Genomic DNA, 461373 nt, shown 5'->3' on the forward strand with positions numbered 1-461373 from the left:
CTCGCTCTTGGCGAGCTTTTTTAGTATATCGCATGTCACCGCTTTTGTCAACAACTTTTTCCAACTTTTTTTCGTCGTTATTTTCCGTTGTTTTCCTCTCTGCCGTGACAGCTTGTTTAGTATATCTTATGTTAAATGTTTTGTCAACAATTTTATTCAACTTTTTTCATCGTTTTTCGACGGTTCTTTTAAAGCCTTGCAATTACTTGTTTCTATTGACAATTTCTTATTTAAATTTGTCCCTCAAAGTCTTTTTTAAAGTAACATTTTCTTTTTTAATAAGTATAACAATATTTAAATTGCGAATAATAATTAATATTTATCAGGAGGTGAATATTTTGACTATAGTTCTTATAAGAACAGTTCTATTATATTTGATAGTTTTGTTTGTGATACGTATTATGGGAAAGGCTGAGCTTTCAAAGATGTCTCCCTTTCAGCTCATAGTTGTATTTATGATAGCTGAACTGGCTTCTATTCCGATAGAATCTCCGGACGTATCTATGATAACAGGTGTGGCGGCCATCTTCACACTGCTCTTTCTGCAAGTTCTTATTTCTTTTCTTTCTCTTAAAAGCGAGAAGTTCAAAAACTTTTTCAGCGGAAAACCGAGTGTATTAATAGAAGACGGAGAGATAAACAGGAAAGAACTGAAAGCCTTAAGGATTACAATAAATGATCTTATGGAGCAGCTACGTATAGGCGGCTCGCCTTCTATATCAGATGTGGATTTTGCTGTAATGGAATCTAATGGAGATCTCTCTATAATACCGAAGAGTGATAAGCAACCTTTAACACCTGAAGATATGTCTATAGAAAAGAAAAAGCAGATAATGCCTGTGGTCTTTATTTCAGACGGGATAATTTACAGTAAGAATGTGGAAAAATCAGGTTGGAGTATCAAACAACTTAAAGACGAGCTCATCAAACTGGGAATTTCGGATTATACCCAAGTCTTTCTTGCATTTTGTGATGGTCAGTCAAAGCTTCATGTGTTTACTTCCGGGAAAAATCAGAAAAAAGCTTCGGAGGTGATTATATGAGAGATCTTATTATTTCTATAATATGCATGCTTATACTGATCATACCCTGGGGTATATACGATAAATACGCAGCGAAGACTGTCGATAATTACAAATCAATCATCAGTGAAGAAATTCTCCCTGCTATTGAATCTAACGACTGGGAAACTGCTGAAAAACGTTTTGATTTTATTGCAAAGGATTGGGACAGATATAAGAAGCTTTCTGCATTTTTTATAGACACCGAATCTGTAAACGAAGTAGATAGTTATGTTTCTAAAGCATACTATTATATAAAACTTAAAGATGCGGGAAATGCTGCTGCCGAATCTGCATTTCTTCAATATCGTTTCGATTTTCTGCATGAAAACGAAATGCCTAATATGGGCAATCTCTTTTAAAAATTAATTGTATATTATGCTGTTATATGCTATACTTTTTTTTGCGTAGAGTAGGTATTGTGCGTAAAGTGTCATAAGATGGGATGTTGCTTATGAACGAAAGCTTTGCTGCGGTGCAATATCGCGTCCGCTACTACACCAAGGAATTTAGTGAAAACTTCTATACTCTTTAGTGTAGTTAATTCTACGACTATTGAGGAAAGGAGTTTTTTTAATGGAAAATAAGTCTAATACTATGAGACTTGTGATCATGGCTTTTCTTATCGCGCTGGAAGTAATACTGACAAGATTCTGTTCAATCAATACACCCATATTGAGAATAGGCTTCGGATTCCTTCCGGTTGCCATGATGGGTATAATGTTCGGACCATTGTGGACTGCTGTCGGATATGCCGTAGGCGACCTTCTGGGAATGATGATCTTCCCTACAGGAGCTTACTTCCCCGGTTTCACCCTGACAGCTTTTATTACCGGATTAATTTTCGGATTATTTCTTCACGGTAAAGAGATCACATGGAAGACTGTACTGCCTGCCAGCCTGATCATAATTTTAGGTCTCAATCTGTTGCTTGATACAGTATGGCTGTCTATACTCATGGGCGATGGATTTATAGCGTTGCTTCCCACAAGAATATTGAAATGTGTGGTTATGCTTCCTATCCATCTGCTGCTAATACCACTTGTGTGGAACCGTATACTTTCAAGACTTCCGTTTATGAAAAGCTGGGCAGCTTAAAACGTGTTGTTAAAAAAAATGCGCTTAAAATTTGGATAGCTTAAGCGCATTTTTTTCAAATTATTTTTCTGACATTTTATTTTTATTCGCCAAATCTACTAATTGATCATACATTTGCTGCAGTCTTTAATACCATTCCTTTAAATTATAATTTCCTTCACATTTCTCTTTCAGAATATAACGCCTTATCTTTTTTTACAGTAGTTTGGTGGCACAAATACCTATAGTATTAAAGGCAGATTCTTTATTGTCACTTATTTTAATCATGATCTTTACCCCCCCTCAAAAAAAGAAAATCTTACATAATAAATGAACGGCCGAATCATAAAATTCAGCCGTTCTTACTGGTCGGGATGACAGGATTCGAACCTGCGGCCTTTGCGTCCCGAACGCAACGCTCTACCAAGCTGAGCCACATCCCGTCTTACATAATATATTATATTACTTTATTTTAAAATTTCCAGTATTTTTTTGCAGCAACTTATAAAGAACCTTTCTCACGGTGATAAGCTTTAGCCATAATACAATCGCTTTCAATTTGTTTGCTTAACTCTTCAATACCCGAAAATTTACGTTCTTCTCTTGTACGCTTTATAAATTCTACACGTATTTGCTTACCATAAAGCTCTCTATCAAAATTAAATATATGAGTCTCAATATTTTTATTATATATTCCTACTGTAGGTTTTACGCCAACATTTGTAACACTGGGATATTTTACACCATTATATGTGCAATATGTTATATACACACCATTAGGTGGAGTTGCCATAGTTTCATCTATCATTATGTTTGATGTAGGAAAACCTATCGTCCTTCCAAGCTTATTTCCCACAACTACTTCCCCCCCTATGGAATACATTCTGCCCATGAATTTCATACATCTTTCCATATCGCCTTCAGCTATCAAATTTCTTATATACGTACTGCTTACTATGATATTATCTATCTTATACGGTTCCTGTACGTGGATGCCAAAACCATGCTTCAGACCTTCATGCATCAGCACTTCGGGAGTTCCCTTTGCTTTATATCCGAAACTGTAATTAAAGCCACAGTAAGCTTCTCTTATCTTAAATTTATCCACAAGTATATCTTTTATAAAGTCTTCCGGAGACATAGTTAATATATCATTTGTAAATGGTATATTAAACATGTAATCTATACCCATAGTTTCGATTATTTTGGCTTTTTCCTCTGCATACAGTATATTCTTTACCGCAGGCAAATTCTTAAGTAATGTTCTTGTATGATTGGAAAATGTAAACACAGCACTTTTGAGTCCCATATCCTGTGCGCTTCTGACAGTTCTCTCTATTATTTGCTGATGTCCTTTATGAACACCATCAAAATTTCCTAAAGCTACAACGGTAGGTTGTATACCGTTCACTTCCTCCAGTGAATTGAAAATTTTCATATAATATCGCCTCTCAAATCATACCGCAGCAAATATCTTATCAGCTTTCAGAGCATTCTCTCTCTCACTGTAATACCCTATCCCCAAAAAGCATCCTGTTTCTGCTTCATAAACACGGTATATGCTGCTGTATCTTCTTCCTCTGCTGTTATACTTTTTGTAATTGTCCTTTTCCGGTTCTTTAGTCACTTTTACCTGTTTCCATCTAATGCTGTTTCCTCTGCAAAAATATCTTGCTCGATCCCGGCTCATTTCCGCTCTGCCTAAGTGAACAAGAGGAAAATCAATTTCCAGAAGTCTACTTTCTATATCAGAACACTCAAGCTCCTTAAGTTCATCAGGTGATGTGGCTCCTTTCAATGTAAACACACCACTTGACGTTCTGTACAGGGATTGCATAACGCCTCCGCAGCCGAGGGCTTCTCCCAGACCACTGCATATACTTCTTATGTATGTTCCTTTGGAGCATGTCACATCAAACATTATATTTTTCTTGTCAATATCTATATCTATAATATCCAGCTTACTTATATGCACATTCCTTGGTTTTGCCTCTATATCCTGACCATCCCTTGCATATTCATAAAGCCTTCTTCCGTTAACTCTTACTGCAGAATATTTCGGAGGTATCTGACTTATCTGCCCCCGAAACAGCTCTATTTTCTTAAGTATGTCCGAAATCTCTATATTTTCGGTATTTCTTGTCTCCACAACTTCTCCCCAGATATCCTGAGTATCAGTCACAATCCCTAATTTCGCTGTACATCTGTATGTTTTATAATCAAGATCAAGATATTCCATGATCTTGGTCGCTTTGCCAATGAAAATAGGAAGAAGTCCTTCTGCCATGGGATCAAGAGTACCCCCATGGCCAACCTTTTTCACACCTGTGACTCTGCGACATACAGCAACACAATCGTGCGAAGTCCAGTTTTGAGGTTTATTTAAAATCAGTATACCATCTTTCATCTAATTCTCCCAATAATTACTCAACTCTTGTTTTATCAGATCAACTGCTTTCTCCATCGGTATATCAAGTGTGCATCCGGCAGCTTTAATATGCCCCCCTCCTCCGAATTTAACGGCAATCTTATCTACATTACCGTAAGATTTTGCTCGCATACTGACCTTCACTGATCCGTTCTTCTCCTTAAGAAAAGCAGCAAATTCTACTCCTTCAATATTTTTCAATGTGTCTACAATTCCTTCGCAATCTTCTAAAACAGCATCATACCGATTAAGCATATCCTGTGTCACATAGGAAACAGACACCTTTCCTCCGGCAGCCAGCTGCATATTGCTCAATATTTCACTTTCAAGTTTTATCCTCTTGTAGCTCATATTATTGTAAAGATTTACTATTATCTTTACATGATCTATTCCTCTCTCAAACAGCTTCGCCGCTATGAGGTGCGTTTCTGATGTTGTATTAGAGTGTTGAAAACTACCGGTATCAGTACTTATCCCTATATAAAGAGATTCTGCTATAAGTTTGTCTATCACAATATTCATCTCTGTGAGAAGTTTGTAGATTATCTGAGCTGTTGCCGCTTCATCTCCGTCTATATAATAATAATCTCCAAAGCTTCCGGAAGTTATATGGTGATCTATGCACAGTTTAAGTCTGCCTTCGTTAAATTTATCTGCTCTCTCACGGAAACGGCTGTCTTCACTGCAATCTATACAGATACATATATCAGGATTCTGTATTATGCCCCTATCTTGTGTACAAAACTCCGTATCCATAAAACTTAAATATTTAGGAACCGGTTCATCAAGAAGTATCCATGCTGTTTTCCCTTCAGACCTCATGGCGCGGCAGAGTGCCGCGCATGACCCTATTGCATCTCCATCAGGACTCACATGAGGGAATATCAATATAGTTTCTGCTTCCCTAAGAATAGCTCCCATCTCATTCAGTGAAGTATTGCTTATCATAATTATTCTTCTCCATCATCACTGCTATGATCTATATCCAGATCATCTATTATCTTAGATATATGTCTTCCGTATTCCATGGACCTGTCTATTTTAAATACAAGTTCCGGCACATGCCGCAGCTTTACCTGATGACCTATCTCTCTTCTTATGAAGCCTTTGGCATTATTAAAAGCCTCAATAATTTCGCTCTGCTGCTCTGCTGCTGTTTCCGTGCTTGGATCTGTTCCCAGGACAGACAGATATACAGTAGCGTAGCTGCCGTCACTTGTCACTTCTACTGCGGTTATACTTATCATTGCCGACAGACGCGGATCTTTAAGATCTTTTAAAAGCATTCCGCTTACGATCTTTTTTATTTCCTCGCCCAGCCTTCCCTGTCTATGTCCTTTTCCCATATCAATTTCCTACTTTCTTTCGATTTCTTCCATAGTGAAGCACTCTATTACGTCGCCTTCCTTGATATCATTATAATTTTCTATACCTATACCGCATTCGTACCCTTGAGCCACCTCTCTTGCATCATCCTTAAATCGTTTTAAAGATGAAATCTTACCCTCGTGGATAACTATGCCGTCTCTTACAAGACGTATCTGCTCATTACGAACAACTTTTCCGTCTGTAACATAAGCTCCCCCTACAATACCAACGCCGGGAACTTTGAAAGTATCCCTTATCTCTACTGTTCCCAAAATCACTTCCTTAAATTCAGGATCCAGCATACCCTTCATGGCATTTTCTACATCATCTATGATATCATAGATAACTCGGTAAGTTCTTATCTGTATTCCTTCACGTTCAGCGATGGCACTCACAGCTGTACTTGGTCTCACATTGAATCCTATTATGATAGATCCTGATGTACCTGCCAACATTATATCTGATTCATTTACAGTACCGACGCCTGTATGAACAATCTTAACTCTTACTTTATCATTAGAGAGCTTTTCCAGTGATGACACTATCGCTCCTACAGAACCCTGAACGTCTCCTTTTATAATAAGGTTAAGTTCTTTCACTTCACCTTCCTGTATCTGGCTGAACAATTCTTCCAATGTAGTACTTGAATTTCTGGCGAGCACCTCTTCTCTGAGCTTGAGCTGTCTGTTTTCAGCTATTTCCCTTGCCAGTCTGTCATCTTTAACCGCATTGAACACATCTCCTGCATGAGGTACTTCTGTAAGCCCCAGCACTTCCACTGCAGTGGCCGGTCCTGCCTGTCTTAATGTCTCACCCTTATGATTTGTCATACGCCTGATCTTACCCGAACATGTTCCGGCAACAATACTCATTCCGGCTTTCAGAGTACCATTGAGTACCAGAAGGCTTGCCACGGGACCTTTCGCCTTATCAAGACGCGCTTCCAAAACAGTTCCCAATGCCAGTCTGTTAGGATTAGCTTTAAGTTCCAAAACTTCTGACTGCAGCAATATCATTTCAAGAAGATTTACGATACCTTCTCCTGTCTTGGCCGATACAGGCACGCTTATTACGTCTCCTCCCCAGTCTTCTACAAGAACACCGTTATTAGCCAGATCGGATTTAACTACGTCAGGATTTGCTCCCGGTTTATCTATTTTATTTATAGCTACTATCATAGGAACGCCCGCAGCTTTGGCATGACTTATAGATTCGAGTGTCTGAGGTTTAACGCTGTCATCAGCCGCAACTACCAGTACAGCGATATCTGTAGCATGTGCGCCTCTCGCTCTCATTGCCGTAAAAGCTTCGTGTCCCGGAGTATCCAAGAACACAATTTTCTGTCCGTTTATCTCAACTTCCGAAGCACCTATATGCTGAGTAATGCCACCTGATTCCTGTGCTGTTACATTTGTCTTTCTGATAGCGTCCAGAAGTGAGGTTTTACCATGATCTACATGACCCATTACGGTAATGATCGGAGCTCTTGGCTTCAGATCTTCTTCCTTATCTTCGAAGCTTTCTATCCCTTCTTCTTCTACTTCTTCTTTAACTTTTCCTATGGCCACCTGAATTCCCATTTCTTCAGCTAAAAGAACTACAGTATCTTCATCCAGATTCTGATTTATATTTGCCATCACTCCCATCTTCATAAGAGTCATTATTATCTGCGAAGCCGTGGTTTTAGTCTGTTCCGCAAATCCTGCAACCGTAATAGGAACATTTATCATTACTGTTCCCACAGGAAGTTCTACAACTTCCACCTCAGGTTCGGGAGCTGGTTTAGGTTTATTGTGTTTTTTGTTTCTCACCTGTTTTTCCAGAGATCGAGGCTGAGACTTCAGCGATTTTCTCACATTGCCGCCTCTCTCTAACTTAGAAAATTTATCATGCTCTTTATCTCTGTCTTTGTTCTTCTTTTTTGAACTGAGAGCGCCTGGTTTTGCTGCCAAAACTTCAACTCCATCATCTTTTTTCGATGCTCCTCTCTGCTGAGGAGCTCTGTCCTGACGGTCCGGTCTGTCGTTTCTTCTATCCTGAGGTTTACCGCCTTTTCTCTCAAACGTTTTCTTATCTCCAGGCTTTCTATCAGTACGTTTTCTTCTGTCCTCTGTTTTTTGAGCAGCCTTCTTCTCAGCTTCACGCTTCTTTGCTTCCTTTCGCTCTGCTTCACGTTTAGCTGCAGCCTCCGCTTCTTCTCTTCTGACATCCTCTGCTTTCTTAATCACCTTAAGTCTTGTCTGTCTTCTCGGAGGTTCAGATCTCTTTGTTTCTGCTTTCTTAATCTCAGGTTTCTTTGCTTCCTGTTTACTCACAGAGGCAGTTTCCGAAACCGGTTTCATCTTTGAAATCTCAGAATTTTTTTCTTCAAATACCTTTTTATCTTCTGATTTCTTTTCAGCAGCTTTATCTGCAATATTTCCTGAAGTTCTTTCTTCAAACGCATCCTTAGATACTACTGGTTTTCCTTCAGGCGGTTTCATTCTGCCTTCAACTTCTTTTGATACGATAGGTTTTCCCATCGGCGGTTTTGCTGCAGTTGTTTTATTGGAGGATTTTGCAGTTGTTTTTGCTGACTTCTTTACTTCCGGCAACTTGATTTTGGCAGCTTTCACAGTCACTTTAGGTTCACCGTCTTTTTTGTCATTTTCAGATTTTTTAGTTCTCACTCTCACTACTTTAGTCTCAGTATGAGCTCCACTTTTCGTGATAGTATTTCTAACTGCTGTAGTGTCTATTTCCGACATATCATCATTTACGTCTGACACTGCTATTCCCATAGATTTGGCCTTCTCAAGTACTTCCTTACCGGTCAGACTCAATTCAGATGCCAACTCCTTTATTTTCATACGCACTTCCTCCTTTATTCTGATTCCCTGTTTATCTCATCCAAAATAACTTTCATAAAATTATCATCACACACGGCGAATACGCTTCTTCCTGATGTTCCCACAGCATGAGAGAGGTCGTCGCCTCTTCCATACTTAACATATCTAACACCGTGTTTTCTTATTTCCTTCATTATCTTTTTTTCGCTGTTCTCCGAGATATCTTCTGCCAGTATCACAAGTTTTACCTTTCCTTTGGATATTCCGAAAATACAAGTATTTATCCCTGACATCAGATTTCCTGATTTTTTAGCAAATCCCAGATAACTATTTATTTTACTTCGCATACTCCTCAAGCTCCTTGAATATATTCGCCATCTGTTCTTCAGATATATCCGTCTCAAAGCTTCGCTGAAGAGCACGTTTTCTTTTCGCTTTCTCCATACATTCTATATCCGGACACAAATACACACCTCTTCCCTTGGCTTTTCCCACAGGATCTATATTTATCTGTCCTTCATAAAAAGCTATCCTTACTAAGTCTTTTTTAGGCTTTGACTCCATGCATCCGACACATCTTCTCATAGGGGTCTTTTTATTTTTCAATTTCATCTCCCCTATCTTCATCGGCAGCATCTGTGTCCATCTCATTTTGATCGCTGTCGATATTTTTATCTTCTGCATATTCAACATCTTCTCCTACATACTCTATGCCGTCATCTTCATAATCTTCCTGAAAATCACCGGAGATTTCTTCTGACCCATCGCCAAAATACTGAGTATGGCTCTTTATATCTATCTTCCAACCGCAAAGTCTTGCTGCCAGACGTACGTTCTGTCCGGACTTTCCAATAGCCAATGAAAGCTGATAATCAGGAACTACGACAGTAGCCGATTTTTCATCTTCATCCACTAAAACTTCCTCTACTTTAGCAGGGCTGAGAACATTTTTTATCAATATTCTTGGATCATCATCCCATGTAGTTATATCTATCTTTTCTCCAAATAACTCATCTACAATATTTTTTACTCGGCAGCCTCCCGTTCCCACGCATGCTCCTACAGGATCAACATTTTCATCTTCTGTATATACTGCGATCTTTGTCCTTGAACCTGCCTCTCTGGCAATACTTTTTATTACTACAGTACCATCTTCTATCTCAGGCACTTCCAGTTCAAAAAGCTTTTCCACAAAACCAGGGTGAGTTCTGGAAAGGAATATCTGAGGACCCTTTGTACTCTTTCTCACATCCATAATATAGGCTTTTATTCTGTCATTGACTCTGTATCGTTCTCCTGTCGCTCTTTCGCCGGACACAAGTATACCTTCGGTATTGCCCATATTTACAAATATCGTATCATTACTTATTCTCTGAACTACTCCTGTTATTAGGTCCCCTTGCCTGCTGATATAATTATCAAATATCATACCTCTTTCAGCTTCTCTTATTCTCTGAACTACAACCTGTTTAGCCGTCTGAGCTGCTATTCTTCCAAAATCCTTAGGAGTTACCTGATATTCAACAACGTCTCCCACCTGATATCTCGGATCTATTTCAAGCGCCTCTTGCAGAGAAATTTCGGTAAACTCGTCCTCCACTTCTTCCACAACATCACGCCTCATGAGAACATCGACATCCCCCTCTTCTCTGTCGATATTCACTCTGACATTCTGAGATGTACCGTAATTCTTCTTATATGCTGAAACCAGAGCAGATTCTATAGCCTCGATAAGGACATCTTTTGAAATCCCTTTCTCTTTTACTAAATCATCTATAGCATTTATAAATTCTTTATTCATTTTCTCTCATATCCTCCTATATTAAAAAACAACAGCCAGATTTGCCTTGGCGATCTCAGATAGCCGGAGTTTGCACTCTTTTCCATCGTGATCTGTAACTGTTATCACATCACCGTCTATACCCCCGAGAACACCTTGTATGCTCTTTGTTCCATTCTTTCCTTTATAAAGCTTTATCTCTATCTCTTCTCCCACATACCTCTCATAGTGATCTGTTTTTATAAGCGGTCTATCCATACCGGGAGAAGATACTTCTAAATAATAATTCTGCTCTATCAGATCTCCTTCATCAAGTTTTTCGCTTAAAAACCTGCTGACCTTCTCACAATCTTCAGTACTAACATATCCATCCTTCGGAAATTTATCAATATAAACCCTGAGGAACCAATCTCTTCCTTCTTTTATGAATTCGCAATGATAAAGCTCATACCCTTCGTCAGATAAAAACCCGTCCAGCAGTTCTTCTACTGTATCGGTGATTTTTTTCTTTGCCATAAAACACTCTCTTTCGCTTTTGATAATATGACAGGCTGATTTCTGCCTGTTTACAAAAGTAAAGAGTGGGCGTTTCACCCACTCTTACTAAATCCATTAGTTATATCAATAATATATTACCATATAAGCATTGAATTTTCAAGGACTATTTGATACATAATTCAAATATCAGCATTTTTGTGTTTTCCTGCTTTACAGTACGCTTTTTCTCTACTTAATAATACGACAAACATCTACCCACTTCTTGCTATTCGTTATTTTTTCAAGCTTATCTACTGTCAATCTTATGGCACTGTTGGAGCTTCCGCATGCAGGATAAACAGTCTCTATACCTTTAAGGGAAATATCAAGGTAAACGGCAACATCTTCATTTACGCCAAAAGGGCAGACTCCTCCAACGGCATGCCCCGTTAACTCCTCAACCATATCAAATGGTATCATTTTTGCTTTTGCGGAAAACTCAGCCTTGAATTTCTTATTATCTATTTTACGGTCACCGGCTGCAACTATCAAAACAGGACCGCCATCTACCAAAAATGACAAAGACTTGGCAATTTCTTCTTCTTTACAGTCTATAGCCTCGGCAGCTTCCCGCACTGTTGCCGATGAGGCATCAAACTCCATAACTTCATTATCAAGTCCAAATCTTTTCAAATAAGCTTTTGCTCTTTCCAGTGACATTTTTATATTCTCCTTACTTTCTATTTATTAACGTCTGTTTCCATATTTATCAAAATTACGTTTCAAAGCTGTTTCTGTAGGTATTATAGTACCTGCCAAAGCAGCTACCTGTACAGCCAAAGCAGCAATCCCTGTCTTATCAACAACGCTGTCTTCTTTTCCCCATATGATCAGAAAAACTATAACTGAAACGAACAGTAATATCCATCCGACAATCCACCATAATCTGCCGCAGTATTTATGCGCAAATTCCCATGTATCATCGTTTTTCATGGACATTGCTGTCCTATATCCGAACAAAGCATTAATTTTTTTCGGAGGCCTTTTCATGAAGTATCGTCCAAAACAAATCATTATCAATGGAATTAGCACAGCGTTGCATAACATAAAAATCCATGATGCCATAGATATAACCCTCCTTATCAGCCGCCTTTCTTTCCTGATATTATCCATAACAGTATATCATAAAATTCCTGACGGGCAAATTTTTCTAAAAAAGGACTGTGTCCGCATTTATCCAGAATATAAGATTCAAAACAAATCCCTGATTTCCTTAGAGGCTCTGCTACCCCCTTTTCGGGATGAGGGTCTTGCCGGCCATGTACCAGATATATATCACATTTTATCTTTCCAAAAGCCTTCAAAAACCCTCCGCGACTTCTGATACGACAGGCTTGCCTAAAAACAGCATTATACATTTTGCTGTCTGTTCTGTCACTTTTATAATAGCAGTCGTCCCGCAAGCAGTAATTATCAGTTTTTTTAAGTATATCCGAAATCAAACCCATTTCCTCTGAGGATATTTTGCCTTCAAACAATTTTTCAAACAAATCCCTTTCACCATCAGACATTTTCTTGCATCTTCTCTTATTTATTTGGCTCACATATTCATCTTCGAGAGGAGGGCATCCTATAAGAATCAGTCTTTTTACAATCTCAGGATATTCCGACGCCAATAACGCAGACAGCCATGCACCCCATGAATGGCCGATTATGCAGACTTTCCCAGAGCAATTGTTTTTTATCTGCTGATACAGTTCTTCCACTAATTCATTTATTGAATATTTAGATTGTAAAGCCTCTAAAACACCTGAACCGGGCAATATCCCAGCCAAACAGTCAGCAACATTTTCAAGCGATCCTATATCTCCCGGACCGCCGTGAACTAAAACAGTCATATATGGCGGATTACCGTGAAGACGAACCATCTCCTTTCCTGTATAACGGTGCAGAGCCTCCTTAATCTCTCTGCCTTCTATACTTTCCTTTATGAATTCTCTGTTTGAAACAACTCCCTGCTTTTCCATTATATAATTTGTCAAAGCTGTTTTGCCGCGCTTTACTTCCTGCTTCTTTATGATTTTATATCCGCGCTTTTCAAAAAAAGGTCTTGACGTGACAGAGGCGTGTACCTCTATCCTACTATTTTGCACGGCCTGTTCCAACGCATCGCAAATGGCTGACGCCACGCCTTCTCTCTGATGATCCTTATGCACAAACAATCTGTTCAAGTACCCACCTTCATCAATATCTCCAAAACCTACTATAGCACCATCTTCAACAGCTACAAAACTGTAATTTTTCATCAGCGACTCATCCCACTCCTCTGGATTTTCCTTTCCTGTAGCCCATGCAAAAAGCTGTTTGCGGGTATAATCTCCGGAATTTACAGTATGTACAGTATCGTAAAACAGAGAAAGAATCTCTCTGCAGTCATTGCGTTCATATTTGCGAATATACATAATAACTCCTCTTATACAGTTAATAATTATTAGTTTATTATATCACACTAAAGCAGTAAATCGCAAAAAATACATGTCACAGTACCAATACTTGTACGAAAAACAGCAATTTCTTCAAAATATACTAAAATAATACATACTGCTGTACTATAATAAAGACATAAGTTCTGTCAAAATAAGGAGGTAAAAATGAACGAAATAATCAAATCAATAGAAACAAGACGAAGCATACGAAAATATAAGCCCGATATGATACCGCAGGAAACTGTTAAAAAAATCTGTGAGGCCGGAACTTACGCTGCCTCGGGAAAAGGAAGCCAGCCCTGCATAATTATAGCAGTTACAGATAAAACATTGAGAGACAGACTCTCAAAGATGAATGCGAAAATTATGGGGACAGATATAGACCCCTTTTACGGCGCTCCTGTAGTTTTAGTAGTTCTTGCTGATAAAACACGCAGCACATATATTTATGACGGGAGTTTAGTCATCGGTAACCTGATGTTAGCCGCCCACAGCGAAGGCATCGGAAGCTGCTGGATACACAGAGCAAAAGAAGAGTTCGAATCAGAAGAAGGAAAAAAAATCCTCAGAGAACTCGGCATTAAAGGTAATTATGAAGGTATAGGACACTGCGTACTGGGATATACAGATGGCTGTGAACCTACAGCCGCTCCGAGAAAAAAAGATTATATATACTATGTATAAATCATACTATATTTCTCCAGTAATTCACAGACAGCAGAATACCTAATACAATAAAATTAATCGCTGCTATTCTTTTCAGAAAACACAAGCCTGTCTATATCAGTAATTTCTTAACCGATACAGGCAGGCTTTTCACCACATCCTATCCAAACAGGCTTATCTGAGCAGTTTCCGGAAGTCCTTCCAAAACACCATGCTGACGAAGCTCGTCCAGCGCCGTCTTATTTATCTTTCCTCTGTCACTTACATCTTCTACAGTCTCGTAAGGTCTTTTCCTATATTCTTCCTCAAATATTACAGCCGCCCCTTCACCGACACCTGTTATAGCCACAAAAGGAAGAAGAACTTTTCCTTCATGAGAAAGAAAGCGAAGACTGTCAGAGATTCCTAATCTTGCCGGAGAAAACTCATATCCTCTCGAACACATCTCATACGCCACTTCCAGCACAGGAAGCTCGTCCTCTTCTTTTTTTGAAGCATCCTGTCCTTTTCTTATTATCTCCTCCATTCTGTTCTCAATAGAATCTATCCCCTTTAATATAACCTTTTCATCAAAATAGGCTACCTTTGTTGTGAAGTACACAGCATAAAATTCGACAGGATGATACACTTTATAATAAGCTATTCTGTTGGACATCATAACATATGCCACCGCATGGGCTCTCGGGAACATATACTGTATCTTTTTACAGGATTCTATATACCACTGAGGAACATCATTTTCTTTCATCAGTTCTTCCTGTTCCAAAGTCAGTCCTTTACCTTTACGTACCTTCTCCATGATGGTAAAAGCATCTTTATTGGGAACGCCTTTTAATCTGAGGTAGTTCATGATGTCATCCCTAGTTGAAATCGCATCCTTCATTGTAGCTGTACCGCTTGTTATAAGTTCCTGAGCGTTTCCGAGCCATACATCGGTACCATGGGAAAATCCTGATATACGGACAAGATCCGCAAAAGCATCTGGCTTGGTATCGTCCAGCATCTGCCTGACAAATTTAGTACCGAATTCAGGTATTCCGTAACTTCCATGAGTGAATTTATAGTCAGGATTCTTTATGTCCAGACCTTCTATTCCGTTGAATATAGTCATGACTTTATCATCTTTGATAGGTACCTTCAGAGGATCTACTCCTGTCATATCCTGAAGCTGCCTTATCATGGAAGGAGCATCGTGTCCCAGTATATCAAGTTTAAGAAGATTCTGATCTATGGAATGATAATCAAAATGAGTTGTAACTATATCCGATTTGACATCATTGGCAGGATGCTGCACGGGGCAGAATTCGTATATCTCATGCCCCTCCGGAACTATGATTATCCCCCCGGGATGCTGTCCTGAGGTCTTTCTAACTCCTTCGCAGCATGAAGTTAGTCTGTCCATCTCAAATTTATTCACATTTATATTTCGCTCATCAAAATATTTAGCAACATATCCATATGCAGTCTTATCCTTTATAGTACCGATAGTGCCTGCTTTGAACACATTTTTCTCACCAAATATCTCCTCTACGTATTTTTGCGCAGTTCCCTGATACTCTCCTGCGAAATTAAGGTCTATATCAGGCTCCTTATTTGCTTCAAATCCCAGAAAAGTCTCAAATGGTATGGTGAACCCTTCTTTACTGTAAGGTGCGCCGCATTCAGGGCATACTTTATCAGGCATATCTACACCGCAGTCGTATTTCTCATTATCTCCCCATTCTAAATTTTTACAGTTAGGACATAAATAATGAGGCGGCAAAGGATTTACCTCGGTTATTCCTGACATTGTAGCAGCAAACGAAGATCCTACAGAGCCTCTCGATCCTACAAGATAACCATCCTCCAGAGATTTTTTCACCAGCATTTCGGCAGATCTGTACATAACCGCATATCCATTATCTATGATGGAATTCAGTTCTTTATCAAGACGCTCTCTGATTTCTTGAGGAAGAGGCGACCCATACATATCGGCAGCACGTTCCTCACATGCTCGTCTAAGATCTTCCTCAGCCCCTTTTATCTTAGGAGGAAACTTTCCTTCAGGCACAGGCATCATTGGTTCTATCATATCAGCAATCAGATTTGTATTCTTTATAACCACTTCATATGCAGTTTCCTCTCCCAGATACATGAATTCCTCCATCATTTCCTGAGTAGTCCTGAAATAAAGCCCTTTATCTCCTTCCACATCTTTGAAACCCTGTCCTGCCATAAGAATCCTTCTGTAAAGAGCTTCTTCTTCATCAAAATAATGAGTATCACAGGTTGCCACTACCGGTTTATTATATTGCTTTCCTAATGCTACAATCCTTTTATTATTTTCTCTGAGTTCTTCCTCACTTTTGACCATTCCATGCTCTATAAGAAACTTATTGTTTATAAGCGGCTGTATCTCCAAATAATCGTAAAAATCAACAAGCCTCTTGATTTCCTCATCACTTTCATTATTCAGAACAGCTCTGTAAAGTTCTCCCGCTTCACATGCAGAACCTACTATAAGACCTTCTCTGTACTTTTGAAGAATAGACTTAGGTATCCTAGGTTTCTTGTAAAAATATTCAAGATGAGACAGAGATACAAGCTTATACAGATTTTTAAGACCTTTTCTGTTTCTGGCAAAGATTATTACGTGATTAGTTCCCCTTCCTTTGTAGTTTATCACGCCGTTTTCATCTATAAGATCCCTGTCTTCAAGAAGATACCCTTCACATCCATATAATATCTTAATATCCTTGGCTGCATGAGACGCATCCGGAAATGCCTGCACTACTCCGTGGTCCGTTATCGCCACAGCTTTGTGCCCCCACTTTTCAGCAGTTTTTACCATACGTTTTATATCGTTAAGCCCATCCATAGCACTCATTTTAGTATGAGCATGAAGCTCGACTCTTTTTTCCGGATATGTATCTATACGCTCTTTCTTTTCTGCCTTCTCTATACTGTCAGCCATTATAGTCACACAGTTATCAAATCTATCCCACTGAGCCATCCCCTGTATCTTTATTCCGTCTCCCTTACTTAGATGATTATCTATATCATCCCATTTCTCATTGAGAACAAAAGCTTTGACACAGATACTTGTGATCTTGTCAGTCACGTAAAGACTTACCAGCTTACTGTCATTTTTCGTGGTACGACAGTCTTTCTTAAACATTTCCCCTTCAATCACAACTGTTCCGCTTTCGGAAGTAACATCTCTTATAGCCATAGCTTTCTCTGTTATAGCCGTTCCCATTATAAGATTTCCTTTGACAGGAGTATAAGCCTTTCTGCGTCTTCCCTTAAAGGGTTTGCTACCGCCTTGCCCTCCCGACGGAAATGGTATGACGCTTCCGCTATCTGTTGATGAATCCGGGTTCTCTCGTCGCTGAGTCTGCACTTTTACAGCTCTTTGCCGATGTTCTTCATAAACAGATTTCTCTTTTTCTTCCATCTGTTTTCCTATGGTTTTATACTTTTGGACGTGATTTTCAAATCTTACAGTGATATCTTCTTTAAGATCCCTTTTTATAAGCATACTAAACTTATCCGACACTTCTTTATTGAGAACATCCACAGACAACTGACCCAGTGCATATATTACCAACTTTCCGTCCTCAAACTGCCATTTGTCTGTATATATAGTCTTTGTAACATGAGCATATTTGCCATTGACAAAAGCGATCATATGACCTATGTAAAAACCCATGGCTTCCTCTATACTCTGAATAAGATTTTCATAAGATATATTCAGATCTATTCCTTCAACATCAGGAAGCCGCCCCTGCAGCGACCTTTTGAACCTGTCTATAAATTCATAAGGCAACACAAAATTAAGCTCTGCATCAAGCGAAAGCCTTCCTGTTTCTCTTGATATCACAGCCTTTTTTATATCAAATGTAAGATCTTCTTTTCTGTAACTCCCAAGTTTAGAAAAATCAATAGAATTTTCCAGTATCTCTCTCATATGTATTCTTCCGCCATCTTGATTATCTCAACTACAATATCTTCTTCTTTTACAGTCTTTATGATCTTTCCCCCCGCAAAGAGAACACCCTTTCCCTTTCCGCAGGCCACGCCTATATCTGCACTTTTTGCTTCCCCGGGCCCATTGACAGCACATCCCATCACAGCAATTTTAAGATGTTTTGCACCTTTGTCCTGAAGAGTTTCAACTTTCTTCTCTATCTCATCTGCAATAGCCTGCAGATTCACTTCTGTCCTTCCGCAGGTGGGACAGGATATAATCTCTATTCTGTCCTTCCGCAGGCCTATAGCCGAAAGAAGCTCTTTGGCAAAAAACACTTCTTCCACAGGATCTGCAGTAAGAGAAATTCTCATTGTATCACCTATACCCTCAAGCAGCAAGGCACCTATCCCTGCCGCTGATTTTATACGTCCTCTGTTCAATGTCCCTGCTTCCGTCACTCCGATATGCAGCGGATATACTGAATGCCGGCTGACAATTTTATATGCATCGAAATTCATCTTCACATCAGAAGATTTCAGGGATATTACTATATCTTCAAAATCATATTTCTCAAGAACAGATACATTTCTCAGCGCACTTTCGGCTAATCCCTCTGCTGTCACGCTGCCATATTTTTCCAGAATATCTTTCTCCAGAGAACCTGAGTTCACTCCTACTCTGATAGGAATCCTCTTCTTCTTCGCCATTTCTACTATTTGCCTGATCCCATCCTCAGAACCGATATTTCCCGGGTTGATCCTTATTTTATCTGCTCCGTACTCCATAGCCTTAAGAGCAAGTTTGTAATCAAAATGTATATCTGCCACAAGAGGCACATTTGATCTGAGTTTTATTTTTCCGAAAGCCTCTGCCGCCGTTTCATCAGGAACGGCTAACCTTACTATCTGACATCCTGCAGACTCGAGATTTTTTATCTGGCAGACTGTAGACATTACATCGGATGTTCTGGTATTGGTCATTGACTGAATGGAAACAGGTTTGCCTGCTCCTATCTCTACGTTACCGCAAAAAACACTTTTTTTCATATCCGACCCGCCTTATGAAAACAGCGGAACGATAAACTTCACTATATCATTCCACGTGACGTATACCATCAGCGCCATGAGAAGAACTATACCTATAAAATGTATTTTTCCTTCCATTTCGTCGGTAACACGTTTTCCGGTTATTTTCCTTATGAGCAGGAACAGCAGCCGTCCTCCGTCAAGAGCTGGAAACGGAAGCATATTCATGATAGCTAAATTCAGGCTCAAAAGAGCTGACAAATAAACCACATAGATAATTCCGGCCTTAGCTGTATCGTTTACAGCATATACTATACCGACAGGACCGCTCAGTTCCTTGGCAGAGACTCCTCCTGTAATAAGTTCTTTAATAATATCATACATCATCACCGTCATATTGCCTGTATTTTTTATACCAGTCCCTATGGATTCAATAATATTATGACGTACTACAGGCTTTATGCCTACCTTCGACCTACCGGCTTCTTCGTCGTACTCTATGGCCGATGTCACAGAAATATTTCTTCCGTTTCTCTCCACTGTTAACTCTACAGAGTCAGCCTTACTTCCTCCTATTGCAGCAAGAATATCATTCCAATCATTTATGCGGCTGTCATTTACAGCTACAATCTCATCGCCTGACTGAAGCCCTGCCTCATATGCCGGAGAATCATCGAGAACTTCATCTACAACTGTTGTTGCCTGACCTGACCAAAAGGCAATTATTATCATCAGGATTACTGCGGTAAGAAGATTCATAAAAGCTCCTGCCGCCAAAACCACAGCCCTCTGCCATGCGGGTTTTCTGTTGAAAGCCCTTTCATCATTGGAATCCTCATCTTCACCTTCCATGGCGCAGAATCCTCCTATTGGGAAAATTCTCAATGAATAAAGAGTCTCTCCCTTCTGTTTTTTAAAAAACGCAGGTCCCATACCTATGGAAAATTCATTTACTTTTACTCCACAGGCTTTTGCTGCGATAAAATGACCGAACTCATGGACAAATATGAGTACGCAAAATATTAAAATCGCATATATTATAGTCATAGATTTCCTCCTATTAAATCATATTCCTCATTTTCTCTCTAATCCTCATATCCTGCTCCAATATTCCCTCCATATCCAATCTATATTCAGGCTTATGCTCTTCCATCACTTTCATAAGAGTATTCTGGATATCTATAAACCTTATTCTTCCCGCTAAAAACATTTCTACAAGAACTTCGTTGGCTCCATTAAGCACTACGGGATAACTTCCTCCCAAGCGACAGGCTTCATATGCCAAATCTATGGTTCTGAATACGTCTCTGTCTGCAGGATAAAACGTCATTCCTTCTTTAAGACTGAAAAGATCAAGACTCTCCATAGATGATCCCATCTCCAGTCTTTCAGGATAAGAAAGAGCATAAGCTATAGGCACCCTCATATCCGGCACGCCCATCTGTCCGATTATGCTTCCGTCTCTGTATTCCACTGCAGAGTGAAGGATACTCTGAGGATGAACAACTATCTGTATTTTCTCTGCAGGAATATCAAACAGCCATCTGGCCTCTATTATCTCAAGTCCTTTATTCATCATAGTTGCAGAATCTATTGTTATCTTTTTTCCCATGGACCAGTTTGGATGAGCAAGTGCTTGATCTATCGTTACTTTCTCAAGCTGCTCTGCGCTGTATCCTCTGAAAGGTCCTCCCGATGCTGTCAGCAATATTCTTTTCACATTGCTGGCAGCGCTACCCTGAAGACACTGAAAAATTGCGCTATGCTCACTATCCACAGGAAGAAGTTTAATACCCTTTCGTTTTACGGCAGCCATCACCAACTCACCGCCCACCACAAGAGTCTCCTTATTGGCAAATGCGATATCCTTTCCGGCATCTACAGCCGCCATAGTAGGTTCAAGACCTCTCATGCCCATGAGAGAATTCAACACCATATCGCAGTCTTCCATAGAAGCAATCTCTTTAAGTCCTTTATCTCCGTAAAAAACTTCTGTATTTCTGTACTTTTCAGATATCAACAAAGCATCTTCTTCACGCTCTACACATACAGCCTGAGGTCTGAACTTCTCTATCTGACGGCAGAGAAGCGCAATATTCTTTGAGCAGGAAACAGCCGATACCGAAAATTCAGTGCTGTTTTCCTCTATCACATCTAATGCCTGAGTCCCTATAGATCCCGTACTCCCCAAAATCGAAATTCTTTTCATAAAACCCAGCCCTGTCACAAATACTGTTATAATAAATATTCCATAACCAACACTATATAATAATAAACCATCGGACCTGTAAAGAGTACACTGTCAAATCTGTCCAAAATACCTCCGTGGCCGGGAATAAGATTCCCGTAATCTTTTATTCCCATCTTCCTCTTGAAAATAGATGCAGTCAAATCACCAAACTGTGAAACAATTCCACCCAAGACGCCTATGATGATACAATGTATTATAACTTCAGGCATGAAAAAATATCCGAACAGACCGCTTAGGATAACACTTCCCAAAATGCCGCCTATACAACCTTCAACAGTCTTCTTAGGACTTATTTTCGGACACAGCTTATGTCTGCCCAAAAGATATCCGCTGAAATAAGCCATTATATCGGTTCCAAAAGCTGTAATTACTATAAGCCACACCATAAGAGCATAATCTGTCTGATCCACTAAAGTCACATGAAAAGAAAAGAATACAACATAAAAAATGCCTGTTACAGTAGCCATAGCATCTTCCAGTTTTCTATGTTCTATATTGAACAGATACAGAAGACTTAAAAGCACAATACCGAAGAACCACAGCATATACCATTCCTTTTGGCCATCTGTGAAAAAATTTACTGCATAAAGCCCTACAGCTGAAATACAAGCTACAGCAAAATTAGGTTTGATATCTATAGCTTTAAAGCCGTTAAAAAACTCTTTTACACCCATTATACCTATAATCAGACAGGCACCGAACAAAACATAACCTCCCAGATATAATATAATCAGCAATGGCAGCATGATTAGCCCCGACAATACTCTTGTTTTCATACGTTATCTACCTCCAAATCTTCTCTCCCTGCTCTGATAATCAGCAATGGCCTTCTCGTATTCCTTCGGAGTAAAGTCGGGCCAAAGAACATCGGGAAAAACAAGCTCGCTATATGCACTCTGCCACAGCAGAAAATTAGAAAGTCTCAGTTCTCCGCTGGTTCTTATTATCAGCTCGGGATCCGGCACACCTGCATAAAAACTCCCGGTCCAAAGATATGAAGATATAATGTCATCAGTTATGTCATCAGGAGAAAGAAGGTCTTCACTGACTTTCTCGCTTATAGCTTTTACCGCATTTTTTATCTCATCTCTCCCTCCGTAATTAAGAGCGATATTAAACTGAAGACCTGTGTTATTTTCTGTTTCTTCCAAAGTGCGTTCCAAACTCTTTACCGCATCATTAGGCAAAGATGTATAATCTCCCAGCACTTTTACCTTTACATTATTTTTTACAAGCTCTCTCAGATCACTATCCACATATTTCACAAGCAATTTGAATATACCGGAAACCTCAGCAATAGAACGCTTCCAGTTTTCGGTAGAAAAAGCATATACGGTAAGATATTTTATCCCGAGTTTATCTGAATGATCCACAATTTTTTTCATAGCCTTCATACCGGCATTATGACCTGCCAAGCGCGGCAATCCTCTTTCTTTTGCCCATCTTCCGTTGCCATCCATTATAATGGCGACATGCCGGGGCATTCTTTCTTTATCAAGCATATTTAAAACCCTGTACTTCGTAAATAGATGTGACCTTCCGGTCACATCTATCGATTTCGTTATAAATTTATACTGTTTAAACTTCCATTATTTCATTTTCTTTATCTACTACGATTTTGTCAATAGCTTTAACTGCTTTGTCGATGGTTTTCTGAATATCATCGAGAGTACTCTTAGCATCATCTTCTGTAAACTCTCCGTCCTTTTCCATCTTCTTAACCTTATCATTGGCATCTCTTCTCAAGTTTCTTACTGCAATCTTGCTGTCTTCACCCAGCTTCTTAACAATTTTTGTAAGCTCTTTTCTTCTTTCCTCCGTTACCTGAGGAACCTGCAATCTGATAACTTTACCGTCATTAGCGGGATTAATGCCTACATTAGCGGCATTTATCGCCTTCTCAATCTCAGGAATGCTTTTTGGATCAAAAGGAGATATCATCAGTGTCCTTGGTTCAGGCACTGATATATTCGCCAAAGCCTTAAGCGGGGTCGGAGTTCCATAATACTCCACCACAACTTTATCCACCAGCGCAGCATTAGCGCGTCCTGCCCTTACCGTACCCATTTCTTCTTTAAGTACGTGTAAACTTTTCTCTATTTTATCATCTAATGTTTTTAAATCAAAATCACTCATTTTATTCCTCCAAATTTTAATTAACGAACGATGGTTCCGATCTTTTCTCCGCATACAGCCTTCATGACATTGCCCTCATCTGCCAGAGCAAAAACATGTATGGCTATGTTGTTGTCTCTGCAAAGAGATGCCGCTGTAGAATCCATTACCTTGAGATCCTTTTCGAGAACTTCTCTGTGAGTAAGGCTTTCATATCTTACTGCATCAGGATTTATCTCAGGATCATCTGAATATACCGCATCTACTTTTTTAGCCAGCAATATCACTTCAGCGTCAATTTCAGCCGCTCTTAAAGCAGCAGTTGTATCCGTAGAAAAAAACGGATTTCCTGTCCCGGCTCCAAATATCACTACTTTGCCATGATCAAGATGACTCATAGCCTTTCTTCTTACGTATGGCTCCGCCACCTCACGCATCTCTATGGCAGACTGAACTCTCGTAGGTATGCCTTCGGCTTCAAAAGAATCCTGAAGTGCCATGGCATTCATAACCGTAGCCAGCATTCCCATATAATCAGCTGTTGCTCTGTCCATGCTTTTGCTGGTCCTGCCTCTCCAGAAGTTTCCTCCTCCCACTACTACAGCAACCTGTACGCCCATCTGCGTTACTTCTTTTACCTGAAGAGCGACTTTTTTTAGCATGTCTTCATTGATGCCAAAATGATCGTCACCGGCTAAGGCTTCTCCGCTGATCTTAAGCAGCACTCGTTTATATTTTGCCTCCATTGTTGACTCCTTAATATGGATTTTATAATTGGTGGGATTATTATACCATAAATTATATACCTATGCCACATTAATAGTATAAAAGTGGTATAGGCAGCCATGACATATTATAACTTTATATCCTCTTAAAAAATCGGAGTATTCTAACACAATCTTCTTGTAAGCATACGGAAATATCAAAAGCCAATATCTCCCCATACGATAAAAAGGCCCTTAGGCCTTTTCTTGTCTACTTATCCTCTATCCATGATTTCAGCATATTCTCGAGACATTCCATCTTGAGAGGTTTCGTAAGATACCCATCCATTCCTACTTTCTTTGCTTTATCTCTGTCTTCCGAAAAAACATTGGCAGTCATGGCTATAATGGGAATGTCATTATCAGAACGGTTCAATCCCCGGATCATAAGCGTTGCCTGGTATCCGTTCATTATAGGCATATCTATATCCATGAGTATGGCCTTATAAAACCCCTCCTCAGATTCCATAAACAAATCTATCGCCATCTCTCCATCGTCGGCAGCTTCAACTTCATAATCCAGATCTTCAAGATATGTAACGAGCACTTCTCTGTTATCAATCTTATCCTCAGCAACCAGAATGATTTTCTTATTTCTGAGACGCTGCAGTTCCTGAAGTTTAAAAGATTCCAGATCTATCACTTCTTTTGTTCCCTCAACAGTTTTAAAATCAAGATCAACAGTTACTTTAGTCCCCATGCCTTCAGTGCTTTTAATAGTTATTCGTCCGTTCATAGCTTCCACTATCTTTTTAACTATAGCCATACCAAGACCCGATCCGCTTATATTATTAACACGCGTATCATCCCCACGGACAAAAGGTTCGAATATCCTCTCAAGAAATTCCTCAGACATACCCATTCCATTGTCCTGACATACAAAATTATATGTCACTGTATCAACGCTTTCATTTTTAAGCTCTGTTATTTTGATTTCAGCAAAACCTCCCTGAGGAGTATACTTTATCGCATTCGTACCCAGATTTATCATTATCTGCATTATATGACTGTAATCACCTATAATCTGTCTGTTGACAACTTCCTTATCGGATATGCGGAAAATTATATTCTTCTGAGCGGCCAGAGGTTCGAGCATATTTTTTATTTCTTTTGTAAGTTCCTCTATGTTAAATTCTTTTTCTTTTATGAGAGTTTTGCCCTGCTCTATTTTGGTGATGTCAAGTACTTTATTGACCAACTGAGTGATATGATCGCCCGCCTTACTTATCTTGTAAAGACATGATTCCACTTTCTCTTTGTCATCAATGTGATTTCTCGCTATATCGCACATACCCACTATGACATTCAGCGGAGTTCTGATTTCATGTGACATACTTGATAAAAATTCGGTTTTAGCTTTGTTTGCCTTTTCAGCTTCATTCTTCATATAGATCCCCCTGTGTCAGCTTTCTCTGTAAAAAGCCACAAATATTTACAACACATATTTTATCTGGTACGCCGAAATATCTACAGGGGATTTAATCGACATACTATACCATATTATCATATAATATTCTATATTTAGACATCTTTCGACAAATTATTTCATTCTTTCCTGCTTTATTTTGTGATCTATAACATGTCTTTTTGAAAGTTCAGACGTTATATCTTTCAATGTTATACCTTGTTCAACCATCATCACCATTAAATGATACGCCAAATCAGCCACCTCATATATAGTTTCTTCTTTATCGTTTTTAGCTCCGGCTATAATGACTTCTGTAGATTCCTCGCCTACTTTTTTTAAAATCTTATCCATTCCTTTGCTAAAAAGATATGTAGTATAGCTGCCTTCCTTGGGTTCGGTTTTTCTTCCGGCTATCATCTGATAGAGAGATTCATAAGAAAACGGTGTCTCATCTTTTCCTACATACTCTATATTGAAAAAACAGCTTTCAGCACCCGTATGGCATGCCGGACCGCTTTTTATAACCTCTACCACAAGGGCGTCTCTGTCACAGTCCGATGTTATGGATACTACTTTCTGTCTGTTTCCGCTGGACTCTCCTTTTCTCCAAAGCTGCTGCCTGCTTCTACTGAAAAAGCAGGTATAGCCTTCATCCATGGTTATCTCAAGGGAATCCCTGTTCATGTACGCCACAGTCAGCACCTGCTTAGTATAATAATCCTGTACTACAGCGGGAATCAACCCTTTTTCATCAAATTTAATTTTATCCATATCCATATTATAATCTGACCTCCACACCTTGACTTTTCAGATAACTTTTCAAATCTGATATTCTTATTTCTTTATAATGAAATATGCTGGCAGCAAGACCTGCATCCATTCCCTTATGTTTAAACAGATCAGAAAAATCTTCCATCTTTCCCGCGCCTCCTGAAGCTATTATGGGAACATTAACTCTTGCAGCTATCTCACTCTGCAATTCAAGATCGAATCCGCCCTTTACACCATCTGTATCTATACTGTTGACCACAAGCTCTCCGGCGCCTCGCTCCACACCGTCCTTTGCCCACTGCAAAGCGTCTACGCCTGTGTTTTCCCTACCGCCTTTGGCAAACAGTTTAAAATCTCCGTCAACTCTCTTTATATCCATGCTGAGGACCACACACTGGTCTCCGTACTTTTTTGCCGCTCTTTCTATAATATCCGGATTCTTTATCGCTCCGCTGTTGACGCTGACTTTGTCAGCTCCGCATTTTAACACTCGGTCAAAATCCTCCAGCGTATTTATACCGCCTCCCACCGTCAAAGGGATGAAAATTTCAGAAGCAACCCTCTTCAGTATATCTGTAAACAGACCACGCTCTTCAACGCTGGCCGTTATATCATAAAATACCAGCTCGTCAGCTCCTTCTCTATTATAAAATCTGGCCATTTCCACAGGATCCGAAACGTCCTGTATACCTTCAAAATTCTTTCCTTTTACTACCCTGCCGTTTCTCACGTCCAGACACGGTATGATTCTCTTGGTAATCATAATCTCGCCTTTCTTTTTCCCATCTATATGGCAAGCTTCACTGCTCTTTCAAGGTCCAGCTTACCGCTGTAGATGGCCTTGCCAAGAATTGCCGCAGCCACCACATCCTTTAAAGCCTTTATCTCATCCTCAAAGCTTATTCCTCCCGAAGCCACGATTTCAAGCCCCTCTATGAGGCTCAGCCTCTCATATGCTTCAAAATTGGTACCCTTAAGACCTCCATCCCTTGATATATCCGTGTATATTACCGTTTTCACGCCGATGTCGCGAAGATATTCACAAAATTCAAAGCTCTTGGTATCGGTAATCTCTTTCCAGCCGTTTACTGCAACATATCCGTCAAGAGCATCCACTCCCACTGCGATTTTATCGCCGTACTTTTTTACCATTGCCTTTAAGAATTCTGGCTCTTTAACTGCGACTGTGCCTAATATTACTCTGCCCACTCCCAAGTCGAGATACTGTGCTATACGCTCCTCGTCTCTTATTCCTCCGCCGACCTCCACAAACATATCCACCTTCTCGGTAATGGCCTTTATAGTGTCAAAGTTAACCAGCTTCCCGTCCTTTGCGCCGTCAAGGTCCACAAGATGAAGGCAGTCCGCTCCCTTCTTCTTAAAGTCCTCGGCCACCTTTACCGGGTCGTCGCTGTAAACCGTCATCTGATCGTAATCGCCCTGAAACAGTCTTACAGCCATACCGTCTCTCAAATCTATTGCCGGAAAAATCTTCATTATTAACTATACCTCCATAAATGCTTTCAAGATGTTAAGCCCCACTTCTCCGCTCTTTTCCGGGTGAAACTGAGTTCCGTAAACCTTACCGTTTCTCACAGCTCCCGTTATCCTTATACCGTACATGGACGAGGCTATTATGCTTTCTTCACAGTCCTTTCCGTAAAAGCTGTGAACGTAGTAAACACAGTCGCCCTGCTTGATATATTTAAACAGCGGCTCATCTGACTCAAAGCTGAGAGCGTTCCAGCCTATATGAGGTACCTTAAGCCCTTCTATTCCCTCAGCTTTCAGGTCTTCATCTATTGGCGCTATGACTCCCTTTATGAGTCCGAGGCCTTCATGTACTCCATATTCACGGCTCTCCTGAAAAAGCAGCTGCATTCCTAAGCATATTCCAAGAAGGGGCTTTCCCTTTGCCGTCTCATTAACGATGGTTTCCACCAGACCTGTATCACGAAGCTTTGCGATGGCATCCTCAAAAGCTCCCACTCCCGGCAGTATTATCCTGTCAGCCGCTTCAATATCTTCTTTTTTACCGGTAACTACAGCCTCAGCTCCCAGATACCTGAGCGAAGCCGTCAGAGAAAACAGATTCCCTACACCGTAATCTATTATAGCTATCATTACAAAACTCCTTTTGTGGACGGTATCTCATCGGCATATTCATCTTCTATGGCGCAGGCTGCCCTAAGAGCCCTGCCCATTCCTTTAAACACCGCCTCTATTATGTGATGGGTATTTTCCCCTGCCAGCATTTTAACGTGTATTGTCAGTCCCATTTCCCGTGCAAAGGCCTCTATAAACTCCTTTACAAGCTCCGTATCAAAATCGCCTACCTTCTGTGCAGGAATCTGCACATCAAAATTGACGCAGCTTCTGCCGCTTATATCTACAGCGCAGAGTATCAGAGCCTCGTCCATAGGCAGCAACATACTGCCGTATCTGTATATGCCTCTCTTATCTCCCAGAGACTCTTTAAAAGCGCTTCCCATAGCTATGCCTATGTCTTCCACCGTATGATGATAGTCCACCTCCGTATCGCCGTTGCAGTCCACCGCTATATCGAATCTCCCGTGCCTTGTGAATAGCTCCAGCATATGATTGAGAAAGCCGCAGCCCGTATTTATCTCATATGCTCCTGTTCCGTCTATTTCCAGAGCCAAGACAATCTTTGTCTCTTTTGTATCTCTGACGATTTTCTTTCTTCTCACTTTCCTATCTCCTTCTGCGCAGCATGTGCCCGGTCAGCCCAGTATCTTTCTTGTGGCCTGAACTAAAACATTCATCTCCTCAGGCGTTCCTATAGTTATTCTAACATAATTACAAATCTTTTTATCCTTAAAATGTCTAACTATTATATTATATTTTCGCAGTCTGTCAAAGTACTCTTCTCCTGATATTGCGTGACTGGATGCAAATACAAAGTTTGCCTTGGATGGGAGAATGCGAAATCCCAAACTTTCCATGTCTTTAACGAATTCCTCCCTGGTGTCCATTATTTTTCTTCTCGTCTCCTCAAAGTACCTTCTGTCTTTCATGGCTTCTGCTCCTGCCAAAATAGAAAGGCGATTCAAATTATAAGGATTAAAACTGAATTTTATCCTGTTCATATCAGCAATTAATTTTTCGTTTCCCATGGCGATTCCCACTCTGGCTCCGGCCAGACTCCTTGACTTGGAAAGAGTCTGAACAACCATCAGGTTATCGTATCTTTCTATGAAGGATACGACGCTTTCTGCTCCGAAGTCAACATATGCTTCATCTATTACCACCAGATTTTCTCTGTTATGTATCAGTATTTCCTCTATCTGCGCGGAAGACAGCGCCATACCCGTAGGAGCATTGGGATTGGTTATTACTATAGTACCGTCAGCTCCAAAGTAATCCTGCGGTCTTACAGAAAAGTCATCTGCCAGAGGCACCTCTACACCTTCTGCCTTAAATATATCACAGTATACGGGATAAAAGCTGTAGCTGATCTGGGGATAATATATTTTCCCTGACCTTCCCTGAAATGCCATAAATATAAATGCGAGAATCTCATCGGAACCGTTGCCTGCCATTACCTGCTCCCGTCTTATGCCATAATAATCAGCTACCGCTGCCGTCAGGATCGATGCGTCCGGATCGGAATAAAGCTTCAGATCATTTATTTCATGGCTGTTTATGAGCTTTGACACGGCTGGCGCAGGCACGTAAGGGTTCTCATTGGTATTGAGCTTTATCAGTCTGCCTGTAGCCTTTGGCTGCTCGCCCGGTGTATATGGTTTAAGTGTTTCAAATTTGCGGCTTAAAAATCTGCTCATTTTACCTGTTCTCCCAATTTACTAAGCATATTGCTTATAATCTCATTCTCGAATTTAAAGCTTGTTTCATTGGCGATAAATCTGGCGCTGATATCCTTAAATTCTTCCAGCACACTTAAGTGATTTTCTCTTAAGGTATTACCTGTCTCCACTATATCCACAATAACATCTGAAAGACCTAATATAGGTGCCAGCTCTATACTTCCGTTAAGCTTTATTATCTCTATATCTCTGTTTCTGCCGCTGTAAAAATCCTTGGCTATATTGACGTACTTTGTAGCCACTCTAAGAGTTCTGTCAGGATCCTCAACGTATCCGTCGGGGGCAGCCACCGCCATTCTGCACTTTCCTATTTTAAGGTCCAGCAATTCGTATACGTTTGACTGATTTTCAAGGAGTATATCTTTGCCCACTATTCCTATATCAGCTGCTCTGTGCTCCACATAAATAGCCACATCGCTGGGCTTTACGAGAAGATATCTTACGTTCTTCTCAGGACTTTCAAACACCAGCTTTCTGTTCTGTTCATAATATCCCGGGCAGTCATATCCTATGGAAGCCAGCATATCGTACACCTTGTCTCCCAGTCTACCTTTGGGCAGCGCAATATTCAACATATGTATATCTCCTTTCATCGAGTCTGCATTTCCGCAGCATCCACAAATTTTCCTTCTTTAAGCTCATACCTATATCTATATCTCAGGCACGGCGGCTCTGCAGTTTCAGCTCTCACTGAGAAGCCTTCCTTCTGCAGGTTTCTTACAGACTTTATAACATTTGTCAGTTCTTCATCTTCATGGTAAATAAGCAGCACATCCACATCGTATTGTGAAGCCGGAATCTTTCCTTTAGTTAATTCATCCAAATATATTGCAAAACCTACGGCTCCGGCATCCTTTCCGAAAATAGCCATAGCCTTGTCATACTGACCGCCTGCCAGCACGCATCCCGGAAGATCTCTGATATACCCTCTGAACACTATACCATTGTAATAATCTATATCATTTACCATGGAAAGATCTATCTGTATATTCTTAGCATACCCCAGACTCTTGAGGACACTGCAGTACTCCTGAAGCTCATCAAGGTCATTGAGCATACTGTCATTTAAAGCCATAGCCTTCGCCTTTTTTATGGTCTTTCCCATTTCACCGTAAAGGAACGGAATCTTCCTCAATACATCCGAATGCCTTTCATCCAGTCCGGCCTTTAAAATCACCTGCTCTATACCTGTTACGTTTTTCTGTCTTATACTGTTGAGCAGTTCCATATACATTCCCTCATCAAGCTTCAGCTCTTTGAGAAAATCTATAGTGTAGTGCATATGTGAGATTTCAAGAAGGTAATCAAAATCTATGGTCTTAAGAGATTTTGCCGCAAGAGTTATTACTTCCAGCACGCTGTACTTATCTATCTTGCCCATATATTCAAGACCCATCTGATTTATCTCTTTAAAACAGTGGTTTTCCCTGTTTTCCCTGTATACGTTCTCTATGTAGTAAAGTTTTTCGCTCTTTTCTCTTGTGGCTCTTGTGTTGTTGATTACGCTCAGCGTAACGTCGGGCTTCATGGCAAGAAGTCTGCCGTCCAAATCCGTAAACGTAAGCACCTTGTCTCCGATAAGAAAATCCCTGTTGGTAGCATAGAGAGAATATTCTTCGAATTTACTTATCTTATATTTCTTATATCCATATTTTTCATAGAGACCCCGAAGCTCCAGTGTTGCCCTTTCGTCAGGTTTCAAATTGTATTTCATGTCCGTTCCTCCCAAGATCCATAGCTATTTTACAAGCTTTGCTTTATCAAATTAAAGTTTTATATCGTTATCACTTTATAAGTATATATCAAAATTATAAAAAAGTCCAGTATAATTGTAAAAAAAAGGCTGTCTCACTAAAGACAGAAACCTTCTAAAAATCATTTGTTTTTATTATATAAATAAATTTATCTTTTTCTGTTTATCACAGATGCAAGATATGCAGCACCAAATCCATTATCTATATTAACAACTCCTACACCATTGGCACAGCTGTTGAGCATTGACAGAAGCGCCGCCAAACCTCCCAGATTTGATCCATATCCTATACTGGTAGGCACAGCAATAACCGGAGCATCGACAAGGCCGCCGACAACACTGGCAAGAGCCCCCTCCATCCCGGCCACAACTATTACAACATCTGCTTTTTTTATGATATCCAGTTTGGCAAAAAGTCTGTGTATACCTGCTACTCCCACATCATATATTCTATCAACGCGATTTCCCAGTATCTCCGCTGTAACAGCTGCTTCTTCGGCGACAGGAATATCAGCAGTTCCCGCTGTAACTACAGAAACGGTTTTAAAGCTGTCTAATTCACTATCTCTGCCATCCTCATCCATCACGGCTATTATACGAGCAGTTTCAAAATACCGAGCCTTAGGAATAATTTTGATTACTTCATCAAAATCTTCTCTATCTGCTCTTGTACCCATAATATTGCCTCCGTTTTTAACAAGCTCAGACATTATACAGCCTATTTGTCCAGGAGTTTTTCCCTGACAGAAAACTACCTCCGGAAATCCCGTACGCAATGCCCTGTGATTGTCTATACTTGCAAAGCCCATATCCTTAAAGGGCATTTCCTTTAGCTGTTCATATGCATCATCTACACTGACATTTCCGTTTTTCACCTGTTTTAACAATTTTCTTATATATATATCATTCATCGCTTTATCCTAACCTTTTACACTATTACTCTGTCCTGACTTACAATAATATCAGGTTTTACATCATGAGCTTCTGCCGGAAGTTCATTTACAATCTGAAAATCATAACATACAGCCAAAGTTTTGCACCCGGGATGCCTTTCCAGAAAAATATCGTAGTATCCACCTCCGTACCCAATGCGGTCCCGCGCCTTTGAAAATACTGCTCCCGGCATAATTATAAGCGCGCTCTCGACATGATTCAGCTTTTCTTCCGAAATGGGCTCAAGGATGCCGAAGGATCCTTTTTTTAAGCTATCACCCACATTATACCGGTAAAAATCCATACTTCCTTCATCTACCCTTGGAAGCCATAAACGCTTCCCTTCGCCTGTGGCTTCATTCACAAGATAGGTAACATCCACTTCACTTCTTATAGGCATATAGAGACATATATCCTCAGCGCTTTTATAGACCTGCGAATTCACCACTGTTCGGCAAACGATCTGAGAATACTGTTTCACCTTGTTCTGGCTCATTGATTTTCTTATTTTCAGTATATCTTTTCTTATCTCATCTTTGCTTTTCATAATCATATCTTATCAAACTTTCATACGCTTTACAATCCATACGAAATATGATATCATGACTGATAGTAATAAAACAACTATTAACAGAAAGGTGGAACCACAAGTGAAGAGAATAAAAACATTAGTATCACGTGATCTTGAAAAATCTGCTAAAACAGGCGGCTGTGGCGAATGCCAGACTTCATGTCAGTCAGCAAGCAAGACTTCCTGCAGTGTTGCTAATCAGCAGTGCGAAAAGCATAAGAACTAACATAGATACTGTAACACACTGATATTAACCGCTGCATCTTTAAGTAGATGCAGCTATTTTCTTGTTGCTGCCAAAACACCTTCTGCACATATACGAAAGGAATACACATGGTTCATCAATATAAATTAAATGGATATAATATAGTTCTCGATTCAGAGAGCGGCTCCATACATACGGTAGATGATGTCGCCTATGACGTCATAGAGCTGTATCAGAATACTCCCAAGGATGACATAGCAGCTGTTATAGCCAAGCGCCACGGAATATCCGCTGAGGAAGTGGAAGAGATAATACAAGACATAGAGGAATTAAAAAAAGACCGCAAACTCTTTACAAAAGATATTTTCTCAGGACAAGCCGATCTTTTTAAAGAAAGACAGTCTGTAGTAAAAGCCATCTGCCTTCACGTGGCTCACGGCTGCAATATGACCTGCGGATACTGCTTTGCCGGCGACGGCGAATACCATGGACCTCAGGCATTGATGAGCTATGAAGTGGGAAAACGCGCCCTTGACTGGCTCATAGAAAATTCCGGTACACGACGCAATCTGGAAGTCGACTTTTTCGGAGGAGAACCTCTCCTGAATTTTGATGTTGTAAAAAAATTAGTCGCATACGGGAGACAGCAGGAAAAAGAACACAACAAGAATTTTCGTTTTACACTTACAACAAACGGAGTTCTGCTTGATGACGAGGTCATTGACTTTGCCAACAAGGAAATGAGCAACGTGGTCATCAGTCTCGACGGAAGAAAAGATATCAACGATAATATGAGAAAAACCCGTGGGGGAAAAGGCACTTACGACATGATTCTCCCTGCCTTTAAAAAGCTTGCCGAGTCCAGAAACCAGCAGGACTACTATATGCGCGGCACATATACTCACTATAACACGGACTTTACAAACGACATTCTCCATATGGCAGACCTGGGTTTCAAGGAGCTTTCCATTGAGCCGGTTGTTGCCCCGGACGACGCTCCCTATGCACTGAAGGAATCCGATATGCCCAAGCTTCTTTCGGAATACGAGCGTCTGGCATGCGAAATACTTGACCGCAAAAGAGAGGGCAAGGGACGTAACTTTAATTTCTACCATTATATGATAGACCTTACAGGAGGACCTTGTATCGTAAAACGTATATCCGGATGCGGCGTGGGCACAGAATACGTGGCCGTTACTCCTTCGGGAGACCTGTATCCCTGCCACCAGTTTGTGGGAGACGAAAAGTTTCTCTTAGGCAATATATATGACGGCATAACCAACGACTCTGTATGTCACCAGTTTAAAAGCTGCAACATATATTCCCACGAGGAATGCGCAGACTGCTTCGCCAAGCTTTACTGCAGCGGAGGCTGCGCCGCCAACGCCTATCACACCACAGGCTCCATAACCGGAGTATATGATATGGGATGCCGGCTTCATAAAAAGAGAATAGAGTGCGCCATCATGCTGAAGGTTGCGGAAATGTCAGAGAATCTGTAAATAATAAAAAGAGCGGAAATTAGATTGATATTTTCTGCTCTTTTTACTATCCAATAAAATCTTACAGCGTTTTTCGTATACATATTTATCGCTTATCATAACCTCTCAAACTCAACTTTATATGCTCCCAATATCTTCCGGCATGGTATTTTCATTTCTTCCATAAATGGATCTGTCCACTGAAACTCACAATCACAATATTCCTTAAAGCCATCTATGACTTCTGACGCTGCGAAAATATATTTTTTACTATCTTCTTCCCAGAAAAAACATCCATCATTGTCATCTTCAGCAGGACAGCCGCCAACTATACCTACTCCTGTATATTCTATAGCAAGAAAAGGTGCAGTAAACTTTATAGTATCTTTCTTTTCAACCGTATCATTGCCGTCATTTTTTTCTCTTTTGTATCTGTCAACATTTTGATAGGAAATAGACATCCCAGTACTGTCCCAAGTTCTCAGATTAAGCCAGCCTCTTTTTCCCCTCGCTACTACAGGCGTATTGAACTCTATACGAACCATCTCATCTTCAGCTTCTGAACCAAGATTTTCTTTTCTTATCTCTATATTAATTCTCAATACAGGCCTCAGAGATTCAAATTCATCATAAAGAAGTTTTTTTATCTTATCATGTTCAACCTCATAAGCCATAACAAACTGCTTCACTCTCATACTTTTACCCCTTTCCTAAACGCTTCAATCATCGCCGCTGTTATACTTATATCCGAATCTTGAGGAGGAATCTCATCTCTTGACAGCCACACAGCCTCTGACAATTCGTTTTCATCAAGATAAATATTATCTTTTCCATCCAGTTTAACGAAAAATCCTGAAATAACAGAATCCGAAAACCCCCATGGCTGGCTTCCAAAGTAAGAGATATCTTTTACTCTAAGTCCCACTTCTTCCATAACCTCTCGCTCCAAGGCACCCTCTAAGGATTCGCCAATCTCCACAAATCCGGCAATCAGCGCCAAGCCTTTATATTCCCGGCCGGCATATCTTGTTACAAGCAGCCTGTCACCGTCTGTAACTGCAGCCATGATAACAGGAGAAATGCGAGGATATTGAACATTTCCGCACTGAGGGCATACCGTAGCTCTTTCAGTGTCCGATAATTCAAGTCTGCTCCCACAGCTTCCGCAAAAGCGATGCTCTCCATACCAGTGATTAAGGTGGCTTGCGGTAACAGCTGCAAATGCAAGCCAATCCTCCTTAGCATCATTTAACTTCCTCAGCTCTATGTATTCCATTCCTGCAGGAAGCTCCTTGTCTGCATTGCCATCTTGAAGCATGAGAAATATAGGTTTATCGTCGACGGAAAAGGCATACACAGCGTACTTTTGCACCTGCTCAAACAAAGAGGCTATGCTGCTCATATCAGGCAGCTCCATACCTTCTTCATCGATAGATGCGAGAACCTTTCCTTCGCAGAAAACAAAGACTTTGTCTGTAGGACGCGGTTCTGCATTTCTAAAAGCATTATCCAGCTTATGAGGGGTTATATCCTGTATCATACACTGTCCTCCTCAAAGCTATCCTTTATATGTTCTTCAACTATAGACAGAATTTCTTTCATTCCCTCTGTACATTCCCAATCATCGAGTATATAATGCTTGACAACATCATATATCCACTCTTTGTAGTATGATATAGCTGCCGCCTTATCCATGCCCTTTTCCTTAAGTTCACGTATATCCGCCACCGAATATTCCACCTGTATTTTACAGCGTCTCTTTTCTTTCCCTTCAGTAACATCGTACACATTGACACTACACCTATTGTAAAAAGGCTCTTCCGGGATCAATTTTATCTTATGCACATTCTCACCTCATATATTAAGGCCACTCACAAAAAGAGGCTGTGCCCGATGATTGATTTCATCTGGACACATCCTCTTAGATTCAACTTATATATTTTGATTAAATATCAAATTAGTTGTTTTCAGCCTTGTACTTGTCAAGAGCTTCTACCAGCTTAGGTATGATAACCTTAACATCGCCAACGATTCCTAAGTCAGATACTTCAAAGATAGCTGCAGTATCGTTCTTATTGATAGCGATTACGCATTCTGAGTTTTCCATACCTGCAATATGCTGGATAGCACCTGAAATACCACAAGCCATGTAAAGCTCAGGTCTAACTGTCTTACCAGTCTGACCAACCTGTCTGTCTCTTTCAATCCAGCCGGCGTCAACGTTTGCTCTTGATGATGAAATTTCTCCACCCAGTAAGTCAGCAACCTTCTTAAGTTCCTGATAGAATTCAGGAGAACCGATACCTCTTCCGCCTGATACCAGAACTTTAGCTTCTGTAATATCAACAGCCTTCTTAGTATCTTTAACAACTTCCTTAATGTCTACGTTCATATCAGCAGCAGTAAATTCAACTTTGAATTCTTCAACAGTCCCCTGCTTTCCAGCCTGTGGAGCGATCTTCTTCATTACTCCAGGTCTTACTGTAGCCATCTGAGGTCTGTAGTCAGCACATCTGATAGTCGCCATTACGTTACCACCGAATGCAGGTCTTGTCATCTTCAATGTCTTGTCGTCCATTCCCAGTCTCTTTTCGATTGAAGCTGTATCTGCAGTTGAAGTAGCATGTAAGAAATCAAAATACTTATTCATATCTATATCCAAGTGAGTACAGTCAGCTGTCAGACCAGTATGTACTCTTGCAGCTACTCTTGGAGCAAGGTCTCTACCAATTGAAGTTGCACCGAACAGTACGATGTTAGGATCATAGTTCTTTATTACAGCAGTTAATGCCTTGGCATATGGCTCTGTAACATATTCAGCAAGCATAGGATCTTCTACAACGATTACTCCGTCTGCACCTGCTTCGATCAGTTCCTGTGACTTATCTTTAATTTTGTCACCCATAAGAACCGCGTATACTTTTTCATTAAGGTCAGCAGCTAATACTGTTGCTTCGCCAAGTAACTCAAAAGTAACTTTAGCGATTTCACCGTCTCTCTGCTCCGCTATTACATATAAATCTTTGCTCATTTTCAAGAAACCTCCCCACTAAATAATGTGTCTTTCTTCCATCTTAGCTATGATTGCAGCTACCGCTTCGTCAGGGCTTACGTCTAACTTAGTTCCTGCACCCTTAGCCATCTTACCGAATGAAGTTACTACTTTTGTAGGTGAACCGTTCAGTCCGATGTGATCCGGGTTCAGACCATCTTTAAGATCGTCAAATCCCCATACAGTGATATCTTTGTCATAAGCGTCGATGATTCCGCCTGCATGCATGTATCTTGGCTCAGCCAATTCCTGCAGTGCTGTAAGCAGGCAAGGAGTCTTAATATCGATCATATGATGTCTGTCTTCATACTGTCTTCTTACAGTTAATACGTCTCCGTTTGGTTCGATTTCTTCAGCATATGAAATCTGAGGAATTCCAAGGTTTTCAGCAATCTGAGGTCCTACCTGAGCAGTATCACCGTCGATTGCCTGTCTTCCTGTGATTACAAGATCATAACCGATCTTCTTAAGAGCAGTTGAGATGATGATTGCTGTTGCACAAGTATCTGATCCACCGAATTCTCTTGCTGAAAGCAGATAAGCGTCATCGCATCCCATTGCCAGTGCTTCTCTAAGTGCTACATCAGCCTGAGGAGGTCCCATGCAAACTACTGTTACAGTTCCGCCTACTTTTTCTCTAAGCTGAAGAGCTGCTTCTATACCTGATTTATCATCGTGATTGATGATGCTTGGAACACCATCTCTGATAAGTCTGTTAGTCTTAGGATCCAGTTTTACTTCGTTTGTGTCCGGAACCTGCTTTATGCATACTACTATTTTCATCGTTATTCTTCTCCCTTCACACTACTACTTTAATTTCATTGATCCTGAAATTACCATCTTCATAACTTCTGATGTTCCTTCGTATATCTCTGTGATCTTAGCATCTCTCAATGCTCTTTCTACAGGATATTCTCTGCAGTATCCGTAACCGCCCATGAGCTGTACAGCTTCTCTGCACACCTGGTTAGCAACGTCTGAAGCGAATAACTTAGCCATAGCTGCCGCAGGACCATAGTTTTCACCGGCATCTTTAATGCATGCAGCTCTCCAAGTAAGGAGTCTTGCAGCATCGATCTTAGTCTGCATATCAGCTAATTTGAACTGAGTTGTCTGGAATGCAGCGATAGGTCTTCCGAACTGCTTTCTTTCCTTTACATACTCAACAGCTTCGTTGAGAGCACCCTGAGCAAGACCTACAGACTGTGCAGCAATACCGATTCTTCCGCCATCGAGAGCCTTCATTGCAATCTTGAAGCCCTGGCCTTCTTTACCGAGTCTGTTAGCAGCTGGTACTCTTACGTTTTCATATGAAACTTCGCAGTTTGATGCTGCTCTGATACCCATTCTCTTGATATTGTCACTTACTGTTACTCCAGGTGTTCTGTTGCCGTCATCATCCTTAAGAGGTACAACAAATGCTGAAATTCCTCTTGTTCCTGCTGTCTTATCAGTCAGAGCAAATACTACGCAAGTATCGGCAAATCCTGAGTTAGTTGTAAATATCTTACCACCGTTAATGATATATTCGTCTGTAGCTTCGTCATATACAGCCTGTGTCTGCTGTCCTGCTGCATCAGATCCTGCGTTAGGCTCTGTAAGTCCGTAGCATCCTGTCTTTGAACCGTCGATCAAAGGTCTTAAGAACTTCTGCTTCTGTTCTTCAGTACCGAATGAGTCGATACATGAGCAGCAAAGTGATGTATGTACTGAAATAGTGATTCCTGTACTTCCGTCCATCTTTGATACTTCTTCCATGCAAAGAGCATAGCTGAGGTAATCTCCGCCTACTCCACCGTATTCCTTTGAGTAAGGAATACCCATAAGTCCGTATTTGTGCATCTTTGCAAGCAGTTCCATGCTGTAAACTTCTGTTTCATCCATTTCTTCTGCCAATGGTTTAACTTCATTTTCTGCAAATCTGCGATACATTTCCTGCTGAAGCAAATGTGTCTTTGATAATTTAAAGTCCATTGTTTATCCTCCTAAACTCTCCATTTAAATTTTGCTTACAATCACTTACTTATTTTATGTCAAATCACAACTTGTGTCAAGTCGCATTCAATAGGTATTATATTATGTTTTTTGATTTATGTCCATATTTATTTTAAAGATTTTTCTTACTCATTGACAAACGGATATTTGGGCACTAATATGAATATAAATTATCATTAATGCAGATATATATAGTGTAAGAAAGGATGGAAAATTATGTTTGAAACTCTGAGGTATGAAGTAAAAAATAGTATCGCTTATGTCACTGTTGACAGACCGGAGGCATTGAATGCCATTTCTACGAAAGTCCTTACGGAACTTCAATCTGCATTTGAACAGATAACTGATGACAGCCAGGTAAAGGCCGTTATTCTGACAGGTGCCGGTAAAGCGTTCGTAGCCGGAGCCGATATAGAACAGATGTCAAAGCTTACAGGCGTCGAAGGTCACGAAATGATAAGATACGGATCAAAAGTTATGAATTATATAGAATCCGTAGACAAACCTGTGATCGCGGCAGTCAATGGATTCGCGCTGGGAGGCGGCTGTGAACTTGCCATGGCATGTGATATACGTATTGCTTCTGAAAAAGCTCAATTCGGACAGCCGGAAGTTAATCTGGGTATTATACCGGGCTTTGGAGGTACGCAGAGACTGCCGAGGCTTGTGGGCAAAGGCATGGCAAAATATATGATACTGACCGGAGAATATATCAAAGCAGACGAAGCTTTAAGATTAGGTCTTGTAGAAAAAGTGGTTCCCCATGATGAACTTATCCCCACATGCGAAAAACTGGCAGAAACAATCATGAGCAAAGCTCCTATCGCCACTGCAACGGCAAAACATGTTATAAACAGCGGCATTATGCTTGATGTACCTACAGGAGTCGCACTGGAAAGTGAAGCTTTCACTGTACCGTTCTGCTCAGAAGACAGAGTTGAAGGCATGAAAGCATTCCTGGAAAAAAGAAAAGCTGAATTTAAAAACAAATAAGCATACGTTCTTTAATATACAGCAACCTACGGAGGAATTATGACTACAGAAGACATCAAATTAGTAGCAATTGATATGGACGGCACATTGCTTGACAGTCAGAAAAAAATGCCGGAAGATTTCATTCCATGGGTACAGAGTCATCCGGAAATCAAAACAGTTATTGCCAGCGGTCGGCAATACTACACTCTGGAACACGATATGTTCCCCATAAAGGATTCCCTGATATTTATCGCAGAAAACGGCGGACTGGTCTTCGAAAAAGGCAAAACAATATATCGAAACGTAATGAGGAAAAAAGATATATCCGACTGTCTCAGCCTCATATCACAAGTCCCCGGTGCTACACCCATATTATGCGGAACAAACTCAGCTTACCTGAAAGAACCTGATGAACAAGTAAAAAAAGGAGCTCTCATATACTATTTCAGACATAATTTTGTAAAAGATATGCTGCATATCATATCTGAAGATCAAATAGTAAAAATAGCGGTTTATTTCAAAGATAAATCAGCAGAAGCATCCATAAAATATTTCAGCAATGTGAATGCGTCTTTGGATGTGGTTATATCGGGTGACAGTTGGATAGATATATCCAACTCCTCGGTAAACAAAGGAAATGCTATTAAAGCCATACAGGATAAATATGGGATCACACCCGATCAGTCTATGGCCTTCGGAGATTATTTCAACGATATGGAAATGCTGCAAAATTGTACGGAAAGTTACTGTATGGAAAACGGTCATCCTACTGTAAAGGCCACAGCAAAACACATAGCCCAATCCAACGATGACAATGGCGTTATGAAAGTACTGAATACTCTTTAATATAAAAAACGTATACAGCAGACAACTTAAAAACAAGTTAAATCTTACATAAATAATAACTCCGCAGATATTAAATTCCACGGAGTTATTATTTCATTTTATCTGCAATATTGATCTTCCACCAAAATATCCGTATCTACATCATACTTTTCTTTTATGGCAGAAAGCTCAAGATAGTGAGGCTGACTGAGATGAACCTTCTGCGCTTCCCTGCTGCTCCATTGCTCCCATAAAAACATCATATCGTCTGAATCGGCATGATAAAAAAATTCATACCTGATACATCCTTCTTCCCGTCTCGTTTTTTCCGCCGCAAGACATGCTTTCACTTCTTTATAAAATTCATCCCTTGCTTTTTTCCCTGTGAATTTGTATGTAACATAAAAATTGGTCATTTTGTTTCCTCCGGATTTCCTATGTTATTTGGTTCTTGCTATGCGCATGATATCACTTTAGGAAAGATTTGGCAACTAAATAATCATAAAAACGAAACTTCTTTTATCTCTTGTTTCCTACCTTCGAAAAATATCATTTCCGGACTGACTGTTTTAATCTCAAAAGGATCAGTATCAAATATATCTTTGTTCAAAACTATAAGATTAGCAAGTTTGCCTTCCTCTATAGTACCGATCTTATCTGACAATCTCATTCTTAATGCATTATTATATGTATATCCTTTCAAAAGCTGGTTTAACGTAAGCCTTGCTTCAAGAGGTGGTCTCACACTTCCCGGATACTTTTTTTCATCCAGCGGAAGCTCTATATCAACCCTTGTCATAGACGTCTGCATTCCAAAATACGGATCTCCTCTCTCTGCTTCTCCATAACTAAACAGGTCGCTCGAAAAGCCTACTGTACCTCCTTCACGAATTATCTCCGTGAAATCATACATAGTTTCCCATCTTCGGCGCCCCAAATATTCTATGGCGTTTTCTCCGAAATAGCCTCCTGACCAGTGAGCAGTCCAATCTATGAATATACCCAGCTCTGCCACACGTTTCATATCATCGGGATGTATCAGCTCACAGTGAGCCAGTGTAACATATATACCCCATTTTTCACCGCAGATCTTCTTGGCGTTTTCCACCGCATTGCAGCATGTTCTGAAAGCCCTGTCACAAACTACATGAATATGAATATCTATTCCTTCATCATTGAGCTTCAAAAGAACACTTGTCAGCTCTTCCTCGGATGCAGTCATGCTGCCGTAGTTTTCTCCTGAACCATCATTTTCAAAAGGTTCAAGGCTGGCGCTGTCACCCATCTCATTAGTCCCATCCATAAAAAACTTTACGGTATTTATGTGAATATGCTCTGTAGTATATTTATCACTCCATTCACGTACCGTAGATATGGCCTCCTCTGCCTGTTCACAGTCTTCCATAAGAACCGTCGCTTCATAAAACATATTCAATCTGCCCTCTTTATCCATATCGTAAAAGGTGCGAATAGCTTCTTCTCCTTCGGTAAATCCATCCATGATACACATAATACCTTTGCTCTTAAGAAAATCAAGAAACGGAGATACGGCATCCTCTTCTGTACCTGTAGGAGGATGCCAATTTATTGCTTCATAGATACCTGTATCGCCGTCGGGACTGCCCTCCAGCACCCAGCCGGTAGGCTCGCCGTTCTTATCTTTGACTACCTCTGCCTCCCCGGCAGGACTTGCTATATGTATTCCCCCATCTTCATCTTTTAACATATCTATAGCTACGGAATTATACCAACATGCATGATCCGTAAAATCCTGTATCCTCGCAGGTCTGTCAGGAAAAATCTTATCAAGATCTTCCTTCCGCGGGCCATCATTTCCGAAGGTCTCAGCATAATACCCTTCTCCGAAAAAATAAGGCACTTTCTCTTTTGGATTTTTTTCTGCATATTCTTTTATGGTTTCCATGAGCCTCTCTTTTTCCAAATAAAGGGGCATTCTGATATGCCATATGGTCTTAGCCACAGTTGTCGGATGTGTATGACCATCTATGAGGCCCGGGATCACTGTTTTCTGGTCAAGGTCTATAATCTGTGTTCCGGGCCCTGCCAATTCATCGCATGCTCCTAAGCCTCCGACACATACTATTTTCTTTCCGCTCACAGCGACTTCAGATGCCCAAAGAGCTTTTTCATTTTGTGTAAATATTCTTCCGTTTTTTAATATCATATCTGCTTTCATATTATCTCTCCTTATCTCGCAGGATCTTTTTTAATCCCTATAAGCAAAAGTAATGTTCCGGCTGCAGTTCCGACTGCTCCGCCGACTCTTGCCACATTTATCATCGCAGCAAAATCACTTATAAGCCCGCTTTCGTACATCTCAAGATAATATTCAGGTCCCCATGAGCCTTCATACCACTGGAGAAAAAAGCTACCTGCCAGAGCATATACGCCAAAAGACAGAATAAATACCCCAAATCTTGTAATATCTCCCTTGGCAAATTTCGTTTTGGGATTTATAGGATATTTTTGTGAATCTATCTTGTAAAGACCTCCGTAAATAAGCTTAAATACGATGTACGCTGCGAGCCCCGACCCTATAGATACAAAACCGAGAAGAAAATATTCCGTTCCGTTTACAAGGAGGGCTATCACTGCAATAATCATAGGTACAAAGGCATACAGCTTGACTTTAATATTCCCTCCTCTGATATACCAGCAGTCCCTGCTGTCAACCGGATATTTCTTTCTTATGATGAGCAGCGCTATTCCAAGCACCACATATATCATAAGAGCCAGAGGTCCTACGATTACAAGCAATGTAGAAAAGTCAAAATTCATCATTACGGCAGTAAACACTCCCAGAAGAAGTATGGAAAGAACAGGTACTCCCCTCTTTTTGCTTACCTTTACAAGAAACTTAGGACACAGCCTGTCATCAGCCATTACAAAAAATCCTCTTGAGCCGGCAGCTATGTAAGAATTAAAAATTGCTGCCTGAGAAAGTATTGCTATTACAAGAAATGCTACTCCCCATCCGTATCCCAAGAATTCTGTAAGAACATCTCCGTATCCTATGCCATCAGTTCCCCATTCATCCCATCGTCCCAATGATACTAATCCCGCAATAGTAGGAAGTATATAGCTTGCTGCTATCATAGGCATCGCTATTCTGAATCCTTTAGGAATAACCTCCGGATTCTCTATTTCTCCTGCCATATTGGATACACATTCATATCCGCAATACATCCAAACCACAATGCAAATGCTGCCGCCCAAAGAATCAATTACTGACTGCCCCTCGGGAGTTACCGGAAGTATCGGATTATACTGCCAGTTAGCAAAGCCCACTACAGTAACTGCTGCAAATCCGATAAGAATACACACAGATAATAAGGTGCTTATAGCGCCCACCTCTTTAAGTCCCATGAGATTTATTACGACAAAGAATACTACAATAGCAAGCTTTACTGTAAAAGATACAAAAGGGTCATTTAACGCCGGTATAAACTTTGAGCTGTAGTTTACTATCAGGACTACGTAAGTAGCTGATGAAAGGTATATGGAAACAGTTCCCCACCAACCCATACAAAATCCCCAGAATTCGCCAAGGGCCTCTTTTACCCATACGTATATGCCTCCCTCTGACGGCATCAGGGCAGAAAGCTCTGACACAATCTGGCTTATGGGATGCGCCCATACTACTGCGAACACCATAAGCATTATAACAGTCAGCCCCGGTCCGCTACCGGGAAGCATATCCTCTATTCCGAATGCCCCTGCGGCCACAAGGCAAAATAGAAGGAACGCTATCTGTATAGACTTCATCTTGTGCTTTTTCAGACCTGCTACACCGTCCGGTCTCGACACCCTTTTAATATCATCCATAATCAATCACCTCCATAATTAATAATTTTTTGAAAATTCCGCTTATAAATCCATTATGTTTCAAAATAACAATTTGCTCTATAGTCGTTTTTTATAAAAAAATTATAATAATAACTAAAATTCGACTGTTGGAAAGCCTCAAATTTGACCCTGTCATCAGATTGATATAATATAGATACGAGGTGAATAATCATGAAGATAAGACAAAAGATTATAACATATAAAGATAAGCTTCCTTACAGCATCCAGCTATGCAATATAGCACATGCGGAACCACATTATCACGAACACGAACTGGAACTCATCTACTGCCTTAAAGGTCATGTAGATCTGGTTGCGGGACATCAAAATGTAAGAATAAATAAGGGAGAGATTTTCTCTGTAGACTGTGGCGATATTCATTATATATATTCCGATGAAGATAATCTCACTATTTTGTTTCACCTCGATCTTACCGGTCTTGATATTTCCTGGGAAAAACTCTGTTATATATATTTTGCATGTGAAAGCTGTCATTGCTATCCTTATCAGAAAAAAGCCATGACTTATATAAAAGATATCATTCTGACACTTTCCTATTTTCAGTACAATCACTGCGAAGGTTCCAAAGACCTTGCAAACTCACTAATAAATATTCTTCTTAAGTATTTCAACTGGTTCAATTACGAAAACCAAACCGAACAGATCAACATGGAACTTCACGACAGGTTCTACCGCATACTGGAATACTGTACTAAAAATTACAATAAAAAAATAACAATTTCAAAACTTGCAGAAATGGAGCATATAAATAAAAATTATTTTTCTCAATTCCTCAGCAATACCGTTTTCATGACATTCAGAGATATGATCCAGTACAGTCGCTGTTATAAAGCCGAGCAGCTCTTGCTGCTGACGGATTTACCTGTATCGGAGATATCGTATTCCTGCGGATTCTCCGACAGTAAATATTTCTATTCATCATTTAAAAAATGGTGGAAAAGCACTCCTTCACAGCACAGAGCCAGATACGCCGAATATATGAATACGTCTGAGGAAATATCTTTTGTCTGCGATACGTCTGCCTGTGAACTTCTTCAATGGCACATAACCCAATGGCATACAGAAAAAACTTTATTCTCTCATCATACGGTTTGAATTTTAAAATTTTTGTTAACATCTTGACATATTTCCCTCAACAAATTAAAATAAACTTATGAGTACATAAAAAACTCGTCGGTATCGTATTTATATACGTATCATATGACGAGTTTTTATTACGTAAATATAAATCCGCCGGACGTTCTGTCCGAAGAAATGAGGCAATATCCTGAATGGATCAGAAAAAAGAACATATCATAGAAATCGGAAAAGAATTATTTATTGAAAAAGGTTACCGCAACACGTCTATGCAAGATATCGCAGAAGCCTGCAATATATCAAAAGCTACATTATATAAAATATTTCAGTCTAAAGAAGATTTCAGTCTCATGGTAATATGTTACATGGTGGAACAAATGCTCTGTAATGTTGAGCGATTAATGGAAAGCAGTACAAATTCACAGATACAAATGCTTAAAAACTGTATTTCCGAACGTATGGATCAATTCTCAAAGCGTATGCGGTTTATGGATGAATTCATATTTGCCCAATCTTCTGACCAGCGTGAAAAATACCTGATATATATAAACAAAATAAATCTCGATATATTTGCACTGTTTCAGCAAATAATAATCCGCGCCTTCGATCTTAAAGATGAAATTCTGGCAAGTGAGCTCACTCTGACCTTAAACGGGCTTCTTAAAGAAATCTCCTATATCACATGGAGCGGGCAGCTTCATCTTGACCAAAATGCAGCAGTCGACTATATCACCGACAGTCTGCAGGCAACTATGGAAAAAAGAAAAGGCAAACACGCCTTTTTAACACAGGAAGTAATTCAGAAAGCAAAAGATGCCTACAAAGGAGATCTTGAAGCACTGAAACCTATATTTATAAAAAAAATGCTTATGCATGGTCTCAAAGAAACATTGACAAATTACGAAAAAACAGGTGACGAAAATAAACTTCTGGAGGCAGAACACCTCCTTGAGAAGTTAAAAAACATAAATAAACAATTTAAGGAGATATTATGAATTCAGACAAAAAATCAAAACACAAATCGGAAAAGAACACATTGATCATTGCCGTCATGATCTCAGGTGTATTTCTGGCGGTACTCAACCAGACAGTCCTTTCACCGGCGTTGCCGAGTATAATGGCTGATCTGGGAATAACTGCTACTGAAGGACAATGGCTGACAACGGCATTCATGTTAGTTAACGGTATTATGATACCTATAACAGCATATTTCATCAACAGATTTACTACTCGACAACTTTTTCTCAGTTCAATGACACTGTTTGCCGCCGGAACAGCTGTAGCGGGGCTTGCCGGTAATTTTACGCTCCTTCTTATTGCCAGAATATTACAGGCAATGGCTGCAGGCATTCTCATGCCTATGATACAGACTGTCATACTGTTACTTTTTCCAAAAGAAAAAAGAGGCGCTGCCATGGGTACCATAGGTATTGTTATAGCATTTGCGCCTGCTATCGGGCCTACCCTTTCAGGATGGGTCGTAGATAGCTGGGGATGGAACAGTATTTTTCTTCTGATCGTTCCTCTCGCAGTTATTATCATCATAGTTTCATTCTTTTTGCTCAAAAATGTGGGAGATACTTACCGCACGAAACTTGATGTGCCTTCGGTTATATTCTCTACTGTGGGATTCGGCGGACTTCTGTATGGGTTCAGCATAGCCGGAAGCTATGGATGGATACATCCGATAACAATAGTTACTCTTATACTTGGTATAGGTTTCCTGATAATTTTTATCAGAAGACAGCTTAAATTACATACACCTCTTCTTGAACTGCAAATACTTAAAACGAAAGAATTTAGATATTCTACCATTATAAGTATGATTGTAAATGCCGCACTGATTGCAGGTACTATAATCACTCCTATATATCTTCAGAATGTACTTCAGTTCACAGCAATGCAGTCGGGGCTGGTAATGCTTCCGGGAGCCCTTCTAATGGGAGTTATGAGTCCTATCACAGGAAGGCTCTTCGACAGATTCGGGCCAAGAGGGATATCTATACTGGGACTCAGCCTTCTGACATTTTTCACCGGATTCTTTATTTTCATGGACGAAACATGGACATTTACAACCATTTGTCTTATATATACAGTCAGACTGTTTGGTCTGGCCATGGTAAATATGCCTATTAACACCTGGGGCCTTAATGCTCTCGAAAATAAAATGATTGCTCACGGAAGCGCCATAAATAACACAGCAAGGCAGATAGCAGGTTCCATCGGAACAGCTATACTCATAACCATTATGACTACTGTAACTTCCATGAATCAAAGCTCAGGAGTCATAAATTCAACTCTGAGCGGAATGCATGCAGCATTCGGTACAGCCACAGGTCTCGGCGCCATAGCTCTGCTGATAGCTGTCATTTTCGTAAAACGTACAAAACATGATGACGATATTTTTTGCGATTAAACCATAATAAATGATATAATTAAAGAAAAGGAGAAATATGATGAATATCCAAAATCATGTAATAACAATAGGAAGACAATTGGGAAGCGGAGGTTCTGATATGGGAAAGGCTATCGCCGACCACTTTGGCTTTCATTATATCGATAAAGAAATCCTGGTGAGAGCTGCAGATATCATGGATGCCGATGAAGAAAATCTTGAGATGGTAGATGAGAAAAATATTTCGGCTCTCACTGCCATGGCCAGATCAGCAGCATACGAAATGCCCTATATCGCCAAAGAATGGTATATTCCTACAAGTGAGCAGCTTTTTAAAACTCAGACCCAGATAATGCGTGATTCTGTACAGCAGGGGCCGTGCGTCATTATCGGCAGATGCGCTCCATATCTTTTCAGGCATTATGAAAAGCATACCAGTATCTTTCTTCAGGCAGAAATGGACAGACGTATAGAACGTCTGGAAAGAACTTTTGATAAAAAACTTTCCAGAAAAAAAGTCATACATGATATAGAAAAAGAAGACAGAGAGCGAGCTCAGTATTATCATACTTTCACAGGCAAAAAATGGCTGGATCTCAGACAATACGACTTCGTTCTTGATACTACGCCTTTTTCTGACGAGGAGATCCTCAACATACTGATATATTATATAACTTCCAGATTCCCTGAATTAAAATAATACCCGTAACAAGCTCACAAATAAAAACAAAATCCCCGCATACAGATAATTTTAATCTGTATGCGGGGATTTTGTTTTTATTAAATACCGATTTAAGCATTCTCTTCAGTGTCATTTGCCCATCCGCATTTATCTATGATGAACATCACAAGGCCCATCACGATACCTACTATCGTAGCAAGACACATACCGGTGAGCTCTACTTCTCCAATCTTTATAGCCGCTCCCGAAAGACCTACAACAAAAACAACTGCCGTCATTGCCAGATTCCTTGGTCTTGAATAATCCACTCTCTTATCTACAAGCAACCTGATACCTGATGCCGCAATCATACCATAAAGGAGAAAACTTATGCCTCCCATTACAGGTCCCGGTATAGTACTTATGAGAGCGCTGACTTGACCGAAGAAAGAAAGCAGTATAGAAAATACGGCTGCTCCCCCGATAACCCATACACTGTAAACTTTAGTTACCGCCATTACTCCGATATTTTCTCCGTAAGTAGTTGTCGGTACTGATCCGCACAGTCCTGACAGCATGGTCGAAATACCATCCGACAGAAGCGAACGGTGAAGACCGGGATCTCTGAGAAGATCCCTTCCAACTATCTCACTTGTTACAATCTGATGTGAGATGTGTTCCGAAATAACCGTAAGAGAAGCCGGAATTATTATAATTACTGCACTCAAACTGAATTTAGGAGCCATAAACGCAGGAAGCTCAAACACACTGGCATCTGTAACAGGTGAAAAATCCACAAGCCCCATTATAACTGCCAGTACATATCCAGTAACGATGGCTATCAGTATAGCTATGGCAGAAGCAAACCCTCTGAATACAACTTGTCCTATAACCGCCAGAGCTAAAGTAAATATGAACACAAAGACAAACTTAGGATCTATTGCAGCTCCTTCGGAACTTATAATTCCTCCGTTGCTGGCTGCTGACCCTGCCAATTCAAGACCTATCAATGCTACTATAGGTCCCATCGCCGCAGGAGGTAGTACTGCATCAATCCAGTTTACACCGGCGAACTTGATTATTATGGCTACCACAGCAAATATAGCACCTGCGACTATAAAGCCTCCGAGACAATACTGATACCCCATGCTGCCGATTACAATGAACCCCGGTGACAAAAACGCAAAACTCGATCCCAGATAAGCAGGCGCCCTTCCCTTCGTTATAAAAATAAACAGCAGCGTGCCGACTCCGTTCATAAGAAGAACGATAGAAGCCGGAATGCCAAAGAGAATCGGAACCAATACAGATGCACTGAACATTGCAAAAGTATGCTGTATGCTCAGTGGGATCCATTTGCCTATAGGAGGCTTCTCACCGATCTCAATGATTTTCTTTTCCTTGTTTTCTTTAGACATTTTCCTCTCCTGATAATAAATGAATAACAAACGAACTATAACTTTTAATTATTTAATATCTGCCGTTCATTATATCATAAAAACAAAAAAATTACCGTTGTCATATTTTTCTGTATTTTGTTTATCAGCTAAAAGAAAAAGCAGATAGCAAAAAATTACTATCTGCTTTTTCTTTTATATATTCAGATTATATTTTCATGCATACATCCCACGCGCGCCATATTACCGTTCGCAGATTTCCTACACTGTTGCAGTCTCCTACAAGATGTACTCCCTTAGATTTCTGATGTAGCGGCTTAGGCGTATATCCGACAGAATAGATCACCGTATCTGCCGAGATTTCCGTAAGTCTGCCGTCCTCATCTTCCAAAACAGCTGATGAATCTTTTATCTCACATACTTTCGTGTTGAGATAAACAGGAACATCTTTATATGCCATCATCTCTCTGAGAAACGATGAATTGGCAAGACAGACCCCTTTAGCGCATATCAAATCGTTCATGGACTCTGCTATAGACGGTTTCTTTCCTTTAAGAATCAGATCATAAGCTATCTCACAACCTGTAAGTCCGCCTCCTACTATCAGCACATTATCTCCAGTCTCTGCTCCCGATAGATATTCCGTAGCCTGCATAGCCTTCTCGATTCCTATAATAGGAGGCTTCTTTGCTTCAGAACCTGTAGCTATAACCACTTCATCTGCATCAAGAGCTTGTATATCGCTGATTTCTGTGTTCATTACTATCTGAACATTGACCTTTTCTATCATACGTCTGTACCATTCAATGAGCTGTCTGTCTTTGTCTTTGAAGGAAGGTGCTGAAGCCTGGATAAATATACCACCGAGTTTATCGGACTTCTCATAGAGAGTTACCTGATGTCCTCTGGCAGCCAATACCATAGCCGACTCCATGCCGCCTATGCCTCCGCCTATAACTGCAACTTTCTTAGGAGAAGCAGTCTTTACAAGTTTATATTTTTTAGACTGCATAGTTCTCGGATTCAAAGCACATCTGGCCATTCCCTTGGTGTCTTCCATATCCTGTATATTCCCCACGCCTTCATATGAAGCCATTGTAAAACATGCATTATGACAATTGATACATGGCTTGATATCCTCTTCTCTGTCTTCTTCCAGTTTTCGTATCCAGTTGGGATCAACAAGAAACTGCCGCGCAACTCCCATTCCATCTATCTTACCTGCCGATATAGCTTCCGCAGCTGCTGTCGGAGTCATCTTGCCTGCGCATACAACAGGTATATCTACATAATCTTTTATATGCTCTACATACTCAAGGTTACAGTTATCAGACATATACCCAGGCGGGTGCGCCCAATACCACGCATCATATGTACCGTTGTCACAGTTAAGCATATCATATCCTGCATCCTGAAGGTATTTAGCTGCCATTTCTGACTCAGCTATATCACGGCCGACTTCAATATATTCTTCTCCCGGCAAGGCTCCCTGCCTGAAACCCTTTGTCTTTGAAACCACTGAATATCTGAGAGAAACAGGAAAGTCATCACCGCAGGATTCTTTTATAGCCTTTACGATTTCTACAGGGAAGCGATATCTGTTCTCAAATGATCCTCCATATTCATCAGTACGCTGATTAGTATACTTCATAGTGAACTGATCCAGAAGATATCCCTCATGCACGGCATGTACTTCTATTCCATCTACGCCTGCATCCTTGCACATCTTTGAAATTCTTGCAAAAGCTTCCACCATCTCATGTATTTCATCTACGGTCAAAGCTCTGGAAGGCACCTTATCTGTCCATCTGTTAGGGTTAGGCGAAGCACTGGCACAGAGGTAATCCACATCTATTATAGGTTTTCCGATCTTTCTGAGAACCTTGTTACAGTAAACCTTCTCCATAAGATCATTTACTGCCATTGAACGCCCGAAGCCTGCTGTAAGCTGTATAAACAGTTTACCCCCGGTTTTATGAAACTCCTCCATGAATTCCTTCAGCTCTTCAAATTTCCCTTTGCCCTGATACAGCCATTTTCCGAAAAAGGTATCGCGGATAGGCGCAATGCCCGGAAGGATAAGTCCGGCACCGCCCTTTGCTCGCTCCAACAGAAAATTAGCAGCCTCCTTGTCAAAATGATTGGGCTCCATCCATCCAAATATGGATGTACCTCCCATGGAACATTGGACAATCCTGTTTTTTATTTCACAGTTTCCGATCTTCCAGGGTGTAAATAACGCTTCATACTCTTTCTTCATAGTTACTCTCCCTCGAATTCTATCTAAGAATATTATGGCGCAGGCCTGTCATGCTCATTGTTGTCCTGCTGTATATATTTTAACGCACTTTACAGCTATTTCCAATAGCTTTATAATATTTATTCAATTATTTACTACTGTTTCCTATCCATCCCACACTGATATGCTCTTCCGAAAGCACAGGCATCTTTTTCAATCATTTCATAAAATCTGTATCCGCCGGAAAAATTATAACAGTCAAAGCCTGTCTGCGAAAGGATCCTGCATGCTATATAGCTGCGAAGTCCCGTCTGACACATTACACAAATCTTTTTTGTATTATCAAGTTCATTTAACCTCTCTCTCAAATCATCCACAGGAATATTCACAAAACCATCTGCATGGCCCTCATTATATTCCTTCTCAGTCCTTGTATCCAGCAAAATCACATCATTTCTTTCCCTAAGCTCATCTATATCATCCGGATGCAACTGCTTCACCAGTCCCTTTGAAATATTTTCTATCATGAATCCGGCCATATTTACGGGATCCTTCGCCGATGAATACGGAGGGGCATATGCCAAATCCAAATCTTTTAACTGCACTGCCGTAAGCCCGACATTTATGGCAGTAGCCAGAACATCAATACGTTTATCCACTCCATCATGGCCTATTATCTGTGCTCCGAGAAGTTTCAAAGAAGATTTTTCATATATGACTTTCATAGTCATTGTTGTAGCTTTCGGATAATATTCCGCATGAGATAAAGGAGAAAGAATTATTTTGTCATAATCTATACCCAGTTTCTGCGCCTTTTTCTCATTGATCCCTGTCATAGCTACAGTAAGGTCAAAAACCTTGATCACTGAAGATCCTTGCGACCCTTTATAAATGCTGTGATCTCCGCATATATTGTCTGCAGCTATACGCCCCTGTTTATTAGCAGGACCGGCCAGAGAAATAAGATCAGCTTCACCCGTAACAACATGTTTTACCTGTACGGCATCTCCCACCGCATAAATATCAGTTTCGGAAGTCTCCATAAACTCATTCACAACTATACTTCCCTTAATTCCCAGCTCAAGACCGGCCTTCTTAGCAAGAATCGTATCTGGGGTTACTCCCATAGCTAAAATCACCATATCAGCTTCAATAGGTTCATCATCTTTGAGTATGGCTTTTATTTTACCATTCTCATGCTGCAATTTCTCCACTGAACTTTTAAGTCTTATATTTACTCCTTTATCCCTGAGCTTTCCGTGTATCGCACAAACCATGTCTTTATCCAGCGGAGCCAGCAGCTGGTCAGGTCTCTGTACAATCGTTACGTCTATACCTTTTGCTGCAAGATTCTCAGCCAGCTCAAGGCTTATATATCCTCCTCCTGCAAGAAGAACTTTTCCGGGCTTTTTCAGTTCTACGAATTTTTTCACATTAAAAGTATCTTCAACTGTTCTCAATGTGAACACATTATGACTGTCCGTACCCTGCATCTGCGGTTTTGTGGGCATAGCTCCCGTCGAAAGCAGCAATTTGTCATATGACTCGACTCGAACCTGTCCTGTATTGAGGTTCTTTACCGAAACAGTTTTTTCTTTAACATCTATAGAAACGACTTCATGAAGAACTCTTACATCTATTTTAAAACGTTTCCAAAAACTCTCAGGTGTCTGAAGTGTCAGCTCCGATGGATTTTTGATGACACCTCCTACATAATACGGAAGCCCGCAATTAGCATACGAAACAAATCCACTTCTCTCAAACACAACTATTTTGGCATCTTCATCAAGCCTTCTTATTCTTGCGGCTGCCGTAGCGCCTCCTGCGACGCCTCCTACAATAACTACTTTCATTATACCTCTTTAAAACCTCCTGTTTTATATCCTTACGCCCATCTAACAGGCGTTTCCTCCCCTATCTGCAAGATATCATTGTGAAGAGCCCGCAGCTTCGGAGTTATAAGCTGGTCCACATGCATATGCCCAAAGTACCATTTCTGAAATCTTCTGCCCTCTGACACGATCTCATACCAGTCCTCAAATATCTCAGGCAGATGATAATCATATTCTATTTCTTTTAGCCTTGAAATAAATTCTCTGGCAAAAAGAGGCGTCTCATGAGTTATCACATAATCTATCTCATGAAGGTTCTCCATAAGCTGCTTTCTTCCGTACCCTATTTCTTCAAGAGTCGGTTCTTCTTGTTTCCACCAAGTCTGTCCTTCTGTCCTTCTATCTATATCATTGGAACGCGCCCCTCCGAAAACAAAAATATTATTCCCGTAAACTGAATATATCTCACCTCTCATCAAATGATACATACGATCTGAAACTTTATGAGCACGTCCGCCATTCCATCTTACTATATCCATTCCGGCAAGTAACACATGGTTCTCATGATTTCCATCTATGAAAACCACTGTTCCCGGAAACAGCTGCTGCAGCGTATCCGCTTTGTAAATATAATCTTCGTTCCAAACATATCCGGCATCTCCTGCAATTATTAAAATATCTGTGTCTCTCATTTGACCTTTTTCATGAAGTCCGAAAAACGGAATGAAAGATCCATGTTTGTCTCCTGTTATAAAAATTCTTCCTGTCGTACATCCTGTCATACTTTTATTCAACCTGCTTCTTACTTATGATAGTAGTATATACTGTTTCTTTCCTCGCGCGATATCTTCCCGGAATAATATAGATACTGAAGATGCGAAATAGCTTCCCCGGTAGCGAACCACTTCTGCGGTGCCGGGAATTCCTCCCAGTTTCTGCACTCTATCTCCCATGTCATATCTCTCGCCACCTCATACGGTGTCTTCCACTGGTCTCCCAGAATATAAACAGCCTCTGCCAATCTGTCTTCGTGATGTTTATAAAGCTCCTTTATGCGATCGTACATATTTTCCACAGGTGTTCCGTGAGCCGTCAAAAGCATCTTCACATCCAACTTTTCAACCTTGGCAAGACTGTCCAGATAATCCTGCAAGGGGTTATCTGCACTGAGTTCTATAGTTATGTTAGGTGTTATGGTCCCCAGTATATGATCGCCGCAAAACAATATTTTCTTTTCCTCATCATAAAGGCACATATGTCCTGGGGTATGTCCCGGAGTTTCTACAGCTTTAAGCTTATATCCTCCATATTCCAACACATCGCCTTCAGCAACATATGTAAAATCTATCTTACAGTCATGAACATACTTTCTTCCCGGGTGTATGTCTGTATTCCTTCCGAATTCCGCTTTCGGAAATCCAAATTTTAAAAACATATCATCCAGTATTTTCCAATAAAGATTGCCTGCCTCAAAATTCATCAACTCTCCGTCAGTTTCCCCTGAATATATAATGCTTTCTTCCTTTGCAAATTTAGGTACCAGTCCGCAGTGATCGGAATGCAGATGGGTGATGAATACATCCGTTTTTTCTATACCTAATTCATCAAAAGCATTTCTCAGCGCCTCTTCACACTCAGGTCTGTTAAAACCTGTGTCTATGAGAAGATTCTTTTCACCTGTTATTATGTAGGCATTTATTTCCCTGAGAGGGTTATTTGGCAAAGGCACTACTTTTCTGTATATATTATCTGCTATTTGGGTTAACATATTTCCTCCTGTGTAAAATATTATCTTTTCCGATTTCATTTAAAATCCGCATACCCATATATAATATCTATTATTTAATGATTTTGCAAGGTGATACAGTCAATAGAAAAAGCTATTTCATTTGTTCTAAAAAACCGCATACTAAAACGCAGCAGAAAAACTACTGCGTTTCAAAATCCCTCTTCAATATGTTTTTCTGTTTATCAGTCCACGGCTACCATCACAGAAGTGGCTTTGATAACGGCATATGCCTCCTTGCCTACCTCCAGACCCAGCTCTTCTATTGCCGTCATGGAAATCGTCGAACTTACAATATTGCCTCCGCCTATATCAATCTTCACAATTCCGTTTACAGCTCCTTTTTGTATATCTGTTATAGTACCCTTCAACTGATTTCTTGCACTAAGTTTCATCGTGTTACCTCCTTGTATATTACATAGTATAGTTTGGATAAGTATATCACAAATTATCAAAAAAAAATATTATTTCCTCAACTTTTTAACACTCATAGTCTAAAAAGGAATTAAACATTTTGTCCGGCATAATATTATCTATAAAAATATTATCTCGGAGGTCATAATGAATTACGATGTTATTATAATAGGAGCCGGCCTATCCGGTCTGTCATCTGCAGCACTGCTTGCAAAACGCGGACTTAAAGTAGCTGTAGTAGAGCACAGCTCTTCACCGGGCGGATCCTGCGGAATCTTCAAAAGAAAAGACGCCATCTTCGATCAAGGCGCAGCCATGCTTTACGGATTCGGAGAAAAAGGATTCAATACTCACAGATTTCTTTTCAACTGTCTTGAAGAAAACATACAGATGATTAAACACGATCTGCTCTATACCGTAAATTACTGCGGACAAAAAATCAGATTTCATGCGGATACAGAAAAATTCACCGAAGAATTAGCTAAAATTTTCCCGCATCAGAAATCCAACATAAAAAAATTTTATAAAGACATGGAAAAAATGTACCATCACGTTATAAGCGGAACACCAACCTACACAACTCCAGATCAGACTAATCCAAAGGAAGCACTGAAAGGATTGCTGCACCATCCCGTATCTTATATCAAATTCATGTCATATCTAAATAAAAACGCAGAACAGCTTCTGAAAAAATACTTTACCGATCCTAAAATATTCAATTTCTTTGACAAACTTACGTCTACTTACTGTTATGCTACGGTATCAGAGGCGCCTGCTATTTTAGCTGCAGTAATGTTCATTGACAATCATGAAGGCGGAAGTTTCTATCCTGCAGGGTCCACCCTCTTTCTTCCGGGTAAACTGGAGAAAATCATTGAGGAAAACAGAGGCGATATGTACTATAACTGTAATGTTAAAAAACTTCTGCTCGATAAAGATTCCTGCACAGGTGTTATAACAGATACCAAAACCATTCTTTATGCACCTTACGTGATATACTCGGGAACAGTATGGGATCTTTATAATCATCTGCTTCCGGAAGCTGCGGTTAACGCTGAAGATAAGAATCGAATAAACCTCATGAAACCGACATATCCCAGCACAGTTCTTTACACTATAGTACAAAAATCCGTCATACCTGACAGTACATGTCCTATAGAAATGCTGGTTTCTGATCCTTCTAAAATCGATGAAAACGAAATAACACTATATATACTCAGCATAGACGACCACAGCCTATGTGATCCTGATCATCATACTGTCATAGCCATAGGCCCCAGTTTTAAAAACTGGAATGACACAGACCGCTATGAAAGTCTAAAAGAAATTGAAACAGAACGAATATTGAATGTAATCGAAAAACGTTTCCCGGGGTTCAGGGACGCACTTATCTTCCACGAAATAGCCACCCCTAAGACCATTGAAAGATATACGATGAAACCGGGAGGAGCTGTTGCAGGCCCCAAGCAAATGCTTGGTCAACACATGCTGAAACGTCAGCATATAAAAACAAAATGGCATGGTCTGTTATGCTGCGGAGAATCTACCGTTATGGGAACAGGCACCCCTGCAGTAACAGCATCAGCTATCGCAGCTGCAAATGTCATCTTAAAAGAAACGAAATCTGAGCTTTACAAATGGAAACCCGGTATGAAAAATTATGTAGATATATTAAAAGCTCCTATAGAAAAAGATGATATATACAGATATTATCCTTCCGCTGAAGCCAATATCATGAGAGAAGCTTCAAAGTGCATGCTCTGTGAAAAGCCTTCATGTTGCAAAGATCATCATACTATAATACCGGATATCATGAGAAGATGTGCATGCGGTAATTTTTACGGAGCATACAAAGCTGCCAAAGCCCATATAACAGATATCAGCGATGACGGGCTCACTAAAAGCTGGGAAAAAAACTGCATAAAAAATGATCCTGTAAAAATACATTCAATAATATCTTATCTGTTTAATTTTCTTCTTCCGTAAAAAAACATCATAGTAATGAAAAACAGAAAGACCGATGTAATAACGATAAAAATAATGCTTCCCCGAATTGTCAGTACGCTTCCGTCTCTACAGAAAATCACTCCCATCATTTCCTTAAACGCTTCCGTCCCCTGACTTCCGCCGGCAGAAAAACTTTCATCTATCATATCTTCTGTTAATATCCGGCGGAACAGGACGGCGCCATGAGCCGTAGGAACACATTGAACAACAGCCTGAACATATTCAGGCATCTGTCCCATAGGTATATATATACCTGTCAGAAAGCCTATCAGGGCGCCTATGATAGTACATTCAGCCGCCAGTGCATTACTGTTTCTGATAAAAGAAACGAAGAACATGACAACAGAGGAATTTGCAAAAGTAGTCAGCAATATAACAAACAGCAGCTTCATTTCATTGCCTGATATTATATTTCTGTCATATCTTATTTCTATGTACGCCGCCGATACCATAAGCAAAAGAAGCGTCATGATTATCCCTATTATGACTGCACATAATATATAACCTCCAAGTATTCCTGTTTCATTTACGGGTGAAGTTATGAAATCTTTATCTATACGTTTCATCTTATCTTCCACCATAACTGCATAAGCTCCCATAGTTGTTGTTACTGAAGTTATCGCTAAAATTCCTGATACCATCCATGCATCTGTTATTAACTCTATATCCTCCGATCCGGAAAGACTGCCAAGCAAATTATCTCGAAGAAAAAGTATATAAAGAAGAACAATTATTATCTCTGCTAAAAATGACAGCATCACTGCTGCCCTGTCTTTAAAAAAAATATTTAAATTCCTCATACAGAAACTAATCATGTGCTTTTCTCCCGATAATAGCTATATAAGCTTCATCCATATTGCCTTTCAGCACTTCAAAATCCGTAAACCTTCCTCTGCAAACTTTTAATAATTCCAATGCTTCCAATGTGCTGCCTATCTCCAATACAAAATTTTTACTTTGAATCTTATACTTTATTCCCCTACTATCAAGAGTATGTTTAAGTATAAAATCATCTGCCGCAGTCAAGATCAATCTGTCAGAAGAAAATCGTGATTTAAGTTCTCCCGGGCTTCCTTCTGCCTCTATATGTCCTTTCTTCATAACTATGATCTTATCGGCTCCTGCAGCTTCTTCCATATAATGAGTAGTCAGTATTACAGTCATATTCTTTAAACGCCTTACAGAATTTATCATATCCCATATAGACTTTCTTATCTGTGGATCAAGTCCTGTCGTAGGCTCATCAAGAAATAAAATTTTCGGATCATTAATCAATGCTCTTGCTATATCACACCTTCTCTTCTGACCTCCGGACAATATACCGTACTTTCTGTCCAGCAAATGGTATACGCCTGCCGATTCTGATATTTTTCTTATCTTTTCCTCCAAGCTCTTGCCTCTTAAGCCATAAAACCTGCCCCTCAGACAAAAATTTTCAGCCACAGTAAGATATTCATCTAAGACTCCGTTTTGAAAAACAACGCCTATCTTTTTTCTTATCGCTCTGTTATCTTCTCCCAAAATCATATCATCTATAAATACAAGTCCGCCATCAGGCTCCTTATATGTACATAAAATATCTACAGTAGTAGATTTTCCGGCTCCATTGGGGCCTAAAACAGCCAGCATCTCTCCTTCATCTGCAGTAAAACTGATACCGTCCACAGCTTTATTTTTCCCGTAATACTTTTTAAGTCCATATACTTGTATAGCCTGCGCCATTGGCTCTTTCCCCTCTCTAAGATCATATTGTGAACGTAAAATTACATTTAAATAATATGATTCACCGTAAAGAAAAAGACCCGCAAGCCATTTGATGGGGAGGATTATGACCTGCAAAGTCTTCTCTGTCTGTTTATTATTGAATTACTGTTTCCTATCTTTGCACTCTTCCGCTTCCGTCGCCTTCTGCCAGAGTCTTTACTTCATCTACAGAAACTCTATTGAAATCTCCTTCTATAGAATGTTTCAAACATGATGCAGCAACTGCAAACTCAAGAGCATCTTTATCCTTCATACCGCTGTAAAGACCATATATTAGACCTGCTCCGAAACTGTCGCCTCCTCCTACACGATCTACTATACGTACATCATATTGTTTTGAAAAATATGTGTCGTTTTCAGCACTCAGCATAGCCGCCCACTTATTATCACTGGCTGATATGCTAGTACGCAAAGTAACAGCCACATACTTGAAGCCAAATCGTTCCTTCAGCTGCCGAGCTACTGAAACATATCCGTCGTGATTCAGTTTCCCGCCTGTCACATCAGTCCCCTCAGCTTTGATGCCGAATACTTTTTCCGCATCCTCTTCATTGGCTATACATACATCCACATAACGCATGAGTGTGCCCATAACTCTGCATGCTTCTTCACTGCTCCATAATTTCTTTCTGAAATTAAGATCGCAGCTTACAGTAAGTCCCTGTTTTTTGGCTTCTGCACACGCCTCCTCACATAATTCTGCGACATTTTCCCCAAGAGCCGGAGTTATTCCGGTAAAATGAAACCATTCTGCACCGTTAAAAATATCCTCCCAGTCAAAATCTCCTTTCCCGGCAGAAGCTATAGATGATCCTGCTCTGTCATATATTACTTTTGACGGCCGCTGGGATGCTCCCGTCTCAAGATAATATATCCCTACTCTGTCTCCCCCTCTTGATATCTTACTTGTATCTACTCCGAAATAAGCCAAACTTCTCACTGCTGATTCACCTATATCATGGTCAGGCAGCTTTGTTACAAAAGCTGTATCCATGCCAAAATTAGCAAGAGAAACAGCAACATTTGCTTCTCCTCCGCCAAATGTAGCCTCCATTTTATCATTCTGAAAGAATCTGAGATATCCCTCAGGTTTCAAACGCAGCATTATCTCTCCGAATGTTACTATTTTAGCCATTGTTTCTGCTCCTCACTTTCTCTATGATCTCTACAGCTCTCCTGCACTGAACTGTCACTTCATTCCATTTTTCGTTATCAAGCATATCCTTCTTCACCATAAATGAGCCTCCGCACGCTGCCACTTCTTTACTTGACATATAATCTGACAGATTGTCAAGAGAGATTCCACCTGTAGGCATAAATCTGATTCCCTGGTATGGAGCAGCATAAGCTTTTATAGTCTTTATCCCTCCAAACTGCTCAGCGGGAAAGAATTTTATAATTTTCAATCCATAGCTCATAGCCTTCTCTATTTCAGTAGGTGTAAGACACCCGGGAAATACAGGCATATTAATACTGATGCAATATTCAATCACATCACTGTTAGATCCCGGACTAACGATAAACTGTGCACCTGCCGCACAAGCCTGTCTTGCCTGTTCTATAGACAATACTGTTCCTGCTCCCACAAGCATATTAGGGCAACTTTCTCTCATGGTTTTAATGGTTTTATCCGCTCCCGCCGCCCTGAATGTCACTTCGGCTACCGGTACACCACCGTCACTCAATGCTCTTGCCAGCTTCTCTGCATTCTCAGTCTTTTCAAGCTTTATTACAGGAACAATACCAATACGACTTATTTGTGATGATATATGCTCATAATTCTCATTCATAATGTCACACCTCGCTTAAAAATAGCTATATCTCTATAATTTTTCTCCTCACTGCAGCTTTTTTTACCGGATGCCACATCCAAAATATATCTGTCGAGTTCTTCTGTGATCTCATCATATTTTGCCACATCCAGAATTCGTTCTGCATCGAAGTCTATCCAATTTTTCTTTTTAAAAGCCAGTTCATGATTAGACGATATTTTAATGGTGGGGACAGGTCCTCCAAAAGGAGTTCCCCTGCCCGTAGTAAACAACACTATGTGGGCTCCTGAAACAGCAAGAGCAGTTGCTGCCACCAGATCATTTCCCGGTCCTTCAAGCAGAGAAAGACCTTTTTCTTTTACAGGGCAGGCATATCGCAGAACATCAGTGACTTCAGCATGTCCGCCTTTTTGTACGCATCCCAGAGATTTATCTTCAAGTGTAGTTATTCCTCCTGCTTTATTCCCGGGAGATGGGTTCTCGTATATAACCTGTCCATTTTTCCTGTAATACTCTTTAAAATCATTAATCATACTAACCGTCTTATCAAAAACCTCGCTATCTCTGCATCTATTCATAAGAACCTGCTCTGCTCCGAACATTTCAGGAACTTCCGTAAGTATTACGCTTCCGCCTCTGCCGCAATGCCTGTCAGAAAACTTTCCCACAAGAGGATTTGCCGTTATCCCCGAAAGTCCGTCAGAACCTCCGCATTTAAGCCCAACTATCAGCTCATCAGCATTTATTTTCTGCCTCCTGAATTTCCCGGCATAACAAATAAGCTGCCGGACCATTTTTTTTCCTTCTTCTACTTCATCGCTTACATCCTGACACTTCAGCCATTTTATTCTGTCTCTGTCGCCCATCTGTTCTTTAGAGAAAACCTTCCCAAGTTCGCTGAAATTACAATTCTCACACCCAAGACCCAGCATGAGCACCCCTCCTGCATTAGGATGCGCTGCCAGCTGAGAAAGCACTTTTAATGTAGCCTCCTGATCTTCTCCCATCTGTGAACATCCGTACGGATGCTTTATGACAATAATACCATCAGTATATTCAGCTGCCTCTTCACGCATCTGATACGCTATATCATCTGCTACCGAATTGACACATCCTACTGTAGCGATTATCCATATCTCATTTCTTATACCGCAGCTTCCGTTTTTTCTTCTGTACCCTTGAAAAGAAGCAGAATGGCTTTGTGATATTTCTTTTAAAGCACCCTTTTTCTCATATACATATCTGCTTTCCTGATCTAATAATGTCTTGATATTATGTGTATGTACCCAGTCTCCTTCAGCTATATCCTCTGTGGCAACACCGATGGGAGCTCCGTACTTTATTATCCTATCTCCTTTGCCGATACTGCAAAGAGCAAATTTATGACCCTTTGGGACAGGTTGGTTTTTCTCTATATCAGAAAGTGCAACGGCTACATTATCCCTATCATCTATCTTAATCCATTCCATTATTCTGCTCCTTGAGAAACAGCCTCAAAGCCTCTTTCATACCCATCTGCTCTATCTGATCAAGATATTGTTGCGTAAGTTCTCCGAAACTCTTTATCTCCCTCAAATCTTCTCCGAAAAACTTTTCGTTGCCCATGAAATCCTCTAAAAGCTCTTTATTATCATCATATTTTCCGGCTTTTTCAAAAAATTCTATTACTTCCTTAGAATCCCGAATATTTCCCTTTTTATAAAATGCTATCAAAGCAGCAAAAGAAAATACTATATGTACCGGAAGAATATCATACTCAAAGACAAAATCTTTCAAGGCAGGTTTTACTCTCGCAGTCCATTTTGAAATACTGTTTAACGATATATCCTCAAGTTTATGATCTATAAAAGGATTCTCAAAACGATCAAAAACATCTCTTGCAAAATTGTTGAGCTGATCCCCGCAAAGAGGTATAGTCGGAATTACTTCTTCTGTAATAAGATCCCTCACAAATCTTCCTATATCCTCATTCTGCATGCTGTCTCTTACAATTGTTTCACCATACAACAATGCCACCGGAACCATAGATGTATGAGCTCCATTGAGGATCCTTACCTTTCTGATCTTATACGGTTTATGATCATCTGTTACTATTACAGGAAGCCCCGCTTTATCAAAAGGAATTCTCCTGCCTATATCATCCGGCCCTTCTATTACCCATAGTCCGAAATATTCAGCTGTATCAAGAAAATCATCTTTATATCCGTTTTCTCTGTGAAGTTTTTCTGCCGATTCTGACGGATATCCTGTGACGATACGATCCACAAGAGTACTGCAGAAAATATTTTCCTCATGGATCCATTCTCTGAATTCGGATCCCAACTCCCAATCCTTGCTGTGTTTCAACACTGCATCCTTAAGATATTTTCCGTTATCATCTATAAGTTCACACGAAAGTATAATATATCCTTTTCCTCCGCTGCTTCTCATAAATCTCTCATACAGCAGTCTCGTCAGTTTCGCCGGAAAAGAAGCAGGCGGTTCATCCTGAAGAGAACATGTTTCGTCATATATGATACCTGCTTCTGTGGTGTTTGAAATGATGAATTCAATATCATCATTAGCCGCAAGATCCAAGAACGAATCAAACTCTGTATAGGGATCTATGCCTCTACTTATACAGCTGATAATCCTTCTCTCATCTTTTATTTCATTGCCTTCTCTTCCTCTTAAATAAAGAGTATAGAGTCCTTCCTGATTATTCAGCATACACGCGCGGCCTTCCGGTATAGGCTGCACGACTGCCACTTTAGCGTCAAAACCGGATTTTTCATTCATTATATCTATAAAATCATCCACAAATCCCCGAAGAAAATTACCTTCGCCGAACTGAATGACTTTTTCTTTTCCGTCTTCAAGCAGGTATCCGTGATAACCCGCTTCTTTCAAAGTCTTATATGTTAAATCTTTCATCGAAACTCCTTAAAACTCTATCATCACTTTGAGCATTTCAGCTGAGTTTTTGTCAAATTCTTTAAAGGCCTTATCACCTTCATCAAATGAATAAGTATTTGTAATTATCTTATCAAGTGGAATCCTTCCTGTCTTAAAGATATCTATAACCTCAAGAAAATCACTCTTCACCGCATTTCTTGAACCGTATATCTTAAGTTCTTTTCTTTGCAGTTCGGTAAAATTAAAATTTACAGTTTTCTTTCCCACACCTATCTGTATCACTCTTCCTGCAAAAGCCACTGCATCCACCGCATTTTGAAACGTCTGTGGAAGGCCTACTGCTTCTACAGTCACATCATATCCGTTTCCGTCTGTTCGAGTTTTCACGCTATCTGCAAAATGTTCATTGTTTTTTATATACCCGTCAAATCCAAAACACTCCGCATACTTAAGTTTATCTTCAGCCACATCGCATATATCTACCGATGCGCCTGCCTCTTTTGCCGAAAGAGCAGCTACGATACCTATGGTGCCCGCACCTATAACCAAAACCTTTTCGCCCTCTCTGATGCCGGCTTTTTTCACTCCATGATAACCTATGCAGAAAGGCTCCACGAGAGCAAGATGTCTGGCCTGTATGCCCTGACTTTTATAAAGACGCTCTGCCGGCATCGTTATATACTGGCAAAATGCTCCATCTCTTTGAGCTCCCATAGTCTCATTATGCTCACAGCAGTTCACATACCCTCTCATGCAGGAATAACAACTGCCACAATTAAAATACGGATTAGCCGTAACAACCATTCCCTTCTCAAGGCCATATGGGTTTTTCCCTATCTCCGCGATCTCTGCTGAAAATTCATGCCCCGGTATCCTTGGATATCCGGCATAAGCAAAAGTTCCGCGATAAGTTCCGAGATCTGAACCACATATGCCTCCGTAAAGAAGTTTAAGAAGGGCCTCTCCTTCCTTTATCTCAGGTACAGGCATTTCTTTATGACAAACCTCGCCAGGTTTTTCTATGCATATATATTTCAAAGCTTTACCTCCTCAAACTTTATAGTTTGCCAAGCAGACTGCCGGCATCCTTCTTTACCACTTTCAATACATTAAGTTCTGCAAGTATCGCATCTTTCAGATATTTACGCTGTCTTCTCTCAGCTTCTCTCACAGCCTCTGTTTCCGCATCTGTACATACCCCTTTAAGCAGTGCTCTTATGACTTTATAAAGATTTTCATTTCCATTATCGACAAGGCCTGCGCCCCAGCTTGGCTTAGCACGTTTGGTCACCTGTTCTTCAAAGAAAGTATATGTTCTCTCACTAAAAAATTCAGCATAATAATTAAAGTCTACTTCACTGAGAACCTTTGCCGCCTCCTCGTACTTTTTCTTATCCATAAGATCTGAAGCGATTTTGAGAGACTCTATATTTGATATATATCTTTCATGAGGAGCTATCATCTCATCGTTCCAGTTAAGCCTTATAAAATTCTTATGAATAAGCCTGTAAAGATCATGAAGATCATGTTCAGCAGATCCTGAAATAAAGCCCGACATTTTTTTATTGACATCTTTTATTTTATCGCTGAGTGATCCGAGAAGACCTATGGTATCCACAAAGGCAGTTTTTTCTTCTTCATTCAAATATACTTTTACACTTTCATATGCATCATATATTCTCCGTTTCAAATTTACAGGGCATATTTTTGTTCTGTCAAGAGATACGATGATATGCGCAAATAATCTGTGAAACATCTCAAAAGCCTCAAAATCAAATCCTGAATCCCAGCCGCTGTCTGAACTGTGCAGTACTTTTCTGTCAGCCAGACATCCGTCATACGCTCCTGCTACAAGACTTGGCATTCCTGCCTTTGTGTAGCTGAAATCTTCAGTAGCTGATGTCAGCTTCATGTTAACTTCAATAGTATAATTTTTTGTATCTCCGAAATCTGACACACTTTCTTTTACAAAATCATACAACTCTTTCGTACACACTATACAGAATCTTTCTTCACCTTTCACAGCATAAAATCCGTCAAGATTTACAACAGCAAAGCCATTGTTTCTCCACTCCGGCCTCACCTGCGTTATTTGCTTATAAGCTCCTACTGCCCAGTCATATTTACAATCTGTAAGTCCCCATTCTTCAGCTCCGTGAGCAACAAATCTTATAGTTCTGTCAGGAACATATCCGTTTTCGGTAAATAATTTAGCAAGTCCCAATGCCCAGCCTATGCCCTGCACATCATCAAAGACGGTGAAATAATATGAATCATAATGGTTTATCACATATATCACATCATCTGTTTTCCCCGGAATATCTCCCCATACATTATAGGAAACCCCGCCGCCGGACACCTTACTTCTGGCACTGAGAACAACTTTCATCTCCGCACTTTCTGATCTTTTCATAATCTCTTTAAGATCTGCCCCATCCCTTTTTCCGATAGAAAATACCATAAGATCTGCAGGTCCGCATATATCTTCAGATACCAGAACGTTATCTCCTTCTTGCCCGAATCCCCCTACATTTATACATATAACACCGGCTGCCCCGGAAAGGGAAGCTTCATATGCCGGAAAATTTATCCACCATTCTCCAGCCTGATTTATATCTATAAGTACAAGTTTTCCTTTCACATCAATACGCCGCAGATCCGTTTCTGTACCTCTCCCTGCGTATACCAGTGGGAACTCACGATTTTTACAGTTAGCATTGCAAGCATATCCTCCCAAGATCACCTCTTTGCGTTCGCCATCTGTCCCCCTATATTTAAGTCTTGCCTCTTCAAATACCCACCTGTCTACACTGCACGGATCTTTAGTGACATTCACAAGCCCCGCCTGCCTGAACTTTTCTGCCAGATAATCTGCCGCTCTGTGTTCAGCAGGAGATCCTGCACTTCTTCCTCCGCAATCTTTATTATCAGTGATCTTAGAAAGCTCATCCATCACTTCAGTAGAAAATGATATATCAGCCTTATTCTTTATCCAATTGATATTTTCCATAACTTAACTCATCTCCATTAGTAAGTATAGGGAGCACAATATATCTCATGCTCCCTACATATCCTTCTTTTATACCGACTGTTAATCGTTCTTTTCACACCAGAACAGCTTTGCCGGATCTTTTTTTCTTCCGAATATCATAAGAACTACTCCGAGAACTCCACCTATTCCTATTATCAGCTTTATAGCCAACAGATAATGATTAAATACTCCCGGATCATAGTTATCTGCCCCGTCAAATGAAGGGAACCATAATACCGCCAGAACGCCAAGTATAGCCCACATTACAAGAATCAGACCAATTCTTGAAATATCTCCCGGCGCCAGTTTAGTCTTAGGATTAGTCGGAAATCTCTTAGGATTGATCTTCGTAAGACCTCCCTTCGCTGCTTTAAGAATAATGTAGATCAAAGGACCGCTCATGATACCGCAGATACTGTAAACAAAATCATGAGTACCACTCAGATAAATTGCTATGAAGCCCACCAGAAAAGGTACAGCGCTGTAAGCTACAAATAAAGTGTCTTTCACTTTAAGCTTAAACGGTCCATCTGCATGTGTCTTTCTGACTCTTCTTATTATTCCTGAAATCTGCGTAAGACTTGATGCAAATATACTCATCATTACAGTTCCCACCACAAGTGAACTGAAATCAAATGTACAGAGGAAAAATCCCACGATAGCTACAGTAAGTACGCCTACATAAGGAACACCCCTCTTTTTATCACACTTAACCAAGAATTTAGGGCAGAGATTGTCCGCTGCCATAACAAAGAATCCTCGGGAAGTAGATGCTATATACCCATTAAACAAAGAAATATTGGAAAGTACCGCTACTATAATAAAGAAACTGTAAAATATCGGTCCTCCAAAGGCAGCTACATCCTGATATGACATTCCTTCTGAACCCCACTGCTGCCAGTCTCCCAGTGAACACAAACCTGCCATCGTAGGTATCATATATGTAAGAATTATAAGCGGTATAGCTATCATAAGAGCTTTAGGTATCAGCTGCGGTCTGTCCAGCTCTTCTGTCATAATAGACATAGCCTCCATGCCGCCGTACATCCACATACCTATAGCAAGAGCATTTCCTATGCTTTCGATAAGAGTCTGATTCTCAGGAATAAAGGGTTCCACAGGAGATTGATGATAATGTGCAAATCCCAGAACAGCGACAATGGCAAAGGATACAAGGATACTTATGGATATTATAGTATTAATAATAGCAACATCTTTGATGCCGCGCAGATTAACGATTGTAAAGATAACTATGAAAGCTATCTTCATAGCATACTCCTGGGTGGATGTAAGACCAAAAGCACTTGTCATATAACCCGCAGCCAGCACAACAAATGTTATAGTGTTAAAATATCCACCTATTGTTCTCCACCATCCCATCTGAAATCCCCAAAACTCACCGCATGTCTCCTGAACCCATTTATAAGGTCCGCCCTCTGCCGGTATAGCCGAACCCATTTCAGCACATACAAATGCCTGAGGATAAGCCCATACTATAGGAATGACTACCAGCATTACCATACATAATCCGGGGCCTGCCGCCGGCACCATATCTTCAATACCATAAGCTCCCGCAGCAGTCAACGAATAGATCGTTCCCACTATGGCCAGAAGCCCTACTTTATGGCGTTTCAGACCGGTGGTATTTTGTAAATCACTCATTTCTACCTCCAAAAAATAATAATAAATAGCGATATATTTTGTTGTTATACATCATAAATATTTTATATATATCTGTTGTATACAACATATTTTACAGCATAATTTTACTCTTACTATTTTGTGTTGTCAATGTATTTTTACAACTTAGACTATTGCTTTTTTTTATAATGTATTATACTGTATAAATATACCAAAATTTAAGAAGGAGTCTGCTATGGCAAAAGAAAGTCTTAAAAGCAAAGCTTATAATCTTATAAAAACAAAAATCGTAAACTGTGAATATGCTCCGGGTACATTTCTAAACGAATCCATGCTCATGGGAGAAATAGGCTCCAGCCGAACACCTATCCGAGAAGCTCTCAGTAAACTCGAACAAGAAAATCTTGTAAGAATACTTCCTAAAAAGGGAGTCATGGTGTCTGATCTTTCGGTTAATGAAATAAATATGATATTTGAAACAAGACTTCTTATCGAACCATATATCGTGAAAAACTATGGTCAATTCGTCCCACCTGAGATACTTACTTCAATGAAAGATACATTCACAAGAAGGCACCTTCTCGAAATTTCCTCTGAAGAAATATACTCCAAAGACGAACAATTTCACAAATTACTTATAGAATCCAGCAAAAACGTCTATTTCATACATACTATGGATCATATATACAACCAGAACTACAGACTTCGCGTCATCGCAGGCAATGGCTCACGCGACCGTATTATCGCTTCCAACGATGAACATATACATACCATCGAACTCATGCTTGCAAAAAAATACGATGCAGCTTCACAAGCCATGAAGCTGCATCTTGAAAAAGCAAAAGAAGCAAGTTTCTCAAATTTTATAAATTCATATTAAGAAACTTTATCCTCAGCAGGCTCCTGTTCCTGCTGTTTTTCTATCTTGATCCTTATTTTATCTATGCGGTGACGCTCCATGCGATTTATGATAAACGTCACCTTTGTATTTTTATTTTCTATTGATACTCTGTCCCCTTCATCCGGGATTCTGTCAAAAATAGTCAGAAGAAGTCCGGCAGCAGTTTCACATTCTTCTGTTTCTTCCGGCTCGAAACCTATCAGCTGCACAAGCTCTGAGACAGGAAGAAGCCCGTCTATAAGAAATCTGTTGCGACCCAGCGATATCACCTTCGAATCTTCGCTCTGTATATATTCATCATCATCTATATTCCCCACTATCTGCTTCATAACATCTGATGAAGTGACAATACCGGCAGTCCCGCCGTATTCATCTACAACAAGAGCAAATTTAGTCTCTTTATCCTGCATTATCTGCATAAGACGATCCACGGAAAGAGATTCAGAAACTGCTACCACCTCTCTTACGGGAAGATTCTCATAGTTGGTTCCGTTTATCTTCTCATCATTCCAGTATAAATCCTTAAGATGAATAAATCCCTCTATGTGATCTTTATCTCCTCTGCATACAGGATATCTCGTATATTTACATCTCTTTATCATATCCAAATTCTGACTGTAAGGCAGCGCCAGATCAAAACACTCCATATTTGTCCTCGGAGTCATGATAGAGTATACATCTTTATTATAAAGTTCGAATATATTGTCCACAAATTCATTCTGTTTGGGATCTATGAGACCGCTCTTGGTACTTTCATCGATAAGAATCTGAATCTCTTCGCCGGTATAAACTTCATGTTCGTTAGCGATATCATGACCCATCAGCTTCATAACTCCGTTTGTGACGGAATTGAACAGCCACATTATCGGCGCCGTTATACGGTAAAACCACACAAGCGGCAAAGCCGTAAAACGGGCATATTTATCCGTTGAAAATATAGCCAAAGACTTCGGGATAAGCTCTCCTACCACGATATGCAGAGCTGTTACCAAAGCGAATCCCACTGCGACAGAAATAGCCGACACTGCAGATTCCGGAACATCTAAAAAAGCAAGGCCCGGTCGAATAAGCTCTGAAACAGCAGGTTCTCCCAGCCATCCCAAAGCCAGCGATGCCAGTGTTATACCAAGCTGACATGCCGAAAGATACGCGTTTACATTATTAGCCACGAGCAAAGCCGCTTTTGCACCGCTTTTCCCCTCCTCTTCGGCAATCTGCAGCTGTGATTTACGAACTCTTACAAGGGCGAATTCAGCTACAACGAAAAATGCATTCATCAATAAAAAAAATAATACTAAAACTAAACTAAGTGCTACTGACAAGTAAAATCCTCCTTTTTACTGTTTATGAATATCTGAAAAAAATCTTTATCGGCTCTCACGCATAAGTATCTTACAGAGCTCATCAGGTGTCTGCGCAATAATCTCTGCTCCATGGCTCTTTAGAAAATCTTTTTCCCGAAATCCCCATGATACAGCGATCTCATCTATATCTGCATTTTTTGCAGTCTGTATATCAACCTCAGAATCACCTATATATACCGACTCTTTCTTATCAATACCAAGAACATCCATAACATATTCCACACTGTCCGGACAAGGCTTTCTTCTAACACCTTCTCTTTCTCCTACAGAAATATCCGAAAGCCCGAAAAAGAATTTCCTGCATAATTCTTGAACTGCATAGTCGGCTTTATTAGATACGACTGCTATGCGAATACCCGCATTTTTCAGAGTATCAATACATTGCAGCATACCCTCATAAGGTTTTGTTTTATCAAAGCAATGATCTTTATAATACTCGTTAAAGTCACGGAACACCCTTTCCGTAACATTGTCTTCTGAACCCTGAGGCACAGCTCTTTCAATCAGATTATATATACCATTGCCGACAAACTGCTTCACCTCATTTGAAGTCCGTACAGGCAGATGATTTTGACTTAAAGCGTAATTCGTACTGTCGGTAAGATCTTCCAATGTATCAAGTATCGTGCCGTCCAGATCAAAAATAACCAGGCTATATCTCATATTATATTTGTCCTTTCTCTGGTTAAAAAAATATATTCTTTTTTATGATATCGCAAAAAAGCCCGGAGTGCAATAATACCTTTAATTTTTCTTTTTCGCGCTCTTATACTTGACACAGAAAAAATTTTATGTTAAATTTCCATATCTTTTGTGTAAAATGAACAAATATCAAGAAGAAAGAAGGAAAAATATATGTATCCATTAGGGGTTATAATTGATTGTTTATGTGTATTCATAGGGACAAACATAGGATGTTTTATGCAGAACAGGCTTCCGGAAAAATTAAAACATTCACTCCACGATGTCTTCGGTGTCGCAGCGATAGCCATAGGAATAACATCTCTGATAAAGCTCAGCTCTCTTCCGGCTGTCATACTCTCTCTTATCCTTGGAATGATAGTAGGAGAACTTCTTGATGCTGAAAAACATATCAAAAGCTTTTTCAGTAAGATACTCCTCAAATTCAAATTTTCCGTACCAAATGATGAAGATGAATATTTACAATTCTATCTGATTGTTGCCATAACATTCTGCGCCAGCGGCACAAATATCTTCGGCGCCATCGATGAAGGCATTACCGGCGATTTCACCATATTGCTGTCAAAGGCCACTATGGACATATTCGCCTCTGTCATATTCGCTTCGACGCTGGGAAAGGCTATGAATCTTATAATCATTCCGCAGTTTCTCATACTCAGTCTGTTCTTTTACTCATCTCAGCTTATAACTCCGTTTATCACGACAAATATGTTCAATGATTTTATTGCTGTAGGCGGACTGATGACATTTATTCTGGGGCTTAATATCGCAAAGATTAAAAGCATAAGCGCAGTCAATCTGCTTCCCGCACTTTTGATCGTATGGCCGGCCTCTTATGCTTTTTCACTCTTTCTTTAAAGCGCCTTACATACAAAGAGAGCCCGTCATAATGGGCTCTCTGTCAAAATTCCATCAATATAATCAGTTGTGTACCGATTCGGCTCCTCTGCTTATTATGTCTCCTGTCACTCCGTCTATTTCAAAATCATATTCCATTCCGTCATAGACTATCTCTATTTCATAGACCAACTTTCCATGATCCGTATCCACATCCATCTTTTTCACCGAGTCTTCGCTCGCTCCTGAAACATTGGAAAGAGCAATCTCCCTTGCTTTATCCATACCTATATCATTTTGAGACGGAGCTGCCTGGTCAGAATTTTCCTGACCTGTTCCTATCTTCTTTGTCTCCATGTTTATTACATTACCGTTTCTGGCAAGTATCTCAAAATCATACAATGTATCATCATATGAAACTGTTACATCATATATCATTCTTCCGTCATCAAATTCCTTGTTGGAGGTAAGTGAATATTCCTTACCTTGGACTCCTGCCTGCTTACATGCTATATCCCCGGCCTCTGACTTGCTTATGCCTCCTAAAACCCCCATGAACCAGCAGACTATAAGCGCTATTACAATTACAGCGGCTATGACGATTACAGCAATAATGCCCTTCTTCCCTTTTTTCCTCTCAGATCCTTTATTATTGGTCATGTTTTCTGCTGAATTATTATTTTTTTCCATTTTCCCTTCTCCTTTCAGTATATTATTCCGGTCGTTATAATGGTTAATCCTTCCGGCGATGTCTACATATTATACCACCATAATGAAACCTTCATTATTAATAGATTAAAAACAGATTAAAATAATATCAACTTTCTTATTTGAGTTCTCTGAGAAGCTCTTCAAAATTCATACTCATAAATGCTTCATCCTCAGTTACTCCCTGAGGATTCTTATAATCTTTCAACTCTTTTATATTGCCTGTCATATATTTTCCGTTTTCATAATCTTCATTTTTAACACAGGCAAAGATATACTCGTCTATATTCCATCTTACAAAATTAGTAATTCTTGTTTCCACAGCTCCATCTGTCTCGAAAAACCAGAAATCTCTCACCTCATTATCTTTCGTCCAGTGCATTATATAAACATCTGTTACCGGTGTCATTCCCATCTCCGCTGTGATACCGTTTTCCGCCAACAATTCAATAAATTTTTCTTTCATAAATAACGCCTCTCTTTATCTAAAATTTTCTGCAAAATATGTTTTGCTCTGATATATTTATAATAATACATTCTTTTAAAAAAATCAAATATATGAAGCTTGAATCAACCGGCCCCGCCGTCAGCGGAACACCTCGATTCTGCCGCCTTTTCAGCACGAATCAGATCTTCATGTGTATCAATATCATATAGCTCAATTTTATCTTTCACTTTCACAAGACTCACATCATTTTTATATTTCTCTACCAGATACGATCCCCCTGTCTTTGGAGGAAGATCTGCAAGCTGACTGAAATATCTCTTTGCAAATAATATGGGTGCTCCCGCCTCTTTTCCATAAGACAGACGACAGATACCTGTTCCTCCGCCGGAAAAGATCCTCATAAGATTCCCGATACTTTCGCGTCTTAGAAAAGGCTGATCACACGGGCAAAAAAGACACGCATCCATATCTGCCATTTCTTTTATACCTAAAGCAACTGCATCATTTCTGCCCGGAAGCTGATGAAATATCACATCTACATTAAACTTTTTGCATATATCCTCTACTTCTCTGCTTCTGGTAACAACAATGCGTCTTGCAAATATATCACCGTCTGTGATATCGAGAGCTGTCTCCATCATAGTCTTTTCTCTGAACTTTGCCAAAAGCTTATTGCTTCCGAAACGTTTACCCAGACCCGAGGCCATAAGAATGCACCCTATTTTCCCTCCGGTTTCAACATTTATGTCAGCTTTTATCAATGCTGCTATATGTCTTTGATATGCTGATCCATCGTGACTCGGCTCTATAACAATCTCCTTTTTCGGATATTTTTTTTTCAGCGGCTCTACATAGCCTTTCTTCACCAGAGTTTGTATATGAGAAGGAACTATCGCTGTATCATCACTGATATCCAAAACATTTTTTACAAGCTCCGGTCTGTGAGCTGCTTCTTCTACCTTTCTTCCAAGAGCATGAAGGCCGCATACTATTATTATTCTATCAACATTATCATAAATGACCGGCTCATATGAAGCCGGAAATTTTACAGGTTTTCTGTTAGAGCCATCTGCCTCTGTCAATACTATATCAGCATGCTCGCACACTTTATTATATGTATTTTCTGAAAGAGAGCCGAGCTTTTCACCATCCATTCTCCCTGCCATAACATAATGATTTTCATCAAGCGCCTTTATTATGATGCCGGGATCATCTGTAATCAAAGCATCCTTTTCTATAGCCATATGGGTAGAAGTATTCACCAATACTTTTAATCCCCGTCTCAGATATCTTTCGGCATATTTCTTTATGAGAGTTGTCTTGCCTCCTGAGCCTACTACTGCCATAATCATGCTTCATGCCCTCTGATCTTTATTATCTCTTTCAGCGCTTCTGAGCATTCTCTTATATCTTCTTTCCTGTTATTTATGCCGAAACTGAATCTCACAGTTGATTCTGTTCCGTAATGTTCATGAATCAAAGGGGCACAATGAGCTCCTGCTCTCGTCTCAATTCCGTATTCACGGGACAGAATATCGCTTACCGCCGCAGCATCCATACCCTCGACATTAAGTGAAACAATGCCTGTATATTCCTTTTCTTTTTCTCTGTAAACTTTCACGCCATCAAAGGATGAAAGTATCCTGCAAAACTCTTCTGCAAGTAACTGCTCGTGTCTCAAAATATTTTCAATTCCGCATTCTTTCAGAAAATCAAGCGACCTGTTCAGGCTTACTATCCCCGGAACATTCAGAGTACCCGCTTCAAGAGCTGAGGGATACTGCTTTGGATGTTCTGTATCAAAAGAAGCAAATCCGCTGCCCCCTACTTTAAGAGGTCGTATATCTATATCCTCTCCCAGACATATCCCCCCTATACCCTGCATTGCCAACAAGCCTTTGTGACCTGTAAAACATATCACATCAAGTTCACTTTCTTTTAGAGAAACAGGGAGTACACCTGCACTTTGAGCTGTATCCGCCACTGACAGCAAACCGTTTTGCCTGCAAAATTTTCCTATGCCTTCAATATCATTTATTTCTCCTGTAACATTGGAAACATGATTTATTATCACAGCCTTTGTATCAGACCTTATATGCTTTTTGATTTCTTCAGTTGAACCTCCACATACAGAAAGTCGGCATCCTAAACGATAAAGCGGTCTAAGCACACTATTATGCTCCATATATGTTGTTATAATATGATCTTGCGGCCCAAATAATCCCTGTATAACCGTATTGAGGCTTTCCGTAACCCCGCTGGTAAATACAACATGATCAAAATCACAGTCAAATAAATCAGCCAGTTTTATCCTGGTATCCAGTACCATCCTTGCCGCATCCATAGCCATATGATTGTTTCCGCGGCCGGGATTTCCCGGGTGTTTCAGGTATTCACATACAGCCGCTATGGTTTTCTCGGGTTTAAAATACGTTGTAGCCGCATTATCCGCATATATCATGTCTTTTTCCTTTCAATTTAAAAAGAGCTTCCAATACACCTCCCGCTATACACCTTGCCTTATCGGAAATCGTAAAACAATTATCATATTCCTCTTTACGAGGATCTATATCTGCTATCTTAAGCCCTTTTTTCACAACATATCCATCATGTATCACCCCGCGAAGAATACCGTTAAGAGATGCCTTTACGGGAATAATTCCACTGTCTGATTCGATAAAAGACACAATATCATCTTTCTTTACTATATCCCCGATCTGCCTTACTTCTCTTAAAACCCCGGAAGCAGGGCTGTGTATTACCCTTTCGCTGGTATAGCCTTCTATATTACCCGGTATTCCCGTATTTTCCATTGCCTGCCCCTCATATATCACTTTGCCAAGGTTATGCCCTCGCATGGTTTCTATAACAGCATCCACATCTTTTCCCGCGTAAAAACCGGGACCCAGACCTATGGTAACCGGAGCCATATCTCTATAAGTGCCCAGATTCGCCTTTGCCATGGTGGCATCCACCACCGCCAAAGGTCTGAGTTTCTTTATGCATAATCCATTAGGATCTATAAGCAATGCAATTCTGCCTTCCTTCAAAAGAAAAGCAGCCTCTTCTACAGATCCTGCCATACTGCATATAACACCTTCCACTTCATGCTTTCCTTCATATGCAGCCTCACAAAAAGCTGCCTTACGTCTTATGGCAGAAGGACTTGATATTTCCAACACAAGAACATTGAATCCACACTGATATAATTTGTATATGGTCCCTGTGGCAATATCTCCTCCACCTCTTACGATGATAAGATTCTCCATCATTCTCACCGCCTACGGTCTTATGACCTTTGACGCTCCACTGATAATTCTGACAATATCATACATATTTGTTACATTGCCTACAGCCAGTTTATCCGTCATACCGTAAAAATTGAGACATGTACCGCATGTGAGTATTTCTGTCCCCTGCCCTTCCATAAATAACAGATCTTCAAGACTGTCAGATTCTTCGCATGATAAAAAAGCTCCGCTGTTATACAGAATAACCGTTTCCGGCAATGAATCCTGCTTAGTCAGCGCAAAAACAAAGGCCTTCATCAAGGCTTTTCCCAGTTCTTTTTCACCCTGTCCCATGGTTTCAGCAGAAATTACTACCACATCATTATTGTGGGGTGACATATCACATACAATATCTTTACTCAGATCTTTCTGAAGATTCATATTGTTTCCGGCGCTTACAGTAATAGTTACCTGATAATTCACGTCATCTGTTTTTTCATGGCTGAAGCCATAACCCCTCACATTGGCAAACTTAGAGAGATTCTGCACAGCTATCTCATTATCCACAAGTACATCAACAGACTCTCCCTCCTCCATATTCTCTATCTCATTCTTTGTATTGACTACAGGCAAAGGACATATTAATCCCCTTGCATCAACTACGTGTTTCATAATACCCATCCTTTGTCATTTGACTATAATGCTTTTGTCCTGTCTTTTTTCCACATAACCTACTATTTCGGCAGGAATATTCTTTTCTTTCATTTTTTCTACTATCTCATCTGCTTCAGATATACATACGCTGACCAGAAGGCCTCCTGAAGTCTGCGGATCAAACAGAATTTCTTCCATAAAAAAATCATTATTTTCGAAACTCACCTGATTACCTACATAATTCCTGTTTTTCTGAGCAGCCGCTGTAATATAAAATTCCTCTGCATATCCGCGACATTCCTGAAAATACGGTATGCTCCGGCTTTCCACAACGGCGCTGTGCCGCTTGTCCAGCATCTCACACAAATGACCTAAAAATCCGAATCCCGTTACATCCGTACACCCATGAACCTCATAGTCTTTCAGTATATCAGCAGCGTATTTATTGAGAAACTTCATGGAATCTATAGCTTTCTTAACTGCATCCTGTGATGCCTGCCTGATTCTGTCTGCAGTCATAATAATACCGACACCCAGCTTTTTAGTAAGTATCAGCGCATCTCCGCTACGGCATCCGTTGTTCCTGTATATTTTTTCCGGATCAACAATACCAGTCACACTTAACCCATACTTTATATCTTCATCATTTATGGAATGTCCTCCTGCCATAACACCGCCTGCTTCTCTCACCTTATCACTGCCGCCCTGCAATATTTTCCCAAGGATATTCATATCCATCGTCTCCGGAAAACATACAATATTTAATGCAGTTTTGACTTCGCCGCCCATGGCATAAACATCACTCATAGCATTTGCAGCGGCAATAGCTCCGAAAAGGTACGGATCCTCTACCATCGGAGGAAAAAAATCAAGTGTAGAGATCAAAGCCTGTCTGTTATTTATTCTGTAAACCGCTCCATCATCACTGCTTCCGAATCCCACTAAAAGATCAGGATCATCACCTGAAGGAAGCTTCTCGAGAATTTTTCCCAAAACTCCCGCTCCAAGTTTAGCAGTACAGCCGCCTCCCTTGCAGAAAATAATATCACTCACTAAACAGACACCTCCATTATTTCTTCATATTCTATACCTCTGTTTTCCATATAAGTTATCCAGAAAACTCTGTCTCTCTTTTCAGATGCCCACACAAGGCCGCAGCCTGCGTCTACAGATTTGGGAAGAGGTATTATTCTCCCGTGCACACCATCTTCTTTGCATATACGCTCCATATAAAGGGCCCTCGTGGTCTCCGAAAATGTTATTATCATATATTCACTGGTATTTACTCTCATATATGCTGTCCATCCTCAAAAGCCTTTAAAATTTTCTCTGGTGTTACCGGAAGCTCTCTTATCCACGCCCCTGTTGCATTATACACAGCATGAACAATAGCCGGCGACGGAGTATTTATTACCACCTCTCCTATAGATTTGGCTCCAAACGGACCTGTAGGCTCATAACTTGCTTCAAATTCTACATTGATTCTGCCTACATCCTGACGTGTGGGAATCTTGTACTGTATCAAAGAATTCTCCCTGATACCTCCTAAACTGTCATAAGTGATATCCTCATAAAGAGCCATACCTATACCCTGCGCTATTCCCCCTTCCGTTTGAAGCCTTGCCAGATTAGGATTTATCACAGTACCGCAGTCTACAGTAGCCTCATAACCCAGAACTCTGACTTCCCCCGTTTCTTTGTCCAATTCAATCTCTACCATTCCAGTCATATATGGAGGAGGTGACACAGAAGATCTTGCAGAAGAAGTAAACTGAGTTTCATATCCGTTATTGAACATCGATGCCGTGGCAATATCTTTAAGCGAAACCCCTTCACCTTCTTCCTCGAGACAATACACATACTCTCCGTCAAATTCTGTGACATCAACATCACATTTTAGAAGTTCTGCTCCTATATTCTGGATGCTTTCTCTCAGTCTGATACATGCCTGCTCTACCGCCTTACCTGTAAGATATGTCGTAGATGAAGCATATGAGCCCGAATCATATGGTGAAGTATCTGTATCAGCGCTGAATACAACTACATTATCATAATTACATTCAAGAACCTCGGAAGCTATCTGTGCCAAAACAGTATCACTTCCCGTACCCATATCGGCCGCGCCTACATTTAAAACATAAAATCCGTCGTCATTTAATTTTATAGTAGCTCCTCCTACATCACAATTTGAAATGCTGGATCCTTGCATGGCCATTGCCACTCCTACACTGCGGATTTTGCCGTTTCCCATATCCCTTGAAGGATATTTCTCATTCCACTTTATTCTTTCAGCTGTGGATCTTAAACATCTGTCAAGAGTACATGAATTACAGGGCTCACTGTAATATGCTCTGGAAACATCGCCTTCCTGTATCAGATTCATATTACGCAGCTCTACAGGATCTATTTTAAGATGGGCTGCCAGCTCATTGACAATGCTTTCTATGGCGAAAAGCCCTTGTGTGGCGCCGTAACCTCTGTACGCTCCTGCAGCCTGAAGATTAGTATATACCACATCATAGCTAAAACGATATGCTTCCTGATAACGATGATACAAAGGAATGGATTTATGTCCCGTAAGCCCCACCGTAGTAGGACCATGCTCTCCGTATGCTCCCGTATTGGAAAGAGTATAAAGATCTATCCCTCTTATACGCCCGTCTTTCATGGCTCCTATGCGTACATACATCTCCATCTCATGTCGGGGGCTTCCCGATATCTGACTCTCCTGCCTGTCAAACTCTATGTAGGCAGACTTTCCTGTCTTCCATGTAACGAATGCTGGAAATATCTCTGTTACACAAGTTTGTTTAGCTCCGAAACCTCCGCCTATCCTCGGTTTGACGACACGAATTTTAGACTTGGGAATATCAAGGGCATGAGCCACTATCCTGCGTATATGAAACACGATCTGCGTAGAACTTAATATATTGAGCCTTCCATAAGTATCAAGATATGTGTAAGTCCTAAAGGTTTCCATCATCGCCTGACTGTTGGCTTTAGTATGATATGTTCGCTCCAGAACAACATCACAGCTTTGCAGTACACTTTCAATATCCCCATAGCCGTCTTCTTCACGCGCACAGAGATTTCGTCTGTTATCAGCTCCCACCGGACACATAGCTTCCCAGTCTTCCTCAGGATGAACCAGAATAGGGTTATCTTTAGCACTGCGAAAATCAAGAACCGCAGGCAATACTTTATATTTCACTTTTATCAGCTTAAGAGCTTTGTCAACAGCCTTAACATTCTCTCCCGCCACTATTGCCACCGCATCACCGTTAAACCGTACATGTCTGTCCAAAAGCAATCTGTCATGAGGGCTCGGCTCAGGGTAAGTCTGCCCTGCCATTGTAAATCTGTTCTGAGGAACATCCTCATATGTATATACAGCTTCGATTCCCGTCACTTTCATTGCTGCCGAAATATCTATATCCTCTATCACAGCATTTGCATGAGGACTGTGAAGGATTTTTACCACTAATGCATTTTTATCTATCATATCTCCTGTGTATACAGGCTTACCCGTAACAAGAGCCATGGCATCCTTTTTACGAAAGGATTTACCTATACTACGCATCAGCGTTACCTCCCTTCTTCACTTTCTTAAATTCCAAATATGATTTTATACCTCTAAGCTGCCCCTCATAGCCAGAACACCTGCATAGATTCCCGGTCAAATAGGACAGTATCTCTTCATCTGTAGGATCAGGATTTTCACGCAGCATGGCAATGGCATTCATAATAAGTCCCGGATTACAAAACCCACACTGCTCCGCACCCTGATCAGCAATGAAAGCTCCAAACTCGACAGCCTCTTTTTGAAGACCTTCAAGAGTCGTAACGCACTTACCTTCGACTCTTGCAGCAATCACTGAACACGACAATACCGGCATGTCATCTACAAAAACCGTACAGAGACCACAGCTTGAAGAATCACATCCTCTTTTGACACTTAGACATCCCATATCTCGTACCACATCTAAAAGCATACTGTCAGCTTCAATATCCGAAGAAACTTTCTTTCCGTTCAAAATAAAATCCAATTTCATATTATCGTTTCCTCCCTGCCTCGAGCATAGCTCTTTTTACGAGTACAGAGGCAATTTTCTTTCTATACTCTGCACTTCCTCTCATATTAGAGCCAAATGACATCCTGCTCGCAACATATTCTCCAAACTTTTCGGCATCCTCCTCAGATATATCTCTGCCGCAATCTAAATATTCTCCCAAGACAACTTCCGCTTTTGCAGGTCTGGCTCCTACTGCAGCATGCCATACACCTGCCCAAAAGCTTACAGCACATGTCAATACGGGAAAATCAGTCCTTGCATGGCGCTGGGCCATATATGCCATATCAAGTTTTGTTTTTTTCACTATTATCTTGACTATGATGTCTCTGTCAGGCTTTCGGGCTGAAAATTCCTTAATATTAACAATTCCGGCATTATGACAGACTACATATGTATCCATTGCCATAAACGCGGTGAGTACATCAGAGAATCCATATCTTCCGTAAAAAGAGCCTCCTACAGTGGCTGTATTCCTAAACTGAACTCCAACTATATTTTTCACAGCCTCCTTTACAGCTCCCCCGGTATACCGATCAAGCCCTCCATGCTGTTCAAGCTGACGCAATGTAGTCATACATCCGATTTCAAAGAAATCTTCCGTTTCCTCGATAGTATCAAGTCCCAAGTCCGATAGATCTATGGCAGTATTCACCTGCCTATCTCCCATTTTAAGCCAGTGCATCCCGCCTATTATAATATTCCTCTTCTTCTGGTTAAGCTCATAAGCCTCATCTATATCTGATACTTTGACATATTTTTTAATCCTCAGCAACGTTACATCCTCCGATACTTTTATTGAGACATAAATGGCAAAAACAGCTTTGCTCTTTATTTCAGTTATTTAATATTTTACAAGGTCATGTCTTGTTTGTCTATAAAATGTGTTACAATACAAAATATCACAATTAATACTTAAAAAAGGAGGCCCAAAATGCTGGAAGTCGAAATTAAAGCGAATTTGACAGAATTTGCAAAGGAAAATATACGTGATAAAGCAGAAAAGCTGGGGTTTGTTTACAGCAGTACACTGAAAGAAACCGATCTTTATTTTAACGGAAATGACAGAGATTTTCGCCACACCGATGAGGCTCTCAGACTTCGGAACTATCAGCGCACATCATCAGACGACAAAGAGTACTCCCGATCCGAAACACTTATAACATATAAGGGTCCTAAGCTTGACAATACTTCCAGCAGCCGAATTGAACATGAAACAGGCATAACCGATTTTAATACCGCCAAAAGACTTCTTTCTGCTCTCGGATATATTCCTCTGTTTACCGTGGAAAAAACACGAGATGAATTTACTGCTGTTTGCACGAAGCGGGATCAGTGTATTACACTTTGCCTCGACACTGTAACAGGACTGGGGAATTATATGGAACTGGAAATACTTGTGAACTCAGAATCTGAAAGAGAATCTGCATCAGATTGTCTTTTCAATATTCTTGATAAGCTGGGAATTCCCCAAGAAAATGTAACGAGAAAATCATATCTTGAGCTTCTGTTTATGAAAGTTAAAAACAAATAAAATATAAAGCGATAAACAAGAATATAGGAAAAGTTTTGATTTAAGGTGATTTTAAATATTTTCCATAAACATTTGCAAAGGATTGCAGAATAATTTCCGCCTATAAATTTAATAAAAAATGACCGTATAAGTATTTTAATACGGTCATTTTAATTTATCAATTTCCGAATTTTTCCTCCATTACCTTTACTACATCAAAAAAGTCTTCATAAGGAATATATGATTTTCCCTGCTTTTCAAGATATTTTGCCAATACATCTCTTGCAAATATGGTATCTACCGCCTGAGCCATATTCATATCCGTAAAACTGTCACCTATGCCAATAGCATATTCATAATCGTACAGCGCCATCACATCAGTCTTTTTAAGCAGTTCATTGCCGTCATCATACTGAGAAATCAGATGCATTTCATCATTTTCCGTTGAAAGTGTCACTGCATGCAGATCAGTCAGTTCGTCCATATACGGAGTCAGTTTACGTTCGGAAAACTGCCGTACTCCTCCTGAAATAACTACTACAGGAATCTCCATTTCTTTCATCTTATCAAGAAACTCTTTAAATCCCGGTCTGATTTTTACCTTATCTATATATTCAAGCATTTTAGGAAGCCACTCGGCAGGACGTCCATCATAAGCATACCGCACAACCTGACTTAAAGTCATCTCTCCTTTTTCCAATTTCCCATTATACTCATCAACTTCTTTTGGATCCACAAAAGGAAATATAGCTCCCACCAAAGTATCCTCTGTCGTTATGGTTCCGTCAAAATCTATGAATACGATTTTCTTATACAAACTTTTCCTCCTTTTCAAAAGAGGAAATACCGCTGTACGGTATCTCCTCATTCATGATATCCATTATATCTTTTCTTACGAAATTAACCCATTAAGTCAAAGTTTTTCTTAAGATCAGGATTCAGGAACGCCAGCATTCTGGCAAGCTCTTCGTGATCTTTAGCGTACTCTGTTACAGGAATTCCCTTCATAGCAGCATCTATTGCCTGTCTCATGGACTTAGCGCCTTCTTCACTGCCGTTTGGATGACCGTGAACACCGCCTCCTGCAGCAAGCATAATATCCGTTCCGATTTCTTTAATAATTTTCTCAACGGCCATCTGAGTAGTACCGCCGGAGCAAGCATACATCATAGGCTTAATGTTCCACCAAGGCTGTGTGAAGAACTTAAAACATCTGTAGAAGACTTTATGTGAAACAGGGAATTTTCCGAACGGATGACCGTTAATCTGGAAATCTGCTCCGGCAAGACGTGTAATCTTACCCACCAACAGCGGAGCTGCTACTCCGGTATATGTGGATGAAGCCATAGTCCCTGCATAGTTTACATGAGCCAGAATAGGAACATTGATATTAGGATCATCAGCAAGCATTTTAAGTGTGTCGTGTCCTGTAGTATACACATTTACCATCAGGCAGTTTCCGCCTGCCTCCAGCACCCGGTAAGCATTATCTTTAACTTTATCTGTATTATCGGATATATTAACAGCATAGAGACTGTGCTCACCTGTTTCTTCATATACCTGCTTTTCCTTTGCCATGAACTTTTTAACACGCTCTTCCAACGGACAGAAAGGTCCGTCAGCAAGCATGAGTTCGTCATCCTTGATAACGTCCACGCCGCCTTTGCAGGCCTTGTAGAACAGCTCTGCCCCCTCATCGGCGGTCCATCCGATATTAGGCTTTATCATAGCGTTGAGAAGAGGTCTGTCTTTTACTCCTAAAACTTCTCTCATCCCTTCAACACCGAACTTAGGGCCTTGGAATTTTTCTATAAATGATTTAGGAAAAGCTACATCAATAAGACGTATCATCCCTGATGCCGAAATATTACCAAACAACACAGTCATGATAGCCGACATACTTGTGGAAAAGTTTTCAACAGGATATGCCACCTGAATGATATACATAGGAGGTTCATCTGACATATAGTCACATCCAATATCAGGAACCTCATAAAGAGCAACCAGCTTTGAACCGAAACGCTTAGTCTTTTCCACAGAATCAGCTCCTACTTTTATCCATGTTCCCGTAGTCTGCTCAGCTGCAATAGCCATTGCCAGCTTTTCGATGTGCGAAGTTTCAACCTTTGCCTGATACGTTGCAATAACATAATCTTCGGAAAATGCAACTTCCGGGAATGCGTATGTCAGGTTTTCCATATCTAATTTACGAATCATAATTTGCCTCCTTATTTTTCAATATTAGAGAATACGTCTTCAAATGCGGCCAATGTCTGTGCAATAGTATCATCATTATCGGCCATGCTTGTATAAATCCTGCTTCCTGCCAGTGTTATTACACCGTTTGCCGTAAGGGCTGCGCCGAATTCTTCAATATAGTGCTGACGCTCAGGAATCTTCTTGAATATATCAGGATCCTGTACGCTCAGGTACATTACTCCGGACACTTCGAAGTGAACTATGGAACCTGTGTTCCATGTAACGAACGGCAAGTCATATTTATCTATCAGCTTCTGTATTCCGTCGCAAAGCTTATCTCCGTTTTCTCCTGCCTTTCTTGCAGCATCCTGTTTGATGATCTCATCGATGGCAAAATATCCTGCAGCACAGCTCAGAGGATTAGCTGTAAGAGTTCCTCCCACATAGGCTTTTTTCTTTCCGGCTTTTACTCCTGCAGCAACACATGACATAATTTCTTCGCTTCCGCCTACACCGCCTGCCATAGGATAACCGCCTGAAACGATCTTTCCGAATACTGTAAGGTCAGGTTTTACATTAAAGAATCCTTGAGCTCCTCCGGGGCCTACACGGAATGCAGTTACCACTTCATCGAAGATCAGAAGCGTCTGGAATTCATCACAGAGTTCTCTCACTTTAGCTGCAAAATCCATAGCTACAGGACGTGTGCCGCTTTCAGGGCCGAACGGCTCTATGATAACAGCAGCGGTGCCGCCGTCTTTTTCGTTCTCTTCAAGAATCTTTCTCAGACTATTTATATCCCCCGGATAAAACTCCTTAGTATTCGCAGAAACTTCCTTAGGAATTCCGTGAGCCTCAAAGGTCTGTGTATATGGGATGTGCAAGGAGTAAACAAGCTGGTCGCTCCAGCCGTGATATGCTCCGCCGGCTTTTACGATGTTTTTCTTTCCCGTATAGGTTCTTGCAATTCTGATGGCCACCATGTCAGCCTCGGTTCCGCTTGCCAGACAGCGGTACATCTCAACCCAAGGCATACATTCGTGTATTTTCTCTGCCAGCATCTTTTCATAAGGATGGAACAGTCCTGTAACAGGTCCTGATTCCTTCACTACTTCCCATACTTTCTGGTTAACAGGTTCATAATTGCTTCCCAGAAGTGTAGGACCTCCAGCCTGCAGATAGTCCACATAACGGTTTCCGTCAATATCGTAAAGATATGCGCCTTCGGCTTTTTCCACTACGAGTGGGAACGGATAGTTGAAAGCCAGATTATGCTGAACACCGCCCGGAATTACCTTCTTAGCCTCTTCAATCATCTTCTTTGATCCCTGACACTTTTCATCGAAATATTTCATATATTTCGCCATGGCTTCAGGTTTAATGTGGTGAAGCGGTTCATTCACCAGTCTTTCCATTTTTTCATAGATTTCTTTCTCGTTTGGCCAACGAGCTACTCCATATTGAGCTTTCATTTTTACTTACCTCCATTCAATATTTCATATGCTTTTTTATTGTTTTTATGTAATTCCTTAAATACAGGCATTATCTTCGTATAAACTTCATAATTTGCAAGGTTTGGTTTATAAGTAGTATCTACCTTGATGATCTTTTTGATATCCTTGATATCGTCCAACATGCCAAGGCTTACTGCCGTCAAAGCTGCCGCTCCCATTGCCCCTACCTGACGAGGACTTTCGATAGTTTCAACATCTCTTCCAAGAACATCAGCCATCACCTGGCATATATACGGCGCAATAGCACTTCCGCCCGAAAATCTCACAACAGGATTTGTCTCAAATGATTTCTCCGTACATTCAAGCAGCCAGCGCATGTGCATACATACACCTTCTATAACTGACTTCATCAGATCGCTGCCTCTTGTTGTAATATCAAGATTGAAAAACATTCCTCTTGAGTTGGCATCATCAAAAGGACATCTGTTTCCATGCATCCAAGGCGAGAAAACAACACCGTTGCTGCCTGCAGGAGTATCTTTGATATACTCTATCATTTCATCGTAGTCCATACCCATCTGATCCATACGGTCTTTCACCCATTCCATACACTTCCCGGAAGTCTCTACTTCAGCGATATAGTTATATGTAGTAGGATCAACTCCTATAAGCGCTCCGATGAGGTTGCCAAGATCAAGGTGCAATTTGTCTACTGTAGTAGCCACCCATCCCGACGTACCTGAATATATGAGAACATCTCCCACCTCTACACATCCGGCTCCTACGGAACATAGGCTGACATCGCTTCCGCCTGAGAATACAGGAGTACCTTCGGCAAGGCCCAGCTCTGCCGCAGCATGCGGAAGCATTTTGCCAACTTCATCAGTAGAAGCGCATACTTCAGGCAGATGTTTCATATCGATCTTAAGCATTTTGCAGAGTTTCTCACTCCAACAATTTTTATGTACATCATATAGGAAGGTACCGCAGGCATCATCTCTGCTTGCTTTCATATTTCCGGTAGCCTTACATATAAGATATTCTTTTGCATCCAGCCATTTATATGTCTTTTCAAAAATCTCGGGCTCATTTTCTTTCACCCAGAGATATTTCCATGCAGGATCTTTGGCACTTCCTGATACTGCCCCGGTAGTCCTCATGTATTTCAGAACCTTGATTATATCCAGACCTTCCACTTTTATACCGGTGCTCATACAATCTTTAAACTGTTTATCAGCTCTGCTGTCCATACAGCTCATAGCTCTGCGCAAAGGGTTCCCTTCTTCATCCACCATAACTACAGTTTGAAACTGAGAACAAAATGAAATTCCTTTTATTTCCTCTTTTGCAGTACCACTTTTTTCAAGGAGCTTCTTCGTACCTTCGGCCATAGCGCTCCACCAATCATCCGGATCCTGCTCTACGCCTCCGTTTTCCAATACATGAAGAGCATAATGCTCTGTCTCTCCTGCTAAATACTTCACACTCTCTTCTGCGGAAATATCGAACAAACAAACTTTTAATCCTGTCGTTCCGACATCATAAGTGATCACTTTAACTGCCATATTAGTTTCCTCCCTTCGGATCATGTCAGTATCCCGTAACCCATATTGTTTTCTCTCAGTATTCCCTTCATCCCAAAATCATGTCGATCATATTTCTCATTTCTTTCTTCATCTTGTCAGCATCAAAAGCCATATCATGAAGATGATAATGATTGACTATTCCATAATAAGCACCTGTAAGAAGAATTATTTTTTCTTCCTTGCAGGATTCTTTTCCCTGGAGATTTTTGCGGATGAGCTGTTCGATCATCCTCAGCGGATTATTTTCCTCACCGCTCATCACTGCCGTATAAATAAGCTGAGTAACCAGCTGAGGATAACATGCTGTATCCATAAGGAGAGTGTCAAAAATACACATGATACCTTCTCTTCCACAGCATCCGCTTTCATCGTACGCTTCCTGCAGGTCATTCACTTCCTGTCCGCACAAGGCGGTAAGAAGATCGCTGGTACTGGCGAAATAATTGAAAACAGTGCTGCGTGAAACGCCTGCTTCCTCTGCGATATCACTGAAAGCAGTATTCTCTATACCCTGTTTTTCATACAGTTTTCTTGCTGCCTTCATGATAGTCCGCTTAGTCACGGCTCTTTTGCCGCTTTCTGCTCCCATAAAAACATCCCGCCTTTCTTCTCTCCTGCAATTTCCGAATTGAACTGTAGTCCAATTTGTACTATAGTTTAATTATCTCATTTTTTAAAAAATAGTCAATGGCATTTATGTAAAAACATAAAAAAACATAATCTGCAACAAAAAACAGGAGCGGCAAAGATTTTAAACCTTTTTGCTCCCGTATACATCATGGGTATTCTGCAGTTCCTACATTCTCCCCACAAAACTAAAACAACATCCTGTTCAAGAAATATTCCATCTCACCTTTCCGCAAAAAAGTAACGGAAAGTTTTTTATCATTTATCTGCTCTATGTTATCTCAGAACATTTTACATCAAAATCCAAAGTCCTGTATTCTGAGCCATTGACAATAAGCGAAACAGAATGTGTCCCCGGATAGTGTTTTCTCGTGCTCCGATCTGCAAACGAATGCCGTTTCATATAAAATCTTTCTTCACCTGATTTCAGAAATATCTCAGATATCCAAAATACCTTTCGGCTTCGCCTGCCGTTTGCTCTAATATAATCAACACCATATTCAAGGCGCACCTCAGAGTCTGCCTTAGAGGATATAACGAATGAAAATGACATCTCATTTCCAATATAAACATCTTTCTCACCCAATACGAATTCATGAATATCAATACATTCACAATCTCCGAAACCAAAAATCTTCAAAACATCTTTATTCCCTTTTTTAAGCAAGGTTCTACACCCATGCTTTATGATCCAGTCAGTATAACGGCTTTTGCCAAACCACTTATTTGCAATCTGAATGATCAATTCAGGATGTGTCTTTGAGATATCATTAAGATTATTAGCGACACTTTTACGTACATACAGTGATGGATCATCTTTCAGTTTTTCTAAAATATCTAAAACAGGCAGCGGATTTTTCTTAAAACTGATCAATACCTGCGCCCAAGGAAGCATCGGCCGGCATCCTTCACTGGCAAGACGGCGGACATGATCATTATCATGCTCTGCCCAAACAGACATTTGACGCATCATACGATCCTCATATGTTATAATAAACGGTCTCACCGCAAACTCCGAAGATGAAATCTTGGTATAGCGTTCCAATGCAGATATGGATAAATCCCAATAGCACTCACTCTGTCCGTAAACTTCTACAAAGTCCGGAAAATACATAAGGGCGTAATCATTGAAACCCTCAGGATACTCATTAATTACTTTGTCAATGATACTGATCGCCTGCTCATAATCAGAAGGCAGATATTTACCCAGATTCACAGTGATTTTCCTCATGCGGGCTTTCAAACCCGCTTCATCCCACGCTTCGTCCATGACATCATCTACAAAATCAACAGTCCGAAATGATGGATATACACTTTTTACACTGACAGCTAACCTGTGAATATGATTACTATTATAAAACTTGTTTTTTAAAGCTTCCGGCATAAATAATCCCTCCAGATATAAATTATCTTAATCATAAAGATTTTATTTTTTTCGCCGGCACGCCTCCAACAATGAGATTTTCCTCAATGTCTTTAGAAACTACAGCTCCTGCTGCAACAATAGCGCCGTCACCAATGGTTACACCGGGTAAAACCACTGCATTTGAACCAATCCATACATTTTTGCCTATGTGGATGGGAGCAAGGTGCATCGTTGCTCTGTTATCAGGAGAAAAATCATGGTTAATAGTTGCCAATACAACATTATGTCCTATTAAACTTCCATCTCCTATGTAAATTCCACCTTGATCCTGAAACTTACATCCTGCATTTATAAATACATTCTTTCCTATATGTATATTTTTCCCAAAATCCGTATAGAAAGGCGGAAACAAAGAAAAACCATCATCTACCCTTTTGCCGGTCAGCTTACAAAACAGCTCTCTCAGTTCTTCTGTTTCATGATAGGAAGTATTTATTTCCATTGTAATCTTAATAGCCTCCTGTGCGGCTTCATGCATAAACTTATGTTCCTCCGAATTTCCTACAACGGTATTGCCGCCATTAACGAACTCTAAATACTGACTTAAATTCATACTTCATATTCCCTTTCCAGCTATAATTATTTTTTTCATAGCTTCATAATTTTCCGGCTTTTATGTCAATTAGCTTTTCTTCCTTTGATACTCTGCTTTCCTATTATATAACCCTTTTCCTTCTGTCCCAATTGACAAACCTAAGATACTATATCAGATCTTATGTAAAAACCCATCAAGAAGATTATCCTCTCAATGGGTATATACCGTTTTAATCGTAGAATCTTAAAACTCGAAATCCATAATATCGGATAGCGCTCCATCAATATCCGCTCTGCCAATATTTAAAATTTTCCTGAAGAGCCTCCATGCGTTGCTCCTGAGGAACTCGTATGTGTACTACTTCCCGAGGAAGATTCTCTTTCGGTTACATCAACATTTTTATATAGGAAATTATCATGCTGCCTCGTAAGACGAAGACTTCCCGAACGAATATAGTTATTTGCATCAGCTTGCCTCCTTACAGTCTTAAGAGCAGCTTTATCTGTTCCCACAATTATAAAAGCTATAATAATGCCAATCACCAATCCTATTATAATATCAACAGCCAGATTTATATCTTTCTCTTCTCCAGGCAAACTGCCATTGTCATAAGGTTCTCCGGTACGGGCCTGAGTAATAAACTCATCACACAGATCAGCGTATTGATTAAAAGCAGTCAAGTAATCATTTTCCGAAAGCGCACCGGACATCTGTTCAACCATGTATTCCTGTCCCGCATCGGTAAATGCCGTTATGCCGAATCCACATGTGCTTATCGCCCAATCTCTGCTCTGAGGATTTATGACAAACAATATTCCGCTTTTGTCTTTTCCCCATCCGTATCCTGATGCATCATAATAATCATCGGCATAATCTGTTGGCGTCTTACCATCAAACGTATTTGTAGTATATATTACCACTTCACAATTCTGCCTTGCAGATATATCATTTAACTTATCATTCAGTGCAGCAAGGTCTTCGTCGGATTTTACACAATAAGCAGAATCCAAACATAATACTTTGCCGCTTCCTGCTTCAGCTGCCGTTACAGACACTGTAAAAAATCCTATAATCAAAAACACACTGACTGCAATCAACAATATTTGTTTTCTCATTTCTGCTGCCTCCTATACAAACATATAATCAATAACAGCAGCGAGCACTGTCCCGATAACCGCGAAAATTCCTGCCATCATACGGAATTTTTTCCAATAGGCCTTTTTATCCATAGGGAGATCTCCTATGAACTTCCCTGTCTGCCCATTCATCGCAAATGTATATGTATTTCCCTGCCATGTTGTATTCAGAAGCCAAACCGGATATAAAGCATACTGCGCGCTGCCATGCTGCAGATTTACAACACTGCTCTGAGGTATAACAGAACTGTATCCGCCAACAGTATCCCGGAAAATATCTTCTGTACTGGTTTTGACCCGATTATTAGCTATATCTATACTATCTTTGGCATCGATATCGTATTTGTCAGCCATATATCCTGCCAAATACGATTTTTTAAATTCAACAGCCTCGCTAAAATCAAAGGGCTCTATAGATTCCATCAAATCATTCGGCATCTTCAGAGAACCGTCAACCGGAATATTATCAAATATAACATTGCCCTCTCGGTAAATATCATAATAACTGTGTTCTACATAATTATGCTTGCTGTCACTCCAGCTTCTGATCCTTTCACCTCTGTAATTCATATTTGCAGAAACGTTTGCATTGAACAGCCAAAATGGTATATAAACACCTTTTATCTCATCTATATGATTTTCATCCTTAAAAAGCGCCGGAACCAGTTTTTTACTGCTTACATGTCTCCTCAGCGCTGCCTTGGCTGCGTTTTTATCAAGTTTAAAAGGTATCACATAATCCGGCTTCAGCATTCCCGAAAGCTTCCCTTTCAAAACTACAGGATTGCCGCAGTAAGGACAGCTTGTTGATACAGTCGTATCTTCACAGACAATTTCTCCTCCACACGAATTGCAGCTGTAAACTTCCATGCTGCTTTCTTCCCCTTCATCCCATTGGCTTCCGGGCCGTACTTCCCAGTTCATACCGTCATTTTCTTCAAACTGCGAAATTTCATATTCACTGTCACAAAAAGGACATTTAATTTTCTGGCTTTTAGAATCAAATGTAAGTGATCCTCCGCAGGCAGGACATTCATACTCCATAACTATAACTCTCCTATCTTACATCATTATCATCAAATATATCTCCGCATTGAGGACAGAATTTAGGAGGCTTTTGCGGATTTTCAGGTTCCCATCCACACTTGTCACACTTATATAAAGATGCCTCCGCCGGTTTCTTTGCTCCGCATTCCGTACAGAACTTTCCTTTGTTTACTGCCCCGCATTCACATGTCCACCCAGCAGCTTTTTCAGGCCTTGGACTTCCGCATTGAGGACAGAATTTTCCTGCTGTAGTGATTCCGCATTTGCACGTCCATTCTTCTGTTTTATCGGGCTTAGGGTTCCCACATTCAGGACAGAATTTTCCTGCTGTAGTGGTTCCGCATTTACATGTCCATTCTTCCGCATCTCCTGCAGATGTCTGCGGCTGTGCCCGCTGTTCTGTGTTCTGCTGCTTTCTTCCCATTTCAAAAAGATTCTCAGAATTCATACCGCCTGCCATTCCTGCCATGCCCATTCCTACAAATCCTCCCATTGCTCCATTTTCATTTTCTGCAGCAGCTCTCATCGCATCCGCTTGCGCCTGCACAAGATTTCCTGCCGCCATAGTAGGATCTGACATCATAACAGCTTGCTGAAGATTTTGTATTTTCAGCTTATCTTTTTCTGAAACCGACACAGAATTCACTCCAAATGAAACAATCTGCACTCCTCGCCGTTCAATCCATTCCTTTGTTAAGACATCATTGAGGCCGTCAGCTATCATATCTGTATAAAGAGGAATCTCACTGTAATCCACACCCATGGCAGATACCCTGGCAAGAGCCGGCTGAAGAGCTTTAAGGAGTTCTGACTTCATCTGACTCTCAATTTCTCCGCGCTCAAATCGGTTTTCCACATTTCCGCACACGTTTGTATAAAAAAGCATGGGATTCACAATCCTATATGAATATTCGCCATTACATCTAAGATCTACTCCCAGGCTTTTTCCCGAATCTTTATCTATAACCACCTTAAACGGCACCGGATTCATGGTCCCATATTTATTGCCGTAAATTTCCTTGATATTAAAATAATAAATCCTCTGATCCTTACCGACTCCGCCGCCAAACGTAAAACGTTCCCATGCATCTCTTGCGGCACCTTCCAAATCAAATTCAAATTCCCCTGCAAAAATAGACGGAGTCAAATCATTCCTATAGGTGAATAATCCCGGCTCTGCACAAAACTCTATCACTTTTCCCTGTTCCACAATCATCATACACTGTCCATCAGCAACAGCTATACCTGAGCCGTCTGATATAACATTAGTTTCTCCTCTTTTATTGGATGAACGATCTGAACTTTTTTTAGTTCCTTTGACAACCAGAACGTTTTCATCCATAGAGTCACAACTGAAAAAGTCTCTCCATTGATCTGCCAAAGCACCTCCTGCTGCACCTAAAGCCGCTTTAATAAGTCCCATTATTCTTCCTCCTATTTTATAATTTGTTCAGTCAAAGATATACAACCCATGTATCACTGTCATTTGATTCTATATGTTAATTATATATCAGCAGCATATTTTTGTATATTTAAATTTTTAAAGATAAGAATTTTACTTTTCATTTTTAGATACATACATTACTTCACGAAGTTGTTTCCCTCCAATATCATCGTTCATAACATTATCTGTTTGGATGAAATTATGCTTTATATAAAATTCTTTTGCTGAAGTATTATCTTCCAATACCCATAAAAGTAACTTTTCGTACCCTTGTTTTTTTAGTTCAGAAACCGCTTTATCAAATAATTTCCCCCCGTATCCCTTTCCTATATAATCCGGGAGCAGATAAATCGAAATAATCTCTCCGTATGTAGGATAATCAGAGAAACGCGACTTGCAAAAACTGCTCGTCCCTATATACTTTCCATCCTCAACACATACAAGAGTATTCCAACCAGGAGAATCCAATACCGTGGCCCAGCTCCCCTCTTCAATTGAATCAAGAAATTTTTGAGGAATAATATTCTTATACACACACTTCCAACTCTCTTCATATATTCTACTTACTTGCATCCTATCATCTGATGGCGTTATATACCTAATTTCCAAGTACTACCTCCACAAAAAATAATTTTCCATTTCACAAATTGTGAATAATTGCTGATTTTACTATATTTATAAGCAGTCTGTCATCATAGATGCCAACTATAATTTCTCCAAAATAATAAACCTCATCATCATTACCTCATAAATGATTTCTTCTAACTCAGATAATGTCCTAAAATGAACCACAAACATTCTTTACTTAGCGCCGTCATACGCCTCAAATTTCTATTATCATTCTATTTCTCATTATATAAGATTTAAACTTTTCGTACGCACGTTTTTCTCATAAAAAGTTCTGCTTCCGACTGCGATCCAAAATATAACAAAGCAGGATTATTATCTTTTACGGGTTGAAAAAGTTTACTTCTAATATCTTGTTCCTGATATTCCGGAACCATAAGCAATTCGGTGATGATTCAAGAAAAATATCCATCTGTATCATATCTTTGTATTTCATATAATTATACCACAAAGAGGAAATCTGATTAGAACAAGCAAAAAACCCTTGAAGTGCCTGATAAATGGACATTTTTCAAGGGTTTTAAAGTTATATTATTCAGTTGCGCCATAAGCTGTCACGGAGCATAGCTCCTGCAGCTCTGACGGGGGACCTTCCTGCGATTCGTCCCTCATTGAGATAGGTCTCCCTGCTTTCTCATCTGCTTTGCTTATTTTGGGTGCCATCACCCGAATCAAGGTTCTGTCAACAGCTTGAGGTGGAGACTTGCGAAGCAAATACTGCCGTCTGTTGACAGGTTCTTATTTCTTAGCAGCTGCTGCCTGCTGTGCGGCTACTTCTGCTGCAAAATCTTCTTCTTTCTTCTCAATTCCTTCACCGACTTCATATCTTATCATCGATGCTACAGCCATATCTTTTCCGGCTGACTTAGCCGCGCCGTCAACATACTCTTTAACTGTAAGATCTCCATCCTTAACGAACTTTTGATCAACAAGGCATACTTCCTTAAGTATCGCCTTAATCTTACCTGGAATGATTCTATCAAGAAGTTCTTCCTTTTTGCCTTCATTGAGGAGCTGCTGTTTAGCGATTTCTGTTTCAGATGCAAGCCAATCCTGATCCACCTGAGTTTCATCAAGAAATTTAGGATTCATAGATGCTACCTGCATAGCAACATCCTTACCTACTACAGCTATATCATCAGCAGTAGCATCAGTCTTGATACCTACTATTACACCAATACTTCCGTTGCCGTGAATATATCCAGTATATACAACACCCGGTTCCGCAAGCCTTTCAAATCTCCTGATGCTCATGTTTTCGCCTATAGTAGCAATCTTATTGGTAAGAACATCCTGAACGCTTCCTTCATCTCCGTAAGGGAGTGCCATGAAAGCATCCATATCGGCAGCATCATTTTCAAGAGCCATTTTAGCCAGCGTCTCTACAAATGATACGAATTCATCATTCTTTGCAACAAAATCTGTTTCGGAATTCACCTCAACGATAGCCGCAGCCTTTCCGTCTTCAGCAAAGGCAGTTTTAACAAGACCCATGGCAGCAACTCTGCCTGCTTTCTTAGCTGCTTTAGCAAGACCTTTTTCTCTTAAAAGCTCCACTGCCTTATCCATATCTCCATCGGTTTCCACTAAAACCTTCTTACAATCCATCATACCTGCGCCTGTCATTTCACGCAGTTCTTTTACCATCTGAGCTGTTACAGCCATGATATCGTTCCTCCTATATTAATTGCTCTTATGCAAATCATTATCCTACTATTAAGCTTCTGCCTTTTCTTCTGCGATTTCTGCAGCATCTTCAGATTCGGCAGCTTCGGCAGAACCTGCCTCTTCGCCTTCGTCAAAGCTTTCGCCCTGCTTAGCTTCAATGATAGCATCTGCCATACATCCTGCAATTAGCTTGACCGCTCTGATAGCATCGTCATTTGCAGGAATTATATAGTCGACATCATCAGGATCACAGTTTGTATCTACAATACCCACAACAGGGATTCCCAGAATCCTTGCTTCTTTTACGGCAATCTTTTCTTTCTTAGGGTCGACAACAAATATAGCTCCAGGCATACCCTTCATGTCTTTGATTCCGCCCAAGAACTTCTCTAACTTTTCGAGTTCCAGTCTGAGCTTGATAACTTCCTTCTTTGACAGCTTTTCAAAAGTTCCGTCTTCTTCCATAGTCTTTATATCGTTAAGTCTCTTTATTCTTCCGGATATGGTCTTGTAATTTGTAAGCATACCGCCCAGCCATCTCTGATTTACATAGTACATATCACATCTCTTGGCCTCATCAAGGATAGCAGCCTGAGCCTGCTTCTTGGTTCCTACAAAAAGAATCGGTTTTCCGCTTTCTGCCACTTCCTTCATGAAAGCATATGCTTCATCTATCTTCTTGACAGTCTTCTGCAAGTCGATAATATATATTCCGTTTCTTTCTGTAAAAATGTAAGGAGCCATCTTAGGGTTCCATCTTCTTGTCTGGTGTCCGAAATGCACACCTGCTTCCAATAATTGTTTCATTGAAATTACTGACATGTTGTTTTCTCCTCTCGGTTTTCTTCTTCCACCGCAGTACACACCGGGAAAAACCTCCAAAGCGGTAATCTGTCCACTATCAAGGCACCGGTTCCCGGAATTCTGCCATGTGTAAACTATAAATATCTTCTGATCTCACAATAAAATAAGACCAACTGTTACTATACTACAAAACTCCTTTGATTGCAATGGTTTTAACAATATTTACCCAAATTTTTTTGCAAGATATCTTCCAAGAATTTCTTTAGCTTTAGAATATGTATTTCTCCCCATATATACTTTTAAATTTTTCTCCATGAAAATAGTATTGTGCGACATTACAACTATTTTATCCATATTTATTACATAGCTTCTGTGACAGTGCATAAACCGCCTGTCCAGATGCCTCATAACATCGGGAAACTTACCGTAAAATTCAATACATGATTGTTCCGGATAAAATTCACCGTCAATATATACTTTTATTTTCCGAAGATTTTTTTCCATGTACAGGATATCATTTAGCCGAAGTATATATGTCTCCTGTCTCTTACTAATAATAAATTTATTCAAAATCAAAACCCCCTTCCTGATACAATATTATTGTTTCACATTAAGGGGGTATTTTCCGTTTAAAATATACGACATAATGCCGTTTTAACAGACATTGCTCTATTCAATATCGTTTTCTCTGTAAGTTATCAGATCTTCAGCAATCTCATTGGCTGCTATTGAAACAGGCTTTTCAACATCTGCCTCAGTAAGTTTCGGCATGCCCTCTATTATATCTCTGGCTCTTTTTGCTGCCAGGATCACTAAAGTATATCTGCTGTCTACTTTAGTCCTGATTTTATTTATAGATGGGTATAACATTATAACTCCTCCTTATATCTGCTGACGATATTGTCAACCTCTATGTCGTTTAGTTTACACTGTTCGGCTGTTATTATAGCTCTTACACGATTTATAGCCACATCAAGCTCTTCGTTTATCACTCTGTAATCGTACTGGTCTATGGACGATATCTCAGAAAGAGCTGTTCCAAGTCGTCTGGCCATGGTCTCCTCAGTCTCCGAACCTCTGGATTTTATCCTGTTTTTCAGTTCTTCTATAGATGGCGGCAGTATGAAAATGAACACCCCTTCCGGATAAGATTTTTTCACCTGCAAGGCTCCCTGTACGTCTATTTCCAGTATTACATCTATTCCCTGTTCCAGCCATTCCATGACATTTTTTTTAGGAGTGCCGTAAAAATTGCCATATACGTTGGCATATTCCATGAATCCGCCGTCTTCGATCAGCTGCTCAAAAGACTGCTGATCCACGAAATGATAGTGAACCTTATCAATCTCTCCTTTTCGGGGCATCCGCGTCGTCATGGAGACAGACATCCTGATATTTCTTTCTTCGTCTAACACTTCTTTACAAATCGTTCCCTTACCGGCTCCGGAAGGTCCCGAAATCACAAACAGTTTGCCTTTCGTCATATCTACGCTCCTAAAATATCTATGTCTTTTTACTTGTCTGAACAATAATTATAACACCCTTTTTTTACGTCTTCAAGCATTAATATTGACAGTTATTCTATATTTTGTACCTGTTCTCTGATCTTTTCTATCTCGCTCTTTGTTTCCAGCATAAGAGCTGTGATTTCCAGATCATTGGATTTTGATCCTATAGTATTTGCTTCTCTGTTCATTTCCTGCACTAAAAAATCCAGTTTTTTTCCCACAGGACTTGCTTCCAATGTAAGTATATTCTTAAGCTGTACCATATGACTGTCAAGTCGTACAAGTTCTTCGGTAATATTAGACTTGTCAGCGAAAACAGCTGCTTCCATGAGAATTCTTTCCTCGGGAACATCCACTGCATCTTCGGTCAATTCCTTTATCCTGTTGTACATCTTTTCTGTATAATCCTTTACCACCAGGGGAGCTCTTATTTCTATTTTCTTAACTATTCCCCTCACCAGCTCACCCCTCATCATAAGATCCTCGGTAAGCTTGCCGCCTTCAACAGCACGCATATCATCCAAATTATCGGTGGCAATAGTAACAGCCTGCTCTATGGCTCTGATGACTTCCTCTTCATCCTCCACATCGGGAATGGCTTTCATAACATCAGGCATGGTAGACACCAGCTGAATATCTATGTCTCCACTGAGTCCATATGTATTTTTAAGTTCATTGAGATTGTCGATATACTGTTTTGCAACAAGGGTGTTCAGTTTCACCAGCATATCATCCTCTGTTATATTCTCTACCATTATTGAAATCTCAGCTTTCCCTCTTTTTACCTTTTTCTTTGCTATGGCTTTTATCTTTTCCTCAGCAAAAGAATAACGCTTTGGCATTTTTATATTTATATCGGAATATCTGTGATTAACTGTCTTTATCTCTGCCGTTATGCTCCTCTTGCCATCTGAGTATTCTCCTCTGCCAAAACCTGTCATACTTTTTATCATCTTTTTCCCCATTTCTTTTCTTTGTATGATAATATGGATATGCGGCATGCAAGCCCCCGGCAGGCATACCTGACTGACTGCGTTTTGCTGGAAACGCTTTTCCAGTTCCTGAAATCAGTATACCATGAATCAAGGAGGAAATAAATATGTCCTTTGACGGCATCGCTACGTATGCAGCTGTAAAAGAACTCAAAACTAAATTACAGCTGGGAAAAATAGAAAAAATATATCAACCTCAGCCTGAGCAGCTGCTACTCATAATACATACAAAACAAGGTAAACAAAAATTATTCATGTCTGCCGGCGGAAACCATTCTGCTGTATATCTTATCAATGAAACTCCGGAGAATCCCGCTATTCCTCCGGTATTTTGCATGGTTCTGAGAAAACACCTGAATGCAGCCAGAATAACTGACATACAGCAATATCAAAATGACAGAATAATAGAAATCTTTATGGAAACTGTCAACGAACTTGGATTCTCTGTAAACAAGAAACTCATAATAGAACTAATGGGAAAACATAGCAACATACTGCTCACAGATGTGACTACAGGAAAAATAATAGACAGCATCAAACATGTTTCCATAGATGTAAACAGAGCAAGGCAGGTACTGCCCGGAAAATCCTATGAATATCCTCCCGCACAAGATAAAGTACCCTTCTGCATGATCACTGAGTCAGATATGGAAAGACTGATTTCAGATGAACCTCAGCCTGAACGCAGGGTCCTTTCAGAAATACAAGGTGTTTCTCCGGCTCTTGCCGAGACAATCGCATGCTCCCGGGATCCCATAATATGTTTTGATAAGCTCAGGGAAATCATAAGCTCAATAGATAACGACAATACAACACCTGTCGTTTATATTGACAGTGATAGCAAGCCTGTGGATTTTCATATAACTCCTCTTGTACCTTTTGAAAAGACTTATGTAAGACTGAATTTCAATACATTCAGCGAAGCAGCACATTATTTTTTCAGCCACAGAGAAACATCCAATACTGTAAAACAGAAATCAAATGATCTTCTCAAGATAATGAGGACTCATCTTTCCAAACTCCGCCTAAAAACACAGCGGCTTAGAGAAGATCTTCACAAAGCAGAGAACTCTGACAAATACAGATTATACGGTGAACTTCTCATGGCAAACCTAAACATCCCGAATACGGGCGATACATCTGTAAATGTCGTCAATTACTATGACGGCTCTACAGTTCGCATACCTCTTGATCCTAAATATCCTCCTGCTAAAAATGCGCAGAATTTCTATAAAAAATACGGAAAATCGAAGACCGCGGTAAAAGAAAAGAAAATTCAGCTCGATGAAGTTTCCAGACAAATAGAATATCTTGAATCAGTGTCATCTTATCTGGAACGTGTCAAAACCATAGAAGAAACTGATCTTCTTAAACAGGAACTGATAGATTCCGGCTTTATACGCTATAAAAAAACGAAACGCGGACAGATAAAGAAAAACAAACCTAAACCTTACAGCTACACGCTGTCGTCAGGAAAAACTGTATTAGTGGGAAGAAATAATAAAGAAAATGACTGGCTTACTCTAAAAAAAGCCGCTTCCTCCGATTTATGGTTTCACACTAAGGATATCCCGGGATCACACACTATACTGATTCTTAACGGAGAAAATCCCACAAAAGAAGATCTTTTCGAGGCTGCTTCCATCGCCGCATTCCATAGCAAAGGTTCAGATTCGGAAAATGTTCCTGTAGATTACACTAAAATCCGCTATGTAAAAAAACCAAGCGGATCAAATCCGGGTATGGTGATATTCACCAATAATAAAACACTTTATGTGAATCCGCAGCTTCCCGCTTCAGCATCAGCCGAGAGCCACATCTAAAACCATCATAAGAGCAAACCCCAGTCCCGCTCCTATAGTCCCCATATTACTGTGCTCTCCGCTCTGAGACTCCGGTATCAACTCTTCTACAACCACATAAAACATGGCTCCTGCCGCAAATGACAGAAGATATGGAAGAAACGGTATTATCTGGGCAGTCAGCATAATAGTAAGAAAACCTCCAAGCGGCTCAACGATACCCGAAAGAATCCCGCAAAAAAAAGCTCTCCCGCGTTTCATGCCTTCACTTCTCAAAGGCATCGATATTATAGCGCCTTCCGGAAAGTTTTGTATAGCTATGCCTATAGACAGTGCTAAAGCTCCCGTCAATGTGATACTGGTATTTCCCAGAGCTGCTCCCGCATATGTCACACCTACCGCCATACCTTCCGGTATATTGTGAATAGTCACTGCCAACATCATCATGGTTGTCCTCGAAAATCCGCTTTTCATACCTTCCGGTTTATCAGTATCAAGGTGAAGATGAGGTACAAGAGTATCTATTATAAGAAGGAATAATACACCGAGACAAAATCCTATCGCAGCCGGAAACCATGCGACTCCTTGCGCTTCCGACATCTCTATGGAAGGAATCAAAAGCGACCAGACAGATGCTGCGATCATTACTCCCGCTGCAAAGCCAAGCAAAGTTTTTTCTAATTTAGGGTTTACTTTTCCCCTCATAAAAAAGACCATCATCGAACCCAGAGCTGTCCCTGCAAACGGAATCATCAACACTATAAACTCTGTCATTATCCCACTACCTCCTGATTATAATTTTGTTTCAATATACTACAGCGAAACAATCCATCCAGTCATTTTTTCTATTACTTCATCTCCTGTGCTTGAATCATTGCCGTTATGTATCTCATGAAACAGCCCCTTCCATTCTATGTAAGTTACATCATCACCCTGCGCTTTCAGTCCCCTTGCAATCTGCCGGCTTCCTTCCACATCACAAATTTTATCAGCACTTCCATGCATTAACAGAGTCGGTATGCCTCCGGAACGTCCGTTGTCTTCGCAAGTACCGTTTTCAAGACTTATTCCTATATCAAAACCTTCTACTGCACAAAGAGCTGATATCCTGTTATGTACAAGAGGGTTTTCTTTAAAAGGTCTTACCATTTTAGGGTTTCCCAGATCATTCTCATTGATCTCCGAGCCGATGGTAAAGGAAGGAGTTATCTTCGACAGAAGTTTCACCGCTCTGTAAAGAATTGCAGGAACAGGTCTCACAAGTCTAACCCACGGCGCTGATATTATATAGGCAGATATATGATCATTCAGATCCCCACGCGCTCTGTAATCAAGAACTATATTGCCTCCCATACTGTGTCCGTAAAGAACTATCTGCTTACCAAAATATCTTTCTTCAGTATATTTTATAAGGGCGCTGATATCATCAAGTATACACTTTCTGGGCGCGCAATGTCCTCTTTTTCCTGCCGATTCGCCATGTCCCCTGAGATCAAGAGCGCATACAGCCATATTTTTCTTTCTGAATGCCTCTGCTACTCTGTCGAAACGTCCTCCGTATTCGCCTATACCGTGAACTATACAAATCACTTTGCCGGGATCATCAATATGCCACCTGTATCCCTGTATTTTGCCCTCACTTAATTCTCTGAGAATAAATTTGTCATACATATCAGCATACCTTTCTTCTTATAAAAACTATCACAAACAGTATAAACATTACATCAGCGCACCTCTTTATTACAAATAAATAAGTTATACTTGTAATGCCTGTATCTGTACACTAAACTCTAAATACATCTCCATTATTAACAGCAGACAGAAGACAACAGGCTCACAACTCTCGTGAAAGGAGGACGCGCTATGAAAAAGTCATGTACATTATGCGGTTGCACTTACAGCCAGCTGTTTGCATTTAAAACCGGTCATGTATGCGAGGACTGTCTTCAGCACTTGAAATCTGATTTTCAGGCCGACAGCCAAGTGCGCGCCAAAAACTGATCGACATCGGGCCTTACCTTCTACGTCTGCTCTTTTTAATGGAGCTGTTTCTTTTTTCAGCTTCGATTCGCTTACGGGTTTTTGGTTTCATTACAGAATATCCGAACCGTCCTATCGCCCGTCTTTCCAATGCAAAATAATGTCCGTGATTATACGCTATAAGACCGGCTTCATCCAGACACAATCTGCCGTTTTCATCCATTAAATCACTATCCACTGATACACTCACTATCTCGGCGATAAACATATCATGAGTCGGATAATCCTTTTTCTCTATTACTTTGCACTCTATATTTACAGGCGATTCCTCTATGGAAGGACATCTCACCACCCTGCTTTCTGCGGCAGTCAGTTTCTGCTCTTTAAATTTATCTACATCGCGTCCTGATCTTACCCCGCAGTAATCTGCTGCTACTGCCAGCTTTTTTGTTGTAAGATTTATAACAAATTCTCCCGTTTTTTCTATAATATTATGAGAAAATCTTGATTTTCTCACTGAAACATATGTTATAGGCGGGTCTGAATTTATTATCCCGGTCCATGCAATTGTTATTATATTACTTACCTTCCCGTCTCCGCATGATACCATGACTGCCGGCACAGGATTCAGCATAGTTCCCGGCTTAAATACTGTCTTTGGCATATATTTTCTCCTTATTTTCTCAGTTTATCAAGAGTTGCCGAAAAATCATCAGGCAACGGACTTTTAAATTCCATATATAGTCCAGTTGTGGGATGTTCAAATCCCAATGTCTCTGCATGCAGCATCTGCCTCTTCACACCCAGCTTATTGCTCTGAAGGCCATACAGATCATCTCCCAACAGGGGATGTCTTATATATGACATATGAACTCTTATCTGATGAGTCCTCCCCGTCTCTAAAACAGCTTCTACAAGAGTAAACTTTCCAAAACGTTCCAAAACTTTATAATGAGTTACCGCTTTTTTTGAATTAATGGAAGTCACGGCATTTCTCAGTCTGTTTTTAGGATCTCTTCCTATAGGTTCCGCCACAGTTCCTTCGTCTTCTTTGATATTATTATAAACTATCGCCTTATATTTTCTGGTTATACTATGACACGAAAGCTGATGAGAAAGTTTATCATGAGCCTTATCTGTTTTCGCTACCATGAGAAGGCCGCTCGTGTTTTTATCTATACGATGAACTATACCGGGTCTTATTATGCCATTTATCGAAGAAAGTTTGTCTTTGCAGTGATACATCAGAGCATTTACAAGGGTTGCCGAATAGTTTCCCGGAGCCGGATGCACCACCATTCCTGCCGGCTTATTTACCACCAGCATATCATCATCCTCATATACTATTTCAATGGGAATATTTTCAGCTTCCACCTTTAATTCTTCAGGCTCCGGTATATATACCCACACCTTATCACCTTCTGAAGCTTTATATTTTTTCTCCCTGCATATCCTTCCGTTGACACTGACATTACCATTGTCAAAAAGTTTTTGAATGAAACTTCTTGAATATTCCTCCAAAACTGCAGTAATAACAACGTCCAGACGAACTCCTGCTGTCTGCTGCGTTATAAATATTTCTGCGGATTTTTCTGTCGTTTTTTCACCGCTCACTTCTTCGCCCTCTTCCCCTCAAGAAAAATAACGTCAAGCAGCAACAGCCCGCAGCCTGCACATATAAATATATCAGCTACATTAAATACCGGAAAATCAAAAGAAGGTATAAACCTACAGTCAAACATATCCACCACATATCCGCGTGACACTCTGTCTATAAAGTTTCCTATTCCGCCCCCACATATAAAAACTATCGAAAGAATTGTTATTCTGCTCCATAAATTTCTTTTCATATAGATTAACACAAGAGCGGCAACAAGAACTACAGCCGGCAAAACGATCAATATAATCCATTGCTGTTCCCACATGCTGAAGGCCGCGCCCTGATTCTGAACATAAGTTATGCGTATTATATCACCTATCACCGGCAAACTCTGCCCGACATTCATATTGGAAAAAACCAGATACTTAATCAACTGATCAAACAATATTATAGCTGCAACTACTAAATAATAAATCATATGAAAATGGGGCGTGACCGCCCCGCCTCCTTTAATATTTTACGTTTCTCATAGTCTCCTGTTTATCCCCGGGTCTGCTTCCGCTTTTATAACGGAATGTTCCCGCGCCGGACTTTGGCTGATCAGATGCCCTATCCTGCGGAGCCTGAGGAAGATCGTCAAAATCATCTATTCCCAGTTCAGGAAACATCTCTCCGCTCAGCGACTCGAACCTCTGCAGCTCCGATTGCAGCAGCTGTTTATATTTCGTCCTGAAGTCAATGAATCTGTTTTTCATAACTTTGCTTTCTTCAGCAATCCTGTCAGCTGTATCTCTTGCTTCTTTCTGCATAAGCTGTGCATCCAGCTCTGCATTCTTCAAAAGTATATCGGCTCTCTTTTCAGCACTGGCAGAAATATCCGCCATCAGAGTCTTTGCAGCTTCCAATGTTTCCACTACTGTACCTTCAGAACTTCTGTATCTCTCCAGCTCTTCCACAAGCCTGCTGTTTTCTTCCTTAGTCTCGCGAAGCTCATTGAGAAGCCTTTCCAAATCTATAGTTATCTCATCGAGAAACTGATTTACTTCATCTTCTTTATATCCACGAACCGATCTGCTAAAATCTTTCTCTTGTATATCTATCGGTCTGATCATCGTTACCCCTCCTGACTATTTCCACGGATTAATATCTTCTGCATTACCTCCTGCAAAATTATATGGCTTGCTCTCCCCTTCGGCGAATATATCCACATTCTCCGGAGCGAAAACAAAAATATTATTGGCCACTTTCTGAACATTTCCGTTCAGCGCATACGTAGCTCCTCCCAGAAAATCAAATATCTTCCTTGCCGTATCTGAATCCAGTTTTTCAAGATTCACAATTATAGGCTTTCTGCTCTTTAAGCTGTCCACCAACTTGGAACATTCATCAAATCCTTTTGGCTCTATGACCATAAGTTTAAATTTGCTCGTCAACGCTTTCACCGTCCTGTTCTGCATCGAAACAACATTGCCGCTGTCATATCTCTGCTGAGATGTAAGAGGCTGTCTGTTCTCAACAGGCTTCCTGTCGTAATTATAATCCTCTTCCTGCTCCTCATCCAGTTCTTCGTCTTCATAATCCTCGAAGCCCATCAGATCTTTAAATTTGTTAAAAACTCCCATGACTACCTCCTAAATTTTACTGTAATCTCTCTCACCGAATATAGCACTCCCTACTCTTACAAGATTTGACCCAGCTTCGATGGCTACCGGGAAATCATGGGACATACCCATTGATAAATATCTGAAATCCAGTCTCGGATGTTCTATCCTGCTAAACTGATCATACTGCTTTTTTACTTGCTCAAAATAAATCTTTATATCTTCGGGATCATCAGCATAAGGCGCTATGCACATAAGACCTCTTATCCTTATATTCTCACAGCTTTGGAGAATATCCTTTATAAGCTGCTCCGATTCGCCTGTTGTTACTCCGAATTTGCTCTCCTCACGTGCTGAATTCACCTGTATCAGAATATCCATGTCTATTCCGTGAGCTGCGGCTCGTTTATTTATCTCTGCAGCCAGTTTATATGAATCCACTGAATGTATCATTGAAACCTTATCTATGATATATTTCACCTTATTTGTCTGCAAGTGACCTATCATATGCCACTTCACAGGCTTCACGTTATCATACTTGTCCATTATTTCCTGGACCTTGTTTTCCCCTATATCAGTCACCCCTGCATCTATTGCTGTATTTATCTCTTCAGGTGTCCTTGTCTTGCTTACAGCCACCAGCAGAACATCTTCTGCAGTTCTTCCGCAGCTTTCCGCGGTTTCTTTTATCTGCCGTTTTATTCTGATCAGATTGCCTCTTATATCCTCCATTACTAATCCTCCTCTTGAGATTTCTTACTTTGCGAAGTCTCTTCGGCCTCCTTTTTCAATTCTTTTTCAAGAACACTTTTCGGATGTTTCAGCACTTCATCATATACATCTACAGTATATACTTGATTGCCCTCATCATCCGTAAAAGTTACATCTTCTATGACTGATTCCTTATCATCACTGGAAATAACTTTTACCCTTGTGAATACATAGTCTCCATTTTTATTTTTAACATATACGCCTTTATTTCCATTCTTTTCAACTATACATTTATTGTAGACGATCAGTCCCTCATTATCACTGGTGACTATGGACATATCTTCAGCGCGGCTTTCGCAGAAAGCTTTGTAATATACATCGAGATAAAATATAACTTTACAGTCATCTCCATCTTTCTCGACACTGTAAACACTGGCATCTACAGTCCCTTCAGGCAGCTCCAGCGATACCTTTGTGCCTTCCGAATAAGCTTCTGCCGTTTTGCTGTCTACCCAGCACAACACAAACCATCGGTCATCGGCAGATACCTTATATATAGGCTCTCCTTTTATAACTGAATTCCTCTCCAGATTAGCCGAATCATAAGACAGACTTTCAACCTTTTCACGCTTTATCTTGTCCATATTTTCAGGAGTAAAATAGTCTTCGTACCCATCTATTGTGAGACTGAATACACCACTTATAGGAGCGTCATATTCCTCGGAAAGTCCGTCAAATCCTTCCAGTCTTTCCGTGTATTTGCTAAATCTCGCCTTTTGTTCCTTTTCATTCTCAGATGCCACGGAAATTATAGGGTGGCCTTTCTTTACAGCGGTTCCCACGCTTACAAGATATTGGATATCACCTGATTCCGATGCTATTCCCACACTTTCGTCTTTTATAAAATATCCCTTGGTCTCATACGATAATTTTAAGGTACCCGGTCTCAATATCTGAGTAGTCTCAAAAACATCTGTCACCTTAGGCAGAAGCTGAACAACGATATATAGTAGAAGCAACACTGCCAAATAGATACATATTGCTTTTTTTGTTTTTTTACTGAGTTTAGTTTTCATCATCTTATTTTACACCAAAGAATTACTGCTTGCAATGTACTATAACTCCATTTTAATGATTTCTTCCAGTATTTTTCCCTCATCTTTAGAAAGATTTCTGCATTTCTTTACAAATTCATCAAATAAGTCAGGTCTGCGCTTTTTTGTAAGCATCAGCGCCTCCCGAAATTTCCACAAATCTATAAGTTTATGATTACCGCTTACCAAAACCTCCGGCACCTGCATCCCTCTGTACTCCCTCGGTTTAGTATACTGAGGATGCTCCAGCAATCCGGAATATATAGATTCATCCATAGCCGAATTTTCATTTCCGAGAACCTCAGGGATAAGTCTTGCGACAGAATCTATCAATACCATAGCCGGAAGTTCTCCTCCCGTAAGAACATAATCTCCTATAGAGACTTCTTCTATCTCCCAATAATCCAGCACTCTCTGATCCACACCTTCATAATGACCGCATAATATGACAAACTCATCAAGCTGCGACATCTGCTTTATCATATCTGAATCCAGCAGCCTTCCTCTGGGAGACATGTATACTATCTTTTTTCTGTCTGCTTCCACTGATTCAAGAGCGCCAAAAATGGGATCAGCCATCATTACCATTCCCCCGCCTCCTCCAAACGGATAGTCATCAGCCCTGTTATGTCTGTCATTAGTAAAATCTCTTATATCAGTAAGTCTTATATCAAGTATTCCTTTCCCTACAGCTCTGCCTAAAATACTGCTTTCAGTGACAGGCGAAAACATTTCGGGAAACAGCGTAAGCACATCTATCTTCATCTTTTTCTCCTGAATTCTCAGACTTAAAGATCCATAAGGCCATCTATCAATCTGACGAGGATCTCTTTTTTCTCAATATCTATATTCAATACGAATTCGTCCACCTTTGGTATAAGTACTTTCTTTCCGCCCTGTTTTTTAACCTCAAATATATCCTGAGCCGTATTCTGTATAACATCAGTAACTTCACCCAAAAAAGTTCCGTTTTCTTCTCGGACCGCCATGCCTATAATATCTCTGACATAGTACTGCCCCTGCGGAAGCTCCGGCAAGTCCTCCTCTGTCACGTACAGTTCTCTGCCTCTTAAAGCTTCTGCCCTGTCTCTGTCTGAGATGCCTTCCAGCTTCAGTATCACCATATTTTTCTGTACCCTTACGCTTTCTACGGCTGTCAGATCATTCTCTACATATATATGGGATGTATTCTCATATATCTCGCTTCTATCTGAATAATTATAGACTTTGACTTCGCCCTTAAGTCCTACTGTATTGACTATCTTCCCTATTTTAATCTTATCCATACCGCTCCACCTTATTAGCCTTTAAATTTATAACAAAAGACCGTCCCACATATAAAACAATAATATTTCATTTATGATAAAGCACAGGCACATATACCACGAAATATATGTGCCTTTTGTCTCTATTGAACTATTTCAACTACTACTCTGATATTGGCCTTTGTAGCCGCTGCCTTTACAACAGTACGAATAGCTTTGGCAATTCTGCCTTGCTTTCCGATAACCTTCCCCATATCATCGGGAGCTACCTTAAGCTGTATAATCGTAGTGCCATTGGACTGTGACTCGGAAACTTCAACTGCTTCCGGATGTTCAACTAGTGACTTTGCAATTGCACTAACCAATTCCACCATTGAATCCACCGCTTTCTATAAAATCCCAGTCTTTTTGAAAAGCTTCTTAACTGTTTCTGTAGGCTGAGCTCCGTTTCCTAACCATTTCTTGGCAGCTTCTTCATCGATATTAATATCAACAGGATCTGTCAATGGATTGTAATATCCGATCTCTTCAATAAACTTTCCGTCTCTTGGCGCCCTGATATCAGCGACAACTACACGATAAAAAGGCTTCTTGTGAGCTCCCATTCTCTTAAGTCTGATTTTAACCATTTCTTTATTTCCTCCTAAAAATTAAAAACTTTCTTCTATTTCACGGAGATTTAAAATCCCCGGAACATTCTGTTCATTCTGCCTGCCCCACCTTTTCCGGAAAAGCTTTTCATCATCTTCTTTGCATCATTATATCTCTTGACAAGCTGATTTATTTTTGAAACAGGCTGCCCGCATCCTGCTGCGATTCTTCTTCTGCGGCTGGCGTTGAGTATATTGGGATCTTCACGCTCTGCCTTTGTCATAGACTGTATTATAGCTTCCATCTGGGCAAACTCTTTTTCACTTTGGGCAAGATTAATATTATTCTTGGCATTACTGTTAACGCCCGGTATCATATCAAGTATTTTGGCTATCCCGCCCATTTTTTTAATCTGCCCCATCTGCTCAAGGAAATCTTCAAGGGTAAATTTATTTTTTCTCAGTTTTTTCTCGAGCTCTGCCGCTTTCTGTTCATCGTAATCTTCCTGAGCTTTCTCGATAAGCGTAAGCATATCTCCCATACCCAGTATTCTGCTTGCCATCCTCTCCGGATGAAAAGGTTCGAGAGCATCAAGCTTCTCCCCCATACCTACGAACTTTATAGGCTTGCCTGTTACTTTCTTTGCAGAAAGAGCAGCCCCGCCTCTTGAATCACCATCCATTTTAGTCATGATGATACCGTCTATTCCCAGTTTTTCGTTAAACCCTTCCGCGGCATTGACTGCATCCTGCCCTGTAAGAGCATCAACCACCAGAAGTATTTCATGAGGCTTCACAGCCGACTTTATCGTCGCCAGTTCATCCATCAGCGCTTCATCTATCTGAAGCCGTCCGGCTGTATCGACTATAAGAACATTGAACCCTCTTCGCTGAGCTTCTTTAACCGCTTCCGCTGCTATCTTTTCCGGCTCTTTGCTGTCTCTCATGGTAAACACGGGTGTTTCCACTGAATTCCCCACCACTTCCAGCTGATCTATAGCAGCCGGTCTGTAAATGTCACATGCACACAACATAGGCTTTTTCCCGTTTTTCTTAAGGTATGCCGCCAGTTTTCCGCAGGTAGTCGTCTTACCCGTACCTTGAAGTCCCACCATAAGATACACTGTAAATCCTTTAGGGGAATATGTCAGCTTGCTGCCGGTTCCGCCCATGAGCTCTGTCAGCTCTTCATTTACTATTTTTATCACCTGCTGAGCGGGCGTCAGACTAGCCATCACTTCCTCTCCAAGTGACTTTTCTTTTACTGCTGCCACAAAGTCCTTCACAACTTTGAAGTTTACATCTGCCTCAAGCAAAGCCAACTTGACTTCTCTCATCGCTGTATTTATGTCGGACTCTGTAAGACTTCCCTTACCCTTAAGTCCTTTGAAAACATTTTGCAGTTTTTCCGATAATCCTTCAAATGCCATAGGATCATTCCTCCAACTTATCTATAATATCTTTGACTTTTCTCAGATCTTCCACAGCTTTGACTGTATTCTCAGTATTTTCATACAGCAACACATCTATCGTGCTGTCTATTATTCTGTCTATCTTACTGACAGCATCACTGCTTTTTCTGAATTTTTCAACCAGCCCCAGCTTTCTTTCATACTCCGAAAGAGCTTTCTCCGCATTTTTCAGAGCATCATGAACTCCTTGCCTGCTTATATTGAATTCAGAAGCTATCTCCGAAAGAGAAAGATTTTCTTCATGATACAGCTCCATGACCTGACTCTGCCGTTTAGAGAGCAGCTGTCCGTAAAAATCATAGAGCAAACTGGCCTGAGTAATATCATCTATTTTCATACTTTTCACCTTTTGCACCATGTCAGTATATATCAGCATCGTCTCGGTGTCAAGTTTTTTTCCTTAACACCTTATGATATATTAAAATTGCCTGTCAAATATCAATTGACATTTGACAGGCAATTTTTCAGCATATAGATCAAACAGTTCTGAATTCCACATTTGCAAATATATCTCCGCTTTCATCTCTTAAGGAAATCGTATAAAATTTGTCCCCCGATTCGTACATATACGGTATGAGAAGTTCCTTCACTTTGGCAGCTTTCTTATATTCTACACGCATAACAGATATGAAAGTATCTTCGGGAATACATTCCTGCGCAAACTGTATATATTTTGAATTATTCATATGATCATTTTTATCTATATGATATCTGTATACTTTCATTCCTTCCATTACTGCAGGATTCACCTCTTTGGGAAGCCGTATTTTTCTGGGAATATATTCCATTCCTTTAAATTTTTCTTCAACAGGAACAGATGCTGCTAACTCTTTCGGTATAGCGACTGCTTTCCCGAGCTTCATATCTATAAAAGCTCCGCATGCATATGAGGACATCACCATATTGCCTTGCCTGTCATAGATATTAGTATTTCTAAAGCCATAGCTGTTTTTTATCTGATATACGGAAGTACTGATCCGTATCCTATCTCCATAATATGCCGGTTTTTGTATATTAACCTGCCTGGATACCAAAAACATTGTAATATTATTTTCCCTGAAATACCTGCTCAGCAAATTTTCACTATCCAACTGAAACCCACTGCAGTCCTGCATGAAGTCAATAGCTGAACTTAACGTCAATTTGCCATCTGAGCCCACATGACTGCTTCCTACATCTCTCACTATCTCATACATTGCTATCCGCTCCTTGGACCCCTTATTTCCGACGCGATATCATCATATCTTTCACTTTCATGAGTCTCGCCAGATTGCTTCTCTCATTCTCGTCCAGTTTCATTGTAATACTTTTCACGGTTTCATGCAATGCCGGAATCTGTACGTATTCAAGAGCATTGACCCTGCGTCTTGTCTTCTCGATCTCTTCCGCCAAAAGAGATACTGTCTTTTCCGTTTCAGCCAATTCAAACATCAAAGGAAGTATTTCATTTACAGCATTTACTGATTCATCCAGTTGCTGTGACGTAAAAGCAAAGCCATATGGATATGAATTCTGATGATGCCCGCCCTCATAATCAATCCTATACTGGGGAACATCAACACCCATGATGTTTACTCCTGTTATATTACATCGCACACGATTCTTGGGAATCATCAGTGCTTCCTGCAAAACAGCCTCATCCATATATGCCCCCGCCATGACAAATCCTGTGTATATATTTTTCATTTTTTCTTCAAGCCTTGTCCTAAGCTCAATGTTCTTTTCAGCAAGCTGAATGAACCTTTTTATCATATCATCCCGCTTATCTTTCAGCAGCCTGTGTCCTCTGGTAGAGGAAGCCAGACGTTTTTTCAGTCTGGCTAATTCCATACGGGTTGGTTTCACTTGTAAAACAGCCATTTAAAAAACCCCCTCATACAGATACCTTAACACTATATTTTTCTATCATCTCCGGTTTTATTCTCTTAAGTTCTCTGTCAGGCAGTATGGATAAAAGTTTCCATCCGGTATTAAGAGTCTCCTCTATACTCCTGTTTACATCAAAACCTTGGGATACATAGCGTTTCTCAAATTCCTCAGCAAATCTGGCATACAAAATATCTGTATCTGAAAGAGCCGACTCTCCCAATATAGTCATAAGCTCCTTTGCATCTTTTCCCCTGGCATAAGCGGCAAACAGCTGATTCATGGTGGCAGAATGGTCTTCCCTCGTCTTACCCTCTCCTATCCCCTTATCCTTTAGCCTGGAAAGAGAGGGAAGTACATCTACAGGCGGAGCTATATTCTTCTTATAAAGCTCCCTGGATAAAATTATCTGCCCTTCCGTAATATATCCTGTCAAGTCAGGTATAGGATGAGTCTTATCTTCTTCAGGCATTGTTAAAATAGGTATCATAGTAACAGAACCGCTGCTGTCTTCTTTCCTTCCCGCCCGCTCATAAATAGTAGCCAGATCAGTATAAAGGTATCCCGGATAGCCTCTCCTTCCCGGTACTTCTTTTCTCGCTGACGATATTTCCCTCAGAGCTTCTGCATAATTAGTCATGTCAGTCAGTATCACCAACACGTGCATATCTTTCTCAAAGGCCAGATATTCAGCAGCAGTCAGAGCAACCCTCGGCGTCGCTATACGTTCTATAGCAGGATCGTTTGCCAGATTCACGAACATCACTGTCCTATCTATAGCGCCTGTGTTCTTAAAATCCGATATAAAATATTCGGCCTCTTCAAAAGTTATCCCTATTGCACAGAATACCACAGCAAAGTTAGTTTCTTCCTTCAGAACCTTTGATTGTCTCGCTATCTGAGCTGCAAGCCTGGAATGCGGAAGTCCCGCAGCAGAAAATATAGGCAGCTTCTGACCTCTTACGAGAGTATTGAGTCCATCTATAGCAGAAACTCCGGTCTGTATAAATTCATCAGGGTAAACACGCGCAGCAGGATTTATGGGAAGTCCATTGATATCCATTCTTTTTTCAGGTATGGGCTCCGGTCCTCCGTCAATAGGTATACCCATTCCCGAAAAAACTCTGCCCAGCATATCCCCAGATACCGACAGCTGCTGAGAATGTCCGAGAAATCTTACTTTACTCTCATCAAGATTAATTCCGGCAGAACTTTCAAACAACTGTACCAGTACATCAGTACCGTTTACCTCCAAAACCTTACACCTTCTGATCTCTCCGTTCTGTAAACGTATCTCTCCAAGCTCATCGTAAGCGGCCTCTTCCACATCTCTTACCAGCATCAGAGGTCCTGCCACTTCAGATATAGTCCTGTACTCTTTCACTATCATACGGCAGCCTCCTTTTTGGCAAATCCTCCGACCGAATCCATAAGCTTATTTCTGATGTCATGAATATAGGTCTCTATTTCACTCTCTTTTATATATTTTGTTCTTGCAATATTCTCTCTTATATCCATATTGAGAATCTGTGTTATATCAGCTCCTTTTTCAATAGCTTCTGAAGAAATATAATAAAAATCAAGTATAAGTCTCAGCATCATATACTGTTTTCTAAGGGACGTATAAGAATCCACATCGTCAAAAGCATTCTGCTGCAAATAATCCTCACGCAGGGATCTTGCAGCTTCCATAATAAGCCTGTCTTTGGCAGACAAGGAATCATATCCCACCAGTTTGACTATTTCCTCCAGTTCTGATTCCGCCTGTAAAAGCCTATTACTTTCCGCCACGCACCATGTCCAGTCATTGGAAACATTGTCATCCATCCACTCTCCTATAGTATCGCTGTACAGTGAATAAGATGACATCCAGTTTATAGAAGGAAAATGACGTTTATAAGCCAGAGATGAATCAAGCCCCCAAAACACTTTTACTATACGAAGCGTTGACTGAACCACAGGATCAGAATTATCCCCTCCTGCCGGAGATACCGCTCCTATAGCAGTCAAAGTACCTGTCCTTTCATCGTTTCCAAGACAGATCACCTCTCCTGCCCGCTCGTAAAACTGAGCCAGCCTTGATGTAAGATATGCAGGATATCCCTGCTCTCCGGGCATTTCTTCAAGACGTCCTGACATTTCACGAAGTGCTTCTGCCCATCTGGATGTGGAATCTGCCATTATAGCTACAGAATATCCCATGTCCCTAAAATACTCTGCAATAGTTATCCCTGTATATATAGACGCTTCACGTGCTGCCACGGGCATATCAGAAGTATTGGCAATGAGTACAGTCCTGTTCATAATAGACTCTCCTGATTTCGGGTCCTTAAGCTGCGGAAATTCCATCAGCACGTCTGTCATCTCATTCCCTCTTTCACCACACCCAACATATACAACTATATCCACATCAGACCACTTAGCTAACTGATGCTGAACTACAGTCTTTCCTGAACCGAAAGGTCCGGGAACTGCTGCCGCCCCTCCTCTTACTATGGGAAACAGAGTATCTATTACACGCTGCCCTGTTACCATAGGCACATAGGGAGCCAGTTTATTCTTAAAAGGACGTTGTTTTCTTACCGGCCACTTCTGAAGCATAGTAACAGGTCTGTCTGTACCATCAGAGAGCCTGACTGTGGCCACAGGTTCTGTTATATTATATGATCCTTCTTTTATTTCCGTTATAATGCCCTCTGTTTCCGGAGGAATCATTATTTTATGAACTATAAGTTTTGTCTCATCAACAGTTCCTATGATGTCGCCGGCAGACACGTGACTGCCTCTATCCAAAACAGGCTTAAACTCCCATTTTCTCTCATAATCCAGAGGCGCCACTGACATACCTCTCCTTATATTGCTTCCTGTCCTTGCTTTCATGATTTCCAAAGGCCTCTGTATCCCGTCAAATATCATTTCAAGTATACCCGGCCCCAATTCCACCGACAGCGGTTCTCCTGATGAAACAACCTTATCTCCTGTCTTAAGTCCGGCAGTTTCTTCATAAACCTGTATCGAGGCGTTGCCATCTCTCATCTCTATTATTTCTCCTACGAGTCCTTGATTTCCCACATGTACCACATCAAACATATTGGCGCTATCCATATTATCAGCTACCACCAGCGGCCCCGAAATCTTTATGATCTGTCCATATTCCATATTTTCCACCTGTTTAAGTTCTCATTTATTAAAAATATCCGCACCTATAGCTTTCTCCACATTTTCATGTACTATCTTAATACCCCTTCCCATACTTCCGAATCTTCCGGGAATAGGTATTATAGCCGGCACAATGTTATTCTTATACTTGTCTGCCGTACCGAATTTCTTAGGTACAAGTTCCTCAGTAATAAAAATCACTGAGTATCTGTCATCTGCAAGAGATTCTATAAGATCTGAAATCTGTGTATCCGTCCCTGCCTCAAAAATATCAAATCCTACAGTCCTGAAAGCCATCACACTTGCTCGGTCTCCTATTACTGCTATTTTAGCTTCCATAAATACCACTCAGCCCTCTTTCAATCTCTTTTACAGATACATTAAACTCCTTTGAGGCCAATACAAATCTGCATCCTCTTATCTCCCGTTCTTTAAAATACAGAAATGATATCACAGGTCCCGTCCCAAATGCCCAAACCCGCATTCTGTAAAACAACTCCGACATAATGTTTTCTTTCATTATTTCAAAAAATATTACATCTTCCGTATTCTCTATCGGTTTACTTACAGCTTCCCCATAATCGAGTTTCTTCACAAGTTTTCTTATTCCGTCATATCCTTCGGAAAAAGCTTTTTTAAATTCAGAACGTGAGAAAGAGCCTTCATCTGAAAAGACTTTCTCCGCCATACGACCGTCAGCATCTGCTCTCATAAGCCTCAGCGCTGTTGCTATATTGATCATATCGATTTGAGTCATAACATATTCTATCAGCAAAGGATCACCTAATTTCAAAGCCTTACCTTTCATCATCTTCATGACAGCCGCATCTATTATAAGATCTACAGTCTGCGGATCACCTGTTTGTGCAAAACGCTTTACGGCTTCGGCCCCAGCTTCTGCAAGCACCCTGTTTACAGAATCTAAATGCTTTCCTCCTATTGCCTCTTCCATATTACTTACAGAAACAGTCCCTCCTGATTTATATAAATCTGATCTATCTTCACCAGTCTGTCTGCTCTTTACAATGACTTTCATGTTATGTCCGTCTATATGATATCTGAATACATGAGTAAGTCCTATATTCCCTGTTATATCTTCTATAAGCGTATAAGTGTCTGTAAGGTCTTTCTCAAGTGTTGTCCTGTAATCTTCCCATTTTCTATCTTTGAACACAGAGTTTGAAGATAAAATGTTATATGCTTCTTGAACAGATCCGGCCCCGGCTGCTCTCATAAGCTGAGACTCTGTCACCATCTTATTTTCCAGATATGACGTTCTTGCTGATGCATGAAGGTAATCTGTATCTTTTCTGCCCATTCCAAACACCTCCCTGACTATTCAAAAAGCATAGAAGCAACATCGGTTTCCATTTCTCCGGCAACATTCTTAAGAACAGTATTAAAGGTACAGTCCATCTCTGTATCCTTTTCTATTATCAGAATTCCTCCCGAAAATTCCTTATGAGAAATCTTTGTTCTAATATCAATACCTTTTACCTTCAATCGTGACCCCAGCAAATTCATATCACTTTTATTCAAGACAACAGTGACAGTGTCGCTGCTGCAGTACTTGGTTATAAGCCTTTCGTAGAGAAATTTTTTCTCATCTTTGCCGAGATGTATCAATTTATCTTCTGCTGCAGCAAAAGCTTTCTCCATCATTGTCCTTCTTGCAGAAAGTATGATATTCCTTACATCTGTCTCCGCCTTAGAAAGGCTCCTCCTCTTTAATTCCCGGGACTTTTTTACAGCTTCTTCGATAATACGCTCTTCCTTCAGACGAGCTTCTTGTTCAAAACTGTGTCTCACATGCATACATTCGTTCCTGCCGTGTTCGGCTGTGACCATCGCTTCAGCTTCAGCATCTGAAACGATAACATCCAATATACCTGCTATACTTCCCATGACTTCCTCCTCTGATCACCTCAGATCTTGATATTAAAAATCAATAACATAGATATGAGAAATGCCAATATAGCATAAGTCTCTACAAGCGCAGCTGATACCATAGGTTTTGACACTTGATCAGGTCTTTTAGCAATAACTTTTACTCCTGACGCTGATACTCTTCCCTGATGAATACCGGAAACCAGTCCTACAATGCCAACGGGCAGTGACGCTACTAATATAGCTGCACCAGTCCCTACAGGAAGCTGTACGTCACCTCCCAGCATCCCTGTATTCAGCATAATAATAAATCCGATAAGGAATCCATATATCCCCTGTGTTCCCGGCAGCGCCTGAAGCACAAGACACTGCCCAAACTTATCAGGATCTTCACTTAAAACACCCGACGCAGCTTCTCCTACTATACCCACACCTTTTGCCGAACCCATTCCTGCTAAAACTACTGCTACAGCCACACCTAAATAAGCATAAAAATTCCCGTTAGTAAATAACGTTGCAAACGTTTCCATTACTTTTTTTCCTCCGTTATCCTCACATATTTTGTCTTTATTCTCAGCGGGTCAAATTTCTTTCCTCCGCCTTCATAATATTTACCGAAAAATTCAACATATTGAAGTCTGGCCGAATGTACATATGCTCCCAAAGCATTGATGGCCAGATTTAGAACATGACCTGCTGTAAATACGATTATGAACAATATGACCCCTATTATACCGTTTCCCGCCATAGATCCCATGATATTTACCACGCTGGCTACAACTCCTGTAGCAAGTCCCAGCGCCAATATTCTTGAATACGAAAGTACATCCGAAAAATAACCTGTTATGTTGTACAGACTCATAATACCTGATATTATTTTGCCCGCTGTCTTAGATTTATGCCTTCCTTGAGTAAGGACAAGTCCCACAGCTCCGGTCACCGACAATATATACCCTGCAGTCTTCCATGGGCCGGTCATGAGAAGCATAGGAAGACCTAAGAGAAGCATATACCAAAATCCCACATCAAACAAAGCTCCCCATCTGTCGCCCCGCTTTATCATGATATATGCTTTTATCCCCATACCTGTAAACAGATGAATCACCCCAAGAATACACGCCAGTATCAATACTGTCATGGGCTGAGACAACGGATCTATTAAATATGGAATTTCAATTCGCCTATTAAAAAATGTTTCAGTAATTGTTGGTACAGCATCACCAAACCAACTTCCATAAACAGCTCCCCATAATACTGTGGAAAATCCGCATATTCCTATCATCTTAAAAAACTCTCTGGCTTCATCACCTATATCAAGAAGTTTCGCTCCTAAAAGTCCGCCGAGAATCAAAATTATACCGTATCCGGCATCTGACAACATCATTCCAAAGAAGATAAAAAAGAACAACCCGATAGCCCAGTTAGTATCAATACTGCGGGACTTTGGTAACGAATACATTTCTGTAATAGTACCGAAGGGCTTCACCAGCTTGTTGTTTTTCATAAGGACAGGATATTCTTCGCAAGAGTCAGGTGCTTCATACTGACAAAAACAGTCATATTCGGCTAATTTTTTGCTTACATTCTCTTTTTCAGACACAGGTATCCATCCAGTTATTATATTCACTTTTTCAGTACTTAAAAAATTTTCCCGGCCTGACATATACTGAATTTTAATCTTAAGAGAATCTGATGCTTTCTCGAGAATCTTTTTTCCCCGGGAAATATCATAAATCTCTTTTTCTCCCCTGTTAAGATCACTATTCATAGATTTAATATTACTGCGGCAAATTTCAATATTCTCAGCAAAAGTTCCCTTCATACCTTCAATATCAAATTTTTTTGCTCCTAATCTGTTCAAAGCCTCTCCTACCGCCTTATTGTATTTTTTCAGAAACAACAGTGCCACATAATGCGTTTCTTCATCTATATGAACTGTTTCCAAATATACAGGAACCCCTTTGTCAGACAATATTTCTTCTATATTTTCTGAAGTTTTCTGCCCCTGCAGCACACAAAAGTATGTTTCCGCCGACTCCGTCCTGCATTTTTCAGCAGGAATATCAAAGGATGCCCACGGGACCAACGATTTTTCTCTGAAAATCATCTCAGCTAAATCTCTTCTCAGCTTACTTATTCTTTCTTCCGCTTTTTCAATCTTGTCACATATCTCTATACTTTGGGAAATTACTTTTTCCTCTGTAAGTTCTTTATACGTAATAAAGGGTCGTTTCTTAAAAAGATTTTTCTCTGCGGAAAATTTTTTTAAAACGGTAATTCCGTTCTCTATTCTATTAATCAGTTCTTCCTCTTTTGAAATGTCAGATATTTCACATTCCTCCAAAACATGTTTTATCTCATCCGGTACTACAGACTGTGCATGGATCGGTTGTATGACTCCACATTTCAAAATATCTTCCACAACATCATCTGTCTGATCTTTCACGCTGTAGATGCAGATTTTCTCCATCCTTTCTATCATATACTGCCCATGATCCTTTCAACGATTCTATCAGCTGCTTCATCTATTTTATGCTCAGCTGACATCATAATCTGTCCGGCTCTTTCATCTGCCTCTTTTATTTTTTCTGCAGCAGCCTCGGCGGTTTCTTCCTCTGCCTGCTTTATCATGAGCGCTGCACTTCTGCCGGCACTGGCTACAGTATCATCTACATATTTTTTTCCTTTTTCTCTTACTTTCTTAAGGTTATATTCCGCTTCTGATACAGCTTCGGCTTTTAATTCTGCAGCCTTCTTTTCAGCTGCTCTTATTTTATCTACAACTTCCTTCATACATCTATCCCCTTTATACTCTTTTTTCTATCTCTTATTTTCCCGACTTTTCATTTTTGTTTTCATATCTTTTTTTGCTTCTTCAAATTTTTTCTTCCCTGTTTCTATCGACCTTTCCAAATAACGCTCTAAATTTTCCTTAAAAGGCTTGTCTGTCTTAAATGCAAGTATAAAACTTCCTTTTTCCTTTAACTCTTTTCTCTGCTCACTTATAAAGTGTTTCAATTCCTCATACTTAACAATAAATTGATTGTCTACGGCAAATTTTCTGATTTTAACCGATAGCTGCAAAGTATAACACAGATCTACTAAAAAAACTCCGAAAAACAGTCCGATAAAAAAAGAAAATGTCAGATGTGCAGAAAGCCAGTCCACCCAGTTTTCCACACGTGTATTTATCGTAAAATAGTAAACCGATCCCAAAACTCCCCATATGACAGTGAACTTCAGGCATATCACGCCTTTTATATTAAACTTCTCCCCACTGTAATCCCATAATTTTACATTCATTCCTTTTACGAATATAAGACCGGCTATAAATTCTATTATGGTCATTATTATTGCCATTATTAAAAAAATAATAAACACATCTATAAAGATATTGCCGGTAACGAGCAATTTTATTACGTGAGATACTTCATACATACCCCAAAGACCAAATCCATATAAAGGGAGATAAGGACCTGCGAGAAAACCCGGATTTATCCAGTTTCTTCTCGGGTTATTTTTTGAAACAAAACGTCTAAACAATAACTCCATACACCATCCGAGACAACTTCCTATAAAGAATAAAAATGCAAACAGTAAGAATTCGTTCATTATATATCCTCCTCTTTGAATATGTTTTCTAATTATTATATATTTTTATTATATAAAAAAACAATTTCAAAAGCAAAATAATACCCGGATCTTTTATAAAAGATTCGGGTATTACAATCATATGCCATATTTTCCGGTGACAGGATCCTGAAATAGCCCTATACTGGGAGGCTCATAAGTAAATATCATAAATAATACAGCCAACGCCATTAACGCTGCCAGAGAACATACAGAAAGAAAAGATGTGTCTGCCTCTGACAGCTCTCCGGAATTTTTATTTTTCATCATCATATATCCAATCACATATACGGCAGCTACTCCCATCAAAAATACAGTTATATCAGCAGCCAAGAAATTATATCCCAATACACCTGAATAAGTATAAAATGCTGCTACTATTATTATCATTCCAGACAACAAAGAAACCAATCTTATAAAAAGAAAATTCTCAGTTTTTCTGCCGTATACAAAATATTCCAAAGCCGTAAGAGCTGCCACCGGCCAAAACAATAATTTCAAATGTTCCCACGTGCTTTCATTTACAGCACTTACAAAAGACCATCCTTTCCCCCCAAGCCATTCATACGTAAAATGAAGCAGCGATCCGCCAGCAGCAGCTACTGCTGCAAACAATACAGAAAAAATCTTTATTCTGCTCAATTTGATACACCTCTTATCATAATAATCTTAAATCTCTATTTGATTATATGCAGAAGTACCAATATGGATATTGTTTTTTGTGTGAAACCCTATATAATATATAAATATATATCGTTATCAGAATTTTTAAGTAAGGATGAAAATATGTTCAAATTGACAACTATATTGGGAGCTTTAATCATGGGACTGGCAGGTTATCTTTTCGGTTATAAATTCACTGCAAGCAAATCAAAATCCCTTGCCATAGGCTTTTTTGTTTTCCTTATACTCGTCGGAATTAAACTTTTTATAGCAGCCAACTAAACCAAAACTATTCTGCCTGAAGCATCACTTGTGTATCCGCCCAGACGGTCAAGCTCTTTTTTAAATTCCGGGCTTTTTATGATATCTGTAAATGCTTTGATGTGAGGCAGCTCCAGAAATCTTACGGGCGCTGCAAAATCATACTCTTCATATGCCACCTCTATAAAATCCAGTCCCATGGCTCTTGCCGCCGACAGCACGCCCATTCCCGCATCGGCACTTTCGCTGGCTACAGCAGCTGCCACCGCCATATGAGTTGCCATTTCCCTGTCATATCCGTTTATTTTCTCACTGTCCATGCCCAACTGTTTAAGCTTGTAATCCAGCAGCACTCTGGTGCCTGCGCCTCTCTGTCTGTTGACATATCTTACATCAGGATTTTCCAGATCCTCTATGCCTTTTATACCGAGAGGATTGCCCTTCTTGACCATTATTCCCTGAATTCTGTTAACTCCCTTTATTATGGCCATAGGCTCCTTAAACAAACGCTTTACATAAGGTACATTGTACTGCCCTGTTTCTTCGTCCAGCAAATGTATTGGAGCCATATGCGCCTCGCCGCGCTTCAAAGACATCAGTCCGCCCATACTGCCTACATGAGTGCTGGAAACAAACATATTGTTATATTTTCCCGGCATCATATCAGCTGTTATATCAAGAATAAGATCGTGACTCCCTATTATGACGATAGTGTTTTCCACTTCATTTTTATTCCTGTAAAGCTCTATTTTTACCTTTTCCCCTGCTTCCACGCCTTCACTGCTCTGCTCTATTACACAGAATCCATCGGCTCTCACAAGGGACATGGCAGCTCCTGCGCCTCTGGCAAGCGGTGCAGCGACAAACTTATCGCCAACCTTTCCAACCTTTACTCTCACATATTCCTTATGCTTAAGGCTTGACACTATACGCTTTGATATGTGAGCCTCTATCTGCTCATTTACCGCTTCATTCCTTCTGCCCATAATGCTGAGAAGAGGTGCGACAAAATTTTCAAAGCCTATATATGCCGAAACGGGATATCCCGGAAGGCCTATAACCGGTTTATTTTTCACCATTGCCAGTATAACCGGCTTGCCGGGCTTTATGGCAACTCCATGCACTATAACTTCACCCAGCTCCCTGAGAACATGTACCGTATAATCTTCCGTTCCGGCACTTGAGCCTGCATTTATTATCACCATATCATACTTGTCTGCAGCATCAGATACCTTGCTGAGAATCTCATCGTAATCATCCTTTATAGGTGGAAATCTGTGGCCGTTTCCTCCCATGGTCGTTACCATGTTTTCAAACATTCTTGAATTGGACTCAAGTATGCTGCCCTCTTTTATTTCTTCACCGGGTTCTATGATCTCTGTTCCTGTGGGAAAAATCGCCACGTCCGGTTTTTTCACCACATCTATTTCAAGGATTCCTGCTGACAGCAGCACACCTATATCTATAGCTCTGATCTTATGGCTGCCGGGCAATATCATTTCTCCCGCAACGATATCCTCTCCTATTGGTCTTATATGCTGCCACGGAGCCGCCGATGATGTTATTCTCACTCCGTCATCTGTTTCCACTATATCCTCTGCCATAATTACGGCATCATATGGATTGTGAACAGGATCTCCCGTATCCACTACAGTATACATATTTTCCTGCAAAATTACCGGAGAAGTCTCTGTGGCACCTTCCGTATCTTTTGCCGATACAGCGATTCCGTCCATAGCCGACGCATTGAAAAGAGGTGAACTGTATCTGGCATATACTGCGCTCATGGTTACTCTGCCCAGACTTTCCGTTACCGGAATCCTCTCTGCAGGCATGGTTAAAAGCTCCGAAACGGCCTTCAGATATTTTTCTCTTGCCTCATCCACCGGAATGGTGTTCAAATATAGATTTCTCTTCTTGCTCATATATATCCTCTCCTAAAACAGTGTAACCTCTACAAACTCTCCCTGTTTAAGTCCTTCCGAATTGGTATCTGTCAAAGTATATCCGTCAGCCCTTGTCAAAACAGTCATTAAGCCGGACTTTCCCAGAACAGGTATTGCGTCGTACACCCCATCACTGCCCTCTTTAAGCTCCAGCGGCATACATGTAGCCTTTCCCCCTGCCGACGGCACATTTTCCGTAATACGCGCAATGGTTTTCTTTGGCTCTTTCTGACAGGTAAGCTGTCTGTACAGCCATGCTATAAACAATTCGAATATCAGCAGCGCAGCTACAGGATGTCCCGGCAGTCCTGCCAGTATTGTCCCGCTTTTGCCGTCATATGCCAAAATAGTAGGCTTTCCCGGTTTTACCGCTATGCCATGAGTAAACACCCCAACGTCAGACAGCTCATCCATTATATCGGCAGTATAATCCTTATCTCCCTGAGAACTTCCTCCCGATACGATTACCACATCACTGACGTCCATAGTCTTTGAAATGGCATTCTTTATTGCATCTCTGTCATCTTTAAGGACAAGCTTCTCAGCTACGACAAAACCGTTTTTTTCCGCGGCTGCTGACAGGGAATGAGTATTTATATCTCTGGTCTGCCCCGGTTTTATGGCGCCGTCCGCACCTGCAAGCTCATCGCCTGTGGATATCACCGTCACCTTCCACGGCTTGAAAACCGGTATCTGCGAAACTCCGGCTGATGCCAGAACGCCTGTATCCTGCGGCCTCATTAAGGTACCTTTTCTAAGGAACACCGTCCCCATGCCGATGTCTTCTCCTGCTGATATGACATTCCTTCCAACCGATACAGAATCATACACAGCAATGCTGTTTTCATCAAATTTCTCTGTATGCTCTATCATAACCACCGAATCGGCACCTTCCGGCAGCATACCTCCTGTCGGAACATAACATGCCTGTCCTGGAAATATGATTTTTGCGGCAGCTTCCCCCATGGACACTTCCCCCACAACATCCAGAAACACAGGAATGCTTTCCGAAACTCCCTGAGTATCTTTGGCTCTCACGGCATATCCGTCAACAGTGGACTTATTAAAGCCGGGAACATTTTCGGCCGCGGTAATATCCTCCGCAAGAACTCTGTTCCGACCTTTTGAAAAATCAATATATTCAACACCGGGAATTTTACCCGCCGCGTTTTCCAGCAGCTTGCCCCGTGCTTCATCAATGGTATCAACATTCAGCAATCTCATATCTTACAGTCCTCTTATCTAATTTATTCTTATTACTATCTCTTTACCTTCTTCATAGCCATCCAGAGCCTTTACTGCACCTATTACAACATTTTGCAGAGTCCTCTGCACAAAAGGCACCATTCCTATCTCTTTGCCGTCTATGATAAGCTGTATATCAACTTCCTCCTCATGTTCCTTCGTCTTTTTTTCAATCAGATCTGCCAATCTCTCCACTTCCTTTCTTCCATTAATGACAGGAAATCCTCTGTACTCCTGCATTGCTTCTGCTATTACTCCCGATATGGCAATGGCTTCATCGCACATTCTCTTATCTATATCATCAGTATTCCTGCCGGTGATTATGGTAGGACATTTTATTCCGCAGTCACCTTCCAGTATTATAAAGTCCTCTTTATAATATTTTAAAAGAGCCTCTGCACTCATTCTCGAATCCATCATTATGACTGTATCATTTGGTCCCAGCGCCGTCACTGTGTATGCTCCGCTTTCCCTGTGAACATAAGTGTCCGTCCCAGGCACATCGCTGCGATATTCTTCATAATGTATATCTTTGAGAGTTCCCACCGTATAGTCTCGTCTTCTCAGTTCTTTTATAAGTGCTGAGACTGTAGTTGTCTTTCCCGTCTTGGAAAAACCTTTCACCATAACCATTCTCATTATTATTCTCCAAAATCTATTATTTCATATTGATGATTCATCAAATCCACCGTAAGCAGCTTGCCTTCAAGGCTGCTTTCTTTTCCCAGAAGCAGCTTTATTGCTTCCGCAACTTCCAGCGCCGAAATCACTGCAGGCGTAAAATAAGGATTCCCCGTATCATTTTCGTCTCCTCCGACAGATTCTCCTTCATATAAAGCCTCTATCATTCTTTGACCCGGTATTATAACTGAAACCTGTCCGTTCCAACCGGCCACCGCTCCATGAACAAGGGGAATGCCTGCCTCTTCACATGCTGCTTCCAGCATCTTTCTGGCCTCCGCATTATCAAGAGCATCCACTGCCACATCCGAATCTGCAATGATTTCCCTGACATTTTTTTCATCTATGAAGCTATTGACGGCGATAACTTCCACCTCTGAATTTATCAGCCTGCTCTGCACTGCAGCTTCCTCTGCCTTGGACTTTCCCATATTCTCCTCATTGGAAAATACCTGTCTGTTGAGATTGGTTTCATCAAAGACATCTCCGTCCACGGCGACAACAGTTCCCACGCCGGTACGTACAAGTCCTTCGATTACTCCCCCGCCAAGACCTCCACAGCCTGCTACGCATGCTTTCTTGCCTGCAAGAATTCTGTTTTCTTCTTGTGAAATGGCAGTATGATTTCTCTCATAACGTCTTTTCCTCATATCATCCTCCCGAAACTTTTGAAAAGGCTTTCAGCAGATCGCCTTCCTGAAGCTTGTCATATATCATTACTCTCTTGTTGTTTATGGAAACAAATCCGAAATTTTTTATCTTCTTGTAATCCAATCCTGCAATCTTCAGAGCTTCATCACATGTACAGCCTTCGGGAACATCGTATACACGTTCCTTATCTTCACCGAAATACTTTCTCAGCGTTCCTCTGAGCGTTATGGTTACCTTCATAATTACTCATCCTTTCTATAGGCCAAGTATACACCAACTTTACTTATTTATAAATACGCCAAAACCGGCAAGCTCTTTCTGCTTACCGGCTTTAGTCAAAATTTCAATATTATTTTCTACAAAATAGACCGAATCAGTTCTTCCGGCATTGTACCGTCTTTATTCCAGCCCATTACTTCATAATACTGATCAAGCATATCCTCGAAAGCTTCCTGAGGAATCTTCTGTCCCGCAGCCGGACCTTCGCCTCCCAGAGCTTCTCTTACAAGTCTCTTAGGGATCGTATCGTTGGCTCTGTTAAATCCTTCTCTCTGGTTGAATGCTCTTCCTATGTTGAGAACTCTTCTGCCGACTTCTCCCATTTCTTCGGCAGTCCACTTCTCTCCGGTTATCATAGTAAGCATCTCTGCCATAATGTCATATGTTATAGTCCCCCAAAAGTCGCATATGCATAACGAAAATTTAACTGCATTGAACTCTCCCAGTTCATATACCATCTGACCTTTTCCTTCTGATGTATACGGAGGAACTGCTGCGGCAAATACCTCCACATTCGGAGCATATGCTCTCATATGACATGCGCCTCTGTCGGAAACCGCATACGCCAATGACATTCCCCATGAACCACGTGGCTCATACTGAGGGAATTCAAGCCCTTTAACCTGCATAGCGAAATCTGTACCGCCATATTTTTCGGAGCAGTATTTCACGCCCTTGCATAAATCCGCTCCCACGCCTTCCTGGCGCGCCATCAGCTCTACCATTTCGATCATCTTATCAGCTTCGCCGAATCTGATGCCGAAATCGTGAAGACCCTTTTCTGTCATTTCCATGGCCCATACAATGGTGTCTCCAGCGCTTATGGTATCCAGACCCATATTGTCGCAGACTTCATTAAATTTTACTATATGCTCAGGATCTGTTATACCGGCATTAGGTCCTGCAACGGCAATAGTTTCGTACTCGGGACCTTCACATACGGCATTCCCTATCTTAAGGAAATTGCCGCAGCCCAGTCCGCAGCTTCCGCATCCTCTCTTGCCTTCTCTGTACTGCATGAGTACATCTCCGTTATATTTTTCCCATTCAGGATCGTTTGCTCCCGAGAAATTCTTGTAAGGGACTATTCCGCCGTCTCCGCACGCTTCAAGGAACGCTGTTGTTCCGGCATCGTAAACGAATGTATTGTCTTCCTGAAGAACATCATCGTGAAGTATCTCAAGTATTCTGTCTGTAGTCTTTTCTATATCAGCTACCTTTACACCCTTTGTTCCCTTGATAAGGATAGCCTTCATCTTCTTTGATCCCATTACAGCTCCGATGCCGCCCCTTCCGGCCTGTCTGTAATAGTCGGAATTTATACATGCCATATTGCTAAGCTTTTCGCCTGCAGGTCCGATAGACATTATGCTGTAATCGGTACCGTACTGCTCCGCTAAAACAGCTTCTGCTTCATGAGATCCTCTGCCCCACAGATCTGCTGCATCAAGAAATTTCACTTTATCGTCTTCGATAACCACATAACATGGCTCCTCCGAAATTCCTTCAAAAATTATCATATCATATCCGGCGAACTTTATCTTTATACCTGCATGACCTCCTATGGAGCAGTCATTCATCGTTCCCGTAGCCGGCGATTTTGCTGCCACCGAAAGCTTTCCCGAACAAGGCACAGGAGTTCCTGTAAGAGGTCCTGTGGTCAGAAACAGCTTGTTGTCTTCACCCAGTGCATCGATCCCCGGGTCAAGCTCTTCATACATATATCTTATTGCCAGACCTTTTGATCCGATGTACTTTCTGGCAAAATCCATTCTCAAAGGCTCCGTGGAGGCCTTTTTTTCTTTTAAATTTATCCTCAATACGTTATTCTGATATCCCAGCATTGTCATAAACTCTACCTCCTTTGCCTATTCAAATGTAAGTGCATTCTGCGGACAAGTCTTCACACACTTAGGATCTCCCTTACAAGTGTCACAGATGTATGATTTTTCATCTCTTATCCTTACGACTTTTTTAGGACATTTTTCCGCACATGTACCGCATCCTATACACTTGTCAAAATCCACTTTAATGTATTCATCAATGCTTATTGCTCCCGTCGGACAATTCTTCTGACAGATACCGCAAAGAATACAATAATGATCCGCATATTTAAGCGCCCCCTTATCATAGTAAGTCTCTATGGCAATTCTGGCCTTTGAAGGTATGTACTCGCCTTCCTTGTATGCAGAACAGACCTGCGCACATAACTGGCAGCCTATACATTTAGCTTTTTTGAATTTGAGTCTTTTCATATTCCTTTACTCCTTCCCCATGCAGAATAGAAAATACATTTTCGTCTCTGTCAATATTTCCGCATATTAAAAAAGTGCAACAGAAGACCTTAAGAAAATGTGCTTTTCTTTGATTAAAAGGTTCTCCTTTGCACAATGGCAGGCTGCAGAATCACTTCTGCCGCCCTAACGTCCTCACCGGCATCTTGTGTCTGATGAGAATCGGAGTGATATTAATATATTTGATATAATTATAACGTACCCACTGAATTTTTGTCAATCATATTAACACCTATCATATCAGCAGCTCCCCCTCTATAAATTTTCTGGTTATCTCATTGCAAGGTTTTTTCAAAATATTTTCGCAGTCGCCTGTCTCTATAATCTTTCCCGCATGCATCATTATCACCTGATCACACATTCGTCTTGCCTGAGCCAAATTGTGAGTCACCGTAACTACGGTTATATCTTCTTTCTCACCTATTTCAATCAGCATCTTCTCTATCTCCGCTGTAGTATGAGGATCTATATTTGCAGTAGGCTCATCCAGCAAAAGAAGTCCCGGTTTAAATGATAATGCCCTGGCAAGTGCAACCTTCTGTTTCTCTCCTCCCGAAAGATTCCACGGTCTCTGCTTTTTAATCTTGTGAAGATTAAGTTCCTCCATTAAAAGATTCGTACGAGTTAAAATATCTTCTTTTGAAAAACCTCTTATCTTTAGAGGATAGGCAATATTCTTTTCTACAGTTGAAGATATCAGATAGGGCTCCTGAAATACGAGACTTATATTTGTCCCAGGAAACTCTTTACTGCCATCGTAATAAATATTTCCACAGGTCGGCTTAAGTATTCCTGCCATTATATTGAGAAGCGTACTTTTTCCGGCACCATTAGGCCCTATGACAGCAGTTCTGCTTCCATGTTTTATTTCACCGCTGTCAATGTCAAGTACAGACCTCTCTCCAAAACTCTTTTTCAATAATCTCAGCAATATATGCAACAAATCACCTGCTCTCACGCTCCTGAAAATGATAAAGCACAGCATTCACCATAAAGGATATCAGCAAAAGGATTATTCCTACAGCTATAGCTCTGTCATAGTTTCCCATTCCTTTGAGCTCGGAAATATAAGTAGTCATAACACGTGTCTTACCTTTAATGTTGCCGCCCACTATCATTACTGCTCCCACTTCGGAGACAGCTCTGCCAAAACCTGTAACAACTGCAGTCGTTACTCCAACGCGCATTTCATAAATCAAAAGTCTGCCCCTGCGAATTCTTCCCGCTCCCAGCGTTATCCCAAGAGCATTCACTGCTCTTGCCTTTTCCTTAACTATATTGTAAGTCAAGCCTATGATTATGGGAGTAACAAGACAGACCTGCGCTATTACCATCGCAGGCACAGTATAATTAAGCTGCAGGCTTCCAAGAGGACCTCTTCTCATGAATATCAAAAAAACCGTCAGACCGGCTATTACGGGAGGCAGGCTCATAAACGTATATATGAGCCTGACTATAATTCCCTTACCTTTAAAATCATACGTTCCTATCAATATTCCAGCCGGAATTCCTATAACAGAAGATATTACAACAGATGAAAAAGAGATATAAAGAGACAGTCCCACTATCTGAAAAATTTCCTTATCTGCTGTAAATATTAATTTTATAGCTTCTGTAATCCCGTGTCCGATAGTATCCATATTATATATACCTTTACGCTTTATTTTGCATTTGGAACAAACAATGCTTCACCATATTCTTCCACACCGTATTCACCGATAAGATTCTGTGTATCTTCCGACACTAACCATTCCTGAAATTCCTTCGCTCCCTCATGGTTTATATTCTCATTTTTTTCAGGATTTACACAAATAACCCCATACTGATTATTGAGTAACCCGCTCGGATCTTTTTCGCAAAGGATCTTAAGCGCTGTCTGTCCTCCTACATTCAGCCATGTAGCTCTGTCGGACAATGTATATCCGGCTTTTTCATCTGTCATGGTGATTACATCTCCCATTCCTGCAGCCGCTTCTATATACCAGTCTCCGGAAGGATTAAGACCTGCTTTTTCCCAAATAGACAATTCTTTCTTATGAGTTCCCGAATCGTCTGCTCTGGATACAAATATCTGTCGGTTTTCCATAATACTCTCAAATGCAGCCAACGCATCATCCTGTGCATTCTTGCTTACGCCCGCAGGATCCGCCTCAGGTCCAATGACAACAAAATCATTATACATTACGTCCATTCTTCCATCTTCATCAGCATGTCCTCCGTCGACATACTCTTTTTCTGCAGCGGGAGAATGAACCAATAATACATCAGCTTCCCCATTCTCTCCCATTTTCATTGCCTCTCCGGAGCCAACTGACACTACATCTACAGTATAGCCTGATTTTTTTTCAAAAACAGGCAGAATCTCATCCAAAAGACCGCTGTCTTTTGTACTGGTCGTAGTTGCCAGAATAATCTTTCCTTTGTTTTCCGTACTTTTCTCTTCATTTCCGCAGCCTGATAATATCGCTGTCATGGAGAACAATACGGCAAGAGCCAAAACTACTGTTAAAATTTTCTTTTTCATAAACTACCTCCGTCTTACATAATAATATCCAATAAATGACGATTGCCATTTATTATCATAAATATTCATTACATAAATCCCAAACAAAAAAGGAACGTATGTAATACGAGTTCTGCCGCAATTATCTACACTTTACGCAGAACAAACAAAAAAGAATTTTTCGGAATGAAAAATTCTTTTATCGCCTTCATATCATTCCTTTCCATAACGGGAGGCCCGGAAGTTTCCCGACAGGCCCATCGACATATATCTCATGACCTTCGAGTTTTAGAAATATATGTTCGGAATTATTAAATTTTATGATTAACATCAAACTGTCTGTTACAGTTTAACATAATGTTGTTTAAACAACAACATTTTATAAAAAATCACTGTTCATCTTTATTATAAAAAGATTCCGCAGACTGTGGAAACAATATATAAGCCAGCAGTATCTCCTCAGTTGAAGCCTTTTCTCCCAGTTCTTTCTTCTTATTGAAAAACTCAGGCTTGAGAAGATCAGCAGGTCTGCATGTAATAGCCTGTTCTTTTCCCAACACCTTTTTTTGGACAGATTTATTAAAAGGTCTTATAGTCTTTCCGTATTCGCCTTTTAAGATAGCTTTTGTCTGCTTGCTGACCATCTTATAGCGTTCTCCTGTCATTATATTGAATACAGCCTGTGTTCCCACTATCTGTGAGGACGGAGTTACGAGAGGTGGCTCACCCAAATCTTCACGAACTTTAGGAATCTCTTTCAGCACCTCATCAAATCTTTCCTGCATATTCTGTTCCTTCATTTGCATATAAAGATTCGACAGCATTCCTCCGGGTACCTGATATTGGAGAGTTTTGGTATCCACATCCATCATTTTTATATCTATGAGACCTTCCTGCTCTGCATGCCTTCTGAATTTACGAAAATATTCAGCCGCATAAGTCATAGCATCTTCATTGAGCTTTACGTTTAGTCCTCCCGCTTTAAAAGTCTCATACATAACTTCGGTGGCAGGCTGACTCGTTCCCATTGAAAAAGGAGACAGCGCCGTATCTATGACGTCACATCCCGCTTCGGCCGCCTTCATATAAGTCATAGGCGCCACCCCACTGGTGCAGTGAGAATGCACATGAATTGGAACACTGACAGTTTTCTTCAGCATTTTTATTATATTCTCCGCCTCATAAGGCATAAGAAGTCCCGCCATATCCTTTATACATATAGAATCGGCTCCCAGCTCTTCCAGATCCTTAGCCAGCTTCTTCCAGTATTTAAACGTATATTTTTTCCCTACAGTATATGCCATGGCAAGCTGCACGTGCGCACCTTCCTGCTTGGCAGCATAAGCCGCCCGCTCCAGATTCCTCACATCATTAAAAGCATCAAATATACGGAAAATATCTATCCCGTTATCCACAGATTTGCGGATAAACACATCTACCACATCATCGGGATAATGATTATATCCCAGCAGATTCTGACCCCTCAAAAGCATCTGAAGTTTTGTTTTCTTAAACCTCTTTTTCAACTCTTTAAGCCGTTCCCACGGATCTTCGTTCAGATACCTCATGCATACATCAAAGGTAGCTCCGCCCCAGCATTCTATAGAATGATATCCTATCTCATCCATTACTTCTGCCACAGGCAGCATATCCTCAGTTCTCATCCTTGTTGCCATCAGGGACTGGTGAGCATCTCTCAGTATAGTCTCTGTAAATTTCACTTCTCCCTTATTAGAAAAAAACATATAACTACTCCCTTTATATTAATAAGTTGTAAATTTCTTCTTTTAACTCAAATTAGTTTACTAAATTATAAGGATTTTTGCAATAAAATCGTTAAATTTTTACCAGCAAGTACTGATTTCACAAAACTCATATCTGAGAAACGCAGTATTATAATAATCTTACCGAAATTATTATACTCCTCCATAAATTTACAATACCCATTAAAAAAGGTTTCGTAACTGTCGGTCGTCTCTTTGAACTCAGGACTTATCCCACATCGGTCTTTTTAAGAGGAGGCCTTCTCCTCTCAAATTTTAATAATTTTTTTCAATTACACTATATGTCCGCTTTTAATAGTATCCCTTAAATTGAACAAAGATGTCTTCGTCATTTAAAATCCATCTGACTAAATAAGAGGAAATCATGAAAAAATGCCCTAACTGCGGCCATGAAGCCGAGACAAAATTCTGTACTGAATGCGGAGCTCAAATGGCAGATCCAGCCCCTTACTCATCCCGCCAAGATTCGGAAGTAAATACCCTGCCCGAAGAAGTAATATCACCATATGAAGAAAATACATCCGGAGAAAGCTCGAATTATATGAATACTTCAGATCAAACCGGCCAAACGTCTGAAACAGACTCATTGCAGTCAGAAAAAACAAATTCTAAGCAGAATGCAGCCTCCGGTTCAAATACATACAGCCAGGCAACCGGAGAAAACAGACAGAATAATGAGACTTATAACTATAAATTCACAGGAGACAGCAACTCCGCTTCCTCTGATTTCAAAACCCCTGATTACACTATACCTAAGCAAGAAGGTGTTTCCTACAAAACTTGGTTTGTCATTCTGTTTCTCGTCATCTTCTGGCCTGTGGGGCTTTATTTAATGTGGTCTAGAAAAAAATTCACCAATGTCGTGAGAATAATAATAACTGCAGGAATAGGAGTTCTTTTTATCTTAAATATTGCATTATCTGCCAGACTGGCTTTAACATCCATATCAGACATTGATCTCGATACTAATATCAGTACTTCCTCGCAGGAATCCACAAAATCCACAACAGAACCAAACACATCTTCAGACTCTGTCACTCTTGGTGAAAAAAATGCTCTGGAATCGGCAAAAGATTATCTGGATTATTCCGCATTTTCATATCAAGGGCTTATAGAGCAACTCGAATTTGAAGGATACAGCAATTCAGAATCTGTGTATGCAGCAGATCACTGTGGAGCGGACTGGAACAACGAAGCCGCACGAATGGCACAGGAATACATAGATTTTATGTCATTCTCCCGTCAGGAACTTGTCGAACAACTTGAATTCGAAGGCTTCACCTCCGAACAAGCAGAATATGGCGTAAAAGCTGTCGGATATTAAAATGTATTTATGCTGAATTATAATCCATATAAATCGTGTCACATCTCTTGACAGCCACTACATCTTGATGATATACTTTTGAAATCATATAACTGACGGATAATGTGGAGCACCACATGGAGTATGATAGATATTTAGCCGGCCGTCTGGGCAGAAAAGCCCGGATTGTCGGCTTTTCTTTTTGAAAAGGGAGGAAATCATATGACTTTAGGATGTGTGCATTCCATAGAATCCATGGGCCTTGTAGATGGACCGGGGATAAGAACTGTTATATTTCTTCAGGGATGCCGTCTTCGATGCAAATACTGCCACAATCCTGACACTTGGGCAGAAAAAGCATCAGAAAACATGATACTTTCACCGGAAGATCTTTTAAAACGTATACTGCGCTTTAAGCCATATTTCGGATCTGACGGCGGCGTTACATTTTCAGGCGGCGAACCTCTTCTTCAATCTGAGTTTCTGTGTGAAATATTGACTATGTGCAAAGATGCCGGCATCCACACGTGTATTGATACAGCAGGCTGCGGCAGAGGAGATTATGAACATATACTTTCTCACACCGACCTTCTTATCTATGACATCAAACATTACACTCAAGACGGATATCTGAAAATAACAGGGTGTTCTGATGATGAAACAAAGCGTTTCCTTGAAACTGCTCAGAATATGGCTGTGCCTCTATGGATCAGACACGTAGTAGTTCCCGGACTTACAGACGGAGATGAACATCTCTCAGGCCTCGAATCATATCTCGAAACACTGACTCATATACAAAAAGTTGAGCTGCTGCCATATCATACCCTCGGAGTACACAAATACCATGAAATGCATATGAAATACCCTCTTGATAAAATCCCTCCGTTATCACATGAAAAAATAGCGGAATGGAACAAACGATTAAACAGAAATTTAACAGCAAATGTTATTTAAACAGGAGGAAAAAATGAGCATTGATGTAAACTGTACAGCCTGGTCCGGTTTTCATACAGGTGAATGGAGACATTTAGTAAACGTACGAAACTTTATTCAGAAAAATTATATCCCCTATACCGGAGATGAGGGCTTTCTCGCACCTGTTTCAAAAAAAACAGAACGTGTATGGAAAAAAGCCAGCGAACTTATCGTAGAAGAAATAAAAAAGGGAGTCATTGATGTTGAAACCAAAACAGTATCCGGAATAAATAATTTCGCTCCCGGTTATATAGATCGCGAAAATGAAGTAATCGTGGGCCTTCAAACTGATGCTCCTCTAAAACGGATCGTCAATCTGTTCGGAGGTATCCGTACAGCCATATCTGCCCTTGACCAGTATGACTATAAGCTTGACCCTAATATAGAAGAACATTTCCGTCTATATCGAAAAACCCACAACGAAGGTGTCTTTGACGCTTATCCAAAACGTACTCTGGATGCACGTTCCGCAGGACTTCTTACAGGCCTTCCCGATGCATACGGAAGAGGACGGATCATTGGAGATTATCGCCGCGTCCCTCTTTACGGCACTGACTTTCTTATAGAAGAAAAGAAAAAAGATCTCAATACGATAGACGGAGCCATGACTGATGAGCGAATAAGACTCCGCGAAGAAGTTCAGATGCAAATACGGGCTTTGGACGAAATGAAAAAAATGGCGGAAAGTTATGGCTGTGATATATCTCAGCCTGCTGAAAATGCACATCAGGCTGTACAGAATCTTTATATGGCTTATCTTGCGGGAGTAAAGGAAAATAACGGAGCAGCCATATCTTTAGGACGGACTTCAACATTCCTTGATATATATATTCAGCGTGACCTTGATTTGGGACGCATTACAGAACAGGAAGCACAAGAACTTGTAGATCAGTTTATCATAAAGCTGCGTCTTGTACGCCATCTGCGTACGCCTGAATATAACGAACTGTTTGGAGGTGACCCTACATGGGTAACGGAATCCATCGGGGGAATGGGTGTAGACGGGAGAGCCTTGATAACTAAAACCTCATACAGATACCTTCATACATTGACTAATCTCGGCACCGCACCTGAACCCAACCTTACAGTCTTATGGAGTAAAGATCTGCCACGTGCATTCAAGGATTACTGCTCAAAGATGAGCATAGAAACCGATTCCATACAATACGAAAACGATGATATCATGCGGCCATTGTACGGAGACGATTATTGCATCTCTTGCTGTACCTCCGCCATGACTGTCGGAAAGCAAATGCAATTTTTCGGAGCCCGCGCAAACTTGGCAAAAAGCCTTTTATATGCTGTTAACGGAGGTATAGATGAAAATAAAGGCACTGTCATCGTTCCTGACATACAGCACGACACCGATGAAGTTCTTCAATACTCTAAAGTTCTGACAAATTATAAAAAGGTTTTATCATATGTCGCAGAGCTTTACGTAGATACCATCAACATCATACATTATATGCATGATAAATACGCCTATGAAAGCAGCCAGATGGCTCTCCACGATACATTGGTTACAAGACTGGCGGCTTTTGGAATAGCCGGCCTTTCCATAACTGCCGATTCCCTGTCAGCAATCAAATTCGCAAAAGTAAAGCCAATAAGAGATGAGAACGGCATAGCTATAGATTTTCAGGTTGAAGGAGACTACCCTAAGTATGGAAACGATGATGACCGTGTAGATGATATAGCCGTAGAAATAGCATCCTACTTTTCAGAGGAGCTTAAGAAACATCCTCTTTACCGCGGTGCCATACATACATTATCAGCACTTACCATCACCAGCAATGTAATGTACGGAAAGAAAACAGGAGCTACTCCTGACGGCAGAAAATCCGGAGAACCATTCGCACCCGGAGCAAATCCTATGCATGGACGGGATATCAACGGTGCTTTGGCATCGCTGAATTCAGTAGCCAAGATCCCATACCGGAATGTATGCCAGGATGGAGTCTCAAATACATTCTCCATAATTCCTTCTGCATTGGGAAATGATATCTCTACGCGGAAAAGAAATCTCGTTTCTATTATGGACGGCTACTTCAGCCAGGGAGCTCATCACCTTAACGTAAACGTGATGAACCGCCAGCTTCTGATAGATGCCATGGAACATCCTGAAAAATACCCGACCCTTACTATACGAGTATCAGGCTATGCAGTCAATTTCAATCGTCTTACCAAAGAACAACAGCAGGAAGTAATAAAACGCACATTCCATGAAAGTATAATATAAAATATATTAAATACCCCGGCCAATTTTTCTATGACCGGGGTGCTTTTCATATATTCCTTATTTCATTTCGTCCTTTTTCTGTCAGTAAATTATAAACAGTACTCCATATATGCTTCCGATAATCAATTTTACCGCGGACAGATCGGCTCAGATCTTCAAACGGCGCCCAATAAATCGCAGACATATGTATCATATCAATTAAATGTACATATTCGCCCGGAAACAGTTCCTCACGAAGCAATCCTTTGCTGCAAAGTATAGAAAAAGACTTTCTGAGCAATTCTGCCACAGAAGCATACTTATCCCTCTGTTTTTTTAAGATCTCAGGAGATACCTGGGAAAGCTGCGCATGATGCAGAAAAAAATATAAATGCGACTGTACTGTTTTCTGCATGTCATCAAACACTCTGTCAAGTTCCTGCAGTGTTTCCGGCGGCTCTGCTATAAAGGTGTCTTTTTCCTCTGCCAGAAGTTCTTCTATAATATCTTCTTTCTTCGCAAAATAATAAGTGAGATTGCCCTTGCTTATATTCAGTTCACCTGCTATATCACGTAAGGATACGCCATTATATCCATACTTATTAAACATATTCCGAGCCGTATCCAATATCCTCTGTCTTGTATTCTTTTTCATAAAAATCTTTTCCGAAACTTCCGGATTCTACATATACTTCTTTTTATATTCATCTGTATGTTCTATCAGACATAATCTTACTCCATTAGGGTCCATTACAAAAGCCTGTTTGCCAACCGATGTGGGAATCACAGGGCTTGCCGCTTCATACCCGTTTTCCGTTAAATGTTCAAGTACTTCTTCAAGGTTATCTACATCTGTTCCCACCGAATACATCCCCACATCATAGTTTTTGTTTTCTATAAGCTCCACAGAAGCACCGCTGTCGCTATTCATAATAGTGATCTGCCCTCCGTCGGGAGTAACTACATGATAACCTTCTTTAAATCCCATAACATCTCTGTAAAACTTAACTGATTCCTCCAGGTTTTTTACTATCAATGTAGTATATTGCACTTTGACTTTCACAGCATTACCCTCCTTTTCCGCATTAGGTCTTTCGTACTAAAGCTAATTATAGCCCAAACGTACTAATATGTCAAGCAATACGCTTTATCAGTTTCACAAATTCCACCTGAATGACTGACAGCAGAGACAGACCTATAACTATAAGCCACTGAACACCGGAAAGAAGCGTAAGTCTGAAAAAGTCTTGAAGAGACGGTACCAGAAGAATGCAGAGCATGAGAATCAAAGAGACTGCAAAAGAAACCAGCAGCCATGGATTCAGCCCCTCAGCCCGTATCCATATGGGCTCTGTATTGGAACGCTGATTAAAAGCCCGCATCATCTGCGAAAAGGCTAAAGTACAAAACGCCATAGTCTGTCCTGTGACATTATCGCCTACACTTACTCCTATCCAGTAAGCAGCAATAGTTACAGCAGCGACGAATGTACCCTGAGTGATCACTCGTCCCACCAAATCTTTCTCAAAAAGAGTCCCTGATTTCACAGGTTTATGCTTCATAATATTTCTGCTGGCAGGATCTACTCCCAGCGCAAGCGCGGGAAGTGTTGCTGTAGCAAGATTCACCCACAGTATATGGACAGCCTGAAGAGGAGCATTCCAATTGAAGACGGTAGCTACAAATAAGGTCATTATCTCAGCAATATTGCCCACTAAAAGAAACTGGATCACCTTCTGAATATTTCTGTATACCCTTCGACCTTCTTTAATGGCATATGCAATAGTGTTGAAACTATCATCCAGCAAAATCATATCAGCAGCATCTTTAGCGACATCCGTACCGGTGATACCCATAGCTACACCAATATCCGCAGCTTTCAGCGCCGGAGAATCATTGACCCCATCTCCTGTCATAGCAGCAACTTCTCCATTTCGTTTCAGACTCTGAATGATTCTCAGCTTATCAGCCGGAGACACTCGAGCGAAAACAGAAGCTGTTTTAACTGCTTCATCAAGCTCACTGTCATTCATGTTATCCAGTTCATCACCGGAAACAACTGTGCTTTCCTCTCTGTAAATGCCTAACTCTCTTGCAATGGCAAGAGCTGTTGTTTTGTGATCACCTGTAATCATAACTGTTCTTATACCAGCCTCAAGGCAACTTTTTATAGATTCTGCCACTTCACTGCGCGGAGGATCTATCATACCCGTTGCTCCGATAAATACCATATCATGTTCTATGTTTTCATTATCATCAAGAGGTATGGAAGAAAGATTTTTCGTGGCAAACCCAAGTACACGCATAGCATTTTCCGACATTGTAAGGCAAAGCTCTGAAATATTATTTTTATCTTCATCAGTGATAGGACGTATACCTTCAGCCGTCAATATATGCGTGCACAAAGGAAGCATCTCATCTACAGCACCTTTCGTATAAGCTGTCACTTTATCACCTATTGTGTGAACTGTAGTCATACGTTTTCGTTCCGAATCAAAGGGCTGTTCAAAGACACGGGGATAATCAGCTTCCAAAGACTCATGATCAATGCCAAAAGCCTGAGCCATGTAAATCAATGCACCTTCTGTCGGATCTCCGATGATCTCACCCTGTCTGTCAGGATCAAGACTGGCGTCATTACAAAGAGCTGCTCCGTAAACAAGTTCTTTATATACTCCCGGATGTTTTTTTGCTGCCTCTCTGACAGGTGTAGTTTTCCCAGTCTGAAAATCTCCATTTACAGCTATATTAGTAACAGTCATTTTATTCAAGGTAAGCGTTCCTGTTTTATCAGAACAGATCACTGTGGCACTTCCCAAAGTTTCCACAGCGGGAAGTTTGCGGATGAGAGCATTTCTTTTGGCCATACGCTGTACACCCAGTGCCATAACGATAGTAGCCGTCGCCGGCAACCCCTCCGGAATAATGGAAATGGCCAAAGAAATAGCCACAAGAAATTGCGGAATCAGCGGGCGATCATAAAGTGCTCCAATAACAAAGATCAGAACGCATACGATCAATCCTACGACAGTGAGCGTTTTACCGACTGCATTAAGTTTCTTCTTAAGCGGCGTCTCCAGTTCTCCCTGACTGTCAAGCATGCCTGCAATACTTCCCACCTCCGTATCCATACCGGTGGCAACCACCACTCCTGCAGCCCTACCATATGTAATGATAGCTGAAGTATAGACCATATTGCTCCGATCTCCCAACAGACAACTCTCTTGCAGTATTTCATCCGCTTCCTTCTCTGAAGGCACTGACTCTCCCGTAAGAGATGCCTCCTGCACTTTCAAATTTGCAGAATCAATTAGGCGCATATCGGCAGGAACCATATCACCATCGCTTAAAAATACCACATCACCTGTCACCAGTTCCGCCGCTGGGATAATGCTTTCCTCTCCCTGCCTGAGAACACGCGCTTGAGGAGCGCTCATTTTCCGTAAAGCTTCAAGAGATGACTGCGCTTTTTTCTCCTGCACGATCCCAATGACCGCATTAATTATGACGATCACAAAAATAACTGCTGCCTCTGTCCATTCCTGTAATATAGCGGAAAAGCCTGCCGCACCAATTAAAATCAGAACCATGGGATCAGTAATCTGCTCCTTGAGCATTTTGACAATAGCTTTTGGAGGCTTAGATCTCAACTCATTTCTTCCATTTTTTTCTAGCCTTTCAGCCGCCTCAGCATCGCTCAGTCCTTTTTCCGATGTATGCAAAAGATCATACACCTCTTCAATTTTTTTCGAATGCCAAGGCATCTGTCTGTGATTATCCATATAGGATAGACCACCCCTTTCTTTAAATAAATTTTTTATATTCTGACCGCCCTCAGACGGAGATCAGTAAAAAAGAAATGCAAAAAAGCATAGCCTGACAACTCTTAAAAAGAGCGCAGATTATGCCTGTACACAAAATTTTATTCAATTTAAAAACATCATACAAGTCACTTCGTTCAGCGTCACTGCCGTCGGCGTCGTCCATTTCTTTTTCTCAAATCCTTTCTCTCAGATATAATTGAATGCAATTATACGAGATATGTAACCCTGTGTCAATATATTATTTTCAGAATTCACAAATTATTTACATTGAAATAATATTCTTCCCTGCATGATAAAACCTCCTGACTTTTAAATAAGCTGCTTTACAGTCAGGAGGCTTATCTGTTTACTTTAAAACCCTGTTATTCATCATCAGGAATAGGGTCAGCTTTCTTTCCAACGATATGAAGAATCAAACTCAATATAAGCATACCTGCGCCTATCCATGTAAGAAGAGTTATCATCAGTTCCCAGTTACTGATCAGTCCCGAACCATACAGATCCAAGTAATAATCATGTCCCCAGTCTCCCTCATACCATCTGAGGAACAGTGATCCTCCAAGCGCTAAGACACCAAATATAAGGAAAAACTTTCCTATCCTTATAGTATCTCCTTTTCCTAAACCTGTTTTTGGATTTCTCGGGTACTGAAGAGGATTATCAACAGAAAGACCTCCGTATATCTTCTTACAGATAATGTACATAAGAAGAGCAAACAGAATAAGAACATAGCCAAGCAGGAAGTATTCAGTTCCGTTCATCAGGATTCCCACTATTCCGATGATCATCATTGATATTACTATGTAGTAAGGAGAAAATCTGCCTTTGACATAGTACAGATCCCCCCTCTTCTGCACCGGATACAGCTTCCTCAATTTCAGAAATGCAACAGCAAATCCTGCATAACATACGAAGAGCAGCGGCGAGAGAATGATAACCAGAATTTCAAAGTCCAGATTTACCAGTATAACGTTAAGCACTGCAAGTATAACGATCGGCCAAATGGGAACTTTACGATTCTTGGAAACTGTCGATAAAAACTTAGGACATAAATGATCTTTTCCCAGAATCATAAATGACCTTGATGCCGTAGCTGTCGTCGCATTGAGAAGAGCCAGCTGAGATATTACCGCCGTGATCATAAAGGCAACTCCTGCCCATTTTCCAACATGTGTGAAAAGGACACTCGAGTAATCTATGGTAGAACCCCATTCGCTCCACGGACCTGTAGATACTATTCCTCCGAGGGTAGGAAGAATATAAGCTACCATCATCAAAACAATACACCATTTCATTCCCTTAGGAATAATCTGAGGATTTTCAATCTCTCCGCCGAGATTTGCTATTGCCGTATAACCGCAGAACATCCACACACCTATGGCGATACCTACTCCAAGACTGGAAAATGCTCCAGCTTCAACATTCATGAATGGATCAAACGGATTATTCTCCCAATGAGCCAGACCGACAATGGCTACAGCAAGGAATGCCGCAAGAATTATAAATGTAAATATTGTATTAACCACATTTACTTCCTGGAGACCAAGCAGGTTTACTACTGTAAATACAAGAATAATAGCAACTTTTACCGCAAGTGTTACCATAGGACTCATATCTATATACATGCCTATGTAATCCGTTGCGAGAACAATATAAGACGCACCCGTCAAATACCATGCCACGGCCATCCACAATCCGAAGACAAAGCCCCAGAATTCACCAAATGCCATCTTCACCCATACATAAGGACCCGAATCTACAGGTGCCAGATTCGTAAGCTCAGATACATAAAGCCCCATCGGCAGCGCCCACATAAGTGGTATAACCACAAGAAGAACAAGGGTCAGCCCCGGTCCTGAAGCCGGAATGATGGACTCGATCCCAAAAGCTCCTCCGCTGACTGAACAGAAAATAAAGAACAGCACCGCGCTAAAAGAGAATCGAGTTTTTTTCAAGCCAGGTACTACATCAGTCAGCACCTGACCGCCTTCATAATTAACTTTCATGATACTTCCTCCCTAAATGAAATTTACCTTACTATCTGTAATCCATTTCACCCCTTTTCGCAGATTTTTTTGAATTTTCCGCTACTTTGTAGAGTCATTGTATCATTCTGTCTTCTCAATGAACATGATATTATTGTCATCTTTCTGACTTTTATAGAACGTCCTTTTGTAATTTTACTGAATATTGCTTTATTTTCATAATATTAGTAGCAATTAAAGTATTCACAAAACAGTATGTCACAGTAAAATTTTTGTCATAGCCTTTTTTATCGAATATTTATATACTGCAAAGAGGACTGCCGCGATCATCAATATGATTCCGCCCAAAACAATCAACGCAATCACTTCGGTTTCTGCTATTCTTCCGTCATTAAAAAAATCCATAGCAAATGAAAATATGAATCCTATACCGCAACCTATTGCCGCAGGATACTGAAATATCTTCGACAATTGATTTTTCAATATCTTTCTTCGATACTGCCTGTCAGCTCCCAGCCTTTCCAAGCTGGCAAACAATTCGTAATTATCTGCAGCAACAGAAATACTCCTGACGTAAGTCATAACAGAAATTGCTGCAAGTGAAATAATAAAAATATATAGACAAAGCATTACATAAACACTGATAAGCTGCATCTGATCCTGGATTAATATAATATTAAACCCCGGCGCATATTTCCAGTCCGAAAGAAGCAAATCGTTTTCTGTAGTCATATCAATAGTACCGCTGTATCCGTATTCCTCACCAACAGCCTGCGCCTGCTTCTCTTCCCATAAATCCCAGTAACCCAGATGATTTGATAGTTCTGTACAATTCACTACATATTGCTCCAGCAAATCTTTTGCAAAATCATAGGAATTATTTACATCTGCCACATTAAAAAATACTAAATTTTCTCTATAAATATCAGAAAGGTTTTCCGTTATTTTTTCATAGTCAGCATCATCTAAAACATAGGCAAACGGAGTACTCATAGAATAAAATGAGCTGAATTCCAGTGTACCATCAAATTTTACATCCATGAACTTTCGAGAATCGGGATTTTTGATCTTATCCAACCCATCGGTTTTATCAAAAAAATTCTCTTTAAAATCTACCGGAACAACTGTCTTATAAGTACCTGATCTTATCTTAACATCTTGCCCTGAAACCTTCTTAAAATCGGATGCAGATATAAACAGTGCGCTCTTTTTATCTTTATCATATTTTTCTACATAACGATCATCATCTGTAAGATCTACTGAATGATATGAAATAACAAGATTTGCAGCATCACTTTCTGCAAATTCGGTTATATCCATATCATATTCTGCGGCAGTTTCATAAATATCCTTTTTGGTTATCTGTTTTTCCAACACAGGACTATGCAAGGAAAAAGCTTTTCCACCCTCATCCTTGGCTATATCAGGAGCCAAGGAATACTGCATCCCATAAAAAGCTGAGAAACAGCATACGAAAATTAACAGTACAATAACACACATATTCCTGGTTGCTGCCTTTGCAGTAAATCGCATTAAACTTACAGAAACAAGATTCTTATAATACTTTTCTTTATTCTTTTTCAAACGGCTCTGACTTACTATACTGAGAAGCACCATATAAATCCCTGCAACCGATAATAAATATATGAGATTGACGATACCGGGCAAATGAAAACCAAATACTCTTGCAGAAAATTGCGGCAATCCTGTACCGAGAATTATACCGACAACAATAAAAACTATGCCTGTCGGAAATATCCACGGTTTTATTTCCTTCACCATTTCTGATTTATGCTGAGTCCTGAGGATATCCATAATACTTGACTTTCTGATAAACCGTTTTCCCACAGCTCCCAACATCAATACCAATACTATACTGAAAATAATCCCGGGAACAAAACCTAATGATCCAAAATGATAACTCATTTGCTCAGTAGAAATAATAAACAATTCAAATACTTTCCAGATAAAATATGAAACCGGTATAGCGCAAATCAGTCCAAGCAATGAAGATGCTGCGGTAATTAGAGAAAGCTCACGAAACAGCAGCTTTTCAAGAGATTTTTTGGAAAAACCTAACGCCATAAAAATACCATATTCTCTGGCTTTATATCGAAAAAACAAATTTGATGCATAAATAGTGAAAATAAAGCAGCCAATCGCTGTAACAACAAACAATAATGCTGCCATTTTACGGGTATCTCCTCCTTCCGGCAAAAAATTCTGTACTGTCGGCCCAAAATACATCAAAGCAAAAGATGTTATCAAAAGTACCGACAAAAAACTGCAGAATCCCAGAAGCAGATATTGACCTCTGTCATTTTTTCTCAGTTTTCCACAAAGCTTATTCATTGTCATCGATGTCACCTCCTAAAATCCTGAGAGTGTTAAGAAGTTCATCCATAAATGCGCGTCTTGTTGACGCTCTTGTAAGCTCCTGATGAATGCAGCCATCTTTCAGTACAATAACCCGGTCGCAAAATGATGCTGCGTAACTATCATGTGTCACCATAAAAATCGTAGCTCCAGCCTGATTCTTTGCCTGTAAAAAAGCATCAATAACTGCTTTGCATGACTTGCTATCAAGATTCCCTGTGGGTTCATCAGCCAAGATAACGTAAGGATCGTTCATCAGAGATCTTGCCACTGCCGTACGCTGCTTTTCGCCGCCCGATATTTCCGCCGGATACTTTTCCATAATCTGACTAATACCAAACAAACTGCAAAGCATGCTGGCTTTTTCCTCCATCTCTACGATAGGCTTTTTGGCGATGATCTGAGGAAGGCAGACATTTTCCTTTACCGTAAGCCCATCAAGGAGCATAAAATCCTGAAAAATAAATCCCAGCTTTTCATTTCTAACTTTAGATAGTCCTTTCTCACTCAAATCAGAAATTACCCTCCCTCCTAATCTAATCGTACCGCTATCATAAGGAATAAAGCAGGAAATACAGTTGAGCAGTGTAGTCTTGCCACTGCCTGAAGGTCCCATTACCGCAACAAATTCTCCTTGGTTTACCTTTAAAGATACATCCGTTAAAACCGGATAAATGTTAAATCCGTTTTTATAGCTTTTATTCAGGTTTTCTACTTGTAACATTATTCGCCCTCACTCTCTTTTACTATTTTTGTCCGCATTAATTTTAGTAAAGCCGGATAGAAAGTAACAGCAAACAAAATGACAAGTTTGGTATCTTTACTGTAAAGTTTGACTCTCAAGTTTGACAATAGATAAAAAAATATGTTAATCTATTGCGAAATATTTTGGAGATAACTATGAATATTGCAATTTGTGATGACGATAAAAAACTTCTTAAAGATTTTCGGCATTTAATCGAAATACATATGGATCTTACCGGTATCAATTATCATATAACTGAATTCACATCAGGCGAGGAACTTCTGGAATATAAAAATAAAAAAGATATCCATCTGCTTTTCCTTGATATTAAAATGGGATCTGTAGATGGCATGGAAACTGCGCGCCAACTGAGAAAATCAGGAAAAAAAATGCTTATTATATTTGTTACGGCTTATCCGGATTTTGTTTTTCAGGGTTATGAAGTGCAGGCATTTCACTATATCTTAAAACCTTATCGTGAAACTAAAATCAAAGAAGTTCTTGACAGGGCGATTTCTGAACTGGATATCCGAAAAGAACATTCTCTAGTAATCCAACAAAGATCCGGTATTTTATGTATCAACACACAAAAGGTAACTTACTTTAAAAGTGACAAACGCAATATATTTGCTGTAAGTACGGAAGGCACTGATATCTTTTACGGAAAACTGAATGACGTGGAAACAAAGATGCCTCCGTGTTATCAGAGGATTCACAATCGATATCTGATAAATCTCAACTATGTATCAGAAATCGGTTCAAACTACTGCATATGCCATGATGAGAAGCTTCCTGTCAGCCGCACCTACAGACATGAACTGGCTATGGCTTTTGCTAAAATGATGCTGCAATAGAACAGAATATGAGGAACGGGAATTAATGATAACAATCTTAACAGTATTTTCGAACATCCTTCAATTCATCGTAGGATACATTTTTTATAAAATTATTTCCTGCTGTCTGGAAAGAAAAAAACCTAAAATTTTCTTTTTTATTATCTGGGGTGGTCTGTCCATAGTTTCCACATTCGCTATTTTAGCAGGTGACCCTGTAAATATCACAATAGTGGCCATATTGTTCCTTCTGATAAATTTTCTCTTATTCAAAGGAAAACCTCTGATCAAGCTGGCTATGGCGGTAATTCTGTTTCCTATAGCAACAGGTCTGAACTTTCTTCACAATGCAATAGGAAGCTTCTTTTTCTTTCGTCACTATACTGAGACAGATACTATAGAAAATCTTATCTTTTCCGTGAATACATACTTGTTTGTCGTTCTTTTCTGGTACGTTTTTTATTATTATTCAAAAAAATCCCTGATAAAAATGAAAGAACTTCTAGACAACAGAACATGGACCATTATGATCATCATATGTCTCGCACCTTTTGCAGGTATTTTCACCTGCGTATATTTTACACCTAGTGAAACATATAAAGTATGGCCATGTGTTATTGCATGTATAATAACAAGTTCCTGCAGCATTCGTCTCGCATCTAATCTTGCTGACGGGATTTATGCTGATATGGAAAAAAAGAATCTCAAACTCCAAAAAAATTATTATGAAATCTTAGAAAAAAATCAAACAAAGATCCGTGAACTCCGTCACGATATGAACAATCATTTGACAATAATCGGTCTGCTGCTTAAAAATAAAAACAACAAAGAAGCCCTGGAATATTTTGAAACTTTATCCGTAAGCCTTGAGGCTCCAAACCGAAGATTCTGCAAAAACAAAGTCGTAAACGCCGTACTAAACATAAAATACAATCAGCTTTCAGAACTCAAAACCGACATATTTTTCAACATCAGTATTGACAGCGTAATAATAGACAACATAAGCCTTTGCTCTATTTTTACCAATACGCTGGACAACGCTATCGAGGCAATACGAAAAATTCCGGATAAAACCAAAAGACGTATTTCCCTAAAAGCGAGGTGCTCAGATAGCGGATATTTCAGCTATGAAATCATAAATACTAAAGTAAATCCCATTCACCAGCAGAAAGGCCGTTTTCTTACAGATAAGAATAATTCCAAACACCACGGAATCGGACTTTCTTCTATACAGAGCATTGTTTCACGTTACGGCGGAACTATAGATATTTCATATACAGATGCAGAATTTAAAGTTATAATATTGATCAAATAAACAGCATATATCCATATCAGTAAATATCGATACCTCTTTCCATAAAATGAAGCATAAACCTGCCGCTGCCACACAAAGGTTCCAAAACAGACATTCCTTTTTACGTATATGAAAGATAAAATTTCAATTCATCCGGCGGTGCATCTTTATGCAAAAATATCATACATTTCTCCACATAAACTTCTATAATGATTCTTTATCATATCTTTGATATTTACTCCTTATAAGCCTCATTTTGAAACTGTAATTTATCTTAAGATATAATAAAACCCGCCTTAACAGGCGGGTTTTATGTGTATGGTGGAGATGACGGGAGTCGAACCCGTGTCCGAAAGCATTTCCACCGGATTTTCTCCGAGCGAAGCTTTTGTTTTATTATTTCACTTCTCGCATCGCCCAAAAGCAGGCTTTACGATCAGCTATCCCGTTATTCCCTTACGATACCGGGAACTCTCGCAAGGTTTTCCTGTATAATCGATGCCAGACATCCGGCCTACAGGTAAACCGAAGCTGACACGCACAGCTTATGACTGACTACGCAGCCATAGCCATAGGTGCGAAATTATTATTCTTTTTAGCGTTTGTATTTAAACGGCCACTTTTAACGTAGACTTGGCGACTACGGCTCGCTTATCCGGCTTCCACACCCCCGTCGAAACCAAAAACATCCCCATGTATGAAACTATCGGTTATGGTTACTCAACCGCAGTATCTTCCTCTTCTTTAGACTCTGCCTTATATTCTTCTCTAGCAGCCTGTATCTCCTGTTCCAGCTGTTCTATATTATCCTCACATGCTTTGATCTTCTCACAATATTCTTTTATATTCTTGTCTTTCATATTTTCAGATTTAAAGAGATCATAACAATATTCACCGATTTCCTGCTTTGCAGATACTATCGCCTGTTTTTCCGAACTGATCCGGCTCTTCAGTTTAGTTATCTCAATCAGTTCACCGGCTTTATTTCCTGCTTTGCTTACAGCAGAACTTGCTGTCTTTCCCATTTTACTTAAGAAACTTTGCATAATATAGCCTCCTTACCTTCTCATGGCCTGCTGCATCCTTCTGTCAGCGTCCCTTTTAGCAATATCATGTCTTTTATCATATTCCTTCTTTCCTCGGGCTACTGCAATTTCAACCTTTGCCAAACCCCTACCATTAATGTACATCTTAAGCGGCACTAAAGTCAAGCCTTTTAATGTAGTATACCCTATTAGTTTCCTTATTTCACGTTTGTGCAGAAGAAGTTTTCTCGGACGGAGCGGCTCAGCATTAAATCTGTTGCCATGCTCATAAGGACTTATATTCATACCATAAAGAATAAGCTCCTCATTTTCTATTTTGGCATAACTCTCTTTTATACTGACTTTTCCCTGTCTGACAGATTTTATCTCAGTTCCTGTAAGAGTTATCCCAGCTTCATATGTTTCTTCTATAAAATAATCATGTCTTGCCTTTTTATTATTGGCCACAACCTTCATCAGATATACTCTTCCTTTCATAAATCCGACCGGAGAAAGCAATCATCTCTTCCCGTCTTTTTATTTAAAGCAGATCCTGCCTATACAGTCCCTGCTGTCTATGACTCCTATAGCTTCATTTCTGCTGTCCATAGAAGATTTTCTGTTATCACTCAGCACAAAGATTTCATTGTCGCCAAGTTTAATTTCGTCAATAGGATCCATATGCACGGCTTCCGCCATATATTTCTCATATGGCTTTCCATTCAAATAAAAAATATTATCTTTTATTTCCACCACATCTCCGCTGCTTCCGGCTACTCTTCTTACAAGAATTGCACCTTCGCCTTCTTCTCCATATACATCACTTCCAAAAGCCACTACATCGCCCACTTCAGGATTCTTGTTTTTGTCAGCCCCATATGCTATTTTATTTATGAGAACCTTGCTTCCATCATCTATTGTCGGCTCCATACCGCTTCCCATCACGGTAGTGACAGTAAATACCCCAGAAAGAACAACAGCTGACAATATACCTATACCGGCTGATAATAAGTAAAGTAACATTTTTTTAAGCATAAAAAACCTCCCCGCCGAAAATATGTACTCTACTTTTATTACTATTTCAATAATCCTATTTCACTAAACGGATACAGCCTGAAAAATGCTTTTCCTATTATCGAATCTTCGCTTATAGTCCCCACTTCGCCTGATCTGCTGTCCAGACTCACACCTCTATTATCTCCCATAACAAAGACTTCATTCTCCGGTACGGCATAGTCCTTTATATCGCCTGACGTAAATCCCTCAAGGGTATAACTTTCATCAAGTTTTATACCGTTTCTGTACACATTTCCTTCAGAAACGGTAACAACATCATTCTCAACTGCAATGACACGTTTTATCAATATCTTCTTGCCGCTTCCGTCATCTTTATCTATATCAGACTTGAAGATTATAATATCCCCATAATCGGGATGATCTTTTGTAAGATAGGCAAGCTTATTAACAAATAAATAGTTATTTTCATAAAGAGTAGGCTCCATAGAACTTTCCTTGACTATCGTAGGCTTTATTATCAGCGTTATGGCGATCACTATTACTAAAGCTATTGCTATATCCTTTATAAATTCCTTCATTTAATCAATGCCTCCGAATCTGGAAAATGGCCATATACAGAAAAGAACATTGCCTTTAATGTCTTTCATGTCCACCGGTCCCAGTTTTTCATTTCTGCTGTCTATGTATTTATCTCTATTGTCACAGAGAAGGAAAACTTCATCTTTCGTTAACTTTACCTTAAGATCTCCGTCAGAACCCTTTATGCCGTTTTCAGTAACATATTCATCTCCGTCTATATATATTTTTCCGTCTTTTATTTCAACAGTTTCTCCCGGAAGCCCCGCTACACGAGCTATTATATTATCTTTGGAGACGTTCTGTGCATTTTTTGCGTTTTTTTCAAGAATTACCAGTTTATCTCTGTCAGGAATGCCCCGTTTTGCTGAATAAGATGTTTTGCTTACCACAAGAAGCTGTCCGTCATTTATCGTAGGGGACATAGCATCTCCTTCGTTCACCTCCGGAGCCACCACCATAAACATAACTATAGCTAAAGCTACAGCCACCATATAAGGTGACTTTCTCCTTCTCGCATACTTCTGCTCATTTGTCGATCTGTTCATAATTAACCCTTTCTATTACTTTTCGGATATCAGAAGCTCTTTGACCCTGAGAAATTCAGCAGGCATAGGTGCTTCTACAGTTTTGCCCCGAAGTTCCTTTATTACGTCTGCCGAATCTGCAAACTTCAGTTTACAGGCATGCAGCAGCTGCGTTGTTATACCGTGTTTTTTAAGTTTTGCGTTTACATTTCTGTCTCCATATTTAGCATCTCCTGCAAGAGGAAATCCTGCATGTGAAAGATGGGTTCTTATCTGATGGGTCCTTCCTGTCAATATTCTTACCTCGGCAAGAGAAAATTCTTTACATGATACAACAGGAGCAACATAGGTAACAGCATCCTTTCCCCTATTCCCGTTTGCAATCTGTGAAATATTTCTGCCCTGATCCTTAACAAGTCTGTCCTCCAGCACTATAGGCTGCTTCAAACATCCGCACACTATCGTCATATAGTATTTTTCAATACCGTCTCTGCGACGTATCACCGCAGTCAGCTTTCTCAGCGCTTCCGAATTCTTTCCGAATATCACCAGCCCCGTAGTATTTCTGTCAAGCCTGTTTACAGGAGACGGCGTAAACGTTCTTTCATGTGCCGGATCGTATTCGCCGCATTCCTGAAGATAACCGCATACCTGATTGGCCAAGGTATTTTTTTTCTCATGAGAGTCACCATGAGTGAGAAGTCCCCAAGGTTTATCGACTATCAATATATTATTGTCTTCATATATAATTTTAAACTGTTTTCTGGCAGTCTTTTTTTTATCGGGAGCTGTAAGTATCTTCACTCTTTCTTCTTTCATATAAAGACTGAGTTCATCACCCGAACAAAGCATCGTATCTTCACGGACACGTTTTCCGTTAAGCTTCACATCTTTTCTGATCATTTTATATATAGAGCCCAGAGAAGCTTTTCTCAAATACTTCCTCAAAAACCTGTCAAGTCTCTGACCTGCCTCATTTTCACTTATTATTAATTTCACCATGTCTATGATTATACAACAAGTGCCTATGCAAATACAATTTTTTGTAAAGAAATTTTCATCTGTGAAGAAATTTTCATGAAAAAGCCTCCTTTTGGATTTGAGAAAATACACGAAATATGTTAAAGTAAGTATGTATGTGATGAATATCATCAAAAGGAGTATTAATATGAGAAAGATTAAAGACTTTTTTTATAATAAAAACGATATAATCATTGTATTGATAATACTGGCTGTAGCTGCTTTCATAATATATACCAGAATAGGGGCTATTATGGATTATCCTGAAAAGCTGGCACGTGAAGCAGCCGCAACACAAACGGAAAAAACGACTGAATCAACTTCTGAAACCGAAACAATATCAGTCACCATAGAAGACTCGGATACTGCCGCTACAGTATCTCAAAAACTTGAAGAAGCAGGTCTTATTGCGGCAGCTGCAGACTTTGAGGAATATATTACAAGTTCCGATAAAGCCTCTTCTCTGAAAGTCGGAACATTCCAAATACCAGTAAGCTCTTTACAAGAAGAGATTTTAGATATTATAACCGATTAAAGGAGGTAATCATGGCTCTAGTAACTACAAAAGAGATGTTCAAAAAGGCACTTACAGAGGATTATGCCGTAGGCGCTTTTAATGTCAACAACATGGAAATCATTCAGGGTATCGTAGAAGCTGCCCAGGAAGAAAGTGCTCCTCTTATTCTGCAGGTTTCCGCAGGCGCGAGAAAATACGCCAATCCCACATACCTTGTGAAGTTGGTGGAAGCGGCTATCATAGATACCGGACTTGACATCGTGCTTCATCTGGATCACGGTGCTGATTTTGATATCTGTAAGAAATGTGTAGACGATGGGTTTACTTCTGTAATGATAGACGGATCAAAGCATCCTTTTGAGGAAAACATCAAACTTACAAAACAGGTAGTGGAGTATGCTCACAGCAAAGGAGTTTCAGTGGAAGCTGAGCTCGGCAAACTGGCCGGAGTCGAAGACGACGTAAAAGTATCAGCGAGAAACGCTACTTTTACAGTTCCCGAAGAGGCCGCTGAATTTGTCGAAAAAACAGGCGTCGACTCATTGGCGATAGCTATAGGAACGAGCCATGGAGCATATAAATTTAAAGGTGAACCATATCTTGATTTTGAAAGACTCAAAGAGATTCATAAGCTGATCCCTGATACGCCTCTTGTTCTTCATGGAGCATCTACAGTACTTCCCGAATTTGTTTCAAAATGCAACGAATACGGAGGAAATATCCCTGGAGCGCAGGGAGTTCCCGAAGATATGATAAAAACCGCTACTAAATACGGAATCTGTAAAGTAAATATAGATACTGATCTCAGGCTTGCTATGACTGCCGAAATAAGAAAACATTTTGCAGAACATCCCGAAGATTTTGACCCGAGAAAATATCTCGGACCTGCCAGAGATGCAATCAAAGGAATGGTACAGCATAAGATAAAGAATGTACTGAATGCCTCAAACAAAAAATAAATAAAAAACTCCGGGTATTGATGTATACCCGGAATTTTTTAATCAATCATCATCTATCCATTCTGTAAGTTCGTTGAGGTTCTCCTTATCTCCTATCACATAAATGACATCATCTTCTTTGAATACATAATCCGGATCTATATCATAAAATACTTCTTCTTCATTCTCTATAGCGATTATATTAACTCCGAACTTTCCTCGTAAATTCACTTCAGCTATGGATTCATCTTCCATATCATATGAAATGGTTAATTTTGATATATTTATATGTTCATCCAGCTCCGCAAACTCCGGCATATCAGCATCTTCTAATTTATGTGCAAGTCTGGCTGCCATATCATGCTCCGGATAAACTACTTTCGCACCGAGCTTTTCCAGAATCTGCCCATGCTCTGTACTTGTAGCTCTGGCAATAACTTCCGGTATGCCAAGACTCACAAGATTCAGCGTAGTCAATATAGATATATCCATCTGCTCACCTATACAGACGATGGCCACGTCACAATTCTGAATGCCTGTTTCCAAAAGAGAACCCTTATCAAGATTCTTTATAACCAACGCATTTTCCGTATATTCTCTTATTTCCCTTACCTTCTCTTCATTCTTATCCAGAATCAGCAAATCTGCTTCCAGTCCGGCCATTTCTTTTGCCAAAGCATATCCGAAACGCCCCAGACCTACTATTCCGTACGAAATTTTTTCACTTCTGTATCTGCCAAACATTTTTTCCTCCTATATTAACCAATGGAAATATTTCCTTCAGGATAACGAGTTCTCTCACCTTTTATAAAATACCATAATGAAGCAATTGTCAAGGGGCCAAGTCTTCCTATATACATAACAATGATTGAAAGAAGTTTGCTTCCTACGCTCAACCCCGATGTTATTCCTGTAGACAGGCCCACAGTACCAAATGCGCTTGTCACCTCAAACAACGCATCCATCGTTGAAACATCAGGCTCCATTATAATCATTATATATGTTCCGGAAAGTATCACTCCCAATGCTATCAGGGTTATTACTGCAGCCTTATGAAAAGCATTAGCCGGAACAGCATAATGAAACGCTTCTTCCATCTTATTGGTAGCAGATGATTTGATCCCCTGAAGCAATACGAAAAACGTACTTGTCTTTATGCCGCCTCCTGTTGATCCCGGAGATGCTCCTATAAACATCAATACTGTCAATACCAGAAGCCCCGCATCAGAAAATTCACCTAACTGATATGTGGAGAATCCTGCTGTTCTGGACGAAACACTATGAAAAAAACTTCCCATCCATGTTACATCTTCTGTAAGTTTTATCAGCAATGTTCCAGCTATAATCAACACTATGCTTACAGAAAGCACCACTTTGGTATGCATTGAAAATTTTTTCCAGTGTAGACGTTTGGATAAAATCTCTTTTATTACAAGAAATCCTATACCTCCGAAGAATATCAACACACATGTAACAATATTAAGCACTACATTATGCTGATACGGAATCAGGTTTTTCATACCTCCCAAGATATCAAAGCCGGAATTGTTAAAAGCCGCTACCGAATGAAACAAACTGACTCCTACAGCTTTGAGAGGAGGGTAATCCTGAATAAAAACAGTGAAACTGAATACAGCTCCCAATAATTCAAAAACCAGAGTCGTAAAAAATATACTTTTTACGAATTTGACCATACCTTTACGGGAGTTAATATTCATCGCCTCCCCGATAATATTTCTTCCTCTGAAATTCACTTTCTTACCTATAGCTACTATAACACCAGCTCCCACGGCAGTGACGCCCAGTCCTCCCACCTGAATGAGAAATCCAAGAAAAAATTGTCCCAAAGATGTGAATGTATCTCCTGCATCAACAGCTATAAGCCCTGTTACACAAACGGCGCTCGTAGATGTATAAAGTGCATCTATATAATGAAGAGTAACCCCCTCTTTAACGCTGCACGGCAATATAAGCAGAATTGAACCCAGTAAAATCGTCAGAGCAAATCCCATAGCGATGAGTCTGCCTGTAGACTGTTTTTTTATTAACTTAAACATATTATCCTTCCATATTGCAATTAAAATCACTAGCTTCGCTTTACGCTCACTCACCGTCGATCATACGGTATCCTACTCCCAGTTCATTTAAAATATAATGATTGCTGCCAGGTTTGCTGCCGAATTTCTTTCGGATATTAGCCATATTCACCTGTAATTTTTTTATACTTCCACGATCTTCCGTACCCCATATAGCACGTATGATAGAAGCATATGTCATGACTTTACCGGAATGCTCCGAAAGAAATGCAACAATATTATATTCTGTCTGTGTAAGGCTGACTTTTTTCCCGTCTACAGTTATTTCCCTGCGATCGTAATCTATACTGAGGCCGTTTGCCTTGAACTTGCCTGCAGGAGATATTCCGGCAGCCACATTATATCGACTGTTTCTGAGAGTAGCCCTGACTCTCGCCATAAGTTCTTCAGTACCGAATGGCTTGGATATATAATCATTGGCTCCCATATCCAGAGCCACAACTTTATCGCGCTCGGCCATCCTCGCAGACAATACTATGATAGGAGTTATAAATCCTGCCCGTATTTCCTTTATAAATTCCAAGCCATCTTTATCGGGAAGGCCCAAATCAAGAATAACAAGATCAGGATTATGAGAAGAAAACATTATTATTCCCTCTTCACATGTCTCAGCAGTTATTACCTGATATCTGTTTGTCTCTAATATAGCTTCCACAAAGCTGCGAATATTGACTTCATCTTCTACGATCAATATTTTATACTTATTATTACCCATTATGTATCCTCCATTTTGAGAGAAAATCCTATGACTGTCCCATATTCACTGCTTTTTACTCTAAGCTCTCCATCATGGGCCTTTATTATCGCAGCACATACCGAAAGTCCAATACCTAAACTCTGTTTGCTTCCATCAGCTACAAACTCGCCGGATCCGCCGTAACCTGCAAACATAGCCTCAACTTTATCCTCGGGTATCCCACAGCCATTATCAGAGATCTCAAACAGAGCATTGTTTCCATCTATAAACACTTCCATAGATACCTTTGTCATTCCCTCTGCATGAAGCACAGCATTCTCCAAAAAATTCAGCAACACCTGCTCTATAAGTATGGCATCCATAGGAATACTTATAAAACTATCCGGCATCTTTACATCTATATTCTGTCCATGATATCGTTTTTTAAATTTCATCAACACCGAATCTATAAGCTCTTCCAGAACAGTAGGAGTTTTTATTACTGAAACATTACCGCCATCTATACGTGTAACGGACAAAAGATTTTCCACCATACGGATAAGCCACTCTGCCTCTTCCTTTATTCCTGCCAGCAATTTCATCTGCTGCTCTTTTGAAAGCATATCGTAGTTCTCCATTACAGTGGAACTTGATCCGTAAATAGTAGTAAGCGGTGTACGTATATCATGAGATACAGCCCTCAGCAAATCTGCTCTTACCTTCTCTTTCTCTGCTTCTCTTCGCAGCCGTTCCTGTTTTTTTATTTTTGTAGTCAGGGTGCTGGTCATAGCTGCAACAAAAAGCATAACTATCCCGGAAAAAATATTCTCCGAGATAGAAACACTGAATTTGAAATAAGGAAATGTAAAAGCGAAATTTACAGCTACTACGCTCAGACAAGCAGTCACGATCCCCCATATATATCCCTTAGTAGTCAATGCTACAATAAATACTGCTAATACAAAAATGATCGGGGCGATCACCTCTGTTATAAAGAATCTCTGAATACAAATAATCAAGCCGAATGATAATGCTAAAACTATCATCATTATAAAAAAGTCTTTTATTTGATCTTTTATTTTTTTCATATCTTCCTCCGGCACGGACATTATAACACAGCGAAAGTTAGGATTTGGCAAAGATTTGATTCAGGGAATATTTTTTAAGATCATCAAAAAACCGGGAGCGCCGTCTGCCTGACGGACTCCCGGATCAATTCATATTTACGCTTGAATCAAAGTTTATAGATGTTTTCTGTTTACAGATCTTCTATCATATCGTGTTTTAATTTCCATAGGTTGTAAGAAAGATCTACATAATAAGTCTGTGGATTCTCAAAACGCTTCATCTCATCCCACATAGCATCCAGCTGTTGTGTACAGTAATCTCGAATTTCGTCAATAGAAGGACATTTATACACACATTTTCCTCCCTCAAAGATCTGCTCTCTCAAATTCCTGACATAGAAGTTTTTTATTTTCTTTCTCTTCCATACAGCTTCAGGGTCGAAGATTTCATACTCCTCACCTTCGGGAATAGTTTCTCCGTCTAAAACGATTATATCTGCCAAAGCTCTGCTGCTGTCTTTGTCAAAGATACGGAAAACGCTTTTAAAACCCGGATTGGTTATTTTTTCGACATTTTCGCTTTTCTTTATCTTAGGTATCATCTTCCCGTTCTTCTCAAGAGCAGACAGCTTATACACTCCGCCGAAAACCGGCTCTGAACCTGCTGTAATAAGACGCTCTCCTACTCCAAATGAATCAACACATGCACCCTCTGATATAATATCTCTTATAAGGTATTCATCCAAAGAATTTGAAACCACTATTGAACATTCTTTCAGTCCTGCCTCATCTAACATTTTCCTTGCTTTTTTTGTAAGATAAGTTATGTCTCCGCTGTCTATCCTTATTCCCATCTTCTCAGGCTTTACTTCCTTAAAAACTTTTATGGCGGCAGGAACTCCTGACTTAAGCACATTATAAGTATCTACCAGCAGCGTACAATTCGTGGGATATATCTCCGCATACTTTTTAAATGCCTCATATTCATCATCATACATCTGTACCCAGCTATGAGCCATAGTTCCCATAGCCGGTATTCCGTGATCTCTGTCAGATATGGTACATGCTGTTCCTGCACAGCCGCCGATATATGCCGCCCGAGCTCCATATACTGCTGCCGAGGCTCCGTGAGCTCTTCTTGTTCCGAACTCCATCACAGGTCTCCCCGACGCTGCTCTTACAATACGGCTTGCCTTTGTAGCTATGAGACTCTGATGATTTATTATCAAAAGCATCATTGTCTCTATAAACTGAGCCTGCATCACAGGTCCCCTTACAGTTATTATAGGCTCACCGGGAAAAATCGGCGTTCCTTCAGGTACCGCCCACACGTCACATGTAAACTTAAAATCTCTGAGGTAGTTAAGAAATTTTTCATCAAAAATATTCTTTCCTTTCAGAAATTCTATATCTTCATCTGTAAATTCCAATCCTTTTAAATACTCAATAAGCTGCTCCAACCCTGCCATTATAGCATAGCCGCCCTCATCGGGTATTCTTCTGAAAAACATATCGAAATACGCTATGTCATCAGCCATATCACTGCAAAAATAGCCATTGGCCATGGTTATTTCATAAAAATCAGTCAACATCGTCAGGTTCAGCTTCTCTATCATCTAACTGTTCCTCCATCTTACCTTTCTCTTTGATAACTATACAAGATGACGCTACAACTATAATCCCGCCTATAAACTGCATTATCCCGATGGATTCCCCCAAGAACAACCAGCCGAAAAAAGTCGCTGTAACAGGAAGAAAATTTGAAAACATAGCCGATATAGTTGGCCCAAGTACCTTCAGCCCTCTTACAACAATAGTAAATCCAAGACCTGCGTTTACTAAACCGAGATATATTATTCCGCCTATTACGCCTTTTGAAAATGAATCAATGGGCGGCATCGTATGTATGGCATACGGACCTATAATCAGAATCGTACATAAAAGCTGATTAAAGGCCATGCTGGGGCTGGAATAATTTTTTGATAACGATGACGTTATAAAATTATAAATATTCCATGAAATTACAGCTCCAAAGGCAAGAAGATATCCTATCATCCTTCCCTGAAACAAAGTTCTGAAATCAGCGCCTATTATTATGGCAACCCCTGCAATACATATGATTATTCCAAGCAGCATCTTTACTGTGAATTTTCTTTTAAAAACAATTCTCTCTACTATCATTGACACCGCCGGAACAAATGATAATATTATCGTGATAAGTGATACAGGCAGATAATCCATCGCCGTATATTCACAAAAATAATAAAGTATCTCTCCCGTCAGTGAACAAATTATAAAAAATGGTATGTCCTTGACGCGAACTATCGTCTTTCTGTCCTGTTTAAGCTTTATGGCCAGTACCAGCAACGCTCCTATACAGTATTTTAAAAACAGAAGATTCATAGGCTCTAGCACCGTCAGAGCTTCTTTGGCAACGACATAATCAAGCCCCCACAAACACACCAGTAGACACATCAGTAAGAATGCTGAGCTCTTTTCTTTCAACTTTTCACCACCCAGTCTAAAACAAAAACTTCGACTAAAAAACAAAGCCAACCCTGCCTATTCCGATTCAAAAGCCAACTTTATTAATATTTCCTACATAATAAAACAAATTTTTCATCGGCACATCGTTTATTATTATAACACCTATTCCGAATCACTACAATATCAATGTTTATACACAAAAACAGCAGTCTCCTCAACGGAAACTGCTGTTTCTGAATTTTTATCATCCTGATCCTTTATGTTATACAGCATCTGCTGTTCCTATTATCCCACCGGCTATCAGCCCATCAATTTCCTCCTGAGTATATCCTGCTTCCTTTAAAACATCACAGCTGTTCTCCCCTAAAAGAGGTGACGGCTTCTTTACATAACCCGGGGTTCCACTAAATTTTACAGGTATTCCGAAAGCTCTAAAATGCCCTACGTTAGGATCATCTATATCTATGATCATATCCCTTGCCAATATCTGAGGATGCTTCATTGCATCTACCGGATCAACTATAGTGGTTGCCGGTATTCTGTATTCTGAAAATCTTTCCATAAGCCATGATGATGTTTTATCTTTAAAAACATCCTGCATTAGCCTTGTAAAACTTTCAAAATTCTCACATCTTAAGTCATTCGTAGCATAGCGAGGATCACTTTTCAATTCCGGCATCTGGATAGCATCGCAAAAATCAGGCCACATAGATTCATCGTTTATTCCAACTGCTATAAAATCATCTGCGCAATCATATGTATCATACGGTACGATTTCTCTCGGTTTAGCGTTACCTGTCCTGCTTATTTGTTTTCCTGTCAGCGCATATGTAAGTACTGCGTCCTCTATGGTAGCAAACATGGTATCCAGCATAGCCACATCTATGCGCCTACCCTTTCCGGTACGCTTCTTATCGTAGCAAGCCAGTGCTATGGCAAGAGCCATAGTCAGGCCCGTGTAACTATCAGCTACTGACGCTCCTGATCTGAGAGGAGGAAGATGTGGAAATCCGGTCATTTCCATAAATCCACACATACATTCTATAACATTGTCATATGCAGTATTTGTCTTTAAAGGACCGGTCTGGCCAAAGCCTGTTATAGAAGCAAATATAATCTGCGGATTCACTTTTTTCATTTCTTCGTATCCCAGCCCAAGTTTATCCAGGGTGCCGAATTTGAAATTTTCCAGCACTACGTCTACCTGCCCGTAGAGTTTTCTTATAATTTCTTTTCCCTCGGGCTCACTCATATCAACCGCAATGCCTTCTTTATTTCTGTTATATACAGCGAAATATCCACTGTTTCCATTGGCAGCGTAAGGATTCCAGAATCTTGACTGATCTCCTCCGTCTACTCGTTCTACTTTAATGACTCGCGCTCCGTAATCTGCCAGATTCATAGCGCAATATGGTCCACTGTATGCCTGTGTGAAATCCAGTATTGTTATTCCTTCAAACGGTCTCATCTCTTGTTACCTCCTTCACACATTACGATGCCGGCTTTCTCCATATCGCGTATCTGTCCGCCGTCCATTCCCAGTTCTTCAAGAAGCTGTAACGTATCCTCCCCCAAAAGAGGTGCTGATCCTGAAGGCACGTCATCTATTCCCGATATCTTTATGGGATAGCCCGGCATTCTTATAGCTCCGATAGCTTTATCTTTCACTTCTATAACCATGTTTCGCGAATTGAGTTGCTCATTGTCAAATGCTTCCGGTACAGTGTAGCCCGGGCCGCTGGGAATGTTATATGGCCTAAGTAAGGCTTCCACCTCCCATTTGGTCATATCTTTGAATTTATCTGCTATTATTTTTCTGAGACTGCTATCATAGTTTTCTCCCCGTGATTCGTTGGTGGAATATCTTGGATCATCAAGAAGTTCTTCCATATCCATGGCCTCACAGAACTTTTTCCACTGAGCATTGGTAGATACAGCAGTAGATATGATCCCATCTTTTACCTCAAAAGTATCATACGGAGCTATACTTCTTGAACGATTGCCTTCTCTTTCAAAGCGTTTTCCTGACATAGCAGCCTCTACCACACTGTCCTCCAGAGCTGTAAACATACAATCTGAAGAAGCTATATCTATTTGCTGCCCTTTTCCGCTTTCATCTCTTGCCATCAACGCCCCTATTACGGCAAAGGCCAAAAATACACCGCCAAACTGATCCGCCATTCTCGAACCATGAGCTGTAGGTTTATGGTCCGGAAATCCGGTTATCTGCATAAGTCCGCATAAAGCTTCTGCAGTGAGATCATTTCCTTCTGTTACACTCATAGGTCCAGTTTTTCCGAATCCTGTATGAGAAGCATATATTATTTTCGGATTGATCTTGACCATAGTATCGTAATCCAGATGGCACGCTTTTAGCTCTCCTGCTGCAAACGACTCACATACCACATCGGCTCCGGCTATCAGCTTTTTTATAATTTCCCGTCCCTCAGGAGAATGTCTGTCTACACAGATGCTCCTTTTTCCCCGGTTCATATAAGCATGGTATGCACTGCCTTTTTCATTTTTAGGGAAGCTGCTTCTGAGAACATCTCCCCCTGTCTTGTGATCTTCGATTTTTATCACTTCTGCGCCAAAATCAGCAAGCAACATCGTTCCATAGCTCCCCGTATGACCCTGAGTAAAATCTATGATCCTCACTCCATCTAATATTCTGGACATTTTTCCCCTCCGCATCTTCACTGGTTACATCTATTTATCAGGAGCTGTTATTACAAATGTCACATCACCTTTAACTGTAAGTATAGGATCGTCAAACACTTCCGAACGATCAGTTTGCTGATTATATTCCGATGTCTTATACATTTCATAGCCGTAGACTCTTGATGTATTCCCTTGTTTGATAAGCCAGCAGATAATTTCCACTGCATCCAGCATATGTACAGGTCTCAGTATATTGCCTTCTGTATGGACAAAAAGTCCTCCATCACCGCCATCTCTGATATTGCTCAGCTCTGTACAGCAGTCTATGCATTTTTCCATAAGTTTGCATCCTGAAATCATCTCTCCCGGATAATGCATATCCTCACCATGAATAGAAAGTCTGAATTTCAGTTCAGTAACGTCACTTCCTTTTCTCACTTCACTCAGTAAATCTCTTCTCTCCGCTTCAATTCTTGCCATTTTAATCCTCCTTTTATCTTTAACTTTAATTTACTTATTTTTTACTCTTTAAAGAGCAAATCCACAGATTAAGAATCCTATAAGAGCCAGCGCAGCAGATATCACTGCATATGGGAACTGTGTAAATGCATGTTCCAAATTATCCATACCGCATGCCTGAGATGTGAGTACAGTGGCATCTGAATAAAAGCACGCATGACTTCCAAACGTTCCTCCCGATACTATCGCACCGAATACCACCAAAGGATTAGCTCCCCCTGCCAACGCAAGCGGTATTAGTATAGGAATAGTCAGAGCAGGTATTCCCCAATTGCTTCCTGTAATAAATGACAGCGCTGCAACCACCAAGAACGTAATAGCCGGAAACAGATCTGCATTCATATACGGAAGTACTGCGTTAATAACGAACTCCGGCAGCCCTATTCCATCCATAGAAAGCTGTACAGTAAGGGCTCCTATAGTTATGAACATCATCGGAACCATAGAAGCAAACCCCGACGCAAACCCTTCACAAAAGCCTTCAAAAGACAAAGCCTTTGTAGGCAGATACATTATCAGCATAACTATGATAGCTCCTGCCAGCCCTATGAGAATATCTCCTGTACAAATAGACACTGCTATTACCACAGCCAGCGGAACAACGAAGAACCAAATGTTTCCACCTTTACCGTCAGTATCCATTCCTTCAGATTCCATGAGCTTATCAAACTCTGTTATACCTTTATTGTATTTTTCACTTTTTTCGGAATACACTCTTCCTGTTGAGGCTACTCTCTCATAGGCTTTCTTCATGCCAAACATCTTTGGTATTACGCCTAATATGACAAGCGGTACGACGATTACAGCGGTCCATCCGTAAAATATGAATGGCAATGACTGCACATATATGTCCATGCCGCTTCCAAATGATGCCATACCCGCTTCTTCACCTACTACACCTGCATAAAACACAGCCCATGTGGATAATGGAATCAGTACACATACAGGAGCCCCTGTTGAATCTATGACATATGCCAGCATTTCTCTCGGTGATTTGTATTTATCACAGGTTTCTCTAAGGGATGTGGATATAGTCAAAATATTAAGATAATCATCCATGAATACAATAATTCCCAATATCCATCCGATTATCAGCGTCTTTTTTTCTGATTTGGCAAATTTCCGAAGCAACTTACCGAACCCTAACGCGCCCCTTGATCGCTGAAGCAGGAATGTGAAACCCCCCAGCAAACCAAATACCATGATCATCCACATATTGTCAGCAGCTGTGACAGAAAATCCATCTAATGTCGCTCCAAGCACATTCCCTTTATCTGTCATCAGAAAGCCGATAACTGCACCTAACAAAAGCGCCTCAAAAGTTCTTTTGGTGACTAAAGCAAAAACTATGATCACGATAGGAGGAATCAACGTCAATATACCGAAATTATCCATACATCTCCCTCTCCTTTCTTATATTTGATCGTCACAGACGATCATCTGAGTTACACCCGCGCGGTGTTTCTTATATTTGATCACCAGCGGTAATCATTGTTACAGCGACAATTCTTAAGAACATTCAGTTGTTTTCTTGTGCACACCTATATTTATTGCATTAATTATGCCAATTTCAATATTTTTCTGAAATCATTGATTTTTCAATGTTTTCCAAATCTTCTTAGAATATCTCTTGTCTACTGAAGTGTCCTTTTTGCAACTCTTCCTCCTTTTCCCGACACTCTGATTCTTTATATATGTACAATTTCCTTAAAACTTGCATTTTTTTAAGGTTTTTTCTAAGCAAATAAAAAGTTGCATATAGCCAACCTTAACAGTTGTTTATATGCAACTTTTTATTTTCTCTTGCAATTTTTATTATGATTACTTAAATATTATATCGTATTTTTTTAATTTTCGACCTATGGTAGATTTATCTACATGCAGCTTTCTGGCTACTTCTGCAGCAGTATGATACTGTTCGAGATAACTTACCAATACCTCTCTTTCATATTCCTCCATAAGCTGGTTTAACGTAATATTTTCGCTGGCCGATAGCCTGTTTTTATCTCTTCCGGCAGATTTCAAAAGATTCTTTACCTGTCTTGCAGTTATATGTTCTCCGTCATATACAACCATGGCCCTCTCAATCATATTTCTCAATTCCCTTATATTCCCATGCCACGGGGCGCACATAAGTTCAGATAATGCACCTGTGGATATATTCTTTTTTATATTATATTCTTCTGAAAAATTTTCAACAAAATACTCTGCCAGAGCTTTAATATCTTCCTTTCTCTCTCTGAGAGGAGGAATTTCAAGAGGCACCACATTCAATCTGTAATAAAGATCTTCCCGGAAGGCGCCGCATTCTATAGCTTCTTTTAAATCTCTGTTGGTTGCCGCTACTATACGTACATTTACTTGTATAGGCATTTTTCCCCCTATCCTCATGAACTCTCTTTCCTGCAATACTCTCAGAAACTTTGCCTGAAGCCTGAGCGGAATTTCTGTTACTTCATCAAGAAATAATGTACCTCCATTCGCAATTTCAAAAAGTCCCGGTTTTCCTTTATTATCTGCTCCGGTAAAAGCCCCCTTTTCATATCCGAACAGTTCTGATTCAAGCAAATTATCAGGGATTGCTGCACAGTTTATCTTTACAAAAGGTTTATCATTTCTGCTGCCCATATTAAATATATAATCTGCGATCACTTCTTTGCCTACTCCTGATTCCCCTGATATAAGTACTGTAGTATCCAGCTGAGATATACGTCTTGCTGTCTGAAGTATTTTTTTCATTTTTTCACTTTTTGCTATCACTTTAGGTTTTCTTGACTTACTGCTTGCCCTGAGATATTCAAGTTCCTTTGCCTGTCTTTCCGAAAGTTCTTTCGTCTCTTCCAGCAGCTTTTCAAGAATCTTAGTCTCGGTAACATCCCTTTCGGTGCATATAACAAGTTCTATTTTATCATCTTTAAAATAAGGAACTGCAGTGACATAAAGACTTCCTCCATCAGCCAGTTTCTGGATCATTCTGCATTCATCCCTATTTTCTATGGCTTTAAGTACAGAAGATTCGTCGACATATCCCACCTCTTGGAGATATCTCATGTTTTTGCCAAGAATATCTTCCAAAGCCATTCCTCCGCCGGTACGTTCCGATTCTTTATTCACCATCAGTACATTACCCTGTCCGTCTGTTATAAAAACTCCCACTTTAAGGGCGTCTATTATATTGAGAAATTTTTCATAATTGTCCAGCAAAAGCTTTTTTTCACCGATTCCGCTCATCTAAACGCCTCCCTTGACATCATAGACTTATCATAAGTATCTGTTTCACAGACTAAAATCTGCTTCTTAAATTATATGAAACAGATTTTTTCACATGCGCAAATGAAAGAGGTTTCGTTTATTTATGTCAATAATAATTCGTGATAGCGAAACATTTCGTTATTACGAAACATTATAATCGCAATGTTGAAGATAATCAAGCATTGTCTTCACTATCATTAAAAACCAAGGAGATTAAGGATATGCAAAAAATCAGACCTGACATGGACATAGGCCATAATATTCAGCGTTTGAGAAAAAGATCGAAACTGACACAGGATCAGGTCGTAGCAAAACTTCAGCTCACAGGAATAGAAATGTCAAAAAGTACCTATGCAAAAATAGAAACTAACAGAATGAATGTAAAAGTAAGCGAGCTTATAGCCCTATGCAATATTTTTAACGCTGATATCTCAGAATTTTTTGACGGGCTATTATAGACAAATTAATTATAAAGTGTTCCACTTCTTATTGTATAAACTGATAATATAAGTGATTATCACTGCGCATAAAACTCCGAACACGTTTTGAACCAGCCGGGCAATCATCGTTAACTTAAGTCCATATGTTCCGACAGCTACACAAAGCCCGCCGCATGTATTAAAAGGAACTTTTGAAATATATTTACTGCAGAAACTCAAACAAAAACCTCCTGCTATTCCTATAAAGCCATACACATTTTCCGGCAAAAACAGGCATATTATAAAAAATATAATTATCCCAAGCACAGTTCCCTGTATTCTGTGAACAAATCTGTTTTTTACTTCATGTTCAAACGGAACAAGTACTGACATTGCAGCTATACCTGCCCACATTGCTTTAGGAAGACCTAATATTTCTCCTATGAAAATTGACAAAGTTACAGCCAATGTAGCCTTCACCTGCCATTGAGACTTCAAGTTTTTAAACCCAAACTCCTTAATAATATCCGAAATCTTCCTCGTCTCTTTCATCTTATAATGCTTATGAAAAAAAACAAGACACGTAAGCAGAAAACCGACTGCTATGGCTACCACTCTTGAATAATAAAGCTTTCCTGTAACATTATATCCATATATCAGCAAATATCCCAAAACCATTATAGAATGGTTAAAATATTCAACTTTTGAGCAGCAAAGTACGTATATTATAAATATACCTACAATGTTTATCAATAATCCAAAAAATGGATTGACCATATTCGCCGCCATAGGCAAAAACATTATAATAAGAAAATATATAGTAAATATTTTAAAGGAGTCTTTAAGGGAAACGCCAAAATCCGTTGATTGAAAGGTCAATACACACAGCAAAACAGTAACTCCCACACTGCTGTTGTCAAAACCAAACAAAACAGAGTATACAATAACAAAAACGCTGCAAAATAACAGCGTCAAAACACCTTTTGCGGTCAGCGCCGCAATATAATAAATCTGCCTGCTCAATGAATCGGAATCTTTTATCAAACTTTTTAATTCTGATACATCCATCTGCAAATTTTTAGAAAAGTTCAATTTTTTCACTTCCTTGTTTTTTTGTTTAATCTTTATATATTTATGCTATCACTTCAATAATAAATTGTCAATTTGTTGGATTTATAAAAAAACACAAAAAAACAGCCCCAAAATTTAAAATCTTTGAGGCTGTTTTTTCACTTTGATTCCCTATTTGTCATCATCACTATTATCACATCATCATTATCCCTGCTGCAAGATATGCAATAACTGTTATCACTGCTGATAAAATACAATACGGAAGCTGGCTCAACGCATGATCCATATTCTCTATCTTACATACGGCCGAAGTGAATACCGTGGCATCAGAATAAAAGCACGCATGGCTTCCGAAACATCCTCCGCAGGCAATGGCTCCCAAAATGATAAACGGATTGCACCCTATGCTGATGGCAATAGGTACTATTATCGGTACCATGACAGCCGGCACTCCCCAGTTGCTTCCCGTAGTAAAAGACAGCACCGCTACCGCAACAAAAGTCAGAGCCGGAAATATGGCGGGACTCAGCACCGATTCAACAGCTTCGCTGATATATTCAGGAAGCTCCATAGCTATGAGAGCATCCCTTACCATAAAAGCTCCCACTATAATTATTACCGGTGATATCATGTTTTTAAAACCATTCATACAGTTTCTGCAATAATCGGAAAAACCCATAACCCTAAGAGGTATATAGATAACACCGCAGATGCCTATAGCTATCATTGCGCCCTCCATGAACATGCCTTTTATTGCCCACACAACCAGGATCACAAGAGGTATCACAAAAAGAAGAATTTTCCAAGCTGCCGGCTTTTCCATGTCGCTTTCTCTTTTCCCTTCATTTAAATACGAGCTTCTTTCACTGTATACATTTCCTCCGGATTCCACTCTTTTGTACGCTGTTTTCATCATGCCCATCTTAGGCAGCCATCCTGCAGAGAACAGGAATACCACCAGTATAGCTGCCATGGAATAGAACATAAACGGTATTACATGTAAATAATTTGACATAGCTGTCCCGGTAAGATCAAGTGATTTCTCCGCCATGAATATACCTGCGAAAAACACTCCCCACGAACTTACCGGAACCATGATACATACAGGTGCTGCCGTGGAATCAAGTATATATGCCAAAGCCTCCCTCGGTATTCTGTTTTTGTCCGAAGTTTTCTTCATTGCAGCCCCTACTGTCCCTATATTTGAAACATCTCCTATAAAAAAACTCAATCCCAATATAAATGTACTCAAAAGAGTCCTTCTCTGATTAGTTGCTACTTTCAATATATACTGCGTCAGAGCATCAACACCTCCCGAATGAGTCACCAGTTCTATAAATATCCCGATGAATATAGTAAGCAGTATCACCCATATGGTATCTGCATCCATGAGAACAGAATAAAGGGAGTCAACAAACGGTTTAAAAAAGTCGTCTTTGTACATCAGCACATACGACAGAGCTGCTCCAATAATAAGAGCCGAAAACGTTTTTTTTGTCACAACCGCCCATACTATAATGAATAATGGCGGAATCAGACACAACCATTCAAATCCACTGCTCATAATACTCCTCCTTCTGATATACTGATCACTTTATCGGCAGCCAACCTATCTATTTCTTCACTGGAAAACCCCACCTCCATAAGGATGTCCCGAGTATTTTCTCCCAGCCTGGGAGATGATTTCATTATGCAGCCCGGAGTCTTGCTGAATTTAACCGGAAACCCAAATGTCCTGAGATGACCTACATTGGCATCTTCAAATTCAATGGACATATCCCGAGCTTTGATCTGAGGATGTTCTATAGCATCAAGAGGATCAAAAGAAGCAGATACAGGTATATTGAATTCTGCAAAATCTCTGAATATTTCTTCCTCAGTTTTCTCTGCAAATATTTCTTTCATAAGCTCAGTGAAACTTTCAAAATTTTCACACCGGAGATCATTTGTAGAATATCTCGGATCCTCTTTCAGATCTGGCCTCCCAATTGCTGCACAGAAATCCGGCCACATAGTCTCGTCATTTATTCCTGTCGCGATAAAGCCGTCAGCGCAGAAATATGTATCATAAGGTACTATTTCTCTCGGTTTGGCATTGCCTGTTCTGCTTATCTGCTTCCCTGTAAGGGAATATGCCAGTATTGCATCCTCAATAGCGGCAAACATAGTATCCAGCATTGACACATCAATCCGTTTGCCTCTTCCTGTACGCCGTTTGTCATAACAGGCCAGTACGATGGCAAAAGCCATCATTAGTCCGGTATAACTATCACCTACCGAAGCTCCTGAACGAAGCGGCATATCATCGGGAAATCCTGTCATCTCCATGAATCCGCACATGCACTCTATGACATTGTCATAGGCTGTATTGGTACGAAGGGGACCGGTCTGACCAAATCCTGTTATTGAAGCAAATATTATCTCCGGGTTGGCTTTTTTCATTTCCTCATAACCCACTCCCAGCTTATCGAGGGTTCCGTATTTGAAATTTTCCAAAACCACATCTGTTTTTCTGTAAAGCCTCTTTATTATTTCTTTTCCTTCAGGCTTATTTAGGTCTACGGCTATTCCTTCTTTATTGCGATTATAGACAGCAAAGTATCCGCTATTGCCATTAGACGCATATGGATGCCATGATCTGGACTGATCCCCTCCGTCCACACGTTCCACCTTGATTACCCTTGCTCCGTAATCCGCCAGATTCATAGCGCAGTATGGTCCGCTGTATGCCTGCGAAAAGTCTATTACGGTTATTCCTTCCAGCGGTCTCATATCGATCTTCCTCCTTTACACATTATTACTCCACATTCTTCCAAGTTCATGATATTTTCCTTGCTCACACCTGCGTCTGTAAGAAGTTTTTCAGTATCCTCTCCGAGAATCGGCGCTGATCCTACAGGCTGATCATTTATTCCCTGCATTTTAATAGGTATTCCCGGCATCTTTATTCTCCCCAGCTGCCTGTCTTCAACTTCCACTATCATATTTCTTACTTTAAGCTGTTGGTTTCTGAAAGCCTCCTCTACAGTATATCCGGGTCCGCTCGGTACGTTTAAAGGTCTGAGAAGGTTTTCCACTTCATTCTTTGTCATTTTTTTGAACTTTTCAGCTATCACATCTCTCAGGCCCCTTAAATAATATTCTCCCCGGGATTCATTGCTGCTATATCTGGGGTCATCCAGAAGCTCACTCATATCCATAGCTATGCAGAACTTTTCCCATTGAGAGTTAGTCGACACGGCAGTTGATACTATGCCGTCTTTCACCTGAAAAGTATCGTAAGGAGCAATTGCTCTTGACCGATTTCCCTCCCTCCTAAAACGTCTTCCGGTCATCATCTCAGCAATCAGGATATCTTCAAGCGCGGAAAACATACAGTCTGCAGATGCTATATCTATCTGCTGCCCCTCTCCGGTAATATCTCTTGCCATTAATGCAGAAACTATTGAAAACGCCAGAAACACACCTCCAAACTGATCTGCCATTCTCGACCCATGAGCAGTAGGTTCTCTTTCCTCAAAGCCGGTTATCTCCATAAGACCGCATAAAGCCTCTGCAGTAATATCGTTTCCTGCGGTATTGCTCATAGGCCCCGTTTTTCCAAAGCCTGTATGTGAAGCATATATTATTCCGGGATTTATTTTAAAAGCCATCTCATATCCCAATCCGCACTGTTCCAGCTCTCCTGCAGGAAAAGACTCGCACACTACATCAGCATTCTTTATAAGCTTCCTAATAAGCCGCTGTCCCCTTTCATTCTTCCTGTCTATGCATATACTTTTCTTCCCTCTGTTCATATAGGCATGGTAAGCGCTCCCTTTCTCTGTTTTGGGAAAACTTTTTCTAAGTACATCTCCGCCGATATTATGATCTTCTACTTTTATGACTTCTGCTCCGAAATCAGCAAGAAGCATCGTACCGTAACTTCCCGTATGTCCCTGTGTAAAATCTATTATCCTGACTCCGCTTAATATTCTCTTCATTTTTCCCTCCACATTTATCAAGCTCCCGAACAAAATGCAATACCTCTTATTTTTGTTTCACTTATCAAATACTTATTTTCAACTTCTATCCTTGTCATCATTACCTCCTTAATAAAATTATTTATATTTTTCAAAATATTCTCATTTTATATATTGAGCAATTATTATGCCAAAAAAAAAACGTTGAAATACCAACGTAAAAAAAAAATCTATTGCAGCAAAGCAACAGATTTTTTGGATGTTCCTATTGTTAAATTATATATTGCTATTTTATAAAGATTGCAGCATCATGTATCGAGCTTTTTTAAGCCAGGTTCATTGCACATATGCAATGAATTTTGTCATCTCGCAACAAACTTACGATTTATAATCCATACTTCTTTATTTTCCTGGAAATAGTCGACTTATCTACATGAAGCATCCGAGCCGTAGCGGTTATTGTTCCACACTCTTCCAATATCTTGGATATTACCTGTTTCTCATATCTGCCCACTATATCTTCAAGATACAGATCACTTTCCGTTCCAATATAATCCGAAACAGCAGGTGCTTTATTATTCAGACAAAATTCAACCTGAATTGCCGATATCTCACTTCTCGCCGTACTTACAGACAAACGCTCCACCACGTTTCTAAGCTCTCTTACATTACCGGGCCAATTATATGATTCCATCACCTTCACAGCATCATCACTTATTGTTTTGCGTAAATTATATTCACTGTTAAATATGTCAAGAAAGTGTCTTGCCAGAAGCTCGATATCTTCTTTTCTCTCTCTTAGTGAAGGTATATTAACAGGTACAACAAATAATCTGTAATACAGATCGTTCCTAAAACGCCCCTCTTCCACTTCTCTTTTCAGATCTCTGTTAGTGGCCGCTATTATCCTTATATCTATATGTACAGATTTTTCACCGCCCACTCTTCTCACTTCTTTGTCCTGAATCACACGAAGCAGCTTTGACTGCATCTGTACAGATAATTCCCCTACCTCATCAAGAAAAAGAGTACCTCCGTCAGCAAGCTCAAATAAGCCCATCTTTCCGCCTTTTCCCGCTCCTGTAAAAGCCCCTCCTTCATATCCAAAAAACTCAGATTCTATGAGAGTTTCCGGTATAGCCGCACAGTTGACCTTCACAAAAGGAGCTTCAGCTCTGCTGCTGTTCTTATGAATCAAATCCGCTATAACTTCCTTTCCGGTTCCCGACTCCCCCATTATCATAACCGTCACATCTATCTTTCCTATGTTCTCAGCAAGTTCCCTGATATGAAGCATATTTATATTTTTTGTTATAAACTGTCCTGACAAGTCATCCTTTTGGTTCTTAAATCTCAACAATTCCTTCTGCAGCTTGTTTTTCTTTTCAACCTGCTGACCGAGAAGAGTTTTCAGTCTTTCAACCTCGCTTATATTGCGCTCCACACAGATTATAAGATCGATACTACCCTTCCAAAACAGAGGGACACTTGTGGTCATACAATGACCTCCGGCTCCAAGCTCCTCTACAATACATTCCTCTCTGTGACTTCCTATAGTCTTCATAACGGCAGACTCTGTTATATACCCCATATCCAGCAGTTCAGACATATTTCTGCCTATTACTTCCTCTCTTGTAAGGCCTCCTGTCTTTACAGATTCACTATTTACTATTATGACTTCCCCTGTTCCATCCGTTATCCATATACCGGTCCTCATTTTATCAATTATATCAAGGACGATATCGTAATTATCCTTTAAAAAAGTGCTGTACTTCATCCATCTTATACCCCTTTGTCGTTCATCATACCAGTCTCTTTACAATAAAAATCACCATATTCTCATCAGTATACTCGATTTTCACTTCAGTGTTTTTCAGTTGCAAATACTGTTTCATTTCTTCTGCTATTATGAAAAACTCTGTCTTATCACTGCCTTTCATCGCAGGATCTCTGTAACATCTGTCGGCTATCAGAACAATTCCGCCTTCTCTGCAAAGTTTCAAAATATTATCTGCCGCCTTATACTGATCACAGTAATCTATATGATGAAGCATAAAAGCAGATACCACTACATCACTTTTCCGATAAGAATTTATATCTAAGGAAAGAATATCATCCATAGACACTTTTATCCATGGAAATTTTTTCTTACTTTCAAGCAGCATTGGAAGACTTGAATCGATAGCCAATATATCTTTTTCATCTCCTATCTCCTGCCACAGATTACACGTTCCGCAGCCCACATCTGTAAAGGTGTTTTTCCCCATCGATCTGATCATTTCCTGCAAACGTCTGATGGTTTTCTGATAAGGAATATCTTCCTTCATATACCTGTTTATAAAATCAGAGGCCATTTCGTCAAAATTCCAAGCATTTATTATATCATCGTAATTTAACAGTTTCTTATAGCTCCTATTTCTTTCCCTGATTAGAATATCATTGAAATTTTCATCTTCACAACTGTCCATCAGCTTATTTATATTGCCTTTAAGCTCATTTTTTTTATTTTGCAGTTCTCTTATCTGAGCATCGAGAGCTTTATACTGAAGATATAACATATCCAAATATTCATTTTTAGTTTTGTCAAATGTCAGAATAGACTTTATTTCAGAAATAGAAAATCCCAAATGCCGCAGAACAGAAATAGTCTCGATCTGTATTAGATTTTCCATGGAATAATTTCTATAATTATTATCAAGTCTTTCGGGATGAATAAGTCCCTGCTCCTCATATATTCTCAACATTTTAGGAGTTACGGACAATCGCTGGCAAACAGCCTTTGTGTTCATCATTTGACACCTTCCTTTATAAACACGTATTATTTTATCTTATCTGTCCCAAATAATAATATACCGCTGATCTATATCAAGTCAATTCTTTCTGTTTTCATCCTCAAGCATAAGATTCAATATCTTTACATCTGTTTCGCGCATTCCTTCTTTTCCTACAATGCCTATATTGGCAATGGTTTTTTCTATATCGTCTATGACTAAACCTTCTCCATATGAAAAGCATCTGCCCGCCATAGTCATATCGTGAGCCAATATAGCGGCATCGACTGAAGATGCTATTTTTGCGGCACAGCTGGACTTTGCACCGTCACAAACAACTCCGCTGAGATTTCCCAATGTATTTATGATCGTTGAACATATCTGCTCATAAGTTCCGCCATGAAGATATGTTATAGCAGCTCCGCTGGCGCATCCTGCGCTGACTGCACCGCAGAAGGCGGAGAGCACTCCTATATGATTCTTTATATGTACAGCAATCAGATTACTCAACATCAGCGCCCTATATAATTTGTCTTCCGAAACTTTCAATTCCTTTGCATATTCCACTACCGGAACGCTTACTGTTATTCCCTGATTGCCGCTGCATGAATTTATCATGACAGGAAGCGAACATCCTCCCATGCGGGCATCTGACGCTGCAGCTGCCATTGCTTTGGCTCTTACTTTTATCCCTGTGCCATTATTATCAAGCAACGTTTTCCCTACTGACGCACCGTAATCATTATTAATACCTTCAAATGCTACCTGCATATTAAAATTTATCTGATCATCAAGCAAATTCTTTATTTCACTGTAATCTGTTGTATCAGCAAACTCAACAATATCTTTCACATTCAAAAGGCTTTTAAGCTTGCTTATATCATTGCTCTGCCGGCTGTCCTCCACACTGGAAAGCACTTCGTTATTCTTCCTCACATAAATTATATTAGTATGCTGCCCTTTAATTCTTACTTCTGCCTCATCTTCTCCTTTTACGGCTAAAACACGGATATACATATTGCCTTCGCCTTCTTCCAGGCCGCATTTACAAAAGCCTGTTCCCAAGAGCTCCTTCGTACGCCTTATATCTTCCTCATCAGCACTGCTTAGAACTTCAAGCTCATCACCTCCGCATTCCAGCATAGATCCCAGTACCGCCGCTGCTTCTATTCCATGCATGCCCCCTGAATTAGGTACTACCACTCCCTTTACATTTTTTATGACATTGCCGCTGCACATTATATCTATATGTTCCGGAAATTCTCCCAAAATGCTCCTTGCCTTTGCCGCTGCATAAGCTACAGCACCAGGCTCGGTACACCCGAATGCGGGAACCAGTTCGTATTGCAGAATACTCTTATAGGCTTTTTCTGTTTCTCTGTTCATAAATTTATACCTCCTTTCATACAAGACAGGATCATTCAGCCTTCCTGTCTATTCTTATTTCACATATGCCGTCCCCTTGTGCTATGACTTTCCCGAGATTAAACTCATAACCATCCATCTTAGAGCAGATTCCTCTGTCTCCATCCATGGCTATGTCACAAAGAAGAGGTATGTCCTCAACTTCTACGCCCAGTTTCTGCCAAGCGGAAACAAGAGGGCAATAATGAAAATCAATGTACAGCTTATCTTTGGTATTCTCTACTATTTCCATCTCAAATACCTTTTGACCTGTTTCATCTGCAAAAACTTTCAAAAATGAACGCAGGTCTTCCGGATTCTCACAGTTTTTTAATATTCTTTCCATCCCATGAAAACAGCCGCATTCATATATTGCCGACCTCCCTATATCCTCCATATCCATTCCTCTTTTTCTTATTTCCTCCAGCAGCAGATAGAACCATGTGGCTCTGTGCTCTATAGCATTTCTAACCAGTGTGGTTTTTTCGTCATTCACAATAACAGGTTCATTGATAATAGATTTCATAAAATCCGCCTCCTTTTTCATATAATGCACTTGCTCAATTAAATTATGAACTCTGCCCTAAGGGATAAGTCAATAGTTTAAACAAAATAACAGACAGACGGTAAAATCCCGCCTGCCTGTTACAAGTAATTATTGTTGGAGATAATTTTTATAAAAACTCAATTGAGTTCTTTTCCGTATGGCTGCTTTAAACTTATCTGTGAAATCATAAATCCTCCTATAACCATCACGCTTCCTGCCACATTCCTGAATGTCACCTGCTCGTATCCGAAACCTATAGCGAAAACAAAGGCAAACACAGCCTCAAAGCATAATATGATAGATACATTAGATGGTTTTATGACTTTCTGAGCATATCCCTGAATCACAAAAGACAGTGCTGTGCAGAATATCACGCCATATCCTACGGCTACAGCTACCGGAAAGCTTCCTGCCGATAAATCCGGAACAGGTTCGAGAATCAAGGCAAATATCAATGTTATCAAACCTGCTGATATTACCTGTACTACTGACATCCTTACAGGATCCACATTTTCGGCATAGCGGTCTATAACCATCATCTGTCCGGCAAAACACAATGCACACATGAGCTGTAAGAAATCCCCCAGCTGAATGGTGAAACTCTCGGTCAGTGACATTACCGCCAGTCCGGCAAAGGCTATAAAGGCACCCACAAGCGCATTCTTTTCCGGCCGTTTTTTATAAAACAGCCATATCAGAAACGGCACTATTACTACACATGCATTTGCCAAAAATCCGGCCTTTCCCGGTGTCGTATACTGCAATCCGACAGTTTGTGCCGTAAAGGAAGCGGCCAGAAAAATGCCTGAGAATATTCCGCAGTATACTTCCGATTTTTTCATTTTACATACCAGTCTGAAAAAAATTACTGCCAGCAATATTCCTGATAGAAGAAACCGCATAGTCAAATAATACAATGGTGTAATATCCGATAACGCCCACTTGATCACGCTGAAGTTCAGTCCCCAGCTAACTGCTATAAATAAAATTCCTGCATTTGCTAAAACTATGTACTTATTCGACATATGATCTCACCTGCTGCAACAAAACTACAACACAAATCCAAATACTATAAACAGCATGATCGCTACTACTGCCGATATCACAGCATATGGCAGCTGCGACAGTGCATGGTCCAAATTTTCCATTTTGCAAGCTTGGGAAGTCAGAGCTGTACAATCAGAATAAAAGCATGCATGACTTCCAAATGTTCCTCCCGAAAGGATAGCGCCCAATACTAAAAGCTCATTAGTACCTGTAGCTGCTGCCAATGGAATGAGAATCGGCACCGTGATGGCTGGTATTCCCCAGTTGCTTCCTGTAACAAAGGCCAAAGCCGCTACTACAACAAAAGCTATCGCCGGGAATAGTCCGGCACTCATATACGGCAGTACAGCATTTATGACATATGCCGGAAGACCTATTTCATCCAATCCCATCTTCATAGTCAGAGCACAGACAATGATAAAAAGCATAGGAGTCATTGATCCGAATCCGTTTACAAAAGCATCTCCGAATTCAGTAAAACTCATTGTTTTGGTAGGAAGATACATGAGCAAAGCCAGTATTATAGCAGCAATCAAACCGAATAAAACTTCTCCGGTAATCACGGCAACTGCAATCAATACGATCATTGGAACAAGGAAATTTATTATCTTTCCATCTTTTCCATTATTCTCTTCTAACCCATTTTCTTCCTTCACCACATTGAATTTAGCACTTTGTTCTGAATAAACATTTCCTCCTGCAGCTACTCTTTCATATGCTTTTTTCATTGTTCCCAGTTTAGGAATTACGCCATATATAGCAAGAGGCACTACTATAAGAGCTGTCATCCCATAAAATATAAATGGCATGGCATGGATATAAATATCCATGCCTGATCCATATACCTGCAGTTCTTTCTGTTCTGAAAAAATTCCTGCAAAGAATACCGCCCAGGTCGACAGCGGCAGCAATACACACACAGGAGCGCCTGTAGAAGCTGTAACATATGCGAACATTTCTCTCGGTATTTTCTGTCTGTCACACACTCCTCTCATTGCTGATGTCAGCGTCATAATATTCAAGGCATCATCCATAAATACGACGATCCCCAGAAAAAATGTTGTCATCAGTGACTTTTCCGGTTTATTGGCCAGTCTTTCGACTATTTTCGAAAAGCCGAAAGTACCTCGTGATTTTTCAAACAGCATAACCAAACTTCCGAACAGTCCCATAGTCACCAGCATTGACGCATTATCTGATATCGTAAAATACAGAGCTTCCAAATATGATGGAATAAAGTTTACTCCCTTTGCCACTACAAAGGCAAGCACACCTCCTACAATCAGCGGTTCAATGGTTCTTTTTGTCAGCAGCGCCATACCTATAACCACTAGCGGCGGCAGCAGAGTCAAAAGACCATAATCAACAACTTGATCCATATTTTTACCTCATTTCATTTTCTCCCAAAGCTTTATGAGTTATATACGATCTCACCGTCCATAATTGTCATGACAACCTTCATATCAAACATTGCCTGTCTATCCGTTGCACATTCAAACAGATTATGTTCGGTTATAACCATATCTGCCAGTTTGCCGACTCCGATGGTTCCAAGTTCATAATCTCTTAATGATGCGTATGCTCCTCCGAACGTATATGCCTTAAGAGCTTCATGAATGCTTACTTTTTCCCAAGGATTCCATCCGCCCTGAGGCTCACCTTCATTGGTAAGCCTTGTCACTGCCCGAAAAATTCCTCTGAAAGGAGAAATATCCACTACAGGGCAATCGGTACCGAATGCCAGAACACCTCCGCTTTTTCGTATAGATTCAAAGGGCCATGAATATTTCATTCTCTCTTCACCTAAAATTTTATGAAATGGATGCTGATCAAAATCATATTTAGGCATATGTTCCGGCTGCACTGATGCTATTACTCCCAGATTTCCAAAACGTTCCAGATCTGCCGGATCCATAGCTTCCAGATGCTCTACGCAATGTCTCAAATCCGTCCTTCCATACCGTCTGTAAGCTTCCTCAACAGCATCCAAACAAAGCCTTGCCCCTGCATCTCCACAGGCATGAACTCTCGTCTGAATACCTGCTTTATGAAAATCGCAGACTTGCTGTATAAATTCCCCGGGATCTATCATAGGCGATCCCTTCTCTCCCGGACGATCAGAGTAATCTTTAAGCATATACCCGGAATAACCTTGAGGCGTGCCGTCTATAAAAGCTTTTACTCCGTTGCATCTGAGCTTTGAGCTGTTATACTTCACTTTCTTTTCCAAAACACTTTCCACTCCTTCATCAAATAAAGGGTAAAAATGTATCCTGGCAGTAAGCTGCCCACTATCCTCTATTATCTTATAAGCATTTTCTCTCATGGGAGATGTTCCCGCAACATCTCCCAAAGATGTTATCCCATGTCTGTTTGCAGTATCTATTAATGTCTTGCTATACTGCGCTAATTCTTCATCACTAATAGATTCAAATATTTTTTTCTGAAGATTTATTGCAGCCATTTCATGCAGATATCCGTCAGGTTCACCGTCTTCATATCTTCCATAAAAGCCATTCAAAGGATCCTGAGTATTTTTATCTATCCCAAATCTCCTTAATGCAGCACTGTTTACCCATGCACCATGGCATTCTTTATTAAGAAGAAACACCGGTATATCAGGAAAATACTTATCAAGGCTTTCTTTTGTAGGCATCTTCTGATCCGGCCACAAAAGCGGATCCCATGCGCCGCCCATTATAAAACTCTTTCCTGCTGCATCTTTATGCAAATCCCACAGATATCTTGCGGCCTCTTCTTCTGATCTGGTATATCTGAGTATTCCATCTGCCTCAAGAAGACCTGCACTGACCAGATGTACATGAAAATCATTAAATCCCGGCATGATGAAATTATTCGACACATCAAATACTTCAGTATTGCTATCGATATATTCCTTGCTGTCCTCTTGGCTGCCGACAAATATTATTTTGTTCCCGTCCGTTACTACATATCCGTCTATCAGTTCATCTGTCACGGCAGTATATATATTCCTGCATCTGAAAGCTTTTTTTCTCATTTTTTCAGCGCTCCTATTCATCATCATCAACGGCCAGTACGCCTTTCTTTATTTCCATCAAATACAGCACCCCGCATACAGGACCGAATAAAATTGCTACTATAGCCAGAAACAGCGGAAGTACCTGCGCCGAATGAGTAATAACACCGGCTCCTATAATAATTGAAGCTACAACAGTGGCAGCTGTCCAAAAGTACGCCAGTTTCTGCTTTCTGGATTCTGTTTTCTTATCCATAATTGACCTCCTTACGCTTCTAACTGCTTATTTTCTTTATAGGTAACTTTAGAAATAACTATATAAGTTATTATGCTGAAAATTATGCAGGCTAAGTTGGTAGGTATTCCTGCAGGACACTGCAGCGCAAACTGCCAAACCATATACATAACTATCGCCAGCAATAAGCTCCAGAAACCGGCCGCAGGTGTTTTCTTTTTGTAAAACAATCCGAACATAAGAGGTACAAAGAATGCGGCCACCTGGAATCCTCCAATATAGTAGTACGCTTTCGAAATACCATCCTGCCAGAAATATGTTGCAAAAATTATAACAATACCCATTATTGCGATTACTACTTTAGTCGCGATTACTTCACCCCTATCAGAAAGATTCTTATTAATGAACCCTCTGTATATATCATGTACCACAACTGCTCCTGCAATCAAATAATCTGCACTTACTGTAGACATAACGGCCGACAGCAGCGCTGCTACAAACAACCCTCTAAGACCTATAGGTAATGTTTCAAACACTATAGCCCAGAATGCCTGAGACGGTGACTGAGCTGCAATTTCAGGATACTGAACGAGAGCCGCCATCCCTGCGAGTACCATTACAGTACTGAAAACAACGCTGAATAGCATTATACATGAGTATGATACTTTGATATCTCCTCCTGATTTAGACGATCCGAATCTCTGATATGACTGTGAATTAGCATACATTGCAACAGCACCTATCGCCCATGAAAGTATTTCCATGACACTCAGTCCACCGGAAGGCGATGTAAGATTAGGATTTATCTCATGCGCCTGCTGGAATATAGTTCCAAATCCATCAAAATGCGTATACATTCCGAAACAAAGGACACCTGCCGCAATAGACATTATAACGAACTGTACCATATCAGTAACAGCAAGACCAAACATTCCTGAAAGTGATGTATAAAGTACTATTATTACTCCTAATATTGCAAATGCAACCCACATGTTTATCCCGGTGACGTATGATATCACCTGTCCGCCTGCAGTAAGCAAAGCGGCTTCATAAAGTATAGTACACAGCATACCCATGGCCATGACCAGTTTAGTATTTTTGCTGTACATATACTGCATCAGATCAGGCATTGTTATTACCCAGTCAGGCATTTTATCTCTGACTAAAGGTCCTATCCATAAAGCAAGAGGTAGTCTTAATATAGTATTAGGTATAACATATATAAATAAAATACAAATACCCATGGTAGTGCCGCATTCAGCCAGACCTACGATGGACCACGAATCAATCCAGCTAGCCGCGCCCACACCGATAAGCACAGGTATTGTCAAACGTCTGGCCGCTACAAAATAACTTTTCATATTTTTGCTTGCCCGTCTTCTCATGGTCAAACCGACAGCAATGATAAAAACAAAGTAAAGAACGATGACACCCCAATCCAGTCCAGACCACATCTTTGTAAAATCTATCATATCTTCTTCCTCCATACATAAATTCCTAAATCAAGATTTGTGTTCTACTCGATACTTCAAACCCAGTATATGTTCGCTTTGAATACCGAATTCATCAAGATACACATATCTCTTGTTTACATTCTCTCCCCTATAAACAACCTCGAGCTCAACTGCGGGTCTAAAAAAATCCTGTTTGCTTATCAGGTCCAGATCTCCCTTTTTACCATAAAACCTTTTCATTATCCTCATCTGGATATGGTCCTCTGTTTTTTCCAGTATTTCTTTATAAGAAATATTAGCTTTCAATTTTTCACGATGGTCTTCTTGTGTCTTTTTACCGACGAATTTAAGATCTCCGTTTTCATATATATCATATTGCATCGGATGAACTTCGTTCAGATCAAACACCACAGCCACCTTGCCTTCACGTGACGGCCGCTTCCTGCTAAAGTAACTATTCCCTTTGAGGTCAAAATGATAAACCAGATAGCAATAAGGCACCCATACGTCTGTCATGGAGTTAACATCAAATTTGATCAGAGGTTTGCCGAAAATACTTCCATGAAGAAGTTTGATCTTCTCTTTGACAGCATCTTCTCTATTGCGTACTATATCAGTATGCAAGAAATTACTTTCAATCTTTTTTCCCTGTAAACGCTTGACCATATTGCCACCTGATTTAACCTTTCCAGTTTTATGAAACAAATCAATTTATCCTTCTATAACACTTTCTTTCCATTTGTATGGATAACCTGTATCCATCATTCTCTTGAGAAAATCATCCGGATCAAGTTCATCTGAGAATACGATACCCTTCTTTAATTCAGTATCTCCCAGTATAGTCGTTCCTATAGCTAAAGGCAGCGCCACATAAACAAGAGCTGTTCCAAAGAGCTTTTTAAGCTCAGGGCCGGGAGCATTCATCTTAGGGCAGTTCGCCTTGTAAGTAACTTTCTTTCCATCTTTTTCACCGCTGACTTCAACGATAAGTTCTATGAATGCTCTCTTATCAGCCTCTGCAAGCTCTTCATCTGTCGCTCCGAATATATTGTTCTGCGGAGGCGGAACCATTGAAGCTACCACATCTATAGGAGCCACCTCAACATCGCCTACTTTGATCTTCTCCTGAGAACACAAGCCTGAAGCATAAAAAATCGCAGGCTGATACATCATATAATACTTGAAGTCCAGGTCCTTTACTCCTTTAAAGGTGGCTGGCATGCTGTATATCTCTTCATGAGAATGATGTGTCACAGGAAGTGTTCCCACAGGTTCAGGAAAATCACACATTTCTATTCCTCCGAAAGGCGGATACTTCACGTATTTGCCATCCTCCAGTGCATAAGTAGGAGATGCACAGTCTACAAGGGCCTGTTTCGGAGACCATCCAGGATTCCATGGACGAAGTACCCAGTCATAAGGACCTTCCCCCGGAACAAGATTAGCTTTTCCGACTCTCATTTTTATGCTTTCCACAGAATCAAGTTTATTGGCAAACTTTCTTGCCAATACATTAGTCATTCCCGGAGCAAATCCACATCCGAACAACGCGGTGAGTCCTGCCTCTTTAAATTCTTTGCAGAGAGTGAGTTCATCTATGGATTTTCCTTCAAGGAATTCATCCCAGTAAGGATCATCAAAAGCTGTATTGATATAATTTGCTTTAGCTTTTAAAGCACCCTTCATCACATAAGTTGCCATCCACGGCATAACCATATCTACAACTACATCCACGCCTTCTGCAGCCCTTGCCACATCATCCGGATCTGTGGCATTCACAGAACCTGTTTTAACTTTAGCGTTCCCGATCTTATCGGCTACAGCCTTGGCAGTCTCTTCCTTCAAGTCAACAATTCTTATTTCTTCAACAGATTCCTGCCTTGCCAAGATAGATGCGCAAGCTCCACCCTGTCCTCCTGCACCTACGATCAATACCTTCATAATTTAAGTCCTCCTTCATGATTTGATAGGATCCTTGTTTTGTATCGCGACAAAAATATATAACGCAAAAGCCATGCCAACAGAAAAAACTTTTTTGTGAATATTGAATTTTCAATATTCTCTGTATATATTATCCCTTTTCCATATATAAAAGCTATTTATTTTTTATCATTTTCATACAAAAACAGGCAATTTGTTTCATTTTTAAAACAATTCGCCTGTTTTACATTCTTTTTCATCTTTTTTGTTTCAATTATAAAACTTTTTAGTTTCAATTATGAAACTAATCATTCTATGCCATATTTTTTCATTCTTCTTGATAATGTAGACTTATTGATTTTAAGAGCCCTTCCGACATCACTTGCCCGTTTATACTTTGAAAGCATAGCTTCCAATATATATTTCTCATATTCACCCAAAAGCTGCTCCATACTCTTTCCTTCAAGATTAGACAAGTCCATTCCCACAGAATCTGTCGCTATTCCGATTGCCCTCTCTACATGAGATTTCGTAATGATTTCATCATCTGAACTTATCATAATTCTTTCCATGACATTCTCAAGCTCTCTTATATTACCGGGCCAATCAAACTCCTGAAGCACATTCATCGCCTCTGCGGAAATCATTTTATTCATCTTATAATCAACGTTGAATTTATCTACAAAATATATACAAAGAGCCTCTATATCCTTTTTTCTTCCCTTAAGTGGAGAAAGTTCTATAGGCATAACATTAAGACGATAATACAAATCTCTTCTGAAAGTGCCGTTGGAAACGGCTTCTTTAAGATCACAATTGGTTGCCGCTATAAATCTTATATCCACCGGAATTGTCTTGATTCCTCCCACTCTCATTATCTCTTTTTCCTGTATAGACCTAAGCAGTTTTGACTGAAGATGAATAGGGATCTCCCCCACCTCATCGAGAAACAGCGTTCCGTGATTAGCCATCTCAAACAAACCTATCTTTCCATTTTTATCAGCTCCCGAAAAAGCTCCTTTTTCATAACCAAACAATTCTGACTCTATGAGGTTTTCCGGTATGGCAGCACAGTTGACCTTTATAAAAGGTTTTCCTACTCTACCGCTGTTCTGATATATAAAATTAGCAAATACCTCTTTGCCTGTTCCCGATTCTCCTGTAAGAAGTACAGTAGTATCCAGCTTAGCTACACGCATAGCTTTTTCAGCAAGCTTCTTTGTCTCCAGATCTTCCGCAATCATATTTCCCCACATTACTATATTCTGTCTTCGCAGATACTCTATCTCTTCTTTTATCTTGGCATTATCTTTATTTTTTTCCTCCAAAAGCTCCTTCAAAGTTAGTGTTTCTGTTATATCTCTTTCAGTACAGATCACTATATCCACATCATCATCATGATATAAGGGTATCCCAGTTACATATACTTTATCTCCATCTCCAAGATTCTGTATCAGCGCTTCCTCTTTTCCGCTCTTCAAAGCTTCAAGGGAAACAGATTTCTCTACAAACCCTGTATCCTCAAGTTCACGCATATTCTTTCCTACAGTCTCATCCCTTGCCAATCCTCCTGTTTTGCATGATTCATCATTAAGCAGCAAAGTATTACCGTCATTATCAGTAATGTATACACCGACCTTAAGACAATTGAGAATACCCAGCAGTTCTTCATAGTTGTTCTGTATGAACTTCTTGTACATGTTCCCCACCAATCTCCCATAAATACCTAATACAATACCTTTTTTAAAAATTCTCCTGTATAGGATCCTTCAGTTTCAGCAATCTCCTCGGGAGTTCCCTGCGCTATAATCTTTCCTCCCCTGAATCCTCCGTCAGGACCCAAATCTATTACATAGTCTGCACGTTTTATGACATCTAAATTATGTTCTATAACTACAACTGTATTACCAGCATCCACTAACTTATCCAACACTGATATGAGCTTATCCACATCAGCAAAATGAAGTCCTGTAGTAGGTTCATCCAATATATAAAGAGTTTTGCCGGTACTTTTTTTAGAAAGTTCGGCTGCAAGTTTTATTCTCTGCGCCTCTCCTCCCGAAAGCTGTGTACTCGGCTGCCCAAGTTTAATATATCCCAGTCCTACTTCTATAAGTGTCTGAAGCTGCCTTGATATTGTCGGTATATTCTGGAAAAATTCAGCGGCCTCCTCAATATTCATATCCAGTACGTCAAATATACTCTTGCCTTTGTATCTGACCTCCAGCGTTTCTCTGTTATACCGTTTTCCCTTACATACTTCACATGGAACGTAAACATCAGGAAGAAAATGCATCTCAATCTTTATGATCCCATCCCCATTACATGCTTCACATCTGCCGCCTTTAACATTGAAACTGAATCTTCCTTTTCCATAGCCTCTCAGTTTTGCTTCCGGAAGCTGTGAAAACAGGTCTCTTATATGAGTAAATACCCCTGTATAAGTAGCTGGATTGGATCTCGGAGTCCTGCCTATAGGCGCTTGATTTATATCTATAATCTTATCAATATTTTTAAGACCGTTTATTCGTTTATATTTACCCGGTTTATCTTTACTCCCATACATTTCCGCGGCCACTGCCTTATAAAGGATCTCGTTTATAAGGCTGCTTTTTCCTGATCCCGAAACTCCAGTGACACATACCATTTCACCAAGAGGTATCTTGACATCTATACCTTTAAGATTGTTTTCTGCAGCTCCCTTTATCTCCAAAAATTTGCCGATTCCTTTTCTTCTTATCTCCGGCACAGTTATTTTCTTTTTCCCACTTAAATACTGTCCTGTAACAGATCTCGGACATTTCATTATGTCCTCAACAGTACCCTGCGCTACAAGCTCTCCGCCGTTTATCCCGGCTTCCGGACCTATATCCACTATATGATCGGCAGCATACATGGTATCTTCATCATGCTCCACTACTATCAGTGTATTTCCTATATCTGTCAAACGTCTGAGTGCTTCAAGAAGTTTTTCATTGTCCTTCTGATGAAGCCCTATACTCGGTTCATCAAGTATATACAAAACTCCCACCAATCCGGAACCTATCTGAGTAGCCAGCCTTATACGCTGTGATTCTCCACCTGAAAGAGTAGCCGATGCTCTTGACAGTGTGAGATAATCCAGACCTACATTAGCAAGAAAAGTCAAACGTCCTCGAATCTCTTTAATTATCTCCTCGGCTATTTTCATATGAGTCTCGGAAAGCTCAAGATTTTTTACGAACTCTATCGCATCAGCAACCGACATATCACAGAATTCCATTATATTTTTTCCGCCCACAGTTACTGCCAGTAGCTCTGGTTTGAGCTTATTACCTTTACAGACCGGACACTCGGTCACTCTCATATATTTTTCCATCTTTTCTTTAATCCATTCAGATCCGGTCTCTCTGTACCTTCTCTCAAGATTATTTATTATACCCTCAAAAGTATGATTCCTGTTTTGAGTATCACCGTTTCTGTTCGTATAGACATATTGCAGCTTTTCGTCACCGGTACCGTACAGAAGCACATCTTTAAACTTCTTTGGTAAATCTCTGTAAGGCGTATCCATATCAACATGATATTTATCAGCTAAAGCTTTTATCACCTGCCAATAAAAACTTGTATATTCCATAGTCGCAAATACATTGCTGAGGCACTTATCGTTTATGCTCTTATCCTGATCTGTTATTATCAAATCAGGATCTATACTCTGTATAAATCCAAGCCCGTTACATTCAGGACATGCTCCCATAGGATTATTGAAAGAAAACATTCTGGGTTCCAATTCCTCTATACTTACTCCATGTTCAGGGCATGCCAAGCTGGTACTGAATGTTTTCTCTTCTATATTCCCATTTTTATCTACTATTACCTGAACAAGTCCCTCGCCATGACTGATAGCCAATTCACATGCGTCTGACAGTCTGCTCTGTATCCCGTCCTTTACTTTGATCCTGTCCACAACGATTTCTATAGTATGCTTAAAGGTCTTTTCAAGTTTAACTTCATCTTCGCCCAGTATCTTTATATCGCCATCAATTCTTACCCGTGTAAATCCTTCTTTCTTTATCCGGTCCAGAACCTTTTCATGCTGTCCCTTTCTCTGCCTTATGACAGGCGCAAGAATAGTAAGCTTCGTTCCTTCACCTTCCATTGCCAGAAGCTCCACAATTTGATCTATGGTCTGACTCGTAATTTCTCTTCCACATACAGGGCAGTGCGGTATGCCGATTCTGGCATACATCAACCTCAGATAATCATATATCTCGGTAACGGTTCCCACTGTCGATCTTGGATTTTTGTTAGTCGTCTTCTGATCTATGGAAATTGCAGGCGAAAGACCCTCTATATATTCCACATTGGGTTTTTCCATCTGTCCCAAAAATTGTCTGGCATATGATGACAGACTCTCCATATATTTTCTCTGACCTTCAGCATATATGGTATCAAAAGCCAGTGACGATTTTCCTGAACCTGATAATCCTGTGAGAACCACAAGCTTATCTCTTGGTATAGTCACATCTATACCTTTCAGATTATTTTCTTTAGCTCCCTTTATTACAATATCTTTAGCCATATTATATTCCTCTTTTTATCCATATTACAGTTTAGCCTTATACTCAAATACCATATCTCTCAGCTGCGCTGCACGCTCAAACTGCAAATCTGCCGCCGCCTGTTTCATCTCATCTTCAAGCCTGCTTATATAGATTTTGAGTTCTTTCTTTGTAAGTTCGAGAGGACTCTTGCCTTCATACTTACCTTCTTCCTCCGCTACTTTGGTTGCCTCTATCACACTTCTAACGGCTTTTTTAACACTTTTCGGGGTTATTCCGTGTTCCCTGTTATATCTATCCTGTATCTCTCGCCGTCTTTCCGTCTCATCTATAGCTGATTTCATTGCCGCGCTTATGCCATCACAATACATTATTACTCTGCTGTCAACATTTCTCGCCGCTCTTCCTATAGTCTGTATTAACGAAGTTTCGGTTCTCAAAAAACCCTCTTTATCAGCATCGAGAATAGCCACAAGAGAGACTTCCGGTATATCAAGACCTTCTCTCAGAAGATTAATTCCCACTAAAACATCAAACACCCCAAGCCTCAAGTCTCTCAGAATCTCCATTCTCTCAAGAGTATCTATCTCGGAATGAAGATACCTGACCTTTATTCCAACATTTTTCAAATAATCCGTAAGACTCTCGGCCATTTTCTTTGTAAGCGTAGTAACAAGAATTCTTTCACCGCGTTCTGTCGTCTTATTGATCTCTGCGATCAAATGATCCATCTGCCCTTCCGTACTGTGAAGCTCTATAACAGGATCGAGAAGGCCTGTCGGCCTTATGATCTGCTCTGCGGAAATCCCTCCGCTCTGCTCCCTTTCATAAGGCGCAGGTGTCGCACTAACATAAACTATCTGGTTTACAAGCTGATTGAATTCCTCAAATTTAAGAGGTCTGTTATCAAGAGCCGACGGCAGTCTAAATCCGTAGTCTACCAGAGACTGTTTCCTGGAACGATCTCCTGCATACATAGCTCGAAGCTGAGGAAGCATTACGTGAGATTCATCTATTATTATAAGAAAATCATCAGGGATATAATCTATCAGCGTATATGGCCTAGATCCAGGCTTCAGTCCTGTGATATGCCTCGAATAATTCTCTATTCCCTTACATGTACCAACTTCTCTGAGCATCTCAACATCGTATCTAGTTCTCTGTTCAATACGCTGGGCTTCTATCAGTTTCCCTCTGTCTCTGAACCATTTGATACGCTCATCCAGTTCTTCATTTATAGTTACTGCCGCTTTATCGATATTCTCTTTACTGGTAACATAATGAGAAGCAGGATAAATAGCCACATGATTTCTGATGCCTACCATTTCACCTGTAACAGGATTGATCTCCTTAATGCTCTCTACTTCATCACCGAAAAGTTCCACTCTTACTGCATTTTCAGCGCCTGCAGGATATATGTCTATGGTATCGCCTCTTACTCTGAAATTTCCTCTTTCCATAGCAATATCATTTCGTATATACTGTATGTCCACAAGTTTGCGCATAAGTTCCTGTCTGTCCTTTTCCATCCCGGGCCTCAGAGATATCACCTGATTCTCGTAGTCTATAGGACTTCCCAGTCCATATATACAGGATACACTTGCTACTATTATGACATCTCTCCTCTCGGAAAGAGCTGCAGTAGCCGAATGCCTCAGTTTCTCTATTTCTGCATTTATATCAGAGTCCTTCTCAATATACGTATCAGTGGAAGCAACATACGCCTCCGGCTGATAATAATCATAATATGACACAAAATATTCTACAGCATTGTTTGGGAAAAATTCTTTGAATTCCCCATGAAGCTGAGCCGCCAGTGTTTTATTATGTGAAATAACCAATGTTGGTTTCTGTACTCGTTCTATAAGTTTTGCCATCGTAAAGGTCTTTCCGGAACCTGTAACACCCATCAGCGTTTGAGCCCGTTTACCCTCCATTATGCCATTGGCAAGAGTATCCACTGCCTTAGGCTGATCTCCCATCAGATCAAAATCCGATATCACTTTAAATTGACTCATGGAAAAAAATCCTTTCTGCATATCTGACAGATCTTTAGTTTTCATTATAACGAGCCCCTTTGCGGGCATGTTTCACTGAAAACTTCATCTCGGCAACGCCGTTTAAAATCTTTAGTTTTCATTATAACGTGCCCTTCTGCGGGCATGTTTCACTGAAAACTTCATCTCGGCAACGCCGTTTAAAATCTTTAGTTTTCATTATAACACCTCAATTATTTATTGTAAACACATGTTCGATTTTTGGCAAAAAAACACAGATTATAAACTACTTTTGAATATTTTACATAAAAAAGGAGCCCTTCGGCTCCTTTTCAACTATATTTTACATGTCATTGACTGTTTGCTTTTACAAAATCTTCAACTTTATTTAAATAATATCTGAGGGCGTTAAAAATTCCTGATCTTTCTAAATAATCTTTATCTCTTTCTTTGTACAATTCAATGGTTCTGTATCCTCCATAATCTATGCATATATCTTTTCGTTTAAATAATAATTTTAATGAGTCTTCTGAAAAAACATCCGCAGCTTCCATAATATCAGCTATTCCCAGATTATCAGCTAATACCATCGTATCAGTCATGATAGCTGAACCTCCCTGCAGTTCACCATCAGAATCTATATCAAGCGACCATCTGATATCATTTAGAAAATTTACTGTTCCGGATACATCACTGCTATATTTTTCAAGGAAACCTTTCAGTTTAGGAATAACATAACAATCCCTAAATCCATTCGCATCTATCTCATTCATGATAATCTGTATCTTTCTTATCCACTCCGAATTTGACGGATTGATAAAATCAGGGAAATAAACTGCCTTTTCACCATCTCTGCTTTTAACAAAAAAAGGATTCCAATCTGTTTCAAATACCGTATCCCAATCCAACTCACTATCACATATAAGCGCCTGGCACAGCCAGAAAAGAGCTATAAAATCCTGTTTAATAAAAATCCATTTCCCACTCCTACCCAACATATATGTAAACAACAAATTTTCCAAATCAGGATCATTTGCCACATAAGTCTTATACGGCTCAGATTTTCTGAATTGCGTTTCTGAAACCATAGGGACCTCTTTGTAAAGCAAGCCCCTCGTATAATCTATACAGAAATCCACAAAATTCCTAATAAGAGGCTTGCTTTCATTTGACATGATATAACACACAGAAAATACAAACAATCTTATATCAGAAACCGCAAACTCAAAAAGAGATTTTTCCTCCAGTATCCTTAAAATATCTATGCTGCTTTCATCAGTCATGAATTCATACAAATACCATGGGGCTTCGCTTTGGACAGCTTCAATGAGATACGCTTCTCGTTCCTTTGAAAATTTTTTTTGCTTTATAATTTCTTCAACCTGTTCACTACTGCATTCACTATATTTTCCAAAAAGTATTTCATATCCTTCTTTCTTTGCTTGATCATAGTCAGTTTCTCTGTAAATATTCTTCCCCTCTAAATGGGTAAATGAATGTTTATTGTATTCAGGCCTTTCAGAATACCTACCCGCAATTTCCTTGACAGAACTTTTAAACCTCTTTGTATAGTAAAGTCCCCAGTCTTTTAAAATAAAAGGAATATCATCCACAAGTAAATCTTCTTCTTCAAACAATTCATTTTCCTCATAGTAATTAAGAGTCTGCAAAATAATATCTTTGACATTCGCTTTCATGAATGAATAATATTCATATTTTCTCTCACTATATACGTCCGGAAAAACCTCTTCAAACTGTCCGAATCCTTCATAGTCTTTATAAGTTGCACAGTGCGCCCAATACTGATCCATAAGAGTTTTTCCGTCAAAATACATACCGCTTTTCAAACAAACTTTAATTAAGCCCACGAAATTCATCATCTCTGCTGTCCCATCAAAATTTTTATTTTCCTCTATATTGCAAAAAAAATCATCAGCAAAAGATCTAATAAACTCCCATATTATCCCTCCCGGTCCGTCATCTGATACACGCATAAGGTGAAAAGCCCTTCCTGACCAGTCACTTTCAAAAGGATTTATTACTTCTCCCATCTGAGGATCTCCATATTCCTCAAGACGCATAGGCATTTTGTAAAATTCTCTGACACATCGTTTCCTTACCATGTCATTTATTTTCTCATCATGACATGAAAAATGCTCCAGAATCATCAGAAGCTGATCATAAAAAATGCTGGATCTTATCAGACGCGGTATATAAAACTCTTGGTTTTTAAAAACATATTCTGACAGAAAATCAACAATAGAAGGATTTTCAAACTCTACCATTATCTTATCACTCTCTTCTTCAAAATAAGTAATAAGGACAGTCTCCTCCAACTCTGAAATACAATTTTCAAATGTTTTTGGTTCGCAAATTCCTCCATAATGACGAATATAGCTGCTATAGGTTGCTCTTATATCAGCTATACTTACAGGCGTATAAGATATAACAACTATAGAGGCTATTATCTTGGCTTCTTCTGAAAACTCCCTGAAAATACCTTCCCAAAATTTCTCCGGATATTTCATCCAGCCCAACAGCTCTTCCGCATATTGACTTGCAGAATAAATACGAGGATCTGACTCCTTTAAAAATCTATCTATTACTCTTGGACTGTAGCTGCGATTCTTTACAAGCTGATTGCATCTGCGGTATATCTCTCTAATATACTCTATATCCAGATCAGAAGCTTGCAGATGAGAAAACAAGATCTTTGCCTTCTCTGCATCTGTATATTCACGTAATATACATTCCATCTTAAGATCCTTTATTATATCCTCAAGCTCGGGATTGAGAAAAAACTCCTGCTGTACAATATATTCCCGTGATGTAATGATCAGACGCTTACTATCTTCTGTCTTTATCTAGCAAATAAGATCCTCAAGGTGAGAATTTTCTCTTCTTCCTCTTTCTCTGTGGAAGACAGCACCCCAGTAATCATCCATGATAAACACCTGTTTATCACATGAATCTTCCCACTGGTCCTCAATTTCGTCGAGGCTGTTTACCCAATATAATCCTTCATAATATTCCACAGACAAAAAATCCATCGCCAATACGCGAGCGATGGTGCTTTTCCCCATTCCCGGCTGCCCTGATATTACTACAGTATGGTTATTTTCAAGAATCTGTCTCGCTTCATCATATATTCCCGTCTGAACAAAAGTCTTGCAAGCCTCTATGGCTTTTTTCTGCTCTCTGAAACTTCTTGCCCGACTTCCTTTATTTATTATTTTTCCAATAAAATCCTCAAGTATCTGCCCATCAGGTATCCACAGACTCGTAAAATTCCGTTCTATCCATCGATATTCAGTTTTCGCCAGAATACTGTTTAAACCGTTTCCGTCAATAAGATCATCGCTTCCAGACATATATTGCGAAAACAGATCGTAAATCTTTTCGGTTTCATGTTTGCTCAATTTCAACGAAACCACGAGAATATATCTGTCTGGGTTAAGCCTTCTGACTTTCTCAAGTTCAGCTATTTTAAGCTGACGATAAAGATCGCTGAAATTTTTATATCTTTTTGCTTGAAGTATGATTTTCTTTTTATCATCAAACCACAGACCATCGGCACCTTTATCTCTTCCATCTCTGAACGTCTGAAACTGTATATTCTCTCTATACTGTACAATTTCAACAGCTAAAACCTGGAATGATTTCCAATCCAATTTTTCGTTAAAATCATAGCTTCTCATTTTCTCGAACCTTCCTACATCTTTGCTTCAACATCTTAATAAGGTATTATACCACTTCATTACTGTCTATGTTAATAAAAAACAGGCCTGTCAAACCTCATAAGTAATAATCCTCTATAGGTTGACTGCCTGTTTCATTTTACATATTCATGAAAATATTTTTATCTGCTTTTCCTTCTAAGACTCGCTATTCCTACTCCTGATACTCCCATAATTCCTATAACCAACCCTATCATTATAGGATCGCCTGTTTCCGCGCTTTCATCCTTCACTTCTTTTTTGCCGCAAATTTCGCATACGCCATTTTCATACCTATGTCCTTTTGCTTTAAGAATCACACTGTCGTGATCCTCTATTCGTTCTCTACCATCCGGTGAAGCAAACCATTCACCACATACTGAACAAATATAATATTCTTTGTTTCCATTTTCTGTACAGGTAGGTTCCTTTGCAGGAACTTTAACTAATATATGTTCTATAGTCTGATCCATACCATTTTCAATCTCTTGCCCGTTAACAATTATCGTATTACCCGTTTCATTTTTCACCTTTACGCCTTCAGGTACTGATAAATCTCCTTCAGCCGCAATTATAATAATTTCATCTCCTTCTTTCAGATTTTCTATTATTTTAGATGCCGTTGCTCCCACATAATACTTATTTCCTTGTTTTATTTCGATTTTATTTTCTTTTACGAATTCTCCCGGATCACTGGAGAAAGCTCCCCCTGTTATTTCAGGATTTCCTGTCTTCTCAGCTCCCGTAACTGCTGCCTGTCCTTTAGGGGCAATAAAAGTTCCGCCTTTTATCTCTGTCGTTGCGTCAGCATTTATTCCCCCGTCTCCATTAGTATTATCATTTCCTATCATTACAGCAGTCTTTGACGCAGATTCAAAAGTTCCTCCTGTAACTATAGCTTTTGAATCACAATTTTCTCCTGCAACATAAAGAGCATAATGAGCAGTTTTAGTTCCATGAACACTGCATCCCACTGTTTTGTAAGATCCACTCTTTATTTCCATCGATCCACCGGAATTGGCCACAGCTCCCTGTACTCCAGTTACAGATATCGCACCTTGTGAAGATTCTTCAAATACAAGATGTGATTTTTCATCTCCTCCTACACCATTCCTTATTGTGTATCCCCATCGTGAATCACATGAGCTGCAGGAAACATTCTTAAATGTCCCTCCGGTTATTAACATTTCCCCATCGTTTTCTATTGCTGGAAAAGCATCATTTAAATATGTTCCTCCGCTTATAGTGGTATTTGCTCCCAGCGCAGCACGTATAACAGTAGGGAATCCTTCATAGACACCACCTTTAAAATATGCCGTACCACCCTCACGATTCCAGATCCCCACGGACTCTGTGTCTTTTACTGCTTTATACGTTCCGTTTTCAATGGTAAGAGTTCCATAATTATCAACCGGCCCCCACCCGTTAGCGCCGGCTAAGCTTGTATCTATAGTCCCATTTCCTGTTATTAAAAAGGTTCCTTTGTTTATAAAAACACGCCCTTTAAATGACTTGGAATCAACAGTGATGGTCTTCCCTGCCATATCCAAAGTGATTGCTTTTCCTTCAGGAATTGTAACAATACCATCAGTTGTCAGATCCTCAATATTTTTCAGCAAAGTAACTGTTTCACCACTTAACGCATTATCAAAAGCATCTTTTAGTGTCGTATATTCTTTACTCCCCACTTTTGCAACATTATTTTCAGAGGCTGAAGCCAGCAATGGCATAGTAAACAAAAACGCCACTAACAAAAGAACAGTAATACAACACTTAGATAATATCGGTTTGCATTTCATAGTTATTCTCCCTTTCTTTTATTTTAAACAATATAGTTTTCTTATAGAGTATACCCCCCCCCTTATATATATTGCAATATTTTTCTCTCACTTTTTATACAAAAAACCGTGTCCGACAAAAATGTCGGACACGGTTTTTATTATGGCATTATGTAATGAAATTTTTCAATATGACTTTGCTACATTATGAATCCACAAATAAGGAATCCGACAGCAGCAAACGCTCCGGCCAGCAGGCCGAAAGGCATCTGTGTAAAAGCGTGCCTGAAATTATCACAACCGCAGGCTGCCGATGTGATAATCGTAGCATCTGAATAGAAACAGCAATGGCTTCCGAGAACACCTGCCGAAAGAACAGCCGCAACAGTAAGTTCCATACTTGTGCCCATCTGCTGAGCAAGAGGAATAACTATAGGAAGTGCTATTATGTACATCCCCCAGTTAGTACCCGTAATGAATTCTGTTACGCCTAACGCCAGGAATATAGCAACAGGCAAAATAGCAGGATTCACATGCGCTGATACAGACTCAATTACAAAATTAGTGAATCCGATTTCTTCATTTACTGCTGCAAACAGCCATGCAAGAACCATCAGCATAAGAGGCATGATCATATTCTGCAGACCTTTTACACAGTAATCTGCGAATTCTTCCGCATCCATGATTCCCTGAGCCAGATAAAATACAAACATTATCGCCAGCGTACAGATAACCCCCATCTGCATATCTATATCGAAATAAATAGTACATCCTACCAGTGAAACGATAGGAAGAAGCAGGTTGATAACTCTTGCATTATCAGGAATAACCAAATCGTCTCCTGCATGAATATCTATTTTCTCCGATCCCGGAGGCGCTAAAGGACCTCCTTCTTCAACTCTCTTATAAGCCTTCTTCATCGGTCCGAATACAGGAATTATTCCGAATACGATTACAGGGACCAGTATTGCTGCCGCCCATCCATAAAAATTATACGGTATGGTTTTTATAAAGTAAAGAAGTCCTTCCCCTTCAGGAGCCCATCCGTTCACTTCAAGAAGTCTTCCGGCAAACAGCGCCCATGTGGAAATAGGGATCAACACACATAACGGAGCTGCCGTAGAGCTTACAGTGTATGCAAGCATTTCTCTTGGAATCTTATGCCTGTCTGTAAGACTTGTCATGCAAGAACCTACCGTCAGAGAGTTGAGATAATCATCAATGAATACAACAACACCCAGTATCCAAGTCCACATGAGAGCTGATTTAGGCCCTTTAGCTTTTTTAGCGGCCCACTCACCAAAAGCAAAAGCCCCTCCTGACTTTTCAATCAGAGCGATAATGCTTCCCATAAGGCCGCATACTATGATGAGCCATACCATGTCAGCATCCATCATTACCTCTGTAAGCGTCGTACTGAACTCTCCTACCACATTCACGGTATGCAGCAACATTATGAGAGACATTACACAGGATAAAATCAGAGATTCCAGTATTCTCTTGGTAGCAAAAATATAAACTATCAAGAAAAATGCCGGGAGTAATGACCACGCCCCCAGATCCTCTACATTTTCAGGCATGAGAAACGTCAGTAAATATGTTGCTATGATAACTGCAACTACAATAAGCATAGAACGCAATGGTTTGAAATTCTTAGCTTCGTTCTTCATACTTTCAGTCATATATTCCTCCTTTTCAAAATTATTAATAGATGATAACGATAACCAATATTAACCCTTTTTTTAACAAGTTTCAAGCAGAATATTATGTTTTTTATGTATTTTTAAAATATTTAGATTTTTTCAAAAAATCCCATACTGCAATACTATGCTATAGGCTGCCGGAACATTCATAAAAAATAAATACTGCATACACAATAATTCCTCTTAATACAATTCAAATTCTCTTGACATGTATTAAAATTCATGACATAATAATCGACAAATGCGAAGACTGGAAATCAGTAAGTCTTTAAGAGCCCAACAGAGAGTTGCCGTTTGGTGAGAGGCGCTGGGTGAAACAGACCGAATACATTCTGCGAGCAGTCCTCTGAACAGGAAAGATCTGTTAGAAAAATTTCCGGCAGATTCTGCACTAATTAGGACGGAACGGGTTCACCCGTAACAGTGAGCGAGTTTAGTAAGAACTCAGTGAGGCTGCAGTTGTGAAACTGCAGTGAACAGAGGTGGTAACGCGGTATGATCTGCCCTCTGAACATAGTTCGGAGGGCAGTTTTTTTATGGACTGTTCCTTCAAAAAAAGAAAGAAAGGACGAAACAACTATGTTAACAAAACTCTTACTGCTTTTTATTTTTTTCGCTGTGATGATAGCAATCGGTATTTACTGCAGAAAACACGCCACAGATGTAAACGGCTTCGTCTTAGGAGGACGCTCAGTAGGACCTTGGCTCACAGCTTTTGCTTACGGTACATCATATTTTTCGGCAGTTATTTTCATAGGCTATGCGGGACAATTCGGATGGAAATTCGGTATCGCCTCCACATGGATAGGAATAGGCAACGCCCTGATAGGTTCCCTTTTGGCATGGGTAATACTCGGAAGACGAACCAGAATCATGACACATCATTTGGATTCTTCTACAATGCCCGAATTTTTTGGCACGCGATTCAACAGCAAACCTCTGAAAATTGGCGCATCCATAATAATATTCATATTTCTTATTCCGTATACAGCTTCTTTGTACAATGGATTATCAAGATTATTCGGTATGGCCTTCAATATAGACTACACTATATGTATCATCATAATGGCCGTACTTACAGGTATATACGTTATTGCAGGCGGCTACATGGCAACAGCTATCAATGATTTCATACAGGGAATAATCATGCTTTTCGGTATTATAGCTGTAATAGCTGCCGTTCTTATGAGCAAGGGAGGATTTACGGAAGCCATAAACGGACTTGCTCATATACAGGATCCTTCCGTTTCCTCCACACCCGGGGTATTCAATTCCTTTTTCGGACCTGATCCCATAGGACTTCTAAGCGTAGTGATTTTGACTTCCTTAGGTACATGGGGATTGCCTCAGATGGTTCAAAAATTTTACGCAATAGAAAGCGAAAAATCAATACATAAAGGAACTATAATATCTACATTATTTGCCATTATTGTCTCCGGAGGCTGCTACTTTCTCGGAGGATTCGGAAGACTCTTTTCAGATCAAATAAATATCGAAACTGATGGTTTTGATGCTATAATACCTACGATGCTCTCCAATCTGCCTGATATACTTATCGGTCTGGTGGTACTGCTGGTGCTGTCAGCTTCAATGTCGACACTCTCTTCGCTGGTAATAGCATCAAGTTCTACTCTTACACTGGATTTTCTGAAAGATAATTTTATCAAGAATATGTCCGATAAAACCCAGGTATTGATAATACGTCTTCTGATTGTGCTGTTTATAGCAATTTCAGTCATCATAGCCGTGATACAATATAAGAGCAATATAACATTCATAGCACAGCTTATGGGTGTTTCGTGGGGAGCACTGGCAGGCTCCTTCCTTGCACCGCTTCTTTACGGATTATACTGGAAAAAGACCACAAGACTGGCATGTTGGTGCAGTTATATATTCGGAACCGGAATAATGATTCTCAACATGTTGTTCAGAGAAACTTTCCCTCAGATCATACAGTCTCCTATCAATGCAGGGGCTTTTGCTATGCTGGCAGGTATAATTATAGTTCCTGTAGTAAGTCTTATATCTCCAAAACTTGATGCGAAACTGGTATCAAACTGCTTCTCCTGTTATGAAAAAGAAGTTAAAGTCCCTGCAAAACTCTCACTCGGAGAAGACGAAGAATAATATAATAAAGTAAAATCCCGATGCTCTTAGTAATGTAAAATCAGCATCGGGATTTTCATATGATTTGCAGATTTATTTCTTTATCTCCCTCTTACGACTCAATATAGTCAAAACGGATATAATACAAACCGCGGTCATTATTATCAGCGAGATAAAAGCAGCAGAAGAAACTATATCTCCGGTCTCTGTCACATTACCAGACTCTGTTTCTATGGATACTGTCTGATTTTCATCATTTATGTCCTTATGATCCGCTATGACACTTCCTGCCCATATGAGCTCCTCAAATACAACTATATCCTTTCCTTTATAAGAAGATGTGTTAAAACTAAACTCAATTTCAACTTCTCCCTCACTTTTTTCAGCTTCAAATTTCTTTTTGGCAGTCACTTCTCTGCTTCCAATCAGTACGGGTTTTCCTGTAGCCTTGTCCATCAGAACACCTTTTATCTCATATGTATGGCCTTTTAGAAGCCCACTGTAATGTACACTGTCAATTATTGTTATATTTTTACCATCAGCTGAGTACTCATCTTCATCCCCGGCTATTTTTGCCTTTGTTCTTATTTCCGGGTTCAAGAATTCCATGGTTTGATCCAAATCATCTATATCTTCATGTTTAGCAACAATCACATCTCCTTTCATCATCGTTTCAAATACGACTATCTGTTTTCCCTTGAGAGAAGAGGCGTCAAATTTAAACTGCATATCAATTTTACCATCTGTATTTTTTGCTATGAAAGTTTTTTCACAGGTAACTTCCCTGCCACTCTTTTCAAGAAACGGATTTCCTGTCTTTTTATCCATTAAAATCCCTTTTAAAGTATATTCTTCACCTTTTTCCAACCCTTTATAAGAAACTCTGTCAGTAAGTGTCACAGAATCTCTGGCAAAAGTAATCCTTTCCTCATTGGCTTCACTATCCCATACATTAGTCTTGATGGATATATTTCTGTTTGTCAAAGTTCCCATCTCTATGGTATGACTGTCCCTACTGACTTCTATCTCTATACCTTCAAGTAGCTTATATCCCTCGTTATTCCTGCATGGAAGCTCATCTATCCTGTAACGGCCGTATGGAAGAGCACCTCTATCAGATTTCAGCGCATCTTGCTCACCAAACCAAATGCCGGCTGAAAAATCAATCTTTGAATCATCAAAACTCTTTCCGTCCCATGCTTTATCATTGATATTCATCTTTTCCGAATGCGGATTGAAAGAATCCTCGGTAGAGGCATATCCGTTCTCATCTGTAACAATTATATGTTGTTCACCACTTTCAACATTTTTTCCGTCATCTTGCAATGCTGTAATGCTGAAAGGAATTCCTGACATTCTTTTATTTGAGCCTTCAGCAATTTTATTAAATTTAAGATCTCCTCGTTTTATATTATTAGGAACTTCCGGAGCCTGATACACGTCAACTTCTGCTGATTCTCCCTCAGCAGTAATAAAAGACACATTCACTTCTTCATTCAGAAGATACCCTTTAGGTGCTTTTATTTCCCTGACTACTATAACTCCGAGAGGAAGCGCCGGAGCTTTTTTATCAGAAGGATTACGATATAATTCCGACTGCTCATAGCCTTTCGCCAGATATGAGCTTTCCCATTTAACCTTACCTTCCTCATCCGTTCTGAAATACCATGTTCTCAGAGCCTTAAATTTACTGAAATCCTTATCAGAAGGTATATCTGATTTCTTCATTCCGTAAAAATCGACCTTGAATACAGCACCTTCCAGAGAAGCCCCTTTTTGTGGGGAATAGGATTTACCCCCGTCAATTGCATCTTTTTTTCCCGTTTCGCTGTCATATTTATATAGAGCAATTTCTGCCGGATTCCTCACAGGCGGCTCTTTTGATATGATATTTATCTTACCTGATGACCCATCTTTAACATATATGGCTTCATCTCTTACATACCCGTCAGATGATTTTATTTCTTTTACAATTATATCTTTTGCGGCTTCAGGACTGACCGTTATATTTGACGAAGCTCTTCCCTTTTCATCAGTAATCATTGTTTCAAGCAGAGTATTTCCACTATATATGCCATATTCCGCACCCTTAAGAGAGTAGCATGCATTTCCTTCTGTGAATGTTTTATCAGCACTTTCCTTAGTTACAGTCACAGAAACTTTTACGGCAGGATTAACTGCTACTAATCTTTGATGTGATGACTTAGAAGATGTATACAATATATAGGATGTCCCTGACTGTGTAGTATCTTTTGAGTCAAGAAATTTTTTGAAAGCAGCATAATTAGGATTGCCGTTCCCTGTCCCATTATTGAAATAATGATCTAATACAAGGGAAGTTGCTACTATAGCCGACTCCGTATCCGAAAATCCGGACCATTGACCGGGTCCTCCATATCCATAATACAGCGTCTTTGCTATATCAGCATTATTTCCTTCAGACATGATAACTTTAGTTCCTGTAGGAGGTGTGACCTTTATATGATCACAGCAAAACACCGGCTTTCCATCTATAGAGAATCTCCCCACTGTCGTCATTCCATCGGACGCTGAGCCTCTGTTAGTCACTGTATATTCAGCCGCTTCCGATGCTATTGATGCTGCTGTCCCTGCCAAAACAAGTAAAATCAATATTATGGCTATAAGCCTCCCCCTTTTTTTCAATCTCTGCATTATAACTCCCCCTTTTTGAATTTAATGCTATTTTTTACATTTTTTTCTATAAAAGGATTATACTACATATTAATTTATATAAAAAGTCTTTTTATTCGACAAAATTCGACATCAATGTCCATTTCACAAACCCAGTTACAAAGGAGCTTTACTTTCAAAATTTATTCTGATCTTTCAATACTCATAATTATATTTTCTGCACATAAAAAGCAGATCCCTATATCACTTAGGACACAGGGATCCGCTTAATTTTACTACTGTTATTTCACATCAAAAGACTCGGCCATATTTTCCTTGCCTTTGATATCCTCAACATCTATACACAAAAGTGCTGTTTTTCCAATAGCAGCATCTACAAACTTCATTCCGCCTTCTATGAAATCAGGAGAAAGCTTATAAATAAACTGTTCCAGTATTCTTCTTCTCTCACTTTCATCTTCCACAAATGAAATCTTTCCAAAAGCAACCACACTCTGATATGCAGCAGTGAACTTATCCTGCTGTACTCTTGAATTCAATATTGCCGAAAAACAAACTTTGTTATTCTTTTTTATTGCATCAATCTTATATCCATATTTAGCGGAATGGATATAAATCTTATCATTATCGTAAACATAATTCACAGGCACAGCATAGGGATATCCGTCATCTCCGTTTACAGCCAACGTCCCGTGATTCCCTTTAGCAAATACTTCTTTAACTGCAGTTTCACTTAACTGTCTTTCCTTTTTATACATTTCTCTGTTCATAAAGACTCCCTCCTTTGGTTTTTCGATTATATCATTATTTCATATCAACTAATGTTGCCATTGCAACATAATTCTTACCATTGTATAATTTTTCTGAGGTGAGTATATGAATTATAATATAAAAGCAATTAAAAAACTTGATCTATTTGCAGGAATCAAAGAAACAGATCTGGAAGGTATCATATCATGTATCGGCTGTCAGATAAAAAATTTTTCAAAGGGCCAGTTTATTCTCCTCGAATCAGATGAGGTAAAATGGATACATATAGTACTTTCGGGAACCGTACACACTCTTAAGCAGGATATATGGGGAAATGAAACTATTTTATCAGTCTCGAAAGAAAATCAGCTTTTCGGAGAAACATTTGCAGGTTCAAATAATCCTGTTTCTTCCGTATCATTTTATGCCGCGCGAAACACTGAAGTTCTTTCCGTACCTTTTCACCGCATAATGCACACTTGTACTCTGTCCTGTGTGTTCCACCACCGGGTAATAGAAAATATGGTATCTCTGATAGCTGATAAGAACAAACAACTGATGGAGAAACTCGCTATTATATCCCAAAAAACACTGAGAAAAAAAATACTCACATATCTTTCCCTGCAGATACAGCAAAATAACGGAAAAAATAAGTTTACTATCCCTCTGGGAAGACTGGAACTTGCCAACTATCTCAATGTGGACAGAAGTGCTCTTACAAGAGAACTCAATAACATGAAAAAAGAGGGTATCATAGATTATTCCAAAAACACATTTAAAATTATTTAATAAATTTTTTTAATGATTTGGGAAATACTCCTTATTATACGGTGTATATCAGCATCTAACTGATATACTTATCAATTAAGGAGTTTTTTATGGAAAGCAATAAAACTAAAACAAATCAACTTGGTTTCGGCGGCCTTACCGCTATGATCATCGGTTCGACTATCGGCGCCGGAATATTCACTATTGCCGGAGATATGGCATCTAACGGAGCTCACACAGGCAGTGTTCTTATAGGCTGGGGCATATGCGGAATAGGTATGTATGCACTGATGATGTCTTTTTTCGGACTTAACAAAGTAAAGCCGGAACTGACTAACGGTATATACAGTTATGCCAAAGAAGGGTTCGGTGAATTTGTAGGCTTTAATTCCGCATGGGGATACTGGATGAGCGCACTTATATGCAATGTTTCTTATATAACGCTTCTGTTCGGATCTCTGGGATATTTCTTTCCTATATTTGAAGACGGCAATAATTCCATTTCAGTTATCTGTGGATCTATTTTCGTATGGCTGCTTGTAGCCCTTGTACTCAAAGGTGTGAGACAGGCTACTCTAATAACAATCATAGCCACTATATGCAAACTCATTCCTCTCTTCGTATTTATTGTAGCTATACCTCTCACAGCTAAATTTGACTTTGAGATATTCACAGATAATTTCTGGGGAAACGGAACGCTTTCTTTAGGTTCTCAGATAATGGCTACCACATCTTCCACTGTATGGGCATTCATAGGTGTTGAAGGGGCTGTAGTACTTTCAGCAAGAGCAAGAAAATCAAGCGATGTGGGCAAAGCATCTTTAACAGGTTTTCTGGGACTGTTGGCTCTCTATGTGATAGTAGCTGTTCTCAGCATGGGAGTACTGACTACAGAAGAGCTCGCTTCACTTGACAATCCACAGATGGCTCAGATACTGGAAATAGCAGTAGGACCATGGGGAGCTACCCTTGTAAATATCGGCGTTATAATATCTATTGCCGGAGCCCTGCTTGGCTGGACAATAATAGCTGCCGAATGCCCATATGAGGCCGCCAAACAGGGAGTTTTCACCAATTCCTTTGCAAAAAGCAATAAGAACGATTCACCGTCAGTAGCTCTCCTCATTACAAATATACTTGTTCAGGCATTTCTTCTTATAGTCCTTTTCAACGAATCTTCTTATCTTGCCTTCTATACTATAGGTTCCTCAATGATAATGCTCCCGTATCTGCTAAGCGCTCTGTATTATGCAAAACTCACGAGCAGAAGAAAAAATCTTGGAGACATCTCATCAGGAGAACTTGCAAGAGAACGCATCTTTGCCATTATTGGAAGTATATACGGAGTATGGATGATAATATCAGCCGGAATAGTCCAATTTCTGGTTACAAGTATATTATACGCTCCTGGTATACTCGTATATATAAAAGGACGCAAAGAAAAAAATCTCAGCAGCTTCAGGCCATATGAAAGAAATATAGCAATTCTTCTCATATGCCTTGCTGTATTATCAATAATACTACTGTTCATGGGAATAATAAATCCTTTTTAAAATCATGGTGGTTCATTTTTTCGTACTAATTTGCGGTTAGCATAGATTAATTACCATACACAAATTAATATGTTTTACTTTACTCTACTGATGTGTTATACTATTTCTTGTGATTAAGTTAACAGGAGGAGGTCTTGAATGTTTAACAAGAAAAAAAGCAAAAAGCATGACATAAAAAAGACCGTAAAAAGTGCGGTAAGGGAAGAAATAAAAAATACAGTAAAATCCACAATTGTACAGGATTTTCTTGACAGCAGTGCCGAAAGCATTGAAAAGAACGATCAGATCGAGACAGATCTCTATATAAAAAACAATGTAAAACGAGGTTTAAGAAATGCAAACGGCACCGGAGTCGTTGTAGGACTGACTAAAATAGGTGATGTGCGCGGTTACGATATGGACTCTGCCGGCAACAAGGTTCCTATTGAAGGGAAACTTTTTTACAGGGGATATAGTATAGAAGATATCGTGCAAAATTGTATCGATGAAAATCGATTTGGTTTCGAGGAAGTTACTTTCTTGCTTATATTCGGAACTCTTCCGAGTAAATCAGAACTGGAAGCATTCAAAAAAATGCTCGGAGCAAAGAGAGAACTCCCTAACGGTTTCGCCAGAGATATGATCCTAACGACTCCTTCAAACAATATTATGAATAAACTGGCAAGAAGCGTATTGGCTCTGTACTGTTACGATGACAATCCTGATGACACGTCTATATCCAATGTGCTTCGCCAATCTATAAATTTAATAGGTTATTTCCCTGCTCTCATAGCCTACGCCTATCAGGCAAAATCTTCATTTTATGATAACATGAGTCTCCACTTGCACAATCCGATCCCTGAACTTTCCACATCGGAAAACATACTTAGGATGATAAGACCTATGGGAGAATATATGGATATCGAGGCAAAATTACTGGATCTGTCCATGATTCTCCATGCTGAACACGGCGGAGGAAACAACTCATCTTTCACAACTCACCTAATATCCTCCACAGGAACCGATACATATTCTGCTATATCTGCAGCAATAGGATCACTGAAAGGCCCACGACACGGAGGAGCAAATATTGCCGTAATAAATATGATAGCTGATATAAAAGCTCATGTTCCTGATTTTAACAACAGAGGTAAACTTGATGATTATCTTGTAAAACTCCTTAAAAAAGAGGCCTATGATAAAAGTGGTCTTATATATGGTATGGGGCACGCCATATATACTTTGTCAGATCCAAGAGCTAAGCTTCTCAAATCCATGTCAAAGAAGCTGGCCGAAAACAAAAATCTCGTAGATGATTTTCTGCTGTGCGATTATATAGAAAGACGCACTCCGCAGCTGTATGCAGAAGTTACCGGAACAGAAAAACCTATGCCTGCCAATGTTGATCTTTATTCAGGCTTTGTATATGACGCACTGGATATTCCTATAACCATAGCGACTCCACTATTTGCTACAGCAAGACTTTCAGGCTGGTGCGCACATAGAATAGAGGAAATTGTAGCCGGAAGAAAACTCATGCGTCCTGCATATAAATCAGTTCAGGAACCGAGAGAATACATAAGTATGAAGCACAGACATTCCTCTCATGCCACTAAAAAATAAACTCATACAAAAAGACTCTGTTTTTACAGAGTCTTTTTTATTCAGGCAATATATAACAAAAAATAACAGTGAGCAGAATATACTGCTCACCAACCTCTATATTAAGATCAAATTTCAGAAACAGACACATTTGACAATCCCAGTGATGAGATATCTCCGCTGTTATATTTTTTCACGACAATACTTCCATCTTTGATTTTATCAAAAATGCTGTCATACTGGCTTTTGGAAAAGCTGCTGAAACGGCTATTTTCCATATCCAGCCATATACCATTGTTTTCAGCATTATAATACTCTGCTGAACCTCCCGGGAATTCATCGCTTTTATACTGCTTCAGCAATTCTTCCAAAACTCCCGATATATCTTTGACTGCAGAAGTCATAACAGTATCCGACATCTGAGATTTATCAGTCTCTGCAGCTATTATCTTTTTGTCATTGAGCTCCGCCGCTTCTATCACGGGCTGTTCTACCTGCCTACCACACGCAAAAACAGCCTCTGTTCCACTTTGATACCACTCTGATGTCATATCCAGGATCGAATTCCTATCATCATCATCAGTGCAATAATGATACTTTACATTTACCGAAACACCATCCTCCTGTGATGCCGCTTCTGCTCCCTGTAAAAATCCATATCCGTAATCCATTATAGTAGGATTCTTTGTTGATCCCATAAAACCAAGCTGTGTCTTCCCGTCTTTTACAGCGCTGTAGCCGGCCAAATATCCGGCTTGTTCCGAAGCAAAGATAACAACTGCAGTATTATCACCGGTCTTTGCTTTTCCTGATTCCTGATCTACAGGCTCCGCATCTATAAGAATAAATTTTACATCCTTGTACTCTTTCTGGGCATTGTATACTACGTCTTCAAAGGAATATCCATCAGCCACTATAACTTTTGCGCCTTTATCAACAGCATTATCAATAACTTCTTTATATGCAGTTTCAGAAGCCTCTGATGCTTTATAATACTTATGGGAAACACCCTTTTCAGAACCAAATTTACTGATAGCCGTCCAAGCTACCTCGCTGTATCCTCCGTCCATGATCATCCCGGCATCTGTCACCATAGCTATATCATAATCAATCTGCTCCTCCGGCTGCTCTTCTTCCGGAGCTCCGCAGCCTGCCATAACAGCCACCATGGCAAAAGATAAAAGCAATACCAAAACTTTTTTCATAATCTCAGTCCTCCTAATACAGTTCTTCTCTTCTATGTTTCAGCAAAGGCAATTGCTGTCTTACAGACTCAACTGTTTCTATATCCACATCTCCGTATATTATACATTCTCTCTCATCAGCATGAGATATAAACCGTCCCCATGGATCTACGATGCAAGATCCTCCGTATGCCTGATACGGTCCTGCCTCGTCTCTTGCAGGGGAATTTGCTGCAAAGTACACTTGATTGTCAAGAGCCCTTGCTCTCATGGTAATATCCCAGTGAGCGGGTCCTGTTGTAAGATTGAAGGCAGCCGGCAGTATTATCACCTTAGCTCCTGACAGAGCCATTTTTCTGAACCACTCGGGAAATCTAACATCATAACATATCGCTACTCCTATCTTACAATATTCCGTATCTATAACAGTCATATCATGTCCCGCCGTAAGAGTATCAGACTCCATGAATCTTATTCCCCCTTTGACGTCTATGTCAAACAGATGAACTTTTCGGTGCTTTCCTATTATATTGCCTTTTCGGTCAAATGAAAATGATGTATTGAAAACATCTTCTCCGTCAATCTCCGGTATAGACCCTCCTATTAGATATATTCCCAAATCCGAGGCAATACTCGAAAGGAATTCCACGGTCTCCCCGCTTTCCTTCTCCGCATATTTCCGGAAATAATCATTAGAATAAGGACAGTTCCACATTTCCGGAAGAGAAATTATTTCTGCTCCGTTACCTGCAGCCTCCCTTATAAATTTCTCTGCTTTCTGCATACTTTCTTTTTTATTGAAAGACCCTTTCATCTGACACAATCCGAGTTTAAACACACTTGCCTCCAATCTCACGACTCACAAATATCACCGCTTTTTATTGAATCAATAACTCTTTTGGTTATCCTTGCTGTGAGTCCCCATATAACATTTCCGTCTTTTTCTTCATATACGGGAACGGGAGCCCGCCCCTTTCTCCAGCTGTAAGGAGCTCCCTTCGTGACCTTTTCATATGGAAAATCCTCAGGAGGATCCGGTACTACATCGGTCCAATAGATATCAGGCTCATTGTTCATCAACCATTCTATATTCACCAAAAAAGTACTCTCCACCTCAGCCTCGTTAAGTGTCATATTATCGAGAGCTTCAACATCCATCACACCGAGATAACAGTACATAGCAAAATTACTGTAAGTATATATGGTATCAAGCTGACTGATAACCCTAATCTTATCCTGAGGCACCCCTATTTCTTCCCATGTTTCCCGCAGAGCACACTCCTCAGTACTTTCTCCATCTTCCAATTCTCCTCCCGGAAAACATATCTCGCCGGGCTGCCTTTTCATATGTTTCGCCCGCCTCTCATAAAGAAGATGCAAATGTCCGTCTTTTTCCACAACAGGAACCAGTATCGAAAAAAATTTAAAGAATTCTTCGTTACCCGATTCTTTATTTTTAAATATCCTTTCAATATCCGCTATCTTTAAGCTCATTCTCTTTCCTCTGAAATCTTATATTCATATATGATGCAATCAGAATACATCCGATACCTACATACGTGTTCCAAAGTATAGTTTCCTTTAAAAATATCACTGCCATAACCGGAGCTATTGCCGGTTTTATAAAAAATGCCAGCGATCCGGTAGATGCATCTGATGCCTTTATGGCCATAAAGTAGCAGAAATATCCTACTCCCGTTACGAATATCCCCACATACATTACAAGCCATACATTATCAGTTATCCCTTCCGTCACAGGTTTTCCCGTTATAAGTATTATTATAAACAAAACAAGTGAACCTAATATGAAACTTATACTTGTTTGTGCCATTATTCCCATTTTTTCCACGCTTACTTTTCCCGCTACTGTATAAGCACCGAAGAAAACCGCGGCAAGAAGCATATATATTATACCTGTTACTGTATTTCCCTCCTGAACATTCCACGGTTTTATCATAAATACAAGACCGATCAGACCGATTCCCAGAACAATAAATTTATATTTATTGAGTCTTTCGCCTGCAAAAAAATGAGCAAATATCATAGTAAAAAGAGGATTTATGCATATAAGTACCGAAGCTGTAGCTGCATTGGAATTCATTATCCCAAGCTGAAAAAATACCATACTGAGAGGTATCCCCAATATGCCTACTCCTGCCAGTCTCATGAAATCTCTTCCTGTCAGCTTCACACTGTTTTTTTTAAGTTCTGCCACAGCAAAAGGCAGCAATATGAGTCCGCCTATAGCAAATCTCAAAAATGTAAGCTGAAACGGATCAAACTGACTGCCCGCCGCTTTACATGCAACCTCCATGGTTCCAAACAAAAATGCTGTCAATATCACATAAATATATGCTTTTTTCATCAAATTCACGTCCTTAAAAAAGACGGTGTACCCACCGCCTTTTATCTCTTGCTTAACTGCTGCCAATTAATTTAAAATCTCACACCCGTCAAAGTTTACACCTATCATTTCTTCTTTTTCTGCACTTACACTTACCACAAAATCCAGGTCGAATAATTTGGATATGGCCTTGAGTCTGTCTATAAACTCAGGAAGATCACCGAGGGAAACATCAGCATGTTTAAGTATGCTGTCTATGAATATCGTTTCAATATCATGGTCGGAACTGATTATTCCATAGATAAATCCTATGTATTCATCAATATTGGTTATATTCTCATAGTCTTCCATGCATATGACTCTTATGTCGTGTGCCAGTTCGTAATTAAGCCTGTGATTTTTATTAATGAATATTATGCTTCCATTGCTTTTCTCAACGCTGTCATTCGCAATCTGTACCATCTGCCCCGTCTTCCCGCTACCCTTATGTCCTATGAGTAATTTCACCATAATATTACCTCCTCGATATATTGATATAAGCACATTTATTTTAAATACAATTATACACTATGGTGATATATTGAGCAACCATTTTTATTGAGCCTTTCTTCTCAGCTGACCGCATGCTCCTTCTATATCCGCTCCCATTTCTCTGCGCACTGTGGCGGCAATTCCGCTTCGGCGTAGTTTCTCCGCAAGCTCTTCGGCATACTTTCTGCTGCTTCCCGTAAATCCCGTCTCCTTCACTTCATTGAGAGGTATGAGATTTACGTGACAGAGCATATTTTTAAGCTTCCTCTTCATCAGGTCAATGTCATGCAAACTGTCGTTTTCACCTTTTATAAGGGCATATTCAAAGGTAACCCGCCTTCCTGTCTTTTTTCCGTAATCATCGGCTGCCTGAAGAAGCTCGTCTACCGGGTACCGGCTGTTTACAGGCATTATGACACTTCTACCCTCATCATCCAGTCTGTGAAGTGATATAGCCAAATTTACCTGCGGAAAATCGTCTGCAAACCTCTCTATGGCAGGGATTATACCGCTTGTAGACACCGTTATATTCCTATAACTGAGATTTTTGCCATCGGGATCATGAAGAAGCTCAAGAAATCTGCTGAGGTTTTCATAATTATCAAAAGGCTCCCCCATTCCCATAACTACTATATGATTTATACTTTCGCCTGTTTCTTTCTCTGCTGCAAATATCTGATCCAGCATTTCTCCTGCCGTAAGATTCCTGACAAATCCGCCGAGAGCTGATGCACAGAATCTGCATCCCATTTTACAGCCCACCTGGGAAGATACACACAACGAGTTTCCGTATTTATATTTCATAAATACTCCTTCAACAGCATTGCCGTCTTCAAGACCAAACAGAAATTTTCTTGTCCCGTCCGTTTTGTCGTGTTGCACCTCAAGTACATCAAGCTGCCCTATATATGCCGTTTTCTTCAGCTTTTCTCTCAGCTTCAGAGAAAAATCAGTCATATCATCAAAATTCTTAATTCCGCTGTATATCCATTTAAAAAGCTGCTTACCACGAAAGGGGGCTTCACCCGCCCCCTTCATAAAATCTTTTAATTCACTTGCAGTAAGCCCCATAAGGTTTACTTTTTCCATCATACCTTCTCCACGCCGAGGCCTGTCTTGTATCCATTAATATCGAAAGTATCAAGACCAGTCTTATCTTCTATGGAAACTGCCAGAGTTTCATTCATTATATAGTCTTTATACGATTCAACCGCAGCCTTAACTTCATCATCAGCCTCAACATAAATCTTTATATTATCCATCATCTCATAATCATTCTGCTTTCTCAGCTGCTGTATTTTGGATACGATTTCTCTGGCAAGGCCTTCCTCTGCCAGTTCAGGGGTTACAGTAGTGTCAAGTATTGTAAATACATTGTTTTCCATAGCCACTGCAAATCCGTCTTTTGCGGAAATCTTTACGTCTACCATTTCATCGGTGATTTCAACATTTTCTCCACCGATTTCCATGACTATCTTTCCGTCAACTTCAAGCTTTGCCACAACATCTGCTGCATCAGCCTTGGCAAGAGCTCCGCCAAAGGCTTTTATATTCTTGCCTAAAACAGGTCCTGCCACTTTGAAATTAGGCTTGAGAGCATAATTCATATACTCATCCAGCTTGTTTTCAAAAATAACTTTCTTGACATTCAGCTCTTCCATGATGAGCGGTGTCAGATCCTCTATTACAGCCTGATACTTGCCGTCTACGAGAATTTCGGAAAGAGGCTGTCTAACCTTTATTCTTTCTTTTTCTCTCGTTCCTCTTCCAAGGCCTACCAAAGTTCTCACAAGATCCATTCTTTCCTCTACCTTGTTGTCTATGAGAGATTCATCAGCCTTAGGAAAATATGCCAGATGTACTGACTCTTCTCCCGTAAGATTGATATAAATCTCATCTGCTATAAACGGTGCGAACGGAGCTATCATTTTAGATATGCCGACAAGGACTTCATATGTTGTAGCATATACCGACTTCTTATCCTCATCCAGTTCCTCTGCCCAGAATCTTCTTCTGGCTCTTCTGATATACCAGTTGGAAAGGTCTTCGTTGACGAATTCCTGTATCTTTCTCACAGATTTCATATGGTCGTATCTGTCCATATCTTCCGTAACTTCTTTTATCAGGTTATTGTATTTTGATATTATCCATCTGTCCAGCTCAGGTCTCTTATCATATGCCACTTCAAGTAAAGCAGGATCGAGATTATCTTGATTGGAATAAAGTGCGAAGAAGTTATATACATTCTTCAAAGTACCGAAGAATTTGCTCACGATCTCGATAAGACCGTCTTCATCAAACTTTGTAGGTGACCATGCCGGCGATACGTGAAGCAGATACCATCTTGTGGCGTCTGCACCGTACTTATCAAAGAGCTGGAACGGGTCTACAGTATTGCCCTTGGATTTACTCATTTTCTTGCCGTTTTTATCAAGAATCAGGTCGTTTACCAGAACATTCTTGTACGGAGCCTTGCCCTTGATAAATGTGGAAATTGCCATCAGTGAGTAGAACCATCCCCTCGTCTGATCTATACCTTCACAGATAAAGTCAGCCGGGAACATTTCCTCGTCAAATTTTTCGCTGTTTTCAAACGGATAGTGCTGCTGTGCAAACGGCATCGCTCCGCTGTCAAACCAGCAGTCCATTACTTCAGGTATTCTCGTCATCGGCTTACCGCATTCAGGACATGTAAGATGTACATCATCCACGTACGGTCTGTGAAGCTCAATGTCTTCAGTGATATTTTCCTGTGCTTTTTCCACCAATTCAGCTCTGCTGCCGATACACTCCAGATGTCCGCATTCGCATCTCCAGATAGGTATAGGCGTACCCCAGTATCTGTTTCTGGAAATTGCCCAGTCGTTTACATTTTCAAGCCAGTTTCCGAATCTCTTTTCGCCTACGAAATCAGGAAACCAGTTTACTGTATTATTGTTTGCAACAAGCTGATCCTTAAGCTTGGTCATCTCAATATACCAGCTTGGCTTAGCATAGTATACAAGCGGCGTACCGCATCTCCAGCAGTGAGGGTAATTATGCTCCATTTTTTCCTTTGCGAAAATCTTGTCCTCTGCTGCCAGCCACTTGATTATATCTATATCCAGACCTTCTTCCATTACGAATCTGCCTGCCCACGGCGTATCGGTATACTTACCCTGCTCATCAACAGGATTTACGACAGGAAGATCATATCTTCTGCCTGTGTTATAGTCATCCTCACCGAATGCAGGTGCCGTGTGTACAATTCCTGTACCATCTTCTATTGTTACGTAATCTGCACAGGTAACAAAGAATGCTTTCTTGTCAGGTTTGATGAAAGGCATAAGCTGTTCGTATTCTATATACTCGAGATCCTTGCCCTTCATCTCTTCTATGATTTCATAGTTATCAGCTCCCAGAACCTTGTCTGCCAGAACCTTTGCCGCATAAAATACTTTGCCTTTTTCATCGCCTGCAGTCATCTTGACTTTAACGTAATCAACGTCAGGACCTACTGTCAGCGAAACATTGGACGCTAAAGTCCATGGAGTTGTAGTCCATGCAAGGAAATATTCATCAGCATCTTTTCTCTTAAACTTTGCAGTTATGGTATTTACTTTAACTTCTTTATACCCTTGTGCTACTTCATGGGAAGCGAGGCCTGTCCCACATCTCGGACAGTATGGGAGAATCTTGTGCCCCTCATATACTAAACCAGCTTTGAAAAATTCCTTGATTATCCACCAGCCTGTTTCTATATAATTGTTATCAAGCGTAATATAAGGATTATCAAGGTCTATGAGATATCCCATTCTTTTAGTCATTTCTCTCCACATACTTTCATATGTGAATACCGATTCCTTACATTTCTCGTTGAACTCTTTTATTCCGTATTTTTCTATATCTTGTTTACCGCTCATGTTGAGCTGCTTTTCCACTTCAATTTCAACAGGAAGTCCGTGAGTATCCCATCCCGCCTTACGCTTTACGGCATAACCCTGCATAGTCTTGTATCTACACACCGAGTCTTTCAGAGTTCTTGCTATAACGTGGTGTATTCCCGGTCTGCCGTTGGCTGTAGGAGGGCCCTCATAAAATATGAAAGATTCATTTCCTTCTCTTGTACTTACACATCTGTGAAGCAAATCTTCTTTTTCCCATTTTTCAGCCTGCTCTATCTGATGCTGAGCTATAGGCTTTTCCGATAAGCTTTTGATCATCTTATATCTTCCTTTCGATTGTTTGCCTGCAAAAAACAGGCATATAGGTTATACCCTTCAGTATTTCAATTGATTTTAAGTCTTAAATTCCACTTAACCTGCCTTTTTGTCCGAAGAGCTTTAGGCGATTCGCTGACAAAACGGACAGCGCAGCAGCATAGCTGCGTAGGATACGTTGCGCGCCAAAACAAGTTTTGGGCAGGTCCATTCACTGAAAAATCGCCACGCGCTGAAGCGCTGTGATTTCTGTGTTTGGGCCGCACGCTAAATCGTAGATTTAGGCTGCTCATAAAAAAACGTCCCTAACTAATGTTAGGGACGATAATAAACCGCGGTACCACCCTAGTTACGGGACTATCATCCCATCTCTCTTAAAGTGTTAGACTCCGAAGTGATTTTCACTATCCGCTTCACCGATGCACTCTCAGCTTTCGCACATCTCTCTGTAAGGATATTAGGCAGAGCTACTGTCTTCATCACAGCCTTGCTATTCTCTTTTTGTACTCTTGTCATTTTATATTGCATACACTGTAAAGTCAAGAGAGTTTACCATGAAAGCGATATTTTCAGATTGCAAACTTATTTTTTCTGATACTCCTTCAAAGAAATTTTAATTCCCCGCGCTTTTGACTGTAAAGCTACTTGCTCTTTCAAACCTCAGTCGTCGATTCCCAGTTCCGGCGGCTCTTGCTTCAATCCCTTGGTCAAAACCAACAGATAAATAATTCCTGCCACTGTCCATGCGCAGCCCAGAATAATGGCAAATCTATCCAGATGCGCCAGAAGATACAGGCAGAGAAGAGCACCAAGTATTGGGAAAATCAGGTATAAAACCACGCCCTTCGCCGACCGCTCCTTCTGTTTAACGAAATACTGCGCAATTACAGAAAGATTCACAAAGAAGAATGCAACGAAACCGCCGAAATTGATATATGCCGTCGCTTTGGTCACGTCAAGAAAAATTGCAACCAACGCTATCGCGCCGATAAGGAAAATGGCATTCATCGGCGTCTTTCGTGCCTGGTGCAATTTGCCGAAAAGCTTCTTCGGAAGCACGCCATCCCTGCCCATGGCATATAAAAGACGTGCGCCGCTGGCCTGCGCCGACAGGCCAGCCGCAAACTGACCTACGATCGTGCCGATAAGGAAGATTGCACCGAAGATAGAAGGGGCGACCTGCTTAGCAATCTCATATGCAGCATTGTCAGGGTTCGCATAATCATAAGACGGATGCACCAGATGCGTGAAATAAGTCACAACCAGGAAGATCGCACCGCACGCAAGCAGCGTAAGGATGATTGCCCTGGGAATGTTCTTTGTCGGATTAATGGCATCTTCTGTAAATGTCGTCAAAGCGTCAAATCCCAAGAAACAGTAGCACGCAGCTGCCGCTCCGGCCACGGTATAGCTAAAATCAATATCAGGATTATAAAAAGGAGAGAAAGACGCCAGTGTGCCTTCGCCCATGCCTTCCGTAATCGCTTTGATGGTAAAGATCAGGAATGCGACAATGATGCCCACCTGAATCGCAACCATGACGAAATTAATCTTGCTTCCGACCTCAGCACCAATAAAATTAATCAGTGATGTGATGACGATAAAGCCGATCAGCCATACCCACGAAGGGACTGCCGGAACAGCCGCACTCAGATAGGACGCTCCAATCAGCCAAATTGCCATCGGAAAGAAAACATATCCTAAAAGCACAATCCAGCCGGCAAGCACACCCAGTTTAGAATTGATAGCCTTTCTCGTATATGTATAAGTTGACCCGGCCGTCGGATACGCCTTAGCCATATGCCCATAACTTAGCGCCGTAAACAACATGGCAACAACAGCAAAACAAATCGAACCCGATTCAACGCCGTGAGATGATGTCGCAATAACCCCATATATGGTATATGCGATCATCGGTGTAAGAAAAGCCACGCCGAAAATGACGAGATGATGCAACTTCATAGTACGTTTTAACGTATTATCATTCATGTTAATTTCCTCCTTTTAGATGCTATCGAGAATCGCCGGCACATTCCTATAAAAACTTCTTATAAAGCTGCGGTCTGTAATCCGGTTCACCTGTGATTTCCTTATCGACAAACAGACGCCTTGTGGCCAGCGAAAGGTCTATGGTCTCCATGTGAATACCCTCCTGCACATTGTCCTTATTGCCTGCATAATAATGCAGATTCGTCTCGTAAAACGGTGTAATCTTCGGTCCTATAATACAGCTTCCGCCGCCGAAATAATCCACTATATCGGTTCCTGTAAGATTAGCGCTTGCCACATATATGGTATTGCACAGTACTCCGTACTCAAGAGTAGGCGCATAATAATCTATGAACGCCTGTCTGCTGCCTTCCTTAGGAATCTCTTCAATAACGGCGGTAGGGTTCAGATATAATCTTGAACCTTTATATACGTAATGCCTCATAAGTTCAGGGAACTGATACGTATCGAAGCATATTCCCACAGAGATAGGTCCCCACGGAGTATCAAACATAAATGGCTTGTCTCCCTTCGCGCACCAAATACTTTCTGTTTCAAATGGATGCATTTTCTGATATGCTCCGATAACACCCTCAGGTCCTATGGCCACCGCTGAATTGTAAAGGGTAGCGTCATCTGAATCTTTTAATTTTTCAGCCATCCCAAAGACAACATAAACTCCGTATTTTTCAGTTATCTCTGCAATCCTGCTGCATGACGGCCCGTCAATAGTTTCAGCCGATCGTATTTTGTCCTCCTGAGAAACAGTCTCGTCTACATAATAATCATATCCATAAAGACACATTTCCGGGAACAGGATTAGGTCAGCTCCTCGCTTTGCCGCAGCCTCAGTGAATCCGCACATACGTGACAAATTGCTTTCCTTGTCAGCCGCGTCAACTTTAAAATTCACTACGGCAACCGTGATAATATCTTTCATAATATCTCGCCTCTTTTCATCAAGTGATAAAATATCACATACTATAATGTTCACCGTTATTTTATTCACAATATAGGGTTAAGTCAACCTTTTATTTATCTATTTTCGAGATAATATTAAATACTGAAATTTCGAATTTTTCTTGCATTTATAAATGTTATCTGGTAAACTTTTCACAACGATATTCCCCCAGTGATTGAGGAGGTTATTTATGAGAAGGAGATTTAGATATCCTGCAGTTCTTGCAGTGCTTATCATCGCGCTGTCAATATCAGCATGCGGTGATAAGAGTGAAGAGACCGGAAATGATTCTGATAAAGCTTGGGCTGACCGATATGTCGCTCTGATTCAATCAGGAGAAGCAAGAGATTATGAAGATTATGACAACATGAAAAAAGAGCTTGACAGAGTAAAAGAAGAATCCGGTGCCACTTATGCATATATACTCTCACCTATGGCTAACGGCAAGCCTGCGCTGGACGGTGATCCGTCAAAAGATTTCGCCATCACTGTAGATGCAGGAGATGAGCCTGATGACTGGGGAGTCACATATGAATGGGAAATCCAATTCAAAGAAGCTTGGGACGGTGACCCTGCAACCGCCAGATCTGCATGGGATGACAGTGAAGAACTCCAGTGCTGGTCCGCATTTGCTCCCGTATATGACAGTGAAGACAATGTAGTATGTATATTGGGTATAGATTATCCTTGTACTGATGTAATAGCTGACTATCCTGAATGGAACAGAGATCATCCTGAATGGAACGGTTATGAGACAGAAATCACAGGAGAAATTCCGGCAGCTGTACAAACTCAAATAAATGAAGTAAAAACCTTAGCAGATAAATATGCTAAAGAATTAAGCGCAAAATAGATTTGCTTACAACATCGCAAAAGAAACGGCACACCGAATAGCTGATCCCGGTGTGCCGTTTCTTTTTTGCTTTATATCTTATTATCTTCAATTACATCTTCCATAGTGTAAAGCCCAGCTCTTTTTCCTTTCATGAAAAGTACGGCATCACATGCGCCCGAAGCATAGCATCTCCAATCATAAGCATCATGAGATATCTCCATTTTTTCTCCCATACAGCCAAACACGACCCTGTGGCTGCTGGGAGTATTCCCCGCTCTCACAGAATGAATCTCTATATCTTCATAATTTTTGTCAGGAGAATGTTCTGATATTTCTTCTGCTATCTCTACAGCAGTACCGCTGGGCGCGTCTTTCTTAGTCTCACTGTGCATCTCAATTATCTCTATTTTACACTTATTCCCCAGTTTCTCGGCTGCTTCCCCCAATAGCTTTTTCATTACATTAACTACGTAAGAAGTATTGGCAGCCTTCATCATAGGTATTACATCGGCTGCTTCAGTCATCTTTTTATCCTGTTCACAGCTGAATCCTGTCGTTCCACAGATAAAAGTTTTTTCATGTCTGATACAGCTTTCAAGTATTCTAACAGAAAGCTCAACTGTGGAAAAATCCACCACCATATCACATTTTTCTATGATCTCGTCTATATCATCGTATACTAAAGCGCCTATTTCAAATCCTACTCCTGATACTATTCCTACATCTTTGCCTATATAATCACGCCCCGGAGCCCCTACTGCACCTATAATCTGTATATTTTTCCTTTTATATGCCTCCTGCGCTATAAGTCTGGCCATATTTCCTCTCGGCGCCGTAATAACTATCTTTACCATCAAAACCAACCTTTCATATATTTGCTATATCAGCTGTCAATTTAATTTTTTTCCGCCAACTGCAGTCTGAAGAAATTGTTCTATAGCTTTCACAGGCTCTTCCTTATGGATTGTAAGCCTGATGAATGGCTCTTTTCCCCCATTTATCATCATCTTCCCTCCATATCGGGATACAAGTCCTGACATAATAGTTTCAGTAAGTTTCACATTCTCCCACAGTTTAAAAATTATCTTTGGCCCCTGCTGCACGATCTCCCTGACCCCCAGCTTTCCCGCCATTGCTCTTATCTTGGAAATCTTTACAAGATTCATAGTATCTTTAGGAATATCTCCGAATCTGTCCAGAAGCTCATCTATTATTTCTGCTTCATCTTCATCATTTTCTATCATAGCTATTTTCTTATACATCTGAAGCCTGAGAACTTCATTTTCTATGTATCTTTTTGGTATAACGGCCGGGATGGAAAGGCTGAATGCTGTCTCTTCGGCAGAAGGTATAACCTCCTTACCCTTTGCAATATCAACAGCCTCCTCCAGCATCTTACAGTAAAGTTCGTATCCTATATTTATCATATGTCCGGACTGCTCCGTCCCCAGTATATTTCCTGCACCTCTTAACTCCAGATCTTTCATTGCTATTTTAAACCCTGATCCAAACTCTGTAAATTCCTTTATAGCTCTCAGTCTTTTTTCTGCTATTTCACTAAGATTCTTATCTTTGGTATACATCAGATATGCGTAAGCCATCCTGCCTGAACGTCCGACTCTTCCTCTCAGCTGGTGAAGCTGCGCCAATCCAAACCGATCTGCATCTAAAACTATCATAGTATTTACATTAGGTATATCCATACCGGACTCTATTATAGTTGTCGCTACAAGCACATTATACTCACCTTCTGAAAAATCCATGATGATATTTTCCAGCATATTTTCACGCATTTTTCCGTGTCCGACTACTACCGATGCATCAGGCACCAAATTCTCTATTTCATTTGCCACTCTGTTTATGGACTCAACACGGTTATACAGTACATATACCTGTCCTCCACGAGCCAGTTCTTTTTCTATGGCATCGCGTATTACAAAACCATCCTGCTCCATAACATAAGTCTGAACAGGATATCTATCTTCCGGCGGTTCTTCAAGAATGCTCATGTCTTTAACTCCTGAAAGCGACATATGCAAAGTTCTCGGTATGGGAGTAGCAGAAAGAGTCAGCACGTCTACATTTGTTTTAAGCTGTTTCAGCTTTTCTTTATGTTTCACGCCAAATCTTTGCTCCTCATCTATAACAAGAAGTCCCAGATCATTAAACTTAATATCTTCAGATAAAACTCTGTGGGTACCTATTATTAAATCTATGGTTCCACTTTCTAAGCCCTCAGCTATATGTTTCTGCTGAGCAGGATTTCTGAACCTCGACAGCATTTCTACTTTGAAAGGGAACTTTTCAAATCTGTCTTTCAGCGTATAATAATGCTGATTAGCAAGCAATGTGGTAGGAACAAGTACAGCAGCTTGCTTTCCGTCCGCTACACATTTAAAAAGAGCTCTTGCTGCAACTTCAGTCTTACCAAAACCGACATCGCCGCATAAAAGTCTGTCCATAGGGCTCTCGTTTTCCATGTCACTCTTTATTTCCCTTACACACCTGAGCTGATCATCTGTTTCTGTATAAGGAAAACTTCCTTCAAACTCCTGCTGCCACACAGTATCAGGAGAAAAAGCATGCCCTTTCTCATTCATCCTTGCTGCAGATATCCTTATCAGCTCATCAGCCATATCATCTATAGCCTTGCGCGCTTTTGCCTTGGTCTGTTTCCACTCGCTTCCTGACAGCTTATTCAACCTTGGCGTGATACCGTCTCCGCCTACATATTTCTGAAGCATTCCCAACTGATCAACAGGAATATAAAGTGAATCTTCTCCGGCATATTTAACTTTAAGATAATCTTTTTTGACGCCTTGAACTACTAACTGTTCTATTCCTATAAACTTACCTATACCGTGACTTTCATGAACCACATAATCACCCGTCTGTACATCGGCAAAATTCTTTATTTGAGTTCCCGCATTTTTCTTCTTCTTTTTTCTGGTCCTTCGACTTCCCCCGAATATATCGCCTTCCCATATATAACATAATTTCTTTTCGCCAAATTCCATGCCTGCAGTCAAAGTTCCTTTTGTCACAGACACTTTGCCCAGCAGATTTTCTCTTGTGAGAAATTCATTCATATTTTTAAGGCGTTCATCGCTGCTGCATACTATAGTGACTTTGAATCCACGCCTTACATAACTGCTAAGCTCCCCTTTAAGAACATCCATCCTTCCGTTAAAAACCGGTGCCTGTCTGCACTCAACATTTATCAGCTTAGTGAGAAACGGAGCATTTTTTATGGTACTGGCAAAAGGAGTAAAAATATATCCATCCTTTTCATACAAACGAAAATAATCCTGCTGTCCCGGCAGTTCCTTAAAATCTTCTCCTATACCTCTGCCGGAAGCAAGAATAGCATCTATGTCATCTGCTCTTTCCCGTTCATATACCTCCAGCGTTTCCAATATCCTTGCAGGATCATCTATAAAAATATGAGGGTTCTTCATATAATCCCATATATACACAGTTTCATCATAAAAATAATTGATGAATTTTTCCATATACTGTAAGTTAATCATGCTTTCTGCATATTCAAGAAGCTGTGCTTTTCTCTGTTTCAGATTATGAACCGTTTCACTGTTTCCTTCTTTTTTTTCAAGTGCTTTTATACGCTTATCGTAAGCTGCCGTTATCTTACTTCCTGCATGCTCAAATATCCCATGATCCTTGATAATCTGTGAACATTGATATATCGTCACAGAATTCAAATTTTCTACAGAACGCTGAGTATCTATATCAAAAGTCCTAATGGAATCAACTTCTGTATCAAAGAGTTCAATTCTGTACGGATTATCATTATCAGGAGTAAATATGTCTATGATTCCGCCTCTCACGCTAAATTCACCACATGCCTCTATCATAGACACCCGCTCATACCCCATGACTGTAAGCCTTTCTTTGATATAATCCATATCTACATCGCTTCCAAGCTCCATTTGCAGCACATTATCCTGAAATATTTCTTTAGGCGGAAGTTTCTTTATTGCTCCGGTAACCGGAGCAATTACCGCGCAATCCTCGCCTGATGTCACTGCTCTGAGAACTCTCATTCGCTGAAGCAACTCGTCATTACTTTTTGCCTCATACTGTATAAATGTTTCTTCTTCCTGAGGCAATACATATATATTACGGGTACTAAAAAAAGAAAGGTCTGTTGCCAATCGTTTCGCCCTATTAAAAGTTGAAACTACAATCAAGCTCTGACCCTTTTTTTCATTGATAATATCTGAGATTATCGGCGCTATTCGCCCTTCTGCAGCGCCTGTTATGTTAATCATTCCTTTTTTCGTCGTCACTCGCGCCCTTTCATATGTTGGCCGACACAGTCGGTATTTTAAGTTGCACACCTATAATGTTTATATATCTGACCAGCTCAGTCTTATACTGATCTTTCAGCTTATCTTTCTGTATATTATTCTAATTTGTTTGATCTTATATTGTATTCGTTCATAGCTTTATCTATTCCCTTTTCAAGAATACATATTACTGCATCCGCAGCCCTGTCAACTGCCCCAGCTATGGTACCTTTTTCCTGGCTTGCCACTTTACCAATAACAAAATCCTTCCAATCAAGCAGCCCGCTTTTCCCTATTCCTATTCTGAGTCTGGGAAATTCACCTGATCCCAAATGGCCAATAACAGACTTCATTCCGTTATGACTCCCTGCGCTTCCTTTTTTTCTTATTCTTATAGCCCCTGTTTCCAGATCAAAATCATCATATATGACGATCAAATCGCTCATATTCACTCCATAGTAATCGACAATTTCTCGGAGAGATACACCGCTCAGGTTCATATATGTCTGAGGCTTCACTAAAAGGGCTTTATGGCCAGAGATCATTCCATCTCCGACCAAAGCCTTATGTTTGATTTTATTTACTTTTATCCCGGTCTTTTCGGCTATCCGGTCTACGACGAGAAATCCCATGTTATGACGAGTATTTTCATATTTCTTGCCGGGATTCCCCAATCCTGCGATAACAAACATTCCCGCCCGTTCCTTTCATATATTCGATCATCTAAATTATACCCCTGTAACATCATTTGATCAATGCCGGCGGCTATTCAAAACTACCCCTGCATTGCCGCATACATTTGGCCGCTCAACGGCGGCCATTGATATCACATTATAGATCTTTCTTAATCAAAAAGTTTACTGATAGACCCATTTGTAAAGACTCTTGTCATAGCTTCAGCAAACAGAGGAGCTACTGAAAGTATTTTCATCTTTTCTATCTTCTTTTCTTCCGGAACCGGAATAGTATTGAGAAGTACAAGTTCTTCTATAGCTGAATTCTCTATTCTCTCAATGGCCGGACCTGAGAGAACAGCATGAGTGGAACATGCTCTGACGCTTATTGCTCCCATCTCTTTAAGAGCGTTTGCCGCATTTGTTATAGTACCGGCAGTATCAATCATATCATCCACCAGAATACAGTTTTTACCTTCTATATCTCCGATGATATTCATGATTTCACTCTTATTAGGTTCAGGTCTTCTTTTATCTACTATAGCTATAGGCGCGTTAAGAGGCTGCGCCATATTTCTTGCTCTTGTAACGCTTCCGTGGTCAGGAGAAACTATTACCACATCATCAAGACTCTGCTCCATAAAATATTTTGCCAATATAGGCATACCGATCAGATGATCTACCGGAATATCAAAATATCCCTGTATTTGAGCAGCATGAAGATCCATTGTAAGAACTCTGTCAGCTCCTGCCGCAACAAGAAGATTTGCCACAAGCTTAGCTGTGATAGGATCTCTTGCTTTAGCTTTTCTGTCCTGTCTGGCATAACCATAGTAAGGGATTATTGCATTTATCCTTCCGGCTGACGCTCTTTTCATGGCATCTATCATTATCAGCAGCTCCATGAGATTATCATTTACCGGATCACATGTTGACTGCACTATGTAACAATCTACTCCTCTTACTGTCTCCCACAGATTCACCGATATCTCTCCATCGCTGAATTTATTTACAGTAGCTCTTCCGAGAGGTTTACCCATTATGGACGCGATCTCTTCCGCAAGCTCCAAATGAGAATTGCCTGCAAATACCTTGTAGTTTGAAAATGCGCTGTTTTTCATTTGTTTCTCCTACCTCTACTTTCTGTTTAAATCGTTGTTATTTCTTTAAGATACCCTTTTTCTCCACCCAGCCTTCAAGAGATTTTCCCTTAGCTCTGGCTACATAAAGGGCACCATCCGGTACATCATTTGTTATGGTACTGCCTGCCGCCACATAAGCATTCCTGCCTACATGTACAGGAGAAACCAAATTGACATTGCATCCTATAAAGGCATCATCCTCAACTACAGAGCGGTGCTTTTTACTTCCGTCATAATTTACAAACACAACCCCGCACCCGAGATTCACACGTTCTCCCACATCTGAATCACCTACATATGTAAGGTGAGACGCTTTAGCGCCATCTCCTAATTTGGAGTTTTTTATCTCCACAAAATCACCAACCTTACATTTATTTCCAACATGACTATTCGGACGCAGATATGCGAAAGGCCCTACAGACGTTTCACTTCCGACACTGCTCTCTATTATAACCGAACTCTGTACGGATGTCCCGTCTCCTATTACAGAATCTTTTATCCTGCTGTTCTGGCCTATAGTGCAGTTCTTTCCTATCTCAACATTTCCCTCAATAGCCACACACGGATATATAGTGGTTCCCGCGCCTATTTTAACGCCCTCATCTATATAAGCTGTCCTCACATCGATAAAATTCACTCCGGCTTCCATATATTCCAGATTTCTTTCTATCCGAGCTTTTTCCAGCAGTTCATATTCTTTAATATCCATCTGTTGATTTCTCCTTAAAATCTTTTATCCTTATCAAGAATCATTTCACCGACCTTGTAGATATCTCCTGCTCCCATAGTTATAACAAGATCTCCCTCTTCAGCATTGTTGTAAACAAAATTCGCTATTTCATCAAAATCTTTGAAGAAATAAACATCTTTTGCAGGATCGGATTCCTTTATCTTGTTCATTAAAGTTTTTGAACTTATCTTATATATATTTTTCTCTCTCGCCGCATATATTTCAGCCAATACAATCTTATCAGCATCAGCAAATGCAGTAGCAAAATCATCGAGTAATGCCAGCGTCCTCGTATAGGTATGAGGTTGAAACAGACACCAGAGATTATTATGTTTCATGTTGCGGACAGCTGACAATGTCGCTTTTATTTCTGTAGGATGATGCGCATAATCATCTATTATTTTTATGTTATTATACGTCTTTCCAAGTATATCGAATCGCCTCTGTATTCCTGTAAAATTTTCCAACGTGTCCACAATTTTGCCGACATCCACCCCGAGTATATGACTACATGCAAATGCTGAAAGAGCATTAAGAACATTGTGTTCTCCCGGTATCGAAAGCGAAACCCTGCACAGTTCTCTGCCTCCGTGGTTTACTGTAAACTGCGGCATACCGTCATTGTCAAAATCTATATCCGATGCAAAATAATCACAGCTTTCATTAAGGCCGAAAGTAATGGCATTTGGAATGTCTTCTATAATGCTCTTTACAAATGGATTGGCGTCGTAAGCTATGACAGCTCCGTCCTGCGGAACAAGTTTGGCAAACTTATCAAAAGAACTTGCTATATGTTCCACGTCTTTAAAATAATCAAGATGATCTGAATCTATATTGAGTATTATCTCTATCTTTGGTTTAAGATTGAGAAAACTATCCATATATTCACATGCTTCTGTAATAAAATATTTGTTTTCACCTATATATACGTTTCCGTGTATCTCTGAAAGATTACCGCCTACCAGTATAGTAGGCTCCTTTCCTGCATCCTTCAAAATCAAAGAGACCATAGAAGTCGTTGTAGTTTTTCCGTGAGTACCCGAAATAGCAATACTGCTTTCGTATTCATCCATCAGTACTCCAAGCGCCTGCGCTCTGGTTATGGCAGGTATGCCAAGTTCCTCAGCTTTCTCCAATTCAGGATTATCATTTCCCACCGCTGAAGAATAAATAACCAGATCAACATTCTCTACATTTTTCGCTCTATGGCCTAAATATATATTGGCTCCTTCATCTATGAGCCGTTCAATTATCTCACTTTCTCTCATATCCGATCCGGAAACTTCATATCCTCTGGATATGAGAATCTCCGCTATAGCGGATAATCCTATACCACCTATGCCTATACAGTGGATTCTCTTGTAATCAGGCAAATTAATCATCAATGCGCCTCCCTAGTTATAGATATAACGATTATATCATATTTATCTTTAAAAATGCGTCTTATTTAAAAAAAAGTATGAATTACAGAAGATGGCTGTATTTTTAAATCAAGATTTTTCCACTTGACGAAACAGCAGTTTTACAAACTCTGATAGCACGATAACACTGACAGATACAATGAAAAGTTTTATCCACATCTGAAGATCAAGAGGCACTGTCCCAAAAAAGGCTCCTGCAAACTGTATTATACATATCTGAAGAAAAAAGGTACAGCCTACAACTAAAAGCATCAGTTTATTTTTTAAAAGATGTCTGAAAATACTTTCACTGTGAAGCTCCCTGCAGTTAAAAGCATTAAACAGCTGAAACAAAACAAAAAGGGTAAATAAAACAGTATGCATCTGATACGAAGGAGCATTCAAGAAATTAAAAACATACTGAGCAAGAAATACAAAAGACATATATCCTCCAGTAGCTACTATACGTACTATCATAGGTCCTGATATAATACTTTCTCCTCGCTTTACAGGTCTTCGCTCCATAAGATCATCATAATCAGGCTCAAGACCCAAAGTAAGTGCCGGAGGTCCATCCATTATTATATTTATCCATAACAGCTCCAGTGCAGTAAACGGCGCTTTTAACCCCAATAAGACAGATGCAAATACCACTATCACTGAAGCCAAATTCACAGTAAGCTGAAAGCTGATAAAACGTTTAAAATTTTCATATATATTCCGGCCCCATTCTATGGCCTTCACTATCGCGGAAAAGGAATCATCAAGAAGAATTATATCACTGGCCTCTTTCGATACTTCTGTCCCTGATATTCCCATAGCAATCCCCACATCAGCATTTTTCAGCGCCGGAGCATCATTTATACCATCGCCTGTTACCGCCACCACATTCTTATCTTGTTTCAAAATATTTACAATACGCATTTTAACAGTAGGAGTACTCCTTGCTATAACACTGATAAAAGGCAGTTTTTTAGAAAGTTCATCATCTGTCATTCTGTCGATTTCTGCCGCTTCTACCGCTGTATTTTCTCCACCCAAAAGATGAAGCTCATGAGCTATGGCAGAGGCCGTCACTATATTGTCACCCGTAAGTATCTTAAGAGAAACTCCGGCTCTGCGGCAGGATTTTACAGCATCATAAACATCTCTTCTCAAAGGATCAGATATCGCCACAAAACCATCAAAAGTCATATTACTCTCCAATTGCCTGTGATTGACCTCATCTTCAAAATTCCCAATATCAAAAATTTCTTTATGTGCAAATGCAATAACTCTCATTGCCTTCTTTTGTACTTTTATGATACATTGCTCTGCCTTTTTTCTTTCCAGTGGCTCCATGCTGCACATCTCAAAAATACATTCCGGACTGCCCTTCACATAAGCAATCATTCTCCCATCTACATCTGACACCGTAGTCATGTGTTTTAGATCCGAGGAAAACGGGAACACGCAAATATTATCATGCTCATTTCTCTCGCATTTATATGAATTGCCGCTATTCTGTCTTGCCCCGGAACATTCATAAAAATTCAGCATGGCACATTCACTGGGATTTCCTATAAAAGATCCATCCTCAGCTATATCGGCAGTTGTATTAAGACAAATGTTGTGAGTCAGCCACTCAGACGAAAGTTCAGTTATATCATCATGCCATTTAGAATCAAAAAAACCTCTAACAGCCATCTTATTTTCTGTCAAAGTTCCAGTCTTGTCTGAACATATCACATTAACACATCCTATAGTTTCCGAAGCTATCATCTTCTTAACAAGCGCGTTTTGTTTCGACAGCTTAATAATGTTAACAGACAATGATACTGCAACAATAGTCGGAAGTCCTTCAGGTACAGCTGCCACGATAAGTACAATACTGGTCACAAAAGATTCCATAATATTTTCAGTATTTAATTCTCCGTTAATCAAAAAAGAAACAACTTGAGAAATAAACACAACAGAAGCTGCAATCACGCCTAATACAGTTATAGTCTTTCCCAAACGAGCCAGCTTTTCCTGCAGCGGTGTACTGTTTTTAGCTGTTGCCCCCAATTCAAACGCGATTTTTCCAAACTCTGTATTATCTCCAACAGAAGTAACAAGCATCTTACCGTTTCCATCAGTTATATATGTACCGCTGTACAACATATTAACACGTTCAGCAAGAGGGATATCCTCTGCTGTCAGTTCGATCTCAGCATTCTTCTCTGCGGGATGACTCTCGCCTGTAAGCGCTGATTCATCTACCGCAAGACCTGAGCTTTCCAACAGCCTGCCGTCAGCTGGAATTTTATCTCCGGTAGAAAGCAAAATTATATCACCTGCGACAATGTTTTCTTGTTCCAGCATAATAGTTTTGCCTTCTCTCACTACTTTTACAACAATATTGCTGCTTATCTCAGATAAAGCTTCAAAGGCTTTAGCACTTTTTCCTTCCATCACCACACTTATAGCTACCGAAAGAGCAATTGCCGCAAAAACTCCCACACATTCGAGAAAATCGGCTTCTCCGTTACTCACACTTCTGAAAACATTAACAGCCAGTGCTATCATTCCCGCAGCAATCAGCATAATTATCATCGGTTCTGTAGCCGCAGACCAGATCCGCTTCCACAATAATTCTGGTTTTTGGCGTGCAAAGATGTTTTTCCCGAAAATTTCCCGATTGTTCTCCGCCAATTTCTCAGTCAGTCCCTTTTCAGGATCTGATCCGAAATATTTAAGCAACGACTCCTTCGACTCTATAAACCCTTCCATAAAATATCCTCCTTGATGTTTATCTAACGAAAAAAGCCCTGATACGGTAATGGAACCATACACGGGCTGAAATAAAAAAGACCACGTACGGAAAACCATACATGAGTCTCGTTATTTAAGACAAGCCAGACCGATATCGGTCAGTTTGTTGACTTGCCACGCAATTTTCTGCGCAAACTACTCCCTCAAGGCGGGCATTTTAAGTTATGCAAAATTATTATACTTACCGCAGTATAAATTGTCAAGTCGTATAATCATCAGAATTCAGTTTGACAAAAAATGCGAATGATATTATCATTAAACTCGCAAATAGTTCGTTTTATTAGCAATCTATATTGAAGGAGGCCCATATGAAAAGAAGTCACAGAGTGGGTGCTATATGCCAAATACTTACAGAATCTCCAGAACAAGTTTTTAATCTCAAATATTTCTGCGATAAATTTTCCGCTGCAAAATCCAGCATAAGCGAAGACATCAGCGCTGCCGGAGAAGCAGTTAAAGCTGCCGGATACGGATATATACAAACAATGTCAGGGGCCTCAGGGGGAGTTAAATATGTACCTGACATTTCCCCGGAAAAAGCAAAAGAAGTACAGAAAAATCTGTGCAATCTTTTGAGAGAAGAAAACAGAATATTAGGAGGTGGCTTCCTATATACATCTGATATCATGTACAACCCTGCCGTCGTAAAAGGTATGGCCCAAATATTTGCAAAAAAATTCAGAACTGCAGGAGCCAATTATGTTGCTACAATAGAAACAAAAGGTATCCCTGTCGCATTTATGACTGCCCATCTTCTGAATATACCCGTCATAGTCGTAAGAAGAGAAACCAAAATATCAGAAGGAGCTACAGTAAGCATAAATTACTTTCCCGGATCTTCAGAACGTCTGCAAAAAATGTCTATTTCAAAACGAGCTGCCGCTCCTGGGTCTAAAGCTCTGATCATTGATGATTTCATGCGCGGAGGAGGAAGTATCAAAGGAATCGCAGAGATTCTCTCAGAAGTAGAAATCCAAGTGGCAGGTATAGGAGTGGCCATTGTTAATATTGAACCCGCCGGTAAAAAAGTCAGCGATTACTTTCCTATTGTCCACTTGGGAAAAGTAAATGAAGAAAACAAATCTGTTGAAGTTATTCCTAATTGTCAGATTTTTTAAAAAATGCTTGTTTATATTTTTATTCTATTATATAATACCTTTATTGGAATTATATCATAATACCACATTATTTTGGCACGAAAGGCGGTACTACACATGAATATCACTGACGTAAGAATTCGGAAGATTAATGATGAAAGCAAAATGAAGGCAGTAGTTTCCATTACTTTTGATGATGAATTTGTCGTACATGACATCAAAATCATAGAAGGACAGAATGGTCTCTTCATCGCTATGCCCAGCAGAAAAATGGGTGAAGGCGATTTTCGTGATATTGCTCATCCATTGGTTTCTGAAACCAGAAATAAGATCAGAGACGCTATCTTTGAAGAATATGAAAAGGTTCTGGCTCAGAAAGCAGCTGAAACAGGAGTTTCTTTAGATGCAGAATAGTGTACTGCCATATCAAATCATAACTGATATGCTAAAAACCTGATGATAAACATCATCAGGTTTTTTCATCGCATAAACAACTATTCCACTACTCTAACGACTATAAGATTGGTAGTCCCCGATACCTGAAGTGGCATTCCTGCACTGAAAACAACAGCTTCTCCTTTTTTCACAAAACCGGCCTGTTTAGCTTCTGCAGTTGCTTCGTCCATTAAATCATTCCAGTCATTGCTTAGCTCAGTGAGAATTGGAAAAACACCCCTTGTAAGAGCTTGCTGATGGAAAGTCTTTTTTTTCGGAGTCGCTGCTATAATAGGTTCCACCGGCTTATACTTTGACATCATTTCAGCTGTATATCCTGAAGTTGTCACCGCCATTATCACACTTGCCTTTATATCTTTAGCTGTAGTACATGCCGCATGTCCTATTGCATTTGCGATATCTTTTTCATCAGATTCCACCTCAAGAAATTTATACTGATTGACGTCCTCAGCATCTTTTTCAGCCTGGTACACTATTTTAGCCATAGTCTGTACGGTCTCCACAGGATACTTTCCCGCGGCACTTTCTCCCGAAAGCATAACTGCCGATGTTCCATCAAATACAGCATTAGCCACATCTGTTATCTCAGCTCTGGTAGGCGATGTGCTGGACGTCATGGATTCCAGCATCTGAGTAGCTGTAATAACAGGCTTTCCCGCCTTACAGCATTCTTTGATAAACTTCTTCTGTATCCCGGGCAGTTTTTCAAAATCCACCTCCACGCCCATATCTCCTCTAGCTACCATTATCCCGTCAGAGAGTTCCAAAATTTCTCCGAAATTCTCGATGCCTTCCATATTCTCTATTTTTGAAATAATTTTTATTTTCTCTCCGTCATTATCATTTAAAAGTTTTCTAAGGGCTTCAACATCTTTCCCACTTCGCACGAAAGATGCAGCTACATAATCCACATCCATCTTGATGCCAAAAAGAATATCATTTCTGTCAGCTTCACTTATATATTCAAGATCAAGAGATTTGTTAGGTATATTAACACCCTTTCTGTTGCTTACTTTCCCGCCTTCCGTCACTTCACAAACAACATCTGTATCTGTGGTCTGTATGACTTTCAGTTTTACTCTGCCGTCATCTATAAGGATAACAGTACCGGTTTCAACCTGAGACGGAAGTGCCTTATAAGTAACGCTCACCCTATCCAAAGTTCCCATACACTTTTCGGAAGTAAGCGTAAAATGATCACCCTTTTTCAAGATCTCACTGCCGTTTAAAAAATCTCCTATTCTGATTTCCGGCCCCTTTGTATCAAGCATTACTGCTGCAGGCAATCCCATGCCGTCCCTGACTTTTCTGAAAACTTCTATGGTCTTTTTGTGATCTTCATGGGTACCATGAGAAAAATTCAATCTTGCTACATTCATTCCTGCCTCAAGCATAGCCTTTATGGTCTTTTCATCTTTGCTTGCAGGGCCTAAAGTACATATTATCTTGGTTTTCTTTAACATAAACCTGCCTGCCTTTCATCACTATCAATAATAAAATCCTGTATCAGGATTGGAATATTCTCTTACTCTTGCTTCATAACTTTCCATGGCTGCTTCTTCAAACGCTACATCAATCTTTTTCGCTCCACACATTCTCAGAATATGTTTTGCCAGAAGCGGATTCAAAACCAGAAGAGGGCCTATCACATAAGTCGCCATAAAATTATTTACTCTGATCCCTTCCCCTTTTATTTGAGGATTAAGACCCGGTCCTCGTTCAGTAATAAAAAGAGGTGTCTGTACAGCACCGTCTTCCCAATACGAATGAGTAAACTGACTTTTAAATCCCACTATCTTCATCATTCCCGCATCCGGCTGCAATCCATCTGAAAACTCTCCTAAATACAAAGAGTTATATCTATTCATCATGTCTCTGGATGTAGTTATATCAAATATACCAAGACCTTCTGCAGTGACTCCGTCCACATCTTTTATCTCTTTGCCGAAAACCTCGAGAGCATTTCCTGTTACAAGAAAATTAGCACCATCTTCTATCAGTTCCACAATTCTTTCTTTACAACAATTCAGCTTTTCTATTACCAAAAGCTGAGATTTCTCTGTCATAGTACCCATATATATAAGATCCGGTACTTCTGATACGAAAATCGGCTCATCATTCAGCCCTGTCTCCACCACTTCTATATCAGCACAGGACTTCTGTAAGTAACTTATATTGCCCAGTTCCCCATACAGATTACAAATCTCCGGGAAGAGAACTTCTATCTTCATTTACCTTCGCCTCCTTTTTTCCGTATCATCTTTACTACTTTCTCAGCTACTTTTAAACCAAGATCTATAGAATCAGTCCCATATAAAACATATATATAACTGTTTCCTGTGAGCTTGAGTTTTTCCGGTGTATCAAATTCATCGTCTGTATACGAAATCTTACAGTCAGGCACTCCGGCTAAAAGAAGTCTAAGTCTGTAATCTTTTACTCTCGGACCGCATACGATAATATTTTCTATATTGTCATCCTTAAGAAATTCAAAATCGCAGTCATACATCCAGCATGTATTCTCAGACCAGTGAACAGCATCGCCCTGGCAACAATTCATCAAGATTATCTCTTTTTTTCCCTTGCTTGCGGCTATATAGTCAAAGACTCTGGAGCTAGCAAAAGCATTCTTTTCCTTTGCCAACATCCTGCATACAGTGTAACTTCCGACTTTCATTTCATCATAACGACTGCCTACTATGCTCATGTTTTCAAAAAATTTCTGAACCTGACGATGAGAATATCCCATTTCAAGAAAAAGAGCCACAGCAGAAACTACGTTATAAATGTTATAAACGCTGTCATTAAGAAGTCTATATCGTACATCTGCTTCTTTTCCTCTTATTCCGATGGTCATATTACCAAGATCCACATCATGCCCCGCATAATCATAAAGCGGAGCCTTGAAGCCACATATCGGACAGTACGCCTTGCCTATATGACTGTATCTGACATATTCATACTTCAGCTTATTATGACACTCAGGGCAGATCTGAAAATCATTTATAAGATTATTGCATTCTGTCAGATCACCCGGCATTCTTTCTATTCCGAAATATACTCTGCTGTTTTCAGGCGCCACAGTTGAACATATCATATCATCTGCATTTAAAATTAACTTGGTACTTTGAGGAATATATTTCGTCAAAATATCCGAGATATACTCAGGATGTCCGTTTCTCATTATAGAATCTCTTGAAAGATTTGTTACAATAAGATATTCCGGAATCATATAAGGAAACACTCGTCTGGCAGAACGTTCGTCTATCTCAAATAATCCCATATCTTCTCTGCACTTTCCCATCACACCGCAATTTTGTATCAAACTTGTCGCTATACCTGTATTGATGTTGGATCCCATCCTGTTGTTGACGACATTTTTTCCGTCCTGAGACAGCGCATCTATTACCATATTACTGACAGTCGTTTTTCCGTTAGTTCCCGTAACAGCTATTATTCTCTCAGGTTTGCCTATATATTTCAAAAACTGCGGGCATATTTTAAGAGCCACTACTCCCGGAAAATTTGTCCCATTATGCCTCGTTATTTTAAGAGCGACAATAGCGATTTTCGCCACCCACAATGCTATGAAAAATCTTAATTTACTCATGCAAATCTGCTTCCTTTCATTGATTTTACAACCCGGATATTATATCACGTTTCTGTTGTTTATTCCATATTAAACATAGTATTTCCGGAAAATGATCAAACCCTTTGTTTTTTTTTGAGATTATGTTAATATTATTAATAAACCAAAAAACAGGAAGGCAGAGTTTAACATTATATGAAAAAGATTAGGTTTCTGATAGGCCGCATATTCGGCATGAATTACAGACAGCTGTTCGATACGGTGAAAAAAGTCCACAAGGTTTCAGGAAAAAACAGTATTGTACTTTTTTTTGACATCATATACTGTGGATTCAAATATCAAGCAGGCTATATAGATTATCTCAATGCAAGAATGGACAAGCTCAATAACGACGAGCGACGGGACGTTATCACCAGAGGCGTCAATAATCAATATGTGGTAAAATACAACGATTTTGACTATATTCATTTTTTCCTCAACAAAGTAGATTTCAATAAAAAATTCAGCAAATACCTTGGAAGAGACTGGTTGCTTATAAAAAACAAGGATCAGAGAGATGAATTTCGTAAATTCATAGAAGGAAAAACCGATTTCATTTTAAAACCTATCGACGGAACACATGGAGACGGAGTCGCAAAACTTCCCGCTGAAATGACATCTTTTGATTCAAACATAGATAAAATTCCATATCTGGCTGAAGAACGTATTATACAGGTAAAAGAAATGTCGGCACTTAATCCCAGCAGCGTAAATACCATAAGAGCCATAACATTTCTCAAAGAAGGGACCGTAACTCTTCTTGCTGCATATTTGCGGATAGGAAGAGACGGAATTGTAGATAATTTCTGTAATGGAGGTATGCTGACACCTATAGATCTTAATACCGGAACCTTAATATATCCGGCTGTGGATGGGGAAAATATCGCTTATGATATCCATCCTATAACAAAAAAATCCATTATAGGATTCAAGATTCCTCAGTGGGAAGAAGTGAAAGCAATGGCGATAGAAGCGGCTCATATTGTTCCTCAGGTACGATATGTAGGATGGGATATAGCAATTTCGGAAAAAGGACCATGTCTTATTGAAGGTAATGAATATCCCGGCCATGTGTTCTATGTATTTGCCGAACATCACCCTGACGGCAAAGGATGCAGACATATTTTTGAGTCAGTTATGGACTAAACAGCATTAAAAAAGAGCATATGTATCTGTACTATATACTTACAGTTATGAATGCTCTTTTAATTTTCTCTTATTCAAAACGTCTTCAGATTGTTCTGCTCAGTTCTTCGAGTCTGTACTGATATGCCTCCACGATTTCTTTTTCAAAACATAAAGTATCGTCAAGCCCTATTAATCTCAATATTTTCTTTGTAAACAGCGGATTCAGGATAAGAAAAGGCCCAAGAGAATATGTCCCGAAGAAATTTTTTCTGCGTACTCCCTCGCGTTTTGTTTCAGAATTCATTCCTATTCCCTTCTCTATATCTATGAAAGCCTCTTCAAAGTCACCGTAAGAAAAAGAAAACTGACTCCTGTGTCCCAATATCGTAAGATCATCATATTTACCTATGAACTGTGAATTATGCCTTTCAGCCTTCATATATCTAACAGAATAAAAATCAAATACTTTCAGCCCTTCTATAATGCGTTCTCCGTCTCTGATGTAATTTCCGAATATCTCAACAGCATTTCCTGTGGCAAGAAATACGACACCTTGATTTATAAGTTCGACTATTTTACTGCGATACGGTTTCAAAATCTCTATAATCTGTTCCTGCTTTCTTTCAGAAGCGCATCCCAGATATACCATATCGGCGCCTCCACTGACAAACGCCGGAACTTCCTTATGGTTAGTATATATCACATCTATATCTTTACTGCATCTTTTTAGATATTCTATGTTGTAACTTTCACCGTAAATATTACAGAGTTCCGGAAAGAGTAATTCTACTTTCTTCATTTCGCTGCCTCCTCCTTTGCCCTTTCTACAATCATATCTCTCATCTTCCTCGCCTTTGTAACATAGTCTATCTCAAAAAGCACATATACCTTCTCTATTCCGCTACGATCCACATGATCTACTATTTCGCTTTCATCTTCCACACATACGATCTTACTCTCATCTATACCTGCAAGAAGAAGCCTGAGCCTATGATTGAGGTACATATGTCCTCCTACTATAATCTTTTTAATATTCGGGCTGTTGAGGAATTCATAATCCGTTTCATAAAGCCATGTTATAGTTTCAGAAGGGTGATTTCTATCCTGCATCTCATCAAGAAGCAAAACAAGCTCTTTCACTGACGGTTCCTTAGCCATATACTCAAATACAGTAGACGCCGCACTTACATTCTGACTTTTAGCCGCATAAGTCAAATACTCTATTCCGTTGAATTCCACGCTTGTCTCTCTTATTTTCGTAACTCTCTGTGTTCTGAGAAAATCTGCCAGTTCCTGTTTGTCAGTTCCAAGCTCCCTCATAAGTGCTATATATGATAATACATTAAAAGCATTAAAAACCGTATCTGATATGAGAGGATATGCTGATCTTTCTCCGTCCTCCTTTACAATAAGTTCCTTTCTTTCATGATCTATAGCCTCTGCAAAATACTTGGCATGAGGAGCCGCAAAATCACACGAATTGCAGTAAAAATCACCAATATGTCTGTAAAGCCTGTAATTATACTGTATATCATCACCGCATACAGGGCATACCGATATATCTTTTACAGTATTTTCAAAAGGATCAGCACCTATATCTGCCATGCCGTAAAACACTCTTCTCGCTCCCGAATCAGCAGCAAGCTGGGAACTTATAGGATCATTGGCATTCAGTATAGCTACGGTCTTATTCCCCAGAACATTAAATGTTCTTTCAACATGATCAAAGATAAATTCAGGATGGCCGTTTCTTCTCAGTGAATCTTTACATATATTTGTAACTAAAATATAGTCGGGTTCTATCAGAGTCATAGTATCATCCAGAGTTTTTTCATCGGCTTCCAGAACGGCCACATCCATTTTCGTAGGCTTGTTTAAAAAATTTACACACCGCATCAGATTAAGTCCGAATCCAGCCTGAAGATTAGCTCCCCAGTCATTAAAACTGACTCTATATCCATCTGCCACCAGCTTATTGTTTATGAGAGCGGATGTAGTGGTTTTGCCGTTTGTACCTGTAATTGCTATCACAAGAGGGGGCTTGTTGATATATTTAAGAAACTGCGGACACAGTTTATAAGCCAAAAGACCCGGCCAGTCATTACGCTCACTGCCCTTTAGCTTAAATATAAACATTACGATCTTTGAAATCCATAAAGCAATATAAAATCTAAACATTTCTTCTCTCCCTGTATATAGCTTATTATGATTAAAAGAAACAATTTTATCGTAAACAAACAAATAAATTGTAACATGTTTATACTGTTATTGCTACACATTTAGGAGTTGTTAAAAAAATATGAAATCTTTTGTAATAAAATATTAAATAATTTGCCAGCTTTATTTTTCACAGATAAACTGAACCTGCACTCCATCCGGATCATTTACAAAGAAAAATGATGTTCCCGGAAAAGGTGTTATCATGGGAGTAGGGTCGAGTCCTTTTTCACTTAGTTTTTCCCGATATGCTTCAGCATCTTCTACTTCAAATCCTATTGAAATACCCGTTCCGGAATATGCCTGTTCCGGAGATTCTATTATCTCCACACAAGTCCCGCCATTATCATCGGCTAAAAATACAATATTCATAGCCCCTTTGCCTCTCATATCCCCGCAAATTGTCAGTCCTGCAATATCTTCATAAAACTTGACAGATTTCTCAAATTCAGCGCTCTGTATAGTTATATGTTTCATTTTCATAAGATTTTCTCCTTTTCTTTTATTTAACTTTGAGCATTCTATATCCTACACCTATATGCGTCTGTATATACTGCGGAGATTCCGGCGATACTTCTATCTTTTTTCTCAACGTAGCCATGTAAACACGCAGTGATGCCACATCATTATCCCAGCAGCTTCCCCATATTTTCTGAGTGATGAAAGTATGGGTCAGCACTTTACCCACATTCTGAGAAAGCAGACAGAGAAGCTTATATTCCGTTGGCGTTAAATGAAGCTCCTTATCTTTTAAGTAAGCACATCCTTCTGCATAATCTATTCGTATATCTCCATTAGTAAATACAGAAGATTCACTTTCCTTATCATTTTTCATCATAGAAAGTCTCCTCTGAGTCACTCTCAGCCGAGCAAGAAGCTCTTCAACAGAAAACGGCTTTATAAGATAATCATCAGCACCTGCATCTAAAGCCTTTATTTTATCTGTATCCTCACTTCGCGCACTGATTACTATGATAGGCATGCTTGACCACTGACGAATAGTTCTTATCACTTCCATGCCGTCCATGTCAGGAAGGCCCAGATCAAGAAGAACGATATCCGGATTTCCGGAAGTCGCTTCCATTATAGCTAAATTTCCATTTGCAGCTGTAAGATATTTATAATCATGTACTTTTAATGTGGTAGTGATAAGATTCCTGACAGACGCATCATCTTCCACCACTAAAATCAACGGTTTATTCATCAAAATACACCTCCTCTGCCATTAATGAAAAAGTAAATACTGCCCCTCTGGGAACATTATCTCCCACTGTAAGCTCACCGCCGTGAGCATTTATTATCGACTGGCACAAGGACAGTCCTAAACCAAGGCTGCGCCTGCTGTCAGCCACTTTATTATTACCGCTGTAAAACATATCAAATATATGTGTTTTCATATCATCCGAAACACCCGGTCCATTATCAGCGATAGACACTATAGCTTTGTCAGACCTGCGGAATGTGGTTATCAATATGTCGGAACCGGCAGGTGTGTATTTAATAGCATTATCCACTATATTAATTATTACCTGAACGATAAGCCTTGCATCCATTTTTGCCAACAGGAATTCGTCTTTATGTTCCACCCTTATATTATGTTCAATACTTCTTCTGCTCAAATGCCTCAGAGCTTCAGTAACCACATCTTCCATCAGCTCTGTCTCCATATTTATATTCATCCTGCCCTCTTCAAGCCTTGTCACTGAAAGCAGGTTCTCAACGAGATTTATCAGCCACATGGAATCATCATAGATATCTGTATAAAGCCTTTTTTTCATATCCGCAGTAAAAGCTTCTCCGTTTGAGATAAGATTACTGGCATTGCCTGATATAGATGTCAGAGGGGTTCTCAGATCATGTGATATCGCACGCAAAAGATCAGCTCTAAGCTGTTCATTCTTAGCCATAATAGCAGCCTGTTCTTTCTCTCTGGCATTCTTTTCATTCTCCATAGCAAGAGCACATTCACCCAGAATTGACAGCATTATACTGTTGGAAAAAGCGTCCAATGGCTCTTCTCCAACTGCTATACCAATAACTCCATACACATTATCGTTTACACGCACGCACAAATACATACATCTGGCATCCGACAGTGTATCCGTGGTAGCTCCGGCATGCTGATTATTTTTAAAAGACCAACTGGCAACTGCCTTTTCTTCTCCTGATGTATAAGCTTCACCAGAAACTCTTTCAGAATCTGTATCCGAAGCAAAAAACACCTGCGGTTCTCCAAGCGCTCCGTCTTTATTTTCATAAACAACAATATCCTTATTGAGAAGTTTAATCAGCTGCCTAGCTGTAACTTCCAATATCTGCTCTTCTCCTTTTGTCTGCTGGAGTATCTGGTTAGTATCAAATAAAGTCTTTGTTCTGAATGTAGCACGCGCTGCCTGTTTTGCACTTTCTCTCAGCCTAATGGACATTGTTCCTGTTATAAGTGCTGCCATTATCATTATCAAACCGTTTACAGGATACCCTATATCATACGCCATAAATGTATGCCGGGGCTCTACAAACATAAAATTGAATATTACAGCACTTAATACCGATGCAATCAGTCCATATGCTCTGTTCTTCATCAAACCTGAAATAATAATTACACCAAGTATATATATACCTAATATATTGCTTACGCCAAATCCCATTTTATCAAACAGAACTGCCAAAGTACATGCTATTCCTAAAATAGCCGTACTTTTCAAAGTATCCATCAATGAAAAAATTATATTTTTCTTTTTCTGGGCTTTCATTCGATAATACTTTGGAAGTCTCGGGCCAGCTACAGGTATCACGTGGACTTCAATATTTGGTGCTGCATTTATTAGCTTTTCTGTCAAAGACTGCTTTCCAAGAAAATGTTTTTTAGCCGCACCCACCCTGCCTATAACAATTTTGGATACTCCGGATATCCTTGCAAATTCAGCAATCTGAAATATAACATCATCTCCATATACGGTCTCTATCTCTGCTCCAAGACGCTCCGCCATCCTCATATTTGCCTGAAGAATCTTTTTGCTTTTATCACTCATGGACGAATTATCAGGAGTCTCAACAAATAAGGCTGTAAAAGTTCCCCTGAAAGCCTTGGCCATCCTTGCAGCAGTACGTATAACCTTAGCATTTGAATTTTCTTCTGACAGACATACCAATATATGCTCTTCCGTATGATAACTTGCCCTGTTCTTTATTCTGGCTCTCTCAGTCAAAAGATTTACTCTGTCAGCACACCGGCGAAGAGAAATCTCTCTCAATGCTGTTAGATTATCTATGGTAAAAAAATTGACCATGGCACTCTGAGCCTGTTTTTTCTTATACACATATCCGGCCTCAAGCCTCTCTATCAGCTCTTGCGGTTCCAAGTCTATCAACTCCACCTGATCTGCATCATCAAAAATGTAATCAGGTATACGTTCTCTCACAGTTATTCCTGTGATGGAAGCCACCATATCGTTTAAACTTTCTATATGCTGCACGTTAACAGTAGTATATACATCTATTCCGTTTTCAAGCAGTTCCTTTATATCCTGATATCTTTTAGCATGCCTACAGCCCTTAGCATTAGTATGAGCAAGCTCGTCCACAAGAACCAATTTGGGGTTTCTGGCCAAAGTAGCATCCACATCAAATTCCCTTAAAATAATCGAATTATATTCTACCTCAAGATTAGGAATGCATTCAAGCCCATCTAAGAGAGCCATCGTCTGCGGTCTGGCATGTGGTTCAACATAACCTACCACTACATCTATTCCACATCGTTTAGCCGCATGCGCATCTTCAAGCATAGTATATGTTTTGCCTACTCCAGCAGCATAGCCGAAAAATATTTTTAAACGTCCTCTTTTTTTACTGTTTTCTTCCTGATTTATTATTTTCAAAATTTCATCAGGATCTCTCCGGCTTTCTACTGACATCTGCGGTGCCTCCTTTATGCGACATTTATTTCAAAACTTACCTACATTATATATGATTATACCCTTCAATTCATTAATACATTATAAATATATTTTTTGAAACATTAAAATCGTATAAAGATATATTGTTGTATTTCTCATATGATAAAAAAGAAACCATGCCTTTAAACATGGTTTCTTAATTGGCTAGGGTAGCAGGATTCGAACCTGCGCATGATGGAATCAGAATCCATTGCCTTACCGCTTGGCGATACCCCAATATTTAATTATTAACATTCCTCCATAAGAGCAAAATGGGGTGGATAGTGGGATTCGAACCCACGCATAACGGAGCCACAACCCGCTGTCTTAACCACTTGACTATACCCACCATATTGCGAGCGCATCCATCGCTCTAAAAAAATTGGAGGCGACACCCGGATTTGAACCGGGGAATAAAGGTTTTGCAGACCTCTGCCTTACCGCTTGGCTATGTCGCCTTAATGGGAGTTGCCTCCCAAAATAATATTTGGCGATCCGGAACGGGCTCGAACCGTCGACCTCCAGCGTGACAGGCTGGCATTCTAACCAACTGAACTACCGGACCACTTTGGTGGGCGCTATAGGGCTCGAACCTATGACCCCCTGCTTGTAAGGCAGGTGCTCTCCCAGCTGAGCTAAGCGCCCATATTATCAATGATTGATACAATCATATGATATATGAATTTGGTAGCGGCGAGTGGAGTCGAACCACCGACCTTCCGGGTATGAACCGGACGCTCTAGCCAACTAAGCTACACCGCCACACATACAGCTATTTTCACAATCGCTGCGAGAAATATATTATCATTTTAAGAACCCATTGTCAAGACATTTTATATGATAATATTAACAGTTTTCCCAATAATTTTGAAAACAAAGTTGAATATATGTAATGATACAATATTTTCGTAAGGAGGTCAACTATGAATGATGTGTCAATCACCTTGCCTATGGCTGTCCCGGGCAAGGAATATATAATACAATCTATAAAAAAAGGCGCTGCCGTTGCCGATACATTCAGAGGTTATGGTATTTTCCCGGGAGCAAAGATAACGCTCCTGTTCAACAGCCCCGCTAAAAATCCCTCCGCTTACGAGGTGATGGGAGCTGTACTGGCTCTAAGAAAAGAGGATTCAAACAACATTTATATCTCACCTGCGATTGTTAAATAAATATAGTTTTTTACAATATTCACCTCTCTGAAATTATATTCATATACTCTTCAGAGAGGTGTTTTTATGAAAAATAAAACTATAGCATTAGTGGGTAATCCCAATGTAGGTAAGAGTACCGTATTTAATGCTCTTACAGGTATGAAACAACATACCGGAAACTGGCCCGGTAAAACTGTCACCAATGCTGTCGGTCATATGAGATACAAGGACGCAACTTTTGATTTTATTGATCTTCCGGGAGCGTATTCTCTTGACTCATCTTCACCTGACGAAGCAGTAACGGGAGAATACATACTTTCAGGTCAGGCAGATCTCGTACTTATTGTTGCAGACGCCACATGTCTGAAAAGAAATCTTCTTCTTATAAAAGATATCCTCAAAGTAACTGATAAAGCTGTCCTTTGTGTCAATCTAATGGATGAAGCCAGAAAAAAAGGTATACAGCTGGACATCGAAAAGCTCCAAAAACTTCTGCATATCCCCGTGATTGCTACAGTTGCGCGATCAAAAGAAGGTTTCCCTCAGCTTCTTGAAACACTGTACTCGTTCTCTCCGAATGAGTCTTCCGGTATGCACAAAAAAGACTTTAACATAAATGACATATACCGGCAATGTGTCACACTGTCTAAAGAAGAACCTCACAGTTTTGATCGAAAGCTTGACAAGATCGTAACCTCAAAAATTTTAGGTTTCCCTGTAATGATACTGCTGCTTCTTATGATTTTCTGGATAACTATGGTAGGAGCTAATTATCCTTCAGAAGCTCTTTCTTCAATGTTCTCTTTACTCGATGAAAAAATAAGAACGTTACTGATATCTGTCAATGCTCCCAATGTATTAGTATCAGCGCTTATGGACGGACTTTATACAACACTTACATGGGTAATATCAGTTATGCTTCCTCCTATGGCTATTTTCTTTCCACTCTTTACTCTACTTGAAGATTTCGGATATCTCCCAAGAGTAGCATTTAATCTTGATAATGTATTTAAGTGCTGCGGAGCTCATGGAAAACAGTCGCTGACTATGTGTATGGGCTTTGGCTGCAACGCATGTGGGGTCATGGGATGCCGTATAATAGAATCCCCCAGAGAACGCTTAATAGCTATAATCACTAATAACTTTGTGCCATGTAACGGAAGATTTCCCACACTTATAGCAATAATACTTATATTTTTCGTTTCCGGCACAGCTTCCTTAGGAACTCTTGCGGCAGGATGTATATTAACAGGTTTCATACTTATAGGGATCGCGGTAACATTGATAGTTTCAAAACTTTTATCAAAAACTGTCCTTAAAGGAATGCCTTCCTCATTCGTGCTGGAACTGCCGCCTTACAGAAAACCTAAAATAGGAAGCGTGATAGTGCGCTCCATATTCGACAGAACAGTTTTCGTCCTCGGAAGAGCAATAGTTATAGCAGCTCCTTTCGGTGTGTTAATATGGATACTGGCCAATATCAAAATCGGTAATTCTTCAATATTAAATCACTGCACTGAGTTTTTAGATCCCTTCGGCCGGGTAATAGGTGTTGATGGTGTAATAGTTATGGCTTTTATCCTTGGATTTCCTGCCAATGAAATCGTTGTTCCTGTAATGCTGATGTGTTATATGTCAACAGGAGTGCTTACTGACTACAGCAGCCTTACTCAACTTCAGGACACTCTTGTAGGATGCGGATGGACTTTTCAGACAGCCTTGTCTGTAATAATACTCTGCCTGTTTCATTTCCCATGCGGAACTACTTGCCTGACAATAAAAAAAGAAACCGGAAGCCTTAAATGGACTGCTTTCGCATTTCTCTTACCTACAGTTATCGGTATTGGTATTTGCTTCATCATCAATTTATTCTGCACATTATTATAACAAAATAACTATTTCTTATAAAAAAAATCAGGATGGAATCCAAAATCTAAACAGAATCCATCCTGATTTTTATTGCAAAACTAAACTAACGCAGCTCCTAATGCCTCACATTCAGCTTTTCCTGCATCATCGGGCATTTCATTGCAAATAACACTGTCGCACGCCATATCCACTCCAAGTGATTCACATTCTTCTACCCAGTTGCGCATCCATTCTCCATCTCCCCAGCCGTATGAACCGAACAGAGCAATTTTCTTTCCTCCAAGTTTTTTCTTGCATGACTCAAACATCGGATCAAATTCACTTTCCTCAAGAACCTCATCCCCCATTGAAGGGCATCCGAAAGCTATAGCATCAAAATCCCCTATCATGTCTGCCGTAAAATCTGCACTTGTAAAAAGGCTCACTTCTGCACCTTTGTCTTTAGCGCCTTGTACTACAGACATAGCCATGGCTTCCGTATTTCCTGTGCCGCTCCAATATACTACCGCTACCTTCTTCATTATATACCTCCTGTGGTCTTTTTCTGCCTACGCAGCTACTGTAAGCTGCCAAACACTCTTTCCGCCTTCCCATAAATGGATATATATGTCAGTACACTTTTTATATTTATAAAAAATTTTTTCAGCTTCCTCTCTATCGCTGTACACTTTCCAGACTCCTGAATGAAGAAATCGCTTCCCGGCATTGTCTATAAATCCCGTGACATCTTCAAGAGGATACCCTAAAAATACACCAATTTCATGAGGAAATTCCTCACTGGTCTGCAATCTCGCTTTCAAACGTTCTATCGCACCTGACACATCGAGATCTTCATAGCCATATCTGCGTAAAAATTCCGCTGTTTGAGGCTTTCTGAGTTCTCTCTCCAAATCGGAAAAGCGACAGACATATATCAATGCCCTTCTATTTGATTTTCTCAATACAAAGAGTCTGATGCCTTTTCCCGACATCTGCTTATTCCAATATTCCATGCTTTCCATCAGCTCTCTTTCTGTCCAATAAGAATAATTGAATAGATTGGCCATCTTTAAAGACGCCAGCGTAGGAGAGCAGTGTTTGATCAAATGCGTTTCCAGTAAATTCATATCATTCCCTCTATTCGGTTAGTTTTTTCTAACTTATGTAAGTTAGTATACACTAATTATTTTTATATGTCAATGCCTGCTGTAACATTTTTTCACAAAAAAAATAAACGGCAGACTAAACTGCCGTTTATTTCACTTATTCTATAAATATATCATAACAGATCATTCATACTTTTGAGACTAATCGCAAGGGTCGATATGTTATGCATAAGCGCCGATGCAGTTGGTTGTATAATCCCCCCTATACCCAGAAGTATCAAAGCTCCGTTGATTCCTACGATACTTCTGTAATTTGAGTGTATCCTATGCATCAGTTTATCGCTCAGTTTCTTAAACACCACGATTTCCCTGAGATCGTCAGCTGCTATAGTGACATCCGCTATCTCTCTGGCCAGTTCCGCACCTTCGCTGACAGCTATACCTATGTCTGAAGCAGACAGAGCCGGAGAATCATTGATGCCATCTCCTATCATTACAACTTTCCTTCCTTTTTTCTTTTCCTTTTCGACAAAATCTGCCTTATCTTCAGGAAGAACTTCAGAATGGTATTCATCCACTCCCGCCATTTCGGCAATGGCTCTTGCAGTCCTCTCACTGTCGCCTGTCATCATGACAACTCTCTTTATTCCCAACTGTTTCAGTTCTTTTATTACTTCCGCCGCCTCAGGCCTAAGCGGATCCTGTATACAAATCACTGCAGCGAGCTCCCCCTCTATAGCCATATAAAGATGTGAATACTCCGACGGAAGATCCTCAAACTGTCTTCTGAATTCATTTTTCACTTCACACTTCTCATCATCAAATATAAAATGATGACTTCCTATTACAGCTCTCTTTCCGTTAACTGTCGATGAAATACCATGAGCCACTATATACTCAACTTCTGAATGAAGACCTTCATGTTTAAGACCTTTTTCTCTTGCGGCATCAACCACAGCTTTTGCCATAGAATGAGGAAAATGTTCTTCAAGGCAAGCCGCTATCCTCAGAAGCTCATCAGGAGCCTGCCCATTGAATGATAAGACATCCTTTACTACAGGTTCTGCCTTTGTCAGCGTTCCCGTTTTATCAAATATTATCGTATCTGCCTCAGCCATAGCCTCAAGGTATTTACCGCCTTTTACAGTTATCTTATAATTCCCGGCTTCTCTCATAGCAGACAGTACAGAAATAGGCATGGCCAGCTTTAATGCGCAAGAAAAATCCACCATCAAAACCGACAAAGCTTTAGTCATATTCTTCGTGAGAAGCCATACAAGAGCTGTTCCTGCTAATGTATAAGGAACAAGTTTATCTGCAAGATGTTCAGCTTTCCCTTCCAGGGAAGACTTAAGTTTTTCCGTTTCTTCAATCATTGTAACAATTTTTTCGAACTTGCTGCCTCCGGAAACCTCTTTTACCTGAACAGTAAGCTCTCCTTCTTCAACAATAGTCCCAGCATATACAGAAGCACCTGATATTCTCCTTACAGCCATAGATTCTCCTGTAAGAGATGCCTGATTAATCATTGCTTCACCACTCACAACAGTTCCATCAAATGGTATAACGTTGCCCATATACACTTTTACGAAATCATCAATTTTTATATCAGAAGCAGAAACAAGAGTCTCATCGTCTCCATCGCAGAGCCATACATTGCCTATATTCAAAGACATGCTCCTCGCCAAATCATCTACTGATTTCTTATGAGTCCACTCTTCCAGTATTTCGCCGATTCCCAGAAGAAACATAATGGATCCGGCAGTTTTAAAATCACCACGCAGCATAGATACCCCTATGGCTGTAGCGTCCAGAACCGGCACTTCAATTTTCCCTTTAATAAGTGACGCTATTCCTAGTTTAAGATATCTCACAGATTTAACAAGTGTCAATATTACACGAAGCTGATACGGGAAAAAAAGTCTTTTTACACATCTTTTCAAAACATGGCTAACCAGTTTTTCCCAATACGTACGATTTAATTCTCTGCCTGAATTCCTGAGATAGTCTTCCGGTACTCGAGCTTCCATGTAATTAAATTGTGCCAGAGCTTCCAATATATTTTCTCTTTTTCCATCATAATATATAACCGCACTCTGTGATCTTTCCTGCACTTTAACTGACGTAACATTCCTCTGACTGCTTAAATAATACTGTAATGTATCTGCCTGAATACAAGTCATTCTGCTTTGTATCGCTTGTATTCTTATACGGCCTTTTATTTCATGCTTTATTACAAATTTCATATCGTTTTCTCACTCGTACCACAAAACACCTGTGGTCTCCCACAGGTGCTTATATTATTAAATCAGTTATCTGCGCCGACTTCTTTTGCTTCTTGGACGCCAGCTTCACCATATGTACACTCTTCAGCAGCTCTTTTTTCATTGATCTGCTGCGCTTCGGCATAAATATCCCCCGCATTGTCCTGTGCTTTAGCAACAATATTCATAACACATTCCTTTGCTCTCAACACTGCCGCAGTACAACCCGTATATACTTTTTTAGCATCTTTGCTGGTCAAAACCTTTATACCAGCTGTACCAAATAAAACTCCTGCTGCAAAAATTCCGGATTTCTTAGCATCAATATTCTTCAAACCTTTCATAATAACATCCCCTCCTACTTATGCTTATAACCGGTATAGATCACCATTGCCATGCAGGCAACCATCGCCCATGACCAAAATTTGTGTTGTTTCATAAAAACAGCCTCCTTTTCCCGGCGCTCAGCCAATTGAATACAAATATCTTATATCAATCATAATCCCTTTTCCATTTATTTTTATCTTAACGATAAATTTTATCATTTTCAGCATATTTTGTATTCATCGAGATCTTTTTTATTTTCTGTTCCTTAATATATCCCGCAGCTTTAAGGCTGGCAGCAATCATAGTCTCAAAAGTTTTTTCGGAAAAAATACAAAAAGTTCCGTCATCAAGCTCTATTACACATACAGAACCTTTTGTTTTCTCTCCTTCGTATTTTATTTTATAAATATCACTCCTGCTGATAGCTCCTATTTCCTCAAGAGAATTCACCATCCTGTAAACTGTCGATACCCCTATCCCGGGATTATGTTCTATGGCCTTGTAGTATATCTCCTTGCAGCATGAACACTTCTCGTTTAAGATAATATCAAGAATAAGCATTCTCTGCTTCGTTATTCTGCACCCGCGCTCTTTAAGTTTTTTCAATATAATATCCTTGCGCATCTCTGTTTTCTCATAATCCATAAATACGATAGACTCCAAACTTATTTAAATTTTATTTTCCACATAGGTTAGTCTATTCTAATTAATGGTTATTGTCAACAAACTAATCGATATTTTTCTAAAAAAACAAATCAAGTTTCTGTGGGTCTTTCTACAGAAACTTTTATTATAAAATTACGAATATTTTCTTCATAAAAAATACTTCTCTGCCTGAGACAAGAGAAGTATCTTTCACAATATATTTTATTTTAAATCATAAACTTGTTCCTTCAGGAATCGCCATTGTCTCTTCAAAGAAACTAAATGCTTCTATTCCATCATCAGGTTCTGAAACAAACCATTCCTCATCTACAGCTTCTACCTGCAGGCTGAACCTGCCGTTGCTGTCAGCAGAAACATCTTTTCCGTTATATAAAAGCCTGTCCATCAGCGGCTCAGTAGTCTGTGACAATCCTATCGGTCTGCTGTAATAATACCAGCTTCCATCGTCACTTTTCCACTCACCCTTGTCTATTGCCCCGGAAATTATTCTATAGCCATCCGGATCATATCTGCTGTCATATACAGGTTTCACTCGTATCCACAGTTTCTTGTCAGAATTATTCTTAATAGAAGTATCATCGTTAAATACCAGATCATCATCGGCCTTCGAATCTTCTACAATAGTCTCAGCTTGCATATGATTCATTTCATCAGACAGCCATGTATTATAAATTATTATGCCACTTGTCAGCATAAGAACTATTATGCCTGATATCAATGCAACAGAAATCTTATCCATATCCTCATCCCCCTATTATCCGAGAAAAGAATAACATGTCCGCTGCAGCACCACAACAAGCTTTATGATACATTATTCGCCATTATTTTACTTTTTATTTTTAATTCTTAACTTCCTTTTCAGATGACTCTATTAATGCTCTTATATATCCGCTTACATCATCTTTCGGGATATCAAGCACAAAAGAGAACTCTTCCTCTACCAGTTTTTCTGCTGATTTCAAAGTATTCTCATCTGTAGTGGGAAGCTTCTTGCCAAGAGGCAGCAGCTCTCTTTTTTTCATATAAAGGCATCTTATCATAAGCAAAAGATTTTGAGTAACTCCATTTATAAGAATCTCATGGAAATTTTCAGATCTAAATCTCCTGTCCTTTTCCCACTCTATTTCTTTGTCCTTTAACCCCAAAAGCAGCGAATCGATCTCTTCTCTCGTCATGACAGGCCTAAGTTTCCCCATAAGCTTCTCATTGTTAAGAGGAACATATATCGTTGACGCATCATTACTTGTAGGCTTCAAAATGTAATAAGTACTCTTCTCTGAATCAAAAGCAAACTTCATGATCTTTATATCTTCTAAAAAACATATTCCATTCGTACCATATACAACATATTCACCTTTTGCAAACCTACTGTCGTCCATTATCATACACCTTCTTCTTTCTTAAACAGGCAACAAAAAGTGCGTGGCTCACTGATCAGAAAGATTTTGAGCAACACGCCGTATATTTATTATAGCGCAAAACAGTTAATTTTTCAAAAGATATTTGCAGTTTACAATAATATATTATTATTATACTTTATTATTATATTGTAAAATTAAATTTAGCTGAAAATCTTTTTCAAATAAAAAAAACGACAGGCTCACTGCCTGCCGAAAAAATATTTCTTATATTTATTTTCTTTATCTTATTGTAGTCTTTGCCCTAAGCCTGACCATGCATTACTGCAATGTCGATCAGATATGCACAGTCCTTAAAAGTCTTTTTAACGGACTCTACTTTCTTGGCAATGGTTTTCTTTGTAGCACTACTCATGATATCCCTCTTTTCCTTTGTTGTTGCTACTTAATTTTTACTACAGTTATAGTATATTGCTCAACTTGCTATTTGTCAACACTTTTTTAAAATTAATTTGTGGTATTTGTTATTTTATCCAATAAAACTGTATTTTTTTATTATTTTTTATAAAATTCAGATAAGAAAAAAATTTCTAACCAACATTATATTTTTATTTTTCTGCAATAAAATTTCTTACATCATTTTTATTTTTAATATCAAAATACTCTTCTAATTTAAACTCATCTAATTATTTGTTAACAAAAAGAACCAACATATAAAGTACTTCACAGCATTCCTTTTTTATTAGTACTCCTTGCAAATAAAAAACACTGTTCTTTATTAAACAGTGTTTTCTGGCGCGCCACAAGGGACTCGAACCCCTAACCTTCGCATTCGTAGTGCGCGACTCTATCCAATTGAGCTAGTGGCGCAAATATAATTAACAATGAAAATTATACACTATTATACTGCTTCCTGTCAAAATATATTTACTCAATCTTCTCCATTCTTTCGCGCATTCTACCAAGAACTTTCTTCTCTATTCTTGATACCTGTACCTGTGAAATACCCAGTACCTTAGCTATCTGTTGCTGAGTCATATCCTTGAAATACCGAAGTACGATTATCTGCCTTTCCCTATCAGCCAAATCTTTTATAGCGGCCTTAAGATCGATCAGCTCTACATTTTGCTGTTCTTCATCTACATAATGACCTCCGTGCATACCTTCGGGAATCAGTTCATTATCAAGACTCTCTATATTTGCCATAGAGTCTATTGCTTCAAGAATCTCCATTATATGTTCCCTTGAAACTCCCATCTCCTTTGCCAGATAGCTGATTTTAGGGCTTTTTCCATGCTTATTATAATATTCCTGCTGCAAAACTTTTAAATTTTTCATTTCTGTTTTAAGTTGACGGCTTATTTTTATTTTTCCGTCATCCCTTAAAAATCTCTTTATCTCACCTAATATCATGGGGACAGCATAGGTGGAAAACATAACGTCAAACTTTGTATCGAATCTGTCTATAGCCTTTACAAGTCCGACAAATCCTACCTGCATAAGATCATCAACTTCGTAATAGCCTGACGCATATTTCATCGCTAAGTTTTTTACAAGTCCTATATTTTGTGTGACTACCAGTTCCCGCGCTGCACGGTTGCCGTTCTGTGCTTCTGTGATTAATCTGTATGTATCTTCCTTAGCTACAGGCTCATATTTATATGCCACTTATAATATCCAGATATTTGGTCATGATCACGGTCGTCCCCTTACCTATCTCTGATCTTACCTTAAGTCTGTCTGTAAAACTTTCCATGACTGTAAATCCCATTCCTGAGCGTTCTTCAGAGTCTCCAGTGGAAAACATAGGTTCCATAGCCTTCTCCACATCACCTATGCCAACTCCATTATCTTCTATGGTTATTACAAGCTTTCCTCCGTCTGATATGGTACATTCCATTATAACTTTTGCTTCATTTCGGTCAGCACATCCTTCGTAGCCATGGATTATACTGTTGCTGACAGCTTCTGATACCGCAGTTTTTATTTCCGTCAGTTCCTCGACAGTCGGATCAAGCGGCATCACAAAAGCAGCAGCAACGGCTCTTGCGAAGGCTTCGTTTTCCGCAAGAGCGCTAAACTCTGTCTTCATTACATTGTTCATATGTTAAACCTCCATACTTATTTGTTCCTGACCGGTTATCACAGCAACGGCACTGTCGAAATCATTTGCTTTCGGAACAATCGAAAATACTCCAGCCATACCGAGCACCTTTTCGATATACTTACTGCACCCAGAAATGCAGATCCTGCCGCCGCTTTTGTTAAGTTTTTTATATCTTCCCAGAACAACTCCTATACCGGAACTGTCCATAAACTCAACACCACTGAAATCAAGGATAAGATCACTGCAATCGAATGCTTTCATCGATTTATCTATAGCCTGCCTAAGAGGCATAGCACTGTGATGGTCCACTTCACCTTTAATACATGAAATCAATATATTTCCTGAAATCCTGAAAATTACTTCCACTAAAAAACCTCCTTAATCCAAAAGACTATATGATAATTATAATCTTTAAACAAGGAGGTTGTCCTTAAGAGAAAATATCTAAAATCCACTATTTTTGTCATTTACTGTGGAAATATATCAACAATTTCATCTGCTTCTACTGCCTCGTCTATCAGTCTGTCACACTCCAATTTACTTTCAGAGGCCAATATTCTTTCAAGCCGTGGTTTTGTAACAGGGTGTTTAGGAAGAAATACTGTGCAGCAATCTTCATAAGGCTGTATTGACGTCTCATATGTGCCTATCTCCTGAGCCTTATCCATAATATCCACTTTATCCATGGCGATCAAAGGTCTCATGACTGGTATAGTTACCGATGAATCAGTAACCACCAATGCTTCTGCAGTCTGACTTGCCACTTGACCCAAATTTTCTCCTGTTATAAGCATACCACAACCTGTCTTTTCAGCTATCTTCTGAGCTATTCTCATCATAAAGCGTCTCACTATTATGGTAGTTTCCTCTTCCGGACAGTTCTGCACTATCTGTTCCTGTATAGGCAACAGATTTATTACATGCATTTTAAACCTTCCGCAGTAAGTAGCCACTATGGATGCCAATTCTTCTACTTTTTCCTGTGCTCTCTGACTCGTATAAGGATATGAATGAAAATGAACAGCTTCTATTATCATGCCTCGCTTTGCCATCATCCAGGTAGCTACAGGTGAATCTATGCCGCCGGATAAAAGCGTCAACCCCTTTCCGTTTGTCCCCAAAGGAAGCCCTCCGAAACCTGCTATCTTATCCTGATAAATATATGATTTATCATGTCTTACATCCACAAATAAAAGACAATCCGGGTTATGAACATCCACTTTAAGAACTTTACACTCCTTCAAAACCACAGCCCCTATCTGTCTGCCTATCTCCGGTGATTTTACAGGAAAATTCTTATCAGCCCTTTTGGCCTCTACTTTAAAAGTCTTTATACCGCGCTCTTTTATCGCTTCGATCATATATTGTACAGCAGCGTCCCCTATAGACTCCATGGTACTTTCACATTCTACAGCAGGGCTTATAGATGCCACTCCGAAAACTTTTGAAATTTCTTTTATGATAGCCTGTTTATCAAGGCTTTTATCTCCTCTTACAAATATCAGGCCTTCATGTCTTCTTACGTTTATTCCGTCGAATTTTTTAAGCAGCTTCTTTATCCTCTCCACCAGCATTCTCTCAAAATAAGGCTTGTTCATTCCCTTAAGAGCCACTTCTCCGCATCTTACTATAAAAATATGTTCATTGTTCACTTGTCTGCCACCTTCTATCTGAAACTTCCCAGCCTTCTGAATTTCCTGACTGCAGAAGAAACCTTATCTATAACTATATCCATTTCGTCTATATCATTCATACTGCCAAAACTAAATCTCAAAGCTCCGTCTATCTCCCTATCTTTAAGTCCCATTGCCTTGAGAACGTAACTCTGCCCTTTCTTATTGGAAGAACAGGCAGATCCTGTAGAAACATATATGCCGTCCTGTTCCAAAGTATGAAGCAAGACTTCTCCCCTCGTTCCCAAAAAAGAGATATTTATAAGGGAACTGCAGCACAAATTTTCTCTCACACCTGTTTCTATGGGGCTGTTTACAATTACATCATCAATTTCCGCCGAAAGTCCGTCAAGAAGATACTTTCTCATCTTACTCATTCTGATGGAATTATCTGCTCTTTGTCTTTCCGAAATCTCTGCAGCAATACCAAATCCAGCTATAGCAGGAACATTTTCTGTACCTGAACGCTTTCCCTCTTCTTGCCCGCCACCTCGTAAAAAAGCCGGAATATTGATTTTATCCTTTATATATATGGCCCCTATTCCTTTAGGGCCGTGTATTTTATGTCCGCTTACAGATATCACATCTGCATCACTGCATAAAGGCAATTTTCCAAAACTTTGAACTGCATCACAGTGAAAAATCCCGGGAGATCTTTTCTTTCTCATTATATCTTTTACACAGTTTACAGGCATTACAGTACCTGTCTCATTATTCACATGCATCATAGTTACAAGTATAGTCTTATCATCAATTGACGATTCAAGAGCATCCATATCCAGCCTACAATGCCTGTCCACACCTATATAATCCACTTCAAAACCCTGTTTCTCCAGTTCTCTGCAGCATTCAAGAACTGCCGGATGTTCAACTGATGTGGTCACAATCTTATTTCCCCTTCTTTTTAGAGCCATTGCAGCTCCAAAAACAGCCATATTGTCAGCTTCGGTTCCTCCCGACGTAAAATATATCTTTCCTCCGGCGAAACCCATAGCTTTACGGATAGTCATTCTGGCCTTTTTTACCGCCTTTTCACTATCAACGCCAAGCTGGTAAAGAGATGACGGATTTCCGAAAAACTCTTCCATATATCTCATCATGGTCTCCGTAACCTGAGGATGCTGTTTGGTTGTCGCACTGTTATCCAGATAAATCATATATATCTCCTACAAAGATTAAATACTTTAAGCTTGTATCACTGTAAAAGTTGAGGCGGATTTTGATCCGCCTCAACTTTTATAATTTAATTTATTTTGCGTAATCTATAGCTCTCGTCTCTCTCACCACATTGACCTTTATCTGTCCCGGATATTCCAGTTCGGATTCTATCCTCTTAGAAATATCTCTTGCAAGAAGAGCTATGGCATCATCGCCCACTTCATCCGGCTTTGCAATAATTCTTATTTCTCTTCCCGCCTGAATAGCAAAAGATCTTTCAACGCCTTCCGTAGTATTGGCGATTTCCTCGAGTTTCTGAAGTCTCTTTATATAAGACTCCAAAGTTTCTCTTCTTGCTCCCGGTCTTGCTGCCGAAAGAGCATCAGCCGCCGCTATAAGGACCGCTTCAATAGACTTTGGCTCATAATCACCATGATGAGCAGCCATACCGTTTATAACAGCTTCCGATTCCTTATACTTTCTCAGCACCTCTATACCAATATCAACATGCGTTCCTTCCCTCTCATGGTCAAGAGCCTTCCCTATATCATGAAGCAGCCCCGCTCTTTTAGCCAGAGTTACATCAAGACCCAGTTCCCCTGCCATAAGGCCTGAAAGATGCGCCACCTCAACAGAATGTTTAAGTACGTTCTGACCGTATGACGTTCTATATTTCAGTCTTCCCAGAAGCTTTATCAGTTCAGGATGAAGATTGTGTATTCCCACCTCGAAGGTCGCCTGTTCGCCCTCCTCCTTAATTATGGAATTCACTTCTTTTTCAGATTTCTGAACCATCTCTTCAATCCTTGCAGGATGTATCCTTCCGTCAACAATCAGCTTTTCCAATGATAATCTTGCTATTTCTCTTCTTACAGGATCGAATCCGGACAGTATCACAGCTTCAGGAGTATCATCTATTATCAGATCTATTCCCGTAAGAGTTTCTATAGCCCTTATATTCCTTCCTTCACGACCGATTATACGGCCTTTCATCTCATCATTAGGAAGAGGTACTACGGAAACAGTAGATTCTGCAACATGATCAGCTGCACATCTCTGTATAGCCCCTGAAATAATCTCCTTGGCCTTTTTATCAGCGTCCTCTTTAGCTTTGCCTTCGATCTCCTTGTACAATACAGCGGCATCGCTTCTCGCCTCTTTTTCGACCTTCTGAAGGATTATTTCTCTTGCCTGGTCCGTAGAATATCCGGATATTTTCTCCAGTTCTTCCATCTGCCTTTTAAGCAGATTTTCCATCTCCTGTTGTTTACTCGTTATGCTTCTTTCTTTATTTGTAATGCTTTCTTCTTTTTTCTCAATATTTTCAAGTTTTCTGTCTATAGCTTCCTCTTTCTGAATAAGTCTTCTTTCAGATTTTTGGATTTCGTTTCTTCTTTCTCTTATTTCTCTCTCTGCATCGCTTCTGTGTTTATGAGCCTCTTCCTTAGCCTCCAGGATTTTTTCCTTTTTAAGGGTTTCTGCTCTGTTTTCAGCATCGAGAATCAAATTCTTAGCTTTTTGTTCAGCATTGCCTATGGTTTTTTCGCCAATAGATTTTCTTAGTATATATCCAACCAGCAGCCCGATTATAAGAGCAACCAGTCCAACAATAACTGCTATAACGACTTCTGTCATTGATCATCCTCCTTTTTGTAATGTAAAAAATATCCATATGATATTTCCGAATCTCAGGCAAAATCTTCCGCCTAAATAAATACAGCGGAACCGCCCCTGCCATTTTGAAATTTTTAAGTTTATAGTCAACTCAAAGTTACTTGTAAATATCAATTTATTACATAAAAAGTAATAATAATTGTTTAAAAGCACACAATAACATTATAGACTTTTTTGGCTAACTAGTCAAGGTAATGGAAGGAGGCAATGATGAACAAGTTTGCTCATATAATAAAACAATGCAACCATTACATCATCGCAGCTTCCCTGCTTCTTTCGCTTTCAGGTATAGCAGGCCTTGTGAGCATAAGCCGCAATAGCGAGACCTTCCTTTCCAGGGAAGTTTTTATACAATCTGCAGCCCTCATCCTAGGGGTCATTGCTGCCTCTGTCATTATGATGCTGGGCTACAGATATTTTTTAGACCTGGAAAAGCCATTATATATTTTCAGTATCATATTTCTCCTGACTGTTTACATCCCCGGACTGGGAACAGCTTTCTATGGATCGCGTTCATGGCTTGATCTTGGTTTTATAACATTTCAGCCATCAGAGCCCATAAAAATTATTTTTGTGATATTGATGGCATCTTATCTTTCCAGAACCGGCAACTCCCTTTCAAGTGCAAAAGGAGTCATCATGGCAGCTTTGTATGGTCTGCCTTTTATACTTATTGTATCAAAAGAAGATTTCGGAAGCGGATGTGTCTTCTGTGCCATATGGATATTCATGGTTTTCTGTTCAGGACTTGATCTGAAAGTGATATTCCGTCTGGCCCTCGTATTTATCCTTCTCATACCCATGTTTTACTTTTTTATGGCAGGATATCAAAAAGAAAGAATTGATGCATTCCTGAGTCCTGAAAACCTCGATCTTCCCGGCAATTATCAGGTATGGAATTCTAAAGTAGCCATAGGTTCAGGAGGTTTTTTGGGAAAAGGATATCTTCAGGGAACACAAGGGTATCTGGGATTCCTTCCGGTTCCCGAATCTGATTTCATATTCGCTTCTATAGTTGAAGAAACAGGATTCTTAGGAGGCGCTTTCATCATAACACTTTTCGCAGTTCTCATGTATCACGCACTTAAAACAGCCAAATACGCCAGCGATCTTCAGGGAACCCTTATTGCTGTAGGGCTTGCCGGCATGTTCTTCTTTCAGGCCTTCGAAAATATAGCCATGAGTATGGGTATAATGCCTGTAACCGGTATTACTTTGCCTTTTGTAAGTTATGGAGGTTCATCCATGATATCTGCCATGATGGGCATTGGTCTGTTACTCAGTGTAAGCTGCCGGCAAAAGCTTTAAACATAACTGATACAACATGTGCCTTTTTAATTTTCGCAAAACAAAAAACTCCATGCAAAAAATTTTATTAATGCACAGAGTATTTTACTTTTAACTCACACTAATTCTATTATCTTATCAGCAATTTCCTGAAAGTTTTTTTCTATATAGGTTCCATGTTTACACACTATGGGAATTCCTTTATTTGTGGATATATGTATATTATCGTCGTCCTGTATTATTCCTGCCACAGGACTATTGAACATATTAAGTATGGTCATAAGATCCGGAACAAGTCCTGCCTTCATAAGCTCAGCCTTTACTTTGTTTATGACAAAACATATATCTCTGATTCCTTTTTCTCTCAGATATCGTTCAGTAACATCAGCATCCCTCAGGGACGCAGCCTCAGGTTCAGTAACGATCACTACCCGATCAGCAGGTGCCATTGCCACGTCAAGCATATCTCCTATTCCCGCGGGACAGTCAATTATTATATAATCAAAATACTTACGGAGTTTATCACACAATATCTTCATATGAAGAGGGGTTATATCCCTGTCATCACGTCTCGGAGATGCAGCCATAAAATACAAAGTATCGAATCCGTCTACCTTTATCATAGCTTTTTTTATACGGCATATTCCTGATATAACATCCATTATGTTATATACTACTTTATTTTCCATCCCCAGATATATATCAAGATTTCTCAGTCCCATGTCCAGATCCATAAGCATGACACGTTTGCCCCTCTGCGCTAAAATCACACCTAAATTCACGGAAAACATTGTTTTTCCCGTGCCGCCCTTACCTGATGAAACTAAAATGACTTTTCCCATTTCAAATTATCTCCGTATTTTCCTATAATTTCTCTTACTACCGGTGCTGCATTGGATGAAGTTTTACCCTGTACAAGCATAACAGCTACTGCGATCTGTGGATCATCAGCCGGAGCCAACGCTACTGTCCACGCAAAACTATCATAGACTTCTTTATAGCGATCTATGTCATCTGATGTTATTTTATTTTTGCTTTTATTGATCACAGCTCTTCTCAGCGCTGTTGAATCCTCTTCATATATATCGGGATATTCCTTTTTAAGACGTTTGGCTTCATCTTCTACCTGATCCATACTGATATCCGGCGCTATCAAGTGCAGGTGACGTCTGAGATACTCTCGTTCATCTTCAGAATTTTTCTTTCCGGCTCTCTGCGCTGTTCCTGTCTTGGCTGCAACCGAATAGGGAAAAGAAGAAAACACTCCATAAAGAGACCCATCCGAATCTTTCGTGACGCCTGTCATGGCGTCAATTATATAATCAACATCCTTCTTATTAAACGATGATTTCTTCTGCAAATTTTCTTGACTGCTCTTTTTTCCTGATATCAGCGTTACATCGTTCTTTATGCCTCCATTAGCCAAAGCTGCCATATAATTCGCCATCTGAAGAGTGGTATAGGCATTATCCCCCTGACCTATAGCAATATTGAAAGTATCTCCCCGAGTCCACTTTATTTGATCGAAATAAGTATATTTGCATACAGAAGCAAGTTCTTCTATTTTATCTTCCTTAACAAAATTCTCTTTAGTTAGTTTGCCTATAATTTCTTCTAAAGTCAAGTCTTTATCAGACCATTTTACGATTTTTTCTATATTTTTTCTTGTCTGCTTTCTATCTTTCAACGTATCTTTGACAAAATATGTCTCCTCTTCTGCCAACAGATAATTCGTCAAACTCATCTTTATCCCTTCTGCTTTTAAAGTTTCAGAAGGTATTGTCCCTGAACTTTCATTTATTTCTATACCTGTTTTTTGTCCCAATCCCATATCTTTAGCATATTTAAGTATAGTATCGTTGTTTATGGTTTTATCATAATCAAGAGATTTGTCAGAAGCAAAATCTTTGCCTGCAGCTATATCATAAAAATAATAATTGCATGAAACTTTAAGAGCCTCTTTCAGACTTACGTATCCATGAGTATCTTTTTCATCATTCCATAAAAAACAGCCGTAAGATCTGCCGCCCAAAGTTATAGCCCCGTCATCATAAAGATATTTATTTTCATCAAGTCCGCAGCTCATAGCTGCCAAAGCTGTGACAGGTTTGAATGTGGAACCAGGCTGTACTGCAGTCATAGCTGCCACATTATACATAGGCGATGGGCTTAAGGGATCATAAGGATTCTCCTGCTGAAGAGATGCCCATTTTTCCTCAGAAATAGATATTGCAAAATCATTTGGATCAAAATCCGGAAAACTTGCCATAGATAAAACTTCACCCGTTTTTACATCTATAGCCACAGCAGCACCGGATCCTGTATTTTCAGCATACGACATCTGCTGATCTCCATATTCGCTTTCAAAAGTTCCGCCTTCCGAAGCCTTCTCTATGGCCTGTTGCAAAGCTTCTTCAGTAACTTTCTGAAGCTCCGAATCAAGAGTAAGAGTAAGATCTTTGCCTTTCTTAACTTCACTTTTTCCCAATATCTTTGTAACATCGCCCGAAGAATCCACCTGCAACTTACTTACAGAATCTGTTCCTTTCAGATGCTGTTCATATTTTTTCTCTATTCCGTCCTTACCTATAAGGGCGTCCTTTCTATATCCTTTTTCATCTACATATTCTTCCTCTTCTTCCGGAGTTATTCTTCCCAGATATCCCAAAATGTGTGATGCAAAAGCTCCGTTAGGATACTCTCGAACATAATTAGTTGAAATATTTACACCCTTATAGCCGGCATTTTTTATTGCCTCCACAGCCGTTTCTGATATATCTTCAGCAAGAGTTATGGGCATATATGAATTATATCCGCTGTCTGATATATTCTCGCGTACTTCATCCATTGTCACATCAATATCCTCATTCATTTCTTGGAGAAGTGCCATAACCGAAGAAGCCGTTTCCATCATAGACTCCTTATCCATATCAGATCTATTTATATTTACAGAATAGACAGCTCTGCTGGTGGCTATAACATTGCCGTTTCTGTCAAGTATGTCTCCTCTTGGCGCAGTTTCATAAACAGCTCTAACTGACATATCCTCAGCAAAGGATTTCCACTTATCCGATTCTGCCACAGTAAGCATAAAAAGTCTACCCACAAGGATAATTCCCAATGCAGACATGAATATGCTCATAAGAGAATGTTTTGATTTTTCTTTCCTTTTCACCAGCCGCCTCCAAAGTAAGATAATATTCAGATCATCCCCTGCGCCCTCATACTTATGTAGCACCCATCACCTATGACGATATGATCCAGTACAGGTATCCCCAAAATATCTCCCGATTCTATCAAACGTCTGGTTGTTTCTATATCAGCGCTACTTGGCGTTGGATCCCCTGAGGGATGATTATGTATAAAAATCACCGATCCCGCACTTCTTCTTACGGCATCTATAAAGACCTCTCTTGGATGAGTAGTACTTGAACACAAGTCTCCTATGGAAACCTCCGCTTCCTCTATAATTTCCCCTTTAACGTTTATAAGGAGACTTATAAAATGTTCTTTTTTATAATATCTCATTCTCTCCATAAAAATATCAGCTATGTCAGAAGATTTTTCTATACGGACGTTATCTATCTTCGGTATCGCTGCTATCCTCCTGCCAAGTTCAACCGCAGCTAATATTTCACATGCCTTGGCTCTTCCTATTCCTTTTATTTTTATAAGTTCTTCCGGTCTGCATTCAGCAAGAAATCTTATCCCTGAGCTGTCCATTGAAATTACCTCAGAAGCCAGCTCAAGTGCTGATTTTCCTCCTGTCCCGCTCCCTATCAAAATAGCAATGATTTCTGTAGTGGATAGTTTCTCCTTTCCTTCCCTCATTAATTTTTCTCTCGGTTTTTCATTTTCAGGCAATCTTCTAATATTCATTTTCCCCTTTTTCTCCTTTTATATTACTCAGTATTATTTTACCATAATATTCCTTTTTTTCCATCTATTTTTAAATACTGTTTTAATATTTTCATGATTTAGGGTAATAATAATTAATGCAAATCTATTTTTAGGAGGTAACAAAATGGACATCAACAAAAGCATCAAATGTACAGTAGAAAGCTGTCAGAACCATGCTAATACAGCCAACTACTGTTCACTGGACTGCATTACTGTAGGAACTCATGAATGTAATCCTACTGTGGACCAATGTACAGACTGTCTTTCCTTTAAAAGAAAATAGCATCAAATAAGAGCATGCTGTTTTTCTAAGGTCAGGCACTTCCCCTCTGATTTTTGCATATAGTAAAAATCTATAGAGGGGGATTACATAGAATGAGTGTTTCATTTCCGAAACCACTGACCGATAAAGAAGAAAAATACTATATCTCACTATGGGAAAACGGAGACGAGAACGCCAAAAATATACTTATAGAACGAAATCTGCGATTAGTTGCCCACATCGCAAAAAAATACACATCCAATAATCACACAATGGATGACTTTATTTCCATCGGTACCATTGGACTGATAAAAGCTGTCAGTACTTACAGCAGCGGTAAGTCAACCAGACTTGCCACTTATGCCGCTAAATGTATCGAAAATGAGATTCTTATGAGCATGAGGTCTTCCAAAAAGACTTCATCTGAAGTTTCCATAAACTTACCTATAGGTACAGATAAGGATGGAAACGAAATAAGTCTCAACGATATCCTGGGAACAGATCCTGATGCTGTGGTAGACGATATCAACATGAAAATACAGGTGCAGGATATGGTTAAAGCACTGGATCGTGTCCTGACAGAAAGAGAAAAAAAAGTCATCATACACAGATACGGAATACTTGGAGCAAATCCCAGAACACAGCGTGAAGTAGCTTCCTATCTGGGAATAAGCCGTTCATATGTTTCCAGAATAGAGAAAAAAGCTTTGGAAAAACTGCGAACAGCATTAAATTATTAAAATAAGACAAATTTCTATGCCAATGTAGGTTTACTGTAACTTCCTGACTCTTGCAGATATTCTATTATCTTTTTAAAGACAGGACCAGCCTCTGCCGATCCGGATATACCACCTTCTACAAAAACCGTTATTACATACTCCGGTTCTTCGCAAGGTGTATATCCGGTTATCCATCCGTGAGTTTTCGACGAATCTTCATCACTATATTCGGCTGTACCTGTCTTCAGTGCTGCTTTCGGGATCCCGTCTTCACCTATAAGCTCCAGATTTTTTCCGGTACCTGACTCTGTAACAGATTCCATCATTGAAGAAACAGCATCTGCTGTTTCAGAAGAAAGAACCTGACCGTCACTTGATTCTTCTTCCATCAGTATATGCACTCCTTTATCTATGCCTCCCGAAGCTATTACGTTTGTCATTCTCGCTACTTGCAAAGGTGTCACAAGAGTCTCTCCCTGACCTATAGAAAGATTCCCTATGGCATCTCCGTATCTTTCTTGTTTTGTCATGAGATGCCCGCCGCTTTCCTGTGGATAGCCATCCAGAGCCTTTTCTCCAAGCCCCAGCTTTTTCGCCATAGATATAATATCATCAGAACCTACCTTTTGCCCCAGTTTTATGAAAAAACTGTTACAGGATTTAGAAAAAGCTTCTTTAAAGTCTATTGTGCCATGGCCATCTTCTCCGCCTGTTTCGCAGCCTATATCTAAATTCCCCACATGAGTACTTCCGCTGCACTCAAATTCCTGATTTATATCGATTCCTTTTTCAAGAGCAGCTGCGGCTACAACAATTTTAAATATCGATCCGGGAGCATATTCTCCCTGTGTTACTTTATTCATCAGCTCATCACCTGAACTTTTCATATGAACATCTATATCATTGGGGTCAAAACTCGGTGTGCATGCCATTGCCGTCACACCTCCACTTTTTGAGTCCAGTACTACCACAGCACAATCCTTACTCATATCTGCTATTATATCTTCAATAGCTTTCTGCATTTCTTTATCTATAGTAGTTCTTATTCCCTGTTTGACATAAGAATCCTTCTCTCCGTCAGATGTTATTACAAGACCTCTCCCGGGCAATATATTACCCTTTACATCCGCAACCGCATAAATACGTCGATTCAGACCTGAAAGCTGCTGATCATACATCAGTTCAAGACCAGCCGCGCCTGAAGTATCCTGTTTATTCACGTAACCTATAAGATGAGCTGCAATCTGCTCATCACTGTACCTTGCCGAAGCTTGTAAAACATATGCATCCGACCCTTCTATAAGTTTCTTTCCCGTATTTTTATCATATGCCTCCGATGAATAAACAACATATCCCTTATCATCATTATCTATCTCTTTAGCTTCAAGCTCTTCCAGAAGACGTTCCGAGTCACTGCTGAAGTTATCTTCTTTTATTATATAAATATATCGTTTATTATCTGCCACAAGAGGACTGCCATATCTGTCATATATTATCCCTCTGGTATTGCTCCCCTCAAGAGATATCAGAGACTGAGCCCTTGTTGCAGCTGCCAGCTCATCACCTCCTATTATCTGTATATAAAATAATCTGAATATAAGCAGCGTTATCAAAACAGCGATTATAACCAATATTCTCTTAAGATTTTTTGCCATTAATCCCATAAAAAAACTCCTTTGCATGTATTTTCCCCATGCAAAGGAGCAGTTATACTATAACTTTTACCTAAACGTACAATTAATTTACTTAAGCCTGTGCATAAAAAGCCCGCTGGCCAGCTTAGGTTCAAACCAGGTAGACTTAGGCGGCATTACCATATCATTGTCAGATACTTTAAGCAGATCACTGACATCTACAGGATAAACGGCAAACCCTATCTTCATATCACTTTCAGCTCTTTTTTCAAGTTCTTCCAAGCCTCTTATTCCTCCGACAAAATCGATTCGCTTATCAGTTCTCGGATCTTTTATCCCCAATATAGGACCGAATATATTATTCTGTATTATGGCCACATCGAGAGAATCTATCACATGATCCGGAATTATACTGCTATCAGCTGTAAGCTTGTACCATTTCCCTTCAAGATACATAGAAAACACATGTTTAGCTTCCGGATGATATATAGAATGTCCCTTGTCTTCAATATGAAATCCCGCATCTTTTATTCTTTCTAAAAATTCGTCAGAACTGAGACCGTTAAGATCTTTTATTACTCTGTTATAATCAAAAATCTTAAGATCATTATCGGGAAATATGGCAGCCATGAAAAAGTTGAATTCCTCATCTCCCGTATATCCCGGATTTTCTTCACGCCTTTTAAGCCCTACCTTACATGCAGATGCACTTCTGTGATGACCGTCCGCTATATAAAGAGCAGGTATCTCCTTAAACAAAGACGTGATGTTTTCTATCACATTTTCGTCTTCAACTATCCAAAGAGTATGACGCACACCATCAGAAGCCGTCAGATCATATACAGGATCGCTTCCCGAAACAACTCCCTCTACTATTGTTCTTATCCTTTTATCATCCCTGTAAGTAAGAAACACCGGTTCAGTATCAGCATCGCATATATCAAAATGGTTTATCCTGTCCTGTTCTTTTTCGACTCTGGTAAATTCATGTTTTTTTATGGTATTATTCTGATACTCATCTACAGCTACACATCCTACTATTCCTGTCTGCACACGGCCGTCCATTACTTCTCTGTATACATAGAGCGCAGGGCGTTCTTCTGTCACGAAGATTCCTTCATTCAAATTCTTTTCTATATTCTCTTTTGCCTTTTCATATACAGCTATGTCATAGGGATCTTCTTCGCCGGGAAGATCAATTTCTGATCTGCATATGTGCAGAAAACTGTAAGGATTGCCTTCAGCCATTTCTGCCGCCTCTTTTCTATTCATTACATCATAAGGCAGCGATACAACTTTATCAGCATACTTTTTCGCCGGTCTTATGGCTTTAAAAGGTCTTACTGTAGCCATTATTCTCTATCTCCTTTATTATTTTATCTGTTACATCTTCTATAGAAAGTCCTGTAGTATCTATTTCCAAAGCATCTTCCGCCTTTCTAAGGGGATTCAGCCTCCTTGTCATATCTCTGTAATCTCTCTGTTTTATATCCTCAAGTACCTCTTCAAAAGACACTGACTGCCCTTTTTCCACAAGCTCCCTATGCCGTCTCTCAGCTCTTTCCTCCGCCGAAGCAGTGAGAAAAAATTTGAATTCTGCATCGGGAAATACATTACTGCCTATATCTCTTCCATCCATTATTACACTTTTTTTTCTTCCCATATTTCTCTGTATAGCCACCAGTTTCTCTCTCACTGACGGCAGAGCAGAACATACAGACGCACGTTTTGATATATCGGGAGTTCGTATCTTATCATTAACTATGTTTCCGTCAAGGATGATATCTCCGGCTACAAAGTCTATATCCGTATTCTCAAGCATTGCTGCAAGCTTAACGCTTTCATCCGCTGATATTCCATTTTTCTTCATTTTATAGCCTATCGCCCTGTACATAGCTCCCGTATCTATATAGTCTATGCAAAGTCTTTCCGCAACTGCTTTAGCTATCGTACTCTTTCCGGCTCCGCTCGGCCCGTCTATGGCTATCGTGAGCAATCCATTCATGGTAAATCTCCTTGTTTAACTTTTCTTCTTATTAGTCAGCAATTTTTCTATTTCGGCTACAAATGTATTGATGTCCGTAAACTGCCTATATACTGATGCAAAACGCACATATGCTACTTCATCCAGATCTTTGAGCCGTTCCATCACCAATTCTCCTATAAATGTACTCTCTACTTCCTTTTCCATCATATTGTTGAGGCCTCTTTCGATATCATCTGCAATCTTCTCCATATCGGCAATAGATACCGGCCTTTTTTCACACGCTCTTATTATTCCGTTCAAAAGCTTGCTCCTGTCAAATGCCTGACGGCTGCCGTCCTTCTTGATAACCATAAGAATAACTTCTTCAACTTTTTCGTATGTGGTAAATCGTCTGCCGCATTCTTCGCATTCCCTTCTTCTTCTTATAGCACGTCCATCTTCCGTATGTCTGGAATCTATTACCTTGCTGTCTTCATTTTCGCAATAAGGGCATCTCATTACAGGACCTCCTTTGCCTGGGCGCATAAATATACAAAATTACATATATAATTTTACTACATATTGTGTTTTTTGTCTAATCTATTATAGGCGGAACATCAACCAGTATCACATCTTCACCAATCGTCTTCACATGCTTCCATTTTATTATATAATCACTCGTCTCTTTTCCAAACAGCTTCATGAATCCCCTGTCTCCCGGCAGTACAATACCGTCTATTCTTCCCTCCTTGAGATTTATCTCTATATCGCATACAAACCCCATACTCTTACCATCATAAATATTAATAACCTCTTTATTCCTGATGTCTTCTGTATTAAGCATACTCGCTCCCCCTTTTCTGTAGTTTATAAATTTATATGCACTAATTGTACAAACTATGACGATGCAATAAAAATCTTCTTTGAAGAAATCTTTTTATTTTTTAAAGTTATTTAATCAGTTGCTTAAAAACTCCTCAACATTCCGTTTAAAACAACAAAAATCACGGGAAAACTATGATTCTTCCCGTGATTCTAAGTTTTTTCAGATTTTTTATCCTTTTATTTTCCCTAAGCTGAGTCTTGCAAAGTAACTTTTCGTCTCAGCCGCTATTACTCCGCTTAGTGCAAGAAGAGCTATAAGATTAGGTATTGCCATAAGGCCGTTGAAAATATCTGCAATGGTCCATACTGCCGAAACCGTGAGGAAAGGGCCTATAAGTACAGCCAATATATACAGCCATCTATAGACTCTGACAATCCCCATCTTTCCTCCCGTAAGATATTCGAGACATCTTTCACTATAATAGTCCCATCCGAGAATAGTTGTAAAAGCAAAAAGAGCAAGACATATCATCAGTATGGCAGAACCCACGCCGTCTGCCCACGGCAGGCCGTTTGAAAAAGCATATGAAGTGACATCAACACCTTCAAGTCCTTGTTCAAGCGCAACATCATATGATCCTGTCACCATTATCGTAAGCCCTGTCATAGTACAGATAACTATTGTATCCACAAAAGTTCCCGTCATAGATACAAGTCCCTGCCTTACAGGCTCTTTTGTCTGAGCCGCAGCTGCTGCTATAGGCGCACTTCCCAATCCTGCCTCATTTGAAAATATACCTCTGGCAACACCTTTCTGCATAGCCATTAACAGAGCACCTAACGCTCCTCCGGTCATGGCTCTAAGTCCAAACGCACTTTCAATCACAAGAGTCACAGAAGACGGTATCTTCTCAATATTATATATTAAAATAGACAAACATACTATTACATAAGCTATAGCCATAAATGGAACTACTATTGATGTCACACTGGCTATCCGTTCAAGCCCGCCGATAACCACTAATGCTGTGATAAACGCTACTACTACTGCCGCAGCTACAGTGGCAACTGAATATTCATTGCCAAACAGGTTCACCACATTTTCTGTATTAGGATCAAAGAAACCCTTTACAGCTGAAGCAATTCCATTTACCTGTGTTATTGTACCAATCCCCAAAAGTCCCGCACCTACGCCAAATACAGCGAAAAGTTTTGCAAGCCATTTCCATCTTGGCCCCATACCTTTTTCTATGTATTTGAACGGTCCTCCAAGGAATCTTCCATTACCTTTATTTTCCCTGAATTTAACAGCAAGAACACCTTCCGAATATTTGGTGGCCATGCCGAAACATGCTGCCAAAACCATCCAAAACAATGCTCCCGGTCCACCGGTAACAACAGCTGTAGCAACGCCTACAATATTGCCCGTACCAATCGTTGCCGCCATAGCAGTACACAGCGCCCCAAAACTGGTTACCTCTCCAATACCGTCTTCCTCATTGTTCACCATATACTTAAAAGCCTTCCCCAGTTTTCTGAACTGAAGAACTCCCAGCCTAACGGTGAGATAAATGCCGGTTCCCATTATAAGTACGATCAGAGGCACACCCCATACTATGCTGTCGATTGACTCAAGAATTGATGTAACTTTTTCCATCCTGTTTCTCCTTCTCCTTTAAAACATTTCATTACACAGTAAATCTGTGTGTGAATCATGATACTCATTAACAGCGCAAATTCGCAGTTTCTACTAAAACAACATACTCCGCTGATATTTTCTGCATGATAAAAAAAAGCCGATATAATCGACTTTCCGGAGAGGACCCAAATAATATAAAACTACCTGCTCTGTCCTTTTGCCTGAGAGATCGCATACAGCAAACTAAAAGCTATCTGTTTATGCTTACACCTTCGGCGCTCATTTTGAGACTCTCCAGAGAATCACAGTTTCTTTCGCTCCTAAAGCAAAAGCCGTATAGGTGCGATCGATAAACTAACGTTACGATTTTATCACACCTTACGGCTGCTTTCAACTGATTATAGAATTAATATTACAGACATATGCTTATTACTTGCTTTCTGTTTCACCTGAAATATCTGCATTTTCCAGAATAAAATCCAATACTTTCTGATAAAGAAGCTCTATATGAACATAATCATTCATATTTCTTCCTGTCTGAGATTCTATCATCTCACTGTCATATCCTGCTTCTTCATAGCTCTTTATTGCTTCTTTCTTTTCTTCATCAGAATATTCGAGTTTTTCTTTTTCGGCTATATATTCTATGAGCATTTCCTGCTTAACCAACAACTTACTGCTGTCTTCATTGGTAGCTTCAAACTCCTTTTCGTTTCCAAAATCATAATTGGCCAGAAGTTCATCCCTGCTCATTCCATACTCCTTAGCCATATTGTCTATCTGTTTACTGTTAAACTCAATATAATAGTCAAGCTCTTTTTCCGGGTATTTCTTAACTTTGGTATTTTCCAGAGCTTGGGACCAAAGTTCTCCTTTCTGATTCTCTATCGCGGTCTTTTCTTCTTCATCGTAAACTTCTTTTTCAATAGATGCTTCATATTCCTCTAAAGTGTCATATTCGGTAGTATTCTGTACAAAATCCAAACCATATTCCGGGACCTCCTGCCTCGTCGCAGAATTTACTGTCACATCAAATGTAACAGCCTTCCCCTTTAGGTCTTCATTGTCATAATCCTCGGGGAACTTGAGATCAAGTTTAAACTTATCGCCTACTTTTTTGCCCTCTATTCCCGATTCAAACCCGTCTATAAACGATCCGCTGCCTAATGTAAGATCATATCCTTCAGCAGATCCTCCTTCAAACTCCTTACCATCTACTTTACCTACATAATCAATATTCACCACATCTCCGTCAGCTATCTCTGTTTTTTTGTCAAGCTCTTTTGTCGTCGCCGCATTCTGCAGTATACTCTGTATCTTGGCATCGATTTCATCTTCTGTTACCGATATACTGTACGGAGCCACCTTAAGACCCTTATAATCGCCAACTTTGATATAATCACTTAAATCATAACTATCATACGATACGGATGAACCGCATGCGGATAATCCACAGACAGTCATGATACAAACACATATTATTGCTATTTTTTTCATCATTTAATTTTTCTCCTAAGTTCTCCTGCCTCACCGATTTTTCCCGATCAAAGCATTTTATGTATACGTTCCATGGATGCATCTATTTCAGCCATGGATTTGGCACAGTTTTGAAGCTCTTGAACTACATATCCCGGAAGCTCCTTTTTACTCTTATATTTAAGCTCGTGTTCAAGACTTGCCCATGTATCCATAGCTATCGTTCTTATCTGAATCTCTACAGGCATATTATATGTTCTGTCCGATAAAAATATCGGCACCTCGACAAGCAAATGAAGACTTCTGTATCCGCTCTCCTTAGGATTTTTTATATAATCTTTCCTTTTGAGAAGCTTTATATCATCTTGTCTGAGAAGGCTCTCCTCAACAGTATAGATATCATCCATGTAATTACACACAACACGTACTCCGGCAAAATCCATAACCTTATAAACTGACTCAATTTCTTTAGGCCATCCTTTACGTTCTATTTTGTCCATGATGCTGTTTATGCTTTTAAGCCTGCATTCCATATGGTGTATAGGATTATAATCGTATCTGACACTGAATTCATTGTCCAGCACCTCGAGTTTTGTACTGATCTCCTTAATAGCCGCATGATATCTCATACGCAAATCACTAAACACCTTTACGATCTCCTTGGCATTTTCTATGGTGACACTCATATCCGGAGGGATCATATTCTCGTTTATCACAAAAGTTTCATTCTTCTCTAATATCATAGCAATTCTCCTTTGGAAAAAGTTTATCATATATTTTTGTGGGTTTGGTGAGAAACATGGAAACTTTAAACAAATATTTTTATAAAACAAGCTTTTTCATATTCTTTTTATCTCTGTAAAAAAACGAACGGAAGCTTTATGCTTCCGTTCTCCTCATAATAGTCACTGAAATTATTTAGTATCTTTGCTTATCGGCGGGAATAACTCATCAAATGATTTCTCATTAGTTGAAGCAAGCTCTGAAACATCTCTCAACTTGCCGGTTTTTTTCGCTATCTGATACCCTATCATAGGAATTATGATCGCTCCGTATGCGATTGCAAAAATCAATACATCTTCAAATACCAGCATAATCAGACATATGATCTGAGCGATAACCGCAAAATACGGAATCCATCTTTGTCTTTTAGAAACCTTTGCTTTCAGGCAAACCTCCGGATCATATCCATTCTTTTTAAGCCGTTTTCTAAGAGACAGATGCGATAAAATGATGCCTACCCATGCGAGGGTTCCCGTGAAACCTGACAATGACAGCAGACTCGCATACAGATCTGTCATATATCCGGCAACCTCCGAAACCAATCCTAAAACAAGAACAATCCACATAAACAGCAATGTCCAAAGTACAGATGCTCTCGGATTGCCTGTTTTGGTAACTTTACTCAGAAACTTAGGAGCGAGACCTTCAATAGAAAGCCCAAACATACATCTTACCGTTCCGTAAAACCCTGTATTGGCACAACTGAATGCTGCGACCAGAACAACTGCCGAAAATACAAATCCGAGCCACTCAATTCCATAGAAATTCATTATATCGGAAAATACCGGATTAGCATCACTTGCCAGTTCATAAGGATAAACCAATATTACCAAAACAAGAGGTAATATATACAGCAGAGCTATACGATATGTAACGCTCTTGCATGCTTTAGGAACAGCTTTTTCAGGATTCTGTGACTCTGCTGCCGCCAGGCCGACTATTTCAGTACCCTGGAATGTTACCAATACCACTGTCATATTAACCAATATAGCCATAATTCCCAGAGGAAACACCTTAGCGCCAAATGATATAGTTCCGGCAAAGTTTACAGTTCCTGCCAGGAATCCTGTATACTCATTGCTTTGGCCCCAAAGTCCAACCCAAATTCCAAATGCAGCTATTACGAAAACTATGATTACAATTACTTTAGTGATGGCAAGACCAGCCTCAATCTTTGCAAAAATATCTACCGCACAAAGATTTATTATGGTGATCGCAGCCATCGCTCCCAATGCTATAGCAATATACGTCACAGCACTGTCTGTTCCCATCAATGATGTCAGCACGGTGGCAACAGCTATAGCCTCTGAAGGAACATAACATACCCAGTTAAACCAGAAGGCCCAGCCGAATCCCGTAGAAACAGTTGGGGTAAGGAATTCACTTGTATAAGCTACAAATGATCCTGTCCTCGGAACGTTAACCAATAGCTCTGAATAAGAAATCATAGTACCATAAACAATAATACCTGTAACCAGAAATGCCGCCAGCACCCCGGGTCCCATACTAGATAGACATGCGCCTATTCCCAAAAAATAACACGACCCTATTACGCCTCCGATACCTATAAACGCTATTTGCCAGCCTTTGATACCACGCTTCAACTCCTGCGTTTCAGAAGCAGCTGTCTTTCTTTCGTCTGTCATAACACCCTCCTTTTCTGCCATTTATAAAAATATGATTTTATTATCCGAATATCAATGGCCATGATCCTGGAGATAAAATAAAAACAGATTGAGCATAAAATTTTGAATCATGTGAAATTACTGTAAATTCGGATAATTTATTATATGCTAAAGATTTATCAATGTCAACTTAATTAAGTTGAATTTTGTCTAAAAATGGCTTGTCCTATTTTTCATTTTCAAACAGTAGATTCCCCAAATCAAAGGTTTGGGGAATCTTTGCATGAGACTTGCCACGTAATCATAGATTTCGGACTAAGACTTTAAGTTTTGATCAGATCATAAAAAAACGGACGCCGCCTTTTCGGCGATGTCCATTTCGTTATTATTTACTTTTATACATATTTTTTCATATAGCTTAACGCATTTTTCTCAAGCCTTGATACCTGAGCCTGACTTATAGCAATCTCATCTGCTACTTCCATTTGCGTTTTGCCTTCAAAGAACCTCATTGTCAATATATGCTGTTCTCTGGGGGAAAGTTTCTTCATCGCTTCTGACAGCGACAAGTTCTCTATCCATCTCACGTCTGTATTTTTCATGTCTCGTATCTGATCCATAACATATATAGGATCACCATCATCATTAAATACCGGTTCGAACAGAGAAATGGGATCCTGAATAGAATCCAGCGCCAAAACCACGTCCTCTTTCTTCACTTCGAGTTCTTTAGCAACTTCTTCTACAGTAGCCTCTCGCTGAAGCGATTTCCCCAGCTTTTCCTTCGCCGTAAGAGCTTTATAAGCAAGATCTCTCATAGATCTTGATACTCTTATGCTGTTATTGTCTCTGAGATACCTTCTTACCTCCCCTATAATCATAGGTACGGCATAGGTACTGAATTTTACACCGTGAGACATATCAAAATTATCCAGAGCTTTTATAAGCCCTACACATCCTACCTGAAACAAGTCATCGGGATTTTCACCACGCCCCGAAAACTTCTGTATCACGGAAAGTACAAGTCTAAGATTCCCCCTTATGAATTCCTCTCTGACCTTCATATCTCCGGCCTTTATGGCGACAAGCATCTCGTACATCTCTTTATCTTTATAACGAGGAAGACTTGCCGTATTGACACCGCAGATCTCAACCTTATTGGCCATAAACCATTACCCTCACATCTTCTTTTGCTCCCCTTAAAGCAACCTTCGATGTTGTAATATATTTATGTGCAAATCAAGGTTTTTTTATTCCGTTTATTTTGTTTTTTACAAATCTATGCTAAAGCTTTTTTCAATATCTTTATGCCTTCATTAATCTCATCATATGTTATGGTAAGCGGAGGCAGCATTCTCACTTTATCTTTAGCTGTGAGTATCATAAGACCTTCTTTAAGCGCATCTTTTACCACCTGTCCGGCTTCTTTTCCTTCTATCTCCACACCCAGCATAAGTCCCATTCCGGATACACTTTTCACCTGAGGCAGCTCCATCAGTTTCTCTCTGATATACTGACTCTTTTCCGCAACTTTTTCAAGAAAATCATCATCTATACGCTTTAACACTTCCAATGCTCCGGCACAGGCCACAGGATTGCCGCCGTACGTTGTTCCATGATTTCCGGGCTCTAAAACATCACAGCATTTTTCACTGAATACAGCCCCTCCTATAGGCAATCCGCCGCCAATACCTTTAGCAAAGGTAACGATATCAGGCTTCACTCCGAAATACTCATAAGCAAACAGTTTTCCGCTTCTTCCTATACCTGTCTGCACTTCATCTATAATGAAAAGCATGTCCTTTTCTCTGCAAAGTTTTTCTGCCGCTTTGACAAAAGCCTCATCTAAATTAAGTACGCCGCCTTCTCCCTGTATCATCTCCATCATTATGGCGCATGTGTCAGATGAAACCATACTCTCAAGCTGCTTTATATCATTAGCATCACAATAATCAAAGCCGCCTAAAAACGGAGTAAAAAACTTATGATAATCTGCTTGACCGGTAGCCGTTATGGTAGCCATAGTTCTCCCGTGAAAAGAATTATTGAGAGTTATTATTTTATTAGCATTCTCTCCTTTATTAACTGTTCCATACTTTCTCGCAGTCTTTATAGCCGCCTCGTTTGCCTCTGCCCCGGAGTTTCCGAAAAAAACTTTCTTCATACCTGTTCTTGCAGTAAGAATATCCGCGACTTCAACCTGAGGCTGTGTATAAAACAGGTTTGATACATGCTGCAATTTCTTAAGCTGCGAGGTTACGGCTTCAACCCATCCATCATCACAAAAGCCCAGTGAATTTACACCTATTCCCGCTGTAAAATCTATATATTTTCTACCGTCTGCGGAAATACAGCAAGCGCCTTTCCCACTGTCAGCCACAAGATCATATCTGCTATACGTTGAAACAATCTTTTCTTTGTCAAGTTTTTTGATTTCACTACTATTCATTCCAGTATTTCTCCTCGTTTTCTTTGATTATTGCTGTTCCTATACCCTTATTTGTAAATATCTCCAGAAGAAGACCGTGAGGTATCCTTCCGTCCATTATATGTACCCTTGAGACACCTTTATTGATAGCATCTATGCAATTTTGTATTTTAGGGAGCATTCCTCCTGATATTATACCTTTTTCTATCAGTTCTTTAGCTTCATTAGTATAAAGTTCCGATATCACAGATTCGGGATCAGACGGATCCATCCTGACACCCTCAACATCGGAAAGATATGCCAGCTTTTCAGCCTTGAGAGCTGTGGCTATAGAACTTGCCGCCTCATCAGCATTAATATTATAGGAAACTCCTTCACTATCCAATCCTATAGGAAAAACTACCGGCAGAAAATCTTTTTCCAGAAGATCTTTCAATATCTTAGGTTCTACTTTAGTAACATCACCGACGAATCCGATATCTTTGCCATCTGAATATTTTTTCTTGACAGTAAGAAGACCTCCGTCCTGTCCACTGATACCCGCCGCCTTTATTCCAAGAGACTGGATCTTTGTCACCAATTCTTTATTTACCTTGGCCAGCACCATCTCCGCCAGCTCCATAGTCTCTGCGTCAGTAACTCTAAGCCCGTTTATAAACTTGGTGTCCATTCCCACCTTGTCCACCCAACGGCTGATTTCCTTACCGCCTCCGTGAACTATTATCGGCTTGAAGCCTATCAGCTTAAGCAACACTACATCCTCAATAACATCTTTTTTAAGCTCCTCATCTATCATAGCACTGCCGCCATATTTTACAACAATTATTTTTCTGTTGAAACGCTGTATATATGGAAGAGCCTCTATTAAAACTTCTGCTTTATCTAAATATTTCTGACTTACCATTATTAACTCCTGTAATCTCCGTTTATTTTAACGTAATCATATGTAAGATCACATCCCCACGCCACAGCACTGCCGCTTCCCTGGTGCATATCTACAATTATGGTGATTTCCTCTTCTGCCAAGATCTGCGACGCCTTTTCCTCACTGTATTCTTTATGTCTCGATCCGCTGCATACCTGAATGCTGCCTTTATCCGATTCCATAATAACATCTATGTTTTCTGTACTGAATTCTCCGGGAGCATATCCTATTGCACACAATACACGTCCCCAGTTAGCGTCTGCTCCAAACATGGCTGCTTTAAGCAGATCTGAAGCTATGACTGATTTACTTATGATTCGAGCCTGAATATCGTCCGCAGCTCCGCTGACGCGACATTCAATAAGCTTTGTAGCTCCTTCGCCGTCTCTTGCCAGTCTCTTTGCCAGATAAACTGTCACCCTCGACAGAGCTGCTTTAAAAGCCTCAAAATCATCTCCATCCTTTACTATCTTCTCATTTCCTGCAAGGCCATTGGCAAGAACTACCGTCATATCGTTGGTGGAAGTATCTCCGTCTACACAGATCTGGTTGTAACTTGTCTTCACATCTTCTTTCAACGCCTTGTCCAGCATTTCAGGCGATATACTTACATCGGAAGTTATAAATGAAAGCATGGTTGCCATATTGGGATTTATCATTCCGCTACCCTTCGCTATGCCGCCGATCTTACATACCTTTCCTCCTATGACAAATTCCACTGCTGTCTCCTTTGGAACCGTATCCGTAGTCATGATGGCTTCTGCGGCAGATGCTGACCCCTGATAACTGAGTTGTTGCATCAGCGCCGGAATACCCCTCTCAAAGGGATCTATATAAAGCTCCTGTCCTATGACCCCCGTGGAACAAACCACTATATCCTCTTTGTCAGCGCCTATACTGTCCGCCGCTGTCTGACATGTCTTTTCTGCTATCTCTATTCCGTTTGGCGCGCATGTATTGGCATTACCGCTGTTGCATATTATCGCAATAGCTTTTCCATCGGAAATATTACGCTTTGTAACTTCAAGAGGCGCTCCCTTAACTTTGTTTGTAGTATATACTGCCGCTGCACTGCACATGACATCGCTTACTATAAGAGCCAGATCTTTTTTATCTGTTTTGCCTTTTATACCGCAGGCTGTTCCCGCGGCCTTAAAACCTTTCGGAGCACAGACTCCTCCCTCAATATCCTTTATGATAATCTCTGACATATCTATATCAACCCTTTCGTTTCATCTATTCCAAGCATAATATTCATATTCTGTATCGCAGCTCCCGACGCGCCTTTGCCCAGATTATCATAAGTTGCTATGAGCAATATATTTTCATCGTTTCCTTCTACAGCTATTTCAAGTGTATTTGATCCTGACAGCCTTCCCGCTGCTATGAATCCTTCATCATCAAGAGATTCTTTTACTTTCACTAAGGGCTGCCCTTCATAATAATCCGACATTATTTTTTCTACATCCGTTTTTGATGCACCGCTGATTTTAACAGGTACAGTCACCTCCATGCCGCTGTAGTAATCTCCAACTATAGGCATAAATGCAGGCGGTGTACTGATTCCCGTTGCCGACAGGATTTCCGGAAGATGCTTATGTGTCTGCGATATTCCATACTGTCTCGGACTGCATAGAATATCCTGCCCTCCCATATTGCCTCTTTGCCTATCTCCTGCCTCATACTGTGCTATCATTTTTTTTCCGCCTCCGCTGTAGCCTGTAAGTGAAGTAGCGGAGAAAGGATAGTCCGCCGATATAATACCTGCTTCAAGTAACGGCTTTATCAGCAAAATGACTCCTGTTGCATGACACCCGGGCACAGCCACCCTGTTGCTTTCTTTTATCATATCTCTCTGCTGCGGACAAAGTTCCGGCATTCCATATACCCATGAAAGATCAGTTCTGTGAGCAGTAGATGTATCAAGTATCCTGCATTCCGCAGGCGCTGCATCCGCAATTTCTCTTGCGGCAGAGTCAGGCAGACACAAAAAGGAAACATCGGCTTTTTTTATCAATGCCAATCTTTCCTCTAAGTCCTTACGCTTATCTGAATCTATTTTTAATACTTCTATATCATCGCGTTTTTGAAAATATTGATGTATCTTTAACCCTGTAGTGCCTTCCGCACCGTCAATAAATACTTTATATTTCATAAATTAATGCCTCCGATTTCATGTTGTTTGTTTGAATTTTTATTAATTGTACAGCATATTTATTCACTATGTTTTTTATGATACACCAGTATATAGTTTATTTCAATATTTTTTTACCACTTTATCCTAATTTTTTTATTTCCTTTTGCAGCCTTCCTATTATCTTTTTTTCCAGTCTTGAAATATATGACTGCGATATTCCCATTTTATCGGCAACTTCCTTTTGAGTCAATTCTCTGCCTCCGGCAAGACCAAATCTCATTTCCACTATTTCACGCTCTCTTCCTGTCAGTTTATCCATAGCATATCCCAAAAGGCTTTTATTCACTTCCTCTTCTATATGCCCATAGACCTCATCACTTTCTGTACCTAATATATCAGAAAGAAGAAGCTCGTTTCCATCCCAGTCCACATTGAGAGGCTCATCTAAAGATACTTCCCCCTTTATTTTATTATTTCTTCTCAGATACATAAGAATCTCATTTTCTATACACCTTGATGCATATGTAGCCAGTTTTATATTCTTTTCTATCTTAAAGGTATTAACAGCCTTTATCAATCCTATGGTTCCTATGGAAATAAGATCTTCCACATTCACACCTGCACTTTCAAACTTCTTTGCTATATAGACCACCAGTCTAAGATTATGTTCTATCAGCAGATCTCTGTCTATTTTACTTCCCGCCATAAATCCCAGTATGGCCTTATGTTCTTCCTCTGCAGAGAGAGGAGGCGGCAGCGTATCATTACCTCCTATGTAAAAAACTTTATTTTTCTTGTTTAAAAATTTCAGCCTCAGCCATAACATCAATTTCCTTATCATTATTCCTCTCCCTTCACGTTTTCCTGTCCGACATATCTTTGGATAAAAGCAACTCACACCCATTGGCTGCTTTCCCATATATGTTGAATTCTCTGCTTCCCTTAGCAATAACATTTCCCCTGAGCCGTCTTCCTGAAATTTCTATAAAATCCACACGAAGCGACATCATTATACCCTTTGTTCCTATTGCCTCGTAAGGTACAATGCCTATTCTGTCATCACTGACAGCGCCCTCATCTTCGAATCTACTCCACAGACTTTCCTGAGCCACCGCTACAGGTTTTCCGTTTATAGGATCTGTAAGCTGATTTCCGGTGTCGAAAAAACCTTTTGTTTCAAAGACTTCATCTCCGATAAATATCTTTACATCAAAAACATGTTCCTCATAAAACTTCCTGCTTGCCACAGTTTTCATTATTTGCTTAGCAGTGAATGTACCCATACCGATAAAAAGAGCTAAAAAGGCAGCTTTCATATCTCCTGTGTATATTCCCGAAGCTGTATATATACCGGGGTTTTGAGTTATCAGCAAAAGCCCCATTGTAAGGCCTCCCATAAAATATGTCACAAGAATCATGGTCAGAGCTTTCTTCCATATACGCTCTTTACCTAATACAACAAAACATACAGCAAAGGCAAACATTATCTCGGATATAACCGTAAAATACATTGGCAGTGGCAAAAATATTTCCATGGAAAAAATGCCGCACATTACACCGCCTAAAACAAATCTGATCTTATCCTTTAAAACAGTGAATCTGACTTTAAAAATCTCAGCTGTTATGTAAAGAAGCACGCACCCTATTACGAAATTCTCTATGAAGAGAATCTCCCCGTATACTATCAATTTTTTCACCCGTAAAATTCCTTTATGTAAAAACGATGGTAATTAGGATTATATATTGTTTAATCATCGCAATTTGTCGAAAAGAGAGATTGTCAAAACAAAAAAGCCTTGCAAAAAAAATATTAAAAAGCAATAATATCTGTAATATTATTGGAGGATGAAATGATAATACTATCTATGTTTACAAGTATGGTTTTCTATGTGTTTACCATAATAACCTGCACCGTTGCCGCTACGTTATATGTAAGATTTTCCGTCAAGAGAGAAGGTTCACTATACAAAACAATCTCTGTCCTGCTCTTATCCTTTCTTGCCTATACTATAATGGAAATGTTTGTAACGTTTTTTACTGAGCTGCATATTACAAAACCTCTGTTCTATACTCTTACAACTCTTTCAGATGTGGCTTATTTCTTTATCGCAGCCTCTTGGCTCGCAGCCATAGTCACAATATCAGGAAATCCATATATTATCAGAATCAAAGGATTCTGCATATACACAGCCATATACGGCATAACTGTGGATGTTCTTAACCTTATGGCCAAATTCAGTCCGTCTGTATTAGGCCTCACTCAAAAGAAAACTTCTGAGATCCTTTTATATATCAACTGTACATTCGATATAACATTAATCCTCATAGGTATATTTTTTATTTTCTACGGAATCTTCAAAATGAAAGGAGAACGGCAAAGAAAATGGGTTCTGCTCTTTTCCTCATTCCTCGTAATCTACATGATTTATATCACCAACTGGGATATAATATCCTGCCTTGATGAGGTTCCCAACCAAATACTGTTTTCAAGTTTCGATCCCGCCCATATTTTCTATGCGGCAATGTGTATCCTGACCCTTTATATGGTGTCAAGGAAAAATGAATTCAGAGCAAACTATTATATGCCTGAAATTCTGGGAATCACTGGTGAAGAGACCTTAGAATCTGTCGGCAGAAAATACAAACTGACATCACGTGAACTTGAATTGCTGAGCATCGCCTGCAGCGGCCTCAGCAATCCCGATATAGCAAAAAAACTATATATATCCAAGAGTACCGTAAAACAACATCTCTCACATATATATAAAAAACTAAATGTTAAAAACAGATATGAACTGATCAAAAAAATCAAGCTCTGATCAAAAACTGTACTGTCGTACTATATCAAAATTTTTATCAGTAAATTATAATAATCTGCAATAAAAGTTTTTATTTTAAAAACATATTAAATGTTTTTGAAAGGAGGCAAAGAATGAACAGGATATTAATAATGTTTTTTGCAGTTCTTACCCTATCTTTTGGCATGAGCCTTTCCGGATGCGGCGAATCACAGACTGTTGCAAAGGCACCATCCGGAACGTATATAGGGCAGCAAAATGAGGGAATTGATGAATTTTTAGGTATACGATACGGAAATATGGAGCCTTTTAAAGCAGCTACAGATGTTAAAACAACTGCAGAAGATGAAATAAAGGCTACATCCTTCGGTTATAACTGTATCCAGCCCTACGATGAAGTGGAAACAGCATCTCAGGACCCATGCTCACAGGATTGCCTGTTCCTTAATGTATGGACCAAAGATACAGAAACAAAGGATAAGCCTGTAATAATGTTTATCCATGGAGGCAGTTGTATATGGGGAGGAACATCCGATCCTTCTTATGACGGAGAATACTTTATCAGAAACCTTCCGGAAGGAGAAGACTGTGTATTTGTTACCATCAACTACAGAATGTCTATAATGTCCGGTGTGGATATGTCCGTACTGGAAGGATATACAGATGAATATGCCGATGCTATAAATTTAAGCAAGCTTGATCAGACGCAAGCTTTAAAATGGATAAACCAAAACATCTCTGCATTCGGCGGTGATCCTGAGAACGTAACTATCATGGGACAGTCCGCAGGCGGAGGCGCTGTGGAAATGCTTATGGCAGATCAAAGTACTCACAAATATTTCAACAGAGCTATCATCAACAGCGGAACCCAATCAAGAGAAGCAGTATCAAAAGAAACCGTAACAGAAAATTCCAAAATAATATTTGAAATGCTTGGGGTGAGAACAGTAGAAGAAGCTGCAGCCTTGACGGATAAAAATATCTCTGAAAACATATCAGACATCGTAGACCGCCTTGGCAGAGCACACCCCGGTCTTAAATGCGCAGACGGCAGAATCGTATCCGAAACATGGTGGGAAGATCTTCAAAATGGAGTCGCTTCAGATATAGACCTTCTTATAGGCGGCACCAATGGCGAAGAGGATTGGAATGCTGTCGACTGGGACAACAGTATCTCGGAGGCTATATCCGACCCACAGTCAATATACGATTATATGGTAGAGACAGATACAATGAGATCCGATGCTTATGGCAGATATTACGGAGTGGAAAAAGAAGGATTCTACGACACTTTCCTTACAATGGGTGATGATCCGGTAAAACAAGCTATGGATATGTATAATGAAATCTATTTCAATTACCCTACTCAGATGATTGCCGAGACTCAATCAAAATACAATCAAAATACCTATCTTTATTACTGGGAATATGCGCCTGATATGAAAAGTGTCATTGAATACAGTGGTGATTCAGCAGAAGTCTCTCCTTATGGCAGAGCACTTCACTGTATGGATCTGTGTTTTGAATTCGGCTGTAAAGACGGATATACCGAACTTACCGGTGATCCGGATCTTATGTCTGATGAAATGATATCCAAAGCCCAGTCTATGGTGTATCATTTTGCCAAGACAGGCAATCCTAACAACGATTTAATTCCCAAGTGGACACCATATGATGTAGGACGGATTTTGCGGACATTCAAAATAAAAAAGAATGTGGAGGTAACATACAATGGCAAAATCATTATTTGAGGAACTGGGCGGAAGATACGAAAGACAAGAGGATTATCTAATTCCATGTATGACTTTACCCGCCGAAGAAGAACAGCCGATAGGCATATGGGGACAGCGGCATTTAGATTATCTGAAGCAATACCGCAAAGTTACATACACCAATTTTCTCACAAGCGGCAGGCTCAACGCCTATCTTGCCGACATCGACAGACAGGCACAGGAACGCTTTGAACGGCTCATAGAGGGCATGAAACAGGCACAGGGCATAACGGAACAGCTAAAGGCAGAAAACGCCTTAGAATGGACAGGATACCTCAATAACATAAGGGCTTGTGCGAGGGAGATTGTGGAAAAGGAAATTATTTTTGCATAAACAGATGATTAGTGGCAGGGGAAATCCTGCCGCTTTTTCTGCTTTAGTTTGTCAGCTTGACAAATAAAGGGTTAAGGAATATAATTAGATTCAGTATTATACAAGGAGTTAATAAATATGCGGCAAGGTATTCTTAAATAAACTGTCAATTTGATAGTGGGAACAAAAAGTAGCAGTCCCGTTTCACTTTTAATATGGGGCTTAGTTTTTTGTACCCAGTTTAAGAATACTTTTATCATGTAATTTTATATGCCCGAAAACATATAAGTGTTTTGGGGCTATTGGAGTTATTTACCCAGTGATAGGAGTATTTATCACTGGGTATTTTTATGCCCTTTTTTGGGTGTTGATAGGAGGAAAATCACATGAAAATAATTAACTTAGGCATTCTGGCTCACGTTGACGCAGGAAAGACAACATTAACGGAGAGTTTATTGTATACCAGTGGTGCAATTGCAGAACTAGGGAGCGTAGATAAAGGCACAACAAGGACAGATACAATGAATTTGGAGCGTCAAAGGGGAATCACTATCCAGACAGCAGTGACATCTTTTCAGTGGGAGGATGTAAAAGTCAACATTATAGATACGCCAGGCCATATGGATTTTTTGGCGGAAGTATACCGTTCTTTATCCGTATTAGACGGAGCAGTATTATTAGTTTCTGCAAAGGATGGCATACAGGCACAGACCCGTATACTGTTTCATGCACTACAGACAATGAAGATTCCGACAATTTTTTTCATCAATAAAATTGACCAAGAGGGGATTGATTTGCCAATGGTATATCGGGAAATGAAAGCAAAGCTTTCTTCGGAAATTATAGTGAAGCAAAAGGTTGGGCAGCATCCCCATGTAAATGTAACGGACAATGATGATATGGAACAGTGGGATGCGGTAATTATGGGAAACGATGAACTATTAGAGAAATATATGTCAGGAAAACCGTTTAAAATGTCAGAACTGGAACAGGAAGAAAACAGGAGATTCCAAAACGGAACGTTATTTCCCGTTTATCACGGAAGCGCTAAAAACAATCTGGGGATTCGGCAGCTTATAGAAGTAATTGCCAGTAAGTTTTATTCATCAACGCCTGAAGGTCAATCTGAACTATGCGGGCAGGTTTTTAAGATTGAATATTCAGAGAAAAGGCGGCGTTTTGTTTATGTGCGTATATATAGCGGAACATTGCATTTGAGAGATGTTATTAGAATATCTGAAAAAGAGAAAATAAAAATCACAGAGATGTGTGTTCCGACAAACGGTGAATTATATCCATCCGATACAGCCTGCTCTGGTGATATTGTAATTTTACCAAATGATGTTTTGCAGCTAAACAGTATTTTGGGGAACGGAATGCTGTTGCCGCAGAGAAAATTTATTGAAAATCCTCTCCCTATGCTCCAAACAACGATTGCAGTAAAGAAATCTGAACAGCGGGAAATATTGCTTGGGGCACTTACAGAAATTTCAGATGGCGACCCTCTTTTAAAATATTATGTGGATACTACAACGCATGAGATTATACTTTCTTTTTTGGGGAATGTGCAGATGGAAGTCATTTGTGCCATCCTTGAGGAAAAATATCATGTGGAGGCAGAAATAAAAGAGCCTACTGTTATATATATGGAAAGACCGCTTAGAAAAGCAGAATATACCATCCACATAGAAGTTCCGCCAAATCCTTTCTGGGCTTCTGTCGGGTTGTCCATAGAGCCGCTCCCTATTGGAAGCGGAGTGCAGTATGAAAGCAGAGTTTCACTTGGATATTTAAACCAATCGTTCCAAAATGCGGTTATGGAGGGGGTTCTTTATGGCTGCGAGCAGGGGCTGTATGGATGGAAAGTGACAGACTGTAAAATCTGTTTTGAATATGGATTGTATTATAGCCCTGTAAGTACCCCCGCAGACTTTCGGCTGCTTTCCCCTATCGTATTGGAGCAGGCTTTAAAAAAAGCAGGGACAGAACTATTAGAGCCATATCTCCACTTTGAAATTTATGCACCGCAGGAATATCTCTCACGGGCGTATCATGATGCTCCAAGGTATTGTGCAGATATTGTAAGTACTCAGATAAAGAATGACGAGGTCATTCTGAAAGGAGAAATCCCTGCCAGATGTATTCAAGAATACAGGAACGATTTAACTTATTTCACGAATGGGCAGGGAGTCTGCTTGACAGAGTTAAAAGGATACCAGCCAGCTATTGGTAAATTTATTTGCCAACCCCGCCGCCCGAATAGCCGTATAGATAAGGTTCGGCATATGTTCCACAAGTTAGCTTAACAGCTTGCAAAAGTCATATAAAATGAGATTTGAAAGGATTAGAGACTAATTATGATGAAATGCGAATGGATATTGTGTCCTGTTTGTGGGAGCAAAACCCGTAATAAAATTAGGAAGGACACTGTTTTGGAGAATTATCCTCTTTATTGTCCAAAATGCAGACAAGAAAGATTGATTAAAGTTGACAACTTGAAGATAACTGTCATCAAAGAGCCAGACGCTTAAGACGCAGAGCCGATGAAATTGTGGAACAATTCACGAATCATCGGCTCTTTTTGTTTCGTATTTGAAAGAACAAACTCACCAAATAAAAAAACGATATTCGGGTGGGTTATTTTGTTATACCCTAAATTACCCTCTGAATTTGTTTTTTAATTTGGAGGGATTTTTTTATGTTCTTTTTTCGGGCGGTTATTTATCTGCTCATACGAAGTAAAATTTATCAATACATAGCATGTCAGAGAACGGCAGGAAACCAGTTAAAAAAATTTCTGCCAGTGCAGCGGTACTTCTCACCTTGAAAGTAGAAGTACAATCTCCATACAACAGAATTACTATTTCCTATAACCGTAAAGGTCACAGAGCCTTTGCGGTTTTTCTTTTGTCGATTTTTGTTGGAAAGTGCCGCAGGGCTGTTTCTTATATTAGGTGTCGTTCGCCGCCTCTCCATCTGGATTTTAGATTTCAAAAATTCAGATGGGAGGTACTTACGGTGAAGTATGCACCAAAAAAAGTATATATCAGAGAAAGCGGTGGCTATGTGGAATTATCTTACACGGACTTCTGCCGCCGCAGGCAAGCCGACCAGACCTATATGGACAAGCTGTTTATTCCCGTTCAGGGCTGTCTGCTTGAAGTCGTGAGGGAGCAATACACAGACTTCTATCGTGACAAGGAACGGTGGCGTTATCTGCAAAAATTAGATACAAAGAACAGCCTGCTATCTCTGGACGGGTTTACAGACAGCGAGGGGAATCCTCTGGACTTTATCGCTGATGAAGCGGCGGACATTGCGGAAACCGTTGTCAATGCGGTCATGGTGGACAGGCTGAAAGCTGCCCTGCCTTTGCTGTCGGATAGTGAACAGGAACTGATACAGGCAATCTTTTTTGACGGACTTTCCGAGCGTGAAGTCGGGGCGAGGTTAGGCATAACCCAGAGCGTTGTGAACAAACGCAAAGCCAGAATCCTAAGAAAACTAAGAAAGATAATAGAAAGTTAAAATTTAAGGCGTTCAGCCCCCTTGTTTTTTCCTTTGGGAAAATGAGGGGGCTTTTCTCTGCCCTCTCAATCTATTCCGATTGGAGGAAATAAGAATGGCATACAACCACGGACGGGAGGACAGGAAATGGCGTATCTGGAAAGAGGCGGAGGAAAAATTACTGCGTGAGTGCGGCGTTGATGAAGCGACCATTGAGCAGATACGCATAGCGGACAGGGCAGACTTCAATTCCAACAGGCGGTTTTACCGATGGGCGAATGACGTTGCGGAATACCTTGAGGACATGGCAGACAGGGAGCGGCAGGCAGAAGTGGGTACGGTTGCGGAGTTACTGGACGAGATTGAGAGCGAAAATCTCTATCAAGTATTAGTCACGGTGGACGGGCGTACCTTGAAAATCGTCCTGCTGAAAATGCAGGGGTATTCCACAAAAGAAATTGCCCCGCTCGTGCATTTGACGACTGGTGCCATCTATGCGAGGTTAGACCATCTGAGGAAGAAGCTGCGGAAAATTTTGTAAGCGTCTAATACATCCCATTATCCTGCGGGCTACTGGGTGGGGAGTGGAATCTCCCCGCTTATTTTTTGGCAGGAGGACAAAGGGATGGCATATCAGGCTAAGGCGTACACGCTTCGGGAGGAATCCACGGAAAGCGGCACAAGGTATTTTATCAGCTTTAAGGACGGGCAGGGCAAATCCCACGAGTTGGAAGTGTCGGAACAGTTCTTTATGGAGTTTCGGCAGATGGAGCGCAGGAACAGGAATCTTCTCCAATGGGACGAGCGGCACAGGGAGTTTAACGAGGTATGGGACGAAACCCTTTACAGACGGGCGTTGCGTGTGCCTAAGAGCCTTGATGAACACATGGTTGAGGAAGAACGGAATGAAACGCTCTGTAAGGCGGTTGGGAGCCTGCCAGAGATACAAAGGCGGCGTTTCCTGCTCTATTACGAGTATGAGTTCAATTTTTATCAAATCGCCGCTATGGAGCATTGCACCGCTTCAGCAATACAGAAATCTGTTGCGATTGCAAAGGAGAAAGTAAAGGCGGAAATGAGGAAGTATCTCCAACCGTGACCGACACCGCCCGAAAAAGAAATCTGTTTTTATTTGTATGGGATTGGCGGCATTACATACTCTCATTTTTTTCATGGGAGTAAATCTATTTTTAAGGAGGTCAACGCCTATGTGCAACAAAAACAAAGACACCGCCCGAAAGGGGGAAAGCCATGCAGAAGTTACAGACAGTCAACGCCGAAACGCTCCTTTATGAACCACTTGAGAAACCGTCCTTTGTGGTGGACAGCCTTATCCCGACAGGCTTATCGCTGTTCTGCGGCTCACAGAAGATAGGCAAGAGCTGGCTCATGCTGAAGCTATGCTTATGCGTGTCGCAGGGAATCCCTTTATGGGATATGCCGACAATGGAGGGCGACGTGCTTTACCTCTGCCTTGAGGACACGTTCTGCCGCATACAAAGCAGGCTGTTCCGCTTGACGGACGAAGCGAGCGGGCGGCTCCACTTTGCCGTGGCAAGCTGCAAGCTGTCAGATGGTCTTATCGTGCAGTTGGAGGATTATCTGAAAGACCATCCAGACAGCAGGCTCATTGTCATTGACACTTTGCAGAAAGTCCGTACAGCTTCAAAAGACAATGCCTATGCAAGTGACTATGGGGACATCTCCCTCATCAAAGACTTTGCCGACAGGCACTCTCTGGCGGTCATTGTCGTACACCACATCCGAAAGCAGAATGACAACGACGTGTTCAACAAGGTGTCTGGGACGACAGGCTTAACGGGGAGTGCGGACGCTACTTTTGTTCTGGAAAAGGAGAAACGTGCGTCTGACACCGCCAAGTTGTATGTGACGGGCAGGGACACGCCCTATCAGGAATACACGCTCCGTTTCCGTGATTGCAGTTGGGAACTGGTGGAGAGGAAAACACAGGAGCAGCTTGCAAAAGAAACGATACCAGATATTCTTTTTCGGTTAGTGGATTTTATGAGGGATAAGGAAGGATGGGCAGGCACGGCAACGGAACTGTTAGCCGCTATGGGGGAAACGGAAACCGTACCCACGGTGATTACGAAATGGCTGAATGAATACCGCACCACATTTTTAAGTGAGAACCGTATCTGCTACCAGTACAGCCGCAGGAAAGACGGCAGGCAGATTGCCCTTGCAAGGCGGGAGGGTGACAGCGGTGACGGTGGTGACAGCGATATTGGGATACCCCCTGTTACTGTCATTGACGCTTAAAGCCGTGTAAAGTTGGCGGCTCTGCCCTGCGGGTGACAGCGGTGACAGTGGTGACAGTGATTTTAGGATACCTCGCCGCTGTCATCCCTACGGGAGAACACCCCGTAAACGCAAAGTGCAGGCGTGGGATTTACCCGCCCTTTTCGGCGTGTAAAACCACCCCTGCGGTCAGAAAAATCCTTCCGATTTTTCCGACTGCGTTTACAGGGTGTAACACACTACACTTTGCCCTGCAAAGTCGTGTGCCAGACGTTCCCTCTGGACTCCCTTATGGCAGGGCTGCGCCCTGCTATCCTGCGCCTTGCGGCTTCGGATAAAAGAATGTTGGGGTGACGGTGACGGCTCATGCGAGGGGGTATCCCAAAACTGCTGTCACCGCCGTCACCGCTGTCACCCAAAGGGCAGTTACCCGCCGAAGAAAGGAAGATGATGAATTATGCCCTATGCAATCCTGCGTTTCCAGAAACGCAAAGCGGGCGGCGTTGCGGCTTGCGAACGCCACAACGAGCGGAAGAAAGAAGCCTACAAAAGTAATCCAGATATCGATATGGAACGCTCTAAAAATAACTATCACCTTGTAAAACCGCCACGCTACACCTACAAGAAAGAGATTAACCACATGGTAGCCGAAGCGAGGTGCAGGACGAGGAAAGACAGCGTGATGATGGTGGAAACGCTCATCACAGCTTCACCAGAATTTATGAACCAGTTACCGCCCGAAGAACAAAAAGCGTATTTCCAGACGGCTCTTGACTTCATTTCGGAGCGTGTTGGAAAGCAGAATATCCTCTCCGCTGTCGTCCATATGGACGAGAGAACGCCCCATATGCACCTCTGCTTTGTGCCGATTACGCCAGACAACAAGCTGTCAGCGAAAGCTATCTTAGGCAACCAGAAATCATTATCCGAGTGGCAGACCGCCTACCATGAGCGGATGTCCTCACGGTGGAATCAGCTTGAACGGGGGCAGTCTTCAATGGAAACCAAGCGGAAACACGTCCCCACATGGCTCTATAAATTAGGCGGCAGGCTTGATAAACAGTATGAGGAAATCGTGTCTGCCCTCTCCGACATCAATGCTTTTAATGCAGGAAAGAAAAGAGATAAAGCGTTAGATTTACTTTCCGCATGGCTGCCAGACGTGGAGAAATTCTCTAAGGAAATCGGGAAACAGCAGGCGTATATCGACAGTTTGAAAGAGAGAATTGGGCAGGAATCGGACTATGCGGGGCGTATGCGTGATGAAAAGTACGAGCAGGAACTAAAGGTGCAGAAAGCGAATCAGAAGATATTTGAGTTGCAGAGAACCAACGAGCAGATGGGGCGGCTGCTCTCAAAAATACCGCCAGAAGTGTTGGAAGAATTGCAGAAAAACCATAAAAGCAGAGCGAAAGAAAGGTAGATATGTGAATGAAGAAACAGGATTTTAAGGTATTAAAGACCAAAGACTTGTACCCATTTCCCGACAATCCGTTTCATGTAGTGGAGGATGAAACGCTGTCAGAGTTAGCGGAAAGCATCAAGGAATTTGGCATTGTCACACCGATAATCACACGCCCGAAAGAGGACGGGAACGGTTATGAAGTGATTGCGGGACAGCGGCGTGTCCGTGCGTCTGAACTTGCAGGAATAAACACGATACCCGCTTTTGTCCTGCCCTTAGACCGTGACCGAGCCATCATCACCCTTGTAGACAGCAATTTACAGCGTGAAAATATCCTGCCATCGGAGCGGGCGTTTGCCTACAAGATGAAATCCGAAGCCATGAAACGGCAGGGTTTCCGCACAGATTTAACCTCGTCACAAGTTGTGACGAAGTTGCGGACGGACGACAAGGTGGCACAGGGCTTCGGCGTGGGCAGGATGACCGTGCAGCGATTTATCCGATTGACGGAACTGATACCGCCGATTTTGCAGATGGTGGACGAGGGGAAAATCGCCCTCACGCCTGCGGTGGAACTGTCCTTTTTGAAGAAAGACGAACAGGAAAACCTATTCGCCACGATGGAGAGCGAAGAAGCAACGCCCTCACTTTCACAGGCACAGCGGATGAAACAGTTAAGCCAGAGCGGGCGGCTTGACATGGATACGATATTTGCAATTATGACGGAGGAAAAGGGAAACCAGAAAGAAACCTTGAAAATCAACACAAGCAAGCTGAAAAAATACTTTCCGAAGAACACAACGCCGAAGCAGATGGAGGACACCATCATCAAACTTTTAGAGCGTGAATTGCAGAGGAAACGGGGCAGGGACAGCCGCTAATCTTCTCTTTTCGGGATGTAAAATGCAGGAATTTGGAGCAGGAGAAAGACAGAATTTTAAGGAAAATGAGGTAAGGAATGAAAGAAATCCAGTATGAGCTTGTAAAGGAAGTCGCCGTATTGTCTGCGAGTGACAGTGGTTACACAAAAGAAATCAATCTTATCTCATGGAACGGGAGAGAGCCGAAATATGACATCCGCAGCTTTTCCCCGAACCGTGGGAAGTGCGGAAAAGGAATAACTTTAAACGCTGATGAAGCGGCGGCACTCCTTGAAGCGTTGCAGAACGAGTTAAATAGCGGGGATTGATTGTGTTTGATTGGCAGGGCGGGGCGTTTCCAGACGTTCTCCTGCCCTGTCTGGAAAGGAAGATTTAAGTATGGGCGAGGATAAGAAAACAGATAAAAAGAGAAAGCGTGTCGTGCCGAAAGCACCAGTGCAGATGATAATCAGCCGTGAATATGTCGGCACACAGACAGTCACAGAAGCGTTTATCCCGATTATTTCCGAGGATATTCGGAAGAAGATTGCCGAGGGCGACACCTTCGACAATGAGGGGCTGTCCGCTTAGAATGTACGCAATGGGACATGAAAACAGATAGGACAGATACGGAGGTTTTACAGTATGGCAGGAATCAAAGAAGAAAAGAAAATCTATTTAGTCGGTATTTATTGCCGCTTGTCAAAGGATGATGGAACAGATAACGAGAGTGCGAGCATTGCGACACAGAAATCCATCCTCACGGATTATGTGAAAAAGCAGGGATGGCACTTAGCAAAAACGTATGTGGACGATGGGTACTCTGGTACAAATTTTCAAAGACCAAGTTTCCAGAACATGATTAAGGACATTGAAAAAGGACTGATAAACTGCGTTATCACAAAGGATTTATCCCGTCTGGGGAGGAACTACCTTGACTGCGGGTTATATCTGGAAGTCTTTTTCCCTGAAAATAATGTGCGGTATATAGCGGTCAATGACGGTGTGGACACGCTCAATAAATCGGCTATGGACATTACCCCTTTCCGCAACATACTAAACGAAATGTACTCTGCTGATGTGTCGGTCAAGATAAAATCGGCGTACCGTGCGAGATTTCAGCAGGGGAAATTCATGGGAACAACAGCCCCTTATGGCTATGTCAAAGACCCCGCCGACCACAACCATCTGCTGATAGATGATAAAGTGGCACACGTTGTAAGGGAGATATTCGACCTTGCGTTAGCGGGCAACGGAATCGCCAAAATCCGCAAGCACATCAACAAACAGCATATCCTACGCCCTGCCGCTTATGCGGTCACACAGGGGGCGACAGGCTATGAGCGGCACTTTGAGGATAACGAGGAGAACCGTTATATTTGGAGCGAGAACAGCGTAAGGGGCATTTTAAGAAGCCCGATATATGCGGGAAACCTTGCAGGCTACAAGCGGATTGCCGCCAACATGAAAAGCAAGAAACGCCCCTCTAAGCTGCCCGAAGAATGGGAAGTGATACCAGACACCCATGAGGGGATAGTCACACAGGAGGAATTTGACACCGTACAGCAGCTTATGACGAGCCGCAGGCGGGAGCAGAACGCAGGAGGATTTGAAAATATCTTTGCGGGAGTTATCAAGTGTGCGGACTGCGGCTATGCAATGCGGGCGGCGAGTGCCAACAGGAGGAAACGCCCCGACATCATCGACTGCGTACAATACACCTGCAATAATTATGGCAGATATGGCAATGTTATGTGTACCGCACACAGCATTGAAGCGAGGGACTTGTTCAATGCCGTCCTTGCCGACATCAACCGATTTGCGGATATGGCTGTCAATGATGAAAAGGCGGTGAGGGCGATTGAAAAGCGGCTCACGGACACAGACCAGAGCAGGGCAAAGGCACTGGAAAAGGAGCAGCGGAAACTGAACAAACGCCTTGCGGAACTGGACAGGCTGTTTTCCTCTCTCTATGAAGATAAGGTGATGGAGCGTATTACGGAGCGAAATTTTGAGATGATGTCGGGGAAGTACCAGAAAGAACAGCTTGAAATTGAAGCAAGGCTGAAAGAGGTAACGGAAACGCTCAACGACAGCTATGAGAAGTCGCAGGGTGTCCGTGACTTCCTCTCCCTAATCCGCAACTATCAAGGCATTAAGGAACTGGACGCAACCATCATAAACGCACTCATAGACAAGATACTTGTTTCGGAACGTGAGAAATTTACAGACGGAACGGTAAGACAGGAAATCAAGATTTATTATAAATTCATCGGCTTTGTCGGTGAATTACATATCACGCCAACCAAGCGGTGGACGGCGTTAAAGCCTAAGAATTGTACGGTGTGCGGTGTTGAATATGTTCCCCGCTCTGGCATATCGAAGTATTGTCCCACTTGTGCCAAGAGGATACAGAGGGAGAAATCAAACGAGAGTAAACGCAGGAGCAGGGAGCGAAACAGACAGTCATGTATTGAACTGTCCGCAAAAAATGACCGACTGATGAAGAACACAAATACAATATGATAATAAATTCCACCGGTAAATGGAGCTGTAAGAGCGACTACAGAGGTGACATAATAGACTATATGAGACAGCTTACACCATATGGTACAGAAAACTAAACTTGCCTCAAAAGGATTGCTTGCATAAACAACGCAAACAATCCTTTCTATATAAAACTCTATCTTTAATTTCAACAATAAAAATAGAGGTCTATAAATTGACCTCTATAATCTGCTTGTATATTATTTGTTTCTAAAGAGCCTTTTTTGCGGTATCGCAGATCTTAGCGAAAGCCGCGGGATCGTGGATAGCCATTTCTGAAAGCATTTTTCTGTTTATTTCAATATTTGATTTCTTAAGCCCGTTCATCAATCTGCTGTATGAAATATCATTCATTCTTGCTGCAGCATTGATTCTCGCAATCCATAACCTTCTGTATTCTCTCTTCTTATTCTTTCTCCCTATATAAGCAGAACGGAGAGCTCTCATAGTAGCGGGTTTAGCTGCCTTGAAAGTCTTGCTCTTGGCACCGTAGTACCCTTTAGCCATTTTTAAAACTTTTTTATGTCTCTTATGTGCATTTACACCTTTTTTTACTCTTGCCATCTTGCTACCTCCTTACTTGCTCAATATCGCTTTTATTCTTTTAAGATCTGCGCTTGTCAGAGTCGTAGCCTTTCTCAGGCCTCTCTTTCTCTTTTGGCTTTTCTTCGTAAGAATATGGCTCTTATATGCTTTATTTCTCTTTACTTTTCCTGAACCTGTTATCTTGAATCTCTTGGATGCGCCTCTGTGAGACTTCATTTTCTGCTTTGCCATGACGTATTATCCTCCTACTTATTAAATTTATTTATCATTTTTCGGCGTAAGAATCATAGTAAGACTTCTGCCTTCAAAATTAGGTTTCCTATCGATGTCACCCACTTCTGAAACGGCTTCGGCAAACTTGTTCATTACTTCCATCCCTCTTGCGACATAATCCTTTTCTCTTCCTCTGAATCTCAGACTCACCTTCAGTTTATCTCCATCCTTAAGGAATTTTGAACCTGTTTTAGCTTTAACCATTATGTCATGATCCTCTATGAATGTTGACAGTCTGATCTCCTTGACCTGAGTAGTCTTCTGCTTTTTCTTCGCTTCCTTTTCCTTCTTCTGAAGCTCATACTTATACTTTCCATAATCGAGAATCTTACAAACAGGCGGATTGGCTTTCGGTGAAATACAAACCAAATCGAGCTTCTTTTCCTCCGATATATCAAGCGCTTCTTGCCTGCTCATTATTCCCAGCTGACTACCGTCTGTATCAATAACTCTTAATTCCTTTGAACGAATTTCTTCGTTTATCATAGCTTCTCTGCTAATTGCCTTATACCTCCATAAAACTCCGTTAATAAATTCCCCTTGCCGTTTTTATGAATAATAAAAAAACGGATCTATGTATCCGCCCCAATTTTCGCATAAATTATGATTCCGCATTTAATAAAGTAAAATCAAAATCTGCCTATTATTAACCCAAACAGCCTTCGCTCTTAGGTGAGAAGCGGATAACTTCTTCTTTCTACCTGAATTACTATATCATATGAAAAGATAATATGCAAGAAAATTTTCCCGGCATTCTTATTAATGCACACAGAAAAATCACTCATCCGGAAATTCTGTAACCATCAAAAATCCTATCATAATCAGCCCTATAGATGTAAAAATACTTGCAATAACAGCCATGGCCATAATTATCCACACCATATCACCACCTTTGTTTTAATAGTTTCTCCAAAACTGAAGATACTATTAAATATCATTTCTATCACTCCGGGATATCTTGAATGCCCTTCATCAACATGGTATCATATGAAAAGTACTAAAAATAAAAAGGAGGTTCTTATTCATGTATGCATTACCCTTTTCTGAAGTAAGCAAACTAAAAGCTGAAGTTGACAAACGCTTTTCCATGCACCTGCATTTTCATGACAGATGCGGAGGTCAGTTTTTCTCTCTTGAAGAAAAAAATGATGATTTACGCAAATATATTGAAAACTATTTTTCCGATATGAATCTGAAAGCCATATATTCCGAAAACGGTTTGGAATTTACAGTAGAAGCTCAAAATGAATAATGAAAAAAGATCCTTCTTCTTTTTAATGAAGGATCTTTTTTTGATTACAGTCCCATTTTCCAGAGGCCGTGCTTATTGCAGTACGCAAAAACAGCAATGGCTTCATCTCCCGGAACTTCCGCCGAAACTCCAAACGTAGCCCGTGGTTCTTCACCTGACTTAAGTCTTGCAAACTGTCCGCCCCTTTTCGTCTGAAGATATATCCATTCTATAAAATGATCGTCTTCCATAGGATGGCTGATCTCTCCGACATCAACTCTTACAGCACCTTCCTGCTTTTTCACCTTAGGAACATGTTTTTCCTTGGCGCCGTCTGTCTCAGAAGCATGCAACCTTACCATTTCATCCCCACAACATTTTACGTCGTCTCCCTCGCCTGTCAGAAAAGTTATGGTACTTCCACATTTTTTACACATTAAAAACTTTGGATCCATATCAAATACCCCTTTTTATTTTTTGATAAAAAGCAGGCAATAGAGCTCATCCTACAGTCCCAGAGCTTCTGCAATCTGCTCTTTCGACCGCAGGCCAATCAATGTCTCAGCAATTTCTCCATTTTTAAAATATACCAGAGTAGGTATGCTGGTGACCCCAAATTTCATGGCTAACGCCTGCTCTTCATCGATATTGATTTTTCCCACTTTTATGTTTTTGTATTCATCTGCAATCTCATCCATAACAGGACCCTGCATCATACAAGGGCCGCACCATGCCGCCCAGAAATCAACCAGTACCGGCTGTTTCGATTCTTTTACTTCTTTTTCAAAATTATCTTTTGTTATTTTTATGATCTCCATAATTATCACTTTCCTTTCCTGCTTATTTTATCCGATTTTTTTAATATCATTAATGCTAATATAACATATATAATCTGGACTATCAAGGTAAAAATATGATCATTTTCCTTGTAAAGTTATTTTTGTTAAAATATAATAAAATCAATATTGTACAGTATTTTCTATACCATTAAGGAGGTCTTTAAAAATGTCAATGAATGCACACGACTATGTCGCAGAACTGGTCAAAAGGGCAAGAAAGGCTCAAAAATACGCCAATAACTTCACACAGGAAGATGTTGATCTTCTGACAGCGGCGGTAACATACAGCCTTACAAAACCCGAAAAAACCAAAATGTTTGCTGAAATGCTTGTAGAGGAATCCAAAATGGGCATATCGGAAGATAAAATTTCTAAAATATACGGAAAAGTCTGGGGATCTTATCTTCAGATGAAAGATAAAAAATCAGTAGGCCTTCTCGATGACAATAAAGAAACCGGCATTCAAAAATGGGCTAAACCTATGGGAGTTATTGCCGGAATCATGCCTGTGACCAATGGAGAAGCTACTCCTATCATAAAAGCCAACATGGCTCTGAAAACAAGAAATGCCATAATCCTGGCTCCACACCCCAAATGCAGAAAGCTCAATCTCGCTATAGTCAATGAGATAAGAGCCACCATCAAAAAGCTTGGATACCCTGAAGATCTGGTTCAAACCTGTCACTGTGAATGGGTTAAGCTTGAAGTATCACAAGAGCTGATGACGCAATGTGATTTTATCCTTGCCACCGGAGGCGAAGCCCTCGTCAAAGCAGCCTACTCTTCCGGCACACCTGCCATTGGAGTAGGTGTGGGAAACTGCGTATCTATAGTAACAGGCAAAACACCTATGGATAAAGTAGCTGAAATGATCTGTTTGTCAAAAGCATACGATAATTCAACATCATGCTCTACGGAAAATAACATCATAGTATTTGACAACTGCTATGATGATTTCATAAAAGCAATGGAAAATCACGGAGCTTTCCTATGTAAAGAAGGTTCTGAAGAAAAAGCAAAACTTCAAAAAACATTGTGGCCAAACTCACCTGATGATCACGTACTCAACCGTGCTGTCATTGCTCAAAGTGCTGAAGATATAGCTGCCCTTGCAAGACTTGAAGTGCCCTCAGGAACAAAAGTCATAATGGTGGAAGAATTTAATGGCTTCGGCCTCCAACATCCATTTACGGGAGAAAAGCTCTCTCCTGTATCCGGTATCCAGAAAGCAAAAAACCTTGACGATGCTATCAACAAAATGCTATCTACACTGGAATATCAGGGAAAAGGTCACAGCTGTGGTATACATACTGATGATCCCGCTGATGTAGATAAGCTTGCCTCTGCAGTTCCGGTAACTAAAGTAGTAGTAAATCAGCCGCAATGTCTCACTAATTCAGGAGGATGGAACTGTGGATATCCAGTCTCCCTTACACTGGGATGTGGTACATGGGGAGGCAACAGTGTATCTCATAATGTTACATATAAAGATCTCTTGAATTACACTTATGTTTCAAGACAGATTCCCAACTGGAAACCTGAATCACTCAAAGACTTCATAAATGCAGATATTATTGCAAAAGTAGATGCCTAATCATGCAGCGACAAAGCGCTGAAGCATTATACTCTTTTCAGCTCAGCAGAAAACATGTGTTTACTTTTTGTTCTTTTTATGATAAAATGTTCTCATAAACAAGGAGGATATTCGCATGTTAAAAGAACGAGAACAAAACATCTTAAATTACATGAGAGCTGAAATAAGAGAAAAAGGCTACCCTCCTACTGTCCGTGAAATATGTTCTGCGCTGGATATCAAATCCACATCTACAGTTCATAAGGATATCTCAAACCTTGTAAAACAAGGTTATATAAAGAAAGATCCTTCCAAGCCAAGAGCCCTAATGCTCGTAGACATCGGACAAACTGATTCTCACGATAAACATGAAATGTCAGACAGAAACACAGTAAACAGAGAAGTATCCCGTGCCGAAATCATAGAGGTACCTCTTGTGGGCAGAATAGCCGCAGGCACTCCTATTCTTGCTGAGCAGAATGTGGAAGACAGTTTTCCGGTTCCCGCAAGATTCGTAGGAAACAATCCCAGCTTTATGCTTACAGTGAGAGGCGAGAGTATGATCGAAGCCGGTATAATGGATGGGGATTATATATTAGTAGAACAGCAGAACACAGCCAGAAACGGAGAAATAATTGTAGCTATGGTGGACGGATTTGAAAGCGAAGCCACAGTCAAAACTTTTTATAAAGAAAACGATCATATAAGACTCCAGCCGGAAAATTCCTCTATGAGTCCCATCATTGTTCAAGACGTAAAAATACTGGGAAAAGTAAAAGGAGTCTTTAGATATTTTTAATAAATCTTTTATAAAAGTCTGTTATGATCATAACAGACTTTTTATTATACATAAAACATTATCAGCGATATTATATACATCCATAAAAACAATCAGCACGATATTTTTTGTATCTCTATACATCAAAATTTTGAATATAAACGATTATCTTCAATATTACTGCACAAAATAAGAAAAAAATAATTTGAACGGAGACAAAAAATGAATAACAATATGGATCTTAATTATGAAATGTTCTGTTACCAGTGTGAACAGACTGCCAACGGAAAAGGCTGTACTAAATTAGGGATATGCGGCAAAACACCTGAGATAGCCAACCTGCAGGACCTTCTTATTTTCCAGATAAAAGGAATAAGCTGCTATGGAAAAAAACTGATTGATCAAGGGGATCATATAGACAAAGACATCGTCAGCTTCATCGAGAATGCACTTTTTACCACTCTTACAAATGTAAACTTTAATGCCGAAGATCACGTTAGACTCCTTAAAGAATCTCAGAAAATAAAAGAAAGGCTCAGAAATCTTGTAGGCAAAATTAATAACCCTACTGCACATGCTACCTATGATCTTCCGTCCGCCAAAAGTGAAATGCTCAAAGACTCTCAAATAGCAGGGATTATGTACGATCAGTCCCTTGATCCCGATATACGTTCACTTCGTCAGACCATTATTTATGGACTCAAAGGTATCAGCGCATATGGACATCAGGCCAGAGAGCTGGGATATTACAGCGATCAGGTGGATGATTTTTATATTACAGCTCTTGAATCTACTACCGACGACACGCTAACAGCAGATGAAATGATAAGGATGACCATGAAAACAGGAGAGATTGCTGTAGAAGTCATGAAAATCCTTGACGATGCAAATACAGAAGTATATGAAAATCCATCTCCTCACAAAGTAAATATAAAAATCAAAAAAGGTCCTTTCATCATCGTTTCCGGACATGACCTGAAAGATCTGGAAATGCTTCTGAAACAAACAGAGGGAAAAGGAATAAACATCTACACACACGGCGAAATGCTTCCCGCACATGGTTATAAAGGGCTAAAAAAATACTCTCATCTTGTAGGAAATTTTGGCGGAGCATGGCAGGATCAGCAGAAAGAATTCGACAATATACCAGGATGTATCCTCATGACTACAAATTGTCTGATGCGACCGCGAGATTCATATAAAGACAGAATCTACAGTACTAACGTAGTAGGGTGGGAAGGTGTAAAACACATAGAAAAGAAGTCAAACGGAGAAAAAGATTTCAGTGAAATAATACAACAGGCGATAAAACTTGGAGGATTCAAAGAAGATCAGGAATCAAAAGAAATACTTGTAGGATTCGGGCACCATGCAACATTAGGATATGCTGAAAAAATAGTTGCAGCTGTCCATAAGGGCGATGTGAAACATTTCTTCCTCATCGGCGGCTGCGACGGTGCAAGACCGGGACGTAATTACTATACTGAATTTGCAGAAATGGTTCCAAAAGATTGCATGATATTAACATTGGCATGCGGAAAATATAGATTCAACAAACTTGATTTCGGTGAAACCGCAGGACTTCCAAGACTCCTTGATGTAGGTCAATGCAACGATTCCTATTCTGCTGTGCGCATAGCAACTGCTCTTTCCGATGCTTTTGATACAGACATAAACGGACTTCCTCTGTCATTCATAATCTCATGGTATGAACAAAAAGCTGTCGCCGTACTGCTGGCACTTTTGAGTCTGGGAATTAAAAACATCTATCTGGGACCTACACTGCCTGCATTCCTCAGTCCCAATGTACTGCAATATCTTGGCGATACTTTTGATCTGAAACTTATAAGCAGTGCTAAAGATGATATAAAAACATGTCTGAAGCAAAATATATGATTTTCTCAATGACAATAAATTTTACGAACAAAAACTAAATTCATTTCTTCCATTATTTTTAAAATCTGAATCGATTTTATTTTATCAATACCATAAATCAATATTTCTTTAAAAGATAAGGCTGTCTCATTAAAGATAAAAAACTTTAATGAGGCAGCCCTACTTTTTATTTTCTGTTTAACAACTGGCGTTTATTTCACCAGCAGTTTCTTTATTCCTGCTTCTAAGCCATCCAATGAAAGTTCGAACATCGGAAATATCTCTGATATAGCATTTATGGTTTTAGCTCCATACATCCATTCCCACGTACTTTTGTCTATAGGGTTAAGCCATACCTGTTTCTTATATCTTCTCTTAAACTTCTCCAGCCATGCTATACCCGGTTCTTCATTCCAAAGACCAATATAAGAATTCCCTCCCTTTTTATAAAGCTCAGAGGGCGCCATTGCAGCATCCCCAACAAAAATCACCTTATATTCACTATCAAGATTTCTCAGGACCCAGTCAGTTTCTATCCACTCACCCTTTTTACAATAAGGGGTGGTATATAGATGATCATATATACAATTATGAAAATAATATATCTTCAAATCTTTAAAATGATTAGCCTGACTGACAGCCTGGAAAAGCCTGTTACATAATCTGCTGTAAGGCAGCATTGAACCGTCGGAATCTATAAGAAGCAATACTTTAACTGTATTTTTTCTCGGCTTGTCATATACAATCTTAAGCATTCCTGCATTATCACAGGTTTCGTCTATAGTCTTATCAATATTGAGTTCTGTTTCCTGCGCATCAACCCTTGAGGAATATTGCCTCAATCTCCTGAATGCCATTTGAAACTGCCTTATATCCAAAATCTTATCCTGCCGAAAATCCTTAAAATTTCGTTCTCCGGCCACCTGAACGGCAGATTTGTGGCGGCTCGGTCCACCGGTCCTTATGCCGCTGGTATGAAATCCACCCCGCCCCATAACTGAAGTTCCGCCGGTACCGATCCAATAACAGCCTCCGTCATGCTTTTCTTTCTGCTCCTTGATGCGTTCCTCAAACATTTCCAGAAGTTCTTCCAGCTCCTTTGGAAATTCATCACCGGTGCCTTTATCGTCAATAGGCCTCTGATGATCACTTTCGTTAAGCCACTCCCAAAACTCTTCGGGAAGATCCTCAGGAGTCTGTACATTTTTAAAATATTCTGCGAAAACAGCATCGAATTTATCATATTCAGATTCTGATTTTATAAGAATACTTCTGCAGAGATTATAGAAGCCCATAAGAGATGAATGTGCAAGGCCTTTATCAAGAGCCTCTTCCAAAATCATCCACTCGTTTATAGAAACCTCCAGCCCTTTAGCTCTGAGCAGGTAAAAAAATTCTAAAAACATATCTTTACCATCTCTTAAGTGAGTATCCTTTCTCTTTTATTTCATTCATTACATCTATATCCTGATTTTTCTTGAGCAAAACACCTACAAACGGCATGTCTCTCTTGAGATTGGCAATATCAACTCCGCTTATCATTAGAGCCTGTATCCAGTCAAGAAGTTCGGAAGTGCTCGGTTTTTTCTGCAGATCATCCATTTCACGGATTTCATAGAAAGCGTCCAGCGCCTTTTCGCTGAGCTTTTTATCTATATCACCGAAATGAACGTTTATAATCTCTTCCATTTTTTCCTTATCAGGGAATTCTATATAGTGAAAAATACATCTTCTCAGAAATGCGTCAGGCAACTCCTTTTCGGCATTGGATGTAATAATAACTATAGGTCTCTGCTTTGTCTTAATGGTTTCTTTTGTTTCGTTAATATAAAACTCCATCTTATCCAGCTCCCAGAGAAGGTCATTAGGGAATTCCAAATCCGCCTTATCTATTTCATCTATCAGGAGAACCACCTGCTTATCTGCCGTGAAGGCCTCTCCCAGTTTACCCAGCTTGATGTACTGCTTTATATCGGAAACATTTCCTTCACCGAACTGGCTGTCATATAATCTCTGCACTGTGTCGTATACGTAAAGGCCTTCCTGTGCCTTAGTGGTTGATTTGATACCCCAGATTATAAGCTCCATATCCAGTGACTCGGCTATAGCTTCAGCAAGCATTGTCTTGCCTGTTCCCGGTTCGCCTTTAATCAGAAGCGGTTTTTCCAAAGCAATAGATACGTTTACCGCATTCATAAGTTCATCGGTAACTACGTAATTATCGCTACCTTTAAAAACGTTCATATTCATTTTTTATTTCATCTCCTTGTATTGTATTAAGTCAGTGTAAAACTGCTGTTGCCACAACTTTTATAATATATTATATATGGGTATTTTTCAAGAGTTTTGTGGATCAACAATAGTATGTACTTTATCTGTAGCCCTCACATATATTTATAAACCGAAATATTGCTGTTCGCCCTCCTAAAACACTGTATACATCTGCAAATATATGCACACTTTCACAAATAATAACTCTGAAAGCAACCTGTCGCCGGCACATTCCCGGCAACTCAACGCCAAAGGAATACAAACTCATTTTTTATCCAGCCTTCCAGCATAAATCATAATCACAAAAATAAAGCAGTATAAAAGAGCTCCGCTATTTCCAGCAATCATATCAGTAAGAGTATCCAACATACCACGCTGCATTCCTCCACCAGCAAGTTTATCCGCCGTAAACTCAAATATTTCCCATATACCGGCACACGCTGAAGAAAAGAAAAAAGCAAAGACAACCTGTGAAAATAAATAAGCTCTTTTATTTTCAAAAAACATCTCTGCTCTTTTTAAAAGTTTCGATATTACTAACATCCCAAGACTTGCCAAAAGAATTCCACTGATAAAATGTATTATTTTATCATATGGGCCAAACCTTCTGTATAAATCCAAAACTGAGCCTATCGGAGACGCCAAATATACAAAAATGACCCCACAGTAAAATAAATCATCCTTTACATCCAGTATTTTCGCTGTCGCCAGCAAAAATAATATCGCACCAAAAGAACCGGCCACATTTACCGCAGGCGGATTGATTCCGGTTTTAAAAGCTGTCGCAATAGTTATAATCGTTGCTATAATTAAAAGTAAAACTGCTATAATTCTTTTTCTGTGCATAACTCTCCTCGCTTTATTTGATCTGATCCGTAATAAATTCTGCCAGCTTATCGGTACATGCGCTTTGGTTCTCCACATACTTGTGAGAAAAAGCTTTTATCCTATCGATACTATAATCATCAGCAGCTACAGCTTCAGCCAGAACACGGGGATCCGCAGAAATCACTCCTGGCATCTCCGCATCATAATCCATATAAAAATCACGTTCTTCGCCATATGTCTCATAATCAAAAGTATAAAAAAACAATGGTTTTCCTATTATTGCAGCTTCAAAAATTATTGCAGAATAGTCACAGATAACATAATCAGCCGCAAACAACATTTCCAATGTTGTAAATTTATTATCAACTACACCAGTTTCAGAATTTACTTGCATCAGAGGATGTTTCTTTAGCACAAAAATATATTGAGAATCTGAAAAAGCCGCAGCAAGGTTCTGCACAGCCTCTGAAATATTTCTGTCCACTCTGAGCGTAGGTGCATAAACAACTACCTTCTTTTCTCTGAACTCAGGATACTCATCATAAATACGCCTCAGGCAGTCTTCTTTAAAGGACCAGTCTGTAAGTTTATCTACTCTTGGCAAAGTCATCACCTTCATATGCTTATCATCATATCCGAAAGCTTCCGCAAAGTTAGGCGCACATACTCTACTGCTGGTCAAAATATATGTATAATTTCTATGCATCGAAAAAACATCAGCAAGTTTCGCATTTCTTCCTTCACCTTCACCGACTATACTAAACCCAAATTTTTTCAAAGATCCAAGAGCGTGCCACATCTGTATAACCACAAGAGATTCCCTCTGCTTGAGAGCACTAACACTTATACAATAAGAATCCAACACCACAACCTTAGACGTAGCAATATGGTACATCTGCTTAAAAACATGAAAACAATATCCGATCTTTGAAAAAATTCCGCCTTCTAGTTTCTTACAAAGAAAAACCTGCTCCAAACCCGGATCCTTTCTTCTGATCGACCGCTCCAAAAGCTCCATATCTTCAGATTTTTTATCAGACTGCCTGCTCACAAAAGTAATCTTTTCTCCGACAGGAAAAAGTTTCATTATGCTATAGATCATATTTAATATCGTCAGCAATACTTTCACTACAATTTTCATTCTGCCCTCCGCAATAGTATACCTGTGATATTTGCAAGTTCTTCATCTTACCTATAATCAGTTATTTATTATACCATATATTTGAAATATCAAGCAATCTAATAGCTATGTATATTATGTGATGATTGTGTAGAATTAATATCAGAAAAAAATCTCCTGATTAATAAACTAACCGCAAGAAATGATAATGAGGAGTATATAAACTCCTCATTAATTTATTCAATACAAAATTCAATTTATACTATTATTTTAATAACGACTAAAACAATTTACCTGTTATAACATTTTAGCTTTTATAGCTTTCACTACTTTTTCTATATCCTCATCAGTCAAATACGGATGTATTGGAAGCGACAGCACAGTATCGCACAGCTTCATTGTATTAGAAAACTCCGAGTCGTTATAAGGATTTGCTGCAAAAGCTTCCTGTTTATGCATAGCTTTAGGATAATATACCATACTTGGGATTCCTTCTTCTTTTAATGCATTCTGAAGGCTATTTCTTGTTTCCTTATTTTCAAGCTGTATTGTATACTGCGCCCAGCTGGAATAATATCCTTTAGGAACTATAGGCAGCTTTATTTTGTCCTGTACATCAGACAGCTGTCTTGTATATTTATCTGCCGCTTTATTTATATCTTCAAGCTCATAATCGGCAAAAGCCTTTAGCTTGACGGAAAGTATAGCAGCCTGAATTGTATCAAGTCTGGAATTAAGTCCGATTCTTACGTTGTCGTATTTCATCTCCCCCTTGCCATGAACTCTTATAGACTCAAGCAGTGCGGCCATATTGTCATCGTCTGTAAATACCGCGCCCCCGTCTCCATAACAGCCAAGCGGCTTTGCAGGGAAAAATGAAGTGGTACTTATATCCCCGAAGCTACATGCGATTTTATCCTTTATTTTTCCTCCGAAACCTTGGGCTCCATCTTCCAGCACTAATAAATTATGCTTGTCCGCAACTTTCCTTACAGCTTCAAAATCTGCCGGAAGACCGAATAAATCTACAGCTATCACAGCTTTAGGATTAAGCGTCTCATCTGCTTTTACTTTCTCAATAGCCTTATCCAAAGACTCAGAAGATATATTATATGTATCAGTATCCACATCTACAAATACAGGCGTTGCCCCTGCATGAGAAACTATCTCCCCTGATGAGAAGAATGTAAAATCAGGTACAAATACAGCATCACCTTCCTTTATTCCCCACGCCATCATTGCCATTGTCAGCGCATCTGTCCCGTTAGCGCATGTGATGCAATGCTTAACTCCAACATACTCAGCCAACTCCTTTTCAAGCACCTTGACCTGCTGACCGTTTATAAAATTACAGTTTGTAGCCACCTCAATCATGGCTGTATCAATATCTTTTTTTAATACTTGATATTGTTGTTTTAAATCTCTGAATTGCATGATTTCTCCCTAACATTTTTTACTATTTAAACAAAATATATAATGTATATTACTCTGTTTTCAGTAGCATATAAAAATATTTATTTTAAAAAAGCATATATCAAACTATAAGTGATTACTCCAGTCCACTTTATTAAAAAGCTTTTTTCTAATATCGTCACTTGGTTTGCTTCTTTTCTTCAATTCCTTGCAAGGTGAGCCAACATATATAGTCCACGGCTTCAAGTCTTTAGTTACAAGACTATTAGCACCAACAACAGCACCCTCACCAATATGTGTACCTGGCATAACAACGCAATTGGAACCTATATAAGCATCATCACCAATAACAATATTTCCATATCTAAAAGCCCTACATTCCTCTGGAATGAATTCAGCTGCATATAACCCTTCAAATTCATACGTACTTGTCAATATTTTAGTTCCAGGACCAACAAAAACCCTATCTCCTATTCTTGTCTTTCCGCCTCCCTCAATAATTGTCTGCCATGCAATCATCGAATGTTTACCTATTATTAACGATTCTCCTGCATCTATATATGAATAATCTAATATCCTTGTAAAATCATCTACTTTCGCATTCTCTGCGCGTATCATTTTACATAACGGATAAAAATAAACACTTTTTCCACAAAACTGAAGTTTATTTCTTATATTATCTCCCATCATTTCAAGTCCCGATAAAATTCCATTTTGATTATTTAATTCCATTTAATCACGCCCTTTATATAGTCTTAACTCTATCTACCAATAATTTTATTTCTCTATAATTAACAATTAAAATAATTAATATACTTATTCCTGATATAACATACACGTACACCCCTGTAACCCATGTATGTATTAAACAATTAAATACAAGAATTATCGTAATAAAAAAGTACTTTTTTATAGAAAATTTCCACCAAATTTTCCTAGATATCATTGTTCGAACCCAGAAAAATACTATAAATGCACATCCTGTTGCTATTGCTGCACCTGCACCACCGTAAAGCGGAATTAAAATATAATTAAGAGAAATATTTACTAACCCAGATATACTTGAAACTATTATACTATAGTAAGTCTTCCTTGAAAAACCAATACCCACTGCCGTTGACTCTGACATTGTGTACATTATTGGATATAATAATAAAAATGGAAATATATTTATAGCCTCTATAAAATCTTTTCCCAAAACAATTCCCACAATGTTTTTTAATAGTAATAACATCAAACATAATATTGACATTATAACCGCAACCGTTGTATTCACACAATCATAGTTCTTTTTAGAGACATTTTTTTCATTCCAACGATAAGCAACCGGAGTCCAATATAAAGTAAAACAGGTTTGTACAATTCCTATAATCGAGACTATTTTGAATGCTGCTGTATATAATCCCAACTCACCATACCCACACATAATTCTCAACATCACCTTATCCATTGAAACCAAGATCCAACTCATCATCATTGCAGGCAATAATGGTATTCCAAATTTTAACATTCTTTTCAAAAGATTTTTATCTAAATCTTTTATATTCAGCTTCAAAGGATGTATAACTATAATATATAATATTGCGCCATTTATAATTTCAGCTAATGCCATTGCATAAACAACACTTCTAAAACTTTTCTCATATATAAAGAATAGTCCTATTGTTATTACTAATACTAATGTCTTAAGCAATATATTAAATATTGAATATTGAACGCCTTTTTCCTCCATTCTGATTTTTAATAACGAAAAATTTTCAACAACCATAAACGGAATCATAATCGATAAAATAACTATAGCAATTATTTCATCCGTTTCGTCAAAAAGTATTATACTAAAAAAATCACTAAATACTATTATAGTCCCGCCTATTACTATCGCACATACAATTGGCACAAAAATAGAATTTAATAATAATTTTTTTATATTATCAGTATACAGATTAAATTCACGTACAAATGCTTGATCCATGCCTAAGTAGACAAACATCGATATCATACCCTGAGCTAGAACAAACATGCTAGATTTGCCATATTCATCTGGTGTTATAAAATATGTTATTATTGGAACCGTTAAAAATCCTAAAAAAGCACTCACTATTGGTCCTAATGAAAAAGCTCCCAAGTGTTCAAGTATTTTCCGCATAAAGACTCCTTAAAAAGATCAAGTTCTTACCAAAATAAATTTTCTACATTACAATGTATACTGTCTCTAATCTTTTCAATTTTTTCTTCCATTTTTTCTCTTGTTATATCCGATACAATAAATAACCCCTCTCTATCACGACTAGATTTTAGTTCATTAACTGATAACCTATTCCAAGAAAAATATTCTAATTCCTTTATAATTTCGTTATTAAAGTGTACATTCTCCAAATTACTTAAATATCTTATAGCTGCAAACTTATTATCACGACTTTGAAGGTCTACATCTTTACCTAATGCCCAATTAATTGTTGCCGCAACCAAATCTACTCCTGTAGATAATGGAACTAAATTTGTAGCGATAAAATCACCTCCTAAACGAGCTCCAAGTTCAACTATTTTAGCTCCATCGTTTGTAACTATTATCTCAACATGAACAGGTCCGCCTTTTATTTCCAATGCATTTATAGCCTTTATCGTGACATCTTTTATATCATGTATAACTGCTTCATCTAATGCTGAAGGTTGTGAATGTCCCATTTCTACAAAATGTGGAGCCCCTGTAGTTATTTTATCAGTTATTTGTACAATAATCACTCTTCCTTCACAAACAAAAGCTTCAACACTTACTTCTTTACCTTCCATAAATTCTTCAACAATTACAAGTTTATCCAAGCTATTATCCCTTGCATATTTATATGCAAGAGCAGCATTTTCTTTAGACTTTACATATGACACCCCTCTACTTCCCGAGTTGTCTGATGGTTTGACTACAATAGGAAAGCCGTAGTTTGTTATTGCTGCACTATATGCATTCTCATTATTGCATATCTCATAATAAGGAATCGGTACATTCATGCTTTCCAAAGCTTTTCTCATGTAGCCTTTATTAGTCGCTAACAATGCAGACTTTTGGGAAATTGTACTTAGTCCCAATTCTTCACCAATTTTAGCAACAACTCTCATCGGTCGATCGCTACAAATCGTAAAAATACCATTTATATTCTCCTTTTCTGCAATATTGCGAATCCCATTATAGTCTAATGTACTTATTTCATAAAACTTATCAGCAATAGCCCTTCCCACAGCATTAGGGTCGTAATCTACAGCTATACAGCAATGACTCATTTCTTGAGTTTTCTTAATTGCAGGAACTTGAAGCTCACTAGCACCCAAAATCAACAATTTTTTATCATACATAAACTTCTCCTTAAGCTATAATACTAAATCATTAAATACTTTAATCCAATTTTCTTCGGCCGCTTTCCAGGAATACATTTCATCTATAATTTTTTTATTTTCTTTATAATTTAAATTTATTTTTCCTGCAAAATATTTCCTTAAAATACCGTTCAACTTATAAAAACTACTATACTCTAAATATTCCATACCATTCTCTTCAAATTGATAATACTTAATCCAAGAGGGATTTATAACTAATACCTCTGCATATAGACATTCCCTTATACTCCCAGATAATCCATCCGTTTTTTGTGCATGAATAAAAATATCTGTGGCTAGTCTTAATTTAGCAATATCTACAAAATTTAAATCTCCTTCAATAAATGAATATTTTATTCCTGTAGAATCAATCAATTCTCTGACTTTATTTTTATAATTTACATCATCAGCACCTACCATATGCAAGATAACATGAATTTTAGCTTTTTCTTCACTATCCAATGTTTTGATCTGATTTAAAACGTCGATATGTTGTTGCCTTTTTTTCCCATTATACCCTATGGCAATTGTCGTTAAATTACTATTTATATTAAAAAATTGTTTACAATCACTTTTGCTACATTTACTTAATACTTTATCTATATATGGTATACCTAACGTTCCAAATTTCAATGGATACTCATTAAATAATTCGTTATATTTTTGCCCATAAAATTTTGTAAATGCATCATGTGTCTGTTTGCTTGCTATATTAATTTTAGAACAATTTTTAATTAACGCTTCCATTTTCATAGCATCACTAGTTGTTATATCCAATATATCCGACCCCCAAAATACAAGCAATGAACTTACATTCATAATTTTTATTATAAATGCAAGCACTCTGGCTTGAAAATTATGTGGCGGACTTTGGATCTCAATAACATCAACTTTATTTCCCATACGACATCTTATTGCAAAGACAATCAATTTGAATGATTTTGTAATTTTTTCAAATTTTGTACTTTTGCTACCAATTTCTACTAAATGTATCCCTAATTTTCTATACTCTTCTTCATATTTCAACTTTGATTTATCAAATACAGTAAGATATACTGTATGCTTATTTTTAATATGGATTTCTTTAATGTATTCTTTCATCCAAACAGAGGATGCATTCCCTACTATAAAAAATTTCATTTTCTATTTTCCTTTTTAATTGATAGCGTATACAATGAAAAGTAAAACATCGTTACTGGCAAATAAGTAAACACCATATATCCACCAGAAGTCAGCGAAACTACTACAAATCCAATAGAACTACATATTGTGAATATTAGATCTTTCTCCAAAATGCCCATTTTAATAAATCTATATATCCTTACCAATAAATCTTTTGCAACAGTCAACATTAATACTAGCATTGCTATCCCTACTAAGCATCCTGCTGAATATGCCATTTGAATATATACATTATGTGCATTTGTCTTCATATACACTCTATTTTTTTCTATTATTTTCCTACCTTCTTCAGGATGTCCTATTATATCAATACTTTCAATATAACTTCTCCAAATTTCCTTGCGCCCAGATGTGAATTGATCATCAAGATCTTCATTCTTGCCTTCTGACTTTATATTTGCTTCTTTATTTATTCCCTTCATGTACCTTGCTTTCATTATTTTCATATATTCCTCAAATGAAATATCTTCATTTACATCCTCACTCTGAATAACTGGAACGATTTCAATTATACTTTTTTTTAAATCCGTTAAAACAAAAAACATTGTTACAAATACAGTAATTGATACTATCACTAATATGCTACTTTTTTTAATTAGTCTTACAAATTTTTGTTTTTCATTATTCACTAATAAACTAACAGTACACATCAAAAATACTATAACTATTTGCATAGATATGGCAATTAAAGTGGTTCTCGAATTCGTATACAAAGCCATAGATATCGCCATACCAAACAGAATTGCATATACCCAGAAATACTTACTTTTTGATTTTTTTAAATCAAAAAACAAATATATAAGTGCAGATATTACTATAATTATATAATTTCCCAAAGTATTTGGATTTGATAAAACAGATGTGTATTGTGTCACCCCTAACATCGGGCCGAATAAAATTGATATAATACAAAATAAAATAAAAGAAATTAAAATTCCTATACATATTGCTCTGCAAATTGAAAACCCATAATTACTGCTAAAAGAGATATTTAAAAAAGGTAATATAATACTAAATGTTATTCCAATTGCAACATATCCCATTACACCAAAATATGTTCCATTAAAAACAAATGATATCCCAATAAACTCTAACAAAATCAAATACATTTTATTAAATTTAATCTGCGTTAAATTACTTTTTCTTAGCAACAACACTATATTAATAATTATTAGCAATATGCCACTAACAACGATAGTTGAAAAAGATTGATCTTTTTTCAAAATTGGTATCCCCAACGAAATTACAATAATACATACCTGTATTATTATGGTAATTACATATTTATATGACATATTTGAATTTGCATTTCGTAATTTTTTTATAGTATTCAAACAATATATTTTCACAACTTCTGCCTTCCTACCTAACTACACATGTCATTCTCCAATTCATTTAATCGAAAATATAATCTATACAATTTTTTTTCTTCAATACTCCAATTAAAATTTTCCTCTATTGCTTTTTTACCATTTTGACCCATTTGATTGGCTGTATTCGGATTATCAATCAAATATTTTATCGCTCCCGCAATTTCTTCAGGGTTCGTTGGATTTACTGCTATTCCAAATTTATATTTTTCTATCATTTTCTTACTATATTCAAAGTCAGAAATAATGCATGGCATTCCCATCATCATGCACTCATATACTTTTGTAGGTAAATTATGCACCATAGGATATTGGCCAATACTCAAAATTGTACTAATACCTATTTTGCTTTGATTATAAATTGATATAACCTCATCCCTTAAACAAAATCCTCTATAATCCACTATTTTATATTCTTTTTTTTCTTGCATTTCTTTTTCAAAAGTCTTAGGATAAAAATTTCCTCCTAAAATAAGTTTGACATCTGCAATATAACAAGCATCAATTAAAAATCTAATTCCTCTATCTTCTGTTAAGCTTCCTACACAACAAACTGCGTTTTCTTTCTTTTCATTAATAAGACTACTGGTTTTACTTTCACTTAACAGAGGTACATTATCAATAAACTCACAATTTTTCACGCGACCTTCAAAAATATGTTTTCCTCGTATTTTGCAAGGAAAAATTGCAGCATCCAAATAATTACACGCATGATTTTCCATCACCCTATATATCAATGCAACGAAGCGTCTTAAAAGTTTTGGTATATACTTTTTTTTCAAAATTTGCTCATAATAATTTTCATGACTGTCAAATATGACTTTTTTACCCCTAGCTTTTATTTTTTTGGCATATGGCAGCAACTCTGGATCATGCAAATGATATACATCCGCATCAATTTCCATTGCTTTTTCATATGCAATTTTCGAAAATTTTGATATTCGCTTCAATCTACTGTTTGGTTTCTCTCCTATACCTATTATCTTAACATTATTTTTAATATAACTACTTCCAGGAGAAATAAGATAAACAACATTTTCAGGTAACTTGGCTAATGAAGTACATTCTTTCTCAAAAATTCTAACATCACTACTATTATGAGCACTTGTCACATGACATATTTTCATTTTTAAAACTCACCCTTCATATCAGTAGCTGCAAAATCTGTTAACGGCAGTTTTACTGCCTGCCCTGTTTTCTGGCTCTTGTATATTGACAGTATTACTTCCAATGCATTTCTGCCAGCAACTGCATCTACATATGGAGCCCTGTCAGTTTCTATAGCATCTATAACATCAGCAAACAAGCTTGTATGTCCGTTTCCATATACATTACTTGTTTCTTCCTTTAATCCTTTATTCTGGTTATCTTCTTCTGTTTCATCTGCAAAATCCCATACATCAATATTATTGGTTGAAGTTCCGCCAATTTTAACCGTTCCGTTTTCTCCGAATATGTACAGTGTTTCTTCCAGATTCTTAGGGTAAACGTTGGTAGTTCCTTCAATAGTACCGATAGCACCATTCTTGAATTTAACAACTGCCATTCCAACATCTTCTGCCTCTAAATAGTCATGGAACTGCTGCCTTGTTGCACCATAAATTTCTTCTATTTCATCGCCCATCATCCATCTGAGCAAATCTATGCCATGAATGCACTGATTCATAAGGGCTCCGCCATCCTGCGCCCAGGTGCCTCTCCATGAGGCCTGATCATAATATCCCTGATTTCTGTTCCATCTTACATGAATAGATCCATGTGACAGCTTTCCGAATCTTCCGCTTTCTACAGCCTTTCTAAGCTGCTGTATAGCTAAATTAAATCTGTTTTGATGACATGCCGATACTTTAACACCTTTTTCTTCAGACAATTTGATTATTTTATCAGCGTCTTCGATGCTCATGGCCATAGGCTTTTCTATAATAAGATTTACGCCTTTTTCTATGCAATATAAAGCAATCTCTGCATGTATTCCACTTTCCGTGGATATGCTTACAAGTTCAGGCTTTACTTCTTCTATCATGACTTTATAATCTTCATATCTTTTGATTGTATCATCATTCTGCAATTCATGCTTTGCAAGCAGTTCTTCCATTTTTTCCGGCAATACATCACATACCGCTGCTATTTCCAAATTATTATTTATTGCTGCTTTCATATGATTTGTTGCGATTCTTCCGCAGCCTACTAATGCATATTTCATTTTTTCTCCTCTTACTTTCTTTCCGAAAGACCATCATCGGTTACATCATATATTCTTCCACACTTTTCACAATGCAAACCATCATCCAGACGTTCTCCGCATTCACACACCCAGCCAATCTGCTTTGCCGGTACTCCCGCTACTAGTGCGTAATCAGGAACATCTTTCGTAACAACTGCTCCAGCAGCAACCATCGCCCATTTTCCAACTTCATGCCCACATACTACTGTAGCATTTGCTCCTATAGAAGCTCCCGTATGCAGAACAGTTTTTCTATAGCCCGCACTGCCTTTTGGATACTTTGCTCTTGGCGTCAAATCATTAGTGAACACCATAGATGGTCCGCAAAAAACATAATCTTCAAGTTCAACACCCTCATATATGGATACATTGTTCTGAACTTTACATCCATTACCTATTTTAACATTGTTTGATACATTGACATTCTGCCCAAAAGAACAACCTTCACCTATCTGTGCACCGGACTGAATGTGACAGAAAAACCAGATCTTTGTATTATCGCCTATTTTAACATTATCATCAACAATACTTGTTTCATGTACAAAATACTCTTTCATAAAAACCTCACCCTATTTTCTCATTGGCTTTGCCGGCACTCCAACAACGATTATATTTTCTTCAACATCTTTCAAAACAACACTCCCTATACCTGCAAAAGAGTTTTTCTTCATTCTCATTTGATTTCTTATTATTCCTGAAGAGACTTGTACATTTTCCTCTAATACCGCTGACCCATATATCAGTGAGCCTGGTAAAATCACTGTGTTTTTACCGATTTTACAATTATGTGCAATATGAATTAAGGTATCTAACTTAGCACCATCTTCGATTACTGTATTATCAATTGTTCCTCTTGCAATATGACACTGCCCTCCTATGTGAACATTATTTCCTATTTTAACACCACCATAATGTTTTATCATGTGCTTTTCATGATTTTCGTTTTCAGTAAATGAGAATCCATCATGCCCTATAGTTACACCTGACTCTATAACACAATTATTTCCAACCCAAACCCTATTGATAATACTAACATTATTATAGATTTTAGTGTTATTTCCTATGGTTATTTCTCCATCCAATGTACAATTATGCCCAATTATAACATTCTTTCCCAGTTTAACTTCCGGCGAAATATATGTACCATTGCCAATTGGATCAACGTCTTTATCATCACTGGCAAATAACCCATCAAGAATAGAAAAAAAACATTTCTTTGAATTTTCACAAATAATTTTATTTTCTATATCTATTTCTTCGCCTTTTTGAACTACCGCTAATTTGATGTTTCTAGTATCAAATTCTAAAGGGACATTATCTGCTTTTTTTATCCATGTAATACTTCCTGGTTTATAATTGTCTAATGATGAATATCCCTGTACAATTTCATTTTCATCACCAAAAAAAATATATTTCTCACCAATTCTATTTAAATGCTTCAGAACATCTTTAACAATTACCCTCATTACACTTCGTCCTTTTTTACCAGTGATTTCAAATCTGTAATATTATCTCCTAGAATATCATATCTATCTGAATTACCTTGTTTTATAAACTTAAATAAAGTTTTTTTAATATCTCTACTATCTTTATCATACCAAAATGCATGTGTCAAAATATGAAGCCTTTTATAAATATCTGCTTCTATAATATCTTCAATGTTTTCTCGCCATCTCATCCTGCTATCTGATAAATACTTAAATTGTTTAAAGAATGTGTTGCCATATGAATTTATTGCAGGAGACAAATCATAATCTGCATCCAATGTAATTTTTGATGGCCTATGCATAGATACAGAATCCACATCTATTCCTAAAATATACCTCAGCAGTTTAAGCTCTGATAGTATTACATTTTTTATTCCACCATTTTGATCATAGTATTCAACACTGTAATTTAATTCATCAAAATGCAACCCTATATCATGCCCTAGCGATTTTATTTTCTTGATTTTTTCATTAGTTTTCTTTTCTATGATATTATAAAACGGAGATGAAATTAGCACAAAATATGTACTTCTAACGTCTAATTGCCTCTCGAATTCAGCAAACTTCAATGCTTTATCTACGGAATAATCAATATCATGTCTTAATATCGCACATTTATCATAATTACTATAGTTTTTATAGTTTGTAACATTATACTTATTATCCCTTAATCTTTCTATTAAGTTTTTATATGCATTATATGTAAAGTCCATGTTTTTATTATAACACCTCTATATTATCTCTATCTTCTATATGTTGCATAGCATTCTTAGTATCAAAAATTGCTCTGGCATTTTTCTGTATCATATTATAGTCAATATTAGTATGACCACATGTAATCATAACCAAATCATAGTATTTAATTTTTTCTGCATCTATATTATCTAATCCTGACATTGTTATATCGTTATCTTTAAAAGCTTTTATATACGGATCATAGAAATCCACCTCTGCACCGTTCTGTTTTAATATACTAATTACAGGAATTGCCGGACTTTCTCTATAATCATCTATATCTTGCTTATACGCAACCCCCAATACCAATACCTTTGAACCATTCAAAGCTTTCTTATGAACATTCAAAATTTTGCTTGCACGCTCTACACAATATTCCGGCATTTTATCATTAATCATCATTGAAGATTCAATCATTGATGTATGGAAACCATATTCTCTTGCCTTCCACGAAAGATAGTATGGGTCAAGTGGAATACAGTGCCCTCCCAGTCCCGGACCTGGATAAAATGCCTGGAATCCATACGGTTTTGTCTTGGCCGCATCTATAACTTCCCAAAGGCTAATATTCATTTTATCACATAAAATGGCAAGCTCATTGACCAAACCTATATTTATATTTCTATAAGTATTTTCTAATATTTTTTCCATTTCAGCTACTGCAGGAGATGACACCTCATGAACCTCACCTTCTAAAACAGCTCTGTACATTGCCGATATCACTTCTGTAGCATCTTTCCCGATGGCGCCCACTACCTTAGGTGTATTTTTAGTTTTAAATTGCTTATTCCCTGGATCAACCCTCTCAGGTGAGAATCCCAAGTAAAAATCTTCTCCACATTTAAGCCCAGACCCCTCTTCAAGTAACGGTTTTATCAATTCTTCAGTTGTTCCCGGATATGTAGTTGATTCTAATACAACCATTGTACCCTTAGTCATATATTTAGCTATTTCTATAGTAGAGTTTTTAACATAGCTTATATCCGGCTGCTGATGCTCATCTAAAGGTGTTGGAACACAAATAGCTATAAAATCAACATCTTTTACAAAACTGAAGTCTGTTGTTGCTGACAGCATACCATCATTTACGAGTTTCTGAAGATCGCTATCTACAACATCTCCAATATAATTATGTCCTTTATTCACAAGCGAAACTTTTTCATCTTGAATATCAAAACCTATTGTTTTAAATCCAGCTTTAGCTTTTTCTACTGCAAGAGGAAGTCCTACATACCCAAGACCTACTACACCAACGCTTATTTCCTTATGCTTTATTTTACTTAATATATCCACTTTCATACTAAGACACCCTCCCATTAATTACATCTATAAATTTTAAAGCTAGTTTTTTATACGAATACTTGTTTTTTGCTATTGAAATAGCTCTTAATTCCAGTTCTCCTAATTCCTTATCATCCATGTTTTTAAATTTATGTATACTTTTAATTATACCTTCTACATCCATTGAATCTAACATCACCCCACATTTATATTCAGAAATCGGGGTTTTCGGAGTTGTTATTGCACAAATAATTGGTTTGCCAGACATTAATGAATCAAACATTTTGTTCATACAAACACCAAATCTATATAATGGAGATGCCTTTCCTCCCATATATATTATGTCAAAATATTTACATAAGTTGGGAATAGCAAGCTTATCTACAGGCTCTAAGAACAAAATATTACTCAGTTTTCTTTTTTCAGCCTCCCCCATTAATCTCGATTTCTCAACACCATCCCCTACTAACGCAAACTGAACTTGTGCATCTTTAATTTTAGTCGCACATTCAATCAACGCCTCTAATGCATTAGATAATGCATGTCCACCAAAATATCCCACAATAAACTTTCCTTCTTCTTTCAATCTCCTTAATTTTTCTTCATGCTCTTCCGGTAATGGCGTAGGAGATTCCCAGTCCGCTAACACTATTCCATTGGCAATTTCGACAAATTTATCTGGCCGCATACCATGTTGAACCATATATTCTTTAGCATATGGCAACAACGATACTACATAATCCGAATTTTTATATGCACTGTTTTCTCCCAATTGCATAGCTATTACAAACGGATTTTTTCTTGACATACCTCCCACTTCTATTAATGTAGCCGGCCACATATCATGTACCTCATGTATAACCTTAACTCTTTTCTTTGATTTTTTTCTTATCCTTTGCCCTACATATGTATCAAGAGGATAAGTTGATGAATCTATAACAACATCAGGAGCAATATCTTTTATAATTTCGCCGGCATGAATCCATAGCTTTAGCACAAATTTTGCCATAGTCAAAGCTCTTTTCACACCATTTCCCTTATAGCTTCCGGTTTTTATCCAATGATAATTTATACCATCTATATTCTCCTGCTGAAAATCCTTTTTTACGTCAGGATTTATTCTTCTTAAATGAGAATAGTCTGCGGCAATTATGTCCACCTTATGTCCCATTTTTATCCATTCTCTTGCAAAATAATATGGTCTGAATTCCATACCCATTTCAGGAGAACCTGCATAATGATTTATTATCAGTATATTCATCTATCTACCTACTTTAAAACACTGGCAACTGTTCTAACCATCAGTTTAATATCTTTAAAAAAACTAAAACTCTCAATATATTCCAGATTATACTTCATCTTCTCCGGTAAAACCTTTTGCATATAAGCCTCGTCTACCGCCATACCTTCTGATACACACTTATCTATTATAGCATCTTCATCTTTATAATTAATGCTCGCCAGCGAGGTTACCCCTGAGGGCATAAGCAATGTTGCCATCATTTCATCATTGTATGCATCTACATATTTACGAACTTCCGGTCTTGTTCCCACAAAAGTCATTTCACCTTTCAGAACATTAATTAACTGAGGGATCTCATCAAGTCTGCATTTTCTTATTTTTGACCCTACTTTAGTTATCCTCATATCATTTCCGGAGGTAACAAGAGCTCCCATTTTGTCAGCATTATCCACCATAGTTCTGAATTTAAATATTCTAAAATCTTTATTGCCTGCCGTTACTCTTGTCTGCCTGAAAAACACCGGACCTTTTGAGTCTATTTTTATCATAACAGCAAGAATAATAAATAACCATGATAATAATACAATCATAATTAATGATACTACTATATCAAACGCCCTTTTGATACAGAGGCTTACACGTTTTTTCGCCAGCCGGCCATGGTACTCTTTAACTTTATCATTTTTCATTTCATTGGGCAGTTTTTCCCATGATATAAACATTATCTTTCGTAATCCTTCAATATACTAATCACACCGCTTATTATATATTCTACTTGCTCATCAGTCAGCTTGCTATATAACGGTAAAGTTATCTCATTTTTATAATAGTTATACGCATTGGGATAGTTAACTATATCAAATCCCATATTTTTATATGCAGTAAGCATCGGCAATGGCTTATAATGGACATTGCTGGCAATGCCAAGCTCCGCCAGCTTAACTATTATATCGTTTCGCTGTTCTTCAGTTATTCCCTCCGGTCTTATGAAGTAAAGATGTCCGCTTGAACAATACCTATCACTCTGATGCGATAATACCTTCACGTCCCTTTCCTTAAAAGCAGCATCATATTTTCTTATTATTTCCTGCCTTCTATCAAGCATATTGGGATATCTCTTCAACTGCTCCAAACCGATACTGGCCTGTATATCTGTCATATTGCACTTATAAGCAGGATATACTATGTCATATTCCCATGACCCTGCTTTCGTCTTGTCCAAAGCATCTTTTGTCTGCCCATGTAAGGATAGGTTCATATATTCTTTATATATTTTTTCATCATCTATTCCATCTATACTTTTCCATGTCACAGCTCCGCCTTCAGCAGTAGTAAGATTTTTAACTGCATGAAAAGAAAAACATGTAAAGTCGGCATGCATCCCTGATTTCTTACCATTCCTTACAGCTCCGAAGCCGTGAGATGAATCGGCAATAACAGCTATTCTACCAAGTCTTTTCTGAATATCATTATCCTCTGATACCGCAAATTTTGATTCATTCCTATTCACGATATCATAAACTTTACCGTAATCACATATTATCCCTGCCAAATCAACAACAATTATTGCCTTTGTATTTTCAGTTATAGACTTTTCCATAAGATCATAATCCATTTCAGGAACGCTTTTCTGTATATCCACCATTACAGGGGTTGCCCCTACATGATAGATAACGCTGCAGCTAGCCGTATAGGTATATGCCGGAACTATTACTTCATCACCATGTCCAATATCAAGCAACCTCAATGTCATTTCCATGGCTGCAGTTGCAGAGCTAAGACATGCTGTTTTCTTTATTCCTATATATTCAGATATTTTATTTTCAAATTCTTTTGTTTTAGGCCCTGTTGTAATCCAACCGGACTTTAATGTCTCAACTACAGAATCTATTTCCGCCTGAGAAATATCAGGTGGTGAAAAAGGTATATTCATATCAATACTCCTGTTAATTTTTAGTGATAGTATAGGTATCACATATCTTTTTTATTTCATCTTTTATATTATTACTATTAGCCTCGGCAACTTCTATAAGGCTATTCAACTTGTCCAAAAACACATTCTTATCTATGTCTATAGGCTGACCCACAAATATTAAATCATTAGGAGTGCTCTCAAGGCCTTCTTCTGCCATCAGCAGTTCTTCATAAAGCTTCTCTCCCGGCCTCAAACCTACTATCTCGATCTTGATATCCCGGTCAGGAATGTAGCCTTTCATTCTTATCAGATTTACTGCCAAATCATATATCTTTACAGGCTGTCCCATATCAAGCACAAATATTTCGCCGCCCTTTGCCAGTAATCCTGCCTGCAAAACAAGAGAAACAGCTTCGCTTACAGTCATGAAAAATCGGGTTATCTCCCTATGTGTAAGAGTTATGGGGCCGCCAGCTTCAATTTGCTTAAGGAACAGTGGTATTACGGATCCGTTACTGCCCAATACATTTCCGAATCTGACTGCCACAAATTCCGTGTCAGACATTCTGCTGTATGTCTGCACTATCATCTCACAAATCCTCTTAGTTGCACCCATAACATTGGTAGGTCTTACTGCCTTGTCGGTGGAAATGAGCACAAATTTCTTAACCTCATACTTATCAGCAAGCTTTGCCATGTTCAGCGTCCCCTTGCAGTTATTCTTGACAGCTTCATTAGGAGAATATTCCATAAGGGGTACATGTTTATGAGCAGCGGCATGATATATCACATCGGGCTGGTATTCTTTAAAAATACTTTCCAGCCTGTCATAATCTCTTACTGATGCTATTAATACATGAACCTCTGCCTCCGGATAATATCTGACAAGCTCCATCTGAAGTTCATATGCTCCATTCTCATATATATCCACAATAAGCAGTCTTCCCGGTTTATTGGCGATAATCTGTCTGCAGAGCTCTGAACCTATAGTGCCACCTCCTCCGGTGACCATAATTGTTTTCCCTGCAACAAAATCCGTAAGCTCCGAATTTTCTATCACTACCGCATCTCTTCCCAACAGATCTTCATAATTCACCTCTCTTATGGCACTGCTGAGCGACGATGTGAGACTTGAAGCAATAGATGGCAATCTCTTTAACTTTGCATTTGTCTCCTGACAAATGGAAATAATATCTCTAACGGTTACAGGCGATGCCGAAGGTATTGCGATGATTATTTCATCCACTCTGTACTTATCCGCCATTTTAGGAATATCATCTCTATCCCCTACTATAGGAAGTCCATGTATATATTTACCTTTTTTGGCAGGATTATCATCTATTATACATACCACACGGGAAGTTCCGGGTCCGAAACGAAGCTCTTTAATCAAAAGAGAAGCCGCAGAGCCTGCTCCTACTATCATTACTCTCCGCTTTTCACCTGTTTTCTGATATTTCTTCTGAAACTGTCTGAAAACCCGTAGTGAAAATCTGGCGCCTGCCAGAAGAATAAACAGAAACACCCAGTTAAACACATAAAAACTGCGTGGCATGGCGATGCTCCACAGGAGCCTATACGCAACATACAACGCTTCTATTACAAGTGATGCTTTGAACACGGAAATCACTTCATCTACTCCCGCATATGTCCACACCCGATTATAAAGTTTAAATGCCGCCATAACCGCTACAGTTATTGCTATATCTATCGGAAGGCACTTAACAGCAGGTATGAGATAGAACATGTCCATCGTAAAGATACCAAACCTCAATGCCAGCGGAGCGATCGAACTGAAAGCTACGATAGCAGCATCTATAATAATCAAAATTATTATTCTTATAATTTTTGAACGCATAATTTTCTTTCCCTGATTACTTATTTATATCAAAAATACAATACATTATCTGCACATACACATTAATGTTATCATAAAAATGTGATAGTTTCAAGGAATATGCTCACAATGAAAACTTAGATCGGAAGTTTCATTAAAGACTTTAAAGGGAATTTTAATGATTTTCCTCTCACTGTCAAATAAGATTAATTACATTCAGCAAAACAAAACCTCTTGCCACTTCTTCTAAAATCATTTATAATTGATACATTCATATCTGGGGCACTAGCTCAATGGATAGAGTCGCAGACTTCGAATCTGTCGGTTGGGGGTTCGAGTCCCTCGTGCCTCGCCAGAAAAGGATTTCTCAATATAGCAGAAATCCTTTTTTATTTACAGTTCTCAGATGAAACTTCAGATTAAAAAGAGATTATTAAAACTTAATAAAAAAGCTCGCTTCTATGAAAAGCATTCCTTTTTCATTCATATCTCGTTTTGGGTTTTAAAATCAAATTATATATACATATATCTCAAAATAGTGCTTTAAAGCCTTTAAATTTCTGAGATTTTAATATACGGCTGATTTTTGTCACATATAAAATAATGACTTTTTTATTATTTGCGTACCGGTATATCGGTATAAATGCCAATATCATGGCATTTACTGGGCTTATCAGGCCTCTTTATTCTTATGATGAAAGGAGAGGTCTTTTATGAAAATACAAAGAAACATAGCTTCAACACTCAAAATGACTATGTCACAACGAAATATCTCACTGGCAGAATTTGCCGAAGAACTCGGTATTGCCAGATCTTCCCTGCAGGAGTATCTGAAGGAAGATGCAAATCCAAGGGCAGATACCATACAGCTACTTTCAGAAAAGCTTGGAATTTCTGTTTCACAGCTAATATGCGGCAGAACACCTTTTCCGCAGCAGGTTGATCAGCTTTCCGGGAAAAACACTCATGACATTTCTGCTCTGCTGATATCTATCAGTGAAAGTTATCATAAACTTTCTTCAGATATTCATGTCTTGGCAGAAATGTTGTCCGCTGAAAACGAACAGGAAGACAAATCAATAGAATAGATTTGACCGATACTATGTAGCCGGTCTGTATATCATCCTCTGCTCATATACATTTACACTACAGGGGCTTGTGTTTAAACACAAGCCCCTGTAATTTTTCAGCTTCTGATCTCATCTATCTTTGTGCCGTCCTCCATTCTTTTCATCAGCTTCCTAAACTGTATGAGAAACATAGTGGCTGTTGTAGCCACAGCGATAGTATCAGCCACCGGTTCTGCCATGAACACAGCCATTGTTTTATCTTCAAAAAACATCGGTAATGTAAATATCAACGGTATCAACAGTATTATCTTTCTCAAAACAGCAAGAAACAAAGAAGTCTTAGCATTGCCGAGAGCGATAAATGTCTGCTGACAGGCGATTTGTATACCAAAGATCAGAGACATCGCCATATATATCCGTATAGCCCACATCGTATAGGAAACAAGTTCAGCATCAGAAGTAAATATCATTATAAACAGCTTTGGAGCAAACATTGCTATTGCCCACAGTGATATGGAATAAATAACAGAGGCTCTAAGAAGAAGAAAAAACGTCCGTTTAACACGTACGGCATTTCCTGCCCCGTAATTAAAACTCACTATAGGCTGAGCTCCCTGAGTGATTCCCTGAAGCGGAAGCATAGAAAACTGCATCACACTGCTCAGTATTGTCATAGCGCCTACTGCCAGATCTCCTCCATAATGAAGCAGCGATGAATTAAAGCAAACAGTTATGGCTCCTTCCGTAGCCTGCATTATAAATGGGGACATACCGAGGGCCAAACATGGTCCATATATTTTCCACTGGATTTTCATATATTTTGCTTTTATTTTCAGAGCTGTCCGTTTTCCGGTAAGAAATCTGATGACCCATGCAGCAGAAAGAGCTTGTGAAATAATAGTAGCTAAAGCAGCCCCCTGCACGCCCATATCAAAACCGAAAATGAATATCGGATCAAGGATTATATTGGCTACTGCTCCAATTACAACACTGACCATACTGATACCTGCAAATCCCTGTGTAGTTATAAAAGAATTAAGTCCCAAAGCGATCTGCACAAACAGAGTGCCGCATGCATATATACGCATATATCCTTCTGCATATCCTATAGTATTATCACTGGCACCGAACAAAAGCAGAAGATCTTTTCCAAATAACAGGAGTACACCCGTCAGAATTATTCCGGCTATAACAGTTCCGCTCGTACAGCAACCGAGAATACGTTCAGCCGTTTCATGATCTTTTCGTCCCAGCATAATTGACGCTTTCGGGGCTCCTCCCATGGCCATAAGCGCAGCAAAAGCACTGATTATCATAATTACGGGAAAACAGACTCCTACTCCCGTAAGAGCTGTAGCTCCCGTTTTGGGAATATGTCCGATATACATTCTGTCTACCATGTTATAAAGCACATTAACAATCTGTGCAGTTATTGCAGGAAGCGCAAGCCGCAGCAGAAGTTTTCCCACAGGCTCACTTCCCAGATCCGTTTTCTTATGTTCACTTACCGTCTTCATCTCTTATATTTCCTCTCTGTCAGAGCATCAAAAATCCCGGTACAATGACAGATCATACCGGGATTGGAAAAATCAAAACATTAAGTCTGTTATTACTGCAAAAGATGTTACTCCTCTATGATGGACACCTTCTTCATCACCTGAGGTACATCAGGCCGGTCTGCTCTGTTCCTGTCCTGTTTTACGATTTCATCTGCCACTTCCATACCTTCTGTTATTTTACCAAACGCAGCATACTGCCCATCCAGATGAGGTGAATTTTTCACCATGATAAAAAACTGTGATCCGGCTGAATTAGGGTCCATCGCTCTTGCCATGGACAATACGCCTCTTTCATGTTTGAGATCATTTTTAAATCCGTTTGCCGTGAATTCTCCTTCTATTGTATAACCCGGACCTCCCATTCCTGTACCGTCAGGGCATCCACCCTGTATCATGAATCCCGGTATAACTCTGTGGAAAATAAGGCCGTCATAAAACCCTTCTTCCACAAGCTTTATAAAATTTTCAACAGTCTTCGGAGCTATATCAGGATAAAGTTCTCCCTTCATCACACCGCCGTTTTCCATTTCAATCTTTACATATTTCATTTATAATTCCTCCTTTTAACGCATTCTGAACACGTTATAACCAAATTTTTCGTTTTCAAAGACAGACCAAAACTCATCCCGCAAAAATTCAGGATAAAGTTTAGGGATCAACTTCATTTCTTCACGTGTCATAAACCGTACTTCTCTGAGGACCTGATGCGCTTCATCAAATTCCGGATCCTCTCCCAGCGCAAGCTCCCCACCGGACACCTTTCCGAGAAAAAAATTCACGAATCGCTGTCCTCGCTGCGATACTTCTTCCACATGCCATATAAGAGTCCCTATTTCAATATCAAGTCCTGTTTCCTCTTTTACTTCCCTGACTGCCGCATCGGCAGCATTTTCTCCGTCTTCTATTCCGCCTCCGGGCACCATCCATATATCATTGTCTTCATGACGCTGTTTAACCAACAGCATTCTGTCTCTATCATCCAATACAATTACTCTTACTCCACCTATCCACATAAAAACGCTCCTGCTATACCCATCAGTATCATCACTCTTATAGGCCGCATTTTAAACACACCTACCAAAACTATCGTTACGGCAAACATTGCTATGGGGATAAAATTAAAAAATTCAACGCCTCCTGTAAACAGTTTCATTGAGATCAGAGAGCCATTCACCAGTACAGATTCACTGACAAATATAGCTGCCGCTGCTATCATACCTATCGTTACAGGCCTTATTCCCACGAAAGCTCCCTGTATTCCCTTGCTGTCATTAAATTTCTCTATGAATTTCATCACTATAAGCATTATGACAAAAGACGGAAGGCATACGCCCAATGTAGCAACAAAAGATCCCAGTATCCCCGAATAATTAAATCCTACATATGTAGCGGCATTTACAGCCACAGGACCAGGTGTTACTTGTGACAGAGCTACAAGGTCGGAAAATTCCTGTGAAGACATGACTCCGAAATCCTGAACACTTTGAAAGATAAGAGGAAGCATTGCCAGTCCGCCGCCGAAACTAAACAGCCCTATCCGGAAAAACATGGCAAAAAGATATAAATACATCATTTTTCCGCCTCCCCGCTCTTACCATCGTTTCTTTCACAGGTCGAACCTTTCTTTTTATTCACATCATCTTTCAAGTGTCCACTGTTTCTAAATCTTATACTGTTATATATTATTCCTGCCGCAGCTCCTGCGATGATGGCCCATATCGCTGTAATTCCGAAAACTCCTATAGCCACAAAAGATATTACAGCAAGTATCCATTGGAATACCGAAACAAGACTCTGTTTTGCCAACCTTACAGCAGTCACCGCTATAAGGCCGCATACCGCTGCCTTCACTCCAGTAAAAGCTCCCAGTATATACTTATTTTCACCTATGGCTCCTAAAAAGGTCACAGCCAGTATTATAATTATGAAAGAAGGTGCGACTACTCCTATAGTAGCTGCCAGCGCCCCTTTCACACCTTTCATACGATTCCCTATATAAGTAGCGCTGTTTATGGCTATAACTCCGGGCATGGACTGGCTGACAGCTATACAGTCCAGCATATCTTCCTCCTTAAGCCATTTTTTATCTTTGACAACTACTTGTTGTATCTGCGGTATCATCGCCATACCACCTCCTATGGTAAATATGCCGACTTTAAAAAACTCCCAGAAAATGCTTATATACTGTTTAACGCTGCCTGCTTTCCCATTGTTATTGCTCATGTACCGTCACCGCTCCGTAATACCTATCGTTCCGCATCGATTGTATCAATGGCCTTTTTTATACTTTCTTCTACGGTCATTTCCACTTTATCGGCATCTCTTCTCATCTTATACTCTACCATTCCGTCTGAAGCGCCTCTTCCTACGGTGATTCTGATAGGAATACCCAAAAGATCCGCATCTTTGAACTTGACTCCCGGCCGTTCTTTCCTATCATCCACAAGAACCTCGGCTCCGCCTGTCATAAGCTTTTTGTATATACTGTCGGCCACTTGTGACTGAACCTCATCATCAGGCTTCATTACAGTTATTATTACGTGATATGGAGCTACCGATACAGGCCATATAATACCGTTGTCATCATGGTGCTGTTCAATTATTGCCGCCATGGTTCTCGTCACGCCTATTCCGTAACAGCCCATCACAATCGGATGGTCCTTCATATTTTCATCTTTATAATACGCCTTCATAGATTCGCTGTATTTGGTCCCCAGCTTAAAGACCTGACCAACCTCAATACCTCTTGCATGTTTTACAGGGGCTCCGCATACAGGGCATGGATCTCCCTCGGCCAGCGTTTTTATATCAGTTACTATATCACCCTTATAATCTCTTTCGTAATTGACATTTAAAAGATGATAATCTTCTTTGCATGCTCCCGCACAGAGATTTTTCAGTCCTACCAATTCACTGTCCACTACTATCTTACAGTCATGAATACCTGTAGGTCCTGTAAATCCACCGACACAGCCTGTCACCGCAGCCATTTTTTCCTCATCTGCAAACTCTATGGCATGCTCAGGTATACCGAGGGCATTGACAAGCTTCGTCATATTAAGTTCTCTGTCACCCCTTACAAACGCCGCCACATAGCCATTCTCATTTTCTTCATTATCATATGTTACAAAAAGCAATGCTTTTATGGTCTGCTTCTGATCAAGCCCCAGAAAATCGGCTACTTCTTCTATAGTCTTTGTCCCCGGAGTGTGCACTTCTTTCATTTCAAGCATCTGCACGTCCGTTTGAGGCTTTTCGTCTACACATTCTGCCCTTTCAACGGTTGCCGCCATAGAACATTTTTCACAGTAAGCGATTTCACTTTCACCAACCTCTGAAATTGCTGTAAATTCATGGGAATTACTTCCGCCTATAGCTCCCGTATCAGCTTCCACCGGTCGAAAATAAAGCCCGCATCGTGTAAATATTTTTTCATAGGCTTCATACATCTTTTCATAACTTTTATCAAGGCCCGCCTGATCTCTGTCGAAAGAGTAAGCATCTTTCATAATAAACTCCCTGCTTCTCATCAGGCCAAATCTCGGTCTTGCTTCATCTCTGTATTTAGTCTGTATCTGGTACAGATTTATAGGAAGCTGTCTGTAGGAATTAATATCATTTCTGACTATATCTGTAAAAATCTCTTCATGAGTAGGGCCCAGGCAGAACTCACGTCCATGTCTGTCCTTTATCCTCCAAAGTTCAGGACCGAAAGCGCTCCATCTTCCCGATTCTTCCCAAAGCTCCGATGGCTGTATGGCAGACATATGTATCTCCTGTCCGTCGGCAGAATCCATCTCCTGTCTTATTATGTCTTCAATCTTTCGAAGTGTTCTCCATCCCAGCGGCATAAATCCGTATACTCCCGATGCCAACTTTCTTATCATTCCTGATCTCAGCATTAAAATATGGCTTGGGATTTCAGCCTCATTGGGCACTTCCCGCAATGTTTTCAAGTGCATTTTTGATAATTTCATCAGTGTATCTCCTTATCTGCATATAGAACAAACTGCTTCAGCAGCTATACCTTCTTCCCGTCCTACGAAACCAAGACGCTCTGTAGTTGTTCCTTTTATATTAATCCTGTTTTTCTCAAGATCTAAAGCTTTTGCAATGTTATCTCTCATATCCTCTGTATAACGTCCTATCTTAGGTGCCTGAGCCATCACGGTAATATCCGCATTTATCACAGTATAGCGATTCGCAGCAAGAAGCTTTCCCACTCTCTGCAAAAGAACCATGCTGGATATTCCTCTATACTGATCATCTGTATCAGGAAAATGCTTCCCTATATCCCCCAGTGAAGCCGCTCCCAACAAGGCATCCATAAGAGCATGAATTACAACGTCTGCATCAGAATGGCCCGCAAGACCTCTTTCATAGGGAATGCTGACGCCTCCTAATATCAGATCCCTGCCTTCAGCAAAAGCATGGACATCAAATCCTGTCCCCACCCTGTTCTCCATAGGTAAATCCTCTTTCGTAGTTATCTTTATATTGCCGTAATCACCCTTCACAAGCATTACTTTATATCCGGCCTTCTCTGCTAAAGATGCATCATCAGTTCCGCATAATCCCTCTGCATATGCTTTGTCATACGCTCGCTTCAAATAATCTTTCCTGAATCCTTGAGGTGTCTGGACAGAAAAATACAGGCTTCTGTCAACACTCCTGCTCATGACTTCGTCTGTCGCCATCCTGAGACTGTCTTTCATAGGGACGCATGGCACGGCAGCGCCTTTTTCAACTGTTCCTTCTATCACTGCATGGATCACATGTCTTTTTACAAAAGGTCTTGCTCCATCATGAACAAGAACATAATCAGTATCCGGGCATTTTTCTCCTATGGCTTTAAGCGCATTATATACCGATTCCTGTCGCTCACAGCCTCCCCGAACTATATCGCGTACCTTATTTATTTCATACGATCCGACTATATTCCTGCAATGCTTAATATATTCCTCATTTGCCACGATAAATATATGATCGATCTCATCCATATCCGAAAACACTTTAAGTGTTTTGGCAAGCACAGGTTTACTGCCTATCATGAGATATTGTTTTGGTATATCGCCGCCGAGACGAGTTCCCTTCCCTGCCGCAGCTATTATTACCGAGATACTGTTTCCTTTATACATTACACTACCCTCTGCCGCCGACTGCAGGTTTGGCAAATATCATTCTTCCTGCAGATGTCTGCAGCACACTTGTAACAATCACTTTTATAGTTTTCCCTATAAATCGTTTGCCGTCTTCGACTACTATCATCGTACCATCATCCAGATATGCCACAGCCTGATTATTCTCCTTGCCTTCTTTTACAAGAGACAGCACCATTTCTTCACCGGGAAGCACCACAGGCTTCAAAGTATTGGCAAGCTCATTTATATTGAGAACCTCAACGCCCTTTATTCCTGCCACCTTGTTTAGATTAAAATCATTTGTGACTACCTTTCCGTTCATAATCTGCGCCAGTTTCAGCAGCTTTACATCTACCTCCGGGATCTCATCCAGAGCTTTTTCTGCAGTCGTATTGTAAATCTCGATACCATATTCATTCTGTATCTTATTAAGTATATCAAGGCCTCTTCTCCCTCTGTTCCTTTTAAGGGCATCAGACGAATCGGCTATATGCCTGAGTTCTACAAGCACAAATTCCGGAATAACGATAGTTCCTTCTATAAACCCTGTTTTCATGATATCAGCTATCCTGCCATCTATAATCACACTTGTATCAAAGATCTTAGGAGAAGCATCAGATTTCACTTTTCCGGATTTGCTGCCTCCCACCGAGGAAATAAGTTTGGCGCTCGGCCAGGCATTTCTAATATCTTTTCCCTTTTTGGTCGCAATGACGATTCCCAGATATCCGAGTATTATGTATGTAATAATATTCAAAATAACATCTAAATACGGTATTTTTATGCCGACATATACCTGACTTATCAAAAAAGCGATAATAAGACCCACTATAAGTCCGATAGTACCCATTACCAGATCATTCAAAGATACTTTCTGCAAATCCGATTCTATATTGCTTGCCATCTTGTTTCCTTGTTTTTTAAGGGTAGGTGTCAATCTGAAAAATATTAAACCGAAGATAATTGCGAATAAAACGGCGATACATAATTCCTGTATTTCCGAAAAATCAACCAGCTCTTCATGTCCTGCAAGGGCAAAACAGAATTTGGTCAATAAAAACAAACCATACCCTACTATGGCTCCCGCCATCGTGAAAATAGCTCTGACTAGTTTTTTCAACATAACTCACACCTCCTTTCTCTGCAATTGTCCAGTGTGATTATATCACAATTTCTGTACCTCGCCAACAAATTATGGTACAATCACTACATAAGCTTCATATACAAATCACATAGAAATCTTATTCTTAATTCATATACATAAGGAGGACTTAACTATGGCGAAAATTTTAGTGGCAGACGACGAACAGAAGATAAGAGAGGTCATAAGAGAATATTCCGAATTCAACGGTCACGAAATAACCGAAGCAGCCGATGGAATGACAGCTGTGGGACTTTGCAAATTAAATGATTACGATCTTATCATTATGGATATCATGATGCCTAAACTTGATGGGTTTTCAGCTTGCAAAGAAATAAGAAAAATAAAAGATATTCCTATAATCATGTTATCGGCAAGAAGCGAGGAATACGATAAACTTTTCGGTTTTGAACTGGGAATAGATGACTACGTAGTGAAACCCTTCAGCCCAAAAGAACTGATGGCAAGAGTAAACGCTGTTCTTTCGAGAAACAGCGCCCCTGAAAAGCCCGCCGAAAAAATCATGAAATTCGATGGTCTTGAGATTAATATCCCCGCCAGAACAGTCTACGTTGACGGAAAAAAGGTAGAGCTTACACCAAAAGAGTATGATCTGCTGTTTTACCTTGTGGAAAATAAGAATATTGCTCTTTCCAGAGACAAACTTTTATCCGATATATGGGGATACGACTTCTTCGGCGATGACAGAACCATAGATACTCATATAAAGAATCTCAGAAACAATCTCGGAAAATACAGAGATTATATAGTTACATTAAGAGGGGTAGGTTATAAGTTTGAAGCTTAGACTCGACTACAAAAGCATAAAATTCAAAACATGGCTGTATTTCATATTATTCGCCGCATTTCTCATGATAGTTCTGTGGTTTTTTCAAGTACTGTTTTTAAACAGCTTCTACAGCGTCATGAAAGATGAGCAGACAAGAAGAGTCGCCAAAAACATCGAATCTGCCTATAAGCTTAAAAGCAGCGAAAAATTTCTTAAATCAGTAGAAAATATATCAAATACCAACGACATGTTCATATATGTAGTATCTCATGACGGTAATACCATGTATTTCAGACCTTCAGGGGACAGTACTAATGCGCAGTATTACGCCGAGCAGATAGAAACCATCAATCAGATAATGCTCAAAGAGAATGCGGACTCTGTATACAAAAGAATAAAAAGTGATGACTCAAAAGATGTCTTAGCTTACGGAAAGCTGCTGACAAACAAAAACAAAGAGCCTATGCTGGTATACATATTTTCCCCTCTGTATCCGGTATCTTCAACTATACAGATACTGACTAATCAGCTTGTATATGTGACGTTCATCTCTTTGATGGTGGCATGTCTTATTTCATTTTATCTTTCCATCAGGATCACAAGACCTATACGAAAAATAACACGTTCTGCCGAAAGATTGGCTGACGGAGAGTACGGAATTGTATTTAAAGGCGGCCATTACACAGAAATAAACAATCTGGCCGACACACTTACGAGAGCTTCCATAGAGCTTGAAAAATCCGATATGCTCCAAAAAGACCTTATCGCAAATGTATCTCACGACCTGAGAACACCTCTCACCATGATAAAATCATACGCTGAAATGATTCGCGATCTGTCAGGAAACAATCCAAAAAAAAGAGAACAGCATTTGAAGGTCATAATAGACGAAGCTGACAGACTCAATATGTTGGTCGGAGATCTTCTTTCACTTTCAAGAATGCAGTCGGGCAAGATGGTTCTTCATCCCGGTAATTTCAATATTACACAGGCCGCCCGGAGTATACTCAACACTTATAAGATTATGGAAGACGAAGAAGGCTATACTTTTAAACTTAACTGTTCCGCTAATTACATAGTAAACGGAGACGAAGAAAAGATTAAACAAGTAATATCAAACCTTGTCACCAATGCTATAAAATTCGCCGGGGAAGACAAGACAATAATACTTTCCCTGAAGCGCCGAGGCAAATATGTTATCTGCAGAGTAGAAGATCACGGAGTGGGAATAGCTCCGGAAGAACTTAATCATGTATGGGAACGTTATTACAGAGCCAGTTCAAATATGGTAAGATCCTCAGAAGGTTCAGGACTTGGTCTTTCAATAGTAAAAGAGATTCTGACGCTCCATAAATCAAATTTTGGAGTTGACAGTACCGTCAGCAAAGGAACCACATTCTGGTTCGAGCTGAATTTTGTAAAAGCCGAAAAAATGCGTCCGGCTCTTACAGAAAACACAGAAAGGAATGAATCATCAAATGAACAATAATAGATATATTATAGATTGTGACTTTCACACTCACACAGGATTTTCTGATGACTGTGACGTTTCGGTGGAAGAAATGCTTAAAAGCGCCGCAGATCAGGGAATCAGAACACTTGCAGTTACCGATCATTATGATCCGGGATATCCGGATCCTGAATTTCCTTTTACTATCGATTTCAAAAAATATCAGGAAACAATGTTAAAAGCACGAGAAGAATACAAAGGAACCATGGATATAATGATAGGCCTCGAAGTTGGTATAATGGAAGGACAATTTGACGCTGCCCATCAGATCATCAACGCCTTTGACTATGACATAATACTGGGATCATTCCACTGTCTCAAAGATAAAGACTTATACACACTTGATTATACCGGTGTAGACGGTCCGTCTATGCTTGAAGATTTTTATGTATATATGCACAGCTGTCTCAAAAAATTCCATAACTATGATGTTATCGGTCATTTCAGCATACTTGACAGATACATAGGAAAACTTTATGATTACACGCCTCTGACTGATATTACCGATGAAATACTGAAACTGATAATACGTCAAGGGAAAGGGCTCGAAATCAATACTTCCAGCTTCAAATACGGTACAGGAACATGGCTTCCAAGAGAATCTATATTAAAAAGATATCTCCAGCTTGGCGGTGAAATACTTACCTTTGGTTCCGATGCACATTCGCCGGAACATTACAGATTTCACTTCAATGATGCAGTGGAATTCGCCAGATCACTGGGGTTCAAATATTACTGCAAATTCAAATGCAGAAAACCGGAATTCGTTAAACTATAAAAAATTTCCCCGCAGATATCATCCAAAAAAGCAACTCCATCAAGCTTTAATACCAAGCCTGATGGAGTTGCTTCTTATTATTATCAGCCGATCCTTATAGACTTCACTTCCATGAATTCATCAAATCCGCATTTTCCGTTTTCTCTTCCTATACCGGACTGTTTATACCCTCCGAAAGGCACATCTATGGTAAAAGCTCCGCCGTTCACAAGAACTGTACCGGCCTGTATCTTTTCAGCAAACTCAAGCGCCTCTTTTTCGTCTCCAAATACAGCTCCCGCAAGTCCATAGATACTGTCATTAGCTATTTCGAGAGCTTCTTCTTCTGTATCGTAATAAATTATGCCCATGACAGGACCAAAAATCTCCTCCTGCGCTATTACCATATCATTAGTAACATCTGTAAAAATAACAGGCTGCACATAGTATCCGTTTTCGTAATCATCAGGAATCTCTCCGCAAATCATCTTCGCACCCTCTTCTATACCCAGCCTTATATATCTATTGACTTTATGAAATCCCTTCTCACTGGCAAGCGGTCCTATTCTGGTATCAGGTTCATTTGGGTCTCCTACTTTAAGTTCTTTTACAAATGCCAACATGAAGTTCTCCAGATCATCTTTTATTTCACGAGGTGCAATCAGCCTTGTCAATGCAGAACATGTTTGCCCGGTGTTCAGAAAACACTCCATCATCGTTCCTACAGCTGCCTTTTCATAATCGGCTGACCTTAATATAACCGAAGCGGATTTTCCTCCAAGTTCCAAAGCGATCTTCTTGACATTGCTCTCAATACCCATCATTCCTACTTTTTTTCCTTGCTGTGTAGACCCCGTAAAGGATACCATATCTACATCTTCATGTTTTGAAAGAAGTGTTCCTACTTGCTCTCCGCGTCCTGTCACTATATTTATGACTCCCGGAGGCAAGCCTATCTCTTCAGCTGCTTCTGACAGAACATATGCTGAAACAGGAGCCAGCTGACTTGGTTTAAGAACGATACAGTTACCTGCCGCTATAGCAGGAAATATCTTCGAAGTTTCCTGATAAATAGGGTAATTCCATGGAGTAAGGCAAGCTATAACGCCTATAGGCTCTTTTCTTACTATATTATTGCCACACTTTTCACTGTAACTATAATTTCTCGCAAGGTCTGAATAATATCTCGCCTGTTCTATAGAACTTACCACCTGCAAGCCATATACGTATTTTACAGGGGTTCCGATCTCACTTGTTATTGTCTTGCCTACTTCATCCTTATGCCTTTCAATATAATCAGCAAATTTTCCGACATAATCAGCTCTCTCCTCAGGGCTTAAAGCGCTCCATTTGGGAAATGCTGCTCTCGCAGCAGCTACAGCCCTGTCTACATCAGCTTGATTGCCGTCAGGAACTCTTGCGAATATCTGTCTGTCAGCAGGATTCTCTACAGAAATGAACTCCCCGCTGTCGCCATTCACATACTTTCCATTGATATATAATTTATAATTATCCATTATTTACTACCTCCTGCTCTGATTTTACAACCAATCGTCTCTATAATCAACAAAAGGAGATATATTCTCCATACTAGCGCATTTCAAATATATCTCCTTTGACTTCATTCAATACCAAGAGCCACTTATTCACCCTGATAATACCGTCCATATGCATCCGCTGCCTTCAGAGCAGCGAATACCGTTTCAGGAGTTACTTCAAACGGCATGTTATGGAGAGTATCGTTTTCGGCACAAGCCGCTTCAGCCACTTCCATTATCTGCTGATCCGTTATTTTTTTCGCTCCGAGCTGCTTCCATGTTATAGGAAGCCCCACTTCTATACAAAACTCTATAACCTCTTCAAGCTCCTCAACAGGTACATTTTCCAGCACCAGCTGCGTTATAGTACCAAAAGCCACTTTCTCTCCATGATACATATCATGGCATTCCTCCAGCACAGTCATTCCGTTATGAATAGCGTGAGCGCCCGCAAGACCTGCACTTTCAAAGCCTATACCCGAAAGCAGTGTATTTGCTTCTATGATTTTCTCTACAGATTCTGTGCATGCTCCGGCTTCAAGTGCAATCTTGGCCTTTACCCCTTCTTCCATAAGTGTGTTAAAGCACAGTTCTGCCAATGTCATTGCAGCTTCAGTCGTTTTACCTCCGGCACATGATACAGCTCCGCTTTGCTTACATGCTCTTGCCTCAAAATACGTTGCCAGAGCATCTCCCATTCCTGCAACTGTAAGCCTCACCGGTGATTTTGCTATGATGTCTGTATCCATCATCACCATATTAGGATTTGAAGGAAGAAACAGATACTCTTCAAAAACCCCGTCATCTGTATATATAACAGATAAGGCGCTGCACGGTGCGTCTGTAGAAGCTATGGTAGGACAGATCATCACAGGTGTCTTATTGTAAAAAGCTACCGCCTTTGCTGTATCAAATATCTTACCGCCTCCTACTCCTACTACCAAATCACATCCGCTGTCTTTCATCAGTGCTGATATTCTGTCGATTTCATTTCTGCTGCATTCACCGTTAAAATAATCAAATTTCAGCTGACAATCTGCGTTCTTAAAACTTTCCTCGATCTCATCGCCTATCCGTTTATATCCGCCGTGACTTATGAGAATGAGAGCTTTCGACCCATATCCTGCCGCATAAGTTCCCAATTTCTTCATTTCCCCTGCGCCCTGAACATATCTTGAAGGGCTTATTAAAATTTTTGCCATGATAATAATCTCCTTTCTGTCTGCAACAGCTGTCTTTAAAGATTTTCCCAATTAACGCTGTATTTTATTCATATTGAATAGCGTATACTTTTTATTGTACAAAGTATACCATATTTATGCAGACAATCCACAGCAAAAATAGATTTTTACGCCATTTTTCTTTCGTCTGCCAACGCCTCAGCTATACTGTCATAACCTCTCCTATAAGCCTCTATATTAGAGTCAGCTACATTTGCCGCAAAAACTTTTCTGATCTCGTCTTCCACAGTATCAAAATGTATCTTTGGGAGAAGTTTAGTCAACGCTCCCAGCATCACCATATTCACGGTAAAAGGTTTGCCCATATCCTCTGCTATTTGCGTAGCGGGTATTGCGTAACAACCATTGGTATCTTCATCTACAAGAGTACTGTTCACTAAAATGACTGCATCTTTTTTTACTGTATCGATGTACTTATTAAACCCTATCTGATTCATGGCAACAAACACATCCGCTGTATCTACTTTCATATAATCTATAGTTTCATCAGATATGACTACTTCTGCTTTACATGCACCGCCTCTTGCCTCCGGGCCATAACTTTGCGTCTGGGAAATATTGTAATTTTCTCCCAACCCATATCCTTTTGCCAGCAGAACAGATGCCAATATGACTCCCTGCCCACCTGCTCCTGCGAACCTTATATTAATTCTCATCTTTCCTACTCTCCTTCTACATTTATAGCTCCATCCGGGCATAATTTCTCGCACATTCTGCAAACTACACACTCCTCGATTTTACTTATATTTGGCATTGTAGTTCCGTAATTATTGCGTTTTTTTGATTTCACCAAAACCTTCTTTGGACATACAGCAAGGCATATATTGCATCCTTTGCAGCATGCTTTATCTACTGTGATACTGACCATGACTCCGTCCTCTCTATTCCTTGTTCTCTAAGTCTGGCTTCTGTCTTTTCTATATACTCTTCTGCTCCGTCATCATTTCTGAATACGCCTATAGGAATCTTCCCCTCTATACGTGTTTTTCCTTCCTTGTATAAATAAGTATTTTCTTTGTATAGCCGCATTATCTTTGCCGGATCCTTCTCCCCGTATATACTTTTCCCGGCCTGAACAGGGCACTGCGAAAGAACTTCTATAAAAGAAAAGCCTCTGTGCATCAAGCCGTCTTTTATAGATTTTGCCAGCTGAACAGGATGAGCTGTCGTCCATCTGGCCACATAACTGGCTCCAAGTGACATCACGAGCCTGCATCCGTTTATAGGCTCATCTATACATCCAAAGGGAGATGTCTTAGTGATCGCGCCTTTTGGTGTGGAGGGAGATTTCTGTCCTCCTGTCATCCCATATATATAATTATTTACCATGATAACTGTCAAATCTATATTTCTGGACGCTGCATGAAGAAGATGATTGCCTCCGATAGCCAGACAGTCTCCGTCTCCGGTGAAGACCATTATTTTCTTATCAGGTCTGGCCAATTTCAGACCTTCCGCAAATGCCAGCGCTCTCCCGTGCATAGTATGCATGACATCCATTTTATAATAACAAGGTATCCATGATGAACATCCTATCCCGCTTACACAAGCGATATCATCTTTTATCCCCAGCTCATCCATAGCATTGGCCGCCGCAAACTGTATTATTCCGTTTCCGCAGCCGGGACAAAATAGTGTAGGCAACGATTCCGTTTTAATATATTTCTCATACAGTTTATTCATTTATTCCTGCCTCCTCCAATATCTTATCCAATATCTCCTTTGGAGTATGAATATCACCGCCACATTTCGGCATAGATATAACAGCTTTATCCTTAAAAACTCTTTCTATTTCTCTGAAATATTTGCCTACATTCATCTCAGGCACTATGATAATATCAGCATTTTTTGCAGCCTCTTTGAGTAATTTTTCCGGAAACGGCCATACAGTGTTTATTTTCACCAACCCCACTTTAAGATGACTGTAATCTGTATGCAATGTTTCCTGCACACCTTTTCTGAAAAGGTCTTTTACAATCCTCAGTTTTGAAGCAATTCTTCCGTCCTTGACGCCTCTTGCCAGCTTTACGGCATTAAGTGAAGGTCTTGCGACCGAACCATAGGCCACGATAGCTACATCAGCATCCTCCATAAAATACGTATCTATGCTTGCTATGATATCCGTATTATCTGATATTTTTCTGTTTATATCATTTATGAATTCACCGCTTCGCTTTGCCAAATGCCCTATCCTTCTGCCTTGTTCATCATGAAGCTGACCTTCAACCATGGTGTTTTTCCCCTGAAAAAAATCAGCCTGCGGAGATACTACATATTGATGTTTCACACTTTCAATAATTTTCGAACCGCCCTCAACTGCTATCTTCTCTCTCATATGGCCTACTACCTCATCAGCCAAAACGATAACTGGTGTCCTGAATTGTTCTGCAAGTTCAAAAGCTCTCACTGTAAAATCGAACATTTCCTGAACAGAAGAAGGAGTAAGAACAATAATTTCATAATCACCATGACTGCCATATCTGGCTTGATATATATCTTGTTGTGATGAAAGCGTCGGCTGGCCCGTTGAAGGGCCTCCTCTCTGAACATTTACTATCACTATGGGAGTTTCTGTTACTGCCGCAAACCCTATAGCTTCCTGCATCAATGTATATCCCGGACCTGACGTAGCTGTCATGGCTTTTTTTCCGCCCCACCTTGCACCTATTATGGCACATGCAGATCCTATCTCGTCTTCCATCTGAATAAATGCACCGCCTGATTTCTGCATTTCTGCGGACATCATTTCTATGATTTCTGTCGACGGTGTTATAGGATATCCTGCAAAAAATCTGCAGCCTGCATAGATCGCTCCTTTAGCGCAAGCCTCATTCCCCTGCAGTACCAACTCTTTTTTTCTTAAGGATCGCCTTTCCATTATCTGACCTCTCTGTTTTAACGATATAGCAAAATCATCTTCTGCTGCATTACATAAATATTACAGGATAATATTTCCCAAAGCCTCATTACATTTTTAACTAATTTGCTATATTATTATGTTTGAATTTCCTTTTCTTTTTAATTTTAAAAAGCGCTCTTTTCCTTCTTATTTTCCTTAGGATAATATTAGCATTCCATTTTAGTAACTTCAAGGCAAAAACATTGAAATTCCAACATTCTTTTGTTTTAAAAAAGTATATTGTATCTTTGTATACAATCATATTTTAATAAAATCATCATTAGGCAATACTGTGAATTAAAAGTATTACAAAAAAGACAACCGCAAATTTGTTACATTTGCAGATGTCTTTTTATAACAGTCTTTTTTTATTTTATATCATAGACAGAAGGAACTCTGTTATGGAATGTTCCCAGAGCATCTCTTATCTGACTGGGATAATCTGAGTCTACATAAGCCTGAATAAATGACGGTTTATCAGGCGCAGTGGCAACCGGTATTCCCCATGGATCAGCAATAAGGCTGCGTCCGCACATGTTGAGGGTATCACATACCTTGCCGAAAATATTTACTCCCATCACATACATTCCGTTCTGAAGCGCAGCAGCTTTTATAAGATCCTGCCAATGATCAAAACGAGGCGAAAAAAATGCAGCCGGCACCATAAGATACTCTACACCTTTAAGGGCATAGGTTCTGGCCATTTCAGGAAATCTCACATCATAACACACCATAACACCAACTCGTCCGAAATCTGTATCAAATGTTAAAAGATTATCTCCTCTGGTTATCTGATACGATTCCTGTTCCTCACCTTTAGCATCCAGAACATCGAAAAGATGTATTTTATCATATGATCCTATGATATCACCATTTCGGTCAAATACGAGGGAAGTATTATAAATATTTCCATCTTCCTGCTTATTGGCAACTGTGCCGCCTATTATATAAGTATCATAGGCTCTGGCACGCATAGCCAGCATTTTTTTAATTTCTTCATTATATTCTTCTATTATCGGAGTATCCTTGCTCTCCGGAACAAAAGAAAAATATTCGGGAAATACTGCGATGTCAACATATTTATATAAGCCCAAGGCTTCATCAAGCAATCCGAAAGCATCTTTCAGGTTTTTTTCCAGATCATATTTTGTAGGTGAATTCTGAATACCTACGATACTTACCTTTCTACCCATAATCTAACTCCTTATCATTACTAAAGCGGATATTCGGGAACATAAAGCTGCTGAAGCGTCGCTCCTTCGAGAACTTCCTTTTTCTCTCCGGACTCCTGAGCCTGATCGGAAATAGCCGTATCCAGCAATTCTTCTGCCTCGAAATCGCGCAGCACCAATATTCCGTTCCTATCTGCCATTATCATATCCCCGGGATGAACCACTACGCCTCCACATGAGACATCATAATTTATCTCACCACAGTCATGTATAAACTTAGTCGTCAGAGCGCTTACACCTCTGGCAAATACAGGAATACCGATTTCCTCTATCTCTTCAAAATCTGTCATAGGGCCATCTATCACTATAGCACTGACTTTCCTTGTATTAGCACACAGCGCTACCATCTCTCCCACTGCGGCGTGAGTTTTGTCTCCACACCTGTCGATCACAATGATGTCACCTTCCTGAGCCATACTTACGGCGAGGTGCAAAGCTTTAGATTCTTCTGACGGTATTCTTACGGTCAAAGCATTTCCGAAAACTTTAGTCTCACGTCCGCACATAAACTTTATATCCGGATTCATGAATCCAAATTCCGTATAATGTCCCATGGCCGCTATATCAGCTTTCAATGCTTTCTCTGCCAGTCTCTCCGAAAGACCGTATTTTCTTTCCGCTATATTAATTTTCATCATTTGCCTTCTCTTCCTCCGCTGAAGCGCCGGCGCTCATAAGCCTATCAGCCTCAATCACGGCTTTTATGCCGTACCCTAAAACTATAGCTGCAGGAATGATCAGCATTGCCGCGCACTCATATGCCAACCAATCCCACCTGTATATGAATCCCAGTATTATTATGACCGACTGTATAGCTATAACTATAAGAGATGCTGCCGTTACAATGGGGTCTTTTCCTATTCTCTCATTGTTTTTCCTCTGTTTGTTTTCCATTTTTACACCCCCTGTTGAAGACCGGCAGTCCTGCCGCCTGCTCCTTTATAAGTTATCTTACATATGATCATATAAAGTATGAAAGAAGCTACCCAAGTGATATTGTTTGCAGGAACTCCTGTGCTTTCTGCCATTATGTAGTTCCAGAAAAGCCAGAAAGCGAAGCCAAATGCCATAGTAATCCAGCCTGCCTGAGGAGTCCTCTTCTTGTAGAACAGTCCGACAACAAGCGGAACAAAAAGACCTGCCACTTGGAATCCCGTTACAAAGTAAATGGCATTTACTATTCCCGACATCCATTGAGAAGTTGCCAGCATGGAGAATATTATTATAATCACCGTCGCTACATTACTCCACTTTATCATCTTTTCATCACTTACTGATTTTCCGGTAAATGCTGTATAAAGATCCTTCGTACATGCCGCTGCCTGTACGAGAATATAACTGGAAAGAGTAGACATTACTGCTGCTATAAGGCCTGCCACAAACAACCCTCTGAGACCTGTCGGAAGAGCTTCAAATACAGTCATCCAGAAAGCTCTGTAGAATTCTTCTCCCGGATGCAGAGTTCTTGCACAGAAACCTATCATTATAACTGCCGCAGAAAATACCAGCCACATAGGTATACAGAACATAAAAGAGCGTTTCGCCGTCTTTGCTGAATCAGAAGCAGAGAATCGCTGATACATCATCGGTTCTGTATATATCGCAAGTCCTATAAGAGCCCATGACAGTGCCGTAAGACTGCTCATTCCTCCCATCGGCTCAAAAAGAGAAGGAGCTTCTGTTCCCAGTGATGAGAATATGGCATCCCATCCGCCTGTCATATTCATGACCATGATGACTCCGATACCCACCGAAAAACTGATGAATCCCAGCTGGAATGTATCAGTCATAGTCACTGACCACATTCCCGAAGCCAATACATATATACCTACTATTATCCCGGAAACCACTACAGATATAACTGTCGGCATATCGAACATCAGAGCCAGAAGCTGTGATATTACAGTTATATTAGCTCCGTTATAGAGCACTCCCGCCAGTACCGCTATAGTTGAAAAAACTTTAGCCTTTCTGTTGTACAGATATTCCATAAGATCAGGAATAGTCATTACATCCTCAGGAATCTTTCCTCTTACCAGCGGTGCTATCCACAGTGCAAACGGTATCCTTGATATGGTGCATGGTATTACATAAACTATCATTCCCGCTATACCTATAGTAGCTCCATATTCAGCCACACCTACCACAGAATATCCGTCATACCATGAAGTCATCATAGTACCGATAACCAGAGGCAAAGTCAAAGATCTCCCTGACAGAAAATAACTGCTCATACTGGCTCTTGCTTTACTCCTAAAACGGAGACCGATACCGATCATAAGCACAAAATATCCTACAAGGATAGCAGTATCAAAACCTCCCCAAGGCACATTAACGTGTAACATTTTTTCCTCCTTCTCCAACTATTTCTTCCATTTTTCAAGAAATGCAACAATAGTCTTTACTGCGTTCTCTATCATCTTCTCGCCTTTTTCGGCGTTTCCTGCAAAAGGATCTCCAAGAACTGAAGTTTCTGTATCAGCCGTAAAATATTCATAAACATATAAGTTAGGGATTTCTTCGCCTGCTCTTCTTTCCTTCTTCATCATCTTTTCCTCTACGACAAGTTCAGGAAAAAGATATTTAAGAATAGATGTGCCCACTTCTGCGGCATGTCCCTGAGGAAAATCACTTTCCATCAGTTCTTTATTGATGTTAAAAACAAATCTCCACCAGTCTATATGAGCACATTCCATACCGTGATCTCTCATGAATTCACATGCCACTTGATCTATAGCGCCTATATTTCCCACATGTCCGCACAGAAAAAGAACTTTCTTTATTCCCTGTCTTCTCAGACTTTCCATTACATCACGATAAAGAGATATGAGTGTCTGTGTCGACACGGTCAGTGTGCCTGTATAGCACATAAGGTCTTCAGAAAACCCATATGTTATCGGCGGGGCTACAAAACAGCCCGCCTCTTTGGCAGCTCTCTTGGCCACCTCATAAGTCACCATCCAATCAGATCCCATCGGAAGATGATGTCCGTACGCTTCCGTAGCTCCGACAGGAAATATAGCTGTATCCGACTCTTTAATAAACCTTCCGAATTCTTCAAGCGTCATTTCTGCAATAAGGTTTTTATCCATTGCCTGACCTCCTTCTAAAATATTTAATAATAATGAATTTAATTATATACAAAATATGTTCCGTATCTGTCTGCCGGTATCCAGGCTTTCTTCTCCTTTCCTCCAAAGGAATACAGTACCTCATAATATGGCCTGTAAAACTTTTCTGATGATATGACTTCCAGTTCCGGCGGTTTCTTATATTTTGACAGAAGAACTTTCCATCTGGCATCCACGACGGCTTTCTTCACAGCTTGTTCATCAGAAAAAAATTCTTCCTCTATCAAATCTCCTTCTATACTTTTTCTTATAATTTTTAGCTTAATATTATCCTCTATGACGCCTGTCCCCTTTTTATCATCAACAATAAAAGTAAGACGCCCTTTATCGGTCCTTCTTGCGCTGAAATATGAAACGGAGTATTGCAGAACAACTTTCCTGCACGGCACATAACAAAATCTCGTACTTACAATACGAGGTCTGAACAGGAACATTTTTTTTGGCACTAAATCACCAAGCTCACTTTCACTGACAGTTATCTCAGTTACATGATTTTTAACCAAAGTCTTACCTTCCTCTTCAATAACAGTTTTTTTGCTTTTCAGTCTTTTTACAGATTTTTTTACTTCTTTCATAGTTTCTACCTCGTTAAACCTTTACTTCTAAATTTTATTATTACTTTTATTTTAGGGCAATACAAAAGCGTCAATTGTCTGTCATTTTATATTGACAAAAAAATGACACCACTCTATACTTATGGTATGATAAAGGAGTTACTGTCATGAAAGAAAAATCTTATACACAGCTTTCCCTTATTCTCGATCATCTCTTTATCAAATCCAAGGATCTGGCTTCGGCTATCCACGTTGATGCTTCCATGGTAAGCAGATGGAGAACGGGAAAAAGGATACTTAGCAACAGATCTGAACATTATGCCAACATCATAAATTTTATACTGTACTGGGATGAACGGATGAATTATCAGAATATCGCCACCTTTCTCATAGATTATTATCCTAATAATTCTTATGAAACGAGAGATGATTTTCACAGCGCCATAGATATGTGGCTTTCCGAAAAGAAAATATCGCCTTCTTCTCCTCCGGAATATCCTCCCGTATCCTCTCCTGCCATGAATATACAGCTTAATATCTTGGATACCACACTCCAAAAAAAGAAAGCTATGCTGTATCTGCTGGATGTCGCCCTCTCTCTTTCAGACAGCAGAAATCTTTACATACTCATGGATACCTTTGCAGACAAACTTCTAAATGAAGAAGACTTTTACAGCAAATGGATAGAACGTCTGAAGATGGTAACATCTAAAGGAATCACTGTCCACTTCATATACAGCAGCTACTTCTTAGGATCCTCCATCATCAACATGGACAATTTTCTGAAGCTCTGTTTCTCCGAAAATTATCATGCATATTATATGGCAAAGGCAAGCGGACATCCCTTCATGCTTTGTGTCTTGGAAGAAAGCTTTGCTATAACTAATTTTGTACATATACCTGATGAGAAAACATCAAGCTTCTTCACATTTTCTGACAGAAAACTTCTTTACAGATTCCAGCATTATTATCTGGAACAACTCAATAACTGTACTTCTTTTCTTAATTATTACAACTATCCGAACCATTTCTTCGATCATATGGATTTTTCTTCAGATGCAAAACGAAAGCTTTGCTGCTATGATCCTACGCCTTTTCTGTTTCCTGTGCCTCCTGAATTTTTCAAGGAGATCTTGGATTATAATGGTTTCGATGACGAATCTGCTTCTCTTATCATGAAACGATATATGTCCATAATATACGAACCATTCATGAGCGCCGATAACGTTTTTACTCATAATATCATACTGGATATCAGTGAAATGGCAAGAGCTCTCAGATCTGCAGATCAAATTATCATGTGCAAGATATTGACAGACGAAGAAATAGTAATACCGAGAAAATTCTTCTCAGGATATGTTCAGTACATATATGATTTTATCCGAAAACATATGAAAAGTGGGAACCCTCCTTTCGATATATTTCTCATCACGGACAGCAATATGTCACTTCCCCGTGACTCCTCCGTATTCACTGTGGACAGTCTCTTTGCATATATCCATTCATACTCCATGAACAGATATCTGATGATAACTAATCCGGCCATTGCAACAGATATGTATCGCTATATAAAAAAGGCGTGGGACAAACTGCCTGAAGAAAATCACTATACGAAAAGCAGCCTTTTGCTTCTCGAAAAGTTGCTTCGCACTTTATCATAACACAAAAATACACCTGCAGATTCTTTCATCATATCTGTCAGGTGTATTTTATTATTACTTTTTCTGTATCTCTATCCAGCGTTCCTCAGCCCTTGTCCTTGAATTCTCAAGATGAATGCGCACAGCTTCAACTGCTCTTTCCGTATCTCTTGCTTCCAAAGCTTTATATATCTTCTCATGCTCGGCATATATAGCCGGCAGATCAGCTTCCTTCTTTAAAGTATTCTTCCTCGCTATATGAACATAATCCTGATATGATTTTAATACTTGGACAATGAATCTGCTTTTTGTCATCAAATATATCATATTATGAAAGTCTTCATTAGCTTTGAGAAGTTTTTCGTAAAAATTATTTTCTGTATAAAAACTCATGAGTACCAAATGGTCCCACAGACGAGCTAAATCTTCACTTCCGGCATTTTCTACGGCCCATGTTACAGCCAGCTGCTCTACAGATGATCTTACAGCATATATATCTGACATATCTCTCATGGTGAATCCTTTAGCAAAACATCCCTTATTAGGAATATATTCTACAAGCTGCTCTTTTGAAAGCTGTTTAAATGCATCTCTTACAGGTGTTCTGCTTACTTTCAGATCTTTCGCTATCTTACTTTCAATCAGCTTTTCTCCCATAGGATACTCGCCGTTTATGATCCTGGCTCTCAGAATCTCTGTTACTTCTTCCGCAAGAGACGCCTCCCCCGCCAGTTTTTCATGTTGCACTTTTGCTCTCCTTTTCCCTTTATCTCCACAGCTCTTCATCTGTAGGAACATAATTATCAGGCATATACCGTGCGATCCTCGATACGTTCATCAAATGTTTATAATCAAGATTCTCGGAAATACTGTTGTGTCCCCACGAACCGCATCCCAGAGTATTGGTAGGCGCCAGACCATTATAGAAACTGCCTCCTGCACTGCTGGCTGACACTTGATTTATAACAAATCTTGATACACAAAGTTCTTTGCCTACATACTCTATATTCTCCTCTGAATCGGAATGAAATGCTGCACTATGTCCTTTTCCATCCTTTTCAAGATTCTCTCTGGCTATATTTACACCTTCTTTGAGAGTCCTATATTTATAGGCTGCTATAACCGGAGCCATTTTCTCACCGCCCAGAGGGTCTGTAATTCCTGTTCCTTCAGCTTCGGCAACAATGATTTTAGTATCTTCGGGAATATCTATTCCTGCCAGCTTCGCCACACTTGCACACGACTGTCCAACTGAATGCCTATTCGGCTTGCCATCCTGAAACAGCGCATCTCTCACAGCCTGCAATTCCTTTCCGCTTCTGACTATATAAGCTCCATTTGCTTCAAACTCTGCCATCACAGCATCATAATCATCTTCATGGCATATCACAGACTGCTCTCCGGAACATATTATCCCGTAATCAAATGTTCTCCCTGCAATTATCTTAGGTACGGCCACCTTACAATCATAACCTTTATCTATGATACATTGTACGTTTCCTGCGCCGACTCCCAAAGCAGGTCTTCCCGAACTGTAGGCTGCTCCTACGACACCTGCTCCTCCTGTAGCTATAACTACATCTGCAGACTGCATGAGGTTTTTTGTGTTGTCTCTGGAATGCCAATCCAGTATCTGTATGAGATCATCAGGATATCCCAGTTTGCTAAGCTCTCTGTTTATCATGTTCACGGTTTCTGTACTGCATTTGATAGAACTGTGGTGCGGTGTTATTATGATAGCGTTTCCGCATTTGAGAGCAAACATAGCATTGCTCATAGGAGTGACTATAGGGTTCGTACAAGGCGTTACAGCAGCCACCACACCCATAGGCTTTGCTACTCTGGTTATACCGGTAGTCATATCTGTATCAAGAATGCCTCTGGATCTCTTTCCCTTAAGAGAATTCCATATAATCTTAGACTTCTGTTTATTCTTGGCGATCTTATCGGGAACATTCCCCATATTGGTTTCCTCAACTGCAATTTCAGCCAGATACTCGGCATTGTCATAAACCACCTTTCCTATAGTTTTGACAGCCAGATCCACTTTCTCTTGACTCATCTTCTCAAACTCTGCTTGCGCAGCTCTTGCTCTTTCTATATATCCATCGATATAAACTTTACTCATTTCACTGTCATTCATTCTAATCACCTCTTTAAATCATATCCTTTTATCTGTTCGCAAGAACTATTAAAGCATGCTGCCTGTATCAATATACTTGCTGTGCCAAGACAGCGCCTCATTTAAAATGTGTGGAGTATGCAGCGCAGATACTCGGCATGCTCTTTCAAAATAACTCATCAGCTGTTCTTTAAAATCCGGATGAGCACAGTTCTCTATGATTTTCACAGCTTTTTCTTTCGGACTCAATCCCCGAAGATCTGCATACCCCTGTTCTGTAACAAGTACCATGACCTCATGCTCTGTATGATCAACATGAGAAACCATAGGAACTATGGATGAAATTTTACCGCCTTTAGCCGTGGAAGGAGTACTGAAAATAGATATGGCTGCACTTCTGGAAAAATCTCCTGATCCTCCTATTCCATTCATCATTTTGGATCCCATGACATGAGTAGAATTAACATTCCCGTAAATATCTGCTTCTATAGCAGTATTCATTGCTATGACACCCAGCCTTCTTATTACTTCCGGATTATTGCTTATCTCCTGAGGCCTTAAAATAATTTTGTCTTTGAAAAACTCTGCTTCATCTAAAAATCTTTCTAACGCATCAGGAGATGGGCTCAGTGCTGTTGTGGAAGCGACGGCAGCTTTTCCCGATCTCAGCAGATCGAGCATTGAATCCTGCACAACCTCTGTATAAAAAGTCAGATCTTCATATTGTGAATCGCACAATCCGTATAAGACTGCATTAGCTACACTGCCTACTCCCGATTGCAACGGAAGAAGAGACTTACCTAACCTGCCGTATTCTACTTCTTTCTCAAAAAATTTTATTATATTATCAGAAATCTTTTTTGATATCTCATCCGGTTTGCTCAGAAACCTTGTCTGATCTTTCATATCCGTGACAACTATTGCTGCTATCTTATCAAACCCGCACTCCATATATGGCTTGCCTATCCTATCCCCGGGAGAACATATATTAATAGGTTTTCGGCAGGGGGGATTATCCAGTATAAAAATATCTGCCATGCCTTCAAGACTAAGGGGTTTATCTAAATTGATCTCCACTATAACTTTATCTGCATTCTTGATAAACGACGGTGAATTCCCTATGGAAGTCGTTGGCACTATATGTCCTTCTCCTGTGACAGCCAGTCCCTCTACTATAGCCACATCTATTTTGTTCAGCACGCCATAATTCAGATACTGGGTACTCTGAGATAAATGCAGATCGACATAATCAATCTCTCCCCTGTTTATTTTATCCCTTATGACAGAATTAGTATGATACGGCAGCCGTTTTTTTATCATCCCTGCTTCTGTCAGTTCTGTATCAATTTCGGGACCTACTGATGCTCCCGAATACAGATCTATTTTTATCGTTTCACCGCATCTTCCTCTCTCTGCCAGCGCCAGAGGAACTGCTTTAGGATAACCCGACGGAGTAAACCCGCTTACACCTACAGTCATCCCGTCCTGAATAAACTGCGCTGCCTCCTCGGCAGATCTGAGCAGAGAAAATGCTCGGTCACTTCTCAAACGATCTTTTAGCTCGGTATTAGATCCATTCATCATCCATCACTTCCTTCTTACTTAAATTTACCATGTATCCGCCAAAAAATAAAATCAGCTTTATCTATAAATATATTATTTTTTTCTATGAAGTCAGAAAACTATAAGAAGTGATAAATATTTATACTTCATTTATCCTTTTCGTTATATTATAATTTTAACAGGAGTAAATTGGAGGGACCTTATGAATATAAATCATTTACGATATTTCAAAGAAGTATGCAATCAGGGCAATCTTACTAAGGCGTCAGAGATCTGCCATATCTCCCAGCCCTCAATAACGGCTGCTATAAGCAGTCTTGAGAACGAACTTGGATATAAACTTTTCAATAAAATAAACAACCGCCTCTATCTTTCAGAGGAAGGAAAAGTCTTTCGTGATCTCACCAATGATTTCCTCCAACAATTCGATACATATTACAGTCATGCCCGGGATATATCGTCATCTGCCCATTCACCGCTTCGTCTCGGGGTTCCCGCTATATTGGGAACATTTTTCTTTAAAAAAATAATACCGGATTTTTATGAAAAACATCCGGAAATAGACCTAAAGATTTTTGAAGCTCCCACTATTGATGGCATCAACATGCTTAACAACGCAAAACTTGATCTGCTGCTGGGGATACGCGATAATAAATGTTACAGCAACTGTAACTCAAAAGAAATATTTTCAACAGAGCTTTGCCTTGCAGTAAGCAAAGACAATCCACTGTCAGAAGAGAAATATATAACACCCGAAATGCTTAGCCGTATACCGCTGGTATCCGTCAATAAAGGCTCCTACCATCACAGCATTATGATGAAAGAATTCAAAGATCTTCCTCTGAACATATTAATGTATTCAAACCAACTTTCAACTATACAGTATATGATTTCACATAACTGCGCCTCCGCTGTCATCTATAAAGATGTGTTCAACAAGTCCGAGGATATAATCTGTATACCATTTAAAGACTCTTTGCCTGTACAGATTCATATATTCTGGCAGAAAAGCACATATAAATCTGCTGTCATGAGAACTTTTATTTCTTATATAAGCTCACTGGATTTCAGCTGATTATATGACATTATTGTGAGCATTGTAATATTTTAATGCTTCTATTATATATTCTTTTTTCTGTATGTCCGTCAGCAAATTCTTCGGCAGATATTTTCGAATATCATTACGCACATCCGAAAATTTTATTTTTCCACTTCTCGGCTCTCCTATCCCTTTTTTCACTATCTCTACAGCTTGCTGATCATCCAATTTATTGCATCTTCTCGTTACGTATTTTATCTGCGCTTTATATTTAGACGGAAACTCTCCATGCCATTCTTTAAAAAAACGATTAAAGAATCCCGGCGAAGAGAATCCACAGAACTCACTTATCTGTGTCAGTGTCAGTTTCTTTTCCAGCATCAATATTTCCGCATACTCCATCCTTATATAATTGACAAGTGTTTGAAAATTCACTCCTGTTACAACCTTCAACAAATGTGATACATAATAAGAGCTTAAATACACCTGCTCTGCCACCTCATTTAAGGTTATTTTATTCCTGTAATTCTCCCCTATGTATTTTATTATCTGGTACATTCTGCTTATATCTATATCTTTTATTGACTCTTTTGAGATTTTGAAACGATGATCTTCAATATAGAACCCCTGAAACTCTGTTACAATCGTGTGAACCATTCCTGTTAAAAGTTTCTTTACATAAAAAACATCATATTTATTTGTCAATATATCTAAAATGGTTTCCGAAAGCTCATTCTTAAGCTCATTCAATTTTGATACCTGTGCTTCTTCCAAACACTCCTCACATGTAAAAATCATTATTTCTATATCAGGATACAGGTGAGAAAAAGCAGATGCATCTAAGTGCATAACAACAGTCATGATATCTTCCGTGGAATTATAAAACTGATGAAGATCTCTCATATCAATTAAGATTAGATCCCCTTCAGACAAAACGTATTTATTATGGCGAACCTTCAGCTCAGTTTTCCCTCTGAGAACAAGAACTATTTCCAGTTCCTTATGATAATGATACGGTTCCTCTATTATTGAACAAACATTGATCGAGACAGGCAACCCTTCTATTAATTTTACTTTTTCCAAAAGCATATGTTCCTTCTTTCTCTCCCATATAACAATTAAGCAACAGGAATACTATTTTCAGCAACATAAATATTTTTTTACTGACACACTAATTATACAATATTTAAAGAAGTTGAAAAGGAGGTTTATTATGAAATTTCAAAAAATTACAATTATTCTTTTGGTATTATCTATGATTGCTTTAATGACCGCATGTTCAGACAAGGATACAAATTCATCACAGACAGCCGACAGCTCAGATACTCCGTATGAAAAACATCTTCTGCCGACTCCTGAAGAATATGGTGAGCTTGAAGGCGGCGGAGCATCCTATGAATCAGTTGGAGATCATTTCGATAGTCCGTATTTCAAAATACTGGATGTCTATAACATGAAGTCAACGGATACACTCACTATCCTGTCAAACTTTGAACCATACGAGGAAACTACTGAATACAGCTGCGGAGCTGCCTCTGTATTTATGACAATGAACTGGCACGGAAACACGGATTACGATGAGCGTACCATTGCAGAAATGTCGGGAACTACCGAATTGGGAGTGGGAATCGATGGTCTTGAAAAGTTCTTCAAAGAAATAGGCTGGAATTATGAAAGAAGTATAAACGGAGAATATACTTTTGACTATGATTCAGACTGGGACGGAGCAACTGCGGATTTCACAGAATGGGTAACGGAAAATCTTAAAGAAGAACGTCCTATTATCGTACAGTGGCTGGATTACGGAGGTCATTACATGAATATCATAGGTTATGATACGATGGGAACCGATGATTTCAGCGATGACGTTCTTATCTTCGGAGATTCCTATGACACTACAGACCATTATCAGGATGGATATTACATCATGGGAGCAGAACGTTTCTTATGCGACTGGTTCCAGCCTGCAAGACATGCTACATCAGCCGACCTTGACCCTCAGCCATGGATCATCGGATGGCCAAAATAAGAATTATACTCAGAAAAAAATGCGTTGGAAAAAATTCCAACGCATTTTAAATTTTTCAGACTTCACATGCAATTAAAATAATCTCTGTATCTCTGCTATATTTTTAATACCGATAAGCTGAACTCCTGCAATTCCTTCTGCCTTTCTCCTGTCATTTATCTCTGCCGATATTTTTTTCAGTCTTTGGGCATTTCTTACAGGAAGAACAATACACTCAAACCCAAGCTTAGCAGCTTCTTTAAGAATCTTCTCGCCATTCTGTACAGCCCTGAGATCACCGGTAAGGCCTATTTCCCCCAGTGCAATGGTTTTGCTTCCTATAGCCTTACCTTTATAAGAGGAATACACAGCCAGAGCTACTGCCAGATCGGTATATGTTCCTTCCGGACGTACTCCTCCCACAATGTTCACATATACATCCTGATTTATCAGCGACAATCCCATTTTCTTCTCAAGCACTGCTAATATCATATTGAGTCTGGAGTTTTCGACACCGATAGATGTTCTTCTGGCAAATCCTATATTTGTCTGGGAAGTAAGCGCCTGTACCTCTAAAACAAGAGGTCTCGTACCTTCATACACTGCTGTAACCACAGAGCCTTCGCTGTCTTTCTCCATTTCTTCCAGCAGAGTCCCGGACAGATTCTCTATCTCTATAAGGCCTTCTTCAGCCATTTCAAAGGCTCCTATCTCACTGGTTGTCCCAAATCTGTTTTTCTGAGCCCTGAGTATTCTCATTTCATGGCTCCTCTCACCGGAGAAACTTAAAACACAGTCCACCATATGTTCTACAATCCTCGGTCCTGCAAGATCCCCGCTTTTTGTCACATGCGCCACTATGAATACAGGTATATTATAAACTTTTCCTATTCTCATAAGCTCATTGCCGCAGACTCTCACTTGAGAAACACTGCCGGGAGCCGAATCAAGCTCTGAGCTGTACATTGTCTGTATAGAATCTATTATCAAAAATCTGGGCTTCAGCTTCATGCAGACTTCACTTATACTCTCTATATTAGTTTCCGCTAAAATAAAAAGATCATCTGACAGTTGTCCGCAGACTCTGTCTGCTCTCATTTTTATCTGTTCTTCCGACTCCTCTCCCGATACGTACAGAACCGTACCCTTACCATATGCTATATGTGCCGCTGCCTGTATTATTATGGTAGATTTCCCTATACCGGGTTCACCGGAAATAAGTGTCAGAGATCCCGGGACCAGACCTCCTCCCAGAACTCTGTTAAGCTCTCCTATCCCTGTATCTATTCTGTCTTTCTCTCCTGATGAAACCTGCCTCAGTTTAACGGGTTTACCTGCTCCGGAATTTATGGCTCCCGCTGACATTCCAAAACGTTCCCTGCCTGCTCCGTCTCTTGAAGATGTCCTCCGTCTCCTGTCTTCGGTATCAAAATCTATAGCCTTTTCTTCCACCATGGAATTCCATGCTCCGCATATACACTGTCCCATCCATTTTGAACTTTCATATCCGCATTCCTGACATACGAATACAGTTTTGTTTTTCTTCGCCATAACATCCTCCGCAAACATCCGTTCTCAATATAGAATAATATAGTACTGGAATGAAGTCAATGATTTTTACATCAGATCTTCTATATGTAAATTTTTAGTCCGCATAACCATTTTCAAATTTTTAAAGATAATTACCGATTAAAAAAAAACTTTGCTATTTCAAAAATATCCTTAAAACATAAAATTTCAGCTTTTATTCAAAAAAATAAAACAGAGACTGTATACCGATAAGAAATTTCTTTTCCGATACCGCCTCTGCTTAAATCAATAATATTTATTTATCCTGCTTCTCCTGATGTTCAGCGATTATTTTCTGAGCTATCTGAGCCGGAACTTCTTCATATCTCTCGAATCTCATATCAAATGTTCCTCTGCCCTGAGTCATTGATCTAAGACCCAAAGCATAATCGAACAGCTCTGCCTGAGGCGCTTCAGCCAAAAGTTTCTGTCCTCCGTTAGCCTGAGGCTCCATTCCCAGGATTTTGCCTCTTCTCTTGTTCATATCTCCCATGACGTCACCCATATAAGCATCCGGAACATATATCTCCATATGCATTATAGGTTCGAGAAGGCAAGGTTTAGCTTCTGCTATACCCTTTTTGAACGCCAACGATGCTGCTATCTTAAAAGCCATTTCGTTAGAATCCACGTCGTGATATGACCCATCGTATAAAACAGCTTTAACATTCACTACCTTGCAGCCTGCCAGAGGACCTTTTTCCATGGACTCTATGAGACCTTTCTCAACTGCCGGAACATAATTCTTAGGAATCGAACCCCCAAATAATTCTTCAGAAAACTCAAATTCTTCTTGTGACGGAGAGAATTTTATATGTACATCTCCGTACTGACCTGCACCGCCCGACTGCTTTTTATGTTTGCCCTGTACATCCGATGCGCCTTTGATAGTCTCTCTGTAAGCTATCTTCTGAGGAATCGTCTTTACGCTCACTCCGAACCTGTCTTTAAGCTTAGCCAGTATAATTCCAAGCTGTATATCTCCCTGTCCGCCCAACAATGTCTGATGTGTCTCGGGATTTCTCTCCACTACAAATGACGGATCTTCTTCTCTCAATTTTGCAAGTCCTGTACCCATTTTTTCATCATCGGCTTTATTCTCTGCTTCTATGGCAATAAAGTATGTAGGAGATGGATAATCGAGCGGCAGATATCTTATGATGTCACTCTTGTCACAGAGAGTATCTCCTGACATGGTATACTGTAATTTTGCTACAGCCACTATATCTCCGGCTTCAGCATAATTCAGTTCCAGCTGTTCTTTACCGCGAAGGAAAAACAGCTTTCCAAGCTTTTCCGACTTTCCGGCCCTCTCATTATACACTTCGGTACCTGAATTGATCTTACCTGTAACCACTTTCATCAGCGATATCTTCCCAACAAACGGATCTATTATAGTCTTGAACACAAACGCAGACATAGGCGCATCTGTAAGAGATATTCTCTCAACAGGTTCATTTTTATCGTTAAACCCTTTGTACGGTCCATGCTGAAGAGGTGTTGGCACATAAGTTATCAGCAGATCAAGCAGACCCTCAATACCATGTCCCAGTTCAAACGCTGATGAGCATACCGGCACTATAACTCCGTCAGAAATACCTTTTACCAGACCTTTCTTTATCTCTTCATCAGAGAAATCCTCGCCTTCAAAATATTTTTCCATCAGCTCATCATCTGCCATAGCGATAGCTTCCTTGAGTTCTTCGTCTATCTCAGTGGTAATAGGCCAGCTAAAAGGAATGAGAGTCTCGCCAAAAGCCTCTTTAAGTTCAGCGAAAGTCTTATGATAATCAAATTCATCCTTATCTCTTTTATTTATGACAATGAATCTTGGCGTCTTATACCGTTCACATGCATTCCAGGCGGCTTCCGTACCCACCTGAACACCTGCTCCCGCATCTACCAAAATAACTGCGGCCTCAGCTGCCCTAAGAGCTGCATTTACTTCACCAACGAAATCAAAATATCCCGGCGTATCGATAAAATTGATCTTGCTGTTCTTCCACTCTATCGGAACAACAGAGGTATTGATGGAATATCCTTTTTCGGCCTCCATTTTGTCATAGTCCGATACAGTATTACCGTCTTCGACTTTTCCCATTTTCGGGATAACGCCTGTCTCATACAACGCAGATTCGAGGAAAGTTGTCTTTCCGCATCCGCCGTGCCCTAACAGAGCAACATTTCTAATGGTTTCACTTGTATAGCCCTTCATTAACTAAGACCTCCTAATCATTTTTGTAAGATGGGAACATTATATCATTGCGGAGGTTTTATTACAATAAAATTAAATTCCAATATTTCTGAATTTTTAATTCTATTTAATGTATGTGCTTATGAAAACTCTTTTTAAAATCTAACCGTCCATATATAAAAAGTAATTATTTTTAAGAACTTCTTTTTTGTCTTCTGAAATTAATTTCACACAGAATCTCAACAGCGAGAGGAAGAAGGAATAATATGGCATAAGCTGAATAGAAAAGATATGACATTGGTGTTACTTCATATATTATTATCTCCGGATCATAATATATGTTAGTCTGATTTAGAGCAGCGCCCACCAGAATCAATGTTACACACAGCGTTACAGCCAGAACAAATCCTCTGTCACGGTTATCGAATCTGTATATAGAGAATGCGGTCCTTCCTCTGAGAAAAAAACCTCTGCATTTCATAGACAAAAGACTTTCCATAAAACTTTCAGAAAACCATCCTATAACCGCCCAAGCTGTACGTAAAAATCCATCTTTTTTTCCTATAGAACTCCGAGAAATCTTTATTTTTTGGTTTTGACTCTTTAACCTGGGGATAAGCCTCAATATCTCAGAGGCCAAAAGCGAAAGTCCCGGAGAAATTCTCCCCAGCAGATAAATTATTTTGTCAGAAGAAAAAATTTCAAAGATACAGGAAAAAAGCATCATCACAGAAGCTAATGCAACACCTGTGGATAATCCGTATATTACAGCTTCTAAGGTTATGCTGTTTCCTATTGCATTCTGGCAAAGAGGCGTCATCCCAAAATGATTGTAATAAGAATAAATAAAAGCATATATCAGGACAAACGGTATTAAACAAACATTAAACATTGCTGCATTTCGCCCTCTTAATTTAACGGAATAAGCAAACGATGATATATAGGAAAGAGCGACAAATACAGGATGATCAAAGATCACTGTAAAAATCACAGTTGCCGAAAAGTATATAAAATTTATCAGCGGATGATAACTGTCAAATCTCATATAAATCCATCCTCATTCATCATTCCGTATTTAGTCTTTATTCTGTCGAGTTTTTCGGTCATAGGCCTGCACAGGATAAACAGAGTTGCCATAGTAGACGCTGCCAAAACACCATTAAAAGGAACTCCGGCACTGTATACCATCAGTGCAGAAGATATGTTTATTGTACTGCTCATAGTGAAAAGTGTACATGTGTCAAGAAGAGGCCCTGTTATAATCATTATAACAAGACCGCCAAAAACAGTAACAAATATCCTTTTTTCGGGAGTGATTATCCCCTTCCTGCTCAAAAGACCGGCAATAAAGCCTGCCATGCCGTAAGCAAACATCTGCCACGGAGTCCATGGACCCTGTCCAAACATAAAATTGCTGACAAAAGCACTGACACATCCTGTCAAAAATCCCGAAATCGGACCTAATGATATTCCTGCTATTATAATGATCCCTACTATTGGTTTGACCTGCGGCAGCATAATAAAAGCCGCTCTGGATATGACTGCTATAGCGCACATCACTGCAATGACAGTCAATTCTCTGGCCTTAGGACGCTTGCCTTCAAAGGCCGCTGCAAAAGGAATCATCGCAAGAATAATAATAACAACTCCACATACATAAAAACTCCTGCCTCCCATGTATAAGGAGAGTATCATGAAAGCCGGTATCAATATAAAAACAACTGCTATAGTCATCAACAGATATTTTCTTTTCATAACTGTTTTCACTCTCATCGATTCATTTGACATAATCTTATCACATCCTCATTAGTAACTGCATCACTGAATATGTGCCTGCTCATTCTGTTTGCAGCCGTAGTATAAAAGCTATTATGAGAAAAAAACCTGTCAGGCGTATCAGAGGTAATGATACTGCCGTCAAAAAACAGACTGACATTATCAGCATATTTAGCGCAAAACTCTATATCATGAGAAACCATGATTATAGTAACACCTTCTTCTTTAAGCTCATTCAGCAACTCTGCAAATTTTATCTTAAAAAAATTATCCATTCCTTTTGTGGGCTCATCCAGAAGTAATATTTTAGGATCTGTTAAAAGCACCTTCGCAAGTGCCGTCCTTTGCTGTTCTCCTCCTGAAAGATCATATGGATGGTGATTAAGCAGATCTTTTATGCCGCATAAACTGATTACGCGTTCTATGGAAATTCCTCTATTTTCATCTGAATCTGTCTCCATCTCTTCAAGCTCTTCTTTCACAGTTTTTTTAACAAAGAGACTTTTGGGATCCTGAGGAAGCATAACTATGTTGTTTTTAAAAAGCTCTCCGTTTTTGTATTTTTCAATTCGTCTCCCTCTTATCAACACTTTTCCCCGATAAGGCCTGCATATATTACAAATAGTTTTCAGCGCAGTAGATTTTCCGGTACCGTTCCCTCCTACTATTGCAAACAGTTGGTTTTCAGTTATCTCTATGGACAGTCCCTTTAGAATATCAGGGGAATTTTTCTCATATCTAAACCATACTTCTTTTAGCTGTACAACAGTATTTCCGGCGTTTTTTTCCTCATATGGCCCGTCTTTTTTCTCCAGACTTTTTACACTTATTTTTCGGTTGCCTAATTCCTCAGACAGCCACTTTCTTCCATCCCTTACAGTCAGAGGGCATTTCAGCTGACTTTTTGTTCCGTAATATATCTGTACAGGAGAAGGCATAGCCGCAAACATATCGTTATGTTCTCCCCTCAGCAGCTCACCTATTTTTTCAGGTCTTTCATCAGCTGCTATCCTGCCTTTATCCAATACTATCACTCTATCTGAAACAGGAAATATGTCTTCCAACCTGTGTTCGGTAATTATCACCGTCGTTCCCAGCTCCAGATTTATCTTACGCACTGTCCCTAAAAAATCTGCCGCAGCAATGGGATCAAGCTGGCTGGTCGGCTCGTCCAGTATAAGAACTTCAGGCTGCATAACCATTATGGAAGCAAGACTCAAAAGCTGCTTCTGTCCGCCTGAAAGCTCTTTTACATCTTTATGAAACCAGCCCTGTATGCCAAAATAACTGGCCATCTCAGCGACTCGCAGCCTCATTGTACGCTGATGGGTACCGAGATTCTCAAGGCCAAAAGCAAGTTCATGCCATACTTTATCTGTAACAATCTGATCATCCGGATCTTGCATAACATACCCTATTTTTACAGCTTGCTCTTTCAGATTCATATCTTCCAAAGGCTTTCCATCAAAAAAAATTTCACCTGTTTTTCTGCCATGAGGAGACAAAACACCTTTTAGATGTCTGAGAAGAGTAGTCTTGCCACATCCGCTTTTACCGCATATAGTAATATATTCTCCCTTCGCCACCGAAAGATTTACATGTTCAAGGGCAGGATTTTCCCTGCCAGGATAATAAAATGTCAGATCTTTGATTTCAAAATGCGCCATTTAACTGCCTCCATAATATTGACCCCAGTGGGAATAAACAAAAATATACAGTAAGAACCCATACCGACAGCAGATTCAAAAGAACTGAGACTGCTGATAAAAATATCAGGCGTATATACCACATCTGCCGCTCCCAGCCAACAACTGACTGCAACAGCTGACATAAGAACTGCCATGAATATAACCATAATCTTATCTCTAACCTCAAAAGAATAATTTGAAAAGCTGCTTCGCCTTCCGCACCCATATCCCCTGCTTTTCATGCTGTCAGCAGTGATTACGCCGCCTTCCAGAGACCACGTGGCAAGGGCTGAAACAATAGTCATCCCTTCTCTCAGACGTTTTGACATATACATGCCTTCCCCGGATTTACCTGTACATCTGCGAGCCCAATAAATCTGCATGAGCCTTCTGCTGTATCCGGGTATAAGCCTTAAAACCATCGTGAGTACCAGTGAAACAGAAGGAATCATATGAGAAAAAATATACATGAATTTATCACTGGTCATTACTTTGTTATAACACGCAAACCAGAGCATTATAGTTATAAACATAGCGCCTATTGCCATGCCATAGCAAAGAGCTTCCCATGTATATGGCCTTCCCGCAAAATAAGTAAATAGTATTTTAACACCATCTGTATTGAACACAGGATTCAGCAAGGATACTGCGAAAAAAACCGGGATAAGTCCTATTGCCAATTTTATTGTTTTTTTACCATTTACAATAAAACAATAACTTAAAGACAAAATCACAGAACATACCAGAAAAAGGGGATGTATCAGGAACATCCCCATCACGACAGCTCCTGCAAAAAACATGAAATTCACTGCCGGGCTATATGTTGAAAAGGTATCTCTGTGATCTGTCATATATATACCATATTTTTCTATTATCTATTTCTTTCAGCAAGCTCGGCAAGCTCACTGAAATGGCTTTTTATATATTCATATGAATTCCTTCTGTGAGGAATAAGGCACGCGCTGCAGTCTTTCATCCCATTGTCCAAATATATGAACTGCCCGCCGCACTTACTTCCCAGAGTATACAGAGGACAGTAACAGAACAGACAATTAAAATCTTCTTTATCTTCTACTTCATGACATGGGAAATACTCACAGCCACTATTGTTAAAAAACATTTTTCATCCTCTCCCGATTCCGTATACCAACATATGATATCAGTTGGACGTCGTTTTTTCAAGATATTATGAATCACCATGCTTGTTTCTCTTTTTTACTATAATCAAGGTGGTCAAAGCGAAGGCAGCTATAGCTGCAGCTATTATCCATGCCATATGATATACAGCCAACGTACCCACACCAAAAAGATCATTCCACGAACCTTCAACACCTGCCACAGCATACAGTGAAAAATCCTGAGATTTGAATACTATATATCCGTTCTTTTCTTCACATTTTATAAATTGTATATCTCCTCCATCATCCACATGTACGATCACTGTAGAATCAAAATCCTTCATATCGGGCTTTGGAATTTTTATTTTTACAAGGTCTGAAGGCTCATATTGGTTTCCTGTCAAAAGATCTTCAAAATATATATCATATGTTTTAAGAATATCTGAATCCTCTTTCAGAATACGTCTTATGCTGTCAGTAGTATCATTATCAAAATCTGTTTCTTTTACCACAAGACGATAATGCCATTGTATATCTTCTGCCATTATACCAGTCTGCAAATCTTTGTGCAGTACTTTCCCAAGCTTATCAAGAAGCTCTTTAAATTCTGTATAATTCTTTACAAGAAGTTTCTCGTCATCACTTAGTGAGTCGTATGCGTTATATGCCTCTATTATTAAATCCAGCTGTTGCTCCGTGAGCTTTGACAAATCTGAAGGCAAAGCCTTATCAGGATCATCAGGATTCAAAACTGCTTCTATCATGCTCATCACCTGTTCTACAGTCGTAAGCTTGGCCTTCACACTCTTAGTTTTTCCTGAAGCCTTCTTTTCAGCGCCGGCGGTATTTTTATTTTCAGATGCTTGATTTTCTTCGGCAAAACCTTTTTCTTCTATCTTTGTCATTTCTTTAACGTCAGTCATATCAAACAGGCTCGTCTTTCCTCCCTTTAATCTGTAATACGATGCCAGCGCATAATATGACTGTTCGGTAGCCATACCGTTTTCCGCGACAGAGCTTGACATAGTATGCATAAAGCTGCCGTTACTGTAGAAAGACAACAGCGCATTCATCACACTATTTCCGTTTTTAATAAATCTTCCATCGTCTGCCGGATCAATGCCAAGACTCGTGAGAGCTACAATAACCTGAGCATTTGACTCTGCGTTGGCGGTGCCATAAGCTCTGAACTTACCGTCACTTCCCTGCATATCCGAAAGCCTGCCCAATGCTTTATCTACAGCAGCCTTCACTTTATTATCAGTGTCATAATACGGAGCCAGAGCCTGTAATGCCATCGCTGTTATATCAACTTCCGTATCTTTTTCTCCTGCCGAAAATCCTCCGTCTTTAAGCTGCGCGTCCAGTATACAGCTTATCAGTGCATCACGGGTTGTCTGTACTTTTCCTTCAGGTGCGTCAGGTACGTCATAGTCGTAAGAATCCAGCGCTATAAGTGCCCAGATCGGACCATTAATACCCTGTTCATTCACGTAATCCAGATCTGCCAAAGGCTCCAGTAAATTATAACCTGCTACATCTGTAACATCTTTACCTATTGACGTAAGGCCCAGTATCACTCTGGAATTGTCAGTGGATTTAGTACTGTGAAGTTTGGCGCTGCCCTTTTTTCTGACATATTTAATTACATTTTGGCTATACTGTTCTGAAACACTTTCAGTAATTACACCTGCCCTGGCAAGTCCAAGAGCCGCCCAGTCACCGTGAGACGCTCCGACAGTCAGACTGTATTGGTTCGCTTTATCAAGCAAAGTATCTCCTGTATCTGCATATATCTTATCTATAGACTCTTGGTTTTCTTTTCGAAGCTCATTTATTTTTAAAACAGCAGCTTCAAGCTTTGCTTTGGCTGCAGATGAAACGAGTGCTTTCGCCTCATCATTCAGAGAATTATAAGCGCTGTCTGCCTTATCTACCAGAATTCCATCTGATAAGATCAATTTATCCACATCAGGTATACTGTCTATGAGAGCTTCTACTTCATCCGCAGACTCCTGAGGTGTTTTGTCTCCATCCCAGTCAATCTCACTGTAATCATCAACATAGAAAAACCTCATATCATCTCCGTCCTTTAAAGTGACAGCTTCCATATAATCAGTGAATTTACCGTTTATAGTATACATCCATCCGCTTCGCGGACCATTGGTAAGCTCTGCCAAATTTATGCCGGTTTCAGGATCGTATATAGCCGATACATAACTATTGCCGCTCATCTCATATTCCATCCCTGCATCGTTAATAGCCGTTTTAAACAAATCCAATGCAGTTGATCCCAATTTCAGAGTATACGATTTTTTCTCTATCCAGTCATAATATTTTTCATGCTGTACATTAGGACCATGAGCCGTATCACCTATAAGAGTTATGCTGACTTTTATTTCTCCCGGCTGAGGTTCTTCCTCCCCTGATGAACCTCCTTCAGAAGCTCCTGTCAATTCCCACTGCAATACAGGATATCCTTCATTCAATCCTTTTGAATCTGATACGAAATATCTGCTTCCTACCTGATTGTTAAGCAAAGTAATGAAATTGTCTTTTTTCATTCCGGAAGAGCTTACTCCCGTGGCAGTTTTATCTGTAGCCATACTTTCATCTTCCGCAAGATAATAACTGCCTGTTGTCTGCGTTATATATTCGGTTCCTGAAATGTTTCCCAACACGCCATACGAATATGCTCCCGATTCTACTTCACCGATATTGTAACAACCTTGAGGAGCCGCACAAACCGTCGCTTCTCCGGCTATTCCGCCTTTATATTTACTTCCTTTCACTGCTGCAGTATTATAACTTGCCTCCACTACAGCATAATTAGTCATGACCCCCGAAATTCCTCCTACATAAGAAGATGTCCCGCTTATTCCTACCTGACCTGTATTGATACATTGACTGACAGTACCGTAAGCAACCGTACCTGTTATTCCTCCTATACGTTCTTTGCCGGTCAATGCCGCCGAATTCCTGCACTGACTTATTTTTCCGTTAAGTCCCAGCTGTCCGGCTATTCCGCCTACTTCACTGATGCCTTCTATGCTTCCCGAGAATGTGCATCCTACGATTTTTCCTTCGGTATATCCAGCTATCCCTCCTGTATTTGATGCGGAGCCACTGACCTTTATATTGCCTGAAAGGTTCAGGTTCTTCACCGTTCCCTTCCCATCTATGCTGCCAAACAGTCCCTGATCATCTTTTGCCGCTGATATAACCAATCCTGTTATTTTTTTGCCTTTGCCGTCAAATGCTCCAGAATATGGATCATTACTGTTATTTCCTATAGGATACCATGTCTCTCCTGTCAGCGTTATATCCTGTATAAGCTGCGCATCTGCAGAGGTCATTCCTCCGTTTACTTTATTGACAAACCATTTCAGCTGGGCTTCACTGGAAATCTCATATACGCCTCCCTTGAATGAAGGTTCATCACACTGGCTCTCCGGCCATATACCTGCATCTTCAGCAGTTTTGACAGTGCCTGCTTTTGCTGTTATTTCACCCGGCATATTTTTACTTGACACGATAACACTTATATCTTTTCCCAGATCCTCATTTGTCAGCAGATAGCTTTCTTCTGTCGCTGTTTCTATTTTTTTAGCTCCTCTATACCATTGATATTTCAAAGCAGAGGCAGATTCACTTCCTGAATATTTTACCGTGAGCTTATGCCCCTCTACCGCATATCCGTTTATTTTCGCAGTCCCGGTGAATCCTTCTATTTCTTCTGATTTCCCCTTTACTATTCCTGACAGACTGTTGTCCATACATTTAGCATATACCTTTGTTCCTACGAGTTCATTAGGTATAGTATATGTATCAGAAACAGCCAACACCTCCTGCTCTCCACTCCAGTCACGATACCATACAAAGATAGGCTCTTTACTGTTTCCGCTCTTATAAGAAGCCCTTACAGTATCGCCTACACATATGGACTTCGGAAGCGTTAAAGATCCATCTATTGTCTTTTTTAAATCTGTCATTTCCGTAAGAGACTCTGCCTTGATCAGAATCTCTGCAAGAGGAACTGCTTCTCCTCCGTTGGATCCGCTTGCTGCGATATCGAGAAGGTTCAAATAATAAGCTTCACTTACACCACTGACCATTTCTCCTACGGCTCCGCCTACGCGAAATTCCTCGCTGCTTTCAGTCTCTTGATAAGCCCCGCTGACATCGCCTATGCTATACAGTTTTTCTGCCTTAGATCCTACAGTGTTTATTCCCACACAGCCGCCTACTCCGCTTCCTCGGCTCACTACATTTCCGGTATTATAAAGAGACAATACATTACTGTCATTGCGGCCTATTATACCTCCTACAAAAGCAGACCTACTTTTTGCAGTACTTATAATGTGTCCGCTATTGACACATCTGCTTATATTTCCATCAAAATCTTTATCATTGGTATTGTCTGCAGCTATACCTGCAGCAAATGTCCCTGTTGCTGTCACCAGTCCGGTATTTACTGATTCCGATATACTGCCGCCCTTGTTTGAGGCAGTTATCCCGGACACATATGAACCTCCTGAAACATTTCCGTTATTCGTACACTTTATTATGGTTCCGCCTTTTAAATTGACGCCGGATATACCTGATGTATAATTGCCGCCGGATACGGTTACATTGGATATCACTTCTGATATCAATCCTTCGTTATATCCTGCTACCGCTCCGCTGTTATCGGCATTTTTGATCAAGCCTGATATAATGACATTTTTGATGCTTCCTTTATTATAGGCAATCAGCCCGGCTCCGCTGCCTCCTTTTATATAAAGATTGTTTACAGTATATCCGTTTCCGTCCAGCATTCCCAGAAAAGCTTTTTCTTCACGGTTTCCTCCAATAGGTTCCCACGGCTGATTATTAAGATCCACATCTTCAGTCAGGACACCTTTTATATCAGGGGTATTTTCGGCAGAATCTGCAAACCACTTCAAATCTCCCGGTGATTCAAGCTGATAAACGCCCTCTATCTGTTCAGGTGCCTGTTCTGATGCAGTTCCGTCCCATCCGTCTTCCGAAGGAGAAGGTCCGTCAGGATCTGTTGCGGTCTTATCCGTCTGCCATAAAAGAACCGGGTAGCCATTGTTTATGCCTTCTTTATCAGCAGTAAATAATTCACCCAGCTCTGATTCTTCCACGCCACATGTGAGGACTTTCAGTTCATCAGATGTCTTAGGCAGAATACTGCCGTTTTGAATAGCATAATCGCCTTCTTTTCCCACAGCCTCTTCTGCTGTTGAGTCAAGATAATATACTCTGTCAACTGATTCCGGTTTATATCCCAGACTCCCCGCTATGCCGCCGGCATTGCCTACTGCCGCAGTGCTGACAGAGCCTGCAGAATATGCATTCTTTATATGTCCATATCTGAATTCTCCTACAACACCTCCGGCAACTCCTGCTTCTGCCGATGCCTTTACAGACCCTATGCTATATACGCCCTCAACAGTTCCTCCCATATATAGGCTTCCTGTTATTCCTCCAACGAAGCTGGCGCCTTCAACGCTGCCTGCATTATATGAATCAGTAAGAGCTTCACTGGCATTGGAGTATACGCGGCCGGCTATACCACCTGCATAATTTCCCGTTGCTGCTACCTTGGCCAGATTAGAACATTTAGAAACTGATATGTTGCTGTCCAGCTCTCCTACTATTCCCCCTATATATCCTTTTCCGCTGACTGATACAGATGATGTAGTATGGCAGTTTGTGATGTTTCCTTTAGAATCCCCTGCAACGGCTCCCACATAATTTGCCGATGACATGATGATACTGTCAGAAATCGTCAGGTTCTTCACTTCTCCGCCTGCTCCCACATATCCGAAAAATCCCGTATTTGACAGCGCCTTATTATTGATATACAAACCCGAAACAGTATGTCCGTTTCCATCAAAAGTACCTGTATACGCCTTGCTGCTTGATATACCTTTAGGAGTCCATTCATATATACTGCTGCCTACGTCTACGTTTACAGATTCATTTATCCTTATGTCCGCCGTAAGCTTAGCAGAAGCTTTGAGATCCGCTTCTTTGTTAAACCACATGAGTTCGTCAGACGTACTTATAAGATACACTCCGTCTTTGTCTTTAGACGGCTCATCAGTTGTTTCTCCGTCCCATACAGTCTGTATGACAAGGTATGCTTCATCCACTGTCAGATCCGCATAGTTCACCGTAAACTCTCCGCTTACAGATTTATATCCGGCACTCGATACCCTATAAGTATAATTCCCGTTAGGCAATGAAAAACTGCCGTCTTTCTCTGCAGTGATAACTGTTTGCGGATATTCCTTGCTTGCCACTGTTATAACAGTATCAGAAGCCTGCCCTCCTGTCTCTTTGACAAAAGGTATTGATACTTTATATGTCTGCTGCTTCACAAGAGATATGATCTTTTTGTCTGAATCTTTATTTCCCTTTACATTAAAAGATCCGCTCTTTGAAGTGTATCCATATGCCTTCGCTTCGTATTGATAAGGGTTTCCGCTCTTAGGCAGACTGTAAGTCCTTCCGTCTGCCATCGGAGTCTGTTCCCTGCCATCCTTATCTCTGACCGCAAGCTGTATATCCTCAGGCTCTGTTTCAAATACATAATCATATTTTTTCACCTGCAAAGCTGCACTTATCTCCTGCCCTCCGTAAGCAACGGTAAATTCTCCGCTTACAGTATCATACTCATCGCATGATACCGTATAACTGTAATTACCGTTTTTTAGATAATAAATATTTGAGTCGCCTTCAGACGGATCTACGATTTTTCCTGCCGAGTCTTCCACTGTCAAGTGGGCTTCTGCAGGATTGATAATAAACTTTACTGCATACTGTGAATTGGGGTCCTGCCATCCCAATATCGGCATTCCCCCATCCGGATCTACGGCAAAATTCCCTCCAAGTTCCGCAGCAAAGTCCGCAGACTTCATTTCACCGGATGTTTTAGATGAAATCCCTTTTGTATCCTGAGAATAACCATCTCCTTGATCGCATGCACTTTCAAGGTAATAGCAGCTCTCTGCTTTTGCAAGTCCTGTTGTGGAAGTTCCGCTATAATTCTTGCCGCTGCTGTTTCCTATCACGCCGCCGCATGTTACATCGGAAACATTAGTATCCTTACTTACATTCCCCGTATTATAACAATGCTTAACATCTAAACTATAGCTGACGCCGGATACTCCACCTGCTATTCCTCCTATTCCTTTAGCATTAGTATCATTGAAATCATTAACAGGAGAAATCCCCTTGATACTGCCTGAGTTATAGCATGATTCAACTGTTGATGATTTTCCTGCCGAATCGCCTAAAATACCGCCGACTCCGTATATCCCTGTTATATTCCCTGTATTAAAAGACTTTTCAATAGTTCCGTCAAGACTTCCGGAAATACCGCCTGTGCGTTTCAATGTACTCGTTATGCCCGCCGTATTGCCGCACATAGAAATAACTGAACTGCTGGATGCCCCACCTGCTATTCCTCCTGTGCAGTATGCATATGAACTCGGCTTACCTTTGTTTACTATTTGACCATTATTGAAACAATTGGAGATATCAGCGCCCATGGCTGTCGCCGTTATTCCTCCCACGTAATCTCCGCAGCCTGATATTTTACCGTTATTTGTACATGATACTATGCTGCTGCCTGCTCCTGCTCTTGAAGCAATGCCTGCAGCATATCCCTTACTAACAGCTGTGACATTCACATTGTTTACACAGTTTTCAATGCTAAAAGCCTCCCCATAACTGATTACACCGGCAGCATAGCTGGTGCCGGATGTGCTTGTAGTAACACTCCCGTTTAGTGTGAGGTTTTTTACAGTTGCGCCCTTGGCATATCCTATGAATGCCTGATAAGCTTTATCGTTATTGATATTAAGGCCTGTAATTTTCTTTCCGTTTCCGTCAAATGTCCCGCCGTAAATCACATAATCACTGTATGTATTGACAGTCTGGCCTATAGGAATCCATTCCTTATCTGAAATATCTATATCCTCTTCCAGTACTGCGCATAACTCGGATGTACTTTTTTTGGCGCTGCCGTTTACTTTCTCGGCAAACCACCGAAGCTGAGAAGCATTTTCAATCTCATAGGGCTCCGTTTCGGTGCCTTTGCCTGCAGGTTCCGAATCGTTTATTTCCGCCGTCTTTACTGCCGCATCCCCTATTTTTGCCGATTCTTCGTCTTGGATCACCGTTACGAGAACTGTCTTGCTCTCTGCTGAAGCTTTGCTTTCGCCCAAAGTATTTGTCACTGTAACTCTATAATACGTTTTTCCCGCAGTATCAGTGTCCGGAAGATATTCCTTTTCAATGGAATTTTCTATATCAGAAAAAATCTTTCCATCTGTACTTTGCTGCCACTGATACGAAATATTTCCTCCATCTGAAGATGATGCCTCAATACAAAGAAGCTCTGCTTTTTCTCCTTTTTCATATGAGATTTCCTCTTCTGGAATATCCTTCTCTATTTTCGGTTCCGCTGCTGTCCCCATTTCCCTGCTGATAACTGTCGGATCTGATGAAGATATCTCCCCACCATATGCCCATGACGGCATCAGAGAAGTGAACAGCATCATAAGAATCAATACTGCTCCTAAACTTTTACCTTTTCTTCTTCTCTCACTCATTTCTTGCCTCCAATATATCTTCTTCCCATCTCTAAGTGCTATATCCCATTGCACGTATAATTCCAGACTATTACATCGCCCTTTTTCATTTCGTAAGAGCTGCATCCGTAATTAGGCGCCCAGCCATTGACAGTATACATCCAGCCTGATCTGCTGCCGCAGTCAAACTCATAAAGATTATTTATCCCTTCTATATAATAACTGCCATACGCAGGCGTATATGAATATTCCAGCTGAATTCCGGCTGAGCTGCAGGCTCTTTTCAGCACATCAAAACCTGTTTCTCCATCTCTGAACTCAACTGCAGATGAAGCCAGTATTACTCCATTTGAAGGCACGAATCTCTCCTTTCCGGCTTTGAGACTTTCCATATTGCTGAGTATAGAGTCGCATCTTATCTGTATAGTGCAGGTATTTATCTTTTCACTGATACCCGATGTCTTAGAGTCTGAGGACAGACCCTTTTCTCCTGCTTCTATGACTTCTCTCTTATGATCTTCCTCTTCTTTCTCAGTCTTTTCTATTTGCTTTTTTCTACCGGCAGTAACTTTATTAATATCATCTTTGCTGAAGCAAAGATGATGTCCGTCTTTATCAGCTATCAGAGCCTTATCTATATTAAAATCATTAAGGGATTCCGCTTCAAGATCTGATATTGATATGTCTGACTTTACAATATCTGCTGTTTTCCCTTCTTTTACCGTTTCTTCAGCTTTTTGCGTCTTTATTTCGACAGACCCCTTAAAAACTTTTATTCCTGTAGATCCTGTCTGCATATTTACAGAAAATACAGCATCGTCAGACGATATTTCACATTCTCCGGCTGTAATCCCATCAAACTGTGAACCTTCGTTAAGTATGGAAAACAGCTCTCCGCTGTCCATCTCTATAGACAAAGATTCCTCATCAAGCCCATCCAGCCCGGTTCTTGTATTCTCCGCCATGTAAACTGTGTTTTCCCCTGCTTCTACAGACGCACCGGAGCTTGATCTTGTCTCAATCATATCATCTGTACGCAAAGCAGCTTTATTTTCAAGTGTATATGATATACCGTCTCTTTTGACATTCACTACACCTGTCACATCATCTGCTTTCGCATAACTTCTCTGAGCTCCGAACCAGCCCTTAATACCTGCAACAGTCATAAAACCGCAAAACGCTATGACAGCTATCAGTATCACCATAATGATATTAAGTAGTTTCTTATTATTCTTTACTCTCACTTTTCCTCCTATTTAACGCATAATAAAAAGCGTCCTTTCCGAGGGCGCTTTACGATAATATACATAACACAAAACTGAGCAGATATAAATCCTCACATTTTTACACAAAAAATAATAATTGAATTTTGCCGTAATGCGCTGCTCAATTTTTAACGATATACTCCGTCTCACCTCAGAAGACTTACGCATCAAGCTGACAGGTCTACCGACTTAATCCTTATCATGGAGCCATCCCGAACATAATAATTCTCCAAAACCTACTGAGACGTCTTCCCGAAACTTCCGCTTCAGTGACTTGCCTTGCAGTCATACAACTACATAGCCTGTCCTTTCGTAAATATCACGGTTGCTGAGACACAGTGCCGGATTCTCACCGGCTTCCGATATATGTCTAACTTGAAATATTCATTTATATACCTATGCTATAACTGTTGCTATTTTTTGTCAATGTTTTTTTACCCACACAGCCTCAGACCTATAACTCCTGCAATTACCAGCAGTATAAAAAATATTTTTTTCTTATCTCTGCTTTCTCCGAACACCAAAATTCCAAACAGAACTGTAAATACAGTCCCAAGCCCTGTCCAGACAGCATATGCTATCCCCAGAGGCAGAGTTCTGGTAGCCACCGACAGTAGGAATATCCCGAGCCCTGTTATGAAAACTGTAAGCACTGTAAACTTTTTATTCTTAAATCCGTCAGACAATTTCATACAAACGGTAAATCCCAGTTCACAGAAAGAAGCGCATACTAATACTATCCACATCATTGCTGCTCACCTTCATCTTCCTCACAAAATTTCAGCCCTATTATTCCGGTTATCAGCACCAGCAGAGACATAACTTTTGCCACGCTCAGTATTTCATCAAGCAAAATTATACCGATTGCCGTAGTTCCGGCTATCCCTATCCCAGTAAAAATCGCATATGACATGCCTATACCGAATGTCCGTATACCTCTTTCCAACAGAAAAAAGCTAAGTATAAGAAATGCTATAGTTACTATTGAAGGCACAAGGACTGTAAAACCATGAGACTGTTTCATGAAATACGCCCATATTATTTCTATAAGCCCTGCGGCAGCCAAACATATCCACGCCGTTTTATTATCTTTCTTCATATACCTTTCCTCCTATTAAACTGAAAAACCCGGGAAAAGCAGAATACTTCTCCCGGGCTTTTATCCCTCCGTGTCCCTCTTTTGAGGCAGCTTCCTCTCGGACCAGCACTTGCTGCAAACGCAAATCGGAACCCTAGAAAGCATTTTTTTATATTATAGCTATTATCCGTCTGTTACGCAAGTGAATATTTCATTTTACTCGAATACATGAATTTCTTTGTAACAAGTTTACTATGCGAATAAAATTCTTCTATTTCGTGATAACCTGCGGAAACATTAATCAATTCCGCCAGTTGTTCCTGAGAATATTCATTTTTTCTTTAAGTATTTCAGTTTTTCGGAAAATTTCATATCATTACCTCCATGAAAATGGTGGCATTCGCTTTAAATCACAGCATCTCACCTTATCTCGCATTTTCACAGATATACCTGACATACTCAAGAGGCATCTGAGTTTTCTTTGCAACATCTTCAACTGTCATTCCTGATCCAAAAAATCTCTTGGCAACAAAATCCATAGACTCTCCGATTTCTATAACATGGCCATCCGGATCATATATCCTCACAACACGCTGACCCCAATGGTGTTCTTTCACCCTGTTCAGATATTTTATCTCTTCCGGATAATCCTCCAGCCTTTCGAGAAATCCATCAATATCATTTTCTTCAAAATACAGCTCGGCATTAGCATCTCCAAAAACCACTTTCTTTTCTATCAGCTTTTCCCATATCTGTCTGTCCTGAAGAGCCAGCCCTTCTGTCATCACCACATTGCCATCAAAATCTAAAACAGGCTTAAGACCAAAAATATCACCGTAAAACTTTTTTGACCTTTCTATATTGCTGACAACCAACAGCAAATTTTTCAATTTCATAATTAATCCTCCTAATGGAGCAAAAGCGCATCTAAAAGCCCTGCTCATATAAAAAAATGCATAGGAACAAAAGCTTCCTATGCATATTCATTTCACTAAAACTCAGCAGATTTAGGTGTCCTCGGGAACGGCAGAACGTCTCTGATATTACCCATCCCTGTTATATACATGATAATTCTGTCAAAGCCCAGTCCGTAGCCTGAATGCTTCACTCCGCCATACTTACGGAGATCCATATACCACCAGTAGTCTTCCTCTGTCATTCCGATTTCTTCGATTCTTTCCTTAAGAACATCGTAACGTTCTTCTCTCTGGCTTCCTCCGATTATTTCTCCAACGCCCGGAACAAGCAGATCGCAAGCTGCTACAGTTTTATTGTCATCATTAAGCCTCATATAGAAAGCCTTTATTTCTTTAGGGTAGTCAGTAACAAATACAGGCTTCTTATATATTTTTTCTGTCAAATATCTCTCATGTTCTGTCTGAAGGTCTATCCCCCACTGCACAGGATACTGGAACTGCTCTCCTGATTTTTGCAGAAGATCTACAGCTTCAGTATAAGATATCCTTTCAAAATCAGAATTTATTATATTACTTAGCCTATCAATGAGACCTTTATCTATAAATTTATTAAAAAACTCCATTTCTTCAGGCGCGTTTTCCATGACATAGTTTATTATATACTTCATCATGGCCTCAGCAGTATCCATATTATCAGCAAGCTCGGCAAATGCCATTTCCGGTTCTATCATCCAGAACTCAGAAGCATGTCTTGCAGTATTGGAATTTTCTGCTCTGAATGTAGGTCCAAATGTATATACATTCCTAAAAGCAAGCGCAAAAGTCTCCGCTTCAAGCTGACCGCTTACCGTAAGTCCCGCTTCCTTTCCGAAAAAGTCATCGCTGTATTCTACCTTGCCGTCATCACCCTTAGGCAGATCATTCATATCAAGAGTTGTAACCTTGAACATCTCGCCTGCTCCTTCACAGTCACTGGCTGTTATTATAGGAGTATGGACATAAACGAAATTCTTGTCCTGAAAGAATTTATGAATGGCATAAGCCACCATGGATCTAACTCTAAACACCGCTGAAAAAGTATTGCTCCTCGGTCTTAAATGAGCTATTTCTCTCAGAAACTCCATACTGTGCCTTTTTTTCTGCAAAGGATAATCCGGATCGGAACCTGCTTCTATCACTATTTTTTTAGCTTTTATCTCAAAAGGCTGTTTGGCATCAGGTGTAAGGACAAATGTTCCCGTCACCTTAAGAGCCGCCGAAATAGGAGCTTTTGCAATCTCCTCAAAATTATCGAGAAACTCAGCTTCATATACAACCTGTACCGACTTAAAGAAACTGCCGTCGTTCAGTTCTATGAATCCGAATTTGTTCGAGCCTCTGTTAGTCCTTACCCACCCGCTTACAGTGATTTCACTGTCTGCATGCAGCAGGCTTTCTCTATAAAGGCTTTTTACCTCAACATCCTTCATCTTTCTCTCTCCTAATCATATCACTGAATCACCAAATCGTTAGCAAATCCTCGTGCCTTCCGGAATGATGTCGTCTACAAAGATTACTTGGCATCCGCAAGCATTGTTTGTACCTGCCAGAAGCATTCCCTCACTTGTAACCCCCGTAAGCCTTGCAGGCGCAAGATTTGCTACTACTATAATCTTCTTTCCTTCCAGTTCTTCCGGCTTATAGTCGTTCTTTATACTGGAAACTATCACTCTTTCTCTGAGACCGTCAAAGAGTGTCAGCTTATAATTACTATGGGCTTTTCTTATTTCCTGACATTTTAATATTTTACATACCCTCAAATCCATAGCAAAGAACTGATCAACATTTATTTCAGGTTCTACTATAGGCTGCACCTCATCAGGCTCACCGTAGACCTTGACTTCTTTTTCAGGTTCTTTCTCTGCTTCCATGGCTGCTTTTTCCAGAGCCTCCTCTTCTTCTGTCTTAGGGAAACTGAAATCAAGCAGGTGCATGAATCGTTCTCTGTCTATTGCATATAAAAACAAGTAGAGACGAGGACCTCTCTCCTTACTTATCAAGAGCCTGTACACATTCTTAAAGAACTGTCCCTGAATTTTTTTGAGATTTTCCACATCTGCTCCGAAAACCTCCTTAGGTATATCATAAAGTTTGGTATTGAGTGAATCAAGATCGTAATCTCCGGCCTTAATGTAATCATAAAGCAGCGAGATTTCTTTCTTTTCTTCATCCGAAAGTGTGTTATAAAGATCCCAGTCTCTCCAGCCTCTCAATTTATTGGCACTTTCGGGAGCGCACTGATACAACCAGTATTTAGCTCTTTCAAGTCTCGTATCAAAATCTTTATATTTGTATGGAGTTCCTATCTTCTCAAAGACAGTCTCCATCATAGGCACGTTAAAATCCACTATAGAGCCAAGCTGCACCAAAAGTCCCATAGGAACAGTCTTTATCGATCTTCCTTCTATGAGACTGTATTCAATAACAGAACTGTTATGTTCATTTGCCTTTCCTTCCATGTATTCGTTATACATTTTATCAAACTCGAAATATTGACGCAGTATACCCTCATCAAAACAGAAATCAAAGGCCTTTTTAGGATCCGTTTTAGAATAAAGCCATAGGATCACTTCCGGTTCATATATCTTCAATAGTGTTTCAGGTGTAAGATTCAAACCCGACGAACCCGACATCTTCCCTGTAGATCCTTTAATGCCGATAAACTCATAACCCTGAAACATCGGCGGTTCAAAGCCGAATATCTTTCTCGATATGACGCTGCTTGTTTCGTAGCTTCCCCCCGGACTCGCATGATCCTTACCGCCCGGCTCAAAATCAACGCCTTCATATCTCCATCTCATAGGCCAGTCTATCTTCCATGCAAGTTTGCAGTTAAATTCTTTGGCAAAATCAAAAGTACCTTTATGCCCGCATTCACATTCATATTCGGCTACAGTACAGTCATCGGAAACAGATATTATTTTCGTAGTATCTCTTCCGCACTCCGGACAGAATATGCTTACAGGGAAATACGCATCTCTCTCCCCTTCCTCAGCGTCCTGTGTACGAAAGCTGTCAAGAATATCAAAGATTTCTTTTCTCTTTTTGATGGCTTCGATAACATCTTCTTTATATTTGCCTGATGTGTACATATCAGTCTGATACCTGTAATCCATCTCTATACCGAACTTTTTAATGGAATCCATGAATTCCGCCTCAAAATACTTGGCATAATTGGCATGTTGCGTCTCAAAAGGATTAGGAACTGACGTATACGGAAGTCCTATATACTTCTCGAATTCATTGTCGGGATCAACAGCTTTGACATTAACCGGAACTTTTCTGAATCTGTCGTATTCATCCCATGAAAAAAGAAGGCGCGCTTTCTTGCCCTTTTTCACCAAAGCCTTCGCAACAAACAGACTCGTTGCGATATCTCTGAAATTTCCGATATGGATAGATCCCGACGGGCTGATTCCCGCCGCACAAACATACTCCTCTTTATCAGGATTCCTCTTGATGATCTTATCCGCTATTTTTTCCGCCCAATGCATCAAAACACCTCTTTCTGTAACTTGCTTCCGTTTATTTTATTATGTTTACTATTTCGTAATTGATAACTCCGTCAGGAACTTCCACTGCGATTTTTTCGCCTTTTTTGTGTCCTATGAGAGCGTGTCCCACTGATGACTCGTTTGATATCTTACCCTCAAAAGGATCGGCTTCCGTAGCTCCCACGATTGAGAACTGTTCCTCGGCTCCGCTGTCTAAATCTTTTACAACGACTTTAAGGCCTACGTTTACAACATCCCCTTTTACATCTTCATCCTGAACAATCTTGGCCTTTCTGATCATAGTTTCCAGTTTATGGATACGTTCCTCAAGCTCTGCCTGTTCATTCTTAGCCGAATCATATTCAGCATTCTCAGAAATATCTCCGTATGAGATAGCTTCCTTTATCCTCTCGGCAACCTCTGCCCTCTTAACGGATACAAGCTCCTCATGCTCGGCAACTATCTTATCATATCCCTCTTTGGTTAATAAAATCTCCTCGTTCATGTTCTCTGTCATGTTTGGTAAATCTCCTTTCGACCAATTGTCGTATCGAATTATTATACTTTAAAACCATACGCTTGTCAACGATTGCAGCCCTTTGAAATCATTGACAAGCGGCTTTCCTAATGGTATTGTAAAGGTGCTTATAGTAGTATATACAAGGAGGCGTCAATTATGAAAATAAGCGGAGTTATTTTTGATATGGACGGAACACTGCTGGATTCAACTGAAATGTGGCAGGGCGCCGCAGGAAGATACATAATGTCCCTGAGAAAAACACCTGCTTCCGATCTGGGAGCAAAAACCAAAGCCATGACACTTGATCAGCTCTGTAGTTATCTCAAATCAGAATATGCAATCGCTACGACAGAAGAAAAAATAGCCAAAGGATTCAACACCATTCTCCGTGAAGACTATCTGGCAAGTGTGGATATAAAAGAATATGTTCCTATCATTCTGGAAAGATTCAAACAAAAAGGGATAGCTATGTGTATAGCTACTTCCACAGACAAGAACATAGCCGGCGAAATATTGGCACGGCTTGGAATAAGAGACTACTTTTCTCATATAGTCACATGTGAAGAAGCCGGATCGGGAAAAGAAGACCCTGACGTATTCATCCGCGCACAGCAGGTCCTTGGTACTCCGAAAGAAGAAACCGTGGTCTTCGAAGACGGCGTACTGGCTGTGAGAGGTGCAAAGGAAGCAGGTTTTTATGTCATCGCCGTGGCCGATGAAAGCGAGAAGGAAAACAAAGAAGAAATAAAAAAACTTGCTGACAGATATATAGAAAGTTTTGAAGAACTTATGTAAAAAGATATAATGCCGGAAAACCAATGATAATCAGAGATCATAGTATTCCGGCATTATTTGCCTAATTATTTTTTAATAATATTATTCTGCTATATGTATACCTTTTCAATATTAGGCGAATTCGTCACATACACAAGATTCGCATAGCATGGTACAAGATCTATAACATCTCCTACCTTTATATCTCTATCAGCATCTTGTACATCTAAAATTGTATGATCGCTGGAAGCTCCAATGATACAGATTCCTTTATCTTTTACCGTCAGCTGCTCGGGGAAAGCATAATCAACTTTTCCCAAAGCTATAAGCGCTCTTTTTCTTATTCCTTTATCTTCATATTGCGGCTTATTGCCGAAAGCGTCAAACATTATATCTCCTACCGGGTATGTTGGCTTGTCCTTTACCTCTATAACTTCTGCTCTGATAGTAAAAATATCACGATTCATGAAATTCATATCATAACCCCACAAATCTTGGAGATCTTTAGCCAGCAATATACCTTCTCCCACTCTGAGCATATTTATCCTTGAAGGCAGATTTCCTTCTAATATTCTCGGAAGCGTACTTGTTGCTCCTCCTGAAATAAATTCCAGTTCCCTGCCAATCTCAGCCTCAACAGCTTCGGCGCACTCCACAAGTTCTTCTAACTTCTCAGGAGTGGCAGCCACAGAACCGTAGCAGCCCAAGTTAGTACCAACTCCCGCAAGTTTAAGGTTATGAAAATCATTTTCCACCATAAGCGCTGCCTGCACTAAATCATCTTTATCCCAAAATCCCTCTCGCAGATCTCCCAGGTCAGCCATGAGAATAACTTGATGTTCTTTATCCTGAAGACCTGCCTGAATATTGAGCTCTTTTAATACTTCAATCTCACTGTTGAGACTTATATCTGTTATTCTCACTACATCAGCAGCTTCACTGATCATCGGTATTCTTATCATCATAAAAGGTGTCTGAATGCCTGTTTTTCTAAGAGGCTCCAGCTGCTCAAGCCTTGATGAAGCAATGAACCTGCAGCCCGCCCTTGCAAACTGTTCCGCACACTCAGCAAGGCCCGTACACCCCTTGATAACACCGGCAACTTCTACGCCAAAATCACTGCACTTTATATTTATCCTGTCTATATTTTGTTTTAATTTCTCCAGATCGATAACCAGCTCCGGATACCGTCTCCGTCTGCCCATGATGTCAATCCTCCTTTTTATTGTCTGCGGCAAACCTGATAAGCTTGTTGGAAGTATTCTTCACAAAATCAGTTTTTCTTATGATTACTTTCCTTATCTTTCTGAAAGCTGGAGAAGCTTCATTTATTTTATCAATTTCCTCCCATACAAGTTTCTTCACAGCTTCTGTATCGTAGTCCTCTCCTAAGATTTCATTCACGACCTCATCATCCAGCTTTATAGCCGCAACGATAACTGTATCCTGCGCATCTGCGCTGTCCTGCCCGAATACAAAAGACTCCTGAACGAATGATATATTAGACAGCAGATATTCTATCTCCTCAGGATATACATTTTTCCCGTTCTTAGTTATTATTACATTCTTCTTCCTTCCTGTTATAAACGCATATCCTTTGTCGTTCATATATCCGAGATCGCCTGTATGGAACCATCCATCTTCATCTATTACCTCAGAAGTCTCCTCAGGCATCATGTAATAACCCAACATCACATTTTCTCCCCTCAGACATAATTCTCCTATACCTTCATCATTTATATCCACTACTTTCATTTCAAACCCAGGAAGAGGTTTTCCTATTGATGCCGGATCAGGAGCTGTATCAGGATTAAGCGCTCCCATGGGAGCACATTCGGTCAAACCATACCCTTGCACCGCAGGTATTCCGAAGTCTCTCAGTCCATTGAGGACATCAGGATTGATGGCAGCTCCTCCGCAAATCATCATCCTCATTCTTCCTCCGAATACATCGGTAATCTGTTTGAAAAATATCTTTCCCAGATCCATGCCGATTTTCTTGGTTGCCGAGTTAAGCTTTATCACCTTCTTCAAAAGCTTTTCTTTCCCCTGCTTTCTTATATTTTTCCATATGGTTCTGTACAAGCTCTCAAATATGAGCGGAACACCTAAGAACATAGTTGGCTTTACTTCCTGAAGATTTTTAGTTATATATTTAAGTCCCTGACAGTAAGCTATAGATGCACCTTTGTAAAGAGGCATCAGAAATCCACACGTACATTCATATGTGTGATGCAGCGGAAGTACTGAGAAAAATATATCCCATGTATGAACAGCCAGAACTGTGGGAGCTGCCATAAGGTCTGCAGCAATATTCTTATGAGAAAGCATGACTCCTTTTGACGCACCTGTAGTTCCTGATGTAAAAAGAAGTATTCCCATCTCTTCATTATTTATCTCTGCGTCAAGAAACCTCCTGTCACCGGCTTGTATCATTTTTTTACCGGCTTCTTTCATTTCTGTCCACGAAAAAATTTCTTCTTGTTTCTCTTTCAGACTGAAATTAACAAGAATTTTTAGTTTTGTATCTCCCTCGGTCTTTATCTCCTTAAAAATTTCCTGATATTTATCAGAAAAAATCACACATTCCACGTCTGCCCTGATAACCAGATTCTTAAGCTCATCACTGCTGAGCTCCTTATCAAAGGGAACTACCGTACCGGTACCGCATACAGCCGCCAGATATGAGACAGACCATTGATAGGAATTCTCCCCTATTACAGCAATTCTCTTGCCTTTAAGGCCATTATCGATAAGAGCCGTTCCCAAACCATTGACGTCAGCCAGCATTTCTCTGTAGGTGATTGTTTTATAAGGACTGTTGTTATCCGGCTTATACCTAAACGCCGGATTATCATTATACAGCTCCGCGCTGGTCTCTATCATATGTTTAATATCTGTGATGGGTCTGCTGTCCTTATATCTTACAGCAGGATCATCTATCTTTTCTATTCTTTCTATCAGACTGCCGGCCCATACCAATTCATTGCTTTTCCTCTCGCTGATCTGTCTGTTTTTTTCCATATTACCTCCTAATCTTCATCTTCACGTATAGCAGCGCCTGTTCTTCTGATCTTACGTGTAGATGTCTTTTCAAACTCTTCATTTCGAAGCTTGAATCTTTTTACTCTTTTATATGCAGGCATTTTATCGTTTATTTCTTCTATAGAGTTTTTTATAACGTCAGAAAGTGCTCCATCACTTAAAACTCCCATTTTTTCTTTAATATTTTCAAAGTTAGGGAAGATCTCTGCTTTTACTGCTATATCGCCATTCTTTTTATCCAGAGTCCCATATACTACAACCTCTTCGATAAACGGCTGCTCCAAAAGGAGATATTCAATCTCTTCAGGAAATATATTTTTACCGTTTTTCGTAACTATAACATTCTTCTTTCTGCCACATATGTACAAGAATCCTTCATCATCAAATCTGCCGTAGTCGCCGGTGTGTAGCCATCCGTCTTTAAGTACCTCCTCCGTAGCCTCAGGATCAGAGTAATATCCTATCATTACAGATGGCCCTTTGCATATGATCTCGCCCACTCCGTCAGCATCTTTGTTTATTATCTTAACTTCTGTACCCGGCATAGGCTTGCCTACAGAATCTGCTTTACTGTAGCAGTCTCTGTTCACAGCTATTATGGGAGCATTTTCCGTCATGCCGTAACCCTGTATCATAGGAAGTCCCAAAGCCTCATAGTCTCTTATGACCTGCGGATTAATGGCGGCGCCTCCCGATATGAACAATTCCAGATTATTGCCCAAACTCATATGTATTTGAGAAAAAATTTTTCTCATAACTTTCTGATTGTTAAAAAGTCTCGTCTTTTGTGCCAGCATCATCATTTTTTTCATTTTACCGGCCGCTCCTGAGGCTTCCGCCTGTTTCCAGACCTTCTTATGCATTGTCTCGAAAACAGCAGGGACTCCCAGCATTACAGTAGCTTTACTTTCTTTCAGATTCTGCTGTATATATCTCAATCCTTCACATATAGCGATATACATTCCCTGATACAAACCTGTAAAAACATGACATGTAAGTTCGTATGTATGATGCATAGGCAATACAGAAAGGCCGCCTCCCGGTTCTCTTATCTTAACGTATTTAGACATATTATATACATTTGCGGAAAGATTCTTATGGGAAAGCATTACTCCCTTCGCCATTCCCGTAGTTCCCGACGTAAACAATAAAGAACACATGGCCTCTCTGTCTATCACTGCATCTATAAAATCTCTGCTACCACTCTCAAGCAGCAGATTTCCTTCGGCCAAAAGCTTTTCCCAGCTCATGATGTCATCCTCATCATTATCGGCATCTATATTTATTTTCATTGCCGCACTTATATCTTCCGATGAGTTAAGAGCATTCATAACCTTTTCTTTCATCTTTTTTGAAAAAACTATAGCTTCTGCGCCGGACCGCTTTATAAGATTGCCGATTTCTATCTCTGTCAGGTCTTTATCAAGCGGTACGATAACTCCCGTACCGTTTGTAACCGACAGATACGTCACTACCCATTTATAACTGTTTTCTCCTATGAGCGCTATTTTTTTCCCTTTTAAGCCCATATCAATAAATTTTGTTCCCAGCGCATTGATATCGTTTCTAAGCTGTATATATGAAATCGCACGGTACGGACCTCCCGGAACATCCTTTACAAGAAAAGCCGGCTTTTTGCCAAAGAGTTCAGCGCTGGAATATATCATATCCCGAAGGTCGTTTATATACCGCATTTTATATAATACGTCTTTATATTTTCTGCTGTTCAATTACCACATCTCCTTATTTCTGAGCCAGATACTCCTCTAATATTTCAGCTGCGTCCTGTACACAGCCGTCGCAGCTTCTGAGAATCTTTTTTGTCTCTATTCCTTTAAGCTCCTTGCATATGATTGACTGATTTTTTTCTTTGAATTTTTCGGTAAGAGCCTTCATAGCTTTATAACTGTCTTTCTTTGTCTTTGGGGCATCAAGAGCTCCGTCTGATTCCACCATGCCTACGACCGCAGCCATTGCTGAAACTGCTCCGCAGGTCCCCATACTACCCATTCCCAATCCAAAGGCTTCCATAACTTCAAAAACTTCTTTTTCATCTCGTCCGAGCTTATCGCAAAAGGCGCATGCAACAGCCTGCGCACAATTATACTTTTTCTTATGATTTGCAACCGCTTTTTCTGCTAATACTCCCATTTATTATTCCTTCTTTCCATATTTCTCAGCTAAGATTCTTCCTACATATACACCGCTTGCCGACGCCTGCGAAAGGGAATGGGTCACTCCGGATCCATCACCTAATGCATAAAGTCCCGGCACAGCAGTCTGCAGATTCTCATCCACATCTATCTTTGAGTTATAGAATTTTACCTCTACACCGTAAAGCAAAGTATCTTCATTAGCCGTTCCCGGCGCAATCTTATCAAGAGCATATATCATCTCGATTATATTATCAAGCTGTCTCTTTGGTATCACCAAACTGAGATCTCCCGGAGTAGCCTGAAGAGTAGGTCTTGTAAAACATTTTTCCATTCTTCTGGCACTGCTTCTCCTTCCTTTAACAAGGTCTCCGAATCTCTGCAGAAGGACTCCGCCTCCCAGCATATTGGAAAGCCTCGCTATGGATTCACCGTACTCATTGCTGTCTTTAAACGGCTCCGTAAATTTATTTGATACAAGTAAAGCAAAATTTGTATTTTCTGTTCTGAGTTTCGGATCTGCATAGCTGTGTCCGTTTACAGTAACTATGCCGTTTGTATTCTCTGCAACTACCTCCCCATATGGATTCATACAGAAGGTCCTTACCATATCATTATATTTATCTGTCTTATATACTATTTTACTTTCATATACATCATCTGTTATATGTTTGAAGATTTCTGCGGGAAGCTCCACTCTCACGCCTATATCTACCCTATTTTTCTTTTGTTTTATACCAAGCTGGTCACATATTTGAGAGCTCCATTTAGATCCTGATCTTCCCGTAGCCATTACCAGATCTTTGCATCTGTACTTCTCACCTTTATCTGTGGTAAGTACAAAAAAGCCATCGTCTCCAACCTCTACATCTTCTATGATAGTATAAAATTGAGTCTCTATTCTTTCACTGCAGTAATCAAAAATCTTTCCCAATATCCTTACATTCCTGTCAGTACCCAGATGCCTCACTTTAGCCTCCAGCAGGTGAAGATTATTTCTTAGCGCAGTAGTCTTAAGCTCAGAACTTGCCGTAGAATAAAGTTTGGCATCGGAGCCTCCCATGCTGCAGAGAACCTCATCCACGTATTCCATCAGTTCCAAAGCTTTATCCACGCCCACATAATTATGAAGATCTCCTCCAAACTGGGTCGTTATATTATATTTTCCATCTGAAAGAGTGCCGGCTCCCCCATAGCCATTCATTATATGACATGGTGAACATTTCAGGCAATTCTTAGCTCCGGCCTTGATGGGACATTGACGCTTCTGCAGATATGCGCCTTTATCTATCATAAGTATCTTTGCATCAGTCTCCAGCCTCGCCAATTCATATGACATAAACACACCGCTGGCTCCCGCTCCGATTATTATAATATCGTAAGTTTTCATATATACCTCCGGTTAAATAACATAGATATTTTAATTTTATAATATTTCAGCCTAAATTACCATACCTTTTGTCCCTTATACATGAAAACCGACAGAGGTGATAGACTAAATCTCCCTCTGCCGGCTGTAAATAACAACATATTGTGATATCAGCTTAAACTTCTTCTACTGCCAATTTTTCAAATTCAGCAACGACTTTATTGAATTCGTCATCATCCTTGATATCTATAAGTTCGTATTCTTCATCTGATTCTCTATAACCGTAAATATATACATCCTCTGTTCCCAGTGGGTTCAGAGCTATATACTCTTTTCCCAACGCGTCAAAAACTCCCAGTATACCACACTCTGTAGCTTCTCCGTCATCAAATTCAAGAGTCATGATATCCTCTTCTTCATACCCATACAAATCTTTTTTATCTGACATCGCTTTCCTCCGTACTAAAAATAAATTTCTGTTTATTAGCATTACTATACCATTATGTTTACTTTTTATCAACAAAATATTCCTTTTGACTCTGTATCTCAGTCTATACAAAAACATTACAGCCTTTTTGGATAAATTGTATAGTCAGCGTCAACAATTCAAACTGTGAAAGTCTTATCTTAAAAACCATCAGATAATTTTATATAATTTACATCTTAATACATTAAAGACACATAATTAAATTTAACCACAGCTAAAACTTTTGCTATACCTCTTGACAATCCCTATAAAAATGACCGACAATAAGACTTATTATTAAAACACTTAAAATCTGTCGTTATGGAGGATCATATGAGTAAAAAGCCGCCTTTTGATTTTGAAAACAATCCGGATTTCTATCTTAACGAAGTCTACGGGATAATTGTCATCGATATGGAAGGCAAGATAAGATACCTGAACAGACAGTGCATGAAGCTGATCGGCTACACAAATCCTACTTATGATCAGGCAAGAGAACTATTCGGCAAGCCTGTTATTGATGTTTTTCCTTATACCCATATGCTGGAAAACCTTGCGCCCGATATCACAAAACCTCAGATTGTTTTTTATAAATCTAATTATGGTATGGGAATCTCCATGAATGTGCCTCTTATCTATAATGGTGAAAAAATCGGACTTATGGAATACGATCTTGTCAACGAAGAAAAAGTTTTCATGGAGCTTACCGACGATTATAATGCCTTTCTTAATGATCAGCTCAAACAGCTGCAAAAAAAAATAATTAAACTGGAACAAAATAAATATACCATAAACAATATAATAGGTTTTTCAAAACCTATGAATACTCTCCGTCAATCCATAACCACCGTGGCAAAATCCAACTCCACAGTTTTGATATTGGGTGAAACGGGAACAGGCAAGGAACTTGTAGCTCACGCCATACACAACCTCAGCAACAGAAAATACAACCCTATGGCTAAGATAAACGCTTCTGCTTTTCCGGAGAATTTAGTTGAATCGGAACTCTTCGGATATAAAAAGGGATCTTTTACAGGAGCCAGCAAAGAAGGAAAAATCGGTAAGTTCGAGTACGCCAACCACGGTACTTTATTCATAGATGAAATACAACAGATGCCTATGAATATACAGCCTAAATTCTTAAGAGTACTCCAGGAACATGAAGTAGAGCCCATCGGAAGTCACGAGTCTGTACCTGTGGATGTAAGAGTTATCGTGGCGTCCAACCAAGATATCCTACAGATGGTGAAAGATAACAGATTCAGAGAAGACCTCTTCTACCGTCTTAATGTTATAAAAATAGAGATACCCCCTCTCCGTGAACACCTGGAAGATATAGACGAACTGGCGGATTATTATATCAATCAGCTGAACATGGAGCTGGGATTTAAAATAAATGGTATAGAACCGGCCGTTATAGACAGGCTAAAACAATATAACTGGCCCGGAAATATAAGAGAATTGAAAAATGTGCTGGAGCGGGCTATGAATTTCGCAACAGAAGATATCCTGACCTTAAATGATTTTAATTTCTTTACGCCATCAAAAGGACCGTCTCTGCCTGACTACAGCTCCAACGGCAATCTGATAGAAGAAACGAAAAGGAAAGCAGAAAAGGAGCTCATTGAACAAGTCCTAAGCCGCTTCAACTATAATAAAACCCATTCTGCCAACTTCCTTAACATCTCCAGACCTCTTCTTCATCAAAAAATGAAAAGACTTGGAATCCCGCTGAGCCCTTCAAAGGATAACAATCATGAAACTTAAAAAATATTAAATACGAGACTAAAAATAATCAGCCTCGTATTTAATATTTTCACATATATCGACTTAAAACTTTGTCAATGTTATACAGCATGAACTCTAAAAAAATCCGATCTGATTTTCAAGCCAAATATATTCAAAAACAGACTCCCATTTAAAAAGAATTACTGTATGCCGCAGCCTTTTCATCCTATCGCCCGTCGGTAGGAAAGTGATCAAATACAAATTCATAATAAAATACAACTGACAAAATAAGCGAACGTACATTATCTTTATCTCATTTCATCCATTCAAAAAAATTACCTCTGAATTCTGTCACCATCTTCAACGGTTCTGCCATAAATATACACTTGATTAATTATACATAACTCTTCTTTTTCAATCCATTCTTATCCTATCAACAACGCTGTCTTTACTCATTTTCCTAAACTGATATTTCGGTATTGCATATGCTATAACTGCCAGAACAGGTATCATCAGCACGCACGGTATCACCGTCAACTTCATTCTAAAGAAAAAGGCTGCGCCTACTGTATGCGACAGTATGTTTTCTGCGCCGAAAACAATGATTAAAACGGCAATTATAAATGAGCCCGCCAGATACAGAGCACCTTCCGCCACAAGCATCTTTGACAGCTGTCTCTTCGTCATTCCCACCACTTCCAAAAGCGCCAGCTCTTTTCTCCTGCTCAGCACCGATGTTGCAGTAGTATTGAAGAAGTTCATTATCCCGATAAACGCCAGTACGGCAACGAGGAATCCGCCAATCGTATAGAACTTGCTGATATATCTCTGAAAGCTTGCCTTCATATCAAGGATTGAAAACACATTAATCATATCATTTTCCTTGAGGACAGTTTCATCTATGTACTCTTTAATCTGCTTATCCGCTCCCTCCTTTGAGTCTATGGCAGCATACATGGCACAGTCGTTTCCTGTCCGTGCGATATACTCATCCTCCGGCACCATTACTGTAATAAAAATCATGTCAGCATACGGATAATCAAGAGAATATGGCATCAGTGCCTCACCAAGCACCTGATAATCTTTCACATTGCCATTGCTGTACTTCATCTGAAACGATGAACCTTTATCGTAATATGAGAACGGCTCTTCCGCATTGCTGTCACCATAATCCACTATTATATATTCCCCTGACTTAAACTCATCCCATGATGCCGCATCTCCCCGCCATTCCAGCTTGTCAAATATGGATTCACTTATCCCCAGAAAATGAACGCTGACCTTATTTGAGGTCTTAGCCTCCTCCCATAATTCCTTTTCATAGTCAGACCAATGTTTCTCATATTTTTTCGCAAAACCTTCCCATGCTGCGAGAAGCTTCGGCTCCATATCATGTTTTTCATCGGAATAATAGACATACCCTGTTTTTTCACTTCCCGGGCAGTCATCAAGCAGCTCTCTGATTTCCGGTGTAATGCCGTTAAAGTTGGTATTATATATACTTCCCGTCATCTGATCCATCTGAAAATCCGAAGCCAGAAATGTCTTTTTATACATATTGAAATCATACCCCTGCACCAGCATTACGATACAGTTTACCACCACCATGGAAAGAGCAATGGACAGCATAACTATAATGCCTTTCTTCCGGTTTCGCAGCATATTCTGTACTGCCATCCCCCACCATGTGACGGAAGAATCTCTTTTCGTTTTTCTCCTTGCTTCATCTCCCTGAGCAAGACGAAGCGCTTCCACAGGCGATACCTTTTCCACTATCCTGCACGCCTGTATGCTTGAAAGATACACAGTCAAAAGGGTAATAACCGCAGCGGCTATAAAAATCACCGGATTTGCTGATATTACAGTTTCTGCCGTCTTTCCTGCCTGAGCGCTGATTTCCGCATCTGCCGTAAGGAACGGTGCCATAAAAAATCCTGCTGCATATCCGAGAATAAGCCCTATGGGAATTCCTATGGCAGACAGACTCCACGCCTGCATTCTGACGATTTTCTTAAGCTGCTTCCCTGTTGTTCCCACATTTTTCAAAAGTCCGTATGCCCGTATATCTGTTTTTACGGAAATACTGAAAATATTGTAGATAATAAGATATCCTGCAAGTATTATAAACAGAATCATTATGATTACAGATGAAAATGACAAGGAGTCCTCTTCCATCAGATCATAGGCAGGGTTTGTCTGAAAGCCTGTGCCTGCCTGTGTAAATCCTGCATCTTTTGACAGCTCTTCCGTTTTCTTCTGTAAGTCCCACAAACTCTTGTACCATACACAGCAGTCCCTGCCGCCGTTGAGTATTCCGTTTTCAAGCTCCGCCTTTGTTACAGGGTATGCCTTCTCTGCTGCATATTCCTCCGACACCCATATCATCTGGCTCATAACAGCCTTGTCTCCCTGCCAGAAACCGCAGATGCGAAAAGTATCTGTCACCAGCTTCTTTGAAAGCGGGTCTGATTCCCATGTAAGAGTTATTTCCTGCCCTATTCGCGGCTCAACTCCCATAGCATTTAAAACTATTGTGCTTACGGCTATTTCATTTTTATTTTCAGGAAGTCTTCCCTCTGTAGGTGTGCAGTTAAAGCTTTCCGCTAGATTTTTATCTGCATATCTTACTTCAGAAGAGAATCCAAAACGCTCGTCCATAACTGCACCCAGGAATATTCCTGTACCGAATCTTTCTATATTATCATTTTTCTTTATGGCTTTCTCCGTCTGTAAAGCTTCTTCATAGGATAAATCCTGTGCTATTGCATGGGAAGAATCCATAAACTGCTTGATATCCGTAGCTCTCTTGGAAAGGATAAGTGATGCTGTTCCCATAAAGAGACTGGTAAACAAAAGTGCAGTAAGCATGATTGCAATAACGGCAATTATATTTCTGCTTTTATTCATTTTCATAAAGCGCTTTGTAAGAAGCCTGAGGGTCTGTCTGTTCTCTACCTTTACCATATTATCGCCCCTATCTTACGCTTCCGGAAATTATTTTTCCGTCTTCAATACGCATGATACGATCTGCCATCTGTGCGATTTCTTCATTATGTGTAATCATAACAATAGTCTGATGAAAGCTTTCACTTGTTATTTTAAGCAGCCCCAGTACATCCTGACTTGTCTTTGAATCCAGATTTCCGGTAGGCTCATCGGCTAATAAAATAGCTGGTTTAAATGCCAATGCTCTCGCAATGGCTACCCTCTGCTGCTGTCCTCCCGACAAAGCATTTGGAAGATTTGCCATTTTCTTTCTAAGTCCCAGTATCTCGATTATCTCATCAATATATTTTTCATCAGGTCTTCTGCCGTCCAGCTTCACCGGAAGGACAATATTTTCCCATACATTGAGCATAGGTACCAGATTATACTGCTGAAAAACAAAACCGATATTTCTTCTCCTGAATATAGTAAGCTCTTCATCCGTCATGTGATTAAGCTCCTGCCCGTCCACAATTACCTGTCCCGATGTGGGGACATCCAGTCCGCCTATCATATGAAGCAGAGTTGATTTTCCACTTCCGGAGGTACCTACAATTGCCATGAATTCGCCTTTCTCCACTTCCAAATTCACACCGTCAAGAGCCCGAACTTCTGCTTCGCCCTGCCCGTAAATTTTTCTTAAATCTACTGTTTTCAAGATTTCCATGTCTGCCTCCTAAATAATAACAAAGTCTGTATCACTTTTTACAATACAGACTTTACCATTAAAATGTTTCCATCCAGTTTCTCAAATATCACAGTTTTGATACTTTTGGTTATCTTGGCAAAAACACAGAAAATACCGAACCTTCCCCCGGTTTTGATATTACCTTGATATAACCCTTCTGAACTCTTATTATCTCTCTTGCAAGGTAAAGTCCTATTCCGACGCCTTCCTGATCCATCACAGTAAAGCTGCGGTAAAATCTCGTGAATATTTTAGGGATTTCCTCTTCTTCTATACCTATTCCAGTGTCTTTAATATCAATACGCAAGAAAAATGAATACTCCTGCACCGTGATATCAACTGTTCCTCCCTTCGGTGTGTACTTTATTGCATTGTCCACAATGTTTCCCACTGCCTCGGCAGTCCATTTCAAATCATACATAGCCTCAAAATTCGTATCGGATACACTAATATCAATTTTCTTTTCCTTTGACTTCTCTATGTACTGGCTCTTTACCTGTTTCAGCAAATCCGATATTTTTATCATCTTAGGGCATACGGAAATAATACCGCTTTCCAGTCTCGACAGATTCACAAGTGAATCAATTAGAAATTCCAGCTTTTCCGTCTGCTCCAAAATAGTATCCACCACTTCTTTATTATCTTCGTTTCCTTCGGACAAAATCTGTCCATATAGTTTGAGATTTGAAACAGGCGTAAGGGTCTGGTGTGCGATATCGGAAATAAGGCTCTGTATCATATCTTTCTGTTTCTGCCTATTCTCTCCTGCAAGAAGACTTTCATCGAGATATTGCTTAAGGCTGTTTTCCAGTGCGGAATATTTTTCTTCGGAAATTTCCGTCCTGTTTAGCTCCCCACCTTTCGCCGTATCTATCATTTCTTGCAGTTTACTTAAAAGTCTTTTTTCCCTTTTGTAAAACACCACATACCAGAATGCTCCCGATACTATAAAGGCAGTCAGCACAGTAATAATAAGCCATATCATGATTTCACCGCCCATGTATATCCGATTCCGTATACGGTTTTTATGTATACAGGATGCTGCGAATCATCTTCAAGCTTATCCCTGAGGCGTTTTATCACCACCGTCAGAGCATGATCATCCACAAATTCCGTATCTCCCTGCCATATTGAATCAATAAGATAACTTCTCTTCATTGTGGCGCCTTTATTAACACACAGAATCTTTAAAAGTTTCTGTTCCGTCTTGCTAAGCTCTAAAGGCTCTCCATCTTTAAAAAATTTCATCTTATCAAAATCAAAATCAAAATCGTCTATTTTCACACGGCTGTCAGTTCTCTCACCTATATTTCTCAGTCTTGCACCGACTCTTGCACGAAGAACCATTAAACTGAACGGCTTTGTAATGTAATCATCGGCACCAGCTTCAAGTCCCGTCACGATATCCACTTCCATATTGTTGACCGTAATAAGAATGACAGGTACGGAGCTTTGCCTACGTATTTCCTTCACAAAATCAATACCGTTTCCGTCAGGCAAATTTACATCAAGCAAAATAAGTGAAATATCCTGTTCCCTCATAATTTGCCTGCCGTCATTTAAAGTCCTGCACTGGTAAAAATTGTAGTCTTTGTTTTTCAAAGCAAGACACATTCCGTCATTTAGTTTTTTATTATCTTCTATTATTAATATATTTTGTTTCATTGTTGTACCTTTTTACTCACTGTCAATACCAGTATTCTTTTGAAAACACCCTATGTTTGTAGCTGTAACATATGCATTGCTACTAACATTATATCTTAAAACTATCATACATTCATTCTTGTCAGAATAATTTTTATTGTTTCCTTGGCTAAAAACTGCCATATTACAAAAATCAAGTATCATATTTTCCGTCACCATCAATAACTTGCATTGTATTATCTTAATATCATCTTTTTCATTATTTCAAACAGACATTTTTTCTTCGTTAAAATAAAATCAAGACTTTCGTAATTGCACGCTTACACTGTAAGTTTTTACTTACATATTGTGCAAACCTCTGAATTTGACACTATTTTTTGAATTATCAGAGGTATGTGTAATTCTACACTTACATACGGTTGCTTTTATTTTCAGAAAATCATTGAATTTTCAATACTTTTAAGTTGGCATAAGACTTGCTTTATTATTTGGCAGCTAGAAAAGAGGTGAATAAATGAAAGCTAATCTAATAATTAAAAGTAATTGTATATTTGACAGTATTGATGAAAAGCCATTTTCCGGATTCGTTGCTGTAAAGGACAACAAAATCCTCGCAGTGGAAAAAAACTCCGATTTTTCCGGATATGCCGATGAGAACACCATAATAAAAGAATTCGGCGATAACACTGTTATGGCAGGTTTTCATGACAGTCACACCCATCTGATAATGGGCGGGCTGTTCAAGACCTACGTCAATCTGGCAGATGCAAAAAGCGAAGAAGAAGCCGCCCTAATGGTAAAAGAGGCTGCTGACAAAGATCCCAATAAAGAAGGATGGGTACGCGGATTTTCCTGGTACCATGTTTTCTGGGACAACAGACAAATGCCTACATACGCGTCATTGGACAAGTATTTTCCGGACCGCCCCGTTTGTCTTCTGCATGCCGAAGCCCACGGCGCATGGGTGAACAGCGCGGCAATGAAGATAATGGGTCTCACAAAAAATACTCCGGATATTGAAGACGGAACAATAATAAGAGATGAAGAAGGAAATCCTACAGGAGTTCTTTTGGAGGCAGCTACAGGACTGGCTACAAAATATGCCTTTGATTTCACACCTGAAGAAGAAAGAACTATAATACTTTCATTTATGGAAGCGGCAAAAAAACTGGGAATAACTTCAATAAACGATGTTCAGCCTTATTACCACGGAAACATGGGCAATTTAAAAGTATACAGTCAAATGGACAAGGCAGGTGAGCTGACAGCAAGAGTACATGCGGCTCCTGATCTTCTCGGCGATCTGGACAAGGTTCTTGAGGATAGAGAAAAATACTCTTCTGACAAACTCCGTATAGATCATGTCAAACAGTTTCTGGACGGAGTCATAACTACGCACACAGCCCTCGTACTGGAAGAATATACAGATGCACCCGGCAATTTCGGCGAAGATCCAAGCAACCTCGGAGCTATAGGCAAGGCAGTTCCCGAAGCTCACAAAAGAGGTCTTTCTGTAAAACTCCATTCATGCGGAGACAGATCAGCCAGATATGCCCTAGACTATATCGAGACAGCTATAGATAAATACGGGAAAAACAAATGCCGTCATGCTATAGAACACCTTGAACTCGTCAGTGATGATGATTTTGACAGGATAAAAGAATTCGGAGTCATCCCTTCAGTACAGCCCGAACACCTTGCGCTTACACAGACTTTCGCAGCTAACCCTTATCCTGAAGTTTTAGGAAAGGAAAGGGCTGATAAGACATTCCCTTACAGATCACTGTACAACGCTGCAGGAGTCCTTGCAATCGGAAGCGACTGTCCTGTAGTTGACAATGACCCATTCCTCGAGATTTTCAGAGGCGTTACAAGAGTGCATAACGACGGAATGCCTGAAGGAGGATGGACACCTTCAGAAAAACTGACACTGAGTGAAATGTTAAAATTTTATACATATGGTTCAGCTTACGGAGTTCTGAGAGAAGATGAGCTCGGCTCTCTTTCCGAAGGAAAATTTGCTGATATCGTAGTCCTTGACAAGGATCTTTTCGCAATCCCGGAAAAGGATCTGATAAGCAGAAAAGTCATAATGACTGTAATGGACGGAAATATCATTTACGAAGCCTAAAACATTTATCAATAATTACCGAAATCAAAGTTATCATCCATCAATGCAATCATATTAATTTATTCAAATCTGATTACAAGGAGAAAAGAAATGTCAAATAATGAAATAAACAACAACATCGAAAACTCCGGCGGTAATCTCGACAAATTCCATTACAAACAGGAATTAAACAGAGTAATGAAACTGCCTTCAGTAGTTTTCTTCGGTATAGCCTACATGGCTCCAATCACAATCTTTTCCACTTACGGACTTGTCTGTGGCATGACTCACGGAATGCTGGCGCTTACATACACTGTCGCCACTTTGGCAATGATGTTCACAGCCCTCAGTTACAGGCACATGGTAAGAGCATTCCCTATCGCCGGATCTGTTTATACATATACCCAGAGAAGTATAAACCCACATATAGGATTCATGGCAGGCTGGGGAATACTGCTGGACTACATCCTTCTTCCTATGTTCAACTATGTAACACTCAGTCTTTATATGAACATACTCATTCCTCAGATCCCTACGACAGCATGGATAGCGGTATTCATCGTTATAGTAACAGTCGTAAATCTTTTCGGAATGAACTTTACGAAGATATTCAACAACACGCTTATCATTATACAGCTGGTTTTCGTTGTAGCGGTTGTCATCTTCTCCCTCAAATATATATTCGGAGGCGGAGGTCTTGGTACTATACTGGACCCATCGGCATTCTTCAATGCTGAGGAATTCGCAAAACCTGAAGTTGGCTGGGCTACCATTTTCAGCGGCGCATCTATTCTGTGCATGTCATTCCTCGGTTTTGATTCCGTAACTACTATAGCAGAAGAAACTGTAGAACCTGAAAAAACCATAGGACGCGCTCTTCTTATAACATGCTTTGCTGCAGGCGGTTCCTTCATCGTAATGTCATACATTATGCAGTCTGCATGGCCTGAAGCTTGGTTCTCATTCGAAAACCCTGACTCCGGCGCATATGAATATATGTTCCATGTTCTCGGTAATGTAGTAGCTCTCATATTCTGTGCCATGATGGTAATAGGAGCCACAGCATCTGCCGTAGCCTCTCAGGCATCAGCTGTAAGAATCCTCTTCGGAATGGGAAGAGACGGACTGCTGCCTAAAAAAATATTCGGTTACGTAAACAAAAAAACTAAAATACCTTCAATCAACGTAATCATCGTTGCTGTAATATCATTATCAGCAATGATTCTGGATCTGTCTGCCGCAGCATCACTGGTAAACTTCGGAGCTCTTTTGGGCTTTGTAATGGTTAACCTCTCTGTAATAGCTCATTATTTTATAAAAGGTAAAAGACGAAAAGGCGCTGATATAATCAAGTTCCTCATCTGCCCTATAATAGGCGCTGTGATATGTGCTGTTTTATGGATCAACTTAGACAGCCTGTCAAAGACTCTGGGAATCCTGTGGTTAGTCCTTGGATTCATCGCACTTGCTATTTCCACAAAATTCTTCAGGTCACTGCCTCCTGACATGAACCTGAGTGAATAATTACACCGACTTTATATATAACATATGGATGATACATACTTTTTAAATTTTAGTTCACAAGAAAACAGCTTCCCGAATATCGAGAAGCTGTTTTCATTGTTTTATTATTTTATATTCTTATGGAAATACTTCCAAACAGCTTTCGCTGCACTTGTATTCATTCCTTCTACCTCTTCCAACTCTCTGACTTCTGCGGCCCTTATAGCATCTACGCTCTTGAAATGTTCTAAAAGAGCTGATTTTCTCGAAGGTCCTATCCCTTTTATATCATCAAGAACTGAACGCGAAGCACTTTTGCTTCTGAGATTTCTGTGATATTCTATGGCAAATCTGTGAACCTCTTCCTGCATACGCCCTATATATTTAAAAAGCATAGGTTTTCCCTTAAGTGATATCTCTTGATACTCCCCATTCCCGCTTTTTCTGTAAACAAGACCTCTCGTTCTGTGTTTATCGTCTTTGACCATTCCCACAACAGGAATATCAAATCCTGTCTGATCTATTACTTCAAGAGCTGTCGAAACATGGCCTTTGCCTCCGTCCATAAATATTATATCAGGGAGAACTTCAAATGCCGCATCTCCTCGGAAAACTCTGGCAAAACGCCTTGATAAAACTTCTTTCATGGATCTGTAATCATCCTGTCCTTCAACACTTCTTATCCTGAATTTTCTATAACTGCTTTTATCTGCCTTTAATCCATTAAATACAACCATGGCACCTACTGTATCAACTCCATTTGTATTAGAGATATCATAAGATTCAGCTCTGAACTCTCTTCCATCATACTCCCCCGAAACCTTACCCATTTCACTGAGAATATAAAAGATATCTGCCCCCAAACTCCGTTTACGCTCTCGGGCATTAGCCGCTCGATCATCTATGGTCTTTACCATCTCTATTACATCTTTAAAAGCCATATCAACAAGAGCCTTCTTTTCTCCCTTCTGAGGTTTTATCAGTTTCACACTATGACCTGCCAGCTCCGACAGATACTGTTCAAGAAGATCCCTGTCATTAGGCATCTGAGTAAGAAGTATCTCTTTGGGGAAATTAGCAAGTCTGCTGTAATGCTGATTTAAAAATGCCGATACCAGCTCTTTGCTGTTTTCTTCCTGTGAGGCTTCCATTTCGTAAGATTCCCTTCCGACAAGTTTTCCATCCCGCACAAAGAAAAGAACCATATGAGTTTCCTCTGTACCTCTTGCCGGTATTACTATATCTATATCTTTGCTGTGCTGCATCACTACACGCTGAGTTGCTGACAGTGCTTTCGCAGCTTCAATATAATCTCTGTATACCGCTGCCTGTTCATAATCAAGCTGCTCGGCGGCCTCCTCCATAAGGCCTTTAAGCCGCATCAGTATTTTCTTGTTTTTACCGTTAAGAAAATCTTTCGCTCCTTCAACACTCTCCGCATATTTTGTTTTATCTACTCCTCCACTGCAGATCCCTCTGCACTGATTTATATGATAATTCAGGCACGGTCTGAATCCGACCGGAAAAGATGTTGCCGAACAACGTTTAAGAGCAAAACTGCTATTCAGCAGATCTACTATTTTATTGACTGCTCCTGCATCACTGTAAGGTCCGAAATATTTTCCACCGTCTTTTTTAACGATTCTGGTCTTTATCACCCTTGGGTAATCTTCATTCGTTATCTTGATATATGGATATGTTTTATCATCCCTAAGAAGAATATTATATTTAGGTCTGTGCTTCTTTATAAGATTGCACTCTAAAATCAGAGCTTCCATTTCACTGCCTACTGTAATATACTCAAACTCTGCAATCTGGCTAACCATGCTCCTCACTTTTGGCTGCATATTTTTAGCAGATTGAAAGTATTGTCTGACTCTGTTTTTTAAAGAGACTGCCTTTCCCACATAAATAATATTTCCCAGCTTATCCTTATGCATATACACTCCCGGACAATCCGGAAGATTTTTAAGATTTTCCTGTATATCAAACATATCAAATCAATTCCCGAAAGGGTTCTTCTCTTTCTGCCATTCCTTTCTTCTCATATGTCTTTCTCTTTCGGCCTTCCTTCGTTTCTTCTTTTTTCTTCTGTATCTGACCATCATAATTCTTATGATCATGAGAATTATGAGGAAAATTACGACTCCTATTATAAACGTCAAAATGTTCTCATCCGCAATACCTATATATGAAAGTATGCCTCCTTTTTCTATCCCTTCCATCGCGACAAGTTTTGCAAAGGATACAGGATCGCCATCTTCATTATAGGCTATAAGATATCCCAAAGACTGTCCCTTCTCTACAGGCGCCTTAAGAATACCGTCATTCTTTACAGTCTCGACAGTAATTCCACCGCCCTTATGATCCTTATTAAGCGTTATATCAAGATCTTCCGATAAACCTACCGCAACATGGCTTTTCTCTCCTTGCCACACTCTCAGCTCATCGAGATTCTCTTTGCCCTTAGCTGCCACATATGTGTAATATTTTGAAAAGCCATAGTCCCATAAAGCCATCACATCAGCAAACCGCTGCTCCTTCGAAGTTGAATTGAGACTCACGGCTATGAGCTCTGTATCTCCTCTCACAGCTGAACCACAGAAACAGTTTCCTGCCGTACTTGTGTAACCTGTCTTTATTCCCGTAGCGCCTTCATACTTAAATGGGCGCTCCTTTCCATTAACCTTAACGGTTTTTTTCTCTTCATAAAGACAAAGATTTGTATTTTTCATAATTCTTTCTTTTGAAAGCTCTGTCGCCGGGATCGTATATTCCTCCGTAGCTACTATTTTACGAAAGTCTTTGTTATTCATAGCTTCTCTTGATATCATGGCGATATCATAAGCTGTAGTGACATGGGCTGCGCTGCCATAAGTATTAAGTCCGCTGGCATTTGAAAAATTCGTATCCTTTGCACCGCATCGTGCAGCTCTTTCATTCATCTTCTGGGCGAAGTTTTCCACAGATCCGCTTATCGTTATAGCCAGTGTGTCAGCCGCATCATTGGCGGATTCAAGAAGAGTTGCATATATAAGCTGCCTTACGGTCAGGACTTCACCCTTTTTAAGCTTAATATTTGTTCCTGTCTCATCTGCATTTAACGGAACCGTTACCTTCTGATCCATATCCAGAGTTTCAAGAGCTACCAGTGCAGTCACGATTTTCGTTATGCTTGCCGGGTCTCTGCGTTCATATGCATTTTTGGCATAAAGGATCTCTCCGCTTCCCGCATCTATAACTATACCTGAGGTACCGTCTATAACAGGAGCATCCTCCCAGTTTATATCTGCAGATGGAGTCAGTTTGATACCCGGCCCCTGATCTGTATTATTCTTTTCGTCAGCAAAAGAAGGCGCTCCTCCCGTCAGAATAAGCGCCATCATCAATGCATATATCGTAAATTTTATTAACCTGTCTTTACTTCTTTTCAAAGAAAAAGTCTGCGAGTTCAAATCCACTGTTAAAATACATCCCTTTCTCACCTGATTTTTCGCAGAAGCATTTGCTTTCATCATATGGTTCTTCCTTGGTACTGTCATATATTACAAACGGTACCGGTGTTGCAGAATGAGTTCTCAGCGCAAGAGGCGTCCTGTGATCAGGAACTACGAGAATCCTGAAATCCTCACCTGCTTCTCTGAAATAATCTACAATAGGTTTCAAAACTTTCGTATCGATACTGTGCATACATGCTATCTTTCCTTCCTGATCCCCTTGATGTGAGCATTCATCAGGACCTTCAATATGCATATAGACAAAATCCATTCCGTTCCTGTATTCATTAACAGCTGCCTTGGCCTTACCGTCAAAATTCGTATGAAGAGTCCCTGTTGCTCCTTCCACATCCACTGAATTAAGGCCAGCACATATAGCTATTCCCTTAATCAAATCGACTGCAGAAATAGCGGTACCTTTGATCCCATATTTATCATAAAAAGATGAAAGGCTCGGCTTTTTCCCCTGTCCCCATATCCATAGTGTATTTGCAGGATTAAGGCCTCTTTCTATTCTTGATTTATTAACAGGATGATCTTTGAGGATCTCATAACTCTTCTTCATTATATCAGTAATGAACTGTGACCCCTCTCCCTTCGGAAGATGCTCTCCCACGCGCTGGGTAAGAACATCATGAGGAGGAGTCAGTTCATAGTCTGTGGAGCCATTGTGAACTATCATGCAATGTCTGTAGCTTACACCTGTATAAAACTTTATGTTTTCGTTGGAAAAAGCTTCATTTACAGCCTTAATAAGTTCATCCGCCTCTTCCGTAGTTATATCGCCGGAACTATGATCTGTTATGATAAGATCCTCATACTCCCCTTCACCCGTAAGGGTTATGATGTTGGTTCTGAACGCCACATCTGTATCAGACATATCTATACCTATGCTGGCAGCTTCGAGCGGGGATCTGCCGGTAAGATATACGGACGGATCATATCCCATAACGGAAAGATTGGCAGCATCGCTTCCCGGAGCAACCCCCGGCGGTATGGTCTTTACCATACCTACCATTCCCTTATGCGCAAGCTCATTTATGTTCTTTATATCTGCCACTTCAAGAGGCGTTCTGTTCCCCAGAGCTTCTATATTATCATCGCCGGCACCGTCCGGAACCAATATCAGATATTTCATTATTTATTCTCCTCCTGGAATTTTTTCATGAATTCTATCAACGCATCTACGCCCTCAGCCGGCATAGCATTGTATATACTGGCACGCATGCCTCCAATCGATCTGTGTCCGTTAAGATTATGCATATTGTTCTTTTTGGCTTCTGCCACAAACTTCTTATCAAGCTCTGCATCACCTGTTACAAACACTACGTTCATCAGCGATCTGTCTTCTTTGGCTACCGGGCATTTGTAAAGACTGCTGCTATCTATGAAATCATACAGTTTTGCGGCCTTTTCCACATTTCTTTTGTGCATCTGTGCCACTCCGCCCATTTCCTTAATATACTTGAACACTTCCCCTGCAATATAAATGGCGAAACAGTTGGGAGTATTATATGTAGAGTCATTATCAGCATGGATCTTATAATCGAGATATGTCGGCACTGTTTCCTTAGCAAAACCTATAAGATCTTCTCTCATAATGGCTATCGCTATCCCGGAAGGTGCGATATTTTTCTGAACACCTGCATATATGAGTCCGAATCTGCTGACATCTATTTCTTCTGAAAGTATGCATGAAGACATATCTGCCACCAGAGGTATATCTCCTGTATCCGGTATATACGGATAATGAGTCCCATATATGGTGTTGTTGTATGTAATATGGACATAATCAGCATCAGCCCTGAAATCTTCTCTTTTTACCTTAGGTATATATGAAAAAGTAGATTCTTCTGACGATGCCACGATCTTTATGTCCCCGAATTTTTCCGCCTCTTTGGCAGCCTTCTTAGCCCATGTTCCGGTCACTATATAATCGGCCTTTCCCGATTTTCTTAAAAGGTTCATGGGAACCATTGCAAACTGCAAAGTACCTCCGCCTTGGATAAACATAACCTTATAGTTATCAGGAATACTCAGAATGTCTCTGAGGTTTTTTTCTGCATCTTCCAAAATAGCTTTGAATTCAGCGGATCTGTGACTCATTTCCATTACGGATTCTCCACATCCCTTATAATTTGCCAGATTCGCAGCTGCATCTTCAATCACACTGATCGGCAGCATTGATGGTCCTGCCGAAAAGTTATATGCTCTTTCGTTACTCAATTTGGTCACCTCCACTTTATATAAATCATTATCAATTTGAGTATATTCAAAAATACCTATAATAGATTATATTATATCACTTTACTAAGCTGTAGTAAAGAACATGTATATACCCGGTCGATATAATTAATAGTCTTCTGCATTTTCATAAGAAAAGAACCGCAGCGGCAATCGCCGCAGCGGTTCTTCTCTGAAGGTAATGTTATCAACATCGGAAGAATCTATGACTGACTGTACTTAGATAACAATCTCTTTCCATTTATAAGGATAACCTGTAGCCATCATTCTGTCTATGAACATATCCGGGTCAAGCTGATCAGCAAATATGATTCCCTTTTCCATATCACAGCTTCCAAGAAGCAAGGTTCCTACTGCCAGAGGCAGGGCGACATATACAAGAGCTGTTCCGTAAAGCTTTACAAGTTCAGGTCCCGGAGCATTCATCTTAGGACAGTTTGCTCTGTATGTAACAGTCTTGCCATCTTTCTTCCCCGATACTTCAACAATAAGTTCTATGAAAGCTGTTTTATCTGCATATTCAAGAGCTTCTTCTGATTCTGCAAATATATTGTTTGCAGGAGGCGGAACAAGGCTGCTTACAACATCTATAGGTTTCACCTTAACTCCGCCCACTTCTATCTCTTCCTGCGAGCACAAGCCTATGGCATAGAAGATAGCCGGCTGGTACATCATATAATATTTGAAGTCAACATCCTTTACTCCCTTAAATGTGGAAGGCATGCTGTAGATCTCTTCATGTGAATGATGTGTCACGGGAAGTTCGCCTACAGGAGCCGGAAAGCTGCACATCTCCATTCCGCCAAACGGAGGATATTCTACATATTTTCCATCCTCCAGCGCATATGTGGATGAAGCACAGTCTATGAGAGCTTGTTTAGGCGACCAGCCGGGATTCCAAGGCCTCAAAACCCAGTCATACGGTTTTTCATCAGGAAGGATAGTGGCTTTTCCTATTCTCATCTTGATGCTGTCAACTTCATCAAGCCTGTTTGCAAATTTTCTTGCCAGCACATTAGTCCAGCCGGGAGCAAAGCCGCATCCAAACAGAGCCGTAAGTCCTGCCTCTTTAAATTCTTTTGATAATGTCAATTCCTCAGGACCTTTTCCGTCAAGAAATTCATCCCAGTACGGAGTATCAAAGGCTGTATTGATATAGTTAGCCTTAGCTTTAAGAGCCCCCTTCATCACATACTGAACCATCCAAGGCATTACCATATCTATGACTACATCCACGCCTTGTGCCGCTCTGGCCACGTCATCAGGATCAGTGGCATTAATATGATCCGTCTTGATTTTATCACTTCCTATATTTTTAGCCACTTTCATGGCAGTCTCTTCTTTCAGGTCTGCCAAGATTATCTCATCTATCTCTTTCTGCCTTGAGAGGATGGAGGCGCATGCGCCTCCCTGTCCTCCGGCACCAACGATCAAAACTTTCATTGACGTCTCCTTTCATATTACAGACTTACTCCGTATTCACGCGCAGCAGCGTCTTTTGAAATCACTTCATTTTTAACATCTTTTTTAACAAGCTCAGGATCTCTTTCTTTAGGATCTCCATATCCGCCGCCGCCCTGAGTTATCATCGTAACTGTCTCACCGGCTTTCATAGGATAATTATCAAACATAGTCATGAGATATTCGTGATCCTTGGTATATCCTCCTATGACTTTTTCCTTATCTGTGCCCATATTAACAATCACAGAGCTTGGAAGACCATCTTTTCCTCCGCATACTCCCGGAGGCCCGAACCGGCTTCTTCCCATTCCGAGATTCATAGTAGCATTCTGAAGAATCTTCCAGCTTACTTGAAGACCAAGCCCGCCTCTGAACTTGCCTGCTCCTGCGGAATCTGTTTTAAATTCTCTTTCTGTACAGATAACAGGATAGAGCAGTTCCATCTGCTCAGGAGTAAAATCCATGCAGTTTCCATGCCTGCTGTATGTGGCGCTCATGCCATCTCCATAAGGCGTTCCGCCCCATCCTCCTGGAGGGAGTTCTCCAAATGTATCGGATACTCCTTCTCTTGCATTTACTACACCCCATGATATAGGGTTGCAGTCTGCATAAGGCATTCCCACAATATCCTGCGGAATAGCCTTTTCAAGACACTGCCAGATAAGGTCAGCGGCTTTTTCACTGGTAATGAGATTGCCATAATACACAGGTGCCGGCCATCTCGGATTGAACACTGTATTTTCCGGAACGATTATATGAATCGGTCTGTACATTCCTGCATTAGGAGGTGCATCAAGATCAAGGAAGAACTTGAGTCCAAAATATACTCCGGAGCAAGTCCCTGCCAGAGGGAAATTTACAGGTCCGTCTACAGTAGGGCTGCTTCCTGTAAAATCTACGGTTATGTCCTCATCCTCTATAGTAACCGTTGCTCTTACATAGATAGCCTCGTTATTAACTCCATCAGCATCTATATAATCTTCGGCTTCGTATACTCCGTTAGGAAGTTTTGCTATGGCAGCTCTTGTTCTTCTCTCAGTATAATCGAGAGCTTCTTCCATACAGGCTCTTACAGTTTCCTCACCATACTTCTCAACCAATTCGAAGAAATGCTTTTCTGCTGTATTAAGCGCTCCCATATGTGCTCTTATATCTCCGTCTATAAAATATGGAGCTCTTGTATTATTTCTTATGATATCTATAAGCCATGTAACCGGTTCTTTGTTTATGAATATCTTTGTAGGAGGAAGCCTCAGCCCTTCTTCAGCTATGTGTACAGCCGTAGGTGATTCTGAAGATGCTGCTTTTCCTCCCATATCCTGCCAATGACCTCTGCTGCAGGCATATGCCGTAAGCTTTCCGTCCCAGAACAGCGGTGTTACAAATGTTACATCCATATTATGAGTCCCACCTCTGTATGGATCATTCAATATGACAACATCTCCTTCATTAAAATCATCCTTGAAAGCTTCTACTGCGGCATTTACACAATGGTGCATAGCAGCCAGATGTACAGGCACATTAGTAGTCTGACCTATAAGATTTGCTTTATCATCAAACAATGCATTGGAAAAGTCTACCTGATCGTACATGATCGGTGAGAAGGATATCTTCTGCAGTGTCTGTGACATCATCTTGGTTATATAATCAAATGAGCTTCTCACTACCTCAAAAGTGATGGGGTCAAGTTTCTTATTCATGATGTTCTCCTTTCCTTTCTGTCTTTTCCTACAGATTCTCGATGATAAGACTTCTGTTGTTAGGGTCTATCCTGCATTTCTTACCCGGAGGAATGATGGTGGAAGACTTCTTTTCTCTCACTATAGCAGGGCCGCTGACGATATCTTCTGTTGTTATCAGACTTCTCTGGTATACAGGTGTATCCATTTCTTTTCCGTCAAAATAAGCTTTAACAGTTTTGCTTTTTGCTTCTTTCTTCTCTCCGGTCTGATCCTGTATATTGATTTCTTCTGCGATCTCACCTATAACTGTAGTGCGCAGTTTCGTTATCTCCACTTCACTGTCAGGATCATTTACAAAATAGATCTTCTTATGTGTTGCATGAAAATCCTCTGCAAGAGTCTTTACCGTGTCTTCTTTTATTACAAGATCATCACACTCTATCTCCAGCTCATAACTCTGACCCGTATATCTCATAGAGATAACATGCTTTATTGTCTCTCCGTTGGTAGGAACCTTCTGCGAATGCAAAAGTCCTATTCCCTCTTTATCCATATTAGAAAATCTCTTATTAATATCCTTAAGATCAAGATCATCCAGCTTGCTGAAGTAGAAACTTTCCACTTCGTTCTGAAGATTCATATTGATATCTCCGAATGCACACAAGTTGCCGGGTTCAGGCGGTACCAAAACCACAGGAACGCCTACTTTATCGGCACAGGCTACTGCGTGAAGTGATCCCGCTCCTCCGAAAGCCGAAAGAGCAAAATCTCTCGGATCTCTTCCTTTTCCGATAGTCACTTCTTTTACAGCGTTGGCCATGTTCTCGTTTACAATTTCAAGGATTCCCTTTGCTGTATCTATCATGCTAAGTCCCAGTTTTTCTCCCAGTTTTCTTATACTCTCTTTTGCTCCTTCTACGTCAAGTTTCATATCTCCGTCAAGAAACTCATCAGCATCCAGATATCCAAGAACCAGATTGGCATCGCATACAGTAGGTTCTGTTCCGCCTACCCCATAGCATACAGGCCCCGGATATGCCCCGGCACTTCTCGGTCCTACCTTTAAGACTCCTCCGGAATCCACCCATGCGATACTTCCTCCGCCTGCTCCTATGGATATTATTTCTATGAGAGGGATCGGTACCGGCATATCCCAATCGATCTCAAAATCTGAGCTCATAAATGGCTTGCTCTTTTCAATTATAGAAATGTCTGTACTGGTCCCTCCCATATCAAACGTTATTATATCTTCCTGTCCGGAGGCCTTTCCTATGGAAAGCGCTCCCACAACTCCTCCTGCAGGCCCTGACATAAGCAGTGTCTCAGGTTTCGTCCTTACAAGTTCTGCTGTTATCGCTCCTCCGTTGGACTGTACGAGAAGCAACTTACCTTTGAAGCCTTTGCCTCTCAGCCGATCTTCAAGATTTTCTATGTAATTGCTGACAAGGTGGTATAAAGCAGCGTTTATTATTCCTGTTGTGAATCTTCCCAGAGCTCCTATATTAGGCAGTATCTGAGATGATGCGATGACATATGCATCAGGCAGTTCTTCTTTCAGAATCTCCGCAGCACGTTTCTCGTGTTTGCCGTTCACATATGAATTCATAAAGCCCACACATACTGATGTTATTCCCTTTTCTCTTATCTTGGCAGCTACCTGTCTTACATCGTTTTCATTCAATGCTTCCAGAACATTTCCGTCCTTATCTATTCTCTCTTCCACTGTAAAGCGGTTGTCTCTGCTTACAATAGGCTCCGGTTTCTGCTGATACGGATCATAAAGAACCTTTCTGTGAAATCTTCCGATCTCTATAAGATCTCTCATACCCTTTGTTGTTACGAAGGCTGTCTTTTCATATGTTTTCATGATAACTGCATTTGTGGCTACCGTCGTACCATGCACTATCAACTCTATGTCCTCCGGTCTTATTTTTGACTTTTCTATTACATTGAGAACTCCGTTGGCATAGTTTTCAGGTGTTGACGATGAGCTCAGACACAATGATTTGCCTGTCTGTGTGTCATACGCATATAGGTCTGTGAATGTTCCCCCTATATCTATTCCTACTTTGTAAGCCATTTTATACCTCCTCTTCTTTTCTTTATATTGTTATCGTTTTTTTGGTACTAAATAGTAAATTTTATCGTCTGTCTTTCTCGGCCTGTACGCAAGTTTATATATAGCTATATAAAGAATCCCGCTAGCCAGCATACCCGGAATAACAGCTCCTACAGGAGGCACATATATGAAACTCCATACGCATGTTATTCCTGCAGAAATGATGTAGGCGACAAACGCAATAACGTTAATACCTTTCCAGTAAAAGTATCTGCTCTCAGGCGTCTGCTTCAAAAGTTCATCGGCATCATATGATCCGCATTTTATGAAGAAGTAATCCACCATTATGATGGCAAAGAGCGGTGCATAAAGGTTTCCCAGAAATGATACGAATGTCACTACGTGTCCGAGAATCCCCGCAAAGAGCGCTCCTGCCATGCAGACTGCCACCACTATAGTCAGAGCAAATGGATATTTAACTTTCGGAAAAATATTCATAACTGACATAGTCACACTGTAAACAGCTGCGAAGTTGAGAGCCGAATTGGAAGCGAAAATAAGTATCGAACCTATAAATCCTACTCCCAAAGCTCCGAATATCAATGCCGGATTATACTCAACAGCGATACTGTCTATCTGGCAGACGCAGATCAGGATCATGCCTGACAGAATGATCAGTGATGTTCCAAAGACCACTCCCAGCGTGCTGCTTATTGCCCCTGCAACTTCCTTGCAGTTTCGGTTATAATCGGCCGCCATTCCCGTATACGCCAATATATATATGGCTACCATGTCTATAGCTTTGCCAAAGGTGATATCCTCTGCATTTCCTCCCACTACAGTATCCACAAAGCCTGTGCCATGAAGAGAATACTCCTTATAAAGGATATAACAGACTCCTGCGATCATAACCACCATTACTACTTTCTCTATTTTCTCCACCCTTTTATATCCGAATATGGTCACTACGAAAACCAACAGTAAACTTAAGATGATATATAATTTCAAATTGTCATAACCAAGCAGTCTTTTGGAAATATAGTTGAGAGCGTTTCCTGCTATCTCCGACTGAAGGAAGGTCCAGACGCTGAGAGAAATTATATTCAGTACGGCCGGAAGGAAGGATCCATTAACTCCGAAAGTCCCTCGGGACAGGGTTGTCGTTGGCAGCCCTGTCTTCTGTCCGATCAATGAGATAGTCAGAAACGGAATCCCTCCAAGTATCGATCCCAGTATTACTGCAACCGATGATTTCCAAAAGCCTAATGTCGGAATAAAGTAATAACCTGTAAACATCACCACCATCGTGAATGTGATTCCGAACCACAGGAAGAATGCTCCCCCTACTCCGGTCGTACGTTCATTCAGCGGTATCGGATGGATATTATCGTCAGCTACTTTCATGATTTTATTTATCAAAGTACTTTTCATATTTACGACCATCCTTTCAGCGGCAAAAGTCTACTTTTCATATTTAAAAGTCAGACAACCGAGTAGGTCTTCCCATTATGTCTCTTATTGCCTTAGCGTCAGGAATTCCAGCTTCCACAGTTCCTTTTTGATGCCAGTAGAGTTTGTTTTCATCTCTCCACTTATCCCAGAACAGCGGTCTTCCGGCTTCGTCCCATTCTCTCATGAGATCTTCTCTGGACTGGATAGCCCATTCAGGAGAATATTTTTCTCTGAAGAATTTAGGGATACAGTTATGTCCTCCTCTTCCCAAATACTCATATATCTCATCTACCATTGATTCCTCATAAGGGATAGGATGCAGTCTGTAAACAATCTTTGCCTCACATGAAGGGCACCCCCATGCTCCGCAGGATACGAACCCGTCTTCTCCATCACAGGCTATCCCCATTTCCTGTGCTGTAACTCCCTGACTCATACCTGACACATACGGCCAATATTCATATTCTGAATATGTACATACATGTTCATTAGTCTCCGGCATAATACCCTTATAGAGCCATGACATTCCCTCGATCTGATGAGCCGAGCACGCTCCTTCCACTCTTTCCACTGTTACCAGAACATCATTTCCCAGCGACTTTTCACTTGGTCTCGCCTTCTTTATAACTTCTTCCGGCGGATACTGCAGTTTGATATCTTCAAATGTTTTTTCATAATATTTGACAGCCATTTCATACCTCCTTAATCTTCCCACTCATCATCTCTGGTAATACTGAATATAACGCCTCCGCAAGGTGTATACGGCGGCCCTGCATGAGTACAGTAAGTTTTACTTTCGCCTGTTATCGCCTGAAGGTGATCCAACTGTTCTCTCTTCATATGTACCCATCCCTGTCTGAAATGCAGATTGTCCAAAAGACCGTAACATACACACGGACAGTCTTCCATACGTATCTCATCATTAGTTCCCGCTGTAGTTATTACAAGAGCTACGTCACCTTCCTTATAAAGAGGACATACGCCTCTGATCTCAGATACGGTAAATGTTGTCTTAACGGTCTTGCCCTCTGCTTTTTTCTGTAAAGCATATTCCATCATTTCTTCCTTGGTATAAGTCTCATGGAACTTTTGGGGTTCTTTGATGTAATCAGCCGGTTTCATAATTAATACCTCCTTGTTAATTAATTTGTCGAAAACATTTTTAAATTTTCTGTATATTAAGAATAATCTAAAAAGCTCACTTATCTGCAACCCCCAAAATAAAAAAATTTTCACAAAAAAGTAAAGTCAACTTTGCTTTTTTATGAAAATATTAAAAACTTTAAAAAACAGGTAACTATGGTATGAACCGTGAAAACAATTTATTTCAGATAAGAAAGAGGCTGCAGCCATTTTATTGCCGCAGCCTCTCCTTTTCAGAAAACATATTCACCCGATTTAGCTATATAATTATAACAGATTATCTCATCACCTTTCTCATGAAACGGAAACTCATCTCCTCCTCCCGGATCGCGCATAAGCTCCGGTCCTTTGCTCTCTACCATTTCGTATCCCATATTCCCTATTATCCGTTTATATTCCAACATGCTGCTTATCCTGCCTATATCCGAATGAGGATATTCGGACTTGATATTTTTTATAGTTCTCGAGGATTTTTTGTAAAAAAACATAGTCCCGAAAATAAGAGATCTGACCTTCATATACTTGTAAAGCTTCTCTATAGGGTATGCTTTATGAAAAAACAGAAAATTGCTTGACGAAAAATCATCTATGAATATATCTATACTGTCTTCTTTTATAGGCAGCTTCATACTGTCATCCAGTATGTAAAGAATATTAGGCTCCTGATCAAGCTCATCTATCCTGTTTTTCATGTGCATCAGCATACTTCTCGAACTGTACACGACTATATATCTGTTTTCTTTTGAAAGGAATCTGGCATTTTCAAAGAGAAATCCACATGCGAATCTATCTGTAGTTATAAACACCTTATCCTTTATCTGCTTGAAAGCTGTTCTCCCTGTAAGCCAATGATACGCTTTTATCTGCAAATTGATGAACTCTGTGCTCAGATCTTTTATAAGAGTATCCAAAGAACTTTCAGGTATATTAAGTTCGGGGCTTTCACTCAATACAAGAATTCCGTCCTCGATTACAGCCGAATAACCGCATGAACACTGCAAAGTGCCCGAGATTATCTGATTCTTTTCTATGTTGGCATTATTAAAAGAAAGAGATCTTCCACAGTCAGGACAGGCCAAGAGGTCAAGAAACGACAGCGATACTCCTGTACGCTTATTGCTGTTTCTTATATTGCTTACCTCCATAATAGACTGATCTATCATACTGACTTTCTGTTCAAGCTCAGATATGTGACTTCTGATCTGCCCTTTCTTTTCCTCCAGCATATCCATAAATGTATTGTTTGTCTCATGATCCTTAAACTTAGTCATACGTTTTATGGACAAAAGCGTGTTGACTTCTTTCAGACAAAAACCAAAGCCTTTCATTTTCTTGATAAAAAGCATATCATCCCTGCACTTTTCATCAAAATCATACTGACTGCCGTTTCTGTCAGGGATTAATAACCCTAAGTCTATATAATATCTTACGTTTGCCGGAGTCGTATTAAACTCTTTGGCAAATGATCCAATCTTCATGAAGCTACCTCACCGATATACTGAATCCGATTTTAAAATAAACGTAAACTTTCATGTTATATTATATATTCTTTATTAAGAATTTTCAAACTTTTTATAAAATCACTTCCATTTGAAATTTTCTCTGCCTGCCCCGAGTTCAAAATGGTACTTAGCTATTCCAAGATCCACTTTACTGTAAAAACCTATTCCTGCCTTTGCCGTCACAGTATTTTCCTCCAACGAAAATCTGAATTTCTGTTGATTCATAGCTGTAGGAGCCAGCAACGCTGCATCAACTCCCTTTACAAACCACTGAGGTGTAATCTTTCCGGTTTTCATTACACGCGCTCTCGGTTTTGACTTATGAGGAATTCCCTGAGTCAAGCCATATCCTACAGCGATTACAAGACACAGCTTTTCTCCGGCCGCTATTGTGAAATGAGCTTTTCTTTTGCTATATGTCATTGCGACCCAACATGTATTCATTCCCAGAGTTTGAACATACAGCGCGATTTTCTCTCCCCAATAGCCGCATTTCTCATCCAGATCCGGATGGTTATCACCTATCAATGCTATATAGTTATTGACTCCTGAAAACTTTCCGTAATGAGCCATCAAGCTGTTAAATGCCTCCGGCTCATTGAGAATCACCTGCATATGAAGTCCGCTTTGTTTATTGCATTTTTCAACAAAGGACAGCAGATCCTCTTTTACCTTACCTTCTATTGGTTTATCTGTATATGCTCTTACCGAATGCCTTTCTCTCATTGCCTGTAATAATTCCATATTTTTCCCTCCTGTAACGGATTGATTATAACATGATTTCAAATAAAAAGATCATTGACACCATAATCACTTGCCAATGATCTTCAAATTTTTTCTGTTACCGTTGAATTTCTTTGCCCCACTGCTCACGTTCCATGCACAGCGATACGATCAGTCCGAAAACAACAGCCCACACAGGCGCCCCTATGCCAAAGAGCGTCACCTTAGACAATCCTATGAGAAAGGCAGCTAATGCACCCATATGAAATTTGCCTGCTCCGAAAGCTCCCTGAAGAGAGCTGACAAGAAGCCCTGTCATGGCAAGACCGCATATAAGGTCTATCACTGTCTCGGGAAGCTGCATGATAACAGGTATCAATATTCCCGAGAGAACGCAGACTATCATAACTGCACAGCAGTAAATCACTGCGCCTACAAAGCGTGTCTTTTTTTCTCCTGCATCCTTTCCTGCCAGTATAGCTATGACAGGACCTGCCAGAGATATTGTATGCCCGATGCCGAATGCAGCTAAAACCGAGCCTATCCCGCTGAGAGTAGTCACTGTATTAAGAGGCATATCATATCCGTTAGACTTGAGGACTCCATACCCTTTAAATACATCTGCCAATGCCATTATAACAAGAGGCAGCGATACTGTCAGTGCCACGTTTCCCGAAAAATCGGGCATCACTATATAGGGATATGACAGCCCCACAGCTCCATCATCAAAACCCCCGCTGAAGCTGCTGCCATGTATGAATACAGCGCAGACTATCCCTGCCGTCAGAGCAATGATATGAGGAGGTACTTTCTTGGTTATAAGCGGAAAAACCACAAATGTCCCGGCTATTATGCAGCCTGATAAAGGGTCTTTTATTATTGAAGAGACTATATCCAGACCATAGCTCATAAACACTCCCGCCACCATTCCCAGCACTACGGGAAGAGGAAGATGCTCCCCTATCCACCCCATAAGTCCTGTTGCTCCTATGGCGAATAAGGCGACTCCCGCTATTATGAAACCTCCCACCATTTCTGCTATGGAGAATTCCTCAAACATAGGCGCCAGAACAACTATAGCGGTAAGTGACGCAGCAAAGTAAAAAGGAGTTCTGTAATACAGACTGGCAATAATAGAAATTATTCCTCCCACTGCCATGCTGCACATTACGAAAGAGGCTGCCTGCCGGGAAGTCAGTCCTGCACTGTTTGCCACAGAGGCCAGCATAGGTATGGCTCCCGACAAGACAAACACCAGAGAAGTCAGCGCTGCGAAAATAGAACAGCTGCTGCACTTCCAGTCTGCCTTAAGATCTCTGAATCCCTTACCCGGCTCAATCAGCGGACCCATCGTAAATCACTTTCCCTTCCGAAACCGTCATCACTATAGGTATCTTGCAGATTTCATCAGCGGCAACCTGAAATATATCTTTGCCCAGCACTACAAAATCTGCATATTTCCCCGGTGTTATAGAGCCAGTAATATCCTCGGCAAAATCTGCATAAGCCGCATTTATGGTAAAGCTGCGTATCATCTCTTCAACTGTTACTGCTTCATCTTTGTTAAGAACACTGTCGGGATCTGACCAATCATCCCTGAAATCACATCTTGTAACGCCCATCTGTATAGCCGTAAGCGGCGCAGGAGGGAATGTCACAGGAAAATCACTTCCTGAGGCCAACAATACTCCCGCTTCATCCTTAAGACTTCTCATAGGGTACTCGTGTTCCGCACGCTCCATGCCAAGATATGGCGCTTCAAGACCGTAGAAATAACCTTTTTCCTTAGCAAACCAATATGGATTTGCAGAGGCTATTACTTTCTGCTTTTTCAGCCTGCCGTAGTCAGCCTTATCCACTATCTGCATATGAGCACCTACAGGTCTGATATTAGGCCTTCCGTTTTCCCTCTCGGAATATTCAAGAGCATCCAGCATCTGAGCCACTGCAGCATCTCCGATGACGTGACTGTGAGTCTGAAATCCGTTTGCCTCCGCCCATTTAAAATGCTCCCTAAGCTGTTTATCTGTCCAGATAGGTTCACCTATATAATCAGGCCTGTGAGCATACGGCTCTTTAAGATATGCCGTAGCGCCCTCTATCACACCGTCCAGCAGCATTTTGACGCTCTTAACCTGAAAATGGCCATCTTTATTACATCTTTCTCGTTCTTTAATATATTCGTCACGTATCCCATCTATGGACTCAGGTCTGGTCATAAGTGAACCTCGGATCTTTATTCTCAGTTCTCCTTTACTATCCATCTCTTTATAGCACTTTAGATCATTGGAATTAAGTTCCACCATAGGATCATGTACCATGGTTATGCCGAGACTTCCCATCAGATCTTCCAGAAATACCACAGCTTCCTTGATTTTTTCAACTGAATATATAGGCTTTATAGCATGAAAAGGCGCCTGAGCGTTTTCCCTGAATGTCCCCGCCAGCTCACCTGTATCAGGATCCAGTTCCACCACACCTCCGTCTATGAGCGTATCTTTCGTTACTCCGGCTGTCTTTATAGCTTTTGAATTTGCCCATATGGAATGATGATCTCCTGAATCGAGGACTATAGGTATGTCAGTCGTTATCTCATCAAGCCATTCTTTTCTCGGCCCCAGATCGTCAAAATACGTATTTATCCATCCTACGCCTTCTATAAAATCCGTATCAGGATGCTTGCTGTAAAAGTCTTTTATAGTCTCAATGCAGTCTTCCTTTGACTGAGCTTCCGCAAGATTCACCTTAAACAGCAACTCCTCAGCTCCCTGTAGAGCGTGTATATGAGAATCTATGAATCCCGGAAGCACCATATTACCGCCAAGATCTATGTACTCTGCATCCGGTCCCGCCTTTTCACGTACCTCCGTTTCCGTTCCCACAGCTGATATCTTATCACCTTCGACGCAGAAAGCTTCCGCCCACGGACACTGTTTATCCACTGTATAGATTTTTCCGTTACCGTAAATTTTTTTAGTCATTTTATTCCCCTCATATAAATTATTTAGATTTTTCAAAGGCAACCCATAAGCCTTTTTTTATCCTTGATTATCAATCCTCTTTATGCGCCGGATCCCATTTCTTTCCTGCTGCAAACAGTGAGACTCCCAGAATCAGCATTACTACTCCGCCCCATCTTGCGATCTGAATCATCTGCCAGAAATCGCTCATTATGCCGGAACCATACATATCAAGATAATATGCAGGTCCCCAATCTCCTTCATACCAAGCTAAGAAGAAGGAACCCAGAAATGCTATAGCTCCAAACATCAGGAAGAATATGCCGAATCTGCCTATATCCCCTTTAGCAAGCTTTGTCTTCGGATTAATCGGGCTTCCGTCAGGATCGTTCTTATTAAGTCCTCCGTATATCCATTTGAATATGGGATAGCAAACCACCGCAGCTATTATTGCGATGAATCCTAACAGGAAATACTCTGTGCCATTTACCAGAAAACTGATTATTCCTATTACCAGCGGACCTCCGCATATGTACACAGGAGCCAGCTTATTCTTAACATAGTACAAATCTCCTCGTTTCTCAACAGGGTAATCTTTTCTTATCTTAACATAAGCGAAACTCAATCCTACATATGTTACGAATAAAATGGGTGACAGTATTGTGACCAATATCTCAAAGTTAAAGTTCACCAGTATCAGATTTACGGCCGCCAATATCAGTATCGGCCATACAGGCACCTTTCTCTTAGGAGAAACCTTGGAAAGGAATTTAGGACAGAGGTTATCCTGTCCCAAAACCATAAATGATCTGGATGCCGTGGCTATTGATGCATTAAAAATAGCAAACTGCGCGATTACCGCCACTATCATGAATGCGGCTCCCGCCCAAGGTCCTATATGCTGATAAAGCACTGATGAATAATCTATGGTTATTCCCCACTCAGTCCAAGGTCCGGTGGACACTATTCCGCCCAATGTAGGAAGTATATAGCTTAATGCTATTATAACGATACCCAGCTTCATCCCCTTTGATATTACTTTAGGATTTTCTATCTCTCCTCCAAGGAATGATATGGTAACGTAGCCACAGTACATCCATACTCCCACAGCTATACCTGTTCCCCAGCTTGACATTACGCCTTCTCCCTGGGGTATAACAGGATCCATAGGATTGTACTGCCAGTTTGCCATACCTACAAAAGCCACTGCAGCAAAAGCAATAAGTATGATAACACTGAATATAGTGCTCAGTATGCTCACCTCCTGCAGACCTCTGAGATTGACAATCGTAAACAGTATTATTATGGCTGCTTTTATGATAAAGATCATAGCAGGCGACATAGAGACAAACAAACCTATGTAATCCATTGCCAGTACCACGTATGCCGACCCTGTCAGATAAGCTGCCATCGACATCCAAAATCCGAAAGAAAAGCCCCAAAATTCTCCGAAAGCCATCTTTGCCCATACATAGGGCCCTGATTCAACAGGCGCCAGATTAGTGAGCTCCGAACAATATAAGCCTATAGGCATTGCCCACATGAGAGGGATTAATACCAGAAGTATCAGTGTAAGCCCCGGACCTGCCGATGATATCATAGTCTCAATGCCAAAGGCGCCGCCGGCGCAGGCGCAATAGATTAAAAACGTCATTGCGCCTAATGAGAATACCTTTTTCTTAAGACCGGGCGTGACATCGGTAAGTACTTGCCCGCCGGTATAACTGCTTTTAGCCATATCAAGTTATCCTCCTTTCAGCCTTGCTATAAAATTCTTTCAAGCCCTGTATCGTCAGTCTCTTCCCCTGCTCTCTTCTTATCGAGCTGTACTATCAGCCTCTCATAGGCCTTCTTTGAAAGCGGATAAGCCATACAGCAAAGCGCCCCTAATATAAATGTTGCGATAGGTATTCCGAAAACTATATTGGCTATTCCCGTCACTGTTCCTTCACTCTGTACAGGAAGAGCCGGATCATATCCAACCATAGTCATGGTTATAGTAAGAACCTGAGTGCCCAGAGCAGTCGCCAGAGTAAACACAAATGCAAGCATTGAAAGCAGTGAACCTTCTTTTCGCTTTCCGTACTTATACTCATAAACCTCGCTGAGGTCATATATAAGCGGATATATCAAAAGCCAGTAAGAACTGTTTCCAATGCCAAATACTGCTAAAAGAACAAGCAGCATAGGGAAGGATGTCACCCCAACAAAGTACAATACGATCATTCCCGCTGCGCTTAAGAGGAAGCATATTGTAAAAGCCTTCTTCTTATTTATCCTCATTGCCAGCGCCGATATCACAAGTGTCGTTATCATCGCCACAAATATGTTGATAAACATTGCCTGAGACATCTGGGCCTCGCTCATGCCTGCATAGAACAGTATGTAGTATATGAGTCCCGACTGAAATACGATGTAGCCTATGGCAAACATTGCCACGAACCCTATTATCCATCTGAAAGGCTTTAGTTTAAGGATCTGCCAATAAGTCTTAACAGGGTTTCTTTCCTTTTCTTCCTGCATGAGAACTTCCATAGGAAGTTCTTTTCCTTTAGTTGACTTCCATGTGATGAGAATAGCTATTGCGCAAGCCGCTGCCAGAATAATAGCGAAGTAGCTCCACGCTTCTCCCTCTGTAGCTCCTCTCTTTGCGAAAAATGCCACTGCTGTAAGAGGCAGTGATATTCCTATGATGTTACCTATGCAGTTAAAGATTCCCGCAGGAGTTCTGAGCTTAGTTCTTTCATCGTAATCTGAAGTGAGTTCAGGCCCCAAAGCATTATATGGTGTGAGAAACGATCCGTAGCCTATCCATACTACCAACAGCATTGCCAGATAAAATACGAATGCGCCGCTCTCTCCGAATCCGAATGGTCTGAAAAGCAAAATCATGCCTATCAAAAGCAAGACAGCGCCCATCACAAGATACGGTCTTCTTCTTCCGTATCTGCTTCTTGTATTGTCACTCATAGGACCAATACATAGTCCGTATACTGCTGATGCAATGGTAGAAATAGAAATGATGATTCCTGCCTTACCTGCGCTCAAACCTATAATCGCAGTAAGAAAATACAGCATGTACATGACTATAAAATTGTAAGATGCAGCGTCCGCTAATGATCCAAATGCATATCCAAAAATAGTTTTATTGGACAGTTTGTTTGTTTTGTTCATCGTTCGAACCTCCTTTGTTTTTTTAAATTCTACACAAAAGGACAAACGTAAAGTAGGTTCTTTCTTGGTAATCATTATGCAGTATATTGGTAATTTTCAGTTAATTCAGTTTTATTTTTATTAAAAAGGCTTATTTTATGTTATACTTATACATATCAAAAGACCGCTGACACTCAAAGCACTAATCTTCTTAAAAGGAGTTGTTAATTTGTCTGCAAGCAATAACATCAACGTCCAGCTCATACAGCCGCTTATGAAAAAGTTCCCCTTTTCAGATGACTGCATATCAGCCTTCTCCTTTATCTCCATTGAGGAATATCCTATACATTCCCATCTTCATATGGAGCTTATTTACGTTGTGGAAGGAACACTGTCTGTAAAGGTTGGGGTTTCCGACTACCTGCTTCACGAAGGCGAATTCACCATAATAAATCCCTTTGAGCTTCATGCCCTGTACGCATCCGACGACACCAACAAAACGTGTATTCTTGAAATAAACACAAAGTTTTACGACCCATGCGCAGAAGGTACAATCTTTGTATCGGCCTATAATCTTTACGAAGACGCTGCCAGCGAGGATTTTTCTAAAATAGTCAACACCATCAAAAAAATATTCACTCTCCATCTGTCGGCTGTCTCAGAAACAAAAGAAGACCCTCTTATATTTCCGGTAAAAGCAGAAAAAGACAGAGTCGAATACGAAAAGGTACTGCTTCGATCTCTCTTGAATTATTTTGAGCTTCACTTTACCTCGGAATATTTCCTGCTGAGCGATCATAAAGAAAACACTCTGAGAGACAACGCATTGCAGGCTGACAGACTAAAAACCATCCTGTTTTATTTCTATGAGCATTTCCCTCAGAAAATACAGCTTCAGGATGTAGCAGATCTGACATTTGTCAATAGGTATCATATATCCCACCTGGTGAAATCGGGAATAGGCCTTACATTTTCTGATCTTCTGCAGCATATCAGAATAGAAAAAGCAGAAATATATCTTCTTGGTACCGATATGCCTATAAACCAGATCGTATTTGAACTTGGGTTTTCTTCCTACAGATACTTCAGCCAGCATTTTAAAAGTCTGTTCCACATGACACCTACTGCTTACAGAAAAAAGTATCAGGCAGCTACCATACGTTATAAAGATATCTCATATTTGTCACCTACTTCAATATACGATATAACAGAGGCTCTTGAAGCACTGTCACACTATACAGCGAAAAACAGCTCTGATCTTCAGGAAAAGAGATGCCAGATACTTCGCATTCCGTTCGGCGAACTGATATGTCATACTCAAATAACAGAAAAAAACAATATTCCTAATGCAAAGCACATAAATTTTCCAAACAACAGCCTGCTTTACGATTCACCATATTTTGCTGCCGTCATGCTTGGCTGTATGGAAAACAATATGATAGACTTTAAAAGAAAATTTCCGCAATTTTTTAAACCGGATACAAATATCTCATCAGTTTTCGGCACCTTTCCCGGAAATATGACTTCCGAAGGAATAAAAAAGGCGTCTTTCTATCTGAATGAATTTTTGGAATCATTGGGCACAGAATCTTTACATCATATAAATGGCTGCTTTTCAGCAGCTTCAAAAGAAAAAATAACATTCCTTCTTTATAACATGCCGAAAGATATCCTTGCACTTCTTTCCAAAGAGCAGCTTTTATCTCCGCAAATTTTAAAAACAGTCGAAACAGCTGCACATTCCGCGCCTGAAAGAAAATATATCTTCGATATGAACGGCATGAAAAAAATTTCTGTTCTGTTAAATGTTTTTGTGAAAATACAGCGGCTTCAAATAGATCTCGATGCCTTTTCTCAGTGGCAAAGACTGGGATATCCATCCGAACTTGACAAAAAAATGATTTCACTTTTAAACGAAGCCTCTGCTCCTGATGTACATCTTCAGAAACTTAGCCTATTTCCCTGCGGGAAGCCTTTAGAAGTAACGCTTCCTCCGTTTGGTGTTCAGTGTATTACATTCTGGGACTTTACCCAATCGCTTTAAAGTGATATAATAATTATGATTAGTTAGTTAAATGAGAGGTAAAAAAATGTATAAAATTAGCACTCTAAACAAAATATCACCTGCCGGACTTGCTCGTCTGACTGATGAATACACAATAACAGAAAATGTTCAAGAAGCAAACAGTATCATACTCAGAAGCTATAACATGCACGATATGGACCTTCCGGCTGATCTCATGGCTGTAGGAAGAGCAGGAGCAGGCGTGAACAACATCCCCCTCGATAAATGTGCCCAGCAAGGAATAGTGGTATTCAATGCTCCGGGAGCAAATGCCAACGCTGTAAAAGAATTATGTCTGGCAGGAATGTTTCTGGCTGCAAGAAATATCACCGAAGGATTCGAATGGGCTAAAACACTGATAGGCACTGAAGATGTTGGAAAAGCCGTAGAAAAAGGCAAAGGCCAGTTCGCAGGAACTGAAATCAAAGGAAAGACCTTAGGAGTTATAGGGCTGGGAGCTATCGGTGTGCTGGTAGCCAATGCTGCGGAAAGTCTCGGCATGAACGTTATCGGCCATGACCCATTCCTTTCAGTAAAGGCCGCTCACTCGCTTTCCAATACCATCGATATTGCAGACTCCCTAAAAGATCTGTATCCTCAATGTGACTACATAACCATACACGTTCCTGTAATGGACAGCACCAAGGCAATGATAAACGCAGAAGCTTTTGCACAGATGAAAGACGGAGTCGTCTTCCTCAACTTTGCCAGAGACAAACTGGTTAATGACAGTGATCTTCTGTCAGCCATAGACAGCGGCAAAGTAAAAAAATACATTACTGATTTCCCTAATGATACAGTCATAGGAAAAAAGGGAATTCTGGCGCTTCCTCATCTGGGAGCATCTTCTGCCGAAGCAGAAGATAATTGTGCTGTTATGGCGGTAGATCAGGTGATGGATTACCTTGAGAATGGCAATATCGTAAACTCTGTAAACATGCCTGCATGCACACTCGGACCAAAAAAAGGTACGAGGATATCAATCATCTCAAAAGCTGATGCAGGTGTACTCGAAAAAGTTGCTGCAATCTGCGACGGTGATGTAATAAATAAGGTAAAAGGAGAATATGCCTATACACTCGCTGAAACTACCGGCGATGTGGATGAGTCAGCTATTACAGGAGAAGGAATCATAAGAGTAAGAATCCTCAGATAAAACTAAAACCGGCTCTCTGTTTCTCTTAAAAATTAAGGTAGCAAAGTTAAAATACTTTGCTACCTTTTTATATCTAATAACCTATCAACATGCCTATCATTTTAACTATGAAAGCAGCCAGCCATGCTACAGTGCACTGTCCTGCTACTACCCCTATAGCCCATTTTCCTCCCAGTTCTCGTTTTACTGACGCCACCGCAGCAACACAAGGGGTGTATAAAAGACAAAATACAAGAAGCGATAACGCTGTAAGCGGACTTATAGCACCTACCAGAGCCCCTGTAGAGCCAAACAGTACAGAAAGAGTAGACACTACACTTTCCTTTGCCATAAATCCTGTCATCAGGGCTGTAGATATTCTCCAGTCTCCAAATCCGAGCGGAATAAACACCGGAGCTATCACTCCCGATATGGCAGCCAGCATACTCTCCTTTGAGTCAGTCACCACGTTCATATGTACATCAAAAGTCTGAAGGAACCATATAGCTATGGTAGCCAGAAATATAACAGTAAACGCCCTCTGCATAAAATCCTTAGCTTTCTCCCATAAAAGAAAAGTAACATTCCTGGCTCCCGGCATCCTGTAATTAGGCAATTCCATAACGAAAGGAACCGGCTCACCCTTAAAGGCCGTGCCTTTAAGCAGAAGCGACACCAAAATCCCTATTACTATCCCTGTTATGTATAATCCTATCATTACCAGCGCGCCATGACCCGGAAAAAACGCTGCGGTAAAAAACGCATATATAGGAAGCTTTGCCGAACAGCTCATAAACGGTGTGAGCAATATAGTCATCTTCCTGTCTCTTTCGGAAGGAAGCGTTCTGCTTGCCATAACTGCCGGAACCGTACATCCAAACCCTATAAGCATGGGAACAATACTCCGCCCCGAAAGTCCTATCTTCCTCAAAAGCTTATCCATAACAAAAGCGACCCGGGCCATATATCCGCTGTCTTCAAGCAATGACAGAAAGAAAAACAGCGTCACTATCACCGGGAGGAAACTGAGTACACTGCCTACTCCGTTAAAGATACCATCTATTACAAGAGAATGTATTACACTGTTTACATCAAGCGCAGTCAACGCTTTATCAACCAGTTCTGTTACAGCTCCTATTCCTTTATCCAGCCAGTTGGATAGAAACGAACCTATTACATTAAACGTCAGCCAGAAAATAACAGCCATTATACCTATGAAAGCCGGAAGTGCCGTAAATTTTCCCGTGAACACCTTATCCAGTTTATGACTTCTGGATCGTTCTTTGCTTTTTTCAGGTTTTATTACAGTAGCAGCGCAAACTTTTTCTATAAAACTAAACCTCATATCGGCAATGGCAGCGGCTCGATCCAAGCCGCATTCCTCTTCCATCTGTATAATTATATGTTCAAGCATTTCACGTTCATTCAGGCTCAGCCCCAGCCTCTCTAATATAATATCATCGCCCTCTGCCAGCTTACTTGCAGCAAATCTTACCGGCAAGCCTGCTTTTGCAGCATGATCTTCTATAAGATGCATTATAGCATGAAGACATCTATGTACAGCTCCTCCCTTTTCTTCAGAACTGCAGAAATCCATTCTTCCCGGACGTTCCTGATACCTGGCAACATGGACAGCATGATCCACCAGTTCATTTATCCCCTCCGCTTTAGCTGCAGAAATGGGAACCACCGGTATTCCCAGTATTTGCTCCATTTCATTGACTCTTACAGATCCGCCGTTGTCTTTTACCTCATCCATCATATTGATAGCAAGGACCATAGGAATGTCAAGCTCCATGAGCTGCATTGTGAGATACATATTCCTCTCTATATTAGTAGCATCCACAATATTTATTATCCCTTTGGGATCATCATCAAGAACAAAATGTCTTGTCACCAACTCCTCACTGCTGTATGGAGACATGGAATATATACCCGGAAGATCAGTCACCATGGTATCATCATGATTCTTTATGACTCCGTCTTTTCTGTCTACAGTCACTCCCGGAAAATTTCCCACATGCTGATTCGCTCCCGTGAGCTGATTAAAAAGTGTTGTTTTACCGCAATTCTGATTTCCGGCAAGAGCAAATGTCAGGGTTTCGCCTTCCGGAACAGGGTCTTCATCTGCTTTAACATGATATTTCCCTCCCTCTCCCAGACCAGGATGAGCTACAGCCCTTTCATAATTTGCATGTTTTCCGGTTCCATCAGTATCTGTCACATGATGAACTGTTATCTTCGCCGCATCATCTTTTCTCAAAGTAAGCTCATAACCATGCAGTCTCAATTCTATAGGATCACCCATAGGCGCATGCTTTACCATTGTCACCTTTACACCCGGAATAAGCCCCATGTCAAGAAAATGCTGCCTGAGAGCCCCTTCTCCTCCTACGGATATTACTGTAGCTGTTTTTCCTATCTTCAATTCTTTCAATGTTATCTGTTCAATCACATCTGGCTCCTTTATACTGCACCTACAGATTCACAGGAGTTCTTTTACTTACCTGCTCTTTTTCCTTCGTATCATCCCATACCTTTATACACAAAACTCCGAGACACAGCACCCACGACAGCAGATAAAACCAAAAAAGTATTGCTACTACCGATGATAATGCCCCATACAGCAAGTCATAATCCGCAAGTGAGTTTGCATATCTGGAATAACACAAAGTTACCAGCAACATACCTACCGAAGCAAAAAGACTGCCCGGAAGCATTTTGCGAAACTGTACCCTTTCCGTGGGCAGAAGGTAATAATTATAACTGACCATGAGAAAATACAGTACAAAGCCCAGCACCCATCTGAGCCACATCCAGATGTTGTCTGCATATGTCTGAGAATCCAGTCCCAGCACAGACAACGCCAGTTCCAGTATCAGCTTGCCGTAAGCCAATATTATAAGTGAAAAAACTATGGTAAATATCGTTATTATTATCGTCTTGATTGCACGGAATCTCTCTACAAAATAATTTCTTCCGGTACTCCGTCCTCCCGTAAGCGTATAATTCGTTATCCTCATGATGGCAAAGGAGGCTCTCGATCCTGCCCAGAGTGCAATTGCAGCAAAAATAACAGAACTGAATCCGGCGGACTTGAATTCAAACAGCTGCCGCAGCATTCCCGACATTTCTTTACCTGTATAAGCTTCTATAAGTTTCAGCGCACTTTCCACTGAAATATCAAACAATCCCAGAAGCTGTGTCATCAACAGAAATATAGGAACGATAGAAAGCAGCAGAAAAAATGATACTTGTGCTGCGAACCCTTGATAATATGGATCCTGAAGCTGTTTAAATCCCAATATAAGCATTTTAAGCAATCTTGTTCTAAATTTTGCCATTTACAGGCTCACCTCTTTATCACGAAGTTTTTTGCCAAGCTCAGTCAAAGCATTGGCTCTGTGACTTATTCTGTTCTTTATTTCCGGATCTATCCGGCCAAATGACTCATTATACCCGGCAGGGACGAACAAAGGATCATATCCGAATCCGTTTGATCCTTCCGGTTCCAGCAGCAAATGTCCATCTACTTCACCTCTAGCCACTATCTTATCTCCATCAGGGAATACCATAGTTATAACAGAAACAAACCTTCCTGTCCGTTCTTCATAAGGAACGTCTTTTATAAGACTTATAAGTTTTCTGTTATTGGCTTCATCATCTCCGTCAGAACCTGAAAATCTTGAGGAATAAACTCCGGGAGCTCCACCCAGACAATCCACCTCAAGCCCCGAATCATCCGCTATGGTGATTTTTCCGCATAATTTCATTATCTCATAAGCTTTTTTATATGAATTTTCCTCAAAAGTCTCTCCATCTTCCACTATCTCTATATCCGGAATGCCGGCCTCATTTCTTGATATTATAGTCATTCCGAATTTTTTCGTTATTGCTTCTATCTCTCTTATCTTATGATTGTTCTGAGTTGCTGCAACTATTATCTTTTCCATAATCCATCCACCTTACTTACATATACTAAAATAATGCTTTTATCCCTATAACAGCCAATATCATTCCGCCCAAAATCTCGGCCCGGCAGCCAAGCATATTCCCAAATCTGCGACCTATAAAAATAGCCGCCACCACTATAAATACAGTCACAGCACCTATTATTGCCGACGGCCTGAAAATACCAATACCTACTGCGCTAAACCCTATTCCCACAGCAAAAGCATCTATACTTGTGGCTATAGCCTGAAAAAAAAGGATTTTTAATGTCATTATTTTCGCCGGACAGACTTCATGTTTTCTCAGATCCTCTACTCCTTCTTTTATCATCTTTGCGCCTATAATTCCCAATATCACAAATATTACTATTCCCGAATATCTAGTCATTATTTCGGCAAACAGTCCTCCTGCATAATATCCCATTACCGGCATCAGCATCTGAAATACCCCGAAAAAAACCGGCATAGATATGTAAGTAAGCTTATTCAGATTCTTATAAACCATTCCATTAGTCATAGAAACTGCTGCAGCATCCATAGCAAGCCCCGCACCGATCAGGAGAATATCTGTCAGACCCATATAAGATCCCCTTTCTCTTAACAAAACATATACACACGATTATACCATACATGACCTGGACTTTCCAACTTTTATAGTGTAAAATGGCTCTTATAGCCTAAGTTTAAAACACACTAAAATAAATCATTGGCAAATTGGGAGGTCAATATATGGATATTGTAATTTTTGACGGTTATACCATTAATCCGGGAGATTTAAGCTGGGATAAGCTGGAAAATTTATGTGACAGGCTTACCGTATTTGATGCCACACCCATGGATAAAGCATTGTCACGCATAGGAAACAGCGAAATACTCATGACAAGCAAATGCCCTATCACAAGAGAATTCATGGAAAAATGCCCTAATCTTAAGTATATAGGTTCTACTGCTACAGGATACAATAATATCGACATAGCCGCCGCTGCCGATATGGGTATAGCGGTAACCAATATACCATCCTACTCTACTGACGCTGTAGCTCAGCATACCATTGCTCTTATAATGGAGCTGGCAAACAACGTAGGCTTGCACAATCAGTCAGTCCAGCAGGGACAGTGGACAGACTGCAAATATTTCTGTTACTGGAAAAAGCCTGTAAATCTTCTTACCGGGAAGTCACTGGGAATAATAGGTTACGGCGCTATAGGAAAAAAAGTAGCAGAAATAGCAAAAGCTCTTGGGATGAAAATAAATATATACAGAGAAGATCCTGAAGGAGCTATGAAATCAGATTTCGTCTCTCTTCACTGCCCTCTTACTGAAGAAAACAAAAGAATGGTAAGCACGGATTTCATTGTCAACATGAAACCCGGTTCTGTTCTCATTAATACAGCCCGGGGAGGCCTTGTAGATGAACGAGCGCTGGCAGATGCACTTAAATCCGGATTTTTAAGTGCAGCCGCAGTAGATGTTTTGGAAACAGAACCACCTTCCGAAAACTGTCCTCTCATCGGACTGGAAAACTGTATAATAACACCTCACATGGCTTGGTCGCCTATAGAGATGCGTCAGGCTGTAATAGATATTCTTGCAGACAATCTTAAAAGCTGGCTGCAAGGAGGACGACTCAACAGAGTCGAATAATACTTATCACTTTTCACCGATTTAGGAGGAAATCCCCAATGAAACACAGAATTCTCGCACTGCTCCCATTCTTCATATTCGTAATAGTCTTTGCAGGAGCAGGCATTATCAGTAAAGACTTCTACAGTATGCCTGCTTACGTGGCCTTTATCATTGCACTGTTCGTAGCGCTCCTTCAAAACCGCAAAGTACCATTTGACGAAAAGCTTAAAATAATCGCCAAAGGAGCCGGAGATGTCAATATCATAACCATGGTTCTGATATTCCTTGTGGCCGGAGCCTTTTCAGGTATAGTAACTGCAGCCGGAGGTGTAGAAAGTACCGTCAATTTCGGACTTTCAATAATTCCTCCTCAGTTTATGGTAGTAGGCATATTCGTTATCGGATGTTTCATATCATTATCTATGGGGACTTCTATGGGAACCATCACTGCTCTTGCCCCCATAGCTCTGGGTGTAGCTGAACAGACAGGTTTCCCTATTGCTATATGTATAGGCGCCACTGTATGCGGAGCTATGTTTGGAGATAACCTCTCCATGATTTCAGACACTACTATCGCTGCAGTAAGGACACAGGGATGTGAAATGAAAGATAAATTCAAACAGAATTTTCTTATAGTTCTGCCTGCTGCACTTATAACAGTAATAGTATTTTATCTGCAAACCATGCACATGACATACGAGCCAAACGTGTATGATTACAACTTCATCGAAATAATACCATATCTTGTAGTCCTGATAGGAGCTCTTATAGGCTTCAATGTGTTTGCCGTATTATTTTCAGGTATTATCCTTTCAATGATAGTAGGTATCTTCAATGGATCATTTACATTCATGGAATCATTTGGTGTTATAGGTGAAGGTATGACAGGGCTGTTTGAAATATCCATTATTTCCATAATAGTCGCATGTATAGTGTCTCTAATAAAAGAAAACGGCGGTATCTCCCTGATAATTGACGGAATCAAAAAATCAGTTAACGGAAAAAGAGGCGCAGAACTCGGCATAGGTATACTGGTATTTCTGGTAGATATGTGTACAGCCAACAATACAGTAGCCATCGTAATGTCCGGTCCGGTAGCCAGAGAAATAGGAGATGAATTCGGAGTTCAGCCAAAACGTGTTGCTTCTATTCTCGATATTTTCGCTTCTGTAGGTCAAGGACTCATACCCTATGGCGCACAGCTTCTTACGGCAGCCGCTCTCGTAGGAATTACTCCTATAGCAATAATGCCTTATCTTTATTATCCTATACTTATGCTGATAAGTGTACTGCTGTTTATCGCATTCCGCCCGCAAAAAGATGTTGACGCGAAATGATAAAATGTTGCATATGCAACGTTTTATCATTAAAAATATGTTATTATAGGATAATAGAGTCGTGAAACAATATTTTCAATATTATAAACAAGTTATATCTTTAATTTGAAAGGTGTGATATAAATGGTTGGATTTGACGTCAAGAAAAATATAGAGAAAAATGTTATACAAGCCATAAAAGAGTTTGAGGAAAGGGAAGATATCGTCACTAAATTCGGCGATCCTATAATAGGTTACGTAGACGCTACCCATCTTCTCTTTGATATGTTTTTTACAAGACAGCTTAGCGATCATCCCAAACACATATACAGACCGGGAAATACTCTGATAGTACACTTCGTTCCCTATGCTGATGACATTACAGAAAGTAATATGGGCAATTCAGAGCCTTCCGTCAAGTGGTCGAGGGCTTTTACAGAATCTATGTGGCTGTCCATGAAGCTTAACCGAGTGATTCGTGAAACGCTGAATATGGTGGGAAGACTTTCATCCTGTGCCAATACCCCTATAGACTGGAATGAAGAGCTTCATCATGAAAATTGGTCTCATAAAATGGCTGCCTATGCCGCTGGTATGGGAGAATTCGGTCCTGCCGGATCATTCTGTACAAAAGCGGGATTCGGAGGCCGCTTAAGCACTGTGATAACTGACGGAAAATACGCTGATACTCCCATGAGCCTCAGTGACCAGCAGCTCAAAGAAGCATTTCGTACTATAATGACACAATGTTGTTATGAAGGAGCCGATAATATCTCCTGCAGTGACGAAATGATAAATTCATGTCCGGGCAAAGCTATTTCAAAAAACGGAATAGACAGACAAAAATGTCAAGATCACTGTAAAACTATAGATGAACACATACCATCACCTGATGTATGCGGAAAATGTTTTTTCTTTAAATAAAAGCAATTTCAAAAAAGAGGGCTGTTTTAAACAGTCCTCTTTTTATATCTATATTAAACTGATGTGAAACTACATCATTCCCGGCATTCCGCCGCCCATTCCGCCTCCCATAGGCATTGCAGGTTCTTCGGAAGGAATATCTGTTATTCCGGCCTCTGTGGTAAGAAGCATTGCTGATGCTGATGCAGCATTCTGTAAAGCTGATCTTGTAACCTTTGCAGGGTCAACAATACCTGCATCTATCATCCCTATATACTCTTCAGTCGCAGCATTAAATCCAACACCTTCTTTGCTTTCTTTCACCTGAGCTACGACAACACTGCCTTCAAATCCTGCATTTTCTGCAATCTGTCTTACAGGCTCTTCAAGAGCTCTTACAATGATAGCTCCACCTGTCTTGGCATCGCCATCAAGGCTTTCAACATATTTTGCCACGGCAGGAATAGCATTTACAAGAGCTACACCTCCGCCTGACACTATACCTTCCTCCACTGCCGCTTTAGTTGAGTTAAGAGCATCTTCTATTCTCAGTTTTCTTTCCTTAAGCTCTGTCTCTGTAGCAGCACCTACTTTGATAACAGCTACGCCGCCAGCCAGTTTAGCAAGTCTCTCCTGAGTCTTTTCCTTATCAAACTCAGAAGTAGTATTTTCGATCTGAGTTTTGATCTGAGCTACTCTTGCCTGTATCTCATCTGCATCTCCGGCACCATCAACGATAACTGTGTTTTCTTTATCAACTTTTACAGTTGCAGCACTTCCCAACATATCTACTGTCGCTTCTTTAAGTTCATATCCGAGTTCTTCAGAAATCACCGTACCGCCTGTCAGAATAGCGATGTCATCCAGCATAGCTTTTCTTCTGTCTCCGAATCCCGGAGCTTTTACAGCTACGCAGTCAAATGTACCCTTCAGCTTATTGACGATAATCGTAGCAAGAGCTTCTCCTTCTAAATCGTCGCAGATTATCAGAAGTTTTCTTCCCTGCTGAACCACCTGTTCCAACACAGGCAGGATTTCCTGAATATTAGTTATCTTCTTATCTGTTATCAGAATATAAGGATTCTCAAGAACTGCTTCCATCTTTTCTGTATCAGTTACCATATATGGGGAGAAATACCCTCTGTCAAACTGCATACCTTCAACCACCTCAAGGGTTGTTCCCATAGTCTTTGATTCTTCGACAGTGATTACCCCGTCCTTGCCAACCTTCTCCATAGCTTCTGCTATGAGCGCTCCGATGTTTTCATCAGCTGCTGACACAGATGCTACCTGAGCAATACTTTCTTTATTATCTACAATCTGCGCAAGTCTCTTAATCTCATCTACAGCCACATCTACAGCTCCCTGAATACCTCTCTTCAGTACCATAGGGTTAGCTCCTGCAGCAACGTTTTTAAAGCCTTCTTTAATAATGATCTGAGCAAGCAGAGTTGCTGTAGTAGTACCGTCACCGGCAACATCATTAGTCTTGGATGCAACTTCTTTGACTACCTGTGCTCCCATATTCTCAACTGCATCTTCCAGCTCGATCTCTCTTGCTATAGTAACACCGTCATTCGTAATAAGAGGTGAACCGAATTTCTTATCGATCAACACGTTTCTTCCCTTTGGTCCAAGGGTTATCTTGACTGTATCTGCCAGCTTATCTACACCTGACTGAAGTTTTCTTCTCGCATCTTCACCGTAATGTAATTCCTTTGCCATATTAAAAATCCCTCCTTAATTATTCAACGATAGCCAGAATATCTCTCTGACTCATTATGGATAACTCTTCACCGCCATACTTAACATCTGTTCCTGCATACTGTGAAAAGATTACTTTGTCTCCTACTTTAAGCTCCATCTTTTCATCATCCGTTCCGGGACCTACCGCAACGACTTCTGCCATCTGGGGCTTTTCTTTAGCAGAACTTGTCAGAAGAATACCGCTGGCAGTTTTTTCTTCTGCTTCGATTTTTTTGATAACAACTCTTGAACCTAAAGGTTTAATTCCAATACTCATTGTGCCATCTCCTTTACTTTTTTATCTTAATAAAATTTTGAAAGAGGCTCCCCTCTTTTTGTTCATTTGTTAGCACTCATTATTTATGAGTGCTAACTATAATTTACAGCCATTTCCTGCTTTTGTCAACTACCTTTTTTAAATTTCTTTCAGATGTCAGAAAATATTGCTGTCTTCATCTGCAATCTCTTTATTATGAGTTATATAATAAAAAAGATACTGCTGAGCTATTCCGCCATATCGCCCAAAATTTTTTGCGGCAAACAGCTCCATTTCTTTCATATTATTTTCAGCAATTCCGTAAAGTCTGTTCATAACCTTTCTTACCCAAACATCTATAGGAAATCTATCTGTCTTTCCCATAGAAAAAAGAGCTATGCAATTAGCAACTTTCGGCCCTACCCCGCAATAACGTTTAAGAGCTTCAAAGGTCTCCTCAGAAGAAACACTATCATCTCCCAGTTTTTTCAAAGAGTCTAATCCTTCCTCAGCTACCTGCCTCGCTGTTTCTATAAGATACTTAGCTCTGTATCCCAGACGGCAGGGAGCAAGATCATCAAGGCCGGCTCCGGCCAATGTTTCCGCATCAGGCAGTGCAAAAAACTCTCTGCCATCAAACTCCCCTATCTTCTTTCCGAGAGTCGCTGCCAGTGAATCTATACATTTTTTTATTCTTGGGATATTGTTATTCTGAGAGATTATAAATGAAATAAGTGTTTCCCACTTTTCCTGATTAAGTATCCTTATCCCCTGACCATATTCTATAGCCTTTGCCATCACAGGATCTTTATCTGCTAAAATATGTTTTATAGAAGAATAATCCCGGTCAAGGTCCAGATAATGTCTCCATATACCTTCAAACTCTTCCAAAGAGGAACCATATATTTTAAGCAGTTCTTTATCTTTATCATATGACATCGCAGCCTGCCTTCCATAAGCAGTACCCAGATACATACCTGTCTCAGTTTTTTCCCATCTGAAACATTGTCCGCAGTCAAAGATATTGTCAAGATCAAAGTCTTTTACACTTTCTACAAATACTACGCCATTTCGTTCTTCAGCTGTCATATTAAACCTTTCACTTCCAGATCAAGTCTGTTTACATTAAATGCTGTCATATATTCTATTTCTCTTACTGTATTCTTCTGAAAACGTTTGGCAGCCTCCGGCAAGTCTATGCCATATCTAAAAACTGCAGTTACATAAAGATTTATTCCATCCTGCATAACGGCTACTCCCACTTTGTTGATTTCAGCTACGTTTTCATCAGCTCTTTTTACCCCTTCTATTATATCGTTCATCACTCTCTCAGAAATTTTATATTGACCTAAATAACTGTATGTAGGTCTGACTACAGATTTTTCTGATATATCCCTCCATGAACCGAACTCCTTCAGTATCATCCTCATAGGCATCATAAAATAACCGGAAAACTGTCTTTTAAGCTGAAATGTAGGTACAGGAATAACATGCTGCCCCATTTCATCCCGCTGCTTCCTCGCCATAGCTCTCTGAACCTCTGTAGTTATATCATCTATATAGATTCTCTCGTCTATCTTTTCAAGTCCGAGTCTTGCTACAATTTTATCCACCATTCTGTCAGACGTGCCAATCACTAATACAGATGAAGGATTCATTTTTCCTATGGCTTCTGAAACCTCTTTCATGTGACCTTCATCAGTAAAAAGTGCAGCTTTTACAGCTCCCACCTTTGTTTTCTGACGTTTTGCAGATATTCCCGCAGCCACCTTGTTCCTGCAGATAAACAATCCATCATCTATAATACTTTCTATATTCAATTCTTTGCATAAGTTAACGGCCTGAAAACTTTTTCCTGTGCCGCTTCTGCCTATAAGTCCATAAACTTTCATTTTGAATTCCTCTTGAATTCCTCTCAAAGGTTTGTTATAATCAGTTTGTCATTTAATGATAATCTTAAAGGAGGTACTTACAATGGCTTATGTAATTAAAGATTCGTGCATCAGTTGTGGTGCTTGCATTGATGAATGTCCTACAGAAGCTATCTCAGCTGGCGATTCTATGTATGTTATCGATGCCGACAAATGCATAGACTGCGGCGCATGTGCAGGCGCATGTCCTGTAGACGCTCCGGTTGAAGAATAAGCTGGAACATATATCATCTGAAATTAATAACCGTTTCATAATGAAACGGTTATTTAATTGCCAATATTTTTATGTAACTTTATATTATTTCTTCTCTTCCTGATTTTGGCTTTTATTCATATGATAGGCAAGCGAATGCAAACTGTCGCTTATATGCATATTTTCCACTGCGACATGATGAGGTGTTTCTATATCTACAGGAGCAAAGTTCCAAAGACCTCCGACACCTGCAAAGCAAAGTTTATCCGCTACCTCCTGCGCAGCATCTTTAGTTGTGCATATTATTCCTATATCGATATCATTGTCTTCAACGAATTCCACGATACTATCGTAATCCATTACCTCTATGTCATTTATCTTCATTCCTATAAGCTTGGGATTGATTTCGAATATACCGCATACGATGAACCCGGTCTTGTAATAGTAAGTATGATTAGCTATGGCCTGACCTAAATTGCCTGCGCCTACTATAACCATCTTATATTCCTTATCCAGTCCCAAAATAACGCTTATTTCGTTATAAAGGCCATCTACGCTATATCCGTATCCCTGCTGGCCAAATCCTCCGAAATTATTGAGATCCTGCCTTATTTGAGAAGCAGTATAACCGGTCAGATTACTGAATTCGTTAGAAGAAATCTTATCGATCCCCTTCTTCTGCAGTTCTCTCAGATATCGCCTGTACCTGGGAAGCCGCTTTATAACTGCATTGGAGATCTTAGTCTGTCTCTTCATTTTAAAGCCTTCTGCACCTATGCTCTTGCTTCTACATAGCCCACGATATCGCTTACAGTCTGGAACTTCTCAGCATCTTCATCAGGAACTTCGATATCGAATTCATCTTCGATAGCCATGATGATCTCAACAGCATCCAGTGAATCTGCCTCCAGATCCTTCATAAGATGTGTTTCCATCTTCACTTCTTCTTCGTCTACTCCTAACTGTTCAGCTATTATTCCTTTGATCTTGTCAAATATCATGATATATACCTCCATCATCAAATATCATTTTTTCAAAATTATATCATCGGATAAAAAACCCGACAACTTCTCAATCATTATAGTGTATCAATTCTTTTATTGCAATACTTTTAATAAAAAAAGAATAAAGTGACCTTCAGCCCTCCTGAAGCTGAAGCCAGCTCTCATATCGCTGATCAAGATCATCTTTTTTATCAGTAAGAATCTTACTGATTTCCGCCAGCTTCATATGATCTGTGATGACCTCTTCTTTACAGAGCTGATCTTCAAGATCTTTTATTTCATCCTCAAGAGTCTGTATTTCTTTTTCAAGTGCTTCCCTGTGTCTTTTGAGCCGTCTTTCCTCTGCTTCCTTTTCTTTTTGCAGACGCCTTCTTTCAGCAGAAGACATCGGAATTTCGCTCTTTTCAGAAAAAATGTCCGCTGCCTCATCTGAAGGCATTCCTCTGGCAGACAATTCTTCCAGATACTTTTTTCCTGATTGTATCTGCTGCTGTTTTTTTTCTATATAATAATCATACGCACCCAGATAATTATCTATTCCCTCAGAGGTAAGCTCTACTATTCTGGTAGGTATTCTGTTGAGAAAATATCTGTCATGGGATACTATTATACACGTTCCGGGAAAATCCAAAAGAGCCTCTTCAAACACCTCTTTCGACTCTATATCCAAATGATTGGTAGGTTCATCCAACATCAGTACATTTGAGCCTGACATCATAAGTTTCAAAAGTGCAAGTCTTGCTTTTTCTCCTCCGCTCAAAGAGCCTACTGTAAGAAACACTTCCTCTCCTCTGAACATGAATCTTCCCAAAATATTCCTCAGCTCTGTATCAGAATAAAGGCCATAGGAATCCCGAAGTTCTCCGATAACTGTATTTGCCCCGTTAAGAAGCTGCTGCCCCTGGTCATAATATCCGAATTGAACATTATATCCTGTTCTTATCCGTCCTCCGTTGGCAGAGAGCTCTCCCATGAGAATCTTCAGCAGTGTTGTCTTTCCTATGCCATTGGCCCCTACTATGCAAATTCTCTCTCCTCTTTTGATATCAAGGTTCACATCATGAAACAAATCTACTCTGCCTGAGCCGTATCCGAAGCTTTTAGAGATCCCCTCTGCCAGAAGTACATCTCTTCCGCTCTGAAAATCAGCTTTAAAAGAAATCTTCATCGTACCTCTCTGTGCCTCAGGTCTTTCCACCAGATCCATAGCTGCCAAGCGCTTTTCCCGCGAAGCTGCCCTTTTGGCCAACTTTTCTGTTCCCCGCTGTTTGAAACGTCTTATTATTTCTTCCTGGCGACCTATCTCCTTCTGCTGCTTTTCATAACGCCGCATTTCTGCTTCACGCCTGTTTTTACGTTCAGAAGCATAAAAGCTGTAATTTCCTTCATATATATTCAGCTTATGATTCTCCACCTCAAATATTCTTGTAACCGTCTCATCAAGAAAATATCTGTCATGAGATACCAGTACTATGGTGCCTTTATAACTTTTCAGGTATTGCTCCAGCCATTTAAGGGTACCTATATCAAGATGGTTTGTAGGCTCGTCGAGAAAAAGTATATCAGGCTTCTTTAAGAGCAAACATGCCAAAGCAAGTCTCGTTTTTTCTCCCCCGCTCAGAGTCGATATCTTCTTTCCGTAACTTTCTTCACCAAAAGCCATACTGGAAAGTATTCCTGTCATCTCACTTTTATATGTATATCCTCCGAGAGCTTTGAATTTTTCCTGCAAATCATCATAGCGTTGCAACAGCTTTTCTCCTGTCTCATGATCGTTTCTATCTGCAGTGTTTTCTATCCTTGTAAGAATTTCTTCCATTTCTTTTTCCATAATATGAAACTTAATGAAAATGCTTTCAACTTCCTCTATTACGGTTTTTTCTGAGTTAAAGCCTCCATCCTGTTTCAAGTATCCTATATTAGTATCTGAAGAGACAAAGAAATCCCCTTTTTCACAGGAGAGTTCTCCTGTAAGTATTTTAAGAAGGGTGGTTTTTCCGGCCCCGTTTACGCCTATTATACCTACCCGTTCTCCTTTATTTATATGAAACGAAACCTTATCGAGAATAATATCTGTTCCGTATTCTTTTGTAAGATCTTTTGCTGATAATACTATCATATCTAACCTCGGTATGTATTTTTATAATGGCAGATTCGGTATGGCATCTAAAGTAAGATCGTCACGCTGACCTGCCATATACTTGTAGTATGCGGCGCATCCTATCATAGCCGCATTATCTGTGCACAATACCGGCGACGGATAATAAAGCTTTATTCCCTTTTTGTCACACTCTGCCTTCATCATTTCCCTGAGTCTGCTGTTGGATGCTACACCGCCGGCCAACACAATCTTGTCCTTGTTCATATCCACAGCAGCCCTCATAGTCTTGGCCACTATAACATCAAGAACTGCTGCCTGAAAACTTGCCGCCACATTAGCAGTATCAATATCTCTTCCCGCCTGTTTTTCCGAATTTATATAGTTAAGCACTCCTGTCTTTATTCCGCTGAAGCTAAAATCAAAACTGTCTTTTTCAAGAAATACACGCTTAAACTCAACTGCATGAGGATCGCCTTTCTTTGACAGCCGGTCTATCAGAGGGCCTCCCGGATATCCCAGCCCAAGTACTCTTGCAACTTTATCATAAGCTTCTCCTGCCGCATCATCTCTGGTGCCTCCTAATATACGGCATTCGTTATAATCTGTCACTTCTACTATATTGGTATGTCCCCCAGATATCACCAGCGCTGTAAAAGGCGGCCTTAGATCCTTATGTTCTATATAATTTGCACATATATGTCCATGTATATGGTGAATCCCTATAAGGGGTTTTCCCACAGCAAAAGCATAAGCTTTCGCTGTAGCAAGACCTATTAAAAGAGCCCCTACAAGCCCCGGTCCATAAGTTACTCCTATCATATCCACTTCATCAACAGTGATGCCTGCTTCATCTACCGCCATATCCACCACTGCATTTATGTTATTCAAATGATGACGGGAGGCTATTTCCGGAACTACTCCCCCATACTGCTTATGTATATCTATCTGTGACGAAATAATATTGGAAAGGATCTGCCGCCCCTCCAATAACACGGCCGCTGCCGTTTCGTCACAGCTGGATTCAATTGCGAGTGTTACTATTTTTCCGTTCTTCATAAATTATTCCGTCTTTCTTCCAATTTTTTCTCACACTGGTTTTCTCCGTTAAGATGTCTGCAATTCTCGCATGACATATAATCACTCATGCTAAACACATCGAAATCGTGACGCCTGGAAAATTTCCTGCATGGATAAAAAACCACATTCATATTTTCTCCCGAAAATCTATCCATAATCTTCCTCCTTAGATAAAAGTATATTACTATTATCTATTGAAAGTCCGGATTTTATTCTCCGTGACGCCACATAATCAACGCATCCTCTCCGTTATTGAGATAATATTTTTTACGGACACCTTCTGTACGGAATCCGAATTTTTTATACAAATTTATAGCAGGAGTATTGGATTTCCTCACTTCAAGAGTGTGATGCACTATGCCTTCCTGTGATGTAAAGTCTATCATAACTCCTATTATGCCTTCGCCTATCCGTCTGTTGCGGAATCCCGGCTTGACAGCTACATTTGTTATATGCCCCTCATCATCTATCCACCACAGTCCGGCATATCCAACCACCTGTCCGTTCAGCTCCGCAACGATATAAAAAGCCCTCGGATTATCCGAAAGCTCATAAACGAGAGCGTCCATGCTCCACGGATCAGGAAAGCACAAATTCTCTATTTCATATATATCATCGGCGTCTTCTGCAGTCGCCTGCCTGATAATCACATCTGCCATAGTCATCAGCCTTTCCGCTGCTTTTCCCGCAGCTTTCGTTCGGCTTCAGCAAGACGCATATAATCCGGTTCCACCTTATCATAGGTGATTCCTCCGTTTTTGCGGTACAGCTCTGCTCCCAGCCGTACTACTGAAACCGCGTCCTGATATCTTATGTCCTCAGAGGCTGTCTCAGTTCCCCGCAATCTCAAATTTTTCATTTTTTCCTCGTAAACATCAATGGCATCGCCTAACGTCAATATTCGATCATATCTTTCTGTCTTCGACAAAAATTCATCAAGCATATATGCCCCTGCTTTTATCTTCTCTACAGGGAAGCCGTTTTCAAAAAAATACCCTCCTGCATATATCTGATTTCTTCTGGCGTCCATCATAGGACATATCAAAATATCCTTATTATCAATAAACGCTGCGTTCATGGCCAAAGCTGCAAGACTGGGTACCGGAACGCAAGGAATTCTCGTCATCTGAGACAATGCTCTTGCCGAGGAGACACCTATTCTTATCCCTGTAAATGATCCCGGTCCGCATGAAACTGCAATAGCCTCTATATCCTTAAGTGTTATCCCGCCTTCTTCAAGCACAGTTTCTATCTGCGGCATAAGATTCTGCAAATGTGAAAACCTGTCTGATCCTTTGACATATCCGACAATTTCTCTATTTTTCATCAATGCCACCGAAGCAAAAACTCCTGTGGTTTCTATTCCTAAAATGTACATATATATATACGTTCTCCTTCTTTCTTGCCATATAGGATCTGTATCTTTACCGCATTATCAGGAATAATATCCTCTATAAGCTCAGCCCATTCTATTATGCAGACACCTCTTCCAAAAAAATATTCCTCATATCCAAGCTCATACATCTCTTCTATGTCCCCTATTCTGTAAACATCAAAGTGGTACAACGGGAGGCGTCCGCTGTCATACTGTTTTACTATATTGAACGTGGGACTTGTTATCGTTTCTTTTATTCCCAGACCTTCAGCGACAGCTTTAGTAAGCGTCGTCTTGCCTGTACCCAGATCCCCTGTAAGAGCTATGACACTACCGGCTGTTAGTTTCCTACTCAGAAACTTTCCGAATTCCATAGAATCTTTTTCATTTTTTATAAATATTTTTTTCTGTTCCATAACCTATGTAGTATACCACAGAAATGTACTGATATAAAGATTCCCGAAAATAAAAAAGTCCTATCCTTTCCGGTTTTACCGAATTAAAATTTATCTGCCGGCAACGGTAGATAAAATAACATTAATTTTTATATAGCGTACATAATTTGAGGCTATACATTGCTTAAATAAATATATTTTCACAAAGAATTTACAATAATATGATGGTTAACTTTTCTTTTACATATTACAATATTATACATAAAAATTCAAAGGCTGTCCGTATATACGGATTTTAAATACTTACTTAAGGTTGGTGAATAAGGGTTATTATGGAAGAAAAAATAAATTATAAAACTATACGAAAAAATAAAGAAATAAACATGCTTTTGGAGCAGGGCAACAATGTCTTAAAGGTAATGGGTTTCACAGATCATTCATCAAAACATGCCGCTAAAGTTGCCGCCAGATCAGGTTGGATACTAAAATCTCTGGGCTACAGCAATCATGATATAGAGCTCGGAAGAATAGCAGGATATATGCATGATATAGGAAATAGCATTAATAGGAACGACCATGCACACAGCGGAGCAATTTTGGCATACCAGATACTCAAAGAACTCAAAATGCCGCTTGAAGATATAATGACAGTAACTTCTGCCATCGGACACCATGATGAGAGTTCCGGAAACGCCATAGATCCTGTTTCTGCAGCGTTGATACTGGCTGATAAAACTGACGTAAGAAGAAATCGAGTTAATAATAAAACCAAAGCTAATTTTGATATACATGACCGGGTCAATTACACAGCCCTGTCATCTAAGCTCGATATTAATCAAGAAAAGAAAATTATTCAGATGAATCTTGAACTGGACGACGACATCTGCAGTCTCATGGATTATTTTGAGATATTCCTTGAAAGAATGATCATGTGCAAAAGAACTGCCGAAGTCTTAGGATACAAATTCAAACTGCTCGCCAACGGAAGCAAGCTCTGCTAAAGCCATCAATCAATATAAAAAAACTGAAAAATATTCAGCAAAAATAAAGCTTCATTATTAAGGCTGTCAAAAAGAGGCTTCAACCTAAACGAAGCCTCTTTTATCATAAGCAAATAAATGGTACGTTTGAAAGACGATCAAGATGTCTTATGCAAAAATCCGGATATCCTCTTATAAAGAATAAATGTTACAACTGCGTTTATTCCTGCCTTTATGGCATTAAAGCCTGCAATAAACGGCATGAGATCCCAGACTACATCGCGGGGAACTCCCATGAAAATCGGTGTTATTATCATATTTGCGCCTATCATAACTGCTGTCATGGCTGCAACACCGCACAATAAAGCTATAACAGCTCCTTTTCTTGTCTTATTATACTTGTATATGATACCTGCCACCAATACAAGTACGCTTGTAGCAATAATATGCATAATTATGCCATAAAGCCCGCTGGCTGCACTCACAGTCACCCCTTGCACCACTGATGTTACTACTGTCAGGATCACCCCTGCCAGAGGACCAAAAGCAAATGTCCCTATAAGAATAGGAATATCAGCCGGATCATATTCTAAGAATGCCACAGCAGGAAATATCGGAAAGTGTATAAAATACACAAGTACGATAGATACCGCCACCAGCATTCCCATCTTTGCCAGTCTTACAGTTTTTTCTCTGCTGCTCATCCGCGGCTTATTGAGCGTATTCTTATCAGCAGTTTTTTGAGTCATATTGAACCCTCCTCGATTAAAATAATAATTATTGTCATCTGTCAGGTTTCATATGCAGCGCCTCATCCATGTCCTGATCGCTTCCGCTGCATAAAAAAAGCCTCGGAAAATTTATTCCAAGACTAAAAATACTCGTATCAAAAATACAACATAAGTATCTTCGTTTCTTTCATCCGGACTTTAACCGTCGGTACAGGATTCACACCTGTTCGGCCTATAGATAGGTTCGCGGACTTATGATCATCGGATCAATCACCGCCGGTGAGGACTTTCACCTCGCCCTGAAACAGATTTTTACAGTAATATTATAGATTCCGGAACATATAACTGTCAAGATATTTCTAAAAGTGTTTTTATGGAAATATTTTTTTCACTTATTTTTCATTGAATTTATTTTAATTTGGGAATACTATTAGAGTATAGTTAGATTTATCTTAAAATCTATATTATTAATATAAGAACCGAGGCGAAAACATTGAAATTTGATTTACATTGTCATACAAAAGAAGGTTCACTGGATTCCAAGGTTTCTGTAAAAGAATTTGTTCACAAATTCATGGCACTTGGCTTTAACGGTTTTATGATCTCAGATCATAACAGCTACAAAGGCTGCAGAGCCTGGGACAAAATAAAAAATGACCCCCGATACAAAGACTTCTGCGTAATCAGAGGCGTAGAATATGACACTAAAGACGCCGGTCATATCCTCGTTATCATGCCTGATGATCTTTATCTTCCCATCATGAAGATACGCGGAATGAGATGCAGCAAACTGATAAAGATTGTTCATATTTTCGGAGGCATTCTCGGACCTGCTCATCCTTTCGGAGTGGCGAGTTCCAGCGCGATGGGCTTTAAAAAAATGGATATGCGTCTTCTAAAAAGGTTTGATTTCATAGAGGCATTTAATACATGTGAATCTCGCTCGTCAAACAGTAAAGCCGCTCTTCTCGCAAAAGAATGCGGACTTCCCACGTTTGCCGGTTCAGACTCTCATGTCAGCGAATATATAGGAATGGCCTGCACAGATATATCCGAAAATATCTACTGTAATAATGATCTTATAGCAGCAGTAAAAAACGGAGTAAAAATAGAAGCCCATGGAACTGAACGTGAGGAAACAAAAAAAGCAAAAAGAAAAGAGCACTGGATAGGTATACTAAGTTTCAAACTTTACAACAGAGGAATCGGAAAACTCATATGTCCTTACCGAAAAATAAGACACAGAAAGCTTCTCCGCCCCATAGTCCGTCCTTTTATTTACAAAGAACGGCGTACCCGCAGAGAACAAAAATCCAGAGAATCAAAACAAAAAAAATTGTCCGGGTGAAATCGCATTTAATGCGATTCTCATCTGGACAATTTTATCTTTCTGATATTATTATTTTTTCAGTACTGCACTCCTTCTCTATCACAGGAGTAAAATCCTGAACATCCCGTTCATATTCATCATCTATATAGAAAGATGTCATTATGAAATCAGCTGTAGCTCTATTAGTTGCCACCGGTATATCATAGACCACTGCAATCCTTAAAAGAGCCCGCACATCAGGATCATGAGGCAAAGCTTCCAATGGATCCCAGAAAAAAATCAACATATCTATCTTGCCTTCCGCTACTTTGGCTCCGATCTGCTGATCTCCTCCCAATGGGCCGCTTTTATATCCTTCCACATGAAGTCCTGTTGCATCTGATATGAGCCTTGCAGTCGTACCTGTTCCGCACAGAAAATGTTTCTGAAGCTTATCCCGGTTTTCTACACACCATTTAACGAGAGCTTCTTTCAGGTGATCATGTGCTATCAGTGCTATAGTTTTTTTCTTTTTCATTGTTTCTTTAGTCATCTTATATCCTCCTTTCTTCTTTAATATCTATGTAAAAACCTTTCGGTCATATTTTTATTATACTCCCTGTTCTTCTCAAGTCTACAAATCCGGTAGATATATTACATAGATTTAACATTATGCCTTTTACCCATGATCCTGCAAACACATTAAGAATAAGCATGTATTTTTCAGATCAAAAAAAAGGGGCATCACACCAATTGCTTAGTGTGACAGCCCCTTCATCTCAAATTATTTAACGCTATCTTCTACCGCCTCTGCCATCTGTCCTATCTCTATCACACCCCTATGTCTTACAGGTTTTTTATCAAGATCTTTAAGTCCTGCAGGAACTCTGACCCCGGTCTTTTCTTCAAGAGCTTTGACATAGGCAAATCCATTTTCCTCATCTCCCAGGCCGATGGAATGTGCTACACTGTCTGCAAACTTATATGCGCTGGCTGTAGACGCTATGAGAGCCGGTGTCTCATCTCCGGTCTCTTTTACATAATCCTCGTATACCTTATATGCCACAGCTGTATGAGTATCCATCAGATATCCGCTTTCGCTGTACATTTCACCGATTGCTTCATTAGTTTCTTTAACAGTGGCAAACCCACCGTAAAAGTCTTTCATACCTTCTTTAAATTTTTCACTTACTTCATATCGTTTTTTCGTATCAAGAGCAGTCATAAGGCTTTGGATCTCTTCTCCATCATTGCCTGCCAAATGATAAAGCAGTCTTTCAAGATTACTGGAAATCAAGATATCCATTGACGGTGAATTTGTCAGGTAAAATTCTCTGTTTATATCGTAAACACCCGTCTCGAAAAAGTCTGTAAGAACCTTGTTCTCATTAGAGGCACAGATAAACTTGTTTACAGGGATCCCCATGCTTCCTGCATAATAGGCAGCCAAGATATTTCCGAAATTCCCCGTAGGAACCACGATATTCACTTTATCACCGTCATTTATAACGCCTCTTTCCACAAGCTTCACATATCCGTAAACATAATATGCTACCTGAGGTATGAGACGTCCTATATTTATGGAATTGGCAGATGAAAGCCTGCATCCGGATTCAGCCAATTTTTCGGCAAAATCCGTATCATTGAATATTTTTTTAACACCTGTCTGAGCGTCATCAAAATTTCCTTCTATGGCAAAAACATGAGTATTGTTTCCCTCCTGTGTAACCATCTGTCTTTCCTGAACTTCACTTACCCCCTGATTAGGAAAAAAGACGATTATCTCTGTACCGGGAACATCAGCAAACCCTTCAAGCGCAGCTTTGCCCGTATCTCCGGAAGTTGCTGTCAAAATACAAATTTTCTTCTTTTCCTTTTCTTTTTTCATTGCTGTCGTGAGAAGATAGGGCAATATCGAAAGGGCCATATCCTTAAAAGCAGCTGTTTTTCCGTGGTAGAGTTCGAGAAAGTAGGCACCGCCGGCTTTTCTGACAGGCACAATCTCCTTTTCTTCAAATTTTTCGTCATATGCTCCATCCACACAGAGCTGCATCTCATCATCCGTATAATCGGTAAAAAATGCTTTGATTATCTCACGCGCTACATCCTTATACGGCTTGCCGGCAAATTCTGATATCTTCTTAGGCAAAGCAGGTATGCTGTCAGGAACGTAAAGACCTTTATCCTCCGCAATGCCCTGTATAACAGCCTGCGCTGCTGTTTTTATATTCTTGCTTCCTCTCGTACTTTTATAACTTATCATCTATTTAATGCTCCCTTCGATTATTCTTACTATATCATCAACATCAGCCAGCGCACCTTTTCCCAGTACGCCGCATGCCAGCATAGACTCTTTTGGCTCTATAAAATGATATCCAAAACGTTTCAGTCTGTCTATATTGTCCTGTACTATAGGATTCTCATACATATTCGTATTCATAGCAGGCGCTATATAGACAGGAGTATGGGGCGCCGCCGCCATAACGACTGTCGAAAGAAAATCATCTGCTATCCCTCCTGCAATCTTTCCTATTATATTAGCCGTTGCAGGCGCTATGAGAACAATATCCGCCTTCTCTGCCAAAGAGATATGTTTTACTTCCTTTGGCGTTATTTCTTCGAACATATCCATATAAACTTTATTTTTGCTTAAAGTTTGCAGAGTTATAGGCGTAATGATCTTGCTGCCGTTTTCAGTCAGAATTACATCTATATTATGTCCCCGTTTTGTGAGGCTGCTGGTTATATCCGCCGCCTTATAGGCAGCTATACTGCCGGTCACGCCCAAAACTATATTCATCAGATCGCCCTCCTTTAGCGGCCTTCCATAATTCGCACCGCTATCATATCTGCGATTTGCTCATTATTCTCCATTATATCATACGTCCTGTCTTTATGAATAAGGTATCCCCGGTGAAAGTCTCTGCCTATCTCCCGAAGATCATTAGCCAGGACAAAATCGCAGTCGTTTTTATCCATTAAACGACACCCTACATCTATGAGTTCCTCGTGAGACACTCCGCTGAGAAGTTTAAATCCCACAAGAACAGTTGAAGGGCTCAGTTTTTTTATAATGCTTATCACCTTAGGCGATCGTTTCATGTGAATAACAAGATCCTCTATATCAGAGCTTATCTTATTACCGGAAAGGTCTGCCTTGCATTCGGAATTCTCCACGCCTCTTATCCTGTCCAAAGTGGTTACCTCATTTATGATATAATCACTCACTGCCATAGCATGGACAACAACGTCTATTTTTTCATTAGTAAGAAGCTTGGTAAGCTGCTCCTGCAGATCTGCCACTCCTTCGATCATTATAGGATATACTTTAGGATGTTTGACATACGCAGCCCGCATGCCGTGAAGATAATAGATCTTTTCTATCTCATCTCCATACTTTTCCGCAAAGACCCTGCCGATGGCATAGCCAAGTCTTCCTGTTGACGAATTTGTTATGGTTCTCACATCATCTATTTTCTCACTGGTGCCGCCTGCCGTAATTATAATCTTCATGTTTTTTCCTTTACGTTTCAGTGTGATTTCATAGGTTGAATTATAGCCTTTCACAGTTTATCTGTCAAGGACTGTGCAGTCCTGCAAAGGCCTGTTCTCATACGTATCAGAAGCATGTGAGACAACATCCTGTGTTGGGTTCACAACATTAACTCTGCCCGATTTATGATAATATCAGATATTATTATAAATCATAAGGTGAGGTACTATGCTGGACTTTGATATCATAAAAAACTCTTCCCTCTTTAAAAATATAGCCCAACAGGATTTTGACATCGTATGCGGCAAATTGAAACCTGCCGTCAGAATGTACTCCGAAACAGAAGCTATTCAGACCCAAGGCGATATCATCCATAAAATAGGAATAATAGCAGAAGGCAACGTTTTATCTGTCAAATATCATTATAACGGCACATCTCAAATACTACAGACATTCCGGAAAAACGATATCATCGGCCTTGAAGCTGTTTCTTCCACATTCTTTACAAGTCCGAGCATGCTCATAGCAGATACTGCCTGTACCATCGTTTTTTTCAGATATTCTGAGTTTTTTTCCGGCAATGAAATCTCAAGTGCTTGTAAAATAACGCTCCTCCAAAACATGACAAAAATTCTTTCAGATCAGAATATCAAAATCATGTATAAGGTAGACGTGTTATCAAAACGTACTATACGCGAAAGAATAATAACCTATCTGAGTATCATAAGTGAAAAGCGAAACAGCCATACCTTTGATATAGGTATGACTCAGGAACAGTTCGCACAGTACTTATGCATAAACCGCAGCACGCTTTCAAAAGAGCTCAATGATATGCGCCGCGAAGGTCTGATTAGCTTTTACAAAACTACATATACTATACATACCGTTATCTGACCTGCGGCAAATCTATTAACGATATTCCACAGATAAATATCCGGAAGTGTTGTATATATAACATCTAAATCATAAGCTTTTCTTTATACTTTTCTCATCTGTAATATCCAAAAATTTCGGGGCAGATAACTTAGCTCCGGCACGTATGAACAAAACGATGAAAGGTGTGAAAATATGAAAATATTTAAAAACTATATCAACGGACACTGGCAAGATGCCTGCTCAGGAAAAACCACAGATATAATCAATCCTGCCAACGGCAAAATCATTGGAAAAGCAACAGTAAGCGGCGAGGAAGACATCAATTCAGCCATTGATTCAGCAAAAAATTCCTTCTATATATCAGGAAAGTGGCGAAGGATGTCTGCGCAGGACAGAGCAAACGTACTTTTTAAAATTGCCGATCTGATGACCCTTGCTAAAGATGAACTCAGCATGATAGAAACGGAGAATCAGGGAAAACCTCTCCGTGAGTCTGAAGCGGATGTGGAAGACGCCATTCATGTTTTTAAATATTATGCAGGGCTGATAACAAAACCGTCAGGAGGCTCATATGAAGTAAACGATGGTTTCGGTCAAATGCATTCATATACTGTACATGAGCCAGTGGGAGTCTGCGCCCTCATAACTCCTTGGAATTATCCTCTCATGATAGCAGTATGGAAACTGGCTCCTGCCCTTGCTGCCGGAAACAGTATAATACTAAAACCTGCTACTATAACTCCTGCCAGCGTAGTAAAACTATTTGAAATATTCCATGAGGCAGGCCTTCCTGCAGGATGCGCCAATCTTGTTCTGGGTCCAGGCGGTATGATAGGAGGCAAACTTGCAGAAAGCAAGGATGTAGACTGCATAACATTTACGGGAAGCACTCCTGTAGGACAAAGTATAATGCAGGCAGCTGCTGCAAATGTGAAGAAAATAGGCCTTGAACTCGGAGGAAAATCTCCGAGCATTCTCTTTCCCGACATAGATATAGAACGTGCCGTAGAATGGTCTATGATAGGTATATTCATGAACCAAGGAGAAGTTTGCTCAGCTGGTTCCCGTATAATCATCCATAATTCCATACACGATGAATTCGTCGCAAGACTTGCAGAAAGAGCAAACTGCATGACAATAGGAAATCCTATGAAGAACCCGGATATGGGCGCCATTGTATCAGAAGATCAGATGACTCAGATATTAAAATATATAGAAATAGGGAAAAAGGAAGGCGCTGTATGCAGATGCGGAGGAGAAAGATACACCGAAGGAGAATGTGCTGATGGCTTTTTTATAAAGCCTACTATTTTTGACTATTGTACTCCTGATATGACTATTGTCAAAGAAGAAATCTTCGGGCCTGTAGTTGTGATTCAGACATTTGAAACCGAAGAAGAAGCTGTGGCATTAGCAAATGATACTGAATACGGCCTTGCCGGGGCAGTATTCACCAATGACCATATGAGAGCTATAAGAATAATAAAAGAGCTCCGCGCCGGGATCACCTGGATAAATTGTTACAATCCATGCTTTGTCGAGGGTCCATGGGGAGGATACAAGATGTCCGGCATAGGAAGAGACCTTGGAGTCCATGGTCTGGAAGAATATCAGGAAATAAAACAAATCAATGACTGCTTAGATCCCGGAATGCCCGGATGGTATAACAACTGAGCAAACTCACTAAATAAAAAAGTCAATGAAAAATCATTGACTTTTTTATTTTATACATATAAATGATTATATTTCTCCCAGTTATACCACAAGTCATCTTATTTAAGTTTTCTGAACCTGCTCATATCAACCTCTTCTCCTGCTTTACGATTTTCCAAAGCCTCAAGGACTTCCTGATATACTTTTTTCGTAACGGGATATATAAATATGCAGACTACCGACAAAAACATAAATGCGGACGGAATAACAGTAAACGAAAGTCCTGTACCTAAAAGAGCCGATTCACTCTGAAGGCTGAGTTCACCATTAAACCCTGAAAAACTGAGTATCATACCCATAAGCTGCATAGCGACGGCACCTGATAGGGCCTCCGACAGAGACTGAAGTGAAATAACCATCCCTGACCGTTCTCTGTTATTTATCAGCTGATCCACTTCGCATACATCATATATCATTGCAGGTATGAGCTGCCAATAAACACTGCCTCCGATAGAATATATAACCGAGAGTACACATACCCATGCAAGAGATGTAATTCCGAAAATTCCAAAGGCCAACAGACCCGACGCGCTTATTAACATTCCTGCTATATATGTAGTTCTTTTGTCAATCCACCTGTTCACGAAAGATATAATGGGGATGAATATTACATTCATGAAGGTCATCAACATCATAATAAGAGTTATTACACTCCTGGACAGACCCATATTATATGTAAAAAAGTACATTCTGTCAGAACAGAATATCGTATATCCTATGAGATAACACACACTGGCTCCAAGTATGTATCTCACCGTCCTCAGTTTCAGAAGCTGAATATAATTACCCACCATACTCACAAGAGACGAGACAAAAGTTCTGAAAGGTTTTCCCGAAGTTTTCTTTTCAGGTATATATGATTCTATAGATCTGAATTTATCCTTTATACCTGCAGCACTGATCAATATGGTTCCCCCTGAAATCACTCCACACAGCATTCCGGTCACTTGCCATCCGGTCTCCAGTGAATAGCCCGCATCTATAATAATCTGCACTAATATATTAGGGAACACAAGGCCTATAGCTGTACCTATGGCATTAAAAAATGACACATATCCTCTGAGAACTGTCCTCTCATCATAATTACTGGTAAGCTCTGCACCCCATGCCAGATAGGGAACAAAAAAGGTAGAAAATGATGTCCAGAAAAGCATCAGTATCACTCCATAATACAGAGCCATGGCATCCTGACCTACATCCAGATCAAAGAAAAACATAGACGTAAATACCATAAGGGGAACAGAAGCCGCAAGAAGAAATGGCTTCCGTTTCCCAAATCTGGTTTCGGCATTATCTGATACATATCCTGCAACTGCGCCGCATACAGTATCCCAAACTGATCCTATGGCTGTTATAGTTCCCGCCACAGCAGGATTCACGCCGGCTACAGTTGTCAGAAAGAACAAGGCAAAAGTACCCATTATATTAAAGAGAGCCGAATCTCCCACTCCTGCCAGTCCATATAAGATTTTAGTTTTCAGACTTAATTTTTCCATGATCCTCCATCATCACTTCCTGTTTATTTTTCCATACACCTGCTTTCCGCCGCGCCTACGATCTCTTCTTCTATCAGCTTTGCTACCATCTGATCTGTATAGCCTACAGATTTCATGATTTCAATCGTATTTTCCCCCAGTAAAGGTGAAGACTTTTTTACTTCTCCCGGTGTCCTGCTGAATTTTATCGGGATTCCAAAGGCTTTATACTTTCCCACATTGGAATCCTCTATATCAAGCACCATATTTCTATGTATGAATTGTTGATTCGCTAAAGTCTCCAGTGGCAGCAGCAAAGGTGAAGCCGGAATATTATAACTTGAAAATCTTTCCAGGAAGTATTCTTTGCTTTCTTTTTTCATTACATTTTTCATCATGGCAGTAAAGCTTTCAAAATTCCTGCATCTCATATCATTATCGGCATACAATGGATCATCTGTCAGCTCCGGCATGCCTATGGCCTTACAAAAATCCGGCCACATATCTTCATCATTTATTCCCACCGCTATGATTCCGTCAGCACATTCATATGTATCGTAGGGAACGATTTCCCTCGGCTTAGCATTGCCGCTTCTGCTGACAGGGTTGTCTGTAAGGCTGTAAGCCAGTATAGCTTCTTCCACGGCTGCAAACATAGTATCCAGCATAGCCACATCCAAACGCCTGCCTCTGCCTGTAAGCTTCTTATCATAACATGCCAGTACAATGGCCAAAAACATTGTTATCCCGGTATAACTATCTCCCACCGATGCCCCCGACCTCAGAGGAGGACCATCCGGATATCCTGTTATCTCCATATACCCACACATACATTCAATCACATTGTCATAAGCAGTGTTTTTCTTCAAAGGACCAGTCTGTCCAAAACCTGTTATAGAAGCAAAAATTATCTCAGGATTTATCTCTTTTGCGGTTTCATATCCCAATCCCAATTTATCCATAGTACCGTATTTAAAATTTTCCAAAACTACATCTGATTCAGCATACAGCTTTCTTATAATTGCCTTACCTTCAGAATGGCTCAAATCTATTGCTATGCTCTCCTTATTCCGATTATATAAGGCAAAATATCCACTGTTTCCGTTATCTGCGTACGGTCCCCATTCTCTGGACTGATCACCGTCTTCTACTCTTTCCACCTTAATGACTCTCGCTCCGTAATCTCCCAGATTCATGGCACAGTACGGGCCACTGAAAGCCTGTGTGAAATCAAGTACAGTTATACCTTCCAATGGCTTCATTATAAATCACTCCTTTCACACATTACAACACCTTTTTCAGACATTTCTTTCAATTTATTTTTATCATAACCAAACTCTTCTGCAATCTTTGCGGTATCTTCTCCCAGTTTAGGGGCTGATTTTACTGCCCTGTCATCTACTCCCGATATTTTTATCGGTATCCCCGGCATCCTTATACGTCCTATAGTTTTATCTTCTACATCAAGCACCATATTCCTGCTGTTAAGATGCTCGTCTTCGAAAGCATCTTGAACAGTAAGTCCCGGACCGCTGGGAATGTTCCACGGCGCCAGCAGGTTTATTATTTCCTGTCTTGTCATATCCTTAAATTTATCTGCTATAATATCTCTTAAACCTACCCTGCCATTTTCAGTATAATAATTCTCGCCCCTAGCCTCATTACTGTTATATCTGGGATCATCTATGAATTCCTCCATTTTCATGGCTTTACAGAATTTCTCCCACTGTGAGTTTGTAGAGACTGCTGTTGAAAATATCCCGTCTTTTACCTCAAAAGTATCGTAAGGCGCAATGGATCGCGATCCGTTTCCCTCTCTATGGAAGGTTACCCCTTTCATGAATGCTTCGGCAAGACAGTCCTCAAGAGCTGTGAGCATACAGTCTGCCGACGCTACATCTATCTGCTGACCTTTTCCTGTTTCATTTTTTACCATGAGAGCCATGACAATAGATGCCGCAAAAAAATGACCTCCGAATTGATCGGCTATTCTGGATCCATGTGCAGTAGGACCTCCGTCAGGAAATCCTGTCACCTGCATAAGTCCACACAAAGCCTCTGAAGTAAGATCACATCCGGCACTGCTGCTTAAAGATCCCGTCTTTCCGAAACCCGTATGCGAAGCATATATTATTTCCGGATTCACTTTTCTGGCTGCCTCATAACCTATATTATATTTTTCCAGCTCTCCTGCGGCAAAAGAATCGCATACAACATCTGCTTTTTCTATAAGCTTCATGATAAAGGTCTGCCCCTCCTTTAATGTTTTATCCACGCATACGCTCTTCTTTCCTCTGTTCATATATGAATGATAGGCGCTGCCTCTTTCATTTTTCGGAAAACTTCCCCTTAAAACATCTCCACCTTTTGTATGATCTTCTATTTTTATAACCTCGGCCCCAAAATCTGCAAGAAGCATCGTTCCATAGCTGCCCGTATGTCCCTGGGTAAAATCTATGATTTTTATTCCATCCAAAATTTTAGTCATCATCTTCCTCCCTTCGTCTCGGCGTATGATCCTCTACTGAGGATCATCCACCACAAATACCACCATTCCCTTTACTGTCAGAGCCGGTTCATCAAGTACGTCAGAGCGGTCTGTCTGCTGATTGTATTCCGAAGTCTTATACATTTCATATCCATAAAGCCTTGATCTTTTTCCATCCTCAACAGACCAGCAGACTATCTCCACGGCATCCAGCACATGTACAGGCCTTACAATATCTGACTCTATATGAACTATCAGACCTCCGTCTCCGTTGTCTCTGATATTGCATATTTCAGTACAGCAGTCTATACACTTTTCTATCAGTTTGCATCCGGATATCATTTCTGCCGGATAGTGCATATCCTCAGCCCCGAAGGAAAGCCTGAACTTCAGAGCTTTTACGCCTAACCCCTTTTCAACCTTACTTAGCATGTTTCTTTTCTCTTCTTTTATCTTTGACATAATCAGAACCTCCTCTTAAGCATTTTTTCTGTCTATCTTATTTCCTGCAACTTTAAAAACTACAGCTATCACTGCATACAACACAGATATCACCAACATCGCGTTATTTATCCATTCCTTGATGGCCGCCCCGTCACTTCCCATAAATTTAAGTCCGCAATAAGCTTCTTCATAATAAGATTCCCATCCGACTTCATACCAGTCAAACCACCAAAGAGATCCTATAAGCCCTATAACTGCAATGATACCGAATACAATAGTTATCCTGTGAAAATCTCCAACCGCCAATTTCGTCCTCGGATTTATAGGATATTTCTCCGGATCATTGACATATAGACCGCCATACATTCGTTTCCATATGATATACATTATCGGTGATGAAATAAATGCGATCATACCTCCCAGATAATAATCTGCGCCGTTTAAGAATAAAGCAGCCACAGCTATAATCAATCCCGGGGCTATAAGAAGATTGACGAATTTATCTCCGCCTGGAATTCTGAATGGTCTTGGCATATCAGGTTCTCTCCGTCTCAATACTGCTGTTGATAAGAATACCAATACATAATCAACCATGAGAAGCATCACATCCATAGTCACCAAGACATCAAAATTGAAATTACACAAGAGTACGGAAACTAATGTGATAGATAATACACTTATATAAGGTACTCGCCTTTTTTTGCTTACTTTCGTCAGACTTTTAGGCGCAAGATTATCTACAGCCATACCATAAAATCCTCTGGATATGGAAATCATCTGAGTATTGAACATGGACAATTCAGCGCAGATCGCTGTAATAGTGAATACCGGTATTCCCCATGAACCTACAAGCGCCAGTACATGACCAAAAGATATACCGCCGTCAGGACTCCAATCCTGCCAGTTCCCTACAGAAGCCAGACTCGCTATAGTAGGAAGAATATAAGTAAGCGCTACGAGAGGCATTATTATAAGAAGCCCTCTGGGGATAACAGATTTATCCTTACATTCGGTAGCCAAAGTAGACATCGACGTATATCCGGAATACATCCACATTCCTGTCGCAAGAGTTGCTCCTATCGACCCTAAGAAAGTGTAATCGGCGCTATTGTATAGAGGGTCCATAGGATTCTGATTCCAATTCATGAAACCGATAACAGTTATAGCCAGAAATACTAAGAAAATAAATACGGAGAAAATAGTGCTTACTTTTCCGATTTCTTCGATTCCTAATAAATTAATGATTGTAAATACAAGAACGATGGATACCATAAATATAAACTGTGCGGTCTCAGTCATCCCCGGGATCAGCATTTTAGCATAAGATCCTGCCAAGACTACATATACAGTATTATCTATGTAACATGATAATGTTCTGCACCATCCTCCTTGAAATCCCCAGAATTCTCCGAGGCCTCTCTGAATCCATTTATAAAAACCTCCTGCGTCTGTAATAGCCGAGCCGAGTTCTGCCGAACACAGAGCCTGAGGCGCCGCCCACACAAAGGGCAGTATACACAGGATTATGATGGTGATACCCGGCCCTCCGTCCGGTATCATTTCATCTATGCCGAAGCACCCGGCCGCTACGAGACAATACATGATCATAACCGCCGTACGCAATGTGATATTATGTTCGGCTAAATTGCTTTGCTGTTGTTTAC

At 40.0% G+C, this 461373-nt stretch carries 421 protein-coding genes, 9 tRNA genes, 1 other RNA gene, 4 pseudogenes and 7 riboswitches (1 of these 442 only partly in view); of the genes and pseudogenes, 80 read left to right on the plus strand and 355 right to left on the minus strand.

Features of this window, described 5'->3' with window-relative positions:
• Positions 1-338 precede the first annotated feature (338 nt).
• From H8692_RS00005 to H8692_RS00015, 3 genes are all read left to right on the plus strand, one after another.
• Complete coding sequence (locus H8692_RS00005) at positions 339-1043, plus strand: DUF421 domain-containing protein (protein ID WP_177269190.1); 705 nt, start codon at positions 339-341, stop codon at positions 1041-1043.
• Positions 1040-1423 (plus strand): DUF4363 family protein, encoded by a 384-nt coding sequence (locus tag H8692_RS00010; RefSeq protein WP_177269188.1) that lies wholly within the window; start codon positions 1040-1042, stop codon positions 1421-1423. Before H8692_RS00005 ends, H8692_RS00010 begins: the two co-directional genes overlap by 4 nt.
• Positions 1424-1467: 44 nt before the next feature.
• Positions 1468-1558, plus strand: a riboswitch (THF riboswitch).
• Between the two features lie 79 nt (positions 1559-1637).
• Positions 1638-2159, plus strand: coding sequence for a folate family ECF transporter S component (locus tag H8692_RS00015; RefSeq protein WP_177269186.1), 522 nt, complete (start codon positions 1638-1640; stop codon positions 2157-2159).
• A gap of 345 nt (positions 2160-2504) precedes the next feature.
• Here the strand turns inward: H8692_RS00015 and H8692_RS00020 are convergent.
• The 13 genes from H8692_RS00020 to H8692_RS10905 all read right to left on the minus strand — a co-directional run bounded on the left by H8692_RS00020 (position 2505) and on the right by H8692_RS10905 (position 13481).
• Positions 2505-2581, minus strand: a tRNA-Pro gene (locus H8692_RS00020).
• Between the two features lie 59 nt (positions 2582-2640).
• Positions 2641-3576 (minus strand): bifunctional riboflavin kinase/FAD synthetase, encoded by a 936-nt coding sequence (locus H8692_RS00025; protein WP_187524701.1) that lies wholly within the window; start codon positions 3574-3576, stop codon positions 2641-2643.
• Between the two features lie 18 nt (positions 3577-3594).
• Positions 3595-4545: a tRNA pseudouridine(55) synthase TruB gene (truB, locus tag H8692_RS00030; protein ID WP_187524702.1), complete on the minus strand. Its 951-nt coding sequence runs from the start codon at positions 4543-4545 to the stop codon at positions 3595-3597.
• Positions 4546-5514 (minus strand): DHH family phosphoesterase, encoded by a 969-nt coding sequence (locus H8692_RS00035; protein ID WP_187524703.1) that lies wholly within the window; start codon positions 5512-5514, stop codon positions 4546-4548.
• A 2-nt stretch (positions 5515-5516) separates the two neighbouring features.
• Positions 5517-5912 (minus strand): 30S ribosome-binding factor RbfA, encoded by a 396-nt coding sequence (gene rbfA, locus H8692_RS00040; protein ID WP_177270577.1) that lies wholly within the window; start codon positions 5910-5912, stop codon positions 5517-5519.
• Positions 5913-5921: 9 nt separating this feature from the next.
• The gene (infB, locus tag H8692_RS00045) at positions 5922-8783 is read right to left on the minus strand and encodes a translation initiation factor IF-2 (protein WP_187524704.1); all 2862 of its coding nucleotides are present in this window, start codon (positions 8781-8783) and stop codon (positions 5922-5924) included.
• Positions 8784-8797: 14 nt separating this feature from the next.
• Positions 8798-9109, minus strand: coding sequence for a L7Ae/L30e/S12e/Gadd45 family ribosomal protein (locus H8692_RS00050; RefSeq protein WP_187524705.1), 312 nt, complete (start codon positions 9107-9109; stop codon positions 8798-8800).
• Positions 9099-9368: an RNase P modulator RnpM gene (gene rnpM, locus H8692_RS00055; protein ID WP_177270583.1), complete on the minus strand. Its 270-nt coding sequence runs from the start codon at positions 9366-9368 to the stop codon at positions 9099-9101. Before rnpM ends, H8692_RS00050 begins: the two co-directional genes overlap by 11 nt.
• A complete protein-coding gene (gene nusA, locus H8692_RS00060; protein WP_177270585.1) occupies positions 9358-10563 on the minus strand; it encodes a transcription termination factor NusA in 1206 nt (401 codons plus the stop codon). Before nusA ends, rnpM begins: the two co-directional genes overlap by 11 nt.
• A 21-nt stretch (positions 10564-10584) precedes the next feature.
• Positions 10585-11058, minus strand: coding sequence for a ribosome maturation factor RimP (locus H8692_RS00065; protein ID WP_187524706.1), 474 nt, complete (start codon positions 11056-11058; stop codon positions 10585-10587).
• Between the two features lie 210 nt (positions 11059-11268).
• Positions 11269-11739: a YbaK/EbsC family protein gene (locus H8692_RS00070; protein WP_187524707.1), complete on the minus strand. Its 471-nt coding sequence runs from the start codon at positions 11737-11739 to the stop codon at positions 11269-11271.
• Positions 11740-11766: 27 nt separating this feature from the next.
• Positions 11767-12144, minus strand: coding sequence for an SdpI family protein (locus tag H8692_RS00075; RefSeq protein ID WP_187524708.1), 378 nt, complete (start codon positions 12142-12144; stop codon positions 11767-11769).
• Positions 12145-12161: 17 nt separating this feature from the next.
• Complete coding sequence (locus tag H8692_RS10905; protein ID WP_177270593.1) at positions 12162-13481, minus strand: GNAT family N-acetyltransferase; 1320 nt, start codon at positions 13479-13481, stop codon at positions 12162-12164.
• A 189-nt stretch (positions 13482-13670) separates the two neighbouring features.
• Here H8692_RS10905 and H8692_RS00085 point away from each other — a divergent pair, with 189 nt between their 5' ends.
• On the plus strand, positions 13671-14189 hold the full coding sequence (locus tag H8692_RS00085) for a nitroreductase (protein ID WP_177270595.1): 519 nt from the start codon (positions 13671-13673) through the stop codon (positions 14187-14189).
• Positions 14190-14331: 142 nt separating this feature from the next.
• Here H8692_RS00085 and H8692_RS00090 read toward each other — a convergent pair whose 3' ends face one another.
• The 19 genes from H8692_RS00090 to H8692_RS00180 form a co-directional block, all read right to left on the minus strand.
• The gene (locus H8692_RS00090; protein ID WP_187524709.1) at positions 14332-18120 is read right to left on the minus strand and encodes a PolC-type DNA polymerase III; all 3789 of its coding nucleotides are present in this window, start codon (positions 18118-18120) and stop codon (positions 14332-14334) included.
• The gene (gene ispG / locus H8692_RS00095; RefSeq protein ID WP_187524710.1) at positions 18117-19169 is read right to left on the minus strand and encodes a flavodoxin-dependent (E)-4-hydroxy-3-methylbut-2-enyl-diphosphate synthase; all 1053 of its coding nucleotides are present in this window, start codon (positions 19167-19169) and stop codon (positions 18117-18119) included. Before ispG ends, H8692_RS00090 begins: the two co-directional genes overlap by 4 nt.
• A gap of 12 nt (positions 19170-19181) precedes the next feature.
• Positions 19182-20195 carry an RIP metalloprotease RseP gene (gene rseP / locus H8692_RS00100; protein WP_187524711.1) on the minus strand — a complete coding sequence of 338 codons (1014 nt, stop codon included), beginning with the start codon at positions 20193-20195 and terminating at the stop codon, positions 19182-19184.
• Between the two features lie 13 nt (positions 20196-20208).
• Positions 20209-21357 (minus strand): 1-deoxy-D-xylulose-5-phosphate reductoisomerase, encoded by a 1149-nt coding sequence (gene dxr / locus H8692_RS00105; RefSeq protein WP_187524712.1) that lies wholly within the window; start codon positions 21355-21357, stop codon positions 20209-20211.
• A 26-nt stretch (positions 21358-21383) separates the two neighbouring features.
• Positions 21384-22175: a phosphatidate cytidylyltransferase gene (locus tag H8692_RS00110; protein WP_187524713.1), complete on the minus strand. Its 792-nt coding sequence runs from the start codon at positions 22173-22175 to the stop codon at positions 21384-21386.
• Positions 22176-22178: 3 nt separating this feature from the next.
• Positions 22179-22901 carry an isoprenyl transferase gene (locus H8692_RS00115; RefSeq protein WP_177270607.1) on the minus strand — a complete coding sequence of 241 codons (723 nt, stop codon included), beginning with the start codon at positions 22899-22901 and terminating at the stop codon, positions 22179-22181.
• A gap of 76 nt (positions 22902-22977) precedes the next feature.
• Positions 22978-23535 carry a ribosome recycling factor gene (gene frr / locus H8692_RS00120; RefSeq protein WP_187524714.1) on the minus strand — a complete coding sequence of 186 codons (558 nt, stop codon included), beginning with the start codon at positions 23533-23535 and terminating at the stop codon, positions 22978-22980.
• 20 nt (positions 23536-23555) lie between these two features.
• Positions 23556-24260, minus strand: a complete 705-nt coding sequence (gene pyrH / locus H8692_RS00125) for a UMP kinase (RefSeq protein WP_177270611.1) — start codon at positions 24258-24260, stop codon at positions 23556-23558.
• Between the two features lie 229 nt (positions 24261-24489).
• A complete protein-coding gene (locus tag H8692_RS00130) occupies positions 24490-25665 on the minus strand; it encodes a hybrid sensor histidine kinase/response regulator (RefSeq protein WP_187524715.1) in 1176 nt (391 codons plus the stop codon).
• 153 nt (positions 25666-25818) lie between these two features.
• Positions 25819-26463, minus strand: coding sequence for a bifunctional phosphoribosyl-AMP cyclohydrolase/phosphoribosyl-ATP diphosphatase HisIE (gene hisIE, locus H8692_RS00135; protein ID WP_187524716.1), 645 nt, complete (start codon positions 26461-26463; stop codon positions 25819-25821).
• A 1-nt stretch (position 26464) separates the two neighbouring features.
• A complete protein-coding gene (gene hisF / locus H8692_RS00140; protein ID WP_177270617.1) occupies positions 26465-27220 on the minus strand; it encodes an imidazole glycerol phosphate synthase subunit HisF in 756 nt (251 codons plus the stop codon).
• 23 nt (positions 27221-27243) lie between these two features.
• Complete coding sequence (gene hisA, locus H8692_RS00145) at positions 27244-27954, minus strand: 1-(5-phosphoribosyl)-5-[(5-phosphoribosylamino)methylideneamino]imidazole-4-carboxamide isomerase (RefSeq protein ID WP_177270619.1); 711 nt, start codon at positions 27952-27954, stop codon at positions 27244-27246.
• A 6-nt stretch (positions 27955-27960) separates the two neighbouring features.
• Positions 27961-28581 (minus strand): imidazole glycerol phosphate synthase subunit HisH, encoded by a 621-nt coding sequence (gene hisH, locus H8692_RS00150; RefSeq protein ID WP_177270621.1) that lies wholly within the window; start codon positions 28579-28581, stop codon positions 27961-27963.
• The gene (gene hisB / locus H8692_RS00155; protein WP_177270622.1) at positions 28581-29168 is read right to left on the minus strand and encodes an imidazoleglycerol-phosphate dehydratase HisB; all 588 of its coding nucleotides are present in this window, start codon (positions 29166-29168) and stop codon (positions 28581-28583) included. Before hisB ends, hisH begins: the two co-directional genes overlap by 1 nt.
• Before the next feature lie 33 nt (positions 29169-29201).
• Complete coding sequence (gene hisC / locus H8692_RS00160; RefSeq protein ID WP_187524717.1) at positions 29202-30263, minus strand: histidinol-phosphate transaminase; 1062 nt, start codon at positions 30261-30263, stop codon at positions 29202-29204.
• Positions 30260-30898 (minus strand): ATP phosphoribosyltransferase, encoded by a 639-nt coding sequence (gene hisG / locus H8692_RS00165; RefSeq protein ID WP_243206864.1) that lies wholly within the window; start codon positions 30896-30898, stop codon positions 30260-30262. The genes hisC and hisG overlap by 4 nt, the downstream gene beginning before the upstream one ends.
• Positions 30895-32019, minus strand: coding sequence for an ATP phosphoribosyltransferase regulatory subunit (locus tag H8692_RS00170; RefSeq protein WP_187524718.1), 1125 nt, complete (start codon positions 32017-32019; stop codon positions 30895-30897). Before H8692_RS00170 ends, hisG begins: the two co-directional genes overlap by 4 nt.
• 188 nt (positions 32020-32207) lie before the next feature.
• Positions 32208-32969, minus strand: coding sequence for a nickel pincer cofactor biosynthesis protein LarB (larB, locus tag H8692_RS00175; protein ID WP_177270637.1), 762 nt, complete (start codon positions 32967-32969; stop codon positions 32208-32210).
• Positions 32970-32986: 17 nt separating this feature from the next.
• Positions 32987-33538, minus strand: coding sequence for a 5-formyltetrahydrofolate cyclo-ligase (locus H8692_RS00180; protein ID WP_177270639.1), 552 nt, complete (start codon positions 33536-33538; stop codon positions 32987-32989).
• Positions 33539-33641: 103 nt separating this feature from the next.
• On the opposite strand from H8692_RS00180, the gene scfA reads away from it, so the two are divergent.
• Both scfA and scfB read left to right on the plus strand, forming a co-directional pair.
• Positions 33642-33788 carry a six-cysteine ranthipeptide SCIFF gene (gene scfA, locus H8692_RS00185; protein WP_177270641.1) on the plus strand — a complete coding sequence of 49 codons (147 nt, stop codon included), beginning with the start codon at positions 33642-33644 and terminating at the stop codon, positions 33786-33788.
• A 107-nt stretch (positions 33789-33895) separates the two neighbouring features.
• Positions 33896-35269 (plus strand): thioether cross-link-forming SCIFF peptide maturase, encoded by a 1374-nt coding sequence (scfB, locus tag H8692_RS00190; protein ID WP_177270643.1) that lies wholly within the window; start codon positions 33896-33898, stop codon positions 35267-35269.
• 95 nt (positions 35270-35364) lie between these two features.
• Here the strand turns inward: scfB and H8692_RS00195 are convergent, their stop codons facing one another.
• The 6 genes from H8692_RS00195 to H8692_RS00220 form a co-directional block, all read right to left on the minus strand.
• Complete coding sequence (locus tag H8692_RS00195; RefSeq protein WP_177270645.1) at positions 35365-35943, minus strand: hypothetical protein; 579 nt, start codon at positions 35941-35943, stop codon at positions 35365-35367.
• Complete coding sequence (gene nudC, locus H8692_RS00200) at positions 35940-36788, minus strand: NAD(+) diphosphatase (RefSeq protein WP_177270647.1); 849 nt, start codon at positions 36786-36788, stop codon at positions 35940-35942. The genes H8692_RS00195 and nudC overlap by 4 nt, the downstream gene beginning before the upstream one ends.
• Positions 36785-37093, minus strand: coding sequence for a hypothetical protein (locus H8692_RS00205; RefSeq protein WP_177270649.1), 309 nt, complete (start codon positions 37091-37093; stop codon positions 36785-36787). Before H8692_RS00205 ends, nudC begins: the two co-directional genes overlap by 4 nt.
• A 112-nt stretch (positions 37094-37205) precedes the next feature.
• Positions 37206-38279, minus strand: a complete 1074-nt coding sequence (locus tag H8692_RS00210; RefSeq protein WP_177270651.1) for an electron transfer flavoprotein subunit alpha/FixB family protein — start codon at positions 38277-38279, stop codon at positions 37206-37208.
• Positions 38280-38297: 18 nt separating this feature from the next.
• Positions 38298-39083: an electron transfer flavoprotein subunit beta/FixA family protein gene (locus tag H8692_RS00215; protein ID WP_177270653.1), complete on the minus strand. Its 786-nt coding sequence runs from the start codon at positions 39081-39083 to the stop codon at positions 38298-38300.
• Between the two features lie 24 nt (positions 39084-39107).
• Complete coding sequence (locus tag H8692_RS00220) at positions 39108-40274, minus strand: acyl-CoA dehydrogenase family protein (RefSeq protein WP_177270655.1); 1167 nt, start codon at positions 40272-40274, stop codon at positions 39108-39110.
• Between the two features lie 237 nt (positions 40275-40511).
• Here H8692_RS00220 and H8692_RS00225 point away from each other — a divergent pair, with 237 nt between their 5' ends.
• Positions 40512-41288, plus strand: a complete 777-nt coding sequence (locus tag H8692_RS00225; protein WP_177270657.1) for an enoyl-CoA hydratase-related protein — start codon at positions 40512-40514, stop codon at positions 41286-41288.
• Positions 41289-41327: 39 nt separating this feature from the next.
• Positions 41328-42116: an HAD family hydrolase gene (locus H8692_RS00230; RefSeq protein ID WP_187524719.1), complete on the plus strand. Its 789-nt coding sequence runs from the start codon at positions 41328-41330 to the stop codon at positions 42114-42116.
• A 98-nt stretch (positions 42117-42214) separates the two neighbouring features.
• Here the strand turns inward: H8692_RS00230 and H8692_RS00235 are convergent, their stop codons facing one another.
• The 3 genes from H8692_RS00235 to H8692_RS00245 form a co-directional block, all read right to left on the minus strand.
• Positions 42215-42511 (minus strand): putative quinol monooxygenase, encoded by a 297-nt coding sequence (locus H8692_RS00235; protein ID WP_177270661.1) that lies wholly within the window; start codon positions 42509-42511, stop codon positions 42215-42217.
• Between the two features lie 83 nt (positions 42512-42594).
• Positions 42595-44292 (minus strand): amidohydrolase, encoded by a 1698-nt coding sequence (locus H8692_RS00240; protein WP_177270663.1) that lies wholly within the window; start codon positions 44290-44292, stop codon positions 42595-42597.
• An 11-nt stretch (positions 44293-44303) separates the two neighbouring features.
• Complete coding sequence (locus H8692_RS00245; protein ID WP_187524720.1) at positions 44304-45941, minus strand: APC family permease; 1638 nt, start codon at positions 45939-45941, stop codon at positions 44304-44306.
• A gap of 192 nt (positions 45942-46133) precedes the next feature.
• On the opposite strand from H8692_RS00245, the gene H8692_RS00250 reads away from it, so the two are divergent.
• The 4 genes from H8692_RS00250 to H8692_RS00265 all read left to right on the plus strand — a co-directional run bounded on the left by H8692_RS00250 (position 46134) and on the right by H8692_RS00265 (position 50155).
• Positions 46134-47078 (plus strand): AraC family transcriptional regulator, encoded by a 945-nt coding sequence (locus tag H8692_RS00250; protein ID WP_177270669.1) that lies wholly within the window; start codon positions 46134-46136, stop codon positions 47076-47078.
• Between the two features lie 176 nt (positions 47079-47254).
• Positions 47255-48055, plus strand: coding sequence for a TetR/AcrR family transcriptional regulator (locus H8692_RS00255; RefSeq protein ID WP_177270671.1), 801 nt, complete (start codon positions 47255-47257; stop codon positions 48053-48055).
• Complete coding sequence (locus tag H8692_RS00260; RefSeq protein WP_177270673.1) at positions 48052-49476, plus strand: MDR family MFS transporter; 1425 nt, start codon at positions 48052-48054, stop codon at positions 49474-49476. Before H8692_RS00255 ends, H8692_RS00260 begins: the two co-directional genes overlap by 4 nt.
• A gap of 37 nt (positions 49477-49513) precedes the next feature.
• Positions 49514-50155 carry a cytidylate kinase-like family protein gene (locus H8692_RS00265; protein ID WP_177270675.1) on the plus strand — a complete coding sequence of 214 codons (642 nt, stop codon included), beginning with the start codon at positions 49514-49516 and terminating at the stop codon, positions 50153-50155.
• A gap of 92 nt (positions 50156-50247) precedes the next feature.
• Here the strand turns inward: H8692_RS00265 and uraA are convergent, their stop codons facing one another.
• The 6 genes from uraA to H8692_RS00295 all read right to left on the minus strand — a co-directional run bounded on the left by uraA (position 50248) and on the right by H8692_RS00295 (position 57765).
• A complete protein-coding gene (gene uraA, locus H8692_RS00270; RefSeq protein WP_177268805.1) occupies positions 50248-51534 on the minus strand; it encodes a uracil permease in 1287 nt (428 codons plus the stop codon).
• Positions 51535-51721: 187 nt separating this feature from the next.
• Positions 51722-53773, minus strand: a complete 2052-nt coding sequence (locus H8692_RS00275; RefSeq protein WP_187524721.1) for an oxidoreductase — start codon at positions 53771-53773, stop codon at positions 51722-51724.
• Between the two features lie 134 nt (positions 53774-53907).
• Complete coding sequence (locus H8692_RS00280) at positions 53908-55605, minus strand: FAD-dependent oxidoreductase (protein ID WP_187524722.1); 1698 nt, start codon at positions 55603-55605, stop codon at positions 53908-53910.
• Between the two features lie 32 nt (positions 55606-55637).
• On the minus strand, positions 55638-56366 hold the full coding sequence (locus H8692_RS00285; RefSeq protein ID WP_187524723.1) for a metallophosphoesterase: 729 nt from the start codon (positions 56364-56366) through the stop codon (positions 55638-55640).
• A 20-nt stretch (positions 56367-56386) separates the two neighbouring features.
• Positions 56387-57352, minus strand: coding sequence for an MBL fold metallo-hydrolase (locus H8692_RS00290; RefSeq protein ID WP_177268813.1), 966 nt, complete (start codon positions 57350-57352; stop codon positions 56387-56389).
• A gap of 203 nt (positions 57353-57555) precedes the next feature.
• Positions 57556-57765 carry a TOBE domain-containing protein gene (locus tag H8692_RS00295; RefSeq protein WP_177268815.1) on the minus strand — a complete coding sequence of 70 codons (210 nt, stop codon included), beginning with the start codon at positions 57763-57765 and terminating at the stop codon, positions 57556-57558.
• Between the two features lie 166 nt (positions 57766-57931).
• Here H8692_RS00295 and H8692_RS00300 point away from each other — a divergent pair, with 166 nt between their 5' ends.
• Positions 57932-59770 (plus strand): FAD-dependent oxidoreductase, encoded by a 1839-nt coding sequence (locus H8692_RS00300; protein ID WP_187524724.1) that lies wholly within the window; start codon positions 57932-57934, stop codon positions 59768-59770.
• Here the strand turns inward: H8692_RS00300 and H8692_RS00305 are convergent.
• The 10 genes and pseudogenes from H8692_RS00305 to H8692_RS00345 all read right to left on the minus strand — a co-directional run bounded on the left by H8692_RS00305 (position 59743) and on the right by H8692_RS00345 (position 70915).
• Positions 59743-60606, minus strand: a complete 864-nt coding sequence (locus tag H8692_RS00305; protein ID WP_177269956.1) for an ABC transporter permease — start codon at positions 60604-60606, stop codon at positions 59743-59745. The genes H8692_RS00300 and H8692_RS00305 overlap by 28 nt on opposite strands.
• Positions 60599-61108: an AAA family ATPase gene (locus H8692_RS11005; RefSeq protein WP_465250889.1), complete on the minus strand. Its 510-nt coding sequence runs from the start codon at positions 61106-61108 to the stop codon at positions 60599-60601. Before H8692_RS11005 ends, H8692_RS00305 begins: the two co-directional genes overlap by 8 nt.
• Positions 61082-61459 (minus strand): annotated as a pseudogene (locus H8692_RS11010) (ATP-binding cassette domain-containing protein); the annotation flags it as partial. The pseudogene H8692_RS11010 and the gene H8692_RS11005, both read right to left, overlap by 27 nt.
• 208 nt (positions 61460-61667) lie before the next feature.
• Complete coding sequence (locus H8692_RS00315) at positions 61668-62690, minus strand: sugar kinase (protein WP_177269952.1); 1023 nt, start codon at positions 62688-62690, stop codon at positions 61668-61670.
• Positions 62683-63345 carry a bifunctional 4-hydroxy-2-oxoglutarate aldolase/2-dehydro-3-deoxy-phosphogluconate aldolase gene (locus H8692_RS00320; RefSeq protein WP_177269950.1) on the minus strand — a complete coding sequence of 221 codons (663 nt, stop codon included), beginning with the start codon at positions 63343-63345 and terminating at the stop codon, positions 62683-62685. The genes H8692_RS00315 and H8692_RS00320 overlap by 8 nt, the downstream gene beginning before the upstream one ends.
• Positions 63342-64796, minus strand: coding sequence for a UxaA family hydrolase (locus H8692_RS00325; protein ID WP_177269948.1), 1455 nt, complete (start codon positions 64794-64796; stop codon positions 63342-63344). Before H8692_RS00325 ends, H8692_RS00320 begins: the two co-directional genes overlap by 4 nt.
• On the minus strand, positions 64783-66240 hold the full coding sequence (locus tag H8692_RS00330) for a tagaturonate reductase (RefSeq protein WP_187524725.1): 1458 nt from the start codon (positions 66238-66240) through the stop codon (positions 64783-64785). The genes H8692_RS00325 and H8692_RS00330 overlap by 14 nt, the downstream gene beginning before the upstream one ends.
• Positions 66241-66249: 9 nt before the next feature.
• A complete protein-coding gene (locus tag H8692_RS00335) occupies positions 66250-67260 on the minus strand; it encodes a zinc-binding alcohol dehydrogenase family protein (protein ID WP_177269944.1) in 1011 nt (336 codons plus the stop codon).
• Between the two features lie 19 nt (positions 67261-67279).
• A complete protein-coding gene (locus H8692_RS00340; RefSeq protein WP_187524726.1) occupies positions 67280-69232 on the minus strand; it encodes a M28 family peptidase in 1953 nt (650 codons plus the stop codon).
• 81 nt (positions 69233-69313) lie between these two features.
• Entirely contained in the window at positions 69314-70915 is a 1602-nt protein-coding gene (locus tag H8692_RS00345) for an APC family permease (protein WP_177269940.1), read from the minus strand.
• Between the two features lie 214 nt (positions 70916-71129).
• Here H8692_RS00345 and H8692_RS00350 point away from each other — a divergent pair, with 214 nt between their 5' ends.
• Complete coding sequence (locus tag H8692_RS00350) at positions 71130-71774, plus strand: GntR family transcriptional regulator (RefSeq protein WP_177269938.1); 645 nt, start codon at positions 71130-71132, stop codon at positions 71772-71774.
• On the opposite strand, the gene H8692_RS00355 is transcribed toward H8692_RS00350, so the two are convergent.
• Both H8692_RS00355 and H8692_RS00360 read right to left on the minus strand, forming a co-directional pair.
• Positions 71771-73117: a hemolysin family protein gene (locus H8692_RS00355; protein WP_187524727.1), complete on the minus strand. Its 1347-nt coding sequence runs from the start codon at positions 73115-73117 to the stop codon at positions 71771-71773. The genes H8692_RS00350 and H8692_RS00355 overlap by 4 nt on opposite strands.
• Positions 73118-73162: 45 nt before the next feature.
• Positions 73163-73822, minus strand: a complete 660-nt coding sequence (locus H8692_RS00360; RefSeq protein WP_187524728.1) for an HAD family hydrolase — start codon at positions 73820-73822, stop codon at positions 73163-73165.
• Positions 73823-74014: 192 nt separating this feature from the next.
• Here H8692_RS00360 and H8692_RS00365 point away from each other — a divergent pair, with 192 nt between their 5' ends.
• Entirely contained in the window at positions 74015-74719 is a 705-nt protein-coding gene (locus H8692_RS00365) for a DUF554 domain-containing protein (protein WP_177269932.1), read from the plus strand.
• 63 nt (positions 74720-74782) lie between these two features.
• Here H8692_RS00365 and H8692_RS00370 read toward each other — a convergent pair whose 3' ends face one another.
• The 11 genes from H8692_RS00370 to H8692_RS00420 all read right to left on the minus strand — a co-directional run bounded on the left by H8692_RS00370 (position 74783) and on the right by H8692_RS00420 (position 84583).
• Complete coding sequence (locus H8692_RS00370) at positions 74783-75388, minus strand: PepSY domain-containing protein (protein ID WP_177269930.1); 606 nt, start codon at positions 75386-75388, stop codon at positions 74783-74785.
• A 136-nt stretch (positions 75389-75524) separates the two neighbouring features.
• Positions 75525-75872 (minus strand): hypothetical protein, encoded by a 348-nt coding sequence (locus tag H8692_RS00375; protein ID WP_177269928.1) that lies wholly within the window; start codon positions 75870-75872, stop codon positions 75525-75527.
• A 104-nt stretch (positions 75873-75976) separates the two neighbouring features.
• Entirely contained in the window at positions 75977-77206 is a 1230-nt protein-coding gene (gene yqeC / locus H8692_RS00380; RefSeq protein ID WP_207722926.1) for a selenium cofactor biosynthesis protein YqeC, read from the minus strand.
• Entirely contained in the window at positions 77203-78315 is a 1113-nt protein-coding gene (locus H8692_RS00385; protein WP_187524730.1) for an aminotransferase class V-fold PLP-dependent enzyme, read from the minus strand. The genes yqeC and H8692_RS00385 overlap by 4 nt, the downstream gene beginning before the upstream one ends.
• A complete protein-coding gene (gene yqeB / locus H8692_RS00390) occupies positions 78299-79126 on the minus strand; it encodes a selenium-dependent molybdenum cofactor biosynthesis protein YqeB (protein WP_207722927.1) in 828 nt (275 codons plus the stop codon). The genes H8692_RS00385 and yqeB overlap by 17 nt, the downstream gene beginning before the upstream one ends.
• Positions 79127-79135: 9 nt before the next feature.
• A complete protein-coding gene (yedF, locus tag H8692_RS00395; protein WP_187524731.1) occupies positions 79136-79756 on the minus strand; it encodes a sulfurtransferase-like selenium metabolism protein YedF in 621 nt (206 codons plus the stop codon).
• A gap of 15 nt (positions 79757-79771) precedes the next feature.
• Positions 79772-80791 carry a selenide, water dikinase SelD gene (gene selD / locus H8692_RS00400; protein WP_187524732.1) on the minus strand — a complete coding sequence of 340 codons (1020 nt, stop codon included), beginning with the start codon at positions 80789-80791 and terminating at the stop codon, positions 79772-79774.
• Positions 80791-81030, minus strand: coding sequence for a putative Se/S carrier protein (locus H8692_RS00405; RefSeq protein WP_177268719.1), 240 nt, complete (start codon positions 81028-81030; stop codon positions 80791-80793). The genes selD and H8692_RS00405 overlap by 1 nt, the downstream gene beginning before the upstream one ends.
• Positions 81027-83318 (minus strand): xanthine dehydrogenase family protein molybdopterin-binding subunit, encoded by a 2292-nt coding sequence (locus H8692_RS00410; RefSeq protein ID WP_187524733.1) that lies wholly within the window; start codon positions 83316-83318, stop codon positions 81027-81029. Before H8692_RS00410 ends, H8692_RS00405 begins: the two co-directional genes overlap by 4 nt.
• On the minus strand, positions 83311-83790 hold the full coding sequence (locus tag H8692_RS00415; protein WP_177268715.1) for a (2Fe-2S)-binding protein: 480 nt from the start codon (positions 83788-83790) through the stop codon (positions 83311-83313). The genes H8692_RS00410 and H8692_RS00415 overlap by 8 nt, the downstream gene beginning before the upstream one ends.
• Before the next feature lies 1 nt (position 83791).
• Positions 83792-84583, minus strand: a complete 792-nt coding sequence (locus H8692_RS00420) for an FAD binding domain-containing protein (RefSeq protein WP_177268713.1) — start codon at positions 84581-84583, stop codon at positions 83792-83794.
• Between the two features lie 159 nt (positions 84584-84742).
• Here H8692_RS00420 and cyaB point away from each other — a divergent pair, with 159 nt between their 5' ends.
• The gene (cyaB, locus tag H8692_RS00425; protein WP_177268711.1) at positions 84743-85342 is read left to right on the plus strand and encodes a class IV adenylate cyclase; all 600 of its coding nucleotides are present in this window, start codon (positions 84743-84745) and stop codon (positions 85340-85342) included.
• A gap of 157 nt (positions 85343-85499) precedes the next feature.
• On the opposite strand, the gene H8692_RS00430 is transcribed toward cyaB, so the two are convergent.
• The 18 genes and pseudogenes from H8692_RS00430 to H8692_RS00510 all read right to left on the minus strand — a co-directional run bounded on the left by H8692_RS00430 (position 85500) and on the right by H8692_RS00510 (position 102383).
• Positions 85500-86138, minus strand: a complete 639-nt coding sequence (locus H8692_RS00430) for an HAD-IB family phosphatase (RefSeq protein WP_177268709.1) — start codon at positions 86136-86138, stop codon at positions 85500-85502.
• Positions 86139-86221: 83 nt separating this feature from the next.
• Positions 86222-87538 (minus strand): RuBisCO large subunit C-terminal-like domain-containing protein, encoded by a 1317-nt coding sequence (locus H8692_RS00435; RefSeq protein WP_177268707.1) that lies wholly within the window; start codon positions 87536-87538, stop codon positions 86222-86224.
• An 11-nt stretch (positions 87539-87549) separates the two neighbouring features.
• Complete coding sequence (locus H8692_RS00440; RefSeq protein ID WP_187524734.1) at positions 87550-88992, minus strand: aspartate aminotransferase family protein; 1443 nt, start codon at positions 88990-88992, stop codon at positions 87550-87552.
• Positions 88993-88994: 2 nt separating this feature from the next.
• A complete protein-coding gene (locus H8692_RS00445) occupies positions 88995-90539 on the minus strand; it encodes a xylulokinase (protein ID WP_177268703.1) in 1545 nt (514 codons plus the stop codon).
• A gap of 67 nt (positions 90540-90606) precedes the next feature.
• On the minus strand, positions 90607-91149 hold the full coding sequence (locus H8692_RS00450) for a TetR/AcrR family transcriptional regulator (RefSeq protein WP_177268701.1): 543 nt from the start codon (positions 91147-91149) through the stop codon (positions 90607-90609).
• A gap of 309 nt (positions 91150-91458) precedes the next feature.
• Positions 91459-92571, minus strand: coding sequence for a DNA alkylation repair protein (locus H8692_RS00455; protein WP_177268699.1), 1113 nt, complete (start codon positions 92569-92571; stop codon positions 91459-91461).
• Between the two features lie 31 nt (positions 92572-92602).
• Entirely contained in the window at positions 92603-93166 is a 564-nt protein-coding gene (locus tag H8692_RS00460) for a sugar O-acetyltransferase (RefSeq protein ID WP_177268697.1), read from the minus strand.
• 284 nt (positions 93167-93450) lie between these two features.
• Positions 93451-94263 (minus strand): TPM domain-containing protein, encoded by an 813-nt coding sequence (locus H8692_RS00465; protein ID WP_177268695.1) that lies wholly within the window; start codon positions 94261-94263, stop codon positions 93451-93453.
• A 12-nt stretch (positions 94264-94275) separates the two neighbouring features.
• Entirely contained in the window at positions 94276-95328 is a 1053-nt protein-coding gene (locus H8692_RS00470; protein ID WP_177268693.1) for a TFIIB-type zinc ribbon-containing protein, read from the minus strand.
• A 13-nt stretch (positions 95329-95341) separates the two neighbouring features.
• Complete coding sequence (locus H8692_RS00475) at positions 95342-96754, minus strand: SPFH domain-containing protein (protein WP_177268691.1); 1413 nt, start codon at positions 96752-96754, stop codon at positions 95342-95344.
• 132 nt (positions 96755-96886) lie between these two features.
• On the minus strand, positions 96887-97384 hold the full coding sequence (locus H8692_RS00480) for a GNAT family N-acetyltransferase (RefSeq protein ID WP_177268689.1): 498 nt from the start codon (positions 97382-97384) through the stop codon (positions 96887-96889).
• A gap of 46 nt (positions 97385-97430) precedes the next feature.
• A pseudogene (locus H8692_RS10690) lies at positions 97431-97593 on the minus strand (TfoX/Sxy family protein); the annotation flags it as partial.
• Positions 97594-98140: 547 nt separating this feature from the next.
• A complete protein-coding gene (gene tsf / locus H8692_RS00485; protein WP_177268687.1) occupies positions 98141-99067 on the minus strand; it encodes a translation elongation factor Ts in 927 nt (308 codons plus the stop codon).
• 51 nt (positions 99068-99118) lie between these two features.
• Positions 99119-99892: a 30S ribosomal protein S2 gene (gene rpsB, locus H8692_RS00490; RefSeq protein ID WP_177268685.1), complete on the minus strand. Its 774-nt coding sequence runs from the start codon at positions 99890-99892 to the stop codon at positions 99119-99121.
• 204 nt (positions 99893-100096) lie between these two features.
• Entirely contained in the window at positions 100097-100444 is a 348-nt protein-coding gene (locus tag H8692_RS00495; protein WP_177268682.1) for a LytTR family DNA-binding domain-containing protein, read from the minus strand.
• Positions 100445-100543: 99 nt separating this feature from the next.
• Positions 100544-100744 (minus strand): DNA-directed RNA polymerase subunit omega, encoded by a 201-nt coding sequence (gene rpoZ, locus H8692_RS00500; RefSeq protein WP_177268680.1) that lies wholly within the window; start codon positions 100742-100744, stop codon positions 100544-100546.
• Positions 100744-101358: a guanylate kinase gene (gmk, locus tag H8692_RS00505; protein ID WP_187524735.1), complete on the minus strand. Its 615-nt coding sequence runs from the start codon at positions 101356-101358 to the stop codon at positions 100744-100746. The genes rpoZ and gmk overlap by 1 nt, the downstream gene beginning before the upstream one ends.
• A 92-nt stretch (positions 101359-101450) precedes the next feature.
• Positions 101451-102383 (minus strand): YicC/YloC family endoribonuclease, encoded by a 933-nt coding sequence (locus H8692_RS00510; RefSeq protein ID WP_243206866.1) that lies wholly within the window; start codon positions 102381-102383, stop codon positions 101451-101453.
• Between the two features lie 98 nt (positions 102384-102481).
• Between H8692_RS00510 and H8692_RS00515 the strand changes: the two genes are divergently transcribed.
• Positions 102482-104197 (plus strand): Rqc2 family fibronectin-binding protein, encoded by a 1716-nt coding sequence (locus tag H8692_RS00515; protein WP_187524736.1) that lies wholly within the window; start codon positions 102482-102484, stop codon positions 104195-104197.
• Here H8692_RS00515 and H8692_RS00520 read toward each other — a convergent pair.
• Complete coding sequence (locus tag H8692_RS00520) at positions 104177-104950, minus strand: ZIP family metal transporter (protein WP_177268674.1); 774 nt, start codon at positions 104948-104950, stop codon at positions 104177-104179. The two genes, H8692_RS00515 and H8692_RS00520, sit on opposite strands and share 21 nt — an antisense overlap.
• A 39-nt stretch (positions 104951-104989) precedes the next feature.
• A complete protein-coding gene (locus tag H8692_RS00525; protein ID WP_187524737.1) occupies positions 104990-105847 on the minus strand; it encodes an alpha/beta hydrolase in 858 nt (285 codons plus the stop codon).
• Positions 105848-106039: 192 nt separating this feature from the next.
• On the opposite strand from H8692_RS00525, the gene H8692_RS00530 reads away from it, so the two are divergent.
• Positions 106040-106177: a hypothetical protein gene (locus H8692_RS00530; RefSeq protein WP_177268670.1), complete on the plus strand. Its 138-nt coding sequence runs from the start codon at positions 106040-106042 to the stop codon at positions 106175-106177.
• A gap of 13 nt (positions 106178-106190) precedes the next feature.
• Here H8692_RS00530 and H8692_RS00535 read toward each other — a convergent pair whose 3' ends face one another.
• The 25 genes from H8692_RS00535 to H8692_RS00655 all read right to left on the minus strand — a co-directional run bounded on the left by H8692_RS00535 (position 106191) and on the right by H8692_RS00655 (position 125673).
• Entirely contained in the window at positions 106191-106820 is a 630-nt protein-coding gene (locus tag H8692_RS00535) for a flavin reductase family protein (protein WP_187524738.1), read from the minus strand.
• Positions 106821-106831: 11 nt separating this feature from the next.
• A complete protein-coding gene (locus H8692_RS00540; protein ID WP_187524739.1) occupies positions 106832-107770 on the minus strand; it encodes an RluA family pseudouridine synthase in 939 nt (312 codons plus the stop codon).
• Positions 107767-108234 (minus strand): signal peptidase II, encoded by a 468-nt coding sequence (gene lspA, locus H8692_RS00545; RefSeq protein ID WP_187524740.1) that lies wholly within the window; start codon positions 108232-108234, stop codon positions 107767-107769. The genes H8692_RS00540 and lspA overlap by 4 nt, the downstream gene beginning before the upstream one ends.
• Positions 108235-108265: 31 nt before the next feature.
• Complete coding sequence (locus H8692_RS00550; RefSeq protein ID WP_177269818.1) at positions 108266-108868, minus strand: DivIVA domain-containing protein; 603 nt, start codon at positions 108866-108868, stop codon at positions 108266-108268.
• A 15-nt stretch (positions 108869-108883) separates the two neighbouring features.
• Positions 108884-109378 carry a cell division protein SepF gene (locus H8692_RS00555; RefSeq protein WP_177269820.1) on the minus strand — a complete coding sequence of 165 codons (495 nt, stop codon included), beginning with the start codon at positions 109376-109378 and terminating at the stop codon, positions 108884-108886.
• A gap of 9 nt (positions 109379-109387) precedes the next feature.
• Positions 109388-110089 (minus strand): YggS family pyridoxal phosphate-dependent enzyme, encoded by a 702-nt coding sequence (locus H8692_RS00560; protein WP_177269822.1) that lies wholly within the window; start codon positions 110087-110089, stop codon positions 109388-109390.
• Positions 110090-110091: 2 nt separating this feature from the next.
• Complete coding sequence (locus tag H8692_RS00565) at positions 110092-111147, minus strand: biotin/lipoyl attachment domain-containing protein (RefSeq protein WP_177269823.1); 1056 nt, start codon at positions 111145-111147, stop codon at positions 110092-110094.
• 36 nt (positions 111148-111183) lie between these two features.
• Entirely contained in the window at positions 111184-111927 is a 744-nt protein-coding gene (trmD, locus tag H8692_RS00570; RefSeq protein WP_177269825.1) for a tRNA (guanosine(37)-N1)-methyltransferase TrmD, read from the minus strand.
• 23 nt (positions 111928-111950) lie between these two features.
• The gene (gene rimM / locus H8692_RS00575; RefSeq protein WP_187524741.1) at positions 111951-112448 is read right to left on the minus strand and encodes a ribosome maturation factor RimM; all 498 of its coding nucleotides are present in this window, start codon (positions 112446-112448) and stop codon (positions 111951-111953) included.
• 122 nt (positions 112449-112570) lie between these two features.
• Positions 112571-112801, minus strand: coding sequence for a KH domain-containing protein (locus tag H8692_RS00580; RefSeq protein WP_177269830.1), 231 nt, complete (start codon positions 112799-112801; stop codon positions 112571-112573).
• 15 nt (positions 112802-112816) lie between these two features.
• A complete protein-coding gene (rpsP, locus tag H8692_RS00585) occupies positions 112817-113056 on the minus strand; it encodes a 30S ribosomal protein S16 (protein ID WP_177269832.1) in 240 nt (79 codons plus the stop codon).
• Between the two features lie 50 nt (positions 113057-113106).
• Positions 113107-114447, minus strand: coding sequence for a signal recognition particle protein (ffh, locus tag H8692_RS00590; protein ID WP_177269834.1), 1341 nt, complete (start codon positions 114445-114447; stop codon positions 113107-113109).
• A gap of 4 nt (positions 114448-114451) precedes the next feature.
• Positions 114452-114826 carry a YlxM family DNA-binding protein gene (gene ylxM, locus H8692_RS00595; RefSeq protein WP_243206867.1) on the minus strand — a complete coding sequence of 125 codons (375 nt, stop codon included), beginning with the start codon at positions 114824-114826 and terminating at the stop codon, positions 114452-114454.
• 139 nt (positions 114827-114965) lie between these two features.
• On the minus strand, positions 114966-115685 hold the full coding sequence (locus H8692_RS00600; protein WP_187524742.1) for an acyl-[acyl-carrier-protein] thioesterase: 720 nt from the start codon (positions 115683-115685) through the stop codon (positions 114966-114968).
• A gap of 22 nt (positions 115686-115707) precedes the next feature.
• The gene (locus tag H8692_RS00605; RefSeq protein WP_177269838.1) at positions 115708-116349 is read right to left on the minus strand and encodes a V-type ATP synthase subunit D; all 642 of its coding nucleotides are present in this window, start codon (positions 116347-116349) and stop codon (positions 115708-115710) included.
• Positions 116350-116362: 13 nt separating this feature from the next.
• Entirely contained in the window at positions 116363-117742 is a 1380-nt protein-coding gene (locus tag H8692_RS00610) for a V-type ATP synthase subunit B (RefSeq protein ID WP_187525109.1), read from the minus strand.
• Complete coding sequence (locus H8692_RS00615; protein WP_187524743.1) at positions 117742-119514, minus strand: V-type ATP synthase subunit A; 1773 nt, start codon at positions 119512-119514, stop codon at positions 117742-117744. The genes H8692_RS00610 and H8692_RS00615 overlap by 1 nt, the downstream gene beginning before the upstream one ends.
• Before the next feature lie 21 nt (positions 119515-119535).
• Positions 119536-119853, minus strand: a complete 318-nt coding sequence (locus H8692_RS00620; RefSeq protein WP_177269842.1) for a V-type ATP synthase subunit F — start codon at positions 119851-119853, stop codon at positions 119536-119538.
• A complete protein-coding gene (locus tag H8692_RS00625; protein WP_177269844.1) occupies positions 119843-120832 on the minus strand; it encodes a V-type ATPase subunit in 990 nt (329 codons plus the stop codon). The genes H8692_RS00620 and H8692_RS00625 overlap by 11 nt, the downstream gene beginning before the upstream one ends.
• Before the next feature lie 17 nt (positions 120833-120849).
• The gene (locus H8692_RS00630) at positions 120850-121419 is read right to left on the minus strand and encodes a V-type ATP synthase subunit E (RefSeq protein ID WP_177269846.1); all 570 of its coding nucleotides are present in this window, start codon (positions 121417-121419) and stop codon (positions 120850-120852) included.
• A 20-nt stretch (positions 121420-121439) separates the two neighbouring features.
• The gene (locus H8692_RS00635) at positions 121440-121931 is read right to left on the minus strand and encodes a V-type ATP synthase subunit K (RefSeq protein ID WP_177269848.1); all 492 of its coding nucleotides are present in this window, start codon (positions 121929-121931) and stop codon (positions 121440-121442) included.
• A complete protein-coding gene (locus tag H8692_RS00640; protein WP_207722929.1) occupies positions 121931-123883 on the minus strand; it encodes a V-type ATP synthase subunit I in 1953 nt (650 codons plus the stop codon). Before H8692_RS00640 ends, H8692_RS00635 begins: the two co-directional genes overlap by 1 nt.
• The gene (locus tag H8692_RS00645; protein ID WP_177269852.1) at positions 123880-124194 is read right to left on the minus strand and encodes a hypothetical protein; all 315 of its coding nucleotides are present in this window, start codon (positions 124192-124194) and stop codon (positions 123880-123882) included. Before H8692_RS00645 ends, H8692_RS00640 begins: the two co-directional genes overlap by 4 nt.
• A gap of 27 nt (positions 124195-124221) precedes the next feature.
• Complete coding sequence (locus H8692_RS00650; protein WP_177269854.1) at positions 124222-125013, minus strand: putative ABC transporter permease; 792 nt, start codon at positions 125011-125013, stop codon at positions 124222-124224.
• A 117-nt stretch (positions 125014-125130) separates the two neighbouring features.
• The gene (locus tag H8692_RS00655) at positions 125131-125673 is read right to left on the minus strand and encodes a DUF6512 family protein (RefSeq protein ID WP_177269856.1); all 543 of its coding nucleotides are present in this window, start codon (positions 125671-125673) and stop codon (positions 125131-125133) included.
• A gap of 144 nt (positions 125674-125817) precedes the next feature.
• Between H8692_RS00655 and H8692_RS00660 the strand changes: the two genes are divergently transcribed.
• Positions 125818-125976 (plus strand): hypothetical protein, encoded by a 159-nt coding sequence (locus tag H8692_RS00660; protein ID WP_177269858.1) that lies wholly within the window; start codon positions 125818-125820, stop codon positions 125974-125976.
• Here the strand turns inward: H8692_RS00660 and H8692_RS00665 are convergent.
• From H8692_RS00665 to H8692_RS10975, 12 genes are all read right to left on the minus strand, one after another.
• The gene (locus tag H8692_RS00665; protein WP_187524745.1) at positions 125973-127880 is read right to left on the minus strand and encodes a molybdopterin biosynthesis protein; all 1908 of its coding nucleotides are present in this window, start codon (positions 127878-127880) and stop codon (positions 125973-125975) included. The genes H8692_RS00660 and H8692_RS00665 overlap by 4 nt on opposite strands.
• 12 nt (positions 127881-127892) lie before the next feature.
• Complete coding sequence (locus tag H8692_RS00670) at positions 127893-129125, minus strand: molybdopterin molybdotransferase MoeA (RefSeq protein ID WP_187524746.1); 1233 nt, start codon at positions 129123-129125, stop codon at positions 127893-127895.
• Positions 129126-129143: 18 nt separating this feature from the next.
• Positions 129144-129785 carry a molybdopterin-guanine dinucleotide biosynthesis protein MobB gene (locus tag H8692_RS00675; RefSeq protein WP_187524747.1) on the minus strand — a complete coding sequence of 214 codons (642 nt, stop codon included), beginning with the start codon at positions 129783-129785 and terminating at the stop codon, positions 129144-129146.
• Between the two features lie 2 nt (positions 129786-129787).
• Positions 129788-130477, minus strand: a complete 690-nt coding sequence (locus tag H8692_RS00680) for a HesA/MoeB/ThiF family protein (RefSeq protein WP_187524748.1) — start codon at positions 130475-130477, stop codon at positions 129788-129790.
• A 1-nt stretch (position 130478) separates the two neighbouring features.
• A complete protein-coding gene (locus H8692_RS00685; protein ID WP_187524749.1) occupies positions 130479-130718 on the minus strand; it encodes a MoaD/ThiS family protein in 240 nt (79 codons plus the stop codon).
• Positions 130719-130834: 116 nt separating this feature from the next.
• Positions 130835-132607, minus strand: coding sequence for an aldehyde ferredoxin oxidoreductase family protein (locus tag H8692_RS00690; protein ID WP_243206868.1), 1773 nt, complete (start codon positions 132605-132607; stop codon positions 130835-130837).
• An 18-nt stretch (positions 132608-132625) separates the two neighbouring features.
• Positions 132626-133012, minus strand: coding sequence for a 4Fe-4S binding protein (locus tag H8692_RS00695; protein ID WP_177269870.1), 387 nt, complete (start codon positions 133010-133012; stop codon positions 132626-132628).
• 274 nt (positions 133013-133286) lie between these two features.
• On the minus strand, positions 133287-133982 hold the full coding sequence (locus H8692_RS00700; RefSeq protein ID WP_207722930.1) for an energy-coupling factor ABC transporter ATP-binding protein: 696 nt from the start codon (positions 133980-133982) through the stop codon (positions 133287-133289).
• Positions 133983-133995: 13 nt separating this feature from the next.
• Positions 133996-134691 carry an ABC transporter permease gene (locus tag H8692_RS00705; protein WP_177269874.1) on the minus strand — a complete coding sequence of 232 codons (696 nt, stop codon included), beginning with the start codon at positions 134689-134691 and terminating at the stop codon, positions 133996-133998.
• 20 nt (positions 134692-134711) lie between these two features.
• A complete protein-coding gene (locus H8692_RS00710) occupies positions 134712-135575 on the minus strand; it encodes an ABC transporter substrate-binding protein (RefSeq protein WP_177269876.1) in 864 nt (287 codons plus the stop codon).
• Between the two features lie 179 nt (positions 135576-135754).
• A riboswitch (molybdenum cofactor riboswitch) is annotated at positions 135755-135874 on the minus strand.
• A gap of 69 nt (positions 135875-135943) precedes the next feature.
• Entirely contained in the window at positions 135944-137299 is a 1356-nt protein-coding gene (locus H8692_RS00715; protein WP_177269878.1) for a pyruvate carboxylase subunit B, read from the minus strand.
• Positions 137300-137364: 65 nt separating this feature from the next.
• Positions 137365-137550, minus strand: coding sequence for a DUF6591 domain-containing protein (locus tag H8692_RS10975; RefSeq protein ID WP_417494549.1), 186 nt, complete (start codon positions 137548-137550; stop codon positions 137365-137367).
• A gap of 152 nt (positions 137551-137702) precedes the next feature.
• On the opposite strand from H8692_RS10975, the gene H8692_RS00720 reads away from it, so the two are divergent.
• From H8692_RS00720 to pflB, 3 genes are all read left to right on the plus strand, one after another.
• Positions 137703-138662 carry an Ltp family lipoprotein gene (locus H8692_RS00720; RefSeq protein ID WP_187524751.1) on the plus strand — a complete coding sequence of 320 codons (960 nt, stop codon included), beginning with the start codon at positions 137703-137705 and terminating at the stop codon, positions 138660-138662.
• A gap of 78 nt (positions 138663-138740) precedes the next feature.
• A riboswitch (ZMP/ZTP riboswitch) is annotated at positions 138741-138821 on the plus strand.
• Between the two features lie 42 nt (positions 138822-138863).
• The gene (pflA, locus tag H8692_RS00725; RefSeq protein ID WP_177269882.1) at positions 138864-139595 is read left to right on the plus strand and encodes a pyruvate formate-lyase-activating protein; all 732 of its coding nucleotides are present in this window, start codon (positions 138864-138866) and stop codon (positions 139593-139595) included.
• A gap of 13 nt (positions 139596-139608) precedes the next feature.
• Positions 139609-141855 (plus strand): formate C-acetyltransferase, encoded by a 2247-nt coding sequence (pflB, locus tag H8692_RS00730; protein WP_187524752.1) that lies wholly within the window; start codon positions 139609-139611, stop codon positions 141853-141855.
• Between the two features lie 46 nt (positions 141856-141901).
• On the opposite strand, the gene H8692_RS00735 is transcribed toward pflB, so the two are convergent.
• The 6 genes from H8692_RS00735 to H8692_RS00760 form a co-directional block, all read right to left on the minus strand.
• Positions 141902-142489 carry a TetR/AcrR family transcriptional regulator gene (locus H8692_RS00735; RefSeq protein WP_177269886.1) on the minus strand — a complete coding sequence of 196 codons (588 nt, stop codon included), beginning with the start codon at positions 142487-142489 and terminating at the stop codon, positions 141902-141904.
• Positions 142490-142516: 27 nt separating this feature from the next.
• Entirely contained in the window at positions 142517-142897 is a 381-nt protein-coding gene (locus H8692_RS00740) for a VOC family protein (protein WP_177269888.1), read from the minus strand.
• A 70-nt stretch (positions 142898-142967) separates the two neighbouring features.
• Entirely contained in the window at positions 142968-145616 is a 2649-nt protein-coding gene (locus H8692_RS00745; RefSeq protein WP_177269890.1) for a cation-translocating P-type ATPase, read from the minus strand.
• 404 nt (positions 145617-146020) lie between these two features.
• Positions 146021-147664: an APC family permease gene (locus H8692_RS00750; protein WP_177269892.1), complete on the minus strand. Its 1644-nt coding sequence runs from the start codon at positions 147662-147664 to the stop codon at positions 146021-146023.
• Positions 147665-147901: 237 nt separating this feature from the next.
• Entirely contained in the window at positions 147902-150001 is a 2100-nt protein-coding gene (locus tag H8692_RS00755; RefSeq protein ID WP_187524753.1) for an FtsX-like permease family protein, read from the minus strand.
• A complete protein-coding gene (locus H8692_RS00760; protein ID WP_187524754.1) occupies positions 149988-150743 on the minus strand; it encodes an ABC transporter ATP-binding protein in 756 nt (251 codons plus the stop codon). Before H8692_RS00760 ends, H8692_RS00755 begins: the two co-directional genes overlap by 14 nt.
• 176 nt (positions 150744-150919) lie before the next feature.
• Here H8692_RS00760 and H8692_RS00765 point away from each other — a divergent pair, with 176 nt between their 5' ends.
• On the plus strand, positions 150920-151618 hold the full coding sequence (locus tag H8692_RS00765) for a LytR/AlgR family response regulator transcription factor (protein ID WP_177269898.1): 699 nt from the start codon (positions 150920-150922) through the stop codon (positions 151616-151618).
• 25 nt (positions 151619-151643) lie between these two features.
• Complete coding sequence (locus H8692_RS00770; protein WP_177269900.1) at positions 151644-152912, plus strand: sensor histidine kinase; 1269 nt, start codon at positions 151644-151646, stop codon at positions 152910-152912.
• A 298-nt stretch (positions 152913-153210) separates the two neighbouring features.
• Here the strand turns inward: H8692_RS00770 and ssrA are convergent.
• The 7 genes from ssrA to H8692_RS00805 form a co-directional block, all read right to left on the minus strand.
• Positions 153211-153584, minus strand: a transfer-messenger RNA (tmRNA) gene (gene ssrA / locus H8692_RS00775).
• 23 nt (positions 153585-153607) lie between these two features.
• Positions 153608-153937, minus strand: coding sequence for a hypothetical protein (locus H8692_RS00780; protein ID WP_177269902.1), 330 nt, complete (start codon positions 153935-153937; stop codon positions 153608-153610).
• A 12-nt stretch (positions 153938-153949) separates the two neighbouring features.
• A complete protein-coding gene (gene smpB / locus H8692_RS00785; RefSeq protein ID WP_243206869.1) occupies positions 153950-154414 on the minus strand; it encodes an SsrA-binding protein SmpB in 465 nt (154 codons plus the stop codon).
• A 39-nt stretch (positions 154415-154453) separates the two neighbouring features.
• Positions 154454-154951, minus strand: coding sequence for a signal peptidase I (gene lepB, locus H8692_RS00790; RefSeq protein ID WP_177269906.1), 498 nt, complete (start codon positions 154949-154951; stop codon positions 154454-154456).
• 41 nt (positions 154952-154992) lie between these two features.
• Complete coding sequence (gene lepB, locus H8692_RS00795) at positions 154993-155511, minus strand: signal peptidase I (RefSeq protein ID WP_177269908.1); 519 nt, start codon at positions 155509-155511, stop codon at positions 154993-154995.
• The gene (gene lepB, locus H8692_RS00800) at positions 155512-156057 is read right to left on the minus strand and encodes a signal peptidase I (RefSeq protein WP_187524755.1); all 546 of its coding nucleotides are present in this window, start codon (positions 156055-156057) and stop codon (positions 155512-155514) included.
• A gap of 15 nt (positions 156058-156072) precedes the next feature.
• Positions 156073-157038 (minus strand): RluA family pseudouridine synthase, encoded by a 966-nt coding sequence (locus H8692_RS00805; protein WP_187524756.1) that lies wholly within the window; start codon positions 157036-157038, stop codon positions 156073-156075.
• 166 nt (positions 157039-157204) lie between these two features.
• Here H8692_RS00805 and H8692_RS00810 point away from each other — a divergent pair, with 166 nt between their 5' ends.
• Together H8692_RS00810 and fba are read left to right on the plus strand one after the other, a co-directional pair.
• A complete protein-coding gene (locus H8692_RS00810; protein ID WP_187524757.1) occupies positions 157205-157591 on the plus strand; it encodes a hypothetical protein in 387 nt (128 codons plus the stop codon).
• 11 nt (positions 157592-157602) lie between these two features.
• Positions 157603-158532 carry a class II fructose-1,6-bisphosphate aldolase gene (gene fba, locus H8692_RS00815; RefSeq protein WP_187524758.1) on the plus strand — a complete coding sequence of 310 codons (930 nt, stop codon included), beginning with the start codon at positions 157603-157605 and terminating at the stop codon, positions 158530-158532.
• Positions 158533-158574: 42 nt separating this feature from the next.
• Here fba and H8692_RS00820 read toward each other — a convergent pair whose 3' ends face one another.
• From H8692_RS00820 to H8692_RS00870, 11 genes are all read right to left on the minus strand, one after another.
• The gene (locus H8692_RS00820) at positions 158575-159255 is read right to left on the minus strand and encodes a potassium channel family protein (RefSeq protein ID WP_187524759.1); all 681 of its coding nucleotides are present in this window, start codon (positions 159253-159255) and stop codon (positions 158575-158577) included.
• Between the two features lie 14 nt (positions 159256-159269).
• Positions 159270-160568 carry a TrkH family potassium uptake protein gene (locus H8692_RS00825; protein ID WP_187524760.1) on the minus strand — a complete coding sequence of 433 codons (1299 nt, stop codon included), beginning with the start codon at positions 160566-160568 and terminating at the stop codon, positions 159270-159272.
• Positions 160569-160614: 46 nt separating this feature from the next.
• Complete coding sequence (locus H8692_RS00830; protein ID WP_187524761.1) at positions 160615-161322, minus strand: response regulator transcription factor; 708 nt, start codon at positions 161320-161322, stop codon at positions 160615-160617.
• Positions 161322-162371 (minus strand): sensor histidine kinase, encoded by a 1050-nt coding sequence (locus H8692_RS00835; protein WP_187524762.1) that lies wholly within the window; start codon positions 162369-162371, stop codon positions 161322-161324. The genes H8692_RS00830 and H8692_RS00835 overlap by 1 nt, the downstream gene beginning before the upstream one ends.
• A 170-nt stretch (positions 162372-162541) precedes the next feature.
• Positions 162542-163966: a nicotinate phosphoribosyltransferase gene (locus tag H8692_RS00840; protein WP_187524763.1), complete on the minus strand. Its 1425-nt coding sequence runs from the start codon at positions 163964-163966 to the stop codon at positions 162542-162544.
• On the minus strand, positions 163932-164855 hold the full coding sequence (locus H8692_RS00845; RefSeq protein WP_187524764.1) for a DMT family transporter: 924 nt from the start codon (positions 164853-164855) through the stop codon (positions 163932-163934). The genes H8692_RS00840 and H8692_RS00845 overlap by 35 nt, the downstream gene beginning before the upstream one ends.
• 244 nt (positions 164856-165099) lie before the next feature.
• Positions 165100-166305, minus strand: coding sequence for a CaiB/BaiF CoA transferase family protein (locus H8692_RS00850; protein ID WP_187524765.1), 1206 nt, complete (start codon positions 166303-166305; stop codon positions 165100-165102).
• On the minus strand, positions 166302-167516 hold the full coding sequence (locus tag H8692_RS00855; RefSeq protein WP_187524766.1) for a CaiB/BaiF CoA transferase family protein: 1215 nt from the start codon (positions 167514-167516) through the stop codon (positions 166302-166304). Before H8692_RS00855 ends, H8692_RS00850 begins: the two co-directional genes overlap by 4 nt.
• A gap of 30 nt (positions 167517-167546) precedes the next feature.
• Complete coding sequence (locus tag H8692_RS00860) at positions 167547-167978, minus strand: hotdog family protein (protein ID WP_187524767.1); 432 nt, start codon at positions 167976-167978, stop codon at positions 167547-167549.
• Between the two features lie 48 nt (positions 167979-168026).
• Positions 168027-169412 (minus strand): Na+/H+ antiporter NhaC family protein, encoded by a 1386-nt coding sequence (locus H8692_RS00865; protein ID WP_187524768.1) that lies wholly within the window; start codon positions 169410-169412, stop codon positions 168027-168029.
• Between the two features lie 426 nt (positions 169413-169838).
• On the minus strand, positions 169839-171248 hold the full coding sequence (locus tag H8692_RS00870; protein ID WP_187524769.1) for a sigma-54 interaction domain-containing protein: 1410 nt from the start codon (positions 171246-171248) through the stop codon (positions 169839-169841).
• Between the two features lie 242 nt (positions 171249-171490).
• Here H8692_RS00870 and H8692_RS00875 point away from each other — a divergent pair, with 242 nt between their 5' ends.
• On the plus strand, positions 171491-171727 hold the full coding sequence (locus H8692_RS00875; RefSeq protein WP_187524770.1) for a helix-turn-helix domain-containing protein: 237 nt from the start codon (positions 171491-171493) through the stop codon (positions 171725-171727).
• A 9-nt stretch (positions 171728-171736) separates the two neighbouring features.
• Here H8692_RS00875 and H8692_RS00880 read toward each other — a convergent pair whose 3' ends face one another.
• From H8692_RS00880 to H8692_RS00985, 21 genes and pseudogenes are all read right to left on the minus strand, one after another.
• The gene (locus H8692_RS00880; RefSeq protein ID WP_187524771.1) at positions 171737-172756 is read right to left on the minus strand and encodes an FUSC family protein; all 1020 of its coding nucleotides are present in this window, start codon (positions 172754-172756) and stop codon (positions 171737-171739) included.
• A gap of 196 nt (positions 172757-172952) precedes the next feature.
• A complete protein-coding gene (locus H8692_RS00885) occupies positions 172953-174323 on the minus strand; it encodes a Na+/H+ antiporter NhaC family protein (RefSeq protein WP_187524772.1) in 1371 nt (456 codons plus the stop codon).
• A complete protein-coding gene (locus tag H8692_RS00890) occupies positions 174320-175531 on the minus strand; it encodes a CaiB/BaiF CoA transferase family protein (RefSeq protein ID WP_187524773.1) in 1212 nt (403 codons plus the stop codon). The genes H8692_RS00885 and H8692_RS00890 overlap by 4 nt, the downstream gene beginning before the upstream one ends.
• Positions 175528-176742, minus strand: coding sequence for a CaiB/BaiF CoA transferase family protein (locus tag H8692_RS00895; protein ID WP_187524774.1), 1215 nt, complete (start codon positions 176740-176742; stop codon positions 175528-175530). Before H8692_RS00895 ends, H8692_RS00890 begins: the two co-directional genes overlap by 4 nt.
• Positions 176743-177106: 364 nt before the next feature.
• Positions 177107-178498: a sigma-54 interaction domain-containing protein gene (locus tag H8692_RS00900; protein ID WP_187524775.1), complete on the minus strand. Its 1392-nt coding sequence runs from the start codon at positions 178496-178498 to the stop codon at positions 177107-177109.
• A gap of 25 nt (positions 178499-178523) precedes the next feature.
• Positions 178524-179513: a MerR family transcriptional regulator gene (locus tag H8692_RS00905; protein WP_187524776.1), complete on the minus strand. Its 990-nt coding sequence runs from the start codon at positions 179511-179513 to the stop codon at positions 178524-178526.
• A 78-nt stretch (positions 179514-179591) separates the two neighbouring features.
• Positions 179592-180878, minus strand: coding sequence for an L-cysteine desulfidase family protein (locus H8692_RS00910; RefSeq protein WP_187524777.1), 1287 nt, complete (start codon positions 180876-180878; stop codon positions 179592-179594).
• 31 nt (positions 180879-180909) lie between these two features.
• Complete coding sequence (locus tag H8692_RS00915) at positions 180910-181422, minus strand: L-2-amino-thiazoline-4-carboxylic acid hydrolase (protein WP_187524778.1); 513 nt, start codon at positions 181420-181422, stop codon at positions 180910-180912.
• A gap of 158 nt (positions 181423-181580) precedes the next feature.
• On the minus strand, positions 181581-182468 hold the full coding sequence (locus H8692_RS00920; RefSeq protein ID WP_187524779.1) for a DMT family transporter: 888 nt from the start codon (positions 182466-182468) through the stop codon (positions 181581-181583).
• A 24-nt stretch (positions 182469-182492) separates the two neighbouring features.
• A complete protein-coding gene (locus H8692_RS00925) occupies positions 182493-183869 on the minus strand; it encodes a Na+/H+ antiporter NhaC family protein (RefSeq protein WP_187524780.1) in 1377 nt (458 codons plus the stop codon).
• Positions 183870-183901: 32 nt separating this feature from the next.
• Complete coding sequence (locus tag H8692_RS00930; protein ID WP_187524781.1) at positions 183902-185509, minus strand: amidohydrolase; 1608 nt, start codon at positions 185507-185509, stop codon at positions 183902-183904.
• 13 nt (positions 185510-185522) lie between these two features.
• The gene (locus tag H8692_RS00935) at positions 185523-185744 is read right to left on the minus strand and encodes a hypothetical protein (RefSeq protein WP_187524782.1); all 222 of its coding nucleotides are present in this window, start codon (positions 185742-185744) and stop codon (positions 185523-185525) included.
• A gap of 11 nt (positions 185745-185755) precedes the next feature.
• Complete coding sequence (locus H8692_RS00940; RefSeq protein ID WP_187524783.1) at positions 185756-187195, minus strand: sodium:solute symporter family protein; 1440 nt, start codon at positions 187193-187195, stop codon at positions 185756-185758.
• Between the two features lie 30 nt (positions 187196-187225).
• Complete coding sequence (locus H8692_RS00945; RefSeq protein WP_187524784.1) at positions 187226-187843, minus strand: hypothetical protein; 618 nt, start codon at positions 187841-187843, stop codon at positions 187226-187228.
• A 45-nt stretch (positions 187844-187888) separates the two neighbouring features.
• Entirely contained in the window at positions 187889-189118 is a 1230-nt protein-coding gene (locus H8692_RS00950; protein WP_187524785.1) for a saccharopine dehydrogenase family protein, read from the minus strand.
• Positions 189119-189405: 287 nt separating this feature from the next.
• Positions 189406-190797, minus strand: a complete 1392-nt coding sequence (locus H8692_RS00955) for a sigma-54 interaction domain-containing protein (protein ID WP_187524786.1) — start codon at positions 190795-190797, stop codon at positions 189406-189408.
• A gap of 26 nt (positions 190798-190823) precedes the next feature.
• Positions 190824-193658: an excinuclease ABC subunit UvrA gene (gene uvrA / locus H8692_RS00960; RefSeq protein ID WP_187524787.1), complete on the minus strand. Its 2835-nt coding sequence runs from the start codon at positions 193656-193658 to the stop codon at positions 190824-190826.
• Positions 193659-193682: 24 nt separating this feature from the next.
• On the minus strand, positions 193683-195656 hold the full coding sequence (gene uvrB, locus H8692_RS00965; RefSeq protein WP_187525112.1) for an excinuclease ABC subunit UvrB: 1974 nt from the start codon (positions 195654-195656) through the stop codon (positions 193683-193685).
• A 329-nt stretch (positions 195657-195985) separates the two neighbouring features.
• Positions 195986-199333, minus strand: a pseudogene (locus H8692_RS00970) (nSTAND3 domain-containing NTPase).
• A gap of 161 nt (positions 199334-199494) precedes the next feature.
• On the minus strand, positions 199495-201150 hold the full coding sequence (locus tag H8692_RS00980; RefSeq protein WP_187524790.1) for a hypothetical protein: 1656 nt from the start codon (positions 201148-201150) through the stop codon (positions 199495-199497).
• 179 nt (positions 201151-201329) lie between these two features.
• Complete coding sequence (locus tag H8692_RS00985; protein ID WP_177268252.1) at positions 201330-202811, minus strand: Na+/H+ antiporter NhaC family protein; 1482 nt, start codon at positions 202809-202811, stop codon at positions 201330-201332.
• 600 nt (positions 202812-203411) lie between these two features.
• Between H8692_RS00985 and H8692_RS00990 the strand changes: the two genes are divergently transcribed.
• Positions 203412-204959, plus strand: coding sequence for a sodium:solute symporter family transporter (locus H8692_RS00990; protein ID WP_187524791.1), 1548 nt, complete (start codon positions 203412-203414; stop codon positions 204957-204959).
• A 72-nt stretch (positions 204960-205031) separates the two neighbouring features.
• Here the strand turns inward: H8692_RS00990 and H8692_RS00995 are convergent, their stop codons facing one another.
• Positions 205032-207611, minus strand: a complete 2580-nt coding sequence (locus H8692_RS00995) for a VaFE repeat-containing surface-anchored protein (RefSeq protein WP_187524792.1) — start codon at positions 207609-207611, stop codon at positions 205032-205034.
• Positions 207612-207871: 260 nt separating this feature from the next.
• The gene (locus H8692_RS01000; RefSeq protein ID WP_177268258.1) at positions 207872-208360 is read right to left on the minus strand and encodes a pyridoxamine 5'-phosphate oxidase family protein; all 489 of its coding nucleotides are present in this window, start codon (positions 208358-208360) and stop codon (positions 207872-207874) included.
• 106 nt (positions 208361-208466) lie between these two features.
• Between H8692_RS01000 and H8692_RS01005 the strand changes: the two genes are divergently transcribed.
• The 3 genes from H8692_RS01005 to H8692_RS01015 all read left to right on the plus strand — a co-directional run bounded on the left by H8692_RS01005 (position 208467) and on the right by H8692_RS01015 (position 212263).
• Entirely contained in the window at positions 208467-209129 is a 663-nt protein-coding gene (locus H8692_RS01005; protein WP_177268260.1) for a Crp/Fnr family transcriptional regulator, read from the plus strand.
• Positions 209130-209218: 89 nt separating this feature from the next.
• Positions 209219-210661, plus strand: a complete 1443-nt coding sequence (locus tag H8692_RS01010) for a basic amino acid/polyamine antiporter (RefSeq protein ID WP_187524793.1) — start codon at positions 209219-209221, stop codon at positions 210659-210661.
• Between the two features lie 138 nt (positions 210662-210799).
• Positions 210800-212263, plus strand: a complete 1464-nt coding sequence (locus H8692_RS01015) for a citrate/2-methylcitrate synthase (RefSeq protein WP_177268263.1) — start codon at positions 210800-210802, stop codon at positions 212261-212263.
• Between the two features lie 107 nt (positions 212264-212370).
• Here H8692_RS01015 and H8692_RS01020 read toward each other — a convergent pair whose 3' ends face one another.
• The 10 genes from H8692_RS01020 to H8692_RS01065 all read right to left on the minus strand — a co-directional run bounded on the left by H8692_RS01020 (position 212371) and on the right by H8692_RS01065 (position 223429).
• Positions 212371-213447 (minus strand): BMP family lipoprotein, encoded by a 1077-nt coding sequence (locus tag H8692_RS01020; RefSeq protein ID WP_187524794.1) that lies wholly within the window; start codon positions 213445-213447, stop codon positions 212371-212373.
• 13 nt (positions 213448-213460) lie between these two features.
• Positions 213461-214264, minus strand: coding sequence for a carbon-nitrogen hydrolase family protein (locus tag H8692_RS01025; protein ID WP_346727710.1), 804 nt, complete (start codon positions 214262-214264; stop codon positions 213461-213463).
• A 14-nt stretch (positions 214265-214278) separates the two neighbouring features.
• Complete coding sequence (locus H8692_RS01030) at positions 214279-214920, minus strand: NUDIX hydrolase (protein WP_187524795.1); 642 nt, start codon at positions 214918-214920, stop codon at positions 214279-214281.
• Positions 214895-215791, minus strand: a complete 897-nt coding sequence (locus H8692_RS01035) for a DMT family transporter (protein ID WP_187524796.1) — start codon at positions 215789-215791, stop codon at positions 214895-214897. The genes H8692_RS01030 and H8692_RS01035 overlap by 26 nt, the downstream gene beginning before the upstream one ends.
• Positions 215792-215857: 66 nt before the next feature.
• Positions 215858-216280, minus strand: coding sequence for a hypothetical protein (locus tag H8692_RS01040; RefSeq protein ID WP_177268271.1), 423 nt, complete (start codon positions 216278-216280; stop codon positions 215858-215860).
• Between the two features lie 84 nt (positions 216281-216364).
• Complete coding sequence (gene rlmN / locus H8692_RS01045) at positions 216365-217393, minus strand: dual-specificity RNA methyltransferase RlmN (RefSeq protein WP_187524797.1); 1029 nt, start codon at positions 217391-217393, stop codon at positions 216365-216367.
• Positions 217390-220503: an isoleucine--tRNA ligase gene (ileS, locus tag H8692_RS01050; protein WP_187524798.1), complete on the minus strand. Its 3114-nt coding sequence runs from the start codon at positions 220501-220503 to the stop codon at positions 217390-217392. Before ileS ends, rlmN begins: the two co-directional genes overlap by 4 nt.
• 357 nt (positions 220504-220860) lie before the next feature.
• Entirely contained in the window at positions 220861-221016 is a 156-nt protein-coding gene (locus H8692_RS01055) for a hypothetical protein (protein WP_187524799.1), read from the minus strand.
• Between the two features lie 144 nt (positions 221017-221160).
• A complete protein-coding gene (locus H8692_RS01060) occupies positions 221161-222489 on the minus strand; it encodes an APC family permease (protein ID WP_177269268.1) in 1329 nt (442 codons plus the stop codon).
• Positions 222490-222535: 46 nt separating this feature from the next.
• Complete coding sequence (locus H8692_RS01065) at positions 222536-223429, minus strand: carbon-nitrogen hydrolase family protein (RefSeq protein ID WP_177269266.1); 894 nt, start codon at positions 223427-223429, stop codon at positions 222536-222538.
• 211 nt (positions 223430-223640) lie between these two features.
• Here H8692_RS01065 and H8692_RS01070 point away from each other — a divergent pair, with 211 nt between their 5' ends.
• Positions 223641-224303, plus strand: a complete 663-nt coding sequence (locus H8692_RS01070) for a hypothetical protein (protein WP_187524800.1) — start codon at positions 223641-223643, stop codon at positions 224301-224303.
• Between the two features lie 71 nt (positions 224304-224374).
• On the opposite strand, the gene dapB is transcribed toward H8692_RS01070, so the two are convergent.
• From dapB to H8692_RS01105, 7 genes are all read right to left on the minus strand, one after another.
• Positions 224375-225139: a 4-hydroxy-tetrahydrodipicolinate reductase gene (gene dapB, locus H8692_RS01075; RefSeq protein WP_177269262.1), complete on the minus strand. Its 765-nt coding sequence runs from the start codon at positions 225137-225139 to the stop codon at positions 224375-224377.
• A 36-nt stretch (positions 225140-225175) separates the two neighbouring features.
• Positions 225176-228574 carry a transcription-repair coupling factor gene (gene mfd, locus H8692_RS01080; RefSeq protein ID WP_187524801.1) on the minus strand — a complete coding sequence of 1133 codons (3399 nt, stop codon included), beginning with the start codon at positions 228572-228574 and terminating at the stop codon, positions 225176-225178.
• A gap of 134 nt (positions 228575-228708) precedes the next feature.
• Positions 228709-229284: an aminoacyl-tRNA hydrolase gene (gene pth / locus H8692_RS01085; RefSeq protein ID WP_177269258.1), complete on the minus strand. Its 576-nt coding sequence runs from the start codon at positions 229282-229284 to the stop codon at positions 228709-228711.
• Between the two features lie 152 nt (positions 229285-229436).
• Entirely contained in the window at positions 229437-230387 is a 951-nt protein-coding gene (locus H8692_RS01090) for a ribose-phosphate diphosphokinase (protein ID WP_177269256.1), read from the minus strand.
• A gap of 37 nt (positions 230388-230424) precedes the next feature.
• Positions 230425-231117: a DapH/DapD/GlmU-related protein gene (locus H8692_RS01095; RefSeq protein WP_177269254.1), complete on the minus strand. Its 693-nt coding sequence runs from the start codon at positions 231115-231117 to the stop codon at positions 230425-230427.
• 14 nt (positions 231118-231131) lie between these two features.
• Positions 231132-232520, minus strand: a complete 1389-nt coding sequence (murC, locus tag H8692_RS01100) for a UDP-N-acetylmuramate--L-alanine ligase (RefSeq protein WP_187524802.1) — start codon at positions 232518-232520, stop codon at positions 231132-231134.
• Positions 232521-232628: 108 nt separating this feature from the next.
• Positions 232629-235289 carry a calcium-translocating P-type ATPase, PMCA-type gene (locus H8692_RS01105; protein WP_187524803.1) on the minus strand — a complete coding sequence of 887 codons (2661 nt, stop codon included), beginning with the start codon at positions 235287-235289 and terminating at the stop codon, positions 232629-232631.
• A 350-nt stretch (positions 235290-235639) separates the two neighbouring features.
• Here H8692_RS01105 and purR point away from each other — a divergent pair, with 350 nt between their 5' ends.
• Together purR and spoVG are read left to right on the plus strand one after the other, a co-directional pair.
• Entirely contained in the window at positions 235640-236449 is an 810-nt protein-coding gene (purR, locus tag H8692_RS01110) for a pur operon repressor (RefSeq protein WP_177269248.1), read from the plus strand.
• Positions 236450-236545: 96 nt separating this feature from the next.
• Complete coding sequence (gene spoVG, locus H8692_RS01115; RefSeq protein WP_177269246.1) at positions 236546-236842, plus strand: septation regulator SpoVG; 297 nt, start codon at positions 236546-236548, stop codon at positions 236840-236842.
• Between the two features lie 80 nt (positions 236843-236922).
• Here the strand turns inward: spoVG and pyk are convergent, their stop codons facing one another.
• Genes pyk through H8692_RS01130 form a run of 3 tightly spaced genes read right to left on the minus strand, consistent with a single transcriptional unit; the run spans position 236923 to position 240494 of the window.
• Positions 236923-238347, minus strand: a complete 1425-nt coding sequence (gene pyk / locus H8692_RS01120) for a pyruvate kinase (RefSeq protein ID WP_177269244.1) — start codon at positions 238345-238347, stop codon at positions 236923-236925.
• Positions 238348-238371: 24 nt separating this feature from the next.
• Positions 238372-239115 carry a hypothetical protein gene (locus H8692_RS01125; protein ID WP_177269242.1) on the minus strand — a complete coding sequence of 248 codons (744 nt, stop codon included), beginning with the start codon at positions 239113-239115 and terminating at the stop codon, positions 238372-238374.
• Entirely contained in the window at positions 239112-240494 is a 1383-nt protein-coding gene (locus tag H8692_RS01130) for a Mur ligase family protein (protein WP_187524804.1), read from the minus strand. Before H8692_RS01130 ends, H8692_RS01125 begins: the two co-directional genes overlap by 4 nt.
• A gap of 174 nt (positions 240495-240668) precedes the next feature.
• On the opposite strand from H8692_RS01130, the gene H8692_RS01135 reads away from it, so the two are divergent.
• Complete coding sequence (locus tag H8692_RS01135) at positions 240669-241658, plus strand: sugar-transfer associated ATP-grasp domain-containing protein (protein ID WP_177269238.1); 990 nt, start codon at positions 240669-240671, stop codon at positions 241656-241658.
• Between the two features lie 85 nt (positions 241659-241743).
• Here H8692_RS01135 and H8692_RS01140 read toward each other — a convergent pair whose 3' ends face one another.
• The 11 genes from H8692_RS01140 to H8692_RS01190 all read right to left on the minus strand — a co-directional run bounded on the left by H8692_RS01140 (position 241744) and on the right by H8692_RS01190 (position 248554).
• Positions 241744-242439: a hypothetical protein gene (locus H8692_RS01140; protein WP_187524805.1), complete on the minus strand. Its 696-nt coding sequence runs from the start codon at positions 242437-242439 to the stop codon at positions 241744-241746.
• Entirely contained in the window at positions 242436-243818 is a 1383-nt protein-coding gene (locus H8692_RS01145) for a Mur ligase family protein (protein WP_177269234.1), read from the minus strand. The genes H8692_RS01140 and H8692_RS01145 overlap by 4 nt, the downstream gene beginning before the upstream one ends.
• A gap of 162 nt (positions 243819-243980) precedes the next feature.
• Entirely contained in the window at positions 243981-244340 is a 360-nt protein-coding gene (locus H8692_RS01150; protein ID WP_177269232.1) for a VOC family protein, read from the minus strand.
• Positions 244341-244359: 19 nt separating this feature from the next.
• On the minus strand, positions 244360-245061 hold the full coding sequence (locus H8692_RS01155; RefSeq protein ID WP_187524806.1) for a response regulator: 702 nt from the start codon (positions 245059-245061) through the stop codon (positions 244360-244362).
• The gene (locus H8692_RS01160) at positions 245054-247771 is read right to left on the minus strand and encodes a sensor histidine kinase (protein ID WP_187524807.1); all 2718 of its coding nucleotides are present in this window, start codon (positions 247769-247771) and stop codon (positions 245054-245056) included. Before H8692_RS01160 ends, H8692_RS01155 begins: the two co-directional genes overlap by 8 nt.
• 183 nt (positions 247772-247954) lie before the next feature.
• A tRNA-Gln gene (locus H8692_RS01165) sits at positions 247955-248029 on the minus strand.
• A 36-nt stretch (positions 248030-248065) separates the two neighbouring features.
• Positions 248066-248141: transfer RNA gene (locus H8692_RS01170), tRNA-His, on the minus strand.
• A gap of 34 nt (positions 248142-248175) precedes the next feature.
• Positions 248176-248250, minus strand: a tRNA-Cys gene (locus tag H8692_RS01175).
• Between the two features lie 30 nt (positions 248251-248280).
• Positions 248281-248357, minus strand: a tRNA-Asp gene (locus H8692_RS01180).
• Positions 248358-248361: 4 nt separating this feature from the next.
• A tRNA-Val gene (locus tag H8692_RS01185) sits at positions 248362-248437 on the minus strand.
• Between the two features lie 40 nt (positions 248438-248477).
• Positions 248478-248554: transfer RNA gene (locus H8692_RS01190), tRNA-Met, on the minus strand.
• Between the two features lie 161 nt (positions 248555-248715).
• Between H8692_RS01190 and H8692_RS01195 the strand changes: the two genes are divergently transcribed.
• Together H8692_RS01195 and feoB (H8692_RS01200) are read left to right on the plus strand one after the other, a co-directional pair.
• The gene (locus tag H8692_RS01195; protein ID WP_177270922.1) at positions 248716-248964 is read left to right on the plus strand and encodes a FeoA family protein; all 249 of its coding nucleotides are present in this window, start codon (positions 248716-248718) and stop codon (positions 248962-248964) included.
• A gap of 66 nt (positions 248965-249030) precedes the next feature.
• Positions 249031-250833, plus strand: a complete 1803-nt coding sequence (gene feoB / locus H8692_RS01200) for a ferrous iron transporter B (RefSeq protein ID WP_187524808.1) — start codon at positions 249031-249033, stop codon at positions 250831-250833.
• An 80-nt stretch (positions 250834-250913) separates the two neighbouring features.
• Here feoB (H8692_RS01200) and H8692_RS01205 read toward each other — a convergent pair whose 3' ends face one another.
• The 14 genes from H8692_RS01205 to rny all read right to left on the minus strand — a co-directional run bounded on the left by H8692_RS01205 (position 250914) and on the right by rny (position 263088).
• Entirely contained in the window at positions 250914-251336 is a 423-nt protein-coding gene (locus H8692_RS01205) for a flavodoxin (protein ID WP_177270920.1), read from the minus strand.
• A gap of 27 nt (positions 251337-251363) precedes the next feature.
• Complete coding sequence (locus H8692_RS01210; protein WP_177270919.1) at positions 251364-251921, minus strand: DUF3793 family protein; 558 nt, start codon at positions 251919-251921, stop codon at positions 251364-251366.
• Positions 251922-252073: 152 nt separating this feature from the next.
• Positions 252074-254146, minus strand: a complete 2073-nt coding sequence (locus H8692_RS01215) for a heavy metal translocating P-type ATPase (protein ID WP_187524809.1) — start codon at positions 254144-254146, stop codon at positions 252074-252076.
• Between the two features lie 62 nt (positions 254147-254208).
• Positions 254209-254508 carry a DUF6110 family protein gene (locus H8692_RS01220; RefSeq protein WP_177270917.1) on the minus strand — a complete coding sequence of 100 codons (300 nt, stop codon included), beginning with the start codon at positions 254506-254508 and terminating at the stop codon, positions 254209-254211.
• Positions 254509-254689: 181 nt separating this feature from the next.
• A complete protein-coding gene (locus tag H8692_RS01225; protein WP_243206870.1) occupies positions 254690-255136 on the minus strand; it encodes a transcriptional repressor in 447 nt (148 codons plus the stop codon).
• Between the two features lie 232 nt (positions 255137-255368).
• The gene (locus H8692_RS01230) at positions 255369-255896 is read right to left on the minus strand and encodes a hypothetical protein (RefSeq protein ID WP_187524810.1); all 528 of its coding nucleotides are present in this window, start codon (positions 255894-255896) and stop codon (positions 255369-255371) included.
• Positions 255897-255996: 100 nt separating this feature from the next.
• Complete coding sequence (locus H8692_RS01235; protein WP_177270915.1) at positions 255997-256536, minus strand: CarD family transcriptional regulator; 540 nt, start codon at positions 256534-256536, stop codon at positions 255997-255999.
• Between the two features lie 772 nt (positions 256537-257308).
• Positions 257309-257385: transfer RNA gene (locus H8692_RS01240), tRNA-Arg, on the minus strand.
• 57 nt (positions 257386-257442) lie between these two features.
• Positions 257443-258183, minus strand: a complete 741-nt coding sequence (locus H8692_RS01245; RefSeq protein ID WP_187524811.1) for a sigma-70 family RNA polymerase sigma factor — start codon at positions 258181-258183, stop codon at positions 257443-257445.
• Positions 258173-258619 carry an anti-sigma F factor gene (gene spoIIAB, locus H8692_RS01250; RefSeq protein ID WP_177270913.1) on the minus strand — a complete coding sequence of 149 codons (447 nt, stop codon included), beginning with the start codon at positions 258617-258619 and terminating at the stop codon, positions 258173-258175. The genes H8692_RS01245 and spoIIAB overlap by 11 nt, the downstream gene beginning before the upstream one ends.
• Before the next feature lie 3 nt (positions 258620-258622).
• Positions 258623-258988 carry an anti-sigma factor antagonist gene (locus H8692_RS01255; RefSeq protein WP_177270912.1) on the minus strand — a complete coding sequence of 122 codons (366 nt, stop codon included), beginning with the start codon at positions 258986-258988 and terminating at the stop codon, positions 258623-258625.
• A gap of 101 nt (positions 258989-259089) precedes the next feature.
• On the minus strand, positions 259090-260274 hold the full coding sequence (gene thiI, locus H8692_RS01260) for a tRNA uracil 4-sulfurtransferase ThiI (RefSeq protein WP_177270911.1): 1185 nt from the start codon (positions 260272-260274) through the stop codon (positions 259090-259092).
• A 14-nt stretch (positions 260275-260288) separates the two neighbouring features.
• Positions 260289-261452 (minus strand): cysteine desulfurase family protein, encoded by a 1164-nt coding sequence (locus H8692_RS01265; protein ID WP_187524812.1) that lies wholly within the window; start codon positions 261450-261452, stop codon positions 260289-260291.
• 91 nt (positions 261453-261543) lie between these two features.
• Positions 261544-263088, minus strand: coding sequence for a ribonuclease Y (rny, locus tag H8692_RS01270; RefSeq protein WP_177269373.1), 1545 nt, complete (start codon positions 263086-263088; stop codon positions 261544-261546).
• A gap of 249 nt (positions 263089-263337) precedes the next feature.
• Here rny and H8692_RS01275 point away from each other — a divergent pair, with 249 nt between their 5' ends.
• Positions 263338-264435: an FtsW/RodA/SpoVE family cell cycle protein gene (locus H8692_RS01275; protein ID WP_207722931.1), complete on the plus strand. Its 1098-nt coding sequence runs from the start codon at positions 263338-263340 to the stop codon at positions 264433-264435.
• 95 nt (positions 264436-264530) lie between these two features.
• Here the strand turns inward: H8692_RS01275 and minD are convergent, their stop codons facing one another.
• From minD to radC, 3 genes are read right to left on the minus strand one after another with little or no spacing between them, the layout of a single operon-like run.
• Positions 264531-265256 (minus strand): septum site-determining protein MinD, encoded by a 726-nt coding sequence (gene minD / locus H8692_RS01280; RefSeq protein WP_177269377.1) that lies wholly within the window; start codon positions 265254-265256, stop codon positions 264531-264533.
• Positions 265238-267589 carry a penicillin-binding transpeptidase domain-containing protein gene (locus H8692_RS01285; protein WP_187524814.1) on the minus strand — a complete coding sequence of 784 codons (2352 nt, stop codon included), beginning with the start codon at positions 267587-267589 and terminating at the stop codon, positions 265238-265240. Before H8692_RS01285 ends, minD begins: the two co-directional genes overlap by 19 nt.
• A gap of 26 nt (positions 267590-267615) precedes the next feature.
• On the minus strand, positions 267616-268293 hold the full coding sequence (radC, locus tag H8692_RS01290; protein WP_177269381.1) for a RadC family protein: 678 nt from the start codon (positions 268291-268293) through the stop codon (positions 267616-267618).
• Between the two features lie 145 nt (positions 268294-268438).
• Between radC and H8692_RS01295 the strand changes: the two genes are divergently transcribed.
• Positions 268439-268597: a DUF1540 domain-containing protein gene (locus H8692_RS01295; RefSeq protein WP_177269383.1), complete on the plus strand. Its 159-nt coding sequence runs from the start codon at positions 268439-268441 to the stop codon at positions 268595-268597.
• A 92-nt stretch (positions 268598-268689) separates the two neighbouring features.
• Positions 268690-269316 (plus strand): RNA polymerase sporulation sigma factor SigK, encoded by a 627-nt coding sequence (gene sigK / locus H8692_RS01300; protein WP_177269385.1) that lies wholly within the window; start codon positions 268690-268692, stop codon positions 269314-269316.
• A 14-nt stretch (positions 269317-269330) separates the two neighbouring features.
• Here the strand turns inward: sigK and H8692_RS01305 are convergent, their stop codons facing one another.
• From H8692_RS01305 to H8692_RS01380, 16 genes are all read right to left on the minus strand, one after another.
• The gene (locus H8692_RS01305; RefSeq protein WP_177269386.1) at positions 269331-270959 is read right to left on the minus strand and encodes a peptidoglycan D,D-transpeptidase FtsI family protein; all 1629 of its coding nucleotides are present in this window, start codon (positions 270957-270959) and stop codon (positions 269331-269333) included.
• 78 nt (positions 270960-271037) lie between these two features.
• A complete protein-coding gene (locus H8692_RS01310) occupies positions 271038-272282 on the minus strand; it encodes a DUF1015 domain-containing protein (protein WP_187524815.1) in 1245 nt (414 codons plus the stop codon).
• Entirely contained in the window at positions 272260-272934 is a 675-nt protein-coding gene (gene cmk, locus H8692_RS01315; RefSeq protein ID WP_177269390.1) for a (d)CMP kinase, read from the minus strand. The genes H8692_RS01310 and cmk overlap by 23 nt, the downstream gene beginning before the upstream one ends.
• 15 nt (positions 272935-272949) lie before the next feature.
• Positions 272950-273414, minus strand: coding sequence for a transcriptional regulator NrdR (gene nrdR, locus H8692_RS01320; RefSeq protein ID WP_177269392.1), 465 nt, complete (start codon positions 273412-273414; stop codon positions 272950-272952).
• Positions 273415-273490: 76 nt separating this feature from the next.
• A complete protein-coding gene (locus tag H8692_RS01325; protein WP_177269394.1) occupies positions 273491-273739 on the minus strand; it encodes a PRC-barrel domain-containing protein in 249 nt (82 codons plus the stop codon).
• 210 nt (positions 273740-273949) lie between these two features.
• Positions 273950-275377, minus strand: coding sequence for an alanine/glycine:cation symporter family protein (locus H8692_RS01330; RefSeq protein WP_177269396.1), 1428 nt, complete (start codon positions 275375-275377; stop codon positions 273950-273952).
• A 181-nt stretch (positions 275378-275558) separates the two neighbouring features.
• A riboswitch (glycine riboswitch) is annotated at positions 275559-275667 on the minus strand.
• A 121-nt stretch (positions 275668-275788) separates the two neighbouring features.
• The gene (gene tig, locus H8692_RS01335) at positions 275789-276859 is read right to left on the minus strand and encodes a trigger factor (RefSeq protein WP_187524816.1); all 1071 of its coding nucleotides are present in this window, start codon (positions 276857-276859) and stop codon (positions 275789-275791) included.
• 44 nt (positions 276860-276903) lie between these two features.
• The gene (locus H8692_RS01340) at positions 276904-277578 is read right to left on the minus strand and encodes a GTP pyrophosphokinase (protein WP_207722932.1); all 675 of its coding nucleotides are present in this window, start codon (positions 277576-277578) and stop codon (positions 276904-276906) included.
• Between the two features lie 171 nt (positions 277579-277749).
• Positions 277750-279264, minus strand: coding sequence for an amino acid permease (locus tag H8692_RS01345; protein WP_187524817.1), 1515 nt, complete (start codon positions 279262-279264; stop codon positions 277750-277752).
• A 374-nt stretch (positions 279265-279638) separates the two neighbouring features.
• Positions 279639-280409, minus strand: coding sequence for an RNA polymerase sporulation sigma factor SigG (gene sigG / locus H8692_RS01350; RefSeq protein ID WP_177269402.1), 771 nt, complete (start codon positions 280407-280409; stop codon positions 279639-279641).
• A 113-nt stretch (positions 280410-280522) separates the two neighbouring features.
• Positions 280523-281692: an aspartate aminotransferase family protein gene (locus H8692_RS01355; RefSeq protein ID WP_177269405.1), complete on the minus strand. Its 1170-nt coding sequence runs from the start codon at positions 281690-281692 to the stop codon at positions 280523-280525.
• The gene (gene argB / locus H8692_RS01360; protein WP_177269407.1) at positions 281685-282575 is read right to left on the minus strand and encodes an acetylglutamate kinase; all 891 of its coding nucleotides are present in this window, start codon (positions 282573-282575) and stop codon (positions 281685-281687) included. The genes H8692_RS01355 and argB overlap by 8 nt, the downstream gene beginning before the upstream one ends.
• A gap of 2 nt (positions 282576-282577) precedes the next feature.
• Positions 282578-283807 (minus strand): bifunctional glutamate N-acetyltransferase/amino-acid acetyltransferase ArgJ, encoded by a 1230-nt coding sequence (argJ, locus tag H8692_RS01365; RefSeq protein WP_187524818.1) that lies wholly within the window; start codon positions 283805-283807, stop codon positions 282578-282580.
• A gap of 2 nt (positions 283808-283809) precedes the next feature.
• Positions 283810-284751 (minus strand): N-acetyl-gamma-glutamyl-phosphate reductase, encoded by a 942-nt coding sequence (argC, locus tag H8692_RS01370; protein ID WP_187524819.1) that lies wholly within the window; start codon positions 284749-284751, stop codon positions 283810-283812.
• Between the two features lie 121 nt (positions 284752-284872).
• A complete protein-coding gene (sigE, locus tag H8692_RS01375; protein ID WP_177269413.1) occupies positions 284873-285574 on the minus strand; it encodes an RNA polymerase sporulation sigma factor SigE in 702 nt (233 codons plus the stop codon).
• Positions 285575-285587: 13 nt separating this feature from the next.
• Positions 285588-286430 carry a sigma-E processing peptidase SpoIIGA gene (locus H8692_RS01380; protein ID WP_177269415.1) on the minus strand — a complete coding sequence of 281 codons (843 nt, stop codon included), beginning with the start codon at positions 286428-286430 and terminating at the stop codon, positions 285588-285590.
• Positions 286431-286583: 153 nt separating this feature from the next.
• On the opposite strand from H8692_RS01380, the gene H8692_RS01385 reads away from it, so the two are divergent.
• The 14 genes from H8692_RS01385 to H8692_RS01450 all read left to right on the plus strand — a co-directional run bounded on the left by H8692_RS01385 (position 286584) and on the right by H8692_RS01450 (position 300176).
• A complete protein-coding gene (locus H8692_RS01385; protein ID WP_187524820.1) occupies positions 286584-287552 on the plus strand; it encodes a response regulator transcription factor in 969 nt (322 codons plus the stop codon).
• Positions 287553-287665: 113 nt separating this feature from the next.
• On the plus strand, positions 287666-289282 hold the full coding sequence (locus H8692_RS01390; RefSeq protein ID WP_187524821.1) for a carboxylesterase family protein: 1617 nt from the start codon (positions 287666-287668) through the stop codon (positions 289280-289282).
• The gene (locus tag H8692_RS01395; protein WP_105309244.1) at positions 289263-289637 is read left to right on the plus strand and encodes a TnpV protein; all 375 of its coding nucleotides are present in this window, start codon (positions 289263-289265) and stop codon (positions 289635-289637) included. Before H8692_RS01390 ends, H8692_RS01395 begins: the two co-directional genes overlap by 20 nt.
• Positions 289638-290002: 365 nt before the next feature.
• Complete coding sequence (tet(O), locus tag H8692_RS01400; protein ID WP_118413187.1) at positions 290003-291922, plus strand: tetracycline resistance ribosomal protection protein Tet(O); 1920 nt, start codon at positions 290003-290005, stop codon at positions 291920-291922.
• Positions 291923-291976: 54 nt separating this feature from the next.
• Complete coding sequence (locus H8692_RS01405) at positions 291977-292147, plus strand: cysteine-rich KTR domain-containing protein (RefSeq protein ID WP_004614788.1); 171 nt, start codon at positions 291977-291979, stop codon at positions 292145-292147.
• Between the two features lie 487 nt (positions 292148-292634).
• Positions 292635-293144, plus strand: a complete 510-nt coding sequence (locus H8692_RS01410) for a sigma-70 family RNA polymerase sigma factor (protein ID WP_187524822.1) — start codon at positions 292635-292637, stop codon at positions 293142-293144.
• 94 nt (positions 293145-293238) lie between these two features.
• Positions 293239-293664: a sigma-70 family RNA polymerase sigma factor gene (locus H8692_RS01415; protein WP_187524823.1), complete on the plus strand. Its 426-nt coding sequence runs from the start codon at positions 293239-293241 to the stop codon at positions 293662-293664.
• Between the two features lie 84 nt (positions 293665-293748).
• Positions 293749-294222 (plus strand): RNA polymerase sigma factor, encoded by a 474-nt coding sequence (locus H8692_RS01420; protein WP_187524824.1) that lies wholly within the window; start codon positions 293749-293751, stop codon positions 294220-294222.
• A gap of 152 nt (positions 294223-294374) precedes the next feature.
• Positions 294375-295406, plus strand: a complete 1032-nt coding sequence (locus H8692_RS01425; RefSeq protein WP_187524825.1) for an AAA family ATPase — start codon at positions 294375-294377, stop codon at positions 295404-295406.
• A 436-nt stretch (positions 295407-295842) separates the two neighbouring features.
• A complete protein-coding gene (gene mobV / locus H8692_RS01430; protein ID WP_187524826.1) occupies positions 295843-296808 on the plus strand; it encodes a MobV family relaxase in 966 nt (321 codons plus the stop codon).
• An 8-nt stretch (positions 296809-296816) separates the two neighbouring features.
• A complete protein-coding gene (locus H8692_RS01435; RefSeq protein WP_187524827.1) occupies positions 296817-297671 on the plus strand; it encodes a ParB/RepB/Spo0J family partition protein in 855 nt (284 codons plus the stop codon).
• A 77-nt stretch (positions 297672-297748) separates the two neighbouring features.
• Positions 297749-297979, plus strand: a complete 231-nt coding sequence (locus H8692_RS01440; RefSeq protein WP_187524828.1) for a YdbC family protein — start codon at positions 297749-297751, stop codon at positions 297977-297979.
• Positions 297980-298049: 70 nt separating this feature from the next.
• The gene (locus tag H8692_RS01445) at positions 298050-298241 is read left to right on the plus strand and encodes a stage II sporulation protein R (RefSeq protein ID WP_187524829.1); all 192 of its coding nucleotides are present in this window, start codon (positions 298050-298052) and stop codon (positions 298239-298241) included.
• A gap of 54 nt (positions 298242-298295) precedes the next feature.
• On the plus strand, positions 298296-300176 hold the full coding sequence (locus H8692_RS01450; protein ID WP_187524830.1) for a recombinase family protein: 1881 nt from the start codon (positions 298296-298298) through the stop codon (positions 300174-300176).
• Positions 300177-300407: 231 nt separating this feature from the next.
• Here the strand turns inward: H8692_RS01450 and rplT are convergent, their stop codons facing one another.
• Genes rplT through infC form a run of 3 tightly spaced genes read right to left on the minus strand, consistent with a single transcriptional unit; the run spans position 300408 to position 301502 of the window.
• Complete coding sequence (gene rplT / locus H8692_RS01455) at positions 300408-300761, minus strand: 50S ribosomal protein L20 (RefSeq protein WP_177269421.1); 354 nt, start codon at positions 300759-300761, stop codon at positions 300408-300410.
• 12 nt (positions 300762-300773) lie between these two features.
• Complete coding sequence (gene rpmI, locus H8692_RS01460) at positions 300774-300974, minus strand: 50S ribosomal protein L35 (protein WP_177269423.1); 201 nt, start codon at positions 300972-300974, stop codon at positions 300774-300776.
• 27 nt (positions 300975-301001) lie between these two features.
• Positions 301002-301502 carry a translation initiation factor IF-3 gene (gene infC, locus H8692_RS01465; protein WP_177269425.1) on the minus strand — a complete coding sequence of 167 codons (501 nt, stop codon included), beginning with the start codon at positions 301500-301502 and terminating at the stop codon, positions 301002-301004.
• Between the two features lie 538 nt (positions 301503-302040).
• Here infC and H8692_RS01470 point away from each other — a divergent pair.
• Positions 302041-302268, plus strand: coding sequence for an RDAC family protein (locus tag H8692_RS01470; protein ID WP_187524831.1), 228 nt, complete (start codon positions 302041-302043; stop codon positions 302266-302268).
• Positions 302269-302312: 44 nt separating this feature from the next.
• Here H8692_RS01470 and H8692_RS01475 read toward each other — a convergent pair whose 3' ends face one another.
• Together H8692_RS01475 and trxA are read right to left on the minus strand one after the other, a co-directional pair.
• Entirely contained in the window at positions 302313-302684 is a 372-nt protein-coding gene (locus H8692_RS01475; protein ID WP_243206871.1) for a desulfoferrodoxin family protein, read from the minus strand.
• 69 nt (positions 302685-302753) lie between these two features.
• A complete protein-coding gene (trxA, locus tag H8692_RS01480; RefSeq protein ID WP_346727714.1) occupies positions 302754-303074 on the minus strand; it encodes a thioredoxin in 321 nt (106 codons plus the stop codon).
• Positions 303075-303252: 178 nt separating this feature from the next.
• Here trxA and H8692_RS01485 point away from each other — a divergent pair, with 178 nt between their 5' ends.
• From H8692_RS01485 to hcp, 3 genes are all read left to right on the plus strand, one after another.
• Positions 303253-304680, plus strand: a complete 1428-nt coding sequence (locus H8692_RS01485; RefSeq protein WP_187524833.1) for an aldehyde dehydrogenase family protein — start codon at positions 303253-303255, stop codon at positions 304678-304680.
• A gap of 115 nt (positions 304681-304795) precedes the next feature.
• Positions 304796-305458 carry a transcriptional repressor LexA gene (lexA, locus tag H8692_RS01490; RefSeq protein ID WP_207722933.1) on the plus strand — a complete coding sequence of 221 codons (663 nt, stop codon included), beginning with the start codon at positions 304796-304798 and terminating at the stop codon, positions 305456-305458.
• A gap of 201 nt (positions 305459-305659) precedes the next feature.
• The gene (gene hcp, locus H8692_RS01495) at positions 305660-307333 is read left to right on the plus strand and encodes a hydroxylamine reductase (protein ID WP_187524834.1); all 1674 of its coding nucleotides are present in this window, start codon (positions 305660-305662) and stop codon (positions 307331-307333) included.
• A 191-nt stretch (positions 307334-307524) separates the two neighbouring features.
• Here hcp and H8692_RS01500 read toward each other — a convergent pair whose 3' ends face one another.
• The 20 genes from H8692_RS01500 to H8692_RS01595 all read right to left on the minus strand — a co-directional run bounded on the left by H8692_RS01500 (position 307525) and on the right by H8692_RS01595 (position 329605).
• The gene (locus H8692_RS01500) at positions 307525-308718 is read right to left on the minus strand and encodes a vWA domain-containing protein (RefSeq protein WP_177269437.1); all 1194 of its coding nucleotides are present in this window, start codon (positions 308716-308718) and stop codon (positions 307525-307527) included.
• A 4-nt stretch (positions 308719-308722) separates the two neighbouring features.
• Positions 308723-309562, minus strand: a complete 840-nt coding sequence (locus H8692_RS01505) for an AAA family ATPase (RefSeq protein ID WP_243206872.1) — start codon at positions 309560-309562, stop codon at positions 308723-308725.
• 285 nt (positions 309563-309847) lie between these two features.
• Positions 309848-310429, minus strand: a complete 582-nt coding sequence (locus H8692_RS01510) for a DUF2238 domain-containing protein (RefSeq protein ID WP_177269439.1) — start codon at positions 310427-310429, stop codon at positions 309848-309850.
• Between the two features lie 13 nt (positions 310430-310442).
• Positions 310443-311552: a CDP-glycerol glycerophosphotransferase family protein gene (locus H8692_RS01515; protein WP_177269441.1), complete on the minus strand. Its 1110-nt coding sequence runs from the start codon at positions 311550-311552 to the stop codon at positions 310443-310445.
• A gap of 276 nt (positions 311553-311828) precedes the next feature.
• Positions 311829-312965: a DegT/DnrJ/EryC1/StrS family aminotransferase gene (locus H8692_RS01520; protein ID WP_187524835.1), complete on the minus strand. Its 1137-nt coding sequence runs from the start codon at positions 312963-312965 to the stop codon at positions 311829-311831.
• Positions 312966-313070: 105 nt separating this feature from the next.
• A complete protein-coding gene (locus tag H8692_RS01525; protein WP_187524836.1) occupies positions 313071-313676 on the minus strand; it encodes an acyltransferase in 606 nt (201 codons plus the stop codon).
• A gap of 13 nt (positions 313677-313689) precedes the next feature.
• On the minus strand, positions 313690-315090 hold the full coding sequence (locus H8692_RS01530) for a lipopolysaccharide biosynthesis protein (protein WP_187524837.1): 1401 nt from the start codon (positions 315088-315090) through the stop codon (positions 313690-313692).
• Between the two features lie 26 nt (positions 315091-315116).
• Positions 315117-316289, minus strand: a complete 1173-nt coding sequence (locus H8692_RS01535; RefSeq protein ID WP_187524838.1) for an ATP-grasp domain-containing protein — start codon at positions 316287-316289, stop codon at positions 315117-315119.
• A gap of 15 nt (positions 316290-316304) precedes the next feature.
• On the minus strand, positions 316305-317450 hold the full coding sequence (locus tag H8692_RS01540) for a glycosyltransferase (RefSeq protein WP_187524839.1): 1146 nt from the start codon (positions 317448-317450) through the stop codon (positions 316305-316307).
• Positions 317447-318715: an O-antigen ligase family protein gene (locus H8692_RS01545; RefSeq protein WP_187524840.1), complete on the minus strand. Its 1269-nt coding sequence runs from the start codon at positions 318713-318715 to the stop codon at positions 317447-317449. Before H8692_RS01545 ends, H8692_RS01540 begins: the two co-directional genes overlap by 4 nt.
• Before the next feature lie 143 nt (positions 318716-318858).
• Positions 318859-319989 (minus strand): glycosyltransferase, encoded by a 1131-nt coding sequence (locus H8692_RS01550; RefSeq protein ID WP_187524841.1) that lies wholly within the window; start codon positions 319987-319989, stop codon positions 318859-318861.
• Between the two features lie 2 nt (positions 319990-319991).
• On the minus strand, positions 319992-321065 hold the full coding sequence (locus tag H8692_RS01555) for a Gfo/Idh/MocA family protein (RefSeq protein ID WP_187524842.1): 1074 nt from the start codon (positions 321063-321065) through the stop codon (positions 319992-319994).
• 11 nt (positions 321066-321076) lie between these two features.
• Positions 321077-321643, minus strand: a complete 567-nt coding sequence (locus H8692_RS01560) for an acyltransferase (RefSeq protein WP_187524843.1) — start codon at positions 321641-321643, stop codon at positions 321077-321079.
• A gap of 12 nt (positions 321644-321655) precedes the next feature.
• Positions 321656-322552, minus strand: coding sequence for a DapH/DapD/GlmU-related protein (locus tag H8692_RS01565; protein ID WP_187524844.1), 897 nt, complete (start codon positions 322550-322552; stop codon positions 321656-321658).
• On the minus strand, positions 322552-323286 hold the full coding sequence (locus tag H8692_RS01570) for a polysaccharide deacetylase family protein (RefSeq protein ID WP_187524845.1): 735 nt from the start codon (positions 323284-323286) through the stop codon (positions 322552-322554). The genes H8692_RS01565 and H8692_RS01570 overlap by 1 nt, the downstream gene beginning before the upstream one ends.
• Before the next feature lie 7 nt (positions 323287-323293).
• Positions 323294-324607 carry a nucleotide sugar dehydrogenase gene (locus H8692_RS01575; protein ID WP_187524846.1) on the minus strand — a complete coding sequence of 438 codons (1314 nt, stop codon included), beginning with the start codon at positions 324605-324607 and terminating at the stop codon, positions 323294-323296.
• 1 nt (position 324608) lies between these two features.
• Entirely contained in the window at positions 324609-325850 is a 1242-nt protein-coding gene (locus H8692_RS01580; RefSeq protein WP_187524847.1) for a glycosyltransferase family 4 protein, read from the minus strand.
• An 8-nt stretch (positions 325851-325858) separates the two neighbouring features.
• The gene (locus tag H8692_RS01585; RefSeq protein ID WP_465250879.1) at positions 325859-326521 is read right to left on the minus strand and encodes a sugar transferase; all 663 of its coding nucleotides are present in this window, start codon (positions 326519-326521) and stop codon (positions 325859-325861) included.
• 32 nt (positions 326522-326553) lie between these two features.
• Positions 326554-327765, minus strand: coding sequence for a DegT/DnrJ/EryC1/StrS family aminotransferase (locus tag H8692_RS01590; RefSeq protein ID WP_187524849.1), 1212 nt, complete (start codon positions 327763-327765; stop codon positions 326554-326556).
• 13 nt (positions 327766-327778) lie between these two features.
• Entirely contained in the window at positions 327779-329605 is a 1827-nt protein-coding gene (locus H8692_RS01595; RefSeq protein ID WP_187524850.1) for a polysaccharide biosynthesis protein, read from the minus strand.
• Between the two features lie 258 nt (positions 329606-329863).
• Between H8692_RS01595 and H8692_RS01600 the strand changes: the two genes are divergently transcribed.
• Together H8692_RS01600 and H8692_RS01605 are read left to right on the plus strand one after the other, a co-directional pair.
• Positions 329864-329939: transfer RNA gene (locus H8692_RS01600), tRNA-Arg, on the plus strand.
• Positions 329940-330297: 358 nt separating this feature from the next.
• Entirely contained in the window at positions 330298-330672 is a 375-nt protein-coding gene (locus H8692_RS01605) for a helix-turn-helix domain-containing protein (protein ID WP_187524851.1), read from the plus strand.
• Positions 330673-330770: 98 nt separating this feature from the next.
• Here H8692_RS01605 and H8692_RS01610 read toward each other — a convergent pair whose 3' ends face one another.
• The 9 genes and pseudogenes from H8692_RS01610 to H8692_RS01645 all read right to left on the minus strand — a co-directional run bounded on the left by H8692_RS01610 (position 330771) and on the right by H8692_RS01645 (position 338477).
• Positions 330771-332171, minus strand: coding sequence for an MATE family efflux transporter (locus H8692_RS01610; protein ID WP_187524852.1), 1401 nt, complete (start codon positions 332169-332171; stop codon positions 330771-330773).
• A gap of 107 nt (positions 332172-332278) precedes the next feature.
• Positions 332279-332761 (minus strand): peptidylprolyl isomerase, encoded by a 483-nt coding sequence (locus H8692_RS01615; protein WP_177269490.1) that lies wholly within the window; start codon positions 332759-332761, stop codon positions 332279-332281.
• A gap of 15 nt (positions 332762-332776) precedes the next feature.
• Complete coding sequence (locus H8692_RS01620; RefSeq protein WP_177269492.1) at positions 332777-333226, minus strand: NUDIX domain-containing protein; 450 nt, start codon at positions 333224-333226, stop codon at positions 332777-332779.
• Positions 333217-333786: a chromate transporter gene (locus H8692_RS01625; RefSeq protein WP_177269494.1), complete on the minus strand. Its 570-nt coding sequence runs from the start codon at positions 333784-333786 to the stop codon at positions 333217-333219. Before H8692_RS01625 ends, H8692_RS01620 begins: the two co-directional genes overlap by 10 nt.
• On the minus strand, positions 333783-334436 hold the full coding sequence (locus tag H8692_RS01630; RefSeq protein WP_187524853.1) for a chromate transporter: 654 nt from the start codon (positions 334434-334436) through the stop codon (positions 333783-333785). Before H8692_RS01630 ends, H8692_RS01625 begins: the two co-directional genes overlap by 4 nt.
• A gap of 23 nt (positions 334437-334459) precedes the next feature.
• Complete coding sequence (locus tag H8692_RS01635; protein WP_187524854.1) at positions 334460-336190, minus strand: proline--tRNA ligase; 1731 nt, start codon at positions 336188-336190, stop codon at positions 334460-334462.
• A 12-nt stretch (positions 336191-336202) separates the two neighbouring features.
• On the minus strand, positions 336203-336679 hold the full coding sequence (gene ispF / locus H8692_RS11015; RefSeq protein WP_465250890.1) for a 2-C-methyl-D-erythritol 2,4-cyclodiphosphate synthase: 477 nt from the start codon (positions 336677-336679) through the stop codon (positions 336203-336205).
• Positions 336680-336688: 9 nt separating this feature from the next.
• Positions 336689-337351 (minus strand): annotated as a pseudogene (gene ispD / locus H8692_RS11020) (2-C-methyl-D-erythritol 4-phosphate cytidylyltransferase); the annotation flags it as partial.
• A gap of 4 nt (positions 337352-337355) precedes the next feature.
• The gene (locus H8692_RS01645; protein ID WP_187524856.1) at positions 337356-338477 is read right to left on the minus strand and encodes a PIN/TRAM domain-containing protein; all 1122 of its coding nucleotides are present in this window, start codon (positions 338475-338477) and stop codon (positions 337356-337358) included.
• Between the two features lie 154 nt (positions 338478-338631).
• Between H8692_RS01645 and H8692_RS01650 the strand changes: the two genes are divergently transcribed.
• The 3 genes from H8692_RS01650 to H8692_RS01660 are packed head-to-tail and all read left to right on the plus strand — an operon-like array spanning position 338632 to position 341573.
• The gene (locus H8692_RS01650; protein ID WP_187524857.1) at positions 338632-339303 is read left to right on the plus strand and encodes a response regulator transcription factor; all 672 of its coding nucleotides are present in this window, start codon (positions 338632-338634) and stop codon (positions 339301-339303) included.
• Positions 339293-340774: a sensor histidine kinase gene (locus H8692_RS01655; protein WP_177269503.1), complete on the plus strand. Its 1482-nt coding sequence runs from the start codon at positions 339293-339295 to the stop codon at positions 340772-340774. Before H8692_RS01650 ends, H8692_RS01655 begins: the two co-directional genes overlap by 11 nt.
• The gene (locus tag H8692_RS01660) at positions 340764-341573 is read left to right on the plus strand and encodes a histidinol-phosphatase HisJ family protein (protein ID WP_177269505.1); all 810 of its coding nucleotides are present in this window, start codon (positions 340764-340766) and stop codon (positions 341571-341573) included. Before H8692_RS01655 ends, H8692_RS01660 begins: the two co-directional genes overlap by 11 nt.
• Before the next feature lie 83 nt (positions 341574-341656).
• On the opposite strand, the gene H8692_RS01665 is transcribed toward H8692_RS01660, so the two are convergent.
• The 12 genes from H8692_RS01665 to H8692_RS01720 form a co-directional block, all read right to left on the minus strand.
• Positions 341657-343069, minus strand: a complete 1413-nt coding sequence (locus H8692_RS01665) for an aldehyde dehydrogenase family protein (protein ID WP_187524858.1) — start codon at positions 343067-343069, stop codon at positions 341657-341659.
• A gap of 125 nt (positions 343070-343194) precedes the next feature.
• The gene (locus tag H8692_RS01670) at positions 343195-344292 is read right to left on the minus strand and encodes a glycerol dehydrogenase (protein ID WP_177269508.1); all 1098 of its coding nucleotides are present in this window, start codon (positions 344290-344292) and stop codon (positions 343195-343197) included.
• Positions 344293-344438: 146 nt separating this feature from the next.
• Entirely contained in the window at positions 344439-344987 is a 549-nt protein-coding gene (locus H8692_RS01675) for a 2-oxoacid:acceptor oxidoreductase family protein (protein WP_177269510.1), read from the minus strand.
• 5 nt (positions 344988-344992) lie between these two features.
• A complete protein-coding gene (locus H8692_RS01680) occupies positions 344993-345199 on the minus strand; it encodes a 4Fe-4S dicluster domain-containing protein (protein ID WP_177269512.1) in 207 nt (68 codons plus the stop codon).
• On the minus strand, positions 345181-346014 hold the full coding sequence (locus tag H8692_RS01685) for a thiamine pyrophosphate-dependent enzyme (RefSeq protein ID WP_187524859.1): 834 nt from the start codon (positions 346012-346014) through the stop codon (positions 345181-345183). Before H8692_RS01685 ends, H8692_RS01680 begins: the two co-directional genes overlap by 19 nt.
• Complete coding sequence (locus H8692_RS01690; RefSeq protein WP_187524860.1) at positions 346007-347209, minus strand: thiamine pyrophosphate-binding protein; 1203 nt, start codon at positions 347207-347209, stop codon at positions 346007-346009. The genes H8692_RS01685 and H8692_RS01690 overlap by 8 nt, the downstream gene beginning before the upstream one ends.
• A 389-nt stretch (positions 347210-347598) precedes the next feature.
• On the minus strand, positions 347599-348423 hold the full coding sequence (locus tag H8692_RS01695; protein WP_177269518.1) for a carbon-nitrogen hydrolase family protein: 825 nt from the start codon (positions 348421-348423) through the stop codon (positions 347599-347601).
• Between the two features lie 20 nt (positions 348424-348443).
• Entirely contained in the window at positions 348444-349100 is a 657-nt protein-coding gene (locus tag H8692_RS01700; RefSeq protein WP_177269520.1) for an RraA family protein, read from the minus strand.
• Entirely contained in the window at positions 349087-349356 is a 270-nt protein-coding gene (locus tag H8692_RS01705) for a hypothetical protein (RefSeq protein ID WP_177269522.1), read from the minus strand. The genes H8692_RS01700 and H8692_RS01705 overlap by 14 nt, the downstream gene beginning before the upstream one ends.
• Positions 349357-349358: 2 nt before the next feature.
• Entirely contained in the window at positions 349359-350807 is a 1449-nt protein-coding gene (locus H8692_RS01710; protein ID WP_177269524.1) for a sodium:solute symporter family protein, read from the minus strand.
• 18 nt (positions 350808-350825) lie between these two features.
• Positions 350826-351554, minus strand: coding sequence for a creatininase family protein (locus H8692_RS01715; RefSeq protein WP_177269526.1), 729 nt, complete (start codon positions 351552-351554; stop codon positions 350826-350828).
• A 38-nt stretch (positions 351555-351592) separates the two neighbouring features.
• Complete coding sequence (locus H8692_RS01720; protein WP_177269528.1) at positions 351593-352168, minus strand: hypothetical protein; 576 nt, start codon at positions 352166-352168, stop codon at positions 351593-351595.
• Between the two features lie 146 nt (positions 352169-352314).
• On the opposite strand from H8692_RS01720, the gene H8692_RS01725 reads away from it, so the two are divergent.
• The gene (locus H8692_RS01725; protein WP_177269530.1) at positions 352315-353808 is read left to right on the plus strand and encodes a hypothetical protein; all 1494 of its coding nucleotides are present in this window, start codon (positions 352315-352317) and stop codon (positions 353806-353808) included.
• 54 nt (positions 353809-353862) lie between these two features.
• Here H8692_RS01725 and H8692_RS01730 read toward each other — a convergent pair whose 3' ends face one another.
• From H8692_RS01730 to H8692_RS01740, 3 genes are read right to left on the minus strand one after another with little or no spacing between them, the layout of a single operon-like run.
• Positions 353863-354534: an FCD domain-containing protein gene (locus H8692_RS01730; RefSeq protein ID WP_187524861.1), complete on the minus strand. Its 672-nt coding sequence runs from the start codon at positions 354532-354534 to the stop codon at positions 353863-353865.
• Between the two features lie 19 nt (positions 354535-354553).
• On the minus strand, positions 354554-355930 hold the full coding sequence (locus H8692_RS01735) for an aldehyde dehydrogenase family protein (protein WP_187524862.1): 1377 nt from the start codon (positions 355928-355930) through the stop codon (positions 354554-354556).
• A 48-nt stretch (positions 355931-355978) separates the two neighbouring features.
• Positions 355979-357493 (minus strand): acetyl-CoA hydrolase/transferase family protein, encoded by a 1515-nt coding sequence (locus H8692_RS01740; protein ID WP_177269535.1) that lies wholly within the window; start codon positions 357491-357493, stop codon positions 355979-355981.
• Between the two features lie 181 nt (positions 357494-357674).
• Here H8692_RS01740 and H8692_RS01745 point away from each other — a divergent pair, with 181 nt between their 5' ends.
• The gene (locus H8692_RS01745) at positions 357675-358547 is read left to right on the plus strand and encodes a LysR family transcriptional regulator (RefSeq protein ID WP_187524863.1); all 873 of its coding nucleotides are present in this window, start codon (positions 357675-357677) and stop codon (positions 358545-358547) included.
• Here the strand turns inward: H8692_RS01745 and H8692_RS01750 are convergent, their stop codons facing one another.
• On the minus strand, positions 358548-359600 hold the full coding sequence (locus tag H8692_RS01750; protein WP_187524864.1) for a helix-turn-helix domain-containing protein: 1053 nt from the start codon (positions 359598-359600) through the stop codon (positions 358548-358550). It abuts the gene before it with no gap.
• Positions 359601-359724: 124 nt separating this feature from the next.
• Here H8692_RS01750 and H8692_RS01755 point away from each other — a divergent pair, with 124 nt between their 5' ends.
• Complete coding sequence (locus H8692_RS01755; RefSeq protein ID WP_177269541.1) at positions 359725-360540, plus strand: C39 family peptidase; 816 nt, start codon at positions 359725-359727, stop codon at positions 360538-360540.
• A 72-nt stretch (positions 360541-360612) separates the two neighbouring features.
• On the opposite strand, the gene radA is transcribed toward H8692_RS01755, so the two are convergent.
• The 15 genes from radA to greA all read right to left on the minus strand — a co-directional run bounded on the left by radA (position 360613) and on the right by greA (position 384783).
• A complete protein-coding gene (gene radA, locus H8692_RS01760) occupies positions 360613-362070 on the minus strand; it encodes a DNA repair protein RadA (RefSeq protein WP_187524865.1) in 1458 nt (485 codons plus the stop codon).
• Between the two features lie 274 nt (positions 362071-362344).
• The gene (locus H8692_RS01765; protein WP_177269545.1) at positions 362345-364303 is read right to left on the minus strand and encodes an elongation factor G; all 1959 of its coding nucleotides are present in this window, start codon (positions 364301-364303) and stop codon (positions 362345-362347) included.
• Positions 364304-364475: 172 nt separating this feature from the next.
• Positions 364476-365327, minus strand: a complete 852-nt coding sequence (locus H8692_RS01770; protein WP_177269547.1) for an energy-coupling factor transporter transmembrane component T family protein — start codon at positions 365325-365327, stop codon at positions 364476-364478.
• Complete coding sequence (locus H8692_RS01775; protein ID WP_177269549.1) at positions 365324-366070, minus strand: ECF transporter S component; 747 nt, start codon at positions 366068-366070, stop codon at positions 365324-365326. The genes H8692_RS01770 and H8692_RS01775 overlap by 4 nt, the downstream gene beginning before the upstream one ends.
• Complete coding sequence (locus H8692_RS01780; RefSeq protein WP_187524866.1) at positions 366052-367725, minus strand: ABC transporter ATP-binding protein; 1674 nt, start codon at positions 367723-367725, stop codon at positions 366052-366054. The genes H8692_RS01775 and H8692_RS01780 overlap by 19 nt, the downstream gene beginning before the upstream one ends.
• Positions 367698-368597 carry an energy-coupling factor transporter transmembrane component T gene (locus tag H8692_RS01785; RefSeq protein ID WP_187524867.1) on the minus strand — a complete coding sequence of 300 codons (900 nt, stop codon included), beginning with the start codon at positions 368595-368597 and terminating at the stop codon, positions 367698-367700. The genes H8692_RS01780 and H8692_RS01785 overlap by 28 nt, the downstream gene beginning before the upstream one ends.
• A gap of 20 nt (positions 368598-368617) precedes the next feature.
• Positions 368618-368866, minus strand: a complete 249-nt coding sequence (locus H8692_RS01790; RefSeq protein ID WP_187524868.1) for a cysteine-rich small domain-containing protein — start codon at positions 368864-368866, stop codon at positions 368618-368620.
• A gap of 66 nt (positions 368867-368932) precedes the next feature.
• Positions 368933-377494: a DUF4430 domain-containing protein gene (locus tag H8692_RS01795; protein WP_187524869.1), complete on the minus strand. Its 8562-nt coding sequence runs from the start codon at positions 377492-377494 to the stop codon at positions 368933-368935.
• A 38-nt stretch (positions 377495-377532) separates the two neighbouring features.
• Entirely contained in the window at positions 377533-378717 is a 1185-nt protein-coding gene (locus tag H8692_RS10700) for a DUF4430 domain-containing protein (protein ID WP_346727717.1), read from the minus strand.
• 178 nt (positions 378718-378895) lie between these two features.
• Positions 378896-379142, minus strand: a riboswitch (cobalamin riboswitch).
• A 30-nt stretch (positions 379143-379172) separates the two neighbouring features.
• On the minus strand, positions 379173-379487 hold the full coding sequence (locus tag H8692_RS01805) for a DMT family transporter (protein WP_177269559.1): 315 nt from the start codon (positions 379485-379487) through the stop codon (positions 379173-379175).
• A complete protein-coding gene (locus H8692_RS01810) occupies positions 379484-379837 on the minus strand; it encodes a DMT family transporter (RefSeq protein WP_187524870.1) in 354 nt (117 codons plus the stop codon). Before H8692_RS01810 ends, H8692_RS01805 begins: the two co-directional genes overlap by 4 nt.
• Positions 379838-379884: 47 nt before the next feature.
• A riboswitch (guanidine-I (ykkC/yxkD leader) is annotated at positions 379885-379985 on the minus strand.
• 256 nt (positions 379986-380241) lie between these two features.
• Positions 380242-380712 (minus strand): VOC family protein, encoded by a 471-nt coding sequence (locus H8692_RS01815; RefSeq protein ID WP_177269563.1) that lies wholly within the window; start codon positions 380710-380712, stop codon positions 380242-380244.
• 95 nt (positions 380713-380807) lie between these two features.
• Entirely contained in the window at positions 380808-382202 is a 1395-nt protein-coding gene (asnS, locus tag H8692_RS01820) for an asparagine--tRNA ligase (RefSeq protein WP_177269565.1), read from the minus strand.
• Between the two features lie 39 nt (positions 382203-382241).
• A complete protein-coding gene (lysS, locus tag H8692_RS01825) occupies positions 382242-384266 on the minus strand; it encodes a lysine--tRNA ligase (RefSeq protein ID WP_177269567.1) in 2025 nt (674 codons plus the stop codon).
• Positions 384267-384297: 31 nt separating this feature from the next.
• Positions 384298-384783 carry a transcription elongation factor GreA gene (greA, locus tag H8692_RS01830; protein WP_207722934.1) on the minus strand — a complete coding sequence of 162 codons (486 nt, stop codon included), beginning with the start codon at positions 384781-384783 and terminating at the stop codon, positions 384298-384300.
• A gap of 159 nt (positions 384784-384942) precedes the next feature.
• On the opposite strand from greA, the gene H8692_RS01835 reads away from it, so the two are divergent.
• Complete coding sequence (locus H8692_RS01835; RefSeq protein WP_177269569.1) at positions 384943-385581, plus strand: HAD family hydrolase; 639 nt, start codon at positions 384943-384945, stop codon at positions 385579-385581.
• Between the two features lie 89 nt (positions 385582-385670).
• Here the strand turns inward: H8692_RS01835 and H8692_RS01840 are convergent, their stop codons facing one another.
• The 6 genes from H8692_RS01840 to H8692_RS01865 form a co-directional block, all read right to left on the minus strand.
• Positions 385671-386765, minus strand: coding sequence for an alanine racemase (locus tag H8692_RS01840; RefSeq protein WP_177269571.1), 1095 nt, complete (start codon positions 386763-386765; stop codon positions 385671-385673).
• 4 nt (positions 386766-386769) lie between these two features.
• Entirely contained in the window at positions 386770-388584 is a 1815-nt protein-coding gene (locus H8692_RS01845) for an AMP-dependent synthetase/ligase (protein ID WP_187524871.1), read from the minus strand.
• Positions 388585-388592: 8 nt separating this feature from the next.
• Positions 388593-390335, minus strand: a complete 1743-nt coding sequence (locus H8692_RS01850; protein ID WP_243206873.1) for an AMP-dependent synthetase/ligase — start codon at positions 390333-390335, stop codon at positions 388593-388595.
• Between the two features lie 13 nt (positions 390336-390348).
• Entirely contained in the window at positions 390349-390756 is a 408-nt protein-coding gene (locus H8692_RS01855; RefSeq protein WP_177269577.1) for a C-GCAxxG-C-C family protein, read from the minus strand.
• A 3-nt stretch (positions 390757-390759) separates the two neighbouring features.
• Complete coding sequence (locus H8692_RS01860; protein WP_177269579.1) at positions 390760-392148, minus strand: NAD(P)/FAD-dependent oxidoreductase; 1389 nt, start codon at positions 392146-392148, stop codon at positions 390760-390762.
• A 154-nt stretch (positions 392149-392302) separates the two neighbouring features.
• Positions 392303-392575, minus strand: coding sequence for a DUF1292 domain-containing protein (locus H8692_RS01865; RefSeq protein WP_177269581.1), 273 nt, complete (start codon positions 392573-392575; stop codon positions 392303-392305).
• Positions 392576-392926: 351 nt separating this feature from the next.
• On the opposite strand from H8692_RS01865, the gene H8692_RS01870 reads away from it, so the two are divergent.
• Positions 392927-394360, plus strand: a complete 1434-nt coding sequence (locus H8692_RS01870; RefSeq protein WP_177269583.1) for a sigma-54 interaction domain-containing protein — start codon at positions 392927-392929, stop codon at positions 394358-394360.
• A gap of 375 nt (positions 394361-394735) precedes the next feature.
• Here H8692_RS01870 and H8692_RS01875 read toward each other — a convergent pair whose 3' ends face one another.
• The 4 genes from H8692_RS01875 to H8692_RS01890 all read right to left on the minus strand — a co-directional run bounded on the left by H8692_RS01875 (position 394736) and on the right by H8692_RS01890 (position 399659).
• Complete coding sequence (locus tag H8692_RS01875; protein WP_187524872.1) at positions 394736-397285, minus strand: ABC transporter permease; 2550 nt, start codon at positions 397283-397285, stop codon at positions 394736-394738.
• 10 nt (positions 397286-397295) lie between these two features.
• Positions 397296-397973 carry an ABC transporter ATP-binding protein gene (locus tag H8692_RS01880; RefSeq protein WP_177269587.1) on the minus strand — a complete coding sequence of 226 codons (678 nt, stop codon included), beginning with the start codon at positions 397971-397973 and terminating at the stop codon, positions 397296-397298.
• 109 nt (positions 397974-398082) lie between these two features.
• On the minus strand, positions 398083-398979 hold the full coding sequence (locus H8692_RS01885; protein WP_187524873.1) for a sensor histidine kinase: 897 nt from the start codon (positions 398977-398979) through the stop codon (positions 398083-398085).
• Positions 398976-399659: a response regulator transcription factor gene (locus H8692_RS01890; protein ID WP_177269591.1), complete on the minus strand. Its 684-nt coding sequence runs from the start codon at positions 399657-399659 to the stop codon at positions 398976-398978. The genes H8692_RS01885 and H8692_RS01890 overlap by 4 nt, the downstream gene beginning before the upstream one ends.
• A gap of 493 nt (positions 399660-400152) precedes the next feature.
• Between H8692_RS01890 and H8692_RS01895 the strand changes: the two genes are divergently transcribed.
• Together H8692_RS01895 and H8692_RS01900 are read left to right on the plus strand one after the other, a co-directional pair.
• Entirely contained in the window at positions 400153-401769 is a 1617-nt protein-coding gene (locus tag H8692_RS01895) for an amidohydrolase (protein ID WP_187524874.1), read from the plus strand.
• Positions 401770-401859: 90 nt separating this feature from the next.
• Positions 401860-403272, plus strand: a complete 1413-nt coding sequence (locus H8692_RS01900; RefSeq protein WP_177269595.1) for an APC family permease — start codon at positions 401860-401862, stop codon at positions 403270-403272.
• Between the two features lie 104 nt (positions 403273-403376).
• Here the strand turns inward: H8692_RS01900 and uvrC are convergent, their stop codons facing one another.
• From uvrC to H8692_RS01980, 16 genes are all read right to left on the minus strand, one after another.
• On the minus strand, positions 403377-405245 hold the full coding sequence (uvrC, locus tag H8692_RS01905) for an excinuclease ABC subunit UvrC (RefSeq protein WP_177269598.1): 1869 nt from the start codon (positions 405243-405245) through the stop codon (positions 403377-403379).
• A 6-nt stretch (positions 405246-405251) separates the two neighbouring features.
• Complete coding sequence (locus H8692_RS01910) at positions 405252-406769, minus strand: D-alanyl-D-alanine carboxypeptidase family protein (protein ID WP_187524875.1); 1518 nt, start codon at positions 406767-406769, stop codon at positions 405252-405254.
• The gene (locus H8692_RS01915) at positions 406672-407886 is read right to left on the minus strand and encodes a cofactor-independent phosphoglycerate mutase (protein WP_187524876.1); all 1215 of its coding nucleotides are present in this window, start codon (positions 407884-407886) and stop codon (positions 406672-406674) included. The genes H8692_RS01910 and H8692_RS01915 overlap by 98 nt, the downstream gene beginning before the upstream one ends.
• Entirely contained in the window at positions 407886-408974 is a 1089-nt protein-coding gene (gene serC, locus H8692_RS01920; RefSeq protein ID WP_177269605.1) for a 3-phosphoserine/phosphohydroxythreonine transaminase, read from the minus strand. The genes H8692_RS01915 and serC overlap by 1 nt, the downstream gene beginning before the upstream one ends.
• Before the next feature lie 237 nt (positions 408975-409211).
• Positions 409212-410435, minus strand: coding sequence for a saccharopine dehydrogenase family protein (locus tag H8692_RS01925; RefSeq protein ID WP_187524877.1), 1224 nt, complete (start codon positions 410433-410435; stop codon positions 409212-409214).
• A gap of 17 nt (positions 410436-410452) precedes the next feature.
• Positions 410453-412153, minus strand: a complete 1701-nt coding sequence (locus tag H8692_RS01930; RefSeq protein WP_187524878.1) for a hydantoinase B/oxoprolinase family protein — start codon at positions 412151-412153, stop codon at positions 410453-410455.
• A 28-nt stretch (positions 412154-412181) separates the two neighbouring features.
• Positions 412182-414215, minus strand: a complete 2034-nt coding sequence (locus H8692_RS01935; RefSeq protein WP_187524879.1) for a hydantoinase/oxoprolinase family protein — start codon at positions 414213-414215, stop codon at positions 412182-412184.
• Positions 414216-414245: 30 nt separating this feature from the next.
• Positions 414246-415625, minus strand: a complete 1380-nt coding sequence (locus H8692_RS01940) for a purine-cytosine permease family protein (RefSeq protein WP_177269613.1) — start codon at positions 415623-415625, stop codon at positions 414246-414248.
• A 43-nt stretch (positions 415626-415668) separates the two neighbouring features.
• Entirely contained in the window at positions 415669-416337 is a 669-nt protein-coding gene (locus tag H8692_RS01945; RefSeq protein ID WP_177269615.1) for a hypothetical protein, read from the minus strand.
• Between the two features lie 11 nt (positions 416338-416348).
• A complete protein-coding gene (locus H8692_RS01950) occupies positions 416349-416768 on the minus strand; it encodes a hypothetical protein (RefSeq protein ID WP_177269617.1) in 420 nt (139 codons plus the stop codon).
• A 254-nt stretch (positions 416769-417022) separates the two neighbouring features.
• Positions 417023-418267 carry a MerR family transcriptional regulator gene (locus tag H8692_RS01955; RefSeq protein ID WP_187524880.1) on the minus strand — a complete coding sequence of 415 codons (1245 nt, stop codon included), beginning with the start codon at positions 418265-418267 and terminating at the stop codon, positions 417023-417025.
• Positions 418268-418369: 102 nt separating this feature from the next.
• Entirely contained in the window at positions 418370-419035 is a 666-nt protein-coding gene (locus H8692_RS01960; RefSeq protein WP_187524881.1) for a nitroreductase family protein, read from the minus strand.
• A 97-nt stretch (positions 419036-419132) separates the two neighbouring features.
• Positions 419133-420365 (minus strand): benzoate/H(+) symporter BenE family transporter, encoded by a 1233-nt coding sequence (locus H8692_RS01965; RefSeq protein WP_187524882.1) that lies wholly within the window; start codon positions 420363-420365, stop codon positions 419133-419135.
• Entirely contained in the window at positions 420349-421995 is a 1647-nt protein-coding gene (locus tag H8692_RS01970; protein ID WP_187524883.1) for an amidohydrolase, read from the minus strand. Before H8692_RS01970 ends, H8692_RS01965 begins: the two co-directional genes overlap by 17 nt.
• A gap of 70 nt (positions 421996-422065) precedes the next feature.
• Positions 422066-423712, minus strand: a complete 1647-nt coding sequence (locus H8692_RS01975; protein ID WP_177268348.1) for an APC family permease — start codon at positions 423710-423712, stop codon at positions 422066-422068.
• Between the two features lie 26 nt (positions 423713-423738).
• Entirely contained in the window at positions 423739-425148 is a 1410-nt protein-coding gene (locus H8692_RS01980) for an MFS transporter (protein WP_187524884.1), read from the minus strand.
• Positions 425149-425401: 253 nt separating this feature from the next.
• Between H8692_RS01980 and H8692_RS01985 the strand changes: the two genes are divergently transcribed.
• Together H8692_RS01985 and H8692_RS01990 are read left to right on the plus strand one after the other, a co-directional pair.
• Positions 425402-427171 carry an AraC family transcriptional regulator gene (locus tag H8692_RS01985; protein WP_187524885.1) on the plus strand — a complete coding sequence of 590 codons (1770 nt, stop codon included), beginning with the start codon at positions 425402-425404 and terminating at the stop codon, positions 427169-427171.
• Positions 427172-427217: 46 nt separating this feature from the next.
• Positions 427218-428348 carry a 3-phosphoglycerate dehydrogenase gene (locus H8692_RS01990; RefSeq protein ID WP_177268342.1) on the plus strand — a complete coding sequence of 377 codons (1131 nt, stop codon included), beginning with the start codon at positions 427218-427220 and terminating at the stop codon, positions 428346-428348.
• A gap of 73 nt (positions 428349-428421) precedes the next feature.
• Here H8692_RS01990 and feoB (H8692_RS01995) read toward each other — a convergent pair whose 3' ends face one another.
• The 4 genes from feoB (H8692_RS01995) to H8692_RS02010 are packed head-to-tail and all read right to left on the minus strand — an operon-like array spanning position 428422 to position 432857.
• A complete protein-coding gene (gene feoB / locus H8692_RS01995) occupies positions 428422-430782 on the minus strand; it encodes a ferrous iron transport protein B (protein WP_465250880.1) in 2361 nt (786 codons plus the stop codon).
• A 22-nt stretch (positions 430783-430804) separates the two neighbouring features.
• Positions 430805-431671, minus strand: a complete 867-nt coding sequence (locus tag H8692_RS02000) for a YihY/virulence factor BrkB family protein (RefSeq protein WP_177269326.1) — start codon at positions 431669-431671, stop codon at positions 430805-430807.
• Complete coding sequence (gene rdgB, locus H8692_RS02005) at positions 431672-432280, minus strand: RdgB/HAM1 family non-canonical purine NTP pyrophosphatase (protein WP_177269328.1); 609 nt, start codon at positions 432278-432280, stop codon at positions 431672-431674.
• A gap of 25 nt (positions 432281-432305) precedes the next feature.
• Positions 432306-432857 carry a manganese efflux pump MntP gene (locus tag H8692_RS02010; protein ID WP_177269330.1) on the minus strand — a complete coding sequence of 184 codons (552 nt, stop codon included), beginning with the start codon at positions 432855-432857 and terminating at the stop codon, positions 432306-432308.
• A 149-nt stretch (positions 432858-433006) separates the two neighbouring features.
• Between H8692_RS02010 and H8692_RS02015 the strand changes: the two genes are divergently transcribed.
• From H8692_RS02015 to H8692_RS02025, 3 genes are all read left to right on the plus strand, one after another.
• Positions 433007-433921, plus strand: coding sequence for a D-2-hydroxyacid dehydrogenase (locus H8692_RS02015; protein ID WP_187524886.1), 915 nt, complete (start codon positions 433007-433009; stop codon positions 433919-433921).
• A 38-nt stretch (positions 433922-433959) separates the two neighbouring features.
• A complete protein-coding gene (locus tag H8692_RS02020; RefSeq protein ID WP_187524887.1) occupies positions 433960-435240 on the plus strand; it encodes a Na+/H+ antiporter NhaC family protein in 1281 nt (426 codons plus the stop codon).
• Between the two features lie 123 nt (positions 435241-435363).
• Positions 435364-436143 (plus strand): hypothetical protein, encoded by a 780-nt coding sequence (locus H8692_RS02025; protein ID WP_187524888.1) that lies wholly within the window; start codon positions 435364-435366, stop codon positions 436141-436143.
• Positions 436144-436212: 69 nt separating this feature from the next.
• On the opposite strand, the gene groL is transcribed toward H8692_RS02025, so the two are convergent.
• From groL to H8692_RS02045, 4 genes are all read right to left on the minus strand, one after another.
• Positions 436213-437847: a chaperonin GroEL gene (groL, locus tag H8692_RS02030; RefSeq protein WP_177269270.1), complete on the minus strand. Its 1635-nt coding sequence runs from the start codon at positions 437845-437847 to the stop codon at positions 436213-436215.
• 19 nt (positions 437848-437866) lie between these two features.
• A complete protein-coding gene (locus H8692_RS02035; RefSeq protein ID WP_177269319.1) occupies positions 437867-438139 on the minus strand; it encodes a co-chaperone GroES in 273 nt (90 codons plus the stop codon).
• 162 nt (positions 438140-438301) lie between these two features.
• Positions 438302-439213: a DNA-3-methyladenine glycosylase family protein gene (locus H8692_RS02040; protein ID WP_187524889.1), complete on the minus strand. Its 912-nt coding sequence runs from the start codon at positions 439211-439213 to the stop codon at positions 438302-438304.
• Positions 439210-440016, minus strand: a complete 807-nt coding sequence (locus tag H8692_RS02045; protein WP_177269274.1) for an Asp23/Gls24 family envelope stress response protein — start codon at positions 440014-440016, stop codon at positions 439210-439212. The genes H8692_RS02040 and H8692_RS02045 overlap by 4 nt, the downstream gene beginning before the upstream one ends.
• Before the next feature lie 82 nt (positions 440017-440098).
• Here H8692_RS02045 and H8692_RS02050 point away from each other — a divergent pair, with 82 nt between their 5' ends.
• Positions 440099-440269, plus strand: coding sequence for a DUF362 domain-containing protein (locus tag H8692_RS02050; protein WP_177269276.1), 171 nt, complete (start codon positions 440099-440101; stop codon positions 440267-440269).
• Positions 440270-440353: 84 nt separating this feature from the next.
• On the opposite strand, the gene H8692_RS02055 is transcribed toward H8692_RS02050, so the two are convergent.
• From H8692_RS02055 to tsaE, 8 genes are all read right to left on the minus strand, one after another.
• Positions 440354-441004 carry a redox-sensing transcriptional repressor Rex gene (locus tag H8692_RS02055; protein WP_177269278.1) on the minus strand — a complete coding sequence of 217 codons (651 nt, stop codon included), beginning with the start codon at positions 441002-441004 and terminating at the stop codon, positions 440354-440356.
• Between the two features lie 17 nt (positions 441005-441021).
• Entirely contained in the window at positions 441022-441249 is a 228-nt protein-coding gene (gene acpP / locus H8692_RS02060) for an acyl carrier protein (RefSeq protein WP_177269280.1), read from the minus strand.
• Between the two features lie 136 nt (positions 441250-441385).
• Positions 441386-443371 carry a ribosomal protection-like ABC-F family protein gene (gene abc-f, locus H8692_RS02065; RefSeq protein ID WP_177269282.1) on the minus strand — a complete coding sequence of 662 codons (1986 nt, stop codon included), beginning with the start codon at positions 443369-443371 and terminating at the stop codon, positions 441386-441388.
• A 21-nt stretch (positions 443372-443392) separates the two neighbouring features.
• A complete protein-coding gene (gene tsaD / locus H8692_RS02070; protein WP_177269284.1) occupies positions 443393-444409 on the minus strand; it encodes a tRNA (adenosine(37)-N6)-threonylcarbamoyltransferase complex transferase subunit TsaD in 1017 nt (338 codons plus the stop codon).
• Positions 444406-444585, minus strand: coding sequence for a hypothetical protein (locus H8692_RS02075; RefSeq protein ID WP_177269286.1), 180 nt, complete (start codon positions 444583-444585; stop codon positions 444406-444408). The genes tsaD and H8692_RS02075 overlap by 4 nt, the downstream gene beginning before the upstream one ends.
• 54 nt (positions 444586-444639) lie before the next feature.
• Entirely contained in the window at positions 444640-445095 is a 456-nt protein-coding gene (gene rimI, locus H8692_RS02080) for a ribosomal protein S18-alanine N-acetyltransferase (RefSeq protein ID WP_187524890.1), read from the minus strand.
• Positions 445095-445808, minus strand: coding sequence for a tRNA (adenosine(37)-N6)-threonylcarbamoyltransferase complex dimerization subunit type 1 TsaB (gene tsaB, locus H8692_RS02085; protein WP_187524891.1), 714 nt, complete (start codon positions 445806-445808; stop codon positions 445095-445097). Before tsaB ends, rimI begins: the two co-directional genes overlap by 1 nt.
• Complete coding sequence (tsaE, locus tag H8692_RS02090) at positions 445796-446221, minus strand: tRNA (adenosine(37)-N6)-threonylcarbamoyltransferase complex ATPase subunit type 1 TsaE (protein ID WP_187524892.1); 426 nt, start codon at positions 446219-446221, stop codon at positions 445796-445798. Before tsaE ends, tsaB begins: the two co-directional genes overlap by 13 nt.
• 311 nt (positions 446222-446532) lie before the next feature.
• Between tsaE and H8692_RS02095 the strand changes: the two genes are divergently transcribed.
• On the plus strand, positions 446533-447201 hold the full coding sequence (locus H8692_RS02095) for an HD domain-containing protein (protein WP_187524893.1): 669 nt from the start codon (positions 446533-446535) through the stop codon (positions 447199-447201).
• Positions 447202-447338: 137 nt separating this feature from the next.
• On the opposite strand, the gene H8692_RS02100 is transcribed toward H8692_RS02095, so the two are convergent.
• Positions 447339-447929 (minus strand): ECF transporter S component, encoded by a 591-nt coding sequence (locus tag H8692_RS02100; protein ID WP_243206874.1) that lies wholly within the window; start codon positions 447927-447929, stop codon positions 447339-447341.
• Between the two features lie 157 nt (positions 447930-448086).
• A riboswitch (FMN riboswitch) is annotated at positions 448087-448222 on the minus strand.
• A gap of 182 nt (positions 448223-448404) precedes the next feature.
• Between H8692_RS02100 and H8692_RS02105 the strand changes: the two genes are divergently transcribed.
• Positions 448405-449259, plus strand: a complete 855-nt coding sequence (locus tag H8692_RS02105) for a PHP-associated domain-containing protein (protein ID WP_177269296.1) — start codon at positions 448405-448407, stop codon at positions 449257-449259.
• Between the two features lie 34 nt (positions 449260-449293).
• Here H8692_RS02105 and H8692_RS02110 read toward each other — a convergent pair whose 3' ends face one another.
• The 4 genes from H8692_RS02110 to H8692_RS02125 form a co-directional block, all read right to left on the minus strand.
• Positions 449294-449773, minus strand: coding sequence for a methylglyoxal synthase (locus H8692_RS02110; protein ID WP_177269298.1), 480 nt, complete (start codon positions 449771-449773; stop codon positions 449294-449296).
• A 231-nt stretch (positions 449774-450004) separates the two neighbouring features.
• Positions 450005-451483 (minus strand): threonine synthase, encoded by a 1479-nt coding sequence (gene thrC / locus H8692_RS02115; RefSeq protein WP_187524894.1) that lies wholly within the window; start codon positions 451481-451483, stop codon positions 450005-450007.
• The gene (coaBC, locus tag H8692_RS02120; RefSeq protein ID WP_465250881.1) at positions 451484-452020 is read right to left on the minus strand and encodes a bifunctional phosphopantothenoylcysteine decarboxylase/phosphopantothenate--cysteine ligase CoaBC; all 537 of its coding nucleotides are present in this window, start codon (positions 452018-452020) and stop codon (positions 451484-451486) included. It abuts the gene before it with no gap.
• 14 nt (positions 452021-452034) lie between these two features.
• Positions 452035-452787, minus strand: coding sequence for a phosphopantothenoylcysteine decarboxylase domain-containing protein (locus H8692_RS02125; protein ID WP_346727721.1), 753 nt, complete (start codon positions 452785-452787; stop codon positions 452035-452037).
• 154 nt (positions 452788-452941) lie between these two features.
• Between H8692_RS02125 and H8692_RS02130 the strand changes: the two genes are divergently transcribed.
• Both H8692_RS02130 and H8692_RS02135 read left to right on the plus strand, forming a co-directional pair.
• Positions 452942-453607 (plus strand): Crp/Fnr family transcriptional regulator, encoded by a 666-nt coding sequence (locus H8692_RS02130; protein ID WP_177269305.1) that lies wholly within the window; start codon positions 452942-452944, stop codon positions 453605-453607.
• 174 nt (positions 453608-453781) lie between these two features.
• The gene (locus tag H8692_RS02135; RefSeq protein WP_177269307.1) at positions 453782-455263 is read left to right on the plus strand and encodes an aldehyde dehydrogenase family protein; all 1482 of its coding nucleotides are present in this window, start codon (positions 453782-453784) and stop codon (positions 455261-455263) included.
• A gap of 98 nt (positions 455264-455361) precedes the next feature.
• Here the strand turns inward: H8692_RS02135 and H8692_RS02140 are convergent, their stop codons facing one another.
• The 5 genes in view from H8692_RS02140 to H8692_RS02160 are tightly spaced (at most 30 nt apart) and all read right to left on the minus strand, a layout consistent with a single transcriptional unit that may run on beyond the window.
• Positions 455362-456798, minus strand: coding sequence for an MFS transporter (locus H8692_RS02140; RefSeq protein WP_187524895.1), 1437 nt, complete (start codon positions 456796-456798; stop codon positions 455362-455364).
• Positions 456799-456821: 23 nt separating this feature from the next.
• Entirely contained in the window at positions 456822-458039 is a 1218-nt protein-coding gene (locus H8692_RS02145; RefSeq protein WP_187524896.1) for a CaiB/BaiF CoA transferase family protein, read from the minus strand.
• Positions 458039-459268 carry a CaiB/BaiF CoA transferase family protein gene (locus H8692_RS02150; RefSeq protein WP_187524897.1) on the minus strand — a complete coding sequence of 410 codons (1230 nt, stop codon included), beginning with the start codon at positions 459266-459268 and terminating at the stop codon, positions 458039-458041. The genes H8692_RS02145 and H8692_RS02150 overlap by 1 nt, the downstream gene beginning before the upstream one ends.
• 30 nt (positions 459269-459298) lie before the next feature.
• A complete protein-coding gene (locus H8692_RS02155; protein WP_187524898.1) occupies positions 459299-459727 on the minus strand; it encodes a hotdog family protein in 429 nt (142 codons plus the stop codon).
• Between the two features lie 15 nt (positions 459728-459742).
• Positions 459743-461373: the 3' portion of an APC family permease gene (locus H8692_RS02160; protein ID WP_177269317.1), read on the minus strand. 4 nt of this gene lie beyond the right edge of the window; only the last 1631 of its 1635 coding nucleotides appear in the window; the start codon falls outside the window, past its right edge; it ends in the stop codon at positions 459743-459745.

The sequence above is a fragment of the Lentihominibacter hominis genome, from assembly GCF_014385065.1.
Lineage (GTDB): Bacteria > Bacillota > Clostridia > Peptostreptococcales > Anaerovoracaceae > Lentihominibacter > Lentihominibacter hominis.

Coding starts and splice junctions, on each gene's coding strand:
- H8692_RS00245 (WP_187524720.1), bottom strand. CDS start 45,941: ATGGATGATATTAAAAGGGTGTCGAGACCGGACGGTGTAGCAGGTCTG.
- H8692_RS01150 (WP_177269232.1), bottom strand. CDS start 244,340: ATGAAAATGAAACATATAACTATACAGAGCGCTGAATTTGAGAAATCT.
- H8692_RS00715 (WP_177269878.1), bottom strand. CDS start 137,299: ATGTTTTTTTCTAATAAGGGAGAAGTGAAATTTACAGAGACTATACTG.
- H8692_RS00900 (WP_187524775.1), bottom strand. CDS start 178,498: ATGAAGTACAGCACTTTTTTAAAGGATAATTACGATATCGTCCTTGAT.
- H8692_RS00325 (WP_177269948.1), bottom strand. CDS start 64,796: ATGGAATGGATTAAGATAGATGATAGGGATAATGTAGCCGTTGCACTT.
- H8692_RS01475 (WP_243206871.1), bottom strand. CDS start 302,684: ATGTGTAAAAAATGTGGAAGTACCATAACTTTTCTGACAGGCGAGGGA.
- H8692_RS01960 (WP_187524881.1), bottom strand. CDS start 419,035: ATGGAATTATTACAGGCAATGAGAGAAAGGCATTCGGTAAGAGCATAT.
- purR (WP_177269248.1), top strand. CDS start 235,640: ATGAAAAGAAGTCACAGAGTGGGTGCTATATGCCAAATACTTACAGAA.
- H8692_RS01665 (WP_187524858.1), bottom strand. CDS start 343,069: ATGGATAATTATAAATTATATATCAATGGAAAGTATGTGAATGGCGAC.
- H8692_RS00235 (WP_177270661.1), bottom strand. CDS start 42,511: ATGACCAATTTTTATGTTACATACAAATTCACAGGGAAAAAAGCAAGG.
- H8692_RS01985 (WP_187524885.1), top strand. CDS start 425,402: ATGAAAAAGTTCCCCTTTTCAGATGACTGCATATCAGCCTTCTCCTTT.
- H8692_RS00870 (WP_187524769.1), bottom strand. CDS start 171,248: ATGAGCGGAATCGGTGAAAAAAAGCTTTTGCTGGACAATTATGAAAAA.
- H8692_RS00470 (WP_177268693.1), bottom strand. CDS start 95,328: ATGGAGTATGAATGTCCTGCCTGCGGAGGATCACTTACATTTGATTCT.
- H8692_RS01900 (WP_177269595.1), top strand. CDS start 401,860: ATGTCAAATAATGAAATAAACAACAACATCGAAAACTCCGGCGGTAAT.
- H8692_RS01965 (WP_187524882.1), bottom strand. CDS start 420,365: ATGGGTCCGCTGATTGAGCCGGGTAAGGGATTCAGAGATCTTAAGGCA.
- H8692_RS00670 (WP_187524746.1), bottom strand. CDS start 129,125: ATGAGATTGCTGAATGTTGATACCATTGATGAAGCACGGGGCAAGCTG.
- H8692_RS00360 (WP_187524728.1), bottom strand. CDS start 73,822: ATGAGATATAGCCTGGTTATTTTTGATCTGGACGGCACGATACTTGAT.
- H8692_RS01860 (WP_177269579.1), bottom strand. CDS start 392,148: ATGAAAACTTACGATATTATAATAATCGGAGCGGGAGCCAGCGGTGTG.
- H8692_RS02000 (WP_177269326.1), bottom strand. CDS start 431,671: ATGGCAAAATTTAGAACAAGATTGCTTAAAATGCTTATATTGGGATTT.
- H8692_RS00075 (WP_187524708.1), bottom strand. CDS start 12,144: ATGGCATCATGGATTTTTATGTTATGCAACGCTGTGCTAATTCCATTG.
- H8692_RS01865 (WP_177269581.1), bottom strand. CDS start 392,575: ATGTCAGATAAAAAAGATTTGTATGGGTATGAAGAAGAGGATATCATG.
- H8692_RS01885 (WP_187524873.1), bottom strand. CDS start 398,979: ATGATATGGCTTATTATTACTGTGCTGACTGCCTTTATAGTATCGGGA.
- H8692_RS01070 (WP_187524800.1), top strand. CDS start 223,641: ATGAGAAGGAGATTTAGATATCCTGCAGTTCTTGCAGTGCTTATCATC.
- lepB (WP_177269906.1), bottom strand. CDS start 154,951: ATGCTTAAAAAAATGTTACTTTACTTATTATCAGCCGGTATAGGTATA.
- H8692_RS00255 (WP_177270671.1), top strand. CDS start 47,255: ATGGATCAGAAAAAAGAACATATCATAGAAATCGGAAAAGAATTATTT.
- H8692_RS00285 (WP_187524723.1), bottom strand. CDS start 56,366: ATGACAGGATGTACGACAGGAAGAATTTTTATAACAGGAGACAAACAT.
- H8692_RS00565 (WP_177269823.1), bottom strand. CDS start 111,147: ATGATGAAAACTAAACTCAGTAAAAAAACAAAAAAAGCAATATGTATC.
- coaBC (WP_465250881.1), bottom strand. CDS start 452,020: ATGAATATAGTTTTGGGCGTGACCGGCAGTATAGCTGCCTATAAGGCG.
- H8692_RS00600 (WP_187524742.1), bottom strand. CDS start 115,685: ATGTATGAGATAGTGAGAGATGTAGGAAGCAGTCATGTGGGCTCAGAT.
- H8692_RS00995 (WP_187524792.1), bottom strand. CDS start 207,611: ATGCAGAGATTGAAAAAAAGGGGGAGGCTTATAGCCATAATATTGATT.
- H8692_RS01550 (WP_187524841.1), bottom strand. CDS start 319,989: ATGAAAATATGTCATGTGACAAGTGCTCATAATAGTAGTGATGTTAGA.
- H8692_RS02015 (WP_187524886.1), top strand. CDS start 433,007: ATGGATATTGTAATTTTTGACGGTTATACCATTAATCCGGGAGATTTA.
- H8692_RS01040 (WP_177268271.1), bottom strand. CDS start 216,280: ATGGTGAAATTACTCATAGGACATAAGGGTAGCGGGAAGACGGGGCAG.
- H8692_RS00230 (WP_187524719.1), top strand. CDS start 41,328: ATGACTACAGAAGACATCAAATTAGTAGCAATTGATATGGACGGCACA.
- H8692_RS00855 (WP_187524766.1), bottom strand. CDS start 167,516: ATGTCCAGAATATTAGATGGAGTGAGGATCATAGATTTTACTCAGGGT.
- rpoZ (WP_177268680.1), bottom strand. CDS start 100,744: ATGTTATACCCATCTATAAATAAAATCAGGACTAAAGTAGACAGCAGA.
- H8692_RS01890 (WP_177269591.1), bottom strand. CDS start 399,659: ATGAAACAAAATATATTAATAATAGAAGATAATAAAAAACTAAATGAC.
- yqeB (WP_207722927.1), bottom strand. CDS start 79,126: ATGATGGAGAATCTTATCATCGTAAGAGGTGGAGGAGATATTGCCACA.
- H8692_RS01570 (WP_187524845.1), bottom strand. CDS start 323,286: ATGGACTTTACATATAATGCATATAAAAACTTAATAGAAAGATTAAGG.
- larB (WP_177270637.1), bottom strand. CDS start 32,969: ATGAATGATATATATATAAGAAAATTGTTAAAACAGGTGAAAAACGGA.
- H8692_RS01710 (WP_177269524.1), bottom strand. CDS start 350,807: ATGTTACACGTTAATGTGCCTTGGGGAGGTTTTGATACTGCTATCCTT.
- H8692_RS00690 (WP_243206868.1), bottom strand. CDS start 132,607: ATGACAATGCTGGGATATCAGAATAACGTATTGAGGATAAATTTAAAA.
- H8692_RS01855 (WP_177269577.1), bottom strand. CDS start 390,756: ATGGGAGTATTAGCAGAAAAAGCGGTTGCAAATCATAAGAAAAAGTAT.
- sigK (WP_177269385.1), top strand. CDS start 268,690: ATGAGTGTTTCATTTCCGAAACCACTGACCGATAAAGAAGAAAAATAC.
- H8692_RS01785 (WP_187524867.1), bottom strand. CDS start 368,597: ATGACAGATCACAGAGATACCTTTTCAACATATAGCCCGGCAGTGAAT.
- rpsP (WP_177269832.1), bottom strand. CDS start 113,056: ATGGTTAAAATCAGACTTAAGAGAATGGGAGCTCACAAGAAGCCTTTT.
- minD (WP_177269377.1), bottom strand. CDS start 265,256: ATGGGAAAAGTCATTTTAGTTTCATCAGGTAAGGGCGGCACGGGAAAA.
- H8692_RS00550 (WP_177269818.1), bottom strand. CDS start 108,868: ATGATCAGACCGATAGATATACAAGAGAAAGATTTTAGCAGATCGGTT.
- H8692_RS00510 (WP_243206866.1), bottom strand. CDS start 102,383: ATGCCGCATATCCATATTATCATACAAAGAAAAGAAATGGGGAAAAAG.
- H8692_RS00640 (WP_207722929.1), bottom strand. CDS start 123,883: ATGATAGAAAGGATGGAGAAAATCTGCATCTACAGCGTGAAAGATCAG.
- H8692_RS01125 (WP_177269242.1), bottom strand. CDS start 239,115: ATGAAGATAGAAGTTCTCTTCCCGGAGATTTGTAATCTGTATGGGGAA.
- H8692_RS01230 (WP_187524810.1), bottom strand. CDS start 255,896: ATGGATAAGATTTCTGTTGCATTGATATCAGGCATAATAGTTCTTATG.
- H8692_RS02020 (WP_187524887.1), top strand. CDS start 433,960: ATGAAACACAGAATTCTCGCACTGCTCCCATTCTTCATATTCGTAATA.
- argB (WP_177269407.1), bottom strand. CDS start 282,575: ATGGTAAGTCAGAAATATTTAGATAAAGCAGAAGTTTTAATAGAGGCT.
- H8692_RS01835 (WP_177269569.1), top strand. CDS start 384,943: ATGAAAATAAGCGGAGTTATTTTTGATATGGACGGAACACTGCTGGAT.
- H8692_RS01770 (WP_177269547.1), bottom strand. CDS start 365,327: ATGAGATTTGACAGTTATCATCCGCTGATAAATTTTATATACTTTTCG.
- H8692_RS01035 (WP_187524796.1), bottom strand. CDS start 215,791: ATGAAAAAAGCATATATTTATGTGATATTGACAGCATTTTTGTTTGGA.
- H8692_RS01695 (WP_177269518.1), bottom strand. CDS start 348,423: ATGGGTAGAAAGGTAAGTATCGTAGGTATTCAGAATTCACCTACAAAA.
- infC (WP_177269425.1), bottom strand. CDS start 301,502: ATGATAAACGAAGAAATTCGTTCAAAGGAATTAAGAGTTATTGATACA.
- H8692_RS01745 (WP_187524863.1), top strand. CDS start 357,675: ATGAATATAAATCATTTACGATATTTCAAAGAAGTATGCAATCAGGGC.
- H8692_RS01470 (WP_187524831.1), top strand. CDS start 302,041: ATGTATGCATTACCCTTTTCTGAAGTAAGCAAACTAAAAGCTGAAGTT.
- H8692_RS01140 (WP_187524805.1), bottom strand. CDS start 242,439: ATGAAGAAAGTAGAATTACTCTTTCCGGAACTCTGTAATATTTACGGT.
- H8692_RS00750 (WP_177269892.1), bottom strand. CDS start 147,664: ATGAAAGTTAATTATGAAGGCGGTCAGGTGCTGACTGATGTAGTACCT.
- H8692_RS01875 (WP_187524872.1), bottom strand. CDS start 397,285: ATGGTAAAGGTAGAGAACAGACAGACCCTCAGGCTTCTTACAAAGCGC.
- H8692_RS01305 (WP_177269386.1), bottom strand. CDS start 270,959: ATGGGATTAATGGCAAAAAATCTTAAGAGAATATTGGTTATAATCGCT.
- murC (WP_187524802.1), bottom strand. CDS start 232,520: ATGATTAATTTGCCTGATTACAAGAGAATCCACTGTATAGGCATAGGT.
- H8692_RS01390 (WP_187524821.1), top strand. CDS start 287,666: ATGAACAGGATATTAATAATGTTTTTTGCAGTTCTTACCCTATCTTTT.
- ylxM (WP_243206867.1), bottom strand. CDS start 114,826: ATGAAAATAGATGATATTACTCAGGCCAGTTTGCTCTATGATTTTTAC.
- H8692_RS00875 (WP_187524770.1), top strand. CDS start 171,491: ATGCAAAAAATCAGACCTGACATGGACATAGGCCATAATATTCAGCGT.
- H8692_RS00320 (WP_177269950.1), bottom strand. CDS start 63,345: ATGAATGAGAATTATGAGCATATATCATCACAAATAAGTCGTATTGGT.
- H8692_RS01580 (WP_187524847.1), bottom strand. CDS start 325,850: ATGAATATACTGATAATAAATCATTATGCAGGTTCTCCTGAAATGGGT.
- H8692_RS00385 (WP_187524730.1), bottom strand. CDS start 78,315: ATGATATATGCGGATAATGCGGCTACAACGTATTTTAAACCCGAGAAA.
- lepB (WP_177269908.1), bottom strand. CDS start 155,511: ATGAAGGAATTTATAAAGGATATAGCAATAGCTTTAGTAATAGTGATC.
- H8692_RS01445 (WP_187524829.1), top strand. CDS start 298,050: ATGGGCGAGGATAAGAAAACAGATAAAAAGAGAAAGCGTGTCGTGCCG.
- H8692_RS01235 (WP_177270915.1), bottom strand. CDS start 256,536: ATGGACGACAGTAGGTTTGCAAAAGGTGAATATGTTGTATATGGTACG.
- H8692_RS01385 (WP_187524820.1), top strand. CDS start 286,584: ATGATAATACTATCTATGTTTACAAGTATGGTTTTCTATGTGTTTACC.
- H8692_RS00370 (WP_177269930.1), bottom strand. CDS start 75,388: ATGGAAAAAAATAATAATTCAGCAGAAAACATGACCAATAATAAAGGA.
- H8692_RS00410 (WP_187524733.1), bottom strand. CDS start 83,318: ATGCGTAGTATAGGTAAATCCTTTCGTAAAAAGGATGCCATGGCTCTT.
- H8692_RS00895 (WP_187524774.1), bottom strand. CDS start 176,742: ATGAAGAGAATATTAAGCGGAGTCAGGATAATAGATTTTACACAGGGA.
- H8692_RS00605 (WP_177269838.1), bottom strand. CDS start 116,349: ATGGCTGTTTTACAAGTGAAACCAACCCGTATGGAATTAGCCAGACTG.
- H8692_RS01505 (WP_243206872.1), bottom strand. CDS start 309,562: ATGAATATGAACGTTTTTAAAGGTAGCGATAATTACGTAGTTACCGAT.
- H8692_RS00515 (WP_187524736.1), top strand. CDS start 102,482: ATGTCCTTTGACGGCATCGCTACGTATGCAGCTGTAAAAGAACTCAAA.
- H8692_RS01095 (WP_177269254.1), bottom strand. CDS start 231,117: ATGGATATTAAAGAATATGAACTGCTGGAAAAAGCTCGGATAGAAAGA.
- H8692_RS00340 (WP_187524726.1), bottom strand. CDS start 69,232: ATGGAAAATATCAATTGGATAAAGAATAAGGCTGATATATCATTTTCT.
- groL (WP_177269270.1), bottom strand. CDS start 437,847: ATGGCAAAGGAATTACATTACGGTGAAGATGCGAGAAGAAAACTTCAG.
- ispF (WP_465250890.1), bottom strand. CDS start 336,679: ATGGAGAACAGGGTGGGGACAGGATTTGATGTCCATGCTTTTGCTGAA.
- sigG (WP_177269402.1), bottom strand. CDS start 280,409: ATGGCCAATAAGGTTGAGATCTGCGGTGTCAATACGGCAAGTCTTCCT.
- H8692_RS00825 (WP_187524760.1), bottom strand. CDS start 160,568: ATGTTTAAGTTAATAAAAAAACAGTCTACAGGCAGACTCATCGCTATG.
- H8692_RS01340 (WP_207722932.1), bottom strand. CDS start 277,578: ATGATATTAGAGAAGAATGAAACTTTTGTGATAAACGAGAATATGATC.
- tsaB (WP_187524891.1), bottom strand. CDS start 445,808: ATGTACATTTTAGGAATAGAAACCACAGGAGTTTTTGCTTCGGTGGCA.
- H8692_RS01265 (WP_187524812.1), bottom strand. CDS start 261,452: ATGATTTATCTGGATAACAGTGCGACAACCAAACAGCATCCTCAGGTT.
- H8692_RS00560 (WP_177269822.1), bottom strand. CDS start 110,089: ATGGAGGATATAAGAGGCAATCTGATCAGAATAAAACGGCAGATAAAA.
- H8692_RS02010 (WP_177269330.1), bottom strand. CDS start 432,857: ATGGGTCTGACAGATATTCTCCTGATCGGTGCGGGGCTTGCTATGGAT.
- H8692_RS01595 (WP_187524850.1), bottom strand. CDS start 329,605: ATGCGTTCAAAAATTATAAGAATAATAATTTTGATTATTATAGATGCT.
- H8692_RS00985 (WP_177268252.1), bottom strand. CDS start 202,811: ATGACTGAAAGTATGAAGAACGAAGCTAAGAATTTCAAACCATTGCGT.
- H8692_RS00130 (WP_187524715.1), bottom strand. CDS start 25,665: ATGAAGAATGAAGCTGAAAAGGCAAACAAAGCTAAAACCGAATTTTTA.
- H8692_RS00405 (WP_177268719.1), bottom strand. CDS start 81,030: ATGAGAGTAAATACCAGTGAATATATGATAATAACATTTTCGGAGACC.
- H8692_RS01555 (WP_187524842.1), bottom strand. CDS start 321,065: ATGAAATATGCATTAGTAGGCTGCGGAAGAATCGCAACAAATCATATG.
- H8692_RS01325 (WP_177269394.1), bottom strand. CDS start 273,739: ATGCTTAATACAGAAGACATCAGGAATAAAGAGGTTATTAATATTTAT.
- H8692_RS00720 (WP_187524751.1), top strand. CDS start 137,703: ATGAAAAAATGCCCTAACTGCGGCCATGAAGCCGAGACAAAATTCTGT.
- H8692_RS00445 (WP_177268703.1), bottom strand. CDS start 90,539: ATGGCAGTTAAAGTGATCACTTATGATGTCGGAACGACAGGATTAAAA.
- H8692_RS00415 (WP_177268715.1), bottom strand. CDS start 83,790: ATGAAATTGGATTTTATTTTGAACGGAAAGAAAGTTTCTTCGGATATT.
- lexA (WP_207722933.1), top strand. CDS start 304,796: ATGTTAAAAGAACGAGAACAAAACATCTTAAATTACATGAGAGCTGAA.
- H8692_RS01540 (WP_187524839.1), bottom strand. CDS start 317,450: ATGAAATTTTTTATAGTAGGGAATGCATCCTCTGTTTGGATGAAAGAA.
- H8692_RS01810 (WP_187524870.1), bottom strand. CDS start 379,837: ATGAAGAAAGATAATAAAACGGCGTGGATATGTTTGGCTGCCGCAGGG.
- H8692_RS00265 (WP_177270675.1), top strand. CDS start 49,514: ATGATGAATATCCAAAATCATGTAATAACAATAGGAAGACAATTGGGA.
- H8692_RS01950 (WP_177269617.1), bottom strand. CDS start 416,768: ATGAAACCGGCTGATTACATCAAAGAACCCCAAAAGTTCCATGAGACT.
- hisIE (WP_187524716.1), bottom strand. CDS start 26,463: ATGGATATGGATAAAATTAAATTTGATGAAAAAGGGTTGATTCCCGCT.
- H8692_RS01915 (WP_187524876.1), bottom strand. CDS start 407,886: ATGAAATATCTGATATTGGTTCCGGACGGTGCCGGCGATGATAATATA.
- spoIIAB (WP_177270913.1), bottom strand. CDS start 258,619: ATGAACAATGTAATGAAGACAGAGTTTAGCGCTCTTGCGGAAAACGAA.
- sigE (WP_177269413.1), bottom strand. CDS start 285,574: ATGATAAGGAAATTGATGTTATGGCTGAGGCTGAAATTTTTAAACAAG.
- trmD (WP_177269825.1), bottom strand. CDS start 111,927: ATGAAGATAGATGTGCTTACGCTGTTTCCCGAAATGTTTTCGCCTGTC.
- H8692_RS01005 (WP_177268260.1), top strand. CDS start 208,467: ATGAATTATAATATAAAAGCAATTAAAAAACTTGATCTATTTGCAGGA.
- H8692_RS01065 (WP_177269266.1), bottom strand. CDS start 223,429: ATGAAAGATATTATCACGGTTGCCGTAGTGAATTTTAAAGTTGACGCG.
- H8692_RS01645 (WP_187524856.1), bottom strand. CDS start 338,477: ATGTTGAAAAAACTAGTCAGAGCTATTTTCACGATGGCGGGAGCCATA.
- H8692_RS00645 (WP_177269852.1), bottom strand. CDS start 124,194: ATGAAGGAAGTTGTAGATAAAATAAGAGCAGCTGAAAAGAAGGCTGCA.
- H8692_RS01160 (WP_187524807.1), bottom strand. CDS start 247,771: ATGTCAGTAGAAAGCCGGAGAGATCCTGATGAAATTTTGAAAATAATA.
- H8692_RS00315 (WP_177269952.1), bottom strand. CDS start 62,690: ATGGCTAAAATAGTAACATTCGGAGAGATAATGCTGCGTTTGAAACCT.
- H8692_RS00365 (WP_177269932.1), top strand. CDS start 74,015: ATGTATCCATTAGGGGTTATAATTGATTGTTTATGTGTATTCATAGGG.
- H8692_RS02025 (WP_187524888.1), top strand. CDS start 435,364: ATGGTTGGATTTGACGTCAAGAAAAATATAGAGAAAAATGTTATACAA.
- feoB (WP_187524808.1), top strand. CDS start 249,031: ATGAAAAATAAAACTATAGCATTAGTGGGTAATCCCAATGTAGGTAAG.
- acpP (WP_177269280.1), bottom strand. CDS start 441,249: ATGATATTTGACAAGATCAAAGGAATAATAGCTGAACAGTTAGGAGTA.
- H8692_RS02150 (WP_187524897.1), bottom strand. CDS start 459,268: ATGATGACTAAAATTTTGGATGGAATAAAAATCATAGATTTTACCCAG.
- rimI (WP_187524890.1), bottom strand. CDS start 445,095: ATGACTATGGCAGATGTGATTATCAGGCAGGCGACTGCAGAAGACGCC.
- H8692_RS01935 (WP_187524879.1), bottom strand. CDS start 414,215: ATGGCTTACAAAGTAGGAATAGATATAGGGGGAACATTCACAGACCTA.
- H8692_RS01210 (WP_177270919.1), bottom strand. CDS start 251,921: ATGAATTTACTGGAAACGCATTTGATCAAACACTGCTCTCCTACGCTG.
- uvrC (WP_177269598.1), bottom strand. CDS start 405,245: ATGTTTGATATACAGGAAAATCTTAAAAATCTTCCGGATTGTCCGGGA.
- H8692_RS00260 (WP_177270673.1), top strand. CDS start 48,052: ATGAATTCAGACAAAAAATCAAAACACAAATCGGAAAAGAACACATTG.
- H8692_RS00885 (WP_187524772.1), bottom strand. CDS start 174,323: ATGAGCAGTGGATTTGAATGGTTGTGTCTGATTCCGCCATTATTCATT.
- H8692_RS00525 (WP_187524737.1), bottom strand. CDS start 105,847: ATGTATGACAAATTTATTCTCAGAGAATTAAGTGAGGGCAAAATACAG.
- ffh (WP_177269834.1), bottom strand. CDS start 114,447: ATGGCATTTGAAGGATTATCGGAAAAACTGCAAAATGTTTTCAAAGGA.
- hcp (WP_187524834.1), top strand. CDS start 305,660: ATGAATAACAATATGGATCTTAATTATGAAATGTTCTGTTACCAGTGT.
- rny (WP_177269373.1), bottom strand. CDS start 263,088: ATGACAGAAGTCGTTATAGCAGTTATTGTTGGACTGGTTGCTCTTATA.
- mfd (WP_187524801.1), bottom strand. CDS start 228,574: ATGATTAACATAACAGGCGCTGCAGAAGGGCGAATAGCGCCGATAATC.
- H8692_RS00780 (WP_177269902.1), bottom strand. CDS start 153,937: ATGCAAAGTTTCTTAAGTAAAATGGGAAAGACAGCAAGTTCTGCTGTA.
- H8692_RS01310 (WP_187524815.1), bottom strand. CDS start 272,282: ATGGCTACAGTAAGACCTTTTAAAGCCATAAGACCGGCGAAAAAGTAT.
- H8692_RS00685 (WP_187524749.1), bottom strand. CDS start 130,718: ATGAAGGTAACCATAACGCTCAGAGGAACGCTGAGAAAGTATTTCGGT.
- lspA (WP_187524740.1), bottom strand. CDS start 108,234: ATGATTTATTATTTAGTAGTTGCAGCTATAATATTGTTTGATCAGTTG.
- H8692_RS01195 (WP_177270922.1), top strand. CDS start 248,716: ATGAATGATGTGTCAATCACCTTGCCTATGGCTGTCCCGGGCAAGGAA.
- H8692_RS00955 (WP_187524786.1), bottom strand. CDS start 190,797: ATGTACAAGAAGTTCATACAGAACAACTATGAAGAACTGCTGGGTATT.
- H8692_RS01435 (WP_187524827.1), top strand. CDS start 296,817: ATGAAGAAACAGGATTTTAAGGTATTAAAGACCAAAGACTTGTACCCA.
- yqeC (WP_207722926.1), bottom strand. CDS start 77,206: ATGATTATGGCAGTAGTAGGCTCAGGAGGCAAGACAACTCTCATAAAG.
- H8692_RS00980 (WP_187524790.1), bottom strand. CDS start 201,150: ATGAAATGCAAACCGATATTATCTAAGTGTTGTATTACTGTTCTTTTG.
- H8692_RS01090 (WP_177269256.1), bottom strand. CDS start 230,387: ATGAAAAACAGCGCATTTTCAAACTACAAGGTATTTGCAGGCAATTCT.
- H8692_RS00615 (WP_187524743.1), bottom strand. CDS start 119,514: ATGGAATATGGACAGATCATAAAGATTTCGGGGCCGCTGGTGGTAGCT.
- H8692_RS00225 (WP_177270657.1), top strand. CDS start 40,512: ATGTTTGAAACTCTGAGGTATGAAGTAAAAAATAGTATCGCTTATGTC.
- H8692_RS01585 (WP_465250879.1), bottom strand. CDS start 326,521: ATGAAAAATGATAAAGTTAAAGAGTACCATGGCCGGCTGGCGAAAAAA.
- pyk (WP_177269244.1), bottom strand. CDS start 238,347: ATGTTAAAGAAAACCAAGATAATATGTACTTTAGGCCCTGCAAGCAAA.
- rbfA (WP_177270577.1), bottom strand. CDS start 5,912: ATGGGAAAAGGACATAGACAGGGAAGGCTGGGCGAGGAAATAAAAAAG.
- cmk (WP_177269390.1), bottom strand. CDS start 272,934: ATGAATGGATTGCTCACGATAGCCATAGACGGGCCGAGCGGAGCCGGA.
- H8692_RS01700 (WP_177269520.1), bottom strand. CDS start 349,100: ATGATGAAAATTAATATAGCGGAAAGAAAATACGGTCTTTCGGAGAGA.
- H8692_RS01015 (WP_177268263.1), top strand. CDS start 210,800: ATGTTTAACAAGAAAAAAAGCAAAAAGCATGACATAAAAAAGACCGTA.
- H8692_RS00215 (WP_177270653.1), bottom strand. CDS start 39,083: ATGAAAATAGTAGTATGCATAAAGCAGGTTCCGGACACAAACGAAGTA.
- H8692_RS00935 (WP_187524782.1), bottom strand. CDS start 185,744: ATGGATAAGAAAACAGAATCCAGAAAGCAGAAACTGGCGTACTTTTGG.
- H8692_RS01775 (WP_177269549.1), bottom strand. CDS start 366,070: ATGTCAAATGAATCGATGAGAGTGAAAACAGTTATGAAAAGAAAATAT.
- H8692_RS01970 (WP_187524883.1), bottom strand. CDS start 421,995: ATGACTAAAAAAATTTACGGTAACGGAAAAATCTATACAGTGGATAAA.
- H8692_RS01565 (WP_187524844.1), bottom strand. CDS start 322,552: ATGAGGGTAATTGTTAAAGATGTTCTGAAGCATTTAAATAGAATTGGT.
- H8692_RS01420 (WP_187524824.1), top strand. CDS start 293,749: ATGGCATATCAGGCTAAGGCGTACACGCTTCGGGAGGAATCCACGGAA.
- tig (WP_187524816.1), bottom strand. CDS start 276,859: ATGATGAAAAAAATAGCAATAATATGTGTTTGTATCATGACTGTCTGT.
- H8692_RS01500 (WP_177269437.1), bottom strand. CDS start 308,718: ATGTTTTTAGAATTTTTTTACCTGCTCAGAGCTAAAGGGCTGGAGGTT.
- H8692_RS00220 (WP_177270655.1), bottom strand. CDS start 40,274: ATGGACTTTAAATTATCAAAGACACATTTGCTTCAGCAGGAAATGTAT.
- H8692_RS00290 (WP_177268813.1), bottom strand. CDS start 57,352: ATGTTAACCCAAATAGCAGATAATATATACAGAAAAGTAGTGCCTTTG.
- asnS (WP_177269565.1), bottom strand. CDS start 382,202: ATGAAGGATGTTGAGGTAAAAAGCCTTTATAGAGAAAGCCTGCTGCAT.
- H8692_RS02110 (WP_177269298.1), bottom strand. CDS start 449,773: ATGACTAAAGAAACAATGAAAAAGAAAAAAACTATAGCACTGATAGCA.
- H8692_RS01355 (WP_177269405.1), bottom strand. CDS start 281,692: ATGAATAGTAGTGAAATCAAAAAACTTGACAAAGAAAAGATTGTTTCA.
- greA (WP_207722934.1), bottom strand. CDS start 384,783: ATGACAGAGAACATGAACGAGGAGATTTTATTAACCAAAGAGGGATAT.
- H8692_RS00830 (WP_187524761.1), bottom strand. CDS start 161,322: ATGGGTAATAATAAGTATAAAATATTGATCGTAGAAGATGAAGTCAAT.
- H8692_RS00990 (WP_187524791.1), top strand. CDS start 203,412: ATGTTAACAAAACTCTTACTGCTTTTTATTTTTTTCGCTGTGATGATA.
- rseP (WP_187524711.1), bottom strand. CDS start 20,195: ATGACTATAATATATGCGATTTTAATATTTTGCGTACTCATATTTGTC.
- H8692_RS00035 (WP_187524703.1), bottom strand. CDS start 5,514: ATGATAAGCAATACTTCACTGAATGAGATGGGAGCTATTCTTAGGGAA.
- H8692_RS01805 (WP_177269559.1), bottom strand. CDS start 379,487: ATGATGTGGATAGTATTAGTATGCGCTTCTTTCTGTGAACTGGGATTT.
- H8692_RS00375 (WP_177269928.1), bottom strand. CDS start 75,872: ATGAAAGAAAAATTTATTGAATTGTTGGCGGAAAACGGTATCACAGCG.
- H8692_RS00305 (WP_177269956.1), bottom strand. CDS start 60,606: ATGATTAGTTTCTGTATGAGGAATTTAAATATTTTTTTTAAAGACAGG.
- H8692_RS00930 (WP_187524781.1), bottom strand. CDS start 185,509: ATGAGAAAAAAAGCTTTCAGATGCAGGAATATATATACTGCCGTGACA.
- H8692_RS00475 (WP_177268691.1), bottom strand. CDS start 96,754: ATGGGACTTATTAAAGCGGCTTTAGGTGCAGCAGGAGGTGCTTTGGCA.
- mobV (WP_187524826.1), top strand. CDS start 295,843: ATGCCCTATGCAATCCTGCGTTTCCAGAAACGCAAAGCGGGCGGCGTT.
- H8692_RS01740 (WP_177269535.1), bottom strand. CDS start 357,493: ATGATGAATGGATCTAATACCGAGCTAAAAGATCGTTTGAGAAGTGAC.
- ispG (WP_187524710.1), bottom strand. CDS start 19,169: ATGAAAAAAAGTGTTTTTTGCGGTAACGTAGAGATAGGAGCAGGCAAA.
- H8692_RS00760 (WP_187524754.1), bottom strand. CDS start 150,743: ATGTTACAAGTAGAAAACCTGAATAAAAGCTATAAAAACGGATTTAAC.
- H8692_RS00925 (WP_187524780.1), bottom strand. CDS start 183,869: ATGGATCAAGTTGTTGATTATGGTCTTTTGACTCTGCTGCCGCCGCTA.
- H8692_RS01635 (WP_187524854.1), bottom strand. CDS start 336,190: ATGAAATTATCAAAAATGCACTTGAAAACATTGCGGGAAGTGCCCAAT.
- H8692_RS00350 (WP_177269938.1), top strand. CDS start 71,130: ATGGCAAAAGAAAGTCTTAAAAGCAAAGCTTATAATCTTATAAAAACA.
- H8692_RS01975 (WP_177268348.1), bottom strand. CDS start 423,712: ATGGCTAAAAGCAGTTATACCGGCGGGCAAGTACTTACCGATGTCACG.
- H8692_RS01930 (WP_187524878.1), bottom strand. CDS start 412,153: ATGAATAAGAAACTTGACCCCATCACTTTTGAGGTAGTGAGAAGCTCA.
- H8692_RS01990 (WP_177268342.1), top strand. CDS start 427,218: ATGTATAAAATTAGCACTCTAAACAAAATATCACCTGCCGGACTTGCT.
- nrdR (WP_177269392.1), bottom strand. CDS start 273,414: ATGAGATGCCCTTATTGCGAAAATGAAGACAGCAAGGTAATAGATTCC.
- H8692_RS01525 (WP_187524836.1), bottom strand. CDS start 313,676: ATGGAATTAAATAATCAAAATGGAATTTTATCGGGACTTGAAATGATG.
- H8692_RS00675 (WP_187524747.1), bottom strand. CDS start 129,785: ATGAGAATGGTTATGGTGAAAGGTTTTTCCAAGACGGGAAAGACAACT.
- H8692_RS01060 (WP_177269268.1), bottom strand. CDS start 222,489: ATGAATGATAATACGTTAAAACGTACTATGAAGTTGCATCATCTCGTC.
- pth (WP_177269258.1), bottom strand. CDS start 229,284: ATGTTTGTTATCGCAGGATTGGGGAATCCCGGCAAGAAATATGAAAAT.
- H8692_RS01450 (WP_187524830.1), top strand. CDS start 298,296: ATGGCAGGAATCAAAGAAGAAAAGAAAATCTATTTAGTCGGTATTTAT.
- H8692_RS01895 (WP_187524874.1), top strand. CDS start 400,153: ATGAAAGCTAATCTAATAATTAAAAGTAATTGTATATTTGACAGTATT.
- H8692_RS00090 (WP_187524709.1), bottom strand. CDS start 18,120: ATGAGAGAGATACTGGAAAATTCTATTGATTTTTCTAAACTTGGGAGT.
- H8692_RS00625 (WP_177269844.1), bottom strand. CDS start 120,832: ATGGGCAGAAAAGATACAGATTACCTTCATGCATCAGCAAGAACGTCA.
- H8692_RS01275 (WP_207722931.1), top strand. CDS start 263,338: ATGAACAAGTTTGCTCATATAATAAAACAATGCAACCATTACATCATC.
- H8692_RS02075 (WP_177269286.1), bottom strand. CDS start 444,585: ATGGATAGATTTTCGGGAGAAAATATGAATGTGGTTTTTTATCCATGC.
- H8692_RS00455 (WP_177268699.1), bottom strand. CDS start 92,571: ATGCCGGAAGCTTTAAAAAACAAGTTTTATAATAGTAATCATATTCAC.
- H8692_RS01440 (WP_187524828.1), top strand. CDS start 297,749: ATGAAAGAAATCCAGTATGAGCTTGTAAAGGAAGTCGCCGTATTGTCT.
- radC (WP_177269381.1), bottom strand. CDS start 268,293: ATGAATATTAGAAGATTGCCTGAAAATGAAAAACCGAGAGAAAAATTA.
- H8692_RS01765 (WP_177269545.1), bottom strand. CDS start 364,303: ATGAAGGGCTATACAAGTGAAACCATTAGAAATGTTGCTCTGTTAGGG.
- H8692_RS01105 (WP_187524803.1), bottom strand. CDS start 235,289: ATGGAAGGGTTTATAGAGTCGAAGGAGTCGTTGCTTAAATATTTCGGA.
- H8692_RS02040 (WP_187524889.1), bottom strand. CDS start 439,213: ATGACAGCTGAAGAACGAAATGGCGTAGTATTTGTAGAAAGTGTAAAA.
- H8692_RS01510 (WP_177269439.1), bottom strand. CDS start 310,429: ATGCACAGAAAAAGAATTATAGCAGTTTTACTTTTAATTATAGCAACG.
- H8692_RS00765 (WP_177269898.1), top strand. CDS start 150,920: ATGAATATTGCAATTTGTGATGACGATAAAAAACTTCTTAAAGATTTT.
- H8692_RS00660 (WP_177269858.1), top strand. CDS start 125,818: ATGTTCAAATTGACAACTATATTGGGAGCTTTAATCATGGGACTGGCA.
- H8692_RS00460 (WP_177268697.1), bottom strand. CDS start 93,166: ATGAATTTAAGTCAGTATTTAGAGTTCGTTAATGGCGGCAATACCGTT.
- H8692_RS02050 (WP_177269276.1), top strand. CDS start 440,099: ATGGCTTATGTAATTAAAGATTCGTGCATCAGTTGTGGTGCTTGCATT.
- H8692_RS01780 (WP_187524866.1), bottom strand. CDS start 367,725: ATGGCGCATTTTGAAATCAAAGATCTGACATTTTATTATCCTGGCAGG.
- H8692_RS00620 (WP_177269842.1), bottom strand. CDS start 119,853: ATGGAAGCTAAAATAGCAGTAATAGGAGACCGAGCAAGTGTGATGGCT.
- H8692_RS00050 (WP_187524705.1), bottom strand. CDS start 9,109: ATGCGAAGTAAAATAAATAGTTATCTGGGATTTGCTAAAAAATCAGGA.
- H8692_RS02100 (WP_243206874.1), bottom strand. CDS start 447,929: ATGACTCAAAAAACTGCTGATAAGAATACGCTCAATAAGCCGCGGATG.
- H8692_RS01405 (WP_004614788.1), top strand. CDS start 291,977: ATGAAATGCGAATGGATATTGTGTCCTGTTTGTGGGAGCAAAACCCGT.
- H8692_RS01840 (WP_177269571.1), bottom strand. CDS start 386,765: ATGGGCAGACGGAGACGGTATCCGGAGCTGGTTATCGATCTGGAGAAA.
- H8692_RS01880 (WP_177269587.1), bottom strand. CDS start 397,973: ATGGAAATCTTGAAAACAGTAGATTTAAGAAAAATTTACGGGCAGGGC.
- H8692_RS00865 (WP_187524768.1), bottom strand. CDS start 169,412: ATGGATAATTTCGGTATATTGACGTTGATTCCTCCTATCGTGATCATA.
- H8692_RS01615 (WP_177269490.1), bottom strand. CDS start 332,761: ATGAAATATGTAAAGATTGAAATGGAAAACGGCGGTGTGATGAAGGGA.
- argC (WP_187524819.1), bottom strand. CDS start 284,751: ATGAAATATAAAGTATTTATTGACGGTGCGGAAGGCACTACAGGGTTA.
- H8692_RS01010 (WP_187524793.1), top strand. CDS start 209,219: ATGGAAAGCAATAAAACTAAAACAAATCAACTTGGTTTCGGCGGCCTT.
- nusA (WP_177270585.1), bottom strand. CDS start 10,563: ATGAATAAAGAATTTATAAATGCTATAGATGATTTAGTAAAAGAGAAA.
- pflA (WP_177269882.1), top strand. CDS start 138,864: ATGACTTTAGGATGTGTGCATTCCATAGAATCCATGGGCCTTGTAGAT.
- H8692_RS00650 (WP_177269854.1), bottom strand. CDS start 125,013: ATGAACGAATTCTTACTGTTTGCATTTTTATTCTTTATAGGAAGTTGT.
- H8692_RS02045 (WP_177269274.1), bottom strand. CDS start 440,016: ATGAAAGTTTATGGACTTATAGGCAGAAGCGGCACAGGAAAAAGTTTT.
- H8692_RS01715 (WP_177269526.1), bottom strand. CDS start 351,554: ATGGATAAAAACCTTATTGCAGAAATGACGCTTGAAGAATTCGGAAGG.
- H8692_RS01610 (WP_187524852.1), bottom strand. CDS start 332,171: ATGAAGACGGTAAGTGAACATAAGAAAACGGATCTGGGAAGTGAGCCT.
- H8692_RS01425 (WP_187524825.1), top strand. CDS start 294,375: ATGCAGAAGTTACAGACAGTCAACGCCGAAACGCTCCTTTATGAACCA.
- H8692_RS01130 (WP_187524804.1), bottom strand. CDS start 240,494: ATGAGTAAATTAAGATTTTTCATAGCATTGTGGGTGGCGAAAATCGCT.
- lepB (WP_187524755.1), bottom strand. CDS start 156,057: ATGAACAGATCGACAAATGAGCAGAAGTATGCGAGAAGGAGAAAGTCA.
- H8692_RS01625 (WP_177269494.1), bottom strand. CDS start 333,786: ATGATGTATTTATATCTTTTTGCCATGTTTTTCCGGATAGGGCTGTTT.
- gmk (WP_187524735.1), bottom strand. CDS start 101,358: ATGACGAAAGGCAAACTGTTTGTGATTTCGGGACCTTCCGGAGCCGGT.
- H8692_RS01415 (WP_187524823.1), top strand. CDS start 293,239: ATGGCATACAACCACGGACGGGAGGACAGGAAATGGCGTATCTGGAAA.
- H8692_RS00705 (WP_177269874.1), bottom strand. CDS start 134,691: ATGGATACTATCGGACACGGGATTACAGAAGCTATAAAATTAATATTT.
- uvrB (WP_187525112.1), bottom strand. CDS start 195,656: ATGAGTCAATTTAAAGTGATATCGGATTTTGATCTGATGGGAGATCAG.
- H8692_RS01955 (WP_187524880.1), bottom strand. CDS start 418,267: ATGAAGATTGGATCATTTGCCAAAGAGTTTAATACGACTCCGGCAAAC.
- H8692_RS00770 (WP_177269900.1), top strand. CDS start 151,644: ATGATAACAATCTTAACAGTATTTTCGAACATCCTTCAATTCATCGTA.
- H8692_RS01145 (WP_177269234.1), bottom strand. CDS start 243,818: ATGTTTAGATTTTATATTGCTTTATGGATTTCAAAGATCGTAATGTTT.
- rpmI (WP_177269423.1), bottom strand. CDS start 300,974: ATGGCAAAGCAGAAAATGAAGTCTCACAGAGGCGCATCCAAGAGATTC.
- infB (WP_187524704.1), bottom strand. CDS start 8,783: ATGAAAATAAAGGAGTTGGCATCTGAATTGAGTCTGACCGGTAAGGAA.
- H8692_RS00810 (WP_187524757.1), top strand. CDS start 157,205: ATGAGAAAGATTAAAGACTTTTTTTATAATAAAAACGATATAATCATT.
- H8692_RS00015 (WP_177269186.1), top strand. CDS start 1,638: ATGGAAAATAAGTCTAATACTATGAGACTTGTGATCATGGCTTTTCTT.
- H8692_RS00755 (WP_187524753.1), bottom strand. CDS start 150,001: ATGACAATGAATAAGCTTTGTGGAAAACTGAGAAAAAATGACAGAGGT.
- lysS (WP_177269567.1), bottom strand. CDS start 384,266: ATGCATTGGGCGGAAAAAATAGCGGATAAGATCATCAAGAGGAATCCT.
- scfB (WP_177270643.1), top strand. CDS start 33,896: ATGGTTCATCAATATAAATTAAATGGATATAATATAGTTCTCGATTCA.
- H8692_RS00115 (WP_177270607.1), bottom strand. CDS start 22,901: ATGCTTGATAAAGAAAGAATGCCCCGGCATGTCGCCATTATAATGGAT.
- H8692_RS02055 (WP_177269278.1), bottom strand. CDS start 441,004: ATGAAGAGACAGACTAAGATCTCCAATGCAGTTATAAAGCGGCTTCCC.
- H8692_RS01530 (WP_187524837.1), bottom strand. CDS start 315,090: ATGCGGAAAATACTTGAACACTTGGGAGCTTTTTCATTAGGACCAATA.
- tsaE (WP_187524892.1), bottom strand. CDS start 446,221: ATGGAACAGAAAAAAATATTTATAAAAAATGAAAAAGATTCTATGGAA.
- H8692_RS00820 (WP_187524759.1), bottom strand. CDS start 159,255: ATGTTTGGCAGATACAGAAGTGAAAAAATTTCGTACGGAATAGTAGGT.
- H8692_RS00950 (WP_187524785.1), bottom strand. CDS start 189,118: ATGAAGGTATTGATCGTAGGTGCAGGAGGACAGGGTGGAGCTTGCGCA.
- H8692_RS00065 (WP_187524706.1), bottom strand. CDS start 11,058: ATGGCAAAGAAAAAAATCACCGATACAGTAGAAGAACTGCTGGACGGG.
- H8692_RS00300 (WP_187524724.1), top strand. CDS start 57,932: ATGAATTACGATGTTATTATAATAGGAGCCGGCCTATCCGGTCTGTCA.
- H8692_RS00630 (WP_177269846.1), bottom strand. CDS start 121,419: ATGGGAAGTATAGCAGGTATATTGGATGTTATCGTTTCAGATGCTGAA.
- H8692_RS01940 (WP_177269613.1), bottom strand. CDS start 415,625: ATGAAAAGTACTTTGATAAATAAAATCATGAAAGTAGCTGACGATAAT.
- H8692_RS01690 (WP_187524860.1), bottom strand. CDS start 347,209: ATGGAAAGGCGATCCTTAAGAAAAAAAGAGTTGGTACTGCAGGGGAAT.
- H8692_RS00665 (WP_187524745.1), bottom strand. CDS start 127,880: ATGAGCAAGAAGAGAAATCTATATTTGAACACCATTCCGGTGGATGAG.
- H8692_RS00520 (WP_177268674.1), bottom strand. CDS start 104,950: ATGACAGAGTTTATAGTGTTGATGATTCCGTTTGCAGGGACAGCTCTG.
- H8692_RS01630 (WP_187524853.1), bottom strand. CDS start 334,436: ATGAGCAATAACAATGGGAAAGCAGGCAGCGTTAAACAGTATATAAGC.
- H8692_RS01750 (WP_187524864.1), bottom strand. CDS start 359,600: ATGCTTTTGGAAAAAGTAAAATTAATAGAAGGGTTGCCTGTCTCGATC.
- H8692_RS01980 (WP_187524884.1), bottom strand. CDS start 425,148: ATGAACAAAACAAACAAACTGTCCAATAAAACTATTTTTGGATATGCA.
- H8692_RS01000 (WP_177268258.1), bottom strand. CDS start 208,360: ATGAACAGAGAAATGTATAAAAAGGAAAGACAGTTAAGTGAAACTGCA.
- H8692_RS00010 (WP_177269188.1), top strand. CDS start 1,040: ATGAGAGATCTTATTATTTCTATAATATGCATGCTTATACTGATCATA.
- H8692_RS01650 (WP_187524857.1), top strand. CDS start 338,632: ATGGCGAAAATTTTAGTGGCAGACGACGAACAGAAGATAAGAGAGGTC.
- H8692_RS01870 (WP_177269583.1), top strand. CDS start 392,927: ATGAGTAAAAAGCCGCCTTTTGATTTTGAAAACAATCCGGATTTCTAT.
- H8692_RS02155 (WP_187524898.1), bottom strand. CDS start 459,727: ATGTCAAAGATAAAAGAAGAGAAAAGAAACATGCTAAGTAAGGTTGAA.
- yedF (WP_187524731.1), bottom strand. CDS start 79,756: ATGAAACACGTAGTTGATGCAAGGGGATTAATATGTCCTTTGCCTGTA.
- abc-f (WP_177269282.1), bottom strand. CDS start 443,371: ATGATAGTATTATCAGCAAAAGATCTTACAAAAGAATACGGAACAGAT.
- H8692_RS01535 (WP_187524838.1), bottom strand. CDS start 316,289: ATGTATGATAAAAAATTGTTGATTTTGGGTGCTAGTGAGCTTCAAGTT.
- H8692_RS01660 (WP_177269505.1), top strand. CDS start 340,764: ATGAACAATAATAGATATATTATAGATTGTGACTTTCACACTCACACA.
- H8692_RS00635 (WP_177269848.1), bottom strand. CDS start 121,931: ATGGAAACGTTTGCAACGTTATTTACTAACGGGAATTTTTATGCTTAT.
- H8692_RS01795 (WP_187524869.1), bottom strand. CDS start 377,494: ATGAGTGAGAGAAGAAGAAAAGGTAAAAGTTTAGGAGCAGTATTGATT.
- H8692_RS00535 (WP_187524738.1), bottom strand. CDS start 106,820: ATGCCAAAGACAGTATTTAAGCCGGGAACTATGCTGAATCCTGTGCCG.
- H8692_RS02145 (WP_187524896.1), bottom strand. CDS start 458,039: ATGAAGCCATTGGAAGGTATAACTGTACTTGATTTCACACAGGCTTTC.
- H8692_RS01215 (WP_187524809.1), bottom strand. CDS start 254,146: ATGAAATTTGTAATAAAGCATGAAATAAAAGGCCGTATAAGAATACAA.
- H8692_RS00695 (WP_177269870.1), bottom strand. CDS start 133,012: ATGAAAAGACTCAAATTCAAAAAAGCTAAATGTATAGGCTGCCAGTTA.
- H8692_RS00880 (WP_187524771.1), bottom strand. CDS start 172,756: ATGGATGTATCAGAATTAAAAAGTTTGATAAAAGATTCCGATTCATTG.
- H8692_RS00915 (WP_187524778.1), bottom strand. CDS start 181,422: ATGAAATCTATTATCAATGAACCTGTTATTGTGAATGACGAAAAAACC.
- spoVG (WP_177269246.1), top strand. CDS start 236,546: ATGAATATCACTGACGTAAGAATTCGGAAGATTAATGATGAAAGCAAA.
- H8692_RS00945 (WP_187524784.1), bottom strand. CDS start 187,843: ATGGTCAAGCGTTTACAGGGAAAAAAGATTGAAAGTAATTTCTTGCAT.
- H8692_RS02135 (WP_177269307.1), top strand. CDS start 453,782: ATGAAAATATTTAAAAACTATATCAACGGACACTGGCAAGATGCCTGC.
- H8692_RS01295 (WP_177269383.1), top strand. CDS start 268,439: ATGGACATCAACAAAAGCATCAAATGTACAGTAGAAAGCTGTCAGAAC.
- rlmN (WP_187524797.1), bottom strand. CDS start 217,393: ATGATGGAAAAAGTAAACCTTATGGGGCTTACTGCAAGTGAATTAAAA.
- H8692_RS00195 (WP_177270645.1), bottom strand. CDS start 35,943: ATGAGAGTGAAGCAGTTTGTTATGGCTTATGAGGTTGAACATGATAAG.
- tsaD (WP_177269284.1), bottom strand. CDS start 444,409: ATGAAGAACGGAAAAATAGTAACACTCGCAATTGAATCCAGCTGTGAC.
- H8692_RS01685 (WP_187524859.1), bottom strand. CDS start 346,014: ATGAATAAACTGTATGAGAAATATATTAAAACGGAATCGTTGCCTACA.
- tsf (WP_177268687.1), bottom strand. CDS start 99,067: ATGGCTGTAACAGCTCAGATGGTAAAAGAACTGCGTGAAATGACAGGC.
- hisA (WP_177270619.1), bottom strand. CDS start 27,954: ATGAAGATTTTTCCGGCAATAGATTTGAGAGACGGTATGGCTGTAAGA.
- H8692_RS01680 (WP_177269512.1), bottom strand. CDS start 345,199: ATGGTCAGTATCACAGTAGATAAAGCATGCTGCAAAGGATGCAATATA.
- H8692_RS01755 (WP_177269541.1), top strand. CDS start 359,725: ATGAAATTTCAAAAAATTACAATTATTCTTTTGGTATTATCTATGATT.
- H8692_RS00735 (WP_177269886.1), bottom strand. CDS start 142,489: ATGAAAAAGAATACAAGACAGAGGATATTGGATACGGCTCGGAATATG.
- H8692_RS00440 (WP_187524734.1), bottom strand. CDS start 88,992: ATGAAAGCTCAATATGGAGTAGCTCGTTGGCCAAACGAGAAAGAAATC.
- H8692_RS01560 (WP_187524843.1), bottom strand. CDS start 321,643: ATGAAAGAGTATTTTGTACATGAAACAAGTATTGTTGATGATAATGTT.
- H8692_RS01925 (WP_187524877.1), bottom strand. CDS start 410,435: ATGAAAGTTTTGATCGTTGGTGCCGGAGGACAGGGAGGCGCATGCGCC.
- thrC (WP_187524894.1), bottom strand. CDS start 451,483: ATGATAAGTTATAAAAGTACGAGAGGAAGCAAGAATATAAAAACAGCA.
- H8692_RS01205 (WP_177270920.1), bottom strand. CDS start 251,336: ATGAAGAAGGTAGCGGTAGTATATTGGAGCGGCACAGGAAATACGGAA.
- uraA (WP_177268805.1), bottom strand. CDS start 51,534: ATGTCTAAAGAAAACAAGGAAAAGAAAATCATTGAGATCGGTGAGAAG.
- H8692_RS01055 (WP_187524799.1), bottom strand. CDS start 221,016: ATGACAAGAGTACAAAAAGAGAATAGCAAGGCTGTGATGAAGACAGTA.
- hisG (WP_243206864.1), bottom strand. CDS start 30,898: ATGAAAGGAGATATACATATGTTGAATATTGCGCTGCCCAAAGGTAGA.
- H8692_RS00580 (WP_177269830.1), bottom strand. CDS start 112,801: ATGGTGGAATTGGTTAGTGCAATTGCAAAGTCACTAGTTGAACATCCG.
- H8692_RS00805 (WP_187524756.1), bottom strand. CDS start 157,038: ATGGTGAAATTAATAATAAGTGAAAATGAGGCAGGTCAGAGACTTGAC.
- dapB (WP_177269262.1), bottom strand. CDS start 225,139: ATGGTAAAGATAGTTATTACGGCGCCGAGAGGAAATATGGCCAGACTT.
- H8692_RS01590 (WP_187524849.1), bottom strand. CDS start 327,765: ATGAATATACCTTTTTCACCACCTGATATTTCTCAGGCGGAAATAGAT.
- H8692_RS00070 (WP_187524707.1), bottom strand. CDS start 11,739: ATGTCACTGGAAAGAGCAAAAGCTTATTTGAAAAGATTTGGACTTGAT.
- H8692_RS00250 (WP_177270669.1), top strand. CDS start 46,134: ATGAAGATAAGACAAAAGATTATAACATATAAAGATAAGCTTCCTTAC.
- H8692_RS02140 (WP_187524895.1), bottom strand. CDS start 456,798: ATGGAAAAATTAAGTCTGAAAACTAAAATCTTATATGGACTGGCAGGA.
- H8692_RS01735 (WP_187524862.1), bottom strand. CDS start 355,930: ATGAATGACAGTGAAATGAGTAAAGTTTATATCGATGGATATATAGAA.
- argJ (WP_187524818.1), bottom strand. CDS start 283,807: ATGTCAGAGATTATCATAAAGGATATTGAGGGAGGAGTCTGTGCTCCG.
- H8692_RS00710 (WP_177269876.1), bottom strand. CDS start 135,575: ATGAAAAAGAAAATTTTAACAGTAGTTTTGGCTCTTGCCGTATTGTTC.
- H8692_RS00110 (WP_187524713.1), bottom strand. CDS start 22,175: ATGAAAACAAGAGTATTGTCGGGGCTAATCATGCTGCCATTGCTGATT.
- H8692_RS00920 (WP_187524779.1), bottom strand. CDS start 182,468: ATGTCGAATAAGTACATAGTTTTAGCAAATGCAGGAATTTTATTTATA.
- H8692_RS00170 (WP_187524718.1), bottom strand. CDS start 32,019: ATGAAATACAATTTGAAACCTGACGAAAGGGCAACACTGGAGCTTCGG.
- H8692_RS10905 (WP_177270593.1), bottom strand. CDS start 13,481: ATGTATATTCGCAAATATGAACGCAATGACTGCAGAGAGATTCTTTCT.
- H8692_RS01030 (WP_187524795.1), bottom strand. CDS start 214,920: ATGAGCTTAAAGATAGCGGATATTGAAAGGATATTTAAAAATAAAGAA.
- H8692_RS01725 (WP_177269530.1), top strand. CDS start 352,315: ATGAAAGAAAAATCTTATACACAGCTTTCCCTTATTCTCGATCATCTC.
- H8692_RS00860 (WP_187524767.1), bottom strand. CDS start 167,978: ATGGCAAGAATTGAAGCGGAGAGAAGAGATTTACTGAGTGAAGTGAGA.
- hisH (WP_177270621.1), bottom strand. CDS start 28,581: ATGATAGCTATAATAGATTACGGTGTAGGGAATCTGTTTTCTCTGACG.
- H8692_RS01485 (WP_187524833.1), top strand. CDS start 303,253: ATGTCAATGAATGCACACGACTATGTCGCAGAACTGGTCAAAAGGGCA.
- H8692_RS01670 (WP_177269508.1), bottom strand. CDS start 344,292: ATGGCAAAAATTTTAATAAGCCCTTCAAGATATGTTCAGGGCGCAGGG.
- H8692_RS01790 (WP_187524868.1), bottom strand. CDS start 368,866: ATGTTTTTTAACAATAGTGGCTGTGAGTATTTCCCATGTCATGAAGTA.
- H8692_RS02130 (WP_177269305.1), top strand. CDS start 452,942: ATGCTGGACTTTGATATCATAAAAAACTCTTCCCTCTTTAAAAATATA.
- H8692_RS01225 (WP_243206870.1), bottom strand. CDS start 255,136: ATGGATTATGAGAAAACAGAGATGCGCAAGGATATTATATTGAAAAAA.
- hisC (WP_187524717.1), bottom strand. CDS start 30,263: ATGAGCAGATTTTTAAGCCGCAAATTTGAAACACTTAAACCATATACA.
- ileS (WP_187524798.1), bottom strand. CDS start 220,503: ATGATCAAAAGCTTATCGGAAAAGCCTATAGCTCAGCATCAGATAGAG.
- rplT (WP_177269421.1), bottom strand. CDS start 300,761: ATGGCAAGAGTAAAAAAAGGTGTAAATGCACATAAGAGACATAAAAAA.
- H8692_RS00330 (WP_187524725.1), bottom strand. CDS start 66,240: ATGAAAGATTTAACATATAAGACTTTGAAAGAAGCGGGTTATCACGGA.
- dxr (WP_187524712.1), bottom strand. CDS start 21,357: ATGAAAAGAATTTCGATTTTGGGGAGTACGGGATCTATAGGGACTCAG.
- H8692_RS01605 (WP_187524851.1), top strand. CDS start 330,298: ATGAAAATACAAAGAAACATAGCTTCAACACTCAAAATGACTATGTCA.
- H8692_RS02095 (WP_187524893.1), top strand. CDS start 446,533: ATGGAAGAAAAAATAAATTATAAAACTATACGAAAAAATAAAGAAATA.
- H8692_RS00910 (WP_187524777.1), bottom strand. CDS start 180,878: ATGAACAGAGAAACAGAAAAAGCCTATAAGAGTATTCTGCAATACGAA.
- H8692_RS00345 (WP_177269940.1), bottom strand. CDS start 70,915: ATGAGTGATTTACAAAATACCACCGGTCTGAAACGCCATAAAGTAGGG.
- truB (WP_187524702.1), bottom strand. CDS start 4,545: ATGAAAGATGGTATACTGATTTTAAATAAACCTCAAAACTGGACTTCG.
- H8692_RS00940 (WP_187524783.1), bottom strand. CDS start 187,195: ATGATAGATTTTACAAAGATGTGGTCTGGACTGGATTGGGGTGTCATC.
- H8692_RS01845 (WP_187524871.1), bottom strand. CDS start 388,584: ATGGAAAAAAACAGACAGATCAGCGAGAGGAAAAGCAATGAATTGGTA.
- H8692_RS01520 (WP_187524835.1), bottom strand. CDS start 312,965: ATGCAATTCAGAGATTTAAAACAACAATATCAAGTATTAAAAAAAGAT.
- H8692_RS00745 (WP_177269890.1), bottom strand. CDS start 145,616: ATGGATAATCACAGACAGATGCCTTGGCATTCGAAAAAAATTGAAGAG.
- H8692_RS00840 (WP_187524763.1), bottom strand. CDS start 163,966: ATGATAGAGAAGCTGAACCTGACGATGTTGACTGATTTTTATGAAATA.
- hisF (WP_177270617.1), bottom strand. CDS start 27,220: ATGATTACCAAGAGAATCATACCGTGTCTGGACGTGAGAAACGGCAGG.
- H8692_RS00180 (WP_177270639.1), bottom strand. CDS start 33,538: ATGAAAAGCAAAGATGAGATAAGAAAAGATATACTGAAAATAAGAAAA.
- H8692_RS00680 (WP_187524748.1), bottom strand. CDS start 130,477: ATGAGGAAAAGACGTTATGAGAGAAATCATACTGCCATTTCACAAGAA.
- H8692_RS01220 (WP_177270917.1), bottom strand. CDS start 254,508: ATGAAAGGTTTGAAGAATATTGATGCTAAGAAATCCGGAATTTTTGCA.
- smpB (WP_243206869.1), bottom strand. CDS start 154,414: ATGAAAGGAAGAGTATATCTGATGAAGGTTGTGGCCAATAATAAAAAG.
- H8692_RS01330 (WP_177269396.1), bottom strand. CDS start 275,377: ATGGAAAAAGTTACATCAATTCTTGAGTCAATCGACAGCATAGTATGG.
- H8692_RS00210 (WP_177270651.1), bottom strand. CDS start 38,279: ATGAGCAAAGATTTATATGTAATAGCGGAGCAGAGAGACGGTGAAATC.
- H8692_RS01720 (WP_177269528.1), bottom strand. CDS start 352,168: ATGAAAGAAGTAAAAAAATCTGTAAAAAGACTGAAAAGCAAAAAAACT.
- H8692_RS00025 (WP_187524701.1), bottom strand. CDS start 3,576: ATGAAAATTTTCAATTCACTGGAGGAAGTGAACGGTATACAACCTACC.
- rdgB (WP_177269328.1), bottom strand. CDS start 432,280: ATGGAAAAGATAATAGTTGCAGCAACTCAGAACAATCATAAGATAAGA.
- H8692_RS00835 (WP_187524762.1), bottom strand. CDS start 162,371: ATGAAAAAAATAAAAGATCAAATAAAAGACTTTTTTATAATGATGATA.
- H8692_RS00465 (WP_177268695.1), bottom strand. CDS start 94,263: ATGAGAAAACAAATATTGTTGATTGCAGTCAGTGTGTTTTTGATTATA.
- H8692_RS01675 (WP_177269510.1), bottom strand. CDS start 344,987: ATGAGAATTAATATAAGGTTCGCAGGAGCAGGTGGGCAGGGAGTCATA.
- H8692_RS01395 (WP_105309244.1), top strand. CDS start 289,263: ATGGCAAAATCATTATTTGAGGAACTGGGCGGAAGATACGAAAGACAA.
- nudC (WP_177270647.1), bottom strand. CDS start 36,788: ATGATACAGGATATAACCCCTCATAAGCTGGATAATGCTTTTAGAAAT.
- rimM (WP_187524741.1), bottom strand. CDS start 112,448: ATGGATAAGATTAAAATAGGGAAGATAGTCAATACAGTAGGACTTAAG.
- H8692_RS01910 (WP_187524875.1), bottom strand. CDS start 406,769: ATGATGAAAGCAAATGCTTCTGCGAAAAATCAGGTGAGAAAGGGATGT.
- pflB (WP_187524752.1), top strand. CDS start 139,609: ATGAGCATTGATGTAAACTGTACAGCCTGGTCCGGTTTTCATACAGGT.
- fba (WP_187524758.1), top strand. CDS start 157,603: ATGGCTCTAGTAACTACAAAAGAGATGTTCAAAAAGGCACTTACAGAG.
- rpsB (WP_177268685.1), bottom strand. CDS start 99,892: ATGTCAGTAATTTCAATGAAACAATTATTGGAAGCAGGTGTGCATTTC.
- pyrH (WP_177270611.1), bottom strand. CDS start 24,260: ATGGAGGCAAAATATAAACGAGTGCTGCTTAAGATCAGCGGAGAAGCC.
- H8692_RS00295 (WP_177268815.1), bottom strand. CDS start 57,765: ATGAAACTTAGTGCAAGAAATCAGTTGAAGGGTACTATAACAGATATA.
- uvrA (WP_187524787.1), bottom strand. CDS start 193,658: ATGGCTAAAGATATTGTAATAAAGGGAGCTAAAGAAAATAATCTGAAA.
- H8692_RS00905 (WP_187524776.1), bottom strand. CDS start 179,513: ATGATGAACACAAAGGCTGTTTGCCAGCGATTGTCCGTAACTCCTAAA.
- H8692_RS00280 (WP_187524722.1), bottom strand. CDS start 55,605: ATGAAAGTAGTTATTGTAGGAGGCGTCGCAGGAGGCGCTACGGCAGCC.
- H8692_RS00890 (WP_187524773.1), bottom strand. CDS start 175,531: ATGAGACCGCTGGAAGGAATAACCGTAATAGACTTTTCGCAGGCATAC.
- H8692_RS00085 (WP_177270595.1), top strand. CDS start 13,671: ATGAACGAAATAATCAAATCAATAGAAACAAGACGAAGCATACGAAAA.
- H8692_RS01345 (WP_187524817.1), bottom strand. CDS start 279,264: ATGACAGACGAAAGAAAGACAGCTGCTTCTGAAACGCAGGAGTTGAAG.
- H8692_RS00530 (WP_177268670.1), top strand. CDS start 106,040: ATGAAAAAGTCATGTACATTATGCGGTTGCACTTACAGCCAGCTGTTT.
- H8692_RS01815 (WP_177269563.1), bottom strand. CDS start 380,712: ATGAAATTGAAAAATTTGCTGTTGGTTGTCAGCAATATAGAAAGGTCA.
- H8692_RS01945 (WP_177269615.1), bottom strand. CDS start 416,337: ATGGCTGTCAAATATTATGAAAAAACATTTGAAGATATCAAACTGCAG.
- H8692_RS00435 (WP_177268707.1), bottom strand. CDS start 87,538: ATGATTCGTAAATTAGATATGGAAAACCTGACATACGCATTCCCGGAA.
- H8692_RS00450 (WP_177268701.1), bottom strand. CDS start 91,149: ATGGGAGCAGAAAGCGGCAAAAGAGCCGTGACTAAGCGGACTATCATG.
- frr (WP_187524714.1), bottom strand. CDS start 23,535: ATGAGTGATTTTGATTTAAAAACATTAGATGATAAAATAGAGAAAAGT.
- H8692_RS00240 (WP_177270663.1), bottom strand. CDS start 44,292: ATGAAAGCAGATATGATATTAAAAAACGGAAGAATATTTACACAAAAT.
- H8692_RS00555 (WP_177269820.1), bottom strand. CDS start 109,378: ATGGGAGTTTTTAACAAATTTAAAGATCTGATGGGCTTCGAGGATTAT.
- H8692_RS01020 (WP_187524794.1), bottom strand. CDS start 213,447: ATGAAAAAAGTTTTGGTATTGCTTTTATCTTTTGCCATGGTGGCTGTT.
- H8692_RS00275 (WP_187524721.1), bottom strand. CDS start 53,773: ATGAAGAAAGAGTATGAAGCGTTATTTACACCCTGGAAGATCGGAAAC.
- H8692_RS01155 (WP_187524806.1), bottom strand. CDS start 245,061: ATGAATAAACCGTTGATTTTAGTGGTGGAAGATGATGCGTCTGTCAGG.
- H8692_RS01135 (WP_177269238.1), top strand. CDS start 240,669: ATGAAAAAGATTAGGTTTCTGATAGGCCGCATATTCGGCATGAATTAC.
- H8692_RS01575 (WP_187524846.1), bottom strand. CDS start 324,607: ATGAAAGTGGATATATTAAGTAAAATAAAGCATAAGGAAATAAGCGTT.
- H8692_RS00850 (WP_187524765.1), bottom strand. CDS start 166,305: ATGAGACCGTTTGAAGGAATAACAATACTGGATTTCACACAGGCATAC.
- H8692_RS01705 (WP_177269522.1), bottom strand. CDS start 349,356: ATGGAAAACAAACAGAGGAAAAACAATGAGAGAATAGGAAAAGACCCC.
- H8692_RS01515 (WP_177269441.1), bottom strand. CDS start 311,552: ATGAAAATTGTAGTGAAAGTATTGCTGACGATATTAAATATGATCTAT.
- cyaB (WP_177268711.1), top strand. CDS start 84,743: ATGCTGGAAGTCGAAATTAAAGCGAATTTGACAGAATTTGCAAAGGAA.
- radA (WP_187524865.1), bottom strand. CDS start 362,070: ATGGCGAAGAAAAACAAAACTGTATTCGTATGTCAGGAATGCGGATAT.
- H8692_RS01620 (WP_177269492.1), bottom strand. CDS start 333,226: ATGTGGATAGGTGGAGTAAGAGTAATTGTATTGGATGATAGAGACAGA.